Raw genomic sequence first — 461,373 nt, 5'->3', positions numbered from 1 at the left:
TTGTTGGTTTTTCACTTGCATTACAGCCAGAAAAAGCAGCGTATATACCTCTTGAACATTTGGATGAAGGAGAAGAGGACCTTTTGATGAGGGGCGGACGTATTGCCTCGCAGATTGAAACCCAAAAAGCTTTAGCACTTTTAAAACCGATATTAGAAGATTCAGCGGTGTTAAAAATTGGTCAGAATATAAAATATGATTGGTTAGTGATGAAGCAATACGACATTACTATAAGCTCTTTTGATGATACCATGCTTTTATCATATGCTTTTGATGCTGGAACGTTATCCCATAATATGGATGATTTGTCTGAACGTTGGCTTGAGCATAAACCAATTTCCTATAAAGATTTAACGCATACCGGAAAAAAAATTACTTCTTTTGCACAAGTAGATTTAAAACAAGCAACCCTTTATGCGGCGGAAGGTGCTGATATAATACTACGCCTTTGGCAAGTATTGAAACCGCAACTTGTTGCTCGTGGAATGACAAAAATCTATGAGCGTCTTGATCGACCCCTTGTAGAAATTCTGGTAAGAATGGAAGAACGTGGGATTCTTATTGATCGGCAGATTTTGTTACTCCTTTCAGGAGAATTAGCACAAGCTGCTTTGATTCTAGAAGAGGAAATTTACAAACAAGCTGATGAAAAATTTAATCTTGCTTCGCCAAAGCAATTAGGAGATATCCTTTTTGGTAAAATGGGATTGCCCGGAGGAGCTAAAACCAAGGGTGGACAATGGTCAACTTCTGCACAGACCTTAGAAGAGTTGGCTGCTGAAGGTCATATTTTACCGCGTAAAATTATTGAGTGGCGTCAACTTGCAAAGCTAAAATCTACCTATACAGATGCCTTGCCTTCTTATATTTTTCCAAAAACAGGGCGAGTTCATACGAATTATTCTTTGGCAATAACATCAACAGGGCGGTTATCATCATCAGAGCCAAATTTGCAAAATATTCCAGTACGAACAGCTGAAGGACGTAAAATTCGAACAGCTTTTATTGCTCCCAAAGGACATGTGTTACTTTCTGCTGATTATAGTCAGATTGAATTGCGCATTCTTGCACATATTGCGGATATAAAAGCATTAAAAGAAGCTTTTGCTAAAGGGTATGATATTCATGCTATAACGGCGTCACAAATGTTTGGTGTTGCGATAGAAGGAATGCATTCAGATATACGACGGCGTGCAAAAGCGATTAATTTTGGTATTATTTATGGTATTTCAGCTTTCGGATTAGCCAATCAATTGGGAATTTCACGCCAAGAAGCGGGTCGTTATATTCAACTGTATTTTGAAAGATTTCCAGGAATTAAAGATTATATGGAGAAGACCAAAATCTTTGCACGTGAAAATGGTTATGTAGAAACAATTTTTGGACGTCGTATTCATTATCCAGAAATAAAAGCAAAGAATGTAAAAATTCGTTCTTTTAATGAGCGAGCAGCTATCAATGCTCCAATTCAAGGTTCTGCGGCCGATATTATTCGCCGCGCTATGATACAGATGGAAGATGTTTTAAAAGAAGAAAAACTATCAGCAAAAATGTTGCTGCAAGTGCATGATGAACTGATTTTTGAAGTACCAGAAGAAGAGAGTAAAAAAACCATGGATGTTGTTAAAAATGTTATGGAAAATGCTACAATGCCGGTTTTATCTTTATCTGTACCGCTTGAAGTAAAAGTCATGACGGCTCAAAATTGGGATGAAGCACATTAATTTTTTATTTATTTTTAAGAATGTTGATTGCGTTGGAAAGATTAAGATAGGCTTTGATAGGCAAATGATCTGAAGCAATGCGTGCAAGCGGTGAATGATGATTTTCAATACTTGTTACCAATTGGTGGGGAAAAGAAAAAACTCTATCAAGGGCTAAAAAAGGAAAGCGAGAGGGAAAGCTTGGTACAACTTCAAAAGTGTTATCAAAATAGGGAGAAAAATGATTTAAAGATGAGCCTTTTCCCCTCCGCCATTCATTAAAATCTCCTATGAGGAGTGTAGGCATAAGGGAGCGTTTTTGGAAAATTTCAAGGAGCATTTTTGTTTGTTGTTTACGAGAGTAACGTAATAAGCCAAAATGAGCCGCAATAATACGAATAGGGCCTGCTGGCATTTCCAACTCTACAATTACAGCCCCACGTGGTTCAATACTAGGAAGAGTGACTTGTAAAACATCACGTACATATCCCTTTCGCAAAAAAAGAGCATTACCATGCCAACCATGGCCATGAGGTGACATAGTATTAAGAGGTACAGGAATCAAACCGGTTTCAGCTTTTAATAGCTGAAGATTAATTAAACCGATGCGTTCTCCAAAACGTTTATCTGCTTCTTGAAGAGCAAGGATGTCAACTTGTAATTCAGTAATAACACGGACAATTCTTGTAGGATTAAAAATTTTATCAACACCTACACATTTATGCACATTATAGGAAGCAACGGTCAGATCATAATTACTATTTTGATTAATGATGTTTGATTGATGATGAGAGCAGCTGTGAATTGCATTTAAAAAGGAACTATGGAGTTTTTGTTGGATAAAACCGGTAAACCAAGGAAATTTTTGCTTATAAGGTATTTTTGTCATTTTGCGAAAAGAATAGTCCCTAAGAGGAAAAGTGTAAAGACTTACACTAAAAACAAAAGAACCTTGTCTCTTTTAGAAACAAGGTTCTTTAATTAAGTTATGATTTTTGCAATCAATCACGGTTTGAGCCAAGAAACTGTAGCAAGAAGACAAACATATTGATGAAATCAAGATAAAGATTCAATGCGCCCATAATAACTTTACGTCCTCTGGTGTCGCTTTCATCTCCTTCATAATACATCAACTTAATGTTCTGAGTATCGTAGGCTGTTAAACCAGCAAAGATAAAAACACCAATCACAGAGATAGCAAATTGCAAAGCACTTGATCCAAGAAAAATGTTCACAATCATGGAAAGAAACAAGCCGATCAATCCGATGAATAAAAATGAACCAATTGCTGTGAGATCACGCTTTGTTGTGTATCCATAAAGTGAAAGAGCTCCAAAAGTTGCGGCGGAAATGACAAAGGTTTGCACAACACTTTCTGTCGTATAGCGCAAAACGATTGAAGACAGTGAAAGACCAACCAGAGCAGCATAACCAAAAAAGAGGCTACGAGCAGCATTTGTGCTCAATGTATTAATTTTAAAACTGAGGAATAAAACTGCTATGAGTGGTGCAAACATAACAATATAAGAGAATGGCGATCTATAAAATGTTACTCCAAATGGTGTTAAATAAACACTGCTATTGATTTGAGCTGCTGCTTGGCTCATATCCGTTGTCGTTGCTAATGATACAATTGCATAAGCGGCAGCAGCTGTAATAAGCAAACCAATGGCCATTGTATTGTAGACACCCAACATATAGTCGCGCAATCCCAGATCAATTGATGCATCGGCATGAGAAGTAGGCGCCGAACGTAAATTTTTAAAATTAGCCATAATATAAAATCCTTTAGCATATGTTCTGTCAGGTATAGGGCTTTAAAAGTATCTCTGTCATTACACAGATAAGCTTGGCATAAGCCTTAATTGGGCAAATACAAAAACCCTTAAGAATCACTAACAGAATTCCAGCATATCTTCTCCTATTATGGAGATTTATTTAAAAATTACAAGAGATTTATATGAAGAAGGAACCTTACAAATTGGTAAGGAAATGGTTCATTTTAATGAAAAATATTTCTATTTTTCACCATATTTTTGCAAAATAAAAAGACTATAATCGAATATTTTTTATTATTCACAGAAACTATGTAATACAATTCTTTATAAAATATCCACTATTTTTGCGTTTATGAGGAGAGCGGCAAGTATCGTCACACTATTTTTCAACCTCCAATATTGCATCTGTTTTGTATGGTTAGGAGAGCTATTGAATTAAAATTTTATATAACATATTGATATATAATGATAAGTTGTTTTTTTATGCTAAATGATATTCCGAATATCGTAAGATTCTCTAGTTGCAAATCTGTTTATATTAAATTAATCAAGATTATTGGCTTGATTGTGTCTTGCAAGAGACATGGTTTTAATGGGTTCAACATGAACAGATTCCAAATAAAAGAGATTTGGGCTATTAAGGGCTTTTATTCAATATGAAAACGGTAATTTATATTTATAATCAATAGATTGATTTAACAAGAAACCATTGAAAATAGTTGAAAAAATGTTTTTTATTAAACAATATATAAAATAAAAAGGAGAGTTTTTTAACGAATCACTGTAAGAAAGGCTCTGTAAAAAACAATACCTGTAAAAACTAAAAAAACATACGAAAAGCAAATGTTCTAAGCACATAATAGAACTTTAAATGCTGTAAAATATTTTCTCTCTAAATTTGATAGAGGACACACGGATAAAAAATATTGATTTCTATTTGAGTTCATTTCTTTTGCATTGAGCAAGTGTAGAAAGGTAAAGTTGAAAAATAAGATTTTATAATTTTATGAAAAGAAATAAAAGAAACGATTAGCTGCAAGAATTATCCAAGAAAAATCAATTTATCAGGCTTATGATGGTCAATAATTTCTGTTTTCTAAGGCAATGAGCATATCAATGAGAAGATGTATTGTTGGAATGACGCTTTGCTTTCATCCAAGTATGCAATTCTTCAATAAGGATGGCAATAACACCAAGAGTGATAAAACTATCTGCAAGGTTAAAAATAGCAAAATAAAAAATATCATTAATATGAAAAAGTATATAATCAGTGACATGATGAAAGCGAATACGATCAATGAGATTGCCGACTGCTCCCCCAATAATAAGAATAAGACCAAAGCGCATTAAAGACTTATTATATTCAGTATTTTTCCATAACCATAGAAGGAAGATAATCACGATGATCGTGATAGCAATGATTCCCCAGTGAGAAAATGAAGAAAAAAACGAAAATGCAACGCCAGAATTACGCACATGATAAAGGGAAAGAAAAGGAATAAGCGAAATTTCTGTTCCTAAAGGCATATTGTGCATAACCCAGTATTTGACAGCTTGATCAAGTACTACTGTAAAAGCCAAGCCAAAAAGAAGAAAAGGGAGTGATTTACGAATCATATTTTTCCTCACATGGTTCCAGTATTAAATAAGGGCGACGGATTTCATAAAGCATAACAGCTGTTGCTACAGCTAGATTAAGCGAGTCTGCACGTCCGCTTTGTGGAATACGCGTAAGTTTATCACACCGGTTTGTAAGAAGATCTGATAATCCTTGTTTTTCATTTCCCATTAAAAGGATAATAGGGCCATTTTTGAAATCAAGTGTGCGATAATCCAGAGATCCTTTGAGATGTGTTCCAACGATCATACCTTTAAAGTGAGCAGACCAGTTTAAAAAGGCGCTTTCATCAAAACGATAAAGTGGTACAGAGAAAATAGATCCCATGGTTGCACGGACTGTTTCAGGTGAGAAAGGGTCTGTTGTTTCACCAATTAAAATAACACCTTTAGCACCTACAGCATCAGCAGTTCGAATAATGGTACCAAGATTTCCGGGATCACGTACACGATCAAGCGCGATGTAAACATCTTTAATCTGTCCTTTTATCATTTCAAGAGAGTGCCATTTTTGCTTGAAAATACCAATAACTGTTTGTGGATTATCGCGTCGGGTAAGTGATTCCATAACCTTTTGTGAGGCTTTAATAACAAAACCACCGTTGGCTACAGCACGTGCGGCAGTATTTTCGATAGCAGCATTACCGATTTTACTTTTAGAAAAAATAAGCGTCTGTATTGTCCAGCCGAGGTTGAGAGCATCAATGACCAATTTCAATCCTTCTGCCATAAAAAGACCTTCTCTATTACGGTTTTTCTTTTGGCTAAGTGCTTTAAGATCTTTTATGATGGGGTTGCTAAGAGAGGTAATTTCTTTCACTCTACCAGTTTTGGGTCTACACATCTTCAAGCAATCCAACGGCTAAAAAGAGAAGTAGAAAGAGCACGTCCTGCAACTTCTTCACGCAAAATGAGTTCTCCTGATTCGACCGTACCACCAAGATTTACAAATGCATCACGCATTAAAGCATGAAGTGCAAAGAAGGAAGCACGAATAGAATAAGCTGTAAGGACAACAGAGAGCGGTTTATCAGAGAGAAGTTTACGACAATTTGTGATCATAGTGGGTAAATGATCAAACAGTTGCCAAATTTCACCATGGGGTCCACGCCCATAAGCAGGGGGATCAAGAAGAATCATATCATAGCTTTTCTTACGCCGCAGTTCACGCTCGACAAATTTCATAGCATCATCGCAAATCCAGCGAATAGAATGATTTGGTAATCCTGCTCTTTCTTGATTAGCTTTTGCCCACGCAATGGCTTTTTTAGAAGCATCGACGTGGGTAACATTCGCACCCGCTCGTGCCCCAATCAAAGAGGCAATACCTGTATAGCCAAAAAGATTCAACAATTTTATAGGACGTTCGGCTTTAATAATTTGTTCTTCCATAGAGCGCCAATGGGCATCTTGTTCAGGAAAAACCCCCACATGACGAAAGGAAGTAAAACGGCCTAGAAAAGATAATCCATTCCAAGAAAGAGGCCATGTTTCATCAAGTGGCTTTTTAGGAAAATGCCAACGACCAACCCCTTCTTCATCACGGTTTCCTGTGAAAATAGCATCAACATCAGCCCATTGTTTTCGTGGTAAAGCGGGTTTCCATAGTGCTTGACCTTCAGGTCGAATAATGCGGTAAGCTCCATAACGTTCTAATTTTTGTCCATGACCAGAATCAATGAGAGCATAGTTTTCACTTATACCTGTTTCTAAAATAAGGGGCAACTTTTCCTGCAGATATCTATTGTTATGGGAAGATTGAAAGCATTGTGCGAGCATGTTTTGTATCACGGTATATGAGGTAAGAAAATATATTATAAAGCTCTTAAGTGTTTCGTAATAGTGCAAAAGAGCTAAAGTCAGTTAAAACATGTATAAAAAAAGAAAAAGAGCACTTTTAACTCTGTACTGAATATAAAATACAGAGAGAAAAAATTTAATTAAAATACCATTACATCAGATTTGTGATAGACGTTTTCAATTTCTCGATCTCGGCTTTACTTTTTTTGAGAGCTTTTTTGTATTTGTGATAGGAAAACCAACTGATCAGATTTCCTAATAAAATACCAAAACCAAAGAAAATAAAGAGCCATATAAAAAGGGGAGCATGATAAGTAAAACTTTCAGAATTTGCTCGAAAAGGATCAAGGGTTAACGGAACCATTTGACGATTAGCTACGATAAAAACAATCAAAAACGCTGCGAGAATCACACCGATACTTGTTAGAAGAATACGTTTAATTATCATAAGTTTCTCACTGATTAAGACGGTCGCGTAAATCCTTGCCAGTTTTAAAAAAAGGAATCCACTTTTCTTCAACAGAAACGGCTTCACCTGTTCGTGGATTACGTCCATTACGGGCTGAACGGCTTTTTACAGAAAAAGCTCCAAATCCACGAAGTTCAACGCGATTGCCATTTGCAAGTGCTGTTGAAATTTCCTCAAAAATAGCGTTTACAATATTCTCTACATCCCGTTGAAAAAGATGCGGGTTATGACGAGCGATAATTTGCACAAGCTCTGATTTTACCACAATAGCCTCACTTTCACACAAATTTTTTTTTGTAATTGTGCACTTCATGCATATTACAATATATAAACGGATAAAAGCAAAATAAAACCAAGAAAAAACAAATTGCAAGAAACAAAATTTGAAAATATCTTCTATAAAGGTTATACAGGTTAAAAATGCAGAGTATTTAAGAGATTAGGAGAGTATGTTCGTACACAATCATTATGAAGTCTTTTCAACGCAATCATCTTTTGGAGATGTTTTTAAAAAAGCATCCCGTCATTCGCGTCGTATTAGCATATTAAAATTTTTTTTACCTCTCTTAGCGTTGATTTCAGCGCTGGTTTTTTGCTGGTTTACGTTTTTCTTGGTTCCCGTTACTTCTGATTCTATGCCTTTGAATCATGAAGAAAGTGGTGTGATGAATTTGACGATGCTCAATCCAAAATTAGAAGGGTATACCCGTGCTCATGAACCTTATTGGCTTAAAGCAGAAAAAGCATTTCAAGACCATACACACTCTGGAATGATTGGGTTGCAAAACATTACAGCTAAAGCATTTATGGGCCAAAAAAGACAGGTTTTTCTCGCAGCGCAAGGGGGATTTTACGATAACATTAATGGTTTTTTACAGTTGAAAAAGCCATTCACCATTACGACGAATGATGGGATGATAGCACAATTTATGTCAGCTAGTATTAACTTATCCAAGGGACAGTTAAAAACAGATCAACGTGTTAATATTCAGCAAGCCGGTTTGCATCTTGCCGCAAATGCCTTACAAATTCGAGAAAAAGGAAAAAACATGTATTTCCATGGTGGTGTGCATTTAGTGCTTCAAAAGCAATGACGCAATATCAATACGAATCTTTAAAGAATATTTATAAAGAGAAGTATATATATAAACAGAAGAATTGAAATAATGAAATCGTATAAAAGATGGATAGGTGTGACCTTGGCTTTTAGCATGGGAATGTTAGGAGGAGCAGTTTCAGGATATGCTGAAGGGGCCCATTTTGGAATAAGTCTATCAAGCGACAAAGAACCGGTAGAACTTCATGCAGATTCTTTGGAAATACGTGACAAAGAAGGGATAGCGCTTTTTAAGGGTGATGTTTCAGTGGTGCAAGGTGAACGTCTTTTAAGAACGGCAAAATTAGTTGTTTACTATGATAAAGCATATAAAGAAATTGATAAAAACAAGGAAGATACAAAGGTATCATCTGTTTCTTTATTTGGTTCGTCGGGCATACAAAAAATGGAAGCTTTAGGAAAAGTTTATATAAAAATTGCTACGCAAATTGCTACGGGTGATAAAGGCGTTTTTGATGGAAAGTCAAAAATGATGAGTTTGACAGGGAATCATGTTGTGTTAACTGATGGTGACAATGTAGCCACGGGGTGCAAACTAACGGCAAATATGGAAAGCGGAAAGGCTTTTTTAGAAGGTTGTGAGACGCCTAAGAAAAAAGGTCGTGTTTCTATTATTTTAAAACAAAATCAAAAGAATGGCCATTAAGATTTCATGTTTGGAATCAAAAGAAAAAAGCAGACCGACAGGTATAATCTTAAAAGTGAAGCTTCAAAAAATCCCTTAAAAGGGACCTTGATTGCCAGTAATTTGATTAAAGTTTATCGAGGAAGACGAACTGTTAATGGTGTTTCTTTTGGCATTCGTACGGGAGAAGCCGTTGGCATTTTAGGTCCCAATGGGGCAGGTAAAACAACTTGTTTTTATATGGTTACGGGGCTCATAAAATCTGATGGAGGATCCATTAAAATTGATGGATTTGATATTACGCATCTTCCGATGTATCGACGTGCGCGTTTAGGTATTGGATATCTTCCACAGGAGGCTTCTATTTTTCGTGGTCTTTCAGTAGAAAATAACATTAAAGCTGTTTTAGAGATCGTTGAAAAAGATCGCCTTAAACAACGTGAAGAGTTAGATAGCCTTTTACATGAATTTAAAATTGATCATTTACGTAAAATGTCTGCACTTTCGTTGTCTGGAGGAGAACGTCGGCGACTTGAAATTGCGCGCGCTTTAGCTTCTCGTCCCCATTTTATGTTACTTGATGAACCATTTGCAGGAATTGATCCTATCGCTATTTTCGATATTCAACAACTTATTCGTCATTTAACGCAGCGTGGCATTGGTGTTTTAATAACGGATCATAATGTGCGTGAGACATTAGGGCTTGTCGATCGCGCTTATATTATTCATACAGGGAGGGTGTTAGTTCACGGTTGTCCTAATGATATTATCAACAACGTTGATGTACGCAGAATTTATTTGGGAAATCAGTTTTCTCTTTGATTTTACAGCTTTCACGAGTTTCCATTTAAGTTTAACCAAACATTATTACTGAAAATTTCCTTATTTATGCCAAAACTTCTTTTATGACTATAACCTTAGAATGTTTTTATTGAGTGGTGAAAAAGGCTTCATCATTAAAGGGTTAGTTTGTTGTTTTATAAGTTTAGCTTACTCATGATTGTATCACAGAGAAGATATCACTAGATTAACTTGATAATGAGTGGTAAACGAAGCTCTCAATCAATGCGTGTGTTATTGAAAGGTAAGAGATATTTATCATATTTTTCCCTGTCGAATCAAATAATATATCGATTATGCTGTTTTAGGTATTTTGATGGGAGCACCGGTTATATATTGCGGTTATTCAATAGGAGTTGTCGTATTTTATTGGTTTATATGGCCTATTTAAAAATAGGAGCTCGGCTGCAGATATCAGGCTAAATCTATAAATTTTTAAAATAATCATTAAATCCCCAAAAACCTTTATATTCTTGTTATAAGGTAATGTTCAAGCTATACAGTAATTTTCAAAGTAAAGTCCCATTTTTCTCAGTATGCTTTTCATCTTAATTTAAGGACTCATTTTTAAAGAAAGAAAAACTCTGATGGCGAATTATACATCAACTCTTATGACAAGTTTAATAAATTTATGAATAATGACCTTTTCTAGAGTCGTAAGGAAATTAACTTTATGAACAACTTCATCTCTTTGTTTTCTCATACCGTTAATGAGGATCCGAATACTATTTATTGTTGTGTTAAAAGTGATATAAGATGTAGTGAACCATCACCCATTATAAATTGAAAAGTAAAAACACATGCGATATTGCGAAAAGTGAAAGAACATTAAGTATCTATACCGTTTACAGGTTTATTGATAAGCATTTGAGCGTGTAAGAGGAAAATTAAAGTATGAATTTGAGTGAGTTAATAGCACCGGAAGCGATTATTCCGGCTCTTAAGGCTAATTCGAAAAAACAGGTTCTACAAATTTTAGCCGAAAAAGCTTCCAAGTTAACAGGTCTTAGTGAGCATGTGATTTTTGATATTGTTTTACAACGCGAGAAGCTTGGTTCAACAGGTTTGGGTGGAGGTATTGCGATTCCTCATGGAAAATTACCTGATATTAATCGGATTATTGGTATATTTGCACGTCTTGAAAGTCCTGTTGATTTTGAAGCTCTCGATGACGAACCTATAGATCTCGTTTTTCTCCTTTTAGCACCTGAAAACGCTGGTGCAGATCACTTAAAAGCTTTATCACTGATCGCACGTGTTTTGCGTCACACTGATGTTGTGCAAAAATTGCGCAATACGCATAATGCTAATGCGCTTTATGCTTTACTGATTCAAACTTCAGAATCAAATGCAGCTTAGAAGGTATGTTAAATATTCTTAAGCAGGACTTGTTTGTAGAGCCTTTTGTTAAGTGAATCACATAAGTGGGAAGACAAGAGGAGAGCGCTCTAAAAGAATCCAAACTGTTTTCAGTCGAGATTGGCTTAAGAAGCTTCGTCCTTTGAAAACGGAAAGAAATCAACAGGAAAGTTTATCTGTGCATTGAATTTTTTCGTAAGTTGAATTTGAGTGTTTAGAGATAATATTTTAATTCTCAAGAAGAAATAAGCGATATATTGTATTCTCAGGATAGCAAGATATTGATTTAAATATAATTCACTATTTTGCACGTTATAAACGGAATTAGCGTGTGGATAAAAACTGTACAAGAAAGGAGTAAAAATGCCTCTTATGAATCGTCTCAAGTATCGAGGATTGTAGCAAAACATTGGGAGCTAGAAAATAGTTTAATGGCGCCAGTTTATTTCTTCACAAGGGAAGAGATCAACTATTTTATAGATATGATTTAGATGTCAGCTGCTGTATAGAGCTCATGCTAAAAAAACAATTTTGTACGGTAAAAATGAAAATTATAGCTTTAGATTGGGTGAAAGAGCTTTGTGCATGGGAAGATTTATTCAGATCCACTTTAATTGATTAGAATGTTGTTAAAAAAACGATAAGGTTAGAATTGCTGTAGAAAAAGGTTTTATATTTTTGTTTATAAATTACTTAGAAATAAGATAAGGAAACTTTCCAAAAGAGTTCTTAAGGAGTTTTTTATAACAGAAAGAAAAATATCGTCTAATACATAAAATAATACGATTAGGCTATTATAAGCTACTAAAATCATTTTAGAAATTAACAATTGGAGATGAAATATATAGGGAAATAAGATCAAAAGAAACAAAGTTGTATGTGATTATTGAGATAGAATCTAAATTCTTTATGTTTTATTATTAATATATTGATAATACTTTATTATTTTTGCAAGATATTTTGAAGATTTAGAAAAAGTGTTATTGGGGCTATATTGAATACGAAGTATGAATGCACTATAATGGGTGAAAGGTAGAGTGTTTTGCGAATATAAATGTATTGAATGCATAAAGTCGAGAAGTAATGTTCACAAGACGATGAAGCTTTTTGGGGGAGGAGTATGGGGTGTATTTTCAAAATTTTATATCAGATTGCTTGTAATATAAAGAGTATGGTTTATTTCTTAACAGAGTGATGGTATATTTTCATCTCGTTTTGAATTTCTATAACTTAAAGAAATCGTTTTTTATACAAAGATGAAATGAGTAGCGTAAAATGAGATGTTATTTTTTAATGTGATTATTGAATAAGAAGTTTATATTTTGGTAACGATTAAAAGGTCACAATGAAACGTGGAAACCTATTCTAATTAGTGTGAAAATATTTCGCTTATTGAAGGAATTAGGACAATGACACATGAATATAGGGAAGTTTTTGTTGAATTTTTCCAATGAAGAGAATCTTGTTAGAGACTAAAGAAGTGAGTTAAATGAAGATGTTTGAAAAGACTGTTATTGCTGCATCTGTAATGGTTCTTGTTACAGCAGGAGTAGCATATGCACAAACGCCAAGCCGTTTAAATCAATTTGAAGCGTGGGGAGCCTATTCTTATAAATCGTCCAAAAATACGATTTGCTATGTGTTATCGGTACCTTTGAAGGCTCTTCCAACGACAGTTAATCATGGTGATAACTTTTTCTTGGTTACCAAGCGTTCTCATTCACCTATTTCATTTGAACCGCAGTTTATGGCTGGTTATACCCTTCAAGAAGGGTCGAGAGTGACAGTGACCATTGGAGGTAAGGACTTTGATTTTTTCACGAAAGATTCCTCAGCTTGGTTGGCGTCATCAGAGCTAGAAAAGCAGCTTGTTTCTGCTATGCGTGCTGGAAGCAATATGACAGTGAAAGCGATATCAAAACGAGGAACACATACCACTTATACTTATTCCTTAAAAGGGGTCACTGCTGCATTAAATGCAGCTCAAAAATGCCATTAAGGTTTCGATAATTTCTAAAATAGTGATGTGAATTGGAAAGCAATGGCCGTTTCCTATGACCTTAGACCAGTTGGTTCATGTTTTGCGCGAGAAACAGATAATGTGGTCGTAAAGGAGAGTTCTAAGCTATCTTTAATTGGTTTGTCGCAAGATGAAATGGTGCAAGCTTTAAAGACGGTTGGTGTACCAGAGAATCAAACGTGTATGCGTGTGCGTCAGCTTTGGCATTGGCTTTATGTGCGTGGTGTTTCAAATTTTGATGAGATGCTGAATATTTCTAAAGCAATGCAAGAAACACTTAAGTGTCATTTCTCCATTGCGCGCCCAGAAATTGTTGGAGAACAAATATCAAAAGATGGTACGCGTAAATGGCTCTTACGTTTTCCTGCACGTGGGGCTGGAAGGCCTGTTGAAATTGAAACGGTTTATATCCCTGAAGAAGGACGTGGTACTTTATGTCTTTCATCGCAAGTAGGGTGTACGTTAACTTGCTCTTTTTGCCATACGGGAACACAGATGCTTGTTCGCAATTTGACCGCAGAAGAAATTTTGGCACAATTATTGGTTGCACGTGATTGTTTGGGTGATTTTCCTGATAAAAATACCCCTGATGGGGCAATAGTTCCCATTGAAGGTCGCAAAATTACCAATATTGTTATGATGGGGATGGGAGAACCTCTTTATAATTTTGAAGCTGTTAAAAAAGCTTTATTGATTGCTTCTGATGGTGATGGGCTTTCTTTATCAAAACGTCGGATTACGCTTTCAACCAGTGGGGTTGTTCCTGGAATTATCCGAACCGGAGAAGAAATTGGTGTTATGTTGGCGATTTCACTCCACGCAGTACACGATACATTAAGGGATATGCTTGTTCCCATTAATAAAAAATATCCACTTTCTTTATTACTGGAGGCTTGCCGTAATTATCCTGGTCTTTCCAATGCAAAACGAATCACTTTTGAATATGTTATGCTGAAAGATATCAATGATAGTTTAGATGATGCTAAGCGATTGATTCGGTTATTGAAAGGGATTCCTGCTAAGATCAATTTAATCCCTTTTAATCCGTGGCCAGGGAGTAATTATCAGTGTTCTGATTGGGAGCAAATCGAGCGTTTTGCTGATGTCGTTAATCAAGCGGGCTATGCTTCTCCTATTCGGATACCGCGTGGACGCGATATTTTAGCGGCATGTGGACAACTTAAATCAGCTTCAGAGCGTTTACGGAAATCTGAACGTTTGCGACTTGAAAATGCCATTGGTCATTAGTTAATGCAACTTTCAGTGATATTAAAGCCTATGTTTTTTCAGTAAATTAGCATATAATAGAATGTGTGAGACAGAGATTAAGATGGATAAGTGCTAGACGAACAGTCTCAGCTTTTATATGATAAATGAGGGGAAAATATTGTATATAGCAATCTGTTTGCGTAATCTCTGAAATGAGGAGGAACCTCATTTAGAGGGAATGTGAAGTTTTAAGGGTCTTAACTAATTTCCACCTTATTATCATACCCTCTAATTCTATTTTGTGACTTTTAAAAGCATCTACGGTAATATCTTTTAAAAAGTGGGGATTGTGCATTGTCTCACTCTTTTGTTTGTTACGTTTTTTAACAAGATTAGGACTCACACAAAGCGGAGTATCTAAAATATAAATACCATAGTATTGTCTATTGATATGTTTTTAAAAAAGTATTTTTTAATGCACTTCCCATTTCATGACAATGCTTGTGAAGAGTATAAAACAAAAGCCTCTATAAAATTATGATATTACCCCACCTTTACATTTAATAAAGGTGCTAAGTTGGTACCACCATTTTATTTTTCAACTCCCAATATTGTAAAGCCTTTGGCACTTAAGATGGTTCATAAGAGGTATTTTTTAGATAGTTTTATACATACGAAAACTCCCGATGCGCTTATAACATACAAGGGAAAGATATTGTTTGATTCAATATAAACAGGTTTGAAATGAGAGAATCCTACAATATTTGGGTTCTCATTTAAATTAAAAACGATAAATTACATTTATAAATCAATGTTTGTAACTATAAGGAGATGGAGAGCAAAAGTAGTAAAAGTACCAGCAATAAGCCAGTCGAGAAAGCGAATATAAAGAGGATTTTTCTTGAGAATTTTGGTAAGTTTATGCGCTGTAAAAATGATAGAAATTGTAATGGGAAAAGAAATAGGGATATAAGAGAGTCCTAAAAAGAGTAGCTTTTGTGTTGCCATAGGATCATTCGCATTGATAAATTGTGGTAAGAATGTCGCGTTAAAGAGTATAACTTTAGGATTTAAAAGATTAATTCCAATACCAACAAGATAGTTACGTTTAGCGCTTTGAGATTTAGAAGATGTCTGTTCAAAGGAAAATGTCGAATTTCTCCGTAATGCTTGAAAGGAAAACCATAAAAGATAAAAGGCGCCAACAATTTTTAGAAGAATAAAAGTGTGTGGCGCAGCAAAAACAAGCGCTGATAAGCCAAGTGCTACAGCGGTAACCTGAATGGCAAACCCTGTTGCACTACCCAAGGCACACATAATTCCAGCTTTTTTGCTTTGTGTAATGGTTCGTTCTAAAGAAAGCATCATATCAGGTCCTGGAATAAGTGCTAAAATCAACGATGCTAAAGCAAATTGTACAACAATAGACCACTCCGGTAGAAATGACACGTAAATTTCCTTTTATTTTTAAGCAGTATTCATTATTGACACTCTAAAGCGTTTTTATTTACGTTTTTTGCGTCTTTTTAATGTTGCTTAAAGAGAATTTATTTTTATATTTCTTACATTGTTTTGATTTTTGGGTAGAAATAAAAGAGCAGCTCATATAGAACTTTGAAATGAAGAAGTGGCAAAATATTAGAAAAGTTGTTTTGGCTTATTCAGGGGGGAGTGGATAGGTCAATTATTCTCAAATGGTTGCAAAGTACGCTAGACGTTGAAGTTGTAACTTTTACAGCGGATTTGGAGCAAGGGGAAGAACTAGAATTTGCTCGTCGTAAAGCTGAAATGCTCTAGGTGTTAAAGAAATCTACATTAAAGATTTGCGCGAAGAATTTGTGCGTGATTTTGTTTTTCCGATGTTTCGAGCCAATACCGTTTATAAGGGGACTTATCTTTTAGGAACATCAATTGCACGCCCACTTATTTCAAAACGTTTAATTGAAATTGCTAAGGAAACAGGAGTAGATGCAATTGCTCATGGGCAACGGGCAAAGGCAGTGATCAGGTACGCTTTGAGCTGTCCGCTTATGCTCTTAATTCTGATATAAAGATTATTGCTCTATGGCGTGATTGGGATTTTAAGAGTTGGACAGATCTGTTTGAATTTGCTCGTACACATCAAATTCCTGTAAAAAAGGATAAGCAAGGCGAAGCGCCTTTTTCAGGGGATGAAAATTTATTGCATTCTTCATCAGAAGGAAAGATTTTAGAAGATCCAGCACTTCCTGCTCCTGAATATGTCCATATGCGTAATTTTTCCGTGGAAGATGCTCCAGATTAAGCAGCTAGAATCACTCTTGGCTTTAAAAAAGGTGATGCTGTTTCAATCAATGGAAAAAATTTACCTCCTACAACTTTACTTGCAAAATTAAATCATTATGGGCGCGATAATGGTATTGGTCGGTCAGATTTGGTAGAAAATCGCTTTGTGGATATGAAATCGCGGGGTATTTATGAAAACACTAGGGAGGGAGATCATTCTTTTAACGGCTCACAGAGCTATAAAATCTTTAACGCTATATCGTGGTGCAGCTCATTTGAAAGATGAATTGATGCCACGTTATGCAGAACTCATTTATTATGGATTTTGGTTTTCACCAGAAGGTAAGATGTTGCAGGCAGCTATTGATTTATCTCAAGAACATGTTGAAGGTGAAGTCACGTTAAAACTCTATAAAGGAAACGTGATTGTTGAAGGGCGCCAAAGTAAAAAATCATTTTATTTGAGTTAGTTGGTAACTTTCGAGGATGATCAAGGTACTTATGATCAAAGAGATACAACTGGTTTTATTAAATTAAATGCTCTACATTAGCAATGCGTCATCAAGGTGACAAAAAAATAGAAAATTACGGTGACAAGTGTAAAGTAGGGGGAATGCTTCTGTATGAAATGCCTAACTTAAGCATTTTTATCTGTTGGTTTTTGCAGTTCTTTCATCCAATGTTAGAGGCTTCTCTTTTGTACTAAGTCAGTATAATAAGCAAAATCCATGATAATAATAGCAATGAAGGCTCCGATAATCAAAACAAGTCAATTTTGCTTTATAGTATTGAATGTTTTCGATTTTTATCAGAACAAAATATGTTTATAGCGAAGGCACTTTTTGTATTGTGACTTAAGAGTGTAAAGAAATTTTCATCTTTTTGCTTGCTATTATTGACGAATAAATTCAAGAACCATACACCCTATTTTGAAAGAGTGTAATTTTTAGGATAAATAATGATGCGTGATCAGTGTGATACCCTTAACCTTACGCCTGAATTAAAAGATGCGGCTTCTCAATCGAGAACTTGGCCATTTGAAGAAGCACGTAAGATTATCAAACGGTATGAAAAGACGGGTTATCCAGACAGTGTGATATTTGAAACAGGTTATGGACCTTCTGGTTTACCGCATATTGGAACTTTTGGGGAAGTTGCACGTACAACCATGGTGCGTCATGCATTTAATATTCTTACGGAGAATAAAGTAAAAACAAAATTGCTTTGTTTTTCTGATGATATGGATGGTTTGCGCAAGGTTCCTGAGAATGTGCCTGATCGCGAAAGCATGGAACATTATCTTGGTCAACCGTTGAGCCGTGTACCCGACCCTTTTGGAGATGATTATCCTTCTTTTGGGGCAGCGAATAATGCGCGGTTACGGGCTTTCCTTGATCGTTTTGGTTTTGATTATGAATTTGCAAGTGCTACGGATTATTACAATTCTGGTCGTTTTGATGAAACAATTTTGAAAATCCTTGCCTGTTATGACAAGGTTATGGCAATTATTTTACCAACATTGGGTGCAGAACGGCAAGCGACCTATTCGCTCTTTTTACCGATTTCTCCCTTTTCTGGAAAAGTATTACAGGTACCGATGATTGCGCGTAATGTTGAAAAAGGTACAGTTACTTATATCGAACCAGAAACAGGAGAAACCATAGAAACAGAGATTACGGGGGGCAAGGTTAAGTGTCAGTGGAAGGTAGATTGGGCAATGCGTTGGACAGCGCTTGGCATTGATTATGAAATGGCAGGAAAAGACCTTATCGATTCCACAAATCTTTCTTCTAAAATTTGTAAAGTATTAGGTGGGAAGTCCCCAGAAGGATTCAACTATGAGCTCTTTTTAGATGAGAAAGGGCAGAAAATTTCTAAATCCAAGGGAAATGGCTTAACCATTGATGAATGGCTTACTTATGCCCCAACAGAGAGTTTAGGTCTTTATATGTTTTCAAAGCCTAAAACAGCAAAACGGCTTTATTTTGATGTCATTCCAAAAGCGGTTGATGAATATTATGCGCATCTTTCAGCCTATGGTCGCCAAGAATGGAAAGAGCGGCTTAATAATCCTGTATGGCATATTCATAATGGTTGTCCACCGCAGGTTGATTTGCCTGTATCCTTTGCGATGCTTTTAAATTTGGTAAGTGCTTCAAATGCGGAGAATGCAGAAGTTCTTTGGGGTTTTATCTCCCGTTACGCTAAAGGAGCAAATGCACAAACTTATCCAGAACTTGATCAATTGGTGAAGTTTGCCATTAAATATTTTGATTTTTTTGTTAAACCAAACAAGAAATTTCGTATACCAGATGATAGCGAACGAGCAACATTAGCACAAATTGATGAAAAATTAGCTAATTTACCTGAAACTGTTGATGGCAACATGCTACAAAATATGCTTCTTGATGTTGCACGGTTAACGGAACGCTATCAAGATCATAGCAAAAAAAGCCCTGAAGGTGGCCCTGGTGTTTCCAATGTTTTTTTTCAAATGTTGTATGAAGTCCTTCTGGGACAAGAGCGAGGTCCACGATGGGGATCATTTATAGCGCTTTATGGGATTAATGAAATGCGTGCACTGATTGCTGAAGCGCTTGCACGTCCTGTGGAGGAATAATGGAAAAGAGAGTGCGAGAAGTAAAGCGACGCCGTACATTTGCGATCATTGCACACCCAGATGCGGGGAAAACAACATTGACAGAAAAGCTTTTATTGTTTGGTGGTGCTATTCAACTTGCAGGAGAAGTAAAAGCCAAAAAAGATCATATTCAAACCCGTTCTGATTGGATGAATATTGAGCGTGATCGTGGTATTTCCGTTGTGACTTCGGTGATGACGTTTGAATATGAAAATCATATTTTTAATCTCCTAGATACTCCAGGACATGAGGACTTTGCGGATGATACGTATCGCACTCTCACAGCCGTTGATAGTGCTGTCATGGTGTTGGATGGGGCCCGCGGGATTGAGCCTAGAACATTAAAATTGTTTGAAGTGTGTCGGATGCGGGATATTCCTATTGTTACATTTATCAATAAAATGGACCGTGAGGCACGTGATCCTATAGAGCTTTTAGATGAAATTGAAGAAAAGCTTGCTCTTGATACCGCGCCTATAACATGGCCAATTGGTATGGGTAAAGATTTTGTTGGTACCTATGACCTTCATCATAATCGTTTTCGTCAAAAAGATGATGAGATAACACAGAGGATAGTTTCAAATCCCAAAGAGGTTGTCCATTTACTTCCTGAATATCAACGTTCACCTTTTATTGAAGGGGTAGAACTCGCTCAAAGTGTTTGCAAGAATTTTGATCTTCAAGCTTTCCGTGAAGGTCATATGACTCCGGTTTATTTTGGTTCAGCTTTACGAAATTTTGGTGTTCGTGATTTGATTAATGCGCTTATTGATTTTGGTCAAAGTCCTCGTGACCAAAGTGCAGATCAGCGCAATGTCATAGCAACTGAACCTAAAATGACGGGATTTGTTTTTAAAATTCAAGCGAATATGGATCCTAATCATCGTGATCGTATTGCATTTTTTCGGGTATGTTCGGGAACACTTGAACGTGGTATGAAGACAAAGTTGGTTCGAACAGGAAAACCAATGACGCTTTCGGCTCCACAATTTTTCTTTGCGCGTTCGCGCCAAATTGCTGATCAAGCCTATGCTGGTGATATCGTAGGGATTCCTAATCATGGAACATTGCGTATTGGCGATACTTTGACTGAAGGAGAAGATATCCTCTTTAGGGGAGTGCCAAATTTTGCACCAGAGATTTTGCGTCGTGTTTGTTTGGGCGATCCAATGAAAGCAAAAAAGCTCAAAGAAGCTTTGCAACAAATGGCTGAAGAAGGGGTTGTACAATTGTTTATTCCTGATGATGGGTCGCCTTCTCTCATTGGTGTTATTGGTGCTTTGCAAATTGATGTTTTAAAAGAACGATTAAAAATAGAATATTCTTTGCCAGTAAATTTTGAGTCTGCGCGCTTTAATTTATGCCGTTGGATTTCAGCGCAGAGCAAAGATGAGTTGCAAAAGTTTCTCAGCAATCACCGCTCTGCTATTGCGTATGATTTAGAAGGTGAACCAGTTTTTTTAGCGGAGAACGATTTTTCATTGAATTATGAGGCAGAAAGAGCTCCTAAAATAAAATTTTCTGCTTTTAAAGATTATCAAGTACGCTCTTAAAATAAAGAAAAATCTTTTCTACAATAATTTTACTTATAATGATAATTTATCGTTTTTTATATTGAAACAATCAAAATCATTTGTTTGCACGTCATAAGTAGGATTGGTGTGTGCGTAAAACACTTGAAGCAAAAAATACAATGCCTCTTATAAAACTTCTCTATAGCCAAGAGCTTTCAAAATATTAGGTGAGGGTAAAAAGTGATGATGGTGGTGTGTGATGTATCTTATCCCATTCACGGAAGTTTACGTTATACTATTCGTCTATATTATTTACGGGACGACATTACGCAGTATGCTCAAGTACAATAAAAAATGTTTCTTTAAAAACAAACATATAAAATTGCAACATAATGATATTTTTGGGCATTCTATTTTGCATAAGGGATGTGATCCTAGCAAGATTAGGGGCTTGCACGATAAACTTTTGCAAAACTCTCTCCATTAAAGTAATCTATTTTCGCTGTGAAAGGTGGAAATGTTATTATTTTTTTCCAAGCTTTTTATGGGATTCGAAAATATTATTTATGAAACTGATTTTTTAAATTTTGCAATATCATGATATCTATTTTTTTCTGAAATGATGGAGTATTTAAAGGATATTTTCAGATTGCACTGTATAAAGAATGTGGTAAATTTATTTATTATATTCAAAGAGCTACAATGCATTGGTATCCCTAGCACCTTTTAAAACTTTAATATTTATTTTTATATTATCTATTTTGGTTAGAGAATAAACTGTAGCCAATTCTACGTTGAAAAATATCAGAAAAAATTTATATATTTTTTCGCGATGACTTAAGACATATAATTTATTTCAATATTTTTTAAATTTAAACTAAAAAATCTGCTGTATAAATATAGCTTTTCAGTTTTTCCTTGTATAAATATTGTATACAGTAAAAATAATACAAATAATCAATAAACTGAAATTTGTTATCCCAAATACGAGATCATATGACCTATAAACCGCGTGTCTTTTCTATTTCTCCGGGAACTGCTTTTTTGCCTCACTTTGTTGATGCACTACTCTCTGGTAGCCTTATTGATAATTTCGCTTCAAGTGGAGATATTCAAACCGCCCTTGCTGATAGCCTTATTTATGTTCCGACACGTCGTGCTGCTCGTGCTTTGCGTTTAGCCTTTGTTGAAAGAAGTGATACACAATCAACATTCTTGCCAACCATTCGTGCTCTAGGAGATGTAGATGAAGACAGTTTCCTTTTTGTTGAAAATCATACCAGCGCTCTGAATCCACCTATTGGAGAAAGTGAACGTCTTTTACTTTTAGCGCGCCTTATCCGTCCTTGGCGTGAAAATTTACCTGCGCATCTGCGTGCCATGTTTGGTACAGAAGATGTGCTTACACCAGCTCATAGTGCTGATGCGATTTGGCTTGCGCAAGATTTAGCACACTTGATGGACGAAATTGAAACAGAAGGAGCAGACTGGTCAAAACTTAAAAATATTGCACCTGATATGGTTGCTGAATGGTGGCAAATAACGCTCGATTTCTTGACTATTGTTACGCAAAATTGGCCAAAAATCTTGACAGAAAAACAACGAAGTAATCCAGCTGAATGGCGTAATCAAGCACTCACAATGCATGCAGAGACTTTACGACGTGTGCTGCCTGATAAACCGATCATTGCAGCTGGTGTGTCAGGTTCTATGCCCGCAGTTTCTCATCTTTTAAAGGTTATAGCTTCTCTGCCAAAAGGGGCTGTTGTTCTTCCTGGCCTTGATCTTCATATGGATGAAGATCAATGGAATGCACTAAGCACAAGCAATAAAGAAAAAACAGCTTGTGATTTTTTTGATCATGCAGAAAATGTTTTTAGCCATCCTCAATATCATTTAAAAAAACTTCTAACTCTCATGGAGTGTCAACGTTATCATGTTTGCGAAATTGGCCAACAAAGTATAACAAAGAAAAAACGAATGGCTCTTTTATCAGAAGCACTCCGACCAGCTTCTACAACAGATAAATGGATACAAATTGTCCGTGATGATTATGAACGTCTTTGTGCAGATTGGTCATTTATTGAAGCTATAAATGAACGTGAAGAAGCTCTCGCTATAGCTATTACCTTACGCAAAGCTATTGAAGAACCCCAAAAAACTGCGGCCCTTATTACAAATGACCGTAATTTAGCACGCCGTGTTGCTGTGGAATTACAGCGATTTGGAATTGAAGCAAATGATTCAGGCGGAACACCACTTGCACAAACATTGCCTGTAACTCTCTTACGACTTATCCTAGAAAATGTGTTACAATCCGATGATCCCATTGCTTTTCTTTCTCTTCTTAAACATCCACTGACAACACTCCAACAAAACCGTCATCGTTTACGCGAAATGGCAGAAAATTTTGAACTTTTTATTCTTCGAGGGAATACAGGGCGCATCAATCTTTGCGAATGTGATCAATTTCTTGAAAAATGGATTGAAACATACTTTCATAATAATTCTGAAATCAACGCTCTTGATCAACAGAAATGTGAAGAAGCACGTTTCCTTTGTCATCTTTTGAGGAAAGCTGTTGAACCTTTAACATCTCTTATGAAACAAGAGAAAGAATGCACCATCAATGAAGCTGCGATAGCAACTGTTGAGGTTTTTGAAAATTTTGGTCGCAGTCAGGATAATTCTCTTGCACATCTTTATCAACACGAAGCAGGACAATCCCTATCAAAATTTTTACGTGAATTGGTCAGTGATCAATCAGGATTAACATTTCATCTTTGCGAATGGCCCGCTATGTTTTCTGCCATAATAGCTACCCGTTCCGTCACACCTTCGCCTGGAGGACATCCACGTTTATTTATCTGGGGTACTTTGGAATCACGTTTGCAAACGGTTGATACAGTGGTCATCGGCGGTCTTAATGAAGGGTCATGGCCGATAACAACCAGAAATGATGCTTTTTTATCGCGACCGATGAAAATGATGTTAACTCTGGAACCACCAGAGCAGCGTATTGGTCTTTCCGCGCATGATTTTCAATGGGCGATGGGAATGGATAAAGTGGTGATGAGTCGCGCATTGCGTGTTAATCATACACCTTCCATTCCTTCACGCTGGCTACAACGCATGGAAACAGTTGTAGGAAAACAGGTTTGGAAAAAAATCCGTGCACGAGGTGAAATATTACGCCATTGGACAAAGATGCTTGATCATACAAGTATAACTTCTGAGGTGGAACGTCCTTGCCCTGCTCCACCTCTTAACATACGCCCGCGTCATTTTTCAGTCACTGAAATAGAAACATTGCGGTATGATCCTTATGCTATTTATGCTAAAAAAATCTTACGGCTAAAACCACTTAAAGAACTTATTTATGATCCTGGCGCTTCAGAACGTGGAACACTTTATCACGCTATTCTTGCAGCTTTTTGCACACAAATAAAAAATCCAAATGCTGCAAATGCACTCAATGTGCTGCTTGCTATTGGACGTAAAGAGTTTGATAAATTCAATTTTCCATATGATATTGAAGTAATTTGGTGGAATAGTTTTGAAAATCTTGCTCCACGCCTTATTCAATGGGAACAAAGTTTAGGACTACGAGAGCGATATTCGGAAGTGGTATCACAAAAAATCCCTATAGGAACAACAGGGGTAACCCTTTCAGGACGTGCTGATCGTCTTGATGTTTTGCCAGATAAAACGGTTGAAATTCTAGATTTCAAAACCGGAACTCCTCCTTCATCAAAACAAGTTCGTGAATTATTATTTCCGCAATTGGCTTTAGAAACAGCTTTACTCATACAAGGGGGATTCCCAGATTTTAAAGATTTTACTCCCTCAAATTTATTTTACATTCCCCTTAACAGAAAAGGTGAAATTAAATCCCAATCAATTCTTTTAAAGAAAAAAGACGAAAAAACTCACCTAAGTGCTGTTAATCTTGGTGAAAATGCATGGAAAAATCTTATCACACTCATAACTTATTATCAAAATCCACAACAAGGCTATCTCTCACATGCTGTCCCTATGTCAAAACGATATGAAGGTGACTACGACCATTTGGCTCGGTTGTGGGAATGGTCAAGTGGTTTTCATAAAGAAGAGTAATCATGACGTTTTTTTCTATTCCTGAAGCCGCTCTTGATGCACAAGCAACGGCAACACATCCTCAAAAAAACGTGTGGGTTTCTGCAAATGCTGGATCTGGAAAAACCCACGTTTTAAGTGAACGTGTTATCCGTTTGCTTTTAAACGGTACGCCTCCAGCACGTATTTTATGCCTTACTTATACTAGAGCTGCTGCTGCTGTTATGCAATCACGAATTTTTCGCACGCTTTCCAGTTGGAATGAACTCGATGATGCACAGCTGAAAGAAACCTTAACACGGTTTGAAAAAAAACCTGTTAATGCGCACAAACTAACTTATGCACGACAACTCTTCGCGCGTGCCCTCGAAACGCCTGGTGGCTTAAAAATCCAAACGATTCATGCTTTTTGTGAATCTCTCTTGCATCAATTTATGTTAGAAGCCAATATTGCAGGGCATTTTGAACTTCCCGATGATATCAGTCGAAAAAAATTACTACAAGAATCCCGTCGCCAACTTTTAGCCCGTCGTGATGTACAGCCTGCTTTGCAACAGTTATTTACAGTTATTAGTGAACATACTTTTAACCAATTGCTTTATGAAGCAACGGAAAAGCAACATAAATTATCTGATTTTTTATCTTCTCTTCTATCTGAAAATGGAGAAGAAAAATTGCGTGCACTTTTTAACTTAGCGCCCGATGAAACAAACCAATGTCTATTGGAACAAATTAAACAGACAGCGCGCCTTCCTCTTTATGCTCTTACGCATTGTGAAATCAATGGCAGTCAAAGCTGCAAGGATATGGTGGAAAAACTTTCCCAATTAGAAAAGCTGCGTGATGAGACAGATATTCTCAATATTATTTCTGATATTTATTTTACAATAAAAGGTGAGCCGCGTAATTTTTCACATTTATCTCGTAAAAAATCAGACCAAATTTGGCCTTTTATTCAGCAAATGCTTAAAGATAAACAAAACAAGCTTTCTATTCTTTTAGAGAAATATCAATGCGCAAAAGTTGCTACTCTCAATATGGCTGCTTTTCAGTTATGTGCCGTTTATCTCAAAATCTATACGAATCTAAAAAAGGCAAATGGCTTCTTAGACTTTGACGATCTTATTGAGCGTACACTTTATTTGTTACAGCGTAAAGGTGCAAGCCAATGGGTGCATTATAAACTAGATCGTGGGCTTGATCACATTCTACTTGATGAAGCACAAGATACTAACCCTGAGCAATGGAAAATTATTCAACTGTTGGCACAAGAGTTTTTCTCAGGTTATAGCCAACGAACAAATATACGGACTCTTTTTGCTGTTGGAGATGAAAAGCAATCTATTTATTCTTTTCAAGGTGCAGCTCCAGAAAATTTTGCTGAAAATGGACGAATCATTCAAAAAAAAGTGCAGCAAATAAATCAGCAATTTGAAAAAGTACAATTGCATTACTCTTTTCGCTCTACAGCGGATGTTCTTAAAAGCGTTGATATTGTTTTTGAAACACCAGAAAACTATAAAGGACTTTCGACAGAAAATACAAAAACGGTGCATGAAGCTATTCGTGTTCATAGTCCCGGTGAAGTTGTTATATGGGATACAATTTCTCAAGAAACGAGTGAATTTCCTCATGATTGGCATTTAAGCGTTGATCATTTAGATACTCCTGAAGTTCGTTTAGCAGAAAAAATTGCTGAAACTATTGCCAACTGGTTACAAAAAGGTGAAATGCTTCCAGCAAAAGGACGCTTAATACGTGCAAGTGATATTATGATATTGGTTCGTAAACGTGATCAATTTGTCTCAGCTCTTTCCCGTGCTTTTAAACACCGCAATATTCCCGTAGCAGGGGCTGATCGTTTACAGCTTACCAAACATATTAGTATCCGTGATTTAATGGCGCTTGCGCGTTTTGTTTTGCAGCCACAAGATGATCTTTCTCTTGCTTGCGTTTTAAAAAGTCCCCTTTTTGCTTTTAGTGAAGAGGAACTCTATCAGCTTGCCGCACACCGCACCGGCTCTCTTTGGCAAAGCTTATGTACGCACGCATCATCGCAGATATCTTTTAAAGATGCTTTTGAAAAGCTAAACCATTATCGCGCTTTAGTGGATAAAATACCGGTTTTCGAGTTTTATAGCCATATTTTGAATAATGATAAGGGAAGACAAAAAATTCTGTCTCGCTTAGGATCTGAAGCAAATGATGTGCTCGATGCTTTTATGGATTATACGCTCACTATTCAAAAAACAGGATTACCAGGATTACAAGCTTTTTTAGAAACATTAAGTGCAAGCGAACCAGAAATTAAACGTGAATTTGAACAAAATAATGAAGAAATTCGCATCATGACTGTTCATGCTGCAAAAGGACTAGAGGCTGCTGTTGTGTTTTTAGTTGATCCTGGTAGTGCGATTTGGCATCCTCAGCATGCACCTCACTTGCTTAAAATCACTCCAGATAACGCACAATGGAATGGAAAACAAGCCTTTATTTGGCGCCCAAATGAAAAGTTTGATACAAAACTCTCTAAACAAGCAATTTCATATTTAAAAGAGCGTGCAGAAGAAGAATATAGGCGCCTTCTTTATGTAGGAATGACACGCGCTGAAGATCGCTTGTTTATTTGTGGATATAAAGGCCAGAAAACGCCATCTCATACATGGTTACAACTAGTAAAAAAAGCCCTCGAACCGCATGCTCTTGCTATAAAAGATTCTGCGGAAGATATTGCAGCTTGGCGTTTTTGCATTACACCTCCTTCTTCTGCTTCTATAAACCCAAAAGTACCTTGCGCTGAATGCCAAACCTTACCACCTTTGCCTGCTTTTTTCTCCCATAAAGTACCAGAGGAACCAGTGCTACCAAAACCGTTAAAACCCTCAGTCGCGAGCCTTTTCATTGAAGCTGATACAGAGCTGTCCTCAAGTCCAAAACAGCTTACCACCTCCCCTGTTTTAGGCGCAACAAATACTAACAGAGCTTTTTCCATTGAATATGGTAATCTCGTTCACCGATTGTTACAATATTTACCCGATTACCCCCTACAAAAACGTCGTGATTATGCTCGAAACTATCTCAATATCAAAGCTTCTCATTGGTATGAGAGCCAAAGAGAAGATGCTCTTCGCCATGTTTGGAAAATATTAGATCATGTTTACCTCAAGCCCCTTTTCTCTGAGCATGCACGTGCTGAGGTCTCCTTAATGGGTATTGTGAAAATTCGTGGAAAAGAACAAGCAATTTCTGGTCAAATTGATCGTCTCTACATCACGAAAAATAGCATTATATTTGCCGATTTTAAAACAGGAACTCCGCCAGAAAATGAAGCCGCTATTGCTTCCCATCACTGGTTGCAAATGGCTCTTTACCGAAAATTGTTGCAAGCTATTCATCCTGATAAAGATATCCAAGCTCTGCTTATCTACAGTAAAGAAGCCAAAGTTTTTAAACTTCCTCCAGAAAAACTCGAAGCATTTCTTGGTGAAGTTGCCTTATAAGTTACTCCTTTCCTTCAAAGCATCTTTACACTTTCTTACTTTCATAAAATCCCCCAAACAAACACAATGCACAATCTCTGGTGTAAAAAAGTCCTTTAATAATTTATCTTTGCAATAACTTGATATGAATTGTTATCATACCAATCTATAAAAAGTGAATATAAAGGATAAATCAATGACGTGTATAAAAGTTGATAAGGACAATTTCGAGAGTGAAGTTCTAACCTCTTCCACCCCTGTTGTGGTGGATTTTTGGGCAGAATGGTGTGGCCCTTGCAAAATGATTGCTCCAATTTTGGATGAAATTTCAATGGAAATGCAAAATCAAGTTAAAATTGCTAAGGTAAATATTGATGAAAATCCGGAACTGGCTACCCAATACGGAGTACGTTCTATCCCTACCTTATTAATGTTTAAAAATGGAAATATTTCATCAAATATGGTTGGCGCTACCTCTAAAGGACGTCTTTCTGAATGGATAAAAGATGGGCTTAGTTAATTCCACATATAATTACTATAAAGGAGAGAAGTTTTGTCTCTCCTTTTAACTTTTTTAAAACATTCTTTTTTGCAATATATTGTAATGAAAAAACAATAAAATCAAAATATTAAATAAATTTAAGAATTTGTACTTTTATGCATGATTCAATTGACCATTTTTTATAAAAAAATTGCCCTGTATGAAGAATATAGGCAATTCTTTCCTTATATGCGCGTCAAAAATATTGGGTGAATGATAATTTCATAAAGGTATTTTCTTCTTGGATAAGACTATTCAGATAGATAGTGCTTTCAACACATAAAAAGGTATATCAATCTAGCAATAAGGAGATTTTAAGCAAAAACTTTGCAAATTACTTCTCTGAAGTTCACAATTTTTAAGCAGAAAGAAGCAAGCAATTCACTACAGGTTATATAATGCTCTTCTAAAGGGTTACCACTTCAATTTAAAATTCTCTTACACTATTTTCTAGAATCAAAAGACTTTTTTCGAAGCCTTTAACAAAAATATGAAAGGCAAAAAACATTCTCTAAAATAAATTGATAAATTCCTATAAATTAACGGATGTCCTTTGCAATTTATGTCATTGTTATATAAAAGAGTCAGTATTTCGTCTCATCTTCATGGTTATTGCATCATGAGGAACTTCTTTATGTTGTTCATCATCTCAAATTTCAGAGGTACGTACTGAGGGATTATCAATTAAAAAATGATGGTGTTCATGTTCATGTCGATGTTTTTTAAAATGTACGAATTGCAAAAGACTGTTGCAAACGTTCAATGGAATGTTGTGCTGATCTAAGTGTTACATGACGCCCATGTTCTTTATAGTATAAAGTGAGTGCAAAAGTGGCGAGCTCTAAAAGAGCTGTATTTCTTTCTGGCCATTCAACAAGTAAAATATTTTTCTCACGAGCTTCATGAAGCCCTAATTCATCAATTTCTTCTGCCATAGAAAGGCGATAAAGATCAGCATGAATAATTTCAAACTGTGGAAGTTGATAGCTTTGTACAAGAGTAAAAGTAGGGCTTGGAACATCCATAGTGTTATCGTTCGCAAGTGTTTGGATGATTGTACGTGCAATAGTTGATTTTCCAGTTCCAAGATCTCCTTGCAGCGTTACAAGATCCCCGGGCTTTAAAGAAAGGGTTAAATGTTGTGCAAAAAGCTTTGTTGCTTCTTCATTTTCAAGAAAAAAACTAAAATTCATTAAGAGTTCCATGAAATGGATGAAAAATTTTTGTTATAATAAGATTGAAATTAAAAAATCTTATCTCCTTTGGAAAGTGGAAAAAAACATTTAACTGTTGTTCCTTTTCCAGAACCGGTAAGAATTTCAACATGTCCACCGTGTAGTTCAACGAAACTCTTCACAAGGGAAAGGCCAAGACCCGCTCCTGCACGCCCACCATGGTGTGAATGAGAAGAAAAACGTTTAAAAATACGATCAAGGACGTCTTCTGGGATGTCAGAGCCTTCATTGTGAATGCTAAAGACAATGTTATCATCTTGTTCATCTACACAAAATTCAATAGTGCTCGCCTCTGTTGCGAAGTTAATAGCATTACTCAGCACATTCACAAAAATTTGATGCAAGCGTTTTTCGTCAGCAGAAATAGAATTTAAGGAAGGAGAAATTTGTTGTAAAAGCGTAATATGGCGTCCATTAAGGCGATCTTCTATACGTGCTACTGCTTGTATCATAGCATCTGCAATATTAACCGATTTTATGTCCAACTCCATAATGCCTGCATCAAGGGTAGCAAGATCGAGAATATCGTTCACAATATTTAAAAGAGTTCCTGATTCTGAATGAATATGCTCAAGATATTCTTGTTGACGTTTATTGATAGAGCCAAAAATTTGATCACGTAAAATATCCGAAAATCCAATAATATTGGTGAGGGGTGTACGCAATTCATAGGAAACATGTTGGACAAATTCATTACGCAAACGATCAGCACTTTCTAATGCTTCATTTCTTTCTTGAAGAGCACGCGCAACATGAACAGTGTCCGTAACATTCACAAAAGTAAGCATCGTTTGTCCATCGGGAAGAGGGACCAGAGTATAGTCAATAATCATATCATTTTTAAGATCTATACGACCTGAATATGTTTCACGTTTTTCAGCAAAACCGGTAATGAATTTGGTAAATTGATCCCATTCTTGTCCTAAGGTTAAGGATGAACAATGGCTTTGTAACTGTGTAATATGGGTCCCTTCTACCAGTAAATTATAAGGAAGCGACCACAATTTCGATAGGGCAGGATTCGATAAACGAAGGCGTCCATCAGTACCAAAAACGACCACGCCTTCGGAAAGTTTATCAAGTGTTTCACCTTGTATTTTAATAAGTGTATTATAACGGCGTTCAAGATCAATTTTTTCTGTAAGGTTTTCGTAAAGCCAAGTAACACCTCCTTGTGGATGAGGGCTAGAAATAACACGCACAGTACGCCCATCTGGAAGATTCCAAATTTGTTGGTTCGATTCTGTTTGTCGATAGGCTTTAAAAAGTTCTTCTTTCCACGCGCGCCAATCGGGGTGTTCAGCAATGAGCCCCTTTTCACGTAGACGTTCAAGAAATAATGTATGGCTTGGTTCACTTTCTAAAAAGGAAGTCTCTAACGGCCATAAAATTTTAAAAGCATGATTACAGAATTTTAATTTTTGGTTTGTATCAAAAATGGCTACAGCTGTTGAAATTTGGTCAAGTGTTTCACAATGGCTTTGAAGAACATAACTTAATTCATGGGCAAGATTTTCATATGCGCTGTCATCACGCGCAAAAGCTGCCATTCCTTCGTCTGTTGTAATACGTGTGAGATGAAAACGATGTCGTTCTCCATCAATAACTGTGTGAACATGTTCTTGAAAAATTGTTTCTGTTTCATCTATTTTGCGTTGTGTATTTTCATTGAAAAGATCCCCCACTTCATCACTGCCTTCACGAAAGTCTGTCATTTCTCTAAAGGCGCGATTGATAAAAAAAACTTTTCCTTCACAATCTTTTATCCATACGGGCTCTTGAATAAGATCAAGAAGATTACGCTGCATTCTCAGTTCAGTAAGAAGGCGGGCGATATCTTTCTGTAAACGAGCATTTTCACTCTGTTGTTTTGAGATATCTTGAAAACGAGCAATAGCGACTGTTCCTGCGATGACACCTGTAACTTGTAGCAGTACATTGTTTGTGGTGGTGATAGAAAGATCAAAAGGATGACATTTACAACGTAGTTGAGTCAATGCATAATCAAGTTCTCGCAGAGAATTTTCTTCAACCCAGAGCTCAAAACGCTGAAAATCTTTCTGATCAATTACTATTTTTTGCAATGCAGAAAGGGCACCAACGACACGGGGTAAGGTTGTTGGATTTTCCCAAATAAGAAGGAATTGCTCTGTTTCTTCTAGAAGCCATTCATAATATTTAAGTTTTTCAGAAAAATTTGCCTGAATTATCGTCAAAGGCTTCTGTGCAGTTTTTTTTGCACGCATGATTACAGTCATGCACGTGAGAAGTGAAGCACAAGAAATTCCTCCACACAGCGCTAAAAGCAGCCATGGACCATTTGGCAAAGTGAAGAAAAATGGTAAATAATCTTTCAATGACTGAGCAACAGCGCATGTTGGAGAAAAAAAGAAAAAAAGACAAAATATATACGCATAGATTCGAATCATTTTTTGAGCTTTTTCTTTGGGGTTATAGTCACCAAAGCTGAGCACGACATCTTTTCCTTTTTTAACCCAAGGAAATGTTTAGTAACGGTAATGGTTTGGTTTATAAGGTCCTTGTGGTGTGACTCCAATATAAGCGGCCTGTTCTTCTGATAAAACACTTAATTTTATTCCTAACCGATCAAGATGTAAACGTGCAACTTTTTCATCAAGATGTTTAGGCAAAACAGAGACTTCATTTCTATAGTGTTCTGCACGGGTAAAAAGTTCAATTTGCGCTAAAACTTGATTAGTAAATGAGGCTGACATGACAAAAGAAGGATGTCCAGTCGCATTCCCGAGGTTTAACAAACGCCCTTCAGAGAGCAAAATGATACGTTTTCCATCAGGAAAGGTGATCATATCAACTTGTGGTTTAATATTTGTCCATGGCAAATTTCTAAGGGCTGAGACTTGGATTTCATTATCAAAATGACCAATATTTCCAAGAATACACATATCCTTTACTTGTCGCATATGGTCTAAACGAACAACATCTTTATTGCCTGTTGTCGTGATGATAATATCAGCACTGGAAGCAGCATCATCCAAATTAACAACTTCATAGCCATCCATAGCTGCTTGAAGAGCGCAAATAGGATCAATTTCTGTTACTTTAATACGAGCCCCAGCACCAGAAAGAGATGCTGCTGAACCTTTTCCTACATCACCATAACCACAGACAATGGCAGTTTTACCAGCGATCATCACGTCTGTTCCACGTCGAATACCATCGACCAATGATTCTTTACATCCATATTTATTATCAAACTTTGATTTAGTGACGCTATCATTGACATTAATAGCAGGAAAAGGCAGAAGCCCTTCTTTTTGTAACTGATAAAGACGGTTTACACCTGTTGTGGTTTCTTCGCTTACACCTTTAATTGCTGCGCGCTGTCGTGTAAAAAATCCTGGCGTTGCATCCATACGCTTTTGTATTTGTTTGAAAAAAATTTCTTCTTCTTCTGTTTTGGGATGCGATAGGATATCTTTATTTTGTTCTGCACGACTTCCCATTAAAATATAGTTTGTGGCGTCAGCTCCATCATCTAAAATAAGATTGGAAGGATTACCATCTGGCCATTGGAAAATTGCATCTATATAAGTCCAATATTCTTCCAATGTTTCACCCTTAACGGCGAATACAGGAATACCAGTTGCGGCGATAGCTGCTGCTGCATGGTCTTGCGTAGAAAAAATATTGCTAGAGCTCCACCGTATATCGGCGCCAATCGCTTTTAATGTTTCAATTAAAACAGCTGTTTGAATTGTCATATGCAATGAGCCAGAAATACGCGCTCCGCGCAAAGGTTGATTAGAGGAAAACTCCTTGCGACAAGCCATCAAACCAGGCATTTCAGTTTCAGCAATATCAAGTTCTTTACGACCATAAGCGGCAAGTGCAATATCTTTGACAACAAAATCTTGAGCTGCCATTCTTCATTCCTTTAAAATAAGTTTTTCCAAGACGGTAGGAGAAATTAAAAAAAAATGCAAGACAAGAAGAGAACTTCTTTATGTGAAAAAGCTCTTTTAAAATCTCCAGAGGGAATACCTTTTAAATAATAAAAATGGTGCATTGCTTCACAGTTTTTATATCGATTTTTTATGGGATAATATCGAAAATAGTATACTCGTATTCTATTCACTTATGCGGTTGTTGAAAAAGGAAGTATTACCTTAGTTTAATCTCATTATTAAGCTTTTTAGCAAAATAATATAACGCAAAGCCATAAATTATCATGTTTATGAATAGGTAATTCAGAATCGGTTCTTTAAGATTCCAAAGTTTGTATCTGCTCTTGGATAAAGACAGTTTATAAGAAGTGCTTTTCTCCTGTTTTCAAGGATTTTTATCAAAATACTTATAGATGTAGGAAGAAATATTTTTTGTGATACATAGAGCATTTAAAATGCAAAAACATCACTATATTGAACACTCTGATTTTAAAATCGCTAACAACGAGCCATGAATTACAAATCAAATAATTAACTCAGTTTTGGAAGAATTTATTCTAGACGAGTAAGTTTTGGGAAAATTGACCATGTGGACGAAATCGCCAGAGATAACTTGGCAAGAATGCAGCCATAGCTCTGGGGGTAATTCCAACACCTTCTAGAGTATATCCATTCTCTATAGCTTCTTTAGAAACAATGTTATCCATTTGCAAAAAACGTATCTGATTAGCTGTTACGAGTGTTGGTACAAAAGGCAATTTACCGATAGTTCCCAAAATTCCTCCAATCAATAGACCAGCAGAAAGGGGCATAGATAGGATTGTTTTTTTACGGTGAATAATTTTGAGTATATTTTCAAGAGTATTTTGGAAGGTGATAATCTGGGGACCACCAAGATCATAATTTTTTCCCCAAGCAACCTGTCCATCTAAAGCGCGCGCGATAAACTCAGCAACGTCACCAACATACACGGGTTGCAATTTGTTTTGCCCACCTCCAAAAAGAGGCATAATTGGTAAAAAACGTGACAAATCTGCTAAGGTATTAAAGAAACAATCCTCTGGTCCAAAGATAACGGATGGACGGATAATAATTGTTTGAGGATGCTTGTTATGAATGATTTGTTCACCCATAAACTTAACACGTGCATAAAGACATGAAGCATTCTCGTTAGCCACAAGTGTTGACATATAGATTAGCGGAATACCAGTTTCTGCTGTTAATTCAGCAACATTGTAAACACCATCAATTTGTGTGTTTTTAAAATTCGATTGACTTGCTTGTTTTAAGCTACCAGGCAAAAACACTGCCGCATCAGCTCCAAGTAATGCGCGTGCAACAGAGGCACGATGCTTGATATCCGTTTTAAGCATTTGGGTTTGTCCTACTTCTCCTATTTGGAGCATGTAATAAGCTTTTTGTGGACAACGAACAGCGATACGAACACGATATCCCCGCTTAGTCAAAGTTTCAACGACATGTCGTCCTACAAAACCAGATCCGCCAAAAACAGTAATAAGTTTAGGATGTTGATAAAGTGCACAATCAAGTTGCATGATTAAAAAGTCTATCTTTCAAAGCTTTTAAAATAATCAGTTTCTAGCACGGAGGTGTTTTATTGTCACGCAAAATATCGCCAGCAAGATAAAGGGAACCACCAATAAGGACAATTGCCTCTTTATATTCCGCTCTAATCTTATGCAAAGCATTTTGTAGATGTGCTTGTGGAGTAGCAAAGATTCCTGCTTTTTGCGCTGATTCAGCTAAGTTTATTGGAGAGATACTTGCATTATTATTAATCAGTGGTATCGTATATATTTTATCGACTAGGTTCGCTAAGGAGCGGAAATAACCGACAGCATCTTTGGTATTGATCATGCCAGCAATCATAATAATGGGACGATCTGTTTTTTTTCTCCATTGTGTAAGTTCTGCCGCAATAACTTTTCCAGCAGCAGGATTGTGACCTCCATCTAACCATAAATCAATATTAGGGGACAGTTGATCAACCAAATGTCCCTGGGTAAGATGTTGCATCCGTGCGGGCCAATAAATATTTTTCAAAGCGTTATTTATGGTTTGTTCTGAAAGTTGAAAACCCGCTTGCCCAACTGCTTCAAGAGACGCGCCAGCATTGGCAACTTGGTGGTCTCCAATAAGGTTAGGAAGGGGAAGATCCATGAGACCTTGATTGTTTTGAAAAATCATACGTCCATGTTCTTTATAACTTTGATAATCTTGATCAAATAGAGAATAAGGTGCTTTATTTTTATCGGCAAGGGGTATTAAAGTAGAAAGAGTTTCTTCATAATTTTGCTTCCCGATGACCACTGGAATGTTTGGTTTGATAATCCCCCCCTTTTGACAAGCGATTTGAGCGATTGTGTTTCCAAGAAAGTTCTCATGATCATAATCAATGGGCATAATAAGCGATACAACTGGTTTGTTAATGACATTGGTAGCATCAAAACGTCCTCCCAACCCAACTTCTAAAATGATAACATCAGCTGGATGTATACTAAACAGCATAAAAGCAGCAGCTGTAAAAATTTCAAAAATAGTAATCGGCTCTTGACGATTTACTTTTATAATTTCACGGATTGTCTCAGCCAATTGGTTTTCTGTAACAAGTTGACCACCTCCTTTTTGACCTAACCGGCAGCGTTCATTCCAGTTGACGAGATGAGGTGAGCTATAGACATGAACGCAGTATCCTGCACTTTCTAAAAGAGCACGGCAAATTGCTGAGGCAGATCCTTTGCCATTTGTTCCAGCGATGTGAATTATAGGGGCAAGTTTTAAATGTGGATTACCAAGACGCTCTAAAAGGTGAACAATCCGCTCTAAAGAAAGATCAAATTTTTTCGGATAATTTTTTAGTAAATCATCCACCACCCTTTGTATTTGGCTTTGTTGCATAAATTTAAGCTGCTTTTGTTGTAGAAAGCGATTTTTGAGAGTCTGTTGGGGATGGATCGGAAGGGTTAAAAACAGCAGGGCGTTTCATCATCAAACGTAAAAGACGCGCAATTGTTGTTTTCATTTCTAAACGTGACACAACCATATCAATCATACCATGTTCGAGCAGATATTCACTACTTTGAAAACCTTCTGGCAGGGTTTCGCGTATAGTTTGTTGAATCACACGTGGACCAGCAAAACCAATCATAGCGCCAGGTTCGGCAATGTGAATATCACCAAGCATGGCGTAAGAAGCAGTAACACCACCGGTGGTTGGATTAGTCAGCACAACAATATAGGGAAGTTTTGCTTCTTTCAACATTTCAATTGCTACTGTTGTACGAGGCATTTGCATCAACGAGAGTGTTCCTTCTTGCATACGTGCGCCACCAGAAGCAGAAAAAAGAACTAGTGGGCGCCTTTCGGCAATGGCAGTATCAAAAGCTTTGATAATAGCTTCTCCTGAAGCCATACCGAGTGATCCACCCATAAAGGCGAAATCTTGAACGGTTGCAATGATTGGTAAGCCTTCAATTGTACCACGTGCACTTAAAATATTGTCATCAACACCAAGTTTAGAACGATAATCTTTTAACCGGTCAATATAGCGTTTTTCGTCACGAAATTTTAAAGGATCTGTTACAACTTTTGGATTTTCAAGAGTTGTATAAACACCATCATCAAAAAAATGCATGAGACGATTTTTAGCACTGATACGCATATGATGGCCAGAATTGGGAGCTACAAATTGATTAGCTTCCAGATCTTTATGGAAGACCATTTCACCACTGGTAGGATCTTTAATCCATAGATTTTCTGGAATTTCACGGCGCCCCAATATAGAGTTAATTTTAGGACGAACATAATTTGTAATCCAGTTCATCTTTATAACCTTCCTTTAAATATTACACATCTTTCGCATAATTTGAAAGAATATGAATCTAAGCAGTCACATTTTCTTTACCGGTGGAACAAAGGAGTCTATTTAATACTTTTATTAGTGTACGTATAGCTTGTTTTTTAAATTTTTACTTTGGTATTAAAATTCACTCCTTGCGATGGTTAACAAACCCCTTAATTTTTTAATAAAAATGAATATCCAATTAATCATTCATATCAAAAGTTTTGAAGAAAAGAAATCTTATAATATAAGGCGTTAACAAGGCTAAAATAATCCATAAAGATAATGAATATGATAAAGCTATATTAGCGGAACGCTAACATCAGAGCAAGATTTTTTACAAAAATTTTCTTTAAAGCGCGCGCTTCACAATTAAAATAGAATACCCTCAAAAATACTATTATATTACTCATTCGTGTGCTTGTTTTACATAGACATTTTTCAATAATCCCCAAAACTCTCTTATGACGGTGCTCATGAAGAGTATATACTCTCCATGAATGGTATAAAATACATTATGCTTTCCATTTTTACTGAAATAGAAGTTACAAATCGATACCATCATACTCTTTTCCAGTTTTTAATGTGACGATAATGTTTGCATTGAAAGGATTCATAAAAGATATTTCACGTCTTTTTGAAAGTACTTTTATCCACACACCACCTCCGTTTGTGACATATTAACAAACGATTTCAATTGATCCAATATGAATAGGATTAAAATGAGAAAGCCTCACGATATTTAGGTTTTTTACTCATGTTGTGAAACGATAAATTATCATTATAAATCAATATATTGATTTAATAAAAGATAAAGTATAAAATTTTATATTATGCTTTCTTTGGCTGGCAAGTTTTATTAGCCTTAAAGTCAAGGAACATTATTTTTGTGTAACGCGTGCCATGGTCTTTTGGGAAAGCATTTTGTGTAAATATGTCATAAAGGTGGCTGCAAAAAGCGGTGTTGCTAAATTAAGAATTGGAATCGAAACAAAAAGCGCTATCAATAATCCTGCACCAAAAACCGTTGTGTAATGAGTATGTAAAAAAACATGCGCATCTTGCTCTGTTCGAAAACGATAAGCAGCAAACAAGAAATATTCATGACCAAGCAAATAACCATTAATAACATAAAAAGCAATTAAATTAATACCTGGTATGAAGAATAAAATAAAAGCAATTCCATTACCAAGAAGGCTTAAAATAACAAATTTAAAGGAAATGATAAGAGAACGCCGAAACGGCAAAGCTTGTCCAATAGGCTCGTTTGGATAATCCTCTTTTTCAATGATTTCAGCAACAGAGTCAATGAAAAAACCACCAATCATAGCTGCGATTGGTGCAATCAAAAAAGCCAACAAAAGAGCTAAACCAAGATTAAAAATGATAAGCATGCTAAAACCAATCCATCCCGCCCAACTAGGGAGTCCAGGAAGAAACTGAGCAATCCAGGGCCAAAAGTAAGACACAAAAAGTTGGTGTACACATAACCATAAAATGGCGAGAATGAAAAAAGTAACCCCCAAAGCTTTCAGTATCATAATACTATATTGCGAGGTCAGAAGACGTTGTAAAGCACGATAGGCAGCAGTAAAAATCATAGATTAATAAACTAAGGAAAGAAGCAAAAAAAACAAGAAATATATTTAAAGAATGTAGGGTGTAATTTTTTCTTTTTTTTGAATTACAAGATTTCTTTTCAGGTACATTACAAAAAACGGCTAAGGCTTCTTTGTTTAAAATAAAGTTTGAATAAATAGAAATTTTGAATTTTAAAAATCAAGAAAAATTTAAAAAGCAGCTTTTATAGAAGAAATTTTTAATATTTTTATACAGAGTGTAGATTATTGCGTTTATATGACATATGCGAAAAATTAAGAAATAAAAACTATTTGTGAGAAAAGTTGTTTACTTCTATTTATTCAGTAGAGTTGTCTAACTTCGTTTATCTACGTGCTTAATTTTTTTTCACGATTCGTAATATTCTGTACTTTTTTACTATTTGGCGGCATGCTCTTGCCTCTCGCTTTTATTCAAAACAATATTGAGTTCAATGGAATAAGAGTAACGTAGTAGCTTGTAGATATTCTGATTTGGGTAACAGAATGATTAATATGATAGAAGTGGAAAAAATAAGCTTAGGCGATTGACCGTCCATATCCCATGGAAAGGCAATTTCTTGAGAAGAAGCAAAGAGTGGGAGACAAAACTGATGATTAAAAATGATGAGATTTTGAATTTTAAAAGCTATGAGTGCAATGAAGTAAGAATTCACCGAAACACTTTTCATACAAGTGGTGCACTGTATCAAATAGTTTTTAGATAATAACACCATTAATTTATGAAGATAATTGATCATTTTCAACTTGAATAAGAATCCAAAATATAGAAATATTCTTTAATTTCAAAGCCTCTATTCAACATCAAAAAATTATTTACTTGCATATTATAGGCGAGACCAATGTACGGATACAAAGCTTTCGATAAAGGAATAAAAATGCTTCTCATGAATCGTCACAATGTAAGGATATCATCGATAAAATTCTAGTCTTTGTAGTTTCGGTATGTTGAAGAGAGGGCACATACATTTGATCTTAAAGACCAATCACTGAGAAATAATAAAGGTGTCAGTTTCATAAACTTAATAGGCAGCGGGGCAATGAATTTTGTCTAAACTTTTTATGAGCGTCAGTGTGAGATATGATTCAAATTGCATTGAGATGTTATAATATATCGATTTATAAATTATTTTTCATAGTGAATAAGAGCTTCAAATAAATTTGTCATATCTTCTCATTAGCTGCTCTCATCATGAAACAATCAAAATCATTTATTTGCCTATCATAAATAGGACTAATATGGGGATAAAACATTGAAGAAAGAAAATGCTTTTTATAAATTTTATCCAGTGTAAGAGTTTTCTCAAAATTGATGGTAGGCAAAGTGAAAGATGGCTTTTTTTGATAAGCTGAGGAGACAGTGGTGCAATAGATCTTACTTTTTATGCAGGCTAGGATGAGATGCGATTTTGTAAAGAAACATTTCCCAACGCTCGTCACACCCATTTCGCAACAGCGCCTGTGAATGGTATAAGGGTAAAGCTCTCGTGAATAATATAAAACTTATAGGTCATCACTATCTTTACGCTTAATAAAAGAGCACGCTGGTGCCATCATCCTCAGTGTTGCTCGACAGCCCTTGGTCCTTGAGACGGTTTATTATAAGCGTTTTTAGTTCTTTCTTAAACGTTTTGTATTCATACGGCTATCCTTGTTTGCAACGTGCAAGAAAATGGTTTTTATTGATTCGACATGAGAAAGATTTGAAATGAGAGAATCTTACGATATTCGGGATTCTAATTAATATAAACAACACTAGATTATCATTATAAATCAAAATATTATATACTAATCGAGATGGATAGACAGCTATTGTCAGTTCTATTTTATAAGGTGTTCTAATATCAACGCGTTTGAAGAGTTATTATTTGAAATGGGGTATATTTTTCTCAATGAGGAGTAGGTGTCTGTGGGGCAAAAAATGATACAATCATGTTTGCTAATTTTTGCGCTACGTGTTGTTTACTCATATGGGGCCATTGTTCAACTTTTTTCCTACTCACGAGATAAACTTGATTTGTATCAGAACCCATGACACTTGTGCCATCTGGTTGAAGAGAAATATCATTAGCAAGAATGAAATCAGCTCCTTTTTCAACACATTTTTTTTGCGCATTGGCAATGATATCACATGTTTCAGCAGCAAAACCAATGATCAATGAGGGGCGGTTTGGAGCGTGTCCAATCGTTGTTAAAATGTCAGGATTTTCGACCATATTAAGGGATAGTGGTATTTTATGAGCATTCTTTTTAATTTTGTGTAAAGACTGCGTTTGACTGCGCCAGTCACAAACAGCGGCAACAAAGATAGCACCATCAGCAGGCAATGCGGTTTGAACGGCTTGTAACATCTGTTGTGCTGTTTCAACATGAATGGTTTTTACTTCTTGTGGGTCTGCAAGATTAACAGGTCCACAAATAAGTGTTACTTTTGCACCTAAATGCGCAAGAGCGGTTGCGATGGCATGACCTTGTTTACCTGAAGACCGATTAGCAAGATAACGCACTGGATCAATTGGTTCATGGGTAGGGCCAGAGGTAACGATAAAATGGCGGTCAGAGAGAGGTTTTTCATGCACATCCAAAAGAGTCTCTATGGTAGCGACAATGGTTAAAGGTTCGCTCATGCGCCCATATCCTATCTCGTCACGTTCAGCCATATTTCCGATTTCTGGTCCAATGATGTGAACGCCATCTGCACGTAGTTGTGCAACGTTGCGAATAGTGGATGGATGCGCCCACATGATCGGATTCATAGCGGGTGCAATTAAGAGTGGACAGCGTGCCGCTAAAAGGATGCAATCGGCTAGATCATCTCCTATGCCATTGGCTATTTTTGCAATGCGATTGGCTGTAGCAGGGGCTAAAATAATAAGGTCAGCATTACGTGCTAATCGGATATGTCCAATATCGTGTTCTTCTTCGCGTGAAAATAAATCAGTATATACAGTACCACCGCTTAAAGCTTCTGCGGCTAAAGGCGTAATAAATTTTTGTGCTGTTTTTGTCATCACAACTTTTAAGTGTGCTCCACGTTCTTGTAAACGGCGAATCAAATCAAGTGCTTTATAGGATGCAATACTTCCACCAATAATAAGAAGGAGTGATTTTGATTTCAATGATTGCAATTCAACAGCACTAGTATGAGAGAGTTGTGTGGTGAGAGGCGTGGGATTGCTTAAAAGCCGTCGGACTTCTTCTTCCATAGAAATACCATTTTGCGCAGCTCGTATGCGCAAAGCTTCTTTGGTTTCAGGAGACAGGTTACGAATAGTAATACTGGCCATAAAATACCTCCAAGAAATAAAATGATTGCAATGATTTCACTATTGATATTTTTAGCATATTAAGGAGATTAGAAAAGATGAAAAAAGTAAAAAGTGAGACAAACGCAACAAAGCGCAATAATAAAAAGGCTATAACGACCATAACGGTTTCTACGACTTTGTTCGACAGCAAGTTGTTTGAGGGTGGCAGGAGAAAGATTAAAACCTGTTTTTTTCATTTGATTGAAATCTTCTTCTATCCGTTGGAAATTTTGAACCAATTGTGGTGTTTTGCGTGCCAGCGAAAGGAGAGCTTGCGCTCCTTCACTCAAGTCTTTTGCAACGCCTACGGGTCCTAAATTTTTACTAATCCATTCTTTGACAATAGGTTCAGAAGCTTTCCACATATTAAAAGTGGGGTCTAATGTGCGGGCAACACCTTCCACAACAACCATCGTTTTTTGCAGCAATAAAAGTTCAGGTCGCGTTTGCATGTCAAATAATTCAGTGACTTCAAACAATAAAGTGAGCAATTTAGCCATGGAAATGCTTTGTGCTGATTGTCCGTGTATTGGTTCGCCAATAGCGCGGTTGGCTTGCGCAAAGCTTTCAATATTATGGTGTGAAGGAACATAACCTGCTTCGAAGTGGGCGCGGGCAACCCGATGGTAATCGCGGGTAATAAAGCCGTAAAGAATTTCAGCAAGGAAATGCTTTTCTTTTTTGCCAAGCCTTCCTGTAATGCCTAGATCAACAGCAACAATACATCCTTTTGCATCTACAAATAAATTACCAGGATGCATATCGGCATGAAAAAAACCATCACGCAATGTATGACGAAGAAAAGATTGAATAAGCGTAATGGCAAGCGCCTGCAAATCAAATCCTGCTTCTTTGAGTTTGGAAATTTCGGATATTCTGATACCATCAATCCATTCCATTGTAAGAACATTACGTCCTGTCCGTTCCCAGTCAATACGTGGAACCCGAAAGCCTGTATCATGTTGAATATTTTCAGCCATTTCAGATATAGCTGCTGCTTCTAAACGTAAATCCATTTCAATGCGTGTTGTTTGTGCTAAAGTATCCACCACACGAACAGGACGAAGCCTTCGAGAGGTAGGGATATAGCGCTCTTGTAAGTGAGCAATGAGATAGAATCCTCTAAGATCTTTAGAAAAACGTGCTCTGATATTAGGACGAATAACTTTTACAGCACATTTTTTCTTATGACCAGTTTCATCACTGTATTCAGCTGGATGAACTTGAGCAATAGAAGCGGCGGCAATGGGGGGATAAAAATTTACGAATAAATCATCAATAGAGCGACCAAGAGAACTTTCAATTTGAGCAATAGCGGCAGTGCAAGAAAATGTTTGGACACGATCTTGTAGTTGTGACAAATCTTCCGCAATATCACGCCCAACAATATCAGGTCTTGTGGCAAGAAATTGACCAAGTTTTATGTAAGATGGTCCAAGCTTATTAATGGCATACGAAATATTTTCAGATCGCTGTTTTTTTTTCGTTTTGCGTCGTGCTAATGCACCCGCTATACGATAACATAGCGCTGGAAATCCTTGAAGATCACCATGAGGAAGAGCACTTAAAACACCTTCACGTGTTAAAACCCATCCTGCACGCATCAATTGAAAGTAAGGGGAAATTTGCACCATTTTTAAATTTTCCAACCTGAATGCAGCGCTGAAATCGCACCGGTGAGATTGCGGTACGATACCCGCGAAAACCCCGCATGCTTGATCATATGGGCAAAATCATCTTGCTTAGGAAATTTGCGGATAGATTCAACCAAATAACGATAAGCCTCGCCATCATTTGCGATAAATTGACCCAGCTTAGGGATAGCATGGAAAGACCAAAGATCATAAATTTTATCTAGCAGAGGCATCTCGACATTTGAAAATTCTAAACATAAGAAACGTCCACCGAGCTTTAAAACACGAAAAGCTTCTCTAAGAGCTTGATCAATATGAGGAACATTGCGAATTCCAAAAGCAATAGTGTAAGCGTCAAAGCTTTGATCTTCAAAAGGTAGATTTTCTGCATTGGCTTCAACAAAATCAATCAGAGGGGCAAGACCATTTTTTTGTGCGCGTTTTTTGCCAACGCTGAGCATTGATCCATTAATATCAAGCACTGTAGCATGGGCTTTTTGGCGTGAAGCATTAAGAATACGAAAAGCAATATCACCTGTACCGCCAGCGACATCAAGAACTTTCCAATGAGAAAGTGCTGGTGGGGAAAGCCAAGCAATCATGGAATTTTTCCACACACGGTGTAGTCCTAATGATAAGATATCATTCATCTTGTCATAATTTTCAGCAACAGAATGAAACACACCATCCACCATGGATTGTTTTTGTGTTTCATCTACTCTTGTAAAACCAAAAGAGTGCTCCATGCCACCCTTGGTTCCTACACGTTCTGTTTCAACTGCCATGTGTATGACCTTCCTTATTTTTCTTTTATCGTAAATGAAATAGAGAGGGAATGTTCAAATACGAAAAAACAGCGTATAAAACTGCGACATTACACAGCTAAAAACAGAAAAATACCTTTAGATATCAAGATTGGCAACGCTTAAGGCATTGTCTTGAATAAAAATACGTCTAGGTTCAACTTCATCACCCATGAGACGAGAAAAGAGTGAATCTGCATCGGTTGCATCATTAATTTTTACTTGTAAAAGAGAACGTGCATTAGGATCAAGAGTTGTTTCCCAAAGCTGTTCAGCATTCATTTCCCCAAGACCTTTATAACGTTGAAGAGCAACACCTTTTTTACCGTTTGTAAAAATACTTTCTAAGAGGCTCATAGGACCAAAAATACGCTCTGTTTTATCTTTGCGACGTAAAAGAACAGGAGGATGATATATGTCGATAAAATTTTGGGAAATGCGATCAATTTGGCGTGCATCAGTTGAATTCATAAGTCCCACATCAAGCGTAACAATATCTTTAACACCACGCAAAATACGTTCAAAACATAAGTTTCCATCTGCTGTATATTGTCCACTCCAACCTTGTTCCATATCATCAGCAATCAGATTCAGGCGGTGTGCTATAGTATCTGCTATTTTTTGCGCTTTTTCTTGTGTTGCAAAGACTTCAAGATTAAAAGCACCAACAATTGCTGCTTGTTCAACAATATTACGGTTATAACGGGTATGAAGACCATTTAAAAGTTGACGTAACACACGAGCATCTTTAGCGAGTTGATACAAATCAGCTCCTGCACGAACTTCTCCCGTTGAAAGCTCAAGCGTTGTTTCTTCTAATCCAGTATCGATCAAGAATTCTTCAAACGCTGCTTCATTTTTAATATATTGGGAAGATTTTCCACGCGATACTTTATAAAGAGGAGGCTGAGCAATATAAAGATGTCCACGCTCAATCAACTCGGGCATTTGTCTGAAAAAGAAAGTGAGCAGCAGAGTACGAATATGGGCTCCATCAACGTCTGCATCTGTCATGATAATAATCTTATGATAACGTAATTTATCCGGTGAAAATTCATCTTTACCGATGGATGTTCCAAGAGCTGTAATAAGTGTTCCAATCATATCAGATGAAAGCATGCGGTCGAAACGTGCTCGTTCAACATTGAGGATTTTACCACGAAGGGGTAAAATTGCTTGATTTTGACGTGAGCGCCCACTTTTTGCCGAACCGCCAGCCGAATCTCCCTCGACAATAAAGATTTCTGATTTTGCAGGATCACGTTCTTGGCAATCGGCAAGCTTTCCTGGCAGAGAAGTGATATCAAGCGCTCCTTTTCGTCTTGTAAGTTCACGTGCTTTGCGTGCTGCTTCACGTGCTGTTGCAGCTTCTACCACTTTACTAATGAGAAGTTTTGCTTCATGAGGATGTTCTTCCAGCCATACTGAAAGACCTTCATTGACCAAATTTTCAACAATAGGGCGCACTTCAGAAGAAACTAACTTATCCTTTGTTTGTGAAGAAAATTTTGGATCAGGAACTTTGACAGAAAGAATAGCTGTTAATCCTTCACGGCAGTCATCACCGGTTAAGTTCACTTTTTCTTTTTTAGCAATACCTGAAGATTCAGCATAGCCATTAATTTGGCGCGTAAGGGCACTTCTAAAACCTATCAAATGAGTTCCACCGTCACGCTGAGGAATATTATTGGTAAAACACAGGATCTTCTCATGATAGGAATCATTCCACCATAGGGCAACATCAACGCTTATACCATCCTTTTCACTTGCAATGTAAATAGGATTATCAAGCAAAGCTTTTTTAGATTGGTCAATATATTTGACAAACTCCGTTAATCCACCTTCATAATGCAATTCAACTGATTTAATATCAGCATGACGCTCGTCAACAAGAAGAATATAAACTCCAGAATTTAGAAAGGCTAATTCCCGTAAACGGCGCTCCAAAGTTTCAAAATCAAACTCAACCATAGTAAAAGTTTCAGAACTTGGTAAAAATCTGATTTCTGTTCCACTTTCTCTATCGCAATCGCCAATAACTTTTAATGGAGCATCAGCTACCCCATGGGTAAATGATATTTCATGAATTTTACCATTTCGTCTGATTTGCAATTTAAGCCAAACGGATAATGCATTCACAACAGAGACGCCAACACCGTGTAATCCACCTGAAACTTTATAAGAGTTTTGATCAAACTTTCCGCCGGCATGAAGCTGTGTCATAATAACTTCTGCTGCAGAAACACCTTCTGTTGGATGGATATCTGTCGGAATTCCACGTCCATTATCACGAACAGAACAAGAACCATCAGCATGGAGTGTGACGTTTACAAGAGTAGCATGACCGGCTAAAGCTTCATCGATAGCATTGTCTACAACTTCATAGACCATATGGTGTAAACCCGATCCATCATCAGTATCACCGATATACATACCAGGACGTTTGCGTACAGCATCAAGACCTTTGAGAACTTTGATAGAAGCAGCACCATAATCATCGCTTTGTGCCGCTAAGGTTATTTCATCACTCATAAGTTAGTCCATTTCTGTGTTCAATTTACAATATTTTATCTGCTTTTTAAAGCTCAATGTTCTGATCAGTTATTTATGGAATAACCACATTAAACATTTACCGTATATCAGAACTAGATTCAATATCTGTCGATATATAAGAAGAGAATGATGAAATGAGATTATACTGTTATGTCGTAAAACTTCGTCATTTAGGGCGGTGATATAAGGAAAGTAAGCACTGCTTTGATACATTAATTATTTTTAAAGTGCATGGTGCATATTCGGAGAAGGATTTATTTGTATAACCTTTAGTTAAGTGAATCGCATGAGTGGATAGCTCCGAGGAATTAGCCGAGAGAAGCAGAACTGCTTAGACGCCAACGCTAATAGGAATCTTTTTCCTTTGAGGTGTAGGGATGAGGTCAATCAAGCGTTACACTTGTGCGAAGAGTAAAATATTATAAATTATCTTATCATGAGATAATAATAAATTCTTATATTTTTATAAACACCTTATACAAAAAGTTATTTCATAAAATTATGCTATTTATTTTGTTTATTTTTGCATATGCGTAATGTTTCAAACTTAGTTATACATTTTTATGTTACACTAACAAAGGTCTTAATTGTTTTATCCATCAATCAATTTTCAATTCTAATGCTGCCGTATATTTAAAACAAAGGTTACGAGCTCTCTAAGCAGCTCAAACTTTTTTATGTTAAATTGAGGCGAAAATATTGTATATATTAGTTGGTGCCATCTTTAAAATGTGGAAAATATAAAGGCGTAAATGTAAAAACACGTTTCCACTATATGTTCTTGTATTCAGTTTTACAACTTTTAAAAACGTTCACGGCAATTTTTTAAAATAAGGTGATGACGCATTGTCTTACGTTTTAATTTTTCTCATTCCTGTAATGGAGGCTAAGTTCCTCATTTAAAACAAAGCACCATTGCGTTATTATTCACGCGCTTTTTTAAGAAATATCTCTCAAAGTTCCTAAACTCATTTTACAACGATGTTTGAATAGTATAACGCAAAATACCCTGTGAATACTACAAGATTTATGTCCTCTATCTTGTCCATCTTGACAATAAGGTGTAAACCAGCAGCAGCATTTTATTTTCCAGCTCTTAAATGTTGATACAACCTTAATGTTGAGAAAATCCCCGGCATTTGAAGGGTATTTTTATTCTTTTCTTTAATAGTATCTATATACTCCCTCTGGTGGTGATGCGCAAGAAAATGGTTTTGATGTTTTCAATATAAATAGATTTGAAATAAAGTTTTTATTCAACATATAAATAATAAATTATCATTACAAATCAGTGTCTTAATATTTTAAGATATGCGGGATATTTTGATAAAATGGAGTGTGCCACTAAAGTGTGTATAGCTTATCTTATATTTAAAAAATCAAATCACCTTTCTCTAAAATTACTTTTTATTTATTAAACGCCAGATATTTTGGTGAAGTGCGTTAGATAATAATTGAGAAGAATTGTATCTTAGTTTTGAAAAATGGGGGAGAGATTTTGAAAATAAAAAAATCTATATATGTAAAACATCTTCAATTGTGTTTACGATACTTTTTATTCAATAGTCCATACAATATTTTTATTCGTATTTTATTTGTAGTAGGGGGTTTTCTATTTTCCTCTTACACAGAAGCTGAAAGATTGCCTTCTTTTTTTGATTCGCATGAACATTTGGTACAACCTGATACAACGGATATTCTTCGTTTGCGTTTTGTAACAACTTTTGATTTTCCTCCTTTTAATTTCTTTGATCAAACGGGGCATCTTGCAGGTTATAATATCGATTTATTGCGCGCTATTTGCTCAAAATTAAAATTAGAGAAGCTTTGTGAAGTAGAAGTGATTCCTTGGAAAGAGCTTGTAGAACATGTTAAAAATGGTGGTGCAGAAGTCATTATTGCGGGTTTAAAAGAAACAAGTAAAACCCAACAAGATCTTGTTTTTACAAAGTCATATTTGCGCTTTCCAGCGCGATTTGTTGCTTCTCGACTTTTAAATCTTGATGAGCCAATAAGCGATCAATTGGTACATTTAACCATTGGTGTTTTGTCTAAAAGTGTTCACGAAAAGCTCTTTCATCATTATTTTCCTAAAGCTAAATGGCAAGGATTTAAAAAGAGAGAAGAGCTCTATAAAGCATTACAGGAGCGTAAAATTGACCTTATTTTTGATGATGGATTTGCTTTATCGTTATGGTTCAAAAAACAAAAATCTGTTGATTGCTGCCATTTTGTTGGGGGGGCATATATGGCGCCACAGTTATTGGGACAAGGAATGCAGCTTGCTGTTGCAAAAAAGAATGAAAAATTGGTTGATATACTCAATTATGCGCTGAAATCTCTAGAAGAGGATGGTAAACTTACAGAACTTTATTTGCGTTATTTTCCAATAAGTTTTTATTGATGAATAGTTTTTTAGTTAAGGGCTGTTAATCTTTCTGCGCCTAGTCGATAGGAAATAGCTTCTGCGAGATGATAGCGTGAAAGATTATCTGATCCGTCAAGATCAGCAATTGTGCGTGCAACTTTGAGAATGCGATGATAAGCGCGTGCAGAGAGGTGCATTTTTTCACTCACATCTCGTAAGAGTATGGTCGCACTTTTATCAGGAATGGCAATCTGTTCTATAATTTTGGCAGGGCAATCGCCATTGGTACGAATATGATCAAACCCCATTGTTGCAAAACGTTTAGCTTGAATGGCACGACACCGTGCGACGCGTTTGGCAACATCGCAGCTTTTTTCTGATTGTTCTGGTTGCATAAGGTCCATAGCTGTCAAAGCAGGGACATCAATTCGTAAATCAATTCGGTCAAGCAGAGGACCAGAAATACGGGACTGATAATCGATTTGACAGCGTATTCCTTTAGTGCAAACATGGTCTTTTTCGCCTGCCATACCACAACGGCAAGGATTCATTGCTGCAATGAGTTGGAAGCGAGCAGGATAGCTAATATGGTGATTAGCGCGGGCGATAACCGATTCCCCACTTTCTAAGGGTTGACGAAGAGAATCAAGAACCTGCGGAGAAAATTCAGGCAATTCATCAAGAAATAACACACCATTATGGGCAAGAGAGACTTCTCCCGGTCGTCCTTTAAGTCCCCCACCAATCATTGCGGCCATGGAAGCAGAATGATGTGGGGAACGAAAGGGGCAATGAAGTGAAATGGTATTATGAACCGTTTCTCCTGTAATAGAAGCAATCAGAGAGACATCTAAAAGCTCACGGCTATCAAGAGGTGGCAAAATGGAAGGTAAGCGTTGCGCTAACATAGATTTTCCAGCACCAGGAGGTCCTACAAATAAAAGGTTATGGCGTCCAGCAGCACAAACTTCTAAGGCACGTTTGGCTGTTTTCTGTCCTTTGATTTCGCAAAGATCTGGAAGTTCAGTTTCGATAGTATATTGGCGCGGTTGTGGACGTTTTTGAATTTGGGTTCCTTTGAAATGGTTGACTATAGTGAGCAGAGTCTCTGGGGCAAGAATATTTATTTCTGCATTTGCCCAAGCAGCTTCAGGTCCACATTGGAAGGGACAAATCAGTCCTTTATCGAGTGATAAAGCTGTCATGGCAGCTGGCAAAACACCATTGACAGCGGTAAGTGAACCATCCAGTGATAATTCTCCTAAAATGATATAGTCTTGTGCTACTTCGGGAGGGAGGACTCCCATAGCAAGCATTAAGCCTACGGCGATTGGCAAATCATAATGCGAGCCCTCTTTAGGCAAATCAGCTGGTGCAAGATTAATCGTAATCCGTTTAGTAGGCATAGAAAGCCCACAAGCGTGGAGAGCTGCTTGTACACGTTCACGGCTTTCTGCAACTGCCTTATCAGCTAATCCAACAATAGCCATTCCTATTTTACCAGACGAAATCATAACCTGCACATCAACAGGGACTGCTTCTAGACCGCGAAAAGCAACAGTTGTAATACGTGCGATCATTTATTTATTTTTCCCCTTTAGACTTTGTAGAGACAATCATATCTATACATAAAAATCAAGAAGCCTCTCTATGGTTTTTTTTATAGAGAGATCTATATACATGGGCAGTTTTTTATCGTTCTCATGGAAAGTCATTTGTACAAATTTAACTATGATAGTATGGAACGCAATAAAACATTTATAATAAGCTAAATAAATATGTTAAGAAAAAGAATGAGGCTGTTCGTGTTATACAACAGTGCAGAATTTTATGAAAATATAAGGGGAGGGTGACGTTATGTATCGCAGAGTGTTATTTGATGTGATACAACGTGTAAAATGTGCAAAGTAATTATATTTACCTTTCTTATTTTTATATTATTTAAAGCGTAGTATATGCAAAGTGTATTATAAGGTATCTGATTTTATGGTATATCAGACAAGAATTTTGTTAAAATCAGGGACTGTGCGTTGTGTATTTATAGGCTTGTGTTTCGCTTTTTCTTTTCCACAGCCACTTGCTGCATTTGATTTTTTCGGTATACCTTTTTTTGGTCAAAAGAAAACAAATTCTTCTTCACATTATGCTAAAAATACAGAGAAATTTTATAAAGTTGATGTTGTTGCACCCCCAGGCGCGCCATTAGAAGGTATAAAAATAGTTAAAACTGTTTCTTCTCTTGTTGCTGATAAAGAGAAAGCATCCGCTAGTTCTTCTGGTTTGCTAGCCAAGGCGCGTTCAGATTATCGAGCAATTCTTTCTGCTCTTTATGCTGATGGACGCTACGGTGGTGTTATTAGTATTAAAATTAATGGCTTAGAAGTCGCTGATTTAAGTCCGGTAACTCAACTTCCAGCACAATCCAATATTGTTATTACAATTAATGCCGGTCCACAATATGTCTTTAGTATTGCAAATATTGATAAAGTAGCTCCGTTTGAAAAACGTAAAACACATAAAATACCCACAATTGAAGAATTGGGTTATAAAGTTGGGGCTATTGCTAAATCTGAAACCATTTTGAAAGCAGAAAAATGGGCGATAGAAGGATGGCGTCAACAAGGTTATGCTAAAGCTAAAGTTATGAAGAGTGAGGTCGTGGCTGATCATGCTGCGTTGCGTGTTGAAGGACGGATTGTTGTTGATCTTGGGCAAAAGGCTCATTATGGTCCTTTAAGTGTGCGTAATATAAGTAAGAAACCACGTGTAGATTCAGCTTATATCGCATGGATGACCGGATTGAAGCTAGGTCAGAAATACGATTCCGATGCGTTAGCTAAGGCAAATGAACGTCTTGCGCGCCTTGGTGCTTTTCGTGCTATCAATATACGTGAGGCTGATACCATTAATCTAGATGGTAGTTTACCTCTTATGCTTGTTATACAAGAAAGTAAACCGCGTCGTTTTGGTGTAGGTGGTAGCTATTCAACATTAGATGGTGCTGGTTTTGAGGCTTATTGGATGCATAACAATCTTTTTGGTCATGCAGAGGTTCTTAAAATTGAAACAAAAATAAGTGGTGTTGGTAGCAATAAAAAGCAATCGTATAATTTTAAAAATTTTGATTATCTTTTCGGTGGCACGTTTATAAAGCCTGGTGTACTCACGCCAGATACAGATTTCAGATCAGAATTAAAAATACAACAAGATGTTCTAGAAAATTATACGACAAAAGCCATAAAAGGAAGATTGGGTATTACGCATATTTTCAATGGTAATCTATCGGGGCAGGCTGCTGTAGAAGTTTCAAATGGTTATTCACGTGATATCTATTTTGGCAGCCGTAATTTTACAACAATAGGTTTCCCTAGCGGTTTGATTTACGATAGTCGTAATAATAAGTTTAATGCAACAAAAGGTTTATATGGTGAAGTTTTCATTGAGCCTTTTTATGAGATGCGTTTTAGCAACTTTGTTGCAAAAGTAACAGCAGAAAGTCGTTCTTATTGGGCGTTGGATGAAGGGGATCGTTTTGTTTTTGCTACGCGGGCAAAGCTTGGTACAATTCTTGGAAATGATACAGCACCAATCCCTGCGAATACGCTTTTTTTTGCTGGTGGTGGGGGCTCTGTTCGTGGTTATGCTTACCGTAATATTGGTATAAAAACAGAAAATGATGCGGTTGTTGGTGGACGGTCGTTTGTTGAGGGATCGGCAGAATTGCGTGTTTCTTTAAATGATAAAATAGGGTTTGTCGGTTTTCTTGATGGAGGTGTCGTAGGGGAAAAGGCGAATTTTGATTTTTCTCAAAAAATTAAATGGGGAGCCGGTATAGGAGGTCGTTATATGACGGGTCTTGGTCCTTTACGCGTTGATTTAGCCTTTCCTTTAAAGAGAGAGAAGGGTGATCCTCGCATTGGTTTTTATGTGGGTATAGGGCAAGCATTTTAATGAAAAAAGGTTTACATTTATCAGCTTTCTTCTTGGTATTTTTGTTTTTTTGGGTGGGTGGTTTTGTTTTTGCGCAAAGAGGAGATACTCTTTCCTCTAGCGAAATGAGAACAGATGATCACTCATGGTTTGTTTCTTTAATTGAACGAAAGCTTTCAGCGCCTAATCGTCAAGTTCGTTTACACAATATGCAAGGGACACTATCTTCTCAAACATCAATTGATGCTATTACTGTCAGTGATAAAAAAGGGGTTTGGCTTAAAATTACCAATGCTAAAATGGATTGGAATCGTCTAGCGTTGCTGAGAGGGCGGATGGACATTAACCAGCTTTCGGCAGAACAGGTTACATTTTTACGCAAACCGCAAGGCAATTCTTCTTTTGTTTCTTCCCTTGAGACGGGTAAGTTCTCTTTACCAAAATTGCCACTTGCTCTTTCTATCAATACGCTTACAGCTCAACATGTGACATTTGAACAGAATCTTTTTGGTTTTTCTGCTGATATGTCCTTAAAAGGCAATTTCACTTTGGCTAGTGGTAATTTTAATGTCGATATAGCGGCGCATCGTTTAGATGCACCGGGTTCTTTTTCTGTTCTCACAAAGATATCTGATAGTAATCGTACAGCTCAAATTGATATTTCTGCTAATGAACCAAAAAATGGTATTTTGGCGAATATTTTTAACATTGAACAACGTCCAGCATTAAATCTCGTCGTGAAAGGTTATGGTACTTTTGATGATTTGGTTATCAAACTTTCTTTAGAATCCGATCATCATTCTATTTTAGATGGTAATGTTATTCTTGCAAGTGTTCCAGAAGGACACAGTTTTTCTACGAAACTAGAGGGAACACTGAGCCCTTTAATACCTTCTCAATATCGTAGTCTCTTCGAATCTGATATAACATTAAAAGCAAAGGCAAGAAGAACAAAAGAAGGTGTGACACACCTTGATAAGATGGTTATTAACAGCAAAGCAATGAATGTTATAGCCAATGCTAAAATAACTGCCGATGGATTTTTGCGGCGGCTTTTTGTTGATGGAAAAATGGCTCTTGATAACGAACAGAAGTCTGTTCATTTACCTGTATTAGAAGTGCCAAAACCTGCGAATACTCTTTCTTTGAACATTGACTATGGTCGCGAAGGGCAACAATCTTGGAAGGGGCGGTTTGTTGTAGGTCATTTAAGCAATAAAAAAATTTATATTCGCGATGCAATTTTTGATATGGGAGGAGTAAGCGAAAATCTTGATAATCCAGCTTCTCGTCATGTTGGTGTTCAGGTTAAAGGAACGCTTCAAGGGGTTAAAAAGATTAAGGGAGCGTTAGTAGAAAATTTAAGCCAAGCGGTTCATGTTCATTTAGATACGGATATTTTTTCGAATAAACCAATTTTGATTCATGATCTTAGTGTTACGGCTCAGGGTTTTTCTTCTTGGTTAAAAGGGACAATGAAGAATTTTGTTTTTAAAGGTGATCTCGGTTTAAAAGCTCAAACATTAACTCCTTTGGAAGTGTTCAGTAAACAATCACTTTCTGGTAGTGCAGATATTAAAGCCAAAGGAACGATCAGTTTATTGAGTGGCATTTTTGATCTCCAATTATCAGGAATGGCTGACGATATGAAAATAGGCGTACAGGCTTTTGATCGTTTATTCAAAGGGAACATCACTCTTTCAGGTGGTGCTACTCGAAATACAAGGGGTTTCATTTTTCGTCATTTTAATTTGAAAAATCAATATACAAACATAAAGGCTAATGGTTATTTTTCAGATGAAAGCGCTAAAATGGATCTATCTGCTCAAATATCTGATTTGTCCCAATTAGATCCAAAGATAAGCGGTGCGCTTACAATTCAAAGTACGGCGAGAGGGCGCAATAGCCATATAGAACTAAATACACGTGCCCATATTGCTGAAGCATTAATCGTAGGGAAGAAACTTCAAAATACAAAATTTAACATAGATGCACTTGTAGATAATACAGCACCAGTTACTGCTTTAACGGGGGTGGTAAAAGGTGAAGGGATTTTTGCTAATAAACCTTTGCATTTATCGGCCTCTTTTAAAGATTCTCATAAAATTCGAAAACTTGAAAATATCGATATTAGAGGGGGAAGTGCAAAAATAACGGGTGCTCTTTCTCAACAACTTGGCGGTTTTTTGAAAGGAGCTCTGCATATTGATGCCGATGATATTTCCATACTTTCAGCGTTATTTTTGCAGGATGGTAGTGGAAAAGTAAAAGGAGATTTTATTTTTGATGAACAAAATGGCAGACAAAAAACCAATGTGAAGGCGTATGTTAGCCATTTGAATTTTTCCAAGAATAAAATAAAAAAATTGGCAATAGATGCTGACATATTCGATCCTTTTGGCATGACTCAGTTTGAAGGAGTTATCAATGCAGAACATATTCAAACACCTTTGATAATGGTCAATCGTTTAAATGCTCATGCCGATAGAAATAATGGACAAACGGTTTTTACTGTCCAAGCGATGTTGCATGATACTTTCAATGCAAAGCTTTCTGGTCGTTTAATGGTTGAGGAACTTCCAGAAAGTATAAAACGAGAAGTGCAAATTGAAACTGTGGACCTAAAACAACACACGTTTCATGCAACATTGCCGAAACCATCCATAATTGCTTTTGATAAAGATGGAATGACAATCAATGAATTAGGAATTGCAATAAATGGAGGCAACATCATCTTAGCAGGGAATATTCAAGATACTCTGAATTTGCAACTTACAATGAATGCACTTCCTGCTACTTTAGTCAATCTATGGAAATCCGATCTTGGAGCAGCAGGGAGTGTAACAGGGCAGGTTATGATTCGTGGTCATTTAAAAAAACCTGATATAACTTATGATATAAAAGGTAAGGAACTGACAACCGTTGCTTTTCAAAATAAAAAAATTATGCCTTTTTCTCTTTCTGCTACGGGGAAAACTTTAGATCAAAATCTTACTTTGAATGCAAATTTAACAGGAGAAGGGGTACAAGCACAAGCTCAGGGGCGTGTATCTCTAGAGAAAAATACGCTTGATCTTCATATTAATTTGCAAAATTTATCTGCACGTTTAGCGAATGGTTTTATTGCAGGACAAGCGATTGATGGGACAATGATAGGCAAAGTTGATATTAGTGGAACAATGAAGGATCCATCTGCTCATTTTGAGCTTTCTAGTCAAAATTTAACCGCTATGACGCATAAAGGACCGATGTCAATCAATATAAATGCTCGTGGTTCTTATAAAAAATCGACATTTCATATTGAAAATATGATAGCTACTGGAGATAAAGGATTAGATCTTTCCATCCATGGGCCTGTATCTCTTAATGGTTCAGAGGCAAAATTAAACGTTAAAGGGATAATGCCTCTTGATTTTGTTAATCTCTTATTAGCCAAGCGTGGCGCACATATAACGGGTACAGCAAGAATTGATACAGCTCTTAATGGGGCGTTATCAAAGCCACAATTGATAGGAAATATTTCTATAGCCGACGGTAGCTTTTTTGATTCACAAACAAATGTAGGATTGAATAATATAACACTTGAAGGCAAATTGAGTGGTGATCATATCCTTATAGAGAAAGCTTCATCTTCTTCGTTTGAGGGGGGGAGGATTTCTGCTTCAGGTCGTATCTCTAATGGTCTAGAGACAGATTTGATATTTCATCTTGATAATGCCAATTATAATGATGGGTCTATGATTCTGGCAACATTATCAGGTGAGATGACAATGACAGGTCATTTTTTCAATGATCTTGTTCTTGGTGGTGATATCATCGTTGAAAAAGCTGAAGTTTTTGTTCCTGATCATTTTAAAAGTGCCAAGTTTCTTGATGTTAGAAATAAGAATTTAACTAAATCGATTCAAACCACACTTGAACGTGCTGATGTTAAGAACACGAACAAAAGCAAAAGCCGTATAATTATACCAGAATCTTCATCTGTTGTGCTATCAAATATGCGTATTACAGCACGCAACCAATTTTTTGTACGCGGAAAAGGGTTAGATGCTGAATTGGGAGGACGCATTAATCTAGCAGGTCCATTGAATGATGTGCATCCAGTTGGTGAATTTAGAATGATTCGTGGGCGGTTTGATATTCTTTCGCAACGTCTTAATTTTGATCAAGGACAAGCGAGTTTTAGCGGTAATCTTAATCCTACGGTTTATTTTGTAACCAATAATAATAGTGGTGATATTCAAGTCACTGTAACTGTAAGTGGGACGATTGATAATCTTGATATTAATTTTTCTTCACAACCGAATTTGCCTCAGGATGAGATCTTGGCGCGTTTGATTTTTAAACGCTCTCTTAATGAATTATCACCATTTCAGATTGCTCAACTTGCAGCAGCAGCGGCTGATCTTGCAGGTGCTTCTAATACCTCTTTGTTGAATACTTTACGAACTAAAATTGGGCTTGATGATCTTGATGTTATCGTTAATGAGAAGGGTAATACAGGCTTACGTATTGGACGCTACATACACAATAATATTTATTTGGGCTTTGAAGCAGGGTCTGATGGAACGACGAAAGGGACAATTAATTTAGATATTTCGCGTCATCTCAAAGCTAAAGGTGCCATAGGAAATGAACAAAATTCTAGTATTGGTCTCTTTTATGAAAGAGATTATTAAAGATTGGATTTTTAAAAAACAATTTCTTCGTTTTTTGTCTCTCATTTCTAAATCTGAGGAAGAAGACATAGACTAGAAATCCTATAAAAGAAGAAGCTTTTTGTTGAGGCGTGAAGAGATATATCTGAAGTATTCGATTTTTGTTTATGCTATTCTCTAAAGGGACAAAATCTTCACGAAAGACAGTATGTTATTTTGCTGTTATAGATTTATTTAGAGAAATACCTTACCTTGTTCTCAAACTCATCTCGTGCTGTTGCCTAAAGAATGAAATGTATGCAATATATTGATTTATAAAGATAATTTATCGTTATTTAACTTGAATTAGAACTTTGAATATCGTATGATTTTCTCATTGCGAATTTCTCTTATGTTGAATCAATCAAAATCATTCGCTTTGCATGTTAAAAGCGGAGAATCCTGTGTGGGTAAAACTATTAAGAAATGACTAAAAATGCCTCTTATGAACCATCTCGAGAGCTAAGAGCTGTCGCAATATTAGGGGCTAACAAAATAGTGTGAATGGTGCCGGCTTGTCACTCCATAAGCGTAAAGATAGGGGCTTAATGGATTTATCGTTATACAATTCACGGACGTTATCGCGAAGTGCGCTTGGGGAAGGACTTTGAGAGAGGTCCCTTTAAAACAAGCCCGTGAATTTGCAACACAATGGCATTCTGTTTTTACGTGAAGGGTGTGATTCCATTAAAGAACGCGATAACAAAAGCGTGAGGCAAGCGTAGAATTCATAGGATATTGATTTTATTTTCAAACGCATTTAAAGCAATATTTTTAATAATAAGAATTACCTATTATTTTAGATTTTTGTTTATTTTTTTTGAATGAGGTTACTTTTCTTATAATGAATAGCCCTGCCAAACAGAGCACTACAAAATATAACACTACTGTGTTACAAATTCATTTGTTTGTTTTAAAGAAACGTTTCTCAGTGTTGCGCTTGAGCCTATTTCATAAGATTGCTTGTGAAATGGTATAAACTATCTCTTATGAATGGTATAAAATCCATACTACCGTTATTAACAAAGGTATAAGTATTAATTAAAGATATAAGTTGGCACCATTCTATTTTCCAGCTTCTCATGTTGCCGACAATCTTTTCACTTGAAAGCGTAGAGGTATTTTTATTACTTATCTTAAAGGTTTTTATGCATACACCAATATCTCTTATGACGCACAACAAGTGCTTTTGATTGATTCATCATAAATATAAAGAAAATTTGCAATAAGCAAATTACATCTTATCTTTTATTTAAGGTATAAAGTAATAAATTTTGATTATAAATCAAAGTATTAACATGCATGCCAAAAGATATTTTTTGTAAAAATATTTATCAGAGTTAGTATGTCGTATTTTTCTATTTAGGCGGTTAAAAGAAAAAGGAATGTCATTTTACTTTTCATCTGTTTTTTTTGCATATTGAAATCATAGCCTTATATAAGCACTAACGTTGTGCATTTATAAACTCTTCAAGAAGTTAAGGTATTTGAGGAATATCACTTTAGTTTCTAGATGTAGAAAAAACAGCAAAGCTTACTTTAAAGCAATCTACAACAGTAAAAAAGTTTTATAATAAATCCTCTCTTATTTTTTCAATGTTTTTCTTTTACGCTGAGTGTATCTATAATTTTTAGTACAATTTATAATTGTCAGCTTATCCTGTTGTACCATAAAAGATCGACATTTGAGGTGTGGTAATATAAGGCATGTAAGCCTTTTTGACAAAGTATTTTGAAAGCACGTGGTGAATATTTAAGGTAAGCCTTGTATAAGTGAATCACATAAGTTGTTATCAAGTGGAACGAACTCAATAAAAATCTGGATTGTTTACAGATCGGGTTGGGTAGAATCTTTGTCCTTTAAGATGTGTAGAGAAAAAATTGTCAGTGCAGAGATAAACACGGATAAAGGTTGCATTAATCCAGATTCATCATCACAATCCGCGGCAATTTTTTCAAACCTTGATGCTCTCTCTTTTAGGATTCACAACACTTATGAGTGTTTCAACACTTATTTGAGGAAGGGAAGGGATTTTTGAAGTTTCATTGTTAAAGTCAATTGCATTCAACAAAATAACGAGTAAATTCTTTACCAGTTCTTGATTGAAGTAATACTTTTTGTTGGTAACAAATCTTTTTTATAAATGGACCATTACCTTCTATCCACTTTTTATTTAAAATCTTATTTAAGGATCTAGAAATTAGGAGGTATATTTTTTGAACTGGATATTATGAAGTTTTTTATAAAACCCATATTCTTTTGCTAGCAATTCTTTCTGAGTACCTTGTTCAATCAGTTGTCCATTTTGTATGACCACAATTTTATGAGCACGAGCAATCGTTGAAAGGCGATGAGCAATAATGATCGTTGTGCGTTCTTTGGTAAGGTAATGAATGGCTTCATTAATTTGTGCTTCGGTGTGTGAATCGAGCGCACTCGTTGCTTCATCAAGAATCAGAATTTCGCTATTGTGAATCATTGCTCTAGCGATAGCAAGTCGCTGTTTTTGTCCCCCTGAAAGATTACAGCCATTATCACCTATCTGTGTATCATAACCATTTGGCAAACTCATAATAAAGTCATGAGCATTTGCTGCTTTTGCTGCGTCGATAATTTCGGCATCACTAGCCCCTTCTTTTCCAAGCCCGATATTATATTTAACAGTTCCTTGAAAGAGAAAAGTATCCTGTCCTACATAGGACATCAGGTTTCTCAGAGAGCGAAATGTCGTGTAGCGGATGTCTTGATCATTAATCAATATGCGTCCTTTTGTAGGGTCATAGAGGCGCATAATAAGGTTGATAAGGGTTGACTTTCCCGAACCGGATGGTCCCACCAATGCTGTCATTTTTCCGGCTTCTATTTCTAGGTTGATGTCTTTCAATATCATTTTGTTATCAGTGTATGCAAAAGAAACATGTTCGAAACGAATAGTTCCTTGCTTTTTACTCAGATCTTTAGCTTCTTTATGTTCTACAACTGTAAGGGGACAATCGAGTATTTCAAACATCGTACGGATATTGACCAAGCCAGATTCAATTTTGACACGTACATTTGCTAGTCTTTTTGCGGGTTCATAAGCTAAAAGTAAAGCAACAATAAAGGACATAAATTCACCTTGAACACCTGCGCGTTGGGTTGCAAGATAACCGGAAAAACAAATAATACCTGCGATGGCAACACCCGTGAGTGTTTCCATAATTGGATTGGTGATAGCTTCCAGTGTTGCAATACTGTTTGTTTGTTTTTCAACATCACAAATGGCTTTGTCCATCCGTTTTTTCATGACTTCTTCTAGTGAAAAGGCCTTGATGATTCGAATACCAACAGCTGTTTCCTGTACGATTTTGATAATTTCACCAAGTGAAAGGAGCTCTTTTTCCATCAGGCGGCGAACGCGTTTTAAAGCCATTCGAACGCCTAAAAAAGCTAGGGGTCCGACGATTAAAGTAATGGAGATTAACACAAAGTTTTGAATGAACATGACAAGCAACAGACCACTAACGGAAAGCAAATCACGTACAAAAGTTGTGATAATAGTATCAATTATATTACGCACGGCTGTCGCATTATGAGTTACACGAACAAGAAGATCAGATGAAGTATTATTATGATAAAAAGAGACTCCTTGTTCCATAAGTCGTGCAAAAATTTTACGCTGTTGTTCAGCAATGATACTATTGCCTGCTTTGTTTAGAAAGTAAGTTTGAGAAAAAGTTGCAACTCCTTTGAGAATAAAGATAAAAGCAATGAAGCTAGAAATCAAAACAATTATAGGAAAATTTTGTGCATCAATAATCTCATTAACAACATCACGCATAATCCATGCACTGGTTGCCGTGGTACAAGAAATGATGATCATTGAGAAAATAGCTGCACTGTACCAACGCATATGTTTACGAAAATTTTCTCGCAAAAGGCGGATAATAAGATGTTTATCGAAAGAGGAAATTTGTTTTTTAGCCATGAAGTGCTTCTATATTCTCTCATTATTTTATGCAAGATTGGAACACTCTTAATTAAAAAGCCCCTTAATTTTTTTTTACAAAAATAGCCTTTTCTTTCAAGGTTCATCCCATCAATTTCATGACGGTGAGAGTGGAGAGTGTAGTGCAAAGTTTCTGTGACAGGTATAACGAAAATTTGTTGTTCATCATTATTTTTAGTTTTCAATAAAAGGTACCGGCGGGTTTCACCATTTTATTTACCAATTTCCATATTGTGATAGCCTTTGGCACTTGAAATGACTAAAAAAAACATTTCTGATGTGTAAGCAAACAATTTTACTGCATTGTATGATAAAAGAGCTTGAAATAAGAAGATCTTACGATGTGTGAGCTTTCTCATTTAATATGCAAAATAAGGAATTCTTCTTATAAATCGATAAAGCACTATTAAACTCTTAAAAGGATTTATACACATTTATAAAACCTTAAAAGCACCACAAAAACTCTATGTGGTGCTTTTAAATAATACTATACACATCCTTTTGATGAGTTTCATGTAAATATTATTACAATGCAAAACTATTTAGGTGCTATCACCATCATCATTTGCCGGCCTTCAAGCTTTGGCTCCAATTCGATTTTGGCAATTTCACTTGTATCTTCTTTCACACGCTGGAGAAGCTTTAATCCAAGATCTTGGTGAGCCATTTCACGACCACGAAAACGCAAAGTAATCTTTACTTTATCACCATGATCAATAAAGCGATGAATAGCCTTGAGTTTGACTCCATAATCATGGACGTCAACATTTGGACGCATCTTAATCTCTTTGATTTCGATGACTTTTTGCTTCTTACGCGTTTCAGCAGCTTTTTTTTGGGTTTGATATTTTAATTTGCCCAAATCGATGATTTTACATACGGGTGGCTCCGCATTTGGTACAATTTCAACCAAATCAAGTCCCGCATCTGCAGCCATAGCAAGAGCTTCTTGTATCGCAACAACCCCCTGATGGTGTCCCTCATCATTGATAAGCTGAACATGAGGTACCCGGATATCCTGATTTGAACGTGGTCCGTCTTTTTGGGTAGGTGTCATTTTAAACGGTTTACGAATGGTTTATGCTCCTTAATTTTGATTCAACTACAGTTAATTTAATATACAATTATGCACCTAAAAACAACTATAATTCGCGCCTTTTTCATTATTTGATTTATTACTTTTTGAAATGATTTAGATTATAAAAGTTTTTCTCTTAATTTAAAGAAATTGTTTTATGGAGGATACAGAATCATGGATCAAAATATTCCTTGTCAGTTTTTTTCGTTTGAAAACACCGCACTTGCAGTACGCTATCGCAAGGGGCGACAATCTCCAGGTTTGGTTTGGCTTCATGGCTATTTATCCGATATGTCAGGGGATAAGGCGATGTTGGTTGATAGTTTTGCTCAGAAGAATGATTTGTCTTGTTTACGTTTTGATTACTCTGGACATGGAGAATCGGGAGGTGATTTTTTTCAAGGAACGATTTCACGCTGGGTTAAAGAAAGTTTAGCGGTTTTTGAAACTTATTGTGAGGGGCCACAAATTTTGGTTGGCACCTCTATGGGCGGGTGGATTGCGCTAAAGCTTGCTATGATATTAGCACAAAAAAATAAGAGTCTTGCTGGTATGGTCTTGATTGCGCCAGCTCCTGATTTTACACAAACATTGATAGAATCAGGGTTGGGTCGAAAGGGGTGGAAAATTTTAGAAGAAACAGAGCATATTGAACGATCTGCGATTAGTTATACGGAGCCGGTTCCCTTTACAAAAGTATTTATTGAAGACGGCAGAGACAACTGCGTCATGAAGGGATGTATAGATGTTGGATGTCCAATCCATATTCTACAAGGGATGGAAGATGTGGAGATACCCTATCAGCATACTATGACCTTACTTAATCATTTGCCTTTACATGATGTAACATTGACACTCGTTCGTGATGCTGACCATCGTTTTTCGCGTTCACAAGATTTGGATTGCCTCGAAATGGTTTTGAGATCATTGATTGAACAAATTAATGCGGGATGAGAGTCACATTCATTAATAGTGAAGACATAATGTATGACCATTTATGAACATCATTTTATTTTTTCTAATCGTGTTGTTCCTCTAAGAGTACGCACGTATAAACACGCGCGACGTCTCACATTACGTGTTGATGCGAGCGGACAGAGGATTTGTGTAACAACACCACCAGCGGTAAGTCTCTGTACGATTCAAACTTTTATTGAAAAACACCGCTCTTGGATTGAAGAGCGTCTTACTTGTGCGTGCGTTTCTCAAAAAAAATCTTATCTCAAGGAGGGTACCACGATTCCTTTATTAGGTGTTGCACATACTATAAGGCATAAAGAAGGTCGTGGGGTGACGGAAATTATTGCAGGGGATGCAGAACAAAAACCTCAAATTATCGTTTATGGTCGATTAGAATACCTCCCAAGACGCATTGCTGACGTTTTGAAAAAACAAGCAGCACTTATTATAACACCTTTGGTGGCGCATTATGCCCATAAAGTAGAGCGTAAAGTCAAATCAATTTGTTATAAAGATACGAGAAGTCGTTGGGGGTCTTGTTCAATAGATAAGCGTCTTTCTTTTTCTTGGCGCCTTGTTATGGCACCAAAAGAAGTTGTGGAATATGTTGTTTCTCATGAGGTTGCTCATCTTGTTGAAATGAATCACGGTCCAAGATTTTGGGCTCTTTGTGAAGAACTATGTCCTGATAGTAAAACGTATCGTGCTTGGTTGAAGGAAAATGCTCATAGATTGCAAGCAATTAATTTTGATTCATATAATTTAGAGGCGTAAAAAACTTTCCAATGAAGGCGATATTTAACGGAACTTTTTGTTGAGTGTGTTGTTGTGTGTGTGCTTGCTCATACATAATGAGAAAGCCATTGAAGCTCTCAGCACGATTGTTCTCCCCTGCTTGGTTTGCTGAGTGTCTTCAATGTTTTTACTTTATCTTTTTTGTAATTCAGCGTAATAACCCTAAGTTCCGATGACTTATAAAAATGGGAAGGCGACCTTATGCCTGTTCTTACAGATCCACTTCAGCTATTACAGAGACTTATCCGTTGTCCTTCTGTTACACCTCATGAAGCAGGGGCTTTATCAGCTTTGGAACAATTTTTGAAAAAAATGGGATTTCATGTTGAGCGCCCTATTTTTACGGATAAAAATACAGATAATGTTGAAAATCTTTATGCAAAAATGGGAAATGAAGGGCCCCATCTTATGTTTGCAGGTCATACAGATGTCGTACCACCAGGTGCATTGGATGAATGGACCTATTCACCTTTTGAAGCTGTCATAGATCAGGGGAAATTATATGGGCGGGGTGCTGTTGATATGAAGGGCGGAATCGCTTGTTTTATTGCGGCGCTAGCCCGAGTTCTTGAGAAACAGCCCATTAAAGGAACGGTAAGTTTTTTGATTACCGGTGATGAAGAGGGACCTGCTGTTAATGGTACCGTCAAACTTCTCAAATGGGCAGAAAAAAAAGGCGAAAAATGGACTGCGGCTCTTGTGGGGGAACCAACAAGTGTAAAGACTGTCGGGGATGTCATCAAAATTGGTCGCCGCGGATCGATTTCTGGCATTATTACCGTGAGAGGTCGCCAAGGTCATGTTGCTTTTCCAGAGCGGGCTGCTAATCCCTTGCCTTTGGCAAGTAAGCTTATTCAAGCATTAACACAAACCGCTTTAGATAAAGGGACAGAGAATTTTCAACCCAGTAATTTAGAGCTAACAAGCATCGATACCGGTAATTTAGCGGTCAATGTTATTCCAGCGCAGACAACAGTTCATTTTAATATACGCTACAATGATCTTTGGACAAAAGAAACACTGATGGAGGAAATTAAAAAGCGTCTTGCTTTGGTGCAATCAAAAAACAATGGTGACCAATATCCTTCTTATCAGCTTGAATGGATTCCAAGTTTAGGGGATGTTTTTTTGACCAAAAATAATAAACTCATTCAAACGTTATCTAATGCTATTAAAAGTGTAACAGGGAATATACCAAAATGTTCCACTTCTGGCGGTACTTCAGATGCGCGATTTATTAAGGATTATTGTCCAGTGGTTGAATTTGGCTTACCGGGGCAAACGATGCATATGGTAGATGAGTGTGTAGCCCTTGATGCAGTGGAAACGCTTACTACTATTTATGAGCGTTTTATTGTTGATTTTTTTTCATAAAGAAATGATTGCTGGCTCAAAAATACCTTTATCTTGTTGTGCCATAAGACATTGCTATTTGAGGTGTGGTGATATGAGACACGTAAGACTTAATATATTAAGTGGTTTTAGAGTAAGTGATGACTATTCTTAAGTTGGGATTCTTACCTGTAGAGTCTTTCGTTAAGTGAATTACATAATTGGAAAGCCAAGTGGGACCTGCTTTAAGAAGCGGAACTGCTTACAGACCGTGTTGGATTAAAATATTCGTTCTTTAAAGTGTAGAAAGGAAGTCAACATGCAATCGTATATGGAAAACAAGGAATATTATATCATAATTGTGTGATGTCAGGTTGAAGCCATAAAGACACACAAAAACATGCTGCTATTGTAAAAAGTTCGTACAATATAAATGCGCTCATTCACAGTTCATGTTTTAATATGGTTTCTGCACTCTCATAAAAAGTACTTTTTGTTTCAATTAGGCTCTCTTAGAGTAAAGCCCATAGAAATGCTCTTTAAGTTTGTTTTATTTCATATATTTTGCCCTGCTTTTTTGTCCCCAAGAACTTCCGTTGCAAAATCATTATGTGATAGAAGGTAAGCTTATTTTATCAGCTTTAATATTGGTGATGATAAAGATACACAGAAATTCTTTTGTAGCAGCATGTTGACTTCTTTAGCCAAGGATTGTCCTAGTACTATTCTTAATTTTTTAATAAAATAACCTTAAAGGATGCTACAGACACTCATAAGCATGTACGCAGACAAGTAAGATCATATGGGATTAATGTCGTTTCGCTCGCTAACAAAGCAATCTCGATTCATATCTAGTATATTTGCCATTTGAGTGCATTATTTGTTTAATAAAGCTCATGATTTTGCTGTGACCTATAAATCAATACTAATCATACATCCGCGTATCTAAAATAAATATTGGTTCAGTATTTTTTGCGACAACAGCTTTTATATGCCAGAATAGGATAAAAGTATTGTATATATCTATTTTTGTAATCTCTGAAACAGACATACAACTACAACCTCATTGAGGGAAAAGGTATAAAGGTGAAAATCAGCGTGCTTTTTTACCCTCCTTTTTTATTCGGTTTTACGGTTTTCAAAAGTATCTAGAGTAATATCTTTTTAAATAATCAGAGATTAATGCATGGTTTCATGCTTATTAATCTGGTTTTTTAAATGGTGCCACGATTTCATAAAGAACAATACATTATCGTATTATGCATTCACATACTTGTTTTAAAGAAATTTTCCCAATGTTTGTCACATCCGTCCCACTACGGTGCTTATGAATAGTGTAATATAAAATTTTCCGTGAAGTGTACAAAATCTATAGTGCCTCACCATCTTTACGTTTATGAAAAAGAAAGTTAGACCACTATACACTTTCTAGCTCAAAATATTGCAATAGCTTTTAGCACTTAGGAGTGTTCATAAGAGGCATTTTTACTTCTTTTTTATAGCTTTTATCCACACGCTTGCCTACTTTAAAGTGTAAGGAAATGGTGATAACTAATTTACTATAAATAGTTTTTAAATAAAAGAATCTCACGATATTCTAATCTCGCCTCTGCTATGAAAAATGATAATTATGATTAAAATAAGTATGTTGTTATAAAAACTTTAGTTTGTGAGTTGGCTGATGATGTGATCAAGAACAATCCGTCCTTTGGTTGTTGCTTTTAAGCGTTGGTTATCCACTATTTCTATCAATTCTTGGTGTTGTAAATCGATCAGTTTTTCCATTGGGATGCGTTTAGGGCTTAAGGTTTCATAGCGTATAAGTTCTAAACCTTCGCAAAGGCGTAAACCCATAAGGAGCATTTCATTTGCCTGTTGTTCAGTGGTTAAATGTTCTGTTTCAATACAGCCATGTCCTGTTGTTTCTACCAAATTAAGCCACTTTTCGGGATGCTTTTCATTTATTGTGACATAACGTTCGCAGTTTTCAAGGTGTGATGATAATGTTTTTGAACAGGCAGAGGAATGATTCATTGCGTGCTCAATAAAACGTCCATGTGCTCCTGGACCAAAGCCTGCATATTGGTGATAACGCCAATAAAGAAGATTGTGTGCTGATTCAGAACCGGGCATTGCATGGTTTGAGATTTCATAGGCAGGAAGTCCGTGCAGTGCCGTTATTTCTTGGGTAAGATGATACAGATCCGCTGCTAGCTCTGATGGGGGAAGGATAAGTCTTCCTGCATCATGAAGCCGTTTAAAGGCAGTTCCTTCTTCGATCGTCAATTGATAAAGAGAAAGGTGGTTCGCTGCTAAATCAATTGCTTGTACAAGTTCAGATTTCCATTGTTCAAGGGTTTGTTCGGGGCGGGCATAAATGAGATCAAAGGATAAACGTGGAAAAATTTGCCGTGCTAAAGCAATGGCACAAAGAGCTTGTTCCACATTATGGAGTCGGCCAAGTTTGCGCAATGCTTTATCATTGAGCGCTTGTATCCCTAGAGATAAGCGATTAACACCTGCTGCACGGTATCCACGAAAGCGTTCTGCTTCCACACTGGATGGATTAGCTTCTAATGTAATTTCAACTTTATCATCGACTACCCATTTTTTTGCAAGTGCTTGCAATAGGGCATCAACAGTTTGCGGCTCCATAAGAGAAGGAGTTCCTCCACCAATAAAAATACTTGTAATATGGCGTGGACCTATTTTGTGGTATTGCGTTTCTATTTCGCGCTTAAAGGCGGTGACAAAACGCGGTTGATCAACACCATGGATGCGAACATGCGAATTAAAGTCACAATAAGGACATTTCGCTGCACAAAAGGGCCAATGAATGTAAATGCCAAAAGGTTCATTCATGAGAATGCTAAAAGGTTTTCTACCAAAAGTTTGAAAGCACGTGCACGATGTGAAAGAGGGGGAATATCATTACGTTTCCAGTTGTGTTTTTGCTCTGTTGACATTTCTCCAAAGGTATTTTCATATCCATCTGGTAAAAAAATAGGATCAAAACCAAAGCCTTTGTCTCCCCGTGGAGGCCAAATAAATGTTCCTTCAACACATCCGCGGAAGTAATCTGCATGAGCATCAGGCCATGCAATGCAAATGACAGATATAAAACGGCATTTTCGTTGGCTTTTTTCTTGCGCTCCGACTTTTTGGAGTTCATTTTCTATTTTTTTCATAGCTTTTGGAAAATTACGTGTGCCATCGGCTTGAATCGCCCAATCAGCGGTATAAACGCCTGGCGCACCCTCCAATGCATCTACTTCTAAGCCTGAATCATCAGAGAGGGCAGGAAGTCCTGTCTTTTTTGCTGCTGAAAAAGCTTTAATATAAGCATTTTCTTCAAATGTTTTTCCCGTTTCTTTTGGTTCTGGCAAGCCCAGTTCTTTTGCTGATTGTATTATTAAACTGAAAGGCCTAATTAAAGTAGTGATTTCATGCAATTTGCCGGTGTTATGTGTAGCAATGACAAGTTTTTTATCTGCTATGCTTCTCATATAGATTTCTCCAAAAATGAAAGGGGAATTATTTTTGTGCTAAAAACCAGCTTAAATACTCATATACACATTCTGCTTAATTTTACATGATATGATTATTTTACACGTTTTATGATAGTTTTATTCCAATAAAATTTTTTATCTTGTATGAAGATAACCTTGCAAAGGTATGAAAGACATGCCTTTTTTATGATAGCATTTTTATGGTAAATTTTCAATTTCCTGCTTGCTCGAAAGGGTAAAATTTTCTATTTACATCGGTTTTTAAATAATCCAGATTCTCTTGGCAAGTCCCTACAGCAGACCACTTTACAGATCAACTCTTAATATTAAATATTTCTCACACACTCTAACAAAAAATACCTTCTGCGTAATTTATCAATCACTCTGAAAGGTAGCATTTTACGGCTCAATAGGATAATATGTTTTTATACTACTTTAGACTATTTGACCAAACCTTGGCAAAACTTATATAAGAGATGAGTATTTTAAAAGTAGTGAAACAATTGTGATGAAGCACAAAAATATTGATAATGAACTAAAATATCTTGATGAACGTTCGCGTGATATTTTTCGCCATATTGTTGAAGCTTATCTTAATGATGGTGAACCTGTAGGGTCACGCAATCTTTCTCGGCTTTTACGACAGACATTATCGCCTGCGACGATTCGCAATGTGATGAGTGACCTTGAACATCTCGGTTTGATTTATGCACCACATGTTTCTGCGGGTCGAATGCCGACACAATCAGGTTTACGCTTTTTTGTTGATGCATTTATGGAAGCGGGTGATTTGCCAAACGAAGAGCGAGAAAATATTGAAATGCAAGTCAAAGAGGCTGGTCATGCACAATCGGTTGAACATTTTCTTGTTCAAGCAAGCCGAGTCCTTTCAGATCTTTCACGTGGGGCAGGGCTTGTTTTAGCAACAAAACAAGAAGGAACATTGAAACATATTGAATTTGTACGCCTTGATAGGGAGTACGCTCTTGCCGTTTTGGTGACTCAACAAGGTGAAGTTGAAAATCGTATTGTTCATTTGCCAGAAGGGGTTACCCATGCACAATTAACGGAAGCAACGAATTTTCTCAATGCCCATATCCAAGGGCGTACATTGAGTGAAGCTAAAGGGGAAATTGCCCGCTTATGCGTAGAAACACGGGCTGCACTTGATGATTTATCGCATCATCTTGTTGAAACGGGATTAGCTCTTTGGGGAGGAGAAGGTGCTGATCATAAAATACACCTCATTGTTCGCGGGCGTAGCAATTTACTTGAAGATGTGAAAGCAGAAGAAGATTTAGAACGGTTACGCCATTTGTTTGATGATCTTGAAACGCGTGAGAGTATGGCACAGCTTCTCGATTTAACGGATGAAGGTTCTGGGGTTCGAATTTTTATTGGTTCAGAAAATAAGTTATTTTCACTTTCTGGTTCTTCTTTAGTTGTAGCACCTTATCGTGATTCGCAACAAAGAGTCATTGGTGCTTTAGGCGTTATTGGTCCTACACGGCTTAATTATGCAAGGATTGTGCCCATGGTTGATTATACAGCTCAACTTGTGTCACAGTTATTGCGTTAAAACGATGCAAGTAAGTATTTGTACTATAAAAGCTCATTGTATTATATACATCGATACCCCTTGATTTTTGTCTGTAGAATTTCGATATCGAGAATAACGAATCTTATGAAGGAATAAAATTTTTATGTCTGATGAAAAAAACAAATTTACTGACGCTTCATTTGAAAATTGTGATTTAAAAAATCCAGCTGATCATAATACACTTAAACAGGCAGCCGATGAATTTTTAAAAACACATAAAACAGAGGAACACGAAGACGTTGAAAAAGAAAGCAATGAGGTTAGTGATCTTTTAGCGTCTTTGCAGGATGAAAATAAAGAACTGAAAGATCAGCTTTTACGTCTTGTTGCAGATATGGAAAATCTTCGACGCCGTACTATGCGAGATGTGGCGGATGCAAAGGCTTATTCCATTGCTAATTTTGCACGGGATATGTTATCAGTTTCTGACAATCTCAATCGTGCTTTGGAAGCTATTCCAGAAGGTGCGCGGGAGAGTGATGCTGGTTTGAAATCATTAGCAGAAGGTGTTGAAATGACTGAGCGTGCCATGATGGCAGCATTGGAACGTCATGGGGTGCAAAAAATTCATCCAGAGGGACAAAAATTTGATCCTCATTTTCATCAAGCTATGTTTGAAATTCCTAATGCCGATGTTCCAGATAACACTGTTCAGGAAGTTGTTCAGGCAGGTTACATTATCGGTGAGCGTGTTTTACGTCCAGCGATAGTTGGTGTAGCTAAAGGGAGAGTAAAAGAAGCGTCTGTTGAATCTGATTCGGGATAAAAGTTTCAAAAGAAACATCTGTAACGCGAGATAATAGCATTACAACATATGCCGCTTCAAATTTTGAAGCAGTTCATCAAAAAGATTTTAAAAGGGTGTAAAAACACCCTTTATTTTTGAAGTAGCCAAGTACCTCTTACAATATAAGGAGCATTGCTTTCAGGAGATGGTGATAACAGTAAAACGAATCGGTCAACCTCAAAAGGAGGAAATGAAAAATCACCTCGAGAAGTTAGATAAGCAGGAAGATCTTCAGGTCTAATATCGAGTAGCCGTGCAAGAGTGATATGAGGCATAAATTGTTTTTCATCAGGAGCTAATTTCAAGCGGCTCCGGATTTTTTGCATCTGTTCGTGTAAAAGATTAAGAGTTTCACAAGGCTCAATGCGGACAACAAGAGAGTGGGGAGCATCTTTTGAACCAAAAACTTCAAAACCTCTCGTTTTTAGCGCAAAAGGTGGAAGCTTTATTGCTTCAAAGGCACAAATAATCTCATCTGCTACAGAGTTCTCAATTTCACCAAAAAAAGATAAAGTGATGTGGAAATTTTGCGGGTTAATCCACTGCGCATTTGACAAGCCATTTTGCAGCGATATGAGAGCATTTGTTGTTTCTTGTGGAATTTGAAGTGCACTAAATAAACGTTGCATGTTATCTCCTTATAATTAGAAAACATCACTACGAGCGCAATGATGTATGAATGAATAATGGATTGCTCCACTAGGAATGAGGCAATAATATAGAAAAAGAAGAGCTAAAAAATGGCTAGCATAATTATAAATTGAATTTATAAAGCTTATAAATCTGAAATAATGTTCATAATGCTCATAAAAACCATGTATGCATGAAGTTATTGCAAAGATATGGAGTTAGAGTATCACTCATGCCTTCATTATCAATTCCATAAACACAGCCTAAATAAAGCAAGTTGATAGATTTTTTGATTGTGGGATCATCTTTACAGCGGTCAAAAAGAGATTCAAAGCCATTTTAAGCATATCTCTATAAACATTTAATTATGTGTTTTAAAAGTGGCGACAGCCATTAATGTTCAACAAACATGTAAATTCATCAAATAGCAATGGAAAAGAAAACTCATACAGATATTATGTATAACACAATTACTACAAGTATTTATGTCTACGATAAATCCAAGGCCAATTTAAACGAATATGAACTCAGATATTATTAAGAAAAAACGAAGAAGTTAACAAAATAATTATTAGAAGAAGTCTATTTTTATCTCATGGATGATCACATTTCTTTATTTTGTGAGAAGTTTTAGTTCTCTTCTCCAAAGTTATTATTGATAAGCTTTTCAAGAGCATTAAGAGCATCTACTGCTTCTGGTCCTGAAACACGAATGGTGAGGTTGCAACCAGATGAAGCCGCTAGCATCATAAGTCCCATAATTGATGATCCACCAACGATTTTTCCATCCTTTTCAACTTCAACAGTAACATTAAAATTGTCAACAGTTTGTACAAATTTTGCAGAAGCACGTGCATGCAATCCACGTTTATTACAGATATTGAAATGACGACTTATACATGGGAGGGTATCTTTGGAAAACATTGGTATTTTATTATCCGCTATAAAATCATACTTGGTACATTAATATATTTACGCCCTGCTTCTTGTGCTATTCTTAACGCGTCTGATAACGAAATATCAGGACATTTGCGAATAGAAATCAGTTTAATAAGCATAGGCAAATTAACACCCGCAATCATTTCAACGCGTCCTTTTTCAATAGCAGGAATAGCTATGTTTGATGGTGTTCCACCGAACACATCTGTTAATATGATTACGCCATGATCCGTATCTGTATCAGTTACTGCGGCTATAATATCACCCCGGCGCTGATCTATATCGTCATCGGGATAAACGCATATTGTTGCGAACTTTTCTTGTGCTCCAACAACATGTTCTACAGCATGTAAAAATTCAACAGCCAGCTCACCGTGCGTTACAAGCACGAGTCCAATCATTTACGCAAACTCCTGTTAACTAATAAGATCCGACCATATTGGTGGGAAAGACATTTTACAAGGCTTTGTCTTGCTGCCAAGAAAAATTTGCAAAAAAAAGGCAAAAATTGTGATTTTTTTATCTTTAGAAAAAAATTAGACAAATTTACGCCATATTTTTCTAAACAAAAATGCTTCAATAGCTTGACAAATGGCTGTACAATCGGCTTCACGAAGAGAGGGAAGTTTTAAAAGAGGAATGTGCAAATCTTCAAATTGAAAAGTTTTATTTGTGGAAAAACGTTCAGATTCCAGACCAAGAAAAATAACACAATCGATAGTTGTGTGCTTTTCAAATTCTATCATATAAAGACCAACGCCACGAATCTCGATACCGCCCTCTAAATTATCAGGAGTGTATCCGTGGAGCTTTCCATTTTCTGCACGCAACATTGTATAATCATCACTGATAAGCTTCGCTTCACGTTTTGACCACTCAGCACGGTCGAGCAAAGAAAGGGTAAGGGTTGATTTTCCTGATCCCGATGGACCTATAATTAACAGCCCCTTGCCACCTAATTGAAGGCAATTTGCGTGGAGTATTTCACATTTTGTTTTCATGCCTTTTACTTTGGATAAAAAATTTATTTAGCGAGGGGAAGCATAATAATAAAACGTGCACCAGTTTTACATTTCCCAAGTGTAGGATCAATAATATTTTCGGCTGTAATTGTCCCATTATGAGCCTCGATGATTTGCCGACTAATAGAAAGGCCAAGTCCAGAGTTTTGTCCAAAAACATCTTCGTTTGGTCGATCTGTATAAAAACGCTCAAAAATGCGTTCAATATTTTCTGAACGAATACCTGGACCATTATCTTCAATGGTTAAAATAAGGGTTGAAGCATGACTTTTCATAGTAATGCAAATTTTGCCACGATTCCGAGGAATAAAAGAACGTGCATTTTCAAGAAGATTTGAAATCACTTGCCCTAAACGGAGTTCATGTCCCAATACAAGATAGGCTTTTCCATGAGGACGTGGGACAATATTAAGGCTTATATCAATGGTTTGCGTATTACGATACACTTCCTGAACAGCATGAACAAGACTTTCCAAAAGCGGTTTCATATCAACAATCTCTGCGGTTTCTCGTGCAAGCTCTGCGTCGAGCCGCGATGCATCAGAAATATCTGTAATCAACCGATCAAGACGGCGCACATCATGTTGAATAATTTCAAGCAATTTCTCTTGTGCTTCTTCATTTTTAGCCAGAGGGAGCGTTTCAACAGCACTGCGTAGAGAGGTGAGAGGATTTTTTAGTTCGTGGCTTACATCAGCAGCAAAGCGTTCAATGGCTTCAATACGCATATAAAGGGCATTGGTCATATCACGAATAGAGGTTGAAAGGTGACCAATTTCATCTTCACGCATTGAGAAATCAGGAATTTCTACACGCTGATTATTGCCATTACGCACTCGATTAGCCGAGGCAGATAATTTACTTAATGGATGGGCAATCGTATGGGCTAAAAAGAGAGAAAGAACCAAAAGTACGCTGCCTACAACGGCAAAAACTTTAAAGATAACCAGTCTTTCGCCTTTTACAATGTTATCAATATCGGAACCAGTGGTTGAAAGAAGAAGAGCTCCAACCACTGCGCGATAGCGTTGAACAGGAACAGCAACAGAAACAATTAATTGACCTTGTCTGTTGCGTCTTTTAGCCGTAGCAAGAGATCCGTTTAATGCGCGGTACACTTCTGGATAAGCAATACCACTGGTTTTTGTTTGTTCTCTGTCAAGAGCAATACCTTTGCCATAAAATGTGCTTGAATACCATGAAGTAAGGCGATCCCACATGTTTTGTTCTTTTTTAAGTGGGGGTAAATCATAACTAAAAACTTCTCCACTGGAATAAAGAACGCGCGAATCAAGAAGGAGAGTAGCATCACGATCATAAATACGTGCTCTTGTCGTTTTAGGTGTGATGAGACGCCGTAAAAGAGGGGCAACTTGCTCAGGGTTAATAGGAAAATCCCAGGAATCGGTTGATTGAGGGGCAGGTGTAACGCTTTCACCAGTCTGTAACTCTAAGAGTTTTTGGGGATCAATGAGAATAGAATTTGTATCTACTGTTGCAGAAGCAGCAATAGCCCCAGCAATAATTTTTCCTTGGGTACATAAACTTTTAATTTTTGCTTCAATTAAACCATCGCGAAATTGGTTAAGATATAAAATGCCTGTAACTAAAACGGCAAGGGCAGCAATGTTTAATATAACAATGCGACGTGTGAGGCTGGAAAAAAGCAATTGTCTAAAGAGACGTTGTGTTCGAAGATGCAAACGAGCAAACATAAGAAATGGCGTTGAAGACGTACCATTAACGGTTGTTTTTTGTAAAGTTTCCAGTTGAGAATTGTCTGTCATTGATTTGATTGCCGTTCAAATTTTTGCGACAAAGTAGTTTTATACCTCGTGGAAACGATAACCTACACCATAAAGTGTTTCAATCATTGCAAAATCATCATCCACTTGTTTAAACTTTTTACGCAGACGTTTAATGTGACTATCAATGGTGCGATCATCTACGTAGACTTGATCACTATAGGCAGCATCCATTAAAGCATCACGACTTTTTACAACTCCTGGTCTTTGTGCTAAGGTCTGCAGAATTAAAAATTCCGTAACGGTTAAAATAACAGGTTTATCTTTCCATGTACAGGTGTGGCGTTCTTGATCCATCACAAGATCTCCACGTTTAAGAGAAGAGGTGGAAGAAGTTCCTATAGAAAGCGGTTGGTTACGTGCATTAGAACGGCGCAAAATAGCTTTCACTCGTTCAATGAGAAGACGTTGGGAGAAAGGTTTAGTGATAAAATCATCAGCTCCCATTTTGAGACCAAATAATTCATCAATTTCATCATCTTTAGAGGTAAGAAAAATAACTGGAAGATCAGATTTTTGACGTAAACGACGCAAGAGTTCCATCCCATCCATTCGGGGCATTTTAATATCAAAAATAGCTAAGTGTGGAGGGTGAAGTGTGAGACCCTTGAGTGCAGATGCTCCATCTGTATAGCTTTCAACCCGATATCCTTCTGTCTCAAGCGCAAAAGATAAAGATGTCAAAATATTGCGATCATCATCAACAAGTACAATCGTTTGCGTGATTGTTGGTGTATCTTTCATGGTTTCTTAGACCTTTCTATTGCTGTGGTAGCAAATTACCCACACTTATTTATATGGGAGTTCATATTTTTTTTGCAAAACAAATATGATACAAATTGTAGCAAAGTAAAAAACCTTTTGTCATTACTGTAAAATCTTGTTTTGCTTTCATAATTTATAATGTTTCTACGTCTATTAAGATCCCTTCGTTTGAGAGAAAATTTTCATAAAGGCTTTTTTTATCAAGGTTTATTACAAAGTTTATTATTGTATTTGTCTCATAATTGAACAGGTATAGTTTTGATTGTTGAAGTTTAGAAAATCTGCCTATGTGTTTTAAGAGCAAAGAAAAGAATGTGGCAATATATGCACAAAAATTTGTTTCTGTTACACGAAAGGAGGTCGTAATGGGATTTTTTAATTTTATTAAAACTGTAGGGGAAAAGTTAGGAATTGGAGACCATGAACCAAAAGAAAAAGATTTTAAGACAGCATTTGATCATTTTCAACTCGGTACAGAAAAAGTAAATATTCAAGTTGAAGACGGTAAAGCTATTTTAAGCGGTGAGGTTCTAGACAGGGAAACACTTGAAAAAGCGCTGCTGGTTGTTGGCAATTCACAAGGTATCTCTTCTGTAGATGTTGATCAATTAAAGGTTATAGATACAACGCCTAGAAAACCTTCTCGCTTTTATGAGGTTAAATCTGGTGATAATCTTTGGAAAATTGCTGAAGAGGTTTATGGAAAAGGGCAAGGTAATAAAAATACATTTATTTTTGAAGCCAATAAGCCCATGCTGAAATCTCCCGATAAAATTTATCCTGGACAAGTTTTACGTATTCCTGAAATTGACCATAGTTAATGCATCGAAGGGGATAGTTTTTACGGATGGCATTAAACAAAAAATAAAGAAGCGTACAAAAATCTCATGCTTCTTTATTTTATTTCTTTATTTTATAAAGTGTGTATTTATAATAAAAGGACTTAGTGAACAGGAGAGGATTTAGAAGGTGATGGTGCTTTCATAGCGTTTACAGAGAAATCAACATCAATCGTTCCTGCTTTCTCAAATGTCAATTTTGCGCTAATTTTATCACCTAACTTGAATGGTTGTGAAAGCCCCATAAACATAATATGATCACCGCCAGGCTTAAGCATGATTTCGCCATTTCCCGGAATTTCAATGCCATTGTGCATTTTTTCCATTTTCATAATATCATTAACGACAGCCATAGAGTGTATCTCTGTTGTTTTTACTCCGTTCGTGGAAATAGAAACCAAACGGTCTGGAGTATTACTGTGATTAATAATGTAAAGATAACCGCTACCAACTCTTATACCTCTAGGTGTTTCGCGTGTCCAAGGATTGAGAATTTCTATGTCGCCAAGTTTATATTGCTGAGCACCTGCTGGCAGGATTATACCAGCAAAGAGAAGAGCACACACAATATTTATGATAACCTTTTTGTATGGATATTGTGTATGTGTTATATTCTTAAAGATGAGATTTGTTATTTTCTTAATAATAGATGTCATCATTGATTTACCCTCCTTCATAAGATTTACACTTTGAATATTTTTATTTTAGCAGAGCTTTTATTTAAAATAAAAGAAAGAAATGCTAAAATGAAATTGATTTGAATATGAGAATAAAATCGTAGAATTCTTTGATTTTAAAGGAAGAAAATAAGGTTTACAATGACAAAACATCCCTCAACGCTTCCGTGTTCATCTCAAAATAGTATTTGTAAATGGTATAAAATCTATGATGCACTACTATTTTACTTAATAAAGATATAATACAGAACAATCATCAACCACTTTACCAGTTTTTAATATTATGACAGCCTTTAGCATTTTAAAGCGTTTATACAGAGGCATTTTTATATATTTTCAAAGTTCAAATTATACAGTTAAGAAAAAACGCTTTAGGTGAGTTTAAAGCACATCTTTCAAATAGCAGTAAACAATGAGACCGTTAGAAGGAGAATTTTTGAAAGGAGATCGATAGATAATACCTTTACTGATATAAGTATTAGGTATGCTGACTATTTTAGTCCAAGGAAAATTTATAATATTCGTGATATAAATTATTCGCCTTTTAAAAAACTTTTACGTGAGTATCTTTTATTAATGATGAGAAGATCAAGAGCGAGAGTGCAATCACTCTTTTATTTTTTTAATTTTTATAGAAGGGTATATTTGTTGAGAATTGCAAGAAAAATATATTATGATCTCAAGTCTCTTATAAATATGGTATTTATGGGTCATTAGAACGCTTATTTTAAAATAAATTTTTTATTTTGGAGATGTTTCTCTCATTATTCTCTTGTAGCAACAAAAGCCTATTCTTATATACGAAGCAGCAAGGCTTATTGCGACTTGCGGTTTATTATTATTTTGTGTTGCTTGAAGCAATATACGGGCTTTGAGTGTGATGAGGAGCTGTCTTAAAAAGATGCTTTATGAAGGTTGAGGTAGCTTGCTGAATGGAGATTATAATATGGCAAAAGTAATTGGTATTGATTTGGGGACAACGAACTCTTGTGTGGCTGTTATGGATGGCAAAAACGCAAAGGTTATCGAGAACTCAGAAGGAGCACGAACAACACCTTCCGTTGTTGCCTTTACTGATGGAGGAGAGCGGCTTGTGGGACAGCCTGCTAAACGGCAGGCGGTAACAAATCCTGAAGGGACAGTTTTTGCAGTTAAACGTTTGATAGGGCGTCGTTTTGATGATCCTATGGTTGAAAAAGATAAAGCACTTGTACCTTATAAAATTGTTAAAGGTGACAATGGTGATGCATGGGTTGAAGAAGCAGGTAAGAAATATTCTCCATCGCAAATTTCAGCTATGATTTTGCAAAAGATGAAGGAAACAGCTGAATCTTATCTGGGTGAAAAAGTTGAACAAGCGGTTATTACTGTTCCTGCTTATTTTAATGATGCGCAACGTCAAGCGACTAAAGATGCGGGTAAAATTGCTGGACTTGAAGTGTTACGGATTATTAATGAGCCGACTGCTGCTGCTTTAGCTTATGGTTTGGACAAAAAAGACGGAAAAACAATTGCTGTTTACGACCTTGGTGGTGGTACATTTGATATTTCAGTACTTGAAATTGGAGATGGCGTTTTTGAAGTTAAATCAACCAATGGAGATACGTTTTTAGGGGGTGAAGACTTTGACATGCGCTTGGTTGGTTATTTTGCAGATGAATTCAAAAAAGAGCAAGGAATTGATCTGAAAAATGATAAATTAGCTTTACAGCGCTTAAAAGAAGCGGCAGAAAAAGCAAAAATTGAGCTTTCTTCGTCACAGCAAACAGAAATCAATTTACCATTTATCACGGCAGATCAATCAGGTCCTAAGCACTTAACAATGAAATTGACTCGGGCAAAATTTGAATCTCTGGTTGACGATTTAGTGCAGCGCACCATCGAGCCTTGTAAAGCTGCGTTGAAAGATGCTGGATTAAAGTCCGGTGAGATTGACGAAGTTGTTTTAGTGGGTGGTATGACACGTATGCCCAAGATCCAGCAAGTCGTGCAAAGCTTCTTTGGTAAGGATCCACACAAAGGCGTTAATCCTGATGAAGTTGTTGCAATGGGTGCTGCCATTCAAGGGGGTGTATTGCAAGGCGATGTCAAAGACGTGTTGCTTCTCGATGTAACACCTTTATCCTTGGGGATCGAAACCTTGGGTGGGGTTTTTACACGTCTCATTGAACGCAATACCACTATCCCAACGAAAAAATCTCAAGTTTTTTCAACAGCTGATGATAACCAGAGTGCTGTGACTATTCGTGTTTTCCAAGGAGAACGGGAAATGGCGAGTGATAATAAGTTATTGGCTCAATTTGACCTTGTTGGTATTCCTCCAGCACCGCGTGGTATACCTCAAATTGAAGTTACTTTTGATATTGATGCGAATGGTATTGTTAATGTTTCAGCCAAAGATAAGGGAACTGGTAAAGAGCATCAAATTCGTATTCAGGCATCAGGTGGTTTGAGTGAAGCTGATATTGAAAAAATGGTACAGGATGCGGAAGAGCATGCAGCTGAGGATAAAAAACGCCGTGAAGGTGTTGAAGCCAGAAATCAAGCGGAAGCTCTTATTCATTCAACTGAAAAGTCACTCAGTGAATATGGTGATAAAGTATCAGCTGAAGAAAAAGGACAGATTGAAACAGCAATATCTGATTTGAAATCTGCGCTTGAAGGCAGTGATACTGAAGAAGTAACAACAAAGATGCAAAAATTAGCTGAAGTCAGTATGAAGCTTGGACAGGCTATGTATGAAGCTTCACAAGCAGCGAGCGCTGACATTGAAACAGAAGAAAAAAATGATGATGTTGTTGATGCTGATTTTGAAGAAGTTAATGATAAGAAGAAATAGTGTCGGCATATATGTTGATTAATTTATAAACCCGGCCTTTGAAATATAAGGCTGGGCTTTATTATTTGAGTGAGTTGCAACTTTGTTGCTAAAAATATAAATTAAAAGCAATCCTATCCATAAAGATGGATGATAGAGAAATTATCAGGAATACATGATGAAGGTTGACTATTATGAAATTCTTGGCGTGACTCGTGAATGTGATGATAAAAAGTTGAAATCTGCTTTTCGTAAGTTGGCAATGCAATATCATCCTGATCGCAACGCCGGGGATAAAGAGGCAGAGCGAAAATTCAAAGAAATTGGCGAAGCCTACGAAGTCCTTAAAGATCCCCAAAAGCGTGCTGCTTATGATCGATTTGGTCATGCAGCTTTTGAAAATAGCGGTAGTCAAGGGGGAGAAAATCCCTTTGGTGGTTTTGCTGCCGGTGGTGGATTTGCTGATATTTTTGAAGATTTTTTTGGCGAAATTATGGGAGGTGCGCACCGTAAGCGTGGTGATGGTCGCGAACGTGGTGCAGATCTAAGTTATAATATGGAAATAACCTTGGAAGAGGTATTTTCAGGAAAAACTGCAGAAATTACTATTCCCAGTTCCGTTACGTGCGATGTTTGTGAAGGCTCAGGAGCGAGAAAGGGCTCTAAGCCGCAAGTTTGTGGAACATGTCATGGATCTGGTCGTGTGCGTGCTGCACAAGGTTTCTTTTCCATTGAGCGAACATGTCCTTCATGTCATGGACGTGGTGAAACTATTACGGATCCATGTCCTAAATGTCAGGGGACACGACGCATAGAGAAAAAACGTTCATTGAGCGTGAATGTTCCAGCTGGTATTGAAGATGGAACGCGTATTCGCCTTTCTGGTGAGGGTGATGCTGGTATTCGTGGTGGCCCCAATGGTGATCTTTATATTTTCCTTTCTGTTAAACCACATGAATTTTTTCAGCGAGAAGGAGCAGATCTTCACTGTCGCGTTCCTATTTCAATGGTAACAGCTGCTTTAGGAGGAGAGTTTGAAGTTTCCGATCTTGATGGTGTTAAAGCGCGTGTTAAGATCCCAGAAGGGACACAAAATGGATGTCAATTCCGCCTTAAAGGCAAGGGTATGCCCATGTTGCGTCGGCAGCAAGCAAGGGGTGACCTTTACATCCATATCACGATTGAGACACCACAGAAATTAACGCAAGAGCAACGTGAACTATTGCAAAAATTTGAAAAACTTTCAAATCATGAGAATTCACCGCAATCACATGGCTTTTTTTCACGTATGAAAGAATTTTTTGAAAATATTTCTGGTTAAAATATGTGAATGTTCTCAGAATAGATTAGAAACAACTTTTGGAAAGTTATTTTAATTAAGCTTTCTATAGTCTTATCATCTTTGAAAAGCATTTTTTTCTTGAAAAGAAAGAAACGTATTAATTTAGGGTGAGTTCCTGCCGCTGATAGTTTTTTACATTTCACGAGTTTTATGGATAAGTTTTATTTTTGAGTGTCTATGATATTTTAAAAAGGGCTTATCCATACAGGAAGAACGCAATTGAGTGACTGATTTCCAGTGTCATGATAACTGCCTTTATGCATTCAGAATTTTTTGTATTTATTGTTTTATTCAATAATTCCTTTTTAAAAGCCCTATACTAAAACTGTAAAATAGGTAGTAGCTTACCAAAAAATGCTAAATAAGCTGTTAGACAATCCATCTCTTTCAAACAAAATATTAATTCCTCATAACCAATTTTATTTTTGGCATTTTTGATAGTCTTAGCTACTGTCTCCCTTTAAATAAGGGGGGGTATTCGGAATAGCTTTTACATGCCTCATACCAGCTTCATTTCCTTTTTGCGGATTTTGTTTTGTATTTCTGGTGTCATAAAATACTTCTTCCAGATAATAAAAAAACGCTATAATCAAATTTATTTTGTTCCAAAGAAATTATGAAATGAGATAATTCATGTTGAATACTAAAGAAGATATAACAAAACATGTCTTGAGATACTTGATACACCTCTCTTTTGAAGAAACAGAATTCGATGGAATTCACCTAGTTGAATTTATTGACATGATAAAAATTTGATGGGGAGAAAGAGGGAGTTACTTTCAAAAAGAAAAAATAAACACAATAAAAAAATGGCACGATATGCTTAAAAAACAATACGATATATTGTCCAAAGTGATTAGTGATATAGAAAGAGAAGTTTATAAAGTAAATCTTTTGTCATAAAATAATATAATTAAAACAATAACTTGAGAGAATTAAAAAACTCTAAAAGACATTGAATAGTTTAAGCATGTCTTTCTGTGCAGAAAGAAAAACTTAATGAACAGATCATGAAAATGAAAAATTTTATAAAACTTTACGAAGGTAGCAATCTAAACAATTAAATGATTTTATAAAGATACTTCTGGAGAGCATTAAGAGCTATTCGCAATAAATTTACAAGCTATGATAATATTCTATAACAAGATATTATAGAGAGGTATAAGGATTACACTGTAGCGTACTTCTTTTATTGCCTTTTGTATGGATTGATGTTGTCTGATTAAAGACAGTAATTAATGGGATATAAAAAGCATAATTTATTTGTATCATAAAATTTTAGTAAAATTCTTCAGAATTCTTTTAAAAATTTTTTATATAGATAAGCTTTAAAGAGATTTTTCATTCGGATTTCCGGACAATTTCAATTATCATGAAGATAGTTAACATAAAGGAACCATCGTATAACTTTACTGATCTCTTCTAGAAAATTGCTTGGATAAGGTTACAGTGCTAAGTCAATCGACTTCTTATCTTGGTGATATGTTAATTTTATTATTATAAGAAAATTTTGTTTTTATCTTACAAAATCAATGGTTGTATATATTCTTATTCGTTGTTAAGTATCCATAGGCGGAAACTAACGAGTTAAATGTACAGCATAGCTTAAAATTTTTCAGAATTTTGTTTTTCAATTTTATACATAAAATCATAAAATAATGACGTTTTGTACGCCTGTTTTGTTTAATTTTTCGCTGTCAATTTTTTGAGGAAGTTGTTTTCTTTTTTCATTTCGTTATTACTTTCCTAAATTCCACTAAAAGATGGTAAAAAGTGATGAGGAGGCTCTATTAATGGATGATGCTAAAAACGGTGCTGTAGATGTTTTAGAAAAACAAGCAGCATTTTTATCGTCTGCTTTACCATATATGCAAAAATACGAAAATGAAACTGTTGTGGTAAAATATGGCGGTCATGCTATGGGTGATCCTGCCTTGGGGCGAGCATTTGCGCGTGATATTGCTCTATTAAAGCAATCAGGGATTAATCCTGTTGTTGTTCATGGTGGAGGACCTCAAATTGCTGAAATTTTGATGAAAATGGGGATTGAATCACGATTTGAAAACGGTTTACGGGTAACCGACGAGCGGATTGTTGAAGTTGTTGAAATGGTTTTAGCCGGTTCCATAAACAAAGAAATTGTTGCTCTCATCAATGCAGAGGGTGAATGGGCAATAGGATTATGTGGCAAGGACGGCAATATGGTTTTTGCCGAAAAGGCTTATAAAACTGTCATTGATCCTGATTCGCATATTGAACGTGTTTTAGATTTGGGATTTGTTGGTGAGCCTATTGAAGTTGATCGCACATTGCTGGATCTTTTAGCATGTTCTGAAATGATACCAGTTCTTGCTCCTGTGGCTCCAGGACGCGATGGTAAAACCTATAATATTAATGCTGATATTTTTGCTGGGGCTATTGCTGGTGCATTAGAGGCTAAACGCCTTTTATTTCTCACTGATGTTCCTGGTGTTTTGGATAAACAGGGTAAACTTTTAAAAGAATTGACAGTTTCTGAAGCAGAGAAACTTATCAAAAAAGGGATAATTTCAGGAGGCATGATTCCAAAAGTAGAGACTTGTATGAAAGCCCTTCAAAATGGTGTGGAAGGTGTTGTCATTTTAAATGGTAAAACTCCTCATTCTGTTCTACTAGAACTGTTTACCGAACAGGGAGTTGGAACGCTCATTGTTTCATAAATTGTGCGGAAAATAGGAGGAGAAAGCCTTTCATGACAAATATAAAACAGCTTAAATATCCTTTATTAAGTAAGCCAGAATTGGCAATATTTGCTGCAACAATATTGTGGGGTATCACATTTTTAGTCATTCATATTGCGGTACGCTATAGTGGTCCTCTGTTTTTTGTTGGATTTCGTTTTATTGTTGCATCTCTTATATGTGGGACAATTTTTTGGCGCTCTATAAAAGGTATAACGGTTTATGAAGTTTTCGCTGGGATGGCGATTGGTTTAGCCATGTTTTTAGGCTATGCTTTTCAAGCAGCTGGACTTCAAACGATTATTAGTAGTCAGTCGGCTTTTATTACAGCGCTTTATGTACCTATGGTTCCAATCTTGCAATGGATTGTTTTTAAGAAACCTCCCCGTTTTGCTTGTTGGGTTGGTATTGTTTTCGCTTTTATTGGGCTTGTGCTTATTTCAGGACAAAAGCCGGGAAATTTTGATTTTTCAAAAGGCGAAGTTTTGACTTTGTTAGGCGCTTTAGCGATTGCTGGAGAAGTCATACTCATCGGAATTTTTGCCAATAAGGTTGATAGTCGGCGTGTGACCATTATCCAGTTATTTTTTAGTGGTTTTTTTTCATTTGCTTGTATGCCTTTGATGGGTGAAAGCATTCCTGAATTTTCGTGGGTATGGTTTAGTATTGGCATCGGATTGGCATTAATGAGTGCCATCATTCAATTGGCTATGAATTGGGCACAAAGGTCTATTTCCCCTACACGTGCAACACTCATTTACGCAGGTGAACCGGTATGGGCTGGTATTGTAGGGCGTTTGGCTGGAGAGCATTTATCCTCGTTAGCATTATTAGGTGGCTTGCTTATTCTGATTGGGATCATTGTGGCTGAATTACAACCTTCACAATGGCGTAAAAAAAATAAAGCAATTGAAAAAATTGATTAGCTATGCACCTTTTCTATTACGATTTTATTGCATGAGATTTTTGCTTGCAAAGTTTTCAGTTTTGAGGCTTTTTTAAATATGAAAATAAGGAAGGCTTTATAAGCTATTCCAGTTTTTGTATAGCAAATTGGAGCAATAATATTTATCTGTTTGCTTAACCTCTGAAACGGGAAGTCAACCTTCATTGAGTCAAAGCATGAAGTGGTAAAGACAAAAACAGCTCTCATCTTTACTGTTATTTTAAAATTTAGCTTTACAAGTTTCAAAAACATCCACGGTAATTTTTTTGAATAATAAAAATTACGCACTGCTGCACATTATACTTTTTGTTCTTTCATAGGATCACGCTTTTCACGTAAAATAGAACGCCTAAAGCAGCCTCCTATAATGTTGTATATTAACGCGTTTTTTAAAAGACAATTTTCTCAATATACATCATATTCATTGACGGTCCGTTCTTAAACGTTTTAATTCATACACTATAGCCTTGATTTATAATGGGGAAGCAAAAAATTTGATTGATTCACTATGAGAAGATTTAAAATGAGAGAGGCTCGCGATATTCATGTTATTTTATATAAGATTGCTAAAAAAGTAGGTTATTGCGTATAAATAAAAAAGCATTTCTTGCGAATTTTATTGCAAGCCTAAGTGATATACACGTTCATCATATAAATATTACAATATATTGATTTATAATGTATAATATATCGTTATTCACATTGAATTAGAACTCTGAATACCGTAAAACTTTCTCACTTCAAATCGTTTTCATGTTAAATCAATCCAAATCATTTGTGTACACGTCACAAGCGGATGGGCTATGCGGGTAAGAACTTTACAAGAAAGGCATATCTCTTTCAAGTGTAAAGGAGTGTCGCAACATTGGAGGTTGGCAAAGTGTGTGATGGTACCGGCTTATCCAGCATATGTTTTAGTACCCTTGGATTTAATTTAGCAAATAAAAGCCTCATTTTTTAGGTTATGAAAAATTGTGTTTTGAGAAGCTCTTTAGGTTTATATTCTTTTGATAGAAGCCGGAGCATAATTGGTCTTTGCGTTTTGTATTATTCTTTGCTAAATCGCCTTATATGACAATAGATCGTAATTATATTCGTAATTTTTCCATCGTGGCGCATATTGATCACGGCAAATCCACTTTAGCTGACCGTTTGATTCAAAACACAGGTGGGCTTGATACACGTGAGATGAAAGAACAAGTACTCGATTCTATGGATATTGAGCGTGAACGTGGAATTACTATTAAAGCACAAACGGTACGTTTACACTATAAGGCAAAGAATGGCGAAACCTATATTTTAAATCTTATGGATACACCTGGTCATGTGGATTTTGCTTATGAGGTTTCACGTTCATTGGCAGCTTGTGAAGGTTCTCTGTTGGTGGTGGATGCAAGTCAAGGTGTAGAGGCGCAGACGTTAGCAAATGTTTATCAAGCCATTGATAATTCCCATGAGTTGGTCGTTGTGCTCAATAAAGTTGATCTTCCAGCAGCAGAACCTGAGCGTGTTAAAGAACAAATTGAAGATGTGATAGGCATTGATACATCTCAAGCAGTAGAAATATCAGCAAAAACAGGTTTGGGTGTTCCTGATGTTTTGGAGGCAATTGTTACACAATTACCACCTCCCCATACAGGCGATGCTACAAATCCCTTGAAAGCAATGTTGGTTGATAGCTGGTATGATGCATATCTTGGTGTCATTGTTTTGGTACGGGTGATAGATGGTATTTTAAAAAAAGGCCAAACGATTCGTATGATGGGTACAGGGGCAAAATATCCAGTTGAACGCGTTGGAGTGTTTACACCTAAAATGGTACAGGTTGATGAATTAGGACCAGGAGAGATTGGTTTTATCACTGCCTCTATCAAAGAGGTAGCAGATACACGAGTTGGGGATACGATTACTGAAGAGCGTCGTCCTTGTGAAAATGCTTTGCCTGGTTTTAAGCCGGCGCAACCAGTTGTATTTTGTGGTCTTTTTCCAATTGATGCTGCCGATTTTGATGATTTGCGTGCAGCCATGGGCAAATTACGCTTAAATGATGCGAGTTTTTCTTTTGAAATGGAAACATCTGCGGCTTTGGGGTTTGGTTTTCGCTGTGGATTTTTAGGACTTCTTCATCTTGAAATTATTCAAGAGCGATTAGAGCGTGAGTTTAATTTGGATTTAATCGCGACAGCACCTTCGGTTGTTTATCGCATGAATATGAATGATGGTTCTGTTAAAGAGTTGCACAATCCAGCAGATATGCCTGATGTGGTTAAAATTTCTTCCATCGAAGAACCATGGATTCGGGCGACAATTATGACTCCTGATAATTATCTTGGATCAATTTTAGAACTATGCCAAGAGCGTCGGGGAATACAGGTTGGTTTGTCCTATGTTGGAACCCGCGCTATGGTAACATATGATTTACCACTGAATGAAGTTGTTTTTGATTTTTATGATCGGCTAAAATCAATCTCAAAGGGTTATGCTTCTTTTGATTATCAGATGGCAGATTATGCAGAAGGGGATTTAGTTAAAATGTCTATTTTGGTAAATGGAGAGTCTATTGATGCATTGTCTATGCTTGTGCACCGAACGATTGCAGAAAAGCGCGGGCGTTCCATGTGTGAAAAACTGAAAGATCTTATTCCCCAGCATATGTTTCAGATTCCAGTTCAAGCGGCTATTGGTGGTAAAGTTATAGCGCGCGAAACAATTCGTGCTTTGCGTAAAGATGTAACAGCGAAATGTTACGGGGGTGATGTCACGCGTAAGCGCAAACTTTTGGAAAAGCAAAAAGAAGGCAAAAAGCGGATGCGCCAATTTGGAAAAGTAGAAATTCCACAATCGGCATTTATTCAAGCGCTCAAAATGAACAAATAATGAAAAAAGGAGTATTGTCTCTCATTGATTGTGCTTTTGCTTTTGTCGATTGGTTCAGATGCTTAAAGAACACTTTTAAATAGAATTGCGCCGTGCTTCATATTTTTGTGTATTGCGTAATTGTGTCATGATTCTCACGTAAAAAAGAATACTTTAAACGAAATACATTTATGTTGCATATTGGCGCGCTTGTTTTAGAGAATCATCACTCAATGCATCAAACTCCATTTCACAATGGGGGCTGTGAAAAATATAAAGTAAAATACACTGTGAATGATATAAAATTCATTTGGCATCACCGTCTTTACGCGTCATAAAGGTGCAAAGTGCACCCATCATACTCTTTTCTTAAAGTGTTTCTTACCCACACTCCAACTGCGTTTTTAACGAGCAAGGAAATGATAGTGATTGATTCACTATGAAAGAATTTGAAATGAGAGAATTCTTGTATTCGAGGTTATTATTCAAGTTAAAAAAACGATGAAATATTATTGTGAATTAATCTTGTGTCTAAGAACGTAAAAGATCATTAATGGATGTTTTTTTTCGTGTTTTTTGATCAACGCGTTTTACAATAACAGCACAATAAAGGCTTGGTCCTGCTTCACCATTTGGTAAAGGTTTTCCAGGGAAAGAACCTGGCACAACCACTGAATAGGCTGGTACTTCACCGATAAAAATTTCACCTGTTGTACGATCAATAATCTTTGTAGATTTTCCGATAAAGACTCCCATTCCCAAAACAGCACCTTCACGGATAATACAGCCTTCAACAATTTCAGAGCGAGCACCGATAAAGCAATGATCTTCAATGATTGTTGGATTTGCTTGCAGAGGTTCCAAAACACCCCCAATACCAACACCGCCAGAAAGATGGACATGTTTACCAATTTGTGCACAAGAACCAACGGTGGTCCATGTATCAACCATTGTGCCCTCATCGACAAAAGCACCAAGATTGACAAAGGATGGCATCAATATAACGTTGGGTGCAATGTAAGCAGAATGACGTACAATGGCTCCAGGAACGGAACGGAAATCAGCACTTTTAAAATCTGCCTCTTGCCAACCAGAGAATTTTGAAGGAACTTTATCCCACCAATGTGTTCCATTGATTCCACCAGTAATAATTTGCATAGGATTAAGCCGAAAAGAGAGTAAAACCGCTTTTTTCAACCATTGATGAACATGCCATTGTCCATTTTTTTGTTGTTCTGCAACACGGATTTCACCTTTATCAAGAAGGTTCAATGCATGTTCGACACTCTCACGGATTTCGCCTTTTGTGGTAGTATTGATAGAATCGCGATCGTCAAAAGCTTGTTCAATAATCATTTCAAGTTGTGTGAGATGGGTCATGACGAGAGTTCCGTTAAACAAGTTGAAAGCTTCAAGATTTATTCTCTATGAACTACGCGAAGAAATGTGTTCAGTCAATAAAACGATGAGGAAGTAGGACAGGTGCATGAAAAAAGGCTGTAAAGAAAAAAGAAAAGGAAAGCAAAAAAACTGGACACCACTTATCCATACGAAGGATGCTCTACAACAAATACATAAAATCTCTAATTCAGCACAAATGCGTTCGTCTACTTATCGTTTAGCCTATATCGATCAAGATTTTATGATGCGTCCAGAGCTGCGCTCACAACGTATTGGTCTTGAATTTTTAAAGCCGGAAATAACCCTTAAAGAATATGATATTCAATCAACAGTTGTTTTGTTTGGTGGTGCGCGTATTCCTGAACCTGGGCAAGCAGCGTGGGCTGCAAAAAATGAAATACAAAAGAAAAATTTGCATGCTATGTCACATTATTACGATGAAGCAAGAGAATTTGCGCGTTTGTGCTCACTTTATTCTGCTACGACAGAATATCGTGAATTTGTGGTTGTTACGGGAGGCGGACGAGGAATCATGGAGGCAGGAAATCGTGGTGCTTGTGATGTTGGTGCCCCAACGATTGGCTTGAATATTATTTTACCACATGAGCAAGAGCCTAATTCGTATGTGTCGCCGCATCTGTGTTTCAATTTTCATTATTTGGGGATGCGCAAAATGCATTTTTTAGTACGAGCGAAAGCATTAGCTATTTTCCCTGGAGGATTTGGGACTCTGGATGAGCTGTTTGAGACGTTAACTTTAGTACAGACAGGGCGTATGAAACAGGTACCAATTTTATTGTTTGGCAAAGAATTTTGGAGCAATACTATCAATTTTGAGTATCTGTCTGAACAAGGTACAATTTCTCCTACTGATGTTAATTTTGTGAAATTTGTCAATACAGCAGCAGAGGCTTTTGAAGAAATTCGTTCTTTTTATAAACTTTCTTAACGACTTTTAAGACGTTCACTCTTGAAGGATAATTAATACTCTACTTTGGTTAAATAAAGTCCTGAAGGAGGAGCAACAACACCACAGTGTTTACGATCTTTAGCATGAAGAGCTGCTTCGAGATCTTGAGCTGTCCAACGTCCGATACCCACTTCCATGAGGCTTCCTGCGAATGAACGGATTTGATGATGAAGAAAAGAACGAGCTTGCGCATAAAGGAAAATTTCTTCACCTTCTCTTTGAATATCGAGGCGGTCAAGGGTGCGAATAGGGCTTTTAGCTTGGCAATGTGCTGAACGGAAAGTGGTAAAATCATGTTTTCCTACAAGCTTTTGAGCAGCTTCATGCATGGCTTCAGCATTAAGAGGCTTTGGCAACCACCACACGCGTTTGGCATTTAAGGCTGGTGGAGAGCGACGATTAAGAATTTTAAAAAGATAATGGCGTTTTACAGCGGAAAATCGTGCATCAAAGTCATCAGGGACATTTTGTACGTTTAAGATTGCAATCGCTTCTCCCTGTTTACGTAAAATAGCATTGAGCGCATCACGCACAGTATGGGGATGCCAGTTTTTAATGAAATCAACATGCGCAACTTGTCCTGTAGCGTGTACGCCCGCATCGGTTCTTCCTGCTGTTGTTATGGTCAATTGTTGTCCACTAAAGGAAAAGAGTGCCTGTTCAAGAGCTCCTTGTACAGTGTGAAGTTTTGCTTGACGCTGCCAACCAGCATAATTTGAACCATCGTATTCAAGAGTGAGTTTAAAACGTGGCATCTTAAAAAACAGCAGAAATATGAGCACCTCGCAAAAAGGTTGCGCTCTCAAGGACTTTACCGCCAGATCTTTGGAGAGAGGTTATTTCTATCCGCCCCTGTCCACAATGGACAATCAAAGAATCTGGTTCTATCCGTCCAATTTCAAGAGAAGGGCCTGTTGTTAAGCGACTATCAAGAATTTTTATACGTTCTTCTCTTCCCCCAATACTCATATTGCACCAGCAACCAGGAGAAGGAGAGAGCGCATGGATATGCCTATGAATAAACTCTGCAGGTTTTGTCCAATCAATGCGAGTCTCTTCCTTTTTGATTTTGGCAGCATAGGTGATGCCTTCTTCTGATTGTGGGGTCAGTTTAAGTTGACCTTTTTCAAGAATTGATAAAGTTTCTATCATAAGTTTTGCACCAATATGTGAAAGTTTGTTTGAAAGCTCAGCAGTGGTGGTGTTATCAGTAATGGGGATGGAGCGAGAAAGAGCGATAGGTCCCGTATCAAGTCCTTCATCCATTTTCATGATCATGATACCTGTTTCTTTATCACCAGCCATAATGGCTCGTTGAATAGGCGCAGCACCACGCCAACGCGGTAAGAGTGAAGCGTGGGCATTAAAACAACCAAAACGCGGCGTTTTGAGAATAGCTTTGGGTAAAAGGAGTCCATAAGCCACCACAATAGCAGCATCAATAGAAAGTGCTGCAAATTGCTCCTGTTGTTCGATTGTTTTAAGTGTTTGAGGTGTGAAGACAGGAATGGATTTTTCTTGCGCTGCACTTTGAACAGGTGAGGGGATTAATTTAAGTCCTCGACGTCCCGCTGGACGAGGGGGTTGACTATAAACAGCAATAACATCATGACCTTCATCCAGTAAAGCATGTAAAATAGGAACAGAAAAATCTGGTGTCCCCATAAAACTTAATCGTAAAGCCATTACAAAACTGCTTCCTGCATGTTTTTTTCTTTTGCGCGTTTTTTAAATTTTCGTATCACCATATCGCGTTTGATCTTTGAAATGTAATCAATAAAAAGGCGCCCATCTAAATGATCAATTTCATGCTGCAAGCAAGTTGCCAAGAGATCGTCAGCTTCAATTTCTGTTTGTTTTCCTTCACGGTTCTGATAGCGAACACAAAGGCGTTTAGGACGCTCAACCTCTGCAAAATAGTCAGGAATAGAAAGACAACCTTCTTTGTAAATATTGCGCTCATCGGAAAGCCATAAAATTTCAGGGTTGATAATAACAAATGGTTTTTTCTGCTCATCCTCAGAATTCCCAGAGACATCTATAACCAACATACGTAGCGGTACACCAATTTGAATAGCAGCAAGACCAACACCTTTAGCATTATACATGGTTTCCAACATATCATCCGCAAGTTTTTGGAGAGCTGAATCGATCTGCTCAACGGGTTTGGACACTTCCCGTAAAATCGGATCAGGTAAAGTAACTAAAGATCTCATTGGCATAAGTAGAGATTAATCAATGGTTTGTTATTGGTCAATATTGAATAACGGATTCTTGCATTTTTTTAAAATAAGAGCGTTATATTACAATTTATGTTTGATTCGTTTTTTTCCATACTCGCTGGTGAATTTTTTTCTAAACTAATGCTTTTGCTTCTATTCATACTTGTCTGTTTGGCATTTTTTATGTTGATACATTCTCATCGAAAAAAAGCATTTTTGGAAAATGAAATTGCTGAACGCGCACGTGAGGCACAAATGCAGATGGCTACCTTGCTGAAAACACAAGCTGAAATGCAAGGGCGAATGCAAACGATGGCAGAAATTTTTGGTCAACGGCAGGCTGAATTGAATAAATCACTCAGTGAGCAACTCAATGGGATGACAACAAGCTTAGGCCAAACACTTCAGGTACAGACCAAATCCACTTATGAAAATTTGAATCGTTTGCAAGAGCGTTTAGCAGTAATTGATGCGGCACAAAATAATATTCAATCGCTTACGGGACAAGTTGTTCAGCTGCAGTCCATTTTAAGCAATAAGCAGACACGTGGTACTTTTGGTCAGGGGCGGATGGAAGCAATTATTGTCGATGCCTTACCAACAAATGCTTATGCTTTTCAGGCTGTTCTTTCCAATGGAAAGCGCCCAGATTGTCTCATTCATATGCCCAATAAAGCTCCTTCTCTTGTTGTTGATGCTAAATTCCCTCTGGAGGCTTGGAATGCTATGCGTAAGGCAGAATCAGCACAAGAGCGTCAAGAGGCAGAACGCCAATTTCGTACCGATATGGAAGTCCATATTCGTGATATTGCACAAAAATATTTGATTCCTGGAGAAACCCATGACACTGCTTTCCTTTTTGTGCCATCTGAATCGATTTTTGCAACAATTTATGAGGACTTTGAGGCATTGGTACAAAAATCCAATAGAGCCCATGTGATTATTGTTTCACCATCTTTGTTGATGCTCTCTATCCAAGTGGTACAAACCATTATGAAAGATGCACGGATGCGTGAACAAGCGCATTTAATTCAATCAGAAGTAGCAAAATTGATGGAAGATTTTGGACGAATGGATACGCGTGTTCGTGCGTTACAGAAGCACGTTCACAAAGCAGGTGAAGATATAGAGGGAATTTTGATATCGTCCTCCAAAATTATGAAACGGGCAAATCGCATTGAAACTGTCGAATTAAAAGAAAATTACTCTGAACCAACAAAAATGACAACATTGGATCAATCGTAAACATTGCGTTTTGCTAATGAGGAATAAAGCAAAGCAAGCTTCTTAAATATCACAAGTCAGATCATGTTCTTTATTGATTGGTAATACTTTTTTAGTATCTCTATCTTGTTTTATTTCTTAAACGAGAGGAATAGGAATATGCGACACCTTTTGTTTTTAGGGGCACTGGTGTTTCTGCTAGAGGGATGTGCAACAACTACTCCCATACACACAGACAATGTTTGTGCTATTTTAGCACAAAAAAATGGTTTTTTTGACAATTGGGGTAAAGCTGCTAAACGTGCAGAAACGCGCTATGGGATTCCTATGCCTATTATTCTTGCAACCATTAATATGGAATCGAGCTTTCGACACAATGCACGTCCTCCACGTAAAAAACTATTTGGTTTTATTCCATGGAAGCGTCAATCGACAGCCTATGGTTATTCTCAAGCGCTTGACAGTACATGGGCAATGTATCTTCGCTCTACGGGCAGATCTTTTGCATGGCGTACGAATTTTGCAGATTCTGCTGATTTTATTGCTTGGTACCATCGCCAAAGTGTTCAACGCAATGGAGTGAGATTTAATGATGCATATAGCCTTTATTTAAATTATCATATGGGGCATGGTGCTTATGCGCGTAGTGGCGGGCATGCCACTGCTGCACTTTCACAGGCTGCACAGCGCATGGCAAGAATATCGAGGCTTTATGAACAGCAATTAAAGAGATGTGGATGGTATTAGGGAAGATTTTTGAAAATCTCAATTAGGGAATTGTTGTGGTAAAATTATTTGAGAGCCAAATTTCTTATGGCGTGGTAAGGCTGTATCATTTTTCTGATTGTCAAATGAAATAAATTGTTATTTTTTAGAATAAACCCAAGAGACAGAAAGCTTTTGCAATGCACAATATATTTGAGTGCACTCTCGATATTTCTACCTTCGTTGTTTAAAAAATTTACAATGGAAACTATCTTCTATTTGGCACTGGCATTTCGTACAGGGCTAAGTACCAGAGATTATTGAAGAAAAATTTTAAAATATAATATCATTTTTTATTTTCATTATGCGTATTATTGGCTGATTATTACATGAATATTTTTTTTTGTTAAGCGTATAAAATAGCAATCAAAAAAATGCAATTTGAGTATCATAAAAAAGGTAAAATATTCAATATAAAAAAATGAGAAATGCATTAAACGAAAAAACGTTGCTTTGTATAAAGAGGACGCTACAGTTTTCAAAAGGACAAAAGGACAAAAGGACAAAAGGACAAAAGGACAAAAGGACAAATAGTATTTAGTATTGTATGAAATGAAACATATTCGTCTATCCAGTCCATCTTAATTGAAAGAAGTTATCTGATTGTATTGTAAAAACACTATCGTTTATAGGATGGTAAAGTATATGCAACTTTACACACAATGAATATTAAGAGTAGGGAATATTCAGAGAAAGATTTGTCTGTGGCACCTATGAAGTAACAAGTCAGCCTCCAATGTTGTGATAGCTTTTGCATTTGAGAAGTATATTTTGATATTTTATTCTCTAATCTTTGTTTAGGTACTTGGTACCTTTTAAAAAGATATCGATAATCAACATATTACGATTTTGTGGAAATATTGTAGTAAAGGGAATTCAAATTTTGTTCTTTAAAACAAGGCGTAAGTTAAACAGCTCATTTTCTATTTCTGTGCAAAGCATAAAAAATTATCTACTTTCACGGTTAGGACAGTAAAATTGCATAACCCAACAAATGATTCAAAATGTATTATAATATCATTAAAGTGCAAGGAACAGGCACTATTGGAATGATGATTAAATAGCACATAAACCTTTAAATTGATGCACACATTCTCTATAATAATCAATTCCCTTGATAGAATAGCTTGTCCTTGTGGTGGAGCTAAGCGGGATCGAACCGCTGACCTCTTGCATGCCATGCAAGCGCTCTCCCAGCTGAGCTATAGCCCCTATAAAAACAAATTTTCCCAAAAGTACAGTATACAATTTCAGCTTTTCTAGAACGATCAAAATTGAAGATCAAGAAGAATTTACATTCAATAGAAAAGATGTCCTCTTTTACTTCTCTTAAGCATCGTCATCATTAGAAACACCGCCTCCGAGAATATCAGTAACATCATCATCTTCATCGTCATCATCATGAGATAAAAATGTATCATCGTCATCACCGAGATCTACATCACTATCTTCTAAATCAGGAAGATCGTCATCTTTAGAATCCTCATCATCCTCTTCAAGAAGCATAAAAGCAGATTTTTCAAGTGCTGTATCAAGCTCTTCAGTATCAACTTCTTCCTCATTGTTTGCTTCAGCTGCTGCAACTTCAAAGTAAGAACGCGGATAAGAAATTCCTGTATAGGGCGACACAATAGGATCGCGATTTAGATCGTAAAATTTTTTTCCTGTTTCTGGATCAACACGTTTAGTTCCAAGTTCTTGTTTTGCCATAAACCGTGCCTCTTTGATTAACTATTATTCCATTAAAAGATAAATTTTATGGTGCTTAATCGAAAAATAATGCCTTTGTCAAAGATAAATACACTGTTCCACAGTGATTTTTTCATGACGTCTTTTAAAGCATGTGCTAAAGGATGCACAATTTCATAAAAATTAGATAGAATTTCCATGCAAAAAGCAATCCCTATAACCGCCTATAAATCGAGTAATCTCTCTGGAAAAATTCAAATACCAGGAGATAAATCAATCTCTCATCGCTCTCTTATATTGGGAGGATTAGCAAGTGGTGAGACATATATTCATGGATTACTTGAAAGCGCTGATGTACTCAATACAGCTGCTGCTATGCAAGCTATGGGTGCCTGTATTATTAAAAAAGATGACTTCTGGATCATACGAGGAACAGGGAATGGTTGCCTTTTAGCTGCACAAAAACCTTTAGACTTTGGAAACGCTGGAACAGGTGCTCGTTTGGTTATGGGAATGGTTGGTCCGTATCATATGCAAACAACCTTTATTGGTGATGCTTCTCTCTCTAAACGTCCAATGGGACGTATCCTGGATCCACTGCGTCTCATGGGGGTTAAAATTGAGGCAACGAAGGACGAACACCTTCCTTTAACTCTTTATGGTCCGAAAATGGCTAATCCGATTCGTTACCGTGTTCCAATAGCTTCCTCCCAAATTAAATCAGCAATCCTGCTTGCTGGACTCAATACCGCCGGCATTACAACTGTTATTGAACCAGTTCTGACACGAGATCATACGGAAAAAATGTTAAAAGCATTCGGTGCGCAACTTGAAATAGAAAAAGATAACGAAGGTGCGCGTTTGATTCATCTTAATGGTCAACCCCATCTTACTGGGCAAACGATTCATATTCCGGGTGATCCTTCTTCTGCTGCTTTTCCAATTATCGCAGCCCTTCTTGTAGAAGACTCTGATATCACCATTGAAAATGTTTTGATAAATAACTCTCGAATAGGACTTATCGAAACATTGTGGGAAATGGGTGCTCAAATTGAATTTTTGAACCGACGTCAAACAGGTGGAGAGGATGTTGCTGATCTACGGATAAAATCATCGGTTCTTAAAGGCGTTACGGTGCCAAAAGAACGTGCTCCATCGATGATTGATGAATATCCTGCTTTGGCAGTAGCGGCAGCTTTTGCAGAAGGTAAAACAGTGATGTTAGGAATTGAAGAATTACGTGTAAAAGAATCAGATCGACTGTCTGCTATTGCTCAAGGACTCGAAATTAATTGCGTAGACTGTGAAGAAGGTCAAGATTTTCTTATTGTTTATGGGAAAGGTTCTGCCAAAGGTTTGGGTGGTGGACATGTCTCCACACATCTTGATCATCGAATTGCTATGTGTTTTCTCATTTTTGGGCTTGTATCAGAAAAACCTGTTACCATTGATGATAAACGAATGATTGCTACGAGCTTTCCAGAATTTATTTCTTTTATAAAACAACTTGGGGGGAAAATCGCTTGAAGCCTTTTGTTATTGCCATTGATGGACCTGCAGCCTCGGGCAAAGGAACCTTAGCACGCAAAATTGCTGCACATTATCGTCTTCGCCATCTTGATACTGGTCTTACTTATCGTAGTGTTGCTCATACGCTTTTACAACAAAATTTAGCTCTTAATGATGAAAAAAATGCTATTATTTATGCTAAAGAACTTGATTTTAATACCTTAAATCCTAATCTTCTTTCTTCCCATGAACTTGGTGAAGCGGCTTCAAAAATAGCGATTAACCCTACTGTACGCAAAATTCTTGTCGAAAAACAACGCAACTTTGCTAAAGTTTTGCCCGGCTGTGTGCTTGATGGGCGTGATATCGGAACTATTGTTTGTCCTGATGCCGATATCAAGTTTTATATTCTAGCCAATGTTCAAACACGCGCAAAACGTCGCTACCAGGAGATTTTAAAAAAGGGTGTTCAAGCAAATTATCATGAAATCCTAGCTCAACTTCAACAGCGCGACAGTCGCGATATAACGCGCAAACAAAGTCCACTAAAACCAGCAAAAAACGCCCACTTGCTTGATACGTCAGAATTGAGTATAGAAGCAACATTTGAAATTGCATGTAGTTTTATTGATCCAATCATAAAAATGCATATAATTGGATAAATTCGTTCAGGTGACTTCCAGCCTAGCGCTAACTTTTTTTCCTTTATTCAAGGAAAAAGGCAGGGAGTTGCTTATGTTAACACTAACCTAGCGCTCATACCTTATAATACAAGGTATATATTAGGAGTTCTTATGTCACAATACAATCCCACAACAGCGGATTTTGAAGCCCTTTTAACAGAATCTTTTCAAACCAATGACCTTAATGAAGGATCTGTTGTTAAAGGTCGTGTTATTGCAATCGAAAAAGACATGGCCATTATTGATGCTGGTCTTAAAGTCGAAGGACGTATTCCTCTCAAAGAATTTGGAGCTAAAGCAAAAGACGGTTCTTTGCAAGTTGGCGATGAAGTTGAGGTTTACATTGAACGCATTGAAAATGCGATGGGTGAAGCTGTTTTATCGCGTGAAAAAGCACGGCGCGAAGAAAGTTGGGTCCGTTTGGAGGAAAAATTCAATGCTGGTGCACGCGTTAATGGAGTGATCTTTAGCCAAGTAAAAGGTGGATTTACAGTCGATCTTGATGGTGCTGTTGCTTTCTTGCCGCGCAGCCAAGTTGATATTCGTCCCATTCGTGATGTTTCACCTCTCATGCATAATTCTCAGTCCTTTGAAATTTTGAAAATGGATCGTCGTCGTGGCAATATTGTGGTCTCACGTCGTACTGTTTTAGAAGAAAGTCGCGCCGAGCAACGTTCAGAAATTGTACAAAATCTTGAAGAAAACCAAATCGTTGAAGGTGTAGTGAAAAATATCACAGATTATGGTGCCTTTGTTGATCTTGGTGGGATTGATGGTCTCTTGCACGTTACAGATATGGCATGGCGACGTGTTAACCACCCATCTGAAGTCCTCACAATTGGTCAAACGATTAAAGTTCAGATCATTCGCATTAATCAAGATACGCACCGTATTTCTCTTGGAATGAAACAGCTTGAAAGTGATCCTTGGGAAAGCATCAGTGTTCGGTATCCGATTGGTAAAAAAATTACGGGTGCTGTTACCAACATTACTGATTACGGTGGTTTTGTTGAAATTGAGCCAGGAATCGAAGGGTTGATCCATGTTTCTGAAATGAGCTGGACAAAGAAAAATGTTCATCCTGGAAAAATTCTGTCTACATCACAAGAAGTAGAAGTGGTTGTTCTTGAGATTGATCCTTCTAAACGGCGTATTTCTCTTGGCTTAAAGCAAACATTTGAAAATCCATGGGAAGCTTTTGCTAATAAATTTCCTGTCAATTCGCAAATTGAAGGAGAGGTTAAAAATAAAACAGAATTTGGTCTGTTTATTGGGCTTGAAGGCGATGTTGACGGTATGGTTCATTTGTCTGATCTTGATTGGAACCGTCCTGGTGAACAAGTCATTGATACTTACAATAAAGGAGATATCGTTAAAGCTGTGGTCCTTGATGTTGACATTGAAAAAGAGCGCATTTCTCTTGGAATTAAGCAGCTTTCCAGCGATAAAGTTGGAGAAGCAGCTGCTTCTGGCGAATTGCGAAAAGGTGCTGTTGTAACATGCGAAGTGATTTCTGTTAACGACAATGACATTGGTGTGAAATTGATTGACCATAACCTTGAGACAACCATTCGGCGTGCTGATCTCGCGCGTGATCGTGATGAGCAACGTCCTGAGCGTTTCGCAATTGGGCAAAAGGTTGATGCTCGCATCACAGCATTTGATAAAAAAACACGTAAAATTTCAGTATCGATTAAGGCTTTAGAAATTGCAGAGGAAAAAGAAGCTGTTGCACAATATGGTTCTACAGATGCAGGTGCTTCTCTTGGTGATATTCTTGGTGCAGCTTTGAAAAAACAAGAACAAGATTAATCATCAATTATTAAAGTTGACGGTGTTATTAAGGTCACTCATTTTAGGGTGACCTTTTTATTTTCTAAAAAATTGTCTGCTTATTTTCTAAGTATTGCGTAAAAAATTATAAATGCTTGCAACTAAAAACAAAAAGTTTGTTTTTTGTCTATCAACGGTTCACTATTCAGATAAAATGCTTACAATTTAAATAAAAAACGATGTAATTGAATAACAATGGGACATTATGACGTGCATAATACCTTTCATAAAATGCTTTTTTTTTAAAAGAGAAAAAAACCATTTTATTAATACGGATTTTCCTCTTCGTGCAATTTATAAGGTACAGGAAGATCTTTATAACTTAGGGCATGATATAGCTTCTGGTAAAGAAATTTTACTCCCTGAATATGAAGGAGTAGAAGATTTTCGCAAGAGATTAAATGAAAATGCTAAACTTATTCTTCATGCCTTTCATACCAGTGATTTTGCTGCCCGAAATGATGAGACCATCGCACCGTCTGCTCAATGGCTCATTGATAATCATTACACCATTGATAAAACCATACAAAAGCTACGTCGTAATCTACCCAAGTCCTTCATAAAGCAACTTCCTCTTTCTACACACAAAGCGGGAATACCAAGAATTTTTGCTTTAACTTGGCTTTATATTGCGCATACTGATAGCAGCTTTTCACAAGAAACACTCACGGCTATGACCAATGGATTTCAAGAAGTTTGTGCGCTCACAATCGGTGAATTGTGGGCTCTTCCTTCTGTTATGCAAATGCTTCTCATTGAAAATGTCCGTCGTCTTTCAGTACGTATCGAAAAAGCGCGACATATGCGCCATCTTGCTAGTCAAGTGGCTGATAAAATTTCTCTTGTAGAAAATAAAACAAATCTACACTCTCTTTTTACGCAGTATAAACCATTTACTGTTGATCCAACTTTTTCAGCACATTTATTCTATCGCTTGCGCAGTGCATCTGTCGATTCAACCGTAGCATTAACTTGGCTTGAAAAGCAATTGAAAAGCCAAGGAAGTAGCTTAGAGATTGCAACAGCCGATGAACATACTCGACAAGCAGCAGATGGTGTGACCATGGGGAATATCATCCGTGCTCTTAAAGCTATAGATGATGTTGATTGGACAGCATGGTTTGAAACAGTGAGTTGTGTCGATTCTATTTTGCGTAAAAATAGTGATTTTTCTGAAATTGATTCTCACTCACGCAATATTTACCGACAAGTCATTGAAAAAGTTGCACGCTTTTCGCCTCTTAGTGAGCTGGAAATTGCACATAAAGTTGTAGAAATGGCAAATTCCACTTCTAAAGATATGCCGCATCATTCTTGTGTGGGATGGTACCTTGTTGATGAGGGTCGTGGCATATTTGAAAAGGCTTGTGGATATATCCCGCCCTCTCTCATAAAATGGATACGCGCTTCCTATTGTTCAAAATTGAGAGTCATCGCCATTCCTGTCTCTTTTCTGACGCTCGCTCTTTTGCTTGTAATTTACGCCCTTTTACAAATATCTGGCATGACACAATGGATGACTTTTTGCTTTACTGTATTAGCGCTTTTTCCTGCTATCGATGCAGCTTTTGCTTTATTTAACACTTTTGTTTCGTGGTTTGTCCCATCAAGACAACTCATTGGTTATGAATATAAAGAAGGTGTTCCAAAACATGCACGGACAATGGTTGTTGTACCTACTTTGATGACATCACGCGATGATATTGATGAACAAGTGCGCAATCTTGAAGTGCACTATCTTTCCAATTCTAAAGGTGCCATTCATTTTGCACTAATTACAGATTGGGTGGATGCGCCATTGAGAGAAACGCAAGATGATCTTGATTTATTGCACTATGCGCAAAAGAGTATTGATAAACTCAATAGTCGTTATCATGGTGATGAACTTCCTCTTTTTTTTCTTTTACATCGCCGACGCCTTTATAATACAAGCGAAAAATGTTGGATGGGATGGGAACGAAAGCGAGGAAAACTTCATGAACTTAATCGGCTTTTAAGAGGCGATAAAAACACAAGCTTTTATCCTCCCAATCTACATCTTCCTATGGATTGCCGTTTTGTTATGACGCTGGATTGTGATACACGTCTTACTCCAGAGAGCGTTGCGAAACTTGTTGGAAAGCTTAACCATCCACTCAATCATCCCATTTTTGATCCGCAAAGTGGAAAGGTTGTAAAAGGCTATAGCGTTTTACAACCACGCATTATTCCTTCTCTTACAACAGGAAAAAAAACATCAATTCTCCAACGGGTTTTTTCTATCAACCGTGGCATTGATCCTTATGTTTTTGCTGTTTCTGATACTTATCAAGATCTTTTAGGAGAAGGCACCTTTATCGGTAAAGGTCTTTATAATATTGATGCATTTGAACAAGCGCTTGATGGCAAAATTAAAGAAAATACTATTCTTAGTCATGATCTCTTAGAAGGAGGTTATGCTCGTACTGCTCTGGTAAGTAGCATAGAAGTCATTGAAGATTATCCAACCGCTTATAATATTGATGTTATGCGTTATCATCGCTGGATTCGCGGTGATTGGCAACTTTTGCCTTATCTTTTTTTGCATCGTCAAATAAGTTCCGTGATGCGTTGGAAAATGCAGGATAATTTACGTCGTTCTCTCACTCCACTTATGTGGTTAATTGCAGCATTTGCAGGATGGGCTTTTTTGTCTTTAAAGAGTGCAATCGTCTGGCAAATATTCTTGTTGTTTAGCTCCTTCATTTCACCTATTCTATGTGTATTAAAAACGCTTGTCTCGTCCAATATAGATCATTCTTTGCGTGGACATTTTCAATTAATTTGGAACAAAACTGTTCTTACAAGCGCTGATATATTTCTTAAAACGACGTTTCTTGCTCATTCGGCGTATTTTATGAGCGATGCGATTATTCGTACACTCTATCGTATGACGATTTCAAAACAGCATCTTCTTGAATGGAAAACTTCTTCCTCAACAAAATCAATGCCCAATAGTTTGCCTTTCTATATTTTTACAATGGCACCAGCATCGCTTATTGGTGTCCTTACTGTAGCACTCCCTCTTTTTTCTGATAGTTTTGCAAGCTTGATTGCTCTACCTTTTGGGATAGCATGGTTTTTTTCACCCTTCATTGCTTGGATTGTGAGTCAACCTTCAACCTTTCAAGATAGCCTTGATCTTTCTTCAAAAGATGAAAAACAACTTCGCTCTATTGCACGGCGGACATGGCTTTATTATGCAACCTTTGTCAATGCACAAAACAACTATTTGCCTCCCGATAATTTTCAAGAAGATCCTGAACCTCTTGTTGCTCAACGTACATCTCCTACGAATATTGGCGTTTATCTCCTTTCTATTATTGCTGCACGTGATTTTGGCTGGACTGGTTTTGAAGAGACCATTACCCGTATTGAATGTACATTACGTTCTCTTACAAAAATGGAAAAGTTCCGTGGTCATCTCTATAATTGGTATGAAACAGATACACTCAGGCCTCTTTTACCTACTTATGTATCAACCGTTGATTCAGGAAATCTTGCCGGTCATTTGGTAACACTCTCTTCTGCCTTAAGTGAATGGGCGGAAAAACCGCATCTTTTTTTTCAAAGTGATCGAGAAGGCTTATCGGATGTTCTTGCTATTCTTGAAGAAACTGTCAGAGAAATTCCAGATCATCAACCTAGTTTACGCTCTTTACGCCAAAAAATCGAAGAAAACATCACTCGTTTTCATGACTCTGTCTTCACTTTTGTAGAACAAGAAAATGAGATTTCTTCTCACATCATAGACCTTTCACTTGCAGCCCACGATATTGTGCACTTAGTCGATGAACTTGACCACAAAATTCAAACGATAGAATCTTCTCGTGCGCTTTCTTGGGCTAAATGCCTTATCGATACCTGTAACGCTTATCATCATGATGCGACTGCTCATTATGATACTGAAAAATTACGTAAAAAACTAAACAGGCTGGCTATAGTGGCACGGCAAATAGCCTTTGATATGAAATTTGACTTTTTAGAACAGCCTAAACGGCATCTCTTATCCATTGGATATCGTGTTCAAGAAAACAAACTCGATGAAAATTGTTATGATCTACTTGCTTCAGAAGCACGTCTTGCAAGCTTTTTTGCCATCGCAAAAGGAGATATAAAACTTAAACATTGGTTTCGTCTTGGTCGACTCCTTGTACCCATAGGTTGGAAAGGTGCGCTCCTATCATGGTCTGGATCGATGTTCGAATATCTTATGCCATCTCTTGTAATGCATGAACCTTTAGGATCTCTGCTAGATCAAACAAATCGATTGATTATTCGTAGTCAAATACAATATGCCCATAAACGAGGATTGCCATGGGGTATTTCAGAGGCTGCATTTAACGCTCGCGATCATTTAATGAATTACCAATACGCTCATTTTGGTGTTCCAAACCTCGGACTCCAACGTGGTCTTTCACGCAATGCTGTCATTGCTCCCTATGCCAGCCTTCTAGCGGCACAATATGCTCCTGCTTGCGCTGTCGCTAATTTAAAACGACTCCGTAATCTTGGAGCTTTAGGAACATATGGTTATTATGACTCTGTCGATTTTACCCCTTCACGCGTGAAAACAGGGGAAAAATACGCTGTTGTACGCAATTATTATGCGCACCATCATGGTATGTCTATCCTTGCTCTTAACAATGTTATTTTTCAAGGGCGAATGCGTGATCGTTTTCACCGTGATCCCATTGTTGAAGCAACGCAATTGCTGTTACAGGAAAGAGCGCCTCATCTCATTCCTATTATTCATACCAAGGCTGTTAATCGTATGCGCAATAAGTCTAAAGCATTGGATGCAGCTCCTTTGCGCATTATTACAAATCCGTTGCTCAAACCACGAGCAACTTTACTTTTGTCTAATGGCTTTTATTTTACTATGTTAACAGCGAATGGTTCTGGTTACAGCCGTTGGCACGATTATGCGATTACGCGCTTTATTCCTGATGCAACAGAAGATCAACAAGGTACTTTATTCTTCTTACGCGATACACATAGTGGGCGGTGGTGGTCTGTTACTGGTGAACCAACACGTGTTATTGAAGAAGAAGCTGTCAGCATTTTTACAGATGAAAAGGCTGAATACACAAAAATAGTTGATGGTATAAAATCAACACTTGAATGTCTTATTACATCTGAAGGATGTGGCGAAGGTAGACGTATTCAACTGATGAATACGACAAATAAAGACCGCCTCATTGAAGTGACTTCTTATGGTGAATTAGCGCTTGCCACAATGGATATAGACCAAGCTCATCCTGTTTTTTCCCGTATGTTTATAGAGACAGAAATTGCTGAGGAAGGTAAAACAATTTTTGCCAAAAGGCGCAAACGCTCACCTAGCGATCCTGAAATCTATGTTGCCCATTTTGTCTCCAGTACAACAGATATTCTTCAAGAGACAGAAGCTGAAACGGATCGTTCGTTGTTTATTGGGCGGGGTCGATCCATTCATCGTCCCGCTGCATTTGACCAAAATGCTTGTTTCAGTAACAGTCAAGGTTGTGTTCTTGATCCTATTATGTCATTGCGATGCCGTATAAAAATTGCAGCATATGGAAAAGCAGAACTTATTTTTTGGACTTTTGCTGCTCATACAAAAGAAGCGCTGCATAATCATATAAAACATTATCGACAACCTGATATGTTTCAAAAAGAACTTTCAAGGGCATGGACGCGCTCACAAGTCGCACTGTATCAGAGCGGAACCCAGCCTAAAGAAGCTATTGTCTATCAAAAATATGCCACATCGCTTATCTACCTTGATCGAACATGGCGTCTTCCTCCTGAAATATTAGCAAAAACGCTTGGAAAACAGTCTGATCTTTGGCCTTTGTCCATTTCAGGAGACAATCCACTCTGTCTTCTTAGATTAAATAACGAGGGAAATATTACTGTACTGCGTGAGCTCCTTAAAGCACACGAGTATTGGCGTATGCGCGGACTCATCGTTGATTTGGTGATTCTCAATGAACAAGCATTTTCTTATATACAAAATACACAACGGGCTCTTGAATGGGTCTGTGAATCTTATCGATACCACACACAAGAAGCAGATGAACGCCAACATATTTTCATGCTTCAGCGTGACAAAATAAATGAACAAAGTTTTAAAACGCTTCTTGCATCAGCGCGCATCGTTCTTGATGCTCAAAATGGCTCTTTATCTGAACAGCTTAAACGACTTGATGAGAGTGATTTTGATCTTACAATTCATAAAAATTATCATGAATTTCATGATCAATTAGATTCCCAAAAATATAACGAAGGAAGGAAGGTTACAACACAAACTGAACAAAATTTTTTTGCTTCCATTGGTCTTATTAGCCAACAAAAACCATTGCCTTTTCCCATAAATGGAGAAGATCTAAAATATTGGAATGGTTACGGTGGTTTTAACCAGTATAACCATTATATAATACGTCTTCATGGACGTACGACTACACCCCACCCGTGGATTAACGTCATCGCTAATCACAAATTTGGTTTTCATGTCTCTGCTGAAGGAGCAATTTTTACTTGGGTTAACAATAGCCGCGATTATAAATTAACTCCTTGGGCAAATGATCCAACGTCTAACCGGCCAGGAGAAGCACTTTATCTGGTTGATCGCCAGTCTTTAAAACGTTTTTCACCCGTTTCTGCTGTAGAATGTGATGAAAATATTGTCTATGAGGCTTGTCATGGTTTTGGATTTTCAACTTTTAAATCGACACATTCAGAAATTGCATTAGAATTAACTCATACACTCGATCCGGAAAAACCAGTTCGCTTTTCACGTCTTACCCTCACGAATGAAGGGAAAAAACCACGCAGTTTACGCCTTTATAATTATGTTGAATGGGTTTTGGGAAATATCGATACAAAATATGCCCCCTTCATTATTTCCTCTTATGAGGACAAAAGGGGTGCACATTTTATTCAAAATCCTTATCACATTGAAAAATCTCAACAAGTCACATTTTTATTGGCATCTGAAATGCCAAACAGCACTACAACCAATCGTGCTGAATTTATTGGTGCAACGGGAACCGTAACGCATCCAACTGCGATTCGTAAAGCCGGTGCTCTTTCAAATACCATTGAAGCAGGATGTGATCCTTGTTCAGCATTTTCCTATGATATTGATCTTCAAGCAGGGCAAACAAAAGAAATCATCTTCTATCTTGGCAGTGCTGAAAATAGACAAGAAGCTGAAAAATTACTCAATCAAGTACGTGCAAGTGATTTTGAAATTCTACTCACAAAACAAAAACAGCAATGGAGTGATTTTGTTTCTCCTTTTCAAGTTAAAACACCGGATCCCTCTTTTGATATTATGGTCAATCATTGGCTCCCTTATCAGACCTATGCATGCCGTATCATGGCACGCGCAGGATTTTACCAAGCTAGTGGTGCATTTGGCTTCCGTGACCAGTTACAAGATAGCTTATCTTTATTATTGTTGGAACCACAACTGGCACGTGCACAATTGTTAAACGCCGCCGCGCACCAATTTCTTGAAGGGGATGTGCAACATTGGTGGTTACCCGATACAAATGCTGGTGTTCGTATGCGCATTTCTGATGATATCGTTTGGCTTGCATATACAACAGCTCTTTATGTCAATACCACTGGCGATGATGCCTTTCTTGATACGCTCATTCCTTTTATTGAAGGCGATGTTCTCAAAAGTGGGCAACAGGATGCTTATTTTCAACCCACCCAATCCTCAAAGGTTGCAACAGTTTATGAACATTGTGCTTTAGCTTTAGACCTTGCCATTAAACGTTGTGGACCCCATGGTCTCCCTCTTATTTTAGGTGGGGACTGGAATGATGGCATGAATTTGGTAGGTGTGGAAGAAAAAGGTGAAAGCACTTGGTTAGGATGGTTTCTTGGCACTACATTACAAGCATTTATTCCTTTGGCCAAAAAACGTGGTGATAACAGCCACATGCAAATATGGAGTACATACCTTGAACGCTTAACAAAATCCCTAGAGGAAAACGGCTGGGATGGTGCTTGGTATCGACGTGGTTATTTTGATGATGGAACACCTCTTGGTTCTAAAATCAATGATGAATGCCAAATTGATACCATAGCTCAATCTTGGGCTGTCATTTCTCAAATGGCGTCGCCTGAACATCAAAAGCAAGCAATGACATCAATGTTGGAACATCTCTATGATAAAAAAGGCAGACTCATTCGCCTTTTTTGGCCACCTTTTGATAAAAGTACACTTGAGCCCGGTTATATAAAAGGTTATCCTCCAGGAATCCGAGAAAATGGTGGTCAATACACGCATGGTGCTATTTGGAGTATTTTAGCATTGGCAAAAATGGGGCAAAACGATAAAGCTTATGCGTTATTTTCTATGATTAACCCGATTACTCATGGACAAGATCCTGAAACTTATCGTGTTGAACCTTATGTGATGGCCGCAGATATTTATTCTGTTACACCACGATGTGGTCAAGGCGGTTGGACATGGTATACAGGCTCAGCCGGTTGGTTTTATCGCGCCGCAACACAAGCTATTCTTGGAATACAGCGTCAGGGAGACCTGTTTTTTTTACAGCCACATTTACCCTCTATTTGGCCAAAATATGAAGCAATAATGAAGTTTTATGATGCCGTTTATACCATTAAAGTAAAATGGGGACCTAAAGATATGCTTCATGTTAATGGCAAAAAATATACCGAAGTTCATGCGGGGATAAAGTTACACAAAACAGGTCAGCATGAAATTATACGTATTGTTAAATCTTAAAGATGAAAGATGAAAAAAGAGAGCAGACCTTTTTATTCTTGCTCAAAACTGTAGATTTGTTATATTGCACCACCTATATTGTCCGTTTTGGTGCATAATATTTTAGATTTTATGAAATTGAAAGAAAAAGGTTATGAATCATCCGGATATTGCTAGACGTGTTTACAATCATACTTGGAAACTTGATCCCATTATTCGTTCACTTCTCGATACGGATTTTTATAAGCTTCTTATGGTACAGATGATTTGGGGGTTGTATCCTAATGTTAATGTTACTTTTTCCCTCATAAATCGCTCTAAAACAATACGTCTTGCCGATGATATTGATGAGAGTGAATTACGTGCTCAACTTGATCACGCTCTTAGTTTGCGCTTTACAAAAAAAGAAATGATCTGGCTTGCTGGTAATACATTTTATGGACGCAAACAAATTTTTGAACCGGATTTTCTTCAGTGGCTTGAGAATTTTCAACTCCCAGAATATGAACTAACCCGTAAAGATGGCCAGTATATTCTTCATTTTTATGGTTCGTGGGCTTATAGCTCTATGTGGGAAATTCCAGCCCTTGCTATCATTAGTGAATTACGTTCACGTGCTGCTCTCAAAAAACTAGATCGTTTTGCTCTTGATGTACTTTATGCGCGTGCTAAAGCAAAAATGTGGAGTAAAGTTGAACGTCTCAAAAAATTGACTGATATTAAAATATCTGACTTTGGGACAAGGCGCCGCCATTCTTTTTTATGGCAGCGCTGGTGTGTAGAAGCATTAAAAGAAGGCATTGGTAATTCTTTTACTGGAACTTCTAATGTTCTTCTTGCCATGGATACGGATTTAGAAGCTCTTGGAACCAATGCACACGAATTGCCCATGGTTATTGCGGCTCTCAGCAACAACGATGATGAATTACGCAGAGCTCCGTATCAAGTCTTGCAAGATTGGAACCGTTATTATGGTGGAAATCTTCTCATTGTTTTACCTGATACCTTTGGTACAGAAGCATTTTTACGCAATGCACCAGATTGGGTTGCTGATTGGACAGGTTTCAGACCCGATAGTGCGCCCTCTATTGAAGGTGGCGAACGTATTATTCAATGGTGGAAAGAAAAAGGAAAAGATCCACGCGAAAAACTTTTAATTTTTTCTGATGCTCTTGATGTCAATACAATTGAAAAAACTTATCATCATTTCCATGGTAGAGTGCGCATGAGTTTTGGATGGGGCACAGATCTTACCAATGACTTTACAGGCTGTGCACCACAGGAAATCGAAAATCTTGATGCTCTTTCCCTTGTTTGTAAGGTGACCTATGCCAATGGTCGACCAGCCGTAAAACTTTCAGATAATCCTGAAAAAACGATCGGTGATTCAAAAGAAGTACAACGTTATCTCAATTTTTTTAGTAATAAAAAGCGAATTGCTAGATCTATAAAGACGTAGTGTCCGGTTCTTTAAAACGAGTATATTGACTCATCATATTGTTTATAAGATTGATTTTTGTCCTACCCTAAGGATGAGAATTCTTAACCTTTGCTGGTCTGTAAATAGTTTGGCTGTTTTTTGAGTAGATTCTACTCGGCCTACCACGCGTACGCTTCACTTACATAAGGATCGACAGATCAGACTTAAAAATATTCACTACGCATTAAAAAAATACTTAACGTGCTAGGGAAGTTTAGCCAAGGAGGCTTCCTTATATCATTGTCATACATAACGGTGTTATACGGCATAACAAGATATTATCATTTTGCATGTTGAATGAGCGCGCACGAATATCATAAGTTTTCTCATTTCAACCCCGTTAAATCAAGCATACTCATCTCCTTGCATGTATGAAGGTTTCAAGTTTTAAGGGTTATTGTTGTAGTTTGACAGTAGGTTTTGTACTAAGTGGGAAAGGATTAAGGAGGGATACGTGGTAATTTGTTGTTTTTATGTACAATTTTTACCATTAAATGTGCGTTTTGTCAAAATAGATTTTAACATCTAAAATTGCAAAAATTACTGAAAATCAGAAAAAAGTGCGTTTCCATAGTAAAAATGAGAAAAGGCTTTGAAAACTCTTTGAGGACACCTTTAAAACTCTTTGAAAAAAATAAATTGTTACAAAACCAGATGACAAGCTACAATTGTAACATTAGGAATTGCTAAGGCAACATTGGAGGATGACAAATACATAGTGACTATCGGTGTGCATTTTGCAAGGCAAGGATGATGGTGCTCAAATAGATTTTATACACTTTACAGGAGATTTTACTTTATCCATGTATGGTCTGCTATCATGAAATGAGTAAAGCGTTGAGAAATGTTTCATTAAAATAAATGTGTAAATAACATGATTTGGGAGACCTTTTGTTTTGCGTGATGGGCATGACCTCATTAAAAAACAGAGAATGCAATAATATTTTTATTTTGAATAAGCTTTATAAAAAGACAGAGAATTTATTTATTCGCATATTATAATAAGAATGCGTGTATGCATAAAACCATTTGAAAAACTCTGCTGTTTCTTATGAATTATTCTTAAGCTAAGAACAGATATAACATTAAAGATTGATATAATAGACCGGCTTCTTAACTGTATAAGTATAAAAATGATGCTGTTTAGTAAGCTTTGTATTATATCCTCATTAAGAGATATGAAAACAAATGAAATGTCTTTTTAGAAAGAAATAGCTATCATATCAATGATGTATATATAGAGATTCATACAAACATGCCTTACCGAAATAATGACCTTTTCCATGAATGTGATTTATAATTGTTTACCAAGTGAGAACATTTTGAGTGTTCGTAAACAGTCTTCTTTGTCCATAAAAATTATTTCACAAACATATTATTAATTAATTGCTTTCAAAAAGCTTGCTATTTCATATGCATTTTGGATATGGAAGGGTTTATATTCACAATTTAAAAGTCCTCATAGTTTTTACAAATAAGTCGAAGCTAAAAAGAGTATCTCATAACCTTTTCTATCATTATGAAGATGGACGTGTTACAATATAAATGGCAATCAGCAATAATATAACCGCAACAAGTAAGGCAATCCACAAAGGAGGGTGTACCATTACTAAAAAAGATAAAAATCCTCCTGTCATACTCATCATTGCAAAAACTTTAACGAATGGAGAGATTGCTTTTTTTTCTTCCCATCGCTTAATAGGGGGACCAAAAATACGATGATTATTCAACCATTGATGAAAACGTGGAGAAGAACGTGTAAAACACCATGAGGCAACCAACAAAAAAGGCACAGTTGGTATAATAGGCAATACTACACCGATAATACCTAATATAACCATTGCCCATCCTGCTATATAATAGCAGATACGCAAAAGGTGCGATATCTTCAAATCTTTTTTCATTCTCTCGTACTATTTTCCTCTACGCAAAACTCTATACAAAAACATTTTATCTGTTTTTTCTGTTTACATGTCTGAGTGTAAAATTACGCTCTACCCCTTCATGCGGAAGCGTTTTTGTTGTTATAAGTTCCTTGAAAATACCGAATAGCTTACGCAATATGATAATCATTTTAAATGATTTCAAGAAAAGAGAAGAAAAGAGATTTTAGAAAATCAAAAAAATAAAAAGGCTGCAGAATAAATCAATGCAGCCTCTTAATTAAGAATGCAGCGTTGGGGGGGGAGAAAATGTACTGCATTCATCTGCTAGACATTAGGAGGAAAAATAACCTAGCACTTAGGACTCTAATTAAAATAAAAATGAGAAACAATATATAAAAATGCATGGCTGATATGCATGAAATTTAACACTTTCAAGTTTCTTGAACTGTGTTTCGCCGAAAGAAAATTATCATGAAAATAGCCATAAAAATCAACGTCAAGATCAACACAATTGTGGAAGCAGAATCTGAGCCGATAAATAAGCTGAGATAAATCCCTAAAAAACCAGAAAAAGCTGCAACAAGTATCGCGATCATTAACATAAAAGAAAACCGCTTTGTAACAAGATAGGCAATTGCTCCTGGTGCTATCAGTAAAGAAATAACGAGCACGATACCTACAGCTTTCAAAGCCGCAACAATTGTAAGAGAAATCATCGTTAGAAGGGTATAGTGGAGTAGAGATATTGGTAACCCCATTGCATGTCCTTGAACTGTATCAAAAATATACAGCATAAAATCGCGCCATTTTGATGCTAAAATAAAAGTGACAACAGCAGAAATGATCGCCGTCTGCGTTATATCAAGCCAGTTAACACCCAAAAGATTACCAAATAGAATATGATTCAAATCTAAGCTACTATAAATAGACGTGGCTAAAACAAGCCCCAAACCAAACATCGAAGAAAAGACCACTCCCATCACCGTGTCCTGTTTGATACGGCTATTGCTACCTAAAAAACCCGTTAATAGTGCACACACCATTCCTGCAACAAAAGCACCGCAAGTAATCAAAGTCATTGTAATATTCTCTGGACGCATATGTTGAAACCAAGCAAATGGCAAAGAAGTTAAAAATGCGATTACCCATGGTGTTGTCATATAACCAACAACAACACCTGGAAAAACTGCATGAGAAATGGCATCGCCTAACAGCGCCCATCCTTTTAAAATAAGAAAACAGGAAAGCATCGCCATGGGAATAGAAAGAATCATGACAATAAGCATACCTTTAAGCATAAAAGAAAACTGAAACGGAAGCAGTAACTGATCAATCATGATAATATTACACCCTTTTTGCCGCATTTCTGCGTAAGCGCGCAGCAATAAAACCGTGTTTAGGAGCAAAAATGAAAGCCAAAAAAAATAAAGATGCTTGAAAAAGCACAACAACCCCCCCCGTTTGTGCATTCAAAAAATAACTCACATAAACACCCAAGATACTTGTGAAGGTTCCAATTACAACTGCAATAACCAAGATATTCAGGAAACGATCACTTAAAAGGTAGGCCGTTGCTCCAGGTGTCACAACAAGACAAATGACTAAGAACGCTCCAACGGTTTGCATAGCAGCAACAGTACAAGCGGCAAGCAATGTGAAAAAGAGAATTTTTAAAAACTTTACGTTTAATCCAATGGCATGCGCATGCGTTTCATCAAATAACGAAACAAGAAGATCTTTCCATTTTAAAAGCAATATAAGTAAAGAAAAAAAGCCGATAAAAGCCAATTGTAGAATATCTGTTAAACTAACTGCTAAAATATTTCCCAAAACAATGGTATCAATATTAACAGCCATTGGTTTTAATGATTTGAGAAATAACCCGAAGGCAAAAAAGGAAGAAAAAATGAGCCCAATAATGGTATCTTCTTTAAGCTTTGTCCGGTGGTTAAAAAAGAGCATTGCTGCTGCTGCAAGACCACCAGAAAAAAAAGCGCCGAGTGAAAAAGGTAACCCTAAAAGGTAAGCTCCTGCTACACCAGGAACAATCGAATGGGAAAGAGCATCACCAATCAATGACCAACCTTTTAACATCAAAAAAGCCGAAAGAAAGGCACAAACACACCCAACTAACCCAGAAACCCACATTGCATTCACCATATATTGATAGCTCAGTGGCTCAAGCAACCAAGAAATCATGCAACGTTCTCCACTCTTTCAATATCGTCACAAACTGCAGACTGCTTTCTTCCTATGAAAACATCATTTTTTTTTGTGCTTTGAAGATCAAAAATATGGTGGTGCAAAGACCCTCCAAAAGTTTTCTCCAGATTTTCCTTTGTAAAGATTTTTTCTGTTAACCCAGAAGCTAAAACGGTTCCTTTTATTAAAACTATATGATCACAAAATTCGCGAACAGAACCCAAATTGTGAGTTGAAACCAAGATCACTGCTCCTTCTTTACGAAGATCTTGTAACAAAGCAATGATTTTATCTTCTGTTGTAACGTCAACCCCTGTAAACGGCTCATCTAATAAAATAGCTTTTGCTTTTTGTGCAAGAGCGCGCGCTAGGAAAACACGCTTTTTCTGCCCACCAGAAAGTTCTCCAATTTGGCGCTTGGCAAAAGCCAACATATCAACGCGTTCTAAGGCAATACGAACGGCTTCATAATCTTGTGTACGGGCATAGCGAAAGAAATTCATATGACCATACCGCCCCATCAATACAACATCTTCAACCAAAACAGGAAAATTCCAATCAACATCTTCACTTTGAGGAACATAAGCAATGAGGTTTTTTTTCAAAGCTATATCAACGGGCAAATCAAACATGCGAATTTTTCCCTTTGAGGGGCGTACAAATCCCATAATCGCTTTAAATAACGTTGACTTACCGGATCCATTAACACCAACTAATGCCGTAATAGAACCCTTTGGACTTTCAAAATTTACTTCGCGTAAAGCTGTATGTCCATTACGATAAGTTACCGTTACTCCTTGGGCAAATATTCCACATTCTGTCATTGGCTTTTTACTCCCTCTAATAAAGCATTGCTAATACGCCCACTCGTGACACGTAATAAATCAATATAAGTGGGTACCTCACCATTTTTCTCACTTAAAGAATCAACATAAAGAACACCACCGTATTTAGCCCCTGTTTCTCTGGCAACCTGCTTAGCAGGCGCAGGGGAAATAGTGCTTTCAGAAAAAACTGCATGAATATTGTATTTGCGAACCATATCAATAACATGCTTGACCTGCTGTGGTGTTCCTTGTTGGTCAGCATTAATGGGCCATAAATAAAGTTCTTTTAGATCAAAATCACGCGCCAAATAGCTAAAAGCTCCTTCACTGGTCACAAGCCAACGTTTATCTTGCGGTACGGCTTCTAATTCAGCCTTAATTGGATCAATCGTTGCACGAATTTTCTGTTTATAAATTTCAGCATTCTCTTTATAAATAGCAGCATGTTCAGGATCATATTTTACAAAAGCATCGCGAATATTATCGACGTAAATCAAAGCAGAGGTCGGTGACATCCACGCATGAGGATTGGGTTTACCGCTAAAGGGGCCCTCACCAATTTTAATGGGTACAATACCTTTTGAAACAACAACACTTGGAACATCCTTGATATTTTGAAAAAACTTTTCAAACCAAAGCTCTAACTCTAATCCATTCCACAATACAAGGTTAGCTCCCTGAGCACGCATAAGATCGCGTGGGGTGGGTTGATATTCATGAATTTCCGCACCTGGTTTTGTAATGGATTCAACATCAGCGGCATCACCTGCTACATTGCGTGCCATATCAGCAATGATAGTGAATGTTGTAACAGCTTTAAATTTACCAACACACAAAGCAAAATTGGGTGTAAAAAAAATAACACTTCCAAAAACTATGGCGAAAAACGTTCTTACGTTCATTGATTCTCTCTTTCCTTTATATACCTTCTTTTTTATTGCAAATAATTTGCATTATCATTTAGAAATAGCAGTTATCCTTTACATTTGCAATGAAGGATTAAGAGAAAAAATAACTTTTCAAGATGTTTAAAAACAGCTTTTTTCATATTGAAAAAATTGATGATTTAAGCAGCTTGTTTTGGTAAGGAGATCCGCTTTCAAGAAGCTTTATAGTTCTTGAATGCCAAACCAAAAGGAAGCACTCAAAAATGCTCCCACTTCATGTAAAATATCTCATAAAAAATAAGAATATTCAGTAGCGCAAATATGCACCTGTCATTTTGGTAACATTATCTACGATCTTTAAGGCAAGCTTTTCTAAATCTTCATCTGTTAGAGTCCGTTCTATGGGCTGAATAGTTACTTCAATCGCAACAGATTTTTTATCTTCACCAAAGCTTAAATCTTCAAAAATATCAAAAACCTGCACTGAATGAATAAGTTTTTTATCGGCTCTACTTGCCGCACGAATAATAAGAGAAGAGGCAACAGTTTTATCCGCTATAAAGGCAAAATCACGCCGCACCATTTGAAAAGGTGAGAGTTTCAAAGGAGGACGGCTTTTGGTCGTTTTTTTCTTTGATTCTGGAATTCGGTCTAGAAAAATTTCAAAGCCGCATAAAGGGCCACTGACATTTAACTTTTCTAATGTAGCAGGATGAAAAACACCAAAAAAACCAAGAATAATCTTTGATCCAAGTTTTATGACACCTGAACGACCAGGATGATACCAATTGGGCGCTCCAACTTCAATCTGCACTTTCCCAACATCCATATCGCATGCTTCTAAAATAGCTAAAGCATCTGCTTTGGCATCAAAAACATCAACGACGGTTGCATTTCCATTCCAAAATCGCCCAGCCCCTTTAAATTGCTCTGTTCCGCGACGAATCGCACTAACAACACGGTGTTGTTTATCAGGGGTATCGCCTTCATAAATACTGGAAACTTCAAACAAAGCAAGATCGGAAAAACCACGATCAGCATTTCTCTGTGCCGCCATAATCAAACCAGGTAAAAGGGAAGGACGCATCATTGACATATCAGCAGCAATAGGATTAACCAATTTAAGCTCTTCTTGACCTCCTCCAAAAGCGAGAGCTTGATTTTCAGAAATAAAAGACCATGTTACTGCTTCTTTCATACCACGTTGCACTAAAGCCAAACGTGTAGCACGTGAACGAATTTGTGCGCATGTTAAAATTTGATCTTTTCCTTCTGCGAAGTTTTCCAAAGGAATAGGCTTAATTTTATCTAACCCATAAATCCTCATGACTTCTTCCACCAAATCGGCTTTACCCATAATATCAGGGCGCCATGATGGTACTTTTACTGTAACGACATCTTCTTTTCCTTCAACGAAAAATCCTAGTTTTGTTAAAATAGAGATGACTTTTTCAGGCTCTATTTCCAAATTTGTTAAACGTTTAATTTCAGAAAAAGGAAAAGAGATCTGTTTGATTTCTTGTTGCTGATAGCCAACGATCCTCTTCTTAGATACTTCACCACCACAAAGACGTAAGACCAATTCTGTTGCAATCTCAAGCCCTGTTTCTATAAAAGCTGGATCAACACCTCGTTCAAATCGATAACGTGCATCACTGATAAGACCTAATGTCCTTCCTGTTTGTGCAATGCTTTGCGCATCCCAAAGCGCCGATTCAATAATAACGCGATGTGTCGTTTCATCACAACTCGTTCTTTCCCCGCCCATGATACCGGCAATCGAAACAATTCCCTCTTCATCTACAATGACACAATTCTTAGCGCCCAAATGATAGATTTTCCCGTTCAGTGCTTGAATCTGTTCTCCCTCAAAAGCACAACGTACACACAAATTACCTTTAATTTTATCTGCATCAAAAACATGGAGTGGACGACCAAGGTCAAAACTTATGTAATTGGTCATATCAACAAGCGCATTAATCGGTCTCAAACCAATTGCATTCAAACGCTGTTGCATCCACTGAGGTGATGCACCATTTTGAACATTGCGCACTTCACGCCAAGCAAAACCTAAACATAATGATGAATCTTGCGAAAAATCTAATGAAACATCGAGAGGTGTTTCAAAGGAAGGCTCAAATTTTGACAAGGATAATTCTTTTAATTTCCCCATTCCAGCGGCAGCAAGATCACGGGCAATACCACGAACACCTGTACAATCAGAGCGATTGGGGGTCAAACCAATATCAATGATCGGATCATCTAAACCAGCATAAGTTGCAAATGAATCTCCAATAGGTGCATCTTCTGGAAGTTCGATAATCCCGTCATGTTCATTTGATAATTCAAGCTCCGCTTGCGAACACATCATTCCAAAACTTTCAACACCGCGGATTTTTCCTACAGATAATGTCATATCGAGTCCTGAAATATAAGTGCCTGGTAACGCAAGAACACCAACAAGACCTGCACGCGCATTTGGTGCTCCACAGACAACTTGAATAGGTGTAGAAGTCCCTGTATCGACGGACAGAATCTGGAGTTTATCTGCATCAGGATGTTTTATTGCTGTTAAAACTTTTGCAATCACAAAACCTTTTAAAGAAGACCGATCATCAACGTAATCAACCTCAAGACCTATAGCTGTTAGTTTCTCACAAATTTCATCCAAAGATGCATTTGTCTCTAAGTGATCTTTTAACCACGACAATGTAAATTTCATTTTAAAACCTCACATGAAAGCGATGACTAAGATCACACATTTCTATTAGGAAAAAAGGCAGGCATATCAAAGCAACGAAAGCCATAATGGTCTAACCAACGCAAATCAGCATCAAAAAAAGCTCGTAAATCAGGCATACCGTATTTCAACATGGCAATACGATCAACGCCCATTCCCCATGCAAAGCCTTGATATTCATCGGGATCTAAACCAACATTTTTCAACACATGAGGATGCACCATTCCGCATCCTAAAATTTCCAACCAATCTTGTCCTTCTCCGAACTTTACTTCTGAACCAGAACGATCACATTGAATATCCACTTCCATAGATGGTTCGGTAAAAGGGAAAAAAGAGGGACGAAAACGCATTTTTACAGAGGAAACTTCAAAAAATTCTTTACAAAAGGTTTCATGTAGCCACATCATATGGGCAATGGTGGAGGTTTTATCAATGACAAGACCTTCTACCTGATGAAACATGGGCGAATGCGTTGCATCCGAATCCATGCGGTAAGTTTTTCCAGGAATAATGATCCGTATTGGTGCTTTTTGTTTTTCCAGTGTGCGAATTTGTACGGGTGATGTATGGGTCCGCAATAATTTTCGTTTTCCCATTTTATCGACATTAAAAAAGAAGGTATCATGCATTTCGCGTGCTGGATGCCCTTCAGGAAAATTCAATGCAGTAAAATTATAATAATCTGTTTCAATATCAGGTCCCTCTGCAAGAGAAAAACCCAACTTCGTATAAATGGCAATAATTTCCTCAATCACCTGTGAAATAGGATGAATGCGTCCCCGTTCTATAGGTGAAGAGCGAATAGGCAAGGTAATATCAACCGTTTCACGAGAAAGACGGGCATCTATTGCCTGTCTTTTCAGAAGATCACGCTTTTGTGCCCATAATTCTAAAATGCGATTTTTTAATCCATTAAGAACTGGTCCAACTTTATGGCGCTCGCTAGCATCCATTTTCCCTAATGCTTTTAATTTTTCAGAGATTCTACCTTTTTTACCCAATGCCGCAATACGCACTGCTTCAAGTGCCTGTTCATCACCCGCTGCCTCTAAGGCTAAACAAATTTCTTGTTCCAGACGCTCAATATCGTTCATATTTTTGCCTACTTTTTTAATAAAAAAAACCCGCACTCGCAACAGCCAGCACGGGACCTCGAATAAATAAATGCTTTAAGAGAACACGACTGGCTTACTTGACAGCGCCTTCAAAAGCATTAGGTGTTGTATCTTTTAAATATTCCAAAGCCTTTTTTGCCGAAGCTACTAGAGCAGAAAATGCTTCTGCTTCGTGGATTGCTATATCTGAAAGAACCTTACGATCAACCTCAATACCGGCTTTTGATAAGCCATCAATAAAACGCCCATAAGTTAAACCTTCTGCGCGAACAGCCGCATTAATTCTCTGAATCCACAAAGCACGAAAAGTACGTTTTCTATTTTTGCGATCACGATAAGCGTATTGCTTTGAACGATCAACTGCTGCTTTAGCCGCACGAATGGTATTTTTACGACGACCGTAAAAACCTTCAGCCTGTTTAAGAATTTTTTTGTGCTTAGCGTGTGCTGTCACACCTCTTTTCACACGTGCCATATTATAATCTCCTCAAAATCAAAAGCGTAAGGTTTAAATACCATTCGGCAAATAATGCTGAATGACTTTTTTAGCATCTTGTTCACACAAAACCATTGTTCCACGCGCATCGCGAATAAATTTATTCGAACGCTTAATCATGCCGTGGCGCTTACCGGCAGCTGCTACTTTAATTTTGCCTGACGCAGTGATTTTAAACCGCTTTTTAGCGGATGATTTGGTCTTCATCTTGGGCATTTTGCTACTCCATACATTAATTTATTCAATCAAACATTTTATTCACTCAAGCGGACCAATGCTTGAACAAGCATTTAAACAGCCACGGCATGCCCTGCCGGGCGGCTTTAAAAATATTCCCATAAGCTAGTATACACAAAATAGCAAGACCGTATTACAAAAAAATCGGAGCTCCATTGCCTTGAATTTCAATCAAAGGTGCTGGAATAGCATTTGTTTTGATGGCTGCTTTACATAGATCAGCAATAATGCATTGCCTACATTGTACTTTACGTGCTTGGCAAATATAGCGTCCATGTAAAATCAGCCAATGATGCGCATGACGAAGATAATGGATTGGTATAATCTTTAATAATTTTTTCTCAACAATCTCTGGTGTTTTGCCAGGCGCTAAACCAAGACGATTGCTTAAGCGAAAAATATGTGTATCTACTGCCAATGTAGGCTGACCAAAAGCAACATTCAAAACAACATTAGCCGTTTTTCGCCCCACTCCAGGAAGGGCCATAAGTCCTTCACGCGTATCAGGTACTTGACCGCCATAATAATCAATTAAACAGTTGCAAAGTGCATAAACATTACGTGCTTTTGCTCGCCAAAGACCAATTGAACGGATATAATGTGCTATTTCTTCTTCTCCTAATGCAACCATTTTTTCCGGTTGATCAGCAAGGCGAAATAATTCTTTTGTTGCTTTATTAACGCTTACATCTGTTGTTTGAGCCGAAAGCACAACGGCAACCAAAAGCGTAAAAATATTTGTATAGATAAGATCACTTTTAGGCGCTGGGCGTTGCACAGAAAAACGGCGAAATATTTCTGCAATTTCATTTTCATTATATAATATACCAGATAAATTTCGCACTTTTGACAATTTTATGGTACTTTGAGGCATTGAACTCTCTTAAATCTTCTCTCTTGAAGTTATCATTCACGCTCGCCATATGAGAGGAATGCAGCGAACACTTTTTATAGAGTTTGGTCAAGTAAAGCCGTTTTAAAGAGGATACTCATGAATGACACATGTGACACCTTTCTCCAATCCTTTTCTTTTAGGATTTGAAACCGTAGAAAAAATATTGCAACGTATCGGTAAAGCTGATGAGGCTTACCCAGCCTATAACATTGAACGTTTGCATAAAAATAATGATGATGCAAATCATATCCGGATAACTTTGGCTGTTGCTGGATTTAAGATTAACCATCTTAATATTTTGCTCGATGATAATCAATTGGTTATTCATGGTAAACAAACAGACAACCAAAATCATCAATATTTATATCGCGGTATAGCTGCGCGACAATTCCAGCGAACCTTTGTTCTTGCGGAAGGGATGCATGTTGCAAATGCAGAGTTGAAAAATGGACTTTTATCAATTAATCTGTATCAACAAAAATTAAAAAAAGAAATAAAACAGATTCCAATTAAAGTCAGTAGTGGTGAGTCATAAAAGTTAAGGCGTAAAGGAACAGTGAAATGGGAGAACATAAACAAAACTTGTCGTTTCAGAACACATCCTACTCTGATGCGGGGCAGATTGCCTATTTAAAAAAAGTTTGTACAGATGATCTGGCTAAAAACTTTCCAGATCTCCCACCGATGACCCCAGGCATTACGATATGGGCTCTCTTTGGTGAAACAGGTTATCCTATCATTTTATCCGATGAGCGTTCTATCGCCCTTGCTGGAGCCAATGAGCATGAACTACAAATTGTAACTCTGCACTAGATTGCCTTACGAGAAGAAGCCGTACTCTTTAATAAATTCTATCTGTTTTTTCGTAAAGGGTGTAATGTGAGTTATAATCAGATAAGTATTGATTTATATCCATAATTAATTTTTTACAACTGGAATGAGAGTCCTGAATATTGTAAGGTTCTCTCATTTGAGATCCTCTTATATTGCAACAATTAAAGTCACTTGCTTGTATGTCATAAGCAGGGAGAGTCGTGTGGAGAAAAAACACTTGAAGAAAGGAATGAAAATATCTCTTGTGAATTGTCTTACTTACCAGGGACGTTCACAATATTGGGGATGAGAAAAATGTATGATGGTGTCAGTTTGCTTCTTCATAAGTGTGAAGATGTCCTCTATAGATTTATATTATTCACGGAGGCTATCGTGAAATGGGCTCGAGTGCATTGGAAGATGTTTCTTTAAAATGAGTACATGAAGGCTATACAAGTGTATTTTGTTTGGGGTGTTCTGTTCTTCCTGAGGGTAGTAACTCCATTGAAGAGTGTAAAAACAAAAGCATGAGATAATGCGTCATCATTATTTAAAAGATATTGCTATGAATGCTTTTGAAAGGTGTAAAGCTGAATTGTAAGGAGATGATAGATTTTTACCATGATGCCTTTATATTCTTTCCAAATTAGGTTGTCTTCTTGTTCTAGAAGTTACGCAAACAGATAGATACAATATATTGACCAAATTTGGATATTGACCAAATTTGGCATACAAAAATCTGGAACTGTTCGTGCCACACTGAAGCCTTTTGATATTTGTCTCAAACGTGGAATTGCACAGAGATTAGATGTTGATTAATAGGTAATAAAAAAACAAAAGCTTTACGAAAAAGTTTATGCAGAGCTTTTAATTTTATGCTTCAAATGCCTCAGTACAAGGTATTTTTCTCTTTTGAATATTAAAGCTCTTGTTTTTATAATGAAGTTACAGCACAACAAGAAAAATGGAATTATTTGAGGGGAAAAAACAATGCCTTCTTACCGTTCAAGAATATCGACCCACGGGCGTAATATGGCAGGAGCTCGCGGGCTTTGGCGTGCAACAGGGATGAAAGATACTGATTTTGGTAAACCCATTATTGCGATTGCAAATTCTTTTACACAATTTGTACCAGGGCATGTCCATTTAAAAGATCTTGGGCAATTAGTCGCACAACAGATAGCAGTTGCCGGTGGTGTTGCGAAAGAATTTAATACCATTGCTGTAGATGATGGAATTGCGATGGGGCACGATGGAATGCTCTATTCTTTGCCCTCACGTGAAATCATTGCTGATTCTGTAGAATATATGGTTAATGCACATTGTGCGGATGCACTTGTCTGTATTTCTAATTGTGACAAAATTACGCCTGGTATGTTAATGGCTGCTTTACGGTTGAATATTCCGACAATCTTTGTTTCAGGTGGTCCTATGGAGGCAGGTAAGATTAAATGGAAGGATCAAGATCTAACGGTTGATTTGGTCGATGCTATGGTCGCAGCCGCTTCAGAACAGAATTCAGAAGAAGAAGTTGCTGAGATGGAGCGTGCTGCTTGTCCTACATGTGGTTCTTGTTCAGGAATGTTTACGGCCAACTCTATGAATTGCTTAACGGAAGCATTGGGGCTTTCGCTTCCCGGAAATGGATCAATGTTAGCAACACATGCAGATCGACGGATGCTTTTTGAAGAAGCTGGAAAACAGATTGTTGCATTGGTTAAACGTTATTATGAAAAAGATGATGAAACAGTTTTGCCGCGCTCTATTGCTTCACGCAAGGCTTTTGAAAATGCAATGACCGTTGATATTGCCATGGGGGGATCAACCAATACAGTACTGCATCTTTTAGCCGCGGCGCAAGAAGGTGAGGTGGATTTTACCATGACGGATATCGATCATCTTTCACGTCGTGTTCCTGTTTTATGTAAGGTTGCTCCTGCTATTGCGAATGTACATATGGAAGATGTTCATCGCGCTGGTGGTATTATGGGGCTTTTAGGCGAACTGGATGCGGCGGGACTCATTGATACGTCAACTTATACGGTTCACGCAAAAACGATGCAAGAAGCTCTTTACCATTGGGATGTAAAACAAACTAATGAACCAACAGTTCGTGCATTTTATCGTGCTGCTCCTGGTGGCATTCCAACACAGACAGCTTTTAGCCAATCTTGTCGCTATGAGACCCTTGATCTTGATCGTGAAAAAGGTGTGATTCGCGATAGGGAACATGCATATTCACAAGATGGAGGATTGGCAGTTCTTTATGGAAATCTTGCAAAAGATGGCTGCATTGTAAAAACAGCAGGCGTTGATCAATCAATTTTAATTTTTAAAGGTCCGGCAAGAATTTTTGAAAGCCAAGATTCAGCGGTTTCAGCTATATTAACTGATAAGATTAAAACAGGTGAAATTGTTTTAATCCGTTATGAGGGTCCACGTGGTGGACCTGGAATGCAAGAAATGCTTTATCCAACAAGTTATCTTAAATCTAAAGGATTGGGCAAGGTTTGTGCACTTGTTACGGATGGACGTTTTTCAGGGGGAAGTTCAGGGCTCTCGATAGGACATATTTCACCAGAAGCTGCGGAAGGAGGAGAAATTGCGTTAGTGGAGGAGGGGGATATCATAGAAATTGATATTCCAAATCGTAGAATTCATATGTTGGTGGATGACGTTGAGATGAAGCGGCGCCGTGCGAAGATGGAAGCAAAAGGAAAAGGCGCTTGGCAACCGATTGAGAAGCGTCAGCGTAAAGTTTCAAAGGCTCTCAAAGCCTATGCAGCGATGACCACATCTGCTGCAAAGGGTGCAGTACGTAATATTTGATAAGATGAATGACGCATCTTATAAAAGAAAGATAGTATTCTGATTTTTTGCATCTTTTGCACGATATTCGAAGCTGATTATTTTATGAGTTTATGAACTTATCAGAATATTTCGAGTCATGATAAGTATGATTAAAAAGTTATCAATACAACTAAAAACTGCTGCGGATTGCTTATTTTAAAAGCTATGTAAGACAGATTAAAGATAGATATGATTAATTTTTCATATCATATTTCAGTTTTATACGTAATTACGATTTCCTGTTCTCATATTTATGAAAGATATTTATTGTACTGGTGGCATTATCTTGTTGTACCGTAACATATTGTCATTTAGGGCTTTCATATACGGCATCATCCTTAATATATTAAGTGTTTTTTTAGTGCGTAGTGAATATTCTTAGACTTGTTTGTCAAGCTTTGAGTTTAAGTGAATCACATGACTAGGAAGTCAAGGTAAATCGGTTAGAATCTAGACTGTTTGCAGACTTGATTCGAATGAAAATCTTTATCCTTTGAGGTGCAGAAAGGAATTCAAAGGATGTTTAGGAAAATAAAATGCTGCTTTGATATATCTGATTATATGTTTTATATGAAAACAGTAAAAGAGCTCTTTATAACTTAAAATGTGAGATCCATTATCCATGAATTTATTATGCAAAATGGGGTGATATCCCAACACCGACAGCTTTAAACTAAAACTGTTGCTATGATAACAATAATATTGATCGTGGAAAAGCATAATTCATTAAATATTACGTATTTGCAAGGTGGAGGAGATTTCATGACAATCTTTACAAAAAACGACTATCTTGGGATTTTGCCTCTATATGCATTACACTTATCAAAATATATTGTGTAGAAAAGCGATGGGAATACGGTAAACAAAAGTTTGTGCTGTGGCATATCAAAAAGGGATACTTTCTCCTATTAAGAAAGCTTTTTAATAAAAAATAACATCTGTTTTCTATAAAGGGTTACTCTTTTCAAGCTGTTTGAGGTGGTAAATTGCTTCTAAAGCTTGTTTAGGAGAGAGTTCATCGGGATGGATATTTTTTAAAGCTTCGTGAAGTACACAATGTTTGTTTCTTGCTTCATTGATGGGAGATATTGCTTTAAGAGAAAAGAGTGGTAAATCATCAATGAGCTTATGTCCTTTTCCAGCCATTTCACCTTGTTCTAATTGTTGGAGTACATCTGTTGCTCGTGTAATAACGGCAGGGGGAAGTCCAGCAAGCTTTGCGACTTGTACACCATAGGAACGGTCAGCAGCTCCTGGTGTGACCTCATGAAGAAAAACTACATTACCATCCCAATTTTTGACTTTCATGGTTACATTATGCAGTCTGTCAAGTTTTTCGGTAAGAGCAGTCATTTCATGAAAATGGGTAGCCAGAATAGCACGACAATGGTTAACTTCATGGAGATATTCAACAGCAGCCCAAGCAATAGAAAGTCCATCAAAGGTTGATGTCCCACGTCCTATTTCATCAAGAATAACAAGGGAATGGTGGCTAGCATGATTAAGAATTGTTGCTGTTTCAACCATTTCCATCATAAAGGTTGAGCGTCCCCGTGCCAGATCATCGGAAGCCCCGACACGACTAAACAGGCGATCAACGACACCAATATGTGCTGAAGTTGCTGGAACGAAGGACCCCATTTGCGCCATAATAGCAATGAGAGCATTTTGCCGCAAAAAAGTTGATTTTCCTCCCATATTAGGCCCTGTCAACAGCCAGATTGCTGCATATTTCTGATTTTCTTGCACAGAGAGATCACAATTATTGGCAATAAAAGGTTCTGCTGCTTGTTTGCGGAGTGCTTGCTCGACGACAGGATGGCGTCCTGCTGTGATATGAAAGGTAAGTGAAAGATCAATTTTAGGGCGGCAATATCCTTGTTCTTCAGCAAGATATGCTAAAGCGACAGAGACATCTAAAATAGCAAGTGCTTCAGAGGCTTTACGAATAAAATCAACTTGTTCGGTAATTTCCTGAACGAGAATATCAAAAATCTCTAGTTCGAGTGTCAATGCGTGATTGGCAGCATGGGCAATGCGGCTTTCAAGGTCGGCAAGCTCTGTTGTCGTAAAACGCATAGCATTTGCCATTGTTTGCCGATGAATAAAACGTGCTTTAGCTTGTGGATTATTTGTAAGAGCAGACGCTTGTGTACTGGTTACTTCAATGAAATAACCTAGAATATTATTATGCTTTATTTTAAGCGTCTTAATATCTGTTTCTTGGGTATATTGCGCTTGCAGTTCAGCAATGACACGGCGCGATTCATCACGTAAAGCACGCATTTCATCGAGTTCTTTATGATAATTGGAACGAATAAAACCACCATCACGTTTAAGGAGTGGGAGATCATCAGCTAATGCTTGCTCTAAATGAAAGTATAACGCTGTGGGTAAGTTTGAGAACACTTGTTGTATATCACTTATTTCTTGAGGTAGAAGCTCATTATTAAGAAGTTGATGCAATTCACGAATGATTCCAAAGCCGCGCTGGATTGTCGCTATATCACGGGGACCTCCTCGTCCAAGAGCCAAACGTGAAACGGCGCGGGGCATATCTGGTCCCCCTTTCAAAATAAGCTTTATCGCTTCTGCAAGAGAAGGATTACGTAGAAAAAAATCGATAGAATCCAAACGCGTATCAATAGCTGAAGGAGTAGTGAGGGGAGCAATAAGGCGATCAATGAGAAGGCGTGATCCTCCTCCGGTTACAGTGCGATCAATAGCTTTTAATAAACTTCCATCCCGTTGACCTGATGTCGTACGAATAAGTTCAAGGCTTAATCTGGTTGCGGCATCAATAAAAAGAGTTGCACTTTCATTTTGGCGCTCAGGCTGCATGAGGGGAGGACGATGCGTGATTTGTGTTTTTTCGATATAACGAATAGCAGCTACAATTGCAGAGAGTTCGGAACGTGAATAATCGGCAACGCCTTCAAGAGTTGAGAGTTTAAAATAATTGCAAATATCGCGTTCAGCGGTCAGTGCATCAAAGAGACAAGCAGGTTGAGGTGAAACGATACGATCAAGAACATTAAAAAGTGATTTGTGAGATTTATCATGAAAAAATGAATCAGCAACAATGATTTCTTGTGGATCCACACGCATAATATCTGCTAAAAGTTTTTCTTGGCGGCTTTCTGTTACACGAAATATACCTGTTGAGATATCAATCCAAGAAAGAGCAAATTCTTCTCCATCGCTAGTTTTTATACGGGAAAGTGTCATCAAATAATTTGCGCGTGTTGGATCAAGGAGTTTTTCTTCTGTTATCGTTCCAGGTGTTACAAGGCGAACAACATCACGCCGAACAACAGATTTTGAGCCACGTTTTTTTGCTTCAGCAGGATCTTCTATTTGTTCACAAACAGCAACTCGGTAACCACAAGCAATCAGTTTTTGTAAATAATCATCAGCAGCATGAACGGGAACACCACACATAGGAATATCTTGTCCTAAATGTTTTCCGCGTGCTGTGAGTGTGATTCCTAAAGCCTGAGCAGCTTCAATCGCATCATTAAAAAATAATTCATAAAAATCTCCCATTCGGTAAAAGAGAAGGGAATCATGATGGACGGCTTTGATTTCTATGTACTGCTCCATCATAGGTGTCAGACGTTCTTGAGAGGAAGCAGATGAGGAGGCCGGCTGTGGAATTAAATTATTTTTATGGTTGTTTTTTTTATCCATTTGTACGAGGCCTGTTTTCTTTAAGTGAAGTTTTTACTCTTTGTTTGTTTACTTCAATATCTATTCATCTCTAAATTGCAACGCATCATCAGATTTGCTAAGGCAAGAATAGCGATTTCTAATATATGAATCAAATTTAATGACTATACGCATTATCAAGCAAAATTTACACTGTTTTTGGAGAAAATAAAGTGAGATGAAAGAGAGTAAGCAGGATCAGAAAATGTCTCAAACTGTTTACAGTGCGAGCGAACGAGAAGCTCTAGATTTTCATAGTCGTGGTCGACCAGGAAAGCTTGAGATTGTTGCAACAAAGTCTATGGCAACACAGCATGATTTAGCACTTGCTTATTCACCAGGTGTTGCAGTTCCAGTTAAGGCAATTGCTCAAAATCCAGCACTAGCTTATGATTATACAGCAAAAGGCAATCTTGTTGCTGTTATTTCAAATGGTACAGCTATTTTAGGGTTAGGTAACTTAGGTGCCCTTGCCTCTAAGCCGGTTATGGAAGGCAAAGCAGTGCTGTTTAAGCGTTTTGCTGATATTGATTCCATTGATTTAGAAATTGATATAAACGATACAGAAAGTTTTATCAATTTGGTGCGTCATTTAGAACCTTCTTTTGGTGGAATTAATCTTGAAGACATTAGGGCGCCAGAGTGCTTTATGATTGAAAGCCGCCTACGCGAGGTAATGAATATACCTGTTTTTCACGACGATCAACATGGTACAGCAATTATTGTTGCTGCTGGTGTTCTCAATGCTTTGACTTTAACAGGGCGCGATATGCAAAATACGCGGTTAGTCTGTAATGGTGCTGGTTCTGCAGGAATTGCTTGTATTGAACTGATTAAAGCGATGGGCTTTCGTTCAGAAAATATCATATTATGTGATACAAAGGGTGTGGTCTATGAAGGTCGCAAAGAGGGAATGAATCAGTGGAAATCTGCACATGCTATTCAAACAGATAAACGTACGCTTATGGAAGCAATGGAAGGTGCAGATATATTTTTTGGGGTTTCTGCTAAAGGTGCTCTTACTCCTGAAATGGTAAGATCCATGGCACCCCAGCCGATCATTTTTGCTATGGCTAATCCCGATCCAGAAATTACGCCGGAAGAGGTTATGCAAGTGCGTCATGATGTCATTGTCGCAACAGGGCGTTCCGATTATCCAAATCAGATTAATAATGTGCTCTGCTTTCCTTATATATTTCGTGGTGCGCTTGATGTGCGTGCAAGAGTTATTAATGAAGAAATGAAGATTGCTGCGGCAAAGGCTCTTGCCAATTTAGCGCATGAAGAAGTGCCTGACAGCGTTGCAGAAGCTTATCGTGGAAAGCGATTAAAATTTGGTCCTAATTATATCATCCCTGTTCCTTTTGATCCGCGTTTATTGACGGTTGTTTCAATAGCGGTAGCAAAAGCAGCAATGGAAAGCGGTGTTGCGCAAAAGAACATAGATGATTTAGAGGCCTATGAGCGCGATTTGAATGCGAGACGTGATCCTACTTCCTCGATGATGCGTGGGGTTTATAACCATGTTCGTCAAGCGCCAAAGCAAATTGTTTTTGCCGAAGGTGAAGAAGAGCAAGTTATGCGGGCAGCCGTTTCCTATGTTCATCAAAAATTAGGACAAGCGATTTTGGTTGGTCGTGAAGAGCAAGTAAGAGAAGCGGCTGTTATCGCTGGAATTGATCTGGAGCGTGAAGGTATTTCTATTATGAATGCTAAGCTTTCTTGCCGTACAGATGCTTATGCGAATTATCTTTATAAAAAGATGCAGCGTCAAGGCTGGCTGTTGCGTGATTGTCATCGACGTATCAATAATGATCGCAATTATTTTGCTGCGTGTATGGTGGCACTAGGAGATGCTGATGCAATGGTTACAGGGGTAACACGCAATTATGAAACAGCGCTGATCGATATACGTCGTGCAATTGATGAAAAACCAAAAGAACGCTTGATTGGTATCTCAATGGCCATTTGCCGTGGACGAACTGTGTTTATTACGGATACAGCTGTTTATGAAAATCCTAATGCTGAAGAACTTGCGGATATAGCGGAACAAACCGCTTCGTTTGTACGTGGATTTGGATATCAACCACGGGTAGCATTTTTAGCATTTTCTACGTTTGGCTATATGAAAGGGCAGATCACACAGCAAATTCAGGATACGATTAATATTTTGCATGAACGCAAGGTTGATTTTGAGTTTGATGGAGAAATGAGTGCTGATGTAGCACTCAATTCCAAATTGATGCAGCAATATCCATTTATGGGATTAACAAAGCCCGCTAACATTTTGGTTATGCCTGGATATCACGCGTCTTCCATTGCAAGTAAAATGTTACAAGAACTTGGTGGAGCAACCATTATGGGTCCTATTTTAATTGGATTGGAAAAATCTGTCCAAATTGTACCGTTTAGCGGAAACGATACAGATGTTGTCAATATTGCAATGCTTGCAGCTTATCATGCCGCAAAAGTCGTCTAAAGGAAAAAAGCCCCTAATATACCAATAATATATCAAGGGGCTTTATGATAGCAAAAGAATAAATTCTTTAAGAGGGCTGTATTTGATTGTCTTTTTGTTCTTCAGCGAGACGCTTTTGGAAAAGGGCTGCAAAATCAATAGGATCAATCCATAAAGGTGGAAAACCACCATTTTGAGTGGCATCAGATATAATTTGGCGAGCAAATGGGAATAAAAGACGGGGACATTCAATAAAGACCAATGGCATAACATGTTCTTGTGGAATGTTTTTAAGGTGGAAAACACCACCGTAAATCAGTTCTACATGAAATAAGGTTTCAGTTTCATCATTGGCTTTGACGGAGAGAGACAAAACGACATCATAATTGTCATCACCAATTGGGTTAGCATTGACGTTAATATTGATATCAATTTGTGGTGATTTTTCACGTGCACGCAATGAACGAGGAGCACCTGGGTTTTCGAATGATAAATCTTTTAAATATTGAGTTAATACAGCAAAAACCGGCTCTCCACCACTGTTATTCATTTCACCTTCGGCCATATGACGAACCTCTCTCATTATAATATGTATATTTATTTTAGATCTAAAGACCAAATTGGTTATCACGCCTTGCAAAAGGTTGCAAGAAATGCGCTCTTTATCTTGAATATTTTTTTAGTTTGTTACAGATTTTTTAGGCATTTCAATGGTTATCATCATTTTTTCGCCATGGAGATTCTGTCGTATCATAAATTGTGTAATCTTCTGCGTTAAGATCAATTATTTTTTCAGAGTCATTTTTTCTTTTAGTATTGGAATTCATTTTGTTTTTTAATGTTGTAAAGAAATGCCAAACAACAGAGCGAATTGGTTTAATAAGAAGTAATATTCCCAAGAAATCACTTACAAAGCCGGGAAGAATAAGTAAAATTGCACTAAACACGATAAAAACATCATTAATAATATTATTCTCTAATGTGCGTCCTTGGATAAGTTCAGTTTGTATGTTTTTTAAAAGGCTAATCCCTTGAATTCGCAATAAAACAACCCCAACTATGGTTGTGAGAATAACCAGACTCAAAGTTGCCAAAATACCAATTTCTTGACCAACAAAGATAAAACCAGCGATCTCGATTAAAAGAATGCAAAGAAAGATAACAACAAAAAAACGAGGATTTATAGAATAAAGTTTTATCACATGAAAATTTCCTTCTGGATGAGTAGGGGAGAAATTCTTAAGAGCACTCCGTTTAATATAAAATCTATAAAAATATTTGAATGGTAGGATTCCTTATTTTACATATTTATTGATAAATGGTATTGACTGCAATGTTTATTAGAGACTTAAGCTTTGGAGATTGACAGCGCCCATGGAATTTGACGTTATTTTTGTCATAGCTCTTGTTGTTATGGTTGTTATTTTTGTGCAACTCCGTAATGTATTAGGGAAACGAATTGGGTTTGAAAAGCCACCCTTTGATCCTTATTCACGTCGTTCTAAAAAACAGGTTGAAGCAGAAACGGCTGATAATATTGTTTCGTTCCCTCATCAGAAAAATTCACAAAAAGACGACTTTAGTGAAATTGATAAAATTTCACCGGAGGGGAGTGTTTTGAATAAAAATTTGCGGGAATTGCATAGAATTGATCCTCATTTTTCTCCTCAATTTTTTATAAAAGGTGCACAAATTGCTTATGAAATGATTGTAACAGCTTTTGCCAAAGGTGATCGCAATCAACTTAAAAGCTTGCTTTGTCAGGATGTTTTTGAGAGCTTTTGTACGGCTATTGAGCAACGAGAAAAAAATAAAGAAAGAATAGAGTTCACTTTTGTTGGAATTAATAAGATTGAATTTGTTGCGGCGGCAATACAAGAAAAGGATGAGCTTTTAACGATACGTATTGTCAGTGAGATGATTTCTGTTACTTATAATGAACAGGGCGAGCGTATAGATGGTGATCCTGATGCTATTGTAGAAATCAGGGATATTTGGACTTTTGTTCGCAATAGTTTATCGTCAGATCCCAACTGGAAGCTTTTTGCTACAGAAAATGAAAATTAAAATACTTTTTGTTTTTCTTCCATAAGCATTCAATGATTTATGAGAAATTAAAATGTCCTCAAGTAAATGGAGACAAAAAAGAGATTTATTGGCTTCACAAGATCGTCTTTTATGGGAGATGGTTTGTCGTACGATAACACCGCTTCACGGTAAGATGCTCTCTTCCACTTCAGAAACTATTGCAAATATTAGTGATAAAAAACAGCCTGTAACTCAAATCTCTTCATTGTCTCAAGAAAATCAACAACCCTCGACAATTATTAAAAGAGAAAAGAGGGCAGTTACACAAGCACAAAAGATTCATTTCTTTGATCATGTTGCACATCGTAAAATTTCCCAAGGACGTTATCCTCTTGAGGCGCGTCTTGATCTCCACGGTTATATGCAGGAAGAAGCTTATTTTTTCTTAAAAAAATTTCTACAATCCTCTCAGCAGAGAGGATTGCGTTATGTCCTTGTGATTACAGGAAAAGGACGATCCGTTGGGAGCGATGGAGCTTTGTATAGATTTGTTCCGTATTGGTTATCAACACCAGCTTTTCGATATTATGTCCATGCGTTTGAGCAAGCAGCGCGTCAGCATGGCGGAGAAGGTGCGCTTTATGTTTGGTTGCGCCGTTTTGTGTCGGGAAAAGGAAAGTGATGTTCTAGATTTAATATGGATTTATAATTATAATTTATTGTTTTCTTATATTGCGTAAGAGCCTTGAATACAATATTCCCTTATTTATAATTTTTTATAAAAAATTATAAATATATTATTTTACATTCTACGTATTGCTTTACGCTTTTGTTTATCGCGTTCTTTAATAGGAGCACATTCCTCACGCAAAACAGAACGCCATTGAATTGTATATATTCACGGGCTTGTTTTAAAGAAGCATTTCCCAATGTTGCGACACCCCTTGAAGCCCTTGGCATTTGAAAGCATTTATAAGAGGCATGCTTTTCTTTAAGTGTTTTTACTCCCCACAGTTCTCATCTCGCTCGTGACGCCCAAACGAAAGATTTTGATTGATTCAACATAAGAGGGCTTAAAATGAGAGAGATATTGATGGATCTTATTGTAGGTTGCAAAGCGATAAATTATTTTTATAAACCACAGCATTACTTTATTAAATGCACGAAGAATAAAAACATGAGAAATTGAGAAACTGTCTTATTCAAAAGATATTACTATGGATAGTGTTACAAGCAGTACAACTAAATTAGAGAGAATCTTGAAAATAAACAGGAATATAACTTTACAACACATAGCTGCGCAATAGCACCAAAAGACACAATTTTGTTGAATAGTTTCATGAAGAAATTTTTTCATTCATTAAAAGTTCCATCAAATTTCTTTCTCATAATAATTCGATAATTAAAATTTAATAACGAAGCGCAGAAGGCGTAGAATATGAGATTCAATCGAGGATATTACATTCTTATCCGACGTCTTTCAGATATTGGTTGAAATGCTAGCTTAGCATGAAAGGCACAATAGGGGCTATTTTCATCAGAATCTGCACCACAAAAATGAAAATCTGCTGATAATGGATCACCAACCGGCCATCTACATGTATTTTCACTCAATTGTAGAAGATTAAGTTGACGTGATATAGGCACAACTACATTGGATTTTGTGGACATATCAATTTCTCTTACATCTTCCGCTACAAATTCTGTCTTTAAAGCTGTTTCTTCAATACTTACAGATGATGTGTTTATTGGCGATACCGTGGATGTATTACGACGCACACGTGGAGATGATGGGCTGCTTCCCGCGGGAGTTTTTTGCGCACGCGCGCTTCCTTGTGCTGTCTTACCACGTCCTGGCAACTTTAATCGATGTACTTTGCCGATGACTGCATTTCTGCTGACCCCACCTAATTGAGCAGCAATTTGACTTGCACTTAACCCTTCACTCCAAAGCTTTTTAAGAAGCTCAACGCGTTCACATGTCCAACCCATACCAGCACTCCATTCCGATTACGTCACTAAGATGCTCTCCGCCTTTGCATCTTCAAATATTTTAATAATGTTTTCATTACGCTGAATGAAAAATTTTACACTCTAAGCGAGCATAAGAAAATCATCCAACCTGTGGACTTACAAATCAAAACACATTATCTTGCTTATTATCTTGTAAATTATAATATGCACTCACTCCATGACAAGAGCCTTTACGTCTTGAAGAGTTTATTTAGAATGTTTTCCCCAACTTGCAAATCAATCATAGGTTCAGCCGTCACTTTTGCTTAGGACTTTTTCCCAAAATATTTATTGGTAGAACCTTCATTGACTTTTTTTCAATTGGTGTAATGATCTATTCCATAGGTGTAATCATTAATCGTAATGAAATGTTGAAAGCACCGTAACGAAATGTACCATGTTGTTTCATTTGTAGTGTTGCTTTGTATATATATTAAAAAGGTTAAAATATAAAGGAAATTATGATGGATGCCGTCTCTATACAACCACTTTATGAATGCTTCGCACGACGAAATTTGCATTTTGAAAAGGGGCATGGTGTATGGCTTATTTCCGATAAAGGAGAACAGTATCTTGATTTCACATCTGGAATTGCTGTTAATGCATTAGGGTATTCACATCCAAAATTGGTTGATACGCTCAAAATACAAGCTGAAAAACTTTGGCATGTTTCTAATATTTTTCAATCTCCTGAACAAGAAGCTCTTGCCACGCGGCTTTGTGCAAATAGTTTTGCGGATAAGGTTTTTTTCTGCAATTCAGGCACTGAAGCATTGGAGTGCGCATTCAAAACGGCACGTCATTATTACTATGCTGCTGGTCATTCAGAACGCATTGAAATAATTACTTTTGAAGGGGCATTTCATGGACGTACACTTGCAGCACTTGCTGCGACTGGGCATGAAAAATATCTTGAAGGCTTTGGACCTAAAGCTGGTGGATTTATTCAAGTACCTTTTTGTGATGAAATCGCTTTGCGTAACGCTATTAATAAAAATACCGCCGCTATTCTTATTGAACCTATTCAAGGAGAAGGAGGAATACGAACGGTTTCTCGTGAATATTTAAGATTTTTGCGCAAAATATGCGATGATAATGGTCTGTTATTGATTTTGGATGAAGTCCAAACGGGTATAGGACGAACAGGAAAGCTTTTTGCTTATGAATGGAGTGATGTCTCGCCTGATATTCTTACCCTCGCAAAAGGATTAGGAGGAGGATTTCCATTAGGTGCTTGCCTTGCAACGGATAAAGTTGCAAAAAGCATGACACTTGGGACCCATGGTTCAACTTTTGGAGGAAATCTTCTTGGAATGGCTGTAGGCAATAGTGTTCTTGATATTTTGTTAGAGCCAAATTTTCTCAATCATGTTCAGCGTATGGGGAATAAACTAAAAAGTGGACTTTTGCACATTCTCAATATCTATCCTGATATTATCTGCGCAGTTCAGGGGATGGGCCTAATGATGGGTATTCAGTGTGTTGTGTCTTCAAATCTTGTTGTTAATGCTTTAGAAAATGAATATCTCTTAAGTGTTGCTGCCAACAACAATGTTGTGCGCTTATTGCCTCCTCTTATCATTAGGGAAGAAGAAATAGATGAAAGTTTGCATCGTATTGAAAAAGCAATAGCTTATCTTTTGTAAGTCAACAAAGAAAGACAAATATTACACACATGACAAATGCTCTTCGTCATTTCACGGACTTATCCATTTTAACGCCAGCAATAGCACGCGCACTGATCGATTATGCAAAAATCTTTAAAGCATCTTTTAAAGTAGGGAAAGGTTCTAAACCTTTTATGGGTAAAAAACTTGCGATGATTTTTGAAAAACCATCCACACGACCCCGTATTTGATTCGATATCAGTATGCGCCAGCTTGGGGGAGATACAATCATGCTCACGGGTTCAGAGATGCAGCTTGGTCATAGTGAAACTATAGCTGACACAGCTCGTGTTTTATCCCGTTTTGTGGATATCGTGATATTGCGAACAACAAAACATCAACATATGCTCGAATTGGCACAATATGCACAAATTCCTGTCATTAATGCCCCTACAGATGATACACATTCTTGCCAAATTCTAGCAGATATATTAGCCTATGAAGAGCATTGGGGCCAATTTCTGGCAAAGTATTTGCGTGGATGGGGGATGGTAATAATGTGCTCCATTCCTTAATTGAAGCTACGGCTCTTTTTGATTTCCATTTGCGTATTGCCACTCCAAAAGGCAGTGAACCACAAGAAAAATTTATACATTGGGCACGTGAACGAGGAGCGCACCTTACACTAATCCATGATCCCCCAAAAGCAGCTCAAGATGCTGCTTGTATTATGACCGATACATGGGTCTCCATGGGACAAGAATTTCGTGCTTGCAGTTATTCTATTTTCAGCCTTATCAAGTCTAATGAAGCTCTCATGAAATTAGCAAAATCTGATACTTTTTTTATGCATTGTCTTTCTGCTCATCGTGGTGAAGAAGTTGTTGATTCTGTGATTGATGGACCGCACTCCGTTGCTTTCGATAAGGCTGAAAATCGTCTTCATGCTCAAAAAACAATTCTTTTTTGGTGTTTACAAGATGCGTTTTTCTCTCCACAATAGCCTCCCTACAACAAATTATATAAAGAAGGCAAAGCTATGAGTGAACAAGCTAAAGATGAAGCCTCTCTCAACAACAACTTCTTTCATGAAAATGATACTGTTATTCCCTTTCAAGTCGAAGAACTTGATATCCGCGGACGTGCCGTACAACTTGGGGAAACTTTAAATTCTATTCTCACAAGACATCAATACCCTGAACCGGTTTCTTATCTTCTAGCAGAAGCTTTACTTTTAACTGTTCTGCTTGGAACTTCTCTAAAGCTTACGGGAAAATTTATTTTACAAACTCATTCCGATGGACCGGTTAATATGTTGGTGTGCGATTTTTCGCCTCCTTCCAGCTTACGTGGATACGCTCATTTTGATAAAGAACAGCTTAAACAAGCCATAGACAATAATCAAATCTCTTCAGAAACACTTTTAGGAAAAGGCACTTTAGCTTTTACAATTGATCAAGGTCCCCATATGCAACCCTATCAAGGAATAGTTGCATTAGATGGATCAAATTTACAAGAAGCTTCTCGTATTTATTTTGATCAATCAGAACAAATTCCTACCGATATCCGTTTGGCTGTTGCTATATTAATTAACCGTGACCAACAAGGAAAACCGCAGAAAAGCTGGAGAGCTGGAGGTATTTTGATCCAACTTTTACCCCAAGAATTGTCTCATCATAAAATAGATGCCTCTCAGCAAAAGGGAGAAGAAACGAAAACACATACCCAATTGGATAACCAATGGCAGGAAGCTAAAATACTCATGGCAACGATTGAAAGTTCAGAATTAACAGATCCCCAAGTCGGTTGTAAACAGCTCTTGTTCCGTCTTTTTCATGAACAAGGTGTTAGAGTTTTTAATCCTTTTTCTCTTGTCGATCAATGTTCTTGTTCACACGAAAAAATTAAAGGAATCCTAGAAGGATTTTCTATTGATGAACGCAATAAAATGGTTAAAAATAAATATATTTCAGTCACATGTGAATTTTGCTCAACAACGTATTGTTTTACACCTCAAGAATTTTTAGAAGAAAAAACATAATCAAAAATTTTTCATAAAAAATGACGATTGCAACAAAAGCCTATTTTATTTGCGTCATAAAAGTTTACGCATAAGTTCATGTGAACTTCTAGAATATTTCTTGTCTTAGAGTTTTTTAATGTATACGAGTGATTTTTCTGTTGAAATCATTAATCACGTCATAGAGTGCTTAAAAAAGAGTTCTCTGTAAAATATATTTTCTCCTCTCATAAAAGCTTCTTGTTTACTTTTTACATCTCAAAAGTTTATTTCTTACAATGAATTCTTTTACAATATTCATTGATAGATTGATTATGTACTCATAACGTATCTTCTCTGTTAAATGAGATTTTTTGATTGTAGTCATATTTTCTTACTCGAATTTACCCGATTAAGAGTCAAAAAAAGCTTATTAGTTATAATCATAAGAGAAATTATCGAGAGAATAAGAATGTATAGACTCAATATGGACTTTATGGAGTCACTTACGAACAGATAGTGTAATGGGAATAAATATAACAATGACGCTGCAAAGGAACGGATTGATTTTTTATAAAGATGAAAATAGTGGTGAAGTCCTCTTATAACAATGTGCATTTCAGATAAAAAAGCGGAGACAGAACACTATATAATTTTGAAAATAATATTTGGTTTCTTTCACTAATCTAACGATGTTTCTATAGCAATATTGTTTTATTCAAACAATCAAAAATAAAGCTCCCAAACAGATATTTAATCGCTAAAGAAAAATGAAAACTACTTAAATTTTTGTCATATTTTGGAGATTTGCTCTACAGATATTTCTTTACACATGTTTTTGAATCAACAATGATAATGCTCTTGTCAAATTTGCCTAAGAAGAATGAGAGTCCGTATAAATAAAATAGCATTATACATAGCATGATAAAACGTTATGTTTTTACAAACCTGCATTATTTTATTTTTCTTCTGTCATGATCATTTGTTCAATTTTTGGTAGAATTTTTTTTTGATAAATTTGCCATGTTAAGGGACCAACATGTTTGGCAATAATGATGTTTTCTTTATTCAAGAGAAAGGTTTCTGGGGGTCCATATATTCCCCAATCAATGGCTGTATATCCTGAAACATCAAAGCCAATAAATTTAAAAGGATTACCAAAACTGTTTAAAAAACGCAGGGCGTTTGTTTTGTTATCTTTATAATTAATACCAATCAGATCAAAACGTTTATCTTGTGCAATTTTCATAAGAATAGGATGCTCTTCGCGACAGGGTAAACACCAAGAGCTCCAAAAATTGACCAATGTGACACGTCCTTTAAACTGTTTTGAATTGAGATAATTTTCTTTATCAAGGAGAGGAAGATGAATATTGGGAGCAGATTTTTCAGCCACTGCGTTTGGGAGACGAGAAGAATCTTGAAGGTGTTTTTTATCCATAAAGTTGAAAAAAAGCACCATGGGAAGAAGAAAAAGCACAAATAGTCCAAAAAAAACAAGCAGAACAGGCAAAAATATATTTTTTTTAAGTTTTGGAGGGTTGTTTTTCATTATACTTTTCTTTTTGTGACAGCTCTTTTTTGTTTAGCTGTTGGAGAATTTTTTTTTGATATAGGGCTTTGCAAAGAATATATCCAATAAGACATAAGAGGGATATTGCAGAAAGCACATAGCTTAAAACAACAATTTGCTCATGTTTAAGGGTGCTAAGGAAAAAATCAATTTTCTGAGATAGATTTCCTAAAAGTCCGCCCTGGATGCCATTTAGGTCGAGCATGATGAAGAGTCCTGTTGTTGTGCACGACGGGATTTTTTAATCTGAAGTATTCGGATATAATGACTATTGATTTCATTTCGCATAGCCATCAAATAGAGCGCGATAAACATAAAGATGAAACAAAATAGCATTGTTATAAGGGGCCATAACATAGCATTGTCGATTGCTGATCCTCCAGCACGTAACAATGATGCTGGTTGATGCAATGTATTCCACCAATTAACGGAAAATTTAATAACAGGAATATTAACAAATCCAACAAGTGTAAGAATTGCAGTAGCGCGAGCGGCTTTTACTTGGTTGTCAAAAGCACGTCCAAGCAGGATAATAGAAAGATAGATAAAAAGCAGAATTAAAACCGATGTTAACCGTGCATCCCAGACCCACCATGTTCCCCATGTGGGTCGCCCCCAAAGTGCTCCTGTCATGAGAGCCAGGGCGGTAAAAATTGCCCCAATAGGCGCCCCACATTTAAGTGCCACATTAGCAAGATGATATTTCCAAATCAGATTTCCTAATGCCGCTGCACTCATCGTTACATAACAGAATGTAGACAACCACGCAAAGGGTACATGAAGGTACATAATCTTAACAGTAATACCTTGTTGATAGTCATCAGGGGAATCCATCACCAGAATAAGCCCTAAGATAAGGAAACACAATGCCATGCCGGCCAACCAAGGTAAGACGATACTGCTTATTTTCATGAAAAGGCTGAAACTTGCAGGGCGTGACCTGATTTTATATGTATGAGATAGTTCATTCATGAAATTCATAATAGTCAGAGTTTTGCTATGCGGCAATCATCTTTTATTATTCTGATAAAAGTTTAAGCGTTATCGCAGCAACAAAAGAACTAAAGAGACTCAAAAGAAGTGAAAAAGCGCTGAGAAGAGCCAAGGACGTTAGAAAAGAAATATTTGGATTTATTGGGGATGTAGCAGCCGAAACACCAAAAATCATAATTGGAATGACCCACGGCAAGATAATGATAAAAATAAGCAGAGTACTGTGCAACAATGAGGTTGCGAGTGCAGCGCCTATAGCGCCAATAAAAATAATGGCTGGTGTTCCACATAAAAGGGTAAGTATTGTTGTAAAAGTTATTGTTACATCTAAATGGAGCATGAGGGCTAAAATAGGTGTAGCAAAAATAAGAGGAAGCATTGTTCCTACCCAGTGGGCAAGACATTTGGTAAAGACAATTAGTGTAAAACTTTGTCTTTTTCCTGAAAGGATAAATTGGTCGAGATTACCATCATCGCGATCGATTTGGAAAAGTTTGTTCAGATTGAGGATTCCTGCAAGAAGGGCTCCAAACCACAATATACCTGGCCCTATTTGTGCAAGAATTTTGGGATCTGGTCCAATTGCAAAGGGGGTTATGACAACAACAGCGATAAAAAACAATAGTCCTGTTAGTGAAGAGGCTTGTGGCGCTAATAATAGTTTAAGATCACGCCAGAACAGTGCTTTCATTTGATTTTCTCCTAGAGAGGTAAAAATTTTTCCAGCGCGATTTTATGGTTTTCTGGGATACCTAGAGAATTATGAGTTGCAGCGATAATCATACCACCTTGATTGAGATGACGCTGGAAAATACGAGCAAGGAGTTTTTGAGCATGGTTATCAAGCCCAGATATTGGTTCATCTAAAATCCAAAGAGGACGATAGGAGAGAAAAAGGCGAGCAATAGCTACGCGTCTTTGTTGTCCAGTTGAAAGAGCGTTAAAGGGTAAATGTTCAAGGTTAGAAAGACCAATATCGGCAAGAGCTTCATGCACAACGCGTAAATGTTGACCGTAAAAATTTGCCCAAAATTGCAAATTGTCCATAACGGATAAGCGAGGTTTCATAGCATTTTGAGGACCAAGATAATGACAAGCAGTTGTAACAGGGTATATTTGATCATGGTCTTTAAGTATTATATGACCTTCAGCAGCTTCAAGAAGACCGACAATGATTCGGAGTAATGTAGACTTTCCGATACCATTAGGGCCGGTGATTGTCATAAGTTGTTGTGAAAATAAACAAAAAGAAAGACCTTTAAACAGAATTTCCTCGTTTCTGTAAGCGGCTAAATCTTTGCCTGATAACACCATGTGATTGCCTATTTTGTTTTTATTTTCATTCTTTATTGCATTATAGAATAAAAAAACACATTTTTTATGCAATTGTACCTAGAATAGTTCTAGAAATAGTTCTATAAGGAACACCTTACATCAATATCTGGTGTAGAATGGTTTCTGGCGCTGATTTCCGCATTTGCCTATGAGAGGGTGGAGGGGGAAATGGATAGCGGAGGTAATTGCGTCTGCGCTCAAGCTGCGACCTTGACTCGTAGTTTGTGTTGTTCATTCCTGGAAATTGGGCGGTTATAGTATTGAGAGTGGACAGTCATGACTCAAATTGATAGCTTTAAGTGTCGCAGAGTATTAAATGTTGGTGGCAAAGAATATACTTATTATAGCTTGATCGAAGCGGAGAAGAATGGACTTGAAGGTGTTTCTCGTTTACCGTTTTCGATGAAAGTTATTCTCGAAAATTTATTGCGATTTGAAGATGGTCGCACAGTTAAACAAGAGGATATACTCAATGTTGCTAAGTGGTTAAACGACAAAGGGAGTGCTGGAGCAGAAATTGCTTACCGTCCTGCACGTGTTCTTATGCAGGATTTTACAGGAGTTCCAGCAGTTGTTGATCTTTCTGCAATGCGTGATGCTATGGTTAAACTTGGCGGTAACGCTGAAAAAATCAATCCTCTCATTCCTGTTGATCTCATCATTGATCACTCAGTTATTGTTGATGCTTTTGGCAATTCCATGGCTTTTAAGGAAAACGTTGAGCATGAATATGAACGCAATGGTGAACGCTATCGTTTCCTTAAATGGGGGCAGCAAGCCTTTCAAAATTTTCGCGTTGTTCCCCCAGGAACAGGGATTTGTCACCAGGTTAACCTAGAATATTTAGCACAATGTGTATGGATGAAGAATGAAGAGGGGTGTGAGACGATTTATCCTGATACCTGTGTGGGAACTGATTCGCATACGACTATGGTAAATGGTTTAGGGGTTTTGGGTTGGGGTGTTGGTGGTATTGAAGCAGAAGCAGCAATGTTAGGTCAACCTGTTTCTATGTTGTTACCTGAAGTGATTGGTTTTCGTCTAACAGGTAAACTTAAAGAAGGTGTAACAGCCACCGATCTCGTATTGACGGTGACTCAAATGCTGCGCCGGAAGGGTGTTGTCGGTAAATTTGTTGAGTTTTTTGGTCCTGGTTTGGAGCAGATGACGCTTGCTGATCGGGCAACGATTGGAAATATGGCACCTGAATATGGAGCAACGTGTGGTTTTTTCCCAATTGATAAGGAGACAGTGCGTTATCTCAATATGACAGGGCGTGATGAAAATCGGATTGCCTTAGTAGAGGCTTACACCAAAGCACAAGGGATGTGGCATGACGAAATGGTGGCTCATCCCATTTTTAGTGATACAATTGAATTAGATATGGGAACAGTTGTCCCTTCTATGGCTGGACCTAAACGTCCTGAAGGACGTATTGCATTGGAAAATGTTGGGCAGGGTTTTGAGAAGGCATTGGTCGAAGACTATAAGAAGACTTCTGGACAAGATAAGCGTTATCAGGTCGAGGGTGAAGAATATACGCTTGGTCACGGTGATGTGGTGATCGCTGCGATTACGTCGTGTACGAATACATCGAATCCAAGTGTTCTTATTGCGGCGGGTCTTTTGGCACGAAATGCTGTAGCAAAAGGTCTCAAGAGCAAACCATGGGTAAAAACTTCTCTTGCACCTGGTTCACAAGTTGTTGAAGCTTACCTTCAAAATTCGGGTCTGCAAAAAGATTTAGATTCATTAGGATTTAACTTAGTAGGATTTGGGTGCACAACATGTATTGGGAATTCTGGTCCTTTGCATCCAGCTATTTCCAAAACGATTAATGAAAATGGTATAATTGCATCTGCAGTTCTTTCAGGAAATCGTAATTTTGAAGGGCGTGTTTCTCCTGATGTGCAAGCGAATTATTTAGCTTCACCACCGTTAGTTGTTGCACATGCGCTCATCGGGACGGTGTGTAAAGATTTAACCAAGGAACCTCTTGGTGAAGATTCGAATGGTCAACCCATTTACTTGAGAGATATTTGGCCAACTTCTCAAGAAATACAGGAGTTTATCGAAAAACATGTCACGCGTAAGGTTTTTGCCGAAAAGTATGCAGATGTTTTTAAGGGAGATGAAAATTGGCAAAAAGTTCAGATTCCTACGGGTTCTACCTATTCTTGGGATGAGCAATCCACCTATGTACGCAATCCACCTTATTTCGATGATATGCAGAAAACACCTGATATCTTACCAGATATTAAAGATGCACGGATTTTAGGTTTATTTGGCGATAAAATCACGACGGATCATATTTCTCCTGCTGGTTCTATTAAAGCAGCTTCTCCTGCCGGAAAATATTTAATGGATCATGGTGTTAAAGTGGCTGATTTTAATCAGTATGGAACGCGTCGTGGGAATCATGAAGTTATGGTCCGTGGGACCTTTGCCAATATTCGCATTCGTAATTTCATGTTAGGGGAAAATGGTCGAGAAGGAGGTTATACAGTTCATTATCCGTTAGCGGTAGAACAAGCCATTTACGATGCAGCAATGGCGTATAAACAAGAAGGTATTCCACTCGTTGTTTTTGCTGGTATTGAATATGGCAATGGATCATCCCGCGATTGGGCAGCCAAAGGTACCAATCTTCTTGGTATAAAAGCAGTGATTGTGCAGTCTTTTGAAAGGATTCATCGCTCTAATCTTGTTGGTATGGGCATTGTTCCCTTTGTCTTTGAGGAGGGTATAAGTTGGAAATCTTTAGGCTTAAAGGGAGATGAAAAGGTGACAATTGAAGGAATTCACGACTTAAAACCTCGTCAAAAGACAGTAGCGATAATTACTTTTTCTGATGGTACGATAAAAACCGTTCCGTTATTATGCCGTATTGATACTGAAGATGAGCTAGATTATTTGCATCATGGGGGAATTTTGCAATATGTCTTGCGTAAGTTAGCCGTTTAAATTCTTTTGTTTGTTGAGGAATATCTATTATTAAGCTATAAAGTTGCGGATCACAGAGTTTGGCGTCGTTTTTTTATGACTATCTTTGAAAATCTAATTGACGTTAGCTTCGGGATTGCGTTATAAGCCACACAGTTATAGGCAGCTTTATAGTTTTGCTTGGGTTGGATTATTTGTATTGGTAGAGTTGTTTTTTAGACTCATTTTACCAAGGTGTTGAAAGAGAGATTATATTTATGGCGAATACACCTTCTGCTCGAAAAGCGGTGCGCAAGGTTGCGGCGCGCACACAGGTTAATAGGGCCCGCCGTTCACGCGTTCGTACCTTTATACGTAAGTTTGATGATGCTTTAGCGGGTGGCGATAAGGCATCTGCAGAAATTGCATTTAAGAATTTTGAGCCTGAAATTATGCGTGCGGTTTCTAAAGGGGTTTTTCATAAAAATGCTGCTGCGAGGAAAGTATCGCGTTTAGCTAAACGTTTGAAGGCTCTCAGCGTTTAAGCTTTTTCTCCTTTATTGAGAATAAAGCCAGTATCCATGAGGATGCTGGCTTTTTGTTTATTATTTCAAAAAGTTTCTATTGAAAATAAGAATTGATAATGATTCTCCTCTTGAAAAAGGAGAGAAAGTTTATAGGGGGAGTATGGTTATCCACAAGCTTTGTGGATTTTTACAGAGTCTTTTTTGTCAAGCATTTTATTTTTTTTTTTTAAATCTGAAGAGATTCTTTAATTATTGGTAAATTTAAAGAAAAAAAATGAATTGAATCAATATTTTTTTCAGGAATCATTGATATAAGCATTTTTTTCGGGTTTTTTTGATTTTATTTTGACCTCTTGCATTTTACCTCTGCTGTTTTGTATGGTTCTTATGAAGACTAAAAAGCATGAAGGGGTCACATCAGCGCATTATTCTGTATTTTGTTGAATACAAGATGTTTTGATTTAGGCTTTTCGAAGCTTTTGTGCTGGAGAGTTTTTTGAGGGTTTTTTAGTTTTGTTAATGGATATGTTTACCATTTTAGAAGGGTAGGTCATATCATGAGTGCAAGTAAATCTTATTGGTCATCTTTGTTAGTGGGGTTGTGATGAGGCTATCCTAGGGGAGGATGAGTAATCTTATTTGGGGTAGGGCGTTTTGCCTTCGCTAGATTTATTTTAGCTGTTTGGCAGGACAAAATTTTATTTTTATCAGGATGGAAGATGGTGGATAAATTGAACTCTAAAGCTAGTTCCTTTAAAAGGGTTTCGGTGAATATCCTGTCGGCAGAGAACATAATAAAGAATAGGATGACGGAGAGTGATAAGGACGTTTGTAGAAATGCTTCTATAGGGCATTCTATTGTTTCAGAGGAGGAAAGTGCGGCGGCTTTTATACGTGTTATGGCGCAATTAAAGGTGCAGGTTGGTGTTGAGGCTTATACGAGTTGGTTTGGACGTGTGAAGCTTGCTGAATATAGTCATACTCTTGTAAAGCTTTCTGTTCCTACAGCTTTTTTACGTTCATGGATTAATAATCACTATGGTTCTCTTTTGACTCATTTATGGAAACAAGAGAATTCAGCAATTCTTCGTGTTGAAGTTATTGTTCGTGGTATGGAACGCGTTTCAAGAGATGTCATTTGTAAAAGAAGTGTTCCTTCTGTTGTGCTAGAGGCGCAGGCAACTTCATCTTTTGTTGAAAGTTGTGCAGAGCATTCAGTTAAGAGTTCTCAAACGGGAGTTTTTGGGTCTCCACTTGATTCTCGCTATACTTTTGAAAGTTTTGTTGAGGGGGCTTCTAATCGTGTTGCTTTAGCAGCTGCGCGTTCAATTGCGGAGGGGCATAAAAGTGCTTTGCGTTTTAATCCTCTTTTTATTCACGCATCTGTTGGTTTAGGAAAAACACATTTGCTTCAAGCGATTGCTTCTTCTGCATTGAAGCGTTTAACGTCTGCGCGCGTTATTTATTTAACTGCTGAATATTTTATGTGGCGTTTTGCAACAGCTATTCGTGATAATGATGCTCTTTCTTTTAAAGAACAGCTTCGTGATATCGACCTTTTGATTATTGATGATATGCAGTTTTTGCAGGGTAAGTCGATACAACATGAGTTTTGCCATTTGCTTAATATGTTGCTTGATAGTGCAAAACAAGTTGTTGTCGCTGCAGATCGTCCACCAGCAGAATTAGAATCGCTTGATCTTCGCGTTCGCTCTCGTCTTCAGGGAGGGGTAGCCCTTGAAATTGAAGCACCAGATTATGAAATGCGTTTGCAAATGTTGCGCCAGCGATTGAAGGTGGCACAACAAGATGATGGCATGGTATCAATTTCTGATGATATCTTGGAATATATTGCGAAAACAGTTTTAGGGTCGGGGCGTGATATTGAAGGTGCATTTAATCAGCTCTTGTTTCGTCAATCTTTTGAGTCTGATTTATCTTTAGAGCGGATTGATGAGTTATTAGGTCACTTGACACGTTCTGGTGAACCTAAGCGCATTCGGATTGAAGAGATTCAGCGTACAGTAGCACGCCATTATAATGTTTCTAAACAGGACTTGTTATCTAATCGTCGAACACGTACGGTTGTGAAGCCGCGGCAAGTTGCAATGTATTTAGCAAAAGTATTAACCCCTCGTTCGTTGCCAGAAATTGGGCGCCGTTTTGGTGGTCGTGATCATACAACAGTTTTACACGCTGTGCGTAAAATTGAAGATTTGGTTTGTGGTGATCAGATCTTGGCTAAGGAACTTGAATTGCTTAAGCGGTTGATTGGAGAACAGGCTGTATAGTGTCTATCTTTTCTTTCTTTGGAGAAACTTTAAAGAATTTAATGAAAAGATTTATTTTTTCTTATACAGGAGTGACTTGCCATTTTAAGAGAGGTTTAATAAACTCTAGTAGGCGATTCTTTAAAGAGGATCTATTTTTAATTCTAAGGAATTCTTATAATTTTTAGTAAATCATACGGGGCTTTCATGCGTATTACAGTTGATCGCAGTCAATTTCTCAAGTCTCTTGGTCGGGTTCACCGTGTGGTAGAGCGCCGTAATACTGTTCCTATTTTATCGAATGTGCTAATTGATGCAGAAAATGGTCGTGTGCAGTTAAAAGCAACAGACCTTGATTTAGAGGTTACGGAATCTTTTGCAGTTAATATTAAACAAGCGGGAGCAACAACTGTTCCGGCACATTTGCTCTATGATATCATTCGAAAACTTCCTGATAGCAATGAAGTTGTATTATCAGTCGATGAGAATAAAGCAGGTACAATGTCCGTTGTTTCCGGTTGTGCACATTTTCAGCTCCAGTGTCTTCCGAAGGCAGATTTTCCAGAGTCGCTTCCTGGGCAGTTTGGTTATCGTTTTTCGCTATCGGCATCAAGCTTAAAACATTTACTTGATTGTACGCAATTTGCTATTTCTACTGAAGAAACTCGTTATTATCTTAATGGTATTTATTTACATATTATTAATGATGGTGTTTTGAAATTGCGTTTGGTTGCAACTGATGGTCATCGTTTGGCACAAGTTGAGATGGAAGCTCCTCCAGGAGTTGAGGGAATGCCCGGTGTTATTGTGCCCCGTAAAGCTGTAGGAGAATTGCAAAAACTTCTTTCAGAAGAAAATGATAGCGATGTATGTATAGAGCTTTCAGAGACAAAGATTCGTTTTTCTATAGGTTCTGTGATTTTTACATCAAAATTAATTGATGGAACATTTCCAGATTATCAACGTGTTATCCCTCTTGGAAATGATAAAGAATTAATTGTTAATAGGCAGGACTTTTCTTCTGCAGTTGATCGTGTTTCAACGATTTCAAGTGATCGGGGGCGTGCAGTTAAATTAACGATTAAGCATGGACAGTTAAGGCTTGTTGTTAATAGTCCAGATTCGGGCAGTGCAGAAGATCAATTATCAGTAACTTATGCATCTGAACCGCTTGAGATAGGGTTTAATTCACGTTATCTTTTGGATATTGCTGGGCAGCTTTCAAGCGATGAGATGGTTTTTATGTTGGCTGAGGCTGGAGCACCAGCTCTGATTCGTGATAATGATGATGCGGATGTGCTGTATGTACTGATGCCTATTCGCGTTTAGGGGCAATTGTTTTGCAATGCATGACCAGTCATGTACACAAAGTGGCAGTGAGGCAGCTGAAGCTTTTACGTTATCGCAATTATTCTTTTTTCAATATTCATTTTTCTGGTCAGCATGTGGTTTTTACTGGCCATAACGGTGCTGGTAAGACGAATCTTTTAGAGGCGTTATCTTTTCTTTCTCCTGGTCGTGGTTTGCGACGTGCTGCTTATTCTGACGTTAGCTTTGTAGATGGTGATGGTGGAGGATTTGTTGTATTTGCGCGTCTTGAATGCGCTCTTTATGGTGAAGTAAAGATTGGTACAGCTTTGGAGGTTAGCGATAACAGTCGAAAGGTCCATATTAATGGTGTGAATGAATCGGGTGATTGCCTAACAGATTATTGTCATATTAGTGTCTTAACACCGTCTATGGATGGTCTTTTTACAGGTCCTTCTCTTGAGCGCCGTAGTTTTTTGGATCGTATGGTTTTGGCGATTGATCCCTTGCATAGGCGCCGCATAGCCGATTATGATAGAGCTATGCGCGCACGTAATCGTTTGTTTTTAGATGGAAATGAAGATTGTGCTTGGTTTGATGCTTTAGAAAAGCAGATGGCAGAACTGGCGACAGCTATTTCTGCGGCGCGTGTTGATGTTATTCGTCTTTTAAATGACATGTTTACACAAATGCCATCACAGATACCTTTTCCACGAGCTTTTTTGCAAATTGATGGTTTTTTGGAAACAGCTCTTAGTGAAATATCAGCAACTGAAGTTGAAGAGCAATTTTGTGATCGATTACGGCATAATCGCGCAATGGATCGTGCTGCTGGTCGGACGTTAGAAGGACCACATCGTGCAGATTTACAGGTTTTTTATGCTGATAAAAATATAGCAGCAACATCTTGTTCAACAGGTGAACAAAAAGCATTGCTGACAGGTTTAGTTTTGTGTCATGCACGTCTAACAGGTATGATGTCGGAAAAAGCTCCCATTCTTCTTCTTGATGAAATGGCTGCTCATCTTGATTCGCATCGACGTGCTGCTTTATTTGATATTCTTGATGATTTAGCTGTACAAACATTTATGACAGGAACAGATCGTCTTTTATTTGATGACTTAAAAGGACGTGCGGAATTCTTTGAGATTAAGGATGGAGCTTTATTGCCGTAAAAACATGCTCAATATTTTTTTAATAAGTGATAGGTCTGAAAGAAAAGGCTTGCTATGTCTGAGATGATAACGATTTTAAATGGTCCTAATTTAAATTTTCTAGGTCAACGTGAGCCAGAAATTTATGGAACTGAAACTCTAGAAGATATTGAAAAAAGATGCAGAGAATGGGCAAAAAAAAATGATATTATAATAAATTTTTATCAAAGTAACTGTGAAGGGCAATTAGTAGCATGGATACAAGAAGCAATAGAGGCAAGTTCTGGATTGATCATTAACCCAGCGGCTTACAGTCATACATCTGTTGCACTTTTTGACGCCCTAAAAATGTTTTCAGGGCCGAAAGTAGAAGTTCATTTATCTCATATTTATCAGCGTGAAGCTTTTCGTCACCATTCTTATACATCTGCGGGCGTAGACGCTATTATAACTGGGTGTGGAGGTGATGGATATTGGTTTGCACTTGAATATATTGCAAAACAATTAAAAAACAATTAAGCAAAACAATTAAATTGTGACAGGTAAAGAGTAAGCGTTTGATAAGAGTAATATAGGCATTGAATTCACTTGATAATTATTTTCAAATCTGTACAATGTGAGGTATATATATTTATGACAATTTTTGGTGCATATGACGGGGGTAAATAAAGATGAAAAGCTTTGTTAGACAGTTAGAAATGCTTGTGATTTTAGGGGGAGCACTGCTTTTGTCTGGTTGTAAAATTGATGTTATACAGCCATCAGGTTATGTTGCACGTCAACAGCTCATTTTGATAGTTGTTTGTGTGGTGGTGATGCTTTGTGTTGTTATCCCAGTTATGGTGAGTGTGGTATTTTTAGCTATAAAATATCGTGCATCGAATATGAAAGCGGACTATTCTCCTGATTGGGCGCATTCAAATAAAATTGAAGCATTGATGTGGGGTATTCCAGTTGTAATTGTAATGGTTTTAGGTTCATTAACAGCTTATTATACTTATAAGCTTGAACCTACAAATCCTCTTCCAGTGGAAGTTGTAGGTGAAGGAAAGCCATTACAGATTGATGCTGTTTCTCTTGATTGGAAATGGCTTTTTATTTATCCTGAATATGGTGTTGCATCGATTAATGAGATTTATGCGCCTGAAGGACGTCAAGTTTTATTGCAATTGACGTCAGAGAATTCTGTCAATGCTTTTTGGGTCCCCAAATTGGGTACAGTTCTTTACGCTATGCCGCAGATGAATGCTAAGTTGCATTTGGTCGCTGAAGAGCAAGGAGTATTCAAAGGAACCTCAGCAAATTACAGTGGTGATGGTTTTTCGGGTATGCGGTTTAAGTGGCATTCTGTTTCTTTGAAGGACTTTGAGGATTGGATTGTAAAAGCTCGGGCTAATGGTCGAGTGCTTGATCGTGCATCTTATCGTCAACTTTCTATAGCGCCTCGTATGGGTGATATTGCTGCGAAGGAAAAAGATGCTGAAGTTCGTTATTTTGCACCTGTTGAGAAGCGGCTTTACTATCGTGTTGTTAATCGATGTGTCGATGAAAATACGGTATGTAATGAGGATTTAATGAAACGTGCTGCTGCTCAGACGCTATGGGGTGCACTATGTTCAGTATTTGATCCTGATGTTATTTAAAGCGTCAGTAAAGAAAGAGCCCTTTTAACATAAGGTTTCTTTTAAACTTGAATTTCATTTGAAATGGGTTGAGAAATGTTTGGAAGACTTACAGATCCTACGGCAGGTGCTTTTCATGCACTTGCACATGAGCCGATCGTTTTATACACGTGTATTGCGATTGTTTTGGTTGGTTTAATTGCTGTTGTTGCTCTAACGGTACTTGGGTGGTGGGGGATTCTATGGCGAAATTGGATTACAACGGTTGACCATAAACGCATAGGCATTATGTATATAGTTCTTGGAATTATTATGCTTGTTCGCGGTTTTGCGGACGCACTTATGATGCGAACACATCAAGCTTTAGCTCTTGGGAGTGAAACTGCAGGTTATTTGCCCCCTGACCATTTTGATCAAATTTTTTCGGCGCATGGCACTATCATGATTTTTTTCATGGCTACGCCTATTTTATTTGGTCTTTTTAATTATCTTATACCGCTTCAAATTGGTGCTCGTGATGTTGCTTTTCCCTTTGCAAATAATCTAGGTTTTTGGATTACAGCTGCAGGAGCAATACTGATTAACATATCCCTAGGTGTTGGGAATTTTGGTCGTGGTGGTTGGTTGATGTATCCACCTTTTACAGAATTGCAAACGAGTCCAGATACAGGGGTAGACTATTATTTATGGTCGCTTCAACTTTCTGGTATAGCGACAACAATGGGGGCGGTCAATTTCGTTGCGACTTTGATTAAAATGCGTGCTCCTGGGATGACGATGATGAGAATGCCTGTTTTTTGTTGGAGCGCTTTTGTTAGCAATGTCCTTATTTTAGTTATTTACCCTGTCTTAACTGTAGCATTTGCACTCTTGGCATGCGATCGTTATTTGGGTATGAATTTCTTTTCTAATGTTGGTGGCGGAAATCCAATGGTATGGATTAACTATGTTTGGGTTTTTGGTCATCCTGAGGTTTATGTTTTGGTTGTTCCTGCTTTTGGAATTGTTTCTGAGGTTGTATCAACTTTTTCTTCAAAACGCCTCTTTGGTTACACTTCGATGATATGGGCCATGTTGGTTATTTTGATTCTTTCGCTTCTTGTTTGGGGTCATCATTTCTTTACAATGGGTGGCGGTGAAGCTGTGAATACTTTCTTTGGTATTGCGACAATGATTATTGCCGTTCCAACAGGTGTAAAAGTCTTTAATTGGCTGCTAACTATGTATAAGGGGCGGATTCGCTTTGAGCCTCCAATGCTTTGGTGCATGGGAATGATTTTTACATTTGTTGGTGGTGGATTAACCGGGGTTTTATTATCTATTGTGCCTGCTGATTGGCAGTTTCATAATTCGTTGTTTTTGGTAGCGCATTTCCATCATACAATTATTGGGGGTGTCGTTTTTGCGTACTTAGCGGGAATTGCATTTTGGTTTCCAAAAGTTTTTGGTTATAAACCAAATCGGGCATTGGGTATTGCATCTTTCTGGTGTTGGTTCATTGGTTTTTACCTTGCCTTTTTCCCAGTTTATGCACTTGGTTTAATGGGTGGGACGCGTCGTCTCCAGCATTACATGGAACCTAGTTGGCAACCGATGTTTGTGATTGCTGCATTGGGTGCTTTTATTATTTTGCTTGGTATCCTTTGTTTTGTGCTGCAAGTTGTTTTGGCGATTTGGTACGGTGTCAAACATAAGGGACGTTTACCTGTAACATTAAATGATTCTTGGGGTGATGCACGGACCCTGGAATGGTCTATCTCTTCACCGCCTCCTTCTTACAATTTTGCAATAGTTCCGAAAATACAGTCTGATGACGCTTATTGGAATATGAAGAAAAGTGGTTATCAACGTCCTACCAGTGGATTTACAAAAATTCATATGCCGTCCAATACATCGGCTGGAATTGTTGCGGGATTCTTCTCATTAGTTGTTGGTTTTGCGCTTGTCTGGCATATTTGGTGGCTTGTTGCGGTAGGCTTGATTGGTTTTATTGCAACGCTTGTGTGTCATTCATTAACAGGTGACCATCATGGTTATTATATTTCGGCTGAAGAAGTACAAAAAACTGAAGATGCCTTTACAGCTGTTCTTAAAGAACAAGGAGTGACAGTATGAGTGCAGTAACAATGAATAATGTGAGTGCTGTGGATGAACATCACCACGATAGTAGTTCGGTAATGACGTTTGGTTTTTGGATCTATATTCTTTCAGATTTGATCCTGTTTTCAACACTTTTTTCAAGTTTTGCTGTGTTTTCTGCTTCTTATGGTGGTGGTAAGGCGGGCAATGAGTTTATTGATTTAAAATTTGTTTTGGTTGAGACTGCTTTCTTGTTGTTTTCATCCGTCACTTATGGTTTTACAATGGTACAAGCACATAAAAATAACATCAGTGGTGTGCGTTTATGGATGGCTATTACCTTTGTATTTGGGTGTTGCTTCATTGGTATGGAACTTTACGAATTTCATGAACTTTTGGGTGAGGTCTTTTATTACGATCCAAATGCTTACGCTGGTATTGATTCTGCAACAGGTTTACAGCTTTTTGGACGGGAGATTCTTTCTGCTTATTGGTCAGCATTTTTTGCTTTGGTGGGTACCCATGGACTTCACGTAAGTGTTGGTCTTCTTTGGATGGTTGTGATGTTTTTTCATCTTCGTTGTAATGGTTTGGATCAGAACAATAAAACACGTTTAGCATGCCTTTCCATTTTTTGGCATTTACTTGATATTGTATGGGTTGGTGTTTTCACCATGGTTTATTTATTAGGAGCGTTGTGATGAGCGTGCAAAATGAAACACATGGTCCCAGTACTGGTTCCTATTTGGTCGGCTTTATTTTGGCTGTATTTTTCACTTTGGGTTCTTTTGTTCCTGTGATGTATGGGATGATGGAAAGTTGGGCAGTTAGTACAAAGGTTGCGTATCTTATTGGGATGGCGATTATTCAGATTATAGTACAAATTGTTTTCTTTTTGCACTTGAATTCTGGTCCAGATGCCAAGTGGAATTTAAGTGCGTTGTGGTTTGCTGCTATTTGCGTTTTTGTTATTATTGGGGGAACTTGGTGGGCTATTTCTCATTTGAATTATAATATGATGGGTGGCTCAGGACGTGTTATTGAACCGGAAATATCAAGTAGAGATGATTCTTCAATATCTGAGCAGTTATCAAACAAAGATATATCCGTAAGAAAACAGCTAGAAAAGATACAGGGCTCAGAAATGCCTATGGAACAGGGGCTAAGTACGCAGTCTCCTGTGGAGTAGTTGTTAGAAATATTTGTGGAGCTGATGCGGCATGTATCAGCTCTTACAAGAAATTCGTAGGATATTAAAGAGGGAGGTAGGTACAGGATATCAGTGGAATGAGTATCATGATTTTGAATGTAATTTTATTTTAAAAGAGAAATTCCATGAGGTATTGAGTCAAGCTTTAATTTTTGAGACAAATAGCTCTTTGTAGCATATACAAAAAGCGATGTTTATACAATTTACTACAAAGAAAGAGGATGTGAGAAACGAGTTTTTATGTTGTGTGAGATAAAAGCTACGAAGCAGTAAGGTTTTTATGATTTACAGGATTTATATTAAAGATAGTATTAAAGTTATTTGTAATAATAATATGCACTTGAAATCAAAAATTTAGAGAATAATCAGAAAACTTAATGAAAACCGTTGCAATGTCAATTATTGGTGCTGGTTCTTTTGGTACTGCATTAGCGATTGCTCTTGCCCGTAATGGTCATAATGTTTTACTTTGGGGATATAATTCTCAACATATCAAAGAATTACAGGAACAACGTTGTAATCAAGTATATTTACCCGATATTCAATTTCCTGAAAATTTATTACTTGAAGCTTCGCTTGAAACTGCAATAGCAGCAAGTCACAATATACTAATCGCTGTTCCAAGCCATGTATTTCATCAAGTTTTGTATAATATTCAGCCTTATTTGGATCAGCATTCACGCGTTATTTGGGCAACAAAAGGTTTAGAACATGGTACCGGACGTTTCTTACAAGAGGTTGCTCGTGAGATTTTAGGTGAAAAAATTCCTTTAGCTGTTTTTTCTGGGCCAACGTTTGCTCAAGAACTAGCTATTGGTTGGCCTACTGCAATGACGATAGCTGCTTCTGATGTTGAGTTTGGTAAAGAATTGCAGCAACTTTTTCATTGTAACAAAAGTTTTAGAGTTTATAAAAGTTCAGATATGATTGGTGTTCAATTAGGGGGAGCAGTCAAAAATGTTATTGCTATTGGTGCAGGAATATCAGATGGCATAGGGTTTGGGGCAAATGCACGAATAGCTCTTATCACACGAGGACTAGCTGAAATCAGTCGTTTAGGGGAGGCTATAGGTGCTGAGCTTTCCACATTTATGGGAATGACAGGCTTAGGTGATCTGGTTTTGACATGTACTGATAATCAGTCGCGTAATCGCCGTTTTGGAACACTTCTTGGTAAAGGAATAGATATAAAAGAAGCGGAAAAACAAATTGGTCAGGTTGTGGAAGGGTACTTAAATACCAAGGAAGTACATACGTTGGCGCAACGTATTGGGGTAGAAATGCCCATTGTAGAACAAATTTATCAAATTCTCTATTGTGGTAAAAACATAACTGAAGCGGCGAACACATTACTAAGCCGCACTTTCAAGGATGAAATACAATGACATCCTGTTTTTTTAAATAATTCCAATCGTAAAAAATAGAAATATGCTATGATAGACATATAAAATAGATTGTATTGATGGTTTATAAGACAGTCATATTCCAGCAAATTATAGATTCATATCATTCGATTCTTTATGAAGCATGGCTGAAATATAAAAGTTTTGGCTTTTGTCTAAGAGCTATCTCTTTGAAAATACATTATCGTTTCCACTTACACATGTTTATGTAATGTAATGAATAAGATATTTTGATTTTCTCTTAAATTCATCTCATAATGATATTTGCAACCAGAATAATACAAGACTCATTAGATAGAAGCATCTTATTTATGTAACGTATAAGCTAAAAATATCATTGCTATTATCGAATTTCCAATATTATTTGCTGCGTGTAACAGCTTTTGTATCTAAATAGAGGCTGGGATATTGTGTATCTCTTTTTGTGCAATTCTTTAAAACAAGAATACAATCTAATTTGGGAAGAAGATGAAATTTTAAAGATGAAAACCAGTTTCCATCTCTACCATCATTTTTAAATTCAGTTTTACGCTATCTAAAGCAATATCTTTTAAATAATGGAGATTGTCTCATACCTTTATTTTCTGATTTTTTAATGAAAGCATTTCTCTGATGTGTCAGGTAAAATAGAACGCCCAAAACAAAACACTATAGAACGCTCAAAACAAAACACTATTGCTGTTGTATATTCACGTGCTTGTTTTAAAGAGCCCTCTCTTAAAACTCCCAAGCCCAATTCGCGGCGATGACCGTGAATAGTGTAATGATAAAGCCATTGTGCACATCTCCATCTTTACGTTTATGAAGGAGGAAGCCGAGCATCATCATACATCCTGCCAGCCCCCATGTTGAGACAGCTCTTGGCACTTGAGGCTGTTCAGTAGAGATATTTACGCCTTTTATTTTCTCACATGTCAATTCTGTTTTTTTTATATGCAAGAAATGATTTTTGGAATTATAAATTTGAAATTCTAAAATTGAAAAAATGTTATTGTACTTGTTTATGGCTGTCATTTAAACTGAAAAATAATGTGATTATAAAGATAAAAAATTGATTTATATAAATAATTCATTTTATTTTTGTATTGAATTAATTAAAAATATACGTTTTTTTGTTACAAGGGGGTAGTATGTGGATAAAAATTATTAAAAATACTTCTAATGAATCATCTCAAGTGTCAAGGGTTGTTTCAACATTAGAATATGACAAGTAAAATGATGGTGTTGGTTTGTCATCTGTATAAACATTAAAATGGTGGTGCAAAAAGGATTTTATGTACTTCACAGGGATTTTTTATACGTTCTACAGGTACTATTGTGAAATGGAATTGCGTGCATTGAGAAATATCTTTTAAAAAAATGCAATGAAGGAGAAACAGCTATAGTGTTTTTGGGCGTTCTATTTTACCTGATACATCAGAAAAATGCTTTCATTAAAGAACAAGAAAAATAAAAGTGTGAGGTGAAGCGTAACCTCCATTATTAAAAAAATATTGATGTGGATGCTTTTAAAAGCGTAAAGTCTCATTAAAGAACAATAGTAAGATTATTGATTTCCTTACGCCTTCATATCCTTCCTAAATTAGATTGTATTTGCGTTTCAAGAATAAATCAAACGGTAGGCAATATTTTTTTCAATCTGGTATACAAAAGCCGAAGCTAAGGATTTTAATAATCCTCTAATCTCTGTTCCAAACTGCGATGGCATGAGGACTGGATATTGATTTATAAGAAACAACAAAAGCGTATGCTTTAGTAAGGTAAATAACGTCATAAAATACTTTGCGAAACAAGGCATCATATATCTGGTTTTGTATTACACTTATTGTTATAAAGATCTGCACACGTGCCTTACGTCATATTTTTCTAAGTGCGATGATTTTTATCTTTCTTGAGAATCGTCACTTTTTTTCAGTTCTTCAAGTATTGGCATAGACATGATGTTATAGCCTGAATCAACATAATGGATTTCACCTGTAACACCTGATGATAAGTCAGAGAGTAGATAAAGAGCAGATTTTCCAATTTCATGAATATTTACAGTACGCCGTAATGGGGCATTACGGCGTTGATGTGAAAATATTGCACGTGCAGCTGCAATACCATTACCTGCTAAAGTTCTAACAGGACCAGCGGAAATCGCATTGACACGGATATTTTGAGGACCAAAGTCCGCTGCTAAATAACGTACCATAGCTTCTAAAGCTGCTTTAGCAACACCCATGATGTTATAATTAGGCACAACTTGCTGTGAAGCACTATAGGTAAGAGTTAAAAGTGTTCCTCCATTGGGCATAAGCTTACCCGCACGTTGGGCAATTTCAGTAAAGGAATAAGCTGAAATAACCATCGTGCGTTGAAAGTTTTCACGTGTTGTAACATCAACGTAACGCCCTTTTAGCTGAGTTTTATCTGAAAAACCAATGGCATGGACAATAAAATCAATTGTTTTCCATTCTTTTTCAAGTTGCTCAAAGACGTAGTCAATATTTTCAATTTTTTCAACATCACACTCCAGCACTAATTTGCAGCCAAGTTTATCTGCTAAAGGCTGAACACGTTTTCCAAAAGCATTTCCTTGATAAGTCAATGCTAATTCAGCTCCCGCTTGTGCGAGTTGACAGGCAATGCCCCAAGCAATTGAATGGTCATTTGCAATTCCCATAATAAGGCCACGTTTGCCCTCCATCAAACCTTTCATATTATTCTCCGTAAGACCGTACTTTTTCAATTACTAAGAACTTTTGTTTATACATAGCGTTGGAAAACAAGCGTTGCATTGGTACCGCCAAAGCCAAAAGTATTTGACAATACGGTGTTCAGTTGTTGATGATCACGTCGTTCACGAACGATTGGCATATCAGCAAAAGCTGGATCAAGTTCTTCAATATGGGCACTTTCACAAATAAAATTATGCTGCATCATTAACAGTGTGTAGATTGCTTCTTGAACACCAGCTGCACCCAAGGAATGACCAGTCAGAGATTTTGTGGCGGAAATTGGTGGGCATTGATCACCTGCTCCGAAGATACGGCGGATCGCTTCTATTTCAGGGGGATCACCAACAGGTGTTGCTGTTGCATGGGGATTGATATAATCAATCTTATTTTTGACGGTCGCAAGTGCCATGCGCATGCACCGTTCTGCTCCCTCACCCGATGGAGAGACCATATCGTGTCCATCCGATGTAGCGCCATAACCAACAATTTCTCCATAGATTTTTGCACCACGTGCTTTAGCGACTTCTAGTTCTTCAAGAACCAAAACGCCAGCTCCACCAGCAATAACAAATCCATCACGATTAGCGTCATAAGCACGCGAAGCTTTTTCTGGTACATCATTATATCTGCTAGACATAGCACCCATAGCATCGAATAAAACAGATAATGTCCAATCCAGATCTTCGCAACCACCAGCGAAGATGCGATCTTGCTTGCCATATTGTATTGTTTCATAAGCATTGCCGATACAATGATTGGATGTAGCACACGCAGAAGAGATTGAATAGTTTACGCCTTTAATTTTAAAAAAAGTTGCAAGTGTTGCGGATGCTGTAGAACTCATCACTTTAGGCACAACAAAAGGACCGATGCGTTTTGGACCTTTTTGGCGTGTAATGTCAGCAGCTTCTACGATTGAATGTGTTGAAGCACCTCCAGAACCCATAATAATACCCGTGTGCTCATTCGATACTTCATACGGTTCTAGACCCGCATCAGCAATTGCCTGATCCATGGCGATATGATTCCATGCTGTTCCACGCCCATGAAAACGTAGAGCACGTCGATCTACGAGTTCTTCTATATTAATATCGGGTTTGCCGTAAACTCTGCTACGAAAGCCTAATTCGGCATATTGAGGTGCGTAAGAAATTCCGGATTTTGCTTCACGTAAACTGGTTAAAACAGCTTTAGGTTCATTTCCAATCGCGGAGACAATTCCCATTCCGGTCACAACAACTCGACGCATTCATACCTCCTCGTTTCATACAGAATAGTGAAAAGTTCTTTCTGACAGAAATAACGTTCAATCTTCTTTGAATAAAGCAACGCGTAAATCACTCGCCTTATAAATAGTTTCTCCATCTGCTTTTAGCCACCCATCAGCTATTCCTAAGACTAAATTTCCACGTCGAATACGCTTAAAATCTATTTCATATTCAAGAATTTTGGTTTGTGGAGTTACCATCCCTGATAACTTTACTTCACCTGTTGATATCGCTCTTCCTTTTCCTGGTTCGCCTAGCCAACCAAGAAAAAAACCTGTTAATTGCCACATACCATCTAGTCCGAGACATCCTGGCATGACGGGATCGCCTATAAAGTGACAATTAAAGAACCACAGGTCTGGTGTAATGTCAAATTCGGCGCGAACCATTCCTTTATCGTATTTACCATCAGTTTCACTAATTTGAGTGATTCGATGAATCATCAACATTGGCGGTGCTGGCAATTGCGCATTACCTCTACCAAACATTTCGCCGCGAGCGCAGCTTAGAAGCTCTTCATAAGTGTAGCGAGACTTTTGTTCAGTCATTGTTACTCCATTTATTTGCATATATTTTTATTTCTGCGCTTTCCCAACCTACTTTTAGAGCAAATTTCAAAGAGAGGGAAATGATTTTATATTATTTTTAATGACAAAAGCCCTTTTTTATGTATTCTACACAGGTAATTATTTAAAAATGGAATACAAGATTACACCATACTATTCCCATTTTTTTATTTTTTGATCTTATTTAGCAGGAATATATTTGGGTTTGTAATATGTCAGTGAGTGCAGACAATTTAGATATGAATGAAGAGCAACAGTTTACAAAAGAGTGTGGAAAAATTGTGCAATATTATTCCATTTCTATGTTAGAAAAACGTTTGCGTCAAAATGGTCTGCGTCCAACACGTCAGCGGTTGGAGCTTGCGTATATGATTTTTTCTCAAGGAAATCGTCATATTACTGCTGAAGAGCTCTATGAGGAAGCGGTGAGGGCAGGTGTACCTGTATCTCTAGCAACGGTTTATAATACGCTTCATCAATTTACAGAAGCGGGATTGTTACGGATTATTGCCGTAGAAGGTTCTAAGACTTGGTTTGATACCAATACCTCTGATCACTACCATTTTTATATAGAAGGCGAAAATCGTATTCTTGATATTCCTTACAATTTGGAAGAAGCTCCCATTATTAGAAATTTGCCCAAGCCACCAGAAGGTATGGAAATTTCACATGTTGATTTGATCGTGCGATTGAAACCAAAAAATCAATCTTGTGATAGGCAGTGAGGATATTCAATGAGGAATAAAAATTAAACTTGATAAGTTTGAGCGTTCACCAACCTTTTACTTTTTCATCAGGATAGATTCCCCATAACTGGGGTTGCTGAAGCCATCCGCGCGTATTATTAATGTTTAGTTCGCACCATTGTCCATCGCATTGGCGGATATTACCAATGACATTAGGTTCTACTTCCGCCACAAGCTCTGCGTTATCGGTGGGGTTTTTTCGCAGCATCAGCCTTTTTGTTTTATCTTTTTGCCATGGAATAGTTATAGCAGTTCGCTTTCCCGATAAAAGCGATTGAAACACCCACCCCTCATCGCCTTCTGCATCACGAATTTTGCGCCATTGATCATATTCTTGGATGATTTCAATAGGCAAGCCCTTCTTTTTGTAGGTAAAAATGATAGAATAGTTACTTCCTGGTCCGACGCGTACATTAACGCTGGTGGGTTTAATCGAAGCAAATCGGGGAAGTGGTAAACCACTGGGTCCTAAATTTTGATTAAATGTTTGTGCATGCAACAAATGAGGTGACCCCAATACAATGACTGTTGCTATTAAGATACATGCTGCGAGTATTGAAAAGCGAAACCAACGAGAATTTTGCACACTGAACTCCTTTATTTCGTCATATATTGGAAATTTAAAATCTGAAAGATAAGACTAGAAACGGATAAAAATTATGACATATCGCTCGTTAAAGAGATCTAAACAATGAAAAAATTGTTACGAGAATAGCAAAATAAGGAAAACAAAAGTTTGTATTTCTTAGTGCTCATCTTGTTTATGAGGGGATAGGTATAAATAAAAATTGGATTTTTATGTAGCTGTACGCGTGATAAAACAGTAAAGTATGCTGGGTCCGTGGCAGTTTTTGTACAGGAAATTAGGGCTAAAGTATTGCATTTCTTTTCTGAGTTTGTTTCTCGAAGTAAAAGTACATGTATGCATATTATGAACAAAGAGCTGTTCAGTAAAGGGTTATCATGTGGCTTGAAGAGAAGTTTTGAATGGACAAAATAATACAATGAATAAAACATTTAAACGTAAAAATATGAGCAACATTATAGAGCAGATTGATATATGAAGGGCTAATTTTAACAGGATAGTTTTTCGTGATAATCCATTTTATAAAATTTTTTATACCATAATCTTATGCAATGATAATGCTTATCCATATATAGATAAGCTGGATCCATCATTCTATTTACCAGTTCTCAATGCTATACAGTTCTTATTATTTATGGCGTTCGTAAGAAACCTTTTTATTTTTTTCTTAAATAGCTTTTATTCTATTTTCATACTAACCCTGCTTATGATGTACAAGAAAATAATCTTGATTGGTTCAATATGAGAAGGTGTTGAGAAACTTTACGTTATTCAGAATTATTACTTAATACGAAAAACGATTACTTATAATGATAAATCAACGCGTTAAAAACTTTAACTCGTTATTTAAATTGTAAAAATATTTCCATCAAAAATGGTAACATAAAGCGCATTCATCCATATTAAAATACAGTGTTTTCTCTGTTTATTGTCAATTTTTTCTCTAACTCAGTATAGAAGAAAGTTGAATGAAATAGAAGGGTTTATTGGATACACTTATGAGGGCAATTACATAAGTGATGAATAGAAGAAATTTATCAAGAAAAAAGAATCTTTAGTGCCGCGGTTGAAATTCGTCATCCTTTAGAGAGACAGAGTCAAGAGACATAAAAAGTTATAGAATTATATCGTTTTGTTACATAACTGAAGGGAAAGAGGACTATGCATTTGATATCATATTTTTACATACAATCGTATATTGCGATAGTTATTTTTGTTTTGTAATCTGACCTAGGATGTTCGAAAGATGTAGAATATTTAATGACAAAAAAAGAAAACCATCATGAAATTTGTACATAAGAAATAGTTATTAAGAGATATCCAGAAGGAAAAAATTATAGCGAACAGTGATAATAAAATACCTCACACTCAATTCACATAGGAACAAGTCGCTTAAATATCTAAAGTGTAGTTTGTTACCTGTTTTTGAAATATAAGAGTGAAAAAAAACACTCCTATGACAGAAACCTTATTATTTTCAGATAACTAACACATTAGATAACATTGTACAGAAAAACCTACGCACAAGCAATTTACTGCAATCGCCTATGAAGATAAAATTTTCTGAAAGCTTATTATCTACTGCTTATGCAATTACATAAAGTATATTACTTTACCGCAACAGTTCGTCCGTTACTCACAAAACCTTCCCTTTGCGCACGCTTACGAGCAAGCTTACGTGTACGACGAATAGCCTCAGCTTTTTCACGAGCGCGCCTCTCAGATGGCTTCTCATAATAACTACGCATTTTCATTTCACGGAAGATACCTTCACGCTGCATCTTTTTTTTCAACGCACGGAGCGCTTGGTCAACATTATTATCACGAACGAGTACTTGCACTATCTATCCTGCTTTTTTCAGTGTCATAAATGATAGGAAAAACCTACGTCCTTTTAAAGGGATATCCAAAAGGACAAGCATTTATATCATATAAATAAGACATTTGTCTATATCGCTTTTTAAAATTCTATTCTTTTAGCAATAAAACGCTTTTTATAATGAATACATAATTAAAAATAAATACATAGAATTTACGGTTATAAATTTATGAAAGTCCTTGTATTTGATCATTTTCGTCAAGATGAATTTTTTCAGCCGTGGGATAATGGGGTAGTCCCGGCATGGTCATAACATCTCCACAAATGACAACAATAAAGCCGGCTCCTGCGGAGAGACGAACTTCTCGTACGGGAATTTCAAAATCAACAGGAGCACCATATTGCTTGGGATCAGAAGAAAAAGAATAAGGTGTTTTTGCCATACAAATAGGGTAGGCACCAAAACCTTCTTTTTCCCAAGATTCAAGTTGTTTGAGAATAGGGGCTGAGATGATGGCGCCACGCCCACCGTATAGCTTTGTTATAATACAATTAATTTTTTGAACGAGTGGAATATTATCTTGATATAAAACTTTAAAATGAGAATGTTTTTCTTCAATCAAGGTAACGAGTTCTTGTGCAAGTTCTATAGCGCCTTTTCCACCTTGTTCCCAATGCTTACAGATAATAGCTTTGTGTCCAGTTGTTGCAACTATTTTTTGTAATGTTTTTATTTCAGCATCGCTATCGCTGTCAAAATGATTAATAGCCACAACACAAGGAATACCGTAGTGCTCCATATTTTTTATATGTCGTAAAAGATTGGCTGTTCCTTTTTCTAAAGCGGTGATATTTTCTTCTGTCAGGTTATTTTTATCCACACCACCATTCATTTTTAATGCACGAATAGTTGCCACGATCACTGTAGCATTTGGTACAATACCTGCTTGCCTACATTTGATATTGAAGAACTTTTCTGCTCCAAGATCTGCTCCAAACCCTGCTTCTGTGACAACATAATCAGCAAGTTTTAAAGCAGTTTTTGTTGCTATAACTGAATTGCAACCATGAGCAATGTTGGCAAAAGGTCCTCCATGAACGAGAACAGGATTATTTTCAATTGTCTGTACGAGATTGGGTTGTATAGCATCTTTGAGAAGAACTGCCATTGCACCTTCCGCATTGAGATCAGAAACGGTGATGGGCGTTTTATCATAACGATAAGCAACAATAATTTTTTTGAGTCTTTGTGTAAGGTTTTCTAAATTTTCAGAGAGACAAAGAAGTGCCATAATTTCTGACGCAACAGTAATATCAAAACCTGTTTGGCGTGGAAAACCATTTGTTATGCCCCCCAATGAAATAATAATATCGCGCAATGCACGGTCATTCATATCAAGAACGCGTTTCCAAACAATGCGACGCGGATCAATGTTTAGAGTATTTCCCCAATAAAGATGATTATCGATCATTGCGGCAAGAAGATTATGAGCAGCTGTAATAGCATGAAAATCACCGGTAAAATGTAAATTAAGGTCATCCATTGGAACGACTTGCGCATAACCACCACCAGCAGCACCACCTTTTACACCAAAACAGGGACCTAAAGACGGTTCTCTCAAGGTAGCTATTGTTTTTTTACCAATAAGATTAAGAGCATCACTTAGTCCAACTGTTGTTGTTGTTTTGCCTTCTCCGGCAGGTGTGGGATTGATAGCTGTGACGAGGATAAGTTTACCATCTGGATTTTTATTAAGCGATTTTATGTATTCAGAAGAAATTTTAGCTTTATCATGACCATAGGGAATGAGATTTTCATGTGAGATACCAATTTTTTGTGCAATTTCAATAATATGCTGCTTTTTAGCAGTGCGAGCAATTTCAATATCTGTTTTAGGCATGGAAAAATTCTTTAAACTTAGCTTTTACTAATGTTCGGGATCTGTACCCCATGGATTAATTAGAAGAATTCATAGAGAACAGAAAATATTAAGATATCATAGAAGTTGATGATATGCTATGCAAGAGATAATGCTAAAGAAGTACGAGAAGAGTTTCATTGTTTTTTAGGAAAAAAATTTCTTTGCTTTTAAGCAGTAAAAATACGTTTAGTTCAATTAAAAATATCTCGAAAAGAATCTTTGGTTTGCAACAAAATGCTAATCATATTAATGGATACCATAAGTGTTTTATGGTGGCACATCTGAAGTCCCTCTTAAGATGGGACTGTCAGAAATAAAATATTCAGAAATATCCAGTTATGGAAAAGTTAGAAATAAGCACGTAAAAAATTATCCAACTGATTAAAGAATATAATCCGGAAGAGACCCAAAACAAGCGCATAGATTGAAAAAGAAAACAACAACACACACTGCTCATGCAATCGTTATGATTATTAGCTAATAAAAGCACCTTGAGGCTGAATTGAAGGACTCATAACATCCTATTCTAGCAAAGTGGCTAAAGAAACGACTCACAACAGAATGAAATAACAAAATACAAAAAACAAAGATAGGCAAAAATAAATCACAAAATAAAGAATTTAAAGAGCCTGAATTTATAAGGAGATATTTTGATAGATGGCGCACCCGAAGAGATTCGAACTCCTGACCCCCAGATTCGTAGTCTGGTGCTCTATCCAGCTGAGCTACGGGTGCATACATTTCAATTTTTTACATTATCTAAGACAAAGGCTTCCTAATCGTTTCATTAAAGAAATGCAAGTGAAACTTAGATAGTAATAAAAAAAACTCTCTTTTTTATGAGATATTTTAAAAAAGGATATAATATATTATGGTTTTAGTTGGTTTTGATATGATAATTTTTTTGTTGTGACCGTACAAAGCAATATGAACGATAGTTAACTTGACGTTTTAATCTATGAAAGATAGTCAAGCAGAGATGAGATGTGTTTTTTGCGGTGGGGATAGGATATATACACCCGCTGTTTGGTTTTTGTGTAACACGCCGATATTACTGTTGAAAACTATTTCAGATGAACATGACACAGCAAGGGTGGATGTATGGCGTTATTAAAAAAGAGCTTTCCATTGATGTTTTTAATCGTCGTTTTAACGGTTACTTATTGGGCTGGAAAAAAGAGTGTAGAACAACCCATTTCTATGGTGAATAAAACAAGAGTATCGTATAAAGCTTCAAAGGAAAAAATGGGAAGACCACCGGTGAATGTTGTGGTTGATCTTGTAAAAATTCAAGATTTTTATGAACAACTTAACGTTCTTGGGAGTGGAAAAGCTCTTGCAGAAGTCGAGCTTACCCCTTTATCCTCAGGTGTTATTGATAAGCTTTTTGTATCAGCTGGTACAAAAGTACAAGTCGATGATGTGATTGCAAAGCTCGATTCTAAAAAAGAGGAAATCGCAGTTGCAAAAGCAAAAGTACAACGTGATAATAATGCATTAACGCTTTCGCGCATTCTTAAATTACGCGCCAGCAATACAGCAACGGAAGTTCAAGAAATTACAGCACGCTTAGAGTTGGATAATGCAAATTTAGTTTTGCGTAATGCTGAATTAGATCTCGATAGGCGAACAATTCGTGCACCGATTCCTGGAGTTGTTGGTATCTTGCCCGTTGATGTGGGGAATAACGTGACCCTTAATACTGTAATAGGCCGTATTGAGAAGAGAGAACGTATTTTGGTCGATATATGGGCCCCTGAACGATATGTGTCGCGCATCAATAAAGGAGATGAGGTAACGGCAACATTAACTGCGCAGCCAGATAAATCTTTTGTTGGTCATATTTATGCGATTGATAATATTGTTGATCCAGAAAGTCGCACGCTTCATGCTCAGGTTGAAATCAATAATGAAAAAGATACGCTCATGTCTGGTATGTCCTTTTCTGTTGTATTGCAATTTCATGGTGGTTCTTTTCCTGTCGTTAATCCTCTTGCGGTTCAATGGAATAGTAAAGGGTCATTCGTTTGGCGTGTGAGAGAAGGAAAAGTAGAGTCTATTCCCGTATCAATTATTCAGCATAAAGCGGATCAGGTTTTCGTGAAAGCTCCCCTAGAAAATGGTGATCAAGTTGTCATTCAAGGGGTCCAAATGCTTTATCCAGGAAGTAAAGTAACTATTGATGATCCAAAGTTCCATCAACAGCAATTATCAGCGGTTTATGGAACGGATATACAATGAGCCAAGAATTGAGCACAAAACAGCCTATGTCAAAGGTGGAGCAAGGTGGTCTCATTGCCTTATTTATTCGCAGACCGGTTTTTACTTTTGTTTTAAATGCTATGATCATCATTGCAGGATTTGCAGCGTGGTTAAATGTTGATGTAAGAGAATTACCCGATGTTGATACTCCAGTAACAACGATTGTGACGATGTTTTCTGGTGCGTCAGCAGAAACCATTGATCGTGAAGTAACAAAAGTTATAGAAGATGCTGTTTCTCGTGTTTCAGGTGTTAAGACGATTTCTTCAACATCTTCTTTTGGACGCTCTCGTGTGCAGATTAATTTTAATGTCGGTGTTGATTTGAATGTAGCGGCATCTGATATTCGTGATGCTCTGTCTCGAATTGCTTATTCTTTACCAAAAAATGCAGATTCTCCTTTGATCATTAAAGCAGATTCGAATGCTGCTGCCATGATGTATTTGGTTGTGACGTCACCAACAATGAGTATTGATGATTTAACAACGATTGTAAACGATCAGATTGTTGATGCAATTTCTGCTGTTGATGGTGTTGGTGATGTACAGGTTGATAGTGCTCGCACAAAGATTTTTCAGATTGATATAGATCAAGCAAAACTTGCAAGTTATGGATTAACTGTAGCAGATATTTCACGTGTTCTTGCTGATATGACAACGGATGTACCAGTAGGATCATTACGCAATTCTAAGCAAACTTTAGTTGTTCGTGCCACTGCGCGTTTAACAACACCAGAATCTTTTGAACAAGTTGTTTTAAAGCCTCATGTGCATCTTGGTGATGTTGCACATGTTACTTTATCGCCAGATATAGAAACGGTAATTCTTCGTATCAATGGAAAGACAGGTATTGGATTAGGTATCGTGCGTAAAGCACAATCCAACACTCTTAATATTTCTCAAGGTGTAAGAGCCGTTGTTGATAATCTCAAAAGCATTGTTCCTTCTTCTGTACATATAGACGTTATTAATGACGATGCAATTTTTATTAAAAGTGCCCTTCATGAGGTTGAGGTTGCGTTGGTCATTGCTATTTTGAGTGTTATATTAGTCATTTTTCTTTTTCTCAGAGACATTCGTGTAACACTGATACCTGCTTTGTCTCTTCCTGTTGCTTTGATTGGTACCATTGCAGCTATTTATCTTGTAGGGTTTTCATTGAATATTCTTACATTTTTAGGACTTGTTTTAGCAACAGGGCTTGTTGTGGATGATGCCATTGTTGTTCTGGAAAATATTGTTCGATGGCGCAATATGGGGTTAGGTTCTAGAGCTGCAGCGGTGATAGGAACCCGTGAAGTTTTTTTTGCTGTTGTTGCAACAACATTGACTTTAGTGGCCGTATTTGTTCCTATTTCCTTTCTTCCTGGGCAAGTTGGAGGGCTTTTTAGAGAATTTGGTTTTGTTTTGGCAATTTCTATTTTGCTTTCTTCAATTGTTGCCTTAACGCTTTGTCCTATGTTGGCTTCACGTTTTCTCAAAGAACATATTGAGGAGAAAGAAGAAAAGGACCATCATTTTACTTTTTTATATAAATTAGGTACTTTTTTTCATAAGGTATATAATTACAGTTTGCATAAGTGTTTAGAAAAGCCTTGGTCTGTTGTTTTTGCTTCACTTATTTTTGCGGGTCTTTGTGTTGGAGGCTATATGAAACTACAACAGGAATTAACCCCAGCAGAAGACAGAGCTCTTATCTTTTTGGTCATTAATGGACCACAAGGTATTTCAACACAATATTTGAACGAGCAGGTAGAGCAAATTGAAGCAAGTCTAAAGCCATTACGTGATGCAGGGGAGATTGCTAATAGTTACTCTATCGCGGGTATTGGTGGTTCACCCAATACTGCTTTTTTGGTTTTATTGCTTTCATCTTGGGATGAACGTTTACGTAGTCAGCAAGAAATTGTGAAGGATGTTAATGCAAAGGTTAGACAGTTTCCGGCAGTTTTTGTATTTGCTGCGCAAGGAAATTCTCTAGGTGTGAGAGGAACTGGGCAAGGGTTACAGTTCGCAATTCTTGGTAATGATTACGCAACACTACAACCCATTGCTGATAAGCTGGTGAGTGTTTTACAAGATGATTCGCGTTTTATTCGACCACGTCTTACTGTTGATACCACACAACCACAATTTTTTATTGAAATCAATCGAAAAAAAGCCTCCGATTTAGGGATTGATATCACCAATTTGGGCGATACATTACAAGCAATGTTGGATGGTAAAAAGATTGGTTCCATTAACGTGGATGATCATTCTTACGATGTTAAATTGATATCGCGTAAAAATTCTATGAAGAGTCCTAGTGATTTAGAAAATATTTTTTTAAAGACTAAAGACAATCGATATGTTCCTTTATCGGTTATTGCGCGTTTACATGAAAAAGCTATCGCTCCCCAATTAAAACGGGAAAAACGCATGAGCGCTGTTATTTTAAGCGCAAATCTTGCTCCAGGTATCGCTTTAGGGGAAGCTTACCAAACTGTACAGGAAATTGCTTCTCCTTTGTTATCGAAAGGAATCTACGTGGTTCCCTTGGGGGAAGCTGAAACGCTTAATGAAACATCTTCCAATTTTATGATTGTTTTTGGCATTGCCTTTTTGATTATTTTATTGATTTTGGCTGCTCAGTTTGAAAGCTTTATTTCAGGATTCATTATCATGGCCACGGTCCCATTAGGGATTGGTTGTGCTGTAATTGCTATGCTATTAAGTGGTGTGAGTCTTAATATTTACAGCCAAATTGGACTAATTTTGTTAATTGGCGTTATGGCAAAAAATGGTATTCTCATTGTTGAATTTGCAGATCAATTACGGGATCAGGGAAGAAGCGTGCGTGAAGCTGTAGAAGAAGCAGCAAATATTCGACTTCGTCCAGTTTGTATGACAATGATTTGTGCCATTTTAGGAGGTATTCCTTTGGTTTTAGCCAAAGGTGCTGGCGCAGAAGCTCGTATAGCTTTAGGTTGGGTTATCGTTGGTGGCTTAGGTTTAGCAACTATTTTTACGCTTTATGTCACACCGGTTGTTTATCTTTTTTTGGGACGTTTTATAAGACCAAAAGCAGAAGAAGATTTACGCTTAACAAAAGAACTCAACCAAGTTAAATGATGTCTCTGATAGAAAAGATTTGGAAGTTTATTCTTGTAAAAATATCATTTTCGGACCTTATCCTTTTATTTTGTATATTCCTTTATTTTTATGTGAGCAGTGAAAATAGCGAGCAATAAAGGAGACGCTTTCTGCTTTGTATTGTTTGGGCATAGATTTCATTATCAATAACCGTATAGGATAAGCTTATGGGAGATAGCTTTTCGATTCGAAATGAAAAGGCTTTTGAAGCCGCATTAAAAGCTTTAAGAAACCATGCCGCAAAGGATGGAGTCTATGATATTCGTCGGCATTTTGTAGAAGATAAACAGCGCTTTTCCCATTTTTCCCTCAGACTTGACGATCTTCTTTTCGATTTTTCAAAATGTGGTGTGACATTTAAAACATTGCAACTTCTAGATGATTTAGCTGTCGCAGCAGATGTGTTAGGCCGGCGTGATGCAATGTTTTCTGGGAAGGCGATTAATACAACTGAAAAACGCTCAGTTCTTCATATTGCATTACGTTTACCTGCTGATGAAATTTTCATATTGGATGGTCATAATCTTATTCGCGATGTTCAAGACGTTCTTGAAGATATGGAAAGATTTTCTGAAAAGGTGCGGGATGGCAGCTATAAGGGAAACAGTGGCGAGAGAATAAGTGATATTGTCAATATTGGTATTGGTGGTTCTGATCTTGGTCCTGCAATGGTCACATATGCTTTAAAACCTTATCATGATGGTCCACAGTGTCATTTTGTTTCTAATGCTGACAGTGCCCATATTTCTGATACTCTCTCTATTTTGAATCCAGCAACAACGCTGTTTGTCATTGCTTCTAAAACTTTTACAACGGCTGAAACAATGGTAAATGCTCAAGTTGCACGTCAGTGGATTTGTTCACATTTGGGAGAAGAAGCCGTTGGTACGCATTTTGTTGCTGTTTCAAGTGCGCTTGATAAAGTGGCAGAATTTGGCATAGATTCCACAAGAGTTTTTAAATTTTGGAATTGGGTTGGAGGACGTTATTCGATTTGGTCAGCCATTGGACTTGTTGTTATGTTTGCAATAGGTGGTGGAAATTTTCGCCAATTTCTCAATGGTGCATTGCAAATGGACCAACATTTTAAAACTATGCCTTTGCACAAAAATATTCCTATTCGTTTTGCTCTTTTAGGATTCTGGCATCGTGTTATTTGTGGTTATTCATCACGTTCTATCATTCCTTATGCACAGCGTTTAATACATTTTCCAGCTTATTTACAACAGCTTGATATGGAATCAAATGGTAAGCAAGTTTCTTTAGATGGAAAACCATTAAGTTTTTCAAGTGGTCCGATTGTTTGGGGGGATTCAGGAACAAATAGTCAACATGCTTTTTTTCAACTTTTGCATCAAGGAACAGATATTATTCCTGTAGAATTTATTTTATTTATAAAAGGGCATGAGAAAAATTTACATTCTATGTATGAGATATTGCTAGCAAATGGTTTAGCGCAGTCAAAAGCATTGATGAAGGGGCGTAGTATTGAAGATGCTAGGCATATCTTGATAAAAAATGGAGTTGATGAGGCTGAAGCAGATCATTTAGCATTTCATAGAAGTTTTAAAGGAAACCGTCCCAGTATTACGCTGGTTCAAGATTTATTAACACCTTTTGCACTCGGTCGTCTTATTGCGCTTTATGAACATCGTATTTTTGTTGAAGGGATTTTAATGAATATTAATTCATTTGATCAATGGGGTGTTGAACTTGGTAAAGAGTTAGCAAACGAGTTACTACCAATTCTTCGTGGAGAAAGTAAAGCGGATAATCGTGATAGTTCAACATTAGGGTTGCTAGCACATATTCAAGCAAGACGTGCAAAATAAATATAATTTGACAGGAGGTTTTGTACTAACTAAGCAAAAGTAGAATGAGAGAGAAATATGAGATAATTATTTAATTTTATTATGCGTTCTCTTATTATCTGAACTAGATTTATGTGACAGAAAATCAAAAAAGTGCAAAAATTGTAAAAATGAGAATTTATTTGCAAAAACAATAAAGAGCTTTAAAAAGTCTTGAAAACCTTTAGAAAAATAAATTGCTACAAAACCTAGTGGCAAATTATACAAAACCCGCTGGCAAGCTACATACAGGCAAGCTATAATCGCTTTATAAACTTTGGCGGAGAGAGAGGGATTTGAACCCCCGATAGAGTTGCCCCTATGCCGCATTTCGAGTGCGGTGCTTTCAACCACTCAGCCATCTCTCCATATAAAAGTGAAACAAAAATCGGCACTATTTGAGTGTATAAGGGTAGATAACCTTCAATTGTTTTTGGTACAACCTTTTTTTCTTTTTTATGGGACTTTATTGACAGAGAATAGAAATTCCTTCATATATACGGAATATGAGCGTGAGGAAATCTGCGCATATTTATGTTGAAGAAGGTTTTATTCTTCTTTACAATCTATTACGACTGATAAAAAGCAGCCTATTTTCCCTTATTTCAAGGCAGAAATTAAATAAGAGCTGGAGTGAACGGAAGGATAAAAAATGTTCGCAGTCATTAAAACTGGTGGTAAGCAATACCGCATTGTTGCTAATCAAGTGGTAAAAGTTGAAAAAGTTAGTGGAAATGCGGGTGATGTTGTTGAATTCAATAACATATTGATGGTTGGGCAAGAAGGTAATGCGGTTATTGGTACCCCTGTCGTTGCTGATGCATTGGTGACAGCTGAGATTGTAGAACAGGCACGTGGGCGCAAGATTATCGCATTTAAGAAGCGCCGTCGTCAAAATTCTAAACGCACACGTGGTCATCGTCAAGAATTTACGAGGCTTCGTGTTTTAGAAATTTTAATGGGTGGTTCAAAACCTAAAAAAGCAACTGCGAAACCGATAAAAGAAGAAGCAACTGCACCAAAAGAAACAAAAGCTGCTGCTTCTGTTGAGAAGACGGCTGAAAAAAAGACTACGTCGCAGAAGAAAGCGTCTGTAGCATCAAAGAGTAAGAAAGATTAAAGGAGAGCGTCTATGGCACATAAAAAAGCTGGTGGTTCCTCGCGTAATGGTCGCGATTCAGAATCGAAACGTCTAGGCGTTAAAAAGTTTGGTGGTGAGACAGTTATTGCCGGAAATATTATTATTCGCCAGCGTGGTACACGTTGGCATCCTGGCAACCATGTCGGCATTGGAAAAGACCATACGCTTTTTGCATTATCAAATGGAAAGGTTTCTTTTCAACGCAAAGCGGGTAATCGTTCCTATGTTTCAGTCATTCCTACGGTGGAGACGGCAGAGTAATCTGTAGCACTCTCTAGCAATCAATAGGATTTCATTGAATTATAGTTGTGGTTTTATAAAGTATTAAAAGGGAAAGATAGAATCTCATCTTTCCCTTTTTGCATTGGTACTATAATAAATGTAGGAAATATACGAAAAAGGTAGAATTAGGGAAATGGCTTTTCTCAACGAGGGAAGAAGTTTGTGCGGTGTTACATGAGTATTTAGTACTGAACCTATTGATATTATTAGGAATTTAATGAAAGCATTATTTATGCAATCATTTTGATAAAAATGGGTCTTTTTATCGGCATTGTGGTATTGATGAGTTGTCATACTGTTTTTAGGTGGGGGTGTGGATAGGTGAGGCTATTCATTTAAAAGGACATAGGGATAAAAAATCCATAAGATGGCAGTCAAAACTACTTTGAAAGTGGCGTGCATTAAGGAATTTTCGGTAAATCAAGAGTGAAATTATATTTTTAAGGAGGACGGTTTTTAAAGATATAAAAATAACCAACGTGCAATCAGCGCCCTCCAAGAATATTTTTGCTGATTTCATTATTATTGTGCATTGTTGAAAATAAACAGGTATAAGAGCCAGGGTTAAGGCAATAATTGCTTTTCATTTTTTACTTTATTTATATTATTAGTAGAGTTTTTTTATTCTAGTAGTTGATAATGGTGCTTAGGGGATGGGGCATATTCGTATTTTGCAAATGTGCGACAGTGGGCATTGTGTGTTTGCGATATTGATTGAAGTAAAGGAGTAGCTTTAAATATATAAATGTTATATATTGCGGGGTTGGTATCATAGGATGAGCTGCACGGAATTTTAAAGATGATAAGTTGCATGGAGCAATTTGTAATTATGTAATGAATTTATAAAGAGGGATAATAGGTTAAATAAACTTTGAGGAATCAGTTAAAATATTAGCTGAAATTACAGATGGTTGGGAGGATGCTTTCTTGTAGGGAGAATAATGAGAAGTTATGTTGAATAACTTGGGATAATGAGAGCGTTTTTAAAACATAGCTTTTCAGGTGATTGGTGCTGTAAAAATCGGGGTTTTATCTTTGTAAAGTAAAAGAGTAAGAGGCAGACTTGCATGTGATGGTTTTAAGCACCTCGCGAGATGATAATACCCAATTGTATTATCGGTTATATTGAGGTATTTAAGCACCTCACTTAGCTATATTCCGTAAAATATAAAGAGAGCTTTTGTGGTATTTATAGCTTGTATTTTGGGAAATGCAGCTTTGAAAACAAATTTATCAGAGATATTGGTGTTCAAATGTGAGGCAATTTGAATTCATGATGAGATGTGAGAAAGCAGAAGCAATGAATGTAGATTTTACCGAGGGTGAAATCTTGTCTATAAGATCTGTACAACTTGCAGCTGCTTTTGATCATAAAAATGATGCAATTTATGCTGCTGCTGAATTGCTCGTGCAGGTTGGTGCAGTTGATAAGTGTTATCTGGCAAGCATGCTCGCACGTGAAGAAACAACCAATACTTGGTTTGGAAATGGTATAGCCATTCCTCATGGTATGGCTGAAAATCGTGATTTAATTATCAAGGACGCTGTTGCTGTTCTACAGGTTCCTGCTGGTGTTGAGTGGCAGGATGGCAAGAAAGCACATTTGGTTATTGCCATTGCAGCGTGTCCAGATCGCTATAAAGAAATTTGTAAAAAATTGACGTTTCTTTTATTTGATAAAAAACAGCTTGAAGTACTTGCAACAACTACGGATAAACAGCAAATTGTTACAACTTTGTTTGATCAAGATATGAAGATAGAAAAAACTTTTATTGGTGATCTTTCGGTGTGTCAGGAATGGACTTTAGATTATCCAAGTGGTCTTCATGCACGACCAGCTTCTCTTTGGGTTGATTTTGCAAAAAAGGCTCAAAATTCTATCAGAGTTCGCCATGGTCAATATACCGTTGAAATGAAAAATTTGGTTGGTTTATTGCAATTAGGAGCAAAAAACGGTGATGTTCTAATTTTTTCTACAGATGCTGCAGAAGGAGCACAACTCCTCAATGATGCCATTGCTATTGCAAAAAAAGTGAGTATTAGTGAAAAATGTCTGATGAGAGCAATGGAATCTCAAACAAAGACTTTTCATGGTTGGTATCCACGCTCTATGAAAAAAGGCATTTCTGGTGTTGGAGCAAGTTCAGGATTAGCATTTGGTAAGATTTTTGTTTTAAGGCAAAATGATATTTCCATAATAGACCAGCCAATTGATTTTGCAGCTGGTGCAGCATGTCTTGAAAATGCTCTTACAAAAACAAAACATAAAATGGCATCTGTGATTTCTGATATTACAGTGCGTATGGGGGCAGATTCTGCTGCGATTTTTTCTGCGCAAATGGTTTTGCTTGAAGATGAAAATTTAATAGCTCAAGCTTGTCGTTTTATAGCAGAAGGTCATGGTGTTGCTTGGTCTTGGGATAGAGCGGTTCGTCAATTTTCAGATATGTTTTTTAAGGTAGATAATCCTTTGTTAGCTGCACGTGCTGTTAATTTAGTTGATGTCGGTCGACGTGTTTTAGGTGAAATCAATCCATCCTATAGATCGTTCTTTTTAAATGATATTCCACATGGTGTAATTCTGGTTACAAATGACCTTTCTCCTTCTGATGTAGCACAGCTTGATTGTACAAGGGTAAAAGGATTAGCAACAGCATGGGGAGGTCCATTATCTCATACAGCTATTTTGGCGCGTACTCTTGGTATTCCAATGGTTGTTGCTGCAGGTGATGATATTTTAGCGATTCAGTCTGATATACAGGCTATTATTGATGGCGATAACGGGTTTATTTACCTTGATCCTACGCTTGAAGACGTTGAAGATGCTCAAAGACATATTGATGCTGTTGCACAAAAACGTGTCCGTGAAATAAGTGCGTGTAGATTACCAGCGCAAACGAAAGATGGTCAAAGAATTCGTATCATGGCTAATGTCAACTACGCAAATCAGGTTTCTGTTGCGCTTGATTTGGGGGCTGAAGGTGTTGGACTCATGCGCACGGAATTTTTGTTTTTAGAGAATCCACATATTCCGGATGAGGAGCTACAATTTAATATATATAGGGCGATGATTACAGCTGTAGGAGATAAGCCATTAATTATTCGTGCGCTCGATATTGGTGGGGATAAACAGGTTACGCATTTACATTTATCTAAAGAGGACAATCCTTTTTTAGGTGTTCGAGGAACGCGGCTTTTGTTACGTCGACGTGATCTTTTGGTGCCTCAATTACGTGCTTTGTATCGAGCAGCAAAAGAGAGCGGAGATCTATGGATTGTGTTCCCGATGGTAATGTCTGTTTCAGAGATTGTCACTATAAAAAAGATTGCGGAAGAAATTCGCAATGATATTGATGCACCAAAATTAAAACTTGGTATTATGATCGAAGTTCCAGCAGCCGCCATTATGGCAGATGTGTTGAGCGCCCATGTTGATTTTTTCTCAATTGGAACCAATGACCTAACACAGTATACAATGGCTGTTGATCGGCAAAATCCGTACCTTGTATCTGAAGCTGATAGCCTTGATCCAGCAGTTTTGCGTATGATTTATCAGACTATTCAGGGAGCTGCACAACATAAGTGTTGGGTTAGTGTATGTGGTGGCATGGCTGGAGATCCTTTTGGTGCAATGATTTTGACTGGGTTGGGAATTAATGAGCTTTCTATGATATCTTGTGATATTTCTCCAGTAAAGGCGTGTTTACAGACCCATAGTTTTGAGGATATGAAAATTTTAGCACAAAAAGCATTACAATGTGAAACTGCACGAGCTGTACGTGCTCTAAGTAAGGATATAAGGTGATAAAGAACATTAAGGGGAACGAGCTAGCTCATTTTGCAGAGTAATCAGATCTTTAGTGCTGTAAAACATTATCCTTTAGGATGATTATAGGCAGAATATTAATTTATAATGATAATTTATCGTTTTAAATTTCTCTATATTGAATTAATAAAAATTATTCTTTTATACGTTACAAGGAGGAGTAATATGTGGATAAAAACACTTTAAGAAAGAATAGATGCCTTTTATGCATTCTCTAAAATAGCAAGGGATGTTACAATATTAGGGGATAAATAGCGTGATGGTACTTGGCTTGTACTTTTTATTTAAGGAAAGATGATGCGATCCAATAGATTTTATACCATTCATGGACACCGTATGAGATAGATATGACAAGCTTTAAGAGATGTTTTTTTTAACAAACGTGTGGATGAGCAAGAAAATAGTATTCTTAGAGTATTCTGTTTTGTTAGAAGAGCATATCCCACTTAAAGAATGCGATAATCAAAAGTATGAAGTAATACGTAATCTCTATTAAATAATAGAGCTTACTTTAGATATTTTGAAAACTATAAAGCTGGATTTAAAAGTATATGGTAAAAATGAAAACAGGTTTGCATCTTTATGATTTTGTATTTGGCCAAAATTGAGAATATTTTTTCACTTCAGAAAATAAGATATAATCATACATCTTAAATTAAAAATGCAAAGGCCTTTTTTATCTAAATTTTATTTTCTTTAGTATCAACTAAATATAGAAGTGTGAAATTGAATAGAGGATTTAGAGTAGGGCTTATTCTGTAATCCTATGAAATGGAAAACTGACACCATCACACTATTTTACAGCCCTCAATGTTGCAAAAATTTGTGCTATTTAAGAAAATGCATAAGAGGCACTTATCCTCTCTTAAAATGTTCTTTCCCCCACATACTATCATCCCCGCTTATGATGTATAAGAAAGTGATTTTAATTATTTGGTTGTGTAAAACCATGGACTATATGCCAATTTTAAGAGAAGTATTTTTTTGTGAAGCAGAAAGTGCGTAAATAAGCATGAAAGTTTATAACTGGTGACAATCTTTTTTATTCCCATTATTGTATTATCCAAACCTATCCACGGAAAAAGTTTTTTCTTAAAAAGAAAGGATGTGCTTGTTATTCAACAGATATAAGCTCTTACTTTAATAAATGAATTTGTTTTTTGAGTTTTGAATGTATAGTTTAGACTTGCACGTTATTTCTTTCTGGGTATAGTGCAAACTTCTGGAGAGGTGGCCGAGTGGTTGAAGGCGCACGCCTGGAACGCGTGTATATGGGAAACCATATCGAGGGTTCGAATCCCTCTCTCTCCGCCATTAATTTAAAACGAACTGTCATATGCTTGATATGACATAGCTTAAAAAGCTCACTATTTTCAGGATTTTTTACTGTTTGCAATTGACCAGTTCGCGCCAATCTATGCCTGTCATTATGTATACCTAGAAATTGCTGTTGAATTTCCACTAATTTTATATTTCTAAGCTCCTCTCCTCTCGATCTTGAGATAACCTGATTTAGCATAAACGATCTCTTCAAATATCATTAAACGGTTTTTGCCATTATCACTAATTTCTGATAGAGCTTCAGAATTAATGGTGATCATAGTGCTATTTGCATTTCCATTGATTAACGGGCTAAATGCGTTTTATCCACATGAGAGGTAACGAGCACCTCAGCTTTTTTCACGCAATGTGCTCATTTAAAATTAATGTGATGAGTATTTGTACAAACTTTTTATCTATACCATAATCAAAAAAGATTGACGTAGTAATTGAATATCATTCATGAGGCACTCTTTTTTATCTCTAAACCTTTTAAGTAAATAGATAGTCCATGTAAAATAAATAAAGGGGCGCAAAAACCTATGAATATACAGAGGCCGTATAATGTAGGAAATGAAAAAAAGTTTGCTGCATATAAAAGCACAATAGAAAATAAAGCTGTTATAATGCGAACGCTGGCATCACCTACCAAAATCACCTCAGCTAAATTGTCACTAGGTGTAATGGCTTGACCAATTGTTATCCCAGATACCCTAAAATAAAATTGCCCAATTCCTAATAAAAAGCCCATGATATAGAGAGAGTATTGGGTAAAGTTTAAATATAAAACAAAAGAGATGGCAATTATTGCGAAAGCTGGTGCACCCCATACGAAAAAACGAACTAAAGATGGAAATTTCCGTAAATAATAGGATGAAACAAAGCCATTGATTACAAAACCCAGTGCTGACAAAGCAAAAACAGAATTTTGAATGGCTGTAAATTTTATATTATCTGATGTTATCGATGCAAGAACAAGTGGCAATAAAACGATAGCGCCTGTATAGAGAAAATTATTCAAGATACGATTAATCGTCAAAAACCGCAAAGCAGAAATTTGCCAAAGGCACCTAAAACCAACACCATAAGATCTTTGAATTGGTCTTTTTGATGGTTCTTTTATCCTATTTATTTTCTGTATATACTTCATATAAAACCATAAACTGGCATTTAAAAGATAAATAAAGACAACAAAGGCTATAGCTATTTTGTGCCCCAAATGCGCAATTATAAAATATATAAGCAATGGAGACACAATAATAAAAAACTGACAGCAACTCGTATAAAATGCAAAAATACTAGCTTTGTGTTTTGGGTCTGAAATTAATTGATTTAAAGCAGTGTTATTATTTGGGTTATCAGCTCCCATCAATAGAGCAAGTAAAAAAACACAAATAAAATAAGTATTGAGTTGTTTATAAATAATAAGGAAGATAGCAAGGCAGCACAAATAATTTGACTATAAAATCCAATTATAAAGCCTTGGTAGCGCGACAACACATTTCCCAAACATAAGCTTGCAATTCCAATTGCAATTAAATTAACAACATTTAGAGTAGCAGATGCTTTTCCTGTTGTATCTTGCAATTGTAATAAAGAAAGGCCAATAGATAATATACTACTAGCACAAAAACTTGTTAAACATCCAATCAAAATCATAAGAAAAACAGAATTACGCAACACTTTTCTTATTTCCAGATAAAGCGTTAAGCCATTTTGTAATTTCTTCTGTTGTTAAATGTGGTTCGGCACTAAATCCTAATTTTTCATAAAATTTGCATTTAAATGCACTACGAGTACTCATTTTTTGCAGGCCATCTATTAGCATGAATTCTATACCAGGCAATATTGTGCTCATAGATTGAGACAAATAATAAGAAACTGCTCTCCAATATATATGGGTACGTTCTCTTACCAAATAATTTTCCAAGGCATATTTCAAGTGACAACCATCTAAAATATATTTCGAACAATGGTGCAACGGATAACAAACACAAATAGCATCTGCTTCATGTACGAGACAAGAAGAAATATTAATATTTTTTATCATTTCATAATATTATAAAAACTTTCAGTGAGCAGATCTTCTAAATTTAGTCTAGTCATAACAAGAGTGGTTTCTAATTTTTGAGCAACATGAGACAAAGCCAATCTTACGACCACAGTTCTAATAACCTTTAAGTTAGATTCTGGATACGCTTTTTTTAAATTCTCCACCCATATGTTTCTATCACATATAATAATTGGCTCATTTCGTCTGAATAAACAAGATGTGATTCTAAACCAATGCTATCACAAAGTTTTGAGCTCTTGAATTCCCCGTATCCTAATCTGGTATTTTTAAATCATCATAGCAACTAAATAGTTTTTAAGTATTCTAACTTTTATTAAATTTTGTAACAATGTATTGGAATCTCTCCTTCACTGACTTCGACAATTATTTTCTCACCACTATAAGAATAAAAAAATATCTTTGAATTTGCTTACTTTTAGAAAGAAAAATGAGCAACACTCTTCCTTAACGAAAAGAAACATGCTCTCTACCTTTTTCTTTATGATTATCAAAAACCTATTCTGTTATAATTTGATCATCAATTATTAAGATAAATATTCTGCGTTTAGCCTAATAAACTGTTATGATCAATGTTTCTCTCTGTTCTAAAAATCAGCGCTTTTCCTCCTAGAGATACTCGTAATTGCGGTACAATCTTTCCAAAAAAGGCACCCCTTAAACATTGCTATTAACACGATCATCCTGAGAAGTTATATACATACACACTGCATTATACGGAATGCTATGTATTTTTTAAACTTACTCAACTAACCAACATCTTCTAATGGGCAAAATAAATCACGAAATTTGTGTTCTGTCACAATTCGAAAAACAATCATATATCTCCCTCTAATGATAGACGATGTCATTAGAAGAAAGCCTTAATGATATCGGTAGAATAAATTAACCAGAAATAATTGCAGCGCTGATGGAACAAATTTTATTGTATGTTTTGTAACTCTATCTAAATTTTAATCATTTTTGTTAAAGATTCTTATGCAATTTTTTCTACATTCAGCATTCTTTTTCCACTTGTTTGCAACAAAAAATTAATAGCTAAATCCACCTATGTCGTAATAGTTCTTCTTTTGGTAAAATAGGGCGACTTCAATATCGACATATAACTATTTTAATTCTTTAATATATTCGCTTCATATGATTTAGATTAACAACACACCAAAACCAAAATAAAAATATTTATTTTACTTAAGTTATTGAATATTATTTAAAAAGTATAGAAGTAAAGTGATACAAGAGTTAAAAAATTATTTAAAAGTTCAAATCCATCTACATTTTAGAGCCATCACGCATGGTAATAGCAGTTGTCATAGGTATACTAAGTATGCTTGATAACTTTTCTGCTTTATGCCTGTAGGGAGTTCCAGATAGAGATAATACTAGAATCCATCTGTAAATGCTCGATAATAAAGCTGTAAACAAAATTATTTCCTTGTTGTTTAATCCGTTAAGCTTTATCCATTATTATTCCTAAAGAATAACGTTCTTAGCGATTTTTTGTCAGGAAAAAGCTTAAATGGTATAGATTGTTTTCAGCTTTGTAAAAAGCGAATTCACATCTATCAAGATGTGCCACTAATTGATGGTTCGTTTAATACCTATGCCTCCTTCATCTATAAGTTTGAATGTAAATATTCTCCAACGTTCTATTTTGTGCTGTAAAATGCGGTTTCTAAAAAGTTTCTACGTTGGTTTGGGGCAGAGTCGGTAAACTTCATAGCCTTATCTTGCGCAGAATCTAGGGGCACATTATGGGAAGCAGGAGTAAAAGAATAAAATCCTGCATGAGAAAGAATCCATTAAAGAGCGTGCAGTTACCTATCTCCAATAGTGAGATTTTCTGTAGAAGATGCATATATGCATCCTACATCTGCTGCAATTGATTTGTGCCTTGTATTAGCAGGTAGATGCATAATATCTCCTAGTGTATAGGTTATACGTTTTTCGCTATAGAAAAATTCTAATCCTCCCTCTATAATCATAAGAGAATTTCATCGACCTTGTGAATATGCCAATCGTATTTTTTGGAAAATCCCGTTGTATCTCTATCGAGCCTTGTTTTGGCAGCATCATTTTTAATATATCATAAATATTTTTATTTAATTTAATTTTAGAAAACTTAGTCATTATCGTGCTCCATTAGATGATATGGGCAAGGTAGGGATTGAATATTATCATCTTGCAGGAAGTATTGCATCCATTCTCTATTTTGGGGTTCGACATATTTTCCTAAAAAGAGATTTTGTTATAATATCAAAAGGTTCAGTCTTTTTTCCTACAACGATAATGCATTTTTTGTTTTTTGTTTTGTAGCGAGAAGATCAGAAAAAATACCTAGGCTAAAAAGTTAACATAAATGTAGAACTTATTTAACTCTGTTTATATGAGATGAGGTATTGCAAATTATGAACATAGGTTCGCCATGAAAGCAGAACTCCTATAGACGATTGTCCATATTTTTTGGTATATGCTTAGGTCATTCTCGGGCATCAAGAGCTCGCAAATCTTTAAGTATAGACTAGAATTTTCTCTATAAACTTCGATACTTTGTATGGGGGCAGGCTCCTCGAATGCAACAAAAGATATGTTCTTTCCAAAACTTTTATAGTTATCGCAATAAGTTATCAGGTCTTCCATCTATATTTTTTGCGGTCAACTTGTTGTAGAACCCAAATTTAAGCATATTTTTTGAGTATCCATTTACACCGAATAGGCAGGGGAAAGTCCTAATTGTGTTATTCATGGTTGCATCGAATTCTTTAAAAATGACTTGCTTCCATTTTTCATATTTATCTATATTTTCCATTATTTGCGCTGCTGAATCCATGTTTTCTTCTCAATTGTTGTATTTTATAAGAAATTGCTATGAATGATCCTCTCCAAAGCTGATAATTCATCATCACTCCGTCCCCAAATTGCTATAATAGCTGAGCAGGTATTTAAATCGATGTTTAGGAGTAGGGGCTCGTTTTCTTTAATAAAGAGCATAAAATCAACTACATTTTCCCAAGAATGAAGCTTTTGCCGCCATAAGTTAACATCTTTTATAATATGACCATCGATCTCGTTGATAAGAAAGATAATACGCCCTTTTTTCTTAAAGCGACTTGGTGTTTGCTAAAACACTCCTGCAATAAGGTTAACGGAGCTTTCAAGTAAATCATCTTCATAGCAATGCGCGAACAAGGTGGATGCAATTCCTCCGTGGAGGCAGGCTCCTACTTCGATTATCACTGGACCACGAGCTGTTTGCATGATTTCCAGATGCGCGCGCGGGTCCATATTCAATCCCCAGCGCGCGAATGCATTGTTTTGCATAAGAGATAAGAGGGCATAAGGGCATCTTGAGCATCAAGCACATCAAGCGATTCATAAATAAAAGCACTTCCATTATGAATACCTTTTATATTATAATAAACTACATATTTTTATAGCCTCTTCATTTACAACGGTGTCGGCGATGTATTCCTCTCCCTCCAATCTTTCTTGGAGCAAATAGCCTCGTTAGGTGCGCCAAAAATATTTTTCTGCGTTCAGTCGATTCTATAGGACCATACTGCCACTTCTTCATGGCTGGAGAAAAAACACCACCGCTTCCACCAGAATTATTCAGCTTTACCACATAGCCTCTGTGGCTTTCAAAATCATCGAGAGTACAATCGTCTTTTGTAAGAATCTTTGATCGGATGTAAGATAAACCATTTTCACAAAGGCGTTTTTGCATCGCTGCCTTTTTACGTCGGCAATTGGTGGTTGAGGGATGATTCTCAGGGCAATCATAATAAACCGCCAATTGCACTGCATAATAAATACCTCCTTCGGCGCCTGCCACCACGGCCTCTATCGCGCCCATAGGAAAGCGTATCTTCATCTACATTATGAAGTTTTGCTTCTACCATGCCCTCTCCCTGATAAGAAAGCATATAGTGTGAAAAAGGAGCTTGTGGAGAGACAGCGCCATAACAAGCATAGCCTAAATTTTTGCAAAGCAGGGACATAGAGGGCACCTGTGGAGAAAGGGTCGACAATAAAAATAGGTTTTTTCATACTTTGTTCCACTATGATAAAAGGGAAAGAACATAAATAAAGATTATCAAGCCTATAAGGGGTAGAAGATGAACAGCTGCTTGACTCCCTATAAGGGCAGAGCTTGTAAGAAGACCAAGGATGACATAACCTACCGATTGGGAAAGAGTTAAAGCATATGCTGCTATAGTTTCCCACCAGCTCTGCTTGAGCCTCTGTTTTGGTCGCTTCAATCGTATGTTTGCGGGCATTAATTCGCATGGGATTCATTGAAAAGCCAATAAAAAAGCAAAAAACTACAGCCAAATAGGGCGATTGTGTGGTGCTAAAAATAAGATCAGCCACGCTCAACATAAGGGCTGGGAGAATAAATTCAAAGTGAGGGATTTTTATAAAAGCAGCCCAAAAAGCGCCCACGCCCGCAACCGCACTTACAAAGCTCATAATTATTCAGAGACAAAATTTTTTACATTCTGAAAAAGAATGGTTGCCAGCGTATTATAAGCGCAAATATGAAAGCCAATAAGTCCTATACAGACGTATAAAAGTTTAAGCTCACGGGAGAGTCCATTCGCTTGCAGTGTAGGTGCTGGCTTCTTATCGGTTGCAAATGGTGTGGTATCTGTAACGTTATATTCATCGCAAAAGATGATATATCCGGCTATAAGGCTTATAATGATGTCAAACACACAAATAGCCACAATCAAACCATTATAGCCGATTTCAGCCGCTTGTCCCTTGTGGGCTGGGTTGCTTCTAAGAGATAACCATGCAGTGCTACTCCCAAAATGTCAATTTGCAACCACCGTTTGCGTAATGCGGGAAGCCTTTTGGGCGCTAATATAACCACTAAGTGCTAGTTTAGTATTATAAGTCTTGAGTGTTCTTAAGGTAATCAAAGAGAGATAACCGATAGAGACAGCAACAAAGCCAAAGGGGAAATCAGCATAATGGAAAAGAGCAATCAATAAAAGAAGGCTATAGATAATGATCCGCCTTTTGTATAAATTGACCAACCGCAGTGAGACTTTAATGCGCACAAGTCTACTTTTTTCAAAAGATAGGGCGTAAGGGTGCCCAAAGCCCCGGTTACGCCTAGGAAAACCGATGAGGATGTTATGCAATAAGCATTCCAAAGATTACTTAAGAATAGAACCATATCAGAAAGATATAGCAGGACAATAAGCTCATAAAACCGAAACATCAGTTGTTTGCACAAATCATCCCCCATTTCGGAATCTCTTAAAAACACGCAGTATTATAAATCAGCACACATGTTTACAAATAATGAATACACACACATATTACTGGGCATAGCAAGTTTTTTCGGTGGAAAAAATTTGAACGCTGATGTTTATGGTAGTGATAGCTTATTTTCAGGAGAATGAGTAGCGATGGAGGCTGGTATTTTTACTCCGTCTCTTGCGGGGGCTTGCCAATAAGGGGAAAAGCCAGATAACGAACATAACTATGTCCTAGAGATATATTTTGCACTTTCAAGTTGATTTATTTATACTTAAGGTTGAGGTTTTGTTATTGACCGTTGTTAGATGTTGTTGTGGCAATAAACTTCGTTATCTATCAGAAACACTTATGGCATTAACACTAAGGTGTGCGGTTGTATTAAAGCCTTTACATGGTAGCCTTTTTCATAGAGAGGTATTATTGGTTCAGTTTTAGGAGGCTTTGTTACGGCTGATTTGGACGTTGTCGTTGTTTGAAGGCTTATATAATATTCTTAGTTTCAATTTATGAATATACCGAAAAATATAGTGAAACATTTGATTCAAACGCTTTTGTAAGGGATATTTCAATATCTCAGCGATGTTTTCCGAGAATTTCTCTGCTACTTTTTGACGAAATCGAATATCAAATGCTTATAGCGTGGGCAGTGGTCTGAGAAAAGACAGAGTTGATTTCATTAGATTCCTATGTAGCGGAATTCAGTATCAGCTCTTAGGGGCAATGATATACTTAGAGCGAACTCATTTTTATACGCTTACACGGCGTTATAGGAGTAATCCTCAGAAACTCTACTAGAATTCGTTAGAAAATGGCAGGTTATGGAGTGTGAACAAAAAATATATATTTTACAAATAATTAATCTCATTTTAAGTTGTCTAAAATATAACCTTATCTTAAAACTAAGTTTATATACCGCCATTTATCATAAAGTTAATAAGTTATACAAATGCGAGAGTATTGTGTTTTTCTTTTTAGAGATGAGTTAAAAAACACCTTATTAAATGTTAAGAGATTTTAGACATAAAACAATTTAACTTATGGAGAGTATATAGACAAAATGTATCTTGATAAAAAAGTTTATAATTCCATACAGTCTCTAAAGAAATTTTCTGGTTCTTTTATTGTTTTATGCGGGCTTGATGGGAGTGGCAAGACAACACAAACAAAAGAAATTGCTCGCCATTACTCAACAGAAAAACATATAATACAAACTTTTTAACCCAGTTATTGGTCTAGAAATAATCCAGAAATTAGAGACTAATTAGATAATGGAAAAGCAATTGATCCGTTACTTTTAGCACTCTTAGTAGCGACAGATAGACGCAAATATACGCTTAAAATTACTGAACCTTCCATAATGTCATCGCAAAATTTATTAATTAGCGATCGATATGTTTATTTTAGTCTTGCTTATTTTTATGCTCGAGAGTTTTTTGTTGAAAGTGTAGTTAAATCAAATCAATCTATTCCAAGACCTCATATTACATTTTATCTTCATTGACCACCCATTACTATACTGGAACGGTTGCAGAAAAGGGATGGTTTAAACTTAAAATACGAAGAAAAACTCTCTTTTATTGAAAAAGCTTATGAAGTATACCAAGTTTTATCAGAAATAGATGAGCGGTTTATAACAATTGATGTAGCTGCTCCTGTTTCTTTAATTCATCAACAAATACGACATCATATAGATAAGGTTTGTTTTTGATTATGAATAAAATCATTTATTAATCAATTTATCCACGATAGATCCTCCTTTATGTATTCGTACTCTAAATCTGAAACTTTAGAGATATGATTGCAATAATTTAACTGCTCAGGAAAAATATCACGTTATATATTTTAATTGGAAAACTAACTGTAATGGGCTTGTTTTAAAAGATTTAGAGAAGGAGAGTAGAAAAGTTATCAATATTTATCGTGAGGATAATAGTATGTTTATTTTTCTAGAGACGAAGTGTGGTGATAGAAGAACGACATGGAGGGATGTACTCGAGCATATTTTAGTGCACGGAATAATACGGACAATGATGTGTGTGAAGCTTCAATATTATAAAATTGTTCTACATATGTATAAAGATGTATTTTCTGAATAAAACATACATCACATTTTAATTTTATTGTATTTTTGTGCATAAATGTTTTGTTTTCATAGAATGATTAATCATACAACAGCACAAAGATTTTAAAAGCCTTAAAAAAGGAATTTTGCTTTCTTAAATTTAATGATCTAAAATAAAATTCATAAGAATGCCTGTTTTTAAACAGGATGTATCATGCATATCGACTGGTATTTATTTTAGAGGATAATTTATGTTCACTTCAAATTTGAAGGAACGCATTGCTTTATTTGAAAATAGAACTTTTCTCTATTTTACTTTGAGCGGCTTATTTGCTACATTTGGAAATGGACTAAATTATATTGCATTGTCATGGCTTGCTTACAATCAGACGAGTTCAATCCGTGGTGTAGCGTTGATGATGCTTTTTCTTTGGACGCCTAGCATTATTTTTGCCCCTATTTTGGGCATATTAGCAGATAAATATAATCGTAAAACGCAGATTATTATTTCAAATCTTATAAGAGGTTTGGTAATCGTGGGCTGGGTAATGCTTTGGCATTTTGGTATAGAAATTGAATTGATGGTCTTATCTGCTCTTTTGGGTATTTTTATCTCTTTTTATATGCCATCAGCTGTTTCTTTAATTCAAAGTATTGTGCTGAAGGAACAGCTCATCAATGCAAATGCAACCATCGATATGATTTATGAGCTTGGTACTATCGTAGGTATGGGCTTAAGTGGATTGATACTGTCTTATGCAGGAACAAAAGGAACTCTTCTAATAGGTGGTATATTCTTTATTATTGCTGGTTTATTTAACTTTGCAATGAAGGTACCTAGAAACCGAAGATCTAAAAATCAAAACCAGCAAAATTGGTGGAAAAATTATACAGCATCCCTTCATTATTTTAAACAGAATCCGGCTCTTTTTGTACCTTATATAAGCCAGATGATTATTATGACTCTTTTGATGACCATTCCTGTTATTCTCGTTCCTTATATACAAGAGGTTTTGCATGCGGATAGCAGGACTTTTGCAATATTTGAGGTGCTTTATTCTATGGGCGTATTGACTGGTGCGTTTTTTTCACCACTTCTTTGTAAAGTTTTATCCATAAGGAAAACATTAGCCATTTTATTAGCTTTTATGGCTATTGGCCTCGCTATTCTATCTTTTAATACACACAATTTTATTATTTTTCCTGTTTACTTTATGATTGGATTTGGACTTTCGAGTTGGGCTCTTTCGATTTCTTTATCACAACTCTCTTGTGATCCTGAATACCAAGGAAGATTGCAGGCAAGTTGTAATGGTATCTCTGGATGCTTGATCCTCGGAGTCTATCTCATTATGGCAAGCGATAACAGTAGCATATCACCTCAATCGATATATTTTTTTCAAAGTATTGTTGCGCTTGTTGGAATACTCATAGTGCTGTTTTATAGACATGAAAAACAATAAATTACATTTAAGTGTGGTAAATATACGCTATTTTATAAACATTTACGCTACAGCATATTTCATATTTTGCTTTTACAGGGGAGTGAGAAAATGTAACAGTTGGTGCTTAATGAATAAAGCATAAATTGATGTATGCTAGAGAATACTCTCTATTTTTTGATAATGACCCAAAAGAATTGCTGCGTTTCTTTAATTCATCTCACTGTTGTTAAGAAGACGAAAACGCCACACTTTAAATCTTCTTGAAAGTTTTTTTGTTTAAGTGCATTAGAAAGTAAAGCGATGAGGTACTATCTTATCATATAAGGAGAGTGTTGCATTATTTTTGTTTTTCAAAATCCATATGAAAAATTGTATCAATTTCATCTTCATTGGAATGAGTATTCCTGCGACGATTCAAGGTTTGCACAATCTCTTTTTTTAAAACAGCATCTGTTTCACTTAAACGGTGAATACTGAGTTCCAATTCAAGAGATAACGCCAAATCCACGCACAATTTAAGCTCTTCTCCAATGTCGAAACCGCGTTGATAGTCGTCATAAAGACCAACCAGTGTATCAGATAATTCTTTATCGCATAAAGAGGTCATGCTTAATCCCTCCATGTTGCGGTTTTCCATGTAGCTTTTTTAAGTATCACTCCACTATTATCACTTAGAATTGCCATGTATACGAACCTCATGGTTTTATCAATTTTCTGCAAAATACGCGCTTTTAAATCAATGTCTATTTAAAGACTTTATTACTCCAAGATTTTGAAGCGCCCAATTGTAAATATGGATGGTAATGTGTTTACTATAGAACTTATAGCATTTAAAATACATTGCCAAAAGGCTTTTAATGTGCATAGAGGAGAAGCATTCTGACGATAAACCAAACACTCTGAAATTTCTATTGCCAATTACAGCTAAATTAGTGCCATTAATATATAAAATAAGCAAACATGGTTTGTAAACGTCTAATTGTTTAATAACAAGTGATAATCTCATTTTTTTGTAGAATACCAATTATTTTGCCTATTTTATATTGATTTTTAGACATTGATAAACTTTTTACCTTATAAAAACCTATGGGAAATGCATTTGCATATTTTTGTAATAAGATTTCAGTGGTATATTGCACAGCATGAAATGAAGAGAATCGTATTAGACTTTTTGCTTTTGAAAGAATATGACTGCGACTTTGAGAAAGCAGTTGGCAAGAGATTACTTGGTGTGCAAACTGATAGAGTTGGAGTGGCGCATTTATCTTTTTCATTGGGCTGTGTCCAAATGTTTTTGACTCTGGAAAATAGCCTCTGATAGGCTTGAGTTTTTCCAAGGTTATATTACAGGAGCGCAGTTCAGTAAAATACCACGGCGATTGCATTTTTTGTGTAATTGTCATAATTTTCGCTCCTGCTTAAACGGATGCTGCAACATCTGTTTTTGTGGGGTTATGTATGTGATAACTGCTCTTCTTAAGGAGCAGTAATAATTACAAATCAATATAATTATTTAGTCAACAATTATATTGATTTTGGGGTGTTTTTTGGCTCGTCCGGAAGCAAAACCTAAAACTGAGTTGGCAAAACGTTTTCGTGAAGTGCGTCACGCTCTTGGTTTTACAGAGCGGAAGCAGTTTGCTGAACATCTTGGTATCACTGCTGGCTCTGTAGGAACTTATGAAACTGGTATAAGTGAGCCTACAGCCTCTGCGCTCTCCAAATATCAAGAAATTTGTGGTGTTTCATTAGATTGGCTTGTAACGGGCAATGGCGAGATGTTTTCAGATATGGCAAAGGCGAAAGCAGTTGGTTTTAAACCGCAAGCGATTCCTGCTGGGCTGATGAAAAAGCTTGGACATTTAGCTTATACGATCTATCATGATGCAAAAATAGATCTTTCTCCTGAAGATGTTGCGGAATTAGCAGCAGAGCTTTATGGAAAATTGCAAGAGCTTATTCAAAACCTCAATGATATGGAAGAAGTCGAAGCCACTTTGCCACTTTTAAAATTATATTTAAAGCGTAAAATCGAATCTGAAAAGCACATCTAGAAACTTCATAAGATACGAATGAGCAGCCTTTTTTAAAAATAAAACTTTTTTGAGTTTTATTGTATAAACAGGTTTGAAATAAGAAAATCTCACGATTTTTTTGGTTACTTATTCAACATGAAAAAATGATAAATTATCATTATAAATTAATGTATTGCTCTAATAAAGATAAAACTTCTTATAAAAAGAATTGCAGTTATTAATACAAAAAAATTTATACAACAGTGAAAATACAATGACGATGTTTTGTTCCTATAAAAGGATAACAGACATATAAGAGAGAAGAAGGAAAGACTATTTATAGGCGCGCTTTGTCTTTTATGAAGATGATGAGATGAGCACGTTGAAATTTTTTACAGAGCGTGCATCATTATAAGATTTCTTTCAAAGATATGTATCATATATTGAAACAGCTTACCTCGCAGAAAAGAGTGAGGTCATTATGATAATCGTTATCCATTACATTATGCTATAAGTTAAAAAAATCATAAATTTTTTCTTATAAGAACAGCTAATTTATTGAAAAGTATTTTTGCAAATTTATAAAAAATTCTTTTTACACTCTTGCCATTCTTCTGAGGCGCTTTACTTAAAAAGTAGAATTGCTCTTTAGTGAAATTATTTTTGTTAAGAGATAAATCGCAGTGTTTTGAATGGAGATTACGTTATATTTTCAAAGTCTTGTGTTTTTATTTATTTTTTAGCTTGAATCCCTCTAGCTAAAAGGGTTGGGGACTTTTCTAGATTCGATGTTGTTGCAAAGATTTTAGGGCGATGCCGTAATAAATAGCGGTGTCGATGGGAGGGTTTTGTCTTGATTTATTTGTTTTTGAAGTGCGCAAACTAAGGGATTTGCCATATGTGTTTTCACGCGTTGTAATGATGTTGAACTCTGTTGGAGGAGGTTCTTATGAAAAAAAAATATTCCACACCAAATTTAATTAAAGCTGTCTCGTTTAGTGCGGTAATGGCTACACTCTTATCGAGTGTTTCTCCTGTTTTTGCTTCCAATCTTGCGATAGTAGGAGGGACGAGTCAAAGTACACCTGGTCCTAATGTGGTATATCCATATGGTAGTCATGGGAGTATTGTTTTATCTGGTGATGATGATTATTGTGGTGTAGATAATGTTATTGGACGTGGAGGAAAGCAACAGCAGACAATTGTTGATGCTAATCGGATAACTGCAGAAGAGCAGTATAATAGATTTATAAACGATCAAGCTTTTCAAAATCGTCATCCTTATGGCACGACTACTGAAAAAGAGGCTTGGGTTAGTGAGGGGATTACGAATGGCTCTGGTGGCTCTGGTGGTTATATGTCAGCATTTACTACTGGTGGTACTGCTAACGCTATGCCTGAGGCTTATGGTGTTTATTCTTTTGCTACCGGTTGTGGTTCTTCTGCAATAGGGAATTATTCAACGGCATTTGGTGCTGGTGCCACCGCAAAAGCTGGTGGAGCACAAGCTTTTGGTGTTTCTGCACTTGCAGCTGGAAAAGCAAGTGTTGCTATGGGTGTGGGATCAGAAGCATCGGGAGAGTCTACGGTTGCTATTGGTGGACTTGCAACCGCTTCTGGTAAAAATAGCGTTACTTTAGGGACTAAGACAAAAGCAGAAAGGAATTATGCAATTGCTATAGGTTCAGAAGCGGAAGCTTTGGGGTCAGGTTCTATTGCAATAGGGAGCAGGGACTCTGACAGAACTCCAGAGGCTAGCAGAAAAGTAACAGCAAAGGGAGAAAACGCGATTGCTATAGGTACGCATACCTATGCTGAAACGGAAGATTCAGTTGCTATTGGTGCAAACGCACATGTAACTGTTGTTGATGGTGTTGCTATTGGTGGTGGCTCTGTCTCTGATAGAGAAAAGGGTGATTTTGGTTATGACCCTTATCTAGATGGCCCGACGACAGATAGCCGTATAGCATGGAAAAGCACTGCAGGGGCTTTTAGTATTGGTGAAGTTGATGGTAAAGATGGTCAAAGCCAGCTAACGCGGCAGATTACAGGAGTTGCAGCTGGATCGAAAGATACGGATGCGGTAAACGTGGCGCAACTAAAAGCTATGAGAGATGTCATAGCAGGGGGAGGGGGCTGGAAACTTTCTGCTAATGATACAGATCTTACAGACGTGAATCCAGGCAATATAATAGATTTTTCAACGAGCAATACCAACTTAACGATTGCAAAAAACACTGCAGAGAATAAGCATAAAATCCAATTTACTTTGAGTGATACTCTTGAATTGACCAGAGTCACTACAGGAACAACCATTATGAGTAATGATGGCTTTATGTTTGTTGATGGTAATGGTCCCAAAATGTCTGTTGATGGTATTTCTGCTGGCAATAAAAAGATTACAGGAGTAGCAGATGGAGAAACTGATGCTGATGCTGTAAATTATGCACAGCTAAAAGCTGTAAAAGAAGCAGCTCAAACGAGTTGGAAACTTTCTGTCAACAGTGGAAATACTACGACTGTAGGCCGAGATGATACGCTAAATTTGCAATCAGCTGGTGAGGAAGGCAACAAGAATATCAAGATTACAAAAGATGATAATTACAATGTAATATTTGATTTGGCTGATAATATTAAAGTAACGAGTGTTACTTCAGGAAGAAGCGTTATGAGTGATGACGGCTTTCTGTTTACTGGAGGGGGGCCAAGAATAACTTTTGAAGGTATTGAAGCTGGCAATAAAAGAATTGCAAAAGTAGCAGCGGGGGAGGAGGATACCGATGCAGTTAACTTTGCACAGCTGAATGAGGTAAAAGGATTGATATCGAAAGCAGGAAGCTGGACACTTTCTGTTAATGGTGAAGATGCTACGACTGTTGGTCCAAACGATGTTGTAAATTTGCAATCAGCTGGTGATGAAGATAACCAGAATATCCACATTACCAAAAACGATGACAACACTGTAGAATTTGGTTTGGCTGATGATATTCAGGTAATGACTGTCACAGCAGGAGAAAGCGTTATGAGTGCTGTTGGCTTTGGGTTTGAAGGTGGTAATGGTCCGAGCATAACTGTTAATGGCATTCATGCTGGTGATAAAACGATTAAAGGAGTAGCTGCAGGGGAAGAAGATACCGATGCAGTAAATTATAAGCAGTTAAAAGAGTTTACAGCAGGGATGGCAACAGGCTGGAAGCTTTCTGTCAATGGTGAGGAAGCTACAGATGTTAAAGCTGGTAGTACGGTGAATTTTGTTGCAGTTAAGCAGAAAGACGATGATAATAATGAGAGTGAGAACACAAATATAAAAATTGTCAAAAGTGAAGGTAATAACGTATCCTTTGATTTAAGCGAATATATTAAAGTTGGTCGTGTAGAAGCAGGGGATAGCAGAATGAGTAATGCCGGCTTCATGATCAAGGACGGTCCAAACATGACCAAGGGTGGTATCTATGCTGCCAATACAAAAATTAGAGGAGTACAAAAGGGTACTAATGAGAATGATGCCGTAAATGTTTCACAGCTGAATGAAATAAAGGATCAAATAGCAGATAATAGTCTTGTTCAATGGGATGAGGGCGAAAAGCTTATTACCATTGGTAAAGAAAAAGAAGGTATTGAAATCAAAGTTGCGAACTCTGAAGGCAGGAGTCGAATTATTTCTGGTGTTGCAGTTGGAAAAGTCAGTTCCGATTCAACAGAAGCAATAAATGGTCATCAGCTTTTCAATTATGCTGATAATATTTCAAAATATTTTGGCGGTGAGACAGATGTAATTGATGGCTTCAAACCGACTTTTACTGTTCAGGATGCAAAACACGACAATGTAACTGATGCTTTCGCGGCTGTTGATGCTTCTATCACGGATATTTACACGCAGATTAACAATGCAACAGGCAATAGTCTTGTTCAATGGGATGAGGGCGAAAAGCTTATTACCATTGGTAAAGTAAAAGACGGGACAAAAATTGATATCACAGGTACTGATGGAGGACGGATCATTGCAGGTGTCAAAGATGGTGAAATTTCTGAAAGTTCAACAGAAGCAATAAATGGTAGTCAGATTAATAAGATATCTGGAGATATTGCGAATTTCTTTGGTGGGAATGCAGCATTTGAAAATGGCGTCTTTGTAGGTCCAAATTATAATTTATCTATAGTTTCTGCAGATGGTAATGTCGTTCAGAAGACTTTTTACAATGTTGGTGAGGCTCTTGAAGGGCTTGATGTCAATATCAAAAATGTCAATAAACATATACAATATGTAGACAATAAATTTGATAAGTTCTCTCAAGATGCTTTACTTTGGAATGATGGTAAACAAGCATTTTCTGCGCATCATGAAAAAGACGGACGTAAAACAGATAGTAAGATTACCGACCTTTTGAATGGCGATATTTCAGAAGAATCAACAGATGCAATAAATGGTTCCCAACTTTATGCGATGGGCGATAAGATTGCAAATTATTTTGGCGGTGGCGCTAGTTATGAGGATGGAGAGTGGATAGAGCCTACTTTCATAGTTTCTCGACGTAATGAAAGCGGTGATATTGTTGTGAAACAATACCATAATGTCTCTGATGCTTTTGCGGGTGTCGATAATTCTATCACGGATATCTATAATCAGATTAATAATGTGACAGAGAATAGTCTTGTTAAACAAGAGGGAGGTGTGTCAGCGCCTATTACCATAGGTAAGGATACAGCTGGTACTGAGATCAATGTTGCAGGCATTGGCAAGATAGCACGCAAGATTTCTGGTGTTAAGGCAGCAGAGAAGGGTGATGAAGCTGTTAACAAAGATCAACTTGATAAAAGCATAAAGGATATTACTAAAGATATTGAGACAGCAACTGCTGCTGCGGTTCTCTATGATAAGAATGACGATGATAGTATTAATTATGGTAGTGTAACTTTGGGCGGTGATAAGAACAACGGACCAGTTGCTCTTCATAACGTGAAAAATGGCAGCATTTCTGAAAATTCCCACGATGCAATCAATGGTAGTCAGATTAATAAAATATCAGCAGATATTGCAAAGTTTTTTGGTGGTGGTGCAAAGTTTATTAACGGTGCTTTTGAAGGGCTGAAATATACTTTATCGGCTATTGTAGAGGGTGAGGTCGGGCAGGCTAATTTTTATGACGTTGGTTCAGCTTTAACAGGTCTTGATAAAAATGTTCAAGATGTGAATCAACGCTTAACAAATGTATCTAATGAGTTTAATCAGAAAATTGAAGGTATCTCTAAAGATGCTTTACTGTGGGATGAAGAAGAAGAAGCATTTGTTGCACGTCATGAAAAAGATGGGCAGAAGACAAAGAGCAAATTGAAGTATCTTTTAGATGGTGAGATTGCGGATGGTTCAACGGATGCCATTACGGGTAACCAGCTTTATTTGATGAGCAACCAGCTTGCTAATTATTTCGGTGGCGGTGCTAAATATGAGAATGGCAAATGGACAGATCCTACTTTTAAAATTGTTCAAGTCAATGCTGATGGTACGACTGTTGAGAAAGAGCACCATAATGTCGCTGATGCTTTTGGTGACGTTAATAAAAATATGTCAAATATTAATAACCGTATTGATGATGTCATCAACAAGGTCGATTCAGATGCTTTAAAGTGGAATGATAAAGAAAAAGCCTATGATGCTGGTCGCGATGGTAAGCCGAATAAAATTATCAATGTAGCTGATGGTAAAATTGCAGAAGGTTCAAAAGATGCAGTTAATGGTGGACAACTTTGGGAGACCAATGAACGTGTCACTGGTGTTGAAAAAGATGTTAAGCATCTTACCAACAGAGTTAATAACATTTCCAATACGATTGCCGATATTGGTGATACAGTTCTCAATATTGATGCCAAAGTTGATAATATTGATAATAAAGTTAACGATATTGCTGAGGACGCTGTTCGTTATGACAGAGATGAAAACGGCAAAAAAACCAATAAAATCACATTAGCGGGCGGCGATCCTGGTGAACCTGTTATGATTGATAATGTAGCTGATGGTAAAATTGAAAAAGGTTCGAAAGAAGCTGTAAATGGTGGTCAACTCCATGACTATACTAAAGAACAGATGAAGATTATTCTCGATGAATCGAAGCAGTATACAGATCAACGGGTTAATAATATTGTGATTGATGCGATTGATGATGCTGTTGATCGGGCTAAGCAATATACAGATATGAAGTTTGATGTTTTAAACTATAGTATTGAGAGTGTGAAAAAAGAGGCAAGACAAGCAGCTGCGATTGGTTTAGCAGTGTCTAACTTACGCTACAATGATACGCCTGGAAAATTAAGCGTTGGATTTGGTAGTGGTTTATGGCGTAGCCAATCTGCATTTGCCTTTGGTGCAGGTTACACTTCAGAAAATGGAAAATATCGCTCTAACATATCCGCAACAACTTCTGGAGGTCACTGGGGTATAGGTGCAGGATTCAACATGACATTGAACTAATAATAAACAAAATACATAAAAATCCCTTTTCACCCCTGTCTCATGAGCCAGGGGTGAATTGTTTTTACATATGTAAATAAATATATATATATATATATTGATAAGGGCTATAATGATAAACGCAGGTTTAAAAAACAGAAAAACCATACAATTTCACCAAAGTGAAACGTCTTATTTCAAAATAAGATAATGAGTTTGTTCATAAATTATAAGTGCATTATTTTCTGCTTTAATTTTTAAATCTAAAAAATCTGTAGCACTCTACAGATAGAAAAAATCCTCATACTCTCTAGAAATCTATTAAAACTTTCTAGTGAGACAAAAATATATATTTAAATGTATTTCAATTTTACTGGAGGAAGTTATAAAGACAATATACTAAACTAACTCTACCCCTTGCAAAAAACAGCCAATAAGTTTAAAGGTTAAAAAAACCAATCACTACAAAATTTACGTTCTTAGGAAATGTAAAAGGGCAAAATACGTTAACCATAAAACATAAAAACACAACTTCTCTATCTTTATCAATCAGGTACTAAATTTTTGAATATGTTTAGAAAAACCAGATTTAGAGAACTTCATAGCGCTTAAATGTGTTTTTTTTGTGTTTATAGTTATTTTTTCATTGGGGAGTTCATTATGAAAAAATTATATACAAAATTAGTAGGGAGCGATTTAAAATTTTCTCGTTTTCCTTTTGTTAAAGTTCTATCCTTGACTTCAATAGCGGCACTTTTATCCACTATTTCTCCTGCTCTTTCGAACAATCGTGATTCAAGAACAGCGCAGAATTATTTAACAGCATTGAATATGGGGCCAATATCAAAAGTAGATGCGTCTGTTGATTATGCCAATTTCCTCATCAAGACCCTTTCTGGGAAGAGTGATAACAGTTCCATAATAAATATTTTGACAGCAGAGGATAATAATTTATCGAAAGGGGTGATAAATACAGAAGAGCCTTATAAGAGATCTCTCACTAACCGACAGTTGCCTATTTCTGATAGCTCTACCGTCCAACAGTTTGCTTACAATAGTAAGAATGCAATACCTGTTACAATGCCTGTTAATGTGTCTGACTTGGTGCGGGATGGAACTACAAGACTGTCAAGTGGTGTAAATGATACTGTTGTCGTATTTGGTAACAATATAACAACAGACTCAGCCGTCCATTCTGGGAGTGATATTGTTGCTATTGGTGCCAAGATAATAGTCCGTGCTGAGGACTCGGTTGCTGTTGGTTATGGTGCTCAGACGGACAAAAGCGTTACTGTTGCTATAGGTCATTTGGCTTATGCCATGGGTGAAAAAAGTATTGCAATAGGTGGTGAAGGGCGAAGGGGCGATAATCCGACACCTCCTGAAGGTCGTACAATAGCAAAGGGTGAAGAATCAATAGCTATCGGACGTCGTTCTAGGGCGGACAATCTGGCATCGGTAACTTTGGGTGCTCATTCAAAAGCAGTGGTAGATTCAGGTGTTGCTTTAGGGAGCGAGTCTTTTACCAAAACTCCTGCCGGTATTTTTGGGTATGCTGCTACGACGGAAGGTGAAGTTGCCACAAATCCTATACCTCAGTGGAAAAGCACGTTAGGTGCTGTTAGTGTTGGTGATATTTCTTCTGGCAAAACGCGACAAATCACAGGCATAGCAGCTGGTAAGGAAGTGACTGACGCAGTGAATGTTGGACAGCTAATGGATTTAAAAACTTACGTCGATAAAGCTAATAAAGAAGCAGGTTGGAAATTGTCTGTTGACGATGAAAATACTACAATGGCTAACTTTAACAACGGAGTAGATTTATCGTCTGGAAGTAGTAACCTGAATATAACAAAAGGGAAAGAAGACAATAAAGTAAAATTTGATCTGGCTAAAGATGTCACGTTGAGTAGTGCAAAAATGGGGAATAGTACCTTAGACGCAACAGGCTTAGTAATTACTAATGGTCCGAAAATAACCACTGGTGGTATTGATGCTGGAAATAAAAGGGTAACTGGTATTGCATCTGGTGATCTTAATGCAGATTCACAAGACGCGGTAAATGGTAGTCAGTTAAATGTTGTCGCGACCCAGATAGCTGGATATTTAGGCGGTGGTGGTAAATTTACGAATGGCCAATGGGATAATCCAAAGTTCAAAATTAAAACGTTCAATCCTAAGACAAATGAGATTGAAGAAGAAAGTTTTCCGAATGTAGCAAAAGCCTTTGAGGGTATGGATAAGTCTTATGTAAATCTTTACAATGAGATTAAAAAAGCTACCGATGATAGTGTCTTTAAATGGAATGCTGAATCGGAGAGTATTAAAATTGCTGCCAGTGAGTTAGAAAGTGGGCAAGGAAGTATTGCTATAGGTATTGGATCAAAGACAAAAGGGGATGCAGGAATTGCGTTAGGGAAGCTTTCAAATGCAGCTGCCGACAATAGTATTGCATTAGGTAGTTTTTCAGCGGCAAATGCCGAAAATAGTATTGCGTTAGGTGGACTTTCAAATGCATCTGCTGAAAATAGTATTGCATTGGGCTCAAATGCACAAGTACAAGCTGGTATTACTGGTGGTGTTGCTGTGGGTTATAAATCTTTTTCTCGTAACTCAGCGTCCATTGTTGGCTATGATCCTTCCATAGATAGCAAGTCAACAGATGATGGTGTGATATGGAAGAGCACTCAAGGAGCTTTTAGTGTTGGTGATACTCCGAATAAGATAACACGACAGCTTACAGGTGTGGCAGCGGGTTATGCAGACACTGATGCCGTCAACATTGCGCAGCTGAAAAAATTAAGAGAATTTGTAGCACAAGGATGGACACTTTCTCTTAATAATAAGGCTGTTTCAGGCTTTCAGCCGGGTGATATATTAAATTTGGTCTCTGGAAGCAAAAACTTTGAGATTAAAAATAGTGATACAAGAGAAAGTAAAGACAAAAAAATAACATTTGATTTGGCACAAGATGTCACATTAAACAGCGTAAAATTAAAAGACGTCACTTTAGATAAAACGGGGTTAACCATTGAGAATGGCCCCAAAATAATAGCGGATGGTATTGATGCTGCGGGTAAAAAAATAACAGGTCTTGCGGGTGGAGATCTTAACGCAAATTCGACAGATGCCGTTAATGGTGATCAGATTCATACAATCACTGAGGATTTAGTACAAATTTTAGGTGGTGAAGTATCTTTTGATGGCAAAAACTTTAAAATACCAGAGTATAAATTATCCAATATTGATAAAGATGGGATTATAAAAGAGGAACAACTATATAAAGGCGTTGAAAAAGCTTTTAAAGGACTTGATGATAATATCAAGAATGTGAATGCTCGTATAAAGGAATTTGAAAAGGACGTCTCTTCGAATGGTTTAAATTGGGATGGTAGTGTAGGTGATGGTGGTGCCTACAATGCCGCTCATGGTGAGAAGGATGCGAGCAAGATTGTTAATGTCGCTGATGGTAAGGTAGAGAAAGATTCGCACGAAGCTATAACAGGTTCCCAGCTCTATTCACTGGGCGATAAAGTTGCGGAATATTTTGGCGGCGATGCTACGTATAAGAATGGCGTATTGAATAAACCAACCTTCAAACTAAAAATTTTCAACTTAGAGAGCAATGAAGTTGAAGAAAAAAACTACCATAATGTAGCGGAAGCTTTTGACGGAATTGATAAGAATTTCCAGAGTGTGAATAAGAATGTGCAGAACATCGTTAATGACTTTAAAGAACAAGTCACGAATATCACAGAATCTGTCCAAGGCGATGCTCTGTTGTGGGATGGTAAAACACAATCCTTTGTAGCCAAGCATGGGGAAAAAGATGGAGAAAAGGAAAACAGCAAGATCACATCGCTTGCCGCTGGTTCTATAATATCAGCTTCGAGTGATGCGATTAATGGCGATCAGCTTCATACAATCACTGAGGATTTATCAAAAATTTTAGGTGGAGATGTATCCTTTGATGGAAAAAACTTTAAAGTCCCAGAGTATAAATTATCTAATATTGATGAAGATGGTGAAGTAACAGATAAACCGCATACCGATATTGGTTCTGCCTTTAAAGGACTTGATGACAATATCAAGAATGTGAGCGCTCGCATTAAGGAAGTCTCAGAAGGAGTTGCACAAGATTCTTTATCTTGGAGCGATGGTGACAAAGCTTTTGTAGCTCTGCATGGGGAAGGTGATGACAGAAAAGCAAGCAAGATCACATCGCTTGCTGTAGGAGATATTACGAAAGAATCGACGGATGCAGTAAATGGTTCCCAGCTTTATTCACTGGGTGATAAAGTTGCAAAATATTTTTCTGATGACGCTGAATATAAGGATGGGGAATTGAATGTTCCTGATTTTAAGCTCAAAACTATCAATGATGATGGCACTGAAGCTGAATCAAGCTATAAGAATGTATCAGATGCATTTTCAGGTGTGGGTAAACTTTTCACAAAGGTTCAAAATGCGATCAGCGATGTAATCAGTAATCTTCTTGTTACAAAAAATGAAGATGTTATCAATATTGGTAAAGGAGTAGAAGGTAGTGAAATCAATATCGCAAACAAGAGCGGTAAGGATCGAACACTTTCTGGTGTGAAGGCGGCAGAAAAAGACAATGAAGCTGTGAACAAAGAACAATTTGATAAAGGTTTGAAGGATCTTTCTGATACCCTTCTGTCTGATAGTTCTTCTGTTGTTCTTTACGATAAAACAACAGATGATCAAATTGATTATACAAATGTAACTTTTGGTAAAGGGAAGGATGCTACACCTGTTGCGTTGCATAATGTAGCCGCAGGATCGATTGCGGAAAACTCAACGGATGTTATCAATGGAGGACAGGTTCACATCCTTTCAACGGATGTAGCAAAATTCTTGGGTGGAGATGCTGAATTTAAGGATGGTGCTTTTAAAGGGCCAACTTATAATTTATCTAGTATTGATAAAGATGGTGTTGTAAAAGATAAACCGTATACCGATGTTGGTTCTGCCTTTAAAGGACTTGATGATAATATCAAGAATGTTAACGATCGTATTAAGGAAGTCTCAGAAGGAGTTGCACAAGATTCTTTATCTTGGAGCAAGGCTGAGGGTGCTTTTGTCGCCCTGCATGGGGAAGGTGATGACAGAAAAGCAAGCAAGATCACATCACTTGCGGCTGGCTCTATAGTATCAGGCTCGGGTGATGCGGTTAATGGCGGACAGATTTATGATCTGAATCAGTCGCTAGCAGAGTATTTTGGTGGTGATGCTAAGTATGATGGTGATGGCTGGGTTCTCCCAGGTTTCAAGATAATGACTTTCCAAGAAGATGGAAGCTTTGAAGAGGAGTATTATGATAGCATTGCAGCCGCGTTTTCCGGTGTCAATAAGGTCTTCAAGAATCTTCATAATGAGATTTCAGACAACATTGAGCAGAATGCGTTGTTGTGGAGTGATGATGCAGGTGCGTTTGTAGCACAGCATGAGAAAGAAGGTAAAAAGGAAAACAGCAAGATCACGTTCCTTGCAGAAGGAAAGATATCAGAAGATTCGACGGATGCGATTAATGGTGGTCAGATTTATACTCTTCAACGGACATTTGCCACATATTTTGGTGGAGGAGCCGGTTATGATAAGGAAGGAAAGTGGCAAGGACCCAAATTCTACGTTCAGGTCTTTAATAAGGATGGTACGAAAGGTGATAAAGAGGAGCATAACAGTGTCTCTGAAGCATTTGATGTTGTTAATGACAGCATGAGCACTATCAACGATCGTATAAAAGAAGTTGAAAAGGATGCTTCTTCGAATGGTCTGAATTGGAATGAAGAAAAAGGAAGCTATGATGCCTCGCACGCTGATGATCAGGGCGTTAAGGGTCCCAGTAAGATTATCAATGTAGAGGATGGCAAGGTAGATAAAGATTCTAAAGAAGCTGTGAATGGAGGTCAGCTTTGGGAAACCCAGCAGATGATTACAGATCAGGTCAAGGATATTGAAAATAAAGTTACGGAGGGATCTGTACAATATGATAAAGATGAATCAGGTAAAAAGACCAATAAAGTTACGTTAGTTGGTGTAGATGACAGTTCTCCAGTATTAATAGACAATGTAGACGATGGAAAGATTGAAAAAGATTCGAAAGAAGCGGTTAATGGAGGTCAATTAAAAGATAAGATGGATTTTGTGCTTGAAAATGCCAAAAAGTATACGGATGAGAAAGTTTCTCACCTTGTAAAAGATGGAGTTAATGAGGCTAATTCGTATACGGATATGAAGTTTTCGACATTAAGTTATGCTGTTGAGGATGTTCGAAAAGAGGCAAGACAAGCAGCAGCTCTTGGTTTAGCAGTATCTGGTTTACGCTATAGTGATATTCCTGGAAAATTAACAATCGCATTTGGTAGTGGTTTATGGCGTAGTCAATCTGCTTTTGCTTTTGGTGCAGGTTATACTTCAGAGAACGGTGATATTGGTTCCAACTTGTCAATTAGCACTTCTGGAGGTCACTGGGGTATAAGTGCAGGGGTTAATGTGATACTCAACTAATAAACGACTAAATCCATAAAATTGATTTGCCTTTTTCTTATTTAAGAAAAGGGCAATTTTTTTACCTTCTTCCAGAACCCTCTAAAGCTATTCTAAATGTAAAAAACTCCCGTAATTATATAAAATCTAAATATAAAAAGCCTATTACAACTTTTGTTGAGAATAAAAGATCTTAGTGGTAAAGATTCAAAAAATTGATCGCTATTTTTTGATAATTAGGTAACAAAATCATTGCTCTATCCTATTATTTTGATTTATTAAAGTGCCTAAAGCAATGTAAATACGAATTACCCTTTATTAAAAGAAGACAGTTTTAGCTTTTATTTTCGTGTAGTGTTAAACGTATACTTTATGTCGATATCGTTATAATTTTTCATTGAAAGTCTTGTTGTTTAAATGACAAATTATCTTAAGAATAGAATAGTTCAAAATATTATGTTTTTTTAATCAGTTTCCTTTTTTGTAGCTTCATAGTAAAATTTTAATTTCTCCAAAGTGTTTTAATCTAATTACGAGTATAAAAAGCAAATAGTGCAAATTCTTACAATTAAAAATGTATCTTTTTTATGTTTTAGGCATGTTTTTTTTGTTGAGGGTTTGTTATGAAAAAAATTATTGATCATATTCAAGGGAAATAGCTTAAGTTTTCAGCGTTTATTTTATCCGGTTGTTTGTAACAACGTTTTCATTGGGAGTTATGATAGTTGTTTTTTTAATCGAATGCTATTCCTGTTTTGGCGAAAAAAATTGATATAATATTGATATAATAGAGCAGCTGCTTCAAGCCATGGCAAAAGCAACAAAGAGCTATTCTGAAGGAAAAATGCTCCTTTCTGCGTATGCTAACTCTAACAACATTGGTGCTCTCTCAAAAGCAAGTTATTTAATAGCACTTAATACATCACAGCAATGACACCAATAGTGGATGATTCTACAGATGATAGTGGCTATATCAATTTTCTCGTCAATATGCTTTCTATTAAGAGTAAGAGTGGTTTGAGTGAGAGATCTCTTACCGATCCGCAATTGGTGATGAACAATAACTCTACAATTACAATAAGTTCTGAAAACAACAAAGATGCAACGATTATAAATGGATCTGACACCTTGCGACATGATTTAATTAAAAGAATGCAACGATTTACAGGTATGCAACGTATTCCAAACACAAGTATTGCTTTAAGGAGTGGAACGCAAGCGGAAAAAGAATGGAGCGTTGTTGTAGGCAATATGGCTTACGCTTTGGGTAAAAGTAGTGTCGCAATAGGTGGCGAATATAGTAAGAAGAGCGAACATGGAGATAATGATTATACAACTTGCGAAGAGTGATTCTTCAACAGCTGTAGGAGCCATTTCTAAAGCTCTAGGGTATGATTCGATTGCTCTTGGCCACCGCGTGCATATGCATTTGCTCAAGAAGTTATTTCTATAGGTTCCTATTCTAACGTGATGGTTGATGGGGGTGTTTCTATCGGGAACAACTCTGTGTTCGGTAGGGCTGCTGGTATTTTTGGGTATACGTTTCTTCTGCAAGGACAGGATAAAAACACCGAATCTCAATGGAAAAGTACGAAAGGTGCAGTGAGTGTTGGTGTTCCTAGTAAGAACATAACGTGATAAATTATAGGCGTGGCAGCTGGTAGCAAACCTGCCGATGCAGTGAACCTTAGACAGTTGTAGGATTTAGAAGAAGTCGTAAGAAAAAAGTTGGAAACTGTCTATTGCTGGTGAGGCAGTTAAAGATGTGGATGCTAGATAGTACAATAAATTTTTCATCTGGAGGAAGTAACTTTGGGGTTAAAAGAGATAAGGACGATGAAAATAAACTCATATTTGGTTTGGCTAATGATATAGCCTTGAAAAGGATAACATTAGGAGAGAAAAAAGTAGATGCAACAGGTTTAGTAATTACTGATGTCCCGCAAATAACCACTGGTAGTATTAATGTGGTAAGTAAAAAAGTAACAAATGTTGCAGCAGGAACTAGCAATACTGATGCAGTAATTTTTCACAACTGAAGGAAATAAAAGAACAAGGTGCAGTGAGTATTTTTGTAACACAGGATACAGCAACGAAACACATTACCATTGGTAAGGATATAGATAGTGATAAAATCGATATTGCGAATAAAAGTGATAAATTACGGATAATTTCTGGTGTTAAGAAAGCAGAGAGAGAGAATGATGCTGTTAATAAACAACAGCTCGATGGTCAGATTGCAGATGTTGTTGACACTATAAAAAGCAATAGCCTTGTTAAGCGAGAGGAAGAGACAAATCGTATCATCATCGGGAAGGAAATAGAAGGCACAGAGATTAATATTGCAAACAAGTTAGGTGATGCTCGTACAATTTCTGGCGTGAAAGAAGCAGTTAAGGATGATGAAGCTGTTAATAAAAAACAACTTGATGGTGAAATTGGAGATATCACGGACAGTATTAAGGTCATTAAAGAAGCAAATAGCTTTGCAGTTCTCTATGATAAAAATGCAGATGGAATCACTAATTATAATAGTGTGACTTTGGGTGGAGATAAGACTACGGCACCAGTTGCTCTCCATAATGTACAAGCTGGTACAATTGCAGAAGGATCGTATGATGCAATCAATGGTAGCCAGATTAATAAAATATCTGGAGATGTAGCAGGGATTTTTGGTGGCAATGCGGAATTTCGCGACGGTATCTTGTTTGGTCCGCACTATCATTTATCGCACATTTCTGAAGATGGTGTAGCAGTAACTAAGGATCATAATAATGTTGGTTCTGCTTTGATAGGGCTTGATGAAAATATCAACAATGTGAATAGCCGCTTAACAAATAGAGCTAATGAGTTTACTCAGAAAATTGATGGTGTCTCTAAAGATTCTCTGTTGTGGAGTAATGATGAGCAAGCATTTGTAGCACAGCATGGAGAGGGAAAAACCAATAGCAAAATTAAGTTTCTTGCCAATGGAGATATTTCTGCTAACTCAACAGAGGCTGTAAATGGTTCACAACTTTATTTGATGAGTAATCAGCTAGCAGCGTATTTTGGAGGTGATTCTGGCTATGTAGATGGAGTATGGACAGCTCCTACTTTCAAGGTAGTACAATTCCAGGCTGATGGTAGCTCTGGTGGAAAGAAGAATTATCATAACGTTGCCAGTGCTTTTGACGGCGTGAGTGAGAGTATGACGAGTATCAACGATCGTATTAAAGAGGTTTCTGACAATATTGATACGAATAGCTTGAATTGGAATGAAGACAAAGGAGCGTATGACGCTAGTCATAAAGGAGAAGCGAGTAAGATTACGAATGTAGCAGATGGTAAGATAGAAAAAGGATCGCAAGAAGTTGTTAATGGAGGACAACTTTGGACAGTGAATGAGAAGGTAAAAAAGGTTGAGGAAAAGGTAGATACGATTGATAAGCAGGTAAAAGATATTGAAAGTGTGATAACGGATGGGGTGGTTAACTATGACAAAGATGGAGATGGTAAGAAGACGAATAGCATTACGTTAGTAGGTGGGAATGAAAGTGATCCAGTTTTGATAGACAATGTAGCTGATGGTGAGATTGAGTCAGGCTCGAAAGAAGCTGTTAATGGAGGTCAGTTATATGATTATACGGAACAGCAGATGAAGATAGTTCTTGATGATGCGAAAAAGTATACGGATGATCAAGTTAGTAGTCTTGTCAGTGATGGTGTTAATGAAGCGAAGACCTATACAGATATGAAGTTTGAGACTTTGAATTATGCCATTGAGGATGTTCGCAAAGAAGCAAGACAAGCAGCAGCTATTGGTCTAGCGGTGTCCAACTTACGTTATTATGATATACCAGGATCTTTAAGTATTTCATTTGGTAGTGGCGCATGGCGTGGACAATCTGCATTTGCTATTGGAACTGGTTATACATCTGAAGATGGAAATATTCGCTCGAATGTATCTATTACGAGTGCTGGAGGACACTGGGGGATAGGTGCTGGAATTACTCTGAGGTTGAGATGATAATAGAAAAAATGGCTATTATTGTAAAAACGAGAAGTATGTTAGTAAAGGTTCTGTTTGCTCTTGCCTTAATAGGCAAGAGCGAAAGCTTTGCTAGCGAGAACAATAATATTTATACAGTGCATCCACCGCACTTATCGATACCTAAGGGAGAACCTGGCGAAACACGTCGAATTATTATGCAGTTTTATGACTGGACTTTGATTTGTGACGAAAAACAAAAGCTTAAACATAAGCAAGGTATATGTAATGTGACACAGACTGTTCATGATCAAGAAGGAAATACCATTTTTAGTTGGTCTCTTGTTTCTACGACAAGTGGTCAAGCAGTGATGCTTTTTCGAACATTGCCAAATTCTGATATAAATGTTCCGATTCAAATGTTTGTAAAAGGTGTTAAAAAACCTGTTCTTATTCATTATACGCAATGTAGTAAAACCGTTTGTTTGGCACAATCGCCTGTAGGTCCGGTTTTGACTAAACAAATAGAGCAGGACAATGAAGTACGTATTTCCTATAAAATTAAAGATGGAAAGGTATTTTCTTTTACTGTACCATTTAAAGGGTTAAATGCGGCACTTAATTCGTTACGTCCTTAGAATCTATCGAGTATTTTTAACAAGAGTCATTTTTTCATAAATCGTTGTATTATATTTTTGAGTGTAAATTATAAAGTCAAATAAGTAAGAAGTTTTATATAATATGATATCGAGGTGATTTATTGAAAAGAGTGAGAGTCTTATGAATATAAAGTGACAATAGGTTCTTTATATGTATTAGAAAATCAAGTTAGTATTTTCCATAAAGATTAAAGAGTGATTTCGTTAATTATTAAAAGTAAAAAAGATTAGAAATACTCAATTTAAAATAATTAAAAAGATGGCTTCCTTACAATAATGAGTAGGCTAAATTTTTTTTAAAGCTTTAAATGGATTTTTAGAGCGGTCTGATTAAGCATTAATATTTTTCAATTATTTATAATAATAGATAAATTTATAATCCTAGAGAATTTGTTGAACGATAGTTTTCATTGGTTTTCACAAAATAACAGATATTGTAATTGCATTTTGTAGTACTATGGAACTTTTATTCCAGCATAATCAAAGCCATTTCATTGCATATAACAAACGAGGCTCGTGTGTGGATAACGAGATTGAAAAAAAGAAAAATCTTTTTTTATAAACTGTACTAATGTACAGGTTGTGGTGATCTTAAGAGTTAGCAAACAGTATGATAGTTTAGATTTGTTACAATAGAGGTTGTGCTCCGTGTAAATGGTATGAAGAAAAGAGTATAATTTATAAAAATTGATGTGAACGTAAACGATTAATTTATAGTTTTAAGTTCATAAAGAGAAGAATGATTTCTTGTATTTATCATTTGATGCTGCATTATTGCTTTATTTAGGAATGAGCAGAAGAGTTTTCGCGTTTATTTATTGGGGGAACGCTCAAGGGATAGGAGAAATGACCCCGTTAAATTATGGTTCAAAAGAGTTAAAGCGAGGAGAAATATACGATACCAAAGCAGATCAGTTGTATGATCAGTGCGGTAGTAATACAAATAATCGTTCTGCATTGTCACGAACAGAGGCATACTCTGTCCTTGTTGATATAAAGAGACAACAGAGAAAAAAACATTATGAACAGAAACAGTTTTTTGTTCAATCTGAGGCAGCTTTTGAGTTTCATAGTCAGATAATGATAGGTGCTCAAAGAACAAAAAAACTCAAAGCACCTTTTCTTCGACGGTTCCCTCCAGTAAAATCTCCACCTCTTTATGCGGCACTTGATCTCGGAACGAATAATTGTCGTCTTCTTATAGCATCTCCCAGTAAACCTGGATATTTTCGTGTTGTTGATGCTTTTTCTCGTATTGTACGATTGGGAGAAGGTTTAATAAATAACGGTTTTCTTAATACACAAGCTATGGATCGTGCGATTGAAGCATTAAAGATTTGTCATTTAAAGCTAAAACAAAGGCATATTAAGCGTTATCGCTTGATTGCAACGGAAGCTTGTCGTTCTGCAGAAAATGGTAGACATTTTATTCAGCGTGTTTTGGAGGAGACAGGTCTTGAATTGGAAATTGTTGATCGGCAAACAGAAGCGCGTTTTGCTGTTACAGGATGTAGTACACTTGTTGAACCAAATACTGACGCTATTGTGCTTTTTGATATTGGAGGAGGATCATCAGAAATTGTGCTACTTGATGTTTCTCAAAAGCGTTCTTTTCGTTTATCTAGACAAATTATCGCTTGGACTTCTCTTCCTGTTGGTGTTGTTACGCTTGCTGAACGTTTTGGAGGGAATGATATTAGCTTAGACCATTTTGAAAAAATGAAAAGCTATGTGCGAGGATTGTTAAATAATTTTTCAGATCGTCATAAATTAGGAGAATTAGCGCAAGGTTCGAAGTTTCACCTTTTGGGAACCTCCGGTACAGTTACGACTTTAGCAGGAATGTATCTTAATTTAGAGCGTTATGATAGGAAAAAAGTGGATGGCATTTGGATGAATGATGCAGACATTACTCTTATGACACAACGCCTATTATCATGGGATATAAAAAAACGTGTCATAAGCCCTTTTATTAGGCGCGAGAGGGTAGATTTAGTTTTAGCTGGTTGTGCAATTTTAGATGTTATTCGAGAAGTTTGGCCAAGTCAGCGTTTAAGAGTTGCTGATCGTGGATTAAGGGAAGGAATTTTGATAGAGCTGATGTTACGTGATGGGGTATGGTGTCGTCATAGAAAGAGCAGAGATTTCAAGCGTTAGAGAATTAAATATGGAGACAATGAATAACGATGAAAAAAACAACAAAAACACCGAGTGGTGGCTATGGAGGTTCAGGGTCACATGAATTATATCAGCGCGTAAAAAAGAAAGCAGGAACCATTAAAGCTTCATCACGACGATGGTTAGAGAGGCATCTGAATGATCCTTATGTCCATCAATCAAAATTAGATGGTTATCGTTCGCGTGCGGCTTATAAACTCATTGAAATTAATGAGCGTTATAGGTTTTTGAAAAAAGGTCTAAAGGTTATTGATCTAGGTGCAGCACCTGGGGGCTGGTGTCAGGTGGCTGAGCATATAGTAGGGTCAAGTGATGAAGATCCTAGCGTTGTTGGTATTGATTATTTACATGTTGATCCATTGCCTAGAGTTGCCATGTTGGAAATGGATTTTTTGCATACAGATGCACCGCAGAAATTAATTGAAACTTTAGGGACAAAACCGGATGTGGTTCTTTCTGATATGGCAGCGCCAACAACAGGTCATCGTCAGACGGATCATTTAAGAACGATTTATTTATGTGAAGTTGCGGCTGATTTTGCTCTTTCGGTTCTTAAGCCTAGGGGACATTTTTTAGCAAAGGCTTTTCAAGGAGGAGCGGAAAACAATCTCCTTACGATACTAAAACAGCATTTTAAAAAAGTCTATCATGTTAAACCACCCGCAAGCCGATCAGAATCAGTAGAGCTTTATCTTCTAGCACTTGAATTTAAGGGAAAAACAAAAATACAAGAATAGCGCCTTCTTTTAGAAGACTTAACTTTACTTAGCCTATTTAGATGTAATGATTTTTTTCTCAAAGAGTTATCAGCGATATTGACAGTTTTTCTGTTATCAATGATGAAAAACTGGTAAAACTAATGTATTACCTATAGAGGTAGAGAGATTGATTCCTCAGTGAGTGCTTCCAATGAAATTTCTTGATCAAGCTAAAGTTTATATTCGTTCTGGTAATGGAGGTGCTGGAGCAGTATCATTTCGTCGTGAAAAATTCATAGAATTTGGGGGTCCTGATGGGGGGAATGGAGGACGGGGTGGTGATGTTTGGGCTCTTGTTGTTGATGGGCTTAACACGCTGATCGATTATCGCTACCAACAGCATTTTAAAGCAAAAACAGGGGGGCATGGCAAGGGGCGTAATATGACGGGTGAAAAGGGTGATGATGTCATCCTTAAAGTTCCGGTTGGGACGCAAATTTTTGAAGAAGATAATGCAACGTTAATCTGTGATTTAACGGAAGTGGGACAGCGCTATCGTCTTGCAAAAGGAGGGAATGGCGGTTTTGGTAATCTTCATTTTACAACATCAACAAATAGGGCACCGCGTCGTGCAAATCCAGGTTTGGCTGGAGAAGAGCGCGCAGTATGGCTTCGTTTGAAGTTAATTGCTGATGCTGGGCTTGTTGGTTTACCCAATGCTGGAAAATCAACTTTTTTAGCTTCTGTAACGGCTGCAAAACCAAAAGTTGCAGATTATCCTTTTACCACTCTACATCCTCATCTTGGTGTTGTACGTATTGATGGTCGTGAATTTGTTTTAGCTGATATTCCTGGCTTGATTGAAGGGGCACATGAAGGCGTAGGAATCGGAGATCGTTTTTTAGGGCATGTAGAACGTTGTCGTGTTTTATTTCATTTGGTTTCTGCTCAAGAAGAAGATGTAGCAAGGGCATATCAGATTGTGCGTCATGAACTTGAGGCATATGGAAATAATCTAAGTGATAAGACTGAAATTGTCGCTTTAAGCCAGATAGATACTCTGACGATTGAAGAGCGTAAAACGAAACAGGAAGCTTTGCAAAGAGCAGCAGATCAACCTGTTATAATGTTTTCTGCGGTTAGCCGCGAAGGTTTAGAAAATGTGCTGCGTACTGGTGCACATATTATTGAAATGTCACGCAAAGAGGAGATCAGTGGGGATAGCAAGGTTAATTGAGATGGCTGTTGGATCGCAGAAACTTACACACTATAAACGTATTGTGGTCAAGATTGGATCTGCCCTTTTGGTTGATCCTCAGACAGGTTTACGGGTTGAATGGCTTAAAAGCTTGATCAGTGATGTTGTTGAATTGCACAAAAAAGGCGTAGAGATATTGTTGGTATCTTCAGGCGCTATTGCTTTAGGAAGGACATTGCTACAGCTTCCTAAGGGGGCTTTGAAATTGGAAGAAAGTCAGGCATGTGCTGCTTTGGGGCAAATTGAGTTAGCGAAAACCTATGGTGATGCGCTTGCTCAACATGGGCTCAAAACAGGTCAAATTTTGCTCACTTTATTTGATACGGAAGAGCGAAGGCGTTATCTCAATGCGCGTGCGACGATTAATGTGCTTTTACGTTTTAGAGCAGTACCTGTTATTAATGAGAATGATACTGTTGCGACAAATGAAATACGTTATGGTGATAATGATCGTTTAGCTGCACGTGTGGCAACAATGATGGGGGCAGATCTTTTAATACTTTTATCTGATATTGATGGTCTTTATACAAAGTCTCCCCATGGTGATCCAACGGCTGAATTTATACCTTTTGTTGCATCCATTACGCATGATATCGAAAAAATGGCAGATGTTGCTGCTTCAGAATTTTCACGGGGAGGAATGAAGACTAAGCTTGATGCTGGAAAGATAGCTAATGCTGCTGGAACGGCGATGATTATTACCTCAGGCAAGCGTATGAATCCCCTTGCTGCAATTGACAAAGGTGAACGCAAGAGTTTTTTTGCGGCTGGTGAGAAATCTGTTAATGCTTGGAAAACATGGATTTCTGGTCATTTAGATCCATCTGGTGTTTTGACGATTGATCAAGGAGCCATTAAGGCTCTTGAATCAGGAAAATCATTGTTAGCTGCAGGGGTTATTGCCGTTGAGGGAAATTTCCATCGTGGGGATACGGTTGCAATTGTTGATACAAATGGGGTTGAGATTGCGCGTGGACTTGTAAGCTATGGCAAAGATGAGGCTGTACGCATTATAGGATGTAAAAGCGAAGAAATTGAATCTATTCTTGGGTATGAGGCGCGCTCTGCTATGGTGCATCGTAATGATATGATTTTACGTTGCTTGACCAATTCTGTTTAAAAAAGTTACTTTTGTTTTTATTGTTTTGGCAGAGTGGATGATACGATGACTTTAGAAGAACAAATGAAGGACATGGGGCAAAAAGCACGCTATGCCGCTGCAGCGTTGGCTGTTGCTTCTTCTGAGCAAAAGAACAATGCATTGGAAATGATCGCTTTAAGTCTAGAGGCTCAGTCAGATGAAATTTTACGGGCGAATTGTCAAGATTTAGAAAAGGCTACTCAGAATAATTTGAAAGCTGCAATGATTGATCGGCTAAAATTAGATGACTTGCGTTTACGTGCAATGATAGACGGTGTTCGCCAAGTTGCTCGTTTATCTGATCCTGTTGGACAGGTCATGAGTGCGTGGAAACGTCCAAATGGGCTTCATATAAGTCGTGTACGCACACCTCTTGGTGTGATTGGCATTATTTATGAAAGTCGTCCAAATGTTACAGTTGATGCGAGTTCTTTGTGCTTAAAAGCAGGCAATGCTGCGATTTTGCGCGGTGGTTCGGATAGTTTTCATTCTTCTAATGCTCTTCATTTAGCTTTGGTACAAGGTTTAGAGCGCTCTGGTTTACCCAAAGATGCTATCCAAATGGTTGGAACGACAGATCGCGCTGCCGTTGGGGAAATGCTTAAAGGATTGGATGGAGCGATTGATGTGATTGTGCCTCGTGGGGGAAAGAGCCTTGTTGCCCGCGTTCAGTCTGATGCACGTGTTCCAATTTTTGCACATTTAGAGGGACTTTGTCATATTTATATTGATAAATCAGCAGATTTAAATATGGCATGTGATATTGTACTGAATGCAAAGTTGCGGCGGACAGGGATATGCGGTGCTGTTGAAACAGTTCTCATTGACAGCCAGGCATTAAAAAAGTTTCTTCCTGTTTTAACTGCTTTACAGGAGAAGAGGTGTGAAATTCGTGCCACAGAAGAGATTGTTTTTCTTATGCCAGATGTCAAATTAGCTTCTGAAGAAGATTGGTCGCATGAATATCTTGATGCTATTCTTTCTGTTAAAACAGTTGAAGGTGTTGAGGGAGCCATTGCCCATATCAAACGTTATTCATCAGGACATACCGAATCGATTATTGCTGAGGATATGGAAGTAGTAGAGAAATTTTTTAATCATTTAGATTCAGCTATTTTGCTGCATAATGCATCTACGCAATTTGCTGATGGAGGTGAATTTGGTTTTGGAATGGAAATTGGTATCGCAACAGGAAAAATGCATGCACGTGGCCCGATAGGTGTTGAACAGCTAACTTCATTTCAATATCATGTTAAAGGAAATGGACAGGTTAGAGCTTGAGAACACCATTTTTTCCATGGAAAAATTGTATGCCACATGTTGAAAGATCCAATGTTGTGGGGCTTTTTGGTGGTTCCTTTAATCCACCGCATGCGGGGCATCTTCTTGTTGCAAAAATTGCCATTCGGCGGTTGCATCTTGATCAGTTATGGTGGATGATCACTCCAGGAAATCCTTTAAAGGATTGTACACAGTTGCTCTCTTTAGAGGAGAGAATGCAATTAAGTTTTAAACTTATTGACCATCCGAAAATTCGTTTAACAGGTTTTGAACAGGCTATAGGGAGCAAAGTATCAGTAGATACGATTTTTCATATTCTTACCCATTACAGTGGCGTAAATTTTGTATGGATTATGGGGGCAGATAGTTTTACGACGATACATCATTGGTATCGATGGCATGATATCGTTTCTATGCTTCCTATTGCGATTATTGATCGTCCTTTAGGCAATCGGTCGGCATTTTCTTCTCCTATGGCACATATTTATCGCCGTTTTCGTTTGGATGAGAGAGAAAGTAAGCGATTACCTTTTATAAAGCCACCAGTTTGGACTTATTTGCACGGACCTTTATCTTTTCAATCTTCAACAAACCTTCGTTTGAAGAAGAATGATTTTTCTTGAACATTTTATAAGATTCTGCTTCTCTTTAGAGAAATCTCTTTTTTAGATTCCACAACGATAAGAAAGGATATTGATCTGAAAAACGTTGCACACAAACACTTTTACGATATTATGCATTCAAAAGAAAAAAAAGTTCTTTCTGTTAGTGAGAGTCTTGAAGTTATTCTCAAGAGTTTAGAAGACACAAAAGCAGAAGATATTGTTGCTATTGATATTCGAGGGAAGTCATCTTTGGCTGATTATATGGTCATAGCTTCAGCAAATTCGCAGCGTCATGTATCTTCTATTGCTGATCATTTATTACATACTTGGAAAGATAGTGGGCAGGGGCTTGCGCGTGTAGAAGGGCTTGCTGGAGGTGACTGGGTATTGATTGATACAGGTGATATTATCATTCATCTTTTTCGTCCAGAAATTCGTCTTTTTTATAATTTAGAAAAAATATGGATGACTCCGGATTTAAACGATACAGCTTTGCTTTTCTTAGGAGATCATTAAAATGCAAATTTCTATTTTTGCGGTTGGTCGTATGAAAAGTGGAGCGGAGCAAAAATTAGTTCAGCATTATTTGGATCGTTTTTCTAAAATTTCTGGAGCTGTAGGCTTTCATTTAAAAAAGTTACAAGAGACACCAGAAAGTCGTGCTCAAATAGCTTGTCAACGTATGGAGGAAGAGGGGGAAAGACTTATTGAATTTTTACCTGAAAAATGTCGATTAATTGTGTTAGATGAGCGCGGAGAATCGATTTCTTCAACTTCTTTTTCTGAAAAATTGAGGTGTTATCGTGATGAAGGCATTCGAGATGTCGTCATTGCTTTGGGAGGACCTGATGGGCATAATGAACAAATAAGGAAGCGTGCTGATTTTCTTTTATCTTTTGGTTTGATGACGTGGCCACATCAAATTGCACGTATTCTTCTTACAGAACAACTTTACCGCGCTGTAACAATTGAAAATAATCATCCGTATCATCGTTTTTAATATTTTTGTGCAATTTTTAGCACTTATTAATATTGTTTTAGCTGACACCATTTAAAGCATCTCTAATGTATACGATGAGGTGTCATGGTTGGGCAAATGAAAAAGCTTCTTCATAGAAAGATGCTATATTTATATGGGGAATGCGTGATATTTGTCATTCTGCTCTTGAGTATGTTTTTTTGCTTTTCTGTATCGCATGCGGAAGATACAATGAGGAGTACGGAAGCACATAAAGAGTTGGGAGAAATTCGCCAAAATATTTCACTTTCGCGTGAGCGTGTTGCTTTTCTTACGCATCAAGTTGAGAATTTAAAAAAAGATCAACGTGTTTTGAGTGATGCACTCATAAAGGCGGCTAAAGAAGAACGTACAGTAGCAGATGATATTGCTAAAAGGGAAGAAAAGCTTAAAAAAATGATAGAAAAGCGGGTACAAGTCTATCAAAGTTTAAAAAATCGTCGTGCTGAATTTGCGGAAGTTCTTGCAATTTTGGAACGTATGGGATTGAATCCGCCTCCTGCTCTTATGATACAGCCAGAGGACGCGTTGGCTTCTATACGTAGTTCTGTTTTATTAGGGACTGTTATTCCTCAGATGGAAGAGAAAACACGAGATTTAACAGAGAAACTCAAGGAGTTGACCAATTTGAGTAATTCCATTATTACGGAATATACGGCGTTAAAGACAAAACTGCAAAATCAAGCAGAGCAGCGAAAACGTCTAGAGCTTTTATTAGACAAAAAAAACAAACTACAAAAAAAATCAGAAAAAGAACTTACAGAACAGCAACAAAAAAATATTGCTCTTGCTAAAAAAGCGCGGTCTTTGGAAGAATTGATTTTAGAGCTCGATCGTCAGTCAAAACTTAGCTCTGATGCATCAGTACAGGTACGGAAAAGTTTGCAATTGTTAGAGCAGTCCAATTTTGAAAGCCGAAAAGGTTCGTTACTTTTTCCTGTTTCAGGAAAAAGAATACATCACTTTAACAAAAATTCGCAGATTACGCGCTTTGGTGAAACGATAGAAACAGAGTCAGGAGCTGTTGTTATATCACCTGTGGATGCTTTTGTTGCTTTTGCTGGGCCATTTCGTTCTTACGGACAGTTAATCATTCTCAATGTTGGAAATGGTTATCATATCATTCTTACTGGAATGTCGAGAATTAATGTAAAACAGGGGCAGTTTGTTCTTTCAGGTGAGCCTCTGGGTATAATGGAGATGCAATTTATTTCAAACAGTGTTGCATTCGATATAGGAAAAATTTCTCCAATGCTTTACATTGAGTTTAGAAAGCAGGGAAAACCTGTAAATCCAACTCCTTGGTGGCAGACTGAAAAAATAAGAAGGAGCCAAAATGATTCGTAAAGTTATTCTTTTGGTCGCTGGGGTATTGCTCGGCGCCTGTTCAATGATTATGGTGCAGTCTGTTGCTGCGAATAATGAAGATAATGCATATAAAAAGCTAGCTATATTTGGCGATGTTTTTGAGCGCGTGCGTATGCAATACGTTACAGTTCCAGATGATAAAAAGCTTATTGAAAATGCTATCAATGGTATGCTCACATCACTGGACCCTCATTCATCTTATTTGAACGCTGAAGAAGCCAAGGATATGCGGGATTCTACGAAAGGAGAGTTCGGAGGTCTTGGTATTGAGGTTACTATGGAAAAAAACTTAATTAAAGTTGTTTCACCAATGGATGATACTCCCGCTTCAAAAGCAGGTATTCTAGCAGGAGACCTTATTTCAAAAATTGATGATGTACAAACGAATGGTCAAACATTGAATGAAGCTGTTAATAAGATGCGAGGTGCTCCTGGAACACCAATTACCTTAACAATTATTCGTTCTGGCGTTGATAAGCCATTTGAAGTGAAGATTGTTCGTGATATTATCAAGGTAAAAGCGGTAAAATATCGGGTTGAGGGCGACATTGGATATTTAAGAGTTATCCAGTTTTCTGAGCAGACATTGGGTAATCTTCTGGCGGCAATTAAAGATATCCAATCTAAAATTCCTGAAGATAAGTTAAAAGGTTACGTCCTTGATTTGCGGCTTAATCCTGGTGGGCTTTTAGATCAAGCTGTTAATGTTTCGAGTGCTTTTCTGAATAAAGGTGAAATTGTGTCGACTCGTGGGCGCAAAAAGAGTGATGTGACAAGATTTGATGCGAAGCCTGGTGATGTCATCAATGGAAAACCGCTCATTGTCCTTATTAATGGTGGTTCGGCAAGTGCTTCTGAAATTGTTGCGGGTGCATTACAAGATCATCGTCGTGCAACAATTTTAGGAACGCAGTCTTTTGGTAAAGGGTCTGTTCAAACAATTATTCCTTTGGGTGAAAATGGAGCTTTACGCTTAACAACAGCACTTTATTACACGCCATCTGGCACTTCTATTCAAGGAACAGGGATCACGCCTGATATTATTGTAGAGCAACCACTCCCTGAAAAATATAAGGGTTATGATGTAAAAGTTGGTGAGTCGGCATTAAAAGGACATATCAAAGGAAAACGAGAGAGTAATAAAGGATCTGGTTCAGCTGCTTTTGTTCCGAAAGACCCTAAAGATGATATTCAATTGAATGAGGCTTATAAACTGTTACGAGGTGAAATGGCACATGCAGCATTTCCACCAGATCCCAATAAGGATGTGTTAAAGTGAGGAATGATATCTATAGCTTGCTATTTTGAGGAATATTAAATGGATGCAGGTATTAATTTGAAGACTCTTCCATATCGCAAATGTGTTGGGATTGTTGTCTTTAATTATGAGGGTAAAGTTTGGGTTGGGCGTCGTTTAATGACGCCCATTCATGCAGATATTGAAATATCTCGTCGTTGGCAGCTTCCTCAAGGAGGGATTGATGAAGATGAAAAACCATTAGATGCAGCATATCGTGAACTTTATGAAGAAACGGGTATTCGATCTGTAAAGTTGATTAAAGAAACACAAAATTGGTTCCACTATGATTTTCCACAAGAACTTATTGGGTGCACATTAAGCAATAAATATCGTGGGCAAATACAAAAGTGGTTTGCTTTCCAGTTTACGGGAAAGCTTTCTGAAATTGCTATTAATCCGCCACCAGATGGCAATAAAGCGGAATTCGATCAATGGAAATGGATTGATCTAGAAACCCTTCCGTTGATTGCAGTTTCTTTTAAAAAGCATGTTTATATGAAAGTTGTCAGCGAATTTCGAGGTAGCCTTAGACCATTATAAAAGCTATATGATTATGAGAAAGCTTTTTTTATTAAGATGCTTTATATTATTTATAAATAATAAACATGTTTCTCTTTTATGTAAAGAACAGGAATATAAAATGAAAAAGTTATTTAATTTACTTATAGTTTTTACTCTCTTGAGTATTTCATCGGTTGCATTTGCAACAAATTCAAAACCTCCTGCATCAAAAGATGCGGCAGCGACATTGCCAAATGGAGCTTCTTCTTTGACTGAAACCTACGGTTTGTGGACTATTAACTGTGGTATACAAGAAGGGAAAAGAATTTGCTTTATGCACCGTCAAGAAGCGAATGAGCAGGGGCGTGTTGTTGTGGCTATGAGCCTTATTCTCAATGCTGAGGGTGTTGTATCTGGTAATTTAACAGTTCCGTTTGGCATTTTGGTTTCTAAGCCTGTTCGTTTACAAGTTGATGAGGGAAAAGCTGTTATCGAAACTGGTATTCGGACTTGTGTACCAGCAGGTTGCGTAGTTCCTGTTGTTTTTGACAAAAATCACGTAGCAGCTTTACGTTCTGGAAAACAGTTAAAGTTGGCGATGACAATTGCTGCTGCAGGTGAACCAGCTCTGAATGATTTATTTGTTCAGCTCAATGGTTTTAGCAATGCCCTTAACCGTTTAACTGCTTTGCAGAAATAATTTCAAAAATAAAAGCGGCCTTTTTAAGGCCGTTTTTAGTTTGTTCGTTGTTTATATATTAATAATTAAAACGATGAGATTTAAGATTAATCCTATAAGGAATATTCAAAGTTCTTTAAGTTCTCGGATTTTTTGCTGTTTCTTCTATTTTCATGTGCTATTTTTAATTTTGATATTTGTTTTTAGCTGCATCGTCATTAAATAGAGAGATGAAGAATTTAGATGTCTGGTTTTTATTCAAGAAAAAAGAGTATTGAAATATAAAATCATTTTTTGATACACAGACCTGCTTTAATGAAGGTTTTCTATACGCTCTTCTGTTTCCTTGATTGAAAGGGATAACGCATGATTTACGCATTGCTTCGAACGATTGATTTGATTTTTGATATTTATATTTATATTTTAAGCGCTAGTGTCATTTTGTCTTGGCTTTATGTTTTTAATATCATAAATTCGCGCAATCGCTTTGTTGTTTTGATAGGAAGCTTTCTACATCGTCTTACAAACCCCGTTCTAAGCCGTATCCGGCAAATTTTACCAAATTTCGGAACAATTGATATTTCACCTATTGTAGTGTTCATTATTATTTATTTTATTCGTACTTTCATGTGGCTCGTTTACGCAAACATGTATTTATAGAAATATTACTTGGGGCAAATACATGTTTTATCAAGTTGATAAAAATAACTTGATTTTGTTTGTATATCTCATTCCCAAATCCTCCGTTGACAAAATAATAGGGGTTGAATGTAGGGATGGTGAAAAACAATATCTGGTTATACGCCTTCGTACTGTTCCTGAAGATGGAAAAGCGAATAAAGCTCTCATTAAATTTCTTGCGAAGCAGTGGAGAATACCATCTTCTTCTATTTCTTTAAAAAACGGCGCAATATCTCGCTACAAACAACTTTATTTTTCAACACATTTAGAAGAGCTAAAGCAGATATGGCAATCCTTTAGAGATTGCATTTCGTAGAAAAAATAAATAATAAAGCCTATTAAAAAAACAGGCTTTATTTTATTAAAATCGTTATATTTCGTTATTGCGCTCAACAGCTTGCTTAATTAATTCATGAGCAAAGTTTTTATCACGCCATCCTTCAATTTTAGCCCATTTTCCAGGTTCCAGATCTTTGTAATGCTTGAAGAAATGTTCAATTTGTTTGAGTGTAATCTCGGGCAGATCTGTATAGTTATGAATATTGATATAGCGTTTTGTTAATTTTGGAGTGGGAATGGCAATAATTTTTTCATCTTTACCGCCATCATCTTCCATCATCAGAGCTCCGATGGGGCGAACATTGATAACACAACCAGGCATAAGTGGACGGGTATTACAGATAAGGACATCAATAGGATCACCATCATCTGAAAGCGTATGAGGGACAAAACCGTAATTCCCAGGATAAACCATTGATGTATGAAGAAAACGGTCAACAAATAATGCGCCCGACTTTTTATCCATCTCATATTTTGTTGGTTGACCACCAAGGGAGACTTCTACGATAACGTTAATATCTTCTGGTGGATTTTTGCCTACGGGTATTTCCTTAATATTCATAGAGACATCCTTTCTGGGATATAGTGAGGCTCAATACAATTAAATCTTTTACCAAAGAGATTATGAAATTAGCTTAAAATTGATGCACGTGTTTTTTCAAAACGTTTACGTTCATTAGGATCAAGATAGAGTTTGCGGAGACGAATATTTTTAGGGGTTACCTCCACAAGTTCATCATCTTGTATCCACGATAAGGCACGTTCTAATGTCATTTTAATGGGAGGCGTTAGCTTTACAGCTTCATCTTTTCCGGAAGCGCGCATATTGGTGAGTTTTTTTCCTTTTAACACATTAACTTCTAAGTCATTATCACGTGAGTGGATACCAATAATCATACCTTGATAGACTTTCACACCCGCATCGATGATCATAGGTCCACGATCTTCAAGATTAAAAAGAGCATAAGCGACAGCTTCACCGTTGTCATTTGAAATCATAACACCATTAACACGACCAGCAATGTCTCCTTTATAAGGTTCATAAGCATGGAAAAGGCGATTCATAATTGCTGTACCACGTGTGTCCGTTAAAAGTTCAGATTGATAACCAATGAGTCCTCTAGTTGGTGCATAAAAAACAAGTCGGACCCGATTACCCCCCGAAGGACGTAATTCCACCATTTCGCCCTTACGTTCAGACATTTTCTGTACAACAGTACCGGAATACTCTTCATCAACATCGATAACAACTTCTTCGATTGGCTCAAGAGTTATTCCATTTTCATCTTTTTGCATAACAACACGTGGACGTGAAACACTAAGCTCAAATCCTTCTCGACGCATATTTTCAATGAGAACGGCAAGTTGTAATTCTCCTCGTCCTGAAACGTAGAAAGAATCTTTATCGGCTGATTCTTCAATTTTAAGAGCGACATTACCTTCTGCTTCTTTTAACAATCGGTCACGAATGACACGACTTGTTACTTTATCGCCTTCAGTTCCAGCAAGGGGACTATCGTTGACGAGAAAACTCATAGTAACAGTAGGGGGATCAATTGGTTGGGCAGTAAGGGATTCATTAACAGTAGGATCACAGAAAGTATCAGCAACGGTACCTTTTTGTAGACCTGCAATCGCAACAATATCACCAGCACTTCCTTCTTCAATAGGTTGCCGTTCTAAGCCACGAAATGCTAAAATCTTTGAAATACGCCCAGTTTCTAAAAGTTTTCCATCTTGGCCAAGAACCTTGACATTTTGATTGGGTTTTAGAGAGCCAGAATGAATCCGCCCTGTAATAATTCGTCCCAAAAACGGATCCGCTTCAAGAATAGTTCCAATCATACGAAACGGTCCTTCTGCTACACTAGGAGAAGGGACATGCTGCGTCACAAGATCAAATAAAGGACCTAATCCCTGATCTTTTGGACCCTCAGGGGCTTCAGCCATCCATCCATCGCGTCCAGATCCATAAAGAATAGGAAAATCAAGCTGTTCATCGGTTGCATCAAGAGCAGCGAAAAGGTCAAAAACCTCATTAATGACTTCATCAACGCGTGCATCAGGTCGGTCAATTTTATTAATCGCAACAATAGGGCGCAATCCCACTTTCAATGCTTTGCCAACGACAAATTTTGTTTGTGGCATTGGTCCTTCGGCAGCATCAACAAGTACAATGACTCCATCAACCATATTTAGAATGCGTTCAACTTCTCCACCAAAGTCGGCGTGTCCTGGTGTATCAACAATATTAATTCGATTATCCTTCCAAACAACAGATGTTACTTTCGCTAGGATTGTAATTCCACGTTCTTTTTCAATATCGTTTGAATCCATCATACGTTCGCTTGTACGCTGATTATCACGGAAGTTTCCTGATTGCTTGAGAAGTCCGTCTACAAGCGTTGTTTTCCCATGGTCAACGTGGGCAATGATGGCAATGTTACGCAATTGCATAAATTTTCTTCTTTTCGTTTAATGAAATTCCATTTGAGGCAAAGTCTTTACATTCTTTGCCTGACTATTATAAAACCTTTTACATGTTTTTTTATAATTTTGGAAGATGGAGGTAATATTTTTATGGCAAAACTATTCATCTAAGTCTTTAAGGCTCTATTAAGCTTCAATTGCTGGAGCTTCGTAAAAGGATTTTTTATAGTATGTATGTTCTATTCTCGAGCTAATAATTGTCCATAAAAATCACCGTCAATTTGATTTTTATCAATATGGCGCAAGGAATTTATATGAACGCTTGTAAGAATAAGTAAGTATAAAGCTAGCTGTATTATTGTTGTTGTTTTGCAAGAGATTGATAAAAATCCAGAATATCTCTTAATCCATAGCCAATTTATTGACAGCTGTACGACATTTTTATTCGAATAAAGCTTTTGCTTATTCTATAACTTGTCCATCAAAATCCAGATCTAATGCAACCGTGTATTTGAGGTAAATATTGAGACGATTAAGCATTTTATAAGAAGTTCTAGCTTTTGTATGCCAGATTGGGGCAAGAGTTATATCTGTGTGATTTATTTATGAAACCGGAATACAGTCTTATTTAGAAAAAATATGAAGGCATAAAAAGAAAATTCCCATCTTTGCCGTTAAGCCAATTTTATGATTTCAAAAGCATCTAAGCAATATCTTTTAAACCATGGAGATAATGCATTGCCTCACACTTTTGTTTATCGCATTCTCTAATAGGAGTATGCTTTTCATGCCAAACAGAACGCTTTAAACAGAATACACTTGTTGTTGCATATTCATGTAATTAAGAGAGATTTCTTAACGGACACTACATTCATTCCATAATAGGGCTCATAAATGGTGTAATATACGCGAATAGTATACTATCAACGCCTTTGTGAAGAAATATAAAACCTATGGAGCATCATCATTATTATTATTTCTCAGCTGTCAATATTGCGACAGTTTTTGATACGAGAGAGAGTATAAGAAATATTTAAATTTTTTCTTGAATAGTTTTTAGCCATACACCAATCTCGTTTGTGATAGGCAAGAAGATGACTTTAATTGATTTAATATGAGACGCTTTATGATGAGATAAATTTACGAGATTCAGAGCTGTTATTCAATAAAAAATAATAAATTATCTATGGAGCGGTGCGCTAGAAAATAAATTAATAGAGCTTATTCTCTTCTGAAAAGATCTTAGGTTACATGATAAGATCTTTTCAGAAGAAAGAGTTTTTGCTTTACATGTTTAAAGAAGAGTTCCTGACAAAATGAGGGAAGCTACAGAAAAATAGATTATAATGCCCATGACATCTACTAAAGTTGCCACGAAAGGAGCAGAAGCACTTGCTGGATCAAATTTTAAACCTTTAAGAATAAAAGGCAGCATAGATCCAGAAAGAGAACCAAAGGTAACGATTCCGACTAAAGCTGTACCCACTGTTGTCGAAACAGCAATCCAATGTTGCCCATAGTCGTAGATACCGAATTGTTGCCAAAGAGCAATGCGCGTAATGCCAATAATTCCCAGTAAGAGACCAAGGGATAGTCCTGTTGGAATTTCACGAATGAACACTTTCCACCAGTCTTTCAAGGTGAGTTCACGTAAAGCCAATGCACGGATAATAAGGGATGTAGCCTGTGAGCCGGAATTTCCTCCTGAGCTCATAATGAGAGGTATGAACAGTGTAAGAATAATCGCTTTTTCGAGTTCTGTTTCGAAATGTTGCATAGCGCTTGCTGTCAGCATTTCACCGATAAAGAGTAAAGCGAGCCATCCGCCACGTTTTTTCATCATTTCAGGAAATTTAATTTGCATATAGGGCTTATTAAGCGCTTCCATACCTCCAAATTTATAGGCATCTTCATTCATCTCATCAACCATAGTATCAAGCACGTCATCGACGGTTACAATGCCAATGACATGGTTACTTTCATCAACTACAGGCACAGAGAGAAGATCATGGCGCTGGAAAAGGCGTGCGATATCTTCATGATGTGTGAAGGGCGATATTGTAATGGGCGAGTCATGGGTAGGGACATTAAGAATTTGTTCATCAGGTGAAGCAAGAATAAGGTTACGCAGTGAAACAGCTTTGAGAAGAATACCTGTTTTAGGGTCAATTACATAGCTGGTATAAACTGTTTCACGTGTCCGCTCGACCTCACGAATGTGATCCAAAGTTTTTTGTATGGTCCAGTTTGAAGGAACGGCTATAAACTCTGTTGTCATCAGTGCCCCTGCTGTATGATCAGGATAACTGGTGAGTTTTTTAAGTTCAGCACGCGTTAAGGGTTTAAGCAAGGCATAAAGTCGTGTGCGGGTTTCTTTATCCATTTCTTGAAAGACGTCTGCAGCAGCATCAGCAGACATGCCATCAAGAATTTCAACAGCACGATTTATAGGGAGAAGTTCTAGGATGGCAGCAGGTTGCTCAAGCTCTGGTTTATCAAAAAGTTCGATAACATAATCAAGAGGCAGAAGACTAAGAATAGTTACACGTTCCATGATATCGAGGTCATTGATGATATCAATAGAGTCTGCAAAATGCTGGTTCTTTAACTTTTCAGCGAGAGCTTCAGGAGAAAAATTTTTGAAGTCGAAGGTCGTTTTGATTTCAGTCATGATAAAGTACCTCCTGAAGAATTGGAGAATTGTAAATCTAGATAATAAATGAGATAAAAACAAAAGTTTATGGAAGATTAAAAAACTCCCCAACTATATTCCCAATTGTTAATATTTGAAGTAAAGTCAAGGGTAAATTATAACTTATAAACAATTTTCTGAATCACTAAAACGAGAATACAGCTTAATTTGAGGATAATATAAAGGCGTAAATATAAAAATCAGTTCTGATTTTTACCATCATTTCTTTAATGTAGTTTTACGATTTCCAAGTTTTTTATTCAATAGCGTTTTGAAACTCAGGAAATATTTTTAGTATATTATCAATTTGTGTCGTAAAGATAATTGTTACAGCTTAAATTTATAATGGAGACATAAAGTATTATGACAAAAGCAGCAGTGCTGGACTGGAAGGGATTTTCAGGTCTTCCTGATTTTTCTTCTATAAGTGATGAAGATTTTAAACCCGCTTTTGAACAGGCACTTCAAGAAGCCGAAGAAGAACTAGAGGCGATTGCGATGGTGCAAGAACCACCAACGCTTGAGAATTTTTTGCAGCCTTTTGAGCTTTGTGGCAAAGCGCTTGATCGTGTTTGTTCAATATTTTTCTTGCGCACCAGTGCTCATACGAATGTATTAATTCAACAGCTAGAGCAAGAGTTCGTTGTAAAACTTTCTCGTTATTCTTCAAAAATGATGATGGATGCGCGGATATTTGCGAAAATAGATGTGCTTTATAAACAGTCGCAGCTGGGCATGTTTGAGAGTGAAACAACACGTGTTCTTGAATTATGGTGGAAAAAGTTTGTTTGTCATGGGGCAAAACTCGATGAAAAAGCTAAGAAACGGCTTTTGGAAATTAATGAAAGACTTGCTTTTTTAAATGCTACTTTTGGACAAAATGTCTTAAATGATGAAGCTGAATGGATTCTGTTTTTAAAACAAACAGACTTGTCTGGTTTACCGCAAGATCTCATTGCTTCAATGAAGGAAATTGCGTGTGAAAGAGGTAATGAAGAAGCGTATGCATTAACACTAGCACGTTCGATTGTTGAACCTTTTTTAAAATTCTCTAATCGTCGTGATTTACGTGAGGTTTCATTCCAAGCTTGGGCTAAACGTGGTGAAAATAATAACAAGAATGATAATAAATCAATTATTGTAGAGATTGTTGCGCTTCGAGATGAGCAGGCTAAATTATTGGGATATAAATCTTTCGCAGATTTGAAACTCGATAACACCATGGCTAAAAGTGTTGATTCCGTTATGGATTTGCTTATGTCTGTATGGGAGCGCGCAAGAGCGAAAGCTTCTACTGAGCAAATTGAATTACAAAATTTTGCCAATAATCAGGGCAACAATGAATCTTTAGCTGCTTGGGATTGGCGTTATTATGCTGAAAAATTTCGCACTGAAAAACTTTTTTTCGATAGCGCTGAGATTAAATATTATTTTCAGCTTGATCGTATGATTAAAGCGGCTTTTGGGGTAGCAGAAAAACTCTTTGGCATTACATTTGAAGAAAAAAATGCTGTTACACTTTGGCATCCTGATGCACGTTTGTGGGAAGTAAAAAAGTCTGATGGAAGTTTACTTGGGCATTTTATTGGTGATTATTTTGCGCGTTCTTCAAAACGCTCCGGTGCGTGGATGAGTAGTTTGCAATCACAACATAAATTGGATGGCGGACAAAAGCCTATTATCTACAATGTTTGTAATTTTGCTAAACCACCCAAAGGGGAGGTTGCTCTTTTATCACTTGATGATGCGCGTACGCTTTTCCACGAATTTGGGCATGCATTACATGGTTTGCTTTCTGATGTCACATGGACATCTGTGTCAGGAACATCGGTTTCGCGTGATTTTGTTGAGCTGCCTTCTCAACTTTACGAACATTGGTTAACTGTCCCAGAGATTTTACAGACTTATGCTACGCATGTAAAAACAGGACATCCTATGCCGCAAGCATTAATGGATAAGGTTTTGTCAGCACAGACATTTAATGCTGGCTTTGCTGCAGTTGAATTTACTTCATCAGCTCTCGTAGATATGGCTTTTCATAAAGGACAAAAGGTAACTGATCCAACAGTGTTTGAAAGCCAAGAATTAGAAAAGCTGCAAATGCCTGATACAATTATTATGCGCCATCGTCCTCCACATTTTACGCATATATTTTCAGGTGATGGTTACGCCGCTAGTTACTATTCTTATATGTGGTCGGAAGTCCTTGATGCTGATGCTTTTCAGGCTTTTGAAGAAACGGGAGATGTTTTTAATTCAAAGCTTGCTGATAAGTTGAAACGTTTTATTTACTCTGCTGGGGGAAGTCGTGATCCAGAGGAGCTTTATAAAGCTTTTCGGGGACGGATGCCTTTACCAGAGGCAATGATTAACAAACGTGGACTATAAGATATAACGGTATGGTTAACACCATGCCGTTTTCATATTATTCGAAAGATGCAGTTGCGATTTATGAAATTTTTTCTTCATTATAGCTCTGTAAACAGAGTTTTTTATCTTATTCACTTTTTGTTTATGGAGGAAATTAGATTTTGTATTTTTAATAGACATTATGGGAAAGAAAAATTATCAGCTCGATCTTTTTGATACCCATTTGGTGGAAACCATGATTTTTTTATAAAAATTAACTTTCTTTTTCCTAAAAGGTAAGTGTTTTGTTGTGCCATATCATCGAGGCTCATTGGAGGCTGACGCATAATATTACTCCGCTCTTGATTCTCTGATTCTTGTATAAGTTTTTGAATAGCTTGATCGGTTGAGTAAGGATTTTCATGAGAAAAGGAATAAAAATTTAAAATACTTTTCAATGGTTTTTCTAAATAAGAGGCAAGTTTTCTCTTTCCTTCAGGGGTGAAATGCATGCCATTATTGGTGCGTAATTTGGTTATTTTTCCATTAATATCATAGCCTGAAAAAGAAAAATTTCCTTCTTCATCACTAAAGCCGCTCCAGATATCGAGAAAATATCCTTCTGCTGTTTCTGTTTCTTTTTTATAGAGTGCATTAAAAACTTTCATTTTTTGTGTCAAAAGGTCATTTCTAAAGGCAGGTTGACTTATCCATATCCATGATTTTCCAGAGGCATGAAGACTTTCAGCAATTTCGATAATTCTTTGTTTGTAGATGTGCATCCATTCTGATTGATCTGTGTTAATTGTGCTATAAGAGTCTGTGATTGGTTGATTATCATTTGCACCGATCATCATGATAATAACATCGGGATTATTTTGATCAATGAGTTTAGCAATATTGCTTTTCCAAGAATAATAATCCGTTCGAACTAAGCCGGAAGCTGGCATTGTGTTGTTCATGATAACGATATCGCTATTATTTATAAAAAATCTCTTAAGGGCATCGGCAACAGCAAAAGCTGTAAAATCCCCTATGACAAGAATGCGTTTTGCATTCTCATTTTTTCGCTTTTGTATGTTTTTTTGTGTTACAATCTTTTTTTGCGGCTTATCTATTTTTTGTTCTATAATTTGCGGTGGTTGTTGTATCTGTTTGTTATGCTGTGATAACCATTTGAAGAAGTTTGTTGCTTGACTTGGGGATGGCTGTGTGATCCCCACAATAGAAAGTGAAAATAGCAATAATGTTAAGTATATCAGGCGAAAAGAAGACAAAACCTTAGTCTCCATTATTGTTTGCGAAGGAGAAAAAGCAGTTGAGATGATGGATATCCATTTGCTTTTAGACCGTGACGCAGTTGAAAAGCTTTAATTGCTTTGCGAGAAGCTGTTCCGATTTTTCCATCAACATTCCCTTTATAATAGCCCAGTGCACTTAAGCGAGATTGCAGTTCTTTACATTCTTGAAAAGTAAGAGGTTGAAAAGGTCTTTGCCAATCATGCACCAATCCAGGATGTCCAGCGATGCGATCAGCAAGAAGGGCAACAGCAAACGCATAACGATCTGCATTATTATAATGTTTCAGAACAAAGAAATTTTTTGTGACTAAAAATACAGGTCCTTTTGCTCCATCTGGATATTTTAATATTGCTTGTTCAGCTAATCTAGGAAGAGGATGCCCGTTTGCGTGTTTTACACCTAATTTTTTCCATTTTTTAAAGGAATACCAACCTTCAGGAAGGTTTTTTCCCTGCGGCACTTTTACCTCTACTCCCCAAATAAGATTAGGTTTCCAGCCATTTTTGTGGAGCAGGTTAGCGGCAGTAGCCAGAGCATCTGGAACAGAGTTCCAAATATCACGCCGTCCATCTTTGTCTATATCAACTGCATAGGCGAGATAACTGCTTGGAATAAATTGTGTATGCCCCAATGCACCGGCCCAAGATCCAGTAAGTTGAGAGCGTTTAATTTCGCCACTTTGTAGAATTTTCATAGCAGCAATTAGCTGTGTATATGCATATTTTGCACGTTTTTTATCAGCATAGGCTAAAGTTGCAAGAGAGCGAATGGTATCACGCATTACACTTTTATTGGCTAAAATTTTCCCATAGTTGCTTTCCATTGACCAAATAGCAAGAAGAATATTGCGGTCAACACCAAAACGTTTTTCAATTTGAAGAAGCCATTTTTTCCATTTTTGAGTTTGGCGCCTTCCTTCCACAATTGCAATATCATGGACACGATTATCGAAATAGTTCCATGAAGGAGTAACAAATTCCGGTTGGTATGCGGCGCTTTTTAGAACTTCTCGATCAATGGTATTAACACCTTTAAACGCCATATTAAACGTAGAAGGGGTAATATTGTGAGCAATAGCTATTTTTTTAAATTCTTTAATCCAGTGTTTAAATCCGCTATCAGCATATGAAAGGGATACAAAAAACATTAAAAAAGCAGAAAAAATAACGGCAGAGCCAGTGAAAAGAGTTCTCCAAGTTATTGACTTCTCTAAAAAAGAGAAAGTCTTCAATTCTGTTTTTTGCATTTTGAAATCCCCATTTTATTAGATGTGCAATAGCTTTATTTTGTATTTAGTTTAATTGATAATATGATCAAGAAGAGGAGGAAGCTGAAATAAATAATTCGTTTTAATCCTTTCAGTGAATTCTCATACTCTCTTTTATATTTTTGATTGCTCATTATAATGATAATCAAAACAATAAGATATCTTTTTTACCATTTCGTAAAAACATATGATAAATAAAACAAAACAGTTATATGAATTCATTGAGGAGGGTGAGTGTGCGTAAAATCCGGAAAGCAGTATTTCCAGTAGCAGGTCTTGGTACGCGTTTTCTTCCTGCGACAAAAACGATTCCTAAAGAAATGCTAACAGTTGTTGATAAACCTGTTATTCAATATGTGGTGGATGAGGCGAAGGAGGCTGGTATTGAGCATTTTATTTTTGTGACTGGACGTAATAAAGCAGTCATTGAGGATTATTTTGATGCGCAAGTTGAATTATACACGACACTTGCTGAATGTGGAAAGAAAGAAGATCTTGCACATTTATACCGTTTACAACCATTACCAGGGTCAACTTCTTTCACTCGGCAACAGCAACCTTTGGGATTAGGGCATGCTCTTTGGTGTGCGCGTGAATTAGTTGCAGGGGAACCTTTTGCTTTGTTATTACCCGATATGCTGATTCAAGCCAAAAAGGGATGTCTTTCTGAGATGATTAGTCTTTATGAAAAGGTGGGTGGGGGAAATATTATTGCAGTTCAGGAATGCGATCTTGAGGAAGCACATAAATACGGTATAGTTGGCAAAGGTAAACAGATTGCAAATGGTTTTAAAATCACAAAAATGGTAGAGAAACCAATGCTAGGAACGGCACCATCAAATTTTTACATCAATGGACGTTATATTTTGCAGCCAGAAATTTTTAATATTCTTTCCACTCAAGAACGAGGAATAGGAAATGAAATTCAATTAACAGATGCTATGATACGGCTTTCAAATGAACAAGATTTTTGGGGTTTGCAAGTAGAAGGGCGCACTTTTGATTGCGGTTCTAAAGCTGGTTTCATTGAAGCCAACGTTGCATTTTCTTTGGCACGCGCTGATATGCACAGCCACGTTTCTGCCTCATTGAAAAATTTACTGGAAACCATTAATGTTGAAAAATGATATAGATCTTTCATTTAATTTTATTGATCGAATTTAATTATGATAATACCGTCTCCTCATATGGCTTTGCAAGGTGCTGTTGCATCAGCGCTTAAAACACTTGCCAGTGAAAAGCAGGGGCTTGAAGCCCTTGAAAAAGCTCTTCTGGGAACTCTTTCTTCTTCTTTTGAAGCGGCTGTTCAGACTATTAGAAATGCTCGTGGACATGTGGTCATTACTGGTCTTGGAAAAAGTGGTCATATAGGGACAAAAATTGCAGCAACCTTAGCCTCAACTGGAACGCCTGCCTTTTTTGTTCACGCTGCAGAAGCCAATCATGGTGATCTTGGTATGATTGGATCTGATGATGTTATTCTTGCTTTATCATGGTCTGGTGAAACTCAAGAGTTAAGTAGTATTATGCGTTATGCGGCGCGATTTCGTATCCCCCTTATTGCGATGACATCAAATGAGTACTCTGTATTAGGACGACAAGCTGATATTGTTTTATTATTACCAAAGATGGAAGAGGCTTGCCCCCATGGTTTAGCCCCTACAACTTCAACAATGATGCAATTGGCAATGGGAGATGCTTTAGCGGTTTCTCTTTTAGAAATGCGTGGTTTTACCGCAACGGATTTCAAAATATATCATCCTGGTGGTTCTCTTGGTGCAAGCCTTAAATACGTGTGTGATATTATGCATGAGGGTGATAATATTCCTTTGGTTATGCAGGGAACATCTATGACTGAAGCGATGAATGTTTTGGTGGAAAAACATTTTGGTTGTGTTGGTGTTGTGAATCAAGAAGGTGAATTAATCGGAATTGTAACCGATGGCGATCTTGCACGTAACATTCATTTTAATTTATCAAAATTTAATGTTGACGAGGTGATGACCAAAGCTCCTAAAGTTGTAAAGCCAAATACACTTGTTGGTGCAGCAACAGCTTTTATTAATGATCATCATATTGGTGCATTTTTCGTGGTTGAAGATAAAAAACCGATAGGAATTGTTCATTTTCATGATCTTTTGCGCATTGGCGCTGCTTAGATTAAAGTTCCCTATCAAATAAAATGTTATTTTAGGTTAAAATAGATTGAATGGTACAAAGTCACAATTTTATTGTGACGCAGCTTTACTGATGCTTTGTGGAAAAAAATGATTATTTTACGCATTTCATAATGTTTAGAAAATTCTCAGGGTAAAGATTATATCATTTGCTTTGCCTACTTTAGAGAGAATTTTCTATCAGGAGGAGAAAGGGTCGCCTCCTGCTTAATGTATGTGCTCCCTCTGTTTTTAAGAGAGGCTTCCCTTGTACTTTGTTTAAGATTTTCGCTTAAGGAAAAACTGTGTTCCTGTATGTGAGGTGCAGAGGAGTTGTGTGGCGTCATATGACACTGTACAATTGACTCTAGAAATTGTTCCACGGAGAATAGAGCGTATTTCAATTTCTATATTTTGGGCATTGAGATAATTATATGCCCCTTCTGATAGTTTTTCTTCTGTATCTGCTGCACGTGTTTCAAAAACACCATTGTGGAAAGAAGAAATAATACCATTCTCATCAACCCATTTTCCATCAATTCCAGTTGGCATATTTGAGTTATAATATTGCGAAAAGCTACAGCCACTTAACAGCAAGGCGGTGATTGTAAGACATAAAATATGATAGGTATGTTTCATTTATTGTACTCTATTTAGATTATTTTGCTCTCTAGTTTCTATAACATTATTAAATCACTCCATGAGTCAATATGAAAAATTTTATGAAAATCAATGAAAAAGCAAAAAAATGGAAAAAAATGCCTTAATGTTGTATTTAATTAACAGCTTGATGAAGTTCGTAAGTGAAACACAAGAGGTGAAATATTTCTTATGGTTTACAACAATTTTTATATTAAGCCGCTGAGTAGTCTCAAAGGAGATTATTGACATTATGGTTGGTCCCATTCTTGTTGCGAGTGAAGATTATGGAAGACGTATAGAACTTTCTGCTATGCTGCGAGGTTTTGGTTATCGTGTCATTGAAGCAGAAAATGGTCTCCGTACGATTGATCTTTTACATAGGCGTAAAAACATTGTTCTTGCACTCCTTGATGTCGTTATGAGTGATTTGAATGTGAGCGATTTGATTAAAATGATTAGAGTTGCTGGTGTTTCTGTTCCTATTGTCGTTATAGCACAACAAGAGAATCAGAATTTACTCCAGAAAGCTTTAACAGCTGGAGCTATTGATTATTGGATCCATCCAGTAACATTATTACGCGTAAGAGTTACTTTGGATATTCTTGCTCTTATTTCTGCCTTGGAGCATGAGGTTCGAGATATTCGGCGAAAAAAAGAGAATCATTTACGGTTTTCTGATCTTTGCATAAAAAGTAGAGCTATGCAGATAGTGTTAGAACAATCAAGACAAGCAGCAACTTCTTTACAGAATCTGTTGATAGAGGGGGAAGTTGGAACAGGACGTGAGACATTAGCTCGGATTATTCATCATGAGGGATTATTCTCGGAGGGTGTTTTTATTCGCTTTCAATGTTCAGCCATCGTTGACCCAGAAGAAGAAAATCAGCAGTGGTTTAAAGAATTCCTACCATTGGTTTCTTCTCTTGAAAAAGGGACACTTTGCCTTTGTGATATTGATCGACTTGAGCCTATACAGCAAAAACGGTTTGCTCATTACCTTAAAGAAAGGGAAAGGGATACAAAAGGAGATTTTTTTCCTTTCCGGATCATTGCTATTTCAACATCGCGTTTAAAGGACTTGGTTAAAGAGAACTTTTTTTTGCATAGTTTGTTTGAACAATTTTCTCACTTGTCTATTAGCGTCCCTGCTTTACGAGAATTAAGGGATGATTTTCCGGAGATCACACAACGTTTGATTGATCGCATTATCACAGAAACAGGGCGATCACATGTCCATGGTTTAGCAGGATCGGCTCTTTCCTTGCTTATGCAGTATGATTGGCCTGGCAATAGAAATGAGCTTGAAAACTTTTTATTTCGTGCGATTTTACTCAGTGAAGGACCGTTATTAACTGTTCGAGATTTTCCGCAATTGATGGGAAATTCATTAATGAATGTTCCCAATATCATTGAGGGTAATATGCAAGAAGATAATGAACAAGAATCGATAAAATTTTTGAATACTGATGGGCATGTGCGTACTTTTGCAGATATGGAACATGATATTATCGAGAAAGCGGTTAAACATTATAAAGGACATATGAGTGAGATTGCACGCCGCCTCCATATTGGTCGCTCTACACTTTATAGAAAAATGGAAGAATTGAGAGCAATAAGAAATCAAGAACGAAAGTAAAATTCATAACAAATCTCTCTTCATGACAAGCATGGGTTTCAAAAAAATAGAGTGGATTTTGATAAAGTCCGTGGGGGGAGGCTTAAGAAAACAGTCATTTATTGTAAAATTTATCTATAGAGGATGATTTTGTAGATTTAAACCAAATATAAATTTTATGTGACTATTTTAATCGTTTGTTTCAATTTATACAATTTTAGTTAAGTTTACATTTATTAAAGCAGAGAGGCATTTTTAAAAACTTTTAAATACTACCACTAAAATTTTTGTATCATCAATATTAAATTTATACTCTCTTAAGCAAGAAGTGGCATTTTATCTGCTACACGATTAAGATAAAGTGATTAGTATTATCGTTTGCATTACTGATGATGTATAGCTTAAAATAGAAAGTTTGTCCTCTTTGACTCTTTTACAGATTGTTGTTGGTTTTGTCCTCTTTTTTTTTATTGCATCTATGTTGGCAATCTACACCTATGGGCGTTTTGTGAAAAGTGCTAGGGGTCAATGTTCTTATGCGTTACCTCTTCAGAAAGATGAAACTAAGCTTGATCGTATCGTCAGTCAATTAGCTGAGGAAGAAAATGGATTGGGGATTGATAAAGATGCTCTTTCCCTCATTATCAGCAATTTGGATGCGTTTTGTGTTCGTGCAAAAGGAGCTGCAGAGGCTGGGCGTAGCCTTGATCTGATGTATTATATTTGGGATGATGATTTAACGGGGCGTCTATTATTAAGTGAAATAGTTGAGGCAGCGGATCGGGGTGTTCGGGTACGGCTTCTTTTGGATGATATTAATGCTCAAGCACGTGATCCAGCTTATATTGCGCTAGATAAACATCCTTATATTGAGGTAAGAATGTTTAATCCAGGGCGATCGCGTAAAGGTGGATTACGCCGTGGTTTAGAGATTATATTACGGGCGATTACTGTTACACGTAGAATGCATAATAAAGCTTTTATTGTTGATGGGAGAATCGCTTTTGTAGGAGGGCGTAATCTTGCAGATTCTTATTTTGATGCTGGTGAGAAATCGCATTTTCGAGATTTAGATTTGATGTTAATCGGACCCTCTGTTAAAAAGGTAGAAGCTATTTTTGATGACTTTTGGAATAGTGCTGTGGTTTTGCCGATTCATACTTTGGTTATTCCTAAAAGTGCAAGCGATTTTCGCTATTGGAAGGATAAATTACGAGAATTTCGCGATTCCAAGGTAGCAAAAGTTTATTTAGATTATGTCAAAAAGCATATTAGTTTTGATTGTTTTATGGAGACAGGAAAGCGGTTATTTTTGGCAGATAAAGTTGTTGTTCTTTCTGACCCCCCGGAAAAAGCATTGCGTAAACAAGCAAGCAATTGGCTTATGAAGGCACTTTCAAAGGTTATTGGAAATGCCCAAAAAACGGTTCAGATTACGTCACCTTATTTTGTTCCTGGTAAGGTTGGTACGCAGAATTTTAGTAATTTGGTTTCAAAGGGTGTTGATGTCAAAATTCTGACGAATTCTTTAGCAGCTACTGATGTAGCATTGGTGCATGGTGGGTATGTACCGTATCGTAAGGAGCTTTTGAAAAGTGGTGTTAAGCTTTATGAATTAAAAGCGGAGGGTAACACCCATGGGTTACGATTGTTTCGATCGAGTAAGGCAAGTTTACATGCCAAAGCTTTTTTAATTGATCGTAAAACAGCTTTTATTGGATCTTTAAATTTTGATCCCAGATCAGCATCATTAAATACAGAAATGGGCATTCTTTTTGAATGTGCTCCCATTACAGCAAGATTAGATTTGTTGTTTTCTGAAGAAACCACAGGGGAAATGAGCTATCATTTGCGTCTTGGTGATAATAATCGTATTTATTGGGATTTTATTGAAAATGAAAAAAAATATAGCATTGACCATGAGCCAGAAAGCAAATTTTGGCGTCGCGCATTTGCAAAAATAATAAGTTGGTTACCTATTGAATCACAATTGTAAATTTTTATAAACCACACTTAAAAAAATATTTATTTTTCTTTTCATTTTGTTTGTAGCATGGCATAATTTTTTGCCAATCTACCATGTATGAGAACCGCAGTTGTATTTTAAAGCTCCTTGCGGTGTTTTATTATAAAAGGAATTTTGCTATGGCAAAGATTGTTGAAACGGGGACAGGTGCATTGGCACTGACTTTTGATGATGTACTTTTACAGCCCGGTCATTCTCTTGTTATGCCTAGCCAAGTGGATCTCAGTACGCGCATTGCAGCGGATATTAAGCTCAATTTGCCATTGCTTTCTGCTGCAATGGATACGGTAACAGAATCGCGTTTGGCAATTGCTATGGCTCAAGCTGGTGGTCTTGGGGTTATTCATCGTAATATGTCCCCTTCAGAGCAGGCAGAAGAAGTCCGCCAAGTAAAAAAGTTTGAATCTGGTATGGTTGTTAATCCAGTCACAATTGGACCAGAAGCAACACTTGAAGAAGCGAAGTCTTTGATGCGCTCTCATGGTATTTCAGGTATTCCGGTTGTTGAAAATAGCGTTAAAGGTGAGACAGTGGGACGACTTGTTGGCATTTTGACCAATAGAGATGTCCGTTTCGCATCGGATCCAAAACAAAAAATTTATGAATTAATGACGCATGAAAATTTGATCACAGTGCGTGAAAATGTCCAACTTAATGAAGCAAAATATCTTTTACATCATCATCGTATTGAAAAATTATTAGTTGTAGATGAACAAAATCGTTGTGTCGGACTGATAACAGTTAAGGATATTGAAAAAGCAAAATTAAATCCAAATGCTGCTAAAGATTCTCAAGGGCGCTTGCGTGCTGCAGCGGCCAGTAGTGTTGGGAATGGTGGGATTGAGCGTGCTGAACGCCTCATCGATGCAGGTGTTGATGTGTTGGTCATTGATACAGCGCATGGACATTCTCAACATGTGCTAGAAACTGTTGAACGAATTAAAAAGATGGCTTCCTCTCCAGCTGTTATTGCTGGGAACGTAGCAACCGCTCAAGCAACGCAGGCATTGATTGACAGTGGTGCAGATGCGGTAAAAGTTGGTATTGGTCCTGGCTCTATTTGCACAACGCGTATTGTTGCTGGTGTCGGTGTTCCTCAACTTGCAGCCATTATGAATGCTGCAGAAGTTGCTGAAAAAGCCGGTATTCCCATCATTGCAGATGGTGGAATCAAAGCATCAGGTGATTTTGCTAAAGCTTTAGCTGGTGGGGCTTGTGCAGCGATGATTGGATCTCTTTTAGCAGGTACAGAAGAAAGCCCTGGTGAAGTTTATCTTTATCAAGGGCGATCTTTTAAAGCTTATCGTGGTATGGGATCTGTTGGTGCTATGGCACGAGGATCGGCAGATCGCTATTTTCAAGATGATGTTCGTGATGAACTTAAGTTGGTTCCTGAAGGTGTGGAGGGGCAGGTGGCTTATAAAGGTTCTATAGCATCAGTTCTACATCAGCTTGCTGGTGGACTTCGTGCTTCGATGGGGTATGTTGGAGCAAAAGATCTCGTAGAGTTTCGTGAAAAAGCAACGTTTGTACGTATTACTAATGCGGGACTCCATGAAAGTCATACGCATGATGTTTCTATCACACGGGAGAGTCCAAACTATCGTGGGCCAGTTTAAAGATATCAGAGCCTAATGTCATATCGCATAAATATAAAATCTTCCGAGAACAAGAAAAAGAGACCGCGCTTTTTTCTGTTTTTGATTTGGTGTAAATAATCCCAAAAAGGAAAGAATTAGAGGTCAAAACTCTAATTCTTTCTGTTAAGACTATATAAAATAAGTTATATAAAATTAGAATTAACTTTTTGTTGTCTTCCGTCCTGTTTTTGACGCACGTTGGCGAGTGTTTGTCTGATCACTCTGGACGGATTTCTTTCCGTTGTTTGAGGGCATTGTGTTATGACGGCTTTTAGATGAAGTTGTTTTTCCATTATTATAAGTCATTATTTTCTCCTTTTAAATTGTCTGGCAGTTGCCAGTAGAGTAAAAACGGTCATGCCAAATAGTGGTTCCAAGCATTTTCTAAAAAGTTAATTTTTTGGTGAACGTAAGATGAGCTTGTTTAATTTTATGAGAAGATTTTTTCTATTTTTTTCAGAAGGATAGCCATCAAAAGATGGGAGATATTTGATTTTTTCTGTTCTTCAGATAATCCTCGTAAATTTTATTTTACTCAATAATAAAGAGTTTGGTTTTTTCGTAATGCATGGCGGAAATAAGTTCTTTATGGATGGCTATGTATCTTTTAGTATAAGAGGTAGAAGGATAAAAAGCGAATGGGCAGAAGATGAAAGGAAAAATCTAGATACTCTAAATTGAATCTTATAAAAAAGTATGATCAGATCATTTTAATACTGAATGTAAATTTTTTATGGCTTTGAGAAGGTTTCACTGGCAAGAAGAGATAATATTATTTTTTTAGATGATTTAAAATTTTCTTATTTTAATGGGAGAAATGAATGCGATTAGGTGGGCGTTTGCAAGCAGCAATAGATGTTCTCAAAGAGATAGAAATGAAGCATCGCCCAGTAGGAGAAGCTTTAAAGGATTGGGGTCTTTCTCATCGCTTTGCTGGAGCAGGTGATCGTGCAGCTATTGGTACAATCGTTTATGATGTTTTAAGACGACGTTATTCTTTACAATGGCGTATGGAGAGTGATGATATCCGAGATATCGTTTTTGGTGCCTTATTAGATTCTGGAAAAATGACGCTAGAGCAAATTGATGGTGAGTTGGCAGAAGATCGGTTTGCGCCGCAGTTATTAGAGGCTAAACAGCGTAAATCTTGGCAAGATCAGCAATTAGTGGATGCTCCAGACTATATTCGTGGTGATATTCCGCAATGGTGTCAAGCGCATCTGTGTCCTCTATTTGGTGATAATTGGATCACTGAAGCGGCTGCGTTAGCAACGCGTCCTTCTTTAGACCTACGGGTAAATAACCTAAAGGCAACACCAGAAAAGGTGCTGAAAGAATTAGCAAAAATCAAACTTACATCTTTGCCATGGTTTGGGCAAGCTTTAAGAATTGCACCGATTGAAAAGTTTAACCGTCATCCCAATGTTCAAGTGGAACCATCTTTTCAAAAAGGACACTTTGAAATACAGGATTTAGGATCTCAAATTGTTGCTCACCTTGTGGAAGCGCAAGAAAGTATGCAGGTATTAGATTATTGTGCAGGTGCTGGGGGTAAAACATTAGCTTTAGCTTCCGATATGAACAATCGTGGGCAAATTTATGCTTATGATTTTGATAAAGTGCGCCTAGCTCCTATTTTTGATCGTCTTAGACGCGCTGGTGTTCGTAATGTACAAATACGAGTGCAAAGAGAAGAATTAAAACCATTAACAGGTCAGATGGATAGAGTTCTACTAGATGCACCATGTAGTGGGACAGGAACATGGCGTCGTCGTCCAGATGCAAAATGGCGTTTAACATTAGAACAGGTGAAACAACGCCAAACAGAACAGAGGGCTATTTTGAATGAAGCAATAGCTTATCTTAAGCCAAATGGGCGCCTAGTCTATATTACCTGTTCTCTTTTTACAGATGAAAATGAGGAACAAATTTCCCATTTTCTTCAACAACATTCTCATTTTTTTCCAATAGATATGCCAGCGCTTTGGCAGAAACATTTTAGTTTTTCTCCTGTGCAACCAGTTTTTTCAAATTATGGACTTACGTTGTCGCCGGCCACAACACAAACAGATGGGTTCTTTTTATCTGTGTTGCAAAAAAAACATTGATCCATATTTTTGCATTTTTTATCATAAATTTTACAAGAATAATCTTTTTCTTAAGAAAACAGGCTTGTGAAAAGAGAAAGATTGAATCATAACTCCCATGAGTTTTCTTTTACAATTGTTGATTGGTTTTTTATGAGCATATCACATCCAGACACTGTTCTTATTATTGACTTTGGTTCACAAGTTACACAACTTATTGCACGACGGGTACGAGCAATGGGGGTATATTGTGAAATTGCTCCTTTTCAATTGGCTTTAGAAGCTGTGCGCCGCATAAAACCTAAAGCTATTATTTTATCAGGGAGTCCTTATTCCGTTATTGATGAGGGCTCTCCGCGTGCTCCAATGAAAATTTTTGAGGCGGGTATTCCGATTCTGGGTATTTGCTATGGTGAACAAGTCATGTGTGTTCAGCTTGGAGGAAAGGTTGAGGCTGGACATGAGCGTGAATTTGGGCGTGCTTTTTTGGAAGTGCAAGAAGAGAGTGTCCTTTTTGATGGAGTGTGGGAAAAAGGTTCTCGTTATCAAGTATGGATGAGCCATGGTGACCGTGTGGCAGCTTTACCAGAAGGTTTTCGTGTCATAGGAACCTCAAAAGGAGCTCCCTATGCGGCTATTGCTAATGAGAAAAGACATTTTTATGCGGTACAGTTTCATCCTGAAGTTATCCATACACCAGATGGTACAAAACTTTTGCAAAATTTTATTCATAAAATATCTGCTATTAAAGGTAGTTGGTCAATGGCTTCTTATCGTGAGCAGGCAATTGCTACGATACGACAAAAAGTTGGGAAAAGTCGTGTGATTTGTGGTCTTTCAGGGGGAGTGGATTCATCTGTTGTAGCGGTACTCCTTCATGAAGCCATAGGAGATCAACTGACATGCATTTTGGTAGACCATGGGCTGATGCGCAAGAATGAAGCTGAAGAAGTTCTCAGGCTCTTTCGTGATCATTATAATATAGAGCTTATTCACGTTAATGCTGCCGATATATTTCTTAATGCTTTAGAAGGTGAGATAGATCCAGAAAAAAAGCGCAAAACAATCGGTCGCCTTTTTATTGAAGTTTTTGAAGAAGAAACTAAAAAAATAGGAGGTGCAGAGTTTTTAGCACAAGGAACACTTTATCCAGATGTTATTGAGAGTGTGTCTGCTATTGGTGAGACGGTAACCATTAAAAGCCATCATAATGTGGGCGGGCTACCAGAACAGATGAATATGAAACTTGTAGAACCGTTGCGTGAGCTCTTTAAGGATGAGGTTCGCTTGCTAGGGCGAGAGTTAGGATTACCAGAGCAGTTTATTGGTCGCCATCCTTTTCCAGGTCCCGGTCTTGCAATTCGTTGTCCAGGTATTGTGACCCGTGAAAAATTAGAAATTTTACGTGAAGCAGATGCTATCTATCTTGAGGAAATCCGTAAAGCCGGTCTTTATGACGAAATTTGGCAAGCTTTTGCTGTTCTTCTTCCTGTTCAAACTGTTGGCGTGATGGGGGATGGTCGCACTTATGAATTTGTTTGTGCCCTTCGCGCCGTCACATCTGTAGATGGAATGACTGCTGACTTTTATCCCTATGATATGGCGTTTTTAAGTAAGACGGCAGCACGTATTATTAACGAAGTTAGAGGGATTAATCGTGTTGTATATGATGTAACTTCAAAGCCTCCTAGTACTATTGAATGGGAATAATTAAAATGAAGAATAAGTCTTTTTAAGAATAAAATATGACTTAGGGTTTGATATTCGAAAAGTGTAGAAAAAATCATTTAAAAATGATTGTGTATTTTCATATGATATAAGCCTTTATCTGGCAATCTGTACGTCAATATCGTTTAAAATTAAGAAGTGTGGAATTTTGCATGTCTGAGAAAAAAATTGTTGCACACCGTGGTGGAGCTCATCTTTATCCTGAAAATACCCTTTCGGCATTTAATAATGCTATAGCGTTAGGTGTTGATGAAGTTGAATGCGACGTTCATTTGCTGAAAAGTGGTGAAGTGGTTGTCTTTCACGACTTCCGTCTGGACCAATTGGTTGGAAAAAAAGGGTATATTCACGACATTGATAATGAAACACGCAAACAACTCTGCGTAAAAGGAAGCCAAGAAGCACCTCCCTTATTAGAAGAGGTGCTTGATCTTTTAGCACCAACGAATGTTGCATTGCATCTTGAAATCAAGACATGTGGTGAAGTGGAACGTGAAACAATATTATCCAAAAAAGCGCTTGCGCTAATAAAAAGTCGAAATTTATCAGAACGGGTTTCTGCAATTAGTTTTGATCCTTTTATCCTGCATCCTTTTATTGAAGCAGGAATACCATCTGGTCCATGTGTTGATAAATTTGAAGGTGATATGTACCGTCATTTTTCTGAATGGAAGCAATTAGGTTATTCTGATCTAAGTTTAGATGGCTCTATTGTTTCACAGGACTTTATTGAATCAGCTCTTGAGGCTAGTTTTACTGTCGGGGTATGGACAATTAATGGAAAAGCTCGGTTATCACATTGGCTTGATATGCCTGTAAATTATATTACGACAGATCAACCTGATCTCGCATTGCAATTGTGTGCACAAAGGTAAAAAATACATCAACACAAAAGGAGCTATATATCCTCATAAAGCTAGCGTAATGGAAAAAAGAAAAATTATCAAATATATAACAATAATACATTGATTTATAATGATAATTAATAGTTTATTCATGTGAATAAGAGACCTGAATACGTAAGATTCTCTTATTTCAAGTCTTTTTGCAATGAATCAATCAAAATTATTCGTTTGCACATTACAAGCAGGGTTGGTGTGTGGATAAAAAATTATTGAGAAAAGAATAAAAATATTCATTTAACGTATTTCAAATGCAGGACTTGTTGAAGCATTAGGGTCTCATACGGTGGTGTTGTTTTGCACTTTTATGAAGTGTAAAAATGATGGCATACAAAAAGTCTTATATACTTTAGTGGAGAGGCTTTATGGCTTATTTTATAGGAGCTATCATGAAATGTAGATGTATTGAAAGATTTTTTAACAGCATGGAAGTTGGTAATATCATGTCATTTTGTTTTGCATGAGGGTCGTGATCTCACTACAGGAAAAGAGATTATTAAGCGCTTCAAAATGATTTTCTTAATTTTAAGAAAAATTCTATTTGTTTCTTCGTTAAATTCAGTAGCAACATCGTGTGAAAGTTATAAGCCGGAAATTATAAGACAAATAACAAAAGAGTAAACAATTCTTTAAAAAAAGTAAATCCAGATATTAAAATAGTCATTGAATGACATTTACGATCTATATCTTTTTACCAATTGACTTTGCTTATTTAAGCCATCTCAATTTTTTCAGATAGTTACAAACGCGTATTTCGTTAATACATAAGAAAGCTTATAAAAGAAAACGAATAAATTTAAACAAATTTATTTGACCTTTTGGTGGTTCGTGTTTAAATGAGAGGATATATTTCTGAAATAAAACTGTCATAGCATGTTCATGTGTAATACTATAAATTTAGGGGTAGTTTGTATTCCATCACTTCAGAAAGGGTTAACCATGAGTCGTTTTTATCTTTCTATAGCGGCCACGGTTGCTATCATAATGTCCACAGCGGGAATAACAGCAAGTTTTGCGCAGACAAAAATCAGCTTTTGGCATTCTATGAGTGGTGAATTAGGAAAGCAAACTGAAAGTCTCATTAACGATTTTAATGCAAGTCAATCTGAGTATACAGTTGTTCCTTCATTTCGCGGAGAATATGAAGAGGGGTTGATTTCACTCATTGCAGCGTTTCGTGGAAAGAAACAGCCAGTGCTTGCCCAAATTTATGACATTGGTACTGGAACTATGATGGCTGCAAAAGACGCAATCTATCCATTTTATCAACTTATGGCTGATACAAAACAAGAATTTGATCCTACAGATTATTTCCCTGCTATTAGTGGTTATTACTCCGATGAACAGAGACGTATCGTCTCTATGCCATTCAATATTTCAACTCCCATTCTTTATTACAACAAAGATATCTTTAAAAAAGCAGGGCTTGATCCAGAACAGCCTCCTAAAACGTGGCAAGATATAGAAGACTTTTCCAAAAAAATTCTTGAGACTAAAGCAGCAACTTGTGGTTTTACAATGGCTTATGCTGCTCAATGGATTGGTATAGAAAATTTTTCAGCGTTGCATAATGTTCCTTTTGGAACAAAGGAAAATGGCTTTAAAGGACTTGATTCAGAACTTACATTGAATGGACCTTTACAAGTGCGTATGTGGACTGACCTGAAAAAGTGGTCTGATCAAGGTATTTTCCGTTATGGTGGTCCAGCAGGTGCATTAGATTCAACACCAATGTTTATGGCACAAAATTGTGCAATTTTTTTGCAATCTTCAGGATCACATGCTGGAATTGTTTCTGAAGCTCAGTTTAATGTGGGAGTTGGTATGCTGCCATACTATAAGGATGCAGAAGGTACACCCCAAAATTCAGTTATTGGTGGAGCTTCTATTTGGGCATTTAAGGGACATACCCCAAAGGAATATGCAGGAGCAGCCGCTTTTCTTAAATTTCTTTCAAAAACAGAAAATCAAGCAAAATGGCATCAGGAAACAGGTTATCTTCCAACCACAAAAGCGACTTATGAATTGAGCAAAAAACAACATTTCTATGAAAAAACGCCAGGTGCGGATATAGCTATCAAACAGATTAATCTTAATCCACCAACAGTTAACTCGAAAGGGATAAGATTTGGTAATTTACCACAAATCCGTGCCATTCTTGATCAAGAGTTGGAAGCTGTTCTTAGTGGTTCAAAAACACCGAAAGATGGTTTAGATGAGACCGTTGAACGTGGAAATAAACTTTTGCGTGAATTTGAAAAATCTAATCATTAATTTCGTTTTATTGTTCAACATTAAAGACTCAACAAAAACAGTTGAGTTCTTTTTGTTTATCTTTTAAAAGTCTCTACATTTAAAGAGCCCTACGAATGCAAGAAAAACATGCATATTTTAAAAATAGTCTACTTTCTTACGGACTGCTTTTTCCTCAGCTTCTTGTAACTTTTTTGTTTTTCTTTTGGCCTGCTGCTCAAGCAATAAAATCATCTTTTGAGCGTGAAGACCCTTTTGGCTTTACAACAACCTTTATTGGTTTTGAAAATTATCTAACCGTTCTTTCTGATCCTACTTATCTGCAATCACTTCTTACAACTGCAGTATTTTCTATCTCAGTTACGGTTGTTTCAATGACAATATCACTTCTCTTAGCTGTCTGTGTTGATCGTGTCATCCGTGCAAAAAAGGCTTATACAATGCTTTTGCTCTGGCCTTATGCTGTTGCTCCAGTATTGGCAGGTATATTATGGCTGTTTATCTTTCATCCCACCATCGGAATTATCCCTTCTCTTCTCGAGAAAATAGGGATATTATGGAATTATCGTATTAATGGCACTCAAGCAATGATTCTTATTGTCATTGCGGCTAGTTGGAAACAAATTTCTTACAATTTTCTCTTTTTTCTTACAGGTCTTCAGTCTGTTCCGCGTTCTCAAATAGAAGCAGCTGCCATTGATGGTGCTGGTCCCTTTAAACGATTTTGGACTGTGGTCTTCCCGCAAATTTCACCAACGACGTTTTTCCTTCTTATTGTCAATGTCAATTATGTTATGTTTGATACTTTTGGTATTATTGATAATACAACTTCTGGAGGTCCTGCGCGTGCAACGAGCATACTCGTCTATAAAGTATATGACGATGGCTTTAGAAATCAAATAATTGGTGCATCAGCAGCACAATCAACAATATTGATGTTGATGGTTATTGTCTTAACCTTTATCCAGTTTCGCTGGATTGAGCGCCGTGTACAATATTAGGAAGTAAATTATGGTTGAAAATCGCCCTGTTTTAAAATTTCTAACCCATATTACTCTCATTGTTGGCATTGTCATTATTTGCTTTCCAGTTTATGTTGCTATCATTGCATCAACCCATAGTTCAGCAGCATTCAACTCAGGAACACTTCCTCTTTTACCTGGGAAATATGCTTTGGAAAATTATAAAACAATCTTTGGTGATGGTCTTGCACAACTGGGTCTGCCCAACCTCTGGCCACTCTTAATGAATTCACTTATTATGGCTCTTGGGATTAGTATTGGAAAAATTATTATTTCACTTTTGTCTGCTTATGCAATTGTTTACATGCGTTTTCCCTTCCGAAAAACTGCTTTTGTTCTTATTTTTGTTACATTGATGCTCCCTGTCGAAGTTCGTATTCTTCCAACCTATGAGGTTGTTGCGAAATTGGGGATGATCGACACCTATAGTGGAATGATTATTCCACTTATTGCATCTGCAACCGCTACATTTTTATTTCGCCAGTTTTTTTTGACTATCCCAGAGGAACTCTTAGAGGCGGCACGTGTTGATGGTGCAGGTCCAGTTAAATTTTTTAAGGATATTCTTCTTCCTCTTAGTAAAAACAATGTTGCTGCTTTATTTATCATTATGTTCATTTATGGATGGATACAATATCTCTGGCCTCTTATCATCACAACGGATCAAAATCATCAAACGATTCTTATTATTTTAAAACAGCTTATTGTCGAATCACTTCAACATGATCCTCAATGGAATATACTCATGGCAGTATCGGTTGTTGCCATGGTTCCTCCTGTTCTTGTTGTTATCTTCATGCAGCGGCTTTTTATCAAAGGCCTTATTGAAACGGAGAAGTAATTATGGCCATAATCCAGTTATCAAATATAAAAAAACGGTATGACAACGGCATTCTGGTCATTGATGATTTAAACTTAACTGTTGCTGATAAAGAACTTCTTGTTCTTGTCGGTCCTTCAGGGTGCGGAAAATCAACCTTATTACGTATTATAGCAGGACTTGAACAAGTTACCTCAGGTGAATTATGTATTGATAACGAACGTATCAATGATCGTGAACCAGCTGATCGTGATATTGCTATGGTTTTTCAAAATTATGCCCTTTATCCCCATATGACAGTTCGTGGAAACTTAGAATATGGTCTTAAAAATCGGAAAACCTCTAAAGAAGAAATTAAAAAACGCATCGCACATGTTGCAAAACTTTTGGAGATAGAATCATTTCTTGATCGTAAGCCACGACAATTATCAGGAGGACAACGTCAGCGTGTTGCAATGGGGCGTGTGATTGTACGTCAACCCCGTGTTTTTCTTTTTGATGAACCTCTTTCAAATCTTGATGCAAAATTACGGGCGCAAATGTGTATTGAAATAAAAACACTACAGCGTTCATTAGGAACAACTAGCCTCTATGTTACTCATGATCAACTAGAAGCTATGACATTAGCTGATAGAATAGTCGTTTTAAATAAAGGAGCTATCGAGCAAATTGGAACACCAATGGAAATTTACGACACTCCAGCAACAACATTTGTTGCTGATTTTATTGGTTCTCCTCCTATGAATTTTCTTGATCGCCATGTCTTAGAACAACACTTAGGGCATTTATTTTCTTATGGCGAAGAAACTGATCTTTTAGCATTCAGACCTGAAATAATCTTATTGGGCGAACATCCAGATAAAGGACCTGTTTTTCACACAAAAATTGAGCTTATCAAGCCTATTGGAACAGGTTGCCATGTTTTAACGCGTTGGAATGGTATCATCTTTACGATTGAAACAAAAGAACGCTTGACACACGACTATGGTCAAAAACTAAGTTTCACTGTCTCTCATCAGAATTTTCATACTTTTAACAAAAACACTGGAAAGCGCACAAATAATAAGTAAGCATTAATTGATGTGACGGGACTTTCTTTTATGCTGTGTCATGAATGTTGCGTTTTGATTTTCTCGATTACATTTACAAAATCAGGTTGTAACCGATGGGATTAAAAACAAAATTTCAAAAGTTTTGGTAATGATCCATTGTCCCATGACGCTGAAAATATCAAAACATTTATGTGAAGAAAATTTGCGTTTTCACGGTCTGTAAGAAGAATATTATTTCAAACATCAAACATAATAAAATTATTTTCATTATAAAAAATATCAATATAGAATAATCATTTATTAGCCATATTTTTCTCATTCAGAATTTTTATAAAAAAACAATATATTATCATATGTTTCTTGATGTAATAATTTATGTATCTTATAAAAAGTAAATGAGAGAAATAGAGAGAAAAAATGATTCACAGATGAAGGGGGTCGCGCCCCATATTTTAGCTTTGATCCCTAACATAAGAAGTCTATTTGATCCACAAAATACGATGTTGTTCTAAAGAGTTTGTACGAGAATAGGCACATTCTATTTTACCGCTGACTATATGATCTAAAATGGTTTTAGAGCTTCTATAAGAAGCATTTGTTTTTTCTATCAATCACATAAATTAGAAAGAAACCTATGCGCGCATGCTGCAAGTTTATTTTTTCTCATGTAAATCACTGTGCAATTCTCAGCGAGGGTATCCGATCAGTTGCAAAAGAAATCACTGAGAGATAGGAGGTGCGCTTGTTTTACAATTTTTATTACTTTTAATGATAAACGCAGATGAAACACATCTGTAACATCCCATCGATCTTTCTATATTCTTAAGTTTAAAATTGCCTATAGATCATCCTCAAATAGATCTTTATGAATATGACATAAATGATTGGTGCGAACACCTATAAGAATCAGCAGGGACAAAGACAGTTATATTGTTGTTTTGTAAAGTATTTTATAAAAGCTGGTATATTTTTTCAATATATTGTCAGTCTATTAATGGTTTTATGATATTGCTTTCTTATAAAGCGCGTGCTTTTTTGTTGCTTATAAATCAACCTAAACTGTATACAGCAGTATGTTTGAGACAAATATGAAGACGGTTCAGTGCTCTATTCAGTTTTTGTATATCAAAGTGGAATAAACTTATCTTCTTATGTAATTTTTAAAATGAGGAGATAGCTTAATTTAGGAGGAATATGAAAGCATAAAGACAAAAAATAGTTTCTATCTTTAGCATCATCTTTTAATTTAGTATTGCGATTTTCAAAAACATCTGAGCCAATGTCTCTTACGTAATGGAGATTACGCATTGCCGGATACATTTTTTATTGCGTTCTTTGAATAGAATTGCATCTCTCATACAAAACAGAAAATATTTTGCAAGGTTGTTCCAACTATTTTTTCACGCAGTTGTTTATGAGTAGTATAACATAAAATCGATTGTGTATCGTCATCTTTATGTTTATAAAAACGCAAGCTGGGGACATCATTATACCCTCTGCCAGTTTCCAACATTGCAAAAATTATTGTATTGAAACTCTTCATAAGAGGAATTTTTTCTTCAAGTGGTTTTTATTCATACACTAATTCTACTTGTATGTTATAAATGAAGTTGGATAGATAAAAATACTTTAAGAAAGAGACACCAAATGCTTCTTATGAATCGTTTCAAGTGTTGAGAGTTATTGTAAAAGAAGCGTTAGAAAATAGAATGATGCCGCTGATGGTTTGGGCACCATGAGGCAATAAGTCATATTTTATCTATCTTAGCATCTATTGAGTATAAATCTCTCTCTAAAAGTAACCTTATTTCGTATCAATATTATCAATTATAGATGTTGGGTATCATTAGTAACATAATCATAGACTTACGATTTTATGAACTCTTTTTATCTCTTTTGTAGAAGATCTTAATGTTTTGTGATGGCATCAATGATGGTATTTACATTATGTTCCATCATATCGAGATAAGTTGCTGCAGGGCCATTTTTATTTGACAATGCATCAGAATAAAGTGTCCCACCAATTTTTAAACCTGTTTCTTTTGCAATCTGTTTTATGAGACGGGGATTAGAGATATTTTCAACGAATAGTGCAGCTGCTTTATTCGCTTTAATTTGTTTGATAAGTTTAGCAACATCGGCTGCGGTTGCTTCAGCTTCTGTTGAAGCACTTTGAGGGGCAAGGATAGTAAAACCATATTCCTCGGCAAAATAGCCAAAGGCATCATGAGATGTGATAATGATACGTTTATCTTTAGGAATGGTAGCAATTTTTGTTTTTAAGGTATCTTGTGCTATTGTAAGTTTTTGGATGTAGGTTTCGGCATTTTTTTTGTAGCTGGTGCAGGATTGTGGATCGATTTTACAAAAAGCAGTAGCGATATTTTTGACATAGATTTTGACATTGGGAATTGTTTGCCAAGCGTGTGGATCAATAACGCTGTTGTGGTGATGGGCATTATGTTCTTGATTTTTCATTTTGAGGGAGGGAATGTTAGCGCTAACTTCGACAAGAAGTGCTTTTGTACCGCTGGCTGTAATGAGGCGATCAATGAATCCTTCTAAATGAAGTCCGTTGATGAAAATAATTTGAGCATTTCTAAGAGCTTGAGCATCATGGGGGGTAGGTTCATAAGCGTGGGTATTCGCATTGGGACCTACAAAAGTGGTCATAGAGATATGGTTGTCTCCTACATTTTTTACGAGATCTGCGAGAATGGAAAAGCTCGCAACAACTTTTATTTTATTGTGTGCAGAAGCAGAAAATGGAGAAAGGGCAAGCAATAAAGCTCCAAGAAGAACAAATTTTTGAGCAAACTTAGGCACATTTTTTCCTTAAAGTGAGGAGGTGTAAAAGAGGTGGGGAAACCATGTTACAATAAAGCCACGTGGACTTATCAAGCAGGAAAAAAGATAAATAAATCCTGCGGCAATGATGATAGCAGGACCGGAGGGAAGTGAAAGATGAAAAGAAAGCAGGAGACCACATACGCTAGAAATGATTCCAAAAAGAGTGGAAAGTGCGCAAATGGGGACTAGCCGTGAAAACCAAAAACGGGCTGTAATAGCTGGAATCATCATAATTCCAACGGAAAGTAATGTTCCTAGTGATTGAAAGCCTCCAACCAGATTTAACACCACAAGTCCAAGCAATGCGATATGAATATATTTACTCAATGGAGAGAGTGATTTAAAAAAGAGGGGGTCAAAGCTTTCTAAAACGAGTGCACGCCAAAAAATACAAAGGCTGCATAGTGTAATCAGCATTATAGTAGTGATTAACCAAAGGGCTTGTGCATCAAGTGCAAGAACCGATCCGAATAAGAGATGAAGCAGCTCAATTGTTGAGTTTTTCAGTGAGATAATAATGACACCTGCTGCGAGTGCAATAAGATAAAAGACGGTCATGGATGCATCTTCTTTCTGAAAGCTATTTCGTGAAATTAAAATGGTTGCTAAAGCAACAATAATGCCAGCGAAGATGCCCCCAAGTGTCATAGATATGAGGGAAAAGCCACAAATCAGAAAAGCAGTTGCAACACCAGGAAGAATGGCATGAGAGATAGCATCTCCTATCAAGCTCATTCCACGGAGCATCAAAAACACACCAACAGGACAAGCGCTAATAGACAGGAACATAGAACCAATAAGGGCGTTTTGCATAAATTGGAAATTAACAAAGGGGGCAAGAAAAAATGCATACACGTCTTATAACCTAAGAAAGAGAGGATCATTGATGGGAAGATTTTGTTTTTGTGCGCTAATAGGAAAAGAATTGGATGTGAGAGGTTGCATAACGTGATGAATGGTGTTGTTTAAAAACTGTGTTGTTTCTCTATAAAAGGCGTTTTGTTGATTAATTTGAATCATTTGGGGGAAAAATTCTTGCACGATAAGAGGGTTATGGAGTGCGGTGAGAACTGTGCGTCCTTGCTGTTGCCAGTATGTGATCAGTGCAAGAAGGTCTTTTTGGGTATTATGATCTACACCATTGAAAGGTTCATCAAGCAAAATAATATTAGCATCTTGCACAATGATACGTGCAAAAAGAGCGCGTTGTAATTGCCCGCCTGATAATGTTTCAAGCGAACGGGGTGCGAGTTCTGTAAGCCCAACCATTTCAAGCGCATTTTGAATCTTAGAATCATAAGGGCGCTGATTTTTCCATAATCCACAAAAAGACCACAGTCCTGTTTTTACAAGCGTTTTCACATCAATTGGAAATGTTTGATCTACATCACATTGTTGAGCAAGATAAGCAATGCGGCTTTTTTTTGGTTTTGTAATTTTTCCTTTAAGAGGTTTAATCAATCCGGCGATGGCTTTTAGCAGTGTTGATTTTCCAGCGCCATTATCACCTGTTATTGCGACCAATGAACCAGCTTTTAACTTTGCTGAAAAGTTCTTTATTGCTATTCTATTCCTATAGCCTAATGTTGTCTTATTGAAGTGCAGATCCATATTTTTTTACCATCGTTTCTTAATTATTTTAGAAACTATGTAATAATATAACGTTTGTCAATAAAATGATATTATTACATAGTTTTGAGGACTGAAAATTTTAGTGGGAAGATCGGGGAAAATTAAAAATAATAATTGAATTCACCTTGACGAAAGAGAGAGAGTATATACTATATATAGTATCAAAATGATTGGTGATTCTAAATAAGCACAAGAGAGGGTGTTAGTGTGTTTCGTTTGGTATCTAAGTTATTTCCATTATTGTAAAGAGTTTATTGGCCAAGGGTGTAGCAGTATTTTTGCTGAAGGATCTCTTTTGGAAGGATTCCCTTTCGTTTTTGTAATTGATTTTTGCCGTAAAAGAGTAAAACAGAACTCTTGAAAAACGGTAGTTTAGAACGTTAGTTTTTAGACAGCAGGAGGGAATTGTAATGCAAGAAAAAGATTGTTTATAACTGGGGGGCTTGGCCATTTAAGTTATAGAATAATCGCTTCTTCTCATCATAGTCTTTGAAGTTATTTGATGAGGAATTCTGTTATGTTCAGGAAGTTGTGTACTATTTGAAAATAACCACATGTTTTGCGTACAATTTCTATTTTTTGTTATTCTTGAGTACCTATAAAATTATTAGATTGACCTTTTAGGGTTGATTGTTTGGAATTATGAAAGTTGAAGAAAATGTCGATCACTATTTATAGCAAACCATCTTGTGTTCAATGTGATGCTACACGCCGCGCTTTTGATGCAAAAGGCATTCATTATCGTGTTGTTGATATTTCTTGTGATGAACAAGCATACAGTTTTGTTCAATCTCTGGGGTATCGTCAGGTTCCTGTCGTTGTTTGTGGTGAAAATCATTGGTCTGGTTTTAGACCCGATATGATTAGTGGTCTTTGTGCTTAATGGGGCTTATTGTTTATTATTCGAGTGCAACGGGTAATACAGAACATTTTGTCTCGCAGCTTGGTCAACGACTCTTCAAAATTGATAAAATAACGCCTTCTGCATTGGTTGGTGAACCTTATGTACTGGTTGTCCCTACATACGCAGATGGTGAAGGAAGAGGAGCAGTGCCGAAAGCAGTTGTCCATTTTCTTAATGAAGCTGAGAACCGAAAATTAATTCGTGGTGTCATTGGCGGTGGGAATCGTAATTTTGGTCGCTATTATAATTTAGCAAGTAAAATCATTGCTGAAAAATGTTGTGTACCTTGCCTTTATCGTTTTGAGCTGCGTGGCACTGATGAAGACGTTATTTATGTAAAAAAGGGATTGGAAAGATTTTGGAAACAATTGGTATAGGACAATCGCAGAAATCGGATCAGATTACTGATTATCATGCGCTGAATGCAATGCTTAATCTTTATGATGAAAATGGTCATATTCAATTTGATATGGATCGGCTTGCCGCACGGCAATATTTTCTTCAGCATGTTAATCAAAATACAGTTTTTTTTCATAACCTGAAGGAAAAAATAGATTACTTAATAGAAGAAGGTTATTATGAAAAAGCTTTATTTGAGCTTTATGATTTTTCTTTTATTAAAAAGCTTTTTAAACGTGCTTATGCATTTAAGTTTCGTTTTCCTACCTTTTTAGGCGCATTTAAGTACTATACCAGTTATACGTTAAAGACTTTTGATGGGAAGCGTTATCTTGAACGTTATGAAGATCGTGTCTGTCTTGTAGCTTTATATTTGGCACAAGGGAATAAAGCTCTTGCTGAAAGTTTTGTGGATGAAATTATTACAGGACGTTTTCAACCGGCAACACCGACATTTTTAAATGCTGGGAAAAAACAACGTGGTGAATTGGTTTCGTGTTTTTTGCTACGTGTTGAAGATAATATGGAATCAATAGGTCGTTCGGTTAATTCGGCTTTGCAGCTTTCAAAACGTGGTGGAGGTGTGGCGCTTTGTTTAACGAATTTGCGGGAAGCTGGGGCACCAATTAAGCAAATAGAAAATCAATCCTCAGGAGTCTTGCCGGTGATGAAACTCTTGGAAGATTCTTTTTCTTATGCCAATCAGCTTGGGGCACGACAGGGAGCTGGAGCTGTTTATTTGCATGCCCATCATTTAGATATTATGAAGTTTTTGGATACAAAGCGTGAAAATGCTGATGAAAAAGTTAGAATCAAAACACTTTCGCTTGGTGTCGTTATTCCTGATATTACTTTTGAGCTTGCACGGAATAATGAGGATATGTATCTCTTCTCATCTTATGATATCGAGCGTGTGACAGGTAAGCCCTTTAGCGATATTTCTTTAACAGAGCATTATCGTTCTTTTGTTGATAACGCAAAGATTCGTAAAAATAAAATAAGTGCACGCGTTTTTTTCCAGACATTAGCGGAAATTCAATTTGAGTCGGGTTATCCCTATATTTTATTTGAGGATACTGCTAATCGATCGAATCCGATAGCTGGGCGCATAAGTATGAGCAATTTATGTTCAGAAATTTTGCAGGTGAGTGAGGCGAGTGAACTGGAGACAGATTTAACTTATCGCACGATTGGAAGTGATATATCCTGTAATCTTGGATCCATGAATATTGCCAAAGCAATGGAAAGTCCTGATTTCGGACAGACCGTGGAATCTGCTGTTCGTGCTCTTACTGCGGTTTCGGATATGAGCAATATTGCCTGTGTGCCTTCCATTGCAAAAGGCAATGCTGAAAGTCATGCGATTGGTTTGGGACAAATGAATTTGCACGGGTTTCTAGCGCGTGAGCAGATCTATTATGGGTCTCCAGAAGCGATTGATTTTACCAATATCTATTTTTATATTGTGACATATCACGCCATACGGGCTTCCAATTTAATTGCGCACGAACGTCAAGAAATGTTTGCAGGGTTTGAAAAATCAGCTTATGCAGATGGACGTTTTTTCGAAAAATATATTGAAAAAGAATGGAAGCCGCAATTTGCGCTTGTGCAAGAGCTTTTTGCACGGAATAATATTGTTATCCCAGATCAAAAGGATTGGCAGGAACTCAAAAAATTAGTTATTGAGTATGGGCTTTATAACCGTAATTTGCAGGCAGTCCCACCTACGGGATCTATTTCCTATATTAATCATGCCACTTCTTCTATTCATCCCATTGCTTCAAAAATTGAAATTCGCAAAGAGGGAAAAATTGGGCGCGTTTATTATCCCGCTCCTTATATGGATAATACGAATTTGAATTTTTACCAAGATGCTTATGAGATTGGTCCTGAAAAAATTATAGATACCTATGCTGCTGCAACACAGCATGTTGATCAAGGTCTTTCATTAACATTATTTTTTCCTGATACCGCTACCACACGTGATATTAACCGCGCACAAATTTATGCCTGGAAAAAGGGTATAAAGAGTATTTACTATGTACGATTAAGGCAAGTGGCATTAAGTGGAACAGAAGTTGATGGCTGTGTTTCGTGCAGTTTATAGGAGATCATCATATGACCAAGATTACAACCAAAAATCCTGTTGTGTGCGCTGTTAATTGGAATAGATTACATGATGAGAAGGATCTTGAAGTATGGAACCGCTTAACTGGGAATTTTTGGTTACCTGAGAAGGTTCCACTTTCCAATGATATTCCCTCATGGTCAAGCTTAACGGATGAAGAACGTAAATTAACAATTCGTGTTTTTACAGGACTAACGCTTTTAGATACCATTCAAAACACTGTCGGAGCCATTTCGCTTCTGGCTGATGCGATAACAGAGCATGAGGAGGCAGTTTTGACAAATATTGCCTTTATGGAAGCGGTTCATGCACGTTCTTATTCCTCTATTTTTTCAACCCTTTGTTCGACGGTAGAAGTTGATGATGCGTTTAGATGGTCAGAAGAAAATATTCATTTGCAAAAAAAGGCTAGATTAGTACTTGAGCGTTATGAAGCAAATGATCCACTTAAGAAAAAAATTGCTTCGACTTTGCTGGAAAGCTTTTTATTTTATTCTGGTTTTTATTTGCCCATGTATTGGGCCAGTCGTGCTAAGTTGACCAATACAGCAGATCTCATTCGACTAATCATTCGTGATGAAGCAGTCCATGGTTATTATATAGGTTATAAATTCCAATTGGGCTTTGCAAAGCTTGATGAAGCCAAAAAGAAAGAAATTAAAGATTTTGCTTTTAACCTGCTCTTTGATCTTTATAATATCGAGTGCAAATATACTGAAGATCTTTATGATGCACTTGGATTGACAGAAGATGTTAAAATTTTTCTTCATTATAATGCTAACAAGGCTTTAATGAACTTAGGTTTTGAAGCTCTTTTCCCCCCTGAGGTTTGTCGTGTTAATCCTGCTATTTTGGCAGCTTTATCACCAAACTCTGACGAAAATCATGACTTTTTTTCAGGGGCAGGTTCTTCTTATGTCATTGGCAAGGCGGTTGCTACCACGGATGATGATTGGGAATTTTAATGTTTGTATGCAAATAGAAGTGCGCGGGGTATTCCACTTAGATCTTTGCGCACTTCTAAACATTGAAAACCATTTTTTTCAAACAAATTGCAGACTTCATTTTCTTGAGAGTAACCAATTTCAACACCGACATAGCTGTTTTCTTTTAAGTAGTTGGCTGCGTCGTAGGCGAGTTTTCGATAAAAATCAAATCCATCTTCCCCTCCTATCAGAGCGCGCAATGGGTCATGTAAGCGCACTTCTTTTGCGAGTTTTTTGATATCTTTTGCGCGAATATAAGGTGGATTGGAAACAATGAAATCAAAGCGATTTGTGACAGAATCAAACCAGTCGCTAAGAAGAGGTGTGAAGCGGTGTGCTACTTCAGCATTTTTTGCATTTTTTTTCGCTGTTTTAAGGGCATCTTCAGAAATATCGACTGCCACCGCATAGGATTGGGGAATGTGTTTAAGGAGTGCAATGGCAATGGCACCACTTCCCGTTCCCATATCAAGAAATGTTGTTCTTCCTAATTTTTCGACTTGTTTTTGGAGAAAAGGGAGAACAAGATCTATCAGCGTTTCTGTATCAGGACGAGGTTCTAACGTCTCTTGAGACAATGTAAAAGATATACCATAAAATTCTCGTACTCCTATAATACGGTAGACGGGCTCGCCTGCAATGCGCCGTTGTAAAGCCTGTTCTATTTGTATCATATGCTCAGAAGACAGATGCATATCTGGTTTAGAAATTCTTTCAGCAGCATTTATTCCTGTTACCCATTCAACGAGTATTTTCGCATCGAGATCGGCTTCAGTAATTCCTTTCGTGCGCAATTTTTCTTGCATTTGTTGGATGACATTCTTAAAAGAATATTTGCTCAATTATTATCCATTTCCATCAGCAGTGTTGTTTGATGATCTGAGATGAGTGCATGAAGAAGCTCATCAAGATCTCCCTCTAGAATGCGATCAAGTTTATACAAGGTTAGATTAATACGGTGATCTGTGACACGTCCTTGTGGAAAATTATAGGTACGAATACGTTCTGAACGATCACCAGAACCAACTTGGCTTTTACGAGAAGCTGAACGTTCACTTTCCGCTTTTTGTCGTTCGATATCGAATAAGCGTGCCCGTAAAATTTGAAGGGCTCGCGCTCGGTTTTGATGTTGTGATTTTTCTGCTTGTACGACCATAATTCCTGTTGGAATATGCGTGATACGAACAGCTGAATCCGTTGTATTAACATGCTGTCCTCCTGCTCCAGATGCACGCATTGTGTCGATACGAATATCTTCAGGACGAATATCAATATCAATTTCTTCAGCCTCTGGAAGGACTGCAACGGTAGCAGCAGATGTATGGATACGTCCACCGGTTTCTGTTTCGGGGATGCGTTGCACACGATGAACCCCTGATTCATATTTTAATTTAGAAAAGACACCTTTTCCTGAGATGGTAGCAATAATCTCTTTATATCCGCCAACTTCTCCCTCACTGAGTGAAATAACTTCTACTTTCCAATGGTGAGCATGGGCATAACGTTCATACATGCGGAAAAGATCACCGGAAAAAAGTGCTGCTTCTGATCCACCCGTTCCTGCTCGAATTTCAACAATAGCATTTTTTTCATCAGCAACATCTTTAGGCAAAAGCAGAATCTGGAGTGCTTTTTCAAATTGCTCTACTTTTTTATATAACGATGGTAGCTCTTCTTGGGCAAGATTACGCATCTCTATATCTGTTTGTTTATCGTTGATAATTGTTTCTAATTCTGTAATCTCTCCGTAAAGAGCATTTAATGCGCGTATAGAGGCAATAACGGGTTGTAGTCCTGCATATTCAGAAGCTAATTTTACATATGTTTCAGCATTTGGATTAGTCGTCATTTGGCTTTCAATTATTTCAAAGCGCTTTTCAAGCTGTCTCATACGATCTTGTGGCAAAGAAACCATGATAATATTAGCCTAATTTTTCATAATACAATTTTTATAATATTTTGTTGCGATAATTTTTTGTTATAATACTGGCAATAAATTACCGTATAGCATCATACAAAAAAGGGTAATAAAGCAATTTTTTACCAATGAAAACTATTATATTTTAAAGGTAAATTTTTATAAAACTTGATTTGCCTGAGGTATTTTATCTAATAATATATAATCACTTTTTTAAGAGTTTTTTTTTCCGTAAATTTCAAGCCGATGATGGATAATATCATAACCAAGAGATTTTGCAATTTCTTCTTGCAGCTTTTCAATAACATCAGAATGAAACTCGATAACTTTTCCTGTGTCTATATCGATGAGATGATCATGATGTTGTCCATCTGCTTGCTCAAAACGAGATGGACCACCACTAAAGCTATGGCGATGAATTGTTCCATTTCCTTCTAATGTTTTCATGGTTCGATAAACAGTTGAGAGTGAAATACTCGAATCTATTTTGTTTGCACGCTGAAAAATTTCAAATGCATTGGGATGATCATTTGTATCAGTCAAAATATCAAGAATAACTCGTCGTTGACGTGTTACCCTCAAACCAGCTGTGCGCAATTCTTGCTCATAATTTCGCTTTTTATTCATTTTCATAATGTGCTTTTCAAACAAAGGCTCCATGACAGTGTTTATATTTTTTTTCTGAACCGCAAGGACAACGCTCATTACGACCAACTTTTCCCCATGTGGTTATATCGTTAGGATCACGATCTTGTGAATTAACAAATCTATTTTCTTGTGATCGTGTCAATAAGGTGGGAGCATTTTCTTGACTTTGCTTATTAAAGACAGAAGCAGCAGCATCAGTTTTCTCAGGCATGGTCGGTTTTGTGGGTTGTTGAATGATTTCAAAGCGCATAAGCTTAGAAGTGACAATTTGGCGCAAATTTCTCAACATACTTTGAAAGAGTTCAAATGATTCTGTCTTATATTCATTGAGCGGATCCCGCTGCGCATAACCACGAAAACCAACAACAGAACGCAAATGGTCTAAACTCACCAGATGTTCACGCCATAACGTGTCAATAGTTTCGAGCAATACCGCTTTGTGAAAATAAGCCATAACTTCTCGAGAATAGTGTTCAGTACGCTCATTTTCAAGTTTTGTAACAGCATCTGATACACGCTCTAAAATTTTCTCTTCGGCAATTCCATCTTCTTTTGCCCATTCTTCTACTGGAAGCTCAAGATTAAAGAGTTGTTTAAGTTCTTCTTCGAGAGTTTTTACATCCCATTTTTCAGAATATGTTCCTGATGGAATATAAGCCTCTACGAGATCCTCTACGACCTCATTGCGCATTTCAAGGATCATTTCTGATAAGTCATCTGCGTTCATGACCTCCATACGCTGTTCAAAAATAACCTTGCGTTGATCATTCATGACATCATCATATTTTAGCAGATTTTTACGAATTTCAAAGTTTCGTGCTTCGACCTTTTTTTGTGCTTTTTCAAGGGCTTTATTAATCCATGGATGGATAATAGCTTCATTTTCTTTCAATCCAAGTTTTTGCAGCATACCATCCATACGATTGGAGCCAAAGATACGCATAAGATCATCTTGAAGAGAGAGAAAGAATTTTGAGCGACCTGGATCGCCTTGGCGACCAGAACGTCCACGAAGCTGGTTATCAATACGACGGCTTTCATGACGTTCAGTAGCGATAACGTAAAGCCCCCCAGCCGCTAAAGCTTTTTCTTTAAGTTTCTGAACATCTTTTTTTATTTCTTCAATTTTAGCTGTCCGCTCTGGACCTTCGGGGATATCCTGTAACTCTTGTCGGATGCGCATTTCAACATTACCACCAAGCTGTATATCCGTACCGCGTCCTGCCATGTTGGTTGCGATGGTGAGAGCTCTAGGAACTCCTGCTTGCGCAATGATGTATGCTTCTTGTTCGTGATAGCGAGCATTTAAGACTCTAAAATCGGTAATGCCTTCTTTTCGCAAACGCTCTGCCAATTGTTCTGACTTCTCAATAGAGGTTGTTCCAACAAGAATAGGCTGTTCTTTTTCATGTGCTTGACGGATATCATGCACAATTGCCCGATATTTCTCTTCTGCTGTTCGATAAATTTCATCATCTTCATCAATACGTTGTATTGGCAAATTTGTAGGGATTTCGACAACGTCAAGACCATAAATATTTCTGAATTCTTCGGCTTCTGTTGTTGCAGTTCCAGTCATTCCAGATAATTTTCTATACATACGGAAGTAATTTTGGAAAGTGATGGAAGCAAGTGTCTGGTTTTCTGGTTGAATAGCAACATGCTCTTTAGCTTCTAACGCTTGATGAAGTCCTTCAGAATAACGCCGCCCAGGCATCATTCGCCCTGTAAATTCGTCAATAATAACGATTTCATCATTGCGAACAATGTAATCTTTATCGCGAGCAAACAGTTTATGAGCTTTTAGAGCATTATTGACATGATGAACGATAGCGACATTTTCTATGTCATAAAGACTTTGACCTTTAAGATGCCCAGCTTGTTCGAGCATTTTTTCAATTTTTTCAGTACCAACTTCGGTAAAGGTCGTTGTTTTTTGTTTTTCGTCTATTTCATAGTCTTCTGGAGTTAAGGCAGGAATAAATGTATCAATAAGGTTATAGAAGTCAGTACGATCTTCTAGAGGACCAGAAATAATAAGGGGTGTACGGGCTTCATCAATAAGAATCGAATCAACTTCATCAACAATAGCGTAATGATGTCCACGTTGGACCATTTGACTACGATCGAAGGCCATATTATCACGCAAATAATCAAAACCTAGTTCATTATTTGTGGCATAGGTGATGTCGCATGCATAGGCCTCTCGGCGGGCATCACTATCGAGATCATGAAGAATAACGCCTGTTGTAAGCCCTAGAAAACTAAAAATTTTTCCCATTGTTTCAGCATCACGACTGGCGAGATAATCGTTTACTGTCACAACATGAACGCCTTTACCTTCCAATGCATTGAGATAAATCGGTAGAGTTGCCATTAATGTTTTACCTTCACCAGTACGCATTTCAGCTATGCCACAGTCGTGAAGGACCATTCCACCAATAAGTTGTACGTCAAAAGGACGCATATCATAAACACGTTTTGCGGCTTCACGAACAGTTGCGAAAGCTTCTGGTAAGAGCAAATCAACACTTTCACCTTCACTGAGACGTTTACGAAAGGCATCTGTTTTTTGGCAAAGCTGCTCATCACTTAATTTTACGAATTGTTCTTCCAAATCATTAATTTGTGCAACTTTTTGGCGGAGCGCTTTGAGACGTCGCTCATGAGCTGAACCAAAAAACTTACGGGCAAAAATACCTAAACTGACCATCTCTGGCCCTTTCTTTTAATTGTTGTCACTCTTGTTGGGTAATTCATACGCTCTCCCCATACTCTACATTTTCTTCAAGCTGTCTGATATCATTAGAGACATCATGAAATGCAGATGGTACCATTATACTTGCTGGTGTGCAATTTTTCACTTTAATTGTAAAGTAGAGATAAGAGGCTAAGCGCCCTATGTCAACTTTAGGTATGCTATTTAACTGATACAATACAAAGTCATTTAAGATACAATATGTCATTTTTTTCTATTATCATGTTCTTCATCTGCATTAGATAGGATTGGAGAAACTGAGATAAAAGGACAATTTTATACTTTTTAAAATAAAATTACTAATTTATTTCTCTATGTTTAAAGATTAAAGTACTATGGTAAAGAAAATTGGAATCTTGAACCTGCCTTCATTTTTAAGGAGTATATTTATGAAATTTAACGTTATCACGCTTTTTTTAGCATCAACTTTATTGGCAAGTACAAGTTTAGGGGTGAGAGCCCAAGAAGGTTTGAATTCACCGTCGAATGATTTAAAGACTTTGGAGAAAGCTTCTGAAAAAGCCGTTTCTCCTTCTCATGTTATGGCGGTTATTGATGGGAAAAATATTACAGCAGGCCAATTGGATGATTTAGCGCTTGAAATAAATCCTAATTTAGCACGTTTTCCTGATGAACAACGCCGTATGATGGTCCTAAAAGCTTATTTAGATATGCAGGCACTTGCAAAAGCAGCAAGAAGCAAAGGTCTTGATAAGACAGAAGCTTACGATAAACGTATGGCAATCATGCGTGACAATGTTCTTCAACAGCTTTATTTTAAACAGGCGATTGTTGACAAAATCTCAGATACTGATTTGGAAGCCCTTTATAAGCAAGAAGTTGCTGCTTTACCTAAAGAGGACGAGGTTAAAGCGCGTCATATTTTGGTCAAAACGAGAAAAGAAGCAGAAGCTATCATTAAGCATTTAAATAAAGGCGAAAATTTTGAAGAGATTGCAAAGAAAAGTTCAACAGATGGTTCTGCTGCCGTTGGGGGTGATCTTGGTTATTTTAGCCATGGTCAAATGGTCAAGCCTTTTGAAGATGCTGCATTTGGTTTAAAAATTGGCGAATACACTAAACAACCCGTTGAAAGTCCTTTTGGTTGGCATATTATTAAATTAGAAGATCGTCGTTTGAAACAACCGCCTGCATTTGATGATGTCAAAGAGATGTTGCGAACACAGCTAATAAAAAAGCGCTATCAAGAACTGATTGTTGATTTGCGTAGCAAGATAGATGTGAAATACCCTGATCCTGATGTTACAAAAATCATGGAATCGCTTCATCAAAATGGGACGCTACTTCCCGATGAGACATCGGATGAAGAAGATACGGAATAGCTAGGAAAAATAAGTGGATAGCCTCTTTAATAGATAATTTGCTAGGTTAGTTTTGTTCAAAAAGCCTAGCAGTTTTCTATGAGAGGTTATTGATCTGCAATCATTTCATTTTTTTATAGAAAGCATATTGTGGTTTTGAAAATCTCTCCTTTGTCGCCTCAAAAGATCCAGGCGCTTTCTCCCTTATCTGGTGTACGGATAGCGACAGCTGAAGCTGGGATTAAATATAAAGATCGTACAGATCTTCTTTTCATCATATTCGATAAGCCAGTGAGTGTAGCCGGTGTTTTTACTCGTTCAAAATGTCCATCTGCCCCTGTAGAGCATTGTCGTGCATCGCTTCCTCATGGGGTTGCGAGGGGTGTTGTTGTGAATTCTGGAAATGCAAATGCTTTTACAGGAAGCAAAGGAAAGCACACAACCAATGCAATCATCTGTGCAGCAGCGAATGCTTTAAAGGTTAGAGAAGATGAAATTTTTATAGCTTCCACGGGTGTTATTGGTGAGCCAATGGATGCATCGGGTATTGTCAATCTTTTACCAAGTATGGCAGAGACAGCAGAAGAGGGAAATTGGTTGGAAGCTGCAAAAGCCATAATGACAACGGACACATTTCCAAAACTTGCGACGCGCACTTTTGACTGTGGGGGAGAGAGTGTTACCATTAATGGAATTGCAAAAGGGGCTGGTATGATTGCACCCGATATGGCGACAATGCTGTCGTTTGTGGTTAGTGATGCTACTATTTCTTCGGATGCACTCCAATCCATGTTATCAGAGGCAGTTGAGGGTTCTTTTAATTCAATTACTGTTGATAGCGATACCTCAACTTCAGATACGCTTATGTTGTTTGCGATAGGAAAAGAACATTTTCCATGTCTTACAAGTAAATCTGATCCGCGTTATGGGGTTTTTGTGAAACAATTGAGTGCACTTCTGCATGAGCTTGCACTACAAGTTGTTTGTGATGGTGAAGGTGCTCGTCATTTAATTGAGGTTAATGTGATGGGGGCTACAACAAACAATGCAGCTAAAACTATTGCTTTATCAATTGCAAATTCACCGCTCGTAAAAACGGCTATTGCCGGTGAAGATGCGAATTGGGGGCGGGTCGTTATGGCAGTTGGGAAGGCCGGTGTTGAAGTCGATCGTGATCTATTGACGATTTGGTTTGGTGAGCATCGTGTGGCCGTGAATGGCGTACGAGATCCTGAGTATTGTGAAGAGACAATAGGTGCTTATATGCAAGGTAAACACATCACAATTCGTGTTGATATCGGTTTGGGTAAGAGCACGGCGACGGTTTGGTCTTGCGATTTAACAAAAGAGTACGTTATGATCAATAGCGATTACAGAAGTTAACAGATGCACTCTCTATATTAAACTGCCTATTATTTTTTAAAAGAGAGTGAGATATGTGAGTTCTTTTTGAGGTAAGAGAATATACTAGAAAGAGACAGTTATCTTTAAATTCTCATTGGAGAGTGATATGTGTATAAAAAGTCCCCTTCTTCTTGTTGTTGCATGTGCACTGTTAGATCAAAATAATCGTGTTTTACTTACCAAGCGTCCTAAAGGAAAATCGCTGGCTGGTTTATGGGAGTTTCCTGGTGGAAAGGTTGAGCAAGGTGAAACTCCAGAAATTTCATTGATTCGTGAACTAGAAGAAGAGCTTGGTGTGTATGTTCAGGCAAATAATTTATTACCTTTAACGTTTGCGAGCCATAGCTGTGCAACATTTCACCTCTTGATGCCATTGTATCTTTGTTATCATTATGAGGGAGTTGCGCAAGGACGAGAGGGGCAAAATTTAGAATGGGTTTTTATTAATGATCTTGATAAATACCCTATGCCTGATGCTGATAAACCATTGGTTCAGGTATTGAAAAATCATCTTCTTTAATGCGTTATAAGAAGGAAATATTGTTTAAATATAATTCAATATATTGATTTAAAATGATAATTTATAATTTTTATGTTGAATGGGAAAGTCCAGAGTCGTAAAAATTTTTCTCATTTCAAATCTGTTTTATGTTAAATTAATCAAGACCATTCTTTTGCACGTTCTAAGAGAGGAGAATTATATGGATAAAATTATTTAAGAAAGAAATAAAATACGTGCTGAAAGAACACTCTCCAATAGCCAAGGATTATCGTAACATTAAGAATTGGCAAAGTGTATAATGATGCCTTTGCACGATTCATAAGTATAAAGATAGTGGTAGAAATGTATGTCATACTTTTCACGCGTATCATTGTGAGACGGGTTTGGATGCACTGAGAGATATCAGGAGTATTTACTTCATGAGATATCGATAATAGGAAAAATTTCAAAAAAATCTTTAAAAAAGAAAGCTTTGTGTTTGTTGTTAGAGATTGTTTTACATGACAAAAAGTTTAATTATCATTATAATACATGATTATATAATAACATAAGAAAGATATTATTTTTATATATTAAAAAAAACTAAAAATGAATAGAAAAGAAATGATAAAACTGCGTAATAATTTTTATTTTCATTTTTTTGAAAAGAATAAGCTTATTTCTCTATTGGTTTGTAATAAAGGTATTTGAAACAGTGAAATATGATAATATCAAGAATTCTGATTCAAGTTATGTAATACGATTTATGATTGACTATATGATATTTTAATGCATGTTATTCAGTAAGCCGGTTAAAGAGTTTTCTCAGTATTTAAAGATAGGCGAATATTAATAAAGATTTCTAAATGAATATGAACTTTAAAAGAAGATCAAAAAATGTCCCTTTTGATTAAGGGGGCACGTTCTTTACGTAATATAGAACGGCATTGTTGTTGCATATTCATGAGCTTGTTTAAAAGAGGCATCTCGAAACATTTCAAAGCCCATTTTGTGCCGGCATTAGTGAATGGTATAACGTTAAAGCGCTCATGGAAATAATGTAAAATCTATTGAGCGCCGCTATCTTTACGCTTATGAAGGAGTAAGCTGGTCCCAATGTTACGATAGTTCTTAGCATTTGGGAGCATTCAGAAGGGATATTTTTTCTTTTCGTAACCATTTTACTTATACATCAATTCCGCTTGTGATGAACAAAACAAGCAAATGTTTTTGATTGCTTCAACATAAAAAAAGATTTGAAATGAGAGAATTTTACGATATTTAGAATTCTTGACACAGAATGAATGATGGATAATTATCCTTATAAATCAATTTATTATATAACAAAAAACATTCAATTAATTATTTTTATAGGGGGCATGTATTAAGTTTCTTGCATTGGACGACGTTTTGCGAGGGGATATTGATTTTTTTTAGCGATACGCGTAATTGCCTTTTCCAATGGCTCGATCATAACGTCCATGGAAAAACCATTTGCATGAATAATATTTTCATGATCAACCATAATAGCAACATGATCTTTCCAAAAAATTAAATCGCCTCGTTGAAGTTTATCAGTATCTGTAAGAGGACTACCTATAGTTTTTTGCTGCATATCGGTGTCACGTAAAACTATTTGATCGGTCATCATCATAGAGAGCTGAAGGAGTCCCGAACAATCAATTCCAAAACCGCTGACACCACCCCAAAGATAAGGTGTACGGATAAAGGTTTCTGCAACTGTGACATAATCTTCATATACACGTCCAATGGAACTGAGGTGGCTCGTAATGATTGCTGTTCCATTTTCAAGAATAGAATACATTGTGTCACGGACTTCAATTTCATCAACAACACTGACTTTGCTTCCCATAGATAGCGGAGACATTATTGGTCCATGTAAGTCAGCGTGTAAATATTTAAATGTACGTGGTACTGAAACTACATGCGTTTGTTTTATAGTTGATGTACAAAGGACTTTTGTATCAATATAACCAACATAACCATCTTTGAGTGATTGCCCCCACGACATCGTTTCCCCTTGTTCAAAAATGAGAAGTTCTTCTCCCAATAAGCATTCTGTTTGTCTTTCACTTTTTGTACTATTTTCTTTAAAAAGTCCAGCGACCGCTGTATTAACACGTCTTTTTTCACCTTGAACAAAGCGCTGGGCTGTAATTTCTGTTTCAAGACGTTGATCTGCTAGATCATCTCTGAATGCATAAAGCCTTGGGTCTTTAGAGATCATCTTTTTGCTTTCCGTTTTGTTACTTCTTACCTTTAAACAAACTCATGAAAACTCTATCGGTAAGGTTTTTATCCTCAAACAAAAATAAGAACAGAGTTTAAGACAGTCGCAATTATTCTTTAAGATGTAAAATTGTCTATCTTTGTGGATATTGTGTGTCAAATTTCATTTTTAAAAATATTATAAAGGGCACGAATAGTTTGTGCTGATCCACCAATAGGGTATCCTGGTTTTTCTTTTGGAACCCATCCATAAAGGTCAAAATGCGCAAAATGTTCAGCTTTTTCAACAAAAGAATTAAGAAATAAAGCAGCCGTTATAGAGCCAGCAAAGCTATTTCCAGTTACATTGTTAAGATCAGCAATTGGTGATGATAACATCTCTTGGTAAGGTTTCCAAAGGGGCATTTGCCAAAGAGGATCAAAAACAGCGTGAGCAGATTCAGAAATTTGTTGTGCCCATATTGAATCATTACAATAAAATGCGGGAAGATCTGGTCCTAATGCTATACGCGCTGCTCCTGTTAAGGTAGCCATACAAAGCATGAATTGTGGACTTTCTTCATCACCATAGGCAAGCGCATCGGCAAGAACAAGTCGCCCTTCAGCATCAGTATTACCTACTTCAATACTTAAGCCTTTACGACTCTTAAGAATATCACCTGGTCGGTAAGCATTCGCAGAAATTGCATTTTCTACAGCTGGAATCAAGACACGTAGACGGAAAGGCAATTTGGCATCCATGATAAGTTTAGCCAATCCCAAAACGTTTGCCCCACCTCCCATGTCTTTTTTCATAAGCAACATGTTATTGGCTGATTTAATATCGAGTCCTCCCGTATCAAAAGTTACCCCTTTGCCCACCAACGTTATTTTAGGATGATGTTCTTGTCCCCAGTGTAACTCAATCAGTCGCGGTGCAGTACTGCCTGCTCGTCCTACGGCATGAATCATCGGAAAGTTATGGGTTAAGAGATCATCTCCACAAATACTTTGGACATGAGCACCGTAGGTTTTTCCTAGTTTTCGGGCTTCTTTTTCGAGAGCATCAGGGGGCATATCATTGGCTGGAATATTGATGAGATCACGGACGAAAAAGACAGCTTCATAAATTCGTTGGAGTTCATTAAGATCAACGGCCTCATTGACATGGATGGACAATGATTTGAAAGAAGAATTTTGACGATAGCGATTAAATTGATAGCTACCGAATGCTAATCCAAGATAGGCATTTATTTCATCAGAGGTTGTACCTTCTAAATGCCATTGACCAGCAGGAAGTTTTTGAGCAAGCAGTCCTGTGATAAAGGGATCGTTCCCATTGCCAATTCCAAATAAAACTTTTTTTAAATGCCCTGTTTCGTGAGGAACAAAGAGTATTTGTCCTGCTTTACCAGTAAAGTCATTAACTTTTATCCATGCTGTTGTTGACGCATCAAGTGATAAGTTGGCAAGAGTTCTTTGGTTTACCAAGATGATAGGGCAACTGTTATCGATACGCGTTGAGGTAAAATGAATGTGATAGTGCTGCATAGTTATGAGATCCTTATAGTCGTCTAAGTGCGACATACTCGACCAAATGATTTTTCCCTTTTCGTAGAATGAGATTGGATCGTGGTCGTGTTGGCAATATATTTTCTTGTAAATTTTTTAAATTGATTGTTTGCCAAAGATCCTCAGCGATTTTTGAGGCTTCTTTTTCACTGAGCAAGGCATAACGATGAAAATAGGATTCAGGATTTTGAAAAGCTGTCTTACGCAAACGTTTAAAGCGCTCCAAATACCAGTGACGAATGACTTCTGTTTCGGCATCAACATAGATTGAAAAATCAAAAAAATCTGATACGAAAGGAATAGCTTTCCCATCTTTAGGAAGATCACTGACCTGTAATACATTAATACCTTCAACAATTAAAATATCAGGACGATCAATGGTAATTGTCTGATTTTCTAGAACATCATAGGTCATATGTGAGTAAAGCGGGGCACGGACATTTCCGATACCTGCTTTTATAGCCGAAAGAAAGCACAGCAATTTTTTAATGTCATAGGAATCAGGAAATCCTTTACGATTCATACGATTTTTTTGCTTTAAGATAGCGTTAGGATAAAGAAAACCATCCGTTGTGATCAGATCAACTTTAAGGCTAGATGCCCATCGTTTCAACAGTTCTTGAAGAATGCGAGCCGTGGTTGATTTTCCTACTGCTACAGAACCAGCAATTCCAATAATAAAGGGCGTTTTTCTACTCTCTTCTTGATGGAGAAACTGCTGACGTTTGTGAAAAAGTTCCTGTACTGCTTCAACATGACATGATAATAGACGCGATAAAGAAAGATAAATGCGTTGGACTTCTTTAAGATCGATAGGATCATCGATAGAACGTAAACGCTTAATTTCATCAAAAGTCAAAGTAAGAGGTGTGTCTGCACGAAACTCTGACCATTCTTGTGCAGTAAAAACACGATAGGGCGAATATCGGTCAGAAACGGATTTGACCAGATTATCTTCCTGATTAATTTTTTGTATAGTCGTATCAATCATTTGTATTGGTTGAGAATTTTTTGCCGCAGCAATCGATTAAAAGTGGACAAATGAGCGACTTGATTTTCAAATAAATTTTGTTTTGTATGCTCTCTTCTTTAAGATAATAGATCATTTTTTATTAACTTATAGTCCAATCATTCCAGTTTGCACGGATTTGTGCTAATGAGTGCCCTTGCGCTAAAAAAGCCCATAAAAGTAGACGCGCTTTTACGGCTGATAAATAACCAGACATGAGAGCACCAGAAGCAATCATATCGATTTCTGAGCCTTTATAGCCATAAGTTATACGAGTTGTTGAGCCATTACAACAACGACTAGCAATAATGATTGGTATTTTTTGTGCATATTTTTGTACAAGGTCTGCTTCTTGAAAACTACAGTGTCCTGCACCAAAACCAGCAATAACAACTCCAGCATAATACCCACTTTCAAGGCATAGTTTCATTAATTGTGCATCAGATGATAAAGAGGAATAGAGGAGAGCAATTTGATGATCGTGGTTTTGGGGAAGATCAAACGTTGTCGGAAAAAGTTTTTGATCATTGAAATAAATAAGTTTTTCCTCTAAAATAGTTCCTAAAACACCTGCGAGACCTGATTGAAATGTTTCGACTTTGATGGTATGGCTTTTATAGAGCCAATAAGGTGAATGAATTGTATCATTTATGACAACGAGAACGCCCCTGTTACGACTTTGTGGAGCTGCTGCGACACGAGTGGCTGCTAAAATGTTGGCGGGGCCGTCCGCGCCTGCTTCATGAGGCATGCGCATAGCACCGGTTATAATGAGTGGTTCAGCTTCCTTCCAATAAAGAGAAAGAAAAAAAGCTGTTTCTTCCAGAGTATCAGTCCCTTGTGTTAACACAATACCTGCTGCACCAGCATTTATTTGTTGTTTTGCCCACTCGATTATTTCAAAAAGAATTTGAAACGATAAAGATCCACTTGGTATTTGCATTAATGTTTGTGCATGAATATCAGCAACGTTATTTAAATCAGGAACACTTTTTATGAGGTTATCTGAAGTTAAAGTCGGTTGCATGTGACCAAAACTATCAGCAGTCATTGCAATTGTTCCACCTAAGGTCCCTATGGCTATTTTTTTCATCATTTTCCTCTAAAAGGCACAAACTTTTTATATAAAGCTATTTATCAGTAAGTTACATTGACAACAATGATATCATTTTTCCATTTTCAACAAATTGAGTTATGCTAAATCATTGTGTTTTGCTGTATATGTTCTTAAATAGGACAATAGTAATTGAGTTTTACATTGTATGAAAAGAAATCAATATTAAAAAGTAAAATTAACATTAAGGAGTCTCCTTATGACAGAACATAAGCCAGACATAATGTATGGTACAACAATTATTACGGTACGAAAAGGTGGAAAAGTCGTGATGGCCGGTGATGGTCAGGTCTCTCTTGGACAGACAATTATGAAAGGCAATGCACGTAAAGTGCGTCGTCTTGGAAAGAACGGAGTCGTTATTGCTGGTTTTGCAGGTGCTACGGCAGATGCTTTCACATTACTGGAAAGATTGGAAACAAAGCTTGAGCAATATCCTGATCAGCTTATGCGTGCATGTGTAGAACTTGCAAAAGATTGGCGTACAGATCGCTATTTGCGTCGTCTCGAAGCAATGATGCTTGTGGCTGATAAGAAAGTAACTTTGGCTCTAACAGGGCTTGGTGATGTTTTAGAACCAGAAGATGGAGTTATGGCAATTGGCTCTGGAGGAAATTTTGCTCTTTCAGCAGCGCGTGCACTCATGGACTTGGATTTGGATGCAGAAACTATAGCTCGTAAAGCTATGGCTATTGCCGCTAAAATTTGTGTTTACACCAATGATCATTTTACAATTGAAACATTGGATGCAGAATTATCTTCTTTAGAGAAAGCTATTTAAATGTGTGTTGTATTTTCCCCTCGTGAGACTGTTTCTGAACTTGATCGTTTTATTATTGGCCAAAATGATGCCAAACGCTCTGTAGCTATCGCACTGCGCAATCGGTGGCGTAGACAACAGCTTGATGAGCCGATGCGTGAAGAAGTTATGCCAAAAAATATTTTAATGATAGGGCCAACAGGTGTTGGTAAAACTGGTATTGCACGTCGATTAGCAAAACTTTCTGGAGCACCTTTTGTTAAAGTAGAAGCGACTAAATTTACTGAAGTTGGTTATGTGGGACGTGATGTTGAGCAAATTATTCGAGATCTTGTTGAAATTGCCATTTCTCTTGTGCGTGAAAAGAAACGGGATGAAATAAAAGAAAAGGCTCACGTGAATGCTGAAGAGCGCGTTTTAGACGCCCTTGTTGGTAAAACAGCCAGTCCCGCTACCCGTGATAGTTTTCGCAAAAAATTGCGTGAAGGTGAATTGGATGAGAAAGAGATTGAAATTGAAGTCGCCGATAATAATAGCAATAGTGCTTCAACCTTTGATATTCCTGGTATGCCTGGGGCACAAATGGGGATTATGAATTTATCAGATATTTTGGGCAAAATGGGCAGCCGTACAAAAGTCCGTAAGACGACAGTAAGGGATGCTTTTAAGCCGCTCATTGATGATGAATCTGAAAAACTCCTTGATCAGGAGCAAATTATTCAAGAGGCGCTTCGTGTTGCTGAAAATGACGGTATTGTTTTTATTGACGAGATTGATAAAATTGCAACTCGAGACGGTGGAGCTAGTGCTACGGTTTCGCGTGAGGGAGTTCAACGTGATCTTTTGCCTTTGGTTGAAGGAACAACAATTGCTACAAAATATGGGCAAATCAAAACAGATCATATTCTTTTTATTGCCTCAGGTGCATTTCATGTTTCCAAGCCATCTGATTTATTACCGGAACTTCAAGGACGTTTGCCCATCCGTGTGGAGCTCAATCCTTTAACAAGGGAAGATTTACGGCGCATTCTAACGGAACCAGAAGCTAGTTTGATTAAACAATATATTGCTCTTATGGCAACAGAAGAGGTTCATTTGGAAATTACCGATGATGCAATTGATGCTTTAGCAGATATTGCTGTAGATTTAAATGCAAGGATTGAAAATATAGGGGCACGCCGTTTGCAAACAGTGATGGAGCGGGTTTTGGATGAAATTTCTTTCACGGCACCTGATAAAGCTGGAACGTCGTTTACAATTGATGCCGCTTATGTGAGAAAATCTATTGGCGAGCTTGCTGCTGATATCGATCTTTCACGTTTTATTCTTTAGAGTTGTCGTTTGTTTTCTTTATCTGCGTGCTTCGATAATTTTGAAACCATGGGCTTGTTCATGTATCAACACTGTGCAGAAAATATTTTTTAATAATGTTTCATAAGGCAGGTGGCGGTTTGCAACAAAAAGCAGACTGCCGCTTGGTTTTAGGTACTTTGCGGCATTTATAATAAAATTTTTTCCTAATGAAACATCTGTTGTTTGTTGCGTGTGAAACGGTGGATTTGAAATGATTGTGTCATACAGATTTGTGATAGGTTCATGCACAAGGTCATGCCAATAAAAATGAATTGAAAAAGGAGCTGTTATGGATTTAAGGTGCTGCTTTGCTGCTCTCAAAGCGTTGTAGTCTGCTTCATAAAGGTCGAGAGCGGTGAGTTTTTCACTTCTTTCAAGTGCAACGTGAGAAAGATAGCCCCATCCAGCACCAAAATCAGCCGTTTTTCCAGAAATAACTTTGAGCATATAAGAAGCAAGCGCAGCAGATCCTGGATCAATACGTCCGTGTGAGAACATACCAGAAGTAGTTTGAAATTTACCAAAAGTGAGCGGTGGTGAGCGCAATTGCGTAATGTTATGTCTCTCAATTTGTTGAGGAACTTGCAACCAAAATACAAGACCATGATTTTTAGATAATTTGTTGGTGATGGGAACAATTGTTTTGACCCATTTCATCATTGAAGCAGCACCAGCAGTTTTATTCCCACTGATTACAATCCATCCATTTGGTTTAACGCATTCTAATAAATCAAGAAAACAATTTTGGTTAAAACCACGATATTTGCTCAAACGTAAAAATGCACCATCATAGCGAAGGGTTTTATCTATTTGAGGAGAGCAGTGGAATTGAGTATCAACAAATTTTAAAAAATCTGGTCGCCAAGGCGTAATAACTTTTAAAATTTGTGCCCATTCTGGAGCTGGGATTTCTGTTAAACCGAAACTTAGCCAACATTGGTTTGGATCAGGATACGGGAGTTCATGATTTTCAAAAGGCAAAAATAGTAACACATATGACTCTTTCAAAGAAAGATGCCACTCCAATGTTGGAATGGCATTTCATGATACGATAAGAGGAAAAACTTACTCTTCTTTTTTCTTACGGCGGCGCTTATTTTCAGGTTGTTTTTTTTCATCCACGCACTTTTCTTCATTCATCGCTTTATCACCGGTGATTTCCTTTCCGGTTTTTTGATCAACGACCTTCATTGATAACCGAACTTTTCCACGCTCATCAAAGCCCATTAATTTAACCCAAACTTTGTCACCTTCCTGTACAATATCGGTTGTTTTGGTGACGCGTTCTGTTGCAAGCTGAGAGATGTGAACGAGTCCATCACGAGAACCAAAGAAGTTTATAAATGCACCAAATTCTGCAGTTTTTACAACTATTCCTTGGTATATAGCACCAACTTCAGGCTCATCAACAATAGAATGGATCCAGCGTTTTGCTGCTTCAATGGTTTTAGCATCAACAGAAGCAATTTTAATGGTACCATCATCTTCAATATTAATTTTTGCACCAGTTTGTTCCACGATTTCCCGAATAACTTTACCACCAGAGCCGATAACATCACGGATTTTATCGACAGAAATATTCATAACTTCGATTCGTGGAGAAAATTCGCTCAGCTCAGCACGTGCACTGGTTAAAGCTTTCGCCATCTCATTTAGGATATGGATTCGTCCACCTTTGGCTTGTTCAAGTGCGATTTTCATAATCTCTTCGGTAATACCATCAATTTTGATATCCATTTGCAAGGCAGTAATACCATTTTCTGTTCCTGCTACTTTAAAATCCATATCTCCAAGATGATCTTCATCCCCTAAAATATCAGAAAGAACAGCAAAGCGTTCTCCTTCTTTAATCAAGCCCATAGCAATACCAGCAACAGGGCGTGTTAGAGGAACACCAGCATCCATGAGAGCAAGAGAGGTCCCACAAACCGTTGCCATAGAAGAAGATCCATTGGATTCTGTGATTTCTGAGACAGCACGAATGGTATAAGGAAAAGATTCTTTCGTTGGCAACATGGGGTGAATTGCCCGCCATGCCAATTTCCCATGTCCAATTTCACGACGACCAGGAGAACCAAGGCGTCCTGTTTCACCCACTGAAAATGGTGGGAAATTGTAATGGAGAAGGAATGTTTCCTTATACATTCCTGTTAAGGAATCAACATATTGTTCATCTTCACCAGTTCCTAGTGTTGCAACGACAATAGCTTGTGTTTCTCCGCGGGTAAAGAGTGCTGATCCATGTGTGCGGGGTAAAATACTTACTTCTGATTGGATAGGGCGCACGGTAGAAAGATTACGTCCATCAATCCGCTTTTGGGTATCAAGAATGTTCCCGCGAACAATTTTTGCTTGCAACTGTTTAAATACGGTTGCAATTTGATCAGCACTAAACTTACAGTCTTCCTCTGTTTCTGGCATAAATTTATTGAGGATTTCTGTCTTTAGTGCATTAATTGCAGCATAACGTTCTTGCTTATCAGTAATTGTGTAAGCCTTTCGTATATCCTGTTCTGCCATTTTCTGCATCGCTTTTTCAAGTTCAGAAAGATCTTCAGGAACAAAATCACGAGGATCTTTTGCAGCAACTTCAGCAAGCTTTATAATGGCATCAAGGACAGGTTGAAGGCCTTTGTGACCAAACATCACGGCACCCAACATGATATCTTCTGGTAATTCTTGTGCTTCTGATTCAACCATCAAAACAGCACTTTCTGTTCCAGCAACAACAAGATCAAGTTTTGATTCAGGCATTTCATCGATATGAGGATTGAGAACATATTGTCCATTACAATAGCCAACGCGGGCACCAGCTATAGGCCCCATGAAAGGAACGCCTGATAGGGTCAATGCGGCAGAAGATGCAATCATCGCAAGGATATCAGGATTATTTTCGAGATCATGCTGTATAACGGAAACAATAACTTGTGTATCATTTTTATATCCCTCAACGAAAAGGGGGCGAATTGGGCGATCAATCAAACGTGAAACCAAAGTTTCATTTTCACTTGGTCGACTTTCACGTTTTAAATAGCCCCCAGGTATTCTACCAACAGCATAGGATTTTTCTTGATAATTAACAGTGAGTGGAAAAAAATCCTGGTCTGGTTTTGGACTTTTGGCTGACACAACGGTTGCTAAGACAATAGTTTCTCCATAGGTAGCAATCACTGCACCATCAGCTTGACGTGCTATTTTCCCTGTCTCAAGGGTGAGCGGACGCCCGGCCCATTCAATTTCTATCTTGTGCGTTTTGAACATTTTTTATCCTTAATGACCAGTGTTTAAATCTTTGATTGCTCACATTCTGGCTTTGCGTAGCATATTTCTAAGCTCTGGGGTGGACAACATATTTTTTATCTTTATTGCGAGAAGAAAGAAGTAAACTGCCTTAAATGCGAAACGATGAGCAGTCCTATCCCATAATAACTTATCAGTTTTTAAAATTTTTAATTAAAAGCAATACGTTGAAAAAATGGGTGGTTTTTTTAAACACCACCTCCATTTTTCTTTTAGCGACGCAAACCTAACTTCCTGATAAGTGTCTGATAACGATTTTGGTCAACTCCTTTAAGATAATCAAGAAGACGCCGGCGTTGCGACACCATCTTCAAAAGACCACGACGAGAATGATTATCCTTTTTGTGAGATTTAAAGTGGTTTGTTAAATTAGAAATACGTTCAGAAAGTACAGCAATCTGTACTTCTGGTGATCCTGTATCACCAACTTTGTTTGCGTATTCTGCGACAAGAGCTTGTTTACGTTCAGCTGTAATCGACATCGTATTATCCTTTCCAAAAACGAAGAAACATAAAGCCACCCATAGCCGAGATGTCGTTCAGCAAGGGTCTGTGAAGAAACAAGAAGAGTCTAATGACTCTTACCTGTTTTCGTCCTTATATAGGAAAGAAGGTTAAAATACTAGTCCTTGACAGCATTTTGAAGTCTTTCTTTAAATAAAAGCTTTTGTTTTGAAATATTGATTTAAATAGAGTTTTATGAGAAGTTTTTTAAAGAATTATGCATCCTTTTGATACAAAGATTATGAGCGCGTGTGTGGTAACAAAAGTGATAAATACCGATTTGGAGGAAAAAGATGCAGAGCATTTCAACATTAAAACTTTTTCGTAATTCGGTATTTCGAAATTTATGGTCATCTACTCTTATTTCTAATTTAGGAGGGCTGATACAGGCTGTTGGAGCAGGATGGTTAATGGCGTTGATTAGTTCTTCGCATTCCATGGTTGGGCTTGTTCAAAGTGCCACAACATTACCACTTGTTATGTTTTCTTTGATGGCAGGGGCATTAGCTGATAATTTTAATCGGCGTCAAATTATGTTGTGTGCGCAGATTATGATGATGGTCATATCAATAAGTTTATCTGTTTTAGCCTATATGGGATTTCTAACACCTTGGCTTTTATTATGTTTTACGTTTTTGATTGGATGTGGCACAGCTTTTTATAATCCTTCTTGGCAAGCAACGATAGGAGATATTGTGAGCAGGGAAAATATTCCTGCTGCTGTTAGTTTGAATAGTGTCGGCTTTAATTTGATGCGGAGTGTTGGTCCTGCTATTGGTGGTGCTATCATTGCAACTTTGGGGGCATCGGCTGCTTTTTTGTTTAATGCTATAAGCTATGTTCCTCTTATTGGTGCGTTATTTTTCTGGAAGTCTAATTATGAAAACAACTCATTGCCACGAGAAAGGCTGTTAGGAGCTGTCTCAGATGGTTTACGTTATGTTGCGATGTCACCTAATCTCCTGAGTATTATGGTTCGAGCGTTTCTTTTTGGTATAGGAGCAATTTCTATTTTAGCACTTTTGCCAATTGTTGCGCATAAAGTTCTTGGAGGAAACGCCCTTCTTTATGGTACATTGCTCGGTTGTTTTGGGTTAGGAGCCATGACAGCAGGTATTATTAATGCAGTTGTACGGCATCATTTTCGTTCAGAAACAATTATTGCAAGTGCATTTATTGGTTTCGCCTTTTCTTGCTTTTTATTGGGAATCAGCCGTTCACTGATTATAAGCCATATTGCTTTATTTCCTGCAGGTTTATGTTGGGTTTTGGCATTATCATTGTTTAATACATCTGTACAACTCTCTACACCACGCTGGGTTGTTGCACGTTCTTTAGCACTTTATCAAACGGCGTCTTATGGGGGGATGGCTATTGGAAGTGCAATCTGGGGAGGTTTAGCTGATGGTTATTCTCCAACAATTGCTTTGAGTGTTTGTTCTCTATTCTTGATTTTTGGTGCTCTTGCGGGGGTAAAATTTAGAATTCAAGAAATTCCTCAGATAGATTTAAATCCTCTTGATCATTTTAGAGAGCCGGAACTATTACTCGACCTCAAAGCAAGAAGTGGCCCGATCATGATAATGATTGATTATCAAATTCATGAAAATGATCTCGAAGAGTTTCTCAAAGTGATGACGCGTCGACGCCATATTCGGTTACGTGATGGTGCGCGTCAGTGGGTCCTTTTACGAGATCTTGAAAGACCTGAATATTGGACAGAGGCTTATCATATGCCAACATGGGTAGATTATTTACGCCATAATCATCGTCGTACAAAAGCGGATGCAGAAGTTAATAAGCGTTTGCGTCATTTAAATTGTGCTCCTAATGGCATAAGAGTGCACCGTATGATTGAACGCCAAACAATACCCCAAGCCAATGAGATGCTTTTAAAAGTCTCCTCTGATCATCTCCCTTAGGGTTAAAACAATTTTTGTAAAATATTAAATATGTTAATATTATTTCGATCAATTTGTTAGCATAATCATAACAAAAAATTGCTGCTTCAATAGTTAATAAGTTGATTTATAATGGTTATTTGTAATTTTTCATGTTAAATGATAGTCCTGAAAGTCTTAAGCTTTTCTCGTTTCAAATCTATTTAGAGTAAATCAGTCCAAATCTTCGCTTGCACATTACAAACGAGGGCTAAAGTGTGAGTAAAAAACGATTGAAAAAGAAATAAAAAACCTCTTATGAATTTTTTTAAATGCAAGGATTGTTGCGACATTAAGAGGAAAAAGTGTGTGGTGGTATTAGCTTATAGCATTGACTTAAATTTTGAGATGAATACGGTAAATATAGACAATGAAAAGCACCATATTTTTCTTAATTGATAGAGAAAAATATCTTTCCGCAAAAGGTGGGTGTGGAAAAGAATCGATTAAATTGTGAAAATCCGCTTCGGTTTAAATAAACTTTTATCGAGGGTGCCAATGGCAAGAAGTTGTTCCTTATAGAGGACAAAAATCTCATCTTCATCAAGAGGTACTTTGTGATGACTCAAGAGGATAGAATGCCCCTTTATAATTCTCTGCGCTTGAGTTTCATTAAGGATATAGTGAGGGAGGCAATCCAATGCGGCGCTTGTTTCAATTAAGAGCTCATCGAGTGTTGTGAAGTTTTTTTCAAAAGAACAATTATTTTCATCTGTAGTATTTTTATTTGGCGGAATGGTCGCTTTTAGTTCGTCCCATGTAATGAGATCTTCTTCATCAAAAGGTGCTACTGCGATACGTCTTAAATCAGAAATATGCCCATAGCAACCTAGATCACGTCCCATATCGCGTGCTAAAGAGCGCACATAAGTTCCTTTACCGCAGGTTATTTCAAAGACAGAGTGCTCTTTGGTAGGCATTTCTAATAACTTGAAAGTTTCTATTTCGACTTCACGGGGCGGAATTTCAACAATTTCTCCTTCACGCGCTAAATCATAGGCACGATTTCCGGCAATTTTGATTGCTGAAAATTGTGGAGGCGTTTGCAAAATAACACCTGTATATCGAGGAAGAAGAGCAAGTATTTCCTCTTGTGTTGGACGTTTGAGAGAAGTTTTCGTTATTTTTCCCTCTAGATCATCTGTTGAACGCTCTTGTCCCCAAGCAATATGAAAACGGTAAGTTTTTTTGCCTTGCATCACGTAAGGGACGGTTTTGGTTGCTTCGCCCAATGCAATGGGAAGGAGACCAGAAGCAAGAGGATCAAGCGTACCCGCATGTCCTGCTTTTTGTGCATGAAAGAGCCATTTTATTTGTGAGACAGCTTCTGTTGATTTCATTCCTTTTGGTTTATCAAATATGACCCAGCCAGAAACAGGACGCCCTTTTTTTTTGTGTTGCCGCGCCATATCCTTAATCCTCATCTTTATCACTATGGTGAAGATCGCGTGCAACCTCAGGCGAGCGAAGGAGGGCATCAATTTTTGAAAAATTATCAAAACTATTATCAAGTCGGAAACGCAGTTCTGGTATATATTTCATTTGTCGCAATGCATGACTGATTTCTCCACGGAGAAAACGACAATGTTTATTGAGGGTATCAACAACATCGGTATGAGAAGCATTTTTAAGAGTGCTGAGAGGTGATACAAAGCAAGTCGCAATTTTTAAATCTGGTGACATGCGTACTTCAGAGACAGAAATAACAATATCTTTCAAGATATCATCAAGCAAAATATCACGCTGTAATATATGCGCTATTGCATGACGTACTTGCTCTGCTACTCTGAGTTGCCGTTGTGATGGCCTTGCATTTTTCATCAAAGTTTTATCCTTGCTACAAGATCTCTTTTTTGGACCATTTAGATAAGGGAAAAGAGATATTGTGTATAAAACCTAATAACTTTCCTCATTTTACAACAGAGTAAAGTTATTGGATTATTCTATAATGTGCGATTAATATGTTCGATACGGAAGGTCTCAATAATGTCTCCTGCGCGTATGTCTTCATAATTTTCAAAGGCTATTCCACATTCTTGACCACTTTGCACTTCATTGACTTCATCCTTAAAGCGTTTGAGTGTTTTCAGCTTTCCTTCGTGAATAACGATATTATCGCGGATAAGGCGAACACCGGCTCCTCGTTCTATTTTACCTTCTGTAACACGACATCCTGCAACTTTTCCAATTTTTGTAATGTTAAAGACTTCTAGAATTTCAGCATTACCAAGGAAAGTTTCACGCTGTTCTGGTGAGAGTAATCCAGACATGGCAGCCTTTATATCGTCAACAAGATCATAAATGATGTTGTAATAACGAATTTCAATTTCTTGTGTTTTAGCAAAATCACGTGCCTGCTTATTGGCTCGAACATTAAAACCAATTACAGCAGAGTTAGAAGCTTCCGCAAGAGAAATATCACTTTCGGTAATTCCTCCAGCACCAGAATGTACAATACGCGCACGAACCTCATCATTTCCGAGTTTTTCCAATGCTGAAGCGATTGCTTCAATTGATCCTTGCACATCCCCTTTTATAATAAGAGAAAATTCCTTAACACCAGTCGTTTGCAATTTTGTCATCATCTGTTCAAGAGAACCACGCGAACCAGTTTGCCGCGCAACAGCTTTATCACGCGCTAATCGTTGACGGTATTCAGAAATTTCACGTGCTTTTGCTTCATGTGTGACAACAGCAAAACGGTCTCCGGCTTGTGGTGTTCCTTGCATGCCTAAAATTTCAATCGGTGTAGAGGGAACCGCTTCTTTGACATGGCGGCCATGGTCGTCAATCAAAGCACGCACACGACCCCATTCATTTCCAGCAACTATAATATCAGAAGGGTGTAATGTACCTTTTTGAACAAGAACTGTTGCAACAGATCCACGTCCGCGATCCAATTTGGCTTCAATGATAACGCCCTCTGCAGTTCGTTGAGAATCTGCTTTCAGATCAAGCATTTCAGCCTGAAGAAGGATAGCTTCGAGAAGTTTATCAAGGTTTTGACCAGTTTTAGCAGAAACTTCAACGTCCAAAGTTTCTCCGCCCATAGTTTCAACAAACACTTCATGTTGTAGAAGTTCTGTACGCACTTTTTGTGCATTCGCAGCTGGTTTATCAATTTTGTTGATAGCAACAATGATAGGTACACCAGCGGCTTTCGCATGATTGATTGATTCAATCGTTTGTGGCATAACACTATCATCAGCGGCTACAACGAGAACAGCAATATCGGTAACACGAGCTCCACGTGCACGCATAGCCGTAAACGCAGCATGCCCTGGTGTATCAATAAAGGTAATTTTTTGACCGTTTTGTTCTACTTGATAGGCACCAATATGCTGCGTAATACCTCCTGCTTCGCCAGAAACAACATTTGCTTTACGAATAGCATCCAAAAGAGAAGTTTTTCCGTGGTCAACATGGCCCATAATGGTTACAACAGGGGGGCGTTGCTGCATGTTTTGAGGATTATCTGTTATATTAAAGATACCTTCCTCTACGTCAGATTCTAAAACACGTTTAACAGTATGGCCAAATTCAACAGCGATGAGTTCGGCAACATCTGCATCAATAACATCGCCAGGTTTCATCATTTGTCCTTGTTTCATCAAGAATTTAATCACATCAACAGAACGCTCAGTCATACGTTGTGCGAGCTCTTGAATGGTAATCGTTTCAGGAAGAACAACTTCGCGAGAAATTTTTTCTCTTGGTTCTTGATTTTGTGCACGCTTAAACTTTTCCTGTCTACGCCGCATTGCAGCCATTGAGCGCCCACGTGCGCTTCCTTCGTCATCCAATGCACTATTCAGAGTCAGCTTTCCGCGTCGCCGCTCATCAGCTCCTTTGACAACTTTTGGTACACGTATCTCTGATTTAGCAGGATTAGCACGTCGACTATGCCGTTCTTCCTCTTTATTTTCATCTATTTTGCGTTTTTCAACCACGGTTGTATTTTTAGGCGCAATAGGAATATCTGTCTGTTCAATGAGAGGGGGAACAGGTGAAGTCTGTACTGGCGATATTTCTTCTTCTTTTTGGAGATGTAGTTCTTTTTCTTTAATTTCTTGCTGTAAAATTTCTTCACGCTCTTTAGCGCGTCTTGCTTCTTCTTCGGCTTGTTCTCGTGTTATTCTTTCTTGGATATGTGCTTCTTCTAACGCGCGAAGTCTCGCTTCCATTTCAGTCGATGAAAGATTGCTTTTGGCTACAGATTCTTGAGGTTTTTTTTCCTCAAAACGCGGTTTAGAGCGCTGGGGGGCCACATGCGGCTTTGTAATGGGCTGTAGGGTTTCAGCTTTTTCATCAGGCCGCGTAATTTTACGCCGTTTGGTTTCGACAACGACAGCCTTTGTACGGCCATGGCTAAAATTTTGTTTGACCGTGCTCGTTTCCAAGACAGACCGCTTGAGAGTTAGTGTCTTCTTGACTGTTGTTTTGTCGTTGTTATTTTCACTCATTGTACTTCCTTCACGGCTTGTACCGTCATCTCACTAGGCTTACTATGCTTGTCGTCACGATAGCTGATCAATTTATATGTCGTTTTGAGAAATCCTTCAGCAGCTTTTGTGTCCAATAAGGCCGCGTGCATTACAGGATTAGAGCCAAAAGCCACTCGCATTTCATCACGAGTAAATAAAGATATGGTTTTTATAGTCCGATTTGTTTGTTGTTGTATTGAATGGATGGCCTGTGCAATTTTTCGTTTCCCATCTTCTGTTGTTTCTTTAGCATGAAGTACAAGAATAACTTTACCAGAGCGGATAGCAGCATCAACCTTTGTTGCTCCCATAACAATTGCTCCTGCTTTTCGTGCCATGGAAAGGCTTGAAAGAGCGGCTTTTAGTAAAAGCGTATCAACAACATGCACAAGATTTGGTGCAACCTCAACATCTGTTTTAAAATTTCTATGAAAAGCTTTCTGTTTGATTGCTTTCTCAATAACAGCGTGGTGGGCAGAAATCCAAACGCCACGCCCTGGCAAACTCGCTTTAAGATCAGGAACAATTTGGTTATTAGGACCAATAACAAAACGGATCAGCGTTTGTGCTGAAGCATTTTTTCTGGTCACAATGCAAGTCCGTTCATTCATTTAAAGTGTATCCACATCCAAATTATCTGTTTTTTCATTTTCTGCAGAATTTTTATCTTTTACAGGATTTTCTGTAATAAGATCAGCTTGGTCTATCCAGCCTGCTTGTACACGTGCGGCTAAAACCATAGCTTCTGCATCCGCGCGTGTAATGTCAAAAGGAGTTAAAATACCAGAAAAATTCTGTGTTTGACCTTCTTTGCGTTCTCTCCAACCAGCTAAATCATCAACGGCATAGCCAGCAAAGTCTTCTATTGTTTTTACACCATCCTCACCTACAGCAACCAACATAGCACTTGTCATTCCAGGAAGTGTTCGCAATTCGTCAGAAACTCCGAGCTTTTTGCGTTTTTCATCAAGTTCTTTTTCTTGATGATCAAGATATTCGCGGGCACGACTTTGGATTTCAGCGGCGGTATCATGGTCAAAACCATCAATAGAAGCGATTTCTTCAAGATCAATATAGGCGATTTCTTCAATTGAAGAAAAACCCTCTGATGCCATAACCTGTCCGATCATTTCGTCAACCTCTAAGGCTTCCATAAATAACTTACTACGTTCAGTAAATTCTTTTTGACGATTTTCAGATTCTTCCTTTTCCGTTAAAATATCAATGTTCCATCCTGTTAGTTGCGAAGCCAAGCGAACATTTTGTCCACGTCGTCCAATAGCAAGGCTAAGTTGATCATCTGGCACAATAACTTCAATCCGTTCAGCATCTTCATCAAGGATGATTTTAGAAACTTCAGCAGGTTGCAGTGCATTAACGACAAACGTTGCCGCATCAGGCGACCAAGGAATAATATCAATTTTTTCGCCTTGTAATTCAGCAACAACAGCTTGTACACGACTTCCTCGCATTCCAACGCATGCTCCAACGGGATCAATTGAACCATCGCGTGAAACAACGGCGATTTTAGCCCGTGAACCTGGATCACGAGCAACAGATTTGATTTCTATAATACCATCATAAATTTCTGGCACTTCCATAGTGAAAAGTTTTACCATAAATTGGGGATGTGTGCGTGAAAGAAAAATTTGCGGTCCACGCGTTTCACGGTGTACATCATTGACAAAAGCACGAATACGATCTCCATAGCGGAATGATTCACGAGGAATTAATTCATCACGGCGCACAATAGCTTCACCGCGCCCTAGATCAACGATAACGTTACCATATTCCACACGCTTAACTGTACCAGAAATAATTTCACCAACTTTATTTTTGAATTCTTCATATTGCTGATCACGCTCTGCGTCGCGTACTTTTTGTACAATAACCTGCTTAGCAGATTGTGCTGCGATACGTCCAAAATCCATAGGAGGCAAAAGATCAGCAAAAAAATCACCAATTTTTGCTTCTGCTTGATGTTTGAGAGCATCAGACAAAGTAATTTCCGTTGTATAGTCTTCAATGACATCAACGATTTTAAGTAGGCGCTGTAATTTAATTTCACCTGTTTTAGAATTGATTTCAGCACGGATATTGGTTTCTTGACCATAACGAGAACGTGCTGCTTTTTGAATAGCATCAGCCATCGCAGAAATGACAATTTCACGGTCGATTGACTTTTCACGTGCAACAGCATCTGCAATTTGCAGAATCTCAAGCCTGTTAGTGCTTGTAGCCATCAATTTTCTCCTTCTTTGTGCCACACGATGAGTATTTCCCAGTGATATTATTTTTTGAAATTGAGCGTCTGTGTAAAGTCGTTAGCTTTCTCTTCAGCAATCAATTGTTGACCTAAATCTTTATTTTTTTTCAATGCATCGCGAATAAGCTCATCGGTAAGCACTAAATGTGCATTTATGATGTCACAAAAGGAAATAGGGGTATACATGGCTTCTCCATAAGCCGCTTTATCAGTGTTTAAAATAAATCCATCTTGCGTGATATTTGTAAGTGTCCCGCGAAATTTTCGGCGCCCATCAATTGTTATTTTAGTTTCAATTTTTGCAAGATGCCCTTGCCAATGAAAAAAATCAGATTTTCTTACCAATGGACGATCAATTCCAGGTGATGAGATTTCTAAATGATATTTGCGTTCAATAACATTTTGTACATCAAGGAGGGGGGAGACAGTTCGACTAACAGTTTCACAATCTTCCACAGTCATGGAACCATCAGCACGTTCAACCATAATTTGAAGTGTTAAACCATTTTGACCAAGAAGTTTCACACGAACCAAACGAAAACCTAAAGGTTTAAGTAGTGGTATGACAAGAGCAGCAATCTGTGCCTCGATATCATCTTCTTCAAAAAGGCGTGGTTCGTCAAGATTGCTTATTTTTTCAGCTTCGTTCATACATTTTATCCAAGTTGTTTTCATCAGTTTTATAATATTAAAAAAGAGCGGGTCCAACGGCCCACCCTTCATCATAAGACCAAGAATTTAACTATTGATACTCTTAAATTCAAAATTTTTCAAGTTGTTTATGAGAAAAGCGCTTGATCATTTATTTCTTGATAAAGGTAAGATAGGCAGGCGTTCGTCCTGCGCGTAAAGCTTTTGCTTCATAGCGGGTTCCTTTCCATAGTGGATAAGGGAGTTTCCAGTCTTGAGGGCTTTCTGCTTCCCATTCAAAGTGATCATGTTTTGCACAATGGTACAAAGTCCAGTTTACATAACTATCTATATCGCTAGCAAAGCGAAAAATTTTCCCTATTTTAAGAACACGAGCAAAACGGTTAAGATTTTTTATGTTGATGAAACGTCGTTTCCAGTGTTTCTTTTTTGGCCAAGGATCAGGATAGAAGAGGTCTATTCCATCAAGCGAGTTATCAGGGAGCCAATCAAGGAGGCGTGTAGCATCATCATTATAGAGGCGAAGATGATTTTGATGGTTTTGATGTTGTTCAAGAGACAACAATATTTTTGCCATGCCATTGATAAAGGGTTCGACGCCAATAAAACCGGTTTTTGGAAAATATTCCATTTCATGAAGTAAATGTTCACCTCCACCAAAGCCGATTTCAAGTCGAATTTCTCTTACTTTGCTTGAAAATAAGGATGTAAGGTTTGAGGGAGGAGGGACATTTAAATCAATATTAAAATTGGGGAGAAGCATTTTTATACGTGCAAGCTGACTGTTTCGAAGTTGTTTTCCTTGTCGGCGTCCAAAAAATGCTTCACTTTTGCGTGTATTATATTTAATCATGGGATTTGGATCATTGTTTGAAGCGTTTTCACGAGATCAGTTTTTTCCCATGAAAACGAACCATCGTGTTTTGGTTTACGTCCAAAGTGACCATAGGCAGCTGTTTTCGCATAAATAGGTTTATTGAGGTCAAGGTGTTTTCGAATGCCAGTCGGTGAAAGGTCCATTATTTTGCGGATGGCTGCTTCAATAACTTTTTCATCGACTTTTCCTGTACCATGAAGATTAAGATAAATAGATAAAGGTTGTGCAATACCGATTGCATAAGAGAGTTGAATGGTGCATCGCTCTGCTAAATGAGCAGCAACAATATTTTTAGCCAGATAACGTGCTGCATAGGCTGCAGAACGATCAACTTTTGTTGTATCTTTTCCTGAAAAAGCACCGCCTCCATGGGGTGCTGCGCCTCCATAAGTATCAACAATAATTTTGCGTCCTGTTAATCCGGCATCGCTTTGAGGACCACCAATAACAAATTTTCCTGTTGGGTTAATATACCAACTGCATTGAGCTGCAATGGGAATGTCATGTAAAGCTTGACGAATGTAAGGTTCAACTACTGTACGTACCTTGTTGGAATCCCAGCTTTCATCGAGGTGCTGCGTTGAAAGAACAATGGATGTGACCTCTATCGGTTTTCCATTTTTATAGCGTATGGTTATTTGGCTTTTAGCATCTGGTCCTAATTTTCCAGCTTCTCCCTCTCCTTTATGACGGGCTGCGGCAAGAAGTTTGAGAATTTTATGCGCATAATAAATTGGCGCAGGCATGAAATCAGGTGTTTCACGGCAAGCATATCCAAACATGATGCCTTGATCACCTGCTCCTTCTTCACCATGCCGATCCGTAGCATTATCAACCCCTCTTGCTATGTCAGCTGATTGAGGGCGCAAAAGAACATCAATTTTAACAGTTTTCCAATGGAATCCTGCTTGTTCATAACCAATGGTACGAATAGCACGGCGCGCTGCTGTACGAAAACGTGTAGGATTAATGAGTGGAAAGCCAGTTTCATCATAGATAAATTCTTTATTTTTATCTTTTTTTAATAGCGTATCAGGAACACGCACTTCACCAGCGATAACAACACGGTTGACACTGACGAGAGTTTCACAGGCAATGCGTATTAACCATGGATCAGTGCCAGTTTTTTCAGCTTCTTTATAGATCATATCAACGATTTCATCGGAAATACGATCACAAATTTTATCAGGATGTCCTTCCGATACCGATTCGCTCGTAAAAAGATAATCTTGATGCGGCATAGGAACTCCTTCAAAAAGAAAATCAACGATTTAATTAATTGCTTACTAAAGTTGTCACGACTTGCTGATTCTACAGCAAATCGTCAATGCAAATTTATATGAATAAAAGGGAAAAGATATAATTTTAATTTATAGCTTATTTGTCAAATCTTCCTCAGAAAGTGCTTTTGCCAAGTCAATAATTTTTCGACGCACTTTAGCATCAGATATATTTGTAAAAGCGCGCATGAGCTGAATCCCTTCGCTGCTAGAACAAAAGTCTATAAAATTGTGATCACTTTCAGCAAAACCCTCTACTTGTTGGGAGGTAATACCTTTATCAAAAAAGTAAGAAACAGGAACATCCATAATTTCTGCTATCGCTTGAAGACGACTGGCACCAATACGATTTGTTCCTTTTTCATATTTTTGGATTTGCTGAAAAGTAATTCCTAATTTTTCACCTAGTTTCTCTTGAGTGAGTCCTAAAATATTACGACGTAAACGGATACGAGTTCCAACATAGATATCTATAGGGTCAGGTTTTTTTCTAGTTTCGGTCATAATGCAACTCTTTATTTCCAGCACTTTTCTTCTAAACCAACATCATATTTATGCGCAGCTGATTTATCAATATAATTAAAATAATATGTAATATTTTTTCCCAATATTACTGGTACACGCAACATAATACCGTACAAAGGGCTCTTGAATCATTTAAGCTGTTTTGTAGAACCAAAACCAATACGACACAATAGCATAAGGATGAATAAGATAAAAGTAGAGAAAGTTCTGTATTCATTGCTTCCTATAGGGGTAATGGATGATGGAACTTGTGAATCAATAATGCCTACAGCATTTTGTTGAAGAGCTACAACGATTCGTCCATAAGAATCAATAACAGCTGATATTCCATTATTGGCTGCTCGTATGAGGGGGATTCCCAGTTCAACGGCACGAAGCTGTGCTTGTTGAAGATGTTGATAGGGTCCCGGTGTTACACCAAACCATGCATCATTTGTAATATTAATAATTGCTTGAGGCGGAGAGCCTTTAAAAGTCATTTCATGGGGAAATATTGCTTCATAACAAATCAAGGGTAGATAAGAAAATCCGTTTGGCATTGTAACAATTTTGCGCACACTTGCAGCACTATATCCACCAATATTATCGGCAAGGGTACGCAATCCAATTTTTTTTAATAAATTTTGATAAGGAAGATACTCGCCAAAAGGAACCAAATGAAGTTTATCGGAAGTATTTAAAATATTACCTTGAGCATTAATAACTGCAATTGTATTAAAATATTGCGTTTGGGAATGAGGTAGATTATTGCTGGCTCGTATTGCTCCGATAATAGCCCATTGTTTAGGTTTTAAAAGAGAGGCAATGTGCATTGTGATAGATGAGTTATCATAGAGAAGGTAAGGAACGGAAGCTTCGGGCCATACGATAAAATCGGGTTCTGAATTTTGATCAGTTTTTGGCGTTGCACTTAGATTCATATGTGCTTCCAATATAGCTTCTCGTGTATTATCACGCAATTTTATATTTTGTTGGATGGAAGGTTGAACAATGCGCACCCAATAAGCACTTTTTTGATTTTCAGCTGTGTTTTTTATAGTATGAAGACGATAAAACCCAAAACCACTGTGAATGAATATAAGTGATAAGCAAAGAGAAAGTGCTACTTTCTTTTTTTCATCCGTTAATAAAACAGTTGGCAAACTGTAGGCTAAGACAGCAAGAATATTCATTCCGTAAAGTCCAACGATTGCATCAGATTGCATGAACATTGGGGTTGGCATGGCTGTATAGCCAAGAGCATTCCATGGAAATCCTGTGAATAAAAATGCACGCAACCACTCAGACAATCCTAATGCAAAGGCTAAAACAAAAAAGCGTGCTATTCCTTTTGTCCATAATAAACTGACAATGAAACCAGAAAAAAACCAATAAAGAGAAAGGTAGAGTGGAGGAACTAAAATGGCTAATGGGACTGCCCAACCAAAAGAATCTGGATCTGTTAACAAAGCATTGCATAGCCACCAAAGTCCGCAAATAAAATAACTAAAACCAAAGGTTCCACAGCTTAAAGCGTAAGTAAAAAAATATTTTTTATTGTTTTTTGCAGCGCGTATTGAGTCAAGTAAAACAATAAAGAGAGGGAAAGTTAAAAAGCAAAGAGGTGTCAAATAAAAGGGTGGAAGTGCAAAAGAAGTAAGAGCACCACACAGAAATATCCATGCTTGGCGCTTCCAGCCGGTAACAGAGGACAAAAAAACGATGAAATTGTTTAAAAACGCTGGACTATTCTTTAGGGATGGCATTGTTCTCAAGATTCTCATTTTTGGGAATGCGAAAAATACGCAATCGCTTAATCCGGCGTTTATCAGCTTCTAAAATACGAAATCTATAGCCAGGTACAGCTTCGACAATTTCACCTTTGGCAGGAATGCGATCAAGAATGGAGACGATCAAACCACCAATAGTATCAACATCATCACCATATTCTCCTACGATAAAATCAGGACCAAGAGCTTTTTCCACATCTTCTAGTTCAGTTCTTGCATCAACGAGCCATTTATTGTTTGGTTCACGTACGATAGCATTGTCGACATTATCATGTTCATCTTCGATATCACCAACGACCAATTCAACAATATCCTCCATTGAAACGAGACCATCTGTTCCCCCATGTTCATCAATAACTAAAGCCATTTGAGTTCGTGTAGTTTGCATTCGTGTTAATAATTTGCTTGCAAGCATAGAACTAGGAACAAAGAGAACAGTTCGGATCAGATCCAATTCACCGATTGGAGTATGTAAGTCTGTATGGTTTAATTGAAGCAAATCGGATTTCTGTTCGGTTTTTGTTGGGCTGACAATAAAGCGAGTCATATAGTTAAGGATATCGCGGATATGAATCATGCCGCGCGGATCATCTAAAGTTTCAGCATAAACAGGTATACGAGAATGACCAATTTTTGCGAAACATTTAAGGGCTTCTCCAAGTGAAGTGTTTATTTCCAGTGCTTCTATTTCAGAACGTGGTATCATAACATCATCCACGCGTGCTTCACGTAAGCGTAAAATATTATGCAGCATAGTACGTTCTTCAGGTGAGAAGAGGGCAGTGTCTTTTTCATTGTCAGTCGTGAGTGCAACGGTAAGATCATCGCGCAGTGATGTAGACACACAATTACGACCCCGTAAGAATGAAAACAAATGATTCATCAGAGAATATTTTTCTGTATGATTCGTCTGTTGAGAGGTTTTTTTTTCATTATTAGAAGATGTTTGACTATTATTTTGTGCATTTGTTTTGTTTGTCATGGTTTTGAAATCTTCTAAACTTTCTTTTTATAATTAGGTGAATGAGAGGCTTTAAATGGTATGTTCGTAATATTGATTTTAAAAGTTAAATTTTATCATTTATAGACAATTCAGCGTAAGGATCTTTTATGGAAAGCTTTTGAAGAATTTCTCTTTCGAGCTTTTCCATTTGATATGCTTCATTATCAGTTTCATGGTCATAGCCAAGCAGATGCAAGATACCATGAACAATCATATGCGTTAAATGGTCTTGAAATGTTTTTCCTTGTTTTTCTGCTTCGAGAACAACAGTTTCTCGCGCAATAATAATATCACCGAGCATGGGACCAGGTCGATTTCCAGCTTTAAGTGGAAAAGCAGGAAAGGATAATACATTAGTAGATTTATTTTTGTTGCGCCATTGTGCATTGATTTGTGCCATATGTTCATCATCCGTAAAAAGCAGGCTAATCTCGCTTACAACATTTGCCAATGAAACGTGATGCATAGTTGTCATTAATGCTTTTTCAGTGATATTATAAAGCATTTTCTCATCATTCCACCCTGCGCTTTTAACCATTATATCAATAATAATCATGATGAATCAAATTCATTTTTTAATGCATCGCATGCGAATGATTTTGTTTTATTTTGTATTTCGGAATCACGATCATAAGCACGAACGATAGCAGCAACAAGTGGATGGCGTATAACATCTTTTTCATCAAAATACACAATTGCAATATTTTTTACATTTGAAAGAATTCGAATTGCTTCAATGAGACCTGATTTTTGCTCTGTAGGCAAATCAATTTGGCTTACGTCACCGGTAACAATCATACGTGTTCCTTCTCCAAGACGTGTGAGGAACATCTTCATTTGCATGGGCGTAGTATTTTGTGCCTCATCAAGAATAACAGCAGCATGGGCAAGTGTTCGTCCGCGCATAAAGGCAAGAGGAGCAATTTCTATGATACCAGAAGCTAAAATGCGTTCTATTTTTTCAGCGGGCATCATATCATAAAGAGCATCATAAAGTGGTCGTAAATATGGGTCGACTTTTTCTTTGAGATCACCGGGAAGAAAACCAAGATGTTCTCCAGCTTCAACAGCTGGACGTGAGAGAATAATTCGCTCAATGATACCACGTTCTAGAAGCATTGCAGCATGAGCAACAGCAAGATACGTTTTGCCTGTTCCTGCTGGTCCCACACCAAACACAAGTTCAGTATGCTCCATAGCGCGTATGTAAGCGTCTTGTGTTGGAGTTCTTGCATGAATTATTTTTTTATGGGTACTCAACCGTGCTGGTATACGTTTCGTTGCAGATTTGTGTGTTATTGTGTCTTCTTTCTGCTTCTTTGGTATATTTGCCATAGCAAGCGCTTCTTTTATATCTGATAAAGTAAGCTCTTGATGTGTTTTGGCACGTTCATAAAGCTGCTGCAATACATATTGCGCATGTTTTATAACAGAAAGATTTCCACGGATTAAGACTTCATTACCACGCGGATGAATACTAAGTTCGAGTTTTTTTTCGATATAAGCGAGATTTTCGTCAAATTTACCAAAAACTGCTTTTGCATATTTATTATTTTCGAAAATAAAAACAACCTGTCCCCGATCTGAAGCGCTTGTTTGCTTCAAGGTATCAGCCGATTCAAGGGACATATTTACTTTTTCTTTAATACGCTTTATTTTTTCGGTTGAAGCTTTCAGCTTATTCTCCATATCTACATAAATATTGTACATTTTGTTAAGTAAATTTTATAAAAGACGATTTTTTACAAAAGTGCACGTTTTAGATGTAATCATTTTCTTTTAAAATAAAAGAGTTTTCCAAAATATTTATTGTGAACACGGTGTTAGAGGCATGTTTATCTATTTGTCACTTCACCAACAAAACTGTTTGAGCTGGTATTCTTAATATGAATTTCTATCACGCTACCTGTAGAGGCTTCCGTATCTACGACAACAGGTAAAAGCCAAGGGGAACGTCCTACCATTTGCCCTGAGTGACGTCCAGGTTTTTCGATGAGAACGTTAGTTGTTTGACCAATTTTAGAACGCAAAAACGCATTTTGTTGCTCAAGGAGAAGAACTTGTAAATGTTGAAGTCGGGCATCTTTTATAGATTCATCAACATGATTTTTCATTGTGGCTCCCACTGTTCCAGGACGGGGGGAATATTTAAAAGAATAAGCTGAACTGTACTGTACTTGTTGAATAAGTTTAATGGTTTCTTCAAAATCTTCATCTGTTTCTCCTGGAAACCCTACAATAAAATCGCCTGAAAAGGCAATATCTGGTCGTGCGGTTCGAATTTTTTCGATAAGATGAAGATAATGAGAGCTTTTGTGTTGGCGGTTCATAGCTTTTAAGATGCGATCTGAACCTGATTGAACAGGAAGATGGAGGTAAGGCATTAACATATCAAGATCTCGATGCGCGGCAATAAGGCTATCATCCATATCACGTGGGTGGCTGGTTGTGTAACGCAAACGCTTTAAACCATCGAGTTTTGCAAGATGATAAAGAAGATCGCCAAGACGCCAAGTTTTGCCATCAGCACTTTGTCCATGCCAACCATTGACATTTTGTCCAAGCAGCGTAATTTCTTTGACGCCCGCTTCGATGAGTTGAAGGGCTTCTTCAGTAATTTGCTCAACGGATCGTGATATTTCGGCACCGCGTGTATAGGGAACAACACAAAAAGTGCAAAATTTATCGCAACCTTCCTGTACTGTTAAAAATGCGCTCACACCTCGTTTCCTTACTGCATGTTTATTATGGGGCGGCAAATGAGCAAATTTATCTTCAACAGCATAGTCTGTTTCGATAATTTTTTTTCCTTGTTTGGCTTTTTCTAACAATTGTGGCAAGCGATGATACATTTGCGGACCAATAACAAGATCCACTGTTGGAGCACGGCGCAAGATTTCACTTCCCTCAGCTTGTGCAACACAGCCTGTTACACCAACCATCAGGGGTTTATCAGGTGTGCGCTCTTGACGCATAACGCGCAAACGACCGAGATCAGAATAAAGTTTTTCTGCTGCTTTTTCACGAATATGACAGGTATTAACAAGAATAAGATCGGCATCATTGGGAATTTGTGTTGTCACATAGCCTTGCGAACTAAGACTATCAGTTATCCGTTGGCTATCATAAACATTCATTTGACATCCATAGGTTTTGATAAAAACCTTTTTCGGAGCAACAGGAGGCGTACTTTTAGGATCTACTTTATTCATGATGCATGTGTAAATGTTTTTTACACAAATCTCAATCTATTTGCTTAAAAGTTTTTTGCATGATAATTGCATCACCACGACCATTTTTTGACGGGTAATAGGCAAGACGTTGAGAAATTTTTTGAAATTCAAAGCGTTGATAAAGGTTCAAAGCAGAAAGGTTTGTGGCTTCTACTTCCAAGAATAATTTTATAGCGCCCTTGTCATGAAGATGGTGAACTGTACGATCGATAAGAAAGGTACCAATTCCTTGTTGACGATAATGAGGGTGAACAGCAATTGTGATGATTTCTGCTTCATCAAGGATGAGACGGCATAGGCAAAAGCCTAAAATTTGATCAAAGCGATCAATGAGAAAAACTTTGTATCCGAAAATGGAGTGATCTGTTAAGAAATTATCAAAAGCTTGTTTTTTCCAAGAAGGGGTAAAACAATGTTGATGAATTTGATGAAGAGGAGCACTATCATTAACTTGTAGCGGAGCAATTCCAAAATTCTTTTCGGTCAATGAAAATTTTGTCATTATTTTTTTTGTGGTAAAGCAAAATTGGTTTGTTGTTTTGCATCAGCACTGCGTAGATAGAGTGGGCGAGGCGAATTTTTTGATTGTTTGTTTGCAGCAAGATAAGCATAGTTTACAATATCAGCCGCTTCGCAGGGGATTTTTTCTAGGACAATTTTTTCGGTTATTTTATGGTTTTTAATATGCTCCACGACGACATCAGCAGCTGGGCCAGTTAGACGGGTTTTTTTTGGCAAATCTTCGAGGATATTTTCAATTGTTTTTAACCCCGGCGTTCCCAAAGGTGTTAGATCATTATGAAAATTTTGATGGTAGAACATCTCTCTCCCTGCTTCAATGACAACAGTAATTGCTGATGCTGTACTTTTACTGTTTATTACTTGTGATGCTAACGCTTCAAGAGCACTCACTCCAACAGCTGGTATTTCAAGTGCTAATGCCAGAGCGCGCGCTGTTGCAACACCAACACGTACACCAGTAAATGATCCAGGTCCAATATTGACAGCGATACGCTCAACTTGATCAAGCGCCATATTGGCTTGTGTCATTATTTGTGTAATCTGCCCAATAAGTTTTTCAGCATGCCCTTTGTTTATGCGCTCATTGATACGCGCAATAACAGATTTATGACGAATGAGCGCAACAGCACAATAAATTGAAGCAGTATCTATAGCAAGGATAAGCATAAAAATATTTTAGTTGAATAAAACGATAAACAAAAGTCCTGCTGTATTTTTAATCTTTTTATTATCGTATATTTCATTTGTAAGAAAGCTACTAGTGCCAATAAGCAACAATATCTTTTTATGGGATAGAACGAGATGTTGATTGAATCTTTATTTGTTTTCACTCTTTGAATGAGTACCTCGAGTATTGTAAGATTCTCTTATTTCAAATCTATTTATGGTGAAACAATTAAAGTTATTAGCTTGTATATTACAAGCGGAGTTAGCGTATGAATAAAAACTGTTTTAGAAAAGAATAAAAACTCCTTTCACGAATCGTTTAAATGTAAGGATTGTCACAACATTTTAAGCTATCACATAGTACGATGACACCACTTATATTATATAGTAAGTAAAAGTAATTTAAAAGGGGGGAAAGCCATGACCTCACATTTTTTCCAAATAAGAGCATATTCTATCAGTCTTTATATAAAAACTTCAGCGTAATGAGAGCAGATGAAAGAAATGGCATTGTTTTGCATGAGTTACGTATTTTGATATTATGTCATTGTAAATCATTATGGACTGAAAAGCTAATAAGCAATTTTGACAGTTTTCACTTAATATCACAGCTCTTTCAATTTTTTGTATAGAATAATGAGCAGTTTTTTAGAACTGTTGCTGATTTTATGAAAAAAACTGCTTTTAATATTAGTGAGCCTTTAGATTGATTGCATGCTCCGTTGAAACAAATAATAAATTGCATATTTCAAAATATTATATGGTTCAGATCAAGCAATTTTATCATGATAAGGCTACAAGCACCGAGAAGGAGTATGGAGGAAGTTGAAGCTAAAATAACCCGCCGTCCTGCTTTTTTTAATGAACAAATATCAACACCTAATCCTAAAGCTGCCATTGAAATGACCGTGAGCACTTGAGCAATAAGTCTGATCGGGTTTATAGCCGTTTCAGGAATGAGCCCACTTGAGCGGATAAGCATCATGATAATAAAACCGATGATAAACCATGGCACAAGAGTATGTAGACGAAAATGTGTTTGTGCTGATCGACGATAGATGATTGACAGAGTAAAGATAACAGGACCTAACATTAAAACCCGCACCAATTTGACAATTGTTGCAATTTGAACGCTTACAAAAGAGACAGATGCTGTTGCTGCCAAAACTTGTGGTACAGCATAAACAACCATACCTGCAAGCACACCATATTGGCTAAATGATAAATTCAAAAGTGGATGTAAAAAAGGAAGAAGTAAAATAATAAGGACCCCTAAAAGAGCAGTAAAAGCAATTGATGCGGCTACATCGTCATGTTTTGCTTTAATAACAGGCGCAACAGCGACAATAGCTGAATTGCCACAAATGGCGTTACCACAAGCGACCAGCATTGCTAAATTTGTAGAAAGCCCGAAAAGTCGACCAATGGCAAAGCTAAGGATAATCGTTACGAATATAACGAATATGATGCTAGCAAGTAAATTCCAACCGGCTGAAAGCACTGCGTTAATACTAATGCTTGCTCCTAGAAGAACAATAGCAATTTCAAGAAGTGTTTTTGCACAAAAGGTGATACCTTTTTGAAAGTATGTTGGTAAAGTCAAACAACTACGAGTAATAGATCCTAAGAGAATTGCCAAAACAAGGCTTTCAAGCCACGCTTCTGCGAAAAGCTGTTTTTCTACAACTTCTAAACCATAAGCTAAGGCTGATATGAGCAAACATACTAGAATACCTGGACCAAAGTTGTTTACAAGTGAGAAATTTTTCTTGATCATTTTAATACTTTCCCCATAAAAAGAAAGAATAGCAAGTAAGAAGAGATAACGGGTATTAGAAGCGAGTTTTAAAGATTGGTCCTTGCCTGTAAAGCTGCTGCCAAAGTTCCATCATCAAGATAATCCAGTTCACCTCCCACGGGTACTCCATGTGCAAGTCGTGTAATTTTAACCGAATAATTGGTGAGCTGATCAGTGATGTAGTGAGCTGTTGTTTGTCCTTCAACCGTAGCATTCACGGCTAGAATAATCTCTGTAATTGGATTTTGTACGACACGCTGTATTAAAGAGGTGATATTGAGTTCATCAGGACCTATTCCATCTAATGGGGAGAGCCGGCCACCTAAAACGTGATAACGTGCGGCTAAAGTTTTTGCACGCTCAAGAGCCCAAAGATCAGCAATATCTTCAACAACAATAATTGTTGTATCATCGCGGCGCAAATCTGTACAAATTGAACACGGATCAATGGTATCGACATTTCCACAAACAGAACAAATGCAGACTTTCTCTACAGCTTCTTGGATTGCTGCTCCTAAAGGTTCCAGCAATGCCTCTTTTTTTTTGATGAGATGAAGTGCAGCACGGCGTGCCGAACGAGGGCCAAGACCTGGTATCCGCGCTAAAAGCTGAATAAGACGCTCAATCTCAGGTCCTGCGATGTATTTAGACATACTCTTACTCCAAGGGATTAGGTAAAATCCAGTTCATTAGAACGGAAGTTTGAAACCTGATGGGAGTGGTAGCCCTGCCGTCATACTTTTGGTTTTTTCTTCTATTGCGACTTCGATTTTTGTTCTTGCTTCATTATAAGCTGCCATAATGAGATCTTCAAGAATTTCAGCTTCCTCAGGTTTGAGTAATGAAGGATCAATTTGAATTGCTGTTATAATATTTTTGCCATTTAAAGTGATATTGACGAGATCACCCCCTGCAGTGCCGGTAGCTTGCAGATTAGCTATTTCTTTCTGAATCTTCTGCATTTTTTCTTGCATTTCTTTGGCTTTTTTCATCATGCTCATCATTTCACGCATAGGAATAGGTATCCTTATTCATCATTGATATCATTTTTATTTTTAAAAATATCAGCATTTTTAAAGGTATTGGGGAGTAAATCAAGGTCATTTTCTTCTTTATTGAGTCGGATATCGACAATTTTTGCTTCTGGGAAATGGTTGAGGATTTTCGCGATATCAGGATCTGTTTCTGCATTGGAAAAAAGAGACTTTTGAATCGCTATACTTTCCTCCTGTAAGGTTGGTCCACCTCCTTCATTAACAAAAGTTATTGTCCAGCGTTTTTCAGTCCATTGAGATATCTTTTTTTCTATATCATGAGCAAGAAATTGTGGAGCATTTTCAGAAAGTCTTAAGGTAATATGCCCAGCTTCAAAAGAAACAGGATGAACAAATTCTTTAACAAGGAGTTTGAAAGGAGCGTCATTATGCTGTTCGGCTAATTGAACAATATCGTGCAAAGAATTAATCACTAGAGTTTTAGGTTGAGTAATCTTTTCTGTTGTTTGCGTGACAGAATGCGATAAATTTGCAATCTTTTCAGAAAGATTAATAGATTGAGAAGTTTCAAGAGTTTCTGTTACTTCTTGGGCGTTTATTTTGTCAGTAGTGTGATTTTTAACTAAATTTTCCGGATGTAAGGAATGATCTAATTGGTTTTTCAAGGATGTTTTTAAATCTGATTGATCTGGTAATGTATTTGAAATACTCGAGGAAGCATAGGCTTCGATCATTGTTTCTTTTGTTATATTATTTGCGTTTGTAGATTCTTGATGAGAAGAGTTTTTAACCAGTGTGAGAGGTGTTTTTTCTTGCGTAAGCTTTTTTAAAGCTTCATCAAGAGTTGGTAAGTCAGCCGTGTGAGCAAGACGAATTAAAAGCATTTCAGCGGCTTGAAGCGGACGTGCAGTTTGGTTAACTTCATGTAAACCTTTGAGTAACATTTGCCAGTTTCGGGATAAAACAGGAACGGAAAGTTTTTTTGAAAAGTCTAAACTTCTTAAACGTTGTTCTTCAGTCAGTGAGAAATCTTCCACTATTTCTGGTGTAAAACGTAAACGTGTGACCAGATGATTAAAATCGGCTAGTTCTGTCAATATAGTAAGAGGATCTGCACCTGCCTCATATTGACTACGTAATTCATGTAATGCATTGATAACATCGCCCTTCATGATAAATTCAAAAAGATCAATAATACGTGCTTGATCCGCTAATCCTAACATTGTACGCACCGCAATGGCATTAACATTGCCATTGCTATGGGCAATCGCTTGATCAAAAATGGATAATGCATCACGTGCAGATCCTTCTGCAGCACGGGCAATCATAGAGAGTGCTTGATCTTCTACTTCTACCTTTTCATATTTCGCAATTTGGCGCAAATGTGCACTTAAAGCTTTTGATTCAATACGTCGCAAATCAAAACGTTGGCAACGCGACAGGATTGTAATAGGAACTTTGCGAATTTCTGTTGTGGCAAAAATAAATTTCACGTGGGACGGTGGTTCTTCAAGAGTTTTCAATAAACCATTAAAGGCTTGTGTTGAGAGCATATGTACTTCATCGATAATATAAACCTTATAACGTGCAGAAACAGGACGATAGCGTATTTGTTCAATAATTTCACGAATATCATCAATGCCCGTATGAGAAGCGGCATCCATTTCTATAACATCAATATGGCGTCCTTCGATAATTTGTGTGCAATGTTCACCAAGAGAGTCTAATACGGTTGTTGGTTGGTCAATATCTTTTGTTTTATAATTAAGCGCACGTGCCAAAATACGTGCTGTTGTGGTTTTACCTACGCCACGAATCCCTGTTAACATCCACGCTTGTGCAATCCGACCTTTTTCAAAGGCATTGGTGAGAGTACGCACCATAGCTTCCTGACCAATGAGGTCAGAGAAGTTTTGGGGTCGATATTTACGAGCAAGAACACGATAGGCTGTTTCTACCGGTACATTTTCCATGAATATTTCCAACTTCGAAGTTCTTTATGCGTACATTTTGATAACACAAAAGCATAGATCAATACTGTAGTCTCATATAAAAGGATTTTTTCTTAATCAAATTATTTACGGGACAATTTGTTTAAAAATAACCAAACCCCTTTATTTGCTGCATACAAATGCCGCTCTGAAGATTAAAAACACCTTGCTAAAAGACAGCATAAAAATAATTTCTTCAGCAAAATAGGAGGTTGGGACGATGACCCGTACCAGAACTCGTTGGGGCTGCTTCTTTCCAGACCTGACCCAGTTGGCAAGCAGTTCGTCCATCGCCAACCTCCCAAGTTCATATTGTCGATTTGGAATGAAAAATCAAGCTCAGAAACGAAAAATATGGAAAGAACAGCGATTTTTTTCTTTTAGCTTAATTCTCACACTATGAACTACTAATATTCTGGGGAGTTATCAATTTCTATTTGAAGATCACTCCATATTTATCTGGTATATTGGTTTGATATAATAATAGATTATAGGAGGTGCTCATTGGTTAAAGGATATTAAGATACAGTGGCAGGAAGCTTAACTCGCTGAAGCAGCTCACTAAATTAGGGCTAGTTTGCAGCTGAGAGGACTACTTTAAAACTGAGGTACTATAGAAAATATTATTAAAAATCCCCTGCATCACATTCTATGCCAGTAACATTTTGGTTAGTAATGTTTTTAAAAATATAGCTTTCCGACCCAGGAAAGCCTAGAACGAGAGACTTTACATCTTTAAGGATAAATATTTTATTTTCTTTATCATGCGTTATTTTATTTTCATCATCAGCAATAATTTCTAATCTGTCTAAATCGGAAGGAGTTGTGTACGATAAAGTGAACGACACTTTTTCGGGTTCAAATCTCTCACAACCGCACTCAAAGCCTTGCTGTAGTTTACCAGGCGTACCAATTGTAACACTTTCATTTGGTGCAAAATTCCATTCTCTTTCACCAAATCCAGCAGATGCAACAGTGGAGTAAGTTAGAATATTTGCAGCTAATAATCCTTGAGTAAAAATTTTTTTCATTGTGTTTTTCCTTTTTAGTGCACAACCATACCGATTATAAATTATTTTTGATGAATATAAAAGGTTGAATTTAACTCAGGGATGTCAGACTATACTACATTTTTTAGCTTTACATTTATTCCTTTGGGGTAGATCGCTATGGAAGATTGTTTGTATTCTCAGTGAAAGCACTCTTATATGATTGGTATAATGGTGAAAGGAGGCTTTTGTTTCCGATGTTGGCGTCATTTTTTTGTACCGGCTGAACTCGGATCCATTATTTTGTAAATTCGCGAAGGAATGCTATACGGATAATAAAAGGGTTCTTATACTGTTACTTATTTTATTTTTCAGTGCTTATTTATGAAGAGCCGTTATGCAATTTAACAATTTGATTGTTCTTTATACCTGCGGTTTCCGATCGTTTTTAGCAGGATAGATGCCAATTATGCGCAACTCAGCAGAGAAGAAAGAAAGCTCTTCCAGAGCGAGTTTCATCATGGGATCTTCAGGATGCCCTTCAATATCAACGAAAAACTGTGTTGCATTGAAATTTCCGCCAATTTGGTAGCTTTCTAATTTTGTCATATTGATACCATTTGTGGCAAAGCCACCCATAGCTTTATAAAGGGCAGCAGGGACATTACGGACTCGAAAAAGAAGGCTAGTAATGATTTTTTCACCGTTTTGAGGTTTGGGTACGTGTTGTTGAGAACGTGAAAGGATAACAAAACGCGTAATATTATGAGGGCTATCTTCAACATTTCTTTCAAGAATATCAAGTCCATAGAGTTCTGCTGCGATCAGAGGAGCTAAGGCTGCTTGTGAACGCTTTCCATTTTTTTTAATAAACTTTGCGGCACCAGCTGTATCAGCAGAAGTAACAGGTATCCAGCCATTTTCACGTATGATTTTTCGGCATTGTGCAAGGGCATGCGTATGGCTGTGGACGGTTTTAATTTCGTCATATGTAACGCCGGGCAAAACCATTAATTGAAAATGGATAGGTAAAAAATATTCATCAATAATATAAAGAGATGATTGCGGTAAAAGATGATGAATGTCTGCAACGCGTCCCGCAAGAGTATTTTCAATAGGAATCATAGCAAGATCAGCTTTCCCACTTTCCACTAAATTAAGGGCGTCTTCAAAAGTAGCAGAGGGAACAGCATCCATATTGGGGAACATATTGGAGCAAGCAATATGCGAATTAGCGCCGTATTCTCCTTGGAAAGAAATTTTATTGTTTTTTTTAAGTATTTTCATGCTAAAATCTTACGTACTCTATCGAGATCACGTTGTGTGTCTACGCCTAAGGGAATCGTATCAACTATTTCCACATCGATGCGCATATTATGTTCTAATGCACGTAATTGTTCAAGTTTTTCACGTTGCTCGAGTGTAGAGGGTTTGAATGATATAAATTTCTCAAGTGCTTCGCGCCGATAAGCGTATATTCCAATATGATGATAAAGAGGACCATCTCCATAAGGTGCTGTGGTGCGCGTAAAATAAAGAGCACGAAGGCGATTTTGAGAAAGCGGTGTACCAATGATTTTCACAACATTGGGATCTCTTTTTTCATTTTCTTCAATGATTTGAGCACCCAAGGTTGCAATATCAGTAAAGCTATTTTCTAAAGGGCGTAGCGCATGAATGATTTCACGAGGCATTATTGTTGGTAAGTCACCTTGTATATTTAAAATGGCATTGTAACGTTGTTCAGGATCAATACGCATTAAAGCTTCATAAATACGATCAGATCCAGACTTATGATCACCTTGTGTTATGATACATTCATGCCCATAATCTGCAACAGCTTTAGCAATATCATTATGATCTGTTGCAACGATCGTACGCCCTATTGCAGCTTTTTTGGCTTGTTCTGCGACATGAACAATCATCGGCTTTCCGCTAATTTCAGCGAGAGCTTTTTGAGGAAGACGGGTTGAGCCTATACGGGCAGGAATAAGAATAATTGGTTCAAGAGTCATTGTAAGATTCCAAATGTCATCTGTGATGCATTTATAATGTTGTGTGTTCTAAAGAAAAAGCTTAAACTAAAAATGGTAATGAAACCGTGAACATTTGAGTTTTTATGAATCGCTCGAGTTTTATTTATTTTATTTGTGCTTGTTTATGTGTGCTGGTCATTATTGTGGGGATTTCCACACTCAGCAATATAGTTTACGATTATCCTCCATCAGTCCAGTATCATCATACAGTTGCTAAGAATGATACATTTCAAGAAAAACAAAAAGCACCTGATGTTTCCCGATCACTAAATAGCCGCCTTCAACAAGGCAATCTTGAAAATGGCCGTAAAATTTTTCGCCAATGTGCCATATGCCATACTTCTGGACGCAATGAAGCAGGGCGTGTTGGTCCAGTTCTTTGGGAGATTGTTAACCGCCCTTTGGCATCAGCAGCAGGTTTTGCTTATTCACGGGCATTGCGTGCTCATTCTGATCAAAAATGGGATTTTATCACTTTGGATCGTTATTTACATTCTCCACGTGAAGCTTTTCCTGGGACCATTATGTCTTTTCGTGGAATTAAAAATGACCAAGATCGTGCCGATCTTTTGCTTTATTTACGCAGTTTATCTGATCATCCTATTCCTTTACCAATAGATAATAATAAAGCGAACGAACCAAATTAATATATACCATAGATGTTAATTTTAGAAAGAAGTCTGATTTTTTTGTAATTTTAGTTTCACGGTTTTATCACAAGAGCTCTTATTGATGTTTTGTTAGGGAGAACGCTTCTCACGCAAAACAGAACACATTTAACGTTCCATATTTACTCGCTTGTTCTAAAGAGACTTCTTAAGAAAATGCACTCTTTACGCTGTCATCTGCAGATTAGTTTTCAAGATTCGTTTGCTTCACTTTTTCTACATATGCTTGTCTGTGAAATTATTGCTGAAGGATTATCAATTCACAAGCAGCAGCTTTCTGCTTCTGAATGCAATAATTATGTAATTAAAGTTCTCCATGAGGTTTATCTTAATCCTTTTATACACATCAATCCCCATATATTTTTCTTATGAACAGAGACAATTGATTGTTTTTATACGTGCAATAAATCCTAAGCTGTATTTTATGATGTTTGATGAATAGACGTTTTCTCTTGAGGTTAGAGGTGTAGGTACAGATCATTGACCTTTTATACTATCGGTCACTAAAATATGATTAGATTATTTATAGATTATGGTTTGAAGTAAGCACTTTCATGTGAAGCAATTTTTATGTGTGAATAGTAAAATAGTGGAATAGAGTTCTGCTGATTGTATTTTTATCTAGTTCGAAAATTTTTGACACAAGAATACTAATGGTAGCTACGTTTGCACGAGTCTCTGTCTATTTATAGACGATGACATGAAATTATGCTGATAATCCATTATAAAGAATTATTTTTTCACAAAAGGTCTTCGATATTTGTGATAAATTTAATAGTTTCCATTGGTTACAGTGTTTCGATGACTTACGATAAAATATTAAGTATTTCAATACATATTGCGAGAGTGCTAAAAATTAGTCGGAAAGGAGACATAATCATGATTCTTTAGGCTTCTTAATAACTATGGAATTTTCTTTATAATTTGAGCGTTTATAAGTAATAATATTAAATTGCGCTAATAATCCATTATAGAGAAGAATCTTTCCTACTAATGGCTCTCCGATGTTTGTGATCATTTTAATAACTTCCATTGCTTGTAGGGTCCCAATAACGCCAGGTAAAACACCGATGATTCCAGTTTCAGCGCATGTTGGGATAGTTCCGTGAGCCGGAGGGACGGGAAATAAATCGCGATAGTGAGGATTATTGTCTTTATACGGCATAAGGACGGTTAATGAGCCATTAAAACGTTCTACAGCACCACTGATTAAAGGTTTTTTGCATTGGGCAGCGTGATCAGCAAGAAGATAGCGTGTTGTAAAATTATCACTTCCATCAACAATGATGTGGTAAGCATAGAGCAGTTTATCCACATTACTGTTATCTAAGCGTAGGGTGTGTTTTTCAACTATAACATGGGGGTTTATTGCTTTTATAGTGGTTTCAGCACTGTCTGTTTTGCTTTTGTTTATTGCATTTGTTTTATGAATAACTTGGCGTTGTAAATTGGAAAGTGAAACGATGTCGTTATCGACAATTCCAAGGGTTCCAACACCTGCAGCAGCCAAATAGGTTAAGACAGGAGCACCAAGACCACCAGCGCCCACAACAAGAACACGTGCTTTTTTTAGCTTTTGTTGCCCTGCACCACCAATTTCAGGCAAAATGATGTGGCGTGCATAGCGTTCGATTTCTTTGTTGTTGAATTTTGTATCTGTTTCTTGTGTCATAAATTTTCTCTTGTCATAGTTCTTTTATTGTTTACTAAGTTTATGGTGCATAGACCAGTCTGCTTTTAGGATAGGGAGGATTTATTTATGAAAATTGCCATTCAGATGGATCATATTTCAACAGTTCGGATTCAAGGAGATACGACATTTGCACTCGCTTTAGCAGCACAAGAACGTGGACACTCTCTCTTCCATTATACACCAGATCGTTTATCTCTGTGCGATGGTTATGTGATTGCACGACTAGAGCCATTGATTGTACATGATAAAGAGGGAAGCCACTATCAATTAGCAAAGCCTGTTCGCACGGAATTAACAGATATGGATGTGGTTCTTTTACGCCAAGATCCACCTTTTGATCTCAATTATATCACAACGACTCATTTGTTAGAACGTATTCATCCTAAAACACTCGTTGTGAATGATCCGGCATGGGTACGCAACAGTCCAGAAAAAATTTTTGTTACTGAATTTTCTGATCTGATGCCAGAAACATTAATTACCAAAGATATTGAAGAAATAACAGCTTTTAGAGAGACATTTGGCGATATTATTGTTAAACCACTTTATGGAAATGGGGGCGCTGGTATTTTTTATTTAAAACAAGATGATCGCAATTTCGCATCATTGTTAGAAATGTTTGCAGAAATTTATCATGAACCTTTTATTGTTCAGCGCTATTTAGAAGTAGTGCGAAAAGGAGATAAAAGGATTATTTTACTTGATGGTACACCTGTTGGAGCTATTAATCGAATTCCGACAAAAACAGATGTGCGCTCTAATATGCATGTTGGAGGTCGCGCGGAAAATGTTGAGTTAACAAAACGTGATTATGAGATTTGTGAACGCATTGGTCCAGCCTTAAAGGAACGTGGTCTTCTTTTTGTGGGGATTGATGTGATTGGAGATTATATAACAGAAATTAATGTGACGTCTCCTACAGGAATTCGTGAAATTAAACGCTTCTGCGGGACAGATGTTGCTCATTTGTTTTGGGATATTATTGAGTTCAAGCGTTCAAATTAATTTATTTGACAGAGGACAAAAACATGGTTTTAAAAAAATGATCCATGTTGTTTTTTTATGTTTGTTATGTTGCAAATGTGAATTAGAATGACCGTATGATATAAATTAGGAGGCTTTGTCCTCAATTTTTAGGGAGTTTATAGATGAGCAGAGTATTATCAATTGGAGTGGGATTGATTTTTGCGCTACTGCTGTCAGCAAATGGAGGCAATGCGCGTGATCAAATACAGATTACTGGTTCATCTACAGTTTTACCTTATCAGAAGATTGTTGCTGAGACATTTGGAGAAATTTATCCCCATTTTAAGGTTCCTGTTATCGAATCGGGTGGAACAGGAGCTGGTATTAAGGAATTCTGCCGTGGTATTGGGGAGAACACCGTTGATATTGTTAATGCTTCGCGAGCAATGAAACCGAGTGAATTACAGTCTTGCTTTGATGCTGGTGTAAAAGATGTTGAGGAAATACGTATTGGGTATGATGGCATTGTTTTTGCAACAGATATTAAGGGTCCTGATTGGAAATTACAGCCAGTAGATGTTTATAAAGCCCTTGCTGCTCGAATTATTGTGGATGGAAAGTTGCAACCGAATAATGTTTTGAAATGGAGTGCAGTTAATAGTGCTCTTCCTGATTGGACAATAGTAGCGTATATTCCTGGAGAGAAGCATGGGACGCGTGAAGTTTTTGAGGAAAAATTACTTACTGAAGGGTGTAAAGAGAGTGGGGCAGTTGAGGTGATGAAGTCTTTAGGAATGGATGATAAGGAGATACACACTGCTTGTATTGCGGTACGTAAGGATGGAAAAGCGGTTGATATTGATGGTGATTATTCTGAAACATTTGCGCGTCTAACTTCTAATAAAACAGGGGTTGGTATTTTTGGTTTGTCTTTTTATCAAAATAATGCTGATAGGCTAAAGGTTGCCGATATTAACGGTTTTGCGCCAACAGTTGAGACGATTTCTAGTGGACAATATCCAGTTTCTCGTCCGCTTTTTTTCTATATTAAGAAAGCACATTTAGATATTGTTTCAGGTTTACGAGAGTATGTTGACTTTTTTCTTTCTGATCAAATGATTGGTCCAGAGGGTCCCTTGGCTGAATATGGTTTGATTGTTTCTCCTGAAAAGGAGCGTCAAGCACAGCGTTCTGATTTTTCTGCTGGTCGAGTAATGACATTGAAATAATTCGCAGGGAAATTTATTGGATTTCTGGGATAGGAAATTTTGGTGCTATTTTTTATAAAAACTGAAAGATAAAATGCGCATTTCCTTCATTATTTTGCTATTATTGATTTTTGGATTTTGTGGCTTTTGTATTTCTTATATGCGAGCACGCACTCTTGAATACAGACAACATAAAATGCATTCTCGTGCCTATTATTATGGCTGGTGGACATTTTTGATTACTGTTATTCCAGCTTTTGTTTTTTTAATTTTTTGGGATGCTGGGAGTACAATTTATTTAGAATATAATGCCTTTCGAGAACTTGGGGCGTATAGTGCGCATGTAACAGAGCCTGTAAATCATCATCTACTTTGGGAGATACTTCGAAGTCTCGTCAAAATGATTCATCGCTTTGAGGGGAATCTTTCTACCGCTTCCTATAAGGAAGTGCAGGCACAATTACTTGCGAAGGGATTGATTTTACCTGATGAAGCATCGGATGATGTGTTCAAAATAGCACAGTCGTGGGTGTTCTCTTCTGAAAAGCTTAAGTTTATAGGTTATGGTTTCCTTTTTGGTATTGCGTCCTTTGGTTTTATCTGTGGAATGATGCAAATCGCACCTCATCAGCGTGCGCGCAATAAGGTTGAATCTTTTATTATTATTGGATTGATTTGTGCATCTATTGTTGCAGTCTTGACAACAATAGCCATTGCGCTTTCTCTGCTTTTTCAGACAGTAAGCTTTTTTCAGTCTGTATCCTTTTCAAATTTCTTTTTAGGAACAGTTTGGGACCCACGTTTTTCCGCGAGCGGTTCGAGCGATGAAGTAGGACAATTTGGTTTAATACCGCTTCTTGCTGGTACGCTTTATATTGCATTTGTCGCCATGCTTTTTGCTGTACCTATAGGACTATTTTCAGCTCTTTATATGGCGGAGTATGCTTCTGCGCGATTGCGAGCAATTGTAAAACCATTGTTAGAAGTTCTTGCTGGCATCCCAACCATTGTTTATGGTTTTTTTGCTTTGAAGGTGGTAGGACCATTTCTACGTGATCTCTCTGTTTCTCTCTCAGATGGGGGCGGTTTTATTATGGCACAAAGTGTTTTGACTGCTGGAGTTGTAATGGGAATTATGTTGATACCTTTTGTTTCCTCTTTATCGGATGATGTTATTATGGCTGTTCCACGCATTTTACGTGAAGGTTCTTATGGTTTAGGCGCAACGCAATCTGAAACAATTAAAAAAGTTGTTATACCAGCAGCGCTTCCAGGGATTATGGGAGCCATTTTGTTGACGGCATCGCGTGCAATTGGAGAAACAATGATTGTGGTTTTGGCAGCAGGTGTTGCAGCAAACTTAACATTCAATCCTTTTGAAGCAATGACTACGATGACTGTTAAGATTGTGAATCAATTGACCGGTGATTTTGAGTTTAATTCTCCACAAACTCTGGTGGCTTTTGCCTTGGGGATGACGCTCTTTGTTATGACACTTTTTATGAATATTCTGGCTCTTTATATTGTGCGTAAATATCGGGAACAATATGAATGAATAAAGATTTTTTTCCTCGTCGCAATATTAGCCTCAAGCGTCGGTATTGGGCTGAACGTCGTTTTCGTGCCTATGGTTTAATTGCCATTTTTATTGGTTTGTTTTTTTTATTTGCGCTTTTATGGTCTATCATTAGTCAGGGTTATACAGCTTTTTTTCAAACTGAAATGACATTATCAATTTATTTGGACGAAAAGATCATTGATCCAAGTGGTCAACGTAACACAAAACCGCGAGTGCTCATGATGGCGAATTATCCACTTCTTGTACGCAATGCTTTAGCAAAGAGACTTAATATAGATCAAAATGATCGAGCCTCTCTTCGGGATGTTAGCCGTATGTTTTCAAATGGTGCCCGCGTTCAACTGCGTGAAATGGTGACAAAGAATCCAAAACTGATTGGCACAATGCAAAAAGTTAAAGTTTTGGCATCTGCGGATATTGATTCTGCTTATAAGGGACAGATTGATCTGCGTGTAGCAGAAAAAAACCGTAAAGTTTCTAATCGACAAGTAGAATGGATAAAGCGTTTAGCGCATGATGGTACGCTTTATAAAACATTTAATATTGGTTTTTTTACATTTGGCGCTTCAAGTCGTCCTGAGACTGCGGGATTAGGTGTTGCGATCATTGGTTCTCTTTATATGATAAGCATCGTTTTATTAGTTTCACTTCCGATAGGCATAGCAACGGCTCTTTATTTGGAAGAATATGCACGCAAAAATAAATTTACAGATTTTATAGAGGTTAATATCAATAATCTTGCAGCTGTTCCTTCAATTGTGTTTGGTCTTTTAGGACTCTCTTTTTTTGTTAATTTTTTAGGATTACCACGTTCAGCCTCTTTTGTTGGTGGTCTTGTTTTGGCGCTCATGACTCTTCCCACAATCATTATTGCAACACGTTCTGCTCTGCGTGCTGTTCCTCTCTCTATTCGTTCAGCAGCTTTAGGACTGGGAGCATCAAAAACACAAATGGTTTTTCATCATGTTGTTCCTTTAGCTGCGCCTGGTATTTTGACAGGCACAATTATTGGAGTCGCTCAGGCTTTGGGTGAAACAGCTCCTTTGCTTTTGATTGGAATGGTTGCTTTTGTTGTTAATATTCCTACGACTCCCATGGATCCAGCAACGGCTTTACCTGTTCAAATTTTTATGTGGGCGGGTGAAGCAGAGCGCGCTTTTGTTGAAAAGACGTCAGGTGCTATTATTGTATTAATGATTTTTCTTGCGATAATGAATATTTCTGCGGTTTTTTTACGTCGACGATTTGAACGCCGCCAGTAATTTTAATAAAATAACAGCTTTGATAAGATTTTTGTAAGGTGAATTTTTGTAATGAAGATTAAAATGCGCGGTCAGGATGTGAAGGTTTCTTATGGAGACAAAGAAGCACTCCATGGTATTACACTTGATATTCCTGAACATCAAGTAACTGCTTTGATTGGTCCATCGGGATGCGGAAAGTCGACTTTTTTGCGTTGTTTTAACCGTATGAATGATACGATTGAAGGCGTTAAAACAACCGGTCTTATTACCTTAGATGGGGAGAATATTTATGACCAGAGGATTGATGTTGTAGAATTGCGCGCCCGTGTTGGAATGGTTTTTCAAAAGCCCAGTCCTTTTCCAAAATCTATATTTGAGAATGTTGCGTATGGTCCACGCATTCATGGTTTAGTTAAAACGCGCTCTGAATTGCATGATGTAGTTGAAAAGAGTTTGAGGCAGGCAGGTTTGTTTGAAGAAGTAAAAGACCGTCTTCATGATCTTGGAACAAGTTTATCAGGGGGACAACAACAGCGTTTGTGTATTGCACGTGCTATTGCGGTTAGTCCTGAAGTTATTTTGATGGATGAGCCTTGTTCAGCTCTTGATCCCATTGCGACGGCACGGATTGAAGAGCTTATCGATGCGTTACGGCAAAATTATACAATTGTTATCGTAACGCATTCCATGCAACAGGCCGCACGTGTTTCTCAATATACGGCTATGTTTCATTTAGGGCATTTGGTAGAAGTTGGTGCGACTGAAATGATCTTTACCTCACCAAAAGAGCAACGGACACAAGATTATATTACGGGGCGTTTTGGATAGGTGAATTGAGGAGTGTAAGATATGTCTATGAACCATACTGTCCGTTCTTATGATGCAGAACTAAAATATTTAAAAGCAAGGATTACAGAAATGGGGAGCCATGCAGAAAGGATGATTGAACGTTCTGTCGCATCGGTTGTGTGTAGTGATCTTCAACTTGCAACGACAGTGATTGCCGATGATGTGTTTTTAGATGAAGCAGAACGTGACATTGATGAAAAAGCGGTTGCTATTATTTGCAAACGTCAACCGATGGCTGTTGATTTGCGTGAAATTATTGGAGCCATTCGTATTTCTTCTGATCTTGAGCGGATTGGGGATATGGCCAAAAACATTGCTAAAAGGACTGTTGCACTTTCAGAAATACGTCAATCTGCTTCTGTTTATCATGGGTTTGAAACAATTACAGCTTTAGCACTCAATCAATTAAAAGAAGTCTTAAATGCTTATACGAGTCGCCTATTAGAGCGTGTTGACGCTGTGCGTGAGCGTGATGAGAAAATTGATGCTTTGTATACTTCTCTTTTTCGTGAACTTTTGACGTATATGGTGGAAGATATGCGAAATATTACGGTTTGTACGCACTTACTGTTTTGTTTAAAAAATATTGAACGAATTGGTGATCATGTTACCAATATTGCTGAAATGCTGCATTATATCATAACGGGTTACCATATGTCTTCTGATCGTCCTCGCGATGACCTTACTTATAAAGTTGGGGTAGGTGAGAAGAAAATAGATTAAAATTTTTCTTATATGTATAAAATAAGTTTGTAAATATATGAGCATTTTCTTACAGTGCAGCTATAGAAAGAATAAGATAACCATATTATGGAAAAACACAAAGAAGCAACAAAGAGTTTTTTCAGAGAAGCATGGCAGATTGCTAACTCTTGGTTTGACATATTTGTATATTGGATGATATCATCATTCGTATTGTGGCCGGAGGGGAGTTTTCTAGGGGAATTTCCTTTCAGATCATTTTGTTAAAATTTTATATTAAAGGGGATCTCTGTCTTATTTTTTTCAATATCGATGCAAAGAGTTTTGGTATCCAAATTTTTTCGTATGTAGAAGAAGTGGATAGTGTTGTTTTATTGTAATTGAAACGTGTGGGTTATTATAGCCTATATTGGACCATGAAGAATAACAATATTGATCTGTAAATTAAGAGTTTTTTATTTTTTATTTTGCATAGATACTTTTTGATTACCTCTTGTATTAAAATTTTACTGAGTGGTAACGGTTAGTTATGTACTTTATTGAGAGATACATTTAAAGCTCATTTCAAAATTTGAATAGCTCAGAGATTATAGGAATGTGTTGCATAAGATGAAAAAAAATCGTTGGAATGTTTTTGTTACCTGTTGTGTAGCGCCGTTAGTTGTTGTGGGGTGTGCTTCAAATTATTTAGATACTGGAAAAGTAAATAATAATAAGACAAAAACAGTTACGTATCCATTGACAGAGCGTCAATGTCTTATGCGAGCGATGTATTTTGAATCAAATCGCACAAGCCGTGAAGGAATGATTGCCGTTGGGACGGTTGTTATGAATCGTGTTAATTCAACCGCTTATCCTAAGACGATTTGTGGTGTTGTTGGTCAATATAAGCAGTTTGCTCCTGGTGTTTTAACGCGTCCTATGACGGAGAAAGCATCTGTTGCTCGTGTAAGAGAGGCGGCTGATGCTGTTTTACGGGGTGAACGAGATAAGAAAGTTAAACACGCTAAGTTTTTTCATACCGCTGGTCTATCTTTTCCGTATAAAAACATGCATTATGTTCAGGTTGCAGGGGGAAATGCTTTTTATGAAAAACGATCACGTGATGGGGAACTTCAAGTTCCTACAAATAATCGCCCTTATGATGTTGCTTATGCTTTTGCTCAAGAACGTTCTGGTCATGCGCCAAGCTTTATAGATGAAAGCTTAGAAAGTAGGGGAGTAAAGGCAGAGAAAAGTGCATCTTCTTTGACAGAAGTAGCACAATCCAAGACCAAGACAGCACATCCTGCGTCTTTTGCGATGGTACAGCTTGATAAAGTTCCTATTCCTGCCTATGCACCTCAACATCTAGCTAGGAAAGAGGAAAATAAAACGATTATGGCTTTGCCTTCATCAGATCAGTTAAATGCAATTGTTGCAATGTTAGAAAAACGACACAGAAACTGATAAGTTTTTCACGACCAAAGAAGGGTTATAGACCCATTGCTGTTTATGAATTAAGTGAAACTTTTAGCGATAATGACACGCGTAAATATATGTAGAGAAAGTGAACTCAAAGGATCTGAAAAACAATTTATAATATGACGACGTGAAAAACGTATTTTATTTAAAGAAGGGTATTGGTAATGTACTTTGATATTCATGAGACAATTTCGCCTGAAATGCTTAATCGTCTTGCAGAAATTACAGTAAAAGTGGGGTTAAATTTACAAGAGGGGCAGGATCTTGTTTTGACTTCTCCAGTTTCAGCATTACCTTTTGTTCGGCGTATTGCATATCATGCTTATAAGGTTGGGGCTGGTGTCATTACACCAATTTTTAGTGATGATATGTTATCGCTTACACGTTTTGAAAATGCCCATACAGCTAGTTTTGATTGTGCCCCTTCTTGGCTTTATGAGGGAATGGCGAAGGCTTTTGAAAATGGGGCAGCGCGTTTAGCGATTGTTGGTGATAATCCTTTGCTCCTTTCCAATCAAGATTTTGATAAGGTTGCGCGTTTGAATAAGGCGACTTCACTAGCTTACCAGCCTGCTCTCAAAAAAATATCGAATTTTTCTATAAATTGGTCGATTGTTGCTTATCCAACAGTAGGATGGGCTGAGACAATGTTTCCTTCTTTACCACTTAATGAGGCGATTAAAAAATTAGCCGATGCAATTTTTTCTGCGTCACGTGTTACAGAAGAAGATCCGGTACATGCGTGGATTGTCCATAACGAGAATTTAAAGAAACGATCATCTTGGCTTAATGAGCAGCGTTTTTCTGCCTTACACTTTACAGGGCCAGGGACTGATTTAATTGTTGGTTTGGCAGATGATCATGAATGGCATGGTGGTGCATCCGTTGCTCAAAATGGTGTTATTTGCAACCCGAATATTCCGACAGAAGAAGTTTTCACCACTCCTCATGCTCATAAGGTTGAAGGTTTTGTTCGTTCGACGAGGCCACTTTCCTATCAAGGAACACTGGTTGATAATATTGAAGTACGTTTTGAAGCAGGGCGTATTGTTGAGGCTCGTGCATCAACGGGTCAGGAAGTTTTGCAACAGGTTTTGCAAAGTGATGAGGGTGCAAGCCGATTGGGCGAAGTTGCCCTTGTACCCCATTCTTCACCAATTTCTAAGAGTGACCTCCTTTTTTATAATACCTTATTTGATGAAAATGCTGCATGTCATATTGCTTTAGGGCAGTGTTATTCCAAATGCTTTTTAGATGGGGCATCATTGACGTCAGAAGAGATTGCAGCACGTGGTGGTAATAAAAGTGTCATTCATATTGACTGGATGATTGGTTCTGGCGAAATTGATATAGATGGCATTACTCAAGATGGTATAAGAGTGCCTGTATTTCGTAAGGGTGAATGGGCTTAATCCTGTTATGCCGTCAAATATCGTCATTTGAGGTGGGGTTGGGTAAGCTTCATTGATACATTAAGTATTTTAGAGTGTCTGGTGAATATTCAAGGCGGTGCTTGACCATAAAGCTTTTACTTAATTAACTCACATGAGTAGGAAGCTAAGTGAAATCCACTCATCAAGAATTTGTTTTTTATAGAGCAGATGTAGAGGAAGTCTTCGTTCTTTGAGGGGGGGAAGTCAATTTATGGTGATACGATTGGAAAGTGTATAATTATTAAAGAAGAGAGATGCCTGAACTTCCTGAAGTAGAGACAGTTCGTCGTGGACTTGAGTCTGTTGTAACTGATGCAAAGATAGTATCTGTCAGACTTAATCGTAGAGATTTGCGCTTTCCTTTTCCTGAGGCTTTTTCTGAGCGTCTTATTGGCAGAACAATTATAGAACTTGGTCGGCGTGCGAAATATTTATTATTTCATCTTTCTCAGGATGAAACGATTTTAAGCCATTTAGGAATGTCTGGTTCATGGCGTATAGAGAATGATCTTTTAAGAACAGTTTTTTCAACGACAAGTAAATTGGTTAAGCATGATCATTTTATCATGGATATTCAAACAAGAGATGGTGCAGTTTATCATCTTATATATAATGATGTACGTCGCTTTGGATTTATGCTTTTAGTTAATACGGACAAGCTTTATGAACATCCACTTTTAAATAAGCTAGGGCTTGAACCTATGAGTAATTCGTTTTCTGGTCGTTATTTACAAAAGGCTTTTGTTAATAAAAGAATGTCTCTCAAGAGCGTTTTACTTGATCAGTCTATTGTTGCAGGTCTTGGGAATATTTATGTTTGTGAAGCACTTTGGCGGAGTCGTTTGTCTCCACAACGTGGTGCATTTACATTGGCATCAAAAACGGCACGTGCAAGTGAATTTGCAGATTCTTTAGCACAAAATATACGTAATGTGATTTCTGAAGCCATTTTGTCTGGTGGCTCTTCTTTACGTGATTATATGCATATAGATGGTTCACTTGGTTATTTTCAACATGCTTTTTCAGTTTATGGACGAGAAGGCAAGCAATGTTTGGAATGTGGAACGCCTATTGTGCGCATTTTACAGGCTGGGCGTTCAAGTTTTTACTGCTCACAATGTCAAAAATGAATAAGGTGTCTTGCAAAATCTTACAAGAGGCTTAAAGTTGTCGTATCTATAATATAATTAGACAAGGCTTGAGAGGTTTTTTTATGCTGAATAAAGTACTAACACATCTTGATGGAAATATAGAAAAGAGCCTTGAGCGCCTTTTTTCTCTTTTACGTTTTCAATCGATTTCTACAGACTTGGCTTACAAGGCTGCATGTCGTAAAGCAGCAGATTGGTTAGTAGAGGATTTAAAAAGCATTGGTTTTGACGCTTCACGCCGTGATACACCGGGTCATCCAATGGTTGTTGGGCATCATCCAGGACCTTCGGATGATTGTTTGCATGTGTTGTTTTACGGACATTATGATGTTCAACCTGTTGATCCATTGAGTTTATGGGAGGATGATCCATTTACACCTTCTTTAAAAGAGAGAGACGGAGAGAAAGTTATTTGTGCTCGTGGAGCTTCAGATGACAAAGGTCAGTTGATGACTTTTATTGAAGCATGTCGTGCATTTAAGAAAGAAACAGGGCAGCTTCCTGTTAAAGTTACTATTTTATGTGAAGGTGAGGAAGAATGTGCTTCTCCTTCCCTTATTCCTTTTTTAAAAGCAAATAAAGATGAACTTAAGGCTGATTGCGCATTGGTTTGTGATACGTCGATGTGGGATGCGGATACACCGTCTATTGCTCTTTCTCTTCGGGGAATTATGGCAGAAGAGATTATTATTACAGCAGCGAGTCGTGATTTGCATTCTGGTTATTTTGGAGGAGTAGCAGCTAATCCCATTCATATTTTAACGAAAATCTTAGCAGGACTTCATGATGAAGATAATAAGGTGACGCTTCCTGGTTTTTATGATGGCGTAGAAGAAACACCTCCACAGATTTTGCAGTCATGGAATGAACTTAATTGTACTGCTGAAAATTTTCTTGGTCCTATAGGGCTTTCCATTCCTGTTGGTGAAAAAGGACGAAGCATTTTAGAAAGCATATGGGCACGTCCTACAGCAGAGATTAACGGTATTAGTGGAGGCTATGAGGGAGAAGGAACAAAAACGGTTATTGCTTCTCAAGCAAGTGCAAAAATATCGTGTCGTTTAGTTCATAAGCAAGATCCAGAAAAAATACGTCAAGCCTTTCGTGATTATGTACGCAACTCAATTCCTGATGACTGTACAGTGACATTTAAAAATCACGGTTCTTCTGCAGCAATACAGCTTTCTTATGATTCATCTTTTATCAAGGCGGCAAAAGATGCTTTATCGCAAGAGTGGGAAGTTCCTGCTGTATTGACAGCTATGGGGGGGTCGATTCCAATTGTAGCAGACTTTCAGTCGATTCTTGGTATGGAAACTGTTTTGGTTGGTTTTGGACTGGCTGATGACCGTATTCATTCGCCTAATGAAAAGTATAATTTAAAATCATTTCATAAGGGGCAGCGGTCTTGGGCGCGTATTCTTGCTTCTTTCGCAAATAGGAGGGTAAATGGCTGAGATTCGTGTTCATCAAGGTGATTTACCAAACTTAGACAATTATCAAATTGATGCTGTTGCAATTGATACCGAGACTTTAGGATTACAACCCCATCGTGATCGTTTATGCGTTGTTCAGCTTTCTTCTGGAGATGGTACTGCTGACGTTATACAGATTGCTAAAGAACAAAAGAGTGCACCCAATTTGATAAAATTGCTTGAGGATAAGGCGATCACCAAAATATTCCATTTTGGGCGTTTTGATCTTGCTATTTTAGCGCATACATTTGGTGTTATGCCAGAGTCCATTTTTTGTACAAAGATTGCTTCGAAACTCACGCGTACTTATACGGATCGTCATGGCTTGAAAGAAATTTGTAATGAATTGCTGAATGTGAATATTTCTAAGCAGCAACAATCTTCGGATTGGGCGGCAGAAACGTTATCACAGGCACAAATTGAATATGCTGCGTCGGATGTATTATATTTGCATCGTTTAAAAGTGATATTTGAAGAACGTTTAAGACGTGAAGAGCGAGAAAATGTTGCCAAGGCATGCTTTCAATTTTTACCTATGAGAGCTAGGCTTGATCTTTTAGGATGGGCGGAAGTTGATATTTTTGCGCATAGCTAACTTTAAAATTGGCTTTTAAATGGAGTTAATTATTGAAGTGAGAGGACAAAATGCTTGTACATTATGGGCATTTTATCCTCTCATCTTTTCTGGTAAGAGTTATAATAAATTCTTAGTGCTATTTCATTTGAAGTTTAGGCAATAAAAGTGCTTTTGCGAATTCATATTTTTTATTTTTGTAACAGCTTTTCTTTGAAAAAAAAGAAATTTTGAGGAGAGGCTGGAAACATACGGTAGGTTGGAAGACTTAAATCTCTGAAACCGGTATACAGCCTCATTGGAGGAGAATATGAAGGCGTAAATGTAAAAACCAAATCTCATCTTTACCATCATTTTTAATTCTGTTTTACGACTTTCAAAAGTATCTAAAGCAATGTCTGTTAAATAATAGAGATTACGCATTGCCTCATGTTTTTGTTTCTCACATTTTTTAATGGATTTACGTTCTTCATGTAAAACAGAACGCTCTAAACGGAATATATTTCTGTTGCTAATTCATGTGCTTTTTTTAAGAAACCAACACCCAAGCCCATTTTACGGCGGCGCTTATGAATGGTATAACGATAAACGCCTTCAATATGATATAAAATTCGTTGAGCACTCCCATCTTTACGCTTATAGAACAAACCACTACCATCACACACTTTGCCAACTTCCAATATTGTTTAGTCCTTGGCACTTGAGACGGTTCATAAGAGGCATTTTTAGTTTTTTCTTTAGTGTTTTTTATCTACACGGTTTTCCTCACTTGTAACGTGCAATCAAATGGTTTTGATTGATCCAACATGAAAAAGATTTGGAATGAGAGAATCTTATGGTATTCAGAGTTTTCATTCAATATGAATAACACTAAACTATCACTATAAATCAATATATTATATGATTAATGTATAAAGATAACCACGATTATACTGAACAAATACAAACAACGACTCCTAGAAAACTGTGCTAGAAACAAGTCAGAAAGAGCGCTTTTTACTAAGCCAAAGTGTTGCAATAGCTTTTGCATTTAAACAGATTCGTAAGAATCCTCCCCTTTTTCAAGAGTTCTATCCATATACAAAGCTCATTTATGATGTGTAAGCGAATAAATTTACTAATGTATAATGAACAAGTTTGAAATGAGAGAATATTCTGATGTTCGAGGGGCTCATTTTGTGTGAAGAAATATAAATTATATTTATAAATCAATATGTTGATGTGAAATTCGTATAGTTTGTTATTTTCAGATGATACTTCGTGTCTTTATTTATTACTCAATAAGTGATTTCTATGTTGGCAGAGCAGGACAATTTGCTTTTATTTTAAAATGAAAATGCTCTCAAGCTTTATCTTTAAGGATTTTCACTTTTTCTCTATAAACATATTATTTTTCTCTAGAAATTTGCAATGAAGGCACTAGATAAAATCCATTATGGATATTTGATGAGGTTAAATTTATGAACATAAAATATTTTATTACAGCGTTTGCTACTTTTGCTTCAATCTCTATCGCTCAGGGTGCGAGTTTTTTAGCGTCTCAAAACTTTATACAGAAAGCATCTTCGGCTGTTCCTCCAATAGGTCTTTTTTCTAGTGAACAGCTTCGCAAGGTCTTATCTGAAGTTTTTCAAATAGAATTTTCTTGTATAAATAACAGGGAATGCATAACAGCAGCTAAGTTAGTACCTGTGTCACATTCTGGTAAAAAAAGAGGATATTATCCTAAAAAAGGACTAGGAAAAAGAGGACGGAAAAACCTATTTACACGAAGTCCAATGAGTTTTTAAAAAGTGAGAAAACAACATTGAGAGGTGTAACGTATGCTCAAGAATTGAAGAAAGGAGATATTATCACTTGAAAAAAGGGGGGGAGCTATTTGTTTAAAGGGGGTTATGATTGTGCACGGTGAGAATGAAGAGTACTGTTCGAAAAAGATATGAGCAGGAAGATTTCAGGGGAAGAAGAACACTGTATAATAGCAATTAGTCATTACAAAATTCATGGGCTTATTAGATGAATATAGCCTAGAGATTTGGGGTTATTTTTTATGCCGTAAATATCGTCATTTTAAGTGTGATTATATAAGGCATGTAAAACGCCATTGAGTTGCATACTTACGTGCACTTGTTTTAAAGAAACATTTCTCAATGCTCCCAAACCCATTTCGCGACGCCATTTATGAAGGGTATAATGGTAAATCCAGTGAGTACTCCCCTCTTTACACTTATGAAGTGGGAAAGCCGGCATTCATCACACACTTTGCTAGCTCTCAATGTTGTGACAGCCTTTGGTATGTGAGACGATTCATAAGAGGCGTTTTTGTTCTTTCTTGTACAGTTTTTATCTGCACGGCTTTTCCTGCTTGTAATGTACAAGCGAATGGTTTTGATTGATTGTAATATGCAACCGGTTTGGAATAAGAGAATCTTATGATATTCCGGTTTCTTATTCAATATACGAAACGATGAATTATGTTTATAATCAATATATTGTTCGACTTAGATCTAAAAATATTTTTTATTTATCTATGATTCAATATCAGATATTTTTTCTGCCAAATTGTTTGCTCAATTAATGATTTTCAAAGCAAAGTTTGGTGTGAAAACTTTAAGAAAGATCTTCTCTCATCTTTTTTGCTTTAGGGAGAGTTTTAATATAGATTTCAACATTTATCATACCAGTTGCCTGTCTTGAGGTATTTTTTACAGTTTAGTTTATAAAAGAGTATGAATATAGAGAGCCTACAAATAAGACTGAAACTCTGAAAAAGACTTTCTATGAGGTTGAGATAAGCAAAAAATGGTAAATATTTTAAAAACAATAATTGCCTAAAGTAAAAACAAAGAGCAAGCAAGTTGTATGTGATCTTGTTTCAACCCGTAGATTATTGGAAGTCTTGTTTATGTGCGGTACAAGTTTATGTATGATATAAGCATCCTTTTTATGAAAAAACAAATACATAGTCTTCACATTTGGTCATGCTAAGGATAAAGGTAAAAACATTATTTGTATAAATTTAAATAGAACGATTGCATTTGACTGTTCTTGATATTGAAAACATTCATAAGTGACATTTTTAGTTTTTTAACGGTCTCACATACTTGCTCGTTTGTGATGTATAGATGGATGATTTTTGTTGCTTGAATATACAATGGTCTAAGATAAAGCATTTGAATTTAATATAAAAGGATAATTTTTCATGAGACAAGAGCACATGCTTTCCACGGTGATAACGCAGATATTTTTAAAAAATTTATAAAGAAGAGCAAATGTGACGAGAGAAAATCATTTGTGCATTAGCATAGTTTAATTCTTATTTATTACAGATCAAGCAATCCAGGATGCTGTCATTGGCTTTTTGTTTTTTTATGAGTGTATCATTTTTGCTACAGATATCTGAAGTTTGGGCTCTATATGGAATGATGTGTTCAAATAAATATTCAGCTATGGAGAAAAAATATGAATATGAAATGGTTAATAACAGCTTCTGCTTTCGCTTTTGTTTCAGTTTCAGCGGCGCAAGCAGCAGATGTTATTGTTTCCCCGAGTCCAACACCTGTTGCTCCCGTTATTGTTGCTCCAACTTTTTCTTGGACAGGTTTCTACCTTGGTGGGCAGCTTGGTGGTTTTTCGGGTAAAACGAAGATGGATATTCTTGCTCGTGGAAAAAAGATTCCAGTAAGTGACGATTATTTGCCTAAACTATCTGGTTTCATGGGTGGTCTTTACGCAGGTTCCAATGTTGATCTTGGCAATGGCCTTATTTTAGGTGTTGATACAGATATCATGTGGTCTAGTAAAGATGACACGAAGACAGGAAAAACATATGTTATTGTTCCAGAGCACATCAATTATATTAAGAAGATATTAACAGAATCTGGAATTAATATTGGTAAAGATGCGCTTGAACCTGGTGCTAAACGAACCCACAGTTTCACTTTTAAAGAAAAGTGGGCTGGTGCGACACGTGTACGTATTGGTTTTGCAGCTGAACGTATTATGCCTTATGTTGCTGGTGGTATCGCTTATACACAGCTTCAAGATAGTGCATTGATTTCAATAACAGGAAAAGATTCAGATAAAGTAATAGCTTCTGGTACCTTGTCTGATGAAACAAAGACCTTTGTTGGTTATACCCTTGGTGCTGGTGTTGATTTAGCAATGACCAATAACGTTATTGTCCGTGCGGAATATCGTTACTCTGATTTTGGTAAAAAGAAATTCTCAAATGATAAATATGAGACATCTTACAAAACCAATGATTTCCGAGTTGGTGTTGCTTACAAGTTTTAACAGACGGTAAGTTAAATAACAGAAGCTCTGTCTTTGACAGAGCTTCTGTTATTCTCTGTTGCTATATTATCACACAATACATAATTTATTGTGGATGTGAAAAGATATTATTCAGATTTTCTTAAAAAAAATTCATAAAAAATAAACAATAATTACATTTAAAATCAATAAGTTATTTATATGTCTATCTTTAGATTTTTCGTGCAAAATCAAGCTATGAAGCGATTTTGTCTGGGATGTGCCCTCCATTTTCTGTGACTGTATCATTTTTACTACAGCTTTTCTTTCTGTAATCTTGTAGCACTGTGCTCATAAATAAATTAGGAGCAAAGTTTATGAATATAAAATCTTTAGTCACAACTTCTGTTATCGCTATGGCAGCAGCTTCTGCAGCACAAGCTGCTGATGTTATCATCCCTCGTGAAACAGCCCCAGCAGTCATCGCAGCCCCTTCATTTTCTTGGACAGGCTTTTATATCGGTGGTCAAGTTGGTAACTTTTCAGGTAAAGTTGATGTATATGATTCAGAAACAAAAAAGAAAATTACAGATAAAGACTGGACACCTAAACCTTCCGGTTTCATGGGTGGTATCTATGTAGGTTCTAACGTAGATCTTGGTAATGGCCTCATTCTAGGTGTTGAAACCGATGCAGTCTGGGCAGATCGCGAAGATTCAAAAGTGCATTCAGAAGTTATAGAAGAAGATTTTGAAGATTTCAAAGATGAGCTTACAGCAGCTGAAGCTACAGCTGCTCCAGGAAAAGCTATTGCTAATATTAAGGCAACTGACAAACGTATAGATAGCATCTCTATAAAAGAAAAATGGTCTGGTGCTACACGCGTTCGTGTTGGCTTTGCAGCAGTTGACCGCATTTTGCCTTATTTCGCTGGTGGTATTGCTTATACGCAGCTGCAAGTGGTTAAATCTCTTAAGGCGGAAGAAGCTGGTGGTGCCGAAATCGCTTCTGCTGAATTGTTTGATGCATCAAAAACGATGGTTGGCTTCACTGTAGGTGGTGGTGTTGACTTTGCAATGACAGACAATGTTTTGTTGCGTGCAGAATACCGTTACTCAGACTTTGGTAAAAAAGCATTTGTAAAGGATGGGGATAAATTCGCTTACAAAACCAATGATTTCCGTGTAGGTGTTGCTTACAAATTCTAATTTCGTCAACAACGAAATGATGAAGACAAAATAAATTGTCATGAGGCTCTGTCAAAGACAGGGCCTCTATTATTTTCTGTTATTATATTATTACACACTTCATATTTATTGGAGGTGGAAAAGATATTATTTAGATTTCCTTAAAAAGATTTTCATAAACGACAGGCAATAATTACGCGCTAAATCAATGACTTATACGTACTTGTAACTTACAATTTCTTGCGAAAAGGGAAGTGATGAAATGATTTTATCTTGGGTGTATCTTTCGTTTCCTATAATTGTATTATGTTGACTACAGTGTTTCTTCGCTTAATCGTATAATACTGTGCTCGTAAATAAATGAGGAGCAAAGTTTATGAATATAAAATCTTTAGTCACAACTTCTATTATCACTATGGCAGCAGCTTCTGCAGCACAAGCTTCTGATATTATCATTCTTCGTGAAAAGCCTCAGCAGTTATCATAGCTCTTTCGTTTTCTTGGACAGATTTTTATATCGGTGGTCAAGTTGGCAACTTTTCAAGTCAAAGTTGATGTATTTGATTTACAGACAAAAGAAAAAACTTTAGATAAATATGGACTACCGAAGCCTTCAGGTTTCATGGTGGTATTGATTTAGGTTCCAACGTAGATCTTGGAAATTTCCTCATTCTAGGTGTTGAAACCGATGCAGTCTGGGCAGACCGAGGAGAGACGAAGACGGTTTCAAAGATTCTTGCGATTGATGAATTCGATGATTTTAATGATGAATTTGAAGATGCTGGTGTTCCATTGGATGAAAATGAAAAGTTTTAAAAAGGTGACACAGCAGTGTATCGCATTGGTTTCAAAGAAAAATAGTCTGGTGCAACACGGGTTCGTGTTGGTTTTTTCGTCGCTGACCGCATTATGTCTTATGTTGCCGATGGTATTGCCTATGCGCAAATACAAGGTGTCGATAAAGTTTCAGAAACAAAAAAGTCGGCAAATGGTAAGCCAAGTAAAGAAGTTTCTGCTACGGTATTTGATAAAACAAAAACGATGGTGGGTTTCACCCTTGGTGGTGGTATAGATTTCGCGATGACAGATCATATTCTGCTTCGTGCGGAATACTGCTACTCAGACTTTGGTAAGAAGGAATTTAAAAAGGATTACCTTAAACTAGGCTACAAAACCAATGACTTTCATGTAGGTGTAGCTTACAAGTTCTAATTTCATCAAAAGTGCGATTATTAATAAAAAATTAAATTTTCAAGAGATTTTGACTTGGATAAAAACGCTGTTTTTCTGGTTTTTTATTTGTATGATTGTGACATTTTTACTACAGCTTTTCTATCTATAATCTTGTAAGGTCATCTTATAGTTAATTTAGGAGCAAAATTATGAATACAAAATCTTTACTAGCAACTTCTGTTGCCGCTTTAATTTCAGCTTCTGCAGCACAAGCTGCTGACGTGGTGATCCCTCATGAAGTCGCACCAGCAGTTATTGCAGCAGCCCCTTCGTTTTCTTGGACGGGTTTTTATCTTGGTGGTCAAGTTGGCAACTTTTCGAGTAAAACTAAAGTAACTACTCCAGGAGAAGACAAAGAACTTTTCAAAAAAGATAACACACCTAGTCCTTCTGGTTTCATGGGTGGTATTTATGCAGGTTCTAACGTAGACCTCGGAAATGGTCTCATTCTCGGTGTTGAAACCGATGCAGTTTGGGCAGATCGTGAAGAATCAAAAAAAGCCCGTGAATTGACTCTTACTGGAGAAGATGCAGCAAAATTTAATGCTGCCCTTGAAAAAGCTAAGGTTGGATTAGAAGGTCCACAACAGTTTGCAGCAGGTGACAAGGTAACAGAAATGCACAGTTACAAAGAAAAATGGTCTGGTGCTACACGCGTTCGTATCGGTTTTGCTGCTGTTGACCGTATTATGCCTTATGTCGCTGGTGGTGTTGCCTATGCGCAGGTACAGGGCATTCAATCCGTTGCAGGAAAAGGAAAGAGACCTAAAGTTGTGCAGAAAGCTGACGGGAATGAACATGGACCAGAAGCAGGCGCTAAGCAAGATGTAAATTTGACTGGTGGTACTTGGGCTGATGACACGAAGACAATGCTTGGTTTCACTATTGGTGGTGGAGTTGACTTTGCAATGACAGACAACGTTCTTTTACGTGCAGAATACCGTTACTCCGATTTTGGTAAAAAGAAATTCGCAGACGATACACGTGAATTCAATTACAAAACCAATGACTTCCGTGTAGGTGTTGCTTACAAATTCTAATTTCATAAAAATGAAATTAGACGCATAAAAAATACTAAGGCCTCGTTTAACGGGGCCTTTATTTTACCAGTTCTCTATTCTGTCTCTCTTAATCCCTTCTATTTTTGTTTGTATTATTTTGCGCCATAAGGTTTTAAAGAAAAAAGTTTTATATTATAGAGGGCGAATTGGTGGTATACATTAGTTTTATAGCTACTGATTACATCAAATCTTATATCACGGCTATCATTTTACGCCTAAGTGAAAAGTATTCAATTAATCTCAGAAATAGGAAAAGGTCATGACCAGTGATTAACTTTATTCTGCATATTCCAGATTAGAGCGAGCGTATTGCGTATATCTGTTGGAGTAATCTTTGGGAAATACAATCTCATTGGGAAAGAATATGAAGATGTAAAGATAGAAACCAATTTCCAACTTTACCATCTTCTTTTAATTTAGCGTTAGGATTTTCAAAAGCATTTAGAGCAATGTCTTTTAAATAATGAAAATGAAGATGACGCATTGTTTTATGTTTTTGTTTATTGCATTCTTTTTATGGGATCACATTCCTCATGCAAAACAGAACGCCCCAAACGGAATACACTTTTTGTTATGTATTCACACATTTGTTTTAAAGAAATATTTTTCAAAGTACATCAAGCCCACTTCATGTCAGTATCCGTGAGTGATGTAAGACGGTAAAGCCTCTCAGTGAAATAATATAAAATCTACAGAGCACCACTATCTTTACACGCTTAATAAAAAGAGCAAGCCAGCACCATTATACACTTTGCCAGCCACCAATGGTGTGGGACAGACCTTGGCTGTTAAAAGCGTTCATAAGAGGCATCTTTAGTCTTATCTTTAATGTTTTTATCTAGGCTGCTCTTTCCACTTGTGGTGTACAAGAGACATGGTTTTGATTAATACAACATGGAACAGGTTTTAAATGATAGAATCCTACAGTATTAGTTTTTTCATTCAAAATGAAAACAATAAGTTAGCCTTATAAATCGAAGTGATATTGCTGGATGAAGATGTTTATGCAAAGAATCTAAAAGTTTTTTGCGAGTGTTTGAATAAGTCCTTTGTTTTTCTTAATTTTAGATACAAAATACTATTGCTAAAGCACCAAAAGTAGATCATGCTGATAAATAGATGAAACTTTAATGGCGCTTGGTTTTAAAAAAGGCAAGATTTGATTTCATTGTTTGCGCTGGCGTTGATTTTGCAATAACAGATGATAGTTTATTGCATGCAGAATACTGTTATTCTGATTTCGGTAAAAAGAAATTTATAAAGGATATTATCATTAACAGTTATACAAAAATTTAATGAAAATGAATCCAACTTTAAGCCACATAATTTTAGTGTTATTTAGTTTACAAATTCTCATTGAATGCAAAATTAAAATTTTAAGAAGTCTTATTTTCAAAAATTCTTTATTTTTTTGTGAGTGTGTCATTTTTACTACAGATCTTTCAAAAAAGATGCTCTATATACATTTCATTTTGGATATTTGGAGAGATTTTATGAATACAAAACGTTTAATAACAGCGTCTGTTTTTTCTTTAATTTCAGCGTCTACAGCGCTAGCTGCTGATGTTATGATTCCTCATCAGCCAGCATCATCGACTGCTTCTCCCATTGTTGCACCTGCTTTTTCATGGACAGGTCTTTATTTAGGTGTCCAAGCTGGTGGTTTTTCGAGCAAAGCTGATATGGCTCTTTTGGATCAAGAAAAGAGTTTGCCACTAGATAAAGAGTTCTCTCCTAAACTTTCAGGTTTTGTAGGTGGTTTTTATGCAGGTTCTAATATTGATCTCGGTGATAACTTTATTTTTGGCATCGATACGGATTTAATGATATCTAGAAAAAAATACACAAAGACCATTACCATAGGTTCGGCTAGTAACACTACAGTAGAAAATGCCGTCGTAAGATCCCGCAGATCCGCAAACCCACAAACGCTTCCAACCTCGCAAGCAGCAACATCAACAGGAACACAAAAAGCCGCCTCAGGAACACCCGCAGGTGCAAGAACTGCAACAACAGGGAGTCCAGCAGCAGGATCCGCGTCAGAAAAATCTGCTGCAACGCAATCCAGCCAAGCACCAGCTAAGCCAGCAAGTGCAGGTCAACAACCACAAGCAGGAGCAGGACAATCAAGTCAATCAGTAGCAACTAAAAATTCTGGCAATAATAATCCAACATTATCATCAAAAACGCCATCTTCAACCCCAGCCTCACAAGCAGGAACAGGAGCACAAACACAAAAAACCGCCTCAGGAGTATCTGCAGGTGCAGGAACTACAACAGGAGGGACTCCAGGAGCAAGTTCCGCATCAGAAAAATCTGCTGTAACGCAATCCAGTTCAGCACCAGCTAGACCAGCAAGTGCAGCTCAACAATCACAAGCAGGAGCAGGACAATCAAATCAATTAGCAGTAGAAAGAACAGTACCGAGTAGACCCCTTGTACTGGCAAGATCAGGATCATCTGGATCAGAGTCAAACACTTCCAATGGAACAAGCGGAGCTCAGCATGTAAGTCATCATAGTGTTCATCATGGTAGCGGAAATGCTAATTCGCATGGTGCTAATCCACATGTTTCTCGTTCTCATGGTGGACAGAATATAGCTGGGCACGGTGCACAAAGTACGCAAGCAGCGGATAAGAACGATTCCAGTGTATATGGTATAGAACAAATGAAAAAGATGGCTTCTGAACTTGGTCTTGATCAAGAGGATGAAGTTGAAACTTTAAATCATACTTTCAAACAAAATTGGGGTGGTGCTACACGAGTACGTATTGGTTTTGCTGCTGATCGCTTTATGCCTTATCTTGCTGGTGGTATTGCTTATGGGCAGTTCCAAGACACTGTATCGATATCCGTTAAGGATGAGGATGGAAGAGTTGTTTCTTCTAAGAACTTAGCTGATGAAACAAAAACCATGATTGGTTACACACTTGGTGGTGGCGTTGATTTCTCGGTTCTGGATAATGTGATTGTACGTGCAGAATATCGTTACTCTGATTTTGGTAAAAAGAAATTTGCAAAGGAAAAACTTGAGGTTAACTACAAAACTAATGATTTCCGTGTTGGTGTAGCTTATAAATTCTAATTTTTTAAAGAGTAAATTTCTAAGAGGCTCCACTGACAGTGGAGCCTTTATTTTTTAAAAGATCACTTTTTGGTTTCTTTTCTTGTGAATTTCATGATAAAGCCCATAGAGTGTGATGATATATTTTCCTGATCGCTGCTTAATACGAATGATAAGCTCGGCTTTCCCTATAGATAAAACCAGAGTTGCAGGGTTCAGGGAAGTTATGCAAAAATGAAATCGTAAAAGTGGACAGGAATATTTCACAATGACTGTGAAAAATGAAACAATAGATTATTCAAAAACTCTTTATCTTCCACAAACAAATTTTCCTATGCGTGCAGGGCTTCCGCAAAAAGAGCTTGAATTGATGGCGCGTTGGGAAAATATCGGGCTTTATGAGCAATTGCGCCAACAAGCAAAAGATCGTCCATTTTATATTCTTCATGATGGTCCGCCTTATGCAAATGGTCATATTCATATCGGGCATGCTTTAAACAAAGTTCTAAAGGATGTGGTTGTTCGTTCATTCCAAATGCGCGGGTTTAATGCAAATTATGTACCTGGTTGGGATTGCCATGGGCTTCCAATTGAATGGAAAATTGAAGAAAAATATCGAGCACAAGGAAAAAATAAGGATGAGGTACCTCTTAACGAGTTTCGTCAAGAATGCCGTGAATTTGCACAGCATTGGGTAACCGTTCAGAGTGAAGAGTTTAAACGCCTTGGTGTCGTGGGAGATTTTAATACGCCTTATACTACAATGGCTTTTCATGCAGAAGCACGCATTGCCAGTGAATTGATAAAATTTGCTATGTCAGATCAGATTTATCGTGGTTCCAAGCCGGTGATGTGGTCTGTTGTGGAGCGTACGGCTTTGGCAGAGGCTGAGATTGAATATCATGATCATGAATCAGAGGTGATTTGGGTTAAGTTTCCTGTTTTTGAAGCAAATTCTGATGATTTATATGGTGCGTATGTCGTCATTTGGACAACAACACCGTGGACAATTCCTGCTAACCGTGCAGTGAGTTATTCTTCGCAGATTTCTTATGGTATTTACGAAGTTGAAAGTGCTGAAAATGATTTTGGTCCTCAAGTGGGAGAAAAGCTTCTCTTTGCAGACGCTTTAGCGATGAGTTGTGCAGAAAAAGCCAAACTTGTTTTGAAGCGTTTGCGTGTTATTTCTGCTGAAGAATTGAAAGCTCTTGTTCTTTCTCATCCACTCAAAGGTTTAGCTGGAGGGTATAATTATAAAATTGCACTGCTTGAGGGGGCGCATGTGACAGAGAGTGCTGGTACAGGGTTTGTCCATACAGCACCAAGCCATGGGCGTGAGGACTTTGAAATTTGGAATGATTATAAGTCCTTACTGGAGCAAGCAGGGATTGATTCATCTATACCGTTTCCTGTTGATGATGCAGGGTTCTATACGAAAGATGTTCCAGGTTTAGGACCAGATCGTGAAGGAGGACCTGCACGTGTTATTGATGATAATGGAAAAATGGGTGATGCCAATAAAGAGGTCATTAACGCTTTAATTAAAGCAGATCGATTGTTTGCACGGGGGCGTTTAAAGCATTCCTATCCCCATAGTTGGCGTTCAAAAAAACCCGTTATTTTTCGCAATACACCGCAATGGTTTATTTCAATGGATAAAGATTTTGGGGATGGTTCAACTTTACGTAGTCGGGCTTTGGAAGCTGTTTCAAAAACGCGTTTTGTGCCGTCTTCTGGGCAAAACCGCCTAGCTTCTATGATAGAAGATCGTCCTGATTGGGTTCTTTCTCGTCAGCGTTCTTGGGGGGTTCCTATTTGTATTTTTGCGAATGAGGATGGTGTTATTCTAAAAGATGAAGGTGTGAACAAGCGTATTTTACGGGCTTTTGAAGCAGAAGGGGCAGATGCATGGTTTTCTGAAGGAGCACGTGAACGTTTTTTAGGTGAGCGTGCACATGAGCCTTGGGTACAGGTTTATGATATTTTGGATGTTTGGTTTGATTCTGGAGCAAGCCATAGCTTTGTGTTAGAAGATCGGGCTGATTTGAAATGGCCTGCTGATGTTTATTTTGAAGGTTCAGATCAACATCGCGGATGGTTCCAATCTTCTCTTTTGGAAAGCTGTGGTACGCGTGCTTACTCTCCCTATAAGGCAGTGATCACACACGGTTTTACTTTGGATGAGAATGGTAAGAAAATGTCTAAATCTTTAGGCAATACGGTTGTTCCGCAAGAGATCATTAAAACATCTGGAGCTGATATTTTTCGTCTCTGGGTTATGACAACTGATTATTGGGAAGATCAGCGTTTAGGCAAAAAAATCCTTCAAACAAATGTGGATTCATATCGTAAACTACGCAATGCAATTCGTTGGATGCTTGGAACTTTAGCACATGATGATGGAGAAGAAATATCTTATGGTGCACTGCCGGATCTTGAAAAATTTATATTGCATAGGCTTTTTGAACTTGATCAGTTGATTAATCGCGCTTACGATGAATTTGATTTTAAAAAGATTATGCGTGCATTATTGGATTTTTCAATCATTGAGTTATCGTCATTTTATTTTGATATCCGCAAGGATTCTCTTTATTGTGATGCGCCTTCATCAAAAAAGCGCAAGTCCTCCTTGCAGGTTATCCGTGAGATTTTTGAGCGTATGGTAACATGGCTTGCTCCAATGTTGCCTTTTACTATGGAGGAAGCTTGGTTAGAGCGTTACCCAGAAAGCCAATCGGTGCATTTGGAACAATTTCGCTCTGTACCAGAAGAATGGCAAAATCAATCTTTGTCTGAGCATTGGAAAAAAATTCGGCAGGTCCGTAAAGTTGTTACAGGTGCTTTAGAGCTTGAACGCGTTGATAAGCGTATTGGATCCTCGTTAGAAGCCGCTCCTATTGTTTTTATTTCCAATCCGACTTTACGAGAAGCATTAGAAAATGTGGATATGGCAGAGGTCTGTATTACCAGTGCACTCACAATTACGCAGGATACAATACCTTCCGATGCTTTTACGTTGAATGATGTTGAAGGTGTTGGTGTATATCCAGAGAAGGCATTAGGAAAAAAATGTGCTCGATCATGGCGTTATACACAAGATGTTGGGAGTGATCCAGCTTATCCGGATGTATCTGCTCGTGATGCAGCTGCTTTGCGTGAATTGCAGATTCTTGGCAAGATTTAAAATTTTAGATCAAAGGAAAGAAATGCAAGTAAATTTCTCATATTGATGAATATAGTTTTTTGTGGTACGAAAAAATTCCGTTGTTTTATCTGCAGGGGGGGAATTTGTGTATGGACCATTCTCTCATAAATAACGGGAATATTAATTAGCCATATACTTAGGAAATGGGATAGGCAGTGAGAAAACGTGAAATAAAAATATTTCCAATAGGAATTTTAGGGATGTGCTTTGTTTTAACGGGATGCAATTTATCTGCTCCTACCTATGGTACCAATAAACCAGTTTCGATACAGTTTTTTGAAGATGTTGCTAATATTACTTCATTAACACCAACAAATAACAGCAGCCAGATTGTTATGAAACCTCATCCAAAACTTGTAATACCAAGCCCGAGTTCGCGCAGATTTTTACCGATGCCACAACAAGATAGATCTGTCAATGAAATAGCAGTATCGAAGAAGCATCAAGGAAATACTTCTTTTCTTCACAAAGGATCATCAGTTAATGGCGCTGGTTCAGAAAACCCTTCACAGTTGAATGCGAAGCAACGCCAGGAATATTTACGTCGTCAGAGAGCACAAGTTGGCAGTTCAAAATACCGGCGCTATCTCACTGAACCACCTTTAAGTTATCGCCAACCGGCAAAAACCGCACCTATTGGTCGATAGGGAAAAGACAAAATATTTAAAGTAAAGTATTTTTCCAATTACTTATGATACCAAGCTCTCATTTACGCACAGTTACAATGCTGCTGTAAGAGGGATCTTATTCTCGTGAAATAGCAATATGACAACAGCATTGAGAGAGTCCTTATGCGTTTCCTAACAAGAAACATTTCTCAAGCTCATTTTACAACATCGCTCATGTAGATAGTATAACGTAAAATCTATTGTGCTCCAACATCTTTATGCTTAGGAAAGAGAAAGCTGATACCATCATTTGATTTTTCAGATTCCAATGTTGCGACAATTCTTGCATTTGAGAGCCTTTATAATGGACATTTTTAGTCTTTTCTAAATCATTCTTTATCCAGACGATAATCCCGCTTATAATATACAAGAAAGTGGTTTTTATTGATTCAATGTCATTTGAAATGAGAGTATATCTACGATATTTTGAACTTTATATTTTATATACAAAATAATGAATTATTCTTATGAATGAATGTATCATCTAATAGAAGCAATATGCTGTCTTAAAAGAGAGAAAAAATTCTTCGAAATAGCTTTAGCTATATATATCAGAAGAATTAATAGTCTTTTTTAAGAAATAGGATAGTTTTTAAAGAGTGAAAGTTATGGAAGAAGAATTGTTTTTAGTATCGCTTTTGTACAAAAAAATCTTTAAGTAATTGAGCAGCTTCTTTTTCTTTAAAACCAGAATAAATTTCAGGTTTGTGATGACAGGTTGGTTGCTGATAAAAACGTGGACCATTTTCTATAGCACCTCCTTTGGGATCATTTGTTGCGTAATAGAGACGTCGTATGCGTGCAAATGAAATGGCAGCAGCACACATAGCACAAGGCTCAAGTGTTACATAAAGATCGCAATCAGGAAGTCTTTCGCTTTGCAATGTTTCGCAAGCCATACGGATTGCGCGCATTTCTGCGTGTCCTGTAGGGTCATATGCAGATTTTATAAAGTTACCAGCGCGTGCAATGATAGCTTTTCCACGTGTAATAACAGCACCTACGGGAACTTCGTTTTTTTTTGCAGCCCATTGAGCTTCTAAAAGGGCTATTTCCATGGGCGTCAAAGTCATAATATTCTTTTTACTGAAGGTATAGAAAATCTAAAGGTTATCTCGATAAGAAATGCGATGGAATGAATAATTTATTACGCTTTTATAATAAAAGGAATACCTCTATTTTTTTTAAGTGTTTAAAACAAACTTGCAAGGCAACAGATACATTATTGTCGTTAAAGGATAGAAAATGATAAATGATTATGCTACTTCCTTTTTCAGGATAAGCGGTATGGTGTATGTGAATAATTTTCTGAACATACTGGCAAAGATTGGTTTGAAACGCAAATGAATGAAAATAATGAGAGTGAACGAATTGCTAAAAGGTTAGCGCGTGCTGGCGTTGCTTCGCGTCGAGATGCGGAAATGATGATTGTTGCGGGTCGTGTTTCTGTGAATGGTGCAGTCGTGATAACGCCTGCTTTTAATGTTAGCCGCTCTGATGTTATTAAAGTTGATGGCAAACCTTTACCTCCTATAGAACGAACGCGTTTATGGCTTTACCATAAGCCAGCAGGCCTTGTCACCACGAACCGTGATCCTGAGGGCAGACCTACAGTATTTAGTAATTTACCAAAAGGAATGCCGCGTGTTCTTTCTGTTGGAAGGCTTGACATTAACACGGAAGGGCTTTTGCTTTTAACCAATGATGGTGGTTTAGCGCGTGTATTAGAGCTTCCTGTAACAGGATGGGTCCGCAAATATCGCGTCCGTGCTCATGGAAGAGTAAAGAAGAGCGCACTGGATAACCTTAAAAATGGTATTGCGATTAATGGTATTTTTTATGGTTCGATTGAAGCATCAATTGAACGTGAACAGGGATCTAATATATGGCTTTCTGTCGCTTTGCGTGAAGGAAAAAATCGTGAAATAAAGAATGTTTTGGGGGCATTAGGATTATCAGTTAATCGATTAATACGTGTATCGTATGGTCCATTTCATCTTTCTGATTTAGAAGAAGGAGCTGTGCAAGAGTTAAAAGGGCGGATGTTACGAGATCAGTTGGGGGAGCGTTTGATTATGCAAGCCAATGCAGATTTTGATGCTCCTATTCTTAAGCCATTTTCAAATTCTGTAGTTGTTGCAGAAAAGCAAAGCCAGAAAAATCTTTCTGTTGCAAATGATGGTTGGGTTTTCTCAAGTGAAAGGGCGATACGGCGCCGACCAAGAGATAGTTCTGTTGAACATAGTCGCGCACGATTAAGTACAAAGTCTCATGAGAATGTAAAGAAGGAGAAAAGTGAGGAAGGAAAAGTAGAGCGTTTTCTACCGCGTTCTCGCCGTGCTAATGTTTGGATGGCTCCTGGTGCACGTCCGCAGAGTACACGTAGAAAGCCTTCCTATAGTGAGGAGAAATCGCATGATCATAAGAGCGATTTGGATGGTAGAAAATCCTTTCATAAAGACAAGAAAAAACTAAAAGAGAGTCCGTCACACAAAGAGAAAAGGGAAAGTTTTGTTCAAAAACGTGGCAAAACATCTTATGATGAGATGCATTCCTTTGATAAGAAAGATCGCTTTTTAAAGGATAAAGAGAAAATGATAAAAAGTGGTCATGATGAGCATTCTTTTGAGAGAAAGAAAAAGGTAAAATCATTTGGTGGTTCTATGAAAAAATCTAAACCACATCGGGATGGTGCAAAAATTTCGAAGCGATTTGGAGGTTCACGTGCGGATCATAGGCGGTAAATTTGCTGGGCGTGTTTTGTTTTCGCCTGTTAATCAGTCGATTCGCCCAACGAGTGATCGTACACGTGAAAGCCTTTTTAATATTCTTTCTAGCCGTGAAGAACAATTCTGGACCAATAAACGCATTCTTGATCTTTTTGCTGGTACTGGTGCTTTAGGCATCGAAGCACTTTCACGTGGAGCAAAGGCGGCTGTTTTTGTTGAAAACTCGGTTGAGGGGCGTGGGTTGCTTCAAAAAAATATAGAAGCCTTTGAATTACAGTCGATAGGACGGATTTTGCGTCGTGATGCAACCAAACTTGGCAATATTGGCACAATGCTTCCATTTGATGTTATCTGCGCTGATCCTCCCTATAGCCGGTGTTTAGGTGAACGTGCTTTCGTAGAAGCTTTGCGAGGGGGGTGGGCAAAAGCTGATACACTCTTCATACTTGAAGAAAAGAAAGATACAATGATTCATTTACCTGACGTCTTTTATCTAGACGATGAGCGTTTTTATGGTGAGACAGCAATACGTCTCTATAAATTACGATCGCTTACCTCTTGAGAAAGTTCTTGTTTTTACCCGGTAGGATGAAAAAATGCTTCTTTACAATTTTCTTTATTTTATATCGTTTTTAAAAGGTTAAGCAAAAAGTAAATAAAAGATTCTAATTTTAAAGGAATTGATGAATTCTAATTTCATTATGTTTTTTGTCTCAATCTCTCATTTTTTTTTTGAAGTTTTTTATAGCCCCACAAGCGAGTCTTTTATAATATACGCTTTAATATAGAGAGACCATCTGTTCTTCTGTCTAGCCAAAAATTGCTTTCAGGTGTAATGCTATTAGACCTAAATTAGCAGTATGTATTGCTGCTAATTTTTGTAAGTTATGTGCTAATTTGTTAATTTCAGCTACATTAAAAGCGAAACGCATTGTCAAAGCTTTAGTGTACCATACAACCTATGACATGGGTTGTATCAATTTTTTTCAGCTCACTGAATAAATACTTCTTATGATTTTAGTGAGACTTTGAATTTTGCACGTTGGTATTTTAGAGACAAACTTATTTTTAGATATATCAGGTATTGTCAATTTTTCAAAAAATAATCCATATAGACATTATAACCTATATAAATACAACAAATAAAGTACGTTTAAAAGGAAGTTTAATCTCTATGATTTCATTTCAATAAAATGAATATGTAAAACTAATTTTTAAAAAAACTTTTGAACGGTATAGAGTTCTCATTTTAAATTGTGATATAATCTCTTAAATGTAATCCAGAAAAATCTAAGCTTGTTTAATAGAGAATTTCTTACAAGTCTTAAAGAAATTTAAATAAGAGTTTTCACAATTTTAAATTCTCTCTTTTCAGTAGATCGCATGATATATTATTCCTTTTAAGATTGTATATAATCAATACAAAATGATTAACTTATAGATTGTAGTTTTAAACGAGTACTCATGAAACCCTTATGAGGTAAGTTAACCTCATAAATCTATTCAGTTTCTCTAAGTTTTTAATTTTGGTAAGTTTCTAACGACTTTCATGGTTTCTAAGCTTACAGTAATAATCTGTTGAAAAAATTCCTATTGATAAGTAGGGAGTGCTAATAATCTCAACAGAGTAGTAATTGGTATCATTAATAATGCTACTCTTTTTATTAATCTTAACGCATTAATGTCTTATACCCCATTCAAGAGCAGAGTGACTATTCACAATATAATCATAAACTTCGAGTGATAGCTGTTATGATAATATTGCTGTTGTAAATAGGTTGATAGAACTGTCTTGTATTTTTATTAAGCGTAAAGATGGTGGTGCAACAATGGATTTTATACCTTGCACGGACACCATTATGAAATTGGGCTTGGGCGCCTTGAGAGATGTTTCCTTAAGAAAACATATGAATTTAAACAACAAGCATATTCTTTTTTACGGTGTTCTATTTTACCCGAAGAACGTACCTATGAAAAAGACGACTAAACAAAAGCGTGAAGCAATCGACAGGCTATAATGACCAAATATTCAAGCTTTATTCTGCATCGCCTAACTCAGCATCAAGAAACTGATGCAAATCTACAATGTAATAACGTTGTAATGCATTATCGACACTACTTTGTGCTTTTGCCTGCCATGCTTCTTGAGCGGATTGATAATCTGAGAAAATACCAACCACATCTAAATCATCAGGATTCTTAAATTGATTACTGTTAAGATTTTTTAATTCTCCACCAAATACAAGATGTAAATATTGTTTTTTTTCGTTGGTTTCAGTCATATGTGCCTCCATATCATTTAGATTATTTTAGCGCGCTTTTACGTGATTAAACTAACTTTGTTTGACGAACAACATCTATCATATCTTGACAGCAATTATTTTTACCAGCAATTAAAAGTCCATATTGGTAAGGTTCAATTCCATAAGATAGTAAAGGGGCATCAAGCGATAAAAAACACCCTCCACACTCCTGCAAAATAAGATCAGCAGCGGCAATATCCCATTCATGACAATTCGGACGAACTAATACGATATCAATTTCATCTTGAGCAACAAGAACAATACGATAAGCAAGAGAAGGAAGATAATGGTAAAGACTGACTCGATTAAGAAAATCATCTGGTAATTTTTGTGCGAGCGATTTATCAAGCGAAATTTTATATTTTCGATGCCCCCCGGAGGCTAAAAGAGGGAGTTTTATTCCATTTAATGTTGCCCCTCCACCCGTTACAGCTGCATAAATATCTCCTTGAGCCGGACACTGTAGAACGCCCACAATAGGACGCCCATTCTCAATAATAGCAACCGAAATACACCAATAAGGACTGCCAGAAATAAAACCTCGTGTTCCATCAATAGGATCAACCACAAAGAAGCGTTCATAACCTTGTTGTTCTCGATTATCTTTTGTTTCTTCTGAAATCCATCCATAATTTGGACGCGCTCCAAGAAGCTTCTCTTTCAAAAAATGATCAACAGCAAGATCTGCCTCACTGACCAGTGAATTACCCTCTTTAATCCAAACATCCAACGTGCATCCAAAATACCGCATTACTAAATCTCCTGCCTCTCGACAAACGTCACGCAAAAGATTTAAATCAGAAGAATGATGCGTGTTATTTTCCTGCAAGTGTCATCCCTTCAATTAACAACGTTGGCGCCGCTGTACCATAACGCCGATCAATATCATTGGCAGGTGTTAAATGTGCTAACATATGAAGCAAATCAGAACCTAGCGTTACTTCACTCACCGGATAAGCAATTTCACCATTTTCAATCCAAAAACCGGAAGCCCCACGACTATACTGACCAGTAATAAAATCAATGCCATGACCGAATAATTCGGTCACATAAAATCCATTTCGTAAACCTTTTATCATATCGCAAGGCGATACTAAACCCGGTTCAATAGCAAAATTTGTACTTGTCGGCTGCACTAATGATGCCGAACGCACACCATGTCCATTTGTTTTAAGTCCCAATTCACGTGCTGTAGATGATGAAAGAAGCCAATTTTTTAAAATACCATTTTCAATAATATTAAGTGTTTGGCCCTCTACCCCTTCTCCATCAAAAGGATGAGAAGCATTTCCACGTAATCGCAAAGGTTGATCGGTTACATTAACATTAGGCTTCATTACTTCCTTGCCTAGAAAATTCTGTAAAAGACTCGTTTTACGAGCCACAGAAGCTCCATTGACCATAGATGCGATATGCCCTGCAATTCCGCGAGCTGTACGCGGATTAAAAATAACATCAACGCCCCCAGTCTCCGCACGAACTGCACCCAAACGTCGAACAGCACCAAACCCCGCATTCTTTCCAACAGTTTCTGCTGCCTCTAAATCAGAAAAATGTAAGGCTGTTGTATAATCATAATCGCGCTCCATCTGTGTTCCTTCACCTGCAAGAGCACTACAAGAACGTGAAAAGCAACTGGAGCTATAAGTTCCACAAAAACCATCGCTGGTCACAAGAATAAACCCACTACGGCCATAAGCTGTTGCAGCGCCACCAGAATTGCTTACACCTTTAACATCAAGAGCTGCTGCCTCCGTTTTTAAAGCATCTTCTGTTAAAAAATGACTGCTTGGCACAAAATCATCAAAAAGATCAAGATCTTTAGGATGCTTAACCAAACACTCTTTATCTGCCAAACCTTCAAATAAACTATCGGGAGAAGCTTTAGCCATCGCAACAGCACGTTCCGCAAGTTCTTGCGGATAAGACGCTAAATTAGCAGAAACACTTGCTACTTTTTTTCCAACAAAAACCCTTAGAGTAAAATCATTGCTCTCTGCTGCTTCTGTTGATTCGACTTTCCCAAAACGAACTGATACACTGGTAGAATGAGCATGAACAATAACAGCATCAGCAGCATCTGCCCCAGAACGCCTCGCTGCTTCAACCAGTGAAACAGCTTTCTCAATCCGGTTTTTGTCAGTCATTATAGACTCCCTAAAATATTTTATTATTTACATTGATAAGCACTCTGACAAATTTATACAAATCAGAATATAACTCTTGTGTGTTTATTCATAAAATTACGCACATTTCATGCATTTTTTTCTTTCAATGCATCGAATAATTCCCTTTTTAGCTTCATGTCGTAAAATTTCTTTAATTTCAAGATTTCTCATTGCCTCTTATCATTTTAGATAACCCAATCTGTAATGACAATCAAATCAACCGAAAACTTGGCAACCAACAAAAGACCTAGCAATAACGCTTGAATTTAAGTCAAAATCCTCAAAAAATACGAAAAGCATAAAATGACCTAAGTCACAAGGCTTATGTCCTCTGGATAGTCAAATAACTTCCTTCATTCCTATAGCATTCTTTAATTTCTAAGCAAGAATCAAGCAAATTCCTTATATTTGTGTATACTTCTTTGCTTCTATAAACTCTCTCATAATAAGATGGCAATCTTGTAAACAAAAAACATAAACGGAATAAAAAATTTTTCCTTTCATTATGGTTTCAACAAAATGAGCAGCCATAAACTTCTTTACCCTCATGGACGTGATATCACAAAGAACTCATTTTTTATATTTATCAGAAATAAGTTATAATCATAACATTCTCTTTCGTTTCTAATGCGACTAATCGAAAGCATTTCATTTTTTCATGCGTCATCCTTAATCAGTTATTTGGTTATTAAACAGGCATAATTTGACCAACTTCTTTTTCCTAAAACACAAATCCTAAGATACTGGATAGATTTTGATTTAAGAACTATACTCTTTCCTCTTTCCCTTCCATTAAAAAATAAAGAAGCATAATATTGTCATAAAACGATAATCAACAAACCTTTTATATGAAACTCAACGTTGTATCTATCTTTCAATTCAATCTGCAATAAGCGTATTCTTTCAATTAATTTTGGCTCGTTTATCGCTCATAATTGTTTTAACAGATACAAAAATATTTGCAGAAACTGGGATCTCTGTACGCATTTTAAAAAGTCGCTTTTTAAAACATTTAAACCAAATATATACAATGATACGAAATTAATTTTACGGAAATTAAGAGTGTGCTTATTTATCCTTTAGAGCCTTTTAAAGCTGTGCTCTCTAGAAAGTCATCATCTTTTAATCAAAAAAACACTTTGATTTATAATGATAATTGATCGTTTTGTAATTTGCATAAAAGAATCAGATATCATTAAATTTTTTCCATTTTAAACTTATTTATGTTGAGGAAATCATAACTATTCGCTCTCACATTATGAATAGAGGGAATGTTGATAAAAACTATTTAAGAAGGAGTCAAAATGCCTTTTATGAATGCTCTCAAATCAAAAACTATCGTAATACTAGAAATTGGCAAATATCATGACAATATCAACCTACAAATTCACAAGAGCAGAAATCAGCTTCTACAACTTTCTTTATTTTCAGTAAAAATGCGCACCTTATAAGATTTTATATATTGAATAAAATTCAATGACTTTTATAAGATCTTTGATGCACAATTAATTTTCTCAGATGATTTGACTCGATTTCAACGACTAACTAAAAACCAGATCATAGCTCATCGATTTGTTATATATTCATAACTGATTTCATTCTAACAAGGTTAAGATTTCTGCACCTTTGTAAAGGCATTAACTTCTTTATAAATGGACACCCTTACGAGATGATTTTGTTTTCAGTAAGAACACGTCTGCTCATTTTAATCATTGCATCACGAAGGTGTAATTTAATTTTTGACCCAATAATCATTCCAAAGAAAGAAGAAAGTAAACCAGACATGGTTACAGTATGACGAATTTTGTTATTTGAAGAATCAGATTTTGTTAAACAAATATATTCATGATCAAAACTCATGTGAGTAAGAGGAAGTTTAGAACAATCAGAAAAGAAAACATTTTTTATAACTTTATCAAGTGTAAAAGTTACTGTGGGGACCTTTTTAGGTTTCATCGTCCTATAGCTCCTTTTTTGAAAGGACCAGAAAGTTCTACCTACTCAAGTTCACTATCCCAACAAGGCTATGATGCTACATCTTCCCATATAGCTCAAATTTGCTCAGCACTCGCTTCTGTGTTAATTTCCTCGCTATATACCCATTTAAACATGATAATCTCCCCTGTCTTAGAAATCATTTAGCTTTATTGCTAAAGAATAATATAAAAATTATTCTTAAAACTTTAATAACGATAACACACTTAATATTTTTATATTTACTTAAAATATAATGGTTAACTCAACAAGCGATACTAATAAAATAAACACACAAATGTTCAGTATAAATGAATAATATTTTCTACCTTAAATAAAAAAATATCTATTTTAAGTTCATACAATAACAAAGATAAAAGTTACGTACTATTTAGGATATAAATGCAGACTGCATAGTTGAAAGCTTTCAGCTGCTAATGAGATGTTGATGATTAATGTGTAGCCGAAAGAAATTAGACAAAAAGCTATCATAACTGTTGTCGTGAAATATATATCCTATTGGAGAAAAAACATTCATCGGTAGTAAAGCTTATGGTATTTATCATTTATATTTACAAAGTTATAATCGACTGAAATATAGTTTTGTTATTTTTGAGTAAGATTTTTTATAGGGTGCAGAATGAAGTGATAGAATCGATATAAGTGACAAAATTTCATTAAAAGAGATTTAAATAATGTGTATATGTTATTTTATAGGAAAATTTAAAAAAATATGGCTATAAAATTGCGTTTTTTATCCTTTATGTATTGAATTTTCTCATGGGTGAAGCGTCTTTTATTCAAGATACGGATGATATTAAAAAAATATAGATGCAATCAATAGTGTTGATAAATTTTTTAACAAAATAAGCATATAGATAACTTAAAATAGCTAGATGAGGTGATTTTAAATGGTAGAATTAAAGGCACATACGGCTCTTTTAAGCTATCGGATGATTGGTTTTTGCTTATGTCCTGTTATTCCTTTTTATTTATTTTTTCGTGCTATTCGTGGAAAAGAAGAGTGGTGTCGCAAAAAAGAGCGTTTAGGTAAAAGTTCTCATATACGTCCCCAAGGTTCGTTAGTTTGGTTGCATGCAGCAAGTGTTGGAGAAACACTTGCACTTGTTCCGCTTATAAATTATATTTTATCATTGAAAATCAATGTTTTAATGACAACTGGGACTGTGACATCTTCTACTCTTGTGAAAAAATATTTTGGTAATAGGTTGATTCATCAATATGCTCCTTTGGATTTAGATTTTGCAGTTCGCCGTTTTATTAATCATTGGAAGCCTGATCTCGTCTTGATTTGTGAATCAGAAATTTGGCCTCTTCGTATTAAAGAACTTGCAAAAATGCATATTCCGCAGATTTTGGTTAATGCCCATATGTCTGAACGTTCTTTCAAAGCTTGGCAAAAACGACGCGTTCTTGCTAAACATATTTTTAAGGATATTGATTTGGCGATTGGACAAAACGAAAGAGATGTAGCTTATTACCATACACTTGGCGTAAAATCTGTTACGTTTTCTGGTAATCTCAAGGCTGATGTTTTTCTGGTTGAAAATCAAGCATTGCTTGCACGTTATCGTAATGCTATCGGCAATCGCCCAGTTTGGGCAGCTGTTTCAACGCATGAAGGGGAAGAGGAGATTGCTTTTGAGGTCCATAAGATTGTTAAAAATTATTTGCCAAATTTATTAACAATTATTGTGCCTCGTCATCCTGAACGTTCAGAAGATCTTATCAGAAAATGCGACAATAAGGGGTTACGTTTTATTCGTAGGAGTAGAGATGCTGTCCCAAACATGAATACCGATATTTTATGGGGAGATACAATTGGAGAAATGGGACTTTTTCTTCGCTTATCGAAAGTTTCTTTCGTTGGTAAGTCGTTATGTGGAAATGGTGGACACAATCCATTGGAATTGGCTTTACTTGGTTCCGCTATTTTGACAGGCCCCCATGTTTCAAATTTTCAAGAGATGTTCGAACAATTTTTAACGCATGATGCAGCATATATGGTTCAAGATACAAAACAGCTTGCTATTCAGGTGTATAAGCTTTTAACAAATGAAACATTACGACAAGAAATGGTTGATAAGGCTTATGAAGTGGCGACAGGTATGGCAGGTGCACTTGAACGCACATTAAAGATTTTAGATCCATTTTTACAACCTCTTGTAATACAAACAGGTTTACGTCAGCGTCAGGGTAGATATGCATATTAGCGCTCCCCATTTTTGGTGGAAAAATAAAAGCGTTTTGCGTTTTGTATTAGCTCCAGTTTCATGGGGGTATGGTTATTTTTCAAGTCGTTTTATGGCAAGACAGCCTCCTGTGATTGATCTGCCAGTTTTGTGTATTGGAAATTTTACATGTGGCGGTGCGGGTAAAACGCCGGTTGTTATTGCTTTTACCAAAGTGGCTAAAGAACTTGGTTTCGTACCTGGTATTTTATCACGTGGTTATGGTGGATCAGTTAAAGGGGTGCATCTTGTAAATGAGACATATGATACTCCACACAAGGTTGGAGATGAGGCACTTTTACTTGCACGGCATGCTTTTGTAGCTGTATCACCTAATCGTTATGCAGCGGCACAACGGCTTAAGCAAGAGGGATGCAATCTTATTTTAATGGATGACGGATTTCAAAGTCGCCGTCTTTATATGGATTATACGTTACTCGTTGTTGATGCGATGCGCGGTTTTGGTAACGGAGCTGTCTTTCCAGCAGGACCTTTGCGCGTACCATTAAAAACGCAGTTTTCTTTTATGGATAGTGTTTTATTGATTGGTCACTCCGATGCGCCTGATAATGTTGCTTTTCTTGTTTCTCGTACTGGAAAGCCTTTATATCGTGCTCATCTTAAAGCCAGTGCCTCTGATGAGGTTTCAGGAAAATCATTTTTGGCATTTGCCGGTATTGGCAATCCAGATAAATTTTTGAAATCTATTAAAGAATTGTCTGGTCATGTGGTACAAACTTACATGTATCCAGATCACTATTTTTTCACAGATGAAAATTTAAAAAGCCTTATACAAAAGGCTAAAATGCACAATTTATGGCTAGCAACAACAGCTAAAGATTATATCCGTATACAGACAATTCATACGCAAAAAGATTTAAAAAATCTTATTGTCTTTGATGTGAATGTCGATTTTGTTCAAAAAGATTTCTGTTGTATGGTCCTTGAGGAGGTTATGACGCGCTTTAGAAAACGTTCCCTTGAATTTTCTTGTCTAAAAGGAAAAGGCTAAATTCATAGCTTTCGAGGGTTTATTTTTCTTTTGTTTTTAACAATTGCTTGAGATATGGGTTGCACTCAAGTTCGCGCTGATAGGAGATTTCACAACTAGCATATGCTTCTTGGCGATGATGATTCCAATATTTTAAATCATCTATAGGGATTTTTTGTCCGCTAACAGCACAAATGGTATAGGTACCATATTCTATAATGTCATATCCATTATTAGAATAATGAATTTTTGCTTCGCGTTCACTATCGGAAAACATTATAGTTCCTTTTTACTGATACAAGAGATTCAAGAAAAGTGCCATAAAATATATTATAAAGTCGAGAGTTAATTTAAAAATATTTTTGTTGTCAAAATGATTAAGAGTTTATTTTCTGCCAAAAAGCCGTTCTATATCTGCCAATTTGAGCTCAATATAAGTAGGGCGTCCATGATTACATGTACTTGTATTGGGTATTGCCTCCATTTGTCGTAACAGTGTGTTCATTTCTTCGGGGCGTAAAAGGCGCCCTGACCGTATTGAACCGTGACAAGCCATAGTTGCTGCAACATAATCAAGCATTGCTTTTAAATTGTTTGTTGTATCATACTCAGCGGCCTCATCTGCGAGATCTTTAATAAGGGCTTGAACGTTGATCTCTCCTAACATGGAAGGTGTTTCACGCACAACAATCGCTCCTAGCCCAAATGATTCTATTCCTAATCCAAATTTTTGCAAAGCATCTTTATGCGTTAAAAGGCATGTTGCATCCTCTTCAGAGAGTTCTACAATTTCAGGAATAAGTAATAACTGTGAAGGAAGCGGTTTGGAATAAAGTGCATTTTTGAGTGCTTCATAAACCAATCGTTCGTGAGCTGCATGCTGATCGACAATGATCAAACTATCTTGTGTTTGGGCGATAATATAGTTTTTATGGATTTGTGCTCTGGCCGCTCCTAATGGATAAGATAACTCTTCTGATGAAGATGTAGTGCTTGGAATGTATGCATCCCCACTTGGTATATTTAAGCCCTCCATAATAGGAGTAGCATCTTCTTTTAAACCAAAAGAACTAGTAATATCCAATGGTTTGTGAACCATTGAAGCGGCGGCAAAATGATGAGTCTGTAGGCTATAAGAAGCGGACTGGTGCGTGTTCTTAAAATTGCCTAACGGTTGTTGTGCTAATGGTTTTTGTATTTGAAATGCAGCTAGCGTTGCTTCAGAACGGGTTGAAGTAGGACGAATACCAGATTGCTGCAATGCTTCACGAATAGCTCCAACGATCAAACCACGAATTAACCCTGGATCACGGAATCGTACATCAGCTTTGGCTGGATGTACATTAACATCTACCTCAGCAGGTGGGAGATCGATAAAAAGAATAGCGACAGGATAACGATCTCGTGTCATGACATCAGCATAAGCGCCTCGGATAGCGCCCCATAGCAATTTATCACGCACGGGACGCCCATTAACATAAGCAAATTGATGAAGGCTGTTATTTCGGTTGAAAGATGGCAAACAGGCAAAACCCGTTAAGCGCACTGCATCGCGTTCAGCATTCAGCACGATGCTATTAGGCGCGAATTCTTTTCCCATAATTTGCGTAATGCGTTGTAACTGTCCTTGAATATTATTTTCTGTAGCAGACAGTTCCATAGATGTTCTGTCTAGTCCTGAAAGAGAAAAGCGGATATGTGGAAATGCGATAGCAATTCGCTTAATCATATCGCTAATAGCATTTGTTTCAGCCCGATCAGTTTTCATAAATTTTAATCGTGCCGGCGTGACAAAGAAAAGATCACGAACTTCAACAATTGTTCCAAGATTTGCAGCAGCTGGTTTGGGTCCTAAAATTTTTCCTGCAGTAACGGAAATTTCAGCAGCGCTCTCAGCATCTTTTGTTCGTGAAATGAGTTTAAGTTTAGCAACAGAACCAATAGAGGGGAGGGCTTCTCCTCTAAACCCAAGGAAGCAGATATTGTGTACGTCATCGGTAATCTTTGAGGTACAATGGCGAGAAACTGCTAAAGTTAACTGATCTGCAGGAATTCCATAACCATTATCACTCACCTTTATAAAATTTTTTCCACCATTTGCTGTAATGATTTCGATGCGTGTTGCACCAGCATCAATAGCGTTTTCAACAAGTTCTTTGACAACATTTGCTGGTCGTTCAATAACTTCACCAGCGGCGATTTGATTAATAATATTTTCGCTAAGATGACGTATAATCATAATAATTCTAACAGGAATCTTAAGGCTTCTATAGAAAATTATGATAACATCATTTGCGCGACATTCAAGAATAAGAGAGTATGGAAGGTATTATTTTTACAATACCTCCTATTTTATTTTATGTTAACAAATCGGTTGGAAAAAACAGAAAAAAAAGTTTTTATCACCTTAAAATAGCTTGCACCAGTTTATCATCTAGGTCAAAAAAGAAACAATGTAAAAAGGGAAGGCAATATATATGGCGCGTATAAGCGGTATTTTAGCAGATAGTGATATACAAGCTTTGATTGAGAATAACTTTCTCAAGGCTCAGTGTCCATTTGATAGATCTCAAATACAACCAGCAAGCCTTGATCTTCGTTTAGGGGAGAAAGCTTATCGTATACGTGCTTCTTTTATGCCGGGCCCTGATACAAAAGTTTTGGATAAGCTTGAACGGTTAAAGTTGCATGAGTTTGATTTAAGAGACGGAGCCGTTTTGGAAACGGGGTGTGTTTATATTGTTCCTCTTTTGGAAAGTTTAGCTTTACCAGAGTTTTTATCTGCTGTTGCTAATCCCAAAAGTTCTACAGGCCGATTAGATATTTTTACACGTGTCATTACGGATAATGCTCAGGAGTTTGATAAAATTTGTGCTGGTTATCATGGTCCACTTTATTTGGAAATTAGTCCACGCACATTTCCAGTTTTGGTGCATAAAGGCTCACATTTATCACAGCTTCGGTTTAGAAAAGGGCAAAGTTATTTAAATGAAATTGAGTTGCACACTTTGCAAAAGCAAGAAACACTGATATCGGAGGATTTTCCTAATATTAGCGTTGGTGGTATTGGTCTTTCCATTAATTTAAAGGGAGACGAAAACGGGCTTATAGGTTATCGTGGTAAACATCATACAAGTGTTATTGATATTGATAAATGTGCTGTTGCCCATGTTTTAGATTTTTGGGAACCTCTTTTTGATCATGGTCAAAGGGAGTTGGTTCTTGATCCTGATGAATTTTATATTTTAGTTTCACGAGAGGCTGTTCATGTGCCTCCGCTTTATGCTGCAGAAATGACTCCTTTTGATCCTTTAGTTGGTGAGTTTAGGGTGCATTATGCAGGCTTTTTTGATCCAGGATTTGGGCATATGGAAGCCGGTGGAAAAGGGGCAAGAGCGGTTTTAGAGGTGCGGAGCCATGAAGTTCCTTTTATCTTAGAGCATGGACAAATGATTGGCCGTTTGGTCTATGAGCATATGCTTAATCAACCATCAACCCTTTATGGATATGATGTTGGATCACATTATCAAGCACAGGGTTTAAAGTTGTCCAAGCATTTTAAATGAGTTGGAAACTACGAATGTTGATAACATGTATGCAGAAAGTGTATTTTGGATAAAGAATTTTGTTCTTCGCAAAACCGGCGCCATTCATTCTATTTTTAGTTTCCAAAGTTATCGTATCCCTTGCATTTGAGAGGATATGAGAGCCATTTTTACTTCTTTTTTCAAGAGGTTGTACCTATACGAACTCCGTTTATGATGTGCAAAAAATAGTTTTGATTATTTCATCATGAAAAAATCTAACATGAAAGAAATTTACTATATTCAATATATTATTTATATTTATTATTATATATAAATCAATAAGTTACTAATATTCAATATAACAGTAGTGTATTCGCTTTTCAAAGCAAATATGCGAGATTGGATGCTGCTATTGACTCCATTTTTCTAGAGCTTAAATGAGAAGTATATTTTACTTCGTATAAAACTTATCCTTAAGAGCCCATAAATAAGTTTTACACTACAGTTTAGTAACATTTTTTTAATAAACATTGTTCTAATTTTAGTAACTCATTTATAGCCTCAAGATATAATATTGCTAGAAAATTATTCAATTAAATATGGAGAGCTTCTATTAGTATGAACATTAAAAGTTTTTTTATGCTTTATGTGAATTAGGCACTGTATATTTTTATAAACTTTCATGAATAAGTAACAGGTCTTGGTTTTGAGTATTGATATAAGAAGATTTCTGAATGTATGAGACAACTTTATTTCCAGTATTAATAAAGGATTTTTTCATCTTTTTGGGGAGATTGTGGTTTATACTTAATGGCTATAGGCTCTATATTCTTATAACCGATAATGTAAGGACCTTTGGAGGGAGAAACGACTTTAAATTATAACTAATTAATTTGCGAAGCAATCGCTTTCGAAGAGGTATTCATTTAAAGAGAGTATAACATTTCAATTGTACATGAACAATATATGAGTGGATATGTTATTAATGATACCCCATACTGTGATATTTTAAATTTGGACAAGAAAAATAAAGATATTGTTTTTATCAATTAGTTTTTTTAGAAAGTTGCAATCTCTGTTGCTTCTATCTATTCAATAGAGCGTTTTGGGCGGATATCGAATAGGTAGATACACGGATTCACTTTTATGCGTTTTAGGATGTCTTCTCTTTTTATTTAGGAACAATGGTGCCATCAATGATTATTTCTTCAACACTTGATTATCGTAAGGCAGCAAAGCGCCGTCTTCCTCCCTTTCTTTTTCACTATATTGATGGTGGAGCTTATGCTGAAGAAACGATGCAACGTAATTGTACAGATCTTCAAGCACTTGCACTGCGTCAAAGGATTCTAAGGCAAGTTGGTGAAGTTGATCTTTCAATCAAGCTTTTTGATCAGACACTTGATTTACCGATTGTACTTGCACCTGTTGGGCTAACGGGCATGTATACACGTCGTGGAGAGGTAAAAGCAGCGCGTGCCGCAGCGGCAAAAGGGATTCCTTTTACTCTATCCTCTGTTTCAGTTTGTCCCATTGCGGAAGTGCAAGAAGCGGTTGGAGGTGCATTTTGGTTTCAACTTTATGTTCTCAAAGATCGCGGTTTCATGCGTGATACACTAGAACGGGCTTGGTTAGCTGGTGTACGCACGTTGGTTTTTACAGTTGATATGCCAGTTCCTGGTGCACGTTATCGTGATGCGCATTCGGGGATGTCTGGTCCTTATGCTGGATTACGTCGTTTTTTACAAGCTTTTACTCATCCATATTGGGCTTGGAACGTTGGTGTTATGGGGCGCCCTCATGATCTTGGAAATGTCTCCACTTATCTCAAAAAGAAAATTGCATTGGATGATTACGTTGGTTGGCTTGGTGCAAATTTTGATCCATCAATTGGTTGGCATGATCTACAATGGATTCGCGATTTTTGGAAAGGAAAAATGATTTTGAAAGGTATTCTTGATCCAGAAGATGCACGAGAAGCAGTAAAATTTGGTGCGGATGGTATTGTTATTTCCAATCACGGCGGACGTCAGCTTGATGGTGTATTATCAACAACACGAGCGTTGCCTGCAATTGCGGATGCTGTAAAGGATCATTTGACTATTTTAGCGGACTCAGGTGTTCGTTCTGGTCTTGATGTTGTACGCATGATAGCACAAGGTGCGGATGCTGTTATGATTGGCCGTGCTTTTGTTTATGCGCTTGCAGCAGCAGGTAAGAAAGGTGTTATGCATCTCCTTGATCTTTTTGCCAATGAAATGCGGGTAGCTATGATACTGACCGGTACTCAGACAATCAAAGATATTACACGCAAGAGTTTAGTAAATATAGATGTCTTTAAGCAATGAAAGCAATATGTTATACTGCTTTCAGAAAAAGAAAGTCTTTTTATAGAGGAGCATAATTATATATTTTACAAATATGTTGACAGTTAAATTTAAATAGAAAAGATCAAAAAGCTCCTCTATAAAAACACAGAAAATACTCAGTAACTAAAATAATACTCCGTAAATACAATAATAATTAACGCAAAAGTCTTAATAATAATAAACACAAAAAAAACACTAATAACATTGCATACATCTTTTATTTACTTTATTAAAAGCTCATTCTATTGATAAAAAGGAACAAGCGCTGATATTAAAGGCAAAACAAATGTTGATATAGAAAAAATATATATAAATAATGCTGTGAGCACTTTTCTCTCCTATATATAAAAAACATTAAAATATAATATGTTAATTACTTATTTTCCACATTAGCATAAAATGTAAATTTATAAAATTCATTTAGTTATTTTAATATGGAATAATATTAATTGTGAAATATAGATAAAATCATTAAAAATGTCAATATGTATTTATTGCAATCTATAATAATAATAAAAATGGATCATAATAAATAATATTTCTATAATCTATATATTATTTATATTAATTTTATTGAATAATATATTATACGGATATAATGTTGTTTTTTATGGAGTACGTTTTTAAGCAATAAAAAAATACCCATACTACCTTTAAAAAAGCTCGTTTACTGAGAGCAAAACTGCGTGAATTAATGTGTTTTTCTTTCTTATTTTCTTGTATCCTCAATGAGTTATGATGTTTTTGAACTGGCGGGCACGTTAGGAAGCAGTTGAATACTTTTTGTATAGTATGTCATTGCTAATACTATTTATGCTTTCTCGATTGATTTCTATAATTTGTTAACACATCCAGTTTGTTTTTATTACAGATGGGGTCGTTGGGTATTCCTAATGATACAAATTGGCTTAGGATGTTTTGTTCCATAAGCGATTTAACAATTGCATCTCCAAGCTTCTCCATTGATACTATGCTCTTCACAGACAACAACAGATTGGTGAGATTGGCATAACTCTAGCACAGATATATTATCTCACGGATTTAGAACGGGTTTCAAGGTTTTTATATTTACAGAAATTAAGTTTTAGAGGGAAGGTAAATCGTATGATGAGAGTTGAAACCACTCGTAGCGCGCTGATTTAAGTCTTGCCAATTTGAAGGCGTGCTAAAACTTATTTGCCTCTGTTTAGCAAGTGTTAGCATTGAACATTTAAACTGGTCCGATTTTATTGTGCGTTATGATCGACTAAAAACTTGTTTTATCTTTCACCTCTTATTGTGGTTCTGAAGGTTATTACAGAAAGGATTTTTATAAGCGGGAGGATTATCAGCCGATGTCTAAGCTGCTTGCATAAATAAAAGGGAGGTTTCTTTTGTCTTTAAACAATATGCCAGAAGTTCAAAAAACTTTAGTTGACGTCATAAAAGAGGTTACAGCAATCTTATACAGATTGCTCTTCAAATAACACAATTTCTGATAAGGAATGGGGCATCACCAATTTTGATTTCTAAAAAAGAAACAAAAAGTCTTTAACTTTGCAGACTTTTTGAAAATCCTTTCAGAATCTTTTGAAAAAAGTAAACTGATAGAAGGTTTGCTATCAAAATATAGAAACTTTTCTAACAAGTTACGAATAAATCTAAAAATATATATTAAATATAAAAAACAGTGCGATAGGCGGGCAGACTGGGCTTTAGAAACAAGAATCAAAGTGTATAAAGATGCATAGAGGTAAGATTGGTACAGATCGTTTTTATGATTCAATAAAAAAAGTAAGAATTAAAGAAAAAATCTCAAATCAGAAATTAAAGGTGGTCTAAAAATGGTTGTTTAAAGAAAAAAATCTATATATTTCAATATGTTTAAGAAATAAAATGGTGCCCAGACGCGGATTCGAACCACGGACACGCGGATTTTCAGTCCGCTGCTCTACCAACTGAGCTATCTGGGCATGCTTCATAAAAAATACAAAGCGTTTGCGGTTATAACATTAAAATTTTCTCTGTCCAGTCATCAAAAGAAAAATAATTGATTTTTTAATAAGTTTATCTCCCTTTCTCTAGAGAGTTATCAATGAATCTTTATCATAAAATAAATTTGATAGGTATATTGGATACGTTAGTGTATTGTTATTAGAATGTTGTCTTATCGTGGTGATGATACGAAAAAAATTAAAAGAATCAATCGAGAAGCATGGTTAAAAAAGATTTTTTATAAAGTTTCTGTGAATTTTCAGCATACGAAATAATAGAAAATATTTTTGATTTTTTTCTAAAAAGATTATTGATTAGTCTTTATAATAATTTGTTCTTCTTTATAAAGAAAGAAAAACATCTAAAAGGGGAGAAAGAATGATAATGTTACAAAAACCAAGCAGTCGTCCCAATAATACTAATTTTTCTTCAGGTCCTTGTAGCAAACGACCTGGTTGGACTCTTGATGTTCTTAAAAATGCATTAGTTGGGCGTTCACATAGATCTAGAGAAGCAGAATTAAAACTTGCTGAAGTTGTTAATTTAACCCGTGAGATTCTTGAGGTTCCTTCTGATCATCGTATAGGAATTATGCCAGGTTCAGATACAGGTGCTGTTGAGGCTGCTCTATGGTCTCTATTAGGTGAGCGTGGCATTGATATGGCGGCGTGGGAAAGTTTTGGATTTGGGTGGAATAAAGATGTTGTCGAGCAATTAAAGCTTTCTGATGTGCGTCGTTTTGAAGCTCCTTATGGTGAAATACCAGATTTAACACAACTTGACTTTGATCGTGATGTTGTTTTTACATGGAATGGGACAACTTCTGGTGTGCGTATTCCTAATGCGGATTTTATTCCGCATAAGCGGGCTGGATTGACCATTTGTGATGCAACATCTGCAGCTTTTGCGCAATATCTTGATTTTTCAAAATTAGATGTTGTTACTTTTTCATGGCAGAAAGTGTTGGGAGGTGAGGCTGCGCATGGTATGGTGATTTTAAGTCCTCGTGCTGTTGAGAGGCTTGAGAATCATGTTCCAGCTTGGCCTATGCCTCAACTTTTCTATATGACAAAAAATGGAAAATTGAACGAAGATATTTTTAAAGGAAAGATAATCAATACACCTTCTATGCTTTGTGTTGAGGATTTTCTTGATGGGTTGAAGTGGGCAAAATCTCTAGGAGGTGCAGCGGCATTAAGAGCACGGGTTGAGAAAAATTTTTCTGTATTTGATGCTTTTGTTCGCAAAACACCATGGTTAGAATATTTGGCAAAAGATCCTGAAGTGCGTTCTAATACCGCTATTTGTTTAGACATTGTGGATCCAGTGATTACTGCTTTGGATACGGAAAAGCGAGTGTCTTTTATAAAAGCAGTTGTGAAACGTCTTGATGAAGAAGGGGTTGCTTATGATATCGGTTCGTATCGCGATGCTCCTCCTGGGCTTCGAATTTGGGCGGGTATAACAATTGAAGCTTCCGATCTTGAAATTTTAACACAATGGCTTGAGTGGGCGTTCCAAGTTGAAAAAGCACAGCTTTAAATAATTACTGGTGATTTTTACAACGTGTTTTTAAACAAAAAAGGATACGAGAGATTATGATGATCTTTCGTATTCTTATATCAGAAAAACAGCCTCTAAATATTACATGAATTGTAAAAGATTAAGAGGGGGAATGAATACTCTGTCAAGTGTTGGATACGAACAAATTAAAATCTCTAATTTTTTTTACGTTTTGTAGCAAAAATAACGGATTTAAAATATTTTGGTATTTGCTTATCGTTATTATCATAAATTTGAAAATTTAATCACTTGAAGATTGAGAAAAATCTGAAATGAGGAGTCGCACTTGCTCTAAGGTTTCGTTATAAAGAAGTGTTTGTTTTTAAATGCTGGTTTTTTTTGACCAAACACGACGGAGAAAGTTATGGCCAATGTAGTTGTTGTCGGTACACAATGGGGTGATGAAGGCAAAGGCAAAATTGTAGATTGGTTGTCTGAGCGAGCAGATATCGTGGTGAGATATCAGGGGGGGCATAATGCTGGACACACATTGGTTATTGATGGAGTTAGTTATAAATTATCACTTTTACCGTCTGGTTTAGTGCGTGGCAAGTTATCAATTATTGGCAATGGTGTTGTTGTTGACCCTCATCATTTTGTTGCAGAATTAAAAAAACTATGTGATCAGGGTATAAAAATCACACCAGAAATTTTACGTATTGCTGAAAATGCTCCTTTGATTCTTTCTTTGCATCGTGATCTTGATGCAATTCGAGAAAGCGGTTTATCTGGTTTAAAGATTGGTACAACAAAGCGTGGTATTGGACCGGCTTATGAAGATAAGGTGGGACGTCGTGCTATCCGAGTGATGGATTTAGCAGAAAAAGATACACTTATGGCTAAGATTGAGCGGCTTTTGAGGCATCATAATGCTTTGCGTCGTGGGATGGGTGTTGCAGAGATTGATTCTCAAGCACTTTATGATGAATTGATGCAAGTTGCGGATAAAATTTTGCCCTTTATGGATTGTACGTGGCGTCTTTTAGATGAAGGTTATCGAGGAGGGAAACACATACTTTTTGAAGGTGCGCAAGGAGCTTTACTCGATAATGATTTTGGAACTTATCCTTACGTAACATCATCGAATACAGTTGCTGGGCAGGCATGTACAGGTTCAGGGATGGGACCTAGTGCAATTCATTATGTTTTGGGTATTGCAAAAGCGTATACCACACGTGTTGGAGAAGGGCCTTTTCCTACAGAGCAGATAAATGATATTGGTGAATTTCTGGGAGTACGTGGGCATGAATTTGGTGTTGTAACGGGTAGAAAACGTCGATGTGGTTGGTTTGATGCTGTCTTAGTCCGTCAGATGGTCGTAGTTTGCGGTGTTCAAGGTATAGCATTGACAAAACTTGATGTTTTGGATGGTTTGGATGAAATAAAAGTTTGTATTGGTTATGAGCTTGATGGTAGAAGGATTGATTATTTACCTTCTTCTATGGGAGCCCAAGCCCGTGTGAAGCCTATTTATGAAACATTAGAAGGTTGGAAAGAAAAAACAGCCCATGCATTGAGGTGGGAAGATTTACCAATTCAGGCTGTTAAATATATACGCTATATTGAAGAACTGATTAACACAAAAATAGCTTTATTATCTACGAGTCCGGAACGCGAAGATACTATTCTTATTACAGATCCCTTTGCAAATTGATTATTATTTTTAGGTTTCCATATAGATCTTTTGTTCATTTCTATATCTTTTAACAAAAAGAGTTTTTAAGAGCGCGTGAAAGAAAGCTGTAAAATAACATTGTTTATTTTGTATATTCATTTTACACTATGACGATAGATGTACCAATATAAACGACAATAAATTTATGAGCCTAAAATAAAGCTGTTTTGGCCTGAGTGCTAGGTTTTTTTGCTTAGTTTAAGAGAGATTATAGAGGAAATGGTAGATTTCGTTGGAATCTTAAAAAAGGCAATTAATGCACAAAATAATGTTACACCACAAGTGCGTAAGCGGATTTATAAACGGGCTATCGAAACACTAGAATATCAATTTGTAACAGCAAAAATACCACAAGCAATAGCAGATGAACAAAGAAAGATTCTTCATAGTGCTATTGCAACTGTTGAAGAAGAATATTTAGCAGTTGAAAAGAAGTTGCTTTCTTCAGTTATTGGGTGGAATCCCACAAATATAAATGAAGATAAGAAATATATAAAAAAGACTATACTACCAAAGAATAATGAATTTTCAGTGGTAGACATAAAAAGAAAGCAGGATTTTGTTACACGTCCAAAGGATAGCAAGTTATTTGATGAGCCTTGGGTATCAGATATACCAGATGCAGAGCCTGTTAATATAGAGGCTGATGTGTGCTCTCAGCATGTTAATAGCTGTGCGTTAAAGGTCTCTTCGTCGCAAGAAGATAATCCGCATATTGTTTCGCATATTTTTTCTCAGGCTTTACATCGAGCTAATAAATCATTGGTGCAAAGGCGTATTGTGATAAGTGCTGTTTCTGTTGTTAGTTTTGCTGTTTTAACTGTTGGTATTTTTTTCATTGGTGGGCGTGTATTTGTATCAAATGATCATCAGGTGTTAGGAGAAAATCTTCAAGTTTCTCACGAAGTACCAAAGGCACTTTCGGTTAAGAGAAAATTAACACAACGTTTATTAGAGGATGGGAGTGAAATTGATGTCGGTTTAAAACAAGCGACAGATTCTTCGGATGAAGAAGGAGTCTCAACAGTTGTTTCCAGCAATTTGCAATCGCTTGATAAATTAGGTGAAGCTGTTTTTTATCAAGCACGTACAAATTATGATGCAGAAAAGATAGCAACCGGAAGTGTTCGCTGGACGCTTATAAAGGAGTCTTATGTGAAGGGGGATCCAGAAGAAACAGCTATACAAGGTGATATAACAATTCCCGATGAAGGGCTATCATTACGGTTAATTTTACGTCGCAATACTGATCGGTCATTTCCTGCTGCATATATTATGGACCTTATTTTTATTCTTTCTGATAAATTCTCAGGTAAAGCTATAAGCAGTGTTCAAGCGTTAACCTTTAAAGCAAGTGAACAATCTATTGGGCAGACTTTAATACGGACTATTTCTACAAAAATTAACGATGATTTTTTTCTTGTTGCATTGAGTGGTAATCATCCATTTCTTGATCGAAATTTACAATTGATGCGAGAATTAGATTGGATGCGTTTGGTGTTAACGGATAAAAACGGACGTATAAATGAATTAACCTTTTCAAAAGGACCAACAGGTGAGTCTATTTTCAATAAAGTTGTTGGACAATGGCTTGCACAACAAAATAAGTTAACAGTCCTTGGTCAGAAAAATAAAACATAGATGCAAATAAAATAAAAAATTATTTCTCGATATCGGTTTTTATTGGTTACATCAAACACGCTCAATAAAACCATACATCATAACTCAGAGGATTCTACAGGCTAATTTACAAGTACAAAGCCAATATATGCCTCTCTCATTTCTACTTTAAAAATGCGCAAAAATTGGCCTCATACCTAATTCTAGATTCTTATATTTGACTTTGAGATAAAGCAGAATCTCTGATAGAATTTTGCACTTTTTCAAATGCACGCATTTCAATTTGTCTTACTCGTTCTCGACTAATATTAAATTCACCAGAGAGTTCTTCTAGAGTTAATGGTATATCGTTTAAACGACGCGCTTTGAATATACGTTTTTCACGTTCATTGAGATTGTTCATGGCATTTATAAGCATGGAACGACGATTCTCCAATTCACTCTTTTCAATTAAAATTTGTTCTTGATCGTTAGATTCATCTACCAACCAATCTTGCAACTCGCTGTTTTCCCCTTCTTTTGTACGAAGGGGTGCGTTGAGTGAAGTGTCACCACCAAGTCGGCGATTCATTGATACAACTTCATCCTCTGAGACATTCAACTGGGTTGCAATTTCTTTTACTTGTTCTGCATTGAGATCACCGCTATCAAGTGCTTGAAGTTTACTTTTTAATTTACGAAGGTTAAAAAACAAGCGCTTTTGATTAGCTGTTGTCCCCATCTTCACCAAACTCCAAGACCGCAATACATATTCTTGGATTGATGCTTTAATCCACCATATTGCATAGGTTGCAAGACGAAAACCTCGTTCGGGCTCAAAGCGCTTAACAGCCTGCATGAGTCCAACATTGCCTTCTGAAATGACTTCCCCAATGGGAAGTCCATAGCCGCGATACCCCATCGCGATTTTAGCTACGAGACGCAAATGACTGGTTACCAGCCTATGCGCTGCTTTTAAATCATTATGCTCACGGTAACGTTGAGCTAACATATATTCTTCTTTTGGATCAAGCATAGGAAAACGACGCACTTCTTCCAAATAACGGTTTAATCCGCTATCGCCTGTGGTTACTGATAACAAATTCATATGGGCCATAATAGCACCCTCCTTTTGTCTGAATTCCCTGATAAGGCAAATTCCATGTTTCAGATAGTAATATCCGTGCACATTCACTTTAGCATATTTTTCAATTTTGTTCAAAAAAAGATATTTTATTGTGAAATCTTGAGAAGGAGAAAAGTTTCAATTCATTTTTTTAAAATGCTTAATAAGTTTAGCCATATCTTGAGGTAGTGATACAGAAAACGACATAACTTTACCGGTAGAAGGATGTTCAAAAGTGAGACTTGTGGCATGGAGTGCCTGTCGGTTGAATTGATCGATTGCATTTTTAATAGTGGGGTTGAATGTGTTTAATTTTGTTTTAAAAGCGTTCCCATAAACTGTATCGCCTATGAGTGGATGCCCAATATAAGCCATATGAACACGGATTTGATGGGTGCGTCCAGTTTCCAAGCGACATTCCAGAAGGCTAGCAAAAGATGTTGAGTCTGCATGAGAGCCATATTTTTCTAGCAAAGAAAAATGTGTAACAGCATGGCGAGCATAAGGGTTTTGGTTATGAATAACAGCTTGCTTTGTTCGGTTATGGGGCGAACGGCCAAGTGATGCATCAATTGTCCAAACATTGCGGTGAGGTGTCCCCCAAATCAAGGCATGATAGCGTCGGTCTAATGCACAGGTACGTCCATGATCAGAGAATTGAGCACTAAGACTTTTATGAGCCAAATCATTTTTTGCAACAACCATAACACCACTTGTGTTTTTATCGAGACGATGAACAATGCCAGGGCGTTTAACACCACCTATACCAGATAAACTATTACCGCAGTGATAAATAAGGGCATTAACCAACGTACCTGTCCAATTCCCATTACCAGGATGAACAACAAGACCTGCTGGTTTATTAATAACAATGATATGATCATCTTCAAAAAGGATGTCCAATGCAATAGCTTCAGCACTAGGTTCTGCATCACGAAGGTCAGGCATTGTCAATTCAATTATTTGCTTAGGTCTTAATTTTGTTTTTGGTTCCTTTATGAATTGACCATCAATTTTAAGATAGCCTTCACGGATGAGGGTTTGCAAACGCGAACGTGAGAACACATTATGATATTGTTTTGCTAGCCACTGATCAAGACGTTGCCCAAGAGCACCTTCATCCGTTATTTTTTGGATTACCATACGATTCCTATTAAGTTTTTAATAAGATTTTACCAGTACGAAATTGCTTTACTATCGAGAAATTCTTTAATTCCCCAATGTCCCCCTTCACGGGCGCGTCCAGAAAATTTTACACCTCCAAAATAGCTTCCACTGGGTAATCCATGTCCGTTAACTTCTACCATACCAGAGCGTACCTGTGCCGCAATACGACGACATTTATTGCGATCTTGCGATTGAATATAGTTTGTAAGACCATACTCAGTGTCATTCGTTAAAGCTACAGCTTCTTCTTCTGTATTAAAAGCAAGAATCGAGAGAACTGGACCAAAGATTTCTTCTTTGAAAATACGCATATGAGGTTTTACATCAGCAAAGACTGTTGGACGGACATAATAACCGCGTTCAATTCCTCTTGGTAAACCAGTTCCACCTGCAACAAGAGTTGCACCATCATCAATTCCCGATTGGATAAGATCTTGAATTTTATCATATTGTTTTTTTGAAACGACGGGACCAATATGATTTCCTTCTTGGCAATTTGGTCCTACTTTTGTTGTTTCTGCAATATCTTTGGCTATTTTTATGGCTTTGTCATAGATGCTCTGTTCCACAAGCATACGAGTCGGTGCATTACAGCTTTGTCCACTATTATAAAAGCAATGTCGCACACCACGTTGAATAGCATCTGAGTCGGCATCAGCAAAGATAATATTCGCTCCTTTTCCCCCAAGTTCCAGACAGACTCTTTTTAAAGTAGCGCTAGCATTTTTAGAAATATCTTTTCCTGCTCTAGTTGAACCAGTAAAGCTAATCATTTCTAGATCTGGATGTGCTGAGAGATAAGAGCCGACAGTTGCACCATCACCATTGATTAAATTAAAAACACCGGCAGGGAGTGCGGCTTCATCTAAAAATTCAGCAAAAAGCATAGAAGAAAGAGGCGCAATTTCAGAGGGCTTTAATACCATGGTACAGCCAGCCAAGAGAGCAGGGATAACTTTAAGAGTTACTTGATTCATAGGCCAATTCCATGGCGTAATTAATCCTACGACGCCGATAGGATCGTAGTGAAGAATTGCTTGCTCATTTCCCTTTATTAAAGTTTCTTGGAATGAAAATTCTTTATAAGCTTCGATAAAATTGCGAATGTGGGAACTGCCAGTTGCGGTTTGCGCATTAAGTGCCATATCAATTGGTGCTCCCATTTCCATTGAAATGGTTTTTGCCATGTCTTTAGAACGTTTTTCATAGATATTTAGAATTTTTTCGACGAACCCAAGACGTTCACTTGGTGACGTTGTTTTCCATTTTTGAAACGCTTCTTTAGCCGCGTTAATTGCTTTATCGGCATCTTTTGTACTTCCAAGGCTAATGATAGCACAAGCCTCTTCTGTGGATGGATTAATGACGTCAAAATCGTGAGGAGTGCTTGGGTCATCCCATAGACCATTGATATAAAATTTCCGTTTATTAAACATAATTCACTCCCTTTTTTCTATTTGTGTTTATTTAATTATGATTATTTTAGTCTAAGCCGTTTTAAACGAGGATAACAAGGGTAATCTTATAAAAACGCGAGAAATTAGATTGTATTATGATAATGGAGCATAAAGAATTCAATAGAGCAATGCTTATATACCCATTTGTATTATTGGACTAATTACTTTTATGAAATGGAAGAGAAAGAGAGGTATAGAGAATTTTTGAAGCTTTTTTATCATGAAGTTTTCTTCAAAATAAATGAAATACGAGCTCTATGATACCATAAACTAGACAATTTATATCGTAAATATGCAGAAGGGAGATTATGAATTATGCATTATGGCATTATTTTTTTTCATTAAAAAGTAACCATCAGCAAAAGGTTATTAACCTTCGTATGATAGTTTCTATGAATTCTTTTTGAAAAGGTTATTTTTCTCATTGCTATAAATTTGTTGGGTGCCATGCATAATTCGAAAACAAAATCTATTTCTACGTCTTCTTTTTCTGATGATGGTACGAAAGCTGCATCAAGAGAAGATTTATCTATTAAGATTACTGAGATATTTCCTTATCCGGAAGTATGGAAAAAGGCATTTACCCTCGGAAAGAATGTCCGTTTCACGCGAACTCCAGAAGTCGAGATTTTGCGTCGTCGTATAGAAACAGATCCAGTTTTTGCAAAACAGTTTAAAATTTTTACGAAGCAAGATCAAAAAAAAATTACAGATATCGTACATTGTAATAAGAAAACAACAAACGTTCCATCGACAAAAAAAGTCATTAATCCTCAATCAATAGAAAATAAAACGTCGGTTTGTCATTCAACAGTTTTGAAGCAGTTGTCACGACAAGCTACTCGTATGCCGTTAGAAAATATTCCACTTGAGGAGGATAAACAAGAGCATAAACTGCAAGTAGAAAATGTGCTACAAAAAATGAAACCTTCTTGGCATCTTTCCGATGATGCATTTTTTGAATGCGTATCTTTGATATTTGAACATATGGATACTCAAACTTCAAAAGAGGATGAAACATCGATTGACACGACAAATGAAATTACATCCGTTATCCCTTCTGCCTTTGATGAGTCAATAACTGCTCTTTACCGTGTTCTTGAATACCGCTTTCCGCAACTCTATGATTCAATTACATCAGAATCTTCAGCGGAAAGGATACGAGGCGTTGAGCAAATTTCTGATTTAATGCATACGAATAATGATATTACTAAAGAGTTTCATTCTAAGCTTTCTGTTGAAGATTCCGCTCATACGTTAAGTAATGCAAAGGTGTTAAACGATACTGAGGCACTAAGCGATTCTGAGTCTAGTACAGAGACGAAAAAAACCAATAATATTGTCGATTGCATAACAAAGAATGTCACACCATCTTCAAAAGATTTGTCTGTGTTGCAAGCAAACGGTAAAACGAAAATATTGCAATCTACTCGCGTGCCGTTAAGCAATTATGATTCTGCTTTTATGCAAAATATTCAATCTATTGGCAGTGATGTTTATGAGTTTCCTCCGATCAATTTATTACAGGAACCTGTTTTTCATGAAGGTACGATGATTCCTCAGGAAACATTGGAACGCGGTGCTGGGCTTTTGGAAAGTGTTTTGGAAGATTTTGGCATTAAGGGTGAAGTTATCCACGTACATCCAGGGCCAGTGGTTACAATGTATGAATTTGAGCCTGCTGCGGGTGTAAAGTCATCGCGCGTTATTAATCTTTCTGATGATATTGCACGTTCTATGTCTGCTATTTCTACACGCGTTGCTGTCATTCCTGGACGGAATGTTATTGGGATTGAGTTACCCAATGCAGTTCGTGAAACCGTTTATTTACGGGAATTAATTCAATCACGTTCTTTTCGTGAAAGTGAATTTAAACTTGCTCTTGCTTTGGGGAAAGGGATTAGTGGTGAGCCGGTCATTGTAGAATTAGCAAAAATGCCTCATTTATTGGTTGCAGGAACAACAGGATCAGGAAAGTCTGTAGCAATTAATACAATGATTTTGTCAATTCTTTATCGTATGACACCAAAACAGTGTCGTTTGATCATGGTTGATCCTAAAATGCTAGAGCTCTCTGTTTATGATGGCATTCCACATCTTTTAACACCTGTTGTAACAGATCCTAAAAAAGCGGTAACAGCTTTAAAATGGGCGGTTCGTGAAATGGAAGAGCGTTATCGCAAAATGGCTAAGTTAGGTGTACGTAATATTGATGGTTTTAATGCACGCGTTGCACTTGCGGCTCAAAAAGGTGAAACGATCATGTGTACTGTACAGTCGGGTTTTGATAAAGAAACAGGAGAAATGCTTTATCATGAAGAAGCCATGGATCTTACGCAGCTTCCTTATATTGTTGTGATTGTTGATGAGATGGCTGATCTCATGATGGTGGCAGGGAAAGAAATAGAGAATGCCATTCAGCGCTTAGCACAAATGGCGCGTGCGGCCGGTATTCATCTTATTATGGCAACGCAGCGTCCTTCTGTTGATGTTATCACAGGGACAATTAAAGCGAACTTTCCTACCCGCATTTCTTTTCAAGTGACATCAAAAATTGACAGTCGAACGATCTTAGGTGAACAAGGTGCTGAAACGCTTTTAGGTCAAGGAGATATGCTTCATATGGCAGGTGGGGGGCGTATTGTACGCGTTCATGGACCTTTTGTCTCTGATGAAGAAGTTGAATCCATTGTTGCATATCTTAAACTGCAAGGAAAACCTGATTATTTAGCAACCGTCACGGATAATGAAGACGATAACAAAGAGGATGCTTCTGCTGATTCAATGGTTGAAGTGTCTGAGGAAGAAAATTTTGATGAAGAAGGGGAGGAGCTTTATAATCAAGCTGTAAAGATTGTTATGCGTGATAAAAAATGTTCAACGTCTTATATTCAGCGCCGACTTTCAATCGGCTATAATAAAGCAGCTTCTCTTGTTGAGCGGATGGAAGAAAAAGGTATTGTTGGAGCCGCTAATCATGTCGGAAAACGTGAAATTTTACTCAATACAGGGAAATAAAAAAGCACATTTTAATATGCGATTTTTAAAATGTTTGACAGTCATTATTTAAATAGCGAATGCTTGTTTTATGTTTCAAAGAAGATGTGCCCATGTATTTATTTTTATAATTATATTAAAGAATTGAGTGGAGAGTAGCAAAGCAAAAGCGATCTTTTGACTGCTGATGAGGTAAACAACCTGATACCAAAAGGGGAGATATTTTAACATTTCTAGATGATCTGAAATGTAAAGAAATTAAACAAATCTTTATATGAGAACAGATGATTTTTGTTTTCTCTTCTATAGCGGTTCTGATGAAAGAAAGGTCTTTTTGGGGATTATGGAGAGCATCATAAGAAAAGTATCCAATATGCAAGTTCTGTTGTATTAGGTGCTTTAAAGCGCTATGCTAAATTTTCTATCATTTGATATTATTGGCACAAGAAAGGTGTTCTTACGAGAAACTTTATTTGAGAAAGAAATTTTTATTTCTATTTTTATAATGCAATTTATTGATTTATAATGATAATTTATCATTATAAATATTGAATAAAAGTTTCAAATATCGTATGATTTTTTCATTTCAAATTTGTTTCTGTTGAAACAACTAAAGCTATTTTTTTGCGTATCATAATAATGTAGGGGTAAAAAAATTAAAAAAGAAATAAAAATGCCGCGTATGAACGCCTTCAAATGCCAAGAATTATTGGTAACATTAGGGGCTGAAATGAGTATCATGATGGTTCTAACCAGCTCTTTTATAAGCATAAAAATGTAATGTACAATGCCTTGATATTTGTTGTGGGGACCTTTTTACATTGCACCATTTACAGGTGCCGTTGTAAAATAAGCTTGGGAACCTTAGGAGATATCTTTTTAAAACAGGCACGTGAATGCGTAAAATAAGTGTATTCTTTTTGAGTACTATTTATGTGAGGGAGATGTTACCATTATTGTAACAAGATTTGTTACAATAATGGGCGAATAAACAACAGGAGTTGGAGGATTCTTTTTATTCTTGTTTTGTTGATGATACAGTCAAAATTTTGTTACAGACAATTGATATAAGGTATCAAGTTATTTTAACCAGAACAGGTAATTGTAAACAAATTACCATTATTCATTTGAGAGTAAATCCAGCACTTTTTAGTTTTAATTATGCCATTAAAAGCAGATGAGTTGAAGTTAAATACAAATGAATTAAAATGTCAGCAAGAAGCTTTTCGTTTCACACCAGAGCTTTTGCCGCGGCCTTTTACGTGGGAAATCGATCACAATGGTTTATTCTGTGAAGTCTCAAAAGAGCTAGCTGAAGTTGTTGGTCCTCTCTCTTCCTCTGTTTTAGGATGTAGTTTTCATGAGCTTGCTCATCAATTTAATGATGATCGATATCTGGTTCTCAGTCATTTTATTGAAGCGGCTATGCCTTGGAGTAAAGAGATTGTTCAATGGCCTGTTGATGGTTGCTTACAATGGCTTGATGTTGAATTGTCGGCTTTGCCAATTTTTGATGTTAAAAAGCAACTTAAGGGATTTCGTGGCTTTGGTGTTTTAAAAATACGAAAAAAAGTCCAAGAAAAAAGAGATGAAAAGCTGGAAACAGAAATGCCATGTCTTACGGAGATAGAACGTTCAGCTTTTCATGAAATTGCAGAGCAATTGCGTGATGAATTGAATTCATCGGTAAAAGAAGAAAATTTAGTTGAAGAAACAGCTATTCAGTTACCATATGCACAAACATTGCCGGTAAATGCTATAGAACAAGCTCTCGTAAAAGAGCCCGCTGCAGTTTTATCATTGTTGGATACAGCAACAGATGGTGTTTTATGGTTGGATGAAGAGGGCTTTATTGAATCAGCAAGTAGGGCAGCCTTAGCATTAATGGGTTATGAAATAAATGAACTACGAGGACAGCCACTCTCTTCATTATTTACTTTGCAAAGCCGACTTTTTGTTGAAAAATATTTTAAATCAATCCGTAGGGAAGGGAAAAATCAGGTTTTAAATCGCAGAGAAACAGCTGATTTAATGACGAAAAATCATAAAAATATAACCGTTTTGATAACGATTGTATTTTTGGCACAGCAAGGCAATTATGCTGTTATGTTGCGTGATAGGACACAAACAATTCCATCAGGAGAAAAAAAAGCAGAAGAGGATAAAATCGTTGGGGTGGTTCATGAAATACGAACACCTTTAAATGCTCTTATTGGTTTTGCAGAAATTATGAAAGAAGGCCGTTTTGGTTCGATAGAAAATGAGCGCTATCATGGATATTTACGCGATATTATTTCCTCTGGAAAACATATATTATTGCTGATTAATCAATTACTAGAGTGCTCGAAGATAAATTATTCTGGTTCCAATAACCAGATTGATTCTTCTCTTATTTCTGAAACATTTGATGTGATATCTTGTTTACGTGCGACGATAGCTTTTCTTGAAACTCAAGCCAATCAGAACGGCATTATCATGCGCATTGTTGCTCCACCTCATGTTCCATTTATTCCTGTATCACAACAAGTGTTTCGCCAGATTATATGGAATCTTCTTTCCAATGCTATTCGTTTTACACCTTTGGGTGGACAGATTATTGTTCACGTTTCTTATAGAAAAGAACGTGTAAAAATTTCAGTGAGTGATAATGGTATAGGGATGAACGAAGAAGAGATTATACAGGCACTGCAACCTTATGGTCAAGTAGAGCGCAAAGATGGCCGATCTGGTGATAGCGCTTTTATAGGAACAGGTTTAGGCCTCCCAATGTGTAAAGCAATGGTGGAAGAAAGTGGGGGACAATTTTTATTATTCTCAAAACCCAATCATGGAACAACTGTGGAAATGTTTTTTCCTCGTGTTCCATGATGTAAATCTCGCATAAAATTATTTTTTCTTAGCCAAAAGATCTCTAATTTCTATCAAAAGCTGTTCTTCGGAAGACGTTTTTTGGGGGCTTTCTTCTTCTTTTCTACGGATTTTATTCATAGCTTTAACGAATAAAAAAAGAACCCAAGCAATAATGAGAAAATTGATAAGTAAAGTAATAAAGTGTCCATAGCTAATGGTTGCTCCAGCTGCTTTGGCGGCACTTAATGTTGCTTGTTTTTCGCCAGCAAGTTGAATAAACATATTAGAAAAATCAATTCCACCTGTAATCAGCCCAATGATTGGCATAAAAATATCGTTGACAATTGAGTTGACCAAGCTACCAAAAGCACCTCCTATAATCACACCGATAGCAAGATCAATCATATTACCTTTTAGGGCAAATTCTTTGAATTCTTTAAGCATTGCGTTTTCCCCTTTATGTAAGCGATATACGGTAATTTACTTACCGCTTTTGATGAAAAAGGAAAGGGCAGATTTTATTTTTAGGATTATATTACAATATTAAACTTATTTTCAAAGAACTTTATCAGGTTTAATAAAGAGCTTTAGGGCTCTATTTGAATTTACATAGAATATTTCCTAGAAAAGAGCTTTTTTGATAAAAACTATATCTGCTTTTTTCAATAGAAAGTAGAAAACTGTAGCTTAATTTATATAATTGCCTCAAAATTTTTATGATAACATTAAAAAGAGAAATTTTTACAAAATACTACCAAATGAGCAGCGTTGAAAGTTGAGCTATCAGGAAGCTTCTCAAATGAAGTACGTATATTGGCATAACATATTGTCATAAAAAGAGAATTTAGTAATAAAAAATATATTTCAGCACTGATGGAAGAAATAGATAGATGAGGCAGGAGCAAAACTTATAGTTTAATTCCTCTTAATTCAGTAAGCGATAATAACAATTAGGAGGGCATTATGGCTTATCTAAAAGCTATTTGTACTGGGTTACATGAGCTAAAAAGCAATAATTTCGATGGAAGAAATACATTTCATTTGCTGGAAGATTGTATCGGTTTATAAATAGCAGTGCTCTAGGGTTTGCAAGATCATTTTGGTTTGGAAGTCGTTGGTATGATAGGTGTGAGTTCAATGATCAACTGTCATTACTTAAACTATATGTTAGACAGAGCACTTATAGATGCTAAATTGTATTTAGCGCATCAGAAATGGCAAAGAAAAAACGCAGATTCTTCAAAATTTCATCAACAGAGTACAAATGATTGAATACCCTGTTGCTAATAAATGGCGCAACAATAGTATGAATTTAGATGATTTTATGAACCATGTATTCTATAAATGCTAGGAAAAAAATAGCTTTATAGAGCAAGTTCTGTTTTTATTGGAAACAATATTATACAAAGGAACTTTGGGAATAGGGGTAATTTGCGTGCATTTCTAAGAGAATTCGAGCTTGCCTGCATGAGACGTCACAAAACCATGTTATGGTGAAGAGCCATTGATGTTTCAATTCATACTGCATTTTATAAGATTATGATTTACATTTTAATCTTTGAAAAATGTCGAAAAAGAGAAACGTTGTTTAAGAATAAAAAGTTTTTTATACAGTATACATCAATATAAACATGTATGGCTATTATGTGATGAATTTCCTTCTAGAGGGGGAATATTATTTGGATAATATGCTCTCTTTGATTGGCTATCTTTTGTGTTAAAAGATATAGGTAAGGTGCGATGGATCATTTTTATGTTGTGGAGAAGGATTGATGAGTTTTTTTCGTTGTATTGGCCGTTCTGCCTTATTTATGTTGGATCCAGAGCAAGCACACTGTTTAGCGATTCTCGGGCTGAAAAGTGGATTAAATGGCTATCAAAAGGTTATCGATAAACGTTTGTGTGTAACTGTTGCGGGTCTTGAGTTTGAAAATTTTATTGGTCTCGCAGCGGGGTTTGATAAAAATGCAGAGGCTGTGGATGGTATTTTTCGTTTAGGATTTGGTTTTACTGAAATTGGGACAGTGACACCAAAGCCTCAGATTGGAAATCCTAAACCACGGCTTTTTCGTTTAAAAGAAGATGAAGCGATTATTAATAGAATGGGCTTTAATAATGACGGACATCAAGTTGTTTACAACAGATTGCGTGCGTGTAAAAAAACTGGTGTTGTAGGAGTTAACATTGGAGCTAATAAGGATACGGTCGATAAGATTGATGATTATACTGTTGGTATTGCTCATTTTTATGATATTGCTGATTATTTTACGGTTAATATTTCTTCTCCTAATACACCAGGTTTACGTGATTTACAGGCTCGTGACAGTTTGCATCTTTTGTTGAGTGCAATTTCGCAAGCGCGAAATGAGCAAGAGAACAAGCATGGATTCTCCATTCCCATTTTTTTAAAAATTGCTCCCGATTTATCAGAGAAAGAATTAGATGATGTTGCTGAAGAAATAAAACTTTCTGATTTTAATGGACTGATTGTTTCTAATACAACTCTTTCACGCCAAGGTCTTAGCAATAGTCACCTCAGTAATGAAGAGGGTGGGCTTTCTGGACGTCCACTTTTTGAGCGTTCTACTATTATGCTTGCAAAAATGCGTCAAAAATTAGGGAAGGAAATTGCAATTATTGGCGTTGGCGGTGTAAAGGACGCACAAACCGCTTTGGAAAAAGTAAAAGCTGGTGCAGATTTAATTCAATTATATAGTGGGATGGTTTATGAAGGTCCAAATCTTGCCATAACTATTCTGCAAGAGATTTTGCAGATGATGCAACAAGACGGTGTTGATCACATAAAAGGCTATCGTGATCATAGTCTTGAGCATTGGGCAAAATTTCCTTTGTAAAAAATGCTTTTTTCTTCACAAAAAATTGCGAGATTTTTTTAAAGGGGCTTGCAAACTTTGTTGATCTTCCTTATGTCACATAAGCAAAGAATAAATGTTTACGAAATCGTGAATAGTTATGATACATTTGCTTTTTATGCGGTTGTAGCTCAGTTGGTTAGAGCGCTGGTTTGTGGCACCAGAGGTCGTAGGTTCAAATCCCACCAACCGTACCAAAAAATTTTATTGAAAATATTGAAAATGGATGTGCAAGACGAACAAACGCTTGCTAAGGATATTGGATCAACGACTGTAGCTGCTTGGGGGCATAATATTGTACAAAAAAATGCATGGCATGAAATCCAAAAAAAGAATAAAGCCGCATTGCGCTTCTCCTTTAAGAACTGGGTATCTCCTCTTAGTTTAATGCGCTCTCATTATGCATCCTTTACGTAAGACTTGCGATGGAAAGACTTTACGGAAAAAATCAATGCGTTTTGTTTAAAAGATCCGAGCTTAATACACCCTTCAATATGGAAAGATATTTTACAATGTTTGTTGTGATGAAGCAATTACTATCTCTTGGTATGTCATTATCTTTTGCTTTTGGTATTTTAGGAGCTATGTTCAATGGCATACCTGTGGGCTTGCTTAATACGTTTTGGTCAACAATTGTTGTAACAATAAGCTATTGGGGTGTAGTTTGACACTAGGTTTTGTACTAAGTGGGAAAAGGTGGGATTAGGTAGGAATAGGTGGTAATTTGTTGTTTTTATGTATAAAATTTAGCATTAAATGCGCGTTTTGTCAAAATGGATTTTAACACCTAAAATTGTAAAAAAGAGCGAAAATCAGAAAAAAGTGCGTTTTCATGGTAAAAATGAGAGAGGGCTTTGAAAGGTTTTTGAAAACCCTGTGAAAAAAAATCGATAAATTGTGAAGTTCACTCCAAAATCAGCCAAAAATAACCAAAAAAGCAAAAAAGATTTTCACCTATTGATGATTATCTATTTTTAGAGGCAATATATAATTATTAATCAAGTAGTTATATTATTTTTTTAATGTAAAAAGATTTGCATATCGATTTTTCATATTAAAGAGGCATTAAGCTGTATCTTATGTAGTTTTGGGATGTGCATTTTCAGCCTCTATTTGACGCTTTAAATGCAGTTTTAAAAGAGGAAAAGTAAGTTCTACTTCTTCCGTGTCGTTGATGTCTTGAACAAGCTCTTGCAGTTTTCTATAAAGTTCCGCCGCGAGTTCCGCTATATCTTCAGGGGAGAGTTTTATATTTGCATCGCGATAGGTTGTATAAGCTACGCGACCGAGTTTTTTCATGAGTCCAGCAGGGATAGTTTGTGGTTTAAAACCAGCTGCTTTCGCCTTTTCCATGTCTGTAAACATTTCGCCTTCTCCAGTGAGAAGCCAATGAAAGTCTACGCCATAAATTTTGTGATAGGCAATTACGATAGATTATGAAGTTAAAAAGTTGCTCTATGGTTGTGCGGCAATGAGCGGGGTTCGGCTGATTACAGGTTCTTTCTATGCCTTTTTTGTTGTTTATGGGCGTTAATATAACACAGTTAGCTTTATTGCAAATTGTGTTTAGCATAGCTATTTGTTCTTTCGGGTTTCTCGTGCTTGTATTCTGGTTTAGTAGGGTGACGGGGATAGGTACTGCATCCGTTTGTGGTAGTCAGCCAATAGACTCGGGTTCTTTGTTGCATGCAACAGAAGCTTTTACTTATTTAGTTACCTAAAAAATCGGGTTATATTGATATGTGGTTTTATTGTTGCTGCATTGCAGCCAATATTTCATTTTTGGCAACCTTTTATTTTGGGAAAAACAGGAACATTAGACAATGCAACAGGAAAGATAAAATTCTTATTCTTGGTCTGTGCTTTGTGTCTTATAGTTTCGTAAAATACTTATTTAATCGCTTTGTAATTAAATATCTTATGCAAAAATATGCTTCTATGGCGATAACTTTGTGCTCACTAGTCCCGAGTGCTGTTGTTATGCTTGCTCTGCTTCTCGTTGCAAACAGTTGGTCTCCCATTATTTTATTCAGCGTATTTCACAGTTTTTTCTGTCCCTGTGACGCAGTTTGAATCAGAATTTTTAAAACATATTCAACAAAAGAATGCGAATACGGTTTTATCCATTGTTAGTTTTCTTGCACGTATTTTTGGTATTTTAGCGCTTATACTGATTGGTTGGTTGGCGAATAATGTTTGTATAAAAGCAGCTTTTTGTTTCGCCTTGCTTTGTATATGTTTAGTTATCCCGCTTAATTTGTCCTGGCTTTATACTGATAAACAGTTAATAAAAGACGAGGAGGTTTGAGAGTGAAGATACAGTTGAATAGGGACTTGCCTATGACTTACATAATGTTTACTTATGTGTGATTATTTGAATCGGAATTAGGTTCCGTCCACTATGGTATTTCTCGCTGTTTTATATAAGGAGAAGGTTTGCACCGATGTATTGCGTGCAATATCAATTTTTTCACTATAGTTGATAGGATAGCTTGTTGAGCGTAAGGTTCTTTTACCTTGATGAATCTTGTCGTATTCTTTAAAAATATCAGTTGATAAATTTTTTTCGTGTCGTTTATGCAGGGGCTGATACAATAAGAATAGGGCTTGGTTGTTTTTAAAGTTGGTATGTTATGGCTGTAAAAAATGGTAAACAAACGAAAAGTAAGAATTTTAAACCTGTCTCTCGTTTTCTCAAAAGTTTACGGGGTGTGCACAATTGGGAACAAGTTTCGCAATGGCTTTTTTTCCGTAAGGTAGAGGATATTGAATGTATTACGCCTGATCAAGCTGGGGTACCACGGGGCAAGATGATGCTTTCTAAAAAATTTACATCGGAAACATCATTGGCATTGCCTTCAGCAGTTTTTATGGCAACAATTTCAGGGGATTATCCTGAAGATGGTCATGGTTTTGAATATCCTAAAGCAGATGGTGATTTACGCCTTGAGCCTGATCTTTCTACGTTAAGCATTGTTCCATGGGAAGATGCTCCTACAGCACAGGTGATTTGTGATCTTGTATATCAAAATGGTCAGGTTGTGGATTACACACCACGCAATGTTTTACGAACGGTGGTTCATTTTTATACAAAAATGGGTTTAAGCCCTGTTGTTTCACCAGAAATTGAGTTTTATTTGGTACAAAAAAATCCCGATCCTGATTATCCATTAGTTCCACCGGTTGGTCGTTCTGGGCGTTCAATTGGTGGTGGACAGGGGTATTCCATTGCTGGTGTTAATGAATTTGATGATTTGATTGATGATATTTATCAATTTTCAGAGGCACAAGGATTGGAAATTGATACCCTCATTCATGAAGAAGGAGCAGGTCAGTTTGAAATTAATTTACGTCATGGTGATCCTATTGAATTAGCGGATCAAGTTTTTATGTTTAAACGAACAATTCGTGAAGCAGCACTAAAACATAATATGTATGCAACTTTTATGGCAAAACCCATTCAAGGGCAGCCGGGTTCTGCTATGCATATTCACCAATCGGTTGTTGATAAGAAAACCGGTATGAATATTTTTACACAGGAAAATGGTGAAGAAAGTATCTGTTTTCGCCATTTTATTGGTGGATTGCAAAAACATATGCCAGGGGTACTTGTGATGCTTGCGCCTTATGTGAATTCTTATCGACGTCTTGTCCCTGATAATTCGGCTCCTGTTAATTTGCGATGGGGATATGATAATCGTACTACAGCTTTTCGAGTTCCGCGTTCTGCTCCTCAAGCGCGGCGTGTTGAGAATAGACTTCCTTCATCAGATGCGAATCCTTATTTAGCCCTTGCAGCTTCTTTAGCGTGTGGTCTTATTGGTTTGCAACAAAAAATTGAGCCGGATGAGCCAGCGACAAATAATGTAAACGCTGATAATATTGAGTTACCGCGTGGACTCATTGAGGCAGTCAATTTGTTTGAACAAGATACAGAGATACGGGCTATTTTAGGGGAAGTGTTTGTCAGTACTTATGCTGCAATCAAACGACAAGAGTTTGAAACTTTTATGGAAGTAATTAGTCCGTGGGAGCGTGAATATCTCCTGCTGAATGTTTAAATTTTATGACGATGATTGATTATAATTCAATTTCTCCAGGAGTTTCTTGGTATGAAGATACTTTAAGAGAACGTCCCTCTTATCCTTCTTTTTGTGAAAACAGACAGTGTGATGTGGTCATTGTTGGAGGCGGATTTACAGGGCTTTCGGCTGCTTATCATTTAGCCAAGGCTGGAGTAGATGTTGTTTTATTTGAAGCATCACGTTTTGGTGATGGTGCTTCAGGGCGCAATGGTGGGCAGCTGGGAACAGGACAACGGCAATGGGTAGAAACATTAGAAAAAAAGTATGGTTTTGAGCGAAGTAAGGTTCTGTTTGATTTAGCAGAAGAAGCTAAAAGAGATATTTTATCTTTATGCGCGATGCCTAATTGTCCGTGTGATTTGATAAGAGGACAGCTTTCTGTGACACATAAAAGGCGTGAGCTTCTCTCTTATCAACGGCATATTGAGGTGATGCAGCGTTATGGCTATCACGCTCTTACTTTTATGGATAGGGCTGAAACATCTAGACGACTTGGATCATCTTTTTATTGTGGTGGTATTTATGATGCGGATACCGGCCATATAAATCCCTTAAAATTGATTATTGGGTTGGCAAAAAAAGCTAAAAATGCCGGTGCTAAGCTTTATGAGAAGTCACAAGTAACAACCATAAGGCGCAAGGGAGCCCATTGGAAAGTGATAACAGAAAAAGGCAGTGTAATAGCAGAGCATGTTTTACTCGCAACAAATGGGTATAAACTTGGTTTGGAGCGTTTTATTGAAAAAAATATTGTTTCTATTCGCTCTTATATCGGAGCAACGGAGCCTTTACCAAAGCATAGTTCAATTCTCATGGGGGGAGGATCGGTTGATGATTCTCGTTTTATGGTTCGCTATTTTCGCAAAAGCATTGATAATCGTCTCTTATTTGGTGGCGTAGAAAGTTATGATAATAAGCATCCTGTAAATTTAGATGAACGTATAAAACGGCAAATTGCTGAAATTTATCCTCAATTACACTCTATCAATTTAAGCCATCGTTGGGGAGCAACGGTTGCCATCACAGTTGAGCGCATGCCTTATGTTCGACAACTTTTCTCAACGATGACTTATTGTGGCGGCTATTCAGGGCATGGCGTTATGCTGGCTCCGTTCATGGGAAAATTATACGCAGAATGGTTGACTGGAAAATATGAACGTTTTTCCTATTTCCAGGACTTAAAGATTTCATCCTTTCCGGGGGGAAGAGTTTTGCGTTATCCGCTTATATTTTTAGCAATGCGTTGGTTTTCTTTAATGGATCGTTTTTAATGGAAACATTACTTGAAATGAAGAAAATTAATGGCTTATTTAGTATCTATCTGCTTTAATGATGGAGGCTTTTATAAGTGATATGGGATTTCATAATCGAATAGAAAAATAAACAAGTTCGTGGTGTATAAAATTATTACAGTTTCTTCTTTTGATTGTATTGTTTTTGGTGGCAATGGTGATTTGGCGTCGCGCAAGCTTTTGCCGGCTTTGTATCATTGTCAGTGTGTTGGTCAATTCAGTGAGCCCACACGTATTATTGGGGCTTCCCGCACTTCTTTAAGTCATGAAGAATATCAAAATTTTGTCCGCATTTCTTTAGAAAAACATATCCATCCAAAAGATCTCAATTCAACAGAACTCAATCGTTTTCTTGCACGTTTAAGCTATGTTTCTGTTGATATTTCCTCAAATCGAGGGTGGGAGGATTTAGCCCTCCTTCTGTCACAAGATTCAGCGGATATTCGAGCTTTTTATTTGGCTGTTAGTTCGTCACTTTTTGCTGATATCGCGATGAAGTTAGGAAAAAATGATTTGGTAACACCACAAACACGGATTATCATTGAAAAACCAATTGGTTGCGATGTAAAAACAGCTGTTTCACTTAATGATGCATTTGCAAACGCCTTTAATGAAGAGCAGATCTTTCGTATTGATCATTATCTTGGAAAGGAAACTGTTCAAAATTTAATGGCATTGCGGTTTGTTAATACACTTTATGAACCGCTATGGAACTCCAATTATATTGATCATGTTCAAATAACCGTTGCTGAATCTTTAGGATTAGAGGGGCGTACAGAATATTATGAAAGCACTGGTGCTCTACGCGATATGGTTCAAAACCATATGCTACAATTACTTTGTTTAGTTGCGATGGAAATACCATTTACCAACAGTGCTAATGCTGTGCGCGATGAAAAACTTAAAATTTTACATTCTTTAACACCGCTTGATGTACATAATGTAGGGCAGCATACTGTACGTGGGCAGTATCTTTCTGGTCTATCAAATGGTATATCTGTAGAGTCTTATTTTGATGATCTGGGAAGAGTGAGTAAGAGTGAAACATTTGTCGCGCTTAAGGTTAAGATTGATAACTGGCGTTGGGCTAATACGCCTTTTTATTTACGAACAGGTAAGCGCATGTTCACGAGAATGTCTGAAATTGTCGTGGTTTTTAAACCTATTCCTCATAATATTTTCAATGTGGATTTAGATAAAATTTTTTCTAATCGGCTTGTTATTCGTCTCCAACCTGATGAAGGTGTAAAACAATGGTTGATGATTAAGGATCCAAGTTATGGCGGTATGCGGTTTCGAAACATTCCATTAGACATGAGTTTTGCTTCCGCATTTTCTGAACGTAATCCTGATGCTTATGAACGTTTATTAATGGATGTTATTCGTGGAGATCAGACACTGTTTATGCGTCGTGATGAAGTTGAGGCTGCTTGGCGTTGGATTGATCCAATCATTGAGGGATGGGAAGCAATAGAACAGCCTGTTCACAGTTATAACGCTGGTTCGTGGGGGCCATCTGCTTCGACGATTCTCATGGAACGTGATGGGCGTATATGGAACAATTTAGTTTAGAGCAATAAGTATGTATAGAATGAATATTGACCGTTTAGATTTTGAAACACCTACGACTTTAGCTTTGGCATTAGCAGATCGAGTAGCCGCAGAGCTTAGTGTATCTGTTCTTGAACGCAAGAGAGCGGTTTTAGCGGTGTCTGGTGGTAAAACACCAGAATTGTTTTTTCATTATTTGTCAAAAGCCGATATTGATTGGCAAAATATCATTATCACTTTGGTCGATGAACGTTTTGTCCCTACACACGATGAACGTTCAAATGAATATATGGTACGGTGTCATTTGTTACAAAATTTTGCCGAAAAAGCGCGTTTTGTAGGGCTTTATCATAAAGCCATTACTGCTGAACTTGCTGCTTTTTCAGCGGCGAGTCGTATTAATACTTTGCCTAAACCCTTTGATGTTGTTGTTTTAGGGATGGGGGGTGATGGACATACGTCTTCTTTTTTTCCTGATGCTGATCGTTTAAAGCAAGCGCTTGATCTGCGAACACAAGCACTTGTTTTACCCCTTCATGCTAAGAGTGCTGTTGAGCCAAGACTCTCACTAACTTTGCCAGTTATTATGCAATCTCGTTGTATTATTCTCCATTTCGAAGGTTTTCAGAAACGCGATTGTTTTGAAGAAGCTTGTCAAGATGGATCTGAAATAGAAATGCCTATTCGGGCAATTTTACGTAATTCCCCTCATCTTGTGCAGGTTTATTGGTCACCTGCAGAAAATGAAATAAGTGAATCAGAATATGAGAGACACGGTGAATAAAAACGTAATCTTTCTCAATGAATGAGGGGAAGAAACAATGAAAGGGGGAGGGGAATATGGCACTTTCCAAGACAATTGCCACAGTTACAAGAAGGATTTATGAACGTTCTCGATCAACACGAGAAATTTACTTAGATCGTATTACGAAAGCACAGGCTCATCGTCCCAAACGGAGTTTTTTAGGATGTGCCAATCAGGCTCATGGTTTTGCTGCTTGTGGTGCAATAGATAAAGAGCGTTTGAAGGGAAATGTTGTTGGGAATATTGGCATTATCACGGCATATAACGATTTACTTTCAGCTCATCAACCTTTTAAAAAATTTCCTCACTTAATTAAAGAGTCGGCCCGTATGGTTGGTGGTGTTGCACAGGTTGCAGGTGGTGTTCCTGCGATGTGCGATGGTGTTACGCAGGGAAATGCGGGGATGGAGCTTTCCCTTTTTTCGCGTGAAGTAATTGCAATGGCGACAGCTATAAGCTTATCACACGATGTCTTTGATGCAGCATTGTATCTTGGGGTGTGTGATAAAATTGTACCAGGTTTATTAATTGGTGCACTAACATTTGGTCATTTACCAGGAATTTTTATACCAGCTGGTCCTATGACAAGTGGTCAAGGTAATGATGAAAAAGCGAAGATACGTCAACTTTACGCGGAAAATAAAATAGATCGGCAAACACTTCTAGCATCAGAAGCACGTTCTTATCATGGACCAGGAACATGTACATTTTATGGAACCGCTAACTCTAATCAGGTGATACTGGAGATGATGGGGCTTCATATGCCAGGAGCTTCTTTTGTTAATACGAATACACTGTTGCGTGATGCTTTAACAAAAGAAGCTACGAAACGTGTACTTGAAATGACAGATCTTGGTGATCATTATAGTCCACTTGGTATGATCATTGATGAGCGTTCTTTTGTGAATGCCATTGTAGGATTAAATTCAACAGGAGGCTCTACCAATCATACGATTCATTTGATTGCTATGGCTGCTGTTTGCGGTATTAAATTGACATGGTATGATATTGCAGAAATTTCATCCGTTGTGCCTCTTTTAGCGCGCATTTATCCTAACGGTTTAGCGGATATCAATCATTTTTATGCTGCTGGGGGGATGGGATTTATTATTCGCGAGCTTATCGAGGCAGGTTTAGTACATGAAGATGTTTCTACGGTTTTTGGTAAAGATCTCAATGCTTATGCAATTGAGGCAAAGCTTTCTGTTGATGGTCATGTGGTGCGTGAAGCGGCTCTCAAGGAAAGTGGTGATCATAAGGTGTTAGCAGGGTGGAGAAAGCCATTTCAGCCTGATGGTGGTCTTCGTGTTTTATCGGGAGATTTGGGAACAGCTATTATAAAGGTTTCCTCGGTTAAATTAGAGTATTGGCAGATTAAAGCACCAGTCTTTGTTTTTAATGATCAAGAGGAACTACAAAAATCTTTTAAATCTGGAGTGTTGTATGATAAAGATTTTATCGCTGTCATTCGCTATCAAGGACCAAAAGCCAATGGTATGCCAGAGCTTCATAAATTAACAACCATTTTAGGCGTTTTACAAGATCGCGGTCAAAAGGTAGCATTGATAACCGATGGGCGTATGTCAGGGGCATCAGGAAAAATTCCTGCTGCCATCCATGTGACACCAGAAGCAGTGGATAATGGCCCCATTGCACGTTTGCAGGATGGTGATATTGTTTTTCTTGATGCTCATGAGGGTAAATTAACTCTTTTGGAGGATTTAGCAAAATTTAACGCGCGAAAAATCACACCTCCTGATCTTTCAAAAAACGAATATGGTGTTGGACGCGAACTTTTTCATGTTTTTCGTCAATCCGTTAATCGTGCAGATCAAGGGGCATCTGTTTTTATGATATGAAAAATGCAAAAATAAACAAGCTTAATTATGTACAATGAAACCATATACAAGGAATTATTACAATTCTTAGAATTTTGGTATAGGCAGATTGTGTGATCGCGCGGCGGCTTTGAGTGTATTAACCATAAGCATAGCAATTGTCATTGGTCCAACGCCTCCTGGAACAGGGGTAATCGCAGCAGCTTTTTCTTTTACGTTTTCAAAATCGACATCACCAACAAGACGTGTTTTTCCTACACCTTTTTCTGGTGCAGCAACGCGATTAATACCGACATCAATAACGATTGCACCATTTTTTATCCAGTCTTTTTTAATCATTTGTGGGCGGCCTACGGCTGCTACTAGAATATCAGCGCTTCGACACACATCATCAAGGTCACGGGTACGACTATGGGCAATTGTCACAGTGGCATTGGCTGCTGTTAAAAGGGCAGCCATAGGTTTTCCAACAATATTAGAGCGTCCAACAACGACAGCATCAAGTCCAGATAAATCTTGCCCACAGTGTTGTTCAATCATCATCATGGCACCAGCTGGTGTGCAGGGAATAATCGCATCTTCAAGTGCATTTGCTGCGAGTTTTCCTACATTAATATAATGAAAACCATCAACATCTTTTTGGAAAGCAACAGCTTGTGTTATGCGATTTGTATTCATATGAGCAGGGAGAGGTAGCTGTACCAAAATACCATGAATTTTGGGATCAGAATTTAATGTTGCAATAAGTTGAAGGAGTTCTGTTTCTTGCGTTTCTTTGGAAACGACATGTTTGATTGAAAGAAACCCACATTCTTCGGCTTTTTTATTTTTTGAGGCGACATATACTTGACTTGCGGGATCATCTCCAACGATAATAACAGCGATACTAGGTTGTATATTATAGTGATGGCGGAGCTTTGTTGTTTCGGCCTTAACTTTCACAATAATCTCTTCAGCAAGTTTTTTTCCGTCGATAATATTATTCATTCAGAGATCCTTTCGGTAAGGCTGTTTGTTTTTTTGTAAAGCATTTTCTAATAATACGATAGAGTTTTATAGCAATATTCATATGAGAACAGTCAGAATGGTTTTATAATGTTGTGGATTTATAGTTTTGAACACTTTTAAATAATTGCTTTATAAAGAAGCAGCAACATTGCTATTTGAATAAATTTTGGATAAAGAACAAAAATAATGAAGATACAAAGTGGATATAGTAAATTATAGGGTTATAAAAAATTTTCATGATCATTTAAGTTTGTTTTTAATCTGTTATAGGAGGATAAGTATAGAGGGATATTGTGCGCATCAGAATCATAAAATTTTTGAGCGGAATTTTTATTACAATTATCTTTTTATTTGGAGTGGGGATTCTCGTTTTACCTTATTTTATCTCTACAGATGCGATTCGTATTCGTTTAGCGCAGGATTTGAGCGCATGCACGGGGTACAATGTGCAATTGCGTGATCCACCGCGGTTACATCTTTTTCCTTATCCTAAAGCATTTCTTTCTGGCGTTACTTTAACATCAAAAATGGATGACGTTGCGCCATTAATGGAAGCTGAATCAATAGAAGTTGATCTTTCTGTCGTCGATCTTCTTTGGGGACATGTTTCTTTTTCAGAGACGCGGATTATACGTCCTCAATTTGTTATGGAAAAGCCTGTTAAAACAATAGCAGATTTTTTTGATCGCTTTTCTCGTTCACAAGGTGCATTAGGGTTGGCAATACGCAATACGCGTGAAATATTAAAACATAATCCTGAACATCCAGAGATAGAGGACCTTTTCAAACAACCTTTTGGGCGGATTGTCATTAAAAATGGTGTTCTTGTGTATCACGATAGTTTTTCGGGGATAGCAGAAAAAATAACAGGATTAAATGCGACTTTAGATTGGCCGGAATCGACTCAGGAAGTACGATTACGTGCAGATGCGCGTTGGCGCGGAGAATTTACAAAGTTATCAATTGATGCTTCTCAAGCATTGCTGCTTCTTGCAGGAGGCAAAAGTCATATTAGGGCAAGTCTCAATTCTGTACGTGGGGGAATAACTTTTACAGGAAAAGCTCGGTTATCTGAATATTATATTTTTGACGGAAAAGTATCGATGCGTTCTCCTGGATGGAATCAGACATTGTCTTGGGTTGGTGGAAATCAGTTTTGGGGACATAAATTAAAAATACCTATTGTATGGGAATCTCATTTTTTAGCGCAGCCAATGCATATCCAAATGAACAATATTACATTTACGATGGGGAAAGCCAATGCGCGGGGAGCTTTAAAACTCGATTTTCAAGATTATGTACCAAATGTCATGGGCTCTTTAGCCTTTGATAACTTAGATCTTAGCCTCTTAGGTTCAATGTTTTTTTCAGGTAAAAAGAAAAATGCCTTCTTTGATATGACAATTTTTGATCGTATTGGCGTGGATATACGACTTTCTGTGCCACAAGCCAAAATAGGAAATATTTCACTCACAAATTTAGCTGCTGCAATACAAGTAAGAAATGGGCATGGTATTTTTGATCTTGGACATGCGAATATTTTTGGTGGATCCGTGCAAAGTAATATTGAAATTACGTCAGCTGGACAGAAAGTGCGTATTGGAGGAAATATTTCAGGTGCTTCTATTGATATGCAGGAGACTTTAGAAATCTTGGGATTTATTCCATTTATACAAAGCAAAACGAATTTTACTGCAACGGTACGAACACTTGCTGATTCTTGGCAAGGAATTTTTACGAAAATGCACGGTGAATTAACACTGAAGATGTCTTCTGGTCGGCTCTTTGGGTATGATTTGAATGAATTACAGACAAGACTTTTAAATAAACAACAATTTCTTTTAATGAAGAATGATACCTTTTCAACAACATTTGATCACTGGGATATTCAGACAAGCTTTTCTGAAGGTATGATGAAGGTAACAGAGTCATTAATGCATACAGCAGACTTGAGCTTATCTATTCAAGGAACCGTTGCAACTGCTATTGCGCAAGGGAAGCAGAATGAATTGATATTACAGGCACAACTACGTAAAAATTATAGATCAGAAACTTTATGTAAAGATGTCCAATGTCTTGCTAATAGCCTTGCATGGCCTTTTACATTTTCTCTAAGCTCTAAAGGGCAAAATCGTGGTAATTTTTGGGTTACAAAAGACATTGACGCAGATTGAGTATTGTTTTTCATCTGTATAACATTGTATCTTATAATGGTAATTAGTCTTTTTACAACTTAAAATTGTCTTTTAAATTTAAATCAGAGGTTCCACTATCGAAAGATTCTCTCATTTTAAATCCGTTCGTGATGAAGCAGTAAAAATCGTTCTCTCCGTCATAAGTGTGGTTGGTATAGATAAATGACTGAAGAGAGGAATAAACACCCTTCTTATGAAATCTTTCCAATACAAGAGATTCATAATATTGGTGAAAATCTTATAAAAGTTGCTAAAAAACATTAAAATTTTAAGGGGGATGTCGGCCAGTGCTTATTGAATCCCAGAAGAAATACCATAGCCATCTTTGGTAATTGTATGCTTCCCGTCTGCTCCAACGGAACCAATTCCCACTGTAATCAAAATAAAGGCTAAGAGGGTTGTAATCGTAATAATTGTAGCTTTTTTAGCAGACATATTTTTCCTCCACGGATGCATTAATGACTGAATGCAAAGATGAATGGTGCATTATTTAAACTTTTATGAAAGCAGAATCACTTAAGGATCTATAAGTTCCTATTATTATCTCATAAAGCTAAAAAAACTCTATAATTCTTTAATATATTATAGTTCTATAGATATAATTTTTTCTTTTTGCTATATATTTTTCTTCATTTTCTCGTTGACGATAGTGAGCATTGGCAAAATTTTTATGCGTATAAATTATAAACTTAAAAGATTATTTATTCGACAGACATTGGCTTTGAATGAAGAAATAAAGATAGAGGGGGCACAAGCTTCTTATCTTGTACATGTTTTGCGTATGAAAGAAGGAGCAGAACTTTTACTTTTTAATGGACAGGATGGTGAGTGGCTTGCTAAACTTATCATTGTTAAGAAAAAATTTGTTGTGGTTCAGCTTATCCATCAAGCAAGGTTACAAACGACGCATTCCAATCTTATTTATTGCTTTGCTCCACTCAAAAACGCGCGGTTGGATTATATGGTGCAGAAAGCTGTTGAAATGGGGGTATCGATTTTGCAGCCTGTTATAACGCATCATACGCAGGTTACACGTATCAATATGGCGCGTATGGAAGCCAATGTTATTGAAGCTTCTGAACAGTGTGGCATTTTATCTCTCCCTGAATGCGTATCTGCTCTATCATTAGCAGAACTTTTAGTACAGTGGGATGAGACACAGCCTTTATTCTTTTGTGATGAAGAGCATAAATCGCATAATCCATTACCTTCTTTTAAAAAGCGTGACATTACAACACCTGGTATTCTTATTGGACCGGAAGGTGGCTTTAGTGAAGAAGAGCGGAGCTTTTTAAAAAAACGTCCTTTTGTGGTTCCAATATCATTAGGTCCGCGTATTTTACGCGCTGACACTGCCGCTGTTGCTGCTTTGGCTCTTCTTAATGCTACTGTGGGGGATTGGGTAATGGATTGAGAAATCTGTAAAATCATTCTAAACAATTCATTTAAGATGATGATACCAATGATAGGATACGATAAGTTATGGCGCTTGATATAACTGATGAAAGTGAAATTTATAACTTAGATTCCTTGGTTAGCTATTTCCAAGGGGGGTATAAAGAAGAAGATGATTGGCGTATTGGTACAGAACATGAAAAATTTCCGTTTTATAGAGATGGTTTTCACCCTGTTCCTTATGAAGGAGAGAGGGGAATCCGAGCGCTTTTAGAGAGGATGCAAAGCGCCTTAGGATGGAAACCTATTTTAGATGAAGAGAATATTATTGGGCTCGTAGGATCAGTTGATCAGGGAGCCATATCTTTGGAACCTGGGGGACAATTTGAATTATCTGGTGCACCATTAAAATCAGTAGTCCATACATATTCCGAGTTGATGGAGCATTTAACTCTTCTCAAAAAAATTGCAGAACCATTGGGTATAGGTTTTCTAGGTCTTGGAGCTAGTCCAAAGTGGACTTTAGCTGAAACGCCGCGAATGCCTAAATCACGTTATCAGATTATGACTGATTATATGCCTAAAGTGGGGCATAATGGTCTTAATATGATGTATCGCACATCAACAGTTCAGGTTAATCTTGATTTTTCATCTGAAAGTGATATGCGGCGAAAAATGCAAGTATCCATGAAGTTACAGTCTGTTGCAACAGCATTATTTGCAAGTTCACCTTTTACAGAAGGACGTCCAAATGGCTTTTTGTCGTGGCGTTCTGAGATTTGGCGTAATACGGATAATCAGAGGACAGGCGTTCTTCCCTTTATATTTTCTGAGCGTTTTGGTTTTGCTGATTATGTTGAATGGGCCCTTGATGTTCCAATGTATTTTGTTGTGCGTGATGGTCGTTATTATGATTGTACACATATAACGTTTCGTCAGTTTATGAATGGAGCATTAAAAGGACAAGTTGCAAATTCAATTCCAAACATGGGAGATTGGATTAATCACTTATCAACGTTATTTCCTGAAGTCCGATTAAAAAGATTTTTAGAAATGAGAGGAGCTGATTGCGGTTCTTGGAAGCGTATTTGTGCGTTGTCGGCTTTTTGGGTTGGGCTTCTTTATGATAGGGAAGCACTTAATGAGGCAGAGGCTTTGACAAAAGATTGGTGTTTTGAAGAAGTTTTAGATATGCGCCAACGCGTTCCTAAAGAAGGATTAAGAACTCCTTTTCGCCAAACTATACTTTTAGAGTTAGCACGTCAAGCTCTTGCTATTGCCCGTAAAGGCTTAAAAAATCGCAACCAGTATGATATAAATGGTTTTGATGAAACAAATTTTCTTAATCCTTTAGAAGAGGTTGTGGCAAGGGGACAAACAGATGCTGAAAAATTTTTGTCCCATTACTATTCTATTTGGAATGAGTCTGTAGAACCGTTATTTTTAGAATGTGCCTATTAAATTTGAAGCAAAGATACTTCCTACTTTTTAAAAAATGCATATCACCGTGGTAGCTCATTCACTCATTTACTCTAGAGAGCATATCCTACCTTGCTTTTAACATTTCTCATAAAGAATACAATACAAAAATCTCTTGGGCAGTGTGATTTTTATACTCAATAATATCACGATATTTCCGTAATCTTAATGTTGTACCTTTGTGCTAAAGATAGTTCATAAGAGATATATTTAAGTTTATTATCAAAAATTTTTTATTTACTTGGCTTATCCCACTTATGAATAGGTCTGAAAATAATATTTTTCACTTTGTAAAAGGGATAAAAAAAAATAATTTTCTTTTAATAGTCAATTATTATAATCCAATATACGATGCTTATATGGAAGAGCATTCTATTATACAAAAATTACCATATCAATATTTTCAGTAAGCTAAAAAAACAGTAGAAAAAAACCATAGATCTATGTATGTATAACTCAAATTTATTTTTATATAAAACAGAAATATATTATGTAAATAGATATAAATAGAGATTATAATATATAGAGTTAATGTGTTATTTACATCATTAAATATTAATAAATAAAAAAGATTTCATTGAGAGCAAAGAAAGAGTGAATAAAAGGTGTTTTCAATAAAATAATTATATTTGAAGTGCTGATCAAAGCTGTTGAGAGTGCAGTCCATAAAATTAGCAAAAGTAGCTTGTTGGTGTATTTTCTAGAAAAATCATGAATGTTCGATTGTTAATTCATCCTTGCTTGGAAAGCTCACTTCAGTTCAAATAGCAAAAGAGAGTGGTAAAGACATTTATAGGATAAGATATGCTGGAATTATTCAGTATTAAGATGCAATGAATGTTGTTTATATTTCTCTTTTTTAAATATTTTATGAGAGCGTAAATTGAAAGGATAGGAAAATAATTTTATTTGTTTTCTTTAAACATTTATTAGTAGATAAAAAATTCTCTTTTAATCTATAAATTAAAAAAATAATGATTTTGTAAAAGCCTTGTAAGCTTTATAGGTTAATTTTAAATATCATGCATTGATTTTGAATTATGCAGATTATTGATGTCAATCATAACAATAGTAAGTGAGCATAGACAATGACATTTAATTTTTTCGTCAATTTATTTCTATTTGTTATTTTTTTATTGTTGGTTTCTCAAAGTAAGAGAATGCAATGGAGTCTTTCACTACGTGTTATGGTAGGGCTTATCCTTGGCTTGATTTTTGGAAGTGTTTTGCAGTTTATTTATGGAGAGGGTGAAAGCACTCTATTGAAATCCGTTGAATGGTTTAACATTGTTGGTGAGGGTTATATCTTATTGTTGCAAATGATTGTTATGCCACTGGTTTTTATCTCTATCGTTTCAGCAGTTTCTCATTTACATTCTGTTTATGCTGTTGGAAAGATGAGTATAATAACAATTTCAATATTGCTTTTTACAACGGCTCTTTCAGCATTGGTTGGTGTGCTTGTGGTTAATTTTTTGGGATTAACAGCCGATGGTTTGGTGCATGAAGGGCAAAATGTTTCTGCTATTCTTGAAAGTCATATTTCTAAACTTGGAGATATGAATATACCAAAGATGATTTTGTCTATGATTCCTAAAAATCCATTTGCTGAGTTGAGTGGAGCTAAACGTACGTCAATTATCAGTGTTGTTATTTTTGCGTCATTTTTAGGTGCATCGGTTCTTCTTTTAAAGAAGGATGAGCCAGAAAAAGGAGAAAAAGCGCTTTTATTTATTCAAGTGGGACAAGCTTGGATTATGCGGTTAGTCCGTATTGTGATTGCTTTGACACCTTATGGTATTTTTGCACTTATGACAAAAGTAGGGGCAATATCGCGTATTGCAGATATTTTAAATTTACTGGTTTTTATCATTGCTTCTTATATCGGTATTATTTTAATTTTTGGAATTCATGGTGTATTACTTGGTATTTCTGGGGTTAACCCCTTTCGTTTTTTCAAAAAGGTTTTACCAGTTTTAATATTTGCTTTTAGCAGTCGTTCAAGTGCTGCAAGTATTCCTTTGAATATTGAAGCGCAAACACAGTGGATAGGTGTACCACAATCCATTGCGAGTTTTGCAGCTTCTTTTGGGGCAACAATTGGACAAAATGGTTGTGCTGGTCTTTATCCAGCGATGCTTGCGACCATGCTTGCATCATCTATGGGTATTAATCCTCTTGATCCTACTTGGATTGCTACGCTTATTGGGGTTGTGACGTTAAGTTCTATTGGTGTTGCTGGTGTGGGGGGAGGAGCTATTTTCGCTGCATTGATTGTGTTACCAATTATGGGGCTTCCTGTTACTTTGGTTGCTGTACTTATCTCTATTGAACCGCTAATTGATATGGGACGTACCGCTCTAAACGTGAGCGATTCAATGATAGCTGGAACGATCACCAGTCAAATGTTACAGACAACAGATAAAAGTATTTTTAAAAAATGATTTAGGTTATTTTTTTGGGGGTTGTAAAACATCTGTAAGAGATATTTGCGCTGAACCAGGTTGTAAGGGTTTTTGTTGATTGGGATGAGGAGCCCAACCAGAGAGCCAGATGAAAGAAAAATGTGCACGAATACGTCCATCAGGATCACTAAATCGTTGTGCATAGATTTCAGCTGCGCGGAGAAAAAAACGTTTGGATACAGGGCGTCGTGAACGATTGATGAGTGCATTTTGCATTCCCATAGCTTTAAGATCGTGCATAAGGTCAAACATTGTATTATAACGTATAGTGATATCTTCAACGTCTGCTACAGGCAGAGCAAAGCCAACACGCTGTAAAAGAGCGCCTGCATCACGAATGTCGGCAAAAGGATAGATCCTAGGGCTTGCTCCACCATAAATTTCACTTTCAGCTTGCAGCAGGCTTTCGCGCAATTCTCTTAATGTACCAGCTCCTACCATAACAGCAAGAAATAAGCCATCTGGTTTAAGGGTGTTTTTTATCTGGTTTAGAACACCAGGGGTATCATTGGTCAATTGTAATGAAAGAAGTGAAACAATAAGGTCACAGTAACTTTGAGGTAAATTAAGAAATTCTCGATGACGTAAATAAAATTTTTTATCATGGCTTTGATAAAGCGTATCGGTCTCAATACGTTCTATGGAACAAACTTTTCCAGATTTCATTAAAGCTTGCGCAGCAAGGTCTGTATGGCTGTGTAAATCGAGAGCTAATGTAAAGAGGCGATCAACAGTGCTAAGACGTTTATAAAGATCTTCTGCCATGTGAGAGAGTAAAAAGTCATATCCTTTTTTTGCTTTTTGAAAGGCACGTTTTCGGAATTGTTCAATGCGGTTATGATCAAAAATTAAAGGATGCGACATATTGTGGAACACTTTCGATCTATGAAAAAATATATTTTGAAAAGGTTCATTATTTGTGCAAGCTCTGTCAAGTTTATAATATGAAAGAAAAATAAATTTATAAAAGGTAAGAGTTTTTAAAGGAATTAAAATTATAAATTGAGGAAATACAAAGGAACTTTTGCTCTGAGGGAAACTTGTAGAAGCCTAAATTTATAATGTTGTATTTTCGAGAAGCGGCGTTAAATAGCGGGGATATACTCAGTAAGTTCATTGAACGCTTGAAAGCGATGCTTTATCCACCAATTTGTCCTGGATGTAAGCAAAATGTTTCTACTTATGGCACGATTTGCCCCGAATGTTGGAAAGACCTTCAATTTATCACGAAACCTTATTGTCCTGTTATGGGGACTCCTTTTGTTTGTGATATGGGAGATGGTTTTCTCAGTGGTGAAGCACTTCGTAATTCTCATCCTTTTTCACGTGTTCGTTCTGCTATTGTTCATAAAGGGCTTGCACGAACTTTAGTAACGCGTTTAAAATATGGTGATCATATAGAGTTGGCATCATTTATGGCCAATTGGATGATATTTGCTGGACGCGAGGTTATTGATGATTGTGATGTTATTATTCCCATTCCATTGCATTTTCGTCGTTTTTGGGAGAGGCGTTATAATCAATCTGCTGAGCTTGCGCGTTATATTGCAGCATCACAAAAAAAGCTTTTAAAACCGAGTTGGCTTGTTCGTTGTCGGCATACCCGTCCGCAGGTTAGTCTTTCTTCGAGAGAGAGAAAACTTAACGTAAAAAATGCTTTTAAGGTTTCGCATAAGGTTAAAAAATATCTCAAAGGATGTTCTATTTTGCTGATTGATGATGTATTTACAACGGGTGCAACAGTTACAGCAGCAGCTGCTGCATTAAAATATGCAGGTGCACGACAGGTTGATGTGCTAACATTTTCGCGTGTTCTCAAAGAAGATTCTATTTTTCCTTCTTCTTAAGAGGAATTTAAAGTGAATATTATTAAAAAAATATTGGAGGATAATACTATGAAAGAGATAATAATTTATACACGTCCTAACTGCCCTTATTGCACAAAAGCACGTGATTTGCTTGATAAAAAAGGTGTAAAGTATACAGATATTGATGCTTCCACATCCCTTCGCCAAGAAATGGTACAGCGCGCAAATGGACGTAATACATTTCCCCAAATTTTTATAGGTGATTATCACGTTGGCGGTTGTGATGATCTTTATGCTTTAGAGGCTGAGGGAAAGCTCAATTGTTTATTACAAGGCATATAATATTTGTAAATTACATATCCTTAAGACCGTTTTGCGAGAAGGAGATAGTTAACGTCCATGTCTTTTGAGCGATTCCAGCTGTCGTTTAATGGGTTATAAGTAATCCCTATCTCTTCAATGACAGTCAGAGCGTTTTTTGATAAGAAATTTTTAAGTTCTAGAGGTTTTAGGAATTTTTTATAATCATGTGTTCCTTTAGGAAGCCAACGTAGAATATATTCAGCGCCTACAATAGCAAGCCCCCATGCTTTCCACGTGCGATTGAGTGTTGAGACAAACATTAGCCCTTGTGGTTTCAACATTTTTGCTGTAGCTGCTATGAAGAGATTAACGTCAGCGACATGTTCAACAACTTCCATATTAAGGATAATATCAAATTTTTCTCCTTCATTGGCAAGTGCTTCTGCTGTTGTCGTGCGGTAATCAATGGAAAGGTCATTTTGAGCTGCATGGGTTTTTGCGATTTCAATATTTGTTTGTGCAGCATCAACGCCTACAACCATAGCGCCAAGACGTGCCATTGGTTCACATAACAAGCCCCCTCCACAGCCAATATCAAGAATTTTCAAATTGTCAAAGGGCGTAAGCGAAGAAGGGTCACGATTAAACTCTAAACAGATTTTTTCTCTGATGTAAGCAAGGCGCGTTGGGTTAAATTGGTGAAGAGGTCGAAATTTTCCTTGTGGATTCCACCATTCTGTAGCAATACGTGAAAAATGGTCAATTTCACTTTGATCAATAGTTGTTTGTGTTTCATCTATCATGTTGCCTTCCTTTTATTTTTAATGATCAGGTCAAGTAGATTTTATACAAAGTCAAGAGAAATTAATATAATCATAATGAAACTTGCACAAATGATAGATATTCGCTATGTCGAGAAAATGGTTGGTTGATACAGCATCTAATTCTCATTACCGTTTGAGATAAGAGATGTAAAGGTAAGAGTGTTATTAATGGCGCGCATTGTCATGAAATTCGGTGGAACATCTGTAGCAAACATTGAATGTATTTATAATGTTGCACGGCATGTCAAAAGAGAGATTGATGCAGGCAATGAGGTTGCAGTTGTCGTATCTGCGATGGCTGGTAAAACCAATGAGCTTGTTCAGTGGACGTGTGATGCTTCCTCCATGTATAGAGATGCTCGTGAATATGATGTTGTGGTTGCTTCTGGTGAACAGGTTACTTCAGGTTTGTTGGCTTTGACACTTCAAGAAATGGGGGTGAATGCACGTTCATGGCTTGGTTGGCAAATTCCTATTCATACAGACAATGCGCATGGCCGTGCACGTATTACTGATATTGATGGATCTTTTTTAATTGAGTGTTTTCAGGAAGGTCAGGTTGCCGTTATTGCTGGTTTTCAGGGGTTAGCTCCGGATAACCGGATTTCTACTTTAGGGCGTGGAGGATCAGATACAAGTGCTGTTGCTATAGCCGCTGCTGTACAAGCTGATCGCTGTGATATTTATACAGATGTGGATGGTGTTTATACAACGGATCCACGTATAGAACCAAAGGCGCGTCGTTTACCAAAAGTAGCTTTTGAAGAAATGCTAGAAATGGCTTCTCTTGGTGCAAAGGTTTTACAGGTTCGTTCTGTTGAATTGGCAATGGTTCATAAGGTTCGTACCTTTGTGCGTTCAAGTTTTGAGGATCCTGATGCGTTAGGCATGGAGGATCCAATGAGTTCTTCTGGAACACTTATTTGCGATGAGGATGAAATCGTGGAACAACAAAATGTTACTGGTATTGCTTTTGCTAAGGATGAAGCGCAAATTTCCCTTCGTCGGCTTGCCGATCGTCCAGGGATTTCGGCAGCAATTTTTGGTCCCTTGGCTGAAGAATGCATTAATGTTGATATGATTGTGCAAAATATTTCTGAGGATGGCTCAAAAACTGATATGACTTTTACTGTACCATCATCAGATGTAGAAAAAGCCGTTACACTTCTTGAGAAGAATCGCAAAGAAATTGGATTTGATGTTCTCCAATTTGAAAGCGATCTTGCCAAGGTATCTGTGATTGGTATTGGAATGCGTAGCCATGCAGGTGTTGCCGCTACAGCATTTAAGGCTTTGGCTGAAAAGGGTATTAACATTCAAGCAATTACGACTTCAGAAATTAAAATTTCTATTTTGATTGATAGTGCTTACACTGAACTTGCGGTTAGAACATTACATGCTGTTTATGCACTTGATAAGAGATAAGCATTTTTTAGTTTCAACAAAGTTTTAATAACATAACGCTTTAATATATATTAATAATTTTTGTTAAGGATAATTTATATTTTTAAGTTAAATAGAATATTTAATACAGCAAAACTCTCTCATTTTAAATTTGTTCATGATGAATTTAAAAATGGTTATTTATACATTATAAGAGAAAGATGTTTGGGTAAAAACTGTTTAAGAAGGGATATAAAATATGCCGTCTATAAACGTTTTAGAGCCTATAGAGAGGGATGAGAAGCCTTTAAGATAGCCCCCTTTTTATAGAATAAGGAACAATCCACTGCGTTTATGGCTTATAGCTCTTCAGAAGCACTTTTCATAAAATCATGTAACTATAGCCCAAAATTAATGATAATGTTATAGCGTATTGCTTTATGATTTCATTACTTAAATTTTTTCTCATATCTATTTATCTTTTTTTTTGAATTATGATTAAGATTTTCAGAGTTTTCGATACCACCATATGTTCTTTAGGTTAACTTTCTTCCCTTAACTACTATATTACAAGTATTTTCTTATCATGTTTACAGGTTTTTCAAATGGTATTCTTTGTAAGTAAAACTCTTCTTGTAAGAAATATAGCCATTTTTATTATTCTAATTTCGTTAAATGTTTTTTCCCACAATTTGTTTTTATTCAGTATATGAATGCGAAACGTATTCTCATGTTTTGTAATTACTTTTTGATAGTAATGCATTCGAATGGGGACATCCATTTGAAGTGAATATAAGATACGTTATCAAAGTGCGATAATTAATACACTTATTCCAAATAAAGATCTTTTTATAAATATTATTTTCTATAGTTTTTTGTATTTTTTATTTTGTGCTTGTCTGGTATTTTTTATCGCTTAGTTATTTCATGTTGAATGTATAAATATGTTCCATTTTTTACATTTAGTATTAATAATCACTCCTTATGCACATAATTTTGAGTCTCAATTTTTTCTATATATTTCATTTTTGCAATATTCTGCAGGTAGAGTGACTCCTTCAACTTGTTTTTTTGTGCATCTTCGTACGCTTTCCCACCGGGAATAGTTACGGTTCTATATTTTATGTATCCAGGCAGAATAATTGGTTCTTCTATCAATCTTCCACTATATTCTTTCAAATATCTGGACTATTAACTTAATATCAGCTTCGATAATAGAAAGCATCTTGAGCACTACAACCTTTAATTTGTAAATATTCTTCTACCATTTCATTATATGCTTCTCCACCAGGGATAAGATAATACGCTTGAGCACCCAGTACATAGGGGTCGTTTAAAAGTTCTCTGCCATCATTGGTTGTATTAAATTGCCTACTATTAATTTTCTTCTTGTACAATTCAGAATTATGCACAATGAAAAAAGCGTCTTGAGTAGTATAGCCTATATTTTTTAAATAGTTTACGATTTTTTTATTTGTAAATCACTTTTTAAAAGTTTTGCATAAAAATGTATTCTCAGTTAGTTTGTCAGGAGCTATGAGAAACTCCTTTATTGCGCTTAATATAAATAAATCCATATCCCAGACCGATAAGAGCAGATAAACCAGAGCCACAAAGGACCCCAATTTTTGCAGCATCAAGCAGAATAATATCTTTAAAAGCGAGCATTGAAACAAAGATAGACATTGTAAAGCCAATTCCTGCTAAAAAACCAATGAGTAAAACGTCTGTCCATGTCATATGAGGGGGTAGGCGGCATAGCCCTGATTTTACGGCTATATAACTGGCTGTGATAATACCAAGAGGCTTACCAACGAAAAGACCAATGAAAACACCCAAGACAATCAAGAATGATTTGTCAGAAGAAAGATCAAAGTTTGCAAAACTTACTCCTGCATTTGCGAAGGCAAAAATTGGCATGATACCGTATGCAACCCACGGATGCAACGCTTTTTGAACACGTGTTACTGGAGCAATCATGGCCCGTTGTCCTTTGCGCATTTTTTTCAAAGCGGTTGAAATATGATGCAGATCTGTTTTTGTATTTTTTTCTTGAAGAATTTGCATAGCGTTACTGAGCATGGTGAGTGGCGCTACAAGAGTACGGGTAGGAAGAACGGGAGTCATCATCCCTAAGATTACCCCAGCAAGTGATGGGTGAACGCCTGTTACCATTAAACCCCACCAGATGATTGCACCAGGTAAAATGTAAAGCCATGCTGATGCAAGTCCGATCCACTGAAAAAATAGCACCAAAGCAATACCTGTCCCTGCGATCATTAAACCGCTATGATCAATGTTTGTTGAGTAGAAAAAAGCAATAATAAGAACAGCGATAATATCATCAATAATGGCTAATGATAGAAGAATAATATGAAGATTAGAAGGAATTTTTTTTCCAAGAAGAGCAAGAATACCTAAAGCAAAGGCAATATCTGTTGCTGTTGGCACAGCCCAACCGCGTATATGTCCCTCGTTAAAGTTGAAGATAAAGTAAATAATTGCAGGAACACAAACACCCCCTATTGCAGCAACAATTGGTAAGATTGCTTGTTTAAAATCGGCAAGAGCACCTTCATGAATTTCACGTCGAATTTCCATTCCTGCGACGAGAAAGAAAATAGTCATAAGGGCATCATTAACCCAGAAATGTAAATCCCATGAAAGAGTGAAATGACCCAAATTAAAGCCAAGAGGTGTATGCCAAAAAGATTCATAGAAAGCAGCATATTTAGAATTGGCAAAAATAAGTGCAGAAGCAGCAGCTAATAAAAGAACAATACCACTAAGAGCTTCAATATGGAGAAAACGCTCGATAGCAGAAAGCGCTTGATTGGTGACACGAGAAGCGCGGTTAGGCAGGCGATTTGAAGATAAATCAGACATAAACAACTCCAAGCATCGACAATTTTAGATTCTACATTCTCTATATAAATGACTCTGTATGATACCTTCTGTATCATATAAAAGAAAAAAGAGGAATAAAGTTCTTAATTTATAGACAAGATCATCATCTTTAAAGCACAAAATGTTTAAGGTAATGCTTCATTTTTAATAGTGAGATGTACTTTGTTTAAAGCCTTGGATAGATCATTTTGTAGAGCAGATTCGAGATCAACTATTGTAAGCCCTTTATTATCTTTTGCTTTAATTTTAACGATCAATGTTTGTGGATTTCTAGCAAATTCACCTAAAGATTTTGAAATTTTTTCTGCTTCGTCATGATTTTTTAGCAGCATTTTTGGGGTCTGCGTCATCATTAGATAGAAATCGTCATAGAGTTCCTTTTTAAGATCATGTTGGCTGTCATTAAGGTTTTGCGCAAGATAAGAAAAAAGCTTATCAATGAAACCTGCATCCCTATATTGTATATCAATTTCATTGATGCCAAAGTCTTGAGAAGCAGCAATCATTACATTTTGCTGACCAGAAAAAAGCTTTTCATCAACATCAATAACCTTAGCCGACATGTTCCCAGATCCAATGTCTTTCATATTGAAAGACATTGCATCAAGAAGGAGCATACGTTTTTTTTCATCATAAGAAATATCAATTTTTCCTGAAATGTCAAAGCGCTCAAAGTTCAGATTTTTGAAGAACTCTAAGTCTTTTTCATTCATTTTTTTAGGTGAAACGGAAAGGTTATTGAGAGAAAGAAAAAGCTTTTTGGGGATAGGTTGTTTCCACAATCTTGGTTTAAATTGCAGTGATTCGAGTGTTGCTTTCAACTGCGGTATATCAACGGTGATATTATCAACTTTGGCATCCGCTGAGGTAATGGCGAGCAGTATGTTTAGAAGAAGACCATTTTGTGCTATTTTTTCAGCGATTTTATTATTCTCTTTTCTTGCATTAAGGTAAGCTTTGATCAATTTTTCAGGAGTTTGTTCAAGCGGTTTCATTTTTAAACCAGATGTTTTAAACTGTCCGAGAAAGAAAGAACTGCTTTTTTCCGCTTCTTCAAAAACATCGACACTTACATTATTCAGAGAAATGGGGCCGGTAACGGTTTTACCTTGGTTGAGAGCGTTGTTTTTTCCAAAAATGATAGAATAGGCATAATTGATGTCGATATCATGGGCTTTTATTATATCACTTTTAGCCATAAGATGCATCTGTTTGGCACCATTTACTGTAACTGTTTTAAGATCCATATTTTTAATACTAACTGAACGGATATGTCCATTTTTAAAATCAGAAAGCTGCAAATTCTTGACTTCAACGGTTTCTATACGGTTATCTTTATTTTCTATAGAAAGTTGTATTTTGGGAGCAATAATTGAGGAAAGCTCAATACGCATCATTGATTGTAAAAGATGTGATGTTATTGTTCTATCTTTTTCTTTTAAGGATACACTCCGAAGAGAAATTTGGGGAATTTGCACATGAATATTATTATGCTTTAAATCAACATTATAAAATGTAAAAGTTCCAGGAATAAAGGAAAGAGGAGGACGGGCAGAAATGGCACCAATTTTAAGTGATGTACCAGCTGGAACTGGTAATGTCACATTCGTCAAATTGACTTTACCTAGAATACTTACTTCAGATGTTTCAGCTTTTATGGCACGACGGACTATTTCTTGTCTTACAAAACTGTCAAGATAGGGTTTTGCGATATAAAATCCACCAACAATTATAATTGCCAAGATAGCAACAAATCCAATAATGCAAGTGAGCCAATATCTGAGGTTACTTTGATACCCACTATTAAGATTGACCATTCTTTCTTCTTTCATTTTTAGCACTCTTTGAATTGAGAGTGAAAATAAATTCTTTTAAGCAACGACAAAGGTTTAAATATCGCGTGCACCAGTTTCAACAATTATCTACTCTCTATATTAGAGTTATTCTCATCTTTTTTGCAATATAGCTTTATCAACTTTTATCACTTTTAAATTATCCTAAAATATTCCGATGTCTGCTTTTATCTTGCTGCTGTTTATAGGAATATTTAAAACATTAAAACATAAAAGATATGTTTTTGTTCATTATAATTTAATGGGGAGAGGTGAGTACTATGACAGAAAATCAAATAATAGCTTTTTCGATCATTGGTCTCATGATGGTTGTTTTTATTTGGGATCGATTTCGTTATGATCTTGTTGCTATTTGTACGTTATTAATAGCTTGTGCTCTTGGTCTTGTCAGTCCGAAGGAAGCTTTTAGCGGTTTTAGTAATGATATTGTTATTATTGTGGGGAGTGTGTTTGTTGTCAGTACGGCTGTATCACGCTCTGGTATAATGGAATTTATTATTCAACGGATATGGCCAGACGTGAAATCTGTGCGTCTTCAATTAGCTTTTTTAGTCCTTTCTGTTGTCGTGTTATCAATGTTTGTTAAAAACATTGGTGCTTTGGCTATTATGCTTCCGATAGCTTTTCAGTTTGCACGTCGTTCTCAGGTTTCTCCTTCTGTCTTTTTAATGCCCATGGCCTTTGGTTCTTTGTTGGGGGGACTTATGACACAGATAGGAACATCTCCCAATGTTGTTATTTCAGCGATGCAAGAACGTTTAACAGGAACACCTTTTACTATGTTTGATTTTACACCAGTTGGTGCGGTTATTGCGGTGGCTGGTGTTGTATATTTAGTCTTTTTTTATTGGCTTTTGCCTGTGCGTGTGCGTACAGGTGTATCATTTGATGATGCCATTGATATTCGTAATTATGTTGCAGAAGTGCATATTCCAATAAATTCACCAATTATAGGAAAAAATATTGTTGATTTAGTTAAGCCATCAAGTGGTGACGTTATGGTGATTCAAATCATCAGAAACAAAGTATCTATTTCACCATTACCAGATTTTGTTTTGTCTGAAAATGATATTATTTTGCTGGAAGGGTCGCATACAGGGTTAGATAGCGTGATGAACTCTGCTCGTTTAGAGTTTTCTAAGGGGCGAACTATTGCTGCAGGTGATAAGGACAGTGACATTGATATTATTGAGGCAGTCATCACACATAATTCACCTCTTATTGGTATTAGTGCGAAAGAGTTTTCCCTATTTGATCGCTATAATGTAAATTTGCTTGCGTTAAGTCGTCAACATGAAAGGGTGCGGGGAAGACTTGATGATATTATTTTCCATCTTGGAGATGTGATTGTTTTGCAAGGACAGGATGCAGTTATTCCAAATTTATTAAGAGAATTGAAATGCTTGCCTCTAGCAAAACGAAATATTGTGTTTGGAAATTTACGACATGGTTTCATCTCTTTAGCTGTTCTATTTATAGCAATTATTTTTACAGCTTTTCATATTGTTCCAGTTGCTTTTTCTTTTTTTTCTGCTGCTGCTGCAATGGTTATCTTTCGCGTTTTGCCCGCGCGTGATCTGTATCAGGCATTAGATGGCCAAATATTAGTACTACTAGCGGCTCTTATTCCAGTGAGTGAAGCGTTAGAGAAAACAGGATGTACGGATCTCATTGGTCAGTGGCTGAGTCAATTGGCAATATTTTTCCCGCCATTTGGTGCCTTAGCACTTATGTTGGTGACAGCTATGTTGGTCACGCCATTTTTGAATAATGCAGCAACAGTGATGATGGTAGCACCAATTGCGTCAAGTTTTGCTCATTCCCTTCATTATAAGCCTGAAGCTTTTTTGATGGCTGTTGCAATTGGTGCGGGCTGTGAGTTTCTTACACCTATTGGACATCAAAGTAATATGCTCGTGATGGCGCCAGGGGGATATCGTTTTAGTGATTATCCACGTTTGGGTGCTCCATTGGCGGTGTTGATCGTTATTATTGCTGTTCCAATGCTTATGTGGGTTTGGCCCTTACAATAGGATATTTTTAGAAATTTTAAGGATCAATTACAAAAGGTTGTTAATCGTATGAAGATAAGTTGAAGGGATACACTTTAATCATGGCGCTTCGGTATTTTTGATACAGATAAAAATTTATCTATTTGGTTTTAGTAGGTATTCGTGGAAAATTACTTTTTCTTCAAGTTTTTTAAAGAATTGGTTTTTCTATTATAATTCTGTAATCCAATACAATCAAGGATTGCGTTAAAGACTTTAAAAGATTATCTCTCTATATAATGGGGAGAAAGTCCGCTTGAGATGATAGGCAATCATGATAAATATTAAAACAGTGAATTTTTATAAGAATCAGGACAATATATATAAAAGCTGTAATGTGAACAAACAGCGTATTTACATCATTTTCGATTAAGATTGTTGCAAAAATTCGATTGATTTGGCTGCATGTTGATTTAAAATAAATAAACGAGCAATTTTAAGATTTTTAGTTAATTAGGACTACCATCTTTGTCCATTTATGCATAAAAGCACAGATAAGGTAACTTTTTTCAAGGTATGATATATGTCGTATGATAGTTTTATTGCTGAAGTGAATGCAGAATTTCGTCAGGAAAAGGCGCTTGCTTTTTGGAGACGGTATGGTTTTTCAATTATTGGAGCAGCTATTCTTTTTATATTTATAATAGTTGCTTATCAAATTTACAATCATCAGCAAATAAAGAAAGCTGGTTATATTGGTGATGCATTTGTAAAAAGTCTTGATTTTGCGGATACACGTCATTTTGATAAAGCGATAAAGCAATTAGAAATTGTTAAAACCTCTCATTTTGGGGGATATCCTTTTCTTGCTCGTTTACGTGAGGCTTCTTTACTCATGGAGAAAGGTGATATTATTAAGTCAGTGCAGATCTTTGATTCTGTTGCAGCGGATGAGAAAGCACCGCAGATTTTGCGGAAAGTTGCAAAAATTCGGGCGGCTTATATTCTGGTTGATACAGGGACATTAGCTGATGTTGAAAAGCGCATCAAAGATATGATAAGTGATACCGATCCTATGCGTATGTCTGCAAGAGAGGCTTTAGGTTTAGCTGCTTATAAGGCGGATAAAATGGATGAGGCGGTTTATTATTTTAGGAAAATTTCTGAAAAAGGTGCTTTGGGTTCAAAAATAACAGATCGGGCTCGAATGATGCTTGAGCTTATACAAGCTGAGGGCAAGGCAAATAAGGAATAAATCGATGAGCCTTACCATTGCTATCGTTGGTCGTCCCAATGTTGGGAAGTCAACGCTATTTAATCGTTTGGTTGGGCAAAAATTGGCTTTGGTTGATGATAAGCCTGGTGTAACACGTGATCGACGTATTCATGCGGCAAAACTTCAAGATCTACGTTTTGATGTGATTGATACGGCTGGGCTGGAAGAAGCAGGTGATCATACACTTGAGGGGCGTATGCGTTCTCATACAAAAGCTGCGATTGATGAAGCGGATCTTATTTTATTTGTATTTGATGCAAAGAGTGGAATAACACCAAGTGATTTAAATTTTGCTTCATTGGTTCGCAAGTCAGGAAAGCCAATTGTGCTTGTTGCCAATAAGTCTGAGTCAAGAGCGGCAACAGGAGGAGAGTATGAGGCGTGGTCATTAGGTTTGGGGGAGCCTTGCCCAATATCGGCTGAACATGGTTTGGGACTTAGTGATCTGCGTGATGCAATTATAGATGCTGTTGGGTCAGAGCATGCTTTTGGCAACAACAAAGAAAAAGATATTACGATACAGCCTGCATCTGTTGGTGATGATGTAAACGATTTGGAAGAAGAGGAGCTTATTTACGATGAAAGTAAGCCCATTAAGATTGCAATTGCGGGGCGTCCCAATACAGGAAAATCTACTCTTATCAATAGTATGTTGAAACAAGAGCGCTTGTTAACAGGACCAGAAGCAGGACTCACGCGTGATTCTATTTCTGTAGATTGGGAATGGCGTGGTCGTCATATTAAACTTTTTGATACTGCAGGTTTACGTCGAAAATCGAAAATTCAAGAAAAATTAGAAAAACTATCTGTTGCAGATACTTTGCGTGCTATTCGTTTTGCAGAAGTGGTGGTCATTGTTTTTGATGCAACGATACCTTTTGAAAAGCAGGATTTACAAATTGCTGATCTTGTGATTCGTGAAGGGCGTGTTCCAGTTATTGCTTTCAATAAGTGGGATCTTATTGAAAATAGTCAGATCACATTGATTGATTTGCATGAAAAATGTGCGCGATTTCTTCCTCAAGTTCGTGGTTTGAGAGCTGTTCCTTTATCAGGAAAATATGGTCAAGGGATTGATAAACTGATGGAAAACGTCATGATAATGCACCGTGTATGGAATCGTCGCATTTCGACGGCTAAATTGAACCAATGGCTTGGAACTGTTGTGGCACATCATCCACCTCCTGCGGTTTCTGGACGTCGACTTAAGGTTAAATATATCACACAGGTTAAGACACGTCCTCCTGGATTTATGATTTCTTGCTCGCGCCCAAAAAGTATACCTCAGTCGTATTTGCGTTATCTTGTCAATGGGTTACGTGAAACATTTGATATGTCTGGTATACCCGTTCGCATATCATTACGAGCCTCTGATAATCCTTTTGCGACACGTTCCAAGAAGAAATGATAACTCTTTAATTTTTTAAGTGAATGAAATCTATACTTAAGAATCTTAAAAATAAGTTATTTTCAATAATCGTTCTTTTCACAAAAGAAAAAATTTTTTCTTTGCTAAAGTTTTAATTTTATTGATAATCATTTATCATGAGTTCTATTGAATAGAGCTCTCTCATTTTGATAAAGATCATTTATTTGCATGTCATGAGAAGAGTTTGATAGGGAGTATTTAAGAAAGAGTACATAATCCTCTTAATGGGTTATTTAAATGCAAGAATAGATGCAATATGAGGGTAGGGGAATATAATTATGATGCTCGTTTGAAAAGAATTATTAAATTATCATTTCATAAAAATAAAGGTTATGAATAAGTGCTTTTTCTTACGATAATTTGTCTAAATAAAAAGCAAAAATATTTGCTGAATCTACCAATATTCAATTGTAAAAGGCGAAATTAAAAAAGTGGATTAAAATTGTATAAAGTGCTATGGCGATCATATTTAAATTTTATTGTGTTCTATTCGCTTGATCTATTTGAAATTTTAGATTTATTAATATCTCGTATTTAAAGAAACCTCTCTTAGTACCCTCAAGCTCATTGAGTGATAGGTTCTGTAATGGCATATGTAAAATACTTTGCAAATAGGATCATATAGAAAGCATTGATTATTATCATTTTCATAAAATAAAAAGTGTAAGTTTATTTGAATAAAAGGAGCAAACCAACGCTCTTACTGTTTTTTAGCTTTCTATGTTCTCTTTCAAAACTAGGATTGATATAACCAAAACTAGGATCGATATAACATTGAGAGCCGGAAAATAAGATGGTATTAGTTTACATCTTTTGTTAAGCGTAAAAATGGCTGTTCTATGAGTTTTATATTATTCACGGGAACTTTTTGTTATACATTCACGGGTGCTGTCGTGAAATCGGTTTAGATACTCAGAATATCTTTTTAAGAAAGCGTATAAGTTAAAAAAATACATTATTTATGTAATAAAATTTATACGATAACTTGTGATAGATTTTTTTTAGTATCTTGACGAATAAATTCGAGAACAATATGATGCACACGGTTTTATGAAATGCATGCTTACTTTAGCTTTTTAATTAAGGAGCCAATGATGGCGATGGGCGAGAAACCCGTTATAAGCCGTAAGGTGGCTGAAGAGGAAAAGCAAGGAGAGTGTCTTCATTCAGAGGATTTGGAATGTCGTAGTAGGAACTTAAGCGTAGCTTTAGTGCGCAAGCAAGCAGTAAAGAAGCGGGAGTATAAGAATAAGCGGGAAAAATCACAAGGAAGGATGGCAGATGCAATTAAGCTTTCCAGTGAGTTTCTAGCGAGTATTATAGTTGGTGTTGTTTTGGGGTTAGGGTTTGACAAGTTAGCAGGTTCGTGGCCTTGGGGATTGGTATTTTTTCTCTTCTTTGGATTTGCTGCTGGTGTAGTAAGTATTCTTCGGTCTGTGGGATATGTTTCCTCCAGTCAATTAGGAAAAAAAGGCGTATTGCGCCAAGATAAACAAGATAAAAGGGCCAATGAGAGGTCCAATAAATGAGGTTGAAGTGACAGCGCACTCTCCAGATCCTATTCATCAGTTTGAGGTTTCAAGGTTGATTAAGATTTCCATAGGAAATATGGATTTATCGTTTACAAATGTATCATTGTTTACAGTCCTCACGGTTGTTATAACTTCTATTTTTCTCTTCATGTCATCATCAAGTCGTGGATTAGTTCCAACGCGGATGCAGTCTCTTTCGGAAATGGCATATGAGTTTGTAGCATCGATTCTGCGGGAATCATCTGGCGTGCAGGGAATGCAGTTTTTTCCTTTAGTTTTTTCTCTGTTTACTTTTATTTTGGTTGCTAACTTTATTGGTCTTTTCCCTTATTTTTATACGGTTACATCTCAGATCATGATCACATTTTCGTTAGCAATGGTGGTAATTTTGACGGTGATTGGTTATGGCTTTTATAAGCACGGGGTCAGTTTTTTGAAACTGTTCGTTCCCAGTGGAGTTCCTGTTGTGGTTTTGCCTCTGGTGACAGTGATTGAGGTTATTTCTTTTCTCTCCCGTCCAATTAGTCTTTCTCTTCGTCTTTTTGCGAATATGCTTGCTGGTCATATTACGCTCAAAGTGTTTTCTGGGTTTGTTGTTTCAATGATTGGGGTAGGACTCGTAGGTGTGGGTGGTTCGGTTTTACCGCTTATTATGACTGTAGCGATTACTGCTCTTGAATTTTTGGTCGCATTTCTTCAGGCTTATGTCTTTACGGTTTTAACTTGTATGTATCTTAATGATGCAATTCATCCAGGACATTAATAGAACTGGCGGTTTTCCGTCGAATAATGCAATTTCGCTTTAAAGGAGAATAAAATGGAAATGGTGCTTGCAGCAAAATATATTGGCGCTGGTCTTGCTTGCTTTGGTATGGCTGGGACAGCTTTAGGACTTGGTAATATTTTTGGTAGCTATCTTTCTGGTGCATTACGAAATCCATCCGCAGCAGATAGTCAGTTTGGACGTCTTGTCTTTGGTTTTGCTGTAACAGAAGCTTTGGGAATTTTTTCACTGCTCATTGCTTTATTACTTCTTTTTGGGGTTTAATCATCATCAAAAGGGTATATCTGTTCTTGCATGAGGTAAGATTTACCCTTTTAGCTCTGAAGCAGAGAGATGTCAGTCATTTATCATCGGTTATAGAGGGCTTTAATAAGCTATTTAAAGGATGAAAGAAAATGTTTGTTTCAAGCGCTTATGCACAGAACACTGAAACGTCGATAGAACATATTAAAAAGGTGGCAGAGCATGCAAATCGTGTGTTTCCGCCTTTTGATTTTGTACATTTTGGTTCACATTTTTTCTGGTTGGCAATTTCTTTCGGACTTTTTTATCTTTTTATCTCTCGTGTAATTGTACCACGTATTGGTGGTGTTATTGAAACACGGCGAGATCGAATCGCATCTGATTTAGATCAGGCAATGCGCATGAAGCAGGAAGCAGACATTGTTGTTGAAATTTATGAGCGGAAATTAGCAGAAGCGCGTTTGAAAGCGCATGCTATAGCGCAGGTAGCTAGTGAACAATTAAAAGAAAAAGCAGAGCTTGAACGGAAAGAAATTGAAGAGAGTTTAGAAAAAAAGCTCGCAGATGCTGAAAAAAAGATAGCAAAAATTCGGGATAAAGCGATGCAAAATGTTGGTTCTATCGCTGAAGAAGTAGCCCTTGAAATTGTGAAAAAATTGATTGACGTTGATATCAGCAAAGAGGCTGTTCGTCCAGTTGTTAAAACTGCGGATTATTGAGGAAGACAAAGATGACTGATACTTTTTGGGCATTTGTTGGGTTAGTTCTTTTTTTGGCTCTTTTAGTCTATTTCCAAATTCCACAGAGGGTTATACACCATCTTGATGCGCGCGCGAAGCGTATCAAAGATGAGCTGGATGAGGCTCTGCGTCTTCGTGAAGAGGCACAGGAAATATTGGCTGAATATCAACGCAAACATGCAGAAGCAGAAAAAGATGCGCAAGAAATTATTGCAGCAGCAAAGCATGAAGTTGAATCTGTTATTGCTGAGGCTCGTACAAAAGCAGAAGAATATGTAAAAAACCGCAATAAATTGGCAGAGCAAAAAATCGCTCAAGCAGAAGCGGATGCAATACGCATGGTTTCTTCATCGGCTATTGATTTGGCAATTTCTACAGCACGTATCCTTATTGCAAAGGAATTAGATTCCAACAAGGCAGATGAATTTATTAAAGAGTCTCTTGAGAAAGAATCATTTATCAAAATGAAAGCATATCTTAATTAATGATATTTGAGAGATAAAGAAGGTCCTCTTTGGTTGCATAATTTTTTCAATATTAATTAATAAAAGCTATAAAAAAGAAAAATTTATCTTCATTATTTTTACCAGTTAATAGGACAATTTGATTTTAAATGACAAGTTTTGAAAAGTCTGCAACCGATTGTGTGACGATGTGAGTACGTTTGAGAAGAGCAAGACGATTAGCACGAACATCAGGTTTTTTATCATTTACCAATACCTTTTCAAAAAATATATCAATCAATTTTCCAAGTGGCGCTAGCACACTGAGTGCAAATGATAAATTTCTTGCATTGATGGGAGCAAGAACCTTTTTTTCTACTTCACAGATTGCATGATAGAGCTGGTTTTCTTCTTTCTTGACAAAGAGCTTAGGATTAATTTCACTCGCTATTGTTGTGCTTTTTTGAAATTCATTTTCAAGAATATTGGCAGTACGTTTTACAGAGGCTACAAAGTTCATTCCATCATGGGTATTGATAAAAGCGATAAGCGATTCGACACGACGTGCGACCAATAAAAAATCATCAGAATCTTTATTTAAAACGGCTTCAAGGGCATCGTAACGAGCACCTTCCTCTTTTAGATAAATTTTCAAACGGTCATGAAAAAAGAATAACAGATCTGATAAAATATATTCTGTTTTTTCTGGAAGCAGATTCTGCAATTGTGAATTTTCTCTTTGAGAGATTTCATATTTATTTTTTTGTTGTAAGAAAAGATTTGTTGCTAACTGAAACAGTGGCATAAGATTGATTTTCCAATCTCGCGAAAGTACAAGCCTAATAATTCCCAATGCTGCTCGCCTTAACGCATAGGGATCTTTTGAGCCCGTTGGTTTTTCATTAATGAGCCAAAAGCCAACGAGCATGTCAATTTTGTCGGCGAGCATAACGGTTATAGCAAGCGGTTCTTGTGGAAGACGATCTGTTGGTCCTTGAGGTTTATAATGGTCCTCGATTGCTACAGCTACGCGAGGATCTTCCCCTTGAAGAAGGGCATATTTTTGCCCCATAACCCCTTGTAATTCAGGAAATTCTCCGACGATTTCTGTTTGCAAATCAGCTTTTGCAAGGATTGCTGCACGTTTTGCTAAAAGAGGATCTGTTTGTATCAAAGGTGCAATTTCTTGTGCGAGTGTAGCAATGCGTTCTACTCTTGCGCCTTGCGTACCTAATTTAGCATGAAAAGTTACATTCAAATGATCAAGTCGCGCCATTCTTTGATCGAAAGGTTTTTTTATATCAAGATCAAATTTTTTTATAGAAGATTCCAATTGTTGAATATCAGGCAAATCACGCTGATCAGTTTGCCAAAAATAAAGTGCATCAGAGAGACGGGCACGGACAACCTTACTATTTCCTTTTGAAATTTCTTTGCCTTCATCATTTTCAAGAATATTAGAAACAAGAATAAAATGATGAGAAAGTTTTACTTTTTCTCCTTGTTTACGGGTGACAAAACATTTTTGATTGGCTCGAATAGTCAAGCGGATAATTTCTGGAGGAATATCAAGGAATGATTTGTCAAAATCACCCATCAGGATAACAGGCCATTCAACAAGACCAGCAACTTCTTCTAGGAGGGGATTGTCTTGAACCAGTTCTAAACCGTTGGCAAAGCAGAGATTTTGGGCATCAGCTAAAATAATATTCTTTCGTCTCTCGGCATCCAGAATGACTTTGTGGGTTTCAAGTTGAGTAACATAATCATCAAAGCGGCGCACTTGAAATGGCTTTCCATCACTTAAGAAACGATGACCATAAGTTAAATTATTGCTTTTAAGAGAACCAATTGTAAACGGAATAATATGTGTTTCACCAATTTCTGGTCCGAAGATGCAAAGAATGTTTTGTAAAGGTCGAATCCACTTCAGAGCACCACTTTGTGCTGAATCTTTTCCCCAACGCATAGATTTCGGCCACGGAAAGTTGCGGATAATATTCGGTAAAATATCGGCAATAATTTCTTCTGCAGCTCGACCTTTTTTAACAATTTTAGCAATATAAAAATAACCTTTTTTATCATCATGTCCAATATGTGCTTCAGAAATATCGTTTAATCCTGTTGCACGTAGAAAACCATCAATTACATGCTGTGGTGATTTTATACTAGGACCTTTGCGTTCTTCATGGATATCTTTTGAGCGTATGGAAAGTCCGCGTATGTCTAATGTTAGCCGACGAGGTGTCCAATATTCACGAGCAGCTTCATAGATCAATCCAGCATTCACAAGTTGATCTGTAACAGATTTTTTAAGATCAGCAGCAGCTTTTCGTTGCATACGTGCGGGGATTTCTTCACTGAAAAGTTCAAGAAGAAGATCAGACATTAGGCTTCTCCAGTGTATATTTGTCCAGCTTCTGTGAGCAAGAAGGCTTCCCCACAACGGCGCGCGAGATCACGAACGCGAAGAATGTAATTTTGTCGTTCGGTTACAGAAATAACGCCACGTGCTTGCAAAAGATTAAAGATATGGCTCGCTTTAATACATTGATCATAGGCAGGAAAAACACAGCGATGTAATACATTTTCTTTATTTGGTTTTCCAGCATCAAGAAGTGCGCTGCATTCACTTTCTGCATCGATAAAATGCTGATGTAGCAGTTTTGTATCAGCAAATTCGAAGTTGTAATATGAGTATTCCTGTTCTGCCTGTAAAAAAATATCTCTATAACTTATTTTGTTTTCTCCCTCCAAACCATTAAAGTTAAGGTTATAGACGTCCTCAACCCCTTGGATATACATCGCTAGACGCTCAAGACCATATGTGAGTTCCCCTGAAACTGGAGCGCATTCAATGCCACAAACTTGTTGAAAATAAGTAAATTGAGAGACTTCCATTCCATCGCACCAGCATTCCCATCCAAGCCCCCAAGCACCAAGGGTGGGACTTTCCCAATCATCTTCAACAAAGCGAATATCATGTAGTTTTGTATCAAGCCCGATAGCTTGTAGCGACTTTATATAAAGTTCTTGTAGATTGAGCGGAGAGGGTTTGAGAAGCACTTGGAATTGATAATAGTGTTGTAAACGATTTGGATTCTTACCATATCGGCCATCTGTTGGACGCCGAGAAGGCTGAACATAAGCAACTTTCCAAGGGCGTGGACCTAGAGAGCGTAATGTTGTTGCTGGATGAAAAGTCCCAGCTCCGACTTCCATATCGTAAGGTTGCAAAATTGCACATCCATAGTGTGCCCAATAATTTTGCAAAGTTAAGATTAGTCCCTGAAAAGAACGTTTGGGGTTAAGATGTTCAGGCAGTTTCACGCTTCATACTCTTTATATTGGACTAAACAAAAAACCAAAGTAATTTTAGTTTCTCTGTTTATTATTTCATGTGGTTTATGGTTAAGCATCGTTTATTACAAACCAAATTTCAACTTTTCTTGAATTTGTTCAGAATTTTCTGGTTTTCCGTCAATTGCGTGGTTCCATTGAAAGATTGCTTCACGTTTACGTCCAACTTTCCAATAAGCATCCCCTAAATGATCATTCAGTGTTGGGTCCTCAGGTTGTAATCTGACAGCATTTTCTAATATTTGCACTGCTTTATTATATTCTTTTAGTTTATAATAAGCCCACCCTAAAGAATCGAGAATATGACTGTTGTGAGCTTGCAAAGCAGAAGCTTTTTGCAGCATACGGAGCGATTCTTCAAGCTTCTCATCACGTTCTACAAGGGAATAGGCTAAATAATTAAGAACCTGTGGTTGGTTTGGAAAAAGTTCAAGTGATTTTCGCAAGTCAATTTCTGCTTTTGGCCATTGTTTTAAACGTTCAAAAGCAATACCACGTTGATAAAAGAGTTTCCAATCGTCCTGCTGAAAGTTTTTTATCTGGGCAATAGCGTAGTCTAGAGTTTTAATGGCTTCAAGAAATTTATTGTCCTGCATATAAAAAGCAACGAGCGTTATCAAAATATTACGATCATTGGGAAATTTTTCATTTAACAATGTGAGTAATTTTATTGCTTCTTTGTAATTGTTGTTATTGGCAAGAAGGAATGCAAGATGAAGTTGTCCATCTTTATAATAAGGGGATTTAGGGGATAAAGCGCGATAAAGTTTAATTGCTTGATGAGGATCACTCAATTTAGCAGAAATGTGTGCAAGCTGAAACAGTGTTGCGTCATTTTGAGGGTATAAGGCGAAAGATAATTGCTTAAAAATACGTGCAATTCGCCCTGAGTTTTTGTGGTTGAGGGCTGTTCCAAAATTATATAATACCTCGGCTGCTCCTTGTTGAGGTGTTTTAATAACTCTCTCTAAGAAAGAATTTTTTTCAATTTTTTCTCGAAAGTTTTTAAGGACTTCTCGACCTGACAACATTTGTTCGCCATGTTGGATTGTTTGAAGAGCTTGGTTGCGCATATTATGGCGCAATTGGAATGAGGCATAGGCTATGATAATACGTTCATAGGTATTAGGAGCGATAAGAGTTCCCTGTTTGTTACTAAGTGCTTTAATGAAATATTTTTTTGCATCCTTTTGCTGTTCTGCAAGGTCGCTCATAAGTGCTAGATGATAAGATATAAAAAGGTCATACCAGACAGGACCTTTGAGTTTCTTAAGATCAGCGATTGCCTGAGATTTTTGTCCAGATCCAAATTTAATCCAAGCTCCGATGAGTTCAGGTATTGGATTATTGGATGGCGAAGGTTCTTTTGATTTCAGAAAAAAATTGGCATTCTTATAGTTTTTTTTGATGAGACTTTCTACTGACAAAGTTAAGGAAACAAAGGGAGTTATAACATCTTGCTCTTTGAGTTTTTGGGCTTGTTGGACAGCTTCTTTAAAGTTTCCGACCGAGAGCATAGCTTCAAGGAGCTCTTTTTGTGTTTCAATGTTATCAGGTTGATAAACGAGTGCTTGTTTAAAGTAATTGATAGCAAGTTCTGTTTTATTTTCATGATTTGCAACCCTTCCAGCTAAATAAGCACCTGTAAATGAACTTGTATGAATTGCGGTGCTTATTTTACTGTAGGTGAAGGAAGGCATCAGTATGATACCCACGATAAAGAGGGTAAAAAATCGAGATACCGTTGCAGAGCACATGGAGCTAATCCTTTTCAAGATAATCAATCGATAGTGTTGTTTGTAGATCATATCTCATTACTTTGTTGAGAAATACTGCGATTCTTGCAAAGAATTCAGTTTACGCGCGCAATACAAAATTCAACAGTCTCAACGAGAGCATTGTAAGCAAGATTTTTATTCATGGGAACAAGAGAATCAATTGCATGTTTTCCATAGATGCGTGCTTGTTCTATTGTATCTGTGATACTATCATACTTTTCTATTAAGTATTGCGCGTATGCGAAGGCTTCATTATTGTTATTGCCATCTTCAAGTGCTTGTTTCCAGAATTTTTTTTCTACCATATTTCCACGTTCATATGCGATAATAACAGGCATTGTTATTTTTCCTTCTCTAAAATCATCCCCTATATTTTTTCCTAAGTTTTGAGCACTACCGCTATAGTCAAGAGCATCATCAATCAATTGGAAAGCTAAACCTAAAGATGTTCCATATTCACGTAACGAAGAACGCTCTTTATGTCCATAGCCAGAAACAATCGGTCCTACTTCAGCGGCTGCTGAAAAAAGTGCGGCTGTTTTTGCATTGATGATTTTAAGATAGTCTGAAGAGCTGGTTTTGATATTTTTTGCAGCAGAAAGTTGCATAACTTCTCCTTCAGCAATAATTGCAGCAGCGTTGGCTAGGACAGAGAGCGCTTCTATAGAACCGACATCGACCATCATTTTAAAAGCCTGACCTAACAGGAAATCACCAACAAGTACACTTGCTTGATTTCCCCAAATTATCCGTGCCGTGGATTTTCCACGTCGCAAATTACTTTCATCAATCACATCATCGTGTAGTAATGTTGCTGTATGCATAAATTCAACAGCTGTTGCGAGTTTTATATGCCCGTCACTTTGATAACCAAACATATGAGCAGAAGCGAGCGTAATCATTGGGCGTAATCGCTTTCCACCTGATGAAATAAGATGGTTAGAAATTTCAGGGATCATCTCAACCTCTGATTTGGCCATAGAGAGAATAAATTGATTTACGCGCTCCATATCTTTTTGAGTAAGATTGACAAGAGATTGAAGAGAAATTTGATTATTTCTTATTTGTTCTGGTTTGGTAGCTGCACTCAATGTGTTTACTCCTAGAGTATTGCAATGGACATATATAAAATTTACTTTATTTACTAGCATAAAGGGGGTTTGGTTTTGACTCAAGCTTTTGATGGAGCTTTGAAGTGTAAGCTTGGAATGTTATTGGCAAGAAATGTTCTTTAGCGAGTGTAATGTTGTTGTTATGAAATAATAAAAAAATTTAGAATAGAAGCTGAATGGCAAAAATGCAGTTTATAAAGATGAACATTAGGCTTTTAAATGGATAAAATAGCGAATCAGAGTGGTGAAACAATTGACAGTTTTCACCGTGGGAAATTTTATTTGGTTCAACCCCATAAATATGGTCATCGTTCTGGAGTGGATGCGATGTTATTAGCTAGTTTGGTTCCAAGTAATTTAAAGGGCAAGGTTGTTGATTTAGGTGCAGGTGCTGGAGCTGCAGGTTTGGCTGTTGCTTCGCGTTGTCTGAAAGTTCATGTTACCTTAGTTGAACGTTCAGCTTTTATGGTATCTTACGCTCAAAAAACGCTTATGCTAAAACAAAATAAACAATTTGCTAGCCGAATTTGTTTGCTAGAAGCAGATGTTACCTTCAAAGGGGATGCCCGTATAAAAGCAGGTTTGATAGATAATAGCTTTGATTTTGCGATTATGAATCCACCTTTTAATAATCCTACTGATCGCAAGACACCTGATCAACAAAAATCTGAAGCGCATGTTATGTCTGAAGCGATGTTTGATAACTGGTTACGGAGTGCAGCAGCCATTGTTAAGCCAGGTGGATACTTAGGGCTCATTGCGCGTCCACAATCGCTGACAGATATCTTGCGTGCTTTAGAAGGGCGTTTTGGTGGTATTTGTATAATTCCTGTGCATGCACGTGCGAAAACAGCAGCAATTCGTCTTTTATTTTACGCAAAACGAGGAAGCAGAGCAGCTTTATCTATTTTACCGGCATTGGTTATACATGAAGGGGATGAGCATACTTTTTCACCACGGGTTGATGCAATTAATAATGGATATATAAGCTTGTGGGAACTTTTCTAATAGTATCTTGTGTTTTTTAGTTTATTATTTAGAGTCCAAACTTTGTTATTAGGGAGGTTTGACTTTGTGTGAAGTTATATTTCTGCTTGTAATGTAGGAATTTATTGGCGCTTTTGGATATTATCGCGTTCTTCCTTTTTGTTGTCCTTGCCTATTTAATTGTTCTTAATTTATAAGGAGATTTTGTTTTGATGGATGTTATTAAAAGTTTTATTCCACGCCGTTTTTCTTCCGATAAACTGGAAATTCCTGTGGTGCGCCTTCAAGGAGCAATTATGGATTCATCAGCCTCTATATCTCGCACCCTTTCCCTCAGTAGGTGTGCAAATCTTTTAGAGAAGGCTTTCGCACACAAAAAGTCACCGGCGGTTGCACTTATTATTAATTCTCCTGGTGGTTCGCCTGTACAATCACGTTTTATCTTCAAGCGTATTCGTGACTTGGCAGAAGAAAAAAATAAAAAGGTTCTTGTGTTTATTGAAGATATTGCAGCATCTGGTGGTTATATGATTGCTTGTGCAGGGGATGAAATTTTTGCAGATCCTTCTTCAATTGTTGGTTCCATTGGAGTGGTTTCAGCTTCCTTTGGTTTTCCGGAACTTTTGAAGAAAATTGGTATCGAACGGCGTGTATACACGGCAGGAAAGAACAAAGTTACATTAGATCCATTTCAGCCAGAAAAAAAGGCGGATATTGAGCATTTGAAATCTCTCCAACTTGAAGTGCATCAAACTTTTATCGATTTGGTTAAAGAACGGCGTGCTGCAAAATTATCAGATGATTCGAATCTTTTTACAGGAATGTTTTGGAGTGGAAAACAAAGCGTTGAGCTTGGTCTGGTTGATGGATTGAATGATGTACGTTCTGTTATTAAGGAGCGCTTTGGTAATGATGCAAAACTTCGACTTATTATGCCTCCAAAAAGTTTTTTAGGACCTAAAACGCCTTCAGGAGTGACGGCTCATACGGTTTATACAGTCGTTGATAGTGCATTGATGGCAGCAGAAGAGCGAGCACTTTGGCAGCGTTATGGTTTGTAATGGAAAGAATCATTCAAGCCAGAGGGCTTTTTATCTAAAAACAGATGCTAGAAGAAAAAAGGCTTGAAATGATACGAATGAGAACATGTCGTTTATTTTGTATGGGAACTCTTTATATTTATTGTTTGTTTAGAAAACAATTAAGAATATTCCAAGCTGTTTATAGGGCTTGTGCTAAAAGTATGGATAAAAGGGGGGAATTTGTAAAAGAGCCCTATGCAGCTGAATATTACGTCGTATGATATCAAATGTACCAGCTTCGTTCCAAAGACATTCCTATTTATTTACACCTATTAAATTGAATTTAGCTCTACATGTTGTGGGGCAACGTGCTGATGGGTATCATTTAATAGAAAGTTTGGTTTATTTTAGTCTTAGCGGCGATTGTCTACACTATGCACCTTGTGAAAATAATCAGTTTGTTTTAACGGGACCGTTTGCAAAAGGCCTTGTTTTTCATTTAGACAATTTGGTTATTCGCGCACGGGATTTTATGCATAAGACTTTTCCTGAATATGCTCAACCTGCTTTTTTTCGGCTTGTAAAAACATTACCTGTTGCTTCAGGCATTGGTGGTGGCTCAGGTGATGCAGCTGGGGTTGTAAGCATGTTGCGTCAACAGTGGAATCTTGATTGCTCTTACGAAGAATTAGCAAAAATGAGCTTAGTTCTTGGTGCTGATGTTCCCATGTGCCTTTGTGCATTAGAATATCAGCAGCCGCTTTTGGTCAAAGGAATTGGTCAAGAGATAATACAACTAAAAGGAGCCTGTTCTCTTGCAATCGTATTAGTTAATCATGGACAGGAGATTTCAACACAAACTGTTTTTAAAGCGTTAGAGAAGCATCATAATCCTTCTTTAAAAATTAATATAGACGCTTTAAAGAGTGTTGATTCATTGGTTGAAGCTTTACAAGAAACGCGTAATGATCTTTTTTCTTCTGCATTAAAAATAGCACCTCAGTTAGCTGAAGTGTTATCTATATTAGATGAATGCGGGGCTCTTTTTTCCCGTATGTCTGGAACGGGAGCAACTTGCTTTGGCATCTTTAAAAATAAACAAACGGCGCAACAAGCAGCTCTTTTTATCAAATCAATGCACCCAAATTGGTTTGTAAAACCTATCATGACTTTAGGAAATATTTGATAAATAAATATAAAAACTTTTATTTCGTCATGATTTTATTATACACAATAAAAGAGAGTAAATAAATAAATGTATTTTTTGTTTTTTAGATAAAATAAATCATGCTAAAATGGTCTTTGAGAAAATAAAATAGACAACAGAATACTTTTTATTTTGTGTTTTTTTACCTTTTGTGCAAGAATTCGCAGAATGTTTGAAGAGCCATTTAAAACTGTAATGCTTGTAAAAAATGGTCAGGATACAGAAATAGATGTATGTTGGTTGTATTTGTGATTTATCAAAGATGTTTAATTTTCCGCTTCAACCAAGTTTTTCGTGCGAATTGGATTTGCAAAAACAGGGTTTTTTTCATATAGCAGGTGTTGATGAAGTAGGACGGGGGCCTCTCGCAGGACCTGTGGTAACTGCAGCAGTTATCTTGGATAAAGATCATATTCCTAATGGGTTAAATGATTCAAAAAAACTTTCTTTTCTCCAACGAAATAGACTTTATCAGGAAATTTTGCAAAGTGCATTAGCGGTTTCAGTCGCTAGTCTTTGTGCTCGTACAATTGATCAATCTAATATTAGAAAAGCAACTTTAGAAGCAATGCATCGCTGTATTATAGGATTAGCCATTCCAGCCCACTATGTCCTTGTTGATGGACGTGATATTCCTTCTGAGTTGTCCTGTCCTGCAATGGCGTTGATTAAGGGCGATCAGCGTTCTGTTTCAATTGCAGCCGCATCCATTATTGCGAAAGTAACGCGTGACCGGATGATGGAATGTGCAGGACAAGTTTATAAAGGATATGGTTTAGAGAAGCATGTAGGTTATGCAACGCTAGCGCATCGTACAGCTCTTGGTAAATATGGACCAATTAGAGGATTACATCGTTATAGTTTTGCACCACTTAAAGAGTGTTATAGAAATGGTGTGTCATGACGATTCTACCACTCAATAGTGCTTCGATAAGAGAGGCAATAGCGCTTCTTGAACAAGGGAAGTTAGTAGCGTTACCAACGGAAACTGTTTATGGATTAGCGGGCGATGCAACCAATGGGAAGGCAATTTCTTCTATTTTTTCTACAAAGAGTCGTCCGCAAATTAATCCTCTTATTGCGCATGTCAGCGGCATCGAAATGGCGGAACGTTATGTTAAAATTGACTTTCTTTCACGCCAATTAATGGAGGAATTTTGGCCAGGTCCTTTGACATTGGTTTTGCCATTAAAGGAACAGCATAATATCCATCCTTTAACAACCTCTGGTTTGAATACCTTGGCTGTTCGTTTTCCAGACAGTCGTTTTGCGGAAGTGGTACAACATTTTGGCCGCCCACTTGCTGCTCCTAGTGCAAATCAATCGGGGCGTCTTAGCCCTACTTCAGCTGAGGCTGTTTTTGCATCTTTGGGGAAATCTATTCCTTTGATATTGGACGGAGGACCTGCTAAAATAGGACTTGAATCAACGATTATTAAAATTTTTGGTGAAAATATTTATCTTTTGCGTCCAGGGGGGCTTGCGGCTGATAAAATTGAAGAAGTTGTGGGGAAGTCTTTAAAACGGATAGATCAAAGGGCGGCGATTGAAGCTCCAGGGATGTTAAAGTCGCATTATGCTCCCAATGCCGCGATTCGTTTGAATGTAGAAAAGGTGGAAAATGGTGAAGCGCTGTTAGCATTTGGTTCAAAGCGCGTTATGGGAGCTGAAAATGCTATTTCTATTTTAAACCTTAGCGAAGATGGAAAGTTGGAAGAGGCAGCCTCTCATTTATTTCAATATATGAAGGAATTAGATTCGTTTAAAGTGAGATGTATCGCAGTAGAACCTATTCCATCATACGGATTAGGGGAGGCTATCAATGATCGTCTTATACGGGCTGCGGCTCCAAAGGAGAAATGAACATGGAGCAGGAATTAATTGAGGGGTTTAGGGAAATTGTGGGCGCTAAGCATGCTATAACGGATCAAGCGTTGATTGCACCGTATTTGCTTGAAGAGCGAGGGATTTTTCATGGAAAAACACCTTTACTTTTACGTCCATCTTCTTGCGCAGAGGTCTCATCGATTATGCAGTTAGCGAGCAAAACACGTACACCGATTGTGCCACAGGGTGGAAATACAGGGCTTGTGGGGGGACAACAACCAGATGAAAGAGGAGGGGGCGTCCTTTTATCCATGGAGCGATTAAATAAGATTAGAGCTATAAATCTTGAGGGAAATTTTGTTGTTGTAGAGGCTGGTGTTATTTTACAGGATTTACAGAAAAAAGTGGATGAAGCAGCTCGTTTTTTTCCTCTTTCTTTGGCATCTGAAGGTTCTTGCCAAGTAGGAGGAAATCTTTCGTCGAATGCTGGAGGGACAGCTGTTTTAGCCTATGGCAATATGCGTGATCTTTGTCTTGGTTTGGAAGTTGTTTTACCGGATGGCCGTATTTTAGATGATTTGCGTTTTGTTAAAAAAGACAATAGCGGTTACGATTTGAAAAATCTTTTTATTGGTGCAGAAGGTACGCTGGGTGTTATAACCGCAGCCGTTTTGAAGATGTTTCCAAAAATAAAAGGAAAAGCTGTTGCTTTGGTGGGATTGTATAGTCCGAGGAAGGCTTTAGAGTTTTTATCTCTGGCTCAAGAGTATGGAGGAGAGATGTTGACAGGTTTTGAGCTCATGGGAAATCTCAGTTTGCAAATGGCTTTGGATTATAAGATGTGTGAGAAGCCTCCTCTCCAGCGGAAACATGAATGGTATGTATTAATGAACATTTCATCGTTGCAAGGCAATGATGAGGCGTTATCAGTATTGAGTATTATTTTAGAAGAAGCTTTAAAGAATGCAGTGATAGAAGATGCAGTTATTGCGCAATCTTTAAAACAGCAAGATTTTTTTTGGCAATTACGAGAAAGTATATCATCAGCACAAAAGTTAGCAGGAGGGTCCATTAAGCATGATATTGCAGTCCCACTTGCATCTATTCCTGATTTTATTGCTGAGGCAGCGCTTATTGTTGAAGATATTGCTCCAGGAGCACGGGTGATTTGTTTTGGACACATGGGCGATGGAAATTTACATTATAATATTACACAACCTGTAGGAGCTGATAAAACAGTGTTCTTGCAGTTATGGTCAAAAATGAATCATCGCATTCATAGTTTAGTGATGGATTATAGAGGTGCATTTTCTGCTGAGCATGGAATTGGTCAGCTTAAGCGCGAAGAACTTCGTTCTTTTAAATCGCCTGTCGCATTGGATATTATGCAAGGGATTAAAAAAACGCTCGATCCTTTAGGGATAATGAATCCCGGAAAAGTATTATAATTCAAGAATGATGATTATGTATTTTTGTTTAGATTTTAATAACCAAAAAAGAAACCAGTTGTTTGTTATTCAAACTTTTAATAATCCAATGAGAAAAAGCTGCTAAAGGGTGTATCTTATTTAAGATAAATTGGGATAATGTATATGGCTAATCAATGCTTTAATCAGGCAAAAGCGGTGCTTGAATTTCGGTTAGATCCGTGCCATTTGCCACAAACGACGACATATTTTTCATCCAAAACGGGTAATCAGGTTATTTGTTCGTTAAATGAGCGTGGTGTTTCTTTTAAAACGGATATGCCTTCAAGCTTATCGCATTTAATACCTCCTTATCATTTCCAAGGAATTGCAGCACGTACTGTAAAAACGCGTTCAGGAGAAAGAGCTGTTGCATTAGAATTACTTCATGCCGATGAGGAAGCTTGTATACCGCTTTTGGTTTCCAGAGATTTGAATAATGTTCTTCTGGATTGGCGATTATGGGCGGATACTTATGGCCTCCCCATGCTTATGATCAATGAAGATAATCGCATTCTGGTTGTAAAAGATCGTTCTGATTTACATCGATTTTTTGGTACAACAGCACATTCTAAACAAAAGCGTTTTTTACTTCGTTATAGTAATCCGTTAGGCTTGCGTTTGGTGATTGCGAATCGAATTGCACTCCAGTAATATTAATATGCATTCATTTTTGTACTACCGTAAGCATTTATTTTGTTGTGTCGTAAAACATCGTTGTTTGGGGCGGAAATATAAGGCATGTAAATTTCACACATGAAGTGTTTTTAGAGGACATGGCGAATATTCTTAAGTTTGCTTGTCGGTCTTTGTGTAAGTGAAGCATATGAGTGGGAACCAAGAGGAACCCGCTCAATGAGAATCCAGACGTTTACAGACGGGATTTGGTATGACTTTTGGTTCTTTAAGGCAAAGAGGAAGTCAATGACTGTAAATGAGAGTTTTTTGACACCATACATTGGCAGCAGGAATCGGTTATATTAAACGCTTTTTTCAGAGAGGTAAAAACGGTTTTCATAACAATAGAAACCGTTTTTTTGGCCGTGTAATTTTTAGTTTTTTCTACATCATTAAAACACGACCAGATTGCTGGAAGTGTTTTTTACTTTTTTATAAATCATTTCTCCATGTTGAATGAGAGCTTTGGATATTGCAAAATATTCTTATTTCATCTCCCTCTTATAATCAAAATCATTTAGATAGAAAGGGTTATCGTAACATTGAGAGTTGGAAAATACAATGATGGTATCGGTTTTTATCTTTATTCCAGAAAGATGGCAGAATGGATTTATACTATTTGCAGGTAGTATCGTAGAATGGGAGTGACGAGCATGAGAGATATTGTTTAAGAATTTGTACGTGAATAACATCAGTATCTTTTTTTGGGGAGGCATTTTATTTTTTGTAAAAGCGAAATTTCATTAAAGAACAAAATAAATAAAAGAAATTATATTATATATGTTTTTCTTCAGGGTTTATAAGAAAGAAAGTATTGATAAAAGTGATGAGAAAATGCGTTTAAATTAAATACAACAGTAAAATGATCAGTTTATATTACAGTTTCATATTCAGAAAAATTTCCTATATTATCATGAGTAGATATCCTATTTACAATATTTGATTGTTCAAAGGAAAGCACACCCATTTTTTCAAAATTATGGTCAATGTAAAACAGTGAGAAAATTTGTGTATCATGCTCTTATATAAAAGAATCAAATCGTAAAAAAGAATATTCAAAGGATTTAGTTTTCTCGCGCAATGGCTCTCCATCCGATATCACGACGAACAAAACCTTCTGGCCAATCAATACAATCAACAGCTTCATAAGCACGTTTTTGTGCATGCGTAATCGTTTTTCCTGTTGCTGTTATATTGAGAACACGTCCACCATTTGCAATGAGTTCTCCATCACGCAATACTGTACCAGCTTGAAAAACTTTCACATCGGGAAGAGTGTTTACTTTATCAACGTTACGGATAACAGTACCTTTTTGGGGAGAGTCTGGATAACCATTAGCAGCCATAACAACGGTGAGAGCAGTTTTTTCAGACCACCGAAGAGGCTTATTTTCAAGTTTTCCTTGAGCTGCAGCAAGAAAAATTGGCAAAATGTCATCTTTGAGACGCATCATTAAAACTTGACATTCAGGATCACCAAATCGTACGTTAAATTCAATTAATTCAGGTCCTTTTTGCGTTATCATTAATCCGACGAAGAGAATGCCTTTAAAGGGGGCGCCCATTTCTTTCATGCTTTTTAAAGCTGGTTCAACAATTTCTTTGAGGGTACGATTCACTATTTCTTTGGTCATGATGGGCGCTGGTGAATAAGCACCCATACCGCCGGTGTTTGCTCCAATATCCCCATCACCTACACGTTTATGATCTTGGGCAGATCCAAAAGGAAGAGCAACTTTACCATCACAAAGGCAGAAGAAGCTTGCTTCTTCACCTTCAAGAAAAGATTCTACAACAATTTTGTTTCCTGCATCTCCAAATGCACTTTTGAAGCAGGCATCGACTGCGTTAAATGCTTCTTCCATAGTTGTTGCAACCACGACACCTTTACCAGCTGCTAAGCCATCAGCTTTAATAACAATGGGAACACCTTGTTGATGAATGTAAGCTTTAGCTTTAGAGGCATCAATAAAGCATTGGTAACTTCCTGTAGGAATGTTATTCTTACGACATAAATCTTTTGTAAAAGCTTTTGAACCTTCTAGTTGAGCAGCTTTTTGAGTAGGACCAAATACACAGATGTTAGCGCTATTAAGAGAGTCCGTTATACCCGCAACCAATGGTGCTTCTGGTCCTACAATCACAAGATCAATAGAATGTGCTTTACAAAAATCAATAACAAGGGAATGGTCATCAATGTTTAAATTAATATTTTCACCAAATTCTGTTGTCGCAGGATTTCCAGGAGCACAATATAATTTTGTTAGCAATGGTGATGCAGCTATTTTCCATGCTAAAGCATGTTCTCGTCCACCTGAGCCAATAAGAAGAATATTCATTGCTTGCTCCTCTCATAAAAGATGATTAATCTCATCTCCTTCTCATAAGAATGAAATGTCTCTATCGCAAGACTAAAGGTAAATCATTTGATGAAAAAAAATAAAAATATCGCGCATGTTCAGTCCTATGATGGCCAAGGACGGGTTATGGATGCATCTTCCAAACAATGGGTCTACAATTTCCTTCCCTGTTCTTTATGGTTTTATGCGCAATTGGCGCGTTGGGATCGGCCTATCGGATGGCAATTGTTGATGTGGCCTTGTTTTTGGTCAACAACAATGGCTTTTTTTTCTTATAACATGCATTACGATACTCTTTTATCAATGTTTCTTCATTGGGTTTGGTATCTTTTTCTTTTTTTTCTGGGATCTATTGCTATGCGAGGGGCAGGGTGCACTTGGAATGATCTTATTGACCATAAAATTGATGCTCAGGTAGAAAGGACACGTTCTCGCCCATTGCCGACAGGTCATGTGAGTAGATTTCAAGCAAGAGTTTTTATACTTGTGCAATGTTTGGTTGGTTTAGTCGTTTTATCACAATTTAATAGGTTTAGTTTTTTTCTAGGTATTTCGTCATTGATAGCTGTTGCATTTTATCCTTTTATGAAACGCGTAACATATTGGCCGCAGTTTTTTTTAGGCGTTGCTTTTAATTGGGGGGCATTAATGGGGTGGGCTGTTGTCTTTGGAAGTTTAAGCTGGGCACCAATCTTGCTTTATGTGGGATCAATCTTGTGGACCATAGGATACGATACAATCTACGCACATCAAGATAAAGAAGATGACGCTACTGTTGGTGTCCGTTCTACGGCTCTTCTCTTTGGTAAAGGAACCAAGCGTGCTTTAGTATTTTTGTATGGTGGTTTTGTGGTGTTCGTTAGTTTAGCATTTTATTTAGCTAGAGTCCCTGTTCTTAGTTTTTTGGGGATTTTTGTGGCAAGCATCCATATGTTTATTCAAATTAAAGTCATTGATATAGATGACAGTTCACAATGCCTCAGGCTTTTCAAATCTAATTCGCTTATTGGTTTTGTGATTTTTGCTGGTTTAGTATGTGGGGGTATATGGACGATATTTTATCCTGCGGTCTAAAAATAAGTTAGCTAAAATCATGGTTTCTGCTGAATACAGTATTTTCTTTTAAATAAGTTTGTTGCTAATTTATTTTTAAGCGATACAGTAGAAAATATTACCAATTAACTTTTACAGTGAAAATGAAATTCTTCTATTTAAATAAAATAAATCATCTTCTTTTAGAATTTTTCAAATAAAAATATTTGTTTAACTGTTGGGAAGAAAAAATCTTCATAACGATGAAGTTTGAAGGATTAGGGATAAAGTTTTTGTCTTTTCCAATCGCTTTGTGTAACACAATCGCGTGTAAAAAGCAGACGATCATGTAAACGAAATGGGCGATCGCACCAGAACTCTATAGAAAGGGGTTTAACACGAAACCCAGACCAATAAGGTGGTCGTGGAATATTGCCTAGAGCATAACGCGCAGTATATTGAGCAATTGCTTTTTCGAGCACAAAACGATTGTCTAAAGGTTGAGATTGTTTAGATGCCCATGCACCAATTCGGCTACCACGTGGTCGCGATTGGAAATAGGCATCGGCTTCCTGCGTGCTGACTTTTTCAACAATTCCTCTAATTCTGACCTGACGACGGAGCGATTTCCAATGAAAACCTAAGGATGCTTTCATTGATTTTAATATTTCTTGTCCTTTACAGCTTTCATAATTGGTATAGAAGACGAAGCCTTGGGGACTGTAGTCTTTGAGGAGAACCATACGAATATTAGGGAGCCCTGTTTCGTCAACTGTTGCTAATGCCATAGCATTTGGATCATTTATTTCACTTATCGTTGCCTCTTCAAGCCACTTTGCGAAAAGTTCAAAAGGTTTTTGCATTTGCATAAAATGATCATCTGTTGGTATTTTGTTGCTCATAGTTTCTCCAAATATCAGTGAGCATGAGTGAAGCATTTTCTCATTTACTTTATTATCAAGAAGTTACAGTCCCATTTTTTCTTATTTTCAAAAAACCAATGCTATCGTGTATTTCTATGGTAGTCTAATTATTTTTACTTTAGCATAGACTACGATGAGCTATATTAAATAAATGTCTCATTTTATCTGGTATTTTAGTTTATTGATAGACATATGAAAAAAATATTCTCTAGAATAGACTGATGAAGCTATAAAGGATATTGAACAACGTATCAGTTGATATTTTGAAAACGAAAAAATTGAAAAGAGGACAATATGCGTGATCCCTACAGGATTCTGGGTGTGGCACGTACCGCAAAATCGCAAGAGATTAAATCGGCATTTAGAAGATTAGCAAAGAAGTATCATCCAGACCATAATAAAGATGATACAAAGGCTAAAGAAAAATTTGCTGAAATTAATCAAGCTTATGAAATTATAGGTGATAAAGATAAAAAGGCACAATTTGACCGCGGTGAAATTGATATGGAAGGAAAACCGCTTTATCAAGCCTATGGTGCTGGTGAAAATTTTACTAATAAACAAAATCCCTTTTCAGGAAGAGCAAAGGGATTTGATTTTTCCTCTTCAGGTGGTGCAGGTTTTGATGCGAGTGATATTTTTCGGGATCTGTTTGGAGGAGGAGGTAGCTTTTCGAATTCCACACACTATAACCGTCCCCAACAAGGAGCACATGTTCGGGCTAATCTTGCCATAACATTAGAGCAGATGGTTGGCGCAGAAAAGGTGGAAGCTGTTTTTCCAAATGGAAAAAAGTTAAAAATTAAACTCCCAGATTATATTGAAGACGGACAGACTATTCGTTTAAAAGGTCAAGGAGAAGAGGTACCTCATGGGCAAGCAGGGGATGCGTTGATAACCATTCAGATTCAAAAACATCCTCGTTTTCGGGTTGAAGGAAGAGCACTCCATCTTGATTTACCAGTTTCTCTTAAACATGCTGTTTTAGGAGCAAAAGAAGAAGTTGAGACGTTGGAGGGACGTGTGGTTTTAACGATTCCTGCTTGGTCAAGTTCTGATCGCGTTTTACGGTTGAAAGGGAAAGGGCTTCGTTTAAAAAATGGTACAAGAGATGATCTTTATGTGCATGTTCGCATTATGTTGCCGGAAGGTAAAAATGCCGCGCTAGAACAGTTTTTGCACATGCAACAAGATTAATTTTAAAAATTTTTATATACAAAAGCGTAGTTTTTGTTTGATTTTAAACCAATTACTTGAAGAAAAAGTTGACCTGTGTCATAGGCAGATGAATAATATTAATTTTAAGTAACAATGGGGCAGTGCTGATGGCTAAGGGTAATGGTTTATTGTACGGTAAGCGTGGTTTAATTTTGGGGTTGGCCAATAATCGCTCCATCGCTTGGGGAATCGCTAAAGCGGCAAGTAGCGCAGGAGCAGAGCTGGCTTTTACCTATCAGGGGGAAGCAATGAAAAAGCGTGTTGAGCCTTTGGCTGAAGAATTAAAGGGGGTTGTTTGTGGACATTGTGATGTTTCTGACAGTGTCTCTATTGATACAGTCTTTAGAGAAATAGAGAAGAAATGGGGAAAACTTGATTTTTTAGTTCATGCTATTGGTTTTTCTGATAAAGATGAATTAAGTGGTCGTTATATTGATATCAGCGAATCAAATTTTATGATGACCATGAATATTTCCGTTTATTCCCTAACAGCTCTAACGAAGCGTGCAGAAAAATTGATGTCAGATGGTGGTTCAATCTTGACACTAACCTATTATGGTGCAGAAAAGGTTGTTCCCAATTATAATGTAATGGGGGTTGCGAAAGCAGCTCTTGAAGCGAGCGTGAAATATTTAGCGGTAGATTTAGGTCCTCAAAATATTCGTGTTAATGCTATATCTGCTGGACCAATTAAAACGTTAGCGGCTTCTGGTATTGGTGATTTTCGTTATATTTTAAAATGGAATGAATATAATGCCCCACTACGTCGTACGGTAACAATTGAAGAGGTTGGTGATTCTGCGCTTTATTTTCTTTCAGATTTGTCTCGTTCTGTTACCGGTGAAGTCCATCATGTCGATTCGGGTTATAATATTATAGGTATGAAAGCAGTTGATGCACCAGACATTTCTGTCGTTAAAGAATAAAGTTTGGTTTATAGGATTTTATTGGACAGCAGTAATTTGACCAAATTTAAAGTGGCCAAGAGTATTTGGGAGCAAAGAGCTGTCTTGTGTATAGCACACAACATACGTTGTCGTTGTATATATTTGACAGAGAAACGGATCTTTTTTCATGTCGTATAATACATTTGGTCATTTGTTTCGTGTGACAACATGGGGTGAAAGTCATGGTACTGCTCTTGGTTGTGTCATTGATGGTTGTCCACCTGGAATTATTTTTACTCTTGCAGAAGTTCAAGCTTATCTTGATAAACGCAAACCAGGACAATCAAAATACACAACGCAGCGCCGAGAACCAGATGAAGTAGAGGTCCTTTCAGGAGTTGTTGTTCAAGACGATGGGATGACATTGGTGACAACAGGTACACCAATTTCTCTGTTGATTCGAAATACAGATCAACGTTCGAAAGATTATAGCTCGATTGTCCATCAGTATCGTCCAGGACATGCGGATTATACTTATGATATTAAATATGGCATTCGTGATTTTCGAGGCGGGGGACGTGCTTCGGCACGGGAGACGGCAGCCCGCGTTGCGGCTGGTGCATTTGCTCGTAAAATCGTTCCGGGTTTGATTGTACGAGGAGCAGTGATAGCAATTGGTCCTCATAATATTAATCGTGATCGTTGGGATTGGTCAGAGGTTGATAATAATCCTTTTTTTACAGCTGATGCAGAGATGGTTCACATTTTTAGTGATTATATCAGTAAACTCCGTAAAGAGGGAACATCTGTTGGTGCGGTTGTTGAGATCGTTGCAGAAAATGTTCCGGCAGGTTTAGGAGCCCCTATCTATGCAAAGCTTGATCAAGATATTGCCTCGTTACTTATGTCGATTAATGCGGTAAAAGGTGTTGAAATTGGTGATGGTTTTGCGGCAGCCCGCCTGACAGGAGAAGAAAATGCCGATGAAATGCGAATGGGAAATGATGGAAAACCGCTTTTTTTATCCAATCATTCTGGTGGTATTTTAGGGGGAATATCGAGTGGGCAGCCAATTGTTGCACGTTTTGCTGTAAAGCCTACTTCATCAATTTTAACGCCTTGTCGTTCCATTGATGTTGATGGTCATGATATAGATGTTATAACGAAGGGACGTCATGATCCATGTGTTGGGATTCGTGCCGTTCCTGTAGGTGAAGCGATGGTTGCTTGTGCTATTGCTGACCATTATCTAAGACATCGCGGTCAAGTTGGGTGATTGAGAAGGTGAACAATGGCGTATGATGAAAAAAAAATTGTTTCTGCACTTAAAGCTTTTGAACGCGGTGAAATTGTTGTGGTGACAGATGATGATGATCGTGAAAATGAGGGTGATTTAACTGTTGCTGCAGCGCATTGTACAGAAGAAAAGATGGCGTTTATTCTTCGTTACACAACAGGTATTGTGTGCACACCTATGCCAAAAAAAGAAGCACAACGGTTTAATCTTGTTCCTATGGTACCAGATAATAACTCCGTACATGGGACGCAATTTACGGTTACTGTTGATTTTAAACACGGCATAACAACAGGGATTTCAGCGCATGACCGTACATTAGCTGTATGTAATCTTGCGAATTCAAATGCAAGCGCGGATGATTTCGTTCGTCCAGGGCATGTTTTTCCTTTGATTGCGCATGAAGGGGGGGTGCTCATGCGTTCAGGTCACACGGAGGCCGCTGTTGATTTATGTAAATTAGCTAATTTGCCGCCGGTTGGTGTTATTGGTGAGTTAGTCAATGATGATGGAAGCGTTAAGCATGGCGATCAGATTATGAAATTTGCACAAGAACATCGATTGCATATTATAACGGTTGCAGATTTAATTGCTTACCGTCAACGTAAGGAAATATTAATCAAGCATGTTGGAGAAATGCCTATTGAAACATCTATAGGTCCCGCTATTGTTCAAAGTTATCAACTTCCTTGGGAAGTCGTTCAGCATATTGCAATTGTTTTTGGTGATGTCCGTGAAGGTGAGAATATTCCTGTGCATTTACATCATGAAAACATTATAAGTGACGTTTTTTGTCAATCTTCAGATATTATGGTGATGATGCGGCGTATGATGGAAAAAGAAAAACGTGGCGTATTTATTTATTTGCGTGAAGGATCTGTTATACAATCAACTATTGATATTCAAAATATGGCAAGAGACAGTTCAGAAAATCATATGCAGGCGATTGAACGCGAAGAAGAATGGCGCAAAATTGGTTTAGGATCACAAATTTTAAAATATTTAGGAATAGGCTCTGTTATTGTTTATGCTTCTAAAAAGCATCAATATGTGGGTTTAGAAGGTTTTGGAATTCGTATATCCAGAACAGATATTTTTTGAGGTTCACATGAAAAAAGAGATACAAGAGGGGGATATTACGACCTTAAGCTTTGAGCAAGCGCTTAAGCAACTTGAAGTTATTGTCGAAAATTTGGAACGTGGCGATGTGCCTTTGGAACAATCCATTGATATTTATGAACGCGGTGAAGCGCTTAAAAAGCATTGTGAAAAACTCTTAAGAGTTGCTGAAGCTAAAGTTGAAAAAATCCAGCTTTCAGAAGAAGGTTCTCCAGAAGGAGTAGAACCACTTGATGCTAAATAATATTAAATATTTTTGGATCTTTATTGTGAAACTAGGAGATGTAATAACCTTTTTTGAAAATTAAATTTATTGATTTCTTTTTTATAAAATAAGTTAAAAATGAGGAAATTATAGCTCATCTCAAATAGAAAAGAACATTTTTCAGTAAAAAAGATGCAAAACTGTAAATAAGAGTAGAGAAGATATATTTTTATCGTTGCGTTTTCTTGAGTTCAGATAATAGAAAGGTTTTTTTTGTCTCAGATCTTAACACCATTGCTTGACCGTGTTTGTTTTCCGCAAGATTTGCGGGCATTGCCTGAGTCTGATTTGGTACAGTTAGCTGATGAGTTGCGGACCGCAACAATTGATGCGGTTTCTGTAACAGGTGGTCATCTTGGGGCGGGACTTGGTGTTGTTGAGCTCACTGTTGCATTACATTATATTTTTAATACACCAGAGGATAGGATTATTTGGGATGTTGGTCATCAAACCTATCCACACAAGATTTTAACGGGGCGTAGAGAAAAGATTCGCACATTACGTCAAGAAGGCGGATTATCAGGTTTTACAAAACGTTCAGAAAGTGTGTATGATCCATTTGGAGCGGGGCATTCGTCTACTTCTATTTCAGCTGGGCTTGGCATGGCGGTGGCAAGTGCTTTGAAAGCAGAGACAAGACGCAATATCATAGCTATCATTGGTGATGGTGCAATGTCTGCAGGCATGGCTTATGAAGCAATGAACAACGCTGGTGCTTTGGATGCACGCTTGATTGTTGTTCTTAATGATAACGATATGTCTATCGCACCACCTACAGGTGCTATGAGTGCACATCTTGCACGATTAGTATCTCGTCCTTCTTATCGTCATTTGCGTGAACGCGTAAAGATGTTGAGCGAAAAATTGCCAAAGTTTTTTTTGGATAAGGCACGTCGCTCAGAGGAATTTGCGCGTGGACTTTTGGTTGGGGGAACTTTATTTGATGAGCTTGGCTTTTATTACGTTGGACCCATAGATGGGCACAATTTGGGGCATTTATTGCCTGTTCTAAAGAATGTTCGTGAATATCCTAATGGTCCTGTTTTGGTGCATGTTGTAACCCATAAGGGAAAGGGATATCCACCTGCAGAAGCCTCGTCTGATAAATATCATGGTGTTAATCGTTTTGATGTTACGACAGGAAAACAGGTTAAAGCATCAAGTAATATTCTACCCTATACCAAGGTATTTTCTAAAGCTTTAATAGAAGAAGCTTGCCATGATGATAAGATTGTTGGCATAACAGCAGCGATGCCAACAGGGACAGGTCTTGATTCTTTTGCGAAAAAATTTCCTAAAAAAATGTTTGATGTTGGTATCGCTGAGCAACATGCCGTAACTTTTGCGGCAGGGCTTGCTTGTGAAGGGTATAAGCCTTTTATTGCAATTTACTCTACTTTTTTACAGCGTGCTTATGATCAAATTATTCATGATGTATCAATTCAAAAATTACCGGTACGTTTTGCTATTGACCGAGCAGGTTTTGTGGGGGCAGATGGTGCAACACATGCTGGAAGTTTTGATATTGTTTTTTTGGCCACTCTTCCTGAGTTTGTTGTTATGGCACCTTCTGATGAGCTTGAACTGATGCATATGGTGCGTACAGCTGCAGCTTATGATCAGGGTCCAATTTCTTTTCGTTATCCACGTGGTGAGGGTATTGGTATAGATTTACCGCAACGTGGTGAGTTATTAGAAATTGGAAAAGGGCGTGTTCTGCGTAAAGGAAATAGGATCGCTTTGGTTTGTTTTGGAACGCGGATGTTAGAAGTGTTGCAAGCTGCTGATGCGTTGGAGGCTGAAGGATTATCTACAACGGTTGCAGATGCACGGTTTGCAAAACCTTTAGATAAGGATTTGATGCGTTGTTTGGCCCGTGAGCATGAAGTATTGGTGACAATTGAAGAAGGGGCAATCGGTGGATTTGGAGCGCACATATTACAATTTTTAGCGCAAGAAGGGCTCTTAGAGCATGGTTTGAAAGCTCGTACACTAAAACTTCCTGATGAATATTTGAATCATGGTGTACCAGAAAAAGTTCTTTCGCGTATCGGGCTTGATGCTATGGGTATTGTCAACACGGTTTTTACTGCTTTGGGACGCAAGATTCGAACAGGATAAAAAATTTGAGTATGATATGGCTGCCAGAAAAAGGCTCGATATTCTTTTAGTTGAAAAAAGCTTTTTTACGACACGTTCACGTGCACGTGATGCTATCATGCGTCAAACTGTTAAAGTTAACGGCGAAATCATTTTTAAAGCTGGGCAAATCGTTTTTGATGATGCAGAGATTGCTGTTTGTGATCCAGCGCAGAATTATGTTTCTCGGGCAGCATTAAAATTGATTGCTGCACTTGATGCATTTCCGATTATAACAGATAAAGTGACGGCCATTGATGTTGGTGCATCAACAGGTGGTTTTACACAAGTTCTCTTAGAGCGTGGATCGGCTCATGTAATTGCCGTTGATGTTGGGCATCATCAATTTGATAAACGTTTATTGGGCAACAGTGCTATAACGTTATTAGAAGGCTTGAATGTTAGAGATTTTCAACAGAAACATTTAGGTGGGCGAGAAATTGATCTTATCGTTTCAGATGTTAGCTTTATTTCTCTCAAACTTGCATTGCCTCCCGTTTTGTCTTTAGCTAAGAAGGGCGCCCAAGCTGTTTTACTGGTAAAGCCTCAGTTTGAGGTTGGTCGTAAACACTTTAGTAAGGGAGGAATATTAAATCCATCAATAGCTAAAGAAACTGCTGAGGCGCTTTTTGTTTGGTTAAATACACAAACAGGGTGGAGTGCAAAAGGTTTAATTTCTTCTCCTATTACAGGTGGTGATGGCAACGTGGAATATTTACTATTCGGAGAAAAACAAGAGTGAAGCGACAATGTCATAATTGACCATATCGGAGCAAATGGTTATGGTACTTCTAAGGCATCTTACGGCTTCGTTTATGTTCCTTTTACTTTACCAGGAAAGTGTGCTGAAATTACTGTTCATGGAAAATATGCAACATATATAGCATTAAAAGAAAAATCATCAGAACGCATTGATACTCTTTGTCAGCATTTTGGAGAGTGTGGAGGGTGTATTCTTCAGCATTTGCATATGGATGCTTATCGCGTATTGAAACAACAATTGGTTGTTGATGCGCTGAGAAAGTATGGACTTAATAATGTTGTTGCGCCTTTAATAGAATGTAAACCTTATAGCCGACGGCGGATTACTCTAACAGCATCCATGACTCCACAGGGGCAAAAAGTTGGTTTGAACCGTTATCTCTCTCATGAGATTGTAGCTCTTGAGGAATGTCCAGTAAGCCATCCAGAGCTTATTTCTCAGTTGCATAATATCAGAGAGCTCTGTGCTTTTCTAAGCAGCTCTGCCAAACGGTTTCATGTCACGATAACGCGTGTTGACAATGGTTTAGATGTTGCTTTAAGCGGTTGCATTGTACACCATGAATCACTTCGTCAGAAAATAATCAGTGCTGCTCTTTCATATGGGATTATACGTTTATCTGTTGACGGTGAAGTTTTGGTTGAACGAGAAAAACCAGAGATTTACTTTGGAGATGTCCGTGTTGAATTTCCTTCTGGTGGTTTTCTTCAAGCAACTTGCGAAGCTGAAAATATAATGGGCAATATTATTTTGACTCATTTAAAAAAAACAAAGAAGGCTGTTGATTTGTTTTCAGGGGTAGGAACATTTACCTTGCGTATGGCAAAAAAGATGAATGTTCATGCAGTAGAAAATAATGAAGATGCATTAAGAAATCTAAATACAGCAGCACGTTTTGCGATTGGTTTAAAAACGGTCACTTGTGAAAAACGTGATCTTTTCCGCCATCCACTTTCTGTAAAGGAACTTGAGTGTTTTGAGAGTGTTGTTTTTGATCCGCCCCGTGCTGGTGCAGAGAAACAAGTACGTGAATTAGCGAAGACAACAGTATCACGTGTTGTGGCAATTTCCTGTAATCCTACTACATTTGCTCGTGATTTATCTCTTCTTGTTGCAGGGGGGTATAGAGTAGAAAAAATCATACCGATTGATCAATTTCTATGGTCACAACATGTCGAAATTGTTGCTGTTTTGAGCAAAAAGAAAAAAAAGAAAGGCTGGAAGCTTTAGCCTAAAATTTTTTTAATGCCATGAAGATTTTTTAAAAAGTTTACTTGAGTATTATTATAAAATCTCTCCAAAACTTATCTATAATAATAACCTTTTTCTCGTTGAATTAAGAGCACTGAATGTAGAAAGTGTTTTTTATTTTAAACTTTTTATTATGAAATATAAAAGACAAGTTACCTCACACAAAAGATTAATGTATTACGAAGAAGATGTGTCTGAACAACCGGTGCCATCGGTTATATTTGCCATCTTCAAATGTTGCTACAACTCTTGGTACTTGAAACGGTCCATAAGAGGAATCTTTAGTCCTTTCTTGTACAGTTTTTATCCATATGTTTCTCCCCGCCTGTAACATACAAACGAATGATTTTGATTGATTCGACATAGAACAGATTTGAAATGAGAGAATCTTATGGTATTCAAGGTTCTAATTCAATATGAACAAAGATAGATTATCTTTATAAATCAAAGCATTGTAAAAAATATCTCCTCACAAAATGGTCGTAATAGACGAGAAGGAGGCAATATTGGGAAGGAATGAAAAAGCTTATACCTTTACAAGCGCAGTTCCACCGATTGTCATATTATTGATTCGAAGATGAGGTTGACCAACACCAACAGGGACATTTTGTCCAGCTTTTCCACAGATACCGATACCATCATCAAGTTTACTATCATTACCAATCATTGTAATGCGTTTCATAGCATCCGGTCCATTTCCAATAAGAGTTGCACCTTTGATTGGTGCTACAATTTTACCATCTTCTACTCGGTACGCTTCAGTACATTCAAAGACGAATTTTCCAGAAGTAATATCAACTTGTCCTCCACCAAATGAAACAGCATAGATACCATGTTTGAGAGAAGAAAGGATTTCTTCAGGTGTTTTATCTCCTCCTAGCATGATTGTATTGGTCATTCGTGGCATTGGGGCATAAGCATAAGATTCACGCCGTCCATTTCCAGTTGATTTACCTCCCATAAGCCGTGCATTAAGCCTGTCTTGCATAAAACCAACGAGCTTTCCATCTTCAATGAGAACGTTATATCCTGAAGGGGTTCCCTCATCATCAACATTGAGAGAGCCACGGCGTTGTGGAATTGTTCCATCATCAACAACTGTAACACCTTTTGCCGCAACTTGTTGTCCTAAAAGTCCAGCAAAAGCGGATGTTTTTTTACGGTTAAAGTCACCTTCCAAACCATGACCTACGGCTTCATGGAGCATAACGCCAGGCCATCCATTGGCTAAAACAACATCAAAAGATCCTGCAGGTGCTGCTTCTGCTTCTAAATTTGTTAAAGCCATACGTAAGGCTTCATCGGCAGCTTTTTTCCAATTGTCTTCATGAATAAATTGGTTAAATGCTTGTCGCCCTCCACATCCATAAAAACCATTTTCACGTCGATTGCCTTCAGCTGCGACCACAGATATAGAAAGTCGCACAAGGGGACGAACATCACAAACCAAATAACCATCTGCACGTAAAATTTCAACATGTTGTAAGGAGCCGGAAAGAGAAGCAGTCACTTGAAGCAATTTATCATTTTTAGCACGTAAATAGGCATCAATTTTTTGCAAAAGAGCACTTTTTTCTTCAAATGATGGAGCATCAAGGGGATTATGCGGTTGATAAAGTCTTTTGTTTGTTTGTTGAGGTGCTATGCTATAAGTTCCTGCATGATTATTATAGGTAACAGCTTTAGCTGCTTCACTGGCACGTTTGAGTGCAGCAGCTGATAATTCACTAGAATATGCATATCCGGTAGCTTCTCCAGCAACGACACGCAGACCAAACCCCATATCTTGATGGAAAGAGCCGTTTTTAAGCTGCCCATTATCAAATAAAAGAGCTTCGCTTTCTGTATACTCAAGGTAAAGTTCACCATCATCAGCATGATGAAGCGTTTCCTGTATAAGTGATTGCACTTTAGAGGAAGCAATATCAAAATGATCAATCAGCGATTTCATAAGAATTATCCTATTTTTATACGGGCTTAGAAGATTTTTATTAATCTAATTTAAGAAGCTTTCAAAATATACGATGAGATTTTAACCGTCTAAAGTGTATCGATTTCATTCATGTCGGTAAGGTTGCATAGGCGTCGCCAAGACCATGAAGGTCAACGAGACCTCCAATCCCTTGTTCAGGAGTTGTAAAGATAAAATAGGTTGCCATTTTTCCTTTTAAAAAGAGCTGTAATATGTCTTCTTTAAGAAAGGCTTCAGCAACACAATTATCACCAAGACAACGACGATATTCCATTCTGCCCATATTTTTATCGTCAATTTTAATTCCAACGCCAGGACGTAATTCAACGCGAATCGGAACAAAAACACGCATCAAAGCACCTTGCTTTTGAGGAAGTTTATAAAATGTAACACGCAAGGTAATGTCATGACGACCTTGTGTATGAACGTTTTGTACAACTTCACACTGCATGTTAGGTGTACCTGGTGGTAGAGCACAAACTTTTGTCCATGCACCATAGGTTTGTGGAGCAGGGACATTTTGCGCATAGGGTGTTTGTGCAAATGCATGATTGATAAAACTACTATAAAGTGTGTGAAGAACAGCACCAATAAAAAAAGCTTTTTTGAGTAATTTATAAAGTATCACAGAAAATCCTATCCGACTCAACACAAACACAACCATGCATAGATTTACATAAAAAGAATGAACTCTCCACATAAAAACTATAACACAAAACCAGTATTTACCAAATATATTAATCCTTAGGATATATTTTTTATGGTACATTTGTAATGTAGGAGAGAATGTTGATTGAAAAAATGTATTTTTGTTGCCAATATTCCTATCTATTTTTAGGGGATACGTGCGAAAGAGGTATTTCATATTTTCTCAAAAATACGATTGGTCTTAATTGGTCATTTCCATACGCCAGATAATATTGGTTTGTGAATGACAGAAATAGAAAAGGGCTTTGATTGGAATGTCAGTTTCAGGAGAGTTATCGGTTGTGAATGGTAAATCAACTCCACCAAAATCCGGTATTGGTGATTATATCACATTATTAAAGCCACGTGTTATGTCTCTTGTGGTCTTTACGGCTCTGGTTGGTTTGCTTGTATCGCCTGTTCCTATCAATCCGTTGTATGGTTTTTTAGCGATTTTATGTATTGCTATCGGTGGTGGTGGTGCGGGAGCACTGAATATGTGGTATGATGCTGACATTGATGCCGTGATGGAACGGACTAAAAAGCGTCCTATTCCTATGGGTAAAATTAGTTCCCGAAAAGCATTTATTTTTGGCATGGTTCTTTCTATGCTTTCGGTATTGGTTATGGGGGGCTTCATTAATTGGTTTGCGGCATTTTTTCTTGCGTTTACGATTTTCTTTTATGTCGTTATCTATACAATTTGGTTAAAGCGTATCACACCACAAAATATTGTTATTGGTGGTGCTTCTGGGGCTTTTCCACCAATGATTGGATGGGCCGTGACAACAGGGACAGTGAGTATTGATAGCTTTTTATTATTTTTAATCATTTTTATGTGGACCCCCCCTCATTTTTGGGCTCTTTCTTTATTTTCATCTCTTGATTATGAGGCTGCAGGTATCCCTATGATGCCTAATGTACGAGGTGAACATTCAACAAAAAAACAGATTTTATTTTATACTATTTTGATGGCATTATGCGCTGCTGCTCCTTGCTTTACTGGTCTTGGCGGAATTTTTTATGGTATTTTTTCAACAATTTTAAGCATTATCTTTGTTTATTTTGCCTATCGTTTATGGAAAGCTGATACACATAATGAAACTATTTTGATGGCAAAAAAACTGTTTTTCTTTTCATTACTTTATTTGGCAGCTATCTTTGGAGTTCTTTTGATTGAATCTCTCGTTTGGTATTTTATCGCTCTTTAGTCGCGTAAAATGAAAGAGAAAATTTTAAAAGAGCTTTGTTGTAAGGAAATGTCGTAAGAAAACACGATAGAATGTGTTTTTATGCAAAAGATGGTATTGCCAGTTTTTTTACATTGCTTATTCGTCTATAATGATAGGTTGTTTGAATATATAGCTAAAACTATAGAGATTAAGGATGATTTATGTCGGGACTTTCCCCTTTAACGATACGTCTTTGTGGTCCACGTGGATTTTGTGCAGGGGTTGATCGTGCTATCCAGATTGTTCTCCTTGCATTAAAAAAATATGGTGTTCCAGTATATGTTCGTCATGAAATTGTACACAACCGCTACGTGGTTGAGGGATTACAGCAACGGGGAGCTGTTTTTGTTGAAGAACTTGATGAGATTCCAGAAGAACATCGCAATCAACCGGTTGTTTTTTCTGCTCATGGTATACCAAAATCTGTTTCAGAAGAAGCACAATGCTATAATTTGCTTTATCTCGATGCAACATGTCCTTTGGTCTCGAAGGTTCATAAACAAGCGATACGACATCAACGTCATGGTCGTCATGTTATATTGATTGGTCATGCTGGTCATCCTGAGGTGATAGGGACAATGGGACAGCTTGAAGAAGGGGCTGTGACGCTTATTGAAACGACAGAAGATGCTTTGCATTACCAACCCAATGATCCAGATAAATTAGGATTTGTTACACAAACAACGCTTTCTGTTGAAGATACTGCAGGAATTCTCGATATATTACAACAACGTTTCCCTACATTAGCAGCCCCAGCGGCTGAGTCAATTTGCTATGCTACAACGAATCGACAAGATGCGGTTAAGGCAGCAGCAAAGGGGAGTGATTTGTTTTTGATTGTTGGCGCCCCAAATTCTTCTAATTCCCGACGTTTAGTAGAGGTTGCCGAAAAGTCTGGTGCGCGGCAAGCTATTTTAGTTCAGCGCGCTGATGAAATTAATTTTGAAAACCTAAAAGCCCTTTCTATTGTCAGTCTTTCAGCAGGGGCTTCGGCTCCTGAAATTATTATTGATGAAATTATTTCAGCGTTTCGTGAGCGTTATGATGTTACAATAGAATTAGCTGAAACAGCGGTAGAAACGGAAAAATTTTTAGTGAGTCGCGAATTACGTGACGTCGTTTTAACGTCTCAAGACATGGCTTTCGTCAATGGTCAAGCAAAAAATGAAAATCAGAGTACAGACATGTCTACAACGAAAGCAGAATAATGGCCGTTTATACAGATATTCATTCAAATGATTTAAAAGTGTTTTTAACACGTTATGCAATAGGATCACTTTTGTCTTATCAAGGTATAGAGGAGGGGATTGAAAATTCTAATTTTATGTTGGAGACAACACAAGGGCGATTTATTTTAACACTTTATGAAAAGCGTATTTCAAAAGATGATTTACCTTTTTTTTGTCGTTTGATGCAGCATTTAGGACAGCGTGGAATTCCTTGTCCTCAACCTGTTATTCAAAATGATGGAATGATGATCTGTGAACTAGCAGGACGCCCTGCCGCTATTATTACTTTTCTGGAAGGAGAGTGGATCCGTCAGCCTAATATAGATCATTGTGGCGAAGTGGGGACGGGGTTAGCACAATTGCATTTAGCAGGACAGGATTTTACACTCAGTCGTAAAAATACTCTTTCTGTTATGGATTGGCAGGTATTGTGGCAACGTTGTCAAACCAAAGAAGATGCATTGTTAAAAGAATTTGGACAAAAAATTGAGTTGGAATTGGCTTTTTTACAGGAAAATTGGCCGCTCAATTTACCAATAGGCATTATTCATGCAGATTTATTTAATGATAACGTCTTTTTTGTGAATCATCGTCTTTCTGGGATGATAGATTTCTATTTTGCTTGTAATGACTTTTTTGCTTATGATTTAGCGATCTGTTTAAATGCTTGGTGCTTTGAGCCTGATCATTCCTATAATCTTACCAAAGCACATAAGTTATTGGAAAATTATCAAAAAATAAGGCCATTGATCCCTTTAGAATTGGACAAGATTGTTTTATTAGCGCGTGGTGCGTCTCTACGTTTTTTACTCACACGTCTTTATGATTGGTTTAATACACCGCCTAATAGCTTTGTTATTAAGAAAGATCCATGGGAGTATTGGCACAAGCTTTGTTTTTTCAGTAATGTAAATTCGCTAAGTGAATTAGGTTTTTAAATTTTATGGCAAATCAACAAAAAGTCGTTGAAATTTATACAGATGGTGCTTGCTCAGGGAATCCTGGAATTGGAGGATGGGGGGCAATTTTACGTTGGAATGGTCATGAACGTGAGCTTTATGGTGGTAAGGTCCATACAACAAACAATCAAATGGAACTCATGGCGGCAATTTGTGCATTAAAGGCGCTTAAAGAGCCCTGTTTGGTAGACCTTTATACAGACTCAGTTTATGTGCGTAACGGTATATCTAAGTGGATTGAAGATTGGAAAAAGAATAATTGGTGCACCGCATCAAAAAATCCTGTTAAAAATATGGAGCTATGGCAAGCTCTTGAGGATGCTAGTTCTTGTCATACAGTCAGATGGCACTGGGTAAAAGGGCATGCGGGACATCCAGAAAATGAACGCGCAGATGCCCTTGCTCGCAAAGCAATTACTCAATATCGCGAAAATGGACGTTTTCCAGCATAATTGCTTTTTTCTTTATATTACGGAGTCGCAAGAGGGGTTGGCTGCGTATGGAATATGAATGTTCCACTTAAGGCGTGATCTTTAAAAGAAACTGTATAAAAAATTTTTTGGTTTATTTCTTCTGGTGCGAAATAGAGTGGAGCACTGAAGAGTGTATATTCTGCGTTATCACTGACTTTTTTTGCTGCTCCAATTTGTATTTCTCCTCCATCTAAAAAGAGAGAGCAAGGAGTGGTTTTGGCGTTATTTTGTATTTTTATAAGAAGGGTACTTTTATTTTTTTCGGCACTTATTTTTAGTGCATTCTGCATCATGCGGGGCAAAGAATCTTGGGCATTTTTTAAGAAGGAAGCGGGAAGATGTTTATTTTTAAGAGCAGATGGCGAAAAATCAAAGTTAACAGTAAATGGAAGACAGATTTTATTACATAATCCGAGAGTGAAAGAACCACTTAAATTTTTGCTTGAACCAGAAAGATTGAAGGGCAATATTACTTTATCTTTATAGCCTAATGACCAATCATTTTCTGTTTCAAAAAGCTGTGGAGTAGGATAAAAGATTTCATAAGAAAGCTGTTGGTTGAAATTAAAAAATGGTGCCATGCCAGAATTACCTGGATTACGCCAATAAGTTTTCCATCCTGGTTTAAGCACAATCTCAATAATGCCTTCTCTTATTCCAGAAAGAGAAGGTTCAGTGATCGCTAATCGGATACGACCACCATCTGATTCATACCAAGATGTTGCGAAAAGCTGGAGTTTTTGTTCTTTTTGAGCATTTACAGGAATGTTAAGTAATTCTAAAACTATAAATGTTAAGCTTAAAGTAACTAAAAACTTTTTATAAGAGAAAGTTGCGATATTTTGTAAATTTGTAAATATATGACTTTTTTTCATTGGAGTTTTATTTTCCTAGTGTACTAAATGAACAAACTTTTAACATGTAAATTATGGAGAATAACAGATTAATGAAGCGGTGTAATGGTTTTTTAGGTGGACAATTACTCATAGCAATGCCTGGGATGAATGACAAACGCTTTATTCGTTCTGTTATTTATATTTGTGCGCATTCTGATGCCGGTGCGATGGGCATTATTCTCAATCAATTGCATCATATTGATTTTCCAGAGCTTTTGCTTCACTTGGGAGTTATAGACAGTAGCCAAAAAAAAAGTCTTTCTGAATCAATAAAGCAGTTTCCAGTTCGCTACGGTGGTCCTGTTGATCCTTCGCGTGGTTTTGTCATTCATTCAGATGATTATGCTTGTGAAGAAACTGTTTTTATTGCAGATAAGGTCTGTTTTACTGCGACAATTGATATATTAAAAGCGATCAGTTGCGAACAAGGTCCGCAACATGCACTGGTAGCATTAGGCTATGCTGGATGGAAAGCGGGGCAACTTGAGGCAGAAATTTCTACAAATGGTTGGCTAATCAGTTCTACATCACCTAGTTTTCTTTTTGAAAGCGATTTAAGCTGCAAGTATGATAAAAGTTTAACACGCATGGGTATCAATCCAACTTATCTTGCTTCTGAAATGGGACACGCGTAGAGCTTTTTCTAAGCTTTTTAACTTTACACGTTATTTTATCCCTTATGTTTTTATTTTATAAGGGAAATGGCTCTGAACGAGGGTAATTAATTCTTCTATGGCAATCGGTTTCGTTACAAGTGTGCTTTGAACGTATTTACAGCCTTCTTGACGGAGGAAGATTGCTTCTTTTTCATTTTCAACACCTTCGGCGATAATTTGCAAATTAAGATCTGTTGCCATATTAATGATAGACTTCAGAACAATTTTCTTCTTAAGAGAGTCGATTGAGATAAGTGAACGATCAAGTTTAACCATATCAAATGGATAACGCACGAGATAGGTCAGAGACGAATAACCTGTTCCAAAATTATCGAGTGCGAGATTCATTCCAAGTGTTTTAATTTGTTCGAGAAAGTGCGCTGATTGTTCAGGATTATTTCTTAAGACAAATTCAGATATTTCAATCATCAAACGCCCTTTGTGGAGCGGATGGCGAAGCAAAGTGGCGCGCAATTGACTGATAAAACGAGGATGAATCATTTCTGCGCTTGGTAAATTAATTGAAATAAAGAAAGATTGTTGGGAAAACTTTTCTTGTACATTTATAAGATCGATAATGGCATTATCGATGATAAATTGTGACAAATTCATAACAATTTGTTCGTTTTCTACGATTTTTATAAAATCAGAAACATTTAAATTTCCATAAGTGGGATGATGCCATTCTACAATTGTTTCAAAACCAATAATATGTCCGTCTGATAAATTAAGAATAGGATGGTAGAGGATTTTTATCTCATTACGTTTTATGGCATAATGAACATCTTTCTCCAGGGTATTATGTTCGAGACAGAAAGTACGAAAATTAGGACGAAAAGGCTCAATATGGTTTCCACCCATTTGTTTTGCGCGAATCATTGCTAATTCACTATCATTAAAAATATCTTTAGCCGTCGATCGGCTTTCACTCCATGTAACCAATCCGATAGACGTTGAAAGGATTATTTTGTTTTCTGAAAGTGAAATAGGTGCTGAAATTGTTTTGTGCAAATGATCTGCAAATGCTGCGATTTTTTGTGGTTCAGTTTCACTGAGTAAAATAATTGCAAAGCGGTCTGCTGAAAGGCGTGATAAGGTGTCTTGAAAGTTAATGAGACGATTTAAACGACGTGCGATTATAAGTAGTACAGTATCCCCAACTGCTATGCCTAATTTGCGATTAATTTGGCGAAAATTGTCAAAATCAATCATAAAGATAGTCGGTCTAATTTTGATATTTGCTTTTGCTAAAGAGGTATAATTTTGTAGTCTATCAAAGAAAATTTGTTGGTTAGGAAGTCCGGTTAAGCTGTCGTGGATTGCATCATGCAATAAGCGTTCTTCGGATTTTTTATGGTTAGTAATATTGACAATGGTTCCAATGACACGTGTGATTTTTCCATCTTTTTGCATAGCCGGACGTGCACGAAGAGAAAACCAATGATAATAACCACCACCGGAGGAAAGTCGAAAAGTTTGATCGATGCGCCCTTTTTTATTTTTAAGAATGATATCCAATACGGCTTGAAAGCGTTCACGATCATCATGGTGCAAGGCTGAAATCCAGTTGCGCATAGGTCCATTGAGGTTATGAATTTCAGTACCAAAAAGGGTTGCCATGTTTGGATGTACAACAATACGGTCACGCTCAATATTCCAATCCCAAATAATATTTCCAGCTCCCTTTGCTGCGAGTACTTGTTGTTCAAGGTCGGAAAATATTCCTTCGTGGAAAGCGTCATTAGAAAAAGTTTGTTGCAGGACAGTAAAGCTGATGAGAAGAACAATGAGCACTAATCCCCCCGCTAATGCTGGCTGGATAATATCATTGTTTAAATATCCAGCTATGCAGGCATAGGCTCCAAAACACCAAAAGCTAATGAGCAACCATGTAGGAATAAGCATAATGGCGCGGTCATAGCTTCTGATTGAGAAATAGATGATCAATATTATACCAAGCACAGCGGTAAGGCCAAAAGACAAACGCGCAATTCCAGCTGCTCTGATTGGATCATAAATAGCAAAGGCTCCTAGACTGCAAAAGGCAATGGTCCAAGCGATAGCACCGTAACTAAAATGATAATGCCAGCGGTTAAGGCTGAGATAGGTAAAAAGAAAAATGAACAGCGTAGCGGTAAGTGCTACTTCTGTGCTAGCACGCCAGATTGGTTGTGTTGTGAGTGTAACTGCAAAGAATTTATTTAAAAAGTTGAAGTCAATACCAATATAAAAAAGCACTGCCCAGGCAACAGCAGCTGTTGCAGGAAACAGCCCTGTTCCACGGACGACGAAGAGAACAGTTAACAAAAGCGCTAAGAGACCTGATATCCCAAGAAGAATACCATGATAAAGCGTATAAGAATTAATTGCATCTTTATAAGCTTCAGGTTGCCATAAATAGATTTGCGGTAGATTTGCAGAGTTAAGTTCGGCCACAAATGTGACAACAGCACCAGGGTTAAGGGTAATACGAAAGATATCAGAGTTTGCACTAAGTTGACGATCTAGGGAAAAACCTTCGCTTGGCGTTATGGATTGAATCCTTGCTGATCCAAGGTCTGGCCAAAAAAATCCAGAACGCGCCATGCGGTAATGGGGGGCGACGATGAGACGATCGACTTGTTCATCTGTTGGATTTGCAAGAGAAAAAACTGCCCAATTTCCGGAAAATTTTTCATTTTTTGCCTGCACTTCAATACGCCATACAATACCATCTGGTCCTGGCGCTGTACTTGTTTGAAAAATAGAGTTGTTTGTGTGGTGAATTTCAATTGCTTTTGAGAGATCAAGAGCAGCATCCTGAGAAGAAATTTTAACTGGCTCAATCGCTTGTGCTGATGTAAGATGGACAAGATAACTAACGACTACAATGAAAATGATGTCAATTATTTTACGCAAACTCTTCACAATATCCCACTCTCAATATTTTAGGATGTTTAATTTTCATTTCGATTTTTGAGAAAAAACGTCCACCTTTTATAATTTATTTACATAATAAATTGTTATCACTTTTTCTTAAGTTATATAATTTTATATACAAATAGAACACATACTCATTTGCTTCAATGGAATTTGAAGCGAATGAAGTTTTATATTTTAAAAGGGCAAAGTTAAACCATAAATTTCCAGATTTCACCGATATACCTTCACTCATTAGAATCTTTATCATATGAAGTATGAATTGGGTAGTTTTGTACGCCCCTTTGCCCAATATTTCCAAAACTTATTTAATGAGGAGAACTTTTGTGATAAATTTTATGATAAAATATGTGTATGTTATTGTGATACTGCTTTGAAAAGAAGTTTTTTACTTTAACTTGTATGAAAGAGTTGATGTTAAATCATCAAAATTCATGAGGGGTCCTACAGGTCCGACAGCAGTTAGTGTTGGAGTGGAATTTGTAAAAAGACGATGTGCTAAATCAGTTAATCTTTTAGGAGTGATGAGATTGAGGCGTTCAATTGTTTCCGATATTGGAATTGGTCGACCATAAAGGAGTATTTGGCGAGCAATAAGATGTGCTTGACTAGAGGGATTTTCCTGTGACATTGTCAGATTCGCACGATATTGCGTTTGTGCTCGTTGCAGTTCATTGGCGTGAATATTTTTGCTGACCTTGGAAAGTTCATCAAGAATCACAGGAATAAGTTCTTTGAGCCCTTCTTGTCCGGTAGCTGCGTGAACACCAAAAAGCCCAGTATCTGAAAATCCCCAATGAAAAGCATAAATAGAATAGCATAATCCACGTTTCTCTCTTACTTCTTGAAAAAGACGTGAAGACATACCACCACCAAGAATGATTGAAAGAATTTGGGCCGCATAAAAATCACGCGCGTGATAAGCACGCCCTTCAAACCCTAAAACAACTTGTGTATCCATTAAATCGCGATATTCACGAAAGTCGCCACCGACATAATTTGCAAGATTAGTAAGAGGTGCGGTTGAATGGGAGCGAAAAGTACCAAGACGACTTTCAACTTCTTGCAAGAAACTTTCGTGCTTTACAGCTCCTGCAGCAACGACAATCATACGATCTGCACTATATTGTTTATTGATGAAATCATGGAGATCAGTAGATGTAAATGATTGAATAGTTTTAGCTGTTCCTAAAATAGAGCGTCCAAGGGATTGATGACGAAAGGCTGTTTCTGTAAAGTGATCAAAAACAATATCATCAGGAGTGTCATGGGCGGCACCAATTTCCTGAAAGATTACTTGTTTTTCTCGTTCTAGTTCATCGTCGTCAAATTTTGAATGCATTAAAATATCGGCTAAAATGTCTATAGCAAGTGGGATATCGCTTTTAAGTACACGTGCAAAGTAAGCTGTTGTTTCAATACTGGTTGTGGCATTGATTTCACCGCCAACATCTTCAATATCGGTTGCAATTTGAAAAGCAGTGCGGTTTTCGGTTCCTTTAAAAGCCATATGCTCAAGAAGATGAGCAATACCATGCTGTGTGGAGGTTTCATTGCGTGAGCCCACTTTAACCCATATTCCGAGGGCAACACTATCAATTTGTTGCATTGTATGTGTGGCGATAGTCAAACCATTACTGAGGCGACATATATCTACATCCATGTATTTATAACTCCATTAAATAAGCTAAATACCTCATTGTAAGGGTATTAGAATATTCTTGATTTAAATTAATGCAGCTAACTTTAATAAGATGCACGCGATTTCAAAGAAATATAATCTTTTACTATTTTTTCATCATTAGCAAGACTTATAAAGTGTTCTTCGCGTTTCATTACGTCATTGAGATGAGATGGCCATGGGGCATGAAGTCCACAAGCACTTTTAATAGTATCAGGAAATTTAGCTGGATGAGCCGTGGCAAGGACGATCATTGGAATATGCGGTTTTTTGTTTGTACGCGCTACTTGAAGAGCGACGGCTGTATGTGGATCAACAAGATAGCCACTTTCCTTATAGACACTATCAATTGTTTGAGCTGTTGCAGCCATGTTGCTTTTCCCAGCGGAAAATAGGGAACGAATATTTTTGAATTGCTTTTCATCAAGAGTAAAATGTCCTGATTGTTTCAAGTTTTCCATTGCATTGCGAATCCACATTGGATCACGATTACCACTTTCAAAGAGCAAACGTTCAAAATTAGAAGAGACCTGAATATCCATAGAAGGTGATGTTGTATGAACTATTGGTTGTGTTTTGTAAGTACCACTTGTCAATGTACGTGCAAGGATGTCGTTATCATTCGTTGCGATGACCAGTTGAGCAATGGGTAATCCCATACGGGCTGCGACATAACCTGCAAAAATATCACCAAAATTTCCAGTAGGAACAGTAAATGAAACAGCTCTATCAGGAGCTCCTAAGGAAAGTGCAGATGAAAAATAGTAAACAATTTGCGCCATGATACGTGCCCAATTTATAGAATTAACACCTGAAAGCGCTCTTTTTTTACGAAAATTGTGGTCATTAAACATTGCTTTGACAAGAGCTTGGCAATCATCAAAATTTCCTTCAATGGCAATGGCATGAACATTTGAACATTGATTGGTTGTCATTTGTCGTTGTTGAACAGGTGATACACGTCCTTTAGGAAATAAAATAAAAATATCTGAGTGTTCTTTTCCAGCAAAAGCTTGTATCGCAGCCCCTCCTGTATCACCTGATGTTGCAGCAATAATCGTTGCACATCTATTTTTTTCAGTCAAAACATAATCCATCAGTCGAGAAAGAAACTGCATTGCGACATCTTTAAAAGCTAAAGTAGGACCATGAAAGAGTTCAAGGATAAATTCATCTGCTCCAGTTTGTCGTAACGGACAGATTGCTGGATGGTGAAAGGTTGCATAAGATTCAGCGATCATATTTTCAAAAGCTGTATATTCGATTTCGTTATTCACAAAGGGCCACAGAATAGTTTTAGCAATTGTTGTATAGGACTGACCACGAAGTGCTCGTAACGCATCAAATGATAGCTGAGGAAATTTATCTGGCAGATAAAGTCCCCCATCATGAGCCAGTCCAGTCATGATCGTTTCAGTAAAGCCTAGAACAGGGGCTTCACCTCTTGTGCTGATATATTTCATGAATCTTTTCTTTCATTTATTTTCAGTAAACTGATAAAATTCTATATTTCATGTTTTTAACAATATTAAAATTATTAAATGAATGAAAGTTTGTTTGCTTATGCTCATAAATAATGAAGAATCAATGGCATTTTTAAACACTTTAATATAACATCAAGAAAAGTTTTTATATTCACAAAACTTAGCTCTGTCATCCGTTAATTTATTTTAAATTTGTGTTACTTTTTAAATATTTGGATGAATGCACAGAATAGTATTTCTTGAAGAATTTTTTACAAAAACTTAATTGCTAATGTTTATTTTCTGATCTTAACTTTGTGTAATCAAAAACGCATTTATCGTTAATCTCTATTGCATATTATGACTCATGTTGGAGGATTTATGAGGTGATTTCTTGGCATTTCGTGCGCATATTCGATTTAATATCAAAAAACACAATAAATTCAGTGTGTTATATGCAATTATTTTATATGAATCCACTTAAGAATCCACACTTTTATGCATGATTCATTTGACCATTTTTATATAAGATTGCCATGTATGAATAGACCATAAAAAGCTAATCATGATGAAAATATTATAACGCATGTGTGCACTCAAATGAAATGAAAAGTAGATATCATTCATAACAGTTTATAAATTTTATGATACGTTTTTATAATAGTACAAATCACATTGTTTTAAAATTTAGTTGTTTGGAATTATCGATAACATAAATCGCATGCGTTTAAGAATGGTATGAGTTTTGCTCTTTTTTGAACGAAACCTTCAAAGGAATAATCGTTTGAAACTGTCATAAGCTTATGGGTTTAATTTATAAAGATTGCATAAAGGATTTAAAGACAAGATCGCTTTTAAAACCACGGTATTTTTTTACCGGAGTAGGAATAAACAGATAATGAAAATCATAGTGTTATGTCTTATGAAGATTGAAAGCCTTTAAGAATGATATAGCAAGCAAAAAACGTTTTAAAAGTTATAGTTTAAAAGCACAGAGCCCAAATTTGGACTGAGTGATTTTGGTTTCCCCAAATTTGGGGGCACCTATTAAAACAAAGGTAAGCAAGCAAAATACAAAACCATTGTAACATCATAAAGGCATGGGATTTTACTCAATTTTGAGTAAAAGCTGTAATGTTTAAAGAATGCTCTATTATAAGTTAACATCTCTAAAATTGGATTGGTTGTTTTTGCCAACTCAAAATTGAGCCGGCTAATTTATAAAGAAGTTAGGTTTTAAAGTGAAAATACACTTATGAAAGCCTCTCTAAATGAACCTTTAAACATTTTAAAACATAAATGAGATCTTTATGAGAAACGTTTTAAAAATTGATGTTTTATAAGCTTATTATTCGTTCATTTGCTTAAGAGCATTTTCTCTTTTGAGTAAACATAGGTATAGATTTAATAACAGAGCAAATCTTAAAGCCTTCCATTTGTAAAAAACGCTGCTTTTGTCTTATGTGAGATTATTTAAAAAACCAATGCTCGTAAATGTAAAAAACCTTTTTGTTACAAGATATTCACTTAATAAGCATGTTCTTTTGATTGTATTGATAAAGCTACCAAGCCTTTTGATTTGTTCGATAGGTTTGATTTTAGACAATGCGTTATTTGAATTCACTCAGCTCGATTTTGAGCTTGGTATTTTAAAACGCTTTTAAAAGAAGCATTTTGATAATGTGCTTTGTTTTCAATGAATCTCTTTAAAGATAAAGACATTATGATTGATACGTTTGATAGCCAAAACAAGCGTTTATAGGCTCTGTAATTCAAATGAGTGCTTAAAGATCATAGGCATCATTTACGTTTCTTTTAATAAGTTTTCATATCTCTAATAGAGCGCTTGCAATATGATACGTTTTGTATATATGAACTGATTACTCCATGTGGATGATTCATTTTAATCATTAGAATAGACATTTGAAAGCCGCGTCATATCATTTGGCACGGCTTTTTTTGAATTCTCTCTTTTATGATGAGGTTATACCTATTAGACAAGGCGCCGCCCACGCCTGTCATTTATTTGTCTGTATCCGTAGTCTTGATAATATTATCGTTTTCATAAACCTCACATTTTTTGGGAACGACACTTACTTTACTTTGACTGTTTGATTTTGCATTGCCATAGGCTTTACCCCAGATCTTGGCATGATAGGAAACCTTGGCATTGCCATAAACAGAGCCATAAACCTCAGCATAGCCACTCACAATAACATTTTGACGACATGATGTGCTTGATAGGATGATGTCTCATTTATATGCGTGTTGAGTGGCTTAGAGGAGCTGGAGAGTGAATTTATCTCTAATTATTGATAAATATATTGTAGCATTAAACTGGGGATATTGATGTATTAACTATTGACGGGCTAAACAGTTTTGTTTAGAGGTTTTCTCATATAAATGTGGGGGAGAGATCTTCAGCAGTTAAAATAAAGCAGTTTTTCTAGTGTCACTTTTTTGGTCACAGAGGCATGTGCTTTTGTTAAAAGCGTCATAGGGCAGTGGCTGTTTTGAGTGGGCTTGTTAGAGGTTCCATGAAGTTCTTTTGAAGAATGCTTCATGAATAGTGCAAAGCGGGGGCAATCTGTATTGTTTTGTGTATTTTTACGCCAAAATTCTCTTTTGAGAATTTTTCGTGCCATTTTTGTTTTCTTTGGCTTGTTTACAGGTGTAAATGTTTCTGCGCGCTCCTCAGCTATTTTTCATTCCCCAACCGATAATTTTTCTCGTAGGTATTCAGAAAAGCAGCAATTAGAAAGAATTGAGAAATTACGGTCTTTAACGCCTAAAAGGATAAAGACGCCTTCAGAGCAAAATCCAGAAACGCTTTTGGGTGGGAAACAATGTTTTCCCATTCATGCTGTTGTTGTTGAGGGAGTGCATCATGTCAAAAAGCGCTCCATATCAGCCGTCACAGAGCCTTATGTTGGAAGATGTATTGGACTTTCTGATATCCAGATATTAATCAAGCAGTTAACCAAAGTTTATTTGGATCAAGGCTATGTAACGGCGCGTTTTTACATTCCTGATCAAGATATCAAAAACAGCAAGGCGCTCAAATTTGTTGTCGTTGAGGGCAAGCTCTCAGAGATTTACTATAATGGTTCACCGACGTCTCGTTATAACAATGTTGTGTGGAGTGCTTTTCCTGGGCTTCAAGGTCATGTTCTGAACATGCGCGATATTGAACAGGGGCTTGATCAGATCAACCGTTTGAGTTCAGCGCATGCTCAAAGCGAACTTCTTCCAGGGCGTGAAGAAGGGAGCACCATTGTCAATATTAGCAATCATCCTGAGAAAGCTTTCAAGGTTACTGTTTCGCATGACAATATGGGACAAGCCTCCACAGGTTATGCGCGTTATAGTGCGGGCTTGAGGGTAGAAAATATTTTAGGGATGAATGATGCGTGGGATTTTAACTATCAACGCAGTGAGCCCGATTATTGGGGTGGGAGCAAGCAAGAAGGACATAGCAATAACATTTCAGCGAGTGTGAGTATTCCGTACGGTTATTGGACCTTTGGATTGAATGGCACTGTTTATAATTACCAAAGCATAATCCGTGGCAATTTTACCGATATTGAGACGACGGGGGATTCCAGTGAGTTGCACGCCAGTACAAGCAGGGTTCTTTACCGTGATGGTGTTTCGCTTACAACCTTGAATTTAGGTCTTTCTTATAAAAGAACCAACAATTACCTTCTTGGCAATAAGATTGAAGTGGGCAGCCGTCAATATAGTGTCGCCAATTTTGGGATTTCGCATTCGCGCCAGATGTTGGGTGGGACTTGGACCTTTGATGTGAGTTATTTGCAAGGGCTCCCCTTGTTTCATTCTGTCAAGAAGCACGATCCAGGAGCAGGGGATGCGGAGCCACAATTTGCCAAATTTACTGGTACGCTTAGTGTCATGACGCCTTTTAAGGTAGGGGGCTTTGACTTTATACTGAGCAATCTTTTGAGTGGTCAATATTCACCGCATAATTTATTGGGGGCTGAACAGATTTCGTTGGGGGGTGCTTCCAATGTTCGTGGCACGCGTGAGAGTTTGCTTTTTGGCAATAACGGTTTTTTTAGCCGGAATGATTTGTTGCTACGCACCATTCCGTGGAGCAATCACGCGACCTTCAAAAAAGTTTTTGGAGAACTTCGCCCTTATGTTGGTTTGGATTATGGGCGTGTGTTTTCGCAAGTTTTGTATGGGGTTAAGAGTGATCAGCTTGCCGGTTGGACAGCGGGTGTCAAGCTTGCGGGGGGCATGGTCTCTCTTGATGCCAGTTATTCGAGTATTTTCTGGAGCACAGTTAAGCACAAAAAATCAGGAGGAACGGCTTTTGTGACATTAACAATGGAACTTTAAGCATTTTTTATTGGGGAGTTAAAACATGAGATATGAGAAGAGAGAAGAAAGAGCAGCTTTATTGGGCGTTTTAGTTTCCAGTACGATGCTCAAAAAGGTTTTATTTGGGGGACTTGGTTTTTCTTGTTTATTCGCACCTTCAGCGTTACAGGCACAAATTACTGTGGATCCTAACGCAGGTAGCGCATATCGTCCGGATATAGTGGCAGCGCCCAATGGGGTTCCCTCCATTGATATTGTTACCCCCAATGGCAAGGGCTTATCACACAATAAATATTACGATTTTAATATTGGAAATCCGGGTGTGATTTGGAACAATCATGCGCAAGAAGTAGGGCAATCGCATTTGGGGGGCATTATGCCGGGCAATCCGCATTTGCGTGTTACGGGTTCGGCGAAAGTGATTTTAAATGAAGTCACCAGCAGCAAGCGCAGTGCGCTTCATGGTCCAGGAGAGGTTTTTGGGCGTCCAGCCGATGTGATTATAGCCAATCCCAATGGAATAAGCTGTGATGGTTGTGGTTTTATCAATACACCCCATGCAACCTTAACCACAGGTGTTCCCGAAATTGATGCGAGCGGTTTTTTGAAAGGCTTTGAGGTGCGAGGTGGGGATATTACCTTTGGCGCCAAGGGAGCCAATTTTTTCTCTGGCCAAGGGGCTGTTGATATTGTCGATATTGTCTCACGCACGGTGCATTTTGAAGGAGCTGTTGCGGGCAGAGAAATTGGAGTGACAGCAGGGACGGGTCACTTTGATTACGCTTCACGGGAAATGAAAGAACTGACCGATATTACCGGCAAACCGGAATATGCGATAGATGGCTCTGCTTTGGGGGCTCTACAGGCGGACAGAATAAAACTTGTGGCAACGGAAAAAGGTGTTGGGGTTCGCATGCGCCATGATATGGCAGCCAATGCGGGGCAGTTACGCCTTTCTGCTGATGGGAAAATCTCGTTGAAGAATGTTTTTGGTCATGGGGGTGTTGTCCTCAAGTCGAAAAGCCAGAGCGTATTGGCAAAACACATCACCTCGAAAAAGCATATTGATATTGCCGCACATAAGGATGTGACTTTAGAAACGGTTGGCGCTGATGGTCATTTAAAAATAGAGGCGCAGGATGGGCTTTTATCGATTGCCGGTAAGGCAACATCTGGGGGCAATATGGAGCTGTCTTCGCGCCAGACTCTTAAAGTTGCTGGGCTAGGGTCAGGCGCTGATATGGCTCTTGAATCGGTCGAAGACTTGAAGCTTGAGGGGATTGTTTTAGCGCAAGGGAACCTCAAGGCACATGCCGGTGGTGATATAAAGGCGCAGCTTTTAGCCGGTGGGGTTGATATGGCAGCAACGGGTGCTTCTGGTGTTGTTGTTCTTGGCACCCAAGGGGATGTTGATCTCCAGAGCAGTCAAGGTGCGATTGTCGCTAAAAGTGTTTATGGGGCAGGAGATATTACCCTGGTTTCTCATAACGGGCTTTCTGTTACTCAAATAATTCTGTCGCATCAAAATGTTGCCATTTATGCACAACCAGAAACAAATGCCCCCGTTCATTTTGGACAACTTTTAGCTCATGGCAAGGCAAATATTGAGGGCGGGGCGGTTGAGTTTTCTTCGCTGATGACGGGTGAAGAAGCTGTTTTAAAGGTTGGCAGCCTTGATGCAGGCACACTGATGACAGGTGTCGTTTCTACGGGCGGTTCAGGGGATCTTGTTTTAGATGAAAAGGGCTTTCTTTTTATTACAGCAAAAGAAGGGGTGAATGTTGGGCAGATTGCCAGTGGTGGCAATATTGAAATTTTTGCTGGCAACGACATTTATTATGATCAGGTCATGGGCTATGGTAGCGCAACTCTAACCTCTGTATCAGGAGAGATCAGTGTTGAGAATGTGTTGTCTGCTGAGGGGGATGTGAGATTGACGGCAAACACTCTCG

The 461,373-nt window shown here is 37.1% G+C and carries 333 protein-coding genes, 6 tRNA genes, 1 other RNA gene and 10 pseudogenes (1 of these 350 only partly in view); 192 read left to right on the top strand and 158 right to left on the bottom strand.

Annotated features, from left to right (window positions below):
* A protein-coding gene (gene polA, locus ACFIJ0_RS04540; RefSeq protein ID WP_375644250.1) for a DNA polymerase I crosses the window boundary here: on the top strand, positions 1–1,724 show its 3' portion. Its footprint begins 1,189 nt before the window's first position; only the last 1,724 of its 2,913 coding nucleotides appear in the window; its start codon lies off the left edge, out of view; it ends in the stop codon at positions 1,722–1,724.
* 4 nt (positions 1,725–1,728) lie between these two features.
* Here the strand turns inward: polA and ACFIJ0_RS04535 are convergent, their stop codons facing one another.
* The 7 genes from ACFIJ0_RS04535 to ihfB all read right to left on the bottom strand — a co-directional run bounded on the left by ACFIJ0_RS04535 (position 1,729) and on the right by ihfB (position 7,632).
* On the bottom strand, positions 1,729–2,592 hold the full coding sequence (locus tag ACFIJ0_RS04535) for an endonuclease/exonuclease/phosphatase family protein (RefSeq protein ID WP_375624812.1): 864 nt from the start codon (positions 2,590–2,592) through the stop codon (positions 1,729–1,731).
* A gap of 112 nt (positions 2,593–2,704) precedes the next feature.
* Positions 2,705–3,478: a Bax inhibitor-1/YccA family protein gene (locus tag ACFIJ0_RS04530; protein WP_375624811.1), complete on the bottom strand. Its 774-nt coding sequence runs from the start codon at positions 3,476–3,478 to the stop codon at positions 2,705–2,707.
* A gap of 1,116 nt (positions 3,479–4,594) precedes the next feature.
* Positions 4,595–5,098, bottom strand: coding sequence for a signal peptidase II (gene lspA, locus ACFIJ0_RS04525; RefSeq protein WP_375624810.1), 504 nt, complete (start codon positions 5,096–5,098; stop codon positions 4,595–4,597).
* On the bottom strand, positions 5,088–5,942 hold the full coding sequence (locus ACFIJ0_RS04520) for a TrmH family RNA methyltransferase (protein ID WP_375624809.1): 855 nt from the start codon (positions 5,940–5,942) through the stop codon (positions 5,088–5,090). The genes lspA and ACFIJ0_RS04520 overlap by 11 nt, the downstream gene beginning before the upstream one ends.
* Positions 5,943–5,944: 2 nt before the next feature.
* A complete protein-coding gene (locus tag ACFIJ0_RS04515) occupies positions 5,945–6,877 on the bottom strand; it encodes a class I SAM-dependent methyltransferase (RefSeq protein WP_375624808.1) in 933 nt (310 codons plus the stop codon).
* A gap of 172 nt (positions 6,878–7,049) precedes the next feature.
* Positions 7,050–7,346, bottom strand: coding sequence for a lipopolysaccharide assembly protein LapA domain-containing protein (locus ACFIJ0_RS04510; protein WP_375624807.1), 297 nt, complete (start codon positions 7,344–7,346; stop codon positions 7,050–7,052).
* 7 nt (positions 7,347–7,353) lie between these two features.
* Entirely contained in the window at positions 7,354–7,632 is a 279-nt protein-coding gene (ihfB, locus tag ACFIJ0_RS04505) for an integration host factor subunit beta (RefSeq protein WP_012754445.1), read from the bottom strand.
* 184 nt (positions 7,633–7,816) lie between these two features.
* On the opposite strand from ihfB, the gene lptC reads away from it, so the two are divergent.
* The 6 genes from lptC (at position 7,817) to rlmN (ending at position 14,576) form a co-directional block, all read left to right on the top strand.
* On the top strand, positions 7,817–8,461 hold the full coding sequence (gene lptC, locus ACFIJ0_RS04500) for an LPS export ABC transporter periplasmic protein LptC (protein WP_375624806.1): 645 nt from the start codon (positions 7,817–7,819) through the stop codon (positions 8,459–8,461).
* Between the two features lie 72 nt (positions 8,462–8,533).
* A complete protein-coding gene (locus ACFIJ0_RS04495; protein WP_375624805.1) occupies positions 8,534–9,130 on the top strand; it encodes an LptA/OstA family protein in 597 nt (198 codons plus the stop codon).
* Positions 9,131–9,136: 6 nt separating this feature from the next.
* Positions 9,137–9,931 (top strand): LPS export ABC transporter ATP-binding protein, encoded by a 795-nt coding sequence (lptB, locus tag ACFIJ0_RS04490; RefSeq protein ID WP_375624804.1) that lies wholly within the window; start codon positions 9,137–9,139, stop codon positions 9,929–9,931.
* A 912-nt stretch (positions 9,932–10,843) separates the two neighbouring features.
* Positions 10,844–11,308: a PTS IIA-like nitrogen regulatory protein PtsN gene (gene ptsN, locus ACFIJ0_RS04485; RefSeq protein WP_375624803.1), complete on the top strand. Its 465-nt coding sequence runs from the start codon at positions 10,844–10,846 to the stop codon at positions 11,306–11,308.
* Between the two features lie 1,495 nt (positions 11,309–12,803).
* Complete coding sequence (locus ACFIJ0_RS04480) at positions 12,804–13,307, top strand: invasion associated locus B family protein (RefSeq protein ID WP_375624917.1); 504 nt, start codon at positions 12,804–12,806, stop codon at positions 13,305–13,307.
* A gap of 42 nt (positions 13,308–13,349) precedes the next feature.
* On the top strand, positions 13,350–14,576 hold the full coding sequence (gene rlmN, locus ACFIJ0_RS04475; protein ID WP_375624802.1) for a 23S rRNA (adenine(2503)-C(2))-methyltransferase RlmN: 1,227 nt from the start codon (positions 13,350–13,352) through the stop codon (positions 14,574–14,576).
* Positions 14,577–15,338: 762 nt separating this feature from the next.
* On the opposite strand, the gene ACFIJ0_RS04470 is transcribed toward rlmN, so the two are convergent.
* Positions 15,339–15,986 (bottom strand): LysE family translocator, encoded by a 648-nt coding sequence (locus ACFIJ0_RS04470; RefSeq protein WP_375624801.1) that lies wholly within the window; start codon positions 15,984–15,986, stop codon positions 15,339–15,341.
* 170 nt (positions 15,987–16,156) lie between these two features.
* Here ACFIJ0_RS04470 and ACFIJ0_RS04465 point away from each other — a divergent pair.
* The 6 genes and pseudogenes from ACFIJ0_RS04465 (at position 16,157) to trxA (ending at position 29,051) form a co-directional block, all read left to right on the top strand.
* A pseudogene (locus ACFIJ0_RS04465) lies at positions 16,157–17,353 on the top strand (argininosuccinate synthase).
* Between the two features lie 407 nt (positions 17,354–17,760).
* Positions 17,761–19,422, top strand: coding sequence for a lysine--tRNA ligase (locus tag ACFIJ0_RS04460; protein WP_375624800.1), 1,662 nt, complete (start codon positions 17,761–17,763; stop codon positions 19,420–19,422).
* Positions 19,422–20,996: a peptide chain release factor 3 gene (locus ACFIJ0_RS04455; RefSeq protein ID WP_375624799.1), complete on the top strand. Its 1,575-nt coding sequence runs from the start codon at positions 19,422–19,424 to the stop codon at positions 20,994–20,996. The genes ACFIJ0_RS04460 and ACFIJ0_RS04455 overlap by 1 nt, the downstream gene beginning before the upstream one ends.
* Before the next feature lie 957 nt (positions 20,997–21,953).
* Positions 21,954–25,073, top strand: a complete 3,120-nt coding sequence (gene addB / locus ACFIJ0_RS04450; protein ID WP_375624798.1) for a double-strand break repair protein AddB — start codon at positions 21,954–21,956, stop codon at positions 25,071–25,073.
* A gap of 2 nt (positions 25,074–25,075) precedes the next feature.
* On the top strand, positions 25,076–28,552 hold the full coding sequence (gene addA, locus ACFIJ0_RS04445; protein ID WP_375624797.1) for a double-strand break repair helicase AddA: 3,477 nt from the start codon (positions 25,076–25,078) through the stop codon (positions 28,550–28,552).
* A gap of 175 nt (positions 28,553–28,727) precedes the next feature.
* Entirely contained in the window at positions 28,728–29,051 is a 324-nt protein-coding gene (trxA, locus tag ACFIJ0_RS04440) for a thioredoxin (protein ID WP_012754458.1), read from the top strand.
* Positions 29,052–29,794: 743 nt separating this feature from the next.
* Here trxA and tsaE read toward each other — a convergent pair.
* The 11 genes from tsaE to gyrB all read right to left on the bottom strand — a co-directional run bounded on the left by tsaE (position 29,795) and on the right by gyrB (position 47,991).
* Complete coding sequence (gene tsaE, locus ACFIJ0_RS04435; protein ID WP_375624796.1) at positions 29,795–30,265, bottom strand: tRNA (adenosine(37)-N6)-threonylcarbamoyltransferase complex ATPase subunit type 1 TsaE; 471 nt, start codon at positions 30,263–30,265, stop codon at positions 29,795–29,797.
* Positions 30,266–30,315: 50 nt separating this feature from the next.
* Complete coding sequence (locus ACFIJ0_RS04430) at positions 30,316–32,781, bottom strand: ATP-binding protein (RefSeq protein WP_375644248.1); 2,466 nt, start codon at positions 32,779–32,781, stop codon at positions 30,316–30,318.
* A 33-nt stretch (positions 32,782–32,814) separates the two neighbouring features.
* Positions 32,815–34,212, bottom strand: coding sequence for an adenosylhomocysteinase (ahcY, locus tag ACFIJ0_RS04425; RefSeq protein ID WP_375644247.1), 1,398 nt, complete (start codon positions 34,210–34,212; stop codon positions 32,815–32,817).
* Positions 34,213–34,790: 578 nt separating this feature from the next.
* Positions 34,791–35,789 carry a complex I NDUFA9 subunit family protein gene (locus ACFIJ0_RS04420; protein WP_375624793.1) on the bottom strand — a complete coding sequence of 333 codons (999 nt, stop codon included), beginning with the start codon at positions 35,787–35,789 and terminating at the stop codon, positions 34,791–34,793.
* 43 nt (positions 35,790–35,832) lie between these two features.
* Positions 35,833–37,152: a bifunctional folylpolyglutamate synthase/dihydrofolate synthase gene (locus tag ACFIJ0_RS04415; RefSeq protein ID WP_375624792.1), complete on the bottom strand. Its 1,320-nt coding sequence runs from the start codon at positions 37,150–37,152 to the stop codon at positions 35,833–35,835.
* A 4-nt stretch (positions 37,153–37,156) separates the two neighbouring features.
* Positions 37,157–38,077, bottom strand: a complete 921-nt coding sequence (accD, locus tag ACFIJ0_RS04410) for an acetyl-CoA carboxylase, carboxyltransferase subunit beta (RefSeq protein WP_375644246.1) — start codon at positions 38,075–38,077, stop codon at positions 37,157–37,159.
* Positions 38,078–38,976: 899 nt separating this feature from the next.
* Positions 38,977–39,696 carry a sulfate transporter family protein gene (locus ACFIJ0_RS04405; protein WP_375624790.1) on the bottom strand — a complete coding sequence of 240 codons (720 nt, stop codon included), beginning with the start codon at positions 39,694–39,696 and terminating at the stop codon, positions 38,977–38,979.
* A gap of 1,907 nt (positions 39,697–41,603) precedes the next feature.
* Entirely contained in the window at positions 41,604–43,001 is a 1,398-nt protein-coding gene (gene coaBC / locus ACFIJ0_RS04400) for a bifunctional phosphopantothenoylcysteine decarboxylase/phosphopantothenate--cysteine ligase CoaBC (RefSeq protein ID WP_375624789.1), read from the bottom strand.
* A gap of 68 nt (positions 43,002–43,069) precedes the next feature.
* Entirely contained in the window at positions 43,070–44,656 is a 1,587-nt protein-coding gene (ubiB, locus tag ACFIJ0_RS04395) for a 2-polyprenylphenol 6-hydroxylase (RefSeq protein ID WP_375624788.1), read from the bottom strand.
* Positions 44,657–44,658: 2 nt separating this feature from the next.
* On the bottom strand, positions 44,659–45,441 hold the full coding sequence (gene ubiE / locus ACFIJ0_RS04390) for a bifunctional demethylmenaquinone methyltransferase/2-methoxy-6-polyprenyl-1,4-benzoquinol methylase UbiE (protein WP_375624787.1): 783 nt from the start codon (positions 45,439–45,441) through the stop codon (positions 44,659–44,661).
* A gap of 117 nt (positions 45,442–45,558) precedes the next feature.
* Entirely contained in the window at positions 45,559–47,991 is a 2,433-nt protein-coding gene (gene gyrB, locus ACFIJ0_RS04385) for a DNA topoisomerase (ATP-hydrolyzing) subunit B (protein WP_375624786.1), read from the bottom strand.
* 1,519 nt (positions 47,992–49,510) lie between these two features.
* Here gyrB and ACFIJ0_RS04380 point away from each other — a divergent pair.
* Positions 49,511–50,416 (top strand): transporter substrate-binding domain-containing protein, encoded by a 906-nt coding sequence (locus ACFIJ0_RS04380; protein ID WP_375624785.1) that lies wholly within the window; start codon positions 49,511–49,513, stop codon positions 50,414–50,416.
* 11 nt (positions 50,417–50,427) lie between these two features.
* On the opposite strand, the gene ACFIJ0_RS04375 is transcribed toward ACFIJ0_RS04380, so the two are convergent.
* On the bottom strand, positions 50,428–51,960 hold the full coding sequence (locus ACFIJ0_RS04375; protein WP_375624784.1) for a YifB family Mg chelatase-like AAA ATPase: 1,533 nt from the start codon (positions 51,958–51,960) through the stop codon (positions 50,428–50,430).
* A gap of 406 nt (positions 51,961–52,366) precedes the next feature.
* Between ACFIJ0_RS04375 and ACFIJ0_RS04370 the strand changes: the two genes are divergently transcribed.
* A complete protein-coding gene (locus tag ACFIJ0_RS04370) occupies positions 52,367–54,331 on the top strand; it encodes an autotransporter assembly complex family protein (RefSeq protein ID WP_375624783.1) in 1,965 nt (654 codons plus the stop codon).
* Positions 54,331–58,989 (top strand): translocation/assembly module TamB domain-containing protein, encoded by a 4,659-nt coding sequence (locus ACFIJ0_RS04365; protein WP_375644244.1) that lies wholly within the window; start codon positions 54,331–54,333, stop codon positions 58,987–58,989. Before ACFIJ0_RS04370 ends, ACFIJ0_RS04365 begins: the two co-directional genes overlap by 1 nt.
* Positions 58,990–61,208: 2,219 nt before the next feature.
* Here ACFIJ0_RS04365 and ACFIJ0_RS04360 read toward each other — a convergent pair.
* Positions 61,209–62,975: an ABC transporter ATP-binding protein gene (locus tag ACFIJ0_RS04360; protein ID WP_375644243.1), complete on the bottom strand. Its 1,767-nt coding sequence runs from the start codon at positions 62,973–62,975 to the stop codon at positions 61,209–61,211.
* A gap of 559 nt (positions 62,976–63,534) precedes the next feature.
* Positions 63,535–64,053, bottom strand: coding sequence for a translation initiation factor IF-3 (infC, locus tag ACFIJ0_RS04355; RefSeq protein ID WP_375624780.1), 519 nt, complete (start codon positions 64,051–64,053; stop codon positions 63,535–63,537).
* Positions 64,054–64,248: 195 nt separating this feature from the next.
* Here infC and ACFIJ0_RS04350 point away from each other — a divergent pair, with 195 nt between their 5' ends.
* The 3 genes from ACFIJ0_RS04350 to dapE all read left to right on the top strand — a co-directional run bounded on the left by ACFIJ0_RS04350 (position 64,249) and on the right by dapE (position 67,203).
* Positions 64,249–65,028: an alpha/beta hydrolase gene (locus tag ACFIJ0_RS04350; RefSeq protein WP_375624779.1), complete on the top strand. Its 780-nt coding sequence runs from the start codon at positions 64,249–64,251 to the stop codon at positions 65,026–65,028.
* Positions 65,029–65,061: 33 nt separating this feature from the next.
* On the top strand, positions 65,062–65,808 hold the full coding sequence (locus ACFIJ0_RS04345; RefSeq protein WP_375624778.1) for a M48 family metallopeptidase: 747 nt from the start codon (positions 65,062–65,064) through the stop codon (positions 65,806–65,808).
* A gap of 222 nt (positions 65,809–66,030) precedes the next feature.
* Positions 66,031–67,203: a succinyl-diaminopimelate desuccinylase gene (gene dapE / locus ACFIJ0_RS04340; RefSeq protein WP_375624777.1), complete on the top strand. Its 1,173-nt coding sequence runs from the start codon at positions 66,031–66,033 to the stop codon at positions 67,201–67,203.
* 1,620 nt (positions 67,204–68,823) lie between these two features.
* On the opposite strand, the gene hemW is transcribed toward dapE, so the two are convergent.
* Together hemW and rdgB are read right to left on the bottom strand one after the other, a co-directional pair.
* Positions 68,824–70,023: a radical SAM family heme chaperone HemW gene (gene hemW / locus ACFIJ0_RS04335; RefSeq protein WP_375624776.1), complete on the bottom strand. Its 1,200-nt coding sequence runs from the start codon at positions 70,021–70,023 to the stop codon at positions 68,824–68,826.
* Complete coding sequence (gene rdgB, locus ACFIJ0_RS04330; RefSeq protein WP_375624775.1) at positions 70,020–70,667, bottom strand: RdgB/HAM1 family non-canonical purine NTP pyrophosphatase; 648 nt, start codon at positions 70,665–70,667, stop codon at positions 70,020–70,022. Before rdgB ends, hemW begins: the two co-directional genes overlap by 4 nt.
* 511 nt (positions 70,668–71,178) lie before the next feature.
* Between rdgB and hrcA the strand changes: the two genes are divergently transcribed.
* Both hrcA and grpE read left to right on the top strand, forming a co-directional pair.
* Positions 71,179–72,249, top strand: a complete 1,071-nt coding sequence (gene hrcA / locus ACFIJ0_RS04325) for a heat-inducible transcriptional repressor HrcA (RefSeq protein ID WP_375624774.1) — start codon at positions 71,179–71,181, stop codon at positions 72,247–72,249.
* 124 nt (positions 72,250–72,373) lie between these two features.
* Positions 72,374–73,036 carry a nucleotide exchange factor GrpE gene (grpE, locus tag ACFIJ0_RS04320; protein WP_375624773.1) on the top strand — a complete coding sequence of 221 codons (663 nt, stop codon included), beginning with the start codon at positions 72,374–72,376 and terminating at the stop codon, positions 73,034–73,036.
* A 110-nt stretch (positions 73,037–73,146) separates the two neighbouring features.
* On the opposite strand, the gene thpR is transcribed toward grpE, so the two are convergent.
* From thpR to ACFIJ0_RS04290, 6 genes are all read right to left on the bottom strand, one after another.
* The gene (gene thpR / locus ACFIJ0_RS04315) at positions 73,147–73,686 is read right to left on the bottom strand and encodes an RNA 2',3'-cyclic phosphodiesterase (RefSeq protein WP_375624772.1); all 540 of its coding nucleotides are present in this window, start codon (positions 73,684–73,686) and stop codon (positions 73,147–73,149) included.
* Between the two features lie 631 nt (positions 73,687–74,317).
* A complete protein-coding gene (locus ACFIJ0_RS04310; protein WP_375624771.1) occupies positions 74,318–74,611 on the bottom strand; it encodes an HPr family phosphocarrier protein in 294 nt (97 codons plus the stop codon).
* A 17-nt stretch (positions 74,612–74,628) separates the two neighbouring features.
* The gene (locus ACFIJ0_RS04305) at positions 74,629–75,027 is read right to left on the bottom strand and encodes a PTS sugar transporter subunit IIA (RefSeq protein ID WP_375619236.1); all 399 of its coding nucleotides are present in this window, start codon (positions 75,025–75,027) and stop codon (positions 74,629–74,631) included.
* Between the two features lie 135 nt (positions 75,028–75,162).
* Positions 75,163–75,627: an HPr kinase/phosphatase C-terminal domain-containing protein gene (locus ACFIJ0_RS04300; protein ID WP_375624770.1), complete on the bottom strand. Its 465-nt coding sequence runs from the start codon at positions 75,625–75,627 to the stop codon at positions 75,163–75,165.
* 23 nt (positions 75,628–75,650) lie between these two features.
* Positions 75,651–77,435: a stimulus-sensing domain-containing protein gene (locus ACFIJ0_RS04295; RefSeq protein ID WP_375624769.1), complete on the bottom strand. Its 1,785-nt coding sequence runs from the start codon at positions 77,433–77,435 to the stop codon at positions 75,651–75,653.
* A 39-nt stretch (positions 77,436–77,474) separates the two neighbouring features.
* Positions 77,475–78,197: a response regulator transcription factor gene (locus ACFIJ0_RS04290; protein ID WP_375624768.1), complete on the bottom strand. Its 723-nt coding sequence runs from the start codon at positions 78,195–78,197 to the stop codon at positions 77,475–77,477.
* A 386-nt stretch (positions 78,198–78,583) separates the two neighbouring features.
* Here ACFIJ0_RS04290 and lysM point away from each other — a divergent pair, with 386 nt between their 5' ends.
* Positions 78,584–79,039, top strand: a complete 456-nt coding sequence (gene lysM, locus ACFIJ0_RS04285) for a peptidoglycan-binding protein LysM (RefSeq protein ID WP_375624767.1) — start codon at positions 78,584–78,586, stop codon at positions 79,037–79,039.
* A 122-nt stretch (positions 79,040–79,161) separates the two neighbouring features.
* Here the strand turns inward: lysM and ACFIJ0_RS04280 are convergent, their stop codons facing one another.
* On the bottom strand, positions 79,162–79,716 hold the full coding sequence (locus ACFIJ0_RS04280) for a copper chaperone PCu(A)C (RefSeq protein ID WP_375624766.1): 555 nt from the start codon (positions 79,714–79,716) through the stop codon (positions 79,162–79,164).
* Positions 79,717–80,680: 964 nt separating this feature from the next.
* Between ACFIJ0_RS04280 and dnaK the strand changes: the two genes are divergently transcribed.
* From dnaK to lepA, 5 genes are all read left to right on the top strand, one after another.
* The gene (dnaK, locus tag ACFIJ0_RS04275; protein ID WP_375624765.1) at positions 80,681–82,573 is read left to right on the top strand and encodes a molecular chaperone DnaK; all 1,893 of its coding nucleotides are present in this window, start codon (positions 80,681–80,683) and stop codon (positions 82,571–82,573) included.
* Between the two features lie 157 nt (positions 82,574–82,730).
* The gene (gene dnaJ / locus ACFIJ0_RS04270) at positions 82,731–83,873 is read left to right on the top strand and encodes a molecular chaperone DnaJ (protein WP_375644277.1); all 1,143 of its coding nucleotides are present in this window, start codon (positions 82,731–82,733) and stop codon (positions 83,871–83,873) included.
* Positions 83,874–85,687: 1,814 nt separating this feature from the next.
* On the top strand, positions 85,688–86,593 hold the full coding sequence (gene argB, locus ACFIJ0_RS04265) for an acetylglutamate kinase (RefSeq protein ID WP_375624764.1): 906 nt from the start codon (positions 85,688–85,690) through the stop codon (positions 86,591–86,593).
* Between the two features lie 32 nt (positions 86,594–86,625).
* Positions 86,626–87,540 (top strand): DMT family transporter, encoded by a 915-nt coding sequence (locus tag ACFIJ0_RS04260; RefSeq protein ID WP_375624763.1) that lies wholly within the window; start codon positions 86,626–86,628, stop codon positions 87,538–87,540.
* A gap of 1,091 nt (positions 87,541–88,631) precedes the next feature.
* A complete protein-coding gene (lepA, locus tag ACFIJ0_RS04255) occupies positions 88,632–90,437 on the top strand; it encodes a translation elongation factor 4 (protein WP_375624915.1) in 1,806 nt (601 codons plus the stop codon).
* 510 nt (positions 90,438–90,947) lie between these two features.
* Here lepA and dapD read toward each other — a convergent pair.
* Entirely contained in the window at positions 90,948–91,796 is an 849-nt protein-coding gene (dapD, locus tag ACFIJ0_RS04250) for a 2,3,4,5-tetrahydropyridine-2,6-dicarboxylate N-succinyltransferase (RefSeq protein WP_375624762.1), read from the bottom strand.
* Positions 91,797–91,902: 106 nt separating this feature from the next.
* Between dapD and ACFIJ0_RS04245 the strand changes: the two genes are divergently transcribed.
* Complete coding sequence (locus tag ACFIJ0_RS04245; RefSeq protein WP_375624761.1) at positions 91,903–92,766, top strand: LOG family protein; 864 nt, start codon at positions 91,903–91,905, stop codon at positions 92,764–92,766.
* A gap of 32 nt (positions 92,767–92,798) precedes the next feature.
* On the opposite strand, the gene truA is transcribed toward ACFIJ0_RS04245, so the two are convergent.
* The 3 genes from truA to def are packed head-to-tail and all read right to left on the bottom strand — an operon-like array spanning position 92,799 to position 95,009.
* A complete protein-coding gene (gene truA, locus ACFIJ0_RS04240; protein ID WP_375624760.1) occupies positions 92,799–93,542 on the bottom strand; it encodes a tRNA pseudouridine(38-40) synthase TruA in 744 nt (247 codons plus the stop codon).
* A gap of 1 nt (position 93,543) precedes the next feature.
* Positions 93,544–94,473, bottom strand: a complete 930-nt coding sequence (fmt, locus tag ACFIJ0_RS04235) for a methionyl-tRNA formyltransferase (protein ID WP_375624759.1) — start codon at positions 94,471–94,473, stop codon at positions 93,544–93,546.
* Positions 94,473–95,009 (bottom strand): peptide deformylase, encoded by a 537-nt coding sequence (gene def / locus ACFIJ0_RS04230; RefSeq protein WP_375624758.1) that lies wholly within the window; start codon positions 95,007–95,009, stop codon positions 94,473–94,475. The genes fmt and def overlap by 1 nt, the downstream gene beginning before the upstream one ends.
* A gap of 90 nt (positions 95,010–95,099) precedes the next feature.
* Between def and ACFIJ0_RS04225 the strand changes: the two genes are divergently transcribed.
* Together ACFIJ0_RS04225 and ACFIJ0_RS04220 are read left to right on the top strand one after the other, a co-directional pair.
* The gene (locus ACFIJ0_RS04225) at positions 95,100–96,254 is read left to right on the top strand and encodes a DNA recombination protein RmuC (RefSeq protein WP_375624757.1); all 1,155 of its coding nucleotides are present in this window, start codon (positions 95,100–95,102) and stop codon (positions 96,252–96,254) included.
* Positions 96,255–96,392: 138 nt separating this feature from the next.
* Entirely contained in the window at positions 96,393–96,980 is a 588-nt protein-coding gene (locus ACFIJ0_RS04220; protein WP_375624756.1) for a hypothetical protein, read from the top strand.
* A 1,154-nt stretch (positions 96,981–98,134) separates the two neighbouring features.
* On the opposite strand, the gene ACFIJ0_RS04215 is transcribed toward ACFIJ0_RS04220, so the two are convergent.
* Together ACFIJ0_RS04215 and ACFIJ0_RS04210 are read right to left on the bottom strand one after the other, a co-directional pair.
* A tRNA-Ala gene (locus ACFIJ0_RS04215) sits at positions 98,135–98,210 on the bottom strand.
* Between the two features lie 117 nt (positions 98,211–98,327).
* Positions 98,328–98,708, bottom strand: a complete 381-nt coding sequence (locus tag ACFIJ0_RS04210) for a TIGR02300 family protein (RefSeq protein WP_330168465.1) — start codon at positions 98,706–98,708, stop codon at positions 98,328–98,330.
* Between the two features lie 177 nt (positions 98,709–98,885).
* Here ACFIJ0_RS04210 and aroA point away from each other — a divergent pair, with 177 nt between their 5' ends.
* The 5 genes from aroA (at position 98,886) to pncB (ending at position 112,923) form a co-directional block, all read left to right on the top strand.
* Entirely contained in the window at positions 98,886–100,214 is a 1,329-nt protein-coding gene (gene aroA / locus ACFIJ0_RS04205; protein ID WP_375624755.1) for a 3-phosphoshikimate 1-carboxyvinyltransferase, read from the top strand.
* On the top strand, positions 100,211–100,858 hold the full coding sequence (gene cmk, locus ACFIJ0_RS04200; protein ID WP_375624754.1) for a (d)CMP kinase: 648 nt from the start codon (positions 100,211–100,213) through the stop codon (positions 100,856–100,858). The genes aroA and cmk overlap by 4 nt, the downstream gene beginning before the upstream one ends.
* Before the next feature lie 132 nt (positions 100,859–100,990).
* Positions 100,991–102,691, top strand: coding sequence for a 30S ribosomal protein S1 (gene rpsA, locus ACFIJ0_RS04195; RefSeq protein WP_375624753.1), 1,701 nt, complete (start codon positions 100,991–100,993; stop codon positions 102,689–102,691).
* A gap of 226 nt (positions 102,692–102,917) precedes the next feature.
* Positions 102,918–111,485 (top strand): GH36-type glycosyl hydrolase domain-containing protein, encoded by an 8,568-nt coding sequence (locus ACFIJ0_RS04190; protein WP_375644241.1) that lies wholly within the window; start codon positions 102,918–102,920, stop codon positions 111,483–111,485.
* A 133-nt stretch (positions 111,486–111,618) separates the two neighbouring features.
* Positions 111,619–112,923, top strand: coding sequence for a nicotinate phosphoribosyltransferase (pncB, locus tag ACFIJ0_RS04185; protein ID WP_375624751.1), 1,305 nt, complete (start codon positions 111,619–111,621; stop codon positions 112,921–112,923).
* 1,538 nt (positions 112,924–114,461) lie between these two features.
* Here the strand turns inward: pncB and ACFIJ0_RS04180 are convergent.
* From ACFIJ0_RS04180 to nth, 10 genes are all read right to left on the bottom strand, one after another.
* The gene (locus ACFIJ0_RS04180; RefSeq protein ID WP_375624750.1) at positions 114,462–114,848 is read right to left on the bottom strand and encodes a YbaN family protein; all 387 of its coding nucleotides are present in this window, start codon (positions 114,846–114,848) and stop codon (positions 114,462–114,464) included.
* A gap of 413 nt (positions 114,849–115,261) precedes the next feature.
* On the bottom strand, positions 115,262–116,167 hold the full coding sequence (locus ACFIJ0_RS04175; protein ID WP_375624749.1) for a metal ABC transporter permease: 906 nt from the start codon (positions 116,165–116,167) through the stop codon (positions 115,262–115,264).
* A gap of 7 nt (positions 116,168–116,174) precedes the next feature.
* Positions 116,175–117,029 (bottom strand): metal ABC transporter permease, encoded by an 855-nt coding sequence (locus ACFIJ0_RS04170; protein ID WP_375624748.1) that lies wholly within the window; start codon positions 117,027–117,029, stop codon positions 116,175–116,177.
* Complete coding sequence (locus tag ACFIJ0_RS04165) at positions 117,026–117,856, bottom strand: manganese/iron ABC transporter ATP-binding protein (RefSeq protein WP_375624747.1); 831 nt, start codon at positions 117,854–117,856, stop codon at positions 117,026–117,028. The genes ACFIJ0_RS04170 and ACFIJ0_RS04165 overlap by 4 nt, the downstream gene beginning before the upstream one ends.
* Complete coding sequence (locus tag ACFIJ0_RS04160) at positions 117,853–118,761, bottom strand: metal ABC transporter substrate-binding protein (RefSeq protein ID WP_375624746.1); 909 nt, start codon at positions 118,759–118,761, stop codon at positions 117,853–117,855. The genes ACFIJ0_RS04165 and ACFIJ0_RS04160 overlap by 4 nt, the downstream gene beginning before the upstream one ends.
* A 292-nt stretch (positions 118,762–119,053) precedes the next feature.
* Positions 119,054–121,468 (bottom strand): phenylalanine--tRNA ligase subunit beta, encoded by a 2,415-nt coding sequence (gene pheT, locus ACFIJ0_RS04155; protein ID WP_375644240.1) that lies wholly within the window; start codon positions 121,466–121,468, stop codon positions 119,054–119,056.
* Between the two features lie 32 nt (positions 121,469–121,500).
* A complete protein-coding gene (gene pheS / locus ACFIJ0_RS04150; RefSeq protein WP_375644238.1) occupies positions 121,501–122,583 on the bottom strand; it encodes a phenylalanine--tRNA ligase subunit alpha in 1,083 nt (360 codons plus the stop codon).
* Between the two features lie 94 nt (positions 122,584–122,677).
* Entirely contained in the window at positions 122,678–123,079 is a 402-nt protein-coding gene (gene rplT / locus ACFIJ0_RS04145; protein ID WP_375624743.1) for a 50S ribosomal protein L20, read from the bottom strand.
* Positions 123,080–123,112: 33 nt separating this feature from the next.
* On the bottom strand, positions 123,113–123,316 hold the full coding sequence (gene rpmI / locus ACFIJ0_RS04140) for a 50S ribosomal protein L35 (protein WP_183193590.1): 204 nt from the start codon (positions 123,314–123,316) through the stop codon (positions 123,113–123,115).
* A 154-nt stretch (positions 123,317–123,470) separates the two neighbouring features.
* Positions 123,471–124,211 (bottom strand): endonuclease III, encoded by a 741-nt coding sequence (gene nth / locus ACFIJ0_RS04135; protein ID WP_375624742.1) that lies wholly within the window; start codon positions 124,209–124,211, stop codon positions 123,471–123,473.
* Positions 124,212–124,332: 121 nt separating this feature from the next.
* On the opposite strand from nth, the gene ACFIJ0_RS04130 reads away from it, so the two are divergent.
* From ACFIJ0_RS04130 to ilvD, 3 genes are all read left to right on the top strand, one after another.
* Entirely contained in the window at positions 124,333–124,767 is a 435-nt protein-coding gene (locus tag ACFIJ0_RS04130) for an Hsp20 family protein (RefSeq protein ID WP_375624741.1), read from the top strand.
* A gap of 26 nt (positions 124,768–124,793) precedes the next feature.
* Positions 124,794–125,045 (top strand): DUF1150 domain-containing protein, encoded by a 252-nt coding sequence (locus tag ACFIJ0_RS04125; protein WP_012754519.1) that lies wholly within the window; start codon positions 124,794–124,796, stop codon positions 125,043–125,045.
* Between the two features lie 990 nt (positions 125,046–126,035).
* Complete coding sequence (gene ilvD, locus ACFIJ0_RS04120; protein WP_375624740.1) at positions 126,036–127,874, top strand: dihydroxy-acid dehydratase; 1,839 nt, start codon at positions 126,036–126,038, stop codon at positions 127,872–127,874.
* 966 nt (positions 127,875–128,840) lie between these two features.
* Here the strand turns inward: ilvD and mutS are convergent.
* On the bottom strand, positions 128,841–131,585 hold the full coding sequence (gene mutS / locus ACFIJ0_RS04115) for a DNA mismatch repair protein MutS (protein WP_375624739.1): 2,745 nt from the start codon (positions 131,583–131,585) through the stop codon (positions 128,841–128,843).
* A gap of 196 nt (positions 131,586–131,781) precedes the next feature.
* On the opposite strand from mutS, the gene ACFIJ0_RS04110 reads away from it, so the two are divergent.
* Complete coding sequence (locus ACFIJ0_RS04110; protein WP_375644237.1) at positions 131,782–134,082, top strand: NADP-dependent malic enzyme; 2,301 nt, start codon at positions 131,782–131,784, stop codon at positions 134,080–134,082.
* Positions 134,083–134,149: 67 nt separating this feature from the next.
* Here ACFIJ0_RS04110 and secB read toward each other — a convergent pair whose 3' ends face one another.
* Complete coding sequence (gene secB, locus ACFIJ0_RS04105) at positions 134,150–134,626, bottom strand: protein-export chaperone SecB (RefSeq protein ID WP_375624737.1); 477 nt, start codon at positions 134,624–134,626, stop codon at positions 134,150–134,152.
* 142 nt (positions 134,627–134,768) lie between these two features.
* Positions 134,769–135,263, bottom strand: a complete 495-nt coding sequence (locus tag ACFIJ0_RS04100) for an FxsA family protein (RefSeq protein ID WP_375624736.1) — start codon at positions 135,261–135,263, stop codon at positions 134,769–134,771.
* Positions 135,264–135,435: 172 nt separating this feature from the next.
* On the opposite strand from ACFIJ0_RS04100, the gene ACFIJ0_RS04095 reads away from it, so the two are divergent.
* Entirely contained in the window at positions 135,436–136,128 is a 693-nt protein-coding gene (locus ACFIJ0_RS04095; RefSeq protein ID WP_375624735.1) for a Tim44/TimA family putative adaptor protein, read from the top strand.
* A gap of 52 nt (positions 136,129–136,180) precedes the next feature.
* Complete coding sequence (locus ACFIJ0_RS04090; RefSeq protein ID WP_375624734.1) at positions 136,181–136,771, top strand: Smr/MutS family protein; 591 nt, start codon at positions 136,181–136,183, stop codon at positions 136,769–136,771.
* Between the two features lie 776 nt (positions 136,772–137,547).
* On the opposite strand, the gene ACFIJ0_RS04085 is transcribed toward ACFIJ0_RS04090, so the two are convergent.
* A complete protein-coding gene (locus tag ACFIJ0_RS04085) occupies positions 137,548–138,081 on the bottom strand; it encodes a GcrA family cell cycle regulator (protein WP_375624733.1) in 534 nt (177 codons plus the stop codon).
* Between the two features lie 485 nt (positions 138,082–138,566).
* Here ACFIJ0_RS04085 and ACFIJ0_RS04080 point away from each other — a divergent pair, with 485 nt between their 5' ends.
* The 3 genes and pseudogenes from ACFIJ0_RS04080 to ACFIJ0_RS04070 all read left to right on the top strand — a co-directional run bounded on the left by ACFIJ0_RS04080 (position 138,567) and on the right by ACFIJ0_RS04070 (position 141,750).
* Complete coding sequence (locus tag ACFIJ0_RS04080) at positions 138,567–139,748, top strand: aspartate aminotransferase family protein (RefSeq protein ID WP_375644276.1); 1,182 nt, start codon at positions 138,567–138,569, stop codon at positions 139,746–139,748.
* 29 nt (positions 139,749–139,777) lie between these two features.
* Positions 139,778–140,712 (top strand): annotated as a pseudogene (gene argF / locus ACFIJ0_RS04075) (ornithine carbamoyltransferase).
* Between the two features lie 36 nt (positions 140,713–140,748).
* On the top strand, positions 140,749–141,750 hold the full coding sequence (locus ACFIJ0_RS04070) for an Hsp33 family molecular chaperone (protein ID WP_375624732.1): 1,002 nt from the start codon (positions 140,749–140,751) through the stop codon (positions 141,748–141,750).
* Between the two features lie 916 nt (positions 141,751–142,666).
* On the opposite strand, the gene ACFIJ0_RS04065 is transcribed toward ACFIJ0_RS04070, so the two are convergent.
* From ACFIJ0_RS04065 to ccmA, 5 genes are read right to left on the bottom strand one after another with little or no spacing between them, the layout of a single operon-like run.
* Positions 142,667–143,260 (bottom strand): DsbE family thiol:disulfide interchange protein, encoded by a 594-nt coding sequence (locus tag ACFIJ0_RS04065; protein ID WP_375624731.1) that lies wholly within the window; start codon positions 143,258–143,260, stop codon positions 142,667–142,669.
* Positions 143,235–143,486, bottom strand: a complete 252-nt coding sequence (locus ACFIJ0_RS04060; RefSeq protein ID WP_375624730.1) for a hypothetical protein — start codon at positions 143,484–143,486, stop codon at positions 143,235–143,237. The genes ACFIJ0_RS04065 and ACFIJ0_RS04060 overlap by 26 nt, the downstream gene beginning before the upstream one ends.
* On the bottom strand, positions 143,474–144,253 hold the full coding sequence (locus tag ACFIJ0_RS04055; protein WP_375624729.1) for a heme ABC transporter permease: 780 nt from the start codon (positions 144,251–144,253) through the stop codon (positions 143,474–143,476). Before ACFIJ0_RS04055 ends, ACFIJ0_RS04060 begins: the two co-directional genes overlap by 13 nt.
* Positions 144,254–144,299: 46 nt before the next feature.
* Complete coding sequence (gene ccmB / locus ACFIJ0_RS04050) at positions 144,300–144,965, bottom strand: heme exporter protein CcmB (protein WP_375624728.1); 666 nt, start codon at positions 144,963–144,965, stop codon at positions 144,300–144,302.
* 11 nt (positions 144,966–144,976) lie between these two features.
* Positions 144,977–145,588 (bottom strand): heme ABC exporter ATP-binding protein CcmA, encoded by a 612-nt coding sequence (gene ccmA, locus ACFIJ0_RS04045; RefSeq protein WP_375624727.1) that lies wholly within the window; start codon positions 145,586–145,588, stop codon positions 144,977–144,979.
* A 297-nt stretch (positions 145,589–145,885) separates the two neighbouring features.
* Here ccmA and acnA point away from each other — a divergent pair, with 297 nt between their 5' ends.
* The 11 genes from acnA (at position 145,886) to gpsA (ending at position 160,086) form a co-directional block, all read left to right on the top strand.
* Positions 145,886–148,573 (top strand): aconitate hydratase AcnA, encoded by a 2,688-nt coding sequence (gene acnA, locus ACFIJ0_RS04040; protein WP_375624726.1) that lies wholly within the window; start codon positions 145,886–145,888, stop codon positions 148,571–148,573.
* Positions 148,574–148,809: 236 nt separating this feature from the next.
* Entirely contained in the window at positions 148,810–149,076 is a 267-nt protein-coding gene (rpsT, locus tag ACFIJ0_RS04035) for a 30S ribosomal protein S20 (RefSeq protein ID WP_012754537.1), read from the top strand.
* A gap of 701 nt (positions 149,077–149,777) precedes the next feature.
* Entirely contained in the window at positions 149,778–151,349 is a 1,572-nt protein-coding gene (gene dnaA, locus ACFIJ0_RS04030; protein ID WP_375624725.1) for a chromosomal replication initiator protein DnaA, read from the top strand.
* Positions 151,350–151,535: 186 nt separating this feature from the next.
* Entirely contained in the window at positions 151,536–152,657 is a 1,122-nt protein-coding gene (dnaN, locus tag ACFIJ0_RS04025; RefSeq protein WP_375624724.1) for a DNA polymerase III subunit beta, read from the top strand.
* 20 nt (positions 152,658–152,677) lie between these two features.
* Complete coding sequence (gene recF, locus ACFIJ0_RS04020) at positions 152,678–153,811, top strand: DNA replication/repair protein RecF (protein WP_375624723.1); 1,134 nt, start codon at positions 152,678–152,680, stop codon at positions 153,809–153,811.
* Between the two features lie 54 nt (positions 153,812–153,865).
* Complete coding sequence (aroQ, locus tag ACFIJ0_RS04015; protein WP_375624722.1) at positions 153,866–154,309, top strand: type II 3-dehydroquinate dehydratase; 444 nt, start codon at positions 153,866–153,868, stop codon at positions 154,307–154,309.
* A gap of 152 nt (positions 154,310–154,461) precedes the next feature.
* Positions 154,462–155,433, top strand: a complete 972-nt coding sequence (gene cyoA / locus ACFIJ0_RS04010) for a ubiquinol oxidase subunit II (protein ID WP_375624721.1) — start codon at positions 154,462–154,464, stop codon at positions 155,431–155,433.
* A 75-nt stretch (positions 155,434–155,508) separates the two neighbouring features.
* A complete protein-coding gene (gene cyoB, locus ACFIJ0_RS04005) occupies positions 155,509–157,527 on the top strand; it encodes a cytochrome o ubiquinol oxidase subunit I (RefSeq protein WP_375624720.1) in 2,019 nt (672 codons plus the stop codon).
* Positions 157,524–158,192 (top strand): cytochrome (ubi)quinol oxidase subunit III, encoded by a 669-nt coding sequence (locus tag ACFIJ0_RS04000; protein ID WP_375624719.1) that lies wholly within the window; start codon positions 157,524–157,526, stop codon positions 158,190–158,192. Before cyoB ends, ACFIJ0_RS04000 begins: the two co-directional genes overlap by 4 nt.
* Positions 158,192–158,680 carry a cytochrome o ubiquinol oxidase subunit IV gene (gene cyoD, locus ACFIJ0_RS03995; protein ID WP_375624718.1) on the top strand — a complete coding sequence of 163 codons (489 nt, stop codon included), beginning with the start codon at positions 158,192–158,194 and terminating at the stop codon, positions 158,678–158,680. The genes ACFIJ0_RS04000 and cyoD overlap by 1 nt, the downstream gene beginning before the upstream one ends.
* Before the next feature lie 398 nt (positions 158,681–159,078).
* Complete coding sequence (gpsA, locus tag ACFIJ0_RS03990; protein WP_375624717.1) at positions 159,079–160,086, top strand: NAD(P)H-dependent glycerol-3-phosphate dehydrogenase; 1,008 nt, start codon at positions 159,079–159,081, stop codon at positions 160,084–160,086.
* Positions 160,087–161,986: 1,900 nt separating this feature from the next.
* Here gpsA and fabI (ACFIJ0_RS03985) read toward each other — a convergent pair.
* The 3 genes from fabI (ACFIJ0_RS03985) to fabA are packed head-to-tail and all read right to left on the bottom strand — an operon-like array spanning position 161,987 to position 164,640.
* The gene (fabI, locus tag ACFIJ0_RS03985; RefSeq protein ID WP_375624716.1) at positions 161,987–162,805 is read right to left on the bottom strand and encodes an enoyl-ACP reductase FabI; all 819 of its coding nucleotides are present in this window, start codon (positions 162,803–162,805) and stop codon (positions 161,987–161,989) included.
* A gap of 47 nt (positions 162,806–162,852) precedes the next feature.
* The gene (gene fabB / locus ACFIJ0_RS03980; RefSeq protein WP_375624715.1) at positions 162,853–164,073 is read right to left on the bottom strand and encodes a beta-ketoacyl-ACP synthase I; all 1,221 of its coding nucleotides are present in this window, start codon (positions 164,071–164,073) and stop codon (positions 162,853–162,855) included.
* A 57-nt stretch (positions 164,074–164,130) separates the two neighbouring features.
* Positions 164,131–164,640 (bottom strand): 3-hydroxyacyl-[acyl-carrier-protein] dehydratase FabA, encoded by a 510-nt coding sequence (gene fabA, locus ACFIJ0_RS03975; RefSeq protein WP_375624714.1) that lies wholly within the window; start codon positions 164,638–164,640, stop codon positions 164,131–164,133.
* Between the two features lie 230 nt (positions 164,641–164,870).
* On the opposite strand from fabA, the gene irrA reads away from it, so the two are divergent.
* Entirely contained in the window at positions 164,871–165,383 is a 513-nt protein-coding gene (gene irrA, locus ACFIJ0_RS03970; RefSeq protein ID WP_375624713.1) for an iron response transcriptional regulator IrrA, read from the top strand.
* Between the two features lie 46 nt (positions 165,384–165,429).
* On the opposite strand, the gene ACFIJ0_RS03965 is transcribed toward irrA, so the two are convergent.
* From ACFIJ0_RS03965 to ACFIJ0_RS03950, 4 genes are all read right to left on the bottom strand, one after another.
* Positions 165,430–165,990, bottom strand: a complete 561-nt coding sequence (locus ACFIJ0_RS03965) for an SH3 domain-containing protein (protein ID WP_375624712.1) — start codon at positions 165,988–165,990, stop codon at positions 165,430–165,432.
* A gap of 1,607 nt (positions 165,991–167,597) precedes the next feature.
* Complete coding sequence (rpsU, locus tag ACFIJ0_RS03960) at positions 167,598–167,831, bottom strand: 30S ribosomal protein S21 (protein WP_273717519.1); 234 nt, start codon at positions 167,829–167,831, stop codon at positions 167,598–167,600.
* 205 nt (positions 167,832–168,036) lie between these two features.
* A complete protein-coding gene (locus ACFIJ0_RS03955; RefSeq protein ID WP_375624711.1) occupies positions 168,037–169,710 on the bottom strand; it encodes a formate--tetrahydrofolate ligase in 1,674 nt (557 codons plus the stop codon).
* 679 nt (positions 169,711–170,389) lie between these two features.
* Positions 170,390–170,466: transfer RNA gene (locus tag ACFIJ0_RS03950), tRNA-Arg, on the bottom strand.
* Between the two features lie 366 nt (positions 170,467–170,832).
* Here ACFIJ0_RS03950 and ACFIJ0_RS03945 point away from each other — a divergent pair.
* The 3 genes from ACFIJ0_RS03945 (at position 170,833) to pgi (ending at position 176,956) form a co-directional block, all read left to right on the top strand.
* Entirely contained in the window at positions 170,833–171,972 is a 1,140-nt protein-coding gene (locus ACFIJ0_RS03945) for an efflux RND transporter periplasmic adaptor subunit (RefSeq protein ID WP_375624710.1), read from the top strand.
* Complete coding sequence (locus ACFIJ0_RS03940; protein WP_375624709.1) at positions 171,969–175,103, top strand: efflux RND transporter permease subunit; 3,135 nt, start codon at positions 171,969–171,971, stop codon at positions 175,101–175,103. The genes ACFIJ0_RS03945 and ACFIJ0_RS03940 overlap by 4 nt, the downstream gene beginning before the upstream one ends.
* 188 nt (positions 175,104–175,291) lie before the next feature.
* The gene (gene pgi / locus ACFIJ0_RS03935; protein ID WP_375624708.1) at positions 175,292–176,956 is read left to right on the top strand and encodes a glucose-6-phosphate isomerase; all 1,665 of its coding nucleotides are present in this window, start codon (positions 175,292–175,294) and stop codon (positions 176,954–176,956) included.
* Between the two features lie 296 nt (positions 176,957–177,252).
* Here pgi and ACFIJ0_RS03930 read toward each other — a convergent pair.
* A tRNA-Ser gene (locus ACFIJ0_RS03930) sits at positions 177,253–177,342 on the bottom strand.
* Between the two features lie 284 nt (positions 177,343–177,626).
* Between ACFIJ0_RS03930 and rplU the strand changes: the two genes are divergently transcribed.
* From rplU to ACFIJ0_RS03910, 4 genes are all read left to right on the top strand, one after another.
* Positions 177,627–178,094: a 50S ribosomal protein L21 gene (rplU, locus tag ACFIJ0_RS03925; protein WP_375644236.1), complete on the top strand. Its 468-nt coding sequence runs from the start codon at positions 177,627–177,629 to the stop codon at positions 178,092–178,094.
* Positions 178,095–178,106: 12 nt separating this feature from the next.
* Positions 178,107–178,376: a 50S ribosomal protein L27 gene (gene rpmA, locus ACFIJ0_RS03920; protein WP_375624706.1), complete on the top strand. Its 270-nt coding sequence runs from the start codon at positions 178,107–178,109 to the stop codon at positions 178,374–178,376.
* A 1,294-nt stretch (positions 178,377–179,670) separates the two neighbouring features.
* Positions 179,671–182,202 carry a phosphoenolpyruvate--protein phosphotransferase gene (gene ptsP, locus ACFIJ0_RS03915; RefSeq protein WP_375624705.1) on the top strand — a complete coding sequence of 844 codons (2,532 nt, stop codon included), beginning with the start codon at positions 179,671–179,673 and terminating at the stop codon, positions 182,200–182,202.
* Positions 182,203–183,447: 1,245 nt separating this feature from the next.
* Positions 183,448–183,537 (top strand) — tRNA-Ser (locus ACFIJ0_RS03910).
* 161 nt (positions 183,538–183,698) lie between these two features.
* On the opposite strand, the gene ACFIJ0_RS03905 is transcribed toward ACFIJ0_RS03910, so the two are convergent.
* The 10 genes and pseudogenes from ACFIJ0_RS03905 to ACFIJ0_RS03860 all read right to left on the bottom strand — a co-directional run bounded on the left by ACFIJ0_RS03905 (position 183,699) and on the right by ACFIJ0_RS03860 (position 190,680).
* A complete protein-coding gene (locus tag ACFIJ0_RS03905; RefSeq protein ID WP_375624704.1) occupies positions 183,699–183,824 on the bottom strand; it encodes a hypothetical protein in 126 nt (41 codons plus the stop codon).
* A gap of 179 nt (positions 183,825–184,003) precedes the next feature.
* On the bottom strand, positions 184,004–184,993 hold the full coding sequence (locus ACFIJ0_RS03900; protein WP_375624703.1) for an MFS transporter: 990 nt from the start codon (positions 184,991–184,993) through the stop codon (positions 184,004–184,006).
* Complete coding sequence (locus ACFIJ0_RS03895) at positions 184,912–185,223, bottom strand: hypothetical protein (protein ID WP_375624926.1); 312 nt, start codon at positions 185,221–185,223, stop codon at positions 184,912–184,914. The genes ACFIJ0_RS03900 and ACFIJ0_RS03895 overlap by 82 nt, the downstream gene beginning before the upstream one ends.
* Positions 185,216–185,389: a hypothetical protein gene (locus ACFIJ0_RS03890; RefSeq protein ID WP_375661400.1), complete on the bottom strand. Its 174-nt coding sequence runs from the start codon at positions 185,387–185,389 to the stop codon at positions 185,216–185,218. The genes ACFIJ0_RS03895 and ACFIJ0_RS03890 overlap by 8 nt, the downstream gene beginning before the upstream one ends.
* Positions 185,390–187,733: 2,344 nt before the next feature.
* Positions 187,734–187,838, bottom strand: a pseudogene (locus tag ACFIJ0_RS03885) (YqcI/YcgG family protein); the annotation flags it as partial.
* A gap of 384 nt (positions 187,839–188,222) precedes the next feature.
* Positions 188,223–188,441 carry a hypothetical protein gene (locus ACFIJ0_RS03880; RefSeq protein WP_375624701.1) on the bottom strand — a complete coding sequence of 73 codons (219 nt, stop codon included), beginning with the start codon at positions 188,439–188,441 and terminating at the stop codon, positions 188,223–188,225.
* Positions 188,442–189,053: 612 nt separating this feature from the next.
* A complete protein-coding gene (locus tag ACFIJ0_RS03875) occupies positions 189,054–189,485 on the bottom strand; it encodes a hypothetical protein (RefSeq protein WP_375637020.1) in 432 nt (143 codons plus the stop codon).
* A gap of 5 nt (positions 189,486–189,490) precedes the next feature.
* Positions 189,491–190,084 carry a hypothetical protein gene (locus tag ACFIJ0_RS03870; protein WP_375637018.1) on the bottom strand — a complete coding sequence of 198 codons (594 nt, stop codon included), beginning with the start codon at positions 190,082–190,084 and terminating at the stop codon, positions 189,491–189,493.
* 2 nt (positions 190,085–190,086) lie between these two features.
* Complete coding sequence (locus ACFIJ0_RS03865; protein ID WP_375624698.1) at positions 190,087–190,341, bottom strand: hypothetical protein; 255 nt, start codon at positions 190,339–190,341, stop codon at positions 190,087–190,089.
* A gap of 90 nt (positions 190,342–190,431) precedes the next feature.
* A complete protein-coding gene (locus ACFIJ0_RS03860; RefSeq protein WP_375624697.1) occupies positions 190,432–190,680 on the bottom strand; it encodes a hypothetical protein in 249 nt (82 codons plus the stop codon).
* Between the two features lie 1,262 nt (positions 190,681–191,942).
* Between ACFIJ0_RS03860 and ACFIJ0_RS03855 the strand changes: the two genes are divergently transcribed.
* The 3 genes from ACFIJ0_RS03855 to ACFIJ0_RS03845 all read left to right on the top strand — a co-directional run bounded on the left by ACFIJ0_RS03855 (position 191,943) and on the right by ACFIJ0_RS03845 (position 194,410).
* On the top strand, positions 191,943–192,104 hold the full coding sequence (locus ACFIJ0_RS03855; protein WP_375624696.1) for a hypothetical protein: 162 nt from the start codon (positions 191,943–191,945) through the stop codon (positions 192,102–192,104).
* A 60-nt stretch (positions 192,105–192,164) separates the two neighbouring features.
* Positions 192,165–192,386: a hypothetical protein gene (locus ACFIJ0_RS03850; RefSeq protein ID WP_375624913.1), complete on the top strand. Its 222-nt coding sequence runs from the start codon at positions 192,165–192,167 to the stop codon at positions 192,384–192,386.
* 812 nt (positions 192,387–193,198) lie between these two features.
* Entirely contained in the window at positions 193,199–194,410 is a 1,212-nt protein-coding gene (locus tag ACFIJ0_RS03845) for an MFS transporter (RefSeq protein ID WP_375644233.1), read from the top strand.
* Positions 194,411–194,729: 319 nt separating this feature from the next.
* On the opposite strand, the gene ACFIJ0_RS03840 is transcribed toward ACFIJ0_RS03845, so the two are convergent.
* Together ACFIJ0_RS03840 and ACFIJ0_RS03835 are read right to left on the bottom strand one after the other, a co-directional pair.
* The gene (locus tag ACFIJ0_RS03840; RefSeq protein ID WP_375624694.1) at positions 194,730–194,999 is read right to left on the bottom strand and encodes a hypothetical protein; all 270 of its coding nucleotides are present in this window, start codon (positions 194,997–194,999) and stop codon (positions 194,730–194,732) included.
* Positions 195,000–195,375: 376 nt separating this feature from the next.
* Positions 195,376–195,795: a hypothetical protein gene (locus ACFIJ0_RS03835; RefSeq protein ID WP_375644232.1), complete on the bottom strand. Its 420-nt coding sequence runs from the start codon at positions 195,793–195,795 to the stop codon at positions 195,376–195,378.
* A 144-nt stretch (positions 195,796–195,939) separates the two neighbouring features.
* Between ACFIJ0_RS03835 and ACFIJ0_RS03830 the strand changes: the two genes are divergently transcribed.
* The 24 genes and pseudogenes from ACFIJ0_RS03830 to ACFIJ0_RS03715 all read left to right on the top strand — a co-directional run bounded on the left by ACFIJ0_RS03830 (position 195,940) and on the right by ACFIJ0_RS03715 (position 227,015).
* Positions 195,940–196,446, top strand: coding sequence for a helix-turn-helix domain-containing protein (locus ACFIJ0_RS03830; protein ID WP_375624692.1), 507 nt, complete (start codon positions 195,940–195,942; stop codon positions 196,444–196,446).
* A 910-nt stretch (positions 196,447–197,356) separates the two neighbouring features.
* Positions 197,357–202,873, top strand: coding sequence for a Vomp family autotransporter (locus ACFIJ0_RS03825; RefSeq protein WP_375644231.1), 5,517 nt, complete (start codon positions 197,357–197,359; stop codon positions 202,871–202,873).
* Positions 202,874–203,512: 639 nt separating this feature from the next.
* Positions 203,513–209,383 (top strand): YadA-like family protein, encoded by a 5,871-nt coding sequence (locus ACFIJ0_RS03820; protein WP_375644229.1) that lies wholly within the window; start codon positions 203,513–203,515, stop codon positions 209,381–209,383.
* Positions 209,384–210,292: 909 nt separating this feature from the next.
* Positions 210,293–210,712, top strand: a complete 420-nt coding sequence (locus tag ACFIJ0_RS03815; protein WP_375624688.1) for a hypothetical protein — start codon at positions 210,293–210,295, stop codon at positions 210,710–210,712.
* Complete coding sequence (locus ACFIJ0_RS03810) at positions 210,687–210,815, top strand: hypothetical protein (RefSeq protein WP_375624687.1); 129 nt, start codon at positions 210,687–210,689, stop codon at positions 210,813–210,815. The genes ACFIJ0_RS03815 and ACFIJ0_RS03810 overlap by 26 nt, the downstream gene beginning before the upstream one ends.
* Before the next feature lie 14 nt (positions 210,816–210,829).
* Positions 210,830–211,000 carry a hypothetical protein gene (locus tag ACFIJ0_RS03805; RefSeq protein WP_375624686.1) on the top strand — a complete coding sequence of 57 codons (171 nt, stop codon included), beginning with the start codon at positions 210,830–210,832 and terminating at the stop codon, positions 210,998–211,000.
* A 3-nt stretch (positions 211,001–211,003) separates the two neighbouring features.
* Positions 211,004–211,063, top strand: coding sequence for a hypothetical protein (locus ACFIJ0_RS03800; protein ID WP_375624912.1), 60 nt, complete (start codon positions 211,004–211,006; stop codon positions 211,061–211,063).
* A gap of 68 nt (positions 211,064–211,131) precedes the next feature.
* Positions 211,132–211,401, top strand: coding sequence for a hypothetical protein (locus ACFIJ0_RS03795; protein WP_375645257.1), 270 nt, complete (start codon positions 211,132–211,134; stop codon positions 211,399–211,401).
* Positions 211,402–211,424: 23 nt separating this feature from the next.
* Positions 211,425–213,371: pseudogene (locus ACFIJ0_RS03790) on the top strand (Vomp family autotransporter); the annotation flags it as partial.
* Complete coding sequence (locus ACFIJ0_RS03785) at positions 213,368–213,970, top strand: invasion associated locus B family protein (protein WP_375624683.1); 603 nt, start codon at positions 213,368–213,370, stop codon at positions 213,968–213,970. The pseudogene ACFIJ0_RS03790 and the gene ACFIJ0_RS03785, both read left to right, overlap by 4 nt.
* A gap of 867 nt (positions 213,971–214,837) precedes the next feature.
* Complete coding sequence (locus tag ACFIJ0_RS03780) at positions 214,838–216,148, top strand: Ppx/GppA phosphatase family protein (RefSeq protein ID WP_375644101.1); 1,311 nt, start codon at positions 214,838–214,840, stop codon at positions 216,146–216,148.
* Between the two features lie 29 nt (positions 216,149–216,177).
* On the top strand, positions 216,178–216,906 hold the full coding sequence (locus tag ACFIJ0_RS03775; protein WP_375624681.1) for an RlmE family RNA methyltransferase: 729 nt from the start codon (positions 216,178–216,180) through the stop codon (positions 216,904–216,906).
* A 172-nt stretch (positions 216,907–217,078) separates the two neighbouring features.
* Positions 217,079–218,104, top strand: coding sequence for a GTPase ObgE (gene obgE / locus ACFIJ0_RS03770; RefSeq protein WP_375624680.1), 1,026 nt, complete (start codon positions 217,079–217,081; stop codon positions 218,102–218,104).
* A gap of 1 nt (position 218,105) precedes the next feature.
* Complete coding sequence (proB, locus tag ACFIJ0_RS03765) at positions 218,106–219,245, top strand: glutamate 5-kinase (RefSeq protein WP_375624679.1); 1,140 nt, start codon at positions 218,106–218,108, stop codon at positions 219,243–219,245.
* A gap of 45 nt (positions 219,246–219,290) precedes the next feature.
* Positions 219,291–220,547 carry a glutamate-5-semialdehyde dehydrogenase gene (locus ACFIJ0_RS03760; RefSeq protein ID WP_375624678.1) on the top strand — a complete coding sequence of 419 codons (1,257 nt, stop codon included), beginning with the start codon at positions 219,291–219,293 and terminating at the stop codon, positions 220,545–220,547.
* A 29-nt stretch (positions 220,548–220,576) separates the two neighbouring features.
* Positions 220,577–221,170, top strand: coding sequence for a nicotinate-nucleotide adenylyltransferase (locus ACFIJ0_RS03755; RefSeq protein ID WP_375624677.1), 594 nt, complete (start codon positions 220,577–220,579; stop codon positions 221,168–221,170).
* A 111-nt stretch (positions 221,171–221,281) separates the two neighbouring features.
* Positions 221,282–221,668 (top strand): ribosome silencing factor, encoded by a 387-nt coding sequence (gene rsfS, locus ACFIJ0_RS03750; RefSeq protein ID WP_375624676.1) that lies wholly within the window; start codon positions 221,282–221,284, stop codon positions 221,666–221,668.
* A 1-nt stretch (position 221,669) separates the two neighbouring features.
* The gene (gene rlmH, locus ACFIJ0_RS03745) at positions 221,670–222,152 is read left to right on the top strand and encodes a 23S rRNA (pseudouridine(1915)-N(3))-methyltransferase RlmH (RefSeq protein WP_375624675.1); all 483 of its coding nucleotides are present in this window, start codon (positions 221,670–221,672) and stop codon (positions 222,150–222,152) included.
* 84 nt (positions 222,153–222,236) lie between these two features.
* Positions 222,237–223,517 (top strand): murein hydrolase activator EnvC family protein, encoded by a 1,281-nt coding sequence (locus ACFIJ0_RS03740; RefSeq protein WP_375624674.1) that lies wholly within the window; start codon positions 222,237–222,239, stop codon positions 223,515–223,517.
* Entirely contained in the window at positions 223,507–224,817 is a 1,311-nt protein-coding gene (locus ACFIJ0_RS03735; RefSeq protein WP_375624673.1) for a S41 family peptidase, read from the top strand. Before ACFIJ0_RS03740 ends, ACFIJ0_RS03735 begins: the two co-directional genes overlap by 11 nt.
* A 39-nt stretch (positions 224,818–224,856) precedes the next feature.
* Positions 224,857–225,378, top strand: coding sequence for an RNA pyrophosphohydrolase (locus ACFIJ0_RS03730; RefSeq protein WP_375644102.1), 522 nt, complete (start codon positions 224,857–224,859; stop codon positions 225,376–225,378).
* Between the two features lie 100 nt (positions 225,379–225,478).
* The gene (locus ACFIJ0_RS03725; RefSeq protein WP_375624671.1) at positions 225,479–226,039 is read left to right on the top strand and encodes an invasion associated locus B family protein; all 561 of its coding nucleotides are present in this window, start codon (positions 225,479–225,481) and stop codon (positions 226,037–226,039) included.
* A 345-nt stretch (positions 226,040–226,384) separates the two neighbouring features.
* Positions 226,385–226,678, top strand: a complete 294-nt coding sequence (locus tag ACFIJ0_RS03720; RefSeq protein WP_375624670.1) for a YggT family protein — start codon at positions 226,385–226,387, stop codon at positions 226,676–226,678.
* 22 nt (positions 226,679–226,700) lie between these two features.
* Positions 226,701–227,015, top strand: a complete 315-nt coding sequence (locus ACFIJ0_RS03715; RefSeq protein ID WP_375624669.1) for a DUF167 domain-containing protein — start codon at positions 226,701–226,703, stop codon at positions 227,013–227,015.
* Positions 227,016–227,069: 54 nt separating this feature from the next.
* Here ACFIJ0_RS03715 and ppa read toward each other — a convergent pair whose 3' ends face one another.
* From ppa to mgtE, 3 genes are all read right to left on the bottom strand, one after another.
* Complete coding sequence (ppa, locus tag ACFIJ0_RS03710) at positions 227,070–227,600, bottom strand: inorganic diphosphatase (RefSeq protein ID WP_375624668.1); 531 nt, start codon at positions 227,598–227,600, stop codon at positions 227,070–227,072.
* 68 nt (positions 227,601–227,668) lie between these two features.
* The gene (gene typA / locus ACFIJ0_RS03705; RefSeq protein WP_375624667.1) at positions 227,669–229,495 is read right to left on the bottom strand and encodes a translational GTPase TypA; all 1,827 of its coding nucleotides are present in this window, start codon (positions 229,493–229,495) and stop codon (positions 227,669–227,671) included.
* A gap of 1,267 nt (positions 229,496–230,762) precedes the next feature.
* Positions 230,763–232,139, bottom strand: coding sequence for a magnesium transporter (gene mgtE / locus ACFIJ0_RS03700; RefSeq protein WP_375624666.1), 1,377 nt, complete (start codon positions 232,137–232,139; stop codon positions 230,763–230,765).
* Between the two features lie 384 nt (positions 232,140–232,523).
* On the opposite strand from mgtE, the gene ACFIJ0_RS03695 reads away from it, so the two are divergent.
* A complete protein-coding gene (locus ACFIJ0_RS03695; protein ID WP_375624665.1) occupies positions 232,524–234,548 on the top strand; it encodes a M3 family metallopeptidase in 2,025 nt (674 codons plus the stop codon).
* A 161-nt stretch (positions 234,549–234,709) separates the two neighbouring features.
* On the opposite strand, the gene ACFIJ0_RS03690 is transcribed toward ACFIJ0_RS03695, so the two are convergent.
* Together ACFIJ0_RS03690 and ACFIJ0_RS03685 are read right to left on the bottom strand one after the other, a co-directional pair.
* The gene (locus ACFIJ0_RS03690) at positions 234,710–235,786 is read right to left on the bottom strand and encodes an SGNH family hydrolase (protein ID WP_375624664.1); all 1,077 of its coding nucleotides are present in this window, start codon (positions 235,784–235,786) and stop codon (positions 234,710–234,712) included.
* 14 nt (positions 235,787–235,800) lie between these two features.
* Positions 235,801–237,057 (bottom strand): lytic murein transglycosylase, encoded by a 1,257-nt coding sequence (locus ACFIJ0_RS03685; RefSeq protein WP_375624663.1) that lies wholly within the window; start codon positions 237,055–237,057, stop codon positions 235,801–235,803.
* Positions 237,058–237,314: 257 nt separating this feature from the next.
* On the opposite strand from ACFIJ0_RS03685, the gene ACFIJ0_RS03680 reads away from it, so the two are divergent.
* Both ACFIJ0_RS03680 and ACFIJ0_RS03675 read left to right on the top strand, forming a co-directional pair.
* Entirely contained in the window at positions 237,315–238,205 is an 891-nt protein-coding gene (locus ACFIJ0_RS03680) for a UTP--glucose-1-phosphate uridylyltransferase (RefSeq protein ID WP_375624662.1), read from the top strand.
* Positions 238,206–238,244: 39 nt separating this feature from the next.
* The gene (locus ACFIJ0_RS03675) at positions 238,245–239,237 is read left to right on the top strand and encodes an SIS domain-containing protein (RefSeq protein WP_375624661.1); all 993 of its coding nucleotides are present in this window, start codon (positions 238,245–238,247) and stop codon (positions 239,235–239,237) included.
* Between the two features lie 276 nt (positions 239,238–239,513).
* Here ACFIJ0_RS03675 and ACFIJ0_RS03670 read toward each other — a convergent pair whose 3' ends face one another.
* Positions 239,514–239,873, bottom strand: coding sequence for a hypothetical protein (locus ACFIJ0_RS03670; RefSeq protein ID WP_375624660.1), 360 nt, complete (start codon positions 239,871–239,873; stop codon positions 239,514–239,516).
* Between the two features lie 253 nt (positions 239,874–240,126).
* Between ACFIJ0_RS03670 and ACFIJ0_RS03665 the strand changes: the two genes are divergently transcribed.
* The 3 genes from ACFIJ0_RS03665 to guaB all read left to right on the top strand — a co-directional run bounded on the left by ACFIJ0_RS03665 (position 240,127) and on the right by guaB (position 245,136).
* Positions 240,127–241,512, top strand: coding sequence for a sigma-54-dependent transcriptional regulator (locus ACFIJ0_RS03665; RefSeq protein WP_375624659.1), 1,386 nt, complete (start codon positions 240,127–240,129; stop codon positions 241,510–241,512).
* Positions 241,513–241,915: 403 nt separating this feature from the next.
* Entirely contained in the window at positions 241,916–243,487 is a 1,572-nt protein-coding gene (locus ACFIJ0_RS03660) for a phospholipase D family protein (protein WP_375624911.1), read from the top strand.
* A gap of 149 nt (positions 243,488–243,636) precedes the next feature.
* The gene (gene guaB / locus ACFIJ0_RS03655) at positions 243,637–245,136 is read left to right on the top strand and encodes an IMP dehydrogenase (protein ID WP_375644104.1); all 1,500 of its coding nucleotides are present in this window, start codon (positions 243,637–243,639) and stop codon (positions 245,134–245,136) included.
* A gap of 180 nt (positions 245,137–245,316) precedes the next feature.
* Here the strand turns inward: guaB and ACFIJ0_RS03650 are convergent, their stop codons facing one another.
* Entirely contained in the window at positions 245,317–245,463 is a 147-nt protein-coding gene (locus ACFIJ0_RS03650) for a hypothetical protein (RefSeq protein WP_273722522.1), read from the bottom strand.
* 515 nt (positions 245,464–245,978) lie between these two features.
* Here ACFIJ0_RS03650 and ACFIJ0_RS03645 point away from each other — a divergent pair.
* The 7 genes from ACFIJ0_RS03645 (at position 245,979) to ACFIJ0_RS03615 (ending at position 255,039) form a co-directional block, all read left to right on the top strand.
* Positions 245,979–247,265 (top strand): RsmB/NOP family class I SAM-dependent RNA methyltransferase, encoded by a 1,287-nt coding sequence (locus ACFIJ0_RS03645; protein ID WP_375624657.1) that lies wholly within the window; start codon positions 245,979–245,981, stop codon positions 247,263–247,265.
* 132 nt (positions 247,266–247,397) lie between these two features.
* Positions 247,398–248,954, top strand: coding sequence for a glutamine-hydrolyzing GMP synthase (gene guaA, locus ACFIJ0_RS03640; RefSeq protein WP_375624910.1), 1,557 nt, complete (start codon positions 247,398–247,400; stop codon positions 248,952–248,954).
* A 170-nt stretch (positions 248,955–249,124) separates the two neighbouring features.
* Positions 249,125–249,847: a glycerophosphodiester phosphodiesterase gene (locus ACFIJ0_RS03635; RefSeq protein ID WP_375624656.1), complete on the top strand. Its 723-nt coding sequence runs from the start codon at positions 249,125–249,127 to the stop codon at positions 249,845–249,847.
* A 966-nt stretch (positions 249,848–250,813) separates the two neighbouring features.
* The gene (gene ugpB, locus ACFIJ0_RS03630; RefSeq protein ID WP_375624655.1) at positions 250,814–252,148 is read left to right on the top strand and encodes a sn-glycerol-3-phosphate ABC transporter substrate-binding protein UgpB; all 1,335 of its coding nucleotides are present in this window, start codon (positions 250,814–250,816) and stop codon (positions 252,146–252,148) included.
* 95 nt (positions 252,149–252,243) lie between these two features.
* The gene (gene ugpA, locus ACFIJ0_RS03625; RefSeq protein ID WP_375624654.1) at positions 252,244–253,128 is read left to right on the top strand and encodes a sn-glycerol-3-phosphate ABC transporter permease UgpA; all 885 of its coding nucleotides are present in this window, start codon (positions 252,244–252,246) and stop codon (positions 253,126–253,128) included.
* Between the two features lie 10 nt (positions 253,129–253,138).
* The gene (ugpE, locus tag ACFIJ0_RS03620; protein ID WP_375624653.1) at positions 253,139–253,990 is read left to right on the top strand and encodes a sn-glycerol-3-phosphate ABC transporter permease UgpE; all 852 of its coding nucleotides are present in this window, start codon (positions 253,139–253,141) and stop codon (positions 253,988–253,990) included.
* A gap of 2 nt (positions 253,991–253,992) precedes the next feature.
* The gene (locus ACFIJ0_RS03615) at positions 253,993–255,039 is read left to right on the top strand and encodes a sn-glycerol-3-phosphate import ATP-binding protein UgpC (protein ID WP_375624652.1); all 1,047 of its coding nucleotides are present in this window, start codon (positions 253,993–253,995) and stop codon (positions 255,037–255,039) included.
* Positions 255,040–255,143: 104 nt separating this feature from the next.
* Here ACFIJ0_RS03615 and ACFIJ0_RS03610 read toward each other — a convergent pair.
* The 4 genes and pseudogenes from ACFIJ0_RS03610 to ACFIJ0_RS03595 form a co-directional block, all read right to left on the bottom strand.
* Positions 255,144–255,251, bottom strand: a pseudogene (locus tag ACFIJ0_RS03610) (DNA-binding protein); the annotation flags it as partial.
* Between the two features lie 1,678 nt (positions 255,252–256,929).
* Positions 256,930–257,847: a metal ABC transporter solute-binding protein, Zn/Mn family gene (locus tag ACFIJ0_RS03605; protein ID WP_375624651.1), complete on the bottom strand. Its 918-nt coding sequence runs from the start codon at positions 257,845–257,847 to the stop codon at positions 256,930–256,932.
* 9 nt (positions 257,848–257,856) lie between these two features.
* Positions 257,857–258,726 (bottom strand): metal ABC transporter permease, encoded by an 870-nt coding sequence (locus tag ACFIJ0_RS03600; RefSeq protein ID WP_375624650.1) that lies wholly within the window; start codon positions 258,724–258,726, stop codon positions 257,857–257,859.
* A gap of 3 nt (positions 258,727–258,729) precedes the next feature.
* Entirely contained in the window at positions 258,730–259,482 is a 753-nt protein-coding gene (locus ACFIJ0_RS03595) for an ABC transporter ATP-binding protein (protein WP_375624649.1), read from the bottom strand.
* Positions 259,483–260,161: 679 nt separating this feature from the next.
* Between ACFIJ0_RS03595 and nrdH the strand changes: the two genes are divergently transcribed.
* From nrdH to nrdF, 4 genes are read left to right on the top strand one after another with little or no spacing between them, the layout of a single operon-like run.
* Positions 260,162–260,386: a glutaredoxin-like protein NrdH gene (gene nrdH / locus ACFIJ0_RS03590; RefSeq protein WP_005774163.1), complete on the top strand. Its 225-nt coding sequence runs from the start codon at positions 260,162–260,164 to the stop codon at positions 260,384–260,386.
* Positions 260,386–260,784 carry a class Ib ribonucleoside-diphosphate reductase assembly flavoprotein NrdI gene (gene nrdI / locus ACFIJ0_RS03585; protein WP_375624648.1) on the top strand — a complete coding sequence of 133 codons (399 nt, stop codon included), beginning with the start codon at positions 260,386–260,388 and terminating at the stop codon, positions 260,782–260,784. The genes nrdH and nrdI overlap by 1 nt, the downstream gene beginning before the upstream one ends.
* Complete coding sequence (nrdE, locus tag ACFIJ0_RS03580) at positions 260,766–262,916, top strand: class 1b ribonucleoside-diphosphate reductase subunit alpha (protein WP_375624647.1); 2,151 nt, start codon at positions 260,766–260,768, stop codon at positions 262,914–262,916. The genes nrdI and nrdE overlap by 19 nt, the downstream gene beginning before the upstream one ends.
* 11 nt (positions 262,917–262,927) lie before the next feature.
* On the top strand, positions 262,928–263,902 hold the full coding sequence (nrdF, locus tag ACFIJ0_RS03575) for a class 1b ribonucleoside-diphosphate reductase subunit beta (RefSeq protein ID WP_012754609.1): 975 nt from the start codon (positions 262,928–262,930) through the stop codon (positions 263,900–263,902).
* Here nrdF and prmC read toward each other — a convergent pair.
* The 4 genes from prmC to secA form a co-directional block, all read right to left on the bottom strand.
* A complete protein-coding gene (gene prmC / locus ACFIJ0_RS03570; protein WP_375644105.1) occupies positions 263,899–264,765 on the bottom strand; it encodes a peptide chain release factor N(5)-glutamine methyltransferase in 867 nt (288 codons plus the stop codon). The genes nrdF and prmC overlap by 4 nt on opposite strands.
* Positions 264,762–265,838, bottom strand: coding sequence for a peptide chain release factor 1 (prfA, locus tag ACFIJ0_RS03565; RefSeq protein ID WP_375624645.1), 1,077 nt, complete (start codon positions 265,836–265,838; stop codon positions 264,762–264,764). Before prfA ends, prmC begins: the two co-directional genes overlap by 4 nt.
* A gap of 216 nt (positions 265,839–266,054) precedes the next feature.
* The gene (locus tag ACFIJ0_RS03560) at positions 266,055–266,546 is read right to left on the bottom strand and encodes a Fur family transcriptional regulator (RefSeq protein WP_375624644.1); all 492 of its coding nucleotides are present in this window, start codon (positions 266,544–266,546) and stop codon (positions 266,055–266,057) included.
* The gene (gene secA, locus ACFIJ0_RS03555; protein ID WP_375644107.1) at positions 266,485–269,202 is read right to left on the bottom strand and encodes a preprotein translocase subunit SecA; all 2,718 of its coding nucleotides are present in this window, start codon (positions 269,200–269,202) and stop codon (positions 266,485–266,487) included. The genes ACFIJ0_RS03560 and secA overlap by 62 nt, the downstream gene beginning before the upstream one ends.
* 434 nt (positions 269,203–269,636) lie before the next feature.
* Between secA and ACFIJ0_RS03550 the strand changes: the two genes are divergently transcribed.
* The 3 genes from ACFIJ0_RS03550 (at position 269,637) to mutT (ending at position 272,493) form a co-directional block, all read left to right on the top strand.
* A complete protein-coding gene (locus ACFIJ0_RS03550) occupies positions 269,637–270,590 on the top strand; it encodes a peptidylprolyl isomerase (RefSeq protein ID WP_375624642.1) in 954 nt (317 codons plus the stop codon).
* A 129-nt stretch (positions 270,591–270,719) separates the two neighbouring features.
* Positions 270,720–271,952, top strand: coding sequence for a bifunctional glutamate N-acetyltransferase/amino-acid acetyltransferase ArgJ (gene argJ, locus ACFIJ0_RS03545; RefSeq protein ID WP_375624641.1), 1,233 nt, complete (start codon positions 270,720–270,722; stop codon positions 271,950–271,952).
* Positions 271,953–272,079: 127 nt separating this feature from the next.
* Positions 272,080–272,493, top strand: a complete 414-nt coding sequence (mutT, locus tag ACFIJ0_RS03540) for an 8-oxo-dGTP diphosphatase MutT (protein ID WP_375644108.1) — start codon at positions 272,080–272,082, stop codon at positions 272,491–272,493.
* Positions 272,494–273,838: 1,345 nt separating this feature from the next.
* Here mutT and ACFIJ0_RS03535 read toward each other — a convergent pair.
* From ACFIJ0_RS03535 to ACFIJ0_RS03520, 4 genes are all read right to left on the bottom strand, one after another.
* Positions 273,839–274,702, bottom strand: coding sequence for an NlpC/P60 family protein (locus ACFIJ0_RS03535; protein WP_375624639.1), 864 nt, complete (start codon positions 274,700–274,702; stop codon positions 273,839–273,841).
* Between the two features lie 158 nt (positions 274,703–274,860).
* Positions 274,861–276,234 (bottom strand): M17 family metallopeptidase, encoded by a 1,374-nt coding sequence (locus ACFIJ0_RS03530; protein ID WP_375624638.1) that lies wholly within the window; start codon positions 276,232–276,234, stop codon positions 274,861–274,863.
* A 13-nt stretch (positions 276,235–276,247) separates the two neighbouring features.
* Complete coding sequence (gene coaA / locus ACFIJ0_RS03525; RefSeq protein ID WP_375624637.1) at positions 276,248–277,246, bottom strand: type I pantothenate kinase; 999 nt, start codon at positions 277,244–277,246, stop codon at positions 276,248–276,250.
* Between the two features lie 121 nt (positions 277,247–277,367).
* Positions 277,368–278,357: an asparaginase gene (locus tag ACFIJ0_RS03520; RefSeq protein ID WP_375624909.1), complete on the bottom strand. Its 990-nt coding sequence runs from the start codon at positions 278,355–278,357 to the stop codon at positions 277,368–277,370.
* A gap of 220 nt (positions 278,358–278,577) precedes the next feature.
* On the opposite strand from ACFIJ0_RS03520, the gene hslV reads away from it, so the two are divergent.
* Together hslV and hslU are read left to right on the top strand one after the other, a co-directional pair.
* Positions 278,578–279,159, top strand: a complete 582-nt coding sequence (gene hslV / locus ACFIJ0_RS03515) for an ATP-dependent protease subunit HslV (RefSeq protein WP_012754621.1) — start codon at positions 278,578–278,580, stop codon at positions 279,157–279,159.
* Entirely contained in the window at positions 279,160–280,470 is a 1,311-nt protein-coding gene (hslU, locus tag ACFIJ0_RS03510) for an ATP-dependent protease ATPase subunit HslU (RefSeq protein ID WP_375624636.1), read from the top strand. It begins immediately after the preceding gene.
* An 18-nt stretch (positions 280,471–280,488) separates the two neighbouring features.
* Here the strand turns inward: hslU and ACFIJ0_RS03505 are convergent, their stop codons facing one another.
* The 3 genes from ACFIJ0_RS03505 to rpsO all read right to left on the bottom strand — a co-directional run bounded on the left by ACFIJ0_RS03505 (position 280,489) and on the right by rpsO (position 284,273).
* Positions 280,489–281,484, bottom strand: coding sequence for a class I SAM-dependent methyltransferase (locus ACFIJ0_RS03505; RefSeq protein ID WP_375624635.1), 996 nt, complete (start codon positions 281,482–281,484; stop codon positions 280,489–280,491).
* Between the two features lie 72 nt (positions 281,485–281,556).
* Positions 281,557–283,752, bottom strand: coding sequence for a polyribonucleotide nucleotidyltransferase (gene pnp / locus ACFIJ0_RS03500; RefSeq protein WP_375644109.1), 2,196 nt, complete (start codon positions 283,750–283,752; stop codon positions 281,557–281,559).
* 251 nt (positions 283,753–284,003) lie between these two features.
* Complete coding sequence (gene rpsO, locus ACFIJ0_RS03495) at positions 284,004–284,273, bottom strand: 30S ribosomal protein S15 (RefSeq protein ID WP_375624633.1); 270 nt, start codon at positions 284,271–284,273, stop codon at positions 284,004–284,006.
* 315 nt (positions 284,274–284,588) lie between these two features.
* Here rpsO and ACFIJ0_RS03490 point away from each other — a divergent pair, with 315 nt between their 5' ends.
* Complete coding sequence (locus ACFIJ0_RS03490) at positions 284,589–286,217, top strand: MFS transporter (RefSeq protein WP_375624632.1); 1,629 nt, start codon at positions 284,589–284,591, stop codon at positions 286,215–286,217.
* A 464-nt stretch (positions 286,218–286,681) separates the two neighbouring features.
* Here the strand turns inward: ACFIJ0_RS03490 and truB are convergent, their stop codons facing one another.
* The 24 genes from truB to ACFIJ0_RS03370 all read right to left on the bottom strand — a co-directional run bounded on the left by truB (position 286,682) and on the right by ACFIJ0_RS03370 (position 311,299).
* Positions 286,682–287,644, bottom strand: coding sequence for a tRNA pseudouridine(55) synthase TruB (truB, locus tag ACFIJ0_RS03485; protein WP_375624631.1), 963 nt, complete (start codon positions 287,642–287,644; stop codon positions 286,682–286,684).
* Between the two features lie 4 nt (positions 287,645–287,648).
* Positions 287,649–288,056 (bottom strand): 30S ribosome-binding factor RbfA, encoded by a 408-nt coding sequence (gene rbfA / locus ACFIJ0_RS03480; protein WP_375624630.1) that lies wholly within the window; start codon positions 288,054–288,056, stop codon positions 287,649–287,651.
* A gap of 122 nt (positions 288,057–288,178) precedes the next feature.
* Entirely contained in the window at positions 288,179–290,698 is a 2,520-nt protein-coding gene (infB, locus tag ACFIJ0_RS03475; protein ID WP_375624629.1) for a translation initiation factor IF-2, read from the bottom strand.
* Positions 290,695–291,330, bottom strand: a complete 636-nt coding sequence (locus tag ACFIJ0_RS03470) for an RNA-binding protein (protein WP_375624628.1) — start codon at positions 291,328–291,330, stop codon at positions 290,695–290,697. Before ACFIJ0_RS03470 ends, infB begins: the two co-directional genes overlap by 4 nt.
* Positions 291,331–292,962, bottom strand: coding sequence for a transcription termination factor NusA (gene nusA / locus ACFIJ0_RS03465; RefSeq protein WP_375644111.1), 1,632 nt, complete (start codon positions 292,960–292,962; stop codon positions 291,331–291,333).
* Positions 292,963–293,009: 47 nt separating this feature from the next.
* Positions 293,010–293,660, bottom strand: coding sequence for a ribosome maturation factor RimP (rimP, locus tag ACFIJ0_RS03460; protein ID WP_375624908.1), 651 nt, complete (start codon positions 293,658–293,660; stop codon positions 293,010–293,012).
* A gap of 127 nt (positions 293,661–293,787) precedes the next feature.
* Entirely contained in the window at positions 293,788–294,489 is a 702-nt protein-coding gene (locus ACFIJ0_RS03455) for a tRNA (guanine(46)-N(7))-methyltransferase TrmB (protein WP_375624626.1), read from the bottom strand.
* Positions 294,486–295,754, bottom strand: a complete 1,269-nt coding sequence (gene metK, locus ACFIJ0_RS03450) for a methionine adenosyltransferase (protein ID WP_375624625.1) — start codon at positions 295,752–295,754, stop codon at positions 294,486–294,488. The genes ACFIJ0_RS03455 and metK overlap by 4 nt, the downstream gene beginning before the upstream one ends.
* A 129-nt stretch (positions 295,755–295,883) precedes the next feature.
* The gene (locus ACFIJ0_RS03445) at positions 295,884–296,297 is read right to left on the bottom strand and encodes a helix-turn-helix domain-containing protein (RefSeq protein WP_012754634.1); all 414 of its coding nucleotides are present in this window, start codon (positions 296,295–296,297) and stop codon (positions 295,884–295,886) included.
* Positions 296,298–296,446: 149 nt separating this feature from the next.
* On the bottom strand, positions 296,447–298,081 hold the full coding sequence (gene lnt, locus ACFIJ0_RS03440) for an apolipoprotein N-acyltransferase (protein WP_375644112.1): 1,635 nt from the start codon (positions 298,079–298,081) through the stop codon (positions 296,447–296,449).
* On the bottom strand, positions 298,044–299,069 hold the full coding sequence (locus ACFIJ0_RS03435) for a hemolysin family protein (RefSeq protein ID WP_375624623.1): 1,026 nt from the start codon (positions 299,067–299,069) through the stop codon (positions 298,044–298,046). The genes lnt and ACFIJ0_RS03435 overlap by 38 nt, the downstream gene beginning before the upstream one ends.
* A gap of 85 nt (positions 299,070–299,154) precedes the next feature.
* Positions 299,155–299,646 carry an rRNA maturation RNase YbeY gene (gene ybeY, locus ACFIJ0_RS03430; protein WP_375624622.1) on the bottom strand — a complete coding sequence of 164 codons (492 nt, stop codon included), beginning with the start codon at positions 299,644–299,646 and terminating at the stop codon, positions 299,155–299,157.
* Positions 299,643–300,800, bottom strand: a complete 1,158-nt coding sequence (locus ACFIJ0_RS03425) for a PhoH family protein (RefSeq protein WP_375624621.1) — start codon at positions 300,798–300,800, stop codon at positions 299,643–299,645. The genes ybeY and ACFIJ0_RS03425 overlap by 4 nt, the downstream gene beginning before the upstream one ends.
* 125 nt (positions 300,801–300,925) lie before the next feature.
* Positions 300,926–302,302 carry a tRNA (N6-isopentenyl adenosine(37)-C2)-methylthiotransferase MiaB gene (miaB, locus tag ACFIJ0_RS03420; protein WP_375624620.1) on the bottom strand — a complete coding sequence of 459 codons (1,377 nt, stop codon included), beginning with the start codon at positions 302,300–302,302 and terminating at the stop codon, positions 300,926–300,928.
* Between the two features lie 31 nt (positions 302,303–302,333).
* Complete coding sequence (gene rimI / locus ACFIJ0_RS03415; RefSeq protein ID WP_375624619.1) at positions 302,334–302,825, bottom strand: ribosomal protein S18-alanine N-acetyltransferase; 492 nt, start codon at positions 302,823–302,825, stop codon at positions 302,334–302,336.
* Positions 302,825–303,511, bottom strand: coding sequence for a tRNA (adenosine(37)-N6)-threonylcarbamoyltransferase complex dimerization subunit type 1 TsaB (tsaB, locus tag ACFIJ0_RS03410; RefSeq protein WP_375624618.1), 687 nt, complete (start codon positions 303,509–303,511; stop codon positions 302,825–302,827). Before tsaB ends, rimI begins: the two co-directional genes overlap by 1 nt.
* 748 nt (positions 303,512–304,259) lie before the next feature.
* Positions 304,260–305,288 carry a YeiH family protein gene (locus tag ACFIJ0_RS03405; protein ID WP_375624617.1) on the bottom strand — a complete coding sequence of 343 codons (1,029 nt, stop codon included), beginning with the start codon at positions 305,286–305,288 and terminating at the stop codon, positions 304,260–304,262.
* Positions 305,289–305,356: 68 nt separating this feature from the next.
* Positions 305,357–305,962 (bottom strand): recombination mediator RecR, encoded by a 606-nt coding sequence (recR, locus tag ACFIJ0_RS03400; protein ID WP_375624616.1) that lies wholly within the window; start codon positions 305,960–305,962, stop codon positions 305,357–305,359.
* A 36-nt stretch (positions 305,963–305,998) separates the two neighbouring features.
* On the bottom strand, positions 305,999–306,322 hold the full coding sequence (locus ACFIJ0_RS03395) for a YbaB/EbfC family nucleoid-associated protein (protein ID WP_375624615.1): 324 nt from the start codon (positions 306,320–306,322) through the stop codon (positions 305,999–306,001).
* Positions 306,323–306,336: 14 nt separating this feature from the next.
* Positions 306,337–308,277, bottom strand: a complete 1,941-nt coding sequence (locus tag ACFIJ0_RS03390; protein WP_375624614.1) for a DNA polymerase III subunit gamma/tau — start codon at positions 308,275–308,277, stop codon at positions 306,337–306,339.
* Positions 308,278–308,499: 222 nt separating this feature from the next.
* An RNA gene (ffs, locus tag ACFIJ0_RS03385) (signal recognition particle sRNA small type) lies at positions 308,500–308,597 on the bottom strand.
* Between the two features lie 324 nt (positions 308,598–308,921).
* A complete protein-coding gene (locus ACFIJ0_RS03380) occupies positions 308,922–309,326 on the bottom strand; it encodes a hypothetical protein (RefSeq protein WP_375624613.1) in 405 nt (134 codons plus the stop codon).
* 381 nt (positions 309,327–309,707) lie between these two features.
* Positions 309,708–310,571 (bottom strand): prephenate dehydratase, encoded by an 864-nt coding sequence (locus ACFIJ0_RS03375; protein WP_375624612.1) that lies wholly within the window; start codon positions 310,569–310,571, stop codon positions 309,708–309,710.
* Entirely contained in the window at positions 310,568–311,299 is a 732-nt protein-coding gene (locus ACFIJ0_RS03370; RefSeq protein ID WP_375624611.1) for a 3-deoxy-manno-octulosonate cytidylyltransferase, read from the bottom strand. The genes ACFIJ0_RS03375 and ACFIJ0_RS03370 overlap by 4 nt, the downstream gene beginning before the upstream one ends.
* A 104-nt stretch (positions 311,300–311,403) precedes the next feature.
* Here ACFIJ0_RS03370 and ACFIJ0_RS03365 point away from each other — a divergent pair, with 104 nt between their 5' ends.
* Positions 311,404–311,967: a c-type cytochrome gene (locus tag ACFIJ0_RS03365; protein WP_375624610.1), complete on the top strand. Its 564-nt coding sequence runs from the start codon at positions 311,404–311,406 to the stop codon at positions 311,965–311,967.
* Between the two features lie 898 nt (positions 311,968–312,865).
* Here the strand turns inward: ACFIJ0_RS03365 and ACFIJ0_RS03360 are convergent.
* Entirely contained in the window at positions 312,866–313,660 is a 795-nt protein-coding gene (locus ACFIJ0_RS03360; RefSeq protein ID WP_375644114.1) for a molybdopterin-synthase adenylyltransferase MoeB, read from the bottom strand.
* Positions 313,661–313,747: 87 nt separating this feature from the next.
* Here ACFIJ0_RS03360 and gshB point away from each other — a divergent pair, with 87 nt between their 5' ends.
* The 11 genes from gshB (at position 313,748) to ACFIJ0_RS03305 (ending at position 326,347) form a co-directional block, all read left to right on the top strand.
* The gene (gene gshB, locus ACFIJ0_RS03355) at positions 313,748–314,686 is read left to right on the top strand and encodes a glutathione synthase (RefSeq protein ID WP_375624608.1); all 939 of its coding nucleotides are present in this window, start codon (positions 313,748–313,750) and stop codon (positions 314,684–314,686) included.
* A 143-nt stretch (positions 314,687–314,829) separates the two neighbouring features.
* Positions 314,830–315,876, top strand: a complete 1,047-nt coding sequence (locus tag ACFIJ0_RS03350) for a PstS family phosphate ABC transporter substrate-binding protein (RefSeq protein ID WP_375624607.1) — start codon at positions 314,830–314,832, stop codon at positions 315,874–315,876.
* Positions 315,877–315,949: 73 nt separating this feature from the next.
* Entirely contained in the window at positions 315,950–317,410 is a 1,461-nt protein-coding gene (gene pstC, locus ACFIJ0_RS03345; RefSeq protein WP_375624606.1) for a phosphate ABC transporter permease subunit PstC, read from the top strand.
* Positions 317,407–318,696, top strand: a complete 1,290-nt coding sequence (pstA, locus tag ACFIJ0_RS03340; protein WP_375624605.1) for a phosphate ABC transporter permease PstA — start codon at positions 317,407–317,409, stop codon at positions 318,694–318,696. The genes pstC and pstA overlap by 4 nt, the downstream gene beginning before the upstream one ends.
* 51 nt (positions 318,697–318,747) lie before the next feature.
* Entirely contained in the window at positions 318,748–319,506 is a 759-nt protein-coding gene (gene pstB, locus ACFIJ0_RS03335; RefSeq protein WP_375624604.1) for a phosphate ABC transporter ATP-binding protein PstB, read from the top strand.
* A gap of 21 nt (positions 319,507–319,527) precedes the next feature.
* On the top strand, positions 319,528–320,250 hold the full coding sequence (gene phoU, locus ACFIJ0_RS03330; RefSeq protein ID WP_375624603.1) for a phosphate signaling complex protein PhoU: 723 nt from the start codon (positions 319,528–319,530) through the stop codon (positions 320,248–320,250).
* 588 nt (positions 320,251–320,838) lie between these two features.
* The gene (locus ACFIJ0_RS03325; protein WP_375624602.1) at positions 320,839–321,678 is read left to right on the top strand and encodes a cell wall hydrolase; all 840 of its coding nucleotides are present in this window, start codon (positions 320,839–320,841) and stop codon (positions 321,676–321,678) included.
* 179 nt (positions 321,679–321,857) lie between these two features.
* Positions 321,858–323,105: an aminopeptidase gene (locus tag ACFIJ0_RS03320; protein ID WP_375624601.1), complete on the top strand. Its 1,248-nt coding sequence runs from the start codon at positions 321,858–321,860 to the stop codon at positions 323,103–323,105.
* Positions 323,106–323,380: 275 nt separating this feature from the next.
* Entirely contained in the window at positions 323,381–324,256 is an 876-nt protein-coding gene (gene mutM / locus ACFIJ0_RS03315; RefSeq protein ID WP_375624600.1) for a bifunctional DNA-formamidopyrimidine glycosylase/DNA-(apurinic or apyrimidinic site) lyase, read from the top strand.
* 83 nt (positions 324,257–324,339) lie between these two features.
* Positions 324,340–325,734, top strand: coding sequence for a M20/M25/M40 family metallo-hydrolase (locus ACFIJ0_RS03310; RefSeq protein ID WP_375624599.1), 1,395 nt, complete (start codon positions 324,340–324,342; stop codon positions 325,732–325,734).
* Entirely contained in the window at positions 325,727–326,347 is a 621-nt protein-coding gene (locus ACFIJ0_RS03305) for a ribonuclease D (protein WP_375624598.1), read from the top strand. Before ACFIJ0_RS03310 ends, ACFIJ0_RS03305 begins: the two co-directional genes overlap by 8 nt.
* A 277-nt stretch (positions 326,348–326,624) precedes the next feature.
* On the opposite strand, the pseudogene ACFIJ0_RS03300 reads toward ACFIJ0_RS03305, so the two are convergent.
* Positions 326,625–327,049, bottom strand: a pseudogene (locus ACFIJ0_RS03300) (integrase); the annotation flags it as partial.
* 737 nt (positions 327,050–327,786) lie between these two features.
* Between ACFIJ0_RS03300 and ACFIJ0_RS03295 the strand changes: the two are divergent.
* Complete coding sequence (locus ACFIJ0_RS03295) at positions 327,787–328,116, top strand: hypothetical protein (RefSeq protein WP_375624597.1); 330 nt, start codon at positions 327,787–327,789, stop codon at positions 328,114–328,116.
* 308 nt (positions 328,117–328,424) lie between these two features.
* Here ACFIJ0_RS03295 and ACFIJ0_RS03290 read toward each other — a convergent pair.
* Positions 328,425–328,637, bottom strand: a pseudogene (locus ACFIJ0_RS03290) (Arm DNA-binding domain-containing protein); the annotation flags it as partial.
* Positions 328,638–329,788: 1,151 nt separating this feature from the next.
* Between ACFIJ0_RS03290 and ACFIJ0_RS03285 the strand changes: the two are divergent.
* The 7 genes and pseudogenes from ACFIJ0_RS03285 to ACFIJ0_RS03255 all read left to right on the top strand — a co-directional run bounded on the left by ACFIJ0_RS03285 (position 329,789) and on the right by ACFIJ0_RS03255 (position 340,978).
* Complete coding sequence (locus ACFIJ0_RS03285; protein ID WP_375624596.1) at positions 329,789–330,622, top strand: outer membrane protein; 834 nt, start codon at positions 329,789–329,791, stop codon at positions 330,620–330,622.
* Between the two features lie 335 nt (positions 330,623–330,957).
* A complete protein-coding gene (locus ACFIJ0_RS03280) occupies positions 330,958–331,788 on the top strand; it encodes a porin (RefSeq protein WP_375644115.1) in 831 nt (276 codons plus the stop codon).
* A gap of 355 nt (positions 331,789–332,143) precedes the next feature.
* Positions 332,144–332,979: pseudogene (locus ACFIJ0_RS03275) on the top strand (outer membrane protein).
* Between the two features lie 170 nt (positions 332,980–333,149).
* A complete protein-coding gene (locus ACFIJ0_RS03270; RefSeq protein WP_375644116.1) occupies positions 333,150–334,040 on the top strand; it encodes an outer membrane protein in 891 nt (296 codons plus the stop codon).
* Positions 334,041–335,554: 1,514 nt separating this feature from the next.
* Positions 335,555–337,147, top strand: coding sequence for an outer membrane beta-barrel protein (locus tag ACFIJ0_RS03265; RefSeq protein WP_375644117.1), 1,593 nt, complete (start codon positions 335,555–335,557; stop codon positions 337,145–337,147).
* A gap of 247 nt (positions 337,148–337,394) precedes the next feature.
* Positions 337,395–340,310: an isoleucine--tRNA ligase gene (gene ileS, locus ACFIJ0_RS03260; RefSeq protein WP_375624592.1), complete on the top strand. Its 2,916-nt coding sequence runs from the start codon at positions 337,395–337,397 to the stop codon at positions 340,308–340,310.
* Between the two features lie 176 nt (positions 340,311–340,486).
* On the top strand, positions 340,487–340,978 hold the full coding sequence (locus ACFIJ0_RS03255; RefSeq protein WP_375624591.1) for a hypothetical protein: 492 nt from the start codon (positions 340,487–340,489) through the stop codon (positions 340,976–340,978).
* A gap of 647 nt (positions 340,979–341,625) precedes the next feature.
* On the opposite strand, the gene ACFIJ0_RS03250 is transcribed toward ACFIJ0_RS03255, so the two are convergent.
* Complete coding sequence (locus tag ACFIJ0_RS03250) at positions 341,626–342,072, bottom strand: nucleoside deaminase (protein WP_375624590.1); 447 nt, start codon at positions 342,070–342,072, stop codon at positions 341,626–341,628.
* Between the two features lie 270 nt (positions 342,073–342,342).
* Here ACFIJ0_RS03250 and ACFIJ0_RS03245 point away from each other — a divergent pair, with 270 nt between their 5' ends.
* Positions 342,343–343,743, top strand: a complete 1,401-nt coding sequence (locus tag ACFIJ0_RS03245; protein WP_375624589.1) for a pseudouridine synthase — start codon at positions 342,343–342,345, stop codon at positions 343,741–343,743.
* Complete coding sequence (rsmD, locus tag ACFIJ0_RS03240; RefSeq protein WP_273790418.1) at positions 343,724–344,290, top strand: 16S rRNA (guanine(966)-N(2))-methyltransferase RsmD; 567 nt, start codon at positions 343,724–343,726, stop codon at positions 344,288–344,290. The genes ACFIJ0_RS03245 and rsmD overlap by 20 nt, the downstream gene beginning before the upstream one ends.
* Positions 344,291–345,764: 1,474 nt before the next feature.
* Here rsmD and ACFIJ0_RS03235 read toward each other — a convergent pair.
* The 4 genes and pseudogenes from ACFIJ0_RS03235 to ACFIJ0_RS03220 form a co-directional block, all read right to left on the bottom strand.
* A complete protein-coding gene (locus ACFIJ0_RS03235) occupies positions 345,765–346,010 on the bottom strand; it encodes a DUF4170 domain-containing protein (protein WP_375616897.1) in 246 nt (81 codons plus the stop codon).
* Positions 346,011–346,056: 46 nt separating this feature from the next.
* On the bottom strand, positions 346,057–346,860 hold the full coding sequence (locus tag ACFIJ0_RS03230; protein ID WP_375624588.1) for a 3'(2'),5'-bisphosphate nucleotidase CysQ: 804 nt from the start codon (positions 346,858–346,860) through the stop codon (positions 346,057–346,059).
* Positions 346,847–348,178: a TldD/PmbA family protein gene (locus ACFIJ0_RS03225; protein ID WP_375624587.1), complete on the bottom strand. Its 1,332-nt coding sequence runs from the start codon at positions 348,176–348,178 to the stop codon at positions 346,847–346,849. The genes ACFIJ0_RS03230 and ACFIJ0_RS03225 overlap by 14 nt, the downstream gene beginning before the upstream one ends.
* 1,683 nt (positions 348,179–349,861) lie before the next feature.
* Positions 349,862–350,310 (bottom strand): annotated as a pseudogene (locus ACFIJ0_RS03220) (hypothetical protein).
* A 774-nt stretch (positions 350,311–351,084) separates the two neighbouring features.
* Here ACFIJ0_RS03220 and waaA point away from each other — a divergent pair.
* Together waaA and lpxK are read left to right on the top strand one after the other, a co-directional pair.
* Positions 351,085–352,407, top strand: a complete 1,323-nt coding sequence (gene waaA, locus ACFIJ0_RS03215) for a lipid IV(A) 3-deoxy-D-manno-octulosonic acid transferase (protein WP_375644118.1) — start codon at positions 351,085–351,087, stop codon at positions 352,405–352,407.
* Positions 352,397–353,437, top strand: coding sequence for a tetraacyldisaccharide 4'-kinase (gene lpxK, locus ACFIJ0_RS03210; protein WP_375624585.1), 1,041 nt, complete (start codon positions 352,397–352,399; stop codon positions 353,435–353,437). Before waaA ends, lpxK begins: the two co-directional genes overlap by 11 nt.
* 19 nt (positions 353,438–353,456) lie before the next feature.
* Here the strand turns inward: lpxK and ACFIJ0_RS03205 are convergent, their stop codons facing one another.
* Together ACFIJ0_RS03205 and mutL are read right to left on the bottom strand one after the other, a co-directional pair.
* Positions 353,457–353,693 carry a DUF2093 domain-containing protein gene (locus tag ACFIJ0_RS03205; RefSeq protein ID WP_273787833.1) on the bottom strand — a complete coding sequence of 79 codons (237 nt, stop codon included), beginning with the start codon at positions 353,691–353,693 and terminating at the stop codon, positions 353,457–353,459.
* A 108-nt stretch (positions 353,694–353,801) separates the two neighbouring features.
* Positions 353,802–355,655, bottom strand: a complete 1,854-nt coding sequence (gene mutL / locus ACFIJ0_RS03200; RefSeq protein WP_375624584.1) for a DNA mismatch repair endonuclease MutL — start codon at positions 355,653–355,655, stop codon at positions 353,802–353,804.
* 238 nt (positions 355,656–355,893) lie between these two features.
* Between mutL and ACFIJ0_RS03195 the strand changes: the two genes are divergently transcribed.
* Together ACFIJ0_RS03195 and lldD are read left to right on the top strand one after the other, a co-directional pair.
* Positions 355,894–356,982 (top strand): 2'-deoxycytidine 5'-triphosphate deaminase, encoded by a 1,089-nt coding sequence (locus ACFIJ0_RS03195; RefSeq protein WP_375624583.1) that lies wholly within the window; start codon positions 355,894–355,896, stop codon positions 356,980–356,982.
* A 1,157-nt stretch (positions 356,983–358,139) separates the two neighbouring features.
* Entirely contained in the window at positions 358,140–359,291 is a 1,152-nt protein-coding gene (gene lldD, locus ACFIJ0_RS03190) for an FMN-dependent L-lactate dehydrogenase LldD (protein ID WP_375624582.1), read from the top strand.
* Positions 359,292–361,188: 1,897 nt separating this feature from the next.
* Here the strand turns inward: lldD and ACFIJ0_RS03185 are convergent.
* Positions 361,189–361,264, bottom strand: a tRNA-Phe gene (locus ACFIJ0_RS03185).
* Positions 361,265–361,664: 400 nt separating this feature from the next.
* Here ACFIJ0_RS03185 and ACFIJ0_RS03180 point away from each other — a divergent pair.
* The 3 genes from ACFIJ0_RS03180 to ACFIJ0_RS03170 all read left to right on the top strand — a co-directional run bounded on the left by ACFIJ0_RS03180 (position 361,665) and on the right by ACFIJ0_RS03170 (position 366,165).
* Complete coding sequence (locus tag ACFIJ0_RS03180; protein WP_375624581.1) at positions 361,665–362,828, top strand: phosphoserine transaminase; 1,164 nt, start codon at positions 361,665–361,667, stop codon at positions 362,826–362,828.
* 385 nt (positions 362,829–363,213) lie between these two features.
* A complete protein-coding gene (locus ACFIJ0_RS03175) occupies positions 363,214–364,503 on the top strand; it encodes an adenylosuccinate synthase (protein WP_375644120.1) in 1,290 nt (429 codons plus the stop codon).
* Positions 364,504–364,743: 240 nt separating this feature from the next.
* Positions 364,744–366,165, top strand: a complete 1,422-nt coding sequence (locus ACFIJ0_RS03170) for a hypothetical protein (protein WP_375624579.1) — start codon at positions 364,744–364,746, stop codon at positions 366,163–366,165.
* Positions 366,166–366,355: 190 nt separating this feature from the next.
* Here ACFIJ0_RS03170 and rpoH read toward each other — a convergent pair whose 3' ends face one another.
* The 3 genes from rpoH to ACFIJ0_RS03155 form a co-directional block, all read right to left on the bottom strand.
* Entirely contained in the window at positions 366,356–367,240 is an 885-nt protein-coding gene (gene rpoH / locus ACFIJ0_RS03165) for an RNA polymerase sigma factor RpoH (protein WP_375624578.1), read from the bottom strand.
* Positions 367,241–367,387: 147 nt separating this feature from the next.
* Positions 367,388–368,392 (bottom strand): RluA family pseudouridine synthase, encoded by a 1,005-nt coding sequence (locus tag ACFIJ0_RS03160; protein ID WP_375644121.1) that lies wholly within the window; start codon positions 368,390–368,392, stop codon positions 367,388–367,390.
* Between the two features lie 29 nt (positions 368,393–368,421).
* On the bottom strand, positions 368,422–369,852 hold the full coding sequence (locus ACFIJ0_RS03155; RefSeq protein WP_375624576.1) for an aldehyde dehydrogenase family protein: 1,431 nt from the start codon (positions 369,850–369,852) through the stop codon (positions 368,422–368,424).
* A gap of 468 nt (positions 369,853–370,320) precedes the next feature.
* Here ACFIJ0_RS03155 and ACFIJ0_RS03150 point away from each other — a divergent pair, with 468 nt between their 5' ends.
* Both ACFIJ0_RS03150 and ACFIJ0_RS03145 read left to right on the top strand, forming a co-directional pair.
* A complete protein-coding gene (locus ACFIJ0_RS03150) occupies positions 370,321–372,891 on the top strand; it encodes a DNA translocase FtsK (RefSeq protein ID WP_375624575.1) in 2,571 nt (856 codons plus the stop codon).
* A 1,140-nt stretch (positions 372,892–374,031) separates the two neighbouring features.
* Positions 374,032–375,738 (top strand): ATP-binding protein, encoded by a 1,707-nt coding sequence (locus ACFIJ0_RS03145; protein WP_375624573.1) that lies wholly within the window; start codon positions 374,032–374,034, stop codon positions 375,736–375,738.
* An 18-nt stretch (positions 375,739–375,756) separates the two neighbouring features.
* On the opposite strand, the gene mscL is transcribed toward ACFIJ0_RS03145, so the two are convergent.
* Positions 375,757–376,164 (bottom strand): large conductance mechanosensitive channel protein MscL, encoded by a 408-nt coding sequence (gene mscL, locus ACFIJ0_RS03140; protein WP_375624571.1) that lies wholly within the window; start codon positions 376,162–376,164, stop codon positions 375,757–375,759.
* A 1,328-nt stretch (positions 376,165–377,492) separates the two neighbouring features.
* Between mscL and ACFIJ0_RS03135 the strand changes: the two genes are divergently transcribed.
* From ACFIJ0_RS03135 to ACFIJ0_RS03120, 4 genes are all read left to right on the top strand, one after another.
* Complete coding sequence (locus tag ACFIJ0_RS03135) at positions 377,493–378,575, top strand: quinone-dependent dihydroorotate dehydrogenase (RefSeq protein ID WP_375624569.1); 1,083 nt, start codon at positions 377,493–377,495, stop codon at positions 378,573–378,575.
* 138 nt (positions 378,576–378,713) lie between these two features.
* A tRNA-His gene (locus ACFIJ0_RS03130) sits at positions 378,714–378,790 on the top strand.
* Positions 378,791–378,815: 25 nt separating this feature from the next.
* Complete coding sequence (locus ACFIJ0_RS03125) at positions 378,816–379,010, top strand: hypothetical protein (RefSeq protein ID WP_375624567.1); 195 nt, start codon at positions 378,816–378,818, stop codon at positions 379,008–379,010.
* A gap of 95 nt (positions 379,011–379,105) precedes the next feature.
* On the top strand, positions 379,106–379,261 hold the full coding sequence (locus ACFIJ0_RS03120) for a hypothetical protein (RefSeq protein WP_375624565.1): 156 nt from the start codon (positions 379,106–379,108) through the stop codon (positions 379,259–379,261).
* Positions 379,262–379,670: 409 nt separating this feature from the next.
* On the opposite strand, the pseudogene ACFIJ0_RS03115 reads toward ACFIJ0_RS03120, so the two are convergent.
* Positions 379,671–380,027 (bottom strand): annotated as a pseudogene (locus ACFIJ0_RS03115) (transcriptional regulator); the annotation flags it as partial.
* A 71-nt stretch (positions 380,028–380,098) separates the two neighbouring features.
* Here ACFIJ0_RS03115 and ACFIJ0_RS03110 point away from each other — a divergent pair.
* The 6 genes from ACFIJ0_RS03110 to edd all read left to right on the top strand — a co-directional run bounded on the left by ACFIJ0_RS03110 (position 380,099) and on the right by edd (position 388,185).
* The gene (locus ACFIJ0_RS03110) at positions 380,099–380,314 is read left to right on the top strand and encodes a hypothetical protein (protein ID WP_375644122.1); all 216 of its coding nucleotides are present in this window, start codon (positions 380,099–380,101) and stop codon (positions 380,312–380,314) included.
* A gap of 912 nt (positions 380,315–381,226) precedes the next feature.
* Positions 381,227–382,654 (top strand): glutamine synthetase family protein, encoded by a 1,428-nt coding sequence (locus tag ACFIJ0_RS03105; RefSeq protein ID WP_375624563.1) that lies wholly within the window; start codon positions 381,227–381,229, stop codon positions 382,652–382,654.
* Positions 382,655–382,665: 11 nt separating this feature from the next.
* A complete protein-coding gene (locus ACFIJ0_RS03100; protein ID WP_375644135.1) occupies positions 382,666–383,949 on the top strand; it encodes an NAD(P)/FAD-dependent oxidoreductase in 1,284 nt (427 codons plus the stop codon).
* 120 nt (positions 383,950–384,069) lie between these two features.
* On the top strand, positions 384,070–385,542 hold the full coding sequence (gene zwf, locus ACFIJ0_RS03095) for a glucose-6-phosphate dehydrogenase (protein ID WP_375624561.1): 1,473 nt from the start codon (positions 384,070–384,072) through the stop codon (positions 385,540–385,542).
* A gap of 10 nt (positions 385,543–385,552) precedes the next feature.
* On the top strand, positions 385,553–386,305 hold the full coding sequence (gene pgl / locus ACFIJ0_RS03090) for a 6-phosphogluconolactonase (RefSeq protein WP_375624559.1): 753 nt from the start codon (positions 385,553–385,555) through the stop codon (positions 386,303–386,305).
* Positions 386,306–386,361: 56 nt separating this feature from the next.
* Complete coding sequence (gene edd, locus ACFIJ0_RS03085) at positions 386,362–388,185, top strand: phosphogluconate dehydratase (protein WP_375624557.1); 1,824 nt, start codon at positions 386,362–386,364, stop codon at positions 388,183–388,185.
* Positions 388,186–388,251: 66 nt separating this feature from the next.
* Here the strand turns inward: edd and folD are convergent, their stop codons facing one another.
* Positions 388,252–389,151: a bifunctional methylenetetrahydrofolate dehydrogenase/methenyltetrahydrofolate cyclohydrolase FolD gene (gene folD / locus ACFIJ0_RS03080; RefSeq protein ID WP_375624555.1), complete on the bottom strand. Its 900-nt coding sequence runs from the start codon at positions 389,149–389,151 to the stop codon at positions 388,252–388,254.
* Positions 389,152–389,465: 314 nt separating this feature from the next.
* Here folD and ACFIJ0_RS03075 point away from each other — a divergent pair, with 314 nt between their 5' ends.
* A complete protein-coding gene (locus ACFIJ0_RS03075; protein ID WP_375644124.1) occupies positions 389,466–391,346 on the top strand; it encodes an AsmA family protein in 1,881 nt (626 codons plus the stop codon).
* A gap of 312 nt (positions 391,347–391,658) precedes the next feature.
* On the opposite strand, the gene ACFIJ0_RS03070 is transcribed toward ACFIJ0_RS03075, so the two are convergent.
* On the bottom strand, positions 391,659–391,802 hold the full coding sequence (locus tag ACFIJ0_RS03070) for a hypothetical protein (protein WP_012754785.1): 144 nt from the start codon (positions 391,800–391,802) through the stop codon (positions 391,659–391,661).
* Between the two features lie 235 nt (positions 391,803–392,037).
* Here ACFIJ0_RS03070 and ACFIJ0_RS03065 point away from each other — a divergent pair, with 235 nt between their 5' ends.
* The 3 genes from ACFIJ0_RS03065 (at position 392,038) to ACFIJ0_RS03055 (ending at position 396,685) form a co-directional block, all read left to right on the top strand.
* The gene (locus ACFIJ0_RS03065; protein ID WP_375624551.1) at positions 392,038–392,781 is read left to right on the top strand and encodes a 16S rRNA (uracil(1498)-N(3))-methyltransferase; all 744 of its coding nucleotides are present in this window, start codon (positions 392,038–392,040) and stop codon (positions 392,779–392,781) included.
* Positions 392,782–392,849: 68 nt separating this feature from the next.
* Entirely contained in the window at positions 392,850–394,223 is a 1,374-nt protein-coding gene (locus ACFIJ0_RS03060; RefSeq protein ID WP_375624549.1) for a glutamate--cysteine ligase, read from the top strand.
* A 1,106-nt stretch (positions 394,224–395,329) separates the two neighbouring features.
* Positions 395,330–396,685: an L-cystine transporter gene (locus ACFIJ0_RS03055; RefSeq protein WP_375624547.1), complete on the top strand. Its 1,356-nt coding sequence runs from the start codon at positions 395,330–395,332 to the stop codon at positions 396,683–396,685.
* 6 nt (positions 396,686–396,691) lie between these two features.
* Here ACFIJ0_RS03055 and ACFIJ0_RS03050 read toward each other — a convergent pair whose 3' ends face one another.
* Positions 396,692–397,570, bottom strand: coding sequence for a methyltransferase (locus ACFIJ0_RS03050; RefSeq protein ID WP_375624545.1), 879 nt, complete (start codon positions 397,568–397,570; stop codon positions 396,692–396,694).
* A 197-nt stretch (positions 397,571–397,767) separates the two neighbouring features.
* Here ACFIJ0_RS03050 and ACFIJ0_RS03045 point away from each other — a divergent pair, with 197 nt between their 5' ends.
* Together ACFIJ0_RS03045 and grxC are read left to right on the top strand one after the other, a co-directional pair.
* Positions 397,768–398,553, top strand: coding sequence for a ComF family protein (locus ACFIJ0_RS03045; RefSeq protein WP_375624543.1), 786 nt, complete (start codon positions 397,768–397,770; stop codon positions 398,551–398,553).
* A gap of 48 nt (positions 398,554–398,601) precedes the next feature.
* On the top strand, positions 398,602–398,856 hold the full coding sequence (grxC, locus tag ACFIJ0_RS03040) for a glutaredoxin 3 (protein WP_375624541.1): 255 nt from the start codon (positions 398,602–398,604) through the stop codon (positions 398,854–398,856).
* A gap of 20 nt (positions 398,857–398,876) precedes the next feature.
* Here grxC and ubiG read toward each other — a convergent pair whose 3' ends face one another.
* Positions 398,877–399,620, bottom strand: coding sequence for a bifunctional 2-polyprenyl-6-hydroxyphenol methylase/3-demethylubiquinol 3-O-methyltransferase UbiG (ubiG, locus tag ACFIJ0_RS03035; RefSeq protein ID WP_375644125.1), 744 nt, complete (start codon positions 399,618–399,620; stop codon positions 398,877–398,879).
* 189 nt (positions 399,621–399,809) lie between these two features.
* Here ubiG and ACFIJ0_RS03030 point away from each other — a divergent pair, with 189 nt between their 5' ends.
* On the top strand, positions 399,810–401,066 hold the full coding sequence (locus ACFIJ0_RS03030) for an aspartate kinase (RefSeq protein WP_375624537.1): 1,257 nt from the start codon (positions 399,810–399,812) through the stop codon (positions 401,064–401,066).
* A 1,160-nt stretch (positions 401,067–402,226) separates the two neighbouring features.
* Here ACFIJ0_RS03030 and ACFIJ0_RS03025 read toward each other — a convergent pair.
* The 3 genes from ACFIJ0_RS03025 to ACFIJ0_RS03015 all read right to left on the bottom strand — a co-directional run bounded on the left by ACFIJ0_RS03025 (position 402,227) and on the right by ACFIJ0_RS03015 (position 405,763).
* A complete protein-coding gene (locus ACFIJ0_RS03025; protein WP_375636982.1) occupies positions 402,227–402,436 on the bottom strand; it encodes a hypothetical protein in 210 nt (69 codons plus the stop codon).
* Between the two features lie 115 nt (positions 402,437–402,551).
* Entirely contained in the window at positions 402,552–403,910 is a 1,359-nt protein-coding gene (gene nhaA / locus ACFIJ0_RS03020) for a Na+/H+ antiporter NhaA (protein WP_375624535.1), read from the bottom strand.
* Between the two features lie 146 nt (positions 403,911–404,056).
* A complete protein-coding gene (locus ACFIJ0_RS03015) occupies positions 404,057–405,763 on the bottom strand; it encodes a hypothetical protein (protein WP_375644126.1) in 1,707 nt (568 codons plus the stop codon).
* A 281-nt stretch (positions 405,764–406,044) separates the two neighbouring features.
* On the opposite strand from ACFIJ0_RS03015, the gene ACFIJ0_RS03010 reads away from it, so the two are divergent.
* From ACFIJ0_RS03010 to ACFIJ0_RS02975, 8 genes are all read left to right on the top strand, one after another.
* Positions 406,045–407,817, top strand: a complete 1,773-nt coding sequence (locus tag ACFIJ0_RS03010) for an SLC13 family permease (protein WP_375624532.1) — start codon at positions 406,045–406,047, stop codon at positions 407,815–407,817.
* A 541-nt stretch (positions 407,818–408,358) separates the two neighbouring features.
* Entirely contained in the window at positions 408,359–409,030 is a 672-nt protein-coding gene (locus ACFIJ0_RS03005) for a tetratricopeptide repeat protein (RefSeq protein WP_375624530.1), read from the top strand.
* Positions 409,031–409,034: 4 nt separating this feature from the next.
* On the top strand, positions 409,035–410,459 hold the full coding sequence (gene der / locus ACFIJ0_RS03000; RefSeq protein ID WP_375624528.1) for a ribosome biogenesis GTPase Der: 1,425 nt from the start codon (positions 409,035–409,037) through the stop codon (positions 410,457–410,459).
* Positions 410,460–411,574: 1,115 nt separating this feature from the next.
* Positions 411,575–412,009: an AtpZ/AtpI family protein gene (locus ACFIJ0_RS02995; protein WP_375624526.1), complete on the top strand. Its 435-nt coding sequence runs from the start codon at positions 411,575–411,577 to the stop codon at positions 412,007–412,009.
* 7 nt (positions 412,010–412,016) lie between these two features.
* Positions 412,017–412,775, top strand: a complete 759-nt coding sequence (locus ACFIJ0_RS02990; protein ID WP_375624906.1) for a F0F1 ATP synthase subunit A — start codon at positions 412,017–412,019, stop codon at positions 412,773–412,775.
* 54 nt (positions 412,776–412,829) lie between these two features.
* Complete coding sequence (locus ACFIJ0_RS02985) at positions 412,830–413,060, top strand: F0F1 ATP synthase subunit C (RefSeq protein WP_005773968.1); 231 nt, start codon at positions 412,830–412,832, stop codon at positions 413,058–413,060.
* Between the two features lie 131 nt (positions 413,061–413,191).
* Entirely contained in the window at positions 413,192–413,758 is a 567-nt protein-coding gene (locus ACFIJ0_RS02980) for a F0F1 ATP synthase subunit B (protein ID WP_375624524.1), read from the top strand.
* A gap of 11 nt (positions 413,759–413,769) precedes the next feature.
* Entirely contained in the window at positions 413,770–414,264 is a 495-nt protein-coding gene (locus ACFIJ0_RS02975) for a F0F1 ATP synthase subunit B (protein ID WP_375624522.1), read from the top strand.
* 124 nt (positions 414,265–414,388) lie between these two features.
* Here ACFIJ0_RS02975 and glyS read toward each other — a convergent pair whose 3' ends face one another.
* The 4 genes from glyS to ACFIJ0_RS02955 all read right to left on the bottom strand — a co-directional run bounded on the left by glyS (position 414,389) and on the right by ACFIJ0_RS02955 (position 420,511).
* Positions 414,389–416,611 carry a glycine--tRNA ligase subunit beta gene (gene glyS / locus ACFIJ0_RS02970; RefSeq protein WP_375624521.1) on the bottom strand — a complete coding sequence of 741 codons (2,223 nt, stop codon included), beginning with the start codon at positions 416,609–416,611 and terminating at the stop codon, positions 414,389–414,391.
* Positions 416,611–417,552, bottom strand: a complete 942-nt coding sequence (locus tag ACFIJ0_RS02965) for a glycine--tRNA ligase subunit alpha (RefSeq protein ID WP_375624519.1) — start codon at positions 417,550–417,552, stop codon at positions 416,611–416,613. Before ACFIJ0_RS02965 ends, glyS begins: the two co-directional genes overlap by 1 nt.
* A gap of 95 nt (positions 417,553–417,647) precedes the next feature.
* Positions 417,648–419,339, bottom strand: coding sequence for a tetratricopeptide repeat protein (locus ACFIJ0_RS02960; protein WP_375624517.1), 1,692 nt, complete (start codon positions 419,337–419,339; stop codon positions 417,648–417,650).
* 95 nt (positions 419,340–419,434) lie between these two features.
* Complete coding sequence (locus ACFIJ0_RS02955; RefSeq protein WP_375624515.1) at positions 419,435–420,511, bottom strand: polyprenyl synthetase family protein; 1,077 nt, start codon at positions 420,509–420,511, stop codon at positions 419,435–419,437.
* A 180-nt stretch (positions 420,512–420,691) separates the two neighbouring features.
* Here ACFIJ0_RS02955 and ACFIJ0_RS02950 point away from each other — a divergent pair, with 180 nt between their 5' ends.
* The 7 genes from ACFIJ0_RS02950 (at position 420,692) to ACFIJ0_RS02920 (ending at position 427,635) form a co-directional block, all read left to right on the top strand.
* Positions 420,692–421,480 (top strand): tRNA1(Val) (adenine(37)-N6)-methyltransferase, encoded by a 789-nt coding sequence (locus ACFIJ0_RS02950; RefSeq protein ID WP_375624513.1) that lies wholly within the window; start codon positions 420,692–420,694, stop codon positions 421,478–421,480.
* A 191-nt stretch (positions 421,481–421,671) separates the two neighbouring features.
* Complete coding sequence (locus tag ACFIJ0_RS02945) at positions 421,672–422,520, top strand: S49 family peptidase (RefSeq protein WP_375624511.1); 849 nt, start codon at positions 421,672–421,674, stop codon at positions 422,518–422,520.
* A gap of 238 nt (positions 422,521–422,758) precedes the next feature.
* The gene (locus tag ACFIJ0_RS02940) at positions 422,759–423,667 is read left to right on the top strand and encodes a 4-(cytidine 5'-diphospho)-2-C-methyl-D-erythritol kinase (RefSeq protein ID WP_375624509.1); all 909 of its coding nucleotides are present in this window, start codon (positions 422,759–422,761) and stop codon (positions 423,665–423,667) included.
* Positions 423,668–423,917: 250 nt separating this feature from the next.
* The gene (locus tag ACFIJ0_RS02935) at positions 423,918–424,592 is read left to right on the top strand and encodes a ribonuclease HII (protein WP_375624507.1); all 675 of its coding nucleotides are present in this window, start codon (positions 423,918–423,920) and stop codon (positions 424,590–424,592) included.
* Positions 424,589–425,551: an L-threonylcarbamoyladenylate synthase gene (locus ACFIJ0_RS02930; protein ID WP_375624505.1), complete on the top strand. Its 963-nt coding sequence runs from the start codon at positions 424,589–424,591 to the stop codon at positions 425,549–425,551. Before ACFIJ0_RS02935 ends, ACFIJ0_RS02930 begins: the two co-directional genes overlap by 4 nt.
* A 2-nt stretch (positions 425,552–425,553) precedes the next feature.
* Entirely contained in the window at positions 425,554–426,963 is a 1,410-nt protein-coding gene (locus ACFIJ0_RS02925; RefSeq protein WP_375624503.1) for an FAD-binding oxidoreductase, read from the top strand.
* A gap of 144 nt (positions 426,964–427,107) precedes the next feature.
* Complete coding sequence (locus ACFIJ0_RS02920; RefSeq protein WP_012754813.1) at positions 427,108–427,635, top strand: DUF6101 family protein; 528 nt, start codon at positions 427,108–427,110, stop codon at positions 427,633–427,635.
* 1,088 nt (positions 427,636–428,723) lie between these two features.
* Here the strand turns inward: ACFIJ0_RS02920 and purD are convergent.
* Entirely contained in the window at positions 428,724–429,998 is a 1,275-nt protein-coding gene (gene purD, locus ACFIJ0_RS02915; RefSeq protein WP_375624501.1) for a phosphoribosylamine--glycine ligase, read from the bottom strand.
* Positions 429,999–430,088: 90 nt separating this feature from the next.
* Here purD and ubiA point away from each other — a divergent pair, with 90 nt between their 5' ends.
* Positions 430,089–431,093, top strand: a complete 1,005-nt coding sequence (gene ubiA / locus ACFIJ0_RS02910) for a 4-hydroxybenzoate octaprenyltransferase (protein WP_375624499.1) — start codon at positions 430,089–430,091, stop codon at positions 431,091–431,093.
* Between the two features lie 236 nt (positions 431,094–431,329).
* Here ubiA and pdxH read toward each other — a convergent pair whose 3' ends face one another.
* Positions 431,330–431,953, bottom strand: coding sequence for a pyridoxamine 5'-phosphate oxidase (gene pdxH / locus ACFIJ0_RS02905; RefSeq protein ID WP_375624497.1), 624 nt, complete (start codon positions 431,951–431,953; stop codon positions 431,330–431,332).
* 315 nt (positions 431,954–432,268) lie between these two features.
* Here pdxH and ACFIJ0_RS02900 point away from each other — a divergent pair, with 315 nt between their 5' ends.
* The 8 genes from ACFIJ0_RS02900 to ACFIJ0_RS02865 all read left to right on the top strand — a co-directional run bounded on the left by ACFIJ0_RS02900 (position 432,269) and on the right by ACFIJ0_RS02865 (position 440,889).
* Positions 432,269–433,171, top strand: a complete 903-nt coding sequence (locus tag ACFIJ0_RS02900; RefSeq protein WP_375624495.1) for a DnaJ C-terminal domain-containing protein — start codon at positions 432,269–432,271, stop codon at positions 433,169–433,171.
* A 128-nt stretch (positions 433,172–433,299) separates the two neighbouring features.
* Positions 433,300–434,118, top strand: coding sequence for an enoyl-ACP reductase FabI (fabI, locus tag ACFIJ0_RS02895; RefSeq protein ID WP_375624493.1), 819 nt, complete (start codon positions 433,300–433,302; stop codon positions 434,116–434,118).
* A 148-nt stretch (positions 434,119–434,266) separates the two neighbouring features.
* Positions 434,267–435,355 carry a chorismate synthase gene (gene aroC / locus ACFIJ0_RS02890; RefSeq protein ID WP_375624491.1) on the top strand — a complete coding sequence of 363 codons (1,089 nt, stop codon included), beginning with the start codon at positions 434,267–434,269 and terminating at the stop codon, positions 435,353–435,355.
* Between the two features lie 15 nt (positions 435,356–435,370).
* On the top strand, positions 435,371–436,474 hold the full coding sequence (ribB, locus tag ACFIJ0_RS02885) for a 3,4-dihydroxy-2-butanone-4-phosphate synthase (protein ID WP_375624489.1): 1,104 nt from the start codon (positions 435,371–435,373) through the stop codon (positions 436,472–436,474).
* Positions 436,475–436,481: 7 nt separating this feature from the next.
* The gene (locus ACFIJ0_RS02880) at positions 436,482–436,736 is read left to right on the top strand and encodes an exodeoxyribonuclease VII small subunit (RefSeq protein WP_375618413.1); all 255 of its coding nucleotides are present in this window, start codon (positions 436,482–436,484) and stop codon (positions 436,734–436,736) included.
* Positions 436,737–436,970: 234 nt separating this feature from the next.
* Positions 436,971–438,878 (top strand): 1-deoxy-D-xylulose-5-phosphate synthase, encoded by a 1,908-nt coding sequence (gene dxs / locus ACFIJ0_RS02875; RefSeq protein WP_375624486.1) that lies wholly within the window; start codon positions 436,971–436,973, stop codon positions 438,876–438,878.
* A 16-nt stretch (positions 438,879–438,894) separates the two neighbouring features.
* Positions 438,895–439,638 carry a TlyA family RNA methyltransferase gene (locus ACFIJ0_RS02870; RefSeq protein ID WP_375624484.1) on the top strand — a complete coding sequence of 248 codons (744 nt, stop codon included), beginning with the start codon at positions 438,895–438,897 and terminating at the stop codon, positions 439,636–439,638.
* 228 nt (positions 439,639–439,866) lie between these two features.
* Positions 439,867–440,889: a class I SAM-dependent RNA methyltransferase gene (locus tag ACFIJ0_RS02865; protein WP_375624482.1), complete on the top strand. Its 1,023-nt coding sequence runs from the start codon at positions 439,867–439,869 to the stop codon at positions 440,887–440,889.
* A gap of 547 nt (positions 440,890–441,436) precedes the next feature.
* Here the strand turns inward: ACFIJ0_RS02865 and tldD are convergent.
* Together tldD and ACFIJ0_RS02855 are read right to left on the bottom strand one after the other, a co-directional pair.
* Complete coding sequence (gene tldD, locus ACFIJ0_RS02860) at positions 441,437–442,861, bottom strand: metalloprotease TldD (protein WP_375624480.1); 1,425 nt, start codon at positions 442,859–442,861, stop codon at positions 441,437–441,439.
* A gap of 109 nt (positions 442,862–442,970) precedes the next feature.
* Complete coding sequence (locus tag ACFIJ0_RS02855) at positions 442,971–443,546, bottom strand: invasion associated locus B family protein (RefSeq protein WP_375624478.1); 576 nt, start codon at positions 443,544–443,546, stop codon at positions 442,971–442,973.
* A 298-nt stretch (positions 443,547–443,844) separates the two neighbouring features.
* On the opposite strand from ACFIJ0_RS02855, the gene cyoE reads away from it, so the two are divergent.
* The 4 genes from cyoE (at position 443,845) to rnhA (ending at position 447,441) form a co-directional block, all read left to right on the top strand.
* Positions 443,845–444,780, top strand: a complete 936-nt coding sequence (cyoE, locus tag ACFIJ0_RS02850; RefSeq protein ID WP_375644128.1) for a heme o synthase — start codon at positions 443,845–443,847, stop codon at positions 444,778–444,780.
* Between the two features lie 182 nt (positions 444,781–444,962).
* Complete coding sequence (gene ispH, locus ACFIJ0_RS02845; RefSeq protein ID WP_375644129.1) at positions 444,963–446,009, top strand: 4-hydroxy-3-methylbut-2-enyl diphosphate reductase; 1,047 nt, start codon at positions 444,963–444,965, stop codon at positions 446,007–446,009.
* Positions 446,009–446,968 (top strand): homoserine kinase, encoded by a 960-nt coding sequence (locus ACFIJ0_RS02840; RefSeq protein ID WP_375624472.1) that lies wholly within the window; start codon positions 446,009–446,011, stop codon positions 446,966–446,968. The genes ispH and ACFIJ0_RS02840 overlap by 1 nt, the downstream gene beginning before the upstream one ends.
* Before the next feature lie 5 nt (positions 446,969–446,973).
* The gene (rnhA, locus tag ACFIJ0_RS02835) at positions 446,974–447,441 is read left to right on the top strand and encodes a ribonuclease HI (RefSeq protein WP_375624470.1); all 468 of its coding nucleotides are present in this window, start codon (positions 446,974–446,976) and stop codon (positions 447,439–447,441) included.
* 17 nt (positions 447,442–447,458) lie between these two features.
* Here the strand turns inward: rnhA and ACFIJ0_RS02830 are convergent, their stop codons facing one another.
* A complete protein-coding gene (locus ACFIJ0_RS02830) occupies positions 447,459–448,337 on the bottom strand; it encodes a protein-disulfide reductase DsbD domain-containing protein (protein WP_375624468.1) in 879 nt (292 codons plus the stop codon).
* A 71-nt stretch (positions 448,338–448,408) separates the two neighbouring features.
* Between ACFIJ0_RS02830 and ACFIJ0_RS02825 the strand changes: the two genes are divergently transcribed.
* Positions 448,409–448,993: a YqgE/AlgH family protein gene (locus tag ACFIJ0_RS02825; RefSeq protein WP_375644131.1), complete on the top strand. Its 585-nt coding sequence runs from the start codon at positions 448,409–448,411 to the stop codon at positions 448,991–448,993.
* A 42-nt stretch (positions 448,994–449,035) separates the two neighbouring features.
* Here the strand turns inward: ACFIJ0_RS02825 and ACFIJ0_RS02820 are convergent, their stop codons facing one another.
* The 4 genes from ACFIJ0_RS02820 to ACFIJ0_RS02805 form a co-directional block, all read right to left on the bottom strand.
* Positions 449,036–451,921 (bottom strand): EAL domain-containing protein, encoded by a 2,886-nt coding sequence (locus ACFIJ0_RS02820; protein ID WP_375624464.1) that lies wholly within the window; start codon positions 451,919–451,921, stop codon positions 449,036–449,038.
* Between the two features lie 400 nt (positions 451,922–452,321).
* On the bottom strand, positions 452,322–453,596 hold the full coding sequence (locus tag ACFIJ0_RS02815; RefSeq protein ID WP_375624462.1) for a M16 family metallopeptidase: 1,275 nt from the start codon (positions 453,594–453,596) through the stop codon (positions 452,322–452,324).
* 83 nt (positions 453,597–453,679) lie between these two features.
* On the bottom strand, positions 453,680–455,077 hold the full coding sequence (thrC, locus tag ACFIJ0_RS02810; protein WP_375624460.1) for a threonine synthase: 1,398 nt from the start codon (positions 455,075–455,077) through the stop codon (positions 453,680–453,682).
* 2,022 nt (positions 455,078–457,099) lie between these two features.
* Positions 457,100–457,288, bottom strand: coding sequence for a hypothetical protein (locus tag ACFIJ0_RS02805; protein ID WP_375644132.1), 189 nt, complete (start codon positions 457,286–457,288; stop codon positions 457,100–457,102).
* A gap of 351 nt (positions 457,289–457,639) precedes the next feature.
* On the opposite strand from ACFIJ0_RS02805, the gene ACFIJ0_RS02800 reads away from it, so the two are divergent.
* Together ACFIJ0_RS02800 and ACFIJ0_RS02795 are read left to right on the top strand one after the other, a co-directional pair.
* On the top strand, positions 457,640–459,439 hold the full coding sequence (locus tag ACFIJ0_RS02800) for a ShlB/FhaC/HecB family hemolysin secretion/activation protein (protein WP_375622775.1): 1,800 nt from the start codon (positions 457,640–457,642) through the stop codon (positions 459,437–459,439).
* Between the two features lie 25 nt (positions 459,440–459,464).
* Positions 459,465–461,373: filamentous hemagglutinin N-terminal domain-containing protein (locus ACFIJ0_RS02795; protein ID WP_375644134.1), on the top strand; the 1,909-nt coding region annotated here is incomplete at its 3' end.

Origin of the sequence: Bartonella sp. OC68QHHN, from assembly GCF_042193875.1 — a bacterium.
Taxonomy (GTDB): domain Bacteria; phylum Pseudomonadota; class Alphaproteobacteria; order Rhizobiales; family Rhizobiaceae; genus Bartonella; species Bartonella grahamii_A.
The sequence above is the reverse complement of the archived record's forward strand: the minus strand, read 5'-3'. Positions and strand labels throughout refer to the sequence as shown.

Bases quoted from the DNA above. Each gene is read 5' to 3' on its own strand.
- aroA (WP_375624755.1), top strand. From the start codon at position 98,886: ATGCAAAAAGCAATCCCTATAACCGCCTATAAATCGAGTAATCTCTCT.
- ACFIJ0_RS03955 (WP_375624711.1), bottom strand. From the start codon at position 169,710: ATGCCTAAAACAGATATTGAAATTGCTCGCACTGCTAAAAAGCAGCAT.
- prfA (WP_375624645.1), bottom strand. From the start codon at position 265,838: ATGGTTTCTTTGCCACAAGATCGTATGAGACAGCTTGAAAAGCGCTTT.
- ACFIJ0_RS03810 (WP_375624687.1), top strand. From the start codon at position 210,687: ATGATTATACAACTTGCGAAGAGTGATTCTTCAACAGCTGTAGGAGCC.
- ACFIJ0_RS04455 (WP_375624799.1), top strand. From the start codon at position 19,422: ATGGAAAAGAGAGTGCGAGAAGTAAAGCGACGCCGTACATTTGCGATC.
- ACFIJ0_RS04080 (WP_375644276.1), top strand. From the start codon at position 138,567: ATGGATGCCGTCTCTATACAACCACTTTATGAATGCTTCGCACGACGA.
- nusA (WP_375644111.1), bottom strand. From the start codon at position 292,962: ATGGCTACAAGCACTAACAGGCTTGAGATTCTGCAAATTGCAGATGCT.
- nth (WP_375624742.1), bottom strand. From the start codon at position 124,211: ATGCCTCAAAGTACCATAAAATTGTCAAAAGTGCGAAATTTATCTGGT.
- thrC (WP_375624460.1), bottom strand. From the start codon at position 455,077: ATGAAATATATCAGCACAAGAGGTGAAGCCCCTGTTCTAGGCTTTACT.
- typA (WP_375624667.1), bottom strand. From the start codon at position 229,495: ATGCAATTGCGTAACATTGCCATCATTGCCCACGTTGACCATGGGAAA.
- ACFIJ0_RS02840 (WP_375624472.1), top strand. From the start codon at position 446,009: ATGGCCGTTTATACAGATATTCATTCAAATGATTTAAAAGTGTTTTTA.
- dnaK (WP_375624765.1), top strand. From the start codon at position 80,681: ATGGCAAAAGTAATTGGTATTGATTTGGGGACAACGAACTCTTGTGTG.
- ACFIJ0_RS03395 (WP_375624615.1), bottom strand. From the start codon at position 306,322: ATGCGTGAAATGATGAGCATGATGAAAAAAGCCAAAGAAATGCAAGAA.
- ACFIJ0_RS04210 (WP_330168465.1), bottom strand. From the start codon at position 98,708: ATGGCAAAACAAGAACTTGGAACTAAACGTGTTGATCCAGAAACAGGA.
- ybeY (WP_375624622.1), bottom strand. From the start codon at position 299,646: ATGATTATTATTGATATAATGGTTAAAAGCGCAGGGTGGAATGATGAG.
- ACFIJ0_RS02960 (WP_375624517.1), bottom strand. From the start codon at position 419,339: ATGTGCTCTGCAACGGTATCTCGATTTTTTACCCTCTTTATCGTGGGT.
- dnaA (WP_375624725.1), top strand. From the start codon at position 149,778: ATGGTGGATAAATTGAACTCTAAAGCTAGTTCCTTTAAAAGGGTTTCG.
- ACFIJ0_RS03030 (WP_375624537.1), top strand. From the start codon at position 399,810: ATGGCGCGCATTGTCATGAAATTCGGTGGAACATCTGTAGCAAACATT.
- lepA (WP_375624915.1), top strand. From the start codon at position 88,632: ATGACAATAGATCGTAATTATATTCGTAATTTTTCCATCGTGGCGCAT.
- ACFIJ0_RS04070 (WP_375624732.1), top strand. From the start codon at position 140,749: ATGAGTGAACAAGCTAAAGATGAAGCCTCTCTCAACAACAACTTCTTT.
- ACFIJ0_RS03150 (WP_375624575.1), top strand. From the start codon at position 370,321: ATGCATAATTCGAAAACAAAATCTATTTCTACGTCTTCTTTTTCTGAT.
- lldD (WP_375624582.1), top strand. From the start codon at position 358,140: ATGATTATTTCTTCAACACTTGATTATCGTAAGGCAGCAAAGCGCCGT.
- ugpA (WP_375624654.1), top strand. From the start codon at position 252,244: ATGCAAGAAAAACATGCATATTTTAAAAATAGTCTACTTTCTTACGGA.
- ileS (WP_375624592.1), top strand. From the start codon at position 337,395: ATGACTGTGAAAAATGAAACAATAGATTATTCAAAAACTCTTTATCTT.
- pgl (WP_375624559.1), top strand. From the start codon at position 385,553: ATGTATAGAATGAATATTGACCGTTTAGATTTTGAAACACCTACGACT.
- rimI (WP_375624619.1), bottom strand. From the start codon at position 302,825: ATGACAAAATTTTCATTGACCGAAAAGAATTTTGGAATTGCTCCGCTA.
- rsfS (WP_375624676.1), top strand. From the start codon at position 221,282: ATGCATTCAAAAGAAAAAAAAGTTCTTTCTGTTAGTGAGAGTCTTGAA.
- hrcA (WP_375624774.1), top strand. From the start codon at position 71,179: ATGAAGCACAAAAATATTGATAATGAACTAAAATATCTTGATGAACGT.
- ACFIJ0_RS03205 (WP_273787833.1), bottom strand. From the start codon at position 353,693: ATGTTTTCCGATAGTGAACGCGAAGCAAAAATTCATTATTCTAATAAT.
- addB (WP_375624798.1), top strand. From the start codon at position 21,954: ATGACCTATAAACCGCGTGTCTTTTCTATTTCTCCGGGAACTGCTTTT.
- ACFIJ0_RS02800 (WP_375622775.1), top strand. From the start codon at position 457,640: ATGAATAGTGCAAAGCGGGGGCAATCTGTATTGTTTTGTGTATTTTTA.
- ribB (WP_375624489.1), top strand. From the start codon at position 435,371: ATGGCGTATGATGAAAAAAAAATTGTTTCTGCACTTAAAGCTTTTGAA.
- ACFIJ0_RS03735 (WP_375624673.1), top strand. From the start codon at position 223,507: ATGATTCGTAAAGTTATTCTTTTGGTCGCTGGGGTATTGCTCGGCGCC.
- ACFIJ0_RS04365 (WP_375644244.1), top strand. From the start codon at position 54,331: ATGAAAAAAGGTTTACATTTATCAGCTTTCTTCTTGGTATTTTTGTTT.
- infC (WP_375624780.1), bottom strand. From the start codon at position 64,053: ATGACACCTACCCAAAAAGACGGACCACGTTCAAATCAGGATATCCGG.
- edd (WP_375624557.1), top strand. From the start codon at position 386,362: ATGGCACTTTCCAAGACAATTGCCACAGTTACAAGAAGGATTTATGAA.
- ACFIJ0_RS04170 (WP_375624748.1), bottom strand. From the start codon at position 117,029: ATGATTTCTTGGTTGCTTGAGCCACTGAGCTATCAATATATGGTGAAT.
- ACFIJ0_RS03390 (WP_375624614.1), bottom strand. From the start codon at position 308,277: ATGGAAAATGTACCGGTAGAAACAGCCTATCGTGTTCTTGCTCGTAAA.
- rlmH (WP_375624675.1), top strand. From the start codon at position 221,670: ATGCAAATTTCTATTTTTGCGGTTGGTCGTATGAAAAGTGGAGCGGAG.
- ubiG (WP_375644125.1), bottom strand. From the start codon at position 399,620: ATGATAGATGAAACACAAACAACTATTGATCAAAGTGAAATTGACCAT.
- ptsP (WP_375624705.1), top strand. From the start codon at position 179,671: ATGATGAGATGTGAGAAAGCAGAAGCAATGAATGTAGATTTTACCGAG.
- ACFIJ0_RS04405 (WP_375624790.1), bottom strand. From the start codon at position 39,696: ATGATTTTTACTGCTGCCTATCGTGCTTTACAACGTCTTCTGACCTCG.
- cyoA (WP_375624721.1), top strand. From the start codon at position 154,462: ATGAAAAGCTTTGTTAGACAGTTAGAAATGCTTGTGATTTTAGGGGGA.
- fabI (WP_375624716.1), bottom strand. From the start codon at position 162,805: ATGAAAGGTTTGATGGAGGGCAAACGTGGCCTTATTATGGGAATTGCA.
- hemW (WP_375624776.1), bottom strand. From the start codon at position 70,023: ATGAATGAACCTTTTGGCATTTACATTCATTGGCCCTTTTGTGCAGCG.
- ACFIJ0_RS04535 (WP_375624812.1), bottom strand. From the start codon at position 2,592: ATGACAAAAATACCTTATAAGCAAAAATTTCCTTGGTTTACCGGTTTT.
- recF (WP_375624723.1), top strand. From the start codon at position 152,678: ATGACCAGTCATGTACACAAAGTGGCAGTGAGGCAGCTGAAGCTTTTA.
- pstA (WP_375624605.1), top strand. From the start codon at position 317,407: ATGAATAAAGATTTTTTTCCTCGTCGCAATATTAGCCTCAAGCGTCGG.
- mutT (WP_375644108.1), top strand. From the start codon at position 272,080: ATGTGTATAAAAAGTCCCCTTCTTCTTGTTGTTGCATGTGCACTGTTA.
- ACFIJ0_RS03940 (WP_375624709.1), top strand. From the start codon at position 171,969: ATGAGCCAAGAATTGAGCACAAAACAGCCTATGTCAAAGGTGGAGCAA.
- ACFIJ0_RS02920 (WP_012754813.1), top strand. From the start codon at position 427,108: ATGGCTAATCAATGCTTTAATCAGGCAAAAGCGGTGCTTGAATTTCGG.
- ACFIJ0_RS03535 (WP_375624639.1), bottom strand. From the start codon at position 274,702: ATGATCTCTAAAGACCCAAGGCTTTATGCATTCAGAGATGATCTAGCA.
- infB (WP_375624629.1), bottom strand. From the start codon at position 290,698: ATGAGTGAAAATAACAACGACAAAACAACAGTCAAGAAGACACTAACT.
- coaBC (WP_375624789.1), bottom strand. From the start codon at position 43,001: ATGGCCAGTATTACTATTCGTAACCTGTCTCCTGAAACCAAAGAAGCT.
- ACFIJ0_RS03270 (WP_375644116.1), top strand. From the start codon at position 333,150: ATGAATACAAAATCTTTACTAGCAACTTCTGTTGCCGCTTTAATTTCA.
- nrdF (WP_012754609.1), top strand. From the start codon at position 262,928: ATGACCAAGATTACAACCAAAAATCCTGTTGTGTGCGCTGTTAATTGG.
- ACFIJ0_RS03015 (WP_375644126.1), bottom strand. From the start codon at position 405,763: ATGAAAGAAGAAAGAATGGTCAATCTTAATAGTGGGTATCAAAGTAAC.
- folD (WP_375624555.1), bottom strand. From the start codon at position 389,151: ATGAATAATATTATCGACGGAAAAAAACTTGCTGAAGAGATTATTGTG.
- ACFIJ0_RS03350 (WP_375624607.1), top strand. From the start codon at position 314,830: ATGAGCAGAGTATTATCAATTGGAGTGGGATTGATTTTTGCGCTACTG.
- ACFIJ0_RS03180 (WP_375624581.1), top strand. From the start codon at position 361,665: ATGATAATGTTACAAAAACCAAGCAGTCGTCCCAATAATACTAATTTT.
- ACFIJ0_RS04180 (WP_375624750.1), bottom strand. From the start codon at position 114,848: ATGAAAAAAGATTTGAAGATATCGCACCTTTTGCGTATCTGCTATTAT.
- pstC (WP_375624606.1), top strand. From the start codon at position 315,950: ATGCGCATTTCCTTCATTATTTTGCTATTATTGATTTTTGGATTTTGT.
- ACFIJ0_RS03455 (WP_375624626.1), bottom strand. From the start codon at position 294,489: ATGATTAAATATAATACACGCAAAAGTGAAGCATTTTTTGGACGCCGA.
- trxA (WP_012754458.1), top strand. From the start codon at position 28,728: ATGACGTGTATAAAAGTTGATAAGGACAATTTCGAGAGTGAAGTTCTA.
- ccmA (WP_375624727.1), bottom strand. From the start codon at position 145,588: ATGGTGTTATCAGGCAAAGATTTAGCCGCTTACAGAAACGAGGAAATT.
- ACFIJ0_RS03155 (WP_375624576.1), bottom strand. From the start codon at position 369,852: ATGTTTAATAAACGGAAATTTTATATCAATGGTCTATGGGATGACCCA.
- ACFIJ0_RS04375 (WP_375624784.1), bottom strand. From the start codon at position 51,960: ATGATCGCACGTATTACAACTGTTGCTTTTCGCGGTCTAGAAGCAGTC.
- ACFIJ0_RS04520 (WP_375624809.1), bottom strand. From the start codon at position 5,942: ATGTGTAGACCCAAAACTGGTAGAGTGAAAGAAATTACCTCTCTTAGC.
- ACFIJ0_RS02855 (WP_375624478.1), bottom strand. From the start codon at position 443,546: ATGGTTGTGTTTGTGTTGAGTCGGATAGGATTTTCTGTGATACTTTAT.
- grpE (WP_375624773.1), top strand. From the start codon at position 72,374: ATGTCTGATGAAAAAAACAAATTTACTGACGCTTCATTTGAAAATTGT.
- ptsN (WP_375624803.1), top strand. From the start codon at position 10,844: ATGAATTTGAGTGAGTTAATAGCACCGGAAGCGATTATTCCGGCTCTT.
- ACFIJ0_RS03160 (WP_375644121.1), bottom strand. From the start codon at position 368,392: ATGGTAATCCAAAAAATAACGGATGAAGGTGCTCTTGGGCAACGTCTT.
- ACFIJ0_RS03880 (WP_375624701.1), bottom strand. From the start codon at position 188,441: ATGGATTCAGCAGCGCAAATAATGGAAAATATAGATAAATATGAAAAA.
- ACFIJ0_RS03405 (WP_375624617.1), bottom strand. From the start codon at position 305,288: ATGATCAAGAAAAATTTCTCACTTGTAAACAACTTTGGTCCAGGTATT.
- ACFIJ0_RS03775 (WP_375624681.1), top strand. From the start codon at position 216,178: ATGAAAAAAACAACAAAAACACCGAGTGGTGGCTATGGAGGTTCAGGG.
- rpsA (WP_375624753.1), top strand. From the start codon at position 100,991: ATGTCACAATACAATCCCACAACAGCGGATTTTGAAGCCCTTTTAACA.
- def (WP_375624758.1), bottom strand. From the start codon at position 95,009: ATGCCAATGAGATCTTTAGTTACTTTACCTGATCCGATTTTACGGGAA.
- ACFIJ0_RS03905 (WP_375624704.1), bottom strand. From the start codon at position 183,824: ATGATCACCATTAATTCTGAAGCTCTATCAGAAATTAGTGATAATGGC.
- pdxH (WP_375624497.1), bottom strand. From the start codon at position 431,953: ATGAGCAACAAAATACCAACAGATGATCATTTTATGCAAATGCAAAAA.
- ACFIJ0_RS02930 (WP_375624505.1), top strand. From the start codon at position 424,589: ATGACGATTCTACCACTCAATAGTGCTTCGATAAGAGAGGCAATAGCG.
- ccmB (WP_375624728.1), bottom strand. From the start codon at position 144,965: ATGAAAGCACTGTTCTGGCGTGATCTTAAACTATTATTAGCGCCACAA.
- ACFIJ0_RS04530 (WP_375624811.1), bottom strand. From the start codon at position 3,478: ATGGCTAATTTTAAAAATTTACGTTCGGCGCCTACTTCTCATGCCGAT.
- ACFIJ0_RS03310 (WP_375624599.1), top strand. From the start codon at position 324,340: ATGCTGAATAAAGTACTAACACATCTTGATGGAAATATAGAAAAGAGC.
- hslV (WP_012754621.1), top strand. From the start codon at position 278,578: ATGACAGAACATAAGCCAGACATAATGTATGGTACAACAATTATTACG.
- ACFIJ0_RS04065 (WP_375624731.1), bottom strand. From the start codon at position 143,260: ATGAAAAACAACCCTCCAAAACTTAAAAAAAATATATTTTTGCCTGTT.
- miaB (WP_375624620.1), bottom strand. From the start codon at position 302,302: ATGAATAAAGTAGATCCTAAAAGTACGCCTCCTGTTGCTCCGAAAAAG.
- nrdH (WP_005774163.1), top strand. From the start codon at position 260,162: ATGTCGATCACTATTTATAGCAAACCATCTTGTGTTCAATGTGATGCT.
- ACFIJ0_RS03370 (WP_375624611.1), bottom strand. From the start codon at position 311,299: ATGACTCTTGAACCAATTATTCTTATTCCTGCCCGTATAGGCTCAACC.
- recR (WP_375624616.1), bottom strand. From the start codon at position 305,962: ATGTCTAAATACATCGCAGGACCTGAGATTGAGCGTCTTATTCAGCTT.
- cyoB (WP_375624720.1), top strand. From the start codon at position 155,509: ATGTTTGGAAGACTTACAGATCCTACGGCAGGTGCTTTTCATGCACTT.
- tsaE (WP_375624796.1), bottom strand. From the start codon at position 30,265: ATGAATTTTAGTTTTTTTCTTGAAAATGAAGAAGCAACAAAGCTTTTT.
- nhaA (WP_375624535.1), bottom strand. From the start codon at position 403,910: ATGTCTGATTTATCTTCAAATCGCCTGCCTAACCGCGCTTCTCGTGTC.
- fmt (WP_375624759.1), bottom strand. From the start codon at position 94,473: ATGGCTTTACGATTAAGTTTTATGGGGACACCAGATTTTTCTGTTCCT.
- dnaJ (WP_375644277.1), top strand. From the start codon at position 82,731: ATGAAGGTTGACTATTATGAAATTCTTGGCGTGACTCGTGAATGTGAT.
- ACFIJ0_RS03110 (WP_375644122.1), top strand. From the start codon at position 380,099: ATGCCTTTTTTGTTGTTTATGGGCGTTAATATAACACAGTTAGCTTTA.
- secB (WP_375624737.1), bottom strand. From the start codon at position 134,626: ATGGCCGAAGGTGAAATGAATAACAGTGGTGGAGAGCCGGTTTTTGCT.
- pstB (WP_375624604.1), top strand. From the start codon at position 318,748: ATGAAGATTAAAATGCGCGGTCAGGATGTGAAGGTTTCTTATGGAGAC.
- ACFIJ0_RS03670 (WP_375624660.1), bottom strand. From the start codon at position 239,873: ATGAAACATACCTATCATATTTTATGTCTTACAATCACCGCCTTGCTG.
- secA (WP_375644107.1), bottom strand. From the start codon at position 269,202: ATGGTCAGTTTAGGTATTTTTGCCCGTAAGTTTTTTGGTTCAGCTCAT.
- ACFIJ0_RS03855 (WP_375624696.1), top strand. From the start codon at position 191,943: ATGTATCTTGATAAAAAAGTTTATAATTCCATACAGTCTCTAAAGAAA.
- ACFIJ0_RS04300 (WP_375624770.1), bottom strand. From the start codon at position 75,627: ATGAAAACAAAATGTGAAATACTCCACGCAAATTGCCTTCAATTAGGT.
- ACFIJ0_RS04420 (WP_375624793.1), bottom strand. From the start codon at position 35,789: ATGCAACTTGATTGTGCACTTTATCAACATCCTAAACTTATTACTGTT.
- rpsO (WP_375624633.1), bottom strand. From the start codon at position 284,273: ATGTCGATTACAGCTGAACGTAAACAAGCTCTTGTCGCAGAATACGCA.
- pnp (WP_375644109.1), bottom strand. From the start codon at position 283,752: ATGTTCAAAACGCACAAGATAGAAATTGAATGGGCCGGGCGTCCGCTC.
- ACFIJ0_RS02880 (WP_375618413.1), top strand. From the start codon at position 436,482: ATGAAAAAAGAGATACAAGAGGGGGATATTACGACCTTAAGCTTTGAG.
- rplU (WP_375644236.1), top strand. From the start codon at position 177,627: ATGTTCGCAGTCATTAAAACTGGTGGTAAGCAATACCGCATTGTTGCT.
- rdgB (WP_375624775.1), bottom strand. From the start codon at position 70,667: ATGAGAAGCATAGCAGATAAAAAACTTGTCATTGCTACACATAACACC.
- ACFIJ0_RS03725 (WP_375624671.1), top strand. From the start codon at position 225,479: ATGAAAAAGTTATTTAATTTACTTATAGTTTTTACTCTCTTGAGTATT.
- rbfA (WP_375624630.1), bottom strand. From the start codon at position 288,056: ATGAAAAATGCAAGGCCATCACAACGGCAACTCAGAGTAGCAGAGCAA.
- mutS (WP_375624739.1), bottom strand. From the start codon at position 131,585: ATGGATAAAAAAAACAACCATAAAAATAATTTAATTCCACAGCCGGCC.
- ACFIJ0_RS04090 (WP_375624734.1), top strand. From the start codon at position 136,181: ATGTCCTCAAGTAAATGGAGACAAAAAAGAGATTTATTGGCTTCACAA.
- ACFIJ0_RS03820 (WP_375644229.1), top strand. From the start codon at position 203,513: ATGAAAAAATTATATACAAAATTAGTAGGGAGCGATTTAAAATTTTCT.
- ACFIJ0_RS03445 (WP_012754634.1), bottom strand. From the start codon at position 296,297: ATGACCGAAACTAGAAAAAAACCTGACCCTATAGATATCTATGTTGGA.
- ACFIJ0_RS04480 (WP_375624917.1), top strand. From the start codon at position 12,804: ATGTTTGAAAAGACTGTTATTGCTGCATCTGTAATGGTTCTTGTTACA.
- ACFIJ0_RS03685 (WP_375624663.1), bottom strand. From the start codon at position 237,057: ATGCAAAAAACAGAATTGAAGACTTTCTCTTTTTTAGAGAAGTCAATA.
- ACFIJ0_RS03795 (WP_375645257.1), top strand. From the start codon at position 211,132: ATGCTAGATAGTACAATAAATTTTTCATCTGGAGGAAGTAACTTTGGG.
- ACFIJ0_RS03320 (WP_375624601.1), top strand. From the start codon at position 321,858: ATGTACTTTGATATTCATGAGACAATTTCGCCTGAAATGCTTAATCGT.
- ACFIJ0_RS03050 (WP_375624545.1), bottom strand. From the start codon at position 397,570: ATGTCGCATCCTTTAATTTTTGATCATAACCGCATTGAACAATTCCGA.
- ACFIJ0_RS03665 (WP_375624659.1), top strand. From the start codon at position 240,127: ATGGTTGGTCCCATTCTTGTTGCGAGTGAAGATTATGGAAGACGTATA.
- tsaB (WP_375624618.1), bottom strand. From the start codon at position 303,511: ATGCTTATCCTTGCTATAGATACTGCTTCAATTTATTGTGCTGTTGCG.
- ACFIJ0_RS03225 (WP_375624587.1), bottom strand. From the start codon at position 348,178: ATGACTGACAAAAACCGGATTGAGAAAGCTGTTTCACTGGTTGAAGCA.
- ACFIJ0_RS04225 (WP_375624757.1), top strand. From the start codon at position 95,100: ATGTTTGATTCGTTTTTTTCCATACTCGCTGGTGAATTTTTTTCTAAA.
- pgi (WP_375624708.1), top strand. From the start codon at position 175,292: ATGGGAGATAGCTTTTCGATTCGAAATGAAAAGGCTTTTGAAGCCGCA.
- ACFIJ0_RS03195 (WP_375624583.1), top strand. From the start codon at position 355,894: ATGGCGCGTATAAGCGGTATTTTAGCAGATAGTGATATACAAGCTTTG.
- ACFIJ0_RS04000 (WP_375624719.1), top strand. From the start codon at position 157,524: ATGAGTGCAGTAACAATGAATAATGTGAGTGCTGTGGATGAACATCAC.
- addA (WP_375624797.1), top strand. From the start codon at position 25,076: ATGACGTTTTTTTCTATTCCTGAAGCCGCTCTTGATGCACAAGCAACG.
- ACFIJ0_RS03175 (WP_375644120.1), top strand. From the start codon at position 363,214: ATGGCCAATGTAGTTGTTGTCGGTACACAATGGGGTGATGAAGGCAAA.
- ACFIJ0_RS03530 (WP_375624638.1), bottom strand. From the start codon at position 276,234: ATGCAGCACTATCACATTCATTTTACCTCAACGCGTATCGATAACAGT.
- ACFIJ0_RS04350 (WP_375624779.1), top strand. From the start codon at position 64,249: ATGGATCAAAATATTCCTTGTCAGTTTTTTTCGTTTGAAAACACCGCA.
- ACFIJ0_RS03755 (WP_375624677.1), top strand. From the start codon at position 220,577: ATGCCACATGTTGAAAGATCCAATGTTGTGGGGCTTTTTGGTGGTTCC.
- ACFIJ0_RS03045 (WP_375624543.1), top strand. From the start codon at position 397,768: ATGTTGTATTTTCGAGAAGCGGCGTTAAATAGCGGGGATATACTCAGT.
- ACFIJ0_RS03125 (WP_375624567.1), top strand. From the start codon at position 378,816: ATGGATGTGCAAGACGAACAAACGCTTGCTAAGGATATTGGATCAACG.
- ACFIJ0_RS04360 (WP_375644243.1), bottom strand. From the start codon at position 62,975: ATGGCTAAAAAACAAATTTCCTCTTTCGATAAACATCTTATTATCCGC.
- ACFIJ0_RS02935 (WP_375624507.1), top strand. From the start codon at position 423,918: ATGTATGTTGGTTGTATTTGTGATTTATCAAAGATGTTTAATTTTCCG.
- ACFIJ0_RS03425 (WP_375624621.1), bottom strand. From the start codon at position 300,800: ATGTACAATATTTATGTAGATATGGAGAATAAGCTGAAAGCTTCAACC.
- rpoH (WP_375624578.1), bottom strand. From the start codon at position 367,240: ATGGCCCATATGAATTTGTTATCAGTAACCACAGGCGATAGCGGATTA.
- ACFIJ0_RS03010 (WP_375624532.1), top strand. From the start codon at position 406,045: ATGACAGAAAATCAAATAATAGCTTTTTCGATCATTGGTCTCATGATG.
- ACFIJ0_RS02830 (WP_375624468.1), bottom strand. From the start codon at position 448,337: ATGAAAAAAAGTCATATATTTACAAATTTACAAAATATCGCAACTTTC.
- ACFIJ0_RS04280 (WP_375624766.1), bottom strand. From the start codon at position 79,716: ATGATGACATCTATTATTAAGAAAATAACAAATCTCATCTTTAAGAAT.
- ugpE (WP_375624653.1), top strand. From the start codon at position 253,139: ATGGTTGAAAATCGCCCTGTTTTAAAATTTCTAACCCATATTACTCTC.
- ACFIJ0_RS03360 (WP_375644114.1), bottom strand. From the start codon at position 313,660: ATGACACAAGAAACAGATACAAAATTCAACAACAAAGAAATCGAACGC.
- ACFIJ0_RS03760 (WP_375624678.1), top strand. From the start codon at position 219,291: ATGACTTTAGAAGAACAAATGAAGGACATGGGGCAAAAAGCACGCTAT.
- ilvD (WP_375624740.1), top strand. From the start codon at position 126,036: ATGCCTTCTTACCGTTCAAGAATATCGACCCACGGGCGTAATATGGCA.
- rpmI (WP_183193590.1), bottom strand. From the start codon at position 123,316: ATGCCCAAGATGAAGACCAAATCATCCGCTAAAAAGCGGTTTAAAATC.
- ACFIJ0_RS02980 (WP_375624524.1), top strand. From the start codon at position 413,192: ATGTTTGTTTCAAGCGCTTATGCACAGAACACTGAAACGTCGATAGAA.
- ACFIJ0_RS03375 (WP_375624612.1), bottom strand. From the start codon at position 310,571: ATGAAAATACTTAAAAAAAACAATAAAATTTCTTTCCAAGGAGAATAC.
- ACFIJ0_RS03295 (WP_375624597.1), top strand. From the start codon at position 327,787: ATGAACATAAAATATTTTATTACAGCGTTTGCTACTTTTGCTTCAATC.
- coaA (WP_375624637.1), bottom strand. From the start codon at position 277,246: ATGATTGATACGACTATACAAAAAATTAATCAGGAAGATAATCTGGTC.
- ACFIJ0_RS03845 (WP_375644233.1), top strand. From the start codon at position 193,199: ATGTTCACTTCAAATTTGAAGGAACGCATTGCTTTATTTGAAAATAGA.
- lpxK (WP_375624585.1), top strand. From the start codon at position 352,397: ATGCATATTAGCGCTCCCCATTTTTGGTGGAAAAATAAAAGCGTTTTG.
- ACFIJ0_RS04290 (WP_375624768.1), bottom strand. From the start codon at position 78,197: ATGAAAGATACACCAACAATCACGCAAACGATTGTACTTGTTGATGAT.
- ACFIJ0_RS04055 (WP_375624729.1), bottom strand. From the start codon at position 144,253: ATGAATGAACTATCTCATACATATAAAATCAGGTCACGCCCTGCAAGT.
- tldD (WP_375624480.1), bottom strand. From the start codon at position 442,861: ATGAAATCGCTGATTGATCATTTTGATATTGCTTCCTCTAAAGTGCAA.
- ACFIJ0_RS03730 (WP_375644102.1), top strand. From the start codon at position 224,857: ATGGATGCAGGTATTAATTTGAAGACTCTTCCATATCGCAAATGTGTT.
- guaB (WP_375644104.1), top strand. From the start codon at position 243,637: ATGGCAAAGATTGTTGAAACGGGGACAGGTGCATTGGCACTGACTTTT.
- ACFIJ0_RS04370 (WP_375624783.1), top strand. From the start codon at position 52,367: ATGGTATATCAGACAAGAATTTTGTTAAAATCAGGGACTGTGCGTTGT.
- ACFIJ0_RS03435 (WP_375624623.1), bottom strand. From the start codon at position 299,069: ATGACAAACAAAACAAATGCACAAAATAATAGTCAAACATCTTCTAAT.
- ACFIJ0_RS04305 (WP_375619236.1), bottom strand. From the start codon at position 75,027: ATGATTGGACTCGTGCTTGTAACGCACGGTGAGCTGGCTGTTGAATTT.
- ACFIJ0_RS04515 (WP_375624808.1), bottom strand. From the start codon at position 6,877: ATGCTCGCACAATGCTTTCAATCTTCCCATAACAATAGATATCTGCAG.
- ubiE (WP_375624787.1), bottom strand. From the start codon at position 45,441: ATGGCAGTTGAAACAGAACGTGTAGGAACCAAGGGTGGCATGGAGCAC.
- ACFIJ0_RS04345 (WP_375624778.1), top strand. From the start codon at position 65,062: ATGACCATTTATGAACATCATTTTATTTTTTCTAATCGTGTTGTTCCT.
- ACFIJ0_RS03060 (WP_375624549.1), top strand. From the start codon at position 392,850: ATGGCGCTTGATATAACTGATGAAAGTGAAATTTATAACTTAGATTCC.
- ACFIJ0_RS04245 (WP_375624761.1), top strand. From the start codon at position 91,903: ATGAAAAAAGGCTGTAAAGAAAAAAGAAAAGGAAAGCAAAAAAACTGG.
- nrdI (WP_375624648.1), top strand. From the start codon at position 260,386: ATGGGGCTTATTGTTTATTATTCGAGTGCAACGGGTAATACAGAACAT.
- waaA (WP_375644118.1), top strand. From the start codon at position 351,085: ATGGTAGAATTAAAGGCACATACGGCTCTTTTAAGCTATCGGATGATT.
- ACFIJ0_RS03875 (WP_375637020.1), bottom strand. From the start codon at position 189,485: ATGAAGATACGCTTTCCTATGGGCGCGATAGAGGCCGTGGTGGCAGGC.
- ACFIJ0_RS03105 (WP_375624563.1), top strand. From the start codon at position 381,227: ATGGCTGTAAAAAATGGTAAACAAACGAAAAGTAAGAATTTTAAACCT.
- ACFIJ0_RS03825 (WP_375644231.1), top strand. From the start codon at position 197,357: ATGAAAAAAAAATATTCCACACCAAATTTAATTAAAGCTGTCTCGTTT.
- ACFIJ0_RS03280 (WP_375644115.1), top strand. From the start codon at position 330,958: ATGAATATAAAATCTTTAGTCACAACTTCTGTTATCGCTATGGCAGCA.
- dnaN (WP_375624724.1), top strand. From the start codon at position 151,536: ATGCGTATTACAGTTGATCGCAGTCAATTTCTCAAGTCTCTTGGTCGG.
- ACFIJ0_RS03945 (WP_375624710.1), top strand. From the start codon at position 170,833: ATGGCGTTATTAAAAAAGAGCTTTCCATTGATGTTTTTAATCGTCGTT.
- cyoE (WP_375644128.1), top strand. From the start codon at position 443,845: ATGTCAGTTTCAGGAGAGTTATCGGTTGTGAATGGTAAATCAACTCCA.
- ubiA (WP_375624499.1), top strand. From the start codon at position 430,089: ATGAAAAAAAATAAAAATATCGCGCATGTTCAGTCCTATGATGGCCAA.
- ACFIJ0_RS03235 (WP_375616897.1), bottom strand. From the start codon at position 346,010: ATGACTGAAACCAACGAAAAAAAACAATATTTACATCTTGTATTTGGT.
- ACFIJ0_RS04295 (WP_375624769.1), bottom strand. From the start codon at position 77,435: ATGACAGACAATTCTCAACTGGAAACTTTACAAAAAACAACCGTTAAT.
- ACFIJ0_RS04060 (WP_375624730.1), bottom strand. From the start codon at position 143,486: ATGCTCGACCTAAATGGCATCCAGGGCGGACTTTTAGGAAATCTATCT.
- ACFIJ0_RS02940 (WP_375624509.1), top strand. From the start codon at position 422,759: ATGATATCAAATGTACCAGCTTCGTTCCAAAGACATTCCTATTTATTT.
- rlmN (WP_375624802.1), top strand. From the start codon at position 13,350: ATGGCCGTTTCCTATGACCTTAGACCAGTTGGTTCATGTTTTGCGCGA.
- ACFIJ0_RS03715 (WP_375624669.1), top strand. From the start codon at position 226,701: ATGTTTTATCAAGTTGATAAAAATAACTTGATTTTGTTTGTATATCTC.
- ACFIJ0_RS03490 (WP_375624632.1), top strand. From the start codon at position 284,589: ATGCAGAGCATTTCAACATTAAAACTTTTTCGTAATTCGGTATTTCGA.
- ACFIJ0_RS03595 (WP_375624649.1), bottom strand. From the start codon at position 259,482: ATGGATCTGCACTTCAATAAGACAACATTAGGCTATAGGAATAGAATA.
- dapD (WP_375624762.1), bottom strand. From the start codon at position 91,796: ATGACCCATCTCACACAACTTGAAATGATTATTGAACAAGCTTTTGAC.
- lspA (WP_375624810.1), bottom strand. From the start codon at position 5,098: ATGATTCGTAAATCACTCCCTTTTCTTCTTTTTGGCTTGGCTTTTACA.
- mgtE (WP_375624666.1), bottom strand. From the start codon at position 232,139: ATGACTGAAATCAAAACGACCTTCGACTTCAAAAATTTTTCTCCTGAA.
- ACFIJ0_RS04190 (WP_375644241.1), top strand. From the start codon at position 102,918: ATGACGTGCATAATACCTTTCATAAAATGCTTTTTTTTTAAAAGAGAA.
- ACFIJ0_RS04095 (WP_375624735.1), top strand. From the start codon at position 135,436: ATGGAATTTGACGTTATTTTTGTCATAGCTCTTGTTGTTATGGTTGTT.
- ACFIJ0_RS03285 (WP_375624596.1), top strand. From the start codon at position 329,789: ATGAATATGAAATGGTTAATAACAGCTTCTGCTTTCGCTTTTGTTTCA.
- ACFIJ0_RS04310 (WP_375624771.1), bottom strand. From the start codon at position 74,611: ATGTTTTCCAAAGATACCCTCCCATGTATAAGTCGTCATTTCAATATC.
- guaA (WP_375624910.1), top strand. From the start codon at position 247,398: ATGAGCATATCACATCCAGACACTGTTCTTATTATTGACTTTGGTTCA.
- der (WP_375624528.1), top strand. From the start codon at position 409,035: ATGAGCCTTACCATTGCTATCGTTGGTCGTCCCAATGTTGGGAAGTCA.
- ACFIJ0_RS04220 (WP_375624756.1), top strand. From the start codon at position 96,393: ATGCGACACCTTTTGTTTTTAGGGGCACTGGTGTTTCTGCTAGAGGGA.
- ACFIJ0_RS03325 (WP_375624602.1), top strand. From the start codon at position 320,839: ATGAAAAAAAATCGTTGGAATGTTTTTGTTACCTGTTGTGTAGCGCCG.
- ACFIJ0_RS02975 (WP_375624522.1), top strand. From the start codon at position 413,770: ATGACTGATACTTTTTGGGCATTTGTTGGGTTAGTTCTTTTTTTGGCT.
- ACFIJ0_RS02985 (WP_005773968.1), top strand. From the start codon at position 412,830: ATGGAAATGGTGCTTGCAGCAAAATATATTGGCGCTGGTCTTGCTTGC.
- ACFIJ0_RS03695 (WP_375624665.1), top strand. From the start codon at position 232,524: ATGACAAAAGCAGCAGTGCTGGACTGGAAGGGATTTTCAGGTCTTCCT.
- ACFIJ0_RS03550 (WP_375624642.1), top strand. From the start codon at position 269,637: ATGAAATTTAACGTTATCACGCTTTTTTTAGCATCAACTTTATTGGCA.
- ACFIJ0_RS02865 (WP_375624482.1), top strand. From the start codon at position 439,867: ATGGATGCTTATCGCGTATTGAAACAACAATTGGTTGTTGATGCGCTG.
- ACFIJ0_RS03055 (WP_375624547.1), top strand. From the start codon at position 395,330: ATGACATTTAATTTTTTCGTCAATTTATTTCTATTTGTTATTTTTTTA.
- ACFIJ0_RS02815 (WP_375624462.1), bottom strand. From the start codon at position 453,596: ATGGATGTAGATATATGTCGCCTCAGTAATGGTTTGACTATCGCCACA.
- ACFIJ0_RS03650 (WP_273722522.1), bottom strand. From the start codon at position 245,463: ATGACTTATAATAATGGAAAAACAACTTCATCTAAAAGCCGTCATAAC.
- ACFIJ0_RS03265 (WP_375644117.1), top strand. From the start codon at position 335,555: ATGAATACAAAACGTTTAATAACAGCGTCTGTTTTTTCTTTAATTTCA.
- ACFIJ0_RS03870 (WP_375637018.1), bottom strand. From the start codon at position 190,084: ATGAGCTTTGTAAGTGCGGTTGCGGGCGTGGGCGCTTTTTGGGCTGCT.
- accD (WP_375644246.1), bottom strand. From the start codon at position 38,077: ATGAACTGGATTACAAATTATGTTCGTCCTAAAATTAACTCTATATTG.
- rpmA (WP_375624706.1), top strand. From the start codon at position 178,107: ATGGCACATAAAAAAGCTGGTGGTTCCTCGCGTAATGGTCGCGATTCA.
- ubiB (WP_375624788.1), bottom strand. From the start codon at position 44,656: ATGGTGCAAATTTCCCCTTACTTTCAATTGATGCGTGCAGGATGGGTT.
- fabB (WP_375624715.1), bottom strand. From the start codon at position 164,073: ATGCGTCGAGTTGTTGTGACCGGAATGGGAATTGTCTCCGCGATTGGA.
- ACFIJ0_RS02900 (WP_375624495.1), top strand. From the start codon at position 432,269: ATGCGTGATCCCTACAGGATTCTGGGTGTGGCACGTACCGCAAAATCG.
- ACFIJ0_RS04460 (WP_375624800.1), top strand. From the start codon at position 17,761: ATGATGCGTGATCAGTGTGATACCCTTAACCTTACGCCTGAATTAAAA.
- ACFIJ0_RS03780 (WP_375644101.1), top strand. From the start codon at position 214,838: ATGACCCCGTTAAATTATGGTTCAAAAGAGTTAAAGCGAGGAGAAATA.
- ACFIJ0_RS04175 (WP_375624749.1), bottom strand. From the start codon at position 116,167: ATGATTGATCAGTTACTGCTTCCGTTTCAGTTTTCTTTTATGCTTAAA.
- lptC (WP_375624806.1), top strand. From the start codon at position 7,817: ATGTTCGTACACAATCATTATGAAGTCTTTTCAACGCAATCATCTTTT.
- ispH (WP_375644129.1), top strand. From the start codon at position 444,963: ATGTCGGGACTTTCCCCTTTAACGATACGTCTTTGTGGTCCACGTGGA.
- rpsT (WP_012754537.1), top strand. From the start codon at position 148,810: ATGGCGAATACACCTTCTGCTCGAAAAGCGGTGCGCAAGGTTGCGGCG.
- ACFIJ0_RS03675 (WP_375624661.1), top strand. From the start codon at position 238,245: ATGATAATACCGTCTCCTCATATGGCTTTGCAAGGTGCTGTTGCATCA.
- rimP (WP_375624908.1), bottom strand. From the start codon at position 293,660: ATGAAAACAACTTGGATAAAATGTATGAACGAAGCTGAAAAAATAAGC.
- dapE (WP_375624777.1), top strand. From the start codon at position 66,031: ATGCCTGTTCTTACAGATCCACTTCAGCTATTACAGAGACTTATCCGT.
- ACFIJ0_RS03470 (WP_375624628.1), bottom strand. From the start codon at position 291,330: ATGAATGAACGGACTTGCATTGTGACCAGAAAAAATGCTTCAGCACAA.
- ahcY (WP_375644247.1), bottom strand. From the start codon at position 34,212: ATGGCAGCTCAAGATTTTGTTGTCAAAGATATTGCACTTGCCGCTTAT.
- ACFIJ0_RS03615 (WP_375624652.1), top strand. From the start codon at position 253,993: ATGGCCATAATCCAGTTATCAAATATAAAAAAACGGTATGACAACGGC.
- ACFIJ0_RS03520 (WP_375624909.1), bottom strand. From the start codon at position 278,357: ATGAAAAAAATAGCCATAGGGACCTTAGGTGGAACAATTGCAATGACT.
- ACFIJ0_RS03835 (WP_375644232.1), bottom strand. From the start codon at position 195,795: ATGACAATTACACAAAAAATGCAATCGCCGTGGTATTTTACTGAACTG.
- ugpB (WP_375624655.1), top strand. From the start codon at position 250,814: ATGAGTCGTTTTTATCTTTCTATAGCGGCCACGGTTGCTATCATAATG.
- ACFIJ0_RS03145 (WP_375624573.1), top strand. From the start codon at position 374,032: ATGCCATTAAAAGCAGATGAGTTGAAGTTAAATACAAATGAATTAAAA.
- ACFIJ0_RS03720 (WP_375624670.1), top strand. From the start codon at position 226,385: ATGATTTACGCATTGCTTCGAACGATTGATTTGATTTTTGATATTTAT.
- fabI (WP_375624493.1), top strand. From the start codon at position 433,300: ATGGCTAAGGGTAATGGTTTATTGTACGGTAAGCGTGGTTTAATTTTG.
- pheS (WP_375644238.1), bottom strand. From the start codon at position 122,583: ATGAACGATATTGAGCGTCTGGAACAAGAAATTTGTTTAGCCTTAGAG.
- ACFIJ0_RS03380 (WP_375624613.1), bottom strand. From the start codon at position 309,326: ATGAAAAAAATTTTTACTCAAGGATTATTAGCTGCAAATATTCTAACT.
- ACFIJ0_RS03070 (WP_012754785.1), bottom strand. From the start codon at position 391,802: ATGTCTGCTAAAAAAGCTACAATTATTACGATTACAACCCTCTTAGCC.
- ACFIJ0_RS03065 (WP_375624551.1), top strand. From the start codon at position 392,038: ATGCGTATAAATTATAAACTTAAAAGATTATTTATTCGACAGACATTG.
- ACFIJ0_RS03740 (WP_375624674.1), top strand. From the start codon at position 222,237: ATGGTTGGGCAAATGAAAAAGCTTCTTCATAGAAAGATGCTATATTTA.
- ACFIJ0_RS04495 (WP_375624805.1), top strand. From the start codon at position 8,534: ATGAAATCGTATAAAAGATGGATAGGTGTGACCTTGGCTTTTAGCATG.
- thpR (WP_375624772.1), bottom strand. From the start codon at position 73,686: ATGCAACGTTTATTTAGTGCACTTCAAATTCCACAAGAAACAACAAAT.
- ACFIJ0_RS04260 (WP_375624763.1), top strand. From the start codon at position 86,626: ATGACAAATATAAAACAGCTTAAATATCCTTTATTAAGTAAGCCAGAA.
- acnA (WP_375624726.1), top strand. From the start codon at position 145,886: ATGACTCAAATTGATAGCTTTAAGTGTCGCAGAGTATTAAATGTTGGT.
- ACFIJ0_RS04125 (WP_012754519.1), top strand. From the start codon at position 124,794: ATGGGAGAACATAAACAAAACTTGTCGTTTCAGAACACATCCTACTCT.
- aroC (WP_375624491.1), top strand. From the start codon at position 434,267: ATGTCGTATAATACATTTGGTCATTTGTTTCGTGTGACAACATGGGGT.
- ACFIJ0_RS02995 (WP_375624526.1), top strand. From the start codon at position 411,575: ATGGCGATGGGCGAGAAACCCGTTATAAGCCGTAAGGTGGCTGAAGAG.
- pncB (WP_375624751.1), top strand. From the start codon at position 111,619: ATGAATCATCCGGATATTGCTAGACGTGTTTACAATCATACTTGGAAA.
- ACFIJ0_RS02925 (WP_375624503.1), top strand. From the start codon at position 425,554: ATGGAGCAGGAATTAATTGAGGGGTTTAGGGAAATTGTGGGCGCTAAG.
- gyrB (WP_375624786.1), bottom strand. From the start codon at position 47,991: ATGAGTGATGAAATAACCTTAGCGGCACAAAGCGATGATTATGGTGCT.
- ACFIJ0_RS03560 (WP_375624644.1), bottom strand. From the start codon at position 266,546: ATGAGCGTTGTCCTTGCGGTTCAGAAAAAAAATATAAACACTGTCATG.
- purD (WP_375624501.1), bottom strand. From the start codon at position 429,998: ATGAATATTCTTCTTATTGGCTCAGGTGGACGAGAACATGCTTTAGCA.
- rnhA (WP_375624470.1), top strand. From the start codon at position 446,974: ATGGCAAATCAACAAAAAGTCGTTGAAATTTATACAGATGGTGCTTGC.
- truA (WP_375624760.1), bottom strand. From the start codon at position 93,542: ATGCCACGTTTTAAACTCACTCTTGAATACGATGGTTCAAATTATGCT.
- ACFIJ0_RS02945 (WP_375624511.1), top strand. From the start codon at position 421,672: ATGGATGTTATTAAAAGTTTTATTCCACGCCGTTTTTCTTCCGATAAA.
- ppa (WP_375624668.1), bottom strand. From the start codon at position 227,600: ATGAATATTAAGGAAATACCCGTAGGCAAAAATCCACCAGAAGATATT.
- ACFIJ0_RS02950 (WP_375624513.1), top strand. From the start codon at position 420,692: ATGGATAAAATAGCGAATCAGAGTGGTGAAACAATTGACAGTTTTCAC.
- irrA (WP_375624713.1), top strand. From the start codon at position 164,871: ATGTCAGTGAGTGCAGACAATTTAGATATGAATGAAGAGCAACAGTTT.
- ACFIJ0_RS03120 (WP_375624565.1), top strand. From the start codon at position 379,106: ATGTTTGTTGTGATGAAGCAATTACTATCTCTTGGTATGTCATTATCT.
- ACFIJ0_RS03785 (WP_375624683.1), top strand. From the start codon at position 213,368: ATGATAATAGAAAAAATGGCTATTATTGTAAAAACGAGAAGTATGTTA.
- obgE (WP_375624680.1), top strand. From the start codon at position 217,079: ATGAAATTTCTTGATCAAGCTAAAGTTTATATTCGTTCTGGTAATGGA.
- ACFIJ0_RS03170 (WP_375624579.1), top strand. From the start codon at position 364,744: ATGGTAGATTTCGTTGGAATCTTAAAAAAGGCAATTAATGCACAAAAT.
- ACFIJ0_RS04110 (WP_375644237.1), top strand. From the start codon at position 131,782: ATGAAAGAGAGTAAGCAGGATCAGAAAATGTCTCAAACTGTTTACAGT.
- gpsA (WP_375624717.1), top strand. From the start codon at position 159,079: ATGAAAACCGTTGCAATGTCAATTATTGGTGCTGGTTCTTTTGGTACT.
- argB (WP_375624764.1), top strand. From the start codon at position 85,688: ATGGATGATGCTAAAAACGGTGCTGTAGATGTTTTAGAAAAACAAGCA.
- ACFIJ0_RS04085 (WP_375624733.1), bottom strand. From the start codon at position 138,081: ATGGGTTGGACATGTGAACGCGTTGAGCTTCTTAAAAAGCTTTGGAGT.
- metK (WP_375624625.1), bottom strand. From the start codon at position 295,754: ATGCCGCATCAAGATTATCTTTTTACGAGCGAATCGGTATCGGAAGGA.
- ACFIJ0_RS03635 (WP_375624656.1), top strand. From the start codon at position 249,125: ATGTCTGAGAAAAAAATTGTTGCACACCGTGGTGGAGCTCATCTTTAT.
- pheT (WP_375644240.1), bottom strand. From the start codon at position 121,468: ATGAAATTTACATTGTCGTGGTTAAAAGATCACTTAGAGACAAATGCA.
- truB (WP_375624631.1), bottom strand. From the start codon at position 287,644: ATGGCGCGGCAACACAAAAAAAAAGGGCGTCCTGTTTCTGGCTGGGTC.
- mutM (WP_375624600.1), top strand. From the start codon at position 323,381: ATGCCTGAACTTCCTGAAGTAGAGACAGTTCGTCGTGGACTTGAGTCT.
- glyS (WP_375624521.1), bottom strand. From the start codon at position 416,611: ATGTCTGATCTTCTTCTTGAACTTTTCAGTGAAGAAATCCCCGCACGT.
- cyoD (WP_375624718.1), top strand. From the start codon at position 158,192: ATGAGCGTGCAAAATGAAACACATGGTCCCAGTACTGGTTCCTATTTG.
- ACFIJ0_RS03840 (WP_375624694.1), bottom strand. From the start codon at position 194,999: ATGACCTCTTTATGCGATAAAGAATTATCTGATACACTGGTTGGTCTT.
- ACFIJ0_RS03005 (WP_375624530.1), top strand. From the start codon at position 408,359: ATGTCGTATGATAGTTTTATTGCTGAAGTGAATGCAGAATTTCGTCAG.
- rplT (WP_375624743.1), bottom strand. From the start codon at position 123,079: ATGGCACGTGTGAAAAGAGGTGTGACAGCACACGCTAAGCACAAAAAA.
- ACFIJ0_RS03815 (WP_375624688.1), top strand. From the start codon at position 210,293: ATGACACCAATAGTGGATGATTCTACAGATGATAGTGGCTATATCAAT.
- proB (WP_375624679.1), top strand. From the start codon at position 218,106: ATGGCTGTTGGATCGCAGAAACTTACACACTATAAACGTATTGTGGTC.
- ACFIJ0_RS04160 (WP_375624746.1), bottom strand. From the start codon at position 118,761: ATGAACGTAAGAACGTTTTTCGCCATAGTTTTTGGAAGTGTTATTTTT.
- lnt (WP_375644112.1), bottom strand. From the start codon at position 298,081: ATGAGAATCTTGAGAACAATGCCATCCCTAAAGAATAGTCCAGCGTTT.
- ACFIJ0_RS04415 (WP_375624792.1), bottom strand. From the start codon at position 37,152: ATGCAACAAAGCCAAATACAAAGGGTGGTGGATGATTTACTAAAAAAT.
- ACFIJ0_RS02870 (WP_375624484.1), top strand. From the start codon at position 438,895: ATGGCTGCCAGAAAAAGGCTCGATATTCTTTTAGTTGAAAAAAGCTTT.
- ACFIJ0_RS03100 (WP_375644135.1), top strand. From the start codon at position 382,666: ATGATTGATTATAATTCAATTTCTCCAGGAGTTTCTTGGTATGAAGAT.
- hslU (WP_375624636.1), top strand. From the start codon at position 279,160: ATGTGTGTTGTATTTTCCCCTCGTGAGACTGTTTCTGAACTTGATCGT.
- mscL (WP_375624571.1), bottom strand. From the start codon at position 376,164: ATGCTTAAAGAATTCAAAGAATTTGCCCTAAAAGGTAATATGATTGAT.
- grxC (WP_375624541.1), top strand. From the start codon at position 398,602: ATGAAAGAGATAATAATTTATACACGTCCTAACTGCCCTTATTGCACA.
- ACFIJ0_RS03645 (WP_375624657.1), top strand. From the start codon at position 245,979: ATGCGATTAGGTGGGCGTTTGCAAGCAGCAATAGATGTTCTCAAAGAG.
- ACFIJ0_RS04510 (WP_375624807.1), bottom strand. From the start codon at position 7,346: ATGATAATTAAACGTATTCTTCTAACAAGTATCGGTGTGATTCTCGCA.
- gshB (WP_375624608.1), top strand. From the start codon at position 313,748: ATGAAAATTGCCATTCAGATGGATCATATTTCAACAGTTCGGATTCAA.
- ACFIJ0_RS02825 (WP_375644131.1), top strand. From the start codon at position 448,409: ATGAAGCGGTGTAATGGTTTTTTAGGTGGACAATTACTCATAGCAATG.
- ACFIJ0_RS03250 (WP_375624590.1), bottom strand. From the start codon at position 342,072: ATGACTTTGACGCCCATGGAAATAGCCCTTTTAGAAGCTCAATGGGCT.
- ACFIJ0_RS03245 (WP_375624589.1), top strand. From the start codon at position 342,343: ATGAATGAAAATAATGAGAGTGAACGAATTGCTAAAAGGTTAGCGCGT.
- aroQ (WP_375624722.1), top strand. From the start codon at position 153,866: ATGTCTGAGATGATAACGATTTTAAATGGTCCTAATTTAAATTTTCTA.
- ACFIJ0_RS03305 (WP_375624598.1), top strand. From the start codon at position 325,727: ATGGCTGAGATTCGTGTTCATCAAGGTGATTTACCAAACTTAGACAAT.
- lysM (WP_375624767.1), top strand. From the start codon at position 78,584: ATGGGATTTTTTAATTTTATTAAAACTGTAGGGGAAAAGTTAGGAATT.
- ACFIJ0_RS03135 (WP_375624569.1), top strand. From the start codon at position 377,493: ATGAGTTTTTTTCGTTGTATTGGCCGTTCTGCCTTATTTATGTTGGAT.
- mutL (WP_375624584.1), bottom strand. From the start codon at position 355,655: ATGATTATACGTCATCTTAGCGAAAATATTATTAATCAAATCGCCGCT.
- lptB (WP_375624804.1), top strand. From the start codon at position 9,137: ATGTTTGGAATCAAAAGAAAAAAGCAGACCGACAGGTATAATCTTAAA.
- ACFIJ0_RS04130 (WP_375624741.1), top strand. From the start codon at position 124,333: ATGACACATGTGACACCTTTCTCCAATCCTTTTCTTTTAGGATTTGAA.
- ACFIJ0_RS03365 (WP_375624610.1), top strand. From the start codon at position 311,404: ATGAATCGCTCGAGTTTTATTTATTTTATTTGTGCTTGTTTATGTGTG.
- fabA (WP_375624714.1), bottom strand. From the start codon at position 164,640: ATGACTGAACAAAAGTCTCGCTACACTTATGAAGAGCTTCTAAGCTGC.
- ACFIJ0_RS02955 (WP_375624515.1), bottom strand. From the start codon at position 420,511: ATGCTAGTAAATAAAGTAAATTTTATATATGTCCATTGCAATACTCTA.
- ACFIJ0_RS04165 (WP_375624747.1), bottom strand. From the start codon at position 117,856: ATGACAGAATGTGGAATATTTGCCCAAGGAGTAACGGTAACTTATCGT.
- phoU (WP_375624603.1), top strand. From the start codon at position 319,528: ATGTCTATGAACCATACTGTCCGTTCTTATGATGCAGAACTAAAATAT.